Consider the following 325073-nt stretch of genomic DNA (forward strand, 5'->3'; position numbering starts at 1 on the left):
TTTTGGTTTTGTACTTCTGATTTGGCAGCAGGACAGCAACATCAAACTTGAGTTTGGCGATATCAACGCCGACGGAGACAAGACTCATCATGGCACTCCATAACCTTATGAATAATATCGCCGGACCATCCTTATATGTGGGTGCTCGGGGCACAGGATACCGTTCGGTCTTGAGGCGACAGGGAAACAGGTTACCGGGGCATAATCTCTCCCACGGGCTCAGGGGCACCAGGGCCGGGTGATGCTCACCGGTAACCTCCCGATGATCAGTCGGGGATCTTCTCCGCAGAAACGGAGAAGATCAAGACATAAGGGCCGGGGTGAGGGGACCTGCACTGTTTTGTCTTGCTCCCTCTCCCTATCGGGAGAGGGCAGGGGAGAGGGGCGCGCTCTACACTACCCTTCCACATCCAACATCATCAAAAATCAGCCTTCAACACCACACGATAACGAGCTTTTCCGTCACGCACATGCTTCAGCGCTTCGTTGATTTTCGACATCGGGAACAGCTCCGTCGTCGGCGACACCTTCGCTCGCCCGGCAAACTTCATCAGCTTGCGCAGCTCCGCCGGGTTACCCGTCGCCGAACCGGAGATGCTGCGGTCGCCGCCAATCAGCGTAAACGCAGGCACCTGCAACGGCTTCATCACCGCACCCACTGTATGGAAGTTGCCGCCATAGGCCAGCGCTTCGAAGTACGGCTGCCAGTCGAGATCGACCGCCACGGTGTTGATGATCAAATCGAACTGACCCGCCAGGGCTTTCAGCGCTTCCGGATCGCGGCTGTTCACCACACGATCGGCTCCCATCGCCAGCACTTCTTTCTCTTTCGCCGGATTGGAGCTAAACGCCGTCACCTCCGCACCCATGGCACGCAGAAGCTTAATGGCGATGTGCCCCAGCCCGCCGATACCAATCACCCCCACGCGGCTGGTGGCGGTCACGGTGTTCAGCAGCAGAGGTTTGAAGACGGTGATGCCGCCGCACAGCAGCGGGCCGGCGGATTCAAAATCGATGTTTTCAGGCAGCGGGATAACCCATTGCCAGTCTGCTCTCAGCTTATTGGCAAAGCCGCCGCGGTTCATGATGGTCGGCAGCGAGCCTTCCAGACAGTTGATTTGGTTGCCGCTGATACAGGCGTCGCAGTGCCCACAGCTACGTGCCGTCCAGCCCACGCCCACGCGTTGGCCCACTTTCAGGCCTTTGCTCTGCGCCGCGCTGCCAAGGGCCGCCACGCGACCAATGATTTCATGGCCTGCAACCAGAGGATAGCTCGACATGCCCCATTCGTTGTCGATCATCGACAAATCCGAATGGCAGATGCCGCAGTAATCGACCTGCACTTCCACATCTTCCGGCTGCAGTTCGCCTGCATCGTATTCCCAGACTTCCAGATCGGCCCCGGCCTGTTTTGCGGCGTAGCTTTTTATGATGGACATCGCACTTCCCTCATTATGGTGTTGAACTGGAAGTGTAGAGCATGGCGCGGAGCAGCGCTTGGCAGAAGGGGGCGTGAAGGAGGCGCTAAGAGCTGCGTAGTTTGCTCCCTCGCCCCTTGGGGGAGAGGACTGGGGTGAGGGGAAAGCAGTTCCCTTGCACGATGCTTGAAATCATTCGCAAAATTCCGCTGCTGAAAATTTCAACACTTAACAGACGCTGCCCACAACGCTGCTTGCAAGCCACCGCATGACAGGTATAATCCAACACGTTTCCGCATCACCCTTCCGTGCCGGAGTGGCGAAATCGGTAGACGCAGTTGATTCAAAATCAACCGTAGAAATACGTGCCGGTTCGAGTCCGGCCTTCGGCACCAAAAAAAAATCGATGTTCCTCGTAAATCTCACCAAAAATTCTTTTTCTGCTTGTACAACGTTGAAAACAATGACATAAAATATTTATGGCATTTTTAATCATTTTGTACATGGCAATATTGCTAATTAGTAACATCACTTTCATAAAGGAACGAAAGATGAGTAGAGACTTTAGACAGGCAGCTGAGCATAACTATAACTTTACAAGAATGGGATCATTAGGGTCGTTTACACCATTAGATGCACAGCCTCTTGAGTTTATTATGACTTCAATGAAAATTGAAGATATATTTAATTTATCCTTTGCTAAAGATATTCAAGAAAGCAAGCGTGACTTTGATGCTCTAATTCAGCGAGACATTGATGAAGATAGAGCAAGGAAAGATATCTGCAATTATATTTCACCGACTGAACAGAAGGTTAATGGTGTTACTTTTCTTCCACCTCTGATAGTTTCAATTATCGAAGTAGATGATAATAATAACATCCAACCTTTTTATCCTGATCTGAAAGTAACATTAAAACCGGATGAATTTGATGGGACTCTTTTAAGAGAATGGAAAGGGTTGTTTAAAATAACATCGTATTTAGATGAGGCAAATGGCGCGCCATTTTTTATTGAAAGCCTGAGTGATCAAAAAAATATTGATATCAATAATGCAAAGTTGGAAATGTTTATTCCATCTTCTGGCAAAGGGGGGCGCTTAGTTGTAATTGATGGACAGCATAGGTTGTATGCACTGAAGCATTTGAGGCAGTACGAGAAAGAAAAAGTAAAAAATGTAACTGTCCCTGTGTGCATAATATATTCTCCATTTTCTACACAAACAATGAAGCAAGAAATATCAACATTTTCTGATGTGCCTGGAGTGCTAAGAAAGCTTTTTGTCGATATAAACTCAACTGTAGAGAAAGTTAGCGGACATTATTTGACATTGTTATCTGATGACAATTTAGGTTCTGTAATTTGCCGAGAGTTTTGTTCTTCTGTATTAAAGGATGATAAATATGGAGAGTATGGGCTTGGCGTAATTGAATGGAATACAAAAAATCATAAGGAGTCTTTGACCATATCTAGAAAGCATTCAACTACTAGTATTGGGGTGCTTTATTCTGCTCTAGAAGATAATTTATCAAAATCTAAAGGTGCTTTAGCTGCGTTGAATAGCATACTAAATTTGGAATCAATTCCAAAACAAATTAGTTCAAGTGATTTAGACCTAGATAACTTTGACACTGATGATGTAAGTGAAGAGTATCCATGGCGAGATTTTCAAAGCATAAGTAAAGTTTGTCTTAAAGAAAAAATAAATACAGAAATAGTTGATGGATTGAAGAGGATTTTCTTCGAGCCAACATCGTATTTAAAGTCTTTTGAAATTTATAAGAATCTTGTAGAAACCAAGCTAAAGGTTATTAAAGAAAATCGTGATATTTATACTGAGTGTGCAGAGCATATTCAGAATTATTATCTGAAAAATCAACCAATACCTAAAGCGCAAGAAGTCGAACTTAAATGCAAGAATAAATTGGCTGAGTTAAATGATTGGTTTACTGTAGAGAGAGAGTTACAAGTGGATAGAATCTACTTCCTCTCTGTTTTTCAGAAGGCTTATATTTCAGCATATATTGATTGGCTGAAAATTTTCTCCGGCAAAGAAGAGTGCGTAGCTACTAGGAATGATTCTTTTATAAAATTTGCCAATATTGTCATGGATAAAGATCTTTCTCTATTTGATAGCTCAATGAGCTATATACAAGGTACTATTTATGATGGTCCAAAAATTAGAGCTACGAAAGCTTGTATAAAACAAATAAAAAATCTTTTCCTCGCGTTATTAGGAAACGAAAAAATAGTTGAAGCCTTGAGGGCAGATTTTGGTTTCGATACAAAAATAGCTTCTTCTTTGATAAATCTAGGTTTGGAGTCAGGGAAAAAATTCTTTACCTCTATGAAGTCAGATAAAGAAAAAAGCTTTGCTAAGAATTACAAACATAACTTTAACGTTTCTGTAGAAAGTAAATTAAAATTAACTGAAGCAGAAAAAGCTAGAGATATGTTGATCGGTACTGACTCCGATCAAGAGAAAAGGTTAGAAGCAAATATCGATTTTGAAAATCTTATAAAGAATCTCGTAAGGGAAGATCTGATAATAAGCTTGAAGGCGCTAAGGTCAAGACTAAATTATGATGATATTATTTATTTAACATACGAAGAAGATTCTATAGATGAGTAAGAGATTAGATTATATAATTGATCTAAGAACTTCAGGTTGCGATATCGAAACTGCGGCTTTATTAGCCGCAGATTATAATCTATTATACATAGTCGACCGCCATGACTATTTTGATGACGCCTCTATAGGTGTATTGGCTGAGGGTATATCATATTTTATATGCGGCAATGATAGTTTGCATGATATTGTTTTGAGCCTTGTTCTTAAATTTGATCTATCTAAAACGTACATTGCAATTATAGATAAACATCAAATAAAACCTGTGGCGAAATGCAAGAATAGTGATGTATTCACATCTTTACGGAAGGCTGAAGTATGTACGCCATATGATATTCGTAATCTATCTAAAGAGATAACAATAAGTAGCATTCTATTCGAGAATATAAAAATACAAACTTACTTAAACTCAACTTTTACCGCAATGGATAATGTTAGTTTCAAGGAGTTGTTAATTTTTTGTGGAAGCACTGGATTATCTGATAAATCAATACATAATGCAAAAAATGGCAGCTATAAAAAATCATTAGAGTTTAATGAGTTATTTTCCTTAAGAGAGTATTATGATTCAATAGTTGCAAATCAGACATTAGCAAAACACGTTTCATCTCTTGTTAAATTACGTAGAAATAAAATTCAGATGCTTTTGACATCATTTTATGACAAACAGGGAGGGTTCACGGAATTTGCAGGTTTTCCTGTAATATTTAAGTACCTTGCTGCTTATTTACTTCTGTGCGCGCAATATAAAGCAAAGTATGAGATGTTTAACTCGGCTTTTTTATATGCTTTTAGATCGTTAGATTGGCTTTGTGATGGGATTTTGATAATGAATGGTGATGCAAAAGTTGGCAGCAATGTAAAGCACACAGATGAACTACTTATTATTCAGGGTGGGAAACTCTCAAAACCACTGGGGTTTGGTGCTAAGTGGAAGATATTGCTTCCTTGTGCGACATTTTTAAAATTAAATTCTAACATAAAAAATACGCTTGATGATTATATAAAAATAAGGAATAAACATGTTATGACTCATGGTTCATTAAGAATTAGTGAAAGTTATTTTATAGAGTTCAGAAAAAACCTATTAAACTTTTATGCACAAATTGATAGTCTGACAAATGCTAATGGTTTTACGTTAAATAATGTTATGGGTAATTTTAATGATATTTTTAGGTTGAATTATTCTAATTTCATTTTTGATTCTCTCTGTAATGAGTTTAATTATAAGTTGAATAATGCAAGTTAATACAAGGATGACAGTATAGAGTTACTGTCATCCTAATAAATATCTAATATATCATTTTCACAAAATCGATGAAGCTACGACAATTTCTTAAAGATGTAATCCCATCTTCAACATGTGCAGCCCACGCCTTAATCAAATCCTTTTGTTCCATATGCGGATAAAGCATTTTCAACACCAATTGTGTAGCCTGAAGTGTTTCACCCAGCCAAGTAATTTTGTCAAGAACCAACGAACCATCTAGCTTTCTACTTTCGCGCTCGGTTGAATAACGGAAATCGCTTTCTACTGAACGGAAAAATGCCAGACGAGCAGCAACGTTAGGGGTGATTCCCGTATAAGCTTTCAATTTCTTGAGCTGTTCTTCAGTTTGACGACTGAGCTGCATTCTGTTTGGGAGCATCAAACTGCCTCCTTTGTTAATTCCCAAAAGTACCCAGGTTTAAGCGACGAGGATTTCGTGTGCGCATTGAAAACAATTTCATATGCATGAGAAATATCATCACGAAGCTGGTCAACAAAATATTTTTCATCCACTTCTGTGTCAGTAGATAGTAATACAACCTGATGGCTGGCATAAGGGAAGTAATGATTAATAAGCTTGTCTCTATGCTGAGAGTCCAGGCGACCTAATGGTGTATCAATAATCACTGGTAAATCGCGACCAGATGTTTTAGCCAACGCTTCAAGAATAGCTATTGCATAAATTTGTTTCTCACCTGCAGAAAGGAGTTTGCGATTAATGACATTATTGTTTTCATCAACTAACTCCACATCAAACGTATTAGGGTTAATGTGAGCATTCAGCTGCAAATCTTCTTTACGAGCTAGTTTATGGTAAGCGGTCTCGAAATTTGCTGAAAGAGTTTTCACACGCGCTTGTGTTAAAAGCTCACTATAACGGTCAAGGAGATTGATTGTTTCTTGAGCGTTGTTCAATGCGCTATTGAAGTTATGTTGGCTGCGTGTGGTGTCATGCGCTTTTTGAACCTGTCGGGCACATTCTAATTGCTGCTGTTTAGTTTGTTTAGCATTTTCAAGTAGTAAACGATATTCCTGCTTTTTACTTTCACGCTTGTGATCGAGCTCTCGCAGTTTTTCAAAGATATCGATCAACTGTTCATCTTCTGGCGCACGGGCGATATTCGCTGCAGCTTGCTCTAACTGCTCCTCAACCTCAGCTAATTGATTGCGATAAAGATCAAAACGTTGCCAGGCCTTTTTGCTATCCTGTTCAAAAGATTGCTGGATCATCCCGGCTTCACGTTCCGAAATATCAAACAGCAGTTCACCCTTAGGTTTAGCTGCCAAATAGTCTTTCAGGTTATCTTCGATTGCTTCAGTGGCTATCTTACCTGTAGTGCTTGAGCGGAATGAAATATCTTGCTTGAGCTGAGTTAGAAATTGATTCAGTTCTTTCTCAAAGCTGTTTGCCTGCTTAATTTGTATCTCAGCGTCAATTTGCTCAAGTAAGCGAGTTAGCGTCTTGGGAGCAAGAGCATAAGGTAGTGATGTATCACATTCATGGCGGAGCGCTTTCTCCAGGCGGTCTTTCTCTTTCAGTAGAGTTTCAACTTTCTGCTTTTCTTGAGCTTTAGTCTGAGCAAATGCACCGCCTTGTGCATTAAGAAGTGCCTCATGCTGCATGATTTCCTTGTTGATTAAATCAATACGCATTTTAGCAACATCTGCTTTTTCTAGGATTGATTCTGTCTCAAATTCAAATTGCTTGATCTGCTCTTCCAAGGCAGCAAGTTTTTGCTGTTGTGACTCTGCTAATTGACCCGATTGTTGGCGCTTAACGAAGATCATCAAGTCATTACGAAGTTTCTCAATGAGATCTAAACCCAATAGACGACGCACCGCTGTACGCAGAATATTTCCAGATTCATCCTCTGCTAGTTCAGCAATTTTTTCACCATCAAAGAAGAACAGATCGGCAATGCCATGCGGGATCAATTCATTCAGGAAACCTTGGCACTGATCATAACCTAGCCCTTGTATTTCCAGACCATCTTGTTGGAGGACTAATTTATCCTTTTTACCTTTCTGCCAGGTACGAGTGACGGTAAATTCAGCCTCATGCCCGCTTTTATTGTAGGTGAATATCAGTTCAACTGAGGCTTCCTCTGGCTTTTCACCTGTGCTGGAACCGTTATGTACCAGTGCGCTCAGTTCTTCCACATATTCTTGCTGCTGGGTGGCTGAGCCGAATGCCAATCTACCATACAGAGCAAGGCGAATTGCTGAAAGAATCGATGTTTTACCAGCTCCGTTTAACCCACCGAAAAGAACTATTGGACGTGGATTACTATCGTTTAGGCGCTTTTTTGGGGCTAGATCGATAACATGCGTTCCATTGAAAACCCGGAAATTATGCAATACCAGTTGTTTAATTAGCATTCTGTTCTTCCTCACTGGCAAGCAGATTTGGTTCACTCACATCGGCAATTCTGCGCTGTAGCATTTGCAAATCGGCTTCTAATCTTGCCACTTCTTCCTGATGAATATCCCGTTCATTGCGTTTTTGCAAAGCGTCCTGCTGCTGCTTTATTTCTTCCAGACTTCCCCAATCCTGTTTGAGGATGGTGCCTAATTTATCGAAGATGCCCTGACGACGGCTGAGTCCTTCCATAGAAACTTCTAGTTCAATCAGTTTCTTAACCATCTCAGGAACCACATCAAATCCTTGGGCAATTTGCTCAAGAAGTTCCGCATCGCTTGCGTCAAAACGAGATTGGTCATCGATAACCCAATCCAGGTCTTTTCCGTATACGTCACGGTAAATCCCTGGCAGTGTATCGTACCAATCTGGTTCGTTTGGGTCTTTCAGCCACTGTTGTCGAATTGCATGCAATTCTGGCTGGGTGATCAGTGTGATTGTATGGCCTTGAGCGTTCATATCGCGCTCAATTTCCAGCAATTCTTTTAGCCACTGCTGACGGTATTTTAGCCAATAAGGTCCCGGGACATGTTTACGTTCCGCGCTAAGCTCTTCGCCGTCTTTGGCATATTGATAGCTGACTTTCCCGGTCCTGCGTTTGTAGTTACGAAACGTATCTTTATTCGCAGGGTCGGTTGTGAATGCTAACAGGTCACGGTATTTCAGTAATGGTGACATCCATTCTTCACCGTTCTGAATAAGACTTTCCATTGCCTTATCTTTAGTCACTACGGTACAGGTCCAGCAGCCAAAACGAGAGTTACCACAGGAAGGGGTACTTTCGTCGATAACAAGTGGACACTCACCCTGTGAGGATGAATCCATATAAAGCGTCCAGAGAGGGCGGTTATTTCCACTCCATGGGCTTTCCCACTCCTCAACATCATCAGGAGCATAGCGGAATGCCCCACGAAGAAGTTTCCACACATCTTCTACATCCCACGTATCGATCGGGGTATAGATGAAAGCATTGGGTAATGTTGTGTGACGAGCCAGGCGTGATCCATCAATCTTGTGCTTAGCAATAACCTGCGCGCGCGATGCACTTTCGCTACTACGTGATCCTAAAACAACAATCACTTCATCAAATTTGCTGACTTTATCCTTAATAAAGTCACTGACCGGATTAATCTTCATGCGCTCTGTACACCAACGGAAACTTCGTGTCGGCGCAGGATAGCCTTTACCCAGCAGATTGACCCAAAACGTTTCGCTAGTCTTCGGCATGACTGAATGCTGCGTGATTGGGAGCCCATCACGTTTTGCCCCAGCTTCAATCTGCAGCATGGTTTTTTTTATCAAATCCACAACAACAGGCGTTTCAACCAAAGTATCGGATGACACCAGGAAGATGTCTTTGGTGCGCATTTCAGGTGGCAAGCCAAGCAACGCCAGATAGACGAGAGTGATGACGGCGGATGAATCTTTACCTCCACTATAGCCAATCACCCATGGACGTTTGTCCGCGCAGTAGACACGTTGCACTTCAGAAACAAAATCAGCGAGCGAACGCCCGGCAAACTGTTCCTGGTTGATGAATTCTTCATAGTCGGCCAGATCGTAGGCCAGAGTCAGTGTACTCATGAGACAACCATTTGAGCTTCAAGCTCCTGTTCTTCAGGAGTGAGGGGAATTGATAGCGCATTTTTTAGCGCATTGCTGGTCAGCTGAATGGCAATCCCAGTTTTACTGAGCTTGCCGTGCTGCATGGCTCGTTTAACCATTTCAGGGTTACTTTTACGCCAGTCAAAAGTTTTCAGTTGGGTGATTTTTTGATGCCAGTCGTCAGGAGATTCAGCCAGAAGGCTTCGGCCTAATAAACCGAGAGCCTGAAGGCCAATGCCGTGCGCGTGAACATAGTCTTGTCTTAACTGTGCAGGTGAAACTTCTTTTTTGGCTGCAAGCTGCCAGTCAGGCATAGCCTGGAAAACCGTTTTCCAGTAAAGAGTGGCAATGTTTGTATTTTCTTCGATGTCCCCCAATTTGGGGTCTTTGCCAAGAAGCGCTCGAGTAGCTTGCTTAATGCTGCTCAAAGTAAATAGCTTGTTTGATAGCGTACTGATGCTGGATTTTTCAAGTTCAGTCAGTCCGATGAAGGGCTCAATGGTCATTGCCAGATATCGGGCAAGGTTTGAACTCACATCACGGTGATCATAGAGCGCTGAAAGAGATGGGCTAGGTCGAATTGCATACTTGTTGAGGTCGGCAAACATTTGCTGGCTACGTTGTAGGCCTTCATCGACAAAAAACAGCACAGGAATATTGTCTTGTCCAAGCTCCGGGCGTTCTGCCAATGCATCTTCTATCGCTTTTCGGCGGTGCTGCCCATCGTTGATGAGGATCTGTGCATCCATTGGCACGCGGAGCGTTCCGAGATTGTTACTCCCAGGAAACTCATCAAACTGAACTTCTACTGCAATCGATGCTGTTAAGGCTGAGAATACATAATCATTTGGGTTTTCGAGCAGATAGCGGACCATTTCAGGTATACGCGACTTATTTAGTGTTCTCTGAGCTCGTAGCTCAGGAGGTACATCGGTCTCATCAAAACTGAAAATCTTTGGAATGATGCGCATTGGGCAGGTTGCGATGTAGAATGGCCGTCCGGCTTGAATCCCCCTAACCGCTGGGAATGTATACCAATAATTTAAGTCGAAAGTGGACATAGAAGTATCCTGGCTGGATGTATCGCATTACGTCTTATTTTACGTAATGCGATCAAGTTGTGGAAGCGTTTATTAGAACTTACGTGATTAATCTAGTAAGTAGCTTCTCTTTTACAAGTCCGATTTCTGACCAACTCCCGCCTCTCCACCAAAACCCCATCCCGAAAGTAACGGCTAGGCCAAATCACCGAAGGGTGAACGCCCAATGCCTCTGCGATTAGGTATTCCCCTTTGGGCCATGGGCGTGTCAGCGCATTCGCTAACGTTGATGAACTAAGCCCGGATGCTCGCGATAGCGCGGCGAGTGAGGTTCCTTTCTTGCGTAAACAGGCGATGATATCGGCCTGATGCCAGTCATTTGTCATGATTCCCTCTTGACGATAAACAGTTATGTGTTTGGCTAACAGTCTGATGCTACGTAATTCGTAGTGTCATTGTCATCTGTAAAACTACGTATTTCGTAGTTATGCGATCGACACCTGATCTTCGCTGAAACTCGGTGTAACAGGCGGTTATGTGTAATAGAGGCTAGATTGCTACGTTTCTCGTAGTATCGATAGCATCGAAAAGCTACGACTATCGTAGCTATGAATGAATCCACTCTTTATCAATCCATCTTTTGCGAGCGCCTGAAATCGGCGCGGCTGGCAAAAGGTTTATCGCAGAAGAAACTCGGCATCCTTGCGGGGATAGACGAGTTTGTCGCGAGCACACGAATCAATCGATATGAGAAAGGTGTCCATCAGGCCAGTATCGAAGTGGTTCACCAACTTGCGAAAGCGCTCGATATCCCGCTCGCCTATTTTTATACCGAAGACGACGATCTGGCACTGTTGTTGATGAACTGGAAGCAGATAGATTCCGAGACGAAAAAGAGTCTTCTAACCTCCCTACCCAAAAACTCCTAAGGCCCCACCTCAAGGGGCTTGTCAATTCAGTACTCACCCATCCCGCACTTCACCAAAATCTAACCACTCCCAAGCCGCAGCGACAATCAGGTCACAATCGCGGACGGCGTACGGGTGGTCGCACTGCCACCCGCCGACGAGGAAGAAGCTCATCCTTAGCGGTTGTCCAACTGTGCCCGAACGTTGTTCAGCCCGCTGGTGTTGATGCGGTACGGCTGGCCGTTGACGGACTTGATAAGCTTCTTGGTCCGGAGTTTTTTGAAGACGGCGAGCGTGCAGTCGCTGAGCAGCCTCCCTTCGCGGGTGTAGCACTCAACGTGGGTGATGCGACCGGATGTGTCGCGGCTATGGATAATGCGTCCGCCCTTGGCGAGGACGTGCAGGGGGCGTTGTTCCTGTCGGGAAATATTCATACTGGAAATGCCTGTAATCAACATGGTGCTATGGGTGTTACCGTTCCCTGAAAAACCTCTGGCCGCTGTTGCAGATTTTCCCAGATAAGCGACGGTGGAAAGCGCAATAGGGCCAGCTCACTGCTCCAGCCGCCGCTACCTGCCAGCCCGGCATATTGATACTGGCCGTTCAGGCAGTAGAGCAGGGTGGATAACGTAGCGGCGTCGGCGGTGAGCCAGTTGAGGCTTTCCGGGGGGAGTCATTGGGTTAGCAGAAGAGCTGCCGCAGCAGGATTTCGGCGGATTCAGGTTGCAGCCAGCCCTCCGTGGCGTTTGTCTCGTCGGTGTTTTGGGCAAGCCCGTTACCCCTTCAAGCCCTTTCCCTGAACCTTTTGCATTCTGCCTTTTCGCGCGGTCAGGTTCTGGGGGAAATTGTTTATGGCTGCACGCAAATTGAGGTTTACTGCATCATGACTTCACGCACAAACTCTTTCCTGAGTTGTGTACTGTACGCTTTGCCGTAAAACTGCACCGTTGCATCCGGGCGTTTCACGTCCGGGCTGACCTGTTTGTTCATCGGCGTGGAGCCGAAGGCTTTACTCAGCGCCTGTTGTGTTTCGGGCTGAATCAGCCAGTTAAGAAACAGCCGTGATGCCGCCGGGTGAGGGCTGTTAGCGGCAATGGCCGCGATGTTGCCGCCGCCGGGCATACCAAACTCCGGCACGTAAAATTTCAGCCGCGAGGTGATGGCCCCGGTTTTTTGCAGGCCAGCCAGATGGTCTTCCCACGCGGGCGTCAGCATCAGCTCGCCGTCATTCAGGCGCGTCAGGCTGTCAGCGCCGGAGGCGGTGCGGGTGATTTTGTCGCCGTTGGCGGCAAACCACTGCCAGCCTTTCTGCCAGTTTTTCACCACTACCGGGTCAACGCTCTCCGCTTCGCTGTTAAATGCGCCGCCCTGAGTGGTGACGATACGCTGGATAAACGCCTCTCCCGCGCCGCCGTTATTCGGGTCGTTATAGCCGAAGCGCTTTGGATTCGTGTCGATAAAACTCTGTAACTGCTCCAGCGTCTGCGGCAGCGCCCGGTCGCCCATCTGCTGCGGATCGTAAGCCAATCCGGTCTGATTGCCCCAGAACGCCACGGCATAGCCCTGAGTATCGACGTTCTGAATCTGGTGAATGGCATCACCATAGCCTGGCAGATCGTCCACCTTCGCCAGCGCTTTCGCCCCCGTCGTTACCGGCAACTGCGCTACCGACAGGGCGATAACGTCGATTTTGCCCTTCGCTTTGCCCGCTTCCGCCAGCAGCTTGTTCATATTGCCGTCGATACTGCCTTCCGGAATGCGCACCTTAACGCCGTACTGCTGCTCAAAATCCTTCACAAAGCTGCGCCATTGCGGCTGTAAGTACCAGACGTTAAAGGTCACGCTGCCCTCTTTTTTCGCCTGGGCAATCAGGTCGGGGTTATCAGCCGCCGTTGCCAGCGAGCTGCACAGCAGGCCGCCCGCCAGAATCATCACTGCTTTTTTCATCACATTATCTCCTGTAAAAGGTCAGGCTTTCCCCGTGGATTGCGACAGGTAGTTCCCCTTCAGCAACTTCTCGATGATGACCATCAGGATGACATTGGGGATCACCAGAATCATCGACACCACCGCCGCATCCGGGCGGACGAAGGAGTAGCCGAGGAAAGAGTAAAGAATGGTCGGGACGGTGATAAAATCCGGCGCGCCCAGTACGTATGAGATGCTGAACTCCTCCAGACTTCGCACCAGACAAAAAATCAGCGCCGCCAGAAAGCTTGGTTTGAGCAGCTGCAGATAGGCATTACAGAAGGTGCCCCATGCGCCGGAGCCCAGGTCACGGCTGGCGTCGATCAGGTCCTGCGGCACCGCCTTAAACCCTGCCGACATAATGCGGATCGAATAGGGCAGCGTCAGCACCGTATGGCCGATCACAATGCTGATAAACGCGTTGTCGATATTGAGGTTGATCAGCATGGCGCTGAAGAAAATCCCGATCAGCATTCCCGGCATCACCAGCGGGATCAGCGTCAGCATCTCCGCCACCGCCTTGCCGCGAAAGGTCATGCGCCCGAAGGCATACGCGGTGGGCAGTGACAGCAACAGGCTGGCGACCGCTACCGCAGGTGCAATGGTGTAGCTGTTGAACAGCGCCTCGGAAAGCGAAGTCTTTTCCCAGACCAGCAGCCAGCGGCTGAACGACAGCACCGGCGGGAAGATATCCGGGTAGCTCCACGGATGGGCCGGGTCAACCAGCGACCAGAGGATCGCCATGCCGAACGGCATGCCCAGCCAGACCAGGTTGGCGACCACGAAGAAGATCAGCGAAATCGTCACCACCCGGCGACCGTTGGCAGTGTGGCTCATTTGACCTCTCCTTTGCGGGTGGCAAACGGGGTAATTAGCGTGGCGATCAGCAGCGTGCAGATAGCCGCCGTGACCATAATGATCACCGCAATGACCGCCGCGTTATTCCACTCGCCGTACTCCATGGCGGTGGCCTGCATCAGCCGCGCCAGCGAGTAGGTGTTGCGCGGCCCGGCCACCGAGAAGAAGGCGAAGTCGCCCAGCGCGCCGATAAACACCAGAATCAGCGTCACCTGCACGGCGGGCAGCGTCAGCGGCACGACCACGCCGGTAAAGCTGCGCCAGCGGCTGGCGCCGAGATTGCTGGCGGCGTCCAGCACGTCGTTACGAATGGCGTTGACCGCACCGCCAACCAGGATCAGGGCGAAGGGCAGGTTCTTCCAGATTTGCAGGATAACGACGCCCCAGCCGAAATCATCGTTCTGCATGCGCAGCGGCTCGCTGATAATCCCCAGCGCCAGCAGCAGCTCGTTGATAATGCCGTGGTAAGCGACGATATTGACGAACAGAAACGCCGCCACCAGGCCGGGGATAAACATCGGTGCACGCAGCACCGCGATAATGCCCTCTTTACCGGCCATCGGTTTACGCAGCCACAGCGCCAGCGGATACGCGAAAATCACCGAGCCGAACGCCCCCAGTAGCGATACTTTCACCGAGTAGAGCAGGGCGCTTTGCAGCACTTCGTCCTGCAACATATTGCGCCAGTATTCCAGCGAGAAATGGCTGTCGCCTTCGAGGTTGAACCAGCCCAGACTCTGGACGATCACCACGTAAAATGTCGATCCCATCAGCAGCAGAATGGTACCCAGCCCGCTGAGCATCAGCAGCCAGGCGACCGCATCATTGCGCCAGTTTTTCATGATACTGGCTCCAGAAAATGGATGGCGTTTTCCGCCAGACGGAAGCAGGCGCGCTCGCCGGGGGCGACGGGCGGTTTTTTGATTAGCTGTAAACGGACCGACAGCCCGGCGTCGTTATGGCCCCAGGCTTCGGTGAGGTTGCCCATAAAGGCCATTTTGTCGAGCGTCAGGGTGAAGTGGTTGTCGCCCGCCTGCGGCTGGCTGACATACTGCGCATCTTCCGGTCGCCAGCAGATATAGCAGTGCTCCGCACGTGGCGGCTGCGCGGAATGCACGTAAAACTCACCGAGGGCGCAGCGTACCCGGTAATAGCCCGGCTGCTCTGCGGGCGTGACCTGCGCGGTGTCGATATTGGCCGCGCCGATAAAGTCCGCCACAAAGCGGTTGGCCGGGCGGTAGTAAATCTCCTCCGGCTTGCCGATCTGCTCGACGTTTCCGGCGTTCAGCACCACGATTTTATCCGACATCGCCAGCGCTTCCGCCTGGTCATGGGTGACGTAAATCGAGGTGAGCTGATACTGCCGCTGGAGTTCCTTGATTTCAAAACGCACGCTTTCGCGCAGTTTGGCATCGAGGTTGGAGAGCGGTTCGTCGAACAGGATCACGTCCGGGCGGGTGATCATCGCCCGCGCCAGCGCCACGCGCTGCTGCTGGCCGCCGGAGAGCTGGGCGGGCATTTTCAGACGTTGATTTTCCAGCCCCACCTGCTTCAGCGCCTCCGCCAGCCGGGCCTGCTGTTCACTGATGGCGACTTTTTTCTGCTTCAGGCCGAAGCAGATGTTGTGCGCCACGTTAAGGTGTGGAAACAGTGCGTAGGACTGGAAGCACATGGCGGTGTTGCGCTTTTCCGGCGGCAGCGCGTTCACCGTTTTATCGCCAATCAGAATGCGCCCGCTGTCCGGCTGATGAAAGCCGCCAATCATTTTCAGCAGGGTGGTTTTACCGCAGCCGCTCGGCCCGAGCAGGGTGACGAACTCCCCCTCTTCGGCACAGAACGAGATTTCCCTGGCGGCGTAGAATTCGCCGAACGTTTTGGTCACCTGTTCCAGAACCAGTTTTGACATGAGTCTGTTTTCCGTCGATTAAAAAGATGATTATTAAATTTACACGCTAAACATTAAATTTATGTGACGCAGATCCTCAAAGCTAAAAAATGATCTAAATATCATATTAAATATATATAAAACAATGTATTGAATATGAAAAGATAAAAACATCTTTCACATTTAAATTTAAGTAGTAAAGTTAATAACCATCTTACATTCGAGAGGAAAAGAAGATGGCGTTTAACTTTCACCGGGCGGCAGAGGGGATCGTGCTGGCCAACAGCCACCGGGGTTATTCCAGTTGTGCGCCGGAAAACACCTTTCCGGCCTTTGAAGCCGCCCGCCTGGCGGAAACCCACTGTATCGAAATCGATATCCACCTGACGGCGGATAACCAACTGGTGGTCACGCACGATCACCGTATCGACCGGGTGTCCACCGGACACGGATTTGTGGAGCAGATGACGTACCCGCAACTGCTGGCGTGTGATTTTGGCGTGAAATACCATCCGTCGTTTGCCGGAACGCACATCCCCCTGCTGGCGGACGTGCTGCGCTGGGCGGTGGAAAACGGCATGGGGCTGATTGTTGAGGTCAAACAGCGCAACCGCCATGACGAGTTTGTGGTGGCGCTGGTCGCGCTACTGCGTGAGCAGCCGGAGGCCCTCGGCCATATCCAGTTGCTGGGCTTCAACCATGTGCTGATCAACCGGGTGAAGGCGCAAATACCGCAACTGGCGTTACAGGTGGTGACGCTGGAGCGGTACAATAACCAACTGGCTGCGGTGCAGCAGTCCAATGCCGGATGCGTCTGCTTTGAGTTCGAGTTCGCCCATATCGACGACCTGCGGGCCTACAAAAACGCCGGACTGGGCGTGCGGATGTATCTGCATGAAATGAAAAACGGCCTGACGCCGCTGGAGCAATACGACAATAAATTCGGCTGCGACAGCCGTCCGGTGATTATCGGCTGGATGCAGGCGGGGCTGATTGATATGCTCAGCCACGATGATATTCCGTATCTGCAGGGGCTGATTGAAGAAGCCGGACTGCGCTGGGATTAGATAAAAAATTAAGGACTCCATGAACGCCCACTCTGAACGCCTTGAACTGCGCGGTTCGCAGCGCCTGCTGCTGGAACTGATCCGCCGCCACGCGCCGGTGACGCGAGCCGAACTGGCTCGGCTGTCCGGGCTGACGGCGGGGGCGATCACCCAGCAGTGCCGGGAGCTGATGTTCTCCGGCCTGGTGGTGGAAGGGGAGCGCAATACCGGACAGCGCGGCCAGCCGTCGCTGCCGCTGCGTCTTAACCCCGGCGGCGGCTGTGCCATCGGGCTGTCGTTCAGTCCTGGCTTTATCGATATGACGGTAGTCGATCTCAGCGGTCGCCAGCTACTGTCGCTTTCCGAAGCGCATCAGGAGAATCAGCCGCTGGAGGCGACCCTTGCGCAGATCAAAACCTTGGTGGAGCAGATGCTGAAAAAGCGCCAGCTCCAGCACGCGCGTATCCTCGGCATTGGCTATGCGGTGCCGGGCTTTCTGAAAGCGGACGGGCGCAAACGCCACAGCGTGCCGTGGCTGGAGAGCTGGCGCGAGGTGGATTTACAGCAGGCGTTTGCCGACAACCTGCCGTGGCCGACGTGGGTGGAGAACAACGCCAACGCGTCGGCGGTAGGCGAGCTGTACAGCGGCGAATGGAATGCGTACAGCGATCTGACTTTTATCGACCTCGGCTACGGTATTGGCGCGGGGATTATCTCCGGGCATAAAATGCTGCGCGGCGGGTTCAGCAATGCCGGTGAAGTCGGGATGGCATTTCCGTCCGGCACGCCGCGCCCGTCGTATAAGGATCTGCTTGCCACGCTGGAGCGTGAAGGGTTAACGGAAGCGCAGCTACCGGAACTGATCGCCGGGCAGCATCCGCTGCTGGAAAGCTGGTTTGAACGCTGTTGCGGTCAGGTGGAGCAGACGGTGCTCGGCTGCGTGCAGTGGGTGGATCCGCAAATCATCGTACTCGGCGGCGCGATGCCGAAACCGATTATCAGCCGTCTGGTGCAGGAGCTGAATCAACGGCTGGAAACCCGGCTCGACCCCAACCGCCCGAAAGTGAAGCTGGCCGCGTCTTCGATGGGGTCGCAGAGTGCGTCACGCGGCGCGGCGATGATCCCGCTGTATCAGGTGATTAATGAGGACTGAGTTACAGAGAGACGTACTTGCGGGCTACGCTTTGTAGCTCGCTTTGCCAGTCCATGCCCAGGAGTTGTGCCAGACGGATAAACTCCACCACATCCAGACGCCTTTCCCCGTTTCATAGGTTTTCCAGTGAATATGAGTGGCTTCAATGCCGACCAGTGCGCCATCATGTCTGTAACCCTGAAAGGTAAACTGTGCGCATCCACAGGAGCTGTAAATCACGCATCGCTTAACAGCCAATACGCAAAGCCGTGCGTACAAATGCAGGAAGGCATATGACCAGTCGTCCCCAAATGATAATCAACGTGTTACAGGCGAACCCCGGTAAGCAGTTTACGGCCCGCCAACTGGCACAAAAAATTATTGATCATTACAGCGCCGAACTGGCTGAAAAACGTAAAAATCCACGTTTTGCAAGCGACGAAGCTTTTTTAAGCCAAATTACCGCAGAGGTAGGTAGTAGCCGTACTGTTCAAGCGAAAGCTATGTGTCCGCTGGTTTAAAACAAAAGAAAGATTTCTCATGTTTTTATCCTCACAGAAAATAATGAAGCTGACGGGGAAATAAGTAATGGTTTTTTTTAAAGTGATAACGTAATTAATTTCACAATGCTTCGTTTACTTACTGTCTGACACTAGTTGGTTATATTTAAACTAACGGGATCCGCCTCACACTATTTCCTCGCCCGATATGACCGTTGTTATAAGCCCTGCGGTAGTTCGCTTTTTATCATGGTCACACACTGTACTGGAGCGGTGTTGTCGGTAGTCAGTGACATAAACATGATAAATAAGGCGGCGGCAATGGTTAAAATCCACGACTCCCGGTGGAATGTTTTCTTCTGGGGACTTTTCTTCCTGTTTTATTATTACAACTGGTCTTCGTGTTTTCTGTTTTTACCCGTCTGGCTGACCCGTATGGTGGGGCTGGATAAAACCCATATCGGTATGGTGTTTTCCTCCTTTGCGGTAGCGGCGATTTGCCTGCAACCCCTGCTGGGCTGGATAACGGACAGGCTGGGGCCAAAGAAATATCTGCTGTGGCTGATCGTCATTCTGATGGTGTTCTTCGCACCGTTTTTTATTTACATCTACACACCACTGCTGAAAAACCATTTCGCCACCGGGCTGGTGGTCGGCGGTCTGTATCTGGGGTTTATCTTCCATGCCGGGTATGGCGCGGTGGAAGCCTTTGTGGAAAAGGTCAGCCGTAACCGGGGCTTTGAATATGGTCGCCCACGGCTGTTCGGCTGTTTTGGTTCGGCGGCCTGCGCCACCATTTCCGGCATCCTGTATGGCATCGATCCGACGTGGATTTACTGGATTGGCTCATCGCTGGCGCTGCTGCTGGTGGTTATCCTGCTGGTTGCCCGTTCAGAGCCACTGGCCGGTATCGAGCCGGAGCATATCCGCCAGCAAAAGGTGAGCGTCGCGGAGTTATTTAAAATCCGCCAGTTCTGGTATTTCACTTTGTATGTGCTGGGTGTGGCCTGTATTTATGACGTGTTCGACCAGCAGTTTATTAATTTCTTTACCCGCTTCTTTGAACAACCGGATCAGGCCGCGCGGGCGTTCGGTTATATAACCACCGCCGGGAATCTCGGCGATGCCGCAGTGATGTTTTTTATTCCGCTGTTAATCAATAAATATATTGGCAGTAAAAATGCACTGCTCATTACCGGCACCATTATGACGATCCGTATTATCGGTTCATCATTTGCCACCGGGCCGGAGCAGGTCTTATTTCTGCGCATGCTGCACAACTTCGAAGTGCCATTTTTGCTGATTGGGATTTTCAAATACATCAGCGACGTTTTTGATACCCGACTGTCCGGCACGATTTATCTGGTGGGCGTGATGTTTATTAAGCAGTCTGCGGCGATTGTGCTGTCCACGGTGGCAGGTCGCCTGTACGACACCATCGGCTTTCACAATACCTACCTGATCCTCGGCTCCATCACTGCCAGCTTTACCCTGCTGTCTGCATTCCTGTTGACCTCAACCCCGCGTCAGAAAACGGCGGCGGCCTGTGCGCCTGCGGCGCCATAACGGAGAAAAAAAAGATGAAACCCAACATTCTGGTGTTTTTCACTGACCAGCAGCGTCACGACACGGTGGGGTGCTATAACCCTGCCGTGAATACTACGCCGGTACTGGATCAGCTTGCCCGTGAGGGAGTGAAGTTTGAAAATGCGTTCACTGTTCAGCCGGTGTGTGGCCCGGCACGTTCCTGTCTACAAACCGGGCGCTACCCGACACAGAACGGCTGTTACCGTAATAACATTGCCATGAAAGAGGACGAGGTGACGCTGGCGAAACTTTTCAACCAGGCTGGTTACGACACGGCTTATATCGGGAAATGGCACCTGGCGGATCTGGATGAAAAACCGGTTCCGGTGGAATTACGCGGTGGCTGGCAACACTGGCTGGCGGCGGATGCGCTGGAACATACGTCGCACCCTTATGGTGGCCACTTTTTTGATAATGACAACCAGCCGGTACATTTCGATGGCTACCGGGTGGATGAGCAGACCACGTTTGCCCTCGATTACCTGCAAAACCGGTCACAGGAGAACCCGTTCCTGCTGTTTATCTCGTATCTGGAGCCCCATTTCCAGAATGATATGGCACGCTTTGTCGCCCCGGATGGCTATGCTGAACGCTATAAAGATGCGGCTGTCCCGCCCGATCTGCTCAACCGCCCCGGTGACTGGCCGGAAAATCTGCCGGATTACTACGGCATGTGCCAGAACCTTGATGAAAATCTGGGGCGCATCGTCGATTACCTGAAGACCAGCGGCCAGTACGACAACACACTTATTCTGTTTTTCAGCGACCACGGCTGCCATTTCCGCACCCGCAATGAGGAATATAAACGCTCCTGTCATGAATCGAGTGTCCGCATCCCCTGTGTGGCGCATGGCCCCGGATTTATCGGCGGTAAAACCGTGGAAAAGCTGGTCTCACTGCTGGATATTCCGGTCACTATGCTCAGTACCGCGGGCATTGGGGTTCCTGAAAGTATGACAGGCCGCGATCTGCACAGGGCTCTGGCAACTGACGACTGGGACCAGGAGATACTGATCCAAATCAGTGAGTCTGAAGTGGGGCGGGCGCTGCGTACCCCGCGCTGGAAATATGAAATTGTCGCGCCTGACAGGGATGCATGGCATGACGCCGGGGCCGTGAACTATGTGGAGAGCAAGCTGTATGATTTGCACATCGATCCGTGGGAGCGCCAGAACCTGGTTGCCGACAGTGAATATGCTGTTGAGCGGGAACAACTGCGTGAGGCCATCGCCAGGAAAATGGTCAGTATCGGCGAGCCTGAACCCATCATCATTCCGGTGGTATAACGCATGACGATGTGGCTGCTTATTGCGCTCTCCCTGTGCGGTGTAGCAACCAGCCTGCTCTCGGCGCTGTTCGGCGTCGGGGGCAGTATTCTGCTGGTGCCGGTACTGCATCTGCTGTTCCCGCACTGTGCCGTACAGGTGCTGGCGGCGACGTCCCTGACGGTGGTGATGTTGAGCGCATTGATGAATGTCTGCGCTTTCTGGCGACAGGGGGTGACGCTCAATCTATCGCTGCTAGTACTGTGGTCTCTGGGGATGGCCGCCGGGATGCAGATGGGGGTATACGCCAGTTTTCTGCTGCCGGATCGCATCATTTTACTGTTGTTTGCGCTGGTTCTGGTGGGACTGGCTTTACGCAGCCTGTACCAGAAGGCCACAACTCCAGAAACGTCCTCGCCAGACAGGCGGACCCGTAATACTGGCCTCTTGCTGTGTACGGCGGGTGGCGCGGTAGCGGGGTTAACCGGACTCGGCGGAGGTTCTGTTCTGGCCCCGCTGATCTCCCAGCTTTCTGGTATTCCGCGCAGGCATATTGCCGTCTACTGCAACGTGATGATGGTGTTTGGCAGTATGGGGACGGTAATCAGTTATCTTTCTCGCCCGCGACCGGAACATATGCAGTTACCGCAGGGTATGCAGCTTGGCTGGATCAATCTGACCATTGTGGCGATGGTGTTTATCAGCGCGCTGCTGTTTCAGCCCGTCAGCATGCGGCTGCGTAGTCGGTTGCCGGAGCAGGCATTGCGCTACGCCTTCACCGGAGTACTGCTGATGATCGCCGCACTGACAGGGTTGACGCTATGAAGCACGCTTTCCATCTGATGGCAAAACCCACAGGTTGGCACTGCAATCTCGCCTGTGACTACTGTTTTTATCTCGGTAAAGGGCAGAACCTGCTCAGTGGCTGTGACGGACAGCGGCATATGTCCGATAAGGTGCTGGAAACGTATATTCGCCAGTACATCGCAGCCTCGCCCGGCTCGGAGGTGAACTTTACCTGGCAGGGTGGTGAACCGATGCTGGCCGGGCTGAATTTTTATCGCCGGGCCGTGGTGCTCCAGCAACGCTATGCCGGGGATAAGCATATTACCAACAGCCTCCAGACGAATGGGATTCTGATTAACGACGAATGGGCGGCATTTCTGGCTCAGCATCGTTTTCTGGTCGGCATATCGCTGGATGGCCCGGTGCATCTGCATAACCATTACCGCAAGACGGGCAGCGGTAAGCCCGTGTATGAGCAGGTGATGGCGGCGCTGGACTGTCTGAAGCGTCACGGTGTGGACGTCAATATCCTGACCGTAGTGAACAACGTGACGGCACAAGCTCCACTGGAAATTTACCGTTTTCTGACGCGTGAAGTGGGGGCTGAATTTCTCCAGTTTATTCCGGTGGTGGAGTATGACGCCCAATGCGGGTTGTTGCCCTGGTCGGTGACGGGGAACGATTACGGGCGATTTATGATTGCCATCTTCGATGAGTGGGTACGCCATGATGTTGGGCGGATATTTGTTCAGCTTTTTGATAATGCGCTGGCGGCGTGGCTGGGTGAAAGTCCTGCGCTGTGCGTGATGCAGCCTACCTGTGGACGCGGACTGGTAGTTGAGCAGAACGGCGATATCTACAGCTGCGATCACTATGTGGATGCAGAACACCGGCTGGGTAATCTGCTACAGCAGCCACTGGAAAAGTTGGTTGTGGGTAAAGCACAACGGCGGTTCGGCCAGCAGAAAGCGCAGCTACCGGATGATTGCCAGCGCTGCCCGTGGCGCTTTGCCTGCCAGGGGGGTTGCCCGAAGCATCGACTACACGAGCGGCTGAATCATCTTTGCGCCGGGTATCGCATGATGTTTAGCCATATGGATCCGTATATGACCTATATGGCGCAGCAGATTCGTATGCAGCAATCTCCGGCTGGGGTGATGTCGGTAGCGAATGACATTGCGTTGCATATTAGTAATAACATGACTGCGACATCACGTGCTGCCATAACTGATAACTTAGCTCTCATGTTAAGGATGAAATTACCGGGTGAAGATTCCCCCGGTTCCTAAGAATGATTAAAATTTAGCGGGTAAATCGTGCTTATTATTAAGTATTTGATTTGTGAATTTTACCATTTTATCAGTCTTAATATTTTTGAAATTATCGTGTATTGTCTCAATGTAATAGCTGAGTTTTTCAGCATGATTAGTATTGTTAAGGTCATCTATGTAAGGTAAAGATTTATTTATAGCATTCTTAACTTCGTTAATAAACGAGAGCCCGGCTTCAATGTCAGAGTAGACGCCATTCCGCATCCTGATATATTCTTGTAGCTGATTATTAATTTGGTCAAAGCGAATATTGGCCATCTTGCTGTCATCTTCTGATTGTACGATCTTTGCCTCGTATTCCTTGATGGACTCTTCGAGGTTTTTTATTTTAGCACTATATTCTATTTCTTTTAATGCGGCTTTTTGTTTTGCATCACGAAGCTCTTTGTCATAGGTGACAGAATCTTCGGCAACTTTTTTAGCAATCAGCTCTGAGGATTTTAATGTCCAGCGAAATATGATTGCCTTTTTATGTATGATTTCGAAGAGGCACTGTACATATGGGTACAAAGCCGCTGCTATACACCCAAACACGATAGGGAATATGATGGAGGTATTCTGTGCTATATAGTTTATTCTGGTATCTACATTTATAGATGTAGAGAACGCATATATAACATCTCGCCAGTTATCAACACAAAATGAGAGTGCTATAAAACCAAAAAAAGAATTATTTATTCTTTGCAAGAAAGCATCTTTAATTGAGCTAAAAGGAGAGTTGTCTTCAAACATATCACCACCAGGAGTACATGAGGAAAGTGGGGATTATATGTTCATCATTTGGCTGATTAAGCACATCAAATGCTATACATAAGGCTTTACTGCTGAGGTGCAATGATACTGTTATCCAGCAATGCCAGTAACTGCACCGGGTGAAGAACATGCAGGCGACGCTGTGAGTCATCCAGTATGCTTGCCTGTCTCAATTCTTTGCTGAACCGTAAAGCGGTTTCAGTCTCACATCCTGCAAACTCGGCTACTTCACGCCACGTCCAGTCATAACCGGGAAAATACTGTGTCAGATACCAGAGGCTGCTCAGTACCCGCTCCCGGCTGCGGTGGCGGGCAATCCATGTCATGCGGTGCTCCGCATCCGCCAGTGAGTTGGCCATCTGTTCAAGTAAATACTGGCGGAAAGCCGGGTAATGCTGCAAAAAAGTCGGCGGGTGGTGCGGCACGATGTGGCATAAACGCGCTTCCTGCATCACCCGTGCGTGGCAGTGATAGCGGGATTTACCGAACAGACCGGTGAAACCAAACCAGCCTTCGCCCTGATACACCCTCACCAGTACCTCTTTGCCGTTATTCAGCGAATGATACAGTCCAATGACCCCGGCCAGCAGGTACCAGAACCCCTGATCCTGCTGTTCCTGCTGGTATAGCAGCGTGCCGCCAGGCCGGGCGACATCACGCAGCATGGCATGATCGGTTAGATCCCGGGGAGTAAAACGTGAACATGGGACGGAAGGAGGCGACAGAAAGGGCAACTCCTGTAAAGGGGGTTTTGTTTCAGCTTCGTACACCTCTTCGCCATCAATCTTAATCAGCTCAATGTGCAGCAGATGGGCTTTCAGACTGACGCCCGTTTCGCCTTTTCGCTGGCCTTGGCTGTAGATAAAGGTATCTGCAGATAAATCGCCGAGGTGGAACTGGATCAGCACCTTGCGTTTTTGTTCACAGATATTGATGTAGCGACGGACCAGCATTTGCGCCTCTTTACCGCTGACGCGGCAATCGAACCAGGTGTGTTCCGCCTCTTGGTCTTCCCCTCTGAGAACGGCAATGTCGCAACACAGGAAAGGTTCGCCTTTCTTTGGTGCCACTTCGCGAATATGATTCAGATAGCCCAGACCGCTGATGTGCAGGTTGAAGTCGTGGGTATCGTTCATGGTGGTTTTCTCCAGATGATGAAGGTGCAGATAATGCCCATGGTGCGGGGAATTTCCCCGCGAGGGTGATTGTCGGGCATTCCGCGATATGCGCCTTCGCGTTTTCAGGAATGCATGGCGGTTTTGTTTGTGTAGCCAGGCTATTTTCACCGGAGTTCTGAGAGCAGGGTATTTTGTATTACAGAGATACGAAAGATTACCGGGTCTTTATATCAGGAGCCGGGCTCGGGTGAGTGCCCGGCTCTGATCGCTCTGGTCAGTTCGACCGTGTGTTAAGCATTAATGGTGCATCAGGCCCCAGTTTCAGCGACGCACATGCAGTACTTACCGTGAGCGGTTTGCCGTGCACCAGTGAGACGGATGTTTTTTCGGGTCTGATGGCAATATTCAGCACCCTATTTTGCCAGGTCAGTCCTTTGATATACACCAGCGACAACGGTGCACCTTCAATAGCCTGTGCTGGCATGAAAGGTGACAGGAAAACGGAATCTTCCCTGAATCTGTAACCGGCAAATCCAAACGGGAAGACCTGCATAAACCCCCCTGAACCGGTCATAAACGGAAAGGCAGGAATAGAATCCTCAACGCTGTTGTTGATTTCTGAGAAGTTATAAAACGGTTCAGACACGAAAGGCGCATAGCTGTCTGAGAAGAACCTGGCAAACTCTGGCATACCGTATTTGGCTGCTGCCACAGCCTCAATGGCTGAGGTCATTGCCGGGCCATTCACACGGGTGACCTTGTCATAATAAACCACGTCGTTTTTCGCGATAGCTTCGTCCATGGCAAACTCCAGCGGATAGCTCATCATCGTGACGTCTGCCTGCTTGATTTCATGGTTTATCTCGTAGCCCCTGTATTCCAGGTGGATGTTATTTGTCGTATCGACAATAGGCCTGGTTAACCCCTGCTGTGCTGCAATCCAGCGTGGTGAAACGGGTTCGCCAGTCAGTCTTGCAGCAGTAATGGCCGATCCCAGCGCGGTGATAGCTGCACTGTTGGTGTAGGCATCTTCATAAACGCCGATGGCATCCTGATCGGGGCCGGTAACAGCCCCCAGTGTCCAGGTGCCGGATGGATTACCATAGATGGAACGCGAAGCATAAAAATCAGCCACCCCTTTTATCAGCGGGAAACCTGTTGTTTTTAGCCAGTGCTTATCGCCGGTGGCGTAGTAATACTGCATTGCTGCCAGGGATATATCGCCCGGCAGATGGATTTCATGCCAGCCGCCATCGCCCGACGCTTTACTGTCTTCAGCCAGCAGGCCAGTGGCGGAGACAGAAGGAAAATACGCACCTTCAGTGGCTTTTAATTTTTCACGATTGTCGATGACATTTTTATACGCCAGGGCCAGGCGCTCCGATCTGAAATCCAGCACCGGTTTGGCCATTTCTGGATGGGCGGTCAGCAACCAGGGGTACATCCAGATCTCTGCATCCCAGAAGACCATGCCACCATAGTTGTCACTGGCTAATCCGCCGGGTGAGAGGCTATTTTTCTGGCCTTCACGGGTGCTTGAATAGAGCTCATATTCTGCGGTATGGATAATTTTTTGCAGCGTCAGATGGGCTTTATCGACGATAACATCACTCTGCCAGAGTTTATCCCATGCGCGAGCGTGGCTGGCTAAAAGAAGGTCGTAAGCGCTGCCTGTTGCGCCCGGTTTGTGGTCCATGGCGTTAAAGGCATTTTCTGCGACCTGGGAGGCCTGTGCGATATGGTTGTCATCGGCAGCAGTTTTCACTTTATTATCAAAGTCTCTGGAAGTGGCCACGCCGACGTATTTGATAAAGGTGTAGGTGCGATGTTCTTCGGGATTAAACTGGTAACGAATACCACTGCGCTGATCCTGATTCATCGCCGTGCCGTTTTTAATCGCCTTCGGCTTATCGATTTTAAAACTCACGGTAGCCAGTTCATTCAGCGTTTCGCTGCGCATCGACATTTCGGCGGTATCCGCCCTGACATTTTGTACTGTATAACTCTGTTTGCCCCGGCGAATGGCTTTCCCGTCGATAAACGCAGCTACGGTCATTGGGCCTTTCCAGTGCAGAGGAATGATATCTAAGCGCACCACGCCAAGATGGTAGTTTTGCTGGTGGGTGAACGTGGTCCATTTTAGTTTTGCCGAATTCCCACTGACGGTTTTCCAGATTAATGAGGTGGTGACCAGCCCGTTTTTCATGTCTACTTTTTGTGAGTAGTCAGACAACTGGTCGCTGGTGAGGGTCATCGGGTCAAACGTTGACTGGTTATCACCCACCGTCAGGGGGGACCAGTTCGGTAGCGCGGAGACATAGTGATAATTTGTCTCCCCTTTGCCGCGGTATCCGGCCACAATGACTGAGGTGTAGCGCGGCCCCTGTAACGATGCGCCAGTGGCATAGGCCGATTTGTCATCCGGTGGCTGGCTACCCACCCAGTACCCGTTGCCTGCTGAGGGCAGACGCAGCCCCATATAACCGTTGGCAACAAAGGGCTGATTTTTAAATGTTTCATGGTACGCGTGGCTCTCTGTTATCCATGACGCAGGATCGGCGGATATTGTATTTTCGGATGGGGAATTATTACCAGTCTGGGCGTAAGTGTAAAATGAGGTAAGAAATAGTATCCCGATTAACCGTGTCTGATATTCTTGATAAAGAGAAATGATATTTCTATCATGGCCATTTCTTTTCATAAGTCCTCCGTTATATGAACAAAATTCCGTATGTTTTTCCTTAAATGCAGGTCATTTTCATGGGGTTATGTACAGACTGCAGTTGACTGTGATTGGTGACAGGTGCTCAGCGGCAGTCATGGTATTGCCGGCAGGGATACAGTGACTGTTTATATTATACCTGCGTTCTTCAGGTGCTTAATGTGCATTCTGTCACGGTAGAGTATTAATCTACATAGTTATAAATAATGGCGTTATTTATTTTTCTTATGTTTCGATTTTACATTTAGTAATGAAATGTATTGTGTGGAAAATATATGTGATGAAGGAAAACATAATAATTAATCTCATTATGAATTATCTCCGATGAGAATGGTTTTTCCATTGGGCAGATTTTGCATTATTACAATATCGTTCTCTCTGAGACAGTGTTTGCCGATGTTACCGGGAAGGTAGATCAGTATGCACAAACTGCACAACGTATCCATCGCTCCCGCTACGTCCGGTTTAAATGATGGCATCAGACGTATTTTTTGAAAGATCCGCCCGTCATGGATACTGCCAGCCCAATCCCTGCCGCCGCTGGTATAAACACATACTCTGGTACAAGAAAAATCGGCACGGCCAGCCACACCAGTCCTGTTGCTATCAAGCTGGATGAATTCATACGCCTGACATGGTGATAAACAAACCCAGACTCATGGCCTGCGTCAAAGCGCCGTAGGTCCTGACAAACCAGATCGCCTGCGAGGCCAATAGCAATCCTGGTTTTAAGTGCTGGAAGACAATAGCTCCTGAGATAGCTTTGCTAGTTTATAAAAAATGCAATAGTTTCACTATTGGTGTGACTATACTAAAATTAATAAACTAACTTAGCCATTCTGTCATGATCTTTTCCAGTTTCTCCAGGGACTGCGCGCGCTTTTTCTCGGACATCCTGCCAATATTGCGCAGCTTCCATTGAACGGCTGGCAAATTCTGAATGTGGGGTTCTGGTGCTAAATTCCAGTCAGGCTCGCCGCGTTTAAATGACCTCAGGAAGTCGAAATCCTGTTGAGTGAAATGCGCTTTCAACGCGCTGAGCATTCTTTCCGGGACCTCTCTTAGCTCTTCCAGTGATACCTCCTCAAAAGTCATACCGCTGAATTCATTTTGAAAGGGTTCGGTAATATCCTTCCAGCGTGGACTAAGCACTTCGGACAATGGGCGATTATGGCTGAGTAAGTAAGCGATAAAACCATTGAATATCGCGCGATCAATTCCTTGTGTATCAAGGAGCATTTTGACGTCGTAGAAATCTCTGGGATGCTGGCGATCTAACGCAGCACATAGCTTGCCGCCGTATAAATCGGGCAGTGAGACTACCGGGATCGCGGCAAAGCCAAATTCTTCCTCCACGGCTTCTACGACGTCGCGTTCTTGCGGAGGATATAGTGTTCCCCGGGCAACTGGCGAGACTTCAATTTTAATTTGCGCGTCGTCAGTGGTGACAATGATGCGCATCTCATCGGGATTATGGGTTTGCAGCACTGCACGGATCCCGGCTTGCGCTTCCAGTTCAGCGGCGATACGGGTGAGTGCTTCTCGCACGTTAGGCAACGCGACCTCTCTGCTTTCCAGCGGGATGTAGGCCAGATCGATATCAACGGACAATCGGGGAAAATCACGGATGAATAAGTTGATCGCCGTTCCGCCTTTCAGCGCAAAACAGGTCTCGTTAGCGACATAGGGTAATGCTCGCACCAGCAGGGCGACCTGGCGGTAGTAGGGGGAGGCTTTATCCATGGCTTATTCCCTTCTTAGTAAAATTTTCGGGCACAGTAATCTGGTATTGCGTGTTCAGCTTGCCATTAACAACGACTTGTCGGTTGCCTGATCCCAGATCGATTTTGCTGGTATCCACGCGTTTGAACCATGCATGTTCATAGAAACTGGCGAAAAACAGATACAGGCGCTTGGTTTGTACGGACTGGCTGAGCGTAAGCAGCTTCTCCACTTTACGTGGGTTGAGATTGACCAGTCCCTGAAAAAGTTCGGCAGCGTGCTCAAATGAGATTTCCTGAGGTACTGCGCTTAACAGCTCATAGGCTGCCAGTTCTGGTACGCTGGCGGTTATTTTTTTCCCTTTAACCTCAAGCTCGGTTCGGTACTTCTCGTCCAGTTGAGGAAGCTTCAGAGTTGATACCATCAGCCACTCAACGCCGGGAAATTCTTTAAACCATTTGGGCAATATCGCTTTGTTTTCAACGCTAAGCCAGCATTGATTCTGCTTAAGCTGCAGGTAATGGGAACGCCCCTGCCAGGAGAGACTACTCAGTCCGGCCAGATGCACTGGCGCTTCAAGCTGACTTTGCAGACACCATAGCGCATCACTCCAGTCTGGTTCTCGTCCTGCGCGCGCATAAACGCCAGCCCGCAGTTTTATTAACCAGCCATTTTGCGCGTATTTAAAGGCCAGAGAAGGCGATATGCTGTTCCGGGTTAGCCAGGATTGCAAAACCAGGCTTCCCGGAGAGGTGTTTTGCAATAGCCAGTTTATTTTTGATGTCATAGATTCACTCAGGGTGTAACTATAATAAGAAAAGTAAACTATTTAGTGAGTAAAAAGTCAATGTATGACGTCTTTCGCAGCATAAATGTTGCCAGCGAGAGTTGTATCCGTTGAGCTGGAAATGATGGCATCAGACGTATTTTTTGAAAGCGCCGCTCGTCATGGATACTGCCAGCCCAATCCCTGCCGCCGTTGGTATAAACACATACTCTGGTACAAGAAAAACCGGCACCGCCAGCCACACTAACCCCGTTGCCGCGAGACTGGAGCCGATCATATGCCTGGCATGGTGATAAACAAACCCGGACTCATGGCCTGCGCCGAATCGCCGTAAGTCGCGCCTTACCAGTCCGTCAATGAGGCCAATAGTAATGGTGAGTGCAAACAGCGGCAGCGCCTGCAACAGAATCGCCAGCCGCAGCAGAAAGGTGAGGGTGACATTAGCCGCAGAAAGTAACGCGTAGCGGATCACCGTGGTGACCTTTTCCGTCCAGAACAACCCACTTTGCCCGTTGAGGGACGCAATCAGCGCCGTGAACCCCTGTTGCAGCTTATCGCTGATAACCGCCAGATCTTCTACTAACCATACTGGTGCGCCAGCAGAGTCCCGCCACCATTGCCATGTTGCCTGCAATATCTGTTCACTATGGCTGGCGCAAGTATTCCGGCAGAAAAACGCATCGCCCAGCCACTCCAGCGCTATCGCCAGCATCCACGCGCCCAGGCAAAAACCAACCAGCACGCCGGGCAGCAATGCGATCCAGCCGAGCAGCCCGGGATGGTGCACGGGTTGTGGCGCATGGTCGGGCATCAGTGCAGCGGCAGCGTAACGTAGCGGCAGAGGAATTGCGCCTCGTGAGCCTCATCCAGTCGTACCTGGAAAATATCGTGTTCATCCTGCGGTGACGTTGCTTCGCGCCATGCCTGAAAGCCCTGTAAATTCATGCGGGCGATAATCTGATCGGGCGTTTCTCCCTGCGTCAGCGCTTCCACCGCCTGTTGCAGAGGAAGAGGCAGCGTTTGCGCAGGCCACATCACTTCAACGCTCACGAGCTGGCGGTGTGTCCGGGGTATCATCGGTCAGTTTCTCCGTGGTTTCGCTGTTGTTCAGCCATAAAATAGGGTCGTTTTTTGCCGTTACAACTGCCTCCGGGCGGTTCCACCATACGGGCGCGCTGTCGTATTGTTTTTCCATATAACGGGTGATTTGCGCGATGTTCTCCGGCATCTGCGGATCGTGCGCTACGTCCGGTAACGGGATACGTAATTTCCAGAGCTGGCCGCCTTCCAGCAAGGCGAACGCCTGACCTTTGGGTAGCTGTACCAGTGAGGCTGGCTCCAGTAGCGGCACCTGTACGCTAGTTACGCGATCCTGAGTGTTGCTGGAAAAACTGATGCCACCCTGAGCGTCGGCGCTGTCGGTGACGCCGGAGCTGACGCTGTTACTGAGCACATCCACCTGCGGCAGTTGCTTGGTCAGCAGTTCGGCTGTGGCGGTTTCTCGCACCCGCATCATGATCAGGCTGTTGAAGTTGCCGACCACCTGGCCTACTTTGGCGCGATCGCCGATGCGGGCTTCGATATCAGAGAGCGTCTGGGTGTAGGCCGTGACCTGCACGCCCGCGCCGCCGCCTTTGTTGATCAGCGGAATAAATTCATCGCCCATCAGTTCGCTGAACTCATCGCAGTGCAGGTTGATTGCCGCTTTTTCTTCCGTCTGTGGCAGACCATCCATCACGCCGTGCTTGTAGATATGCCCGGCGACGCTGACCAGATCGGCAAACATTGAATTGCCAACGGCAGCGGCAATCTCCGCGTCAGACAGCGCATCCAGCCCGACATACACAATCGCCCGCTGGCGAATGGCCTGCTGCCAGTCGAATACCGGACGTGGATCGTTGAGGTCGCCATAGTCCGGGGCCAGCAGTTGCGCGATTTTCCCAGTGGTCAGTTTTTCCAGTAGCGGCAGCAGTGAGGCGACGATCTTGTCGAAATAGGTTTTGTCGTAGCGCACGGCTGAGCGCAGGCCGTCGAGGATGGGGTCATGCAGGCGGGTGGTGGAAAGGTACTGCTCCAGCGCGACGACATAGCTGTCCCGTCCCTGAAGATTACGCGGCGTATTTTTCTCGGTGATGCCTCCGGCAATTCGTACCACTCTGTCCCATGCCTGACGGTCGTGACCGGGCAGGAAGACGCGGGCGTAGTCGATAAACAGTTCGTCGATGTTGATGACGTGACGGGCGATACGGGCATAATCCGGGCGCTGGCCCAGGGCTACAAGGGCGCGGGTGATGATGTTAACGAAGCGCCACGCGAACTCGCGGAAGGCGGCAGAGTTGCCTTCGGTGGAAAGCTGCCCGGCGATTCGGCTGGCAACTTCCGAGATGCGGCCAAAACGTCCGACGGCATTGTAGCGGGCGGAGATCTCCGGCCAGCCGAGATGGAACAGCCAGAAGACGCTTTCCCGCCGGCGCGATGCGCCTCTGCCCATACGCGACGCAGCAGGTCGGCGTCGCCCTTAGGGTCGAAAACGATCACCGTGTCGCCTCGGCGGATATCCTGGGCAATCAGCAACTCTGCCAGCCGGGTTTTGCCGACGCGGGTGGTGCCGAGTACCAGCGTATGCCCTGGTCGGTCGCGCAGCGGCAACGTGACGCGGCCTTCAAGCAGATCCACGCCATGCAGCAACGGATCGCCGCCGCTGGCAGAAGGGCGATCTGTCTGCAACCAGTGTTCACACTGCGGTTGGCGACACAGATACAGCCGCTGGGTATGCATGGGCAGCCAGCGAAAACCGCGACCGAGAAACAATGCGTTGGGCAGGAATGGGATACGGTTGGCAGAGAGCGTCCAGAGCGGCAGATGGCGCACGCGGCGACGAAAGCGCAGGATGCGCACTCCTTGCTTTAGCCGCAGAGCAGACAGTGCAAGCAATTCCAGCGCCAGCAACCAGCCAGAAAGGGGAGTAAGCAGAAACGTCTGCGGGGCGATGACGCACCATGTCGCCGCCAGCAGGGCCGCGCTGGCGCTGTAAAGCTCCACCGCCGGGCGCAGGATAAAATCAAGCCTCACTGTTCCAGCCCCTTGTCGGTGATAAGTACCGGATAGGCGCTGATGGGCAGGTGTTTTGCCATATCGTCGGCGCTGACGGGGAGCAGCGTTAACGTCGGTGCGATGGCCCGCAGGGCATTCAACCGCACCAGCGTGGTGACATTCATGACCAGCCCGGTGGCGTGCAGGGTTTTTAATGTGTCCCGGTGCTGGCGCAGCCATTCTGTGGACAGCGGATCGTCGCCGATTAAAAAAAGTGGCGTCATTCCCGGCAGGTTGAGCGCCAGACGGGGTTGCTGGCCGGGATGCAGATTGTGAGTGATGACTGGCAGTAACCTGGCCTCATCCAGCGCCTGCATGGGAACGGCAGGCCCGGCAATCGCGGCGACAGTAAACAGCAACATGGCTGGAATAAGGTGTTTCATGGCGACGTTCCTGATGCGGAGAGTAACCGGATTTGCTGGCCGATTTTCTGGCGGTAAACGGCTGCGGGTTTGCCTCCGGCGGGATGGTGGTAGCGGGCGGCGGCGTCCAGCCAGCTTCCGGGGGAGGCGTTGTAGTGCTGACGCAGTAGCAGGGCGGTGACGGTGAGATTGTCCGCTGGATTAAAACTGGCGCACAGCGAGGGGAACCATTGCCCGTTCCAGCCGAGATTAATCTGTCCCAGCCCGGCATCGATGCGTTTCAGGTTGTGGGTACGGGCGAAGGTGAGCAATGCCCGGCAGGCTGAAGAACGGCTGGGGTAACGGTAGCCGGTTCCGGCAATATTCAGCGTCCACGGCCATGGATGCAGCCCCTGCGCCAGACGGGTGCCACTTTCCGCGCGGGCCACCGCGTAGAGCAGTTCTGCCGGAACCTGCTGCTGGCGGGCGATTTGCGCATACAGCGGCGGCACGGCGCAGGCATGAGCACTGATGAGCAGGACTATCAGGGGGCAGAAACAGGACGCCATTGTTTCCCCTGTTGTTCCAGCAATAGCGGTAGTTTTCCGCCACCGAGGCGTTGCCAGCGTCCGTTATCGTGATTAAGCGTTATCTGCCCGCGTTCGACCTTGCGCATATCAATATGCTGGCGCTGCGCCCAGCGTTGCAGGCTGGCATCGTTGTTACGGCTGTTGACCAGCCAGATATCCAGCGGACGGTCGTCGTTGATAAGCTTCTGCGCCAGCGTCTCGCAGGCCGGGCATTTTTCGCTGACGAACAGCGCCAGACGACTTCACCGTCGATTTTGACAAGGCCAATATAGAGCAGCCGGGCTTTCAGGCTGACGCCCGTTTCGCCTTTGCTGTAGGTGAACATATCGACGTATAAATCGCCCAACCGGAAGTGGAGTAGCACCTTGCGCTTTTCATTGACCGCCTGCTTGCAGCGGGCAACCAGCTTACGCGCTTCGCTACCGGTGACTTTGCAGTCAAAGCGGACATAGTCCACGTCATCGGCAGCCCCGCTTAATGCGGCAATGTCACAGCATAAAAAGGGTTCGCGGCGTTTTGGGGTGACGGTGCGGACACGGTTAACGTAACCCAGACCGCTGGTGTACAGATTGAAGTAAGTTTTCTCGCTCATAGGATCCTCCCGCGTGACTACACGCGTTACCTGGTGATATGCAGAGTGCATCGGGTGAAAGGGATGCGCCAGGGTGATGCTGCGCAATTAAAAGGATTGTGTATCAGGAACCACGCCTTACGGCGGGTAGCGTGCAGGTTCCGGCTACCGAATAAGCAAGGGGATTTAAACGAGGGGGAAGAGAAATAGCGAGGCGATATTCTGTTTGCTGCACCTTAAATATCGTGTTCCGCACGGAGGCTGTTAAGGTGCAGCGGGTTGAAGAGGTCACTGTTCGCGTAGGGTTACGCGCGATTTCTGCCAGCAGTGTAAATCGCAATAACGGGCGCTTGCGCACAAACGGATCCCGTTGTTATCCGGTGGGCGCCGGAAAAATGCAGGAGGTTCTGGCGGATAGCGAGACGGCTGTCGGCTGGCTATCCGCCCGGAATGATACTGAACAGGAGCGTAAAGGGTGTTTTGCGTGACGGGAGCATCACGAACGCGAACCAGCAAAACATGCCGCGCTGTTGTGTGCATTGAGAGTAATCGCGCAGCCGCTTAGTGTCGCGCTGCAACTCATGTTCTGCGTCAGCGATTTTGTTGCCCCAGATGTAGCTTTTCTGCTTGTTCCATCTTTTCCTGACACTCCCGCGCCTGACGGATGATGAAGGTCAGTACCGACATCTGCATATTGAACACGATGCGATCCCGCTCGATGTCCAGCAAGGCATCTCTGGCGAGTTGCGGGATTTTGGGATCGCCAATCAGATTGCTGAATGCCGGGGTGCCGGATTTGTTGTTCTGCTGGTTACGTCAGCGCAGGAAGTTCGCACCGGAGGGAGCCGGGCCGATGGTGAATATCAGCGGAAGCTGGCGCACGGGGTAGCGTCTGGCGCTCTGGATCAGGCGCTGCATTAATGGCTCCATCATCTCACGCACGCTTCGGGCATTGCTCTCGAGCAGCTCCAGCTCCCCCTTACTCTAAAAAGGCTTTAAAAGGCCTTTTAGTGAGGAGACGTAAGCCAGCATTTTATAGTCTTCATCAGCCAGCGACTGATAGCCGGTTATGGGGTTATTCATCAGCGGTGACTCCGGGATTTTCGGTCTTGCCAGGCAGCGGTAATGAAAACGATGAGCGTAATTTGCCGCTCAGTATCGCTTCCGGTAGCGGGCCTAAACGTTCGATAGCGGCTCTGGCCTGCGGCGTCTCGTCGATAAAGTCCTGACGGGTCAGCCCGGAGCCGTGATATTTCTGCGCCAGACCGAAGGCGCTGCGAATAACCGTTGCGCCATTATTTAACCGGTTGTGCATTTCCCTGCGGGAGATGACGGCGATATGCGAGGCCAGCAGAAGCTGACGAGCGAGCTGGCCGAAATCGGTCAGCAGATAAACACCCTGATAGGCCAGCGGGGCGTTGATAAAAAGCGGAAAGCGGGCGGGTTGCACGTTGAAGCCGTTTTCGATATCGATGCCTTCCGGCAATTCGCTGAACATGGCTTTTGCCTGATCCAGCATCACTTGCATCAACTTACGTGATTGCGCCAGTTTCTCTTCCATACGCAGCATCCACAGATCGGTGTAAGGATCGTTATGCTCAGCGGCGATGCGCATCTGGTTGAGGATTTCGATAAAGCGCGGCATTCCGATGATGGGCGCAGGGTCGTTCTCGGTCGCCCGCCGCCTGGTCCACAGCCGGGTGGCGTTGTGAGTATGAAGCTGAATATGGATTGCACTACGCAGGGGACCCATGTTGAAGGTGTAGTCCGACATATGTGTTTCCTGTTGCGGGTGGGTGTCAGCGCAGAGTGATGGCGTGAGGGGTTGTGAGCAATGGGAAAACGAAAACGCAGGTGAGAAGATTGTTGGACGGAAATTTTGATGCCACTGGCATCACCCTTTTGCCTATTGGTTTTTTATTATCAATAGGCTATCTCCTTTATAAGTCTTGTGATTGAACTTAATTAATCATAGGGAAAAATGTATTTCATGAATTTATAATTTTCATGAGTCAAAAAATAATAATCGAGCGATTTTTATAATATATCGATTGAAAATTAGATCTTTCTCACATAAAACAATCAAGATTGGGTCCATTTTAAGTAGCAAAGAAATTACTGAAAAGTTAATGAAATTGAATTCGGAATCGAATTTTATTTGATGTCTATTAGCTTCTGTTGTGTGTTTGTTCTTTACTTCTTTATTTTCTGAAATTAATTAAAATAAGGACTTGTTATGAATACTTTACTTAGTAAAAATGATCTTAATTTCCTTGTGGATACAATGAATAAACCACGGAAATTGTTATTCAGTACAAACCTTTCATCTAATTCCCCATTGATTTCAGGAGAGATGAGCATACCTGAGCCGGCAAGAGTTGATAGTCAAGGTGATATGGATCCTGATGTTTATAAGAAATGCTCAACTCTTATGAGCGTTTGTGTGAATATGGTGCAGAAGTCATTGACAGATGCTGCAAATATTGCAGGGATTGAACCTTCAGTAGCGCTTAAGAATATAGATGCTTGGGTAGCTGCTTTTGTCGACTTTCCGTTACCTATTTTTACATTTTCAGAAACCCAAACAATGGATTATAAAAAGGATGATTTTGCACTCTCGGCTAATCCTGATGTTGTGGAGTCTATTGTTAACATTAAGAATGTTGCTAACCTTAAAGAAGCGGTCGTAAAAGCCCTGAGGCAATCAGGTGAGAAAGGAAACTTAGCATCCTATAGTAATCAAGATAAAAAATTTACTTATTTTGGTCTTGTTTCTGGATATAAATCTACAGCAATTGAAACGAGAATTGTTAGTTTTCAGATGAATATGAAAAATACTGAAGTGAAATCACTGTGTGGTGGTATACAAAAAACACATCTAGATTCTCATTATGATACCTATATGTTTGTAGCTGATTCGATGATGATGCAGAAGCTTGCTGATAAAATGGGAGATAAACTTGTTGAGTATTTCGCCAAGCAACTTTATACGTTTATAGAGCAATTTTATGAAGAGCAGCTTAAAAATTATAAAAGTACACTCGTAAATATTTTCAAGAAGAAATAGAAATATATTCCTTATAAAAAGCCACATACATTTGATGTGGCTTTTTATAAGTGTCTGATTTTCTAATTGATTAACGGAATGTATAGATTATGTTTATAAGCAAAGGGAATATTGAAAAAGCAATAAATGATGCACTGTTTGAGCTTGTAAAAATTAGAGAGCTAAATGACGGGAAAACCACATGTGGTTCAATTCCTTGTATATCATTTGCAGGGGCAGTATTAGAGTATGCCACAAAAGCAACTGGAAAAACGTATAAGCAAATTGAAATTTCACTGGAGAAATTAAATGGAGGAGAATTTAGTGATTATAAGGACGGTGATTTAGCTAATATTCTTTTGAAATACTGCGACAATCAATATACCCATGCATTTTGCGTTTATTTTGATAGTGATAGTGATAGTGTATTTATTATCCAAACGTATTTGGGGAAAACTGTAGATATCAGTAGGAAGCTCGCGCGAGAAAGGTTTTATGAATTGTGGAAAGCATATGTTGATTTGAAAGGAAGCGATGGGAAAATATTTGAAGACTTGTTTTCTGTAAGAGTTGATTCTCTTGTGAATATATCAGGTTTAATTATCACTAAGGTGGAATATTGACATCATATATAACTCCTCATTATTATTGTAGTGATTAATTATTTTAAGAATGTGTTTGAGGGTGAATTAATGAATTATATATTACACAGAGTGTATTTAGTTGCACTGGTTGTTTTCATATTAATATGCTGGCTTGCATTAAATTTCGCTCATGCCGAAGAGTGTAGACATAAAATTTCAGTGAGAGATAGCGGTCTCTCAAACAAAAATAATAGCTATGGAGGGCATGTTAATCAACATATTTATGGGGCTAAGGAATTACCGGTGGGAAAAGATCAGCTAGATAAAACATTATTTACAAGTATTGATGAGTATACCGGTTTTTGGAATAATTATATAAACGATGATAAGTATACGGGGCCAGGGGTTCAGTGTTCCAGTAATGAGGCGGGGCAAAGAGTTAAAGTTAATGATGTTCTCTCGAAAGACGCTATCGGTGCTTTTTCATGTATGAAAAGTAATGACAGGGGAGAGTGTACGGAAAAAATAAGGAAACAGTTTACTCATGTGCAACTATACTTCGGATATGTCGGAGGTAAATGGATTCTAATTACAGCATATCCTACCAATTAATTATTTATCATGATCGGTGTTTGAGTTTTTTTGAGAGGGTTTGAAACTTGGCAATATTCGTTTTGCTTTGCATATTTTTGTAATTAGAATGAAATAGTTTTAAATGCTCTCATCTCTATTTAAATAAATATTATCCTGTTAATCAAAAATTATAACCAACCTCTATATTCCCGGTCCACGGCGATTCCATCCCATCACCTTTCTCGTAATTGATACTGGCGTAAATATGCGTGTGCGGTGTGAGAGCGGCGCTGATGCCAGCCTGATAACTACCTCTTGTTCCGGCGCCAGACGAACGTCCTGTGAGCAATGGAAAACGAAAACGCAGGCGGGAAGATTGTTGGACGGAAACTTTGATGCCACTGGCATCACCTTTTTACCTATTGGTTGGCGAATATTGATAGGTGTTGGTGTGATTTCAGTGGCATCAATATATGTCACAGTCACCTCGGTGGCGCCAGTCCGTAGGCCTTTGAACAGGCCTCGTCGTGAGGACAGAATTTGTCTACTGTCGTGGGGTCAGTCCATAAATTACTCTGAGATGTCTATTAGACCCGTGGCGGTTCAAACAACTTACCCATGCAGCTCTGGCAACGGGGTTAACCTGCATTAAATACCCCACGATGGCCAGCGCCTGTCTCACAGAAAATTATTCTGTCTTACAAGTAAAATAATTTATTTCATAGTGAGAAAATATGTGAGATTTATGATTGCAATGTTACTCTCCATTTTTAGTTCTGAAAAAAATAAATATTAGTTAAAGACCGAGATCACAATATAGCTCTTATATTTCGGGAGATAATGTACATCTGATTCTGCTTGTAATTTCTGTTATCTCTTAAAGGAGTATATAAATATGCAAAGTGATTTTGATACAAGCCAGACGAACTGGCGTACCAATCTGACTGGTGAACCCGTATCATCAGATGATACTGAACTGATGGCTCAGGTAAGCCAGATGGATGCTGCTGTGTCTAATTCATCCGGCACAGGAATATGGGATACTATGAATACGGATCCTTCCGTTCCCTGGCTATGGGAAGATGCTAAAAATTGGTCCTCAAGTTCGGCTGCAATTACGTTAATGTGGCAAAATATCCGAAAAATGGCAGTACAGGAGCAAACCACTGCCTCTGCTTTTTATCTCTCAGTTCAGCTTCAGGCTGCCATCATTTATGCTGTCGACTGGGTAAATCTGCATTGCTACAATACCACTATTGCGCAGGAATATGATAACTGGTGGGACTGGGAAATTGGTTCACCTGAAGCGTTGAACGATCTTCTGTGCCTGTCGTCCACATACCTCCCATCTACTTTAAATTCGGCATGTATTGCAGCAATTAATTATTTTGTTCCCGATCCGACTGTGCGTAAGGCCAGCGGTGTGGCGGAAACTGGCGCGAACCTGCTCGATAAATGCTTCATTGCGATGCTGAGCGGTATTTTGTCGCAGGATAACAACAGGGTGCAGCAGGGCCTGGCCGATGCTGGCAGTGTATATGAGTATGTCACCGATGGGGATGGGTATTATCATGATGGGTCATTTATTCAGCATACCAACGTGCCGTATACCGGAGGTTATGGTGAGGTTTTGCTGAGCAGAACTCGTGATATTTTCATTCTTTTAACGAATACATCCTGGATTGGTTCTCTGGAAAATGTCGAAAATATTTATAAATTTATCCCTGAGACTTATGCTCCTACATTATACAGTGACATTGATTTTGATATGACCCGTGGTCGGGGGATCAGCCGTGAAACATCACCGGCGCATAGCGTGGCTCGGGTACTTTTATATGATATTTATTTTATTTCCGGAAGGAATACCTCAACGGATTATCAGCATAAATGGGAAACATTTGTCAAAAGCGCCATCAGTTCTGATAAGTTCTACACAGATTATTATAGTGATTTGTCGATCTCCCAAATCCAGACGCTGAGAGATTTGATGAATAACCCGGATGTTCCTGTTGAAAATGACAACCGGAATGAAAATAAAATGATGGCTTCCATGTGCCAGATGATTCATCAGAAGGGGAGCTTTGCCTGTGGACTCAGTTTATTCTCTCATAAGATTACTGCATTTGAATATGGAAATGGCGAGAACAAGCAGGGATGGTATACGGGCACGGGAATGTTATACGTTTATAATGCTGACAGTACTCAGTTTGATGAGAATTACTGGCCGACGGTTAATATGTTACGGCTTCCGGGGACGTTAACCGATGGGCAGAGTGGTGTTCTGGCTGACTGGCAACTTTATCCAAATTCCGATGAACGTAACTGGAGTGGCGGTGTCAGTAATGGGATAACAGGACATGCCAGTCTTATTTACAATCTTGAAGGCGTAACAGGCAGCTCACTGTCAGCTGTAAAATCATGGTTCATGTTGGACGATCAGATTATTGCTCTTGTGGCTGGAATTAGCGGTTCAGACTCTGCCCCGGTTGAGTCAATTATTGAAAACAGGCAGCTCAGCGATACTGAAACGCAGACCCTCCAGGTAAACGGCATCACTGTTCCTGCGTCAACAATGCAACCATTTGATAATGCCACCTTTGCTACTTTAACTGATGAGGTGAATCAGGCTCCCCTCGGATATGTTTTTTTTGAACCTGTTCCCCTCATAGCCGAAAATGTGTCCAGAAGTGGAGCATGGCAATGGGTCAATGATGAAGGCAGTGAGACAGTTGTCACACAACAGTACGCTACGCTCAGTGTTCCTCATGGAGAGCAACCCATGGGACAGAGGATCGCTTACGCTATTTTACCGAACTACTCACCTGAACAGACGCAGAACTATCAGGCCAGCCCACCGGTCCGCATCATTAATAATGATGAAAGTAATCAGGCGATTGCTTTAACAGATCGTTCTTTATGGGGAGGAAATTTTTATCAGCCTGGAAAGCTTGAGTTTGTTCAGGCCACTACATCTGGCGCCATACTCATTCAGCAGGCCGACGATGAATGTATTATGGCCTTTTCTGACCCAACACAAAGTCTCTCAGAAATACAATTTATTCTAAGCGATCTGTCTGTCAGCACCGTTGTCAGCAAATCGCCAGAAATTCAGATTGTATTTGATGAAGATGCCCGGACACTCAGCGTGACTATGGATACATCGTCGATGAACGGGGCATCCGGTCAGCTTGTTATGCGCTAGTGCCAGTTATTTCATTGGGGCCTCAATCGCTTTTTACAGGCCCCGGTTATCTTAGTCTCCGGTTTCACTCTGTCCTGAAGTTTTCAGCACCAGTTCTGTTATTCGGCTGGCTGAAATTCAGATACCGCTACCTTCATAAGCGCCCATATTGGGGGATTTATCTGGAGAAACAGGATTGCCATAATAATCGTAACCACCATTATCCTTAATTAAAATACCCTGGGCGATAACGGGGGAACCTGATCTGAGTTTAAAACCGTTTACATCGGACTCATCCACTCCAGCGAACAACGGGTCGGATGACATTCCACCAGGATGGACGACACCATCAGGATTTGGTGGTGGCGGAGCTACACCAAGAAAGTCATTATTGAAGAAACTCAGCGTCTGGTTTCCACCCTGAGCAATGGACATTTCTGGCCCATTATTTTGCACAATATTATTTCGCCAACTAATACTGACATTAGTAGCACCATCGTTCTGGAAAAAAATAACCGAATCAGACCCGTCATGCCAGATGCTGTTATTGTAAACCTGCGCATCATTAATGCTGCCAGCACACATTTGAAACAGACGCGCTTTGTCATTATAACTCAGGTTATAACGCATTATTGTACCATTCGTTACTGCACCTGAATATGGGCAAATAAGTAATAAACCACCGTTATTACTATGGCTGTAGTTATACTCGAATACCGTATTTATTGAGCCGCCATCAGCATCAAATGACATTCCATCGTGAGCGTTACCGCCGCCGGAGACATCATTATATTCGACACGGGAGTTATTGGTGTTGAAAGTCCAGATACCTGCATTGTTCTCCTGCGAACGAAGCTGAAAACCAGCTAAAAGATTGTGGCTTATTACCGCGCCTTCGGTAGTGTCGATTTTCATACCATCCCCGGCAATTGATTTTAGCGTATTCCCTTTTATCAGAACGGCTGTACTGGGGGTCCATGGGCCGATGCCTGATGTATCCTGAGCACCAACTTCCGGGCGTTTGTTCCACAGTGATTTAAAGTAAATTCCCTCTCTGTCCACATCATAAATCGTGTTGTTCAGGATTTGCAGGTTGTCATACCAGGAAGGTCGTTGCTCGCCGCTGACTGAGATTAATATTCCGGCTGAACCGGTCAGCGATTTGGTATCACCGCCCCGCACATTGTGGATCGTAAGGTTGCGTAGGATGATATTTCTGGCTTCCCCGATGTCACTGAGATTAATTTGAACCCCGTTACGTTCACTACCGGGTTGACTGGCATTGACTATTTCCAGTCCCTCCAGTGTTACACCCGGAAAATTGGTTAGCAGTACAGCATCATGGCTGCCGTTGCCATCAATCACGGGTTGTGGAAGTGATTCATCTCCCCAGACGCCTATTGTTACAGGCACATTGTCATCACCGTGGCCTGACGGATGTAATTGTCCTGAACATGTTTTCCCTCGCTGGAACAGAAGGCTGTCGCCGGGGATCAGTGCGACAGTGTTGGCCTGAGTCAACGAAGTCCAGGGAGAGATCTGCGTTCCTTCGCCCGAGGGAACGCCTGAAGCATTGCAGGAAATATAATAATCGGCAGCTTGTACCGTGCCAGAGTAGATCACTGCAATACCACTCAGACACAACATGCATAGAACAGATTTTTTTATTTTCATTGGCTACGCTCTTTCATGTGATTTTTTAATTTAAATTGTATTTGAATCCAACACGGATTTGATATTCATCTTCCGTGTCATTCCCGTCCTGGTATTTGTCGAGATAACCTAATTCGAAGAAGGGATAAAAGCGAGGAGTGGCATGGAAATTAAAGACAAAATTATGCTGGAGGGTATGATTCTTCCCATTCGCATAGTTAAATTCATCACTGTGCACCTTGCTGTAATAGGTAGGGTTATACTGAACATAAAAATCAGGTGTAAAGTATTTGGTAATATATAAATCCACGCGATGTTCTGAAGCGTCGTCCCAGTCACCATTCAGAGTCTGGGAGTCATGATTCTGATGGTTATAGCGGTAACGCAGAACGCTCGTGAACGTTGAGTCGAAGTGATAACCTATTCCGATATAAGGATCGATACGTGAGCCTGCTGACTCCCAGTGAAATACGGTGCCGGGTTCAAGATAAAATTGACTACGACCGAGTGGAAAAGGTTTATTCAGCTCCACTTCCTGATAGCTGTCCTTCCACTGATCCATGTGTTTTCCGAGATCGGCATCTGTTTCAAAACTCCAGTACATATTTTTCAGTATGCTGTCTGGATCTTGCACCACGCCTGTCAGCATCAGTCGCTGAAGAAAACCTTCACTGGCAGTACGGTATTGTGTGCGGGGTGCGAAATATACGGTCGTAAAGGGCGTATATTTTACTGATTGACCCGCTGTCGTCACCGTCGTATCAGCATGGCTGCATGCTGATATTCCACCTAATAAAGAAGACAGGATAATAACATTATTGCTGAGCTTCATTTTATATTCCATCCATAAGATACAGAGAAACACTGTCCCTGTCGAAATGGCAGGGAGGTATAAGCGTTAAATTTTTATATTGAGGTTAAATTACCAGTACGGTTTCCAGTTTTTAATGATGCGGGTGATACTTTCCAGAAAGAAATAGTCCCCCCACGAACAACACTCATTCACACCGATATTGCCATTAAAATGATAAACTGAGTGTTTCAGTAACCCTGCGCCGGGAATATGTTCCCGATTATAATAGTGGTCGATCATATTTCCGACCATCTGCAAGGCGATGGCCTCATAGCTTTCACGGTCGGGATGAGAAATCGGCAGATGTTTTATCATTTCCAGCAAACCACAGGCGACAATCGCTGTAGATGAACTGTCCCGACAGCTTGTCGGGTCTGTCAGTGCCAGATCCCAGTAGCACACCAGGTCATCCGGCAGGCGATTAATGAAATAATTTGCCAGCTTCTGGCTGAGCGCCAGTAAATCCTCATTACGGGTATAGCGATAATTCAGCAGAAAACCATACACGCCCCACGCCTGGCCTCGTGCCCAGCAGGAATCGTCCGCATAGCCCTGATGGGTATTACCATAACGAGGCTCTCCGGTATGCACGTCCATGTAGTATGTGTGCCAGGTCGAACTGTCCGGGCGCACAATATAGCGACTGGCCTGGGTGATATGCGCGGTGGCGGCCTGAGCATAACGTTCATCCCCGGTAATAAGGCTGGCCTGGTATAACAGCGGCAAATTCATATTACAGTCGATAATCATTCGTCCCTGCTGTTCCGGGTTATCCAACTCGCCCCATGCCTGAATAATGCCGCAGCGAGGGTGATAACGTTCCATTAGCGCATCGGCCGCCAGCAGGGCAATATAGCGTGCCCGCGCATTGTCAGTAAGCGTACTGGCACTGAGACAGGACAGGCTGTAAAGAAAACCGAGATCATGATGATTGGTATGGTCCCGGTGAATGATACGCTCGCCGAAAGACTGAACGTGTTTTTCGGCCAGAGCCCGGTATTTTTGATCACCGCTCCATTCCCATGCCAGCCAGAGTTGCCCGCTCCAGAAGCTGGTGGTCCATTCGATATTATCAATCACCGGGTAGAGGCCATTCTGACAGGCAGCATCCGGGAACCGTTCCTGCCAGCAGGCCATATTACGGTCAACGTCCTGTAAAATATCGGGCATGATCTGTTTAATTTTCCCCAGGATAATATCACGCTCACCTGGAGCCAGTTTTACCGGGGAAATCGCTTCTTTATGAATATTCTGCAACATAGTGTTCTCGTATCGTTTCTTAATTTACTGCCTGATCTGTGCGGGCGGCGGACTCGATTTTTTTATGCCTGTGACAGTCAGAAAGCGTGAAGACTGACACAATCGTAAACAGTAGCGCGATAGCGCCCATAATCAGATAGGTATGTTCAAAACCAATGGCGTCATAGGCGTAGCCAGCGGGAGGAGCCACCACAATGGAGCCAACATAAATCATGGCCTGATAGCCAAGCAAATACATGGTCGCGTTGATGCGTTTGTCGAAATGTTCAGCGATGTATTTAAAGACGGAGACCAGAATCAGCGCGATTTCAATCCCGTACAGCGGTTTTACCAGGCAGATAATGACAGGGTCGGTTGTCAGACCCGAGATGATAAGGCGCAGACTGATAATCAGGCCCGTAAGCAGCATCCCTTGTTTGGCGCCAATCCGGTTGACCAGTGCGGGAACCAGCATCATGCCAAAAAATTCGGCACACGACTGCGTGGTGCTCATATAACCAAACATGGCATTACCCTGTTCTTTGGTGTCAAAGAACGTGACGAAATAGCGAGAGAACTGCTGTTCGGCAATAAACATCATCCAGGCCACGCCGGCAATATAGAGTGCGAACATCCAGAATTTTCGATTTCTGAGCAGATGAAATACATCTGCGATAACAATTTTCTCTTTAGACAGAACGTTATTTTCTTCCTGCCCGAAATGATCAACTTTAAGTGAAAGCAAAACCAGCAACATACACAATGCGGATATACTGCCGATGGTAAAATTAATTATCGGGGAAATATTATAAACGTAGCCGGAAAACGATGCAGCGACCGCCCATCCCAGAGCAGCCCACATTCTGATACGGCCGAACTCCATGTTATACAGGCGGCTGAAACGGTCAACATAAGACTCTTCAGCCGCCACACCCGCGTACCAGCCAAAGCTGAAAAATAATGCGCCGATAATTATGCCTGCCAGAAAGTGGCTTTGTAGTAAGGGCAAATAGCACCACAGATAAAAAGGGGCCATCAGTGCGGAAATAAGGCAGACGAAATAGAGCAAGTGCTTTTTCATGCCGGTTTTGTCCATGATATAGCCATATACAGGTTTAATCAGGACGGCAAACACGCCGTTAACAGCAAAAACTGTACCAATATCAATAGCGCTCAGTTCTGCTTTATCACCCAGCCAGATAGCATACATACCGAAACCGGCAGACCAGGTGAAAGTAAATAAAAAGACAAACAGGCTGAGTTTTATATACGCTGAGCGCGTGGATTGTAGGGCTTCAGACATAATGTACTCCACAAAAAGTCACGGTGACGATTGTTATGTAATGGAAATGGTCCTGCCGGAAAGCGTGAGCTGCTGGTGCTGGTAATCGAAAGCGATATCTGCCGGCACGGGTATCTGCTCCTCCGGGGATGCTGATACCACGCAGGCCAGCCAGCGGGTTCCTGCGTACAATTCACCATAAAGACAGGGTATAAGAGCCGGTGGAGCGAAAAGGATATTGCTGTTAGGCGGCGTGACCACAGTCTGTGACCGGCGGTGATGCAGTAAATCGCCGATGTAACTGCGGGTTCCATGTGCGTGCAGGGTGAGTGAATGTGCCTGATTGTCTGAATGGCTCAGATTGTGTTGATTCACGGAAAATCCGCCTTCAGCCGCTGTCAGTCGTCGTGGAGTGGACACCCGGTGAATGCGGATATGCCCCCAGGGGAACGGCAGCAGCCAGGTCATCACTTCCACATCCGGCCAGGGAAACCATTCACTGCGCAGCCACTCATCGGTCATCACCACGTTCTGGCATTCACGGCGGCCGCGAAAGTAGCCATCCCCGGCACTGAGCATCAGCATCGAATCACAGGCAACATGATTCAGGCCATAGCTTCCCCGCTCAAGGGTGAAGCCGAAATGGCTGGAATAGGTAAATTTGCCGTATTTGGGACCAAAATTGACAAAGTCATTCCTGTCAAACTGGCCGGACATCAACATCCAGGCGTGTTTCTGGTCAGAGTCATGAATGATGAACTGACCCGCTTCAGGAATAGCACGGACCGATTCCAGCGCCGGTAAAGGTTCGCAGTCAGCCCGCCAGAACGATGATTTCTCATCCAGTGCCAGTATCAGCAGCGTTTTCAATGCCCAGTATGGTGAGCCGGGACTGTTATAATCCTCGGCCATAATCAGGTTTGGATAACGATACCCGATGGTGAAAAGGCCGCTCTGGTCGATAAACGGCTGTTGCGTCCACCAGTCGAGATGTCGTAGTACCAGCCCTTTGATAATCCCCGGTGTGAACACATCCAGCCCGGTATAAGCCACGGCGCTCCAGAATGCGCCCTGAATAAAGCGATAAGTCAGACTTCGTCCGAACGGGATCGCGGCGCCGTCCGCGGTGAACCAGTAAATATAATCCTGCGCAAAACGCCTGGCGCGCTGGCGGTAACGCATGCACCGCTCAGGATCAACATCCTGCATCACATGGCTGTACAGCAGACCGTAGAAATGAAAGGCGCTGGAGATGTAATAGTCGCGCGGTTTGTTTTCTCCGTCGGAGTACCACCCGTTTCCCAGATAAAAAGGTTCAATGGCGTCCAGGTGATGCTCGATGACCTTCATATCGTAATCCTGGCCGACACATTTCAGGCCCGTCTGTATCAGCGCCGGGAAGAAATGCCAGTTATTATCTGGAATACGGATCTCAGCGCTCTGATGTAACCACGTTGCCAGATAATTTTGTTCCTCTGTGGTTAGTGATGACCACAGGGGCGACTCTGGCAGTATCAGCCCCAGCCCGTAAACCGCCATTTCCACACAGCGCTGATCGTTGTCGGTGAGCGTTCCCCAGTATTCGGTATGTTCAGGGTCGGTTCCGTTACGGATCCCCGTCAGGAATTGTTGCCATAGCGGTGTGTCAGTACCGCCGCTGACCAGCGGAAACAGCCCCCACAGTAAGCGGGAAAACCCCTCTATTTCTGCAACGTCAGCCGGGTACTGGGCGGAGGTTTCGCCCATTTTGATACGGGTACAGCCAGGAGAAAAATGCCGGGCCGCATCCGTTATCCAGCGCAACGTGAACTGACAATAATCCTGCTTGCTGTGCAACATACTCGCTCTCCATTTTCCGGGCTGGAATGGCGCACAGTAAAAAACTAAAACAGGGTTTTAATTGTGATTGCTGTCGAATTTTAGAACAGCGAAGAGAAAATAAATTGAATTTTTCTGGTAAAAAGCGGGAAAATTTCTCGATTTTGACAAAAATTTAATTTTCTTAACAATGGATCGATAATGGAAAAAGACAAGATGGAGGGAGATGCATGCTATCTGGAACGGATTTCTCTCAATGAGAACGCTATTTATTTTCACCGGATGCAGGAAGATGTTCCGGCCAATTATTACCACTGGCATCAGTGCATAGAAATCCTGAGTGTCTCCCGTGGAGTGGGAATTGTACTGGTAGATCACCGGAAGTATACGATCCGCCCCGGAAGGCTGTTTATTTTTCCTCCGGGGAAATTACACAAGGTGTTTGTTGAACAGAGTCCCCGCAATTGCTACCACCGCACGACCCTTCATTTTAACTCACTGACCGTTATTCATTATCTCCGGGATTTCCCGCGGCAGCAGGCACTGCTGCGTCAGTTAAGTGAACGGAGTGAACCCGCTCGGGTGTTTGATATCAGTGATATACAGGGTTTTGTGGAATTATTGCTGGAACGTTTTGAAAAACAGATGGCAGATGATTTGTTTTCGGTTAGCGACACTGTATTTCTGATCATGCAGCTACTGAGTCTGGTGCCACAGGCTGAAACCGAGTCCGGACAGAAGACATTTTCCACCCGGCTTATTCGCTGGATTGACGAACATTATCATGAAAGCTTTTCACTGGAAGAAATTGCGGCAGTAGCGGGGTGCTCTCTGGGCCATACGTGTCGTCGCTTCAGTAATGAAACGGGGGGAACGCTTCAGGAATACCTGACAATGCGGCGTTTACGACAGGCCTGTGAACTTCTGAACCATACGCAACTTAGCGTCAGAGAAATCGCTGAAAAGGTGGGTTTCCCGGGGTATGCCTGGTTTATCACCCGCTTTCGTAAGCATATCGGGAAATCCCCACTTCAGTACCGAAAGGCTTACCGACGGTAGTTTTACAGCATAACCAGCGTGTTAGTCGGGAATGGTCTTTTAACACCCGTAAAATGGTGCTGCGCGACAGCTTGGTTGAGCCCAGAATGTAATTGAGGATGGTGGTGCTTTTGCGTAACGCCTCGTCGTGTTTTTGCATTTCCAGCAGCTTGCCGCGAATGGTGTCGTAAGCGTTATCGTTCAACAGATGCAGGTCACGCCAGGTGGAAAAGTGCAGATGGAAGGCGAGCATTTTTGCCACGTCTTGCCACAGTTCGGGTTGCTGATTGAGCCGCGTCTGTGCTTTGGCACCAGAAAGGGCAAACACTTCGCTGTCGGCGGCAAACTTCACATAGGTGGTGTCGCTGACCGGAATGCTCAGCTCCGCCAGGCCAAAAATATGCGGTGCTTTCGCCATACTCATTTGTAAACCATCCGCCTGGCGATGCAGCCAAAAATTGCCTGAGGTGAGCAGGTAAATTTCCGGGCCATTTTTGTGGAAATGGCGTGGCCGGCGGGCGACGATTTTATCTGCTTCCGGCAACAGCGCCGCCATTAACCGTTCGATGCTGTCCAGCGGTTTTAACGCCATGATTCTGTCCAGTGTGAGCTGGAAAGGGTCGGTGCGGGTCGTTGTCATTGCTGATGTCGTCTTTGTGAGAGATTTCCTACACCTTAGAATAATTGCGACGACGCTTCAAACGGCTTTCCCGGCGTTTGGTTAGCACTTATGTCGGCTGTTTCGACGTATTACTCCATCGCCAGATGAATCGCCTCGCCAAGCTTTTCCATGACTTCACGGTGTTTATCGTTGGTGGGCAGAGCGCAGTTGATGCGTAAGCAGTTACGGTATTTCCCCGAGGCTGAAAACAGTGAACCGGGCGCGACCTGAATGCGCAGCTCGCACAGTTGTTTTGCAACACACACCATGTCGACCCTTTCCGGCAATTCGACCCACAGCATGTAGCCGCCTTGCGGCCGGGTGACGCAGATCCCGCAGGGGAAATACTCCCGGATCCAGCAGGTGTAGGTTTCCATATTGCTGTGATAAAGCTGGCGCATCCGTCGCAGATGGCGATGGTAATGCCCTTCGCGGATAAATGCCGCGACGGCAAGCTGCGTCACCGGCACGTTGGTGGCGCTGGTGGCGTATTTCATGTGCAGCACGCGGTCGTAATAGCGGCCCGGAATAATCCAGCCCACGCGCAGACCCGGCGCGACGGTCTTGGTGAAAGAGCTGCACAACAACACGCGTCCGTCGATATCCATCGATCTAATGGTGCTCGGGCGCGGATAGTCGTTCGCCAGCTCACCGTAGATATCATCTTCAAAAATGACGATGTCGTGGCGTTGTGCGAGAGAAAGGATCTGCCGTTTACGCGCGTCGGGCATGATAAACCCGAGCGGATTGTTGCAGTTGGGCACCAGGATAACGCCTTTGATCGGCCACTGCTCCAGCGCCAGTTCCAGCGCTTCAATGCTGATCCCGGTTTGTGAGTCGGTCGGGATCTCAATGGTTTTGATCCCGTAGCCGCGCAGCAACTGCATAGTGCCGTAATAACAAGGGGATTCCACCGCCACAATGTCGCCCGGCTGGCACACCGCCAGCAGCGCAACCGCCAGCGCGGCATGGCAGCCGTTGGTGATAACGATATCGTCGGCGGTGACCACCGTGCCGCCATCCAGCATTAGTCGAGCGATTTGTTCGCGCAGTTCGCGGCGGCCGGGTAGGGTGTCGTAATTGAAAATGTCGTTTGCCCCGTACTGCACCGCACGGGTCATTTCACGCCACAGCGGTTTCAGGCTCGGCTGAGAAACATCCGGCGAGCCGCCGCCAAACGCGGTGATCGACTTGTCGCCGCGAGCACTCATCAGATCCAACACCTGATCCCATTGAGTGATCTCCACCGGGCGCTGTGTCGGGCGAGTCATGGCGGGCACGGGCGGTTGGGCTTTGCGCGGGGCAATAAAGTAGCCTGAGCGTGGTTGCGGGGTGATCAACTGCAGGGTTTCCAGCGTCTGATAAGCCTGCTGGACGGTGCTGATGCTGACGCCGTGTTCCTGACTGAGCGCGCGCACCGAAGGCAGTTTTTCGCCCTGGCGATACAGCCCTTGCTCAATACGCTCGGCGAGCAGGTTCGCCAGATGCTGATAACGTGTCATTGCTGTATCCCCAATTTTCACCATACAGAGGCCAAAACCAGTACAGATTGGCCACCAGAATGCCGTTCAGACCCTGTTTTAGCGAATCTGTATGTTAAATAAAAGTACATTTTGCATCTGTATTGTAAAGGCCCGCTCCGGCGATGATAAGCCATCGACAGCGTGGGGAGATGCAGGATGGAATTTTACGAGAACAGAGCAAAAGCGCCGTTTCAGATTTTCGTGCTGATGGGCCGGTGGGTAAAACAGAGCTGGCGTGCCCGCCAGACGCGGCGGGTGCTGGATAAGCTCAGCGATGAACAACTGAAGGACATCGGGTTACGTCGTAATGATTACGGCTGATGTCCTGCTGTTGATTTCTACTGATAGTTCAGCGTAAAAGTCGCCATGGCGTTCGCCGTACCGGAGGTGACGGTGCTGCTTGTCTGGCGGTAGCGAGCATACAGCTTGAAGGTGGTTTCAGCCGCAGTCGAAGCCCCTAACGAAATTCGCGTGTTGAGCGGCAGGGCGGTAGAGGCATCGCTTTTCAGAAGCTGAACACCCAGCCCTGTTGCCGTGCTGCCAGCCGTGAGATTTAACACGCCGTTTGGGGCGTCCAGCGCGCTGCCATTTGCGGTGGCGGTAACTTTTACCGCTGTGCCAATGGTTGGGCAGTTCAGCGTCAGCGGCACTTCAACCACAGGCGTGGTGCTCCCCGGCCCGCTGAACGCTGTCACCGGAAAGTCGCCCATGGAGATATCCAGCGTTTTGTTACTGTCGCTGATGGTGCAGCCTGAAGCGGAAATGGTGCCGTTGATTTTCAGGTCGCCTAACCAGGTCGTGCCATTGCCGTTGCTGCCCTGATCCACAATGATTTGTTTGATCGTGCCAACGCCTGTTTGTGCTGCCGTTTTAATGACCTTAATTTCGTACATCCCCTGATCAAAATAGAACGTCATTGCTCTCAGTGGGCAGCTGTAGCCGGAGAGTTTGGTGATGGTACAAGGCCCGATAGCGGCGGACGTTCTGCCTGACACGGCAACATAAGGTGCGCTGTAGGTGATGCTAATCCCAATGCCCGCGATGCCGGTTTCAAAAGCGTTGGCGGTGCCAATACTGCCTGGGCCTGTCACCGTCAGATAGGTCAGCGCCGTCCCTGAGGCGCAGTACATCATGTAGTAATTCCAGTTCGGCCCATCCGCGTTGTCGGCTATATGAGTAATACCATCGACAGAAGCCCCAATCGCCGTATCGGCGGGTACCGAGATATTGCTGAGCGTCAGGAAAGTATGGTACTGCGTGTATCCCTTCTGAGCGGAACAGGCAGCGAGTGCTTTGTTGTTAAGCAGCAATACCAGTAATGCCAGAAAAGCGCAGCGTAAGAACAGGGATGTTGTTGTCATAGTCGATTCAGAAATAGTTGAGGGTGAACGTGGCTGTCGCCTGCACCATGCCGGGCTGCACGGGAAGCGTGAGGGCAACATAACGGGCGAAAAAACTCAGGGTCGCAAAGCCGGTAATCGCGTCGATGGGATAAGCATCGGACTGCGAACCGAGCGGGATGAGCTTGTTTGTTGAGTCATAGATGGCTATCCCAATACCGCCGCCCTTTGAACTGGCATCCAGCGTTAAATAGCCATTGCTGGAAGCACCATCAAATTTCACTTTCACCGACTGGGTGGTTAACGGGCAGCGCGTTAGCATTATCTGGAAGGGGCTGCTGGTATCGGAAACTTCGCCAGGGGCACGGAATTTGTTGGCGCTGTAGGGGGGCATGTTGACGCTCAAGTCAGGGCTCCCGGCATTGACTATGCAGGCGGCGGCTTTGATTTGCCCTTTGATTATCACGGTGGTGCCGTTGGTGGTGGCGGCGTAAAGAGGCCAGCAAGAAAAGAACAGCACAACGAATAACAGACGGTAAATTTTCATTCTTTTTCCTGGTGAGTTACTCGTAATTAAAGACAACCTGAATCACTGTCTCCATGCTGCCGGGCGTGGTGGCCCCTTTAGAGACTGCACGGGTTTGCAGATTCAGCATCGCGGTGTGAGCGGTGGTGTCCACGTTGACAGTTTTGCGGGTGCCGTTGGATATCACTTCACCGCTAGTGGTTTGTAACTCGATGGCGACATTTTTCGCATCACCGCTGCTGGCGAAATACACCCCGTCAGGGGGGCCCGTAAACGTTGCGGTCACTTTTTTGGTCACGGAGGGGCAATTCTTCACCCGAAGATCGAACAGTACCCATGAACTGGCATTCCCTTTACGTTCAAGATCGGCGTTATAGATAAGGTCTTTGCCCGTAGCGCCACTCAAATCAATGACCTGATTTATCCAGCCTGGTGCAACTTCACAGGCTGTTTCGTAGATTTGACCATGAAAATTTGCCGTAACCGTGTTGTCCGCGAGGGCGGAATGCGCCCAGCAGAACAGGGGCAGGATCAGAAGCGTATTTTTCATGGTTCTCCTTGTCACTGGCATATCGCACTGAGCTGCAAAATCGGTTCAAAATCCGGGTTTGGTTCGGCCGGTGGCGGCAGGGTGAACGCTGTTTGGCACCGTTCGGAAGCGTCGTCTCCCCACTTCACGGTGAGGGAGTCTTGCTGCGCAACGCCGGTCATAAAGACTTGTCCCTCTTCGCCGACGATATTTTCCCGGCTGTCGTCTGGTTGAGTCGCCACGGCACCAAACGGGAGAGGGCGGCCGTCAGGGTGAGTGAGCGTCAGCAGAACACGAGCGCCGATATGAGTGGGGTAGTTAGCGAGAACCACCGCGCCGCCTGTTGGGATCACGTTGACCATGGTGTTGTCCACATCGATTTGCGCGTCAAAGTCCTGGCTATCCAGCGTCAGGTTGTTCTTTCTGTAGGGCGTGACGTACGGCTGAACGGTGTAACCTCGCCAGTCGGTGCGAACTCCCGTGCCGCTTTTCACCCCAACATCGGCGGCGCCGGGCGCTTTGATCAGCGCAATTCCGTTTGTCTCGGCGGTAAAGGGCTGCGAAAGCGTTAGCCCCCAGGGATGTACCATCACGGCGCTATCCATGCCGTAAGTCATTTGTTGTGAGCTTTGATCGTAGCTGTAGCCCGCGTTGAGATTGCCATAGCCGCCCTTATAGCTGGCGTTGGCCTGGCCGCTGTTGCCGTCGCCGTGATGGGTATAACCCTGACCTACACCCCAGGTTAAATTCTTATCTTCAAGCGCCGTGCCGTTCACCGTCAGGTTCTGGCTGGTATTGCCTGAGCGTGAGGTGTTGAGATTCCAGGAAGCGTAACTCCCCGGTAACCACTGGGCGAGCGGCAGGCTAATGCTCAGGCTTAACCGCTGATCGGACGCCTCGCTGTCCGCCGTTTTGCTGTAGGTGTACATCAAGGAATAGCTGACGTTGCCCATTGAACTGTTGTAACTGACGCTGGCCCCACGCTCTTCCTGGTTTTGCCCCCAGTAAGACTGCTTCCAGCCGGAGAGGGCCAATCCGCCCCATTCACCGTCATTCAACTGCTGCGAGAAATCTATCTGCAGCTTGCTGCGCTTGTTGTCAGTCTGCGCGTTGCCGAACTCGTCTTCCTGATACTCATTCGCTTCGCTGAGGGTATAAAAACCCGAGGTGGAGTAACGGTAACCGGCGAGTTGCACGTTGGTGTCTGTCTCGGTAAAGGTTTTGGCATACTGAAAACGTACGGACTGGCCGCGGTGCTCGCTGTCGTTCGCCAGCAGGCGTGCCTTGGCCTGAGTCACGTCCATCGAAACGGCTCCGAGACTGCCAGCCGTAATCCCCACGCCCAGCAGAGTGGCCTGATAATCCGCCGTCAGTTGGCCGCCACCGTAGAGAGTGAGATCGTATGGCAGGCCATACATCAGCGTGATTTGCCCGAAGTTGGGTTCGCTTCCCTCTGCGTTGTTACGCAACTTTCCCCCGATGAAGGCGTATTTCAACTGCCCTTCACGCTGCATCATTGGCACATCCGAGAACGGCTGAATGAAATGCCGGGTCGAGCCGTCTGCTTCCTGGATTTCAACATCCAGTTCGCCGCCGGAAGAGGTTGGGTATAAATCGCTAATCACAAACGGGCCCGGCGGAACGTTGGTCTGATAAAGCATGATGCCATTCTGGTACACGGTAATGCGGGCGTTGCTGTTGGCGATCCCTTTGACGGTGGGCGCAAAGCCTCGCTGACTGTCGCTCAGCATGCCGTCATTGGACGCTAACTGGACGCCGGTGAATTGCAGGCTGTCGAACAGCTCTGACGATGAATAGCTTTCCCCCGCAACCAGCGTGCCCTTGATGCTTCTGACATCGCGCTGAAGCCAGCTGTTCACGCTGGCCCAGCTCTGGCTGGTGACGCCGTCGGCCGACTTGCTGTAGCTCCAGGTGCTGTAGTTACGCACTCGCCAGCTTCCTAAATTCATGCCGTTACGCAGGCTCAGAAAGTTGTTTTCATTGCGGCCCTGTTCAGTCCAGGCCTGAGAGCCGCTATAGCTGTAGCTGGTAAACAGCGCCGGAATGCCGTCATCCCAATAGCGAGGGTCAATCGTGCCTCGTGCTCGTGTATTCATCAGCGCCTGCGGAACCGAGATGTTCAGGCGGTTTTTATTGAAATCGAATTGCGCGCTGAAATTGTTGATCAGCGCCTGAGGATTTTTTATCGGCTCATCCTGTGGCAACTTTTCCAGGGCAGGAATTGCGTGGCGATTCACCCCGCATTCCTCAAGCAATGACGGAGAAAGTTGCGGTGCCAATAGCTTATTTTCATCCAGCACAAAGGTGACCGTTTCTTTTTTGATGAACTCGTTATTGCACCAAAGCTCGACAGGATACTCCCCCGGCAGCTGGCCTTCTTCGCGCGAAAATAAGGAGAGATCAACGGGGGCTGAATCCGGGTTACCAATCTCCAGAGCTTCCAGGCTAAAGGTATCATCAGCCAGGCAGAGCGCAGGTTGGCCGGCCAGCGCTAACGACAGCAGCGAGCAGCGAAAACGCAGTGCTGAAGCGTGACGATGACGGGTCTGAAGAGCTGGCTCTGGGATCGTGGACATGGTGCGTACCTGCTGAGTCCTTGTTTTTTATCAGGATGCGTTACCGGATTGCTGTGCGCTCAGCCCTCCGTAATCGTTAATCACTTTCCAGGTGACAGCTTTGCTCTGAACGTTTTTGGGAACGTTGTAGACCGCGAAACCCCGCGGCGGCACGATGACATCCGTGGTATCAATGGCTTGTCCCCCCAGCGTCAATTGGCTGAAGGTCATGAAATACCCGGTAGGGTTGTCTACCCGCAGCTGATTGCCCTTGCGGCTGAATGTCAGCTTCTGGCTTTCTTCACCGGATTCACCGGTTAATGCCGCAGGTCGGAAGAAAAGTTTGATGCGCGTTCTGACGGCGAACTGCAGAAGATTCTGCGAACCGTTATTTTTAGGTTTGGCAGGAATGGATTTAATATTCAGCCAGAAAATAGATTCCCTGTCTTTGGGCAAATTTCCTCCGGTGCGAAGTACGCGTAATTCATACTCGGTTCCGCCATTCAGGCGGAATAACGGCGGGGAAGTCAGAAACGGCGGTTTGACATCCGGTTTCTGATCGTCTTTCAGGCCATTGTTATCAACCCAGGACTGAATCAGCCACGGTGAGTTCTCATCCATATTGTTGATTCTAATGGTTTCTTCTCTGTTTTTTTCATTGTAAATCAGCCGGGTTCCGCCGACAGAAATGCCTGCATTTGCATTGCTCATAAACATCACAGACATTATCAAAAGTGCTGTCGGCCCAAAATGCCGTGACAGGAGGGTCATCATAAATTCACCGGGTTTATCTGTGAGCCCTGATATCGGGCTCACCACAGTCAAAAGTTACTGATAGTTAAGCGTAAACTGCGAGGTCGCCTGAACCTGGCCTGGCGTAGGGACAGGGACAGTAGAGACATAGCGGGCAACGTAATTCAGCGTCGTGGTTTTACCCACGCCGTGATCGATATCTATGTAAGGTGAGGCTGTGTGCAAGGGGATAGCGGTACTTCCGGCGGCAATTTCAATCCCGATGCCGGCTGCCGCAGAAGAGGCATCCAGTTTCAACAAATCAGGGTTTGCATTATCGGTATCACCATCGAATCTGACGGCAACTTTCGTTATGGACTCTGCACAGTCTTTGACAGCAATGGCGAAGTTGACTGAGGAAGATCTTGTTCCAACAGCTCCGCCGAAGGAGTTAACACTGACCTTGCCCAGATCGACCGTTTGGTTTTCGGATCCAGCATCAATGGTGCATGAGTCAGCCGTCAGCTCGCCCGTAAAAATAACGGAGCCATCAGAAGCCATAGCATTGCCGCCTAAGCAGGCAATAAGCATGCTGCTGCCAATTAAAGAAACCCTGAGTTTTGAAAATGACTTCATTTATTGAACTCCATGTAAGAAATATAAATATATAAATGATTTGAGGTATTCTTGATGGATGGAAATATCCCAATGAGATGCATAGATAGATATTATCTCGCGAGGTATTATTTTTATTTGAGGTCGGGCTGTCAAAAAATAAATGTCTCATATGAGATTGTTATTTTTTAAATTTCTTATGAATCAAGATGATGTGCTCGTATTTTGTGGTTTGTAAGCATAGGAATTTTCATTCATTGATGCCATGAAGGTGATAAGTGCATAATATAGATTGTGGTTGTCCATTTTATATTCATTTAATTCATTTTTGTAATCTAAAGTGATCTCTTTTCTGGTAATGTGATTACATATTGCACCTGTTTATTTACATTATTCCTTTTATCTGATTTTTGACTCTATATTATTGATTTAAATAACAGGAAATTACGCTGTATAGCGCAACATTGGCATCACCAGCGCGGGCAGTTGCGATAACAGCCACAAGATCAGGCCAATCGTGCCGCCAACCAGCGTGCCGTTGATGCGGATAAACTGCAGATCTTTGCCGATGTTCAGCTCAATCTGGCGCGACATATCGCGCGCATCCCAGCTTTTTACCGTGTCGCTGATGTGGCGCGTCAGGAAGGTGGCGAACTCCGGTGCAACTCTGCGTGCCGCCTGTTCAAGATGGCCGTTGAGAGACGCACGCAGCGCTTCGTCGGTCACCAGCGTTTCACCCAGCCACAATCCGGCTTCAGCAATGCGCTTCTGCACACGGGAGTCTTGTGCACTAAGATCTTCTTTCAACCACTGACGCAGGTCGGCCCACATCTCGCCCAGATAGCGGTTAAACGTCTCATCGTTTTTCAGATAGCGCTTAATATTTTCAGCTTTGGCGGCCATTTCCGGGTCAGCTTTCAGATTATCGATAAGCTTCAGCACCGCGCGATCAAAAGCCTGACGCACCTGATGGGCGCTGTCCTGACTGACGTCATCGAGCAGCGTATTGACCGCTTCGGTCACCATCTCCGCACTGTGCTCGCCCAGCCACTCTGTGGGCAACACTTTGGCTTTCAGCGGGTGCTCTTTCTCCAGCCAGTGAATGATTTGCCGGGCGATAAATTCGCGGCTGCTTTCGCGCTTGAGCAGCGCAATCAACTGGGCAATCAGCGCATCCAGCAGCTTTTGGTGACGGTTGTTTTTGGTCATGCTTTCCAGCATCAGCGCGCTGGTGCCCGTCAGGTCAACTTTATCAATCGCCTTGTGCACCGCGCGTTTGAGCAAGCCCTGAATACGCGAATCGTCGGTCAGTTCCAGAAAACCGCCCATCACCTTGATTAAGTGCTGGCCCACGCGCTGCGCGTTGTCGGGCTGGCTGAACCAGTTGCCAATCATCAGCGCCGGTTCATGCTTCTGAATCAGGTTCACCAGCGACTGGGTATCAAGAAATTTTTCCTGCACGAACTGCCCGAGATTGTCGCCAATCCGGTCTTTATTGCGCGGAATGATCGCCGTGTGGCGAGAGATAAACGGCAGCGGCACGCGACGAAACAGCGCCACCACCGCAAACCAGTCGGCCAGTGCACCGACCATCGCCGCTTCCGAAATGGCCTTCAGCGCCCCGACCCACGGTGCAGGCGGCAGGAACAGCGTGGTGATAAAAATCGCTGCAGCAATCAGCAGCAGTGAGAGCGCCAGCAGTTTGGCGCGTTTGAGTTCAGCTATTTTGTCCATGGCCTAAGCATAGAGCGCGACGGTGGGGGAGTGCAAAAAACGCGACTAAATCGCCACCCGGCGGCTGATCTCCACCACCTGATCGGCAGGAAGATGATAGTAGTGCGTCGCGTGGGTACAGTTGCGCGCCATAAAGGCAAAACAGCTGCGCTGCCATCTGGCGATACCCTGTCCGTTCTCGCGCCCGACAATGGTTTCGTGGCCGAGATAATAGGTGGCATCCTCCAGTTCAAACGGGCAGCGGCGGCTGGTGATTTCGCTTTGCAGCGCCGGAATGTTCGGGTGTTCCATAAAGCCGTAATACGCAACAGCACGCCAGTAATTCGGGGCGACTCTGGTGATCACCAGGCGGTTTACGTGAGTGATTCGCGGGACGTTAAGCACGGAGATGGTCAGCGTCAGGACGTTCTCCTGCAACGAGCGATTGCGGGCGACATGCCAGCGCATCACCGGCGGCACGCCGTTTTTTGAACGTGTCAAAAACACCGCCGAACCGGGCACGCGGGGAATGTTGTTGTCGCGCAGCTTGTTGAAGAAGGTTTCGAGCGGCATCTCTTTTTCGTTGATGGCATCGAGCGTGGCGTTGATCCCGCGGTGCCAGACGATCATCACCGTACAAATCATCGCCGCCAGCAGCAGCGGAATGTAGCCGCCATCCAGCACTTTGATCAGGTTGGCGATCAGAAAACTGGTATCAATCACGAGGAACAGCAGGGCGACCAGCGCGCTGGCAAGCTTGCTCCAGTGCCAAATCTGGCGCATCGCCACATACAGCAGGCCAGACGTCATCAGCATGGTCAGCGACACGGCAATTCCGTAAGCTGCGGCTAAGTTATCGGAAGACCTGAAGAACACCGCGAGGAACACCGTCGCCACCATCAACAGCCAGTTGACCATGCCGATATAAATCTGGCCGTAGTTATCCGCCGCGGTTTGCTTGATGCGCAAGTGCGGCAGCCAGCCAAGCTGGATAGTCTGGCGCGTCATCGAGAAAGCGCCAGTGATGATGGCCTGGCTGGCGATAATGGTGGCAAGCGTGGCGAGGATAACCAGGGGGATTTGCATCGCGGGCGGGCAAAGACGGAAAAAGATGTTGTGCGAGATATCCGCGCCGGAGAGCAACAGCGCCGATTGACCGGCATAGTTCAGCACCAGGGCGGGAAACACCATGCCGTACCACGCCAGCCAGATAGGTTTTTTGCCGAAATGCCCCATGTCGGCATACAGCGCTTCCGCGCCGGTGACGCAGAGAAACACGCCGCCTAACACTAAAAAACTGACCAGCCCGTTTGAAAGCAAAAAGTGGAAGCCGTACCAGGGATTGATCGCCAGCAACACCGCCGGGTGCTGAAGAATGCCCCAGACGCCCAGCGCGGCAATCACCACGAACCACAGCGTCATAATCGGGCCAAAGACTCTGCCAATTTTCGCTGTGCCGAAAGGCTGAATGGCAAACAGCGCAACGAGGATCGTAACCGCCGCCGGAAGCACCAGATGCTGCGCTTCCGGGAAGACAATATTCAGCCCTTCAAGCGCCGAGAGCACTGAAATTGCAGGCGTAATCGCGCCATCACCGTAAATCAGCGCCGCACCCAGCAGCCCGGCAAAGATGATCAGCGCACGCCCTTTACGCAGATGCTGAAGCTGCGACATCAGCGCCATGATCCCGCCTTCGCCACGGTTATCAAAGCGCATAGCAAACGCCGCGTATTTCACCGAGGTCACCAGGATCAGCGTCCAGATAATCAGAGAAAGTAGGCCGAGGATCAGCGGCGGTGTCGGGCTGCTGCCGGTCAGCAGGATCACGGTTTTCAGGGTATACAACGGGCTGGTGCCGATATCGCCAAACACCACGCCAAGCGCGCCGCCCGCCAGCCACACCGTGCCGGGCGTTTTCTGCTCCGTCGTGCTATCCGCTGCCTGCGCCATCTGATCCATGGGGAATCCTGTTGGTTGTGGCCTGATAGAAATATAGAACAGATGGGGTGGGAAGGCGTTAAGCGTCACGCAGCGCGTGGATAAACTGGCTCAGTAACGGAGATAACGGTTCGTCGTGCCACAGGGCATAAAGATCGGCCGGGATAGTTTCTTCCAGTTCCAGAAACGTGATGCCAGGCCAATGGATCAACGCGCAGGTTTCCGGCAGCAACGCCACGCCGCTGCCTGTGCTGACCAGTGCCAGTGCGGTTTGCGGCTCAAACACCTGATGGGTCACCAGAGGAGAAAGACCCATTTCAAGGCAGTGTTCGTAAACCTGCAGCGCGAAATCGCTACGCGTGAAGGAAAGGAAAATGAAGGCGCGATCGGCCAGTTCGGCAAGGGTTACTTTGCCGCGCCCGGCTAGTTGATCGCTTTCATGCACCGCCACATTCACTCGTTCGCGAGCGATCAGCTGACAGCGGATCTTTGCCCCAGGATGCGGGATCACGTTGCGGTTGATGGCGATGTCGATAGTTCTGGCCCGCAGCGCTTCGGTTTGCTCGTGCTGCCCGAGTTCGTGCAGCGTCCAGTTGACCTCGGGATTGGCTTCGCGAAAGGCTTTCATCCGTTCCAGTAGCGGCCCCCACATCGCACTGCCAATCACCCCGATGTTGATGTGCTGCTTTTCACTACGGCCAATCTGGCGCACGTAGTTCAGTGACTGTTCGGTGGCGGCGAGCAGCCTGTCGACTTCCGCTTTCAGCACTTTACCGGCGTGGGTCAGCGCCACTTTACGACTCGAACGTTCGAACAGCTCGACGCCGAGGATCTCCTCCAGCTCTTTTATTTGTACGCTGAGCGGCGGCTGAGAGATGTTCAGCCGGGCGGCGGCGCGACCAAAATGGAGTTCATCGGCGAGGGTCTGAAAATAGCGCAGCATCCGGAAGCGAACGCGGCTGTTGGCCTGGGGATCGAGCATGCCGGACACCGTGAAAAAGGAGGGTGGCGGTATCATGCAACCCTCCCGCGAGGCTGTCAAACCGCGACCGCCTCAGCCTGATGCAGGCGCTCTGCTTTGCTACAGGCGATGGCCGCCAGCAGCGTCACCATCAGCAATGCGTAGGCCGCAGTAGAGGCATTCACGGCGCCGTGCAGGCCAAAGTGACTGTTTACCAGCGAAGAGACGGTGGCGAACAGCAGCGTGCCGACTGTTCCACAGGTGAGCAGGGCGGACATCAGCGTTGGCGAACTGCGGCGGACTTGCAACGTGCCGTAGCTCATCAGCCCGGAGAACAGCCCGGAGTTGAAGAACCCAAACGCGCCGCAGGCCACGAGGATAAGTGTGGTGTTGGCGCTGTTGCTGATCAGTGCAATCGACAGCAGGCCAATTGCAGTACAAATCAGCAGGAAGGTACGCAGCTTCATCAGCTTCACGGTGAACTGGTTGATAAACAGGCCCGTTGCCTTCGCCACCCAATACACGGTGGTGAACAGCGCCGCTTGTTCAGGCAGCATCTGAAAGCGCCACTGCAAATAGCCCGGCGTCCACAGGGTGAAAATAGGTTCGGCGAGCAGGAACAGGAACAACGCCAGGCACAGCAGCCACACCGGCATGCCCCACGGTTCGGCATTGCTTTCCTGATGCGCCGCCACCGGAGCTTCTGTTGTCGGATAGCGGCTTCGTAGCGTCAGGATAAGCATGATCACTCCAAGTGCCCCCATGATGGCGTACATGGCCATCCAGCTAGCCCCGAGTTTGAACATCCAGGCCAGCAGGAACGAGAGCGTCGCGCCCGCGAGGCTGAAGAAAAAGTCGGTGAAAATCAGTGCCGAAGAGCGGCTCTTCTCGTCCGGATTAATGCGCACCACCAGGTAGCTGCCGATGGTCATAAAAATCCCGCCGCAGGCACCGATGATGGCGACTGCCACGCTGAACATGGTCAGCGTCGGGGTGACGAACAGCAGGGCGCTGATCAAAACAGTACACGCGGCGGCGATCACCAGCGGTTTTTGCAGGCCCCACTTTTTCATCAGCATGCCGCCGAGCATGATTGGTACAAACATGCCGATGTTCATCAAGGTAAACACCTGGCCGATAAAACTCGGGTCTTTACCGAACGCGGCACACAGCGGCCCGAGCACGATCCCAAGCGTGGAGACCAGCGCGCCGACAAAGTAATAGCTCAGATAGGAAATCGCGTTCAGGCTACTGCGGGAGTAATTTTCTGACATTAGCATTCTCCTGGCGGGCACGCGCCCGCCGTTGGTGGGGATCAGCGGGAGTGCTTCACGAACTGGCTAATCAGGCGAATGAAATCGTCGGTGACCATCGCCGCGCATTTCAGGGTTTGCTCGTGCGAGAGTTCCACGTCGCTTAAGCCTTCCGCCATGTTGGTGATGGCCGACACCGCCAGCACCTTCAGGCCGCAATGCCGTGCAACAATCACTTCCGGCACTACCGACATGCCGACCACATCGCCGCCGATTTTCTGCATCATGCGGATTTCCGCCGCCGTTTCGAAGTTCGGCCCTGGATAAGAGACAAACACGCCCTCGTGCAGGTTGATGTTGAGGTCACCGGCGGTGCGGTGCAGTTTTTCACGCAGATCTTTGTCGTAGGCATTGGCGAGGCTGAAGAAGCGCGGGCCAAAACGATCGTCATTCGGCCCAACCAGCGGCGTGGACGGCATGGTGTTGATGTGATCGTTAAGCGCCACCAGGCTGCCCGCCGGAATGGCCGGGTTCAGCGAGCCCGCGGCGTTGGTGCAAAACATAAATTCACAACCGAGCAGCTTAAAGGTGCGCACCGCGTGGGTCATGATGCCCATCCCGACGCCTTCATAAAAATGCCCTCGCCCTTTCATGCAGATAATCTCGACGCCGTGCAGCGAGCCCATCACCACCTCGCCCGCGTGGCCAATCACCGTGCTGACGGGAAAACCCGGCAGCTTTTCATAAGAGATAACGGTTTTGTTGTCGAGCTTATCCGCCAACACGCCGAGGCCAGAGCCAAGAATAAACGCGATACGCGGCTGAAAGCCTGGCTTTGCAGCCTTAAGGATTTCAAGGGCGTCAAAAGGGGTATCGTTAATCACAGAATGAGACATGAGAGCTCCTGAATGCTTTTGGGTATGGGCTCATTCTGTAAAACGGATGATTGCTAATCCAATTGGATTAGCCGTGTTATTGATAGCTTTTTATGAATTAATGAAAGGCGGGAGAGCGTAAATTCAAAGGGTTAGCGGTTGGGCTGGGTGTCAGATATGTGAAATGGCGTTGAGGAACTGTGATGGGGATTGTGTTCTGCCGGGCGGCACTGCGTTTGCCCGGCCTACAAATGCACGACGGACTGTGGCCCCGGTAAGCGCAGCGCCACCGATCGGAGTTATTAAATGAACCATTAATAACAGGATATGGCTGAACGCCTTATTTACCCCAGCTAAATAACTGTGAAGTAAAAATTAATGTTATGGACATTATGTGTCGTAAAGGGAAAAAAACCTTCGCCTCGATTGAAATAAAACGTATTCTATCGGTTCATTGTAAATAAGGACTCTCGAATGGATACGGTAGAGGAACTCAACGGAACCTATTTTTATGATGGCTCTTCTAATCTGAGTGCTGGCGAGTTATTTTTCTGGATAACCATAGATGAAACGCTCGACCATTTCGGTATCTCAGATATCGCCGCAGTCACGGGCATTTATCTGGGTTCAAACAGCGTGACCGTGGCAGGGAAATTTGCGGGCGCAACGCCAGGAACATCAGTCGCATCAATATACTCAAGAAAGCTTTTCCGTGATCGCATGCTGCCCGTTCGATTGCCTACGTGGGTTGGCTTTCCGCCAAATGTGAAACGAATCATGACCCAAAGGTTAGGAACTTTCGTAGGAAGAACTATTCCAGTGGTAGGTTGGGTGATCCTTGCGGTCGATGTGTCAGTTATCATGTTTAAATCAGTCAATAAATATAACACGATTGTACATCCTTCAGATCGTCTGTGGTAGGTACTTCATGACAGAGATAAATGACGTAGAACAAAGGGTAATAGACTGGTACCAAAAAAACTGGAATAAGCCAGTGTTTCCTTTGTTTAGACGACCTGAGCTGACTATGGAAACCAGTTTGTCCACTGGGAAATTTCCATGGGCGAATGAAGATGCAGTGGAAATAGTAGAGCAATATTTTACTTTGTTTGGCGTAGATAAACGGCATTTTTCATTCATGAAGTACTGGCCTAATGAGGAAGTCTTTATGCCACTGAACTTCTTACGCTCAAAAAAGAATAAGTGGAAATGGATCGAGCCGGAACCGTTAACGTTAAAGATGCTGGTGGAATCAGCTAAAGCTGGTTACTGGCTTTATGATGAATAAAAGGAGTTAGAAAAATGGCAATCCCTTCTCACCTATGGCTCAAAGATGATGGCGGCTCGCTGATCAAAGGATCATGTGACGTTGCGCATCGGGAAGGTAGCATAGAGATTATCGGCTTTGGTCATGGTTTGCATATTCCTACTGATAATAATACGGGAAAGATCACTGGTACGCGTATTCACGCCCCCATGATTATTGAAAAAGAGTTCGATAGCTCAACTCCGTATCTCTACAAAGCGGTGGCAACAGGTCAGTCGCTGCAATCCGCTGAGATTAAATGGTATAAAATTAATGATGCAGGACAAGAAGTTGAATACTTCAATATGTTACTTGAAGGCGTAAAAATCGTTGCCGTGACACCGGTGATGTACAACACGAAGACCGTTGAAAAATGTAATCACATGGAGCGAGTTGAATTCCGCTACGAAAAAATTACATGGAAATATTGTGACGGGAATATTCAGTATACAGATGCCTGGAATGAACGAGTGACGGCATAGTAGCGAAGTGACTTGTCCTCAACATACCCATAATGATACCGGGAGGCTTAACCTCCCGGATCCGTACAGCGATCAGTTAAAGGTGTTTTTGCTGCTCTCCACCATCTCGATCATTTCCATGATTTGCTGCTGCTTGCGCTCGGAGAGCTGCTGAATACGGAACATGGTGTCTTCCAGCGTGGGTTTGAGGGTTTTGGCGGTAATGACGATACATTCGTCCATCACTCGTACTTCAATTTTGCGCCCTGCCGGGAAAAAGGCTTTTTCCAGCCACTGCCCGCGCAGAATAATCGCCGGGGTTTTGTCGGTTTTTGAAGCCGTGCTCACATAAGAGACGGTATAACTGCGCAAAGTGGAAGGAAATACTACCGGTTTCATCCACTCTTCTATACGATTCATTTCAGCCATAATTTCTATTCTCTCTAAATAGGATTTTTGGTTAGCGGGCGAGGGTGTTGCTGCACCTTCGTTTCGCGTCTTTTTTATTTCACTGTTACTTTATCCAGTGGGGGGGATAAAAGCCATCTTTAAATGGGGTGTTTTTTCTTTTAATTCGGCGTTTATTGGCTTTTATTATTATGTTTTTTCTTAATGTGTTTAGATGGATTTAATAATGAAAAACGCACCCGAAGGCGCGTTGAATATACAGTGTATCAGGCTTTCTTTCGCATCGCTTTTTTCGAACCAGAGGCTGCGCGTTCCGCTTTTATTCTTTCCAGTAATGCCGCCGCGCTGTTTTCCCCGCTGATCAAATCAGGATTTTCTTCACGCCATTGTGCAGTGAGTTCACCCCGGAAGGCTTTTGCCAGAATGGACTGTGTGAGGTGGTTCACGCGTTCCAGAGCGGCATTGACCTGCTTTTCTACTGTGTCGGCCAGGGCGAAGAGTTGTTCTACTCTTCGGACGATTTCTTGTTGTTCTTCCACTTTAGGGAAATATACCTCTAAATCATTAATTACTTTTTGGTTGAGATTAACCATTGTCGAACCAACAGCTTCTTTATTAAAGTAGCTAATTGCAGTTGGAGAACGTAGTATTATCTCAAGATATTTTGATAGTACTCTGTAATTTGGCCTTAGAATCATTGAGCCAGTGCCGCATAACATTTTTTTTGATTCAGGTTCAATAGTAGCGGCTCTGCCCATTTCGCCTCTACGTCCAACAATAACATCCCCCTTTTTTAAATGCCAAGAAGATAATGTTAAGAATTTATCTTCACTGATTGTCATTTTTGATGAGGGTGTAATGATCCCGTCATTAATGTGCATAGGATTAATCACTGGGATCCCATCAAGGATATAATCGCTTTTATGTAACGCACTGCCAAATGGACCTGTTTTAATAATGACTTTCGAGTCTTTAATTTTATGAAAATTAACTCTATTGTTGCTATTATTGGTTAAATCCCCATTAACTGCAGTTGCCAACACTGACTGACGAAAACGTTTCAGGGTTTTAGGGATTTGCTCAAGGCGGGTTTTGGTGTTGTCTACCTGCGCCAACAGCGTATCGAGTTTTTCTGCGATGATTTTTTGTTCGTTTAATGGTGGGAGATTTATTATGAGTGCGTTTAAAACTTCTAAACGTATACCTTTAACCGTCGTTCCTGTTCCTAATCTTTCGATCAATTGGGATTGGGAGCGATACCAATGAACAAAAAAATCACGTTCGATATCTTGAGGGAGAAAAAGTGCTTTCAAATCTTGATTAATTGCAGAATCAAAAGTTGCGATAACAATTTTACCTAAACTCATCCGTGTCGCGATAATTGGAGTTCCGGCAGGGATAATATTTGTACTACTATTGTCTACTGCCTCTTGAGTAATATGATCCACAGTATCCATCAGAGTGTTTTTATTCATATCTTTAACACTCATCCAAGGAATATTACCTTGATAGTAACTATTGTTATTTTTACTGGGTGTACCACCCCCGATAACTGAAAGTAGTACATTATTCAATTCTGCCTTAACCCACCCCTCCGGCAATCCAACCCCGCTCATGCCTTCACCTCACCAAACACCTCATTCAGCAACACGCGCTGTGCATCCGCCTCATCATCCGCACCCAGCTCGCGCATCAGCGCATCCAGTTCGCCCAGCGCCTGTACCAGTTCGGTCATCGCTTCGGCGGCTAATACATCCGGCTCCGGCAGGCTGTCGGCGTCGACGCTGTCTTTGTCTTTCAGCCAGCTGATATCCAGCGAATCGCTTTTGGCAGTTCTAATCCATTCGCGGCTAAACTTGCGCCAACGGCTGGTGGCGAGGTGGGCGTCGATATCCTGGTTTTCGGCGCTGTCGGCGATGTCGCTTTGTTCGGCGTTAAAGCTCCAGTCACCTTCGACTCTCAGACTCAGGCCGTGGGGATCCTGGCCGTAAACTTTTTCAAAGGGGGCCAGATGGGTGTCGGTGAAGGGGGTACGCTTGCCGAATGAGGGCATGTTGGTGCGCAGGTCGTAAACCCAGACGTCTTTGGTACAGGCTTTGTCCTGTCCTGGTTTACTGACCGTGCCTTTAGTGAAAAACAGCACGTTAGTCTTTACACCCTGTGCGTAAAAAATGCCTGTGGGCAGCCGCAGGATCGTATGAACGTTGCATTTATCCAGCAGATCGCGGCGGATATCGGTACCTTTCCCGCCCTCAAACAGCACGTTATCCGGGATGACGACAGCGGCGCGTCCACCGGGTTTCAGTGTTTCGATAATGTGTTGCAGAAAACAGAGCTGTTTATTGCTGGTTTGATGGACAAAGGTCCGGGAAATATTGGTGCCCTTTGCGCTGCCAAATGGCGGGTTAGTCAGAACCACATCGGCTTTTGGCAACTGTTCACCATCGTCGCCTAAGGTATTGCCGAGGCGAATGGCTCCGCCCAGATCGTCGTTGCCCTGGATATCGTGCAGCAGGCAGTTCATCAGTGCCAGACGGCGGGTTTCCGGGACCAGTTCGAGGCCGACAAAGGCTCGTCGCATCTGAAAGTTTTGTGCATCCTGCTGCAGGTCGTCGTAATCATTTGTGACGGATTTGACGAAGCGATCGGCTTCAATCAGAAAACCCGCTGTTCCCGCCGCAGGATCCTGAACGATTTCTGCTGGCGCTGGCTGCATACAGCGAACGATGGTTTTGATTAACGCGCGTGGCGTAAAGTACTGGCCTGCACCGGACTTACTTTCATTGGCGTTTTTCTGTAACAGCCCTTCGTACATATCGCCAAAATCGTCGCGGGATTTCCCTTTTTCTTCGTCGTACCAGACCAGAGAATCCATACTGCTGATAAGCTCGTTGAGCTGTTTCGGCTGGGTGATGGTGGTATTGGTGTTGTGGAAAATGGCCCGCACGATGGCGTGCTTATCCTGCCCCAGTTGCACCAGTAGCTGGCGATAAAACTGGTGCTGCTCCTGCCCTTGCTTGTCGCATAAATCGGCCCAGCGAAAACCAGCGGGCAGGAGGTCACTTTCCTGCCCGGTCTCCTGGCACATCTTCAGGAACAGCAGGGAGGCGAGTTCATTAACGTAGTTCTGATATGAAACGCCACCATCGCGCAGGTTGTCGCACAGCTTCCAGAGTCGGGCGACGAGATCGTTATTGTTCATGATTAATTCCGGTTAATGATGTGAAAAACGGCGATGACGGTGCCATCGCCTGAGAGGAGGGGGAAATGGATCACGCCTGTTCTTCCCAGATGTAATCGCTGAACTGGTCGAGCAGGGAATCGAGCTCGCCCTCAAACACCTGTATCAGTTTGGGCTTGCCACCACGGCGCTGGAAATTTCCAATTTTGTAGACGTCATCATCCAGTACGACTTTTTCGGTAAGCGCTGCGGCGAGCCTGTCGAGCCAGGTCTGCTGTTCTCTGCTCCAGTTGTTGCTTTGCTTGATTCGCTCAAGAGCGTGGTTAACGCGCTCTTCAAAAGGCTTCAGTGCATCCCCGACGGCAGCGCGGCGGATGTGGCCAATCAGCCGGGCCGCGATATCTTCATTGCGCGTCTCTTTCCAGGCACTGCGCAGCGCTGACTCTTCGAAGTGTTGGCTGTCAAACCACTCCTGGAGTTCGACCAGCCCTTTGCGCGTCAGGTCTCGCGGGCGATTAATCACCGCTTTTAACGCTGGCTGTGCGTTGGGTGAACGGCGAACCAGCTCGTCAAAGGCATCCAGAAAATCGCCTGGAGTTTCGTACTGACCGTACAGATGTGTCACTGCAACGACGCTGTCATCGACATCCAGAAAAATGGGGGATTTTCGTTGATCGTTTATGGCTTTCTTCAGCTTTTCCAGCCGCTCAACAAAATCCGGGATGGCGTTGAGAATGCGGGCACTTTCATGTGGACCGGCATCCCGCAGATGAAACGGAAGTGCCGCAAATAAAACGCCTGCTGCGGCATCACACAGTTCGTCCAGTCGCTCGACCTGCTTTTTGATTTCAGGCTCGCTGTCCTGATAATTTTTCGCCTGCTGGATGATGCGCTGCAGGCGAACTATCAACTGTTCATGGCTGTGTTCGGCAAACAGACGGTCATCGGCTTCTTGTGTCAGGTAGGCTTCGGGTGAGCTAATTTCCTGGAGTAAATCGTGCAGTGAGACCTGTGGACGGGTGACAACCGGACGCATGGTGTCGACATCTTCCAGAGTTCGGTAAATATCCACAGCGTCGAAAATACGGAAGCGGGTTTTGCCAATCTCCGGGCACAGACGGGTTGCTCTGCCTTTCATTTGCTCATACAGCACACGGCTGGCCACTTTACGCATGAACACCAGATTGCAGATGGCGGGGATATCGACCCCTGTCGTCAACAGGTCAACCGTGACAACCACGTTAGGTAAGCGCTCTTTATCGAAGCGAACAATAAGCCCGTGCACCTTCTCCGGATCTTTATCAGCGCTTCCGGTGATTTTAATAATGGCATCGTGTTCAAGGGCGGGGTAGTTCTCTTTAAAGGCACTACGTAGCTCTTCCACGACCATATCGGCGTGAAGATTGTTGATGCAGAATACGAGTGTTTTTTGCGGCGTGGTGGGGTCGATATACTTGACCAGTTCGCGGCAGACTGCACGGTTAAACCCTGTGACGATAATACTGCGGTTAAAATTATCGACCTCAAATTGCTGCTCGTCCTCCAGCGTATCTTCAATGAGTTCGCCCAGATGAGTGAGGCGCTCAACCTCCATTCCTTTGGCAAGGTAGACACCTTGTTCGGAACGTGAAGTGACAATACGTATGGGCGGATCGTAATCTGTCAGATATCCGTCGACGACGGCCGAGCGATAGGAGTAGCGATAAACTGGCTCGCCGAAAATCTCCTGAGTATGAGCGGCTGGCGTCGCTGTTAATGCAATTTTGACCGCGTCAAAATGATCGAGAATGCGTCGATAAGTTGAAACGTATTCTTTGGCATCTCGAAGCAGGGTTTCGCCTTCCGTTTGTTCTCTATCCAGCACATAACCGCGATGCGCTTCATCAACCACAATACAGTCGTAGCTGGCAACGGGAAGCGGCTCATCAGAATGAAAAAGCCGATTCACCAAAGACTGAACGGTCGCAACATGAATTTTGGTGCTGTCTTCCGGAAATTTATCTGTCAGGCCCTGGATGCCGAAAATGCTGTTGAAAGTGTCACCCTTGATACGGGTGTTATCAAAAGCTGCAAGCGCTTGTTTACCCAGCGATGTTCTGTCGACCAGGAATAAAATGCGTTTAAAGCGCTGTGACTGAAGGAGGCGATACATTAGCGCGATCGCCGTTCTTGTCTTCCCGGTGCCTGTTGCCATTGCCAGAAGAATTGCCTGCTGATTGTTGACGATGGCCTTTTCAACGGCCTGTACGGCGTATTGCTGATAATGGCGCAGGCCGAGATCGCTCATATCCGGGTTATCGGCAAACCACGCATTGCGACGCTGCGGATTGTGTTGAAGCATGGACATCAGCTCTTTTGGACTGTGCCATGCCGGAAGCGCTTTCGGCATATTTCCAGGATCGCGTACATCGCGATACCAGATACCGCTTTTCGTTTTTAGCGTAGAGCGATAATCGCGGCCATTTGTGGAGTAGCAGAAGGGAATTTTAAATCGACGCTCTCCGGCGGAGTCAGGCCAACTGGGCTCGTAGAGCCCTATATTTTCATGGAGTTCATTAGAGGGAAAATGTGACTGGAGTGTCTGGTTCAGGAACTGGTTATCAAAGCATTGACTGTAGCGATAGGATTCTGCCAGTTTTGCACTGACATCGATGTTGTTACGTTTGGCTTCGACAATAGCAATTGGCTTTAACCCAATAAATAAGACGTAATCGGCAAAACCCGTTTTCCCTGTTTCGTCAAGACCAGTAGGCCATTCCGCAATAGCCAAATTTCGCCCCTTTTCAGGGACCACCCCTCGTGCGTATGTCAGGCGCTTGCTGTCAGCTTCCCATCCTGCTTTGCATAATTGAGTATCAATAAGCTGACGAGTGTCTTCCTCGCTAAGTTCCTGCTGAATTGCATCGACTTGATGAGATTGGTCGTGACTCTTGGCTGCGCCGTTCATATCAATAAAGCCGGGATTTTCCATTTGGCTCTCTGCTCCCCGGAGCGATGTCTATCCTGCTGATGAATAAAATTACGGAAACGGAGTTGCATGGTATTTCTTTATTAAAAAGTGATCAATAACAATGGGTTAGGTGTGTCTTTCAGTGATTTATTTGTTATAAATGATCTGTATGGTGAATATGATTTTTATTATTTCAAAAACAGGCGGGGTTCTTTTTAGAATTTCAGGCAGGTCAAATCGTGTCATTTTTCTGTCATCTCCCTTCTCTATGTTTTTCGTCATTTGTTAAGGAAACGAAAAACATGAAATTAAAACTCATCGCTCTGGCCTTGCTCTCCGCTTTCTCTCTTCCTGCTCTTGCCGCCGAACCAACCGCCGAACGTTATGTGGTGAGCTTCCCGGAAGGGTCGCACATCAATTACAGCGGGGCGTTTGCGTCTGCTTTTCCGAATGGATTGCCGGTCGGGATTGGCTCTGGATTGCTGTTTACCGGTAAACAGGGCGATGCGCTGACGTTTGCGACGGTGACGGATCGTGGTCCTAATGCGGATTCACCTAATGTCGGCAAGCAGGAAGCCAAGATTTTCGTGACGCCGGATTTTGCGCCGCAGCTGCTTTCCATTCGTGTGGAAAATGGCAAAGCGCAGGCGACGGACGTGCGTGCTTTGCATGATGACAAAGGCCCAATCAACGGCTTGCCGTTGCAGAGCGGCGTGATTGGCTCGACTAACGAAGTGGCGCTGAGCGACACGCTGCAAAAACTGAACGGTGATAATCGCGGGCTGGATACCGAAGGCATTACGCCGGATGGCAAGGGCGGTTTTTGGCTGTGCGATGAATACGGCCCGTTCCTGATTAACATCGACAGCAAAGGCAAGATCCTGGCAATGCATGGCCCGCAGGCGGCGGATGGCGAAAAATCTATCGCGGGCGGTTTGCCGAATATCATTAAGTGGCGTCAGCCGAACCGTGGTTTTGAAGGCATCACGCGTATGCCGGATGGCCGTATTATCGCGGCGGTGCAGAGCACGCTGGATATCGACGGCAAGAGCAAGAAAAAGGCTGTTTTTACGCGTCTGGTGAGCTTTGATCCGGCGACCGGGAAAACGGCGATGTATGGCTATCCGATTGATGATGTGTACAGCAAAAACAGCGATGCCAAAATCGGTGACATCGTGGCGCTGGATAACAATCACATTCTGCTGATTGAGCAGGGCGGCGATAAAAACGATGTGATGCGCAATAACATCTACAAGGTTGATCTTAGCAAGGCTAGCGATCTGGCGGCCTTTGATAAACCAGGCGAATATCCTGAGTTTGATACCGCGGATCAACTGGCGAAGCGCGGGATCACGTTAGCGACGAAAACGCTGGCAGTCGATCTGCGTAAGCTTGGCTGGCAGCAGGAAAAAGCAGAAGGGCTGGCGCTGATCGACAGCAAAACGCTGGCGGTGGCGAACGATAATGACTTCGGCGTGAAGACCGCGCTGAAAGATCCAGTGGAAGGGAAAAAGCTGAAAGATTATCGGGTTAACGATCAGGGGAAATTGACCGTGGATGATCAGGTTGTGACCACGTCGATAGGCATTAAGCCGCTGGAAAAACCGGAGTCGCAGAGCGAGCTTTGGGTGGTGACGTTGCCTGAGGCTTTGATGTAACAACTGTGCGGTCTGCTCCCCCTCTCCCCGGTCTTCTCCCACGGGGAGAGGGAGAAAAAGTGCCTGTCCTGGCGGATGAGAGGGAGATAAGTTCTGCTCTTTTTTCATCATTTCTATGGGCTGATGCGTTTTTTGTGGCTACAATGTAGCTACAACTGCAAAGGAGGAAACGATGGATTCTGTCATTCGATCGCGAATCGATAGCGAGCTGAAGGCCCGGGCGGGCTCGGTGCTCGAAAGCTGCGGGTTAAACTGGAGCACGGCCATCCGGCTGTTTGCCGAACAAATAGTACAAAACGAGGGGATCCCTTTTGAGGTGAAACGTAATCCGTCAGCCCGATTACGCAGAGCCATGAAAGAGACGGATGAAATGATGTCACACCAGAATGGACGTTTTGACGGTGTGGATGAGCTAATGGACAGCTTAAATGACGGAAAAAGCTAAACGCGCCCCTCTTCCTTACCGATCTGACTATACGAAGACGTTTATAAAAGCCTGGGAACGTTACAACAAAGCGGGTCGCCGCGACATGAAAGAGACCGCTTCGATCATGTCGCGTGTTCTTTCCGGACAGCCACTTCCCGCTGAATATAGCGATCACGCTCTGAGTGGTGAAATGCAGGGCTACAGAGAGCTTCACATCGGCGGCGATTATCTGCTGGTTTATAAAGTCGATGAAGCCCGGCATCTGATCATTTTTACCGATTTGGGCACACACGCTGAACTCTTCGAATAATCTTCCTTTTATCCCACCATCCTCTCCTCATTGAGGAGAGGGGATACTTCCCAGCGACGTTACTGTTTCAACCCGGCAAACGCCGCCCGAATCTCTTCTTCTGGCAGTTGCACACCGATAAACACCAGCACGCTGTGCGGGGTTTCATCGCCCCACGGGCGGTCCCAGTCGGCGCTGTAGAGGCGTTGCACGCCCTGGAACAGCAGGCGGTTGGGCTCGCCGTCAATCCACAGCATCCCTTTGTAGCGCAGCAGTTTGTCGGCAAACGACAGCAGCAGGTTTTCCATCACTCGTGACACGTCGCTGATATCGACCGGATAGTCGAGTTCGACGACGATAGAGGCAATGTCGTTCTGTTTATCGCCCATAAAGTGAAAACGTGGCTTCGGTTGTACGACGTTCTCTTCCAGCATAAACCCGTTGGTGTTGAACAGTTGCGCCAGTTCGATATCGCCATGGGTGACGGTGTAAACAGGCGCGCGAGCGTTGATGCGAGAAAGGCGTTCGCGCAGTTTTTCGGTGTCGCCCGCCACGTCGGTTTTGGTCAGCAGGATGCGGTCTGCATAGCCCACTTGTGATTGCGCGAGGGTGAACTGATTCATTTGATCGTCGGCATGAACAGCATCGACCAGGGCGATCACGCCGTCGAGCAGGTAGCGTTCGCAGAGGATCTCGTGGGAGAAAAAGGTTTGTACGATTGGCCCAGGATCGGCCATGCCGGTGCATTCTATTACCAGCCTGTCGAACTCGATATCCCCGCGATCGCGGCTGTCGAGCAAGTCCAGCAGGGCGTCTTCCAGTTCGTTGGAGCGACTGCAGCAGATACAGCCGTTGGTCAGGGTTTTGATCTGCGTGGCCCGGTCGCCAATCAGTTCTGAGTCGATGGAGACTTCGCCAAATTCGTTTTCGATGACGGCGATTTTATACCCGTGCTGTTCGTTGAGAATATGACGCAGCAGAGTGGTTTTGCCTGCGCCGAGGAATCCTGTCAGAAGGGTGACTGCAATCGGGGTCATACTTTCTCCTTTAACAGCAGCGTATGCCGCCTTCTCCACTGCCGCCGTAGCGCGCTTCTTGTCGCTCGCGGAAGAATTCGTTGTAGGTCATGTACGGCTTATCCGGATGATTGGTTTTCATGTGCTCGACGTAGTTGTCGTAGTCCGGGATGCCAATCAGCATCTTTGCCGCCTGACCCAGGTATTTTTTGGCTTGCCCTAAGTTACCAAACATTGCTCATCCTGGTAAGTAAATGCCCGGTGGCGCTAAGCTTACCGGGCCTACGGGAGAGTGTAGGGCGGGTAAGCATCGCGCCACCCGCCGCTCTGTTAATGATGCGAAGAAGTCTTCACGCCACCTTCCGGCACAGGGACATACGGGGTTTCTTTGTCCGTGCGTGCCTCGATGTTACGCGCCTTCATCCACGTTTTGATGCCGTAGAAGATGATGCTGTAGACCACCACCAGGAACAGAATGCTCAGACCCGCGTTGGTGTAGTTGTTCACCACGATATGGTTCATGTTAGCAATCTGCTGTGCGGTGAGGTCTGCGCCACCGGCGGCAATTTTGTCTTTGTACTGGTTAGCCATGAAGAAGAAGCCTTCCAGCTGCGGGTTGGCGCTGAACAGTTTCAGGCCGAGCGCCCAGGTGGTGCACAGCAGCAGCCACAGAGCAGGTACCACGGTCACCCAGATGTACCTGGTGCGTTTCATTTTCACCAGCACAACGGTGCCGAGCACCAGCGCGACAGCCGCCAGCATCTGGTTAGAGATACCGAACAGCGGCCACAGGCTCTTCACGCCGCCGAGTGGGTCAACAACGCCCTGATACAGCAGATAACCCCACAGACCTACGCAGCCCGCGGTGCCCGCAACGCCAGCGATGAAGGAGTCGGTTTTCTTCAGGAACGGCACGAAGTTACCGAGCAAGTCTTGCAGCATGAAGCGGCCCGCACGGGTACCGGCGTCGAGTGCTGTCAGGATGAACAGCGCTTCAAACAGAATACCGAAGTGATACCAGAAGCCCATGTCCGCCCACGGCAGCACTTTGTGGAACACGTGTGCGATACCGACGGCAAGCGTTGGCGCGCCACCGGCACGGTTCAGTACGGACGGTTCGCCGATGTCTTTCGCGGTTTGCATGATTTGCTCAGGCGAAATCACGAAGCCCCAGGAGCTAACGGTTGCCGCGGCGTGAATGCTGGCATCTTTCAGCTGTGCCATGATCATCGCAGCGTTTTCACCGCCCATTTCGTGCAGGTTTGGCATGGTAATGCCGAGGCCAGCTGGCGGGGTGTTCATCGCAAAGTACAAGCCTGGCTCGATGATGGACGCTGCTACCAGAGCCATGATTGCGACGAAGGATTCCATCAGCATCGCGCCATAACCAATCAGACGCGCATCCTTTTCATTCGCCAGCAGCTTCGGCGTGGTGCCGGAGGAGATCAGCGCATGGAAACCGGAAACCGCACCACAAGCGATGGTGATAAACAGGAACGGGAACATCGCGCCTTTCCACAGCGGACCGGTGCCGTCGATGTACTGCGTGACCGCAGGCATTTTAAGTTCCGGGTTGAGGATAACGATGCCGAGCGCCAGACCGACGATGACGCCGATTTTCAGGAAGGTCGCGAGGTAGTCGCGCGGAGCCAGAATCAGCCACACTGGCAGCAGCGCAGAAACAAACGCGTAGCCAATCAGTGCGAAGGTGATGGTGGTGTCTTTGAAGGTCAGCGCCGGGCCCCAGTATGGGTCGTGGGCGATGACGCCACCGAACCAGATGGAAGCGACCAGCAGCACAATCCCGATAACCGACACTTCACCCACGCGGCCCGGGCGAAGGAAGCGCATGTAGATGCCCATGAACAGCGCAATCGGCACGGTTGAGCAGACGGTGAATACACCCCACGGGCTTTCGGCCAGGGCTTTCACCACGATCAGCGCCAGCACCGCCAGGATGATGATCATGATCAGGAAGCAGCCAAACAGCGCGATAGAGCCAGGCACGCGGCCCATCTCTTCTTTCACCATTTCGCCAAGTGAGGAACCGTTACGGCGCGAGGAGATAAACAGCACCATAAAGTCCTGTACGGCACCCGCCAGCACAACACCTGCCAGCAACCACAGCGTGCCCGGCAAATAACCCATCTGTGCAGCAAGCACCGGGCCAACCAACGGACCTGCGCCTGCAATTGCCGCAAAGTGGTGGCCGAACAGCACGTAGCGGTTGGTCGGCACGTAGTTCAGGCCATCGTTGTTGATAACCGCCGGTGTGGCGCGGGTTCCATCAAGCTTCATCACCTTCTGGGCGATGTAGAGACTGTAATAACGATAGGCCACCAGATAGACCGACACGGACGCGACGACGATCCACAGGGCGCTGATATGCTCCCCGCGACGTAGCGCAACCACCGACAGGCAAAATGCCCCGATGATCCCGACGATGGCCCAGGGCACATGTTTGAGAAGTTTTTTCATATCCATAGTGAAAACCCGGTTTTTTTTAGAATGAATAAAATGATGCGAATGCTTAATCGAGGTAGTGGCTTTGATGCTGCGGCGATAGTGCCAGACCTTCGCGCGCGCGGTGTGGGGAAACTGAGTGAGTGGCGGTATGGGGTGGTGAGTGGTCGCAGGAGGCAGTGAGTGGTTTAAGTAAGTCGCTGACAAATAAAAAATGTGACGTATATCACGAATTCTCCTCCCAGGAGTGCCTGAGAGGAGAGCGGCAATCAAATGACGATATAGCAGAACGGAGTATCCGGGATGGGGGCTAACACCACATGCTTCAATCTGTCTTTTGTTAGGTAATATTTGTCATCGAGATAACGATCGATTAAGTCATTGAGTCGCTCTTTGTCGATCATTCGGGTAATGCCCAGCGTCCAGAAGCTGCGCAAGTCGATTTCCGAGCTCTTGATTTTGGCGCTTTTCTCAAGATCGGCGATCATGTTTTTCACGCAGGTGGTGGGATCGTTATTTTGTTTAACCTCAAGAGCAATATAACTCTCCTGAGTCCAGTGTTTTTTCCTCAGCAGGAAATCGGTTCGGAGCGTGCCCCGCAGAGGGTTTTTCCGTTTATCACAGCTTAATGTTTGTTCCCGCCACCATTCATGGCCTGTGGATGAAAGCATGGCTGAGAACTCAATCTGCATCCAGATTTCCCAACCTGTTATCTCATTCTGGTCGATGATGTTGAACTTATGGCGTATGTCGCCGCTGTTAAAGAATACATGCAGCAGTGAAGTCAGATGATCAAAGTCCCGGTTAATCATAAAGCTATCCTTATAGTAACGCGTAAAAATGATACCCACTTCCTCTCTTGAGAAGCGCTTGCTATTTAGTGCATAAAAAATGACAGCATATTCAGCATAAGATGCTGATTGTTTGATTATTAGTCCTCCAGTGCCGATCCTTTTTTACGTTTTATAAGACCATTTTCCTTAAAGTTTTCTCTTTTCAGGCCGAAAAACTGTTAACTTCCCACAGGAAAGAGAAAAAATGGTAAACCGTATTAAAATTGTCACCAGCCTCGTGCTGGTTTTGGTCTTATTTGGCCTTTTACAACTGACATCCGGCGGCTTGTTCTTTAACGCGCTGAAGCACGACAAAGAAAACTTCACCGTTCTGCAAACCATTCGCCAGCAGCAATCCACGCTGAATGGCAGCTGGGTTTCACTTCTGCAAACCCGAAATACCCTTAACCGCGCCGGGATCCGCTACATGATGGATCAGAACCACATTGGCAGCGGGGCCACCGTGGCTGAGCTGATGCAGATCGCCAGCAAATCGCTGGATGACGCCGAGAAGCGCTGGGCGGAATATGAAGCGCAGCCACGCGATCCTCGTCAGAGTGAAGCGGCGGCTCTGGACATTAAGCGCAACTACAATATTTACCATGGCGCACTGGCGGAGCTGATCCAGTTGCTGGGCGCGGGCAAGATCAACGACTTCTTCGATCAGCCAACGCAGAGCTATCAGGATGGGTTTGAGAAAGCGTATGTGAGCTATTTCCAGCAAAACGATCATCTGTATGAAGTTGCGGTGGCGGATAACAGCAGCTCTTACAACCAGGCGATCTGGGTGCTGATAAGCGTCCTGCTTGCGGTGCTGGTGGTGATCATCGGCGTCTGGGCGGGGATCCACAAAGCGTTGATCAACCCACTTAACCGTGTGATCGAAAGCATTCGTCATATTGCTGGCGGCGATCTGCTCAAACTGATCGACGTGCATGGCAGCAACGAGATGGGTCAACTGGCGGATTCTCTGCGCCACATGCAGGGCGAACTGGTGCGTACTGTGGGCGAAGTGCGTAACGGTGCCGATGCCATTTACAGCGGTGCCAGCGAAATCGCGATGGGCAACAACGATCTCTCTTCCCGTACAGAACAGCAGGCGGCTTCTCTGGAAGAAACGGCGGCGAGCATGGAAGAGCTGACGGCGACGGTGAAACAGAACGCCGAGAACGCCCGTCAGGCCAGCCATCTGGCGTTGAGCGCTTCTGAAACCGCGCAGAAGGGCGGTAAAGTGGTCGATAACGTGGTGCAGACCATGCGCGATATCGCGGGCAGTTCGCAGAAAATTGCCGACATTATCAGCGTTATCGACGGCATTGCCTTCCAGACCAATATTCTGGCTCTGAACGCCGCGGTGGAAGCCGCGCGTGCAGGTGAACAGGGCCGTGGATTTGCGGTGGTTGCTGGCGAAGTGCGTAACCTTGCGCAGCGCAGTGCTCAGGCAGCGCGTGAGATTAAGAGCCTGATTGAAGACTCCGTTAGCCGTGTTGAAGTGGGGTCTACGCTTGTCGAAAGCGCGGGCGAAACCATGGATGAGATTGTGAACGCGGTAACTCGCGTGACCGACATCATGGGCGAGATCGCTTCTGCGTCTGATGAGCAGAGCCGCGGTATCGACCAGGTTGGCCTCGCAGTGGCTGAGATGGACCGTGTGACTCAGCAGAACGCCTCGCTGGTGGAAGAGTCTGCTTCCGCTGCTGCCGCGCTGGAAGAACAAGCCAGCCGCCTGACGCAGGCCGTTGCCGTGTTCCGCATTCAGCAATCACAGCTGGCGGCGAAGCGTGAACAGGCTAGCGTTAAAACGTCCTCGCAAGCCCCTGCTACGCTGCGCAAAGCCGCGGTGACGGACGGCGGTGATAACTGGGAAACGTTCTGACGTCTGACGAAATGCCCGGCGGCGCTAAAGCTTGCCGGGCCTACAACATCATGACTATCAGGATGTTATTCCGCTTTACCCTTCTGATTTCACCACTTTAATTTCAACCATCCCAATCCCCAACTGGCGCGGCGAGTGGCCGAGGATATTGCCTTCATTGGTGGACTGCGGGTCCGGTGGCGCAATGGTCAGCAGATTGCTGCCGGTGGGGTTATCAAAATGCAGCGTGGTGGTGCTGACATCGTTGCTCAGCGTCAGCGTCTGCTCGCTGTTCCCCACGCGAACCGGGATCGGTTTATTGGCGTTCGGCCCAAAGGCTTTGGCGGTGATCACCAGATCAAACTTCGGTGGTAGCGGCTCTTTGTATTCAATTTTCACTTCGTTACCGAGCTGCGCATTCGACCAGCGCCCCCAGTTTTCAGGACGTGAAATACCGCTAAATTGCTTCACCTCTTCTGGCGCGCCTGCGACGTTGAAAATAAAGCTGTCGGCTTTGTAGCGGATATCGTTGTCCACCACTTTCAGCGTGTCGACATTCCCTTTGTAGCGTTCCATGTCGATGATCGTATCTTTAAAGGCGGCTTTGCCTTTCCACTGTGCTTTATCCACGTGCTGAACGGTTTGCTGCCCACCGAGCTGGCCCTGAGACACACACCAGTCCGTGGAGAGCGCCAGTTCCGGCGCCCACAGCTGGCCCATCTTGTAGCAACGGTCAATCCACATGAAGTTGTCGCGCGGGGCGAAATCTGCCAGTTGATAGCGCAGTGGTGCGGAGTATTCGCTTTCCGGCAGCGGTTCGACGCGGTTGTCAGAAACACGCAGCAGCAGCGGCAGGCGGAAGTGCGAGCCGGAAAACGCGATCATGTTTTTCTGCTCGTCGATGGTGAAGTCCTTGATGGTTTTCGGGAAGTTCCACAGACGAATGATGTCGGGTTTCCACGCCAGCACTTTCTCTTTCATATTGAGGAAGATTTCTGCCAGCGACTGCCCCGACAGGCTGCTGCGGCCCAGGCCGATGTAGTTATCGCCGCCGAGGATATCGAGCACCGTCGCGCCGTTATCCATGGTGCTGCGCTTGGTCGCCATCACTTCCTGCTGCGGCTTGTCGCCACGGATCACGAAGAACAGGTTGCTGCGATCCTGTTTGTTGAGATAGTCCCAGGCGGTGTTTTTCATCGCCAGATGATCGGAAGACACCACGATCACCGTGTTTTTGAAATACGGCGAGGCTTTGATTTTTTCGATAAGCGCAGCAACGTGCTCCTGGCTACAGGTGACGGCGCTGAACGACTGGTTCACCTTGCCGCCGATTTCATACTTTTTACGGTCGCAGGTGCGTGAGACAAACCCATCCGGGTGGTGCGTGTCCACGGTCAGGGTGAACAGCGAGAAACGCTGGCCGGATGTCGACAGCGCTTCGTACTTTTTCCACACTTCATCAAGCACGGTATCGTCGTAGAAACCCCAGTCGTTACGGTACGTTGGGTCTGCGACGGTGCTCTTCAGCTCTTCAGAACCGTACAAATTGTCGAAGCCGTGGGATTTCAGGAACACGTCTTTTCCGGCAAAGCGCAGGTTTGCGCCCTGCACGAAATAGTTCTGGTAACCGGAGTTTTTCAGGATATCGCCGAGGCAGATATTCTGCGGGAAGAAGCTCGACACCGACGCGGAGGCGTTACCTTCGAAGGGGGCAAACAGCGGAATGCCACACTGTGACGCAACCATGCCCGCGATGGTGTAATCGGTGCCCGGCAGCTGCATAGTGTGGCTGAAATCGATACTTTCGTTTTTCAGCTTGCCCAGTTCTGGCGTGAGGTTGGGAAACGCCTCGTCATCAAAATAGGTGCGTTCCAGGCTTTCGCCGTAGATGTAAACCAGGTTGAGCTTGGGATTAGGGATAGTCTTCGACGGCTCTTTGTAATAGGCCGCAAAATCAGGATCGCCATCGCGAGACTGGGATTTGACCAGTTCCGTAATCTGGCGGAATGCCGGGCTGGCATCCACGGACGCGAGCGCCAGCACCAGAGCCAGCACGCTGTAGCCGAAATGGTGAGGATGATGGCGACGGCGACGCAGAACCCAGCCCAGGCCGCCAAAAACCAGCACCAGCGCCAGCACAAGGCCCACGCCGGGAAGAATGTATTTGCTGACACCCGCGCCAGTCAGGCTGTTGGTCAGGGTGTAAAGCACGGCGTCATTAATGCCGTCGCCGGTGAAATAATCGCTGGCGTAGAGCGTCAGATTCAGCACCACAAAAAGGCCGAGCACCGTCAGGGTGGAAGCGAACCACCAGGTATTTCGGCCCGCTTTCCATGCGTAGATCACCACAGAAGCGAGAAACAGAGCGACAGAAACAAGCTCGGACACAGCACATCCTCAGTTACCCTGGCCATCCGTTGACCAGTGACTCATTTTTCGACCCTACACTGTAATTGCAGTGCAATATTGCTGCAATTGTAGCGTCAATAAAATGTGCTGTGTTTCAGATTTGTATGGAAAGTGACGATTTTTTAACCCGCTCACAGCCCCGGTGGGCGGGTCTTTGTGGGGGATCAGGAGAGGAAATTGACGCCTTGCTTCAGCACCAGATCGCAAGCCTTGGTTTTTACTTGTTTTCCTAACTCAGAATTGCCCAGGGTGGTCAGATTGAGCTGCTGACCGTTTTGCGCATTGAGCAGACCCTGAATCCCGTCCATATAGTTGGTATCCGCTTTTTGCTCCGTTGGTGTGTCCAGGCCCAGTTTGCCGAGCACCTGATTTTTAACGTTTTCGGCGTCAGTGGCGGAAGCCAGCTTCTGCTTGGCGCAGTATTGCAGGATGCCGGCGGCGTTGTTCATGTTGTCCGCGCTTAACGACTGGCTGTTGCCGAGCAGGCTGGTCAGGGATGAAAGCGAAGAGCCGCCCTGAGTGCTTCCGCTTTGACCGCTAAGCTGGCTGGCTGCGCTGGAAAGGGTGTCAGAGAGCGACACGGCAAAGACGCTGGTGGAAAGCAGGGCGCTGGTCAGCGCCGCTGTGCAAAGAAAGTAATTAGCAGTTTTCATGAGATCGACTCTGTTGAACGAAACCCGCTCAGTATAACGCTGTGCGCGATCAGATTCGTCTCAATACTCTTTGCCGGTTATGCGGCTACGGTAGCTGTCCCAGTTGAAGATCACCCACAGGCTGTTGCCCAGGCGCATACGATCCATGACGCGTTCGCCCAGCAGTTTGTTCATTTCGTCCATATTGCTGTTGGTCAGCATCCCGGTTGGGCGTTTGGAGGACGAGCGGCGATCGACGATCTGGTTGATGATCACTTTTTCATAGCGGGATTCAGTCTGCACGCCAATCTCGTCGATCACCAGCAGATCAACATTGCTCAGATCGTTAAGCAGTTGCTCTTCGCTGGTTTCGCGGTTGCTGAAGGTGTCCTTCATGGCTGACATGATGTCGGCCACGGTAATGATCAACACGGATTTACCGCGCAGCAGTAACTCATTACAGATGGCGGCGGCCAGATGGTTTTTGCCGGTGCCCGGTTTGCCGGAGAAGATAAAGCTCGCGATATTGCCGTCGAACTCTTCCACATATTGGCGAGCTTTCGACAGCGCATTCATTTGACCTTCGCTTTCAACGCGATAGTTATCAAATGAGCAGTTTTGATGCAGCGGACGGATGCCGGAACGGTTAAACGTGCGCTGCATTTTCATCGCTCTGTTTTCACGTTCGAGCGCCGCAGAGCGAAGCTGGCCTTGCTCCTTTTGCCAGGCCAGCAGCTCTTCACCTGTTTTGAATGCCGGTTCGATATGTTTCGGCATCATTTTTTGCAGGCGCTGCATCAGATCACCAACATTTTTCATCGTTAACCTCGGAATCCGGGTGGAATTTGACTGTCTGGCTCGGAAAGCGAATTGAGATCGCGTCTTGGTTGCCCGCCGTTACTCGCGCGGCCCATCTGCACGCTTCGCGCTAACTTTTGCTGCCACTGTACGTGATGGAAAACTTTGCTTTCCGCCTGCCAGTACGCCGTAAACGCGGCCAGTTCTTCTGGCGTGACGGGCTGGGTCAGAGCGATGCCCCACAGTGCCGCCATACGCTGGAAATCTTCATCGGGACGCCAGTCGGCATACATCGGAAATTTACCCATCGGCACGGCAACTGGCGCGGCCACGGGTTCATCAAAGAATTGCCCGTCGAGGGTGACATCACTGCCTGGACGCGCCAGATTTGCTTCCAGCGCCAGCAGTTGTTCCAGACGTTCAGGTGTCAGCGCATAAAACGCCGGAGCATTGTTGGCGAAGACCGCGATAGCACCGTTATCGGCATTTTTTAGCACACCCTCGGGATCGCGCAGGAGCGCATCAATGCCGATAACACTGGACGTTAACACTCTGGAAGACATGGCAGTTACTCAATAAAACGGGACAGGCAGAACATGGCCTGATAGTAGCACAGAGTGCGTCGCGGGAGGAGAGCCCCGGCAGAGGCTCTGCCGGGCAGAGTCACACGCGCGGGCGTTTGCGGTAGAGCCATAAACCTGGGATGGAAAGCCCAATAGATAGCGCACCTACAATCGAGGTGGCTTTTAAGAAATTCTCCAGCAACGTCACCATCAGCGTTTCGCTGTAGCCAATATGGCTGATTTTTACGGCGGAAATCATGGCGGTGTAGGCCGAAATGCCCGGAAACATGGGGATAACCGCGGCAACCGTGAAGATTTTCGGATGCGCCAGATACCAGCGCGACCACTGAATGCCGATGCTGCCAACCAGCAGGGAGGCGATAAACGTGGCCCATTCGATGTTCATGCCCGCCATCATCATCGCCATTCTTGAGCTGTGGCCGATGGCACCTAATAACGCACACCAGGGCAAAGCACGCTGCGGCACGTTAAACACCATCGCAAAGCCGACGGCAGGAATGGCTGACAGAACCGCGTCCTGAATCAGCGCCAGGAAAAAGTGGATTACGCCCATCCTCGTAGCCCCCATAACGTCATGGCCATCACCACGCCGATGCAGGTCGCGAGCGTCAACAAGCTGGCTATCGCCCAGCGTGCCAGACCGGTGTTGATATGGCCTTTGAACATATCGGCGACGGCATTGATCAACGGAAAGCCAGGCACCAGCAACAGCACGCTGGCGGCCATTGCCACGGTTGACGTTTGCGCAAAAGCAGGCAGGCGTAACATCAAGCCTGAAACGGTCGTCGCCGCAAAAGCCGTGATGCAGAAGTTGATTTGCGGATGCAGGGAACGGTGCGTCAATACCTGGCGGATATACATGGCCAGCGTGCTGCCACAGAAGGTGACAAAGGCGCCATCCCAACCGCCGTTATTGAGTTTGCAGAAACAAGCACACGACAGTCCGACCAGCGTGACAACCAGCCAGCGCGGGTAACGCAGAGGTTTTATCTGCCCGAAGCGTTTTTCCACACCGCTAGCATCCAGCAGCCTGTGCTCCGCCATGATGACGATGTGCTGCACTTCAGTGACCACATGCATGTTGATGCCACGATCGTTGTTCTTGCGTGTGGTCGTCAGACACTCGCCGTTGTGGAGCGTCGTTAACACGATAGCGTTTGAGGAGATGGCACTTTCGACGCTGTCCATGCCCAGCGTTAAACCCAGACGCGTGGAAAGTTCGTCCACCAGGGCGCTCTCTGCGCCGTGCTGCAACAGCAGCAGCGCGCACTGAACACACAGCCGCGTCACTTTTCGTTGTATGGCTTGTTCTGCTTCCATCACTTCCCGCAAACCCTCGATAACCGCGCTCAAAACACCGTTGTACCTGAAGCCCACGTCAGCCATGGCCCGGCGAGATCAAACAACCGGCGGATAGGAAACCGTGCGAGTGACTGTTTTTTGAACTGCCGCACACTTTTGCAAGATCGTTGAAAAGTGCAGGTTTTGCGCTTTTTATGTCCTTCAAACGGATAAGCTGACAGTGAATCCGGAGCTGATTTACACCCATCATATTTTGCAGGCGCTCGGTGATGCGGCAGTTTGCCCGCCAGATTGAAAGCCACTATCGCGAACATCTTCTTTTGTCTGATTACGTACAAGTCATGGGTTTTTCCGTGACACATCTTAATTATTTATGCCACGAATTTTATGATTGCAGTGCACTGAATGTGTTACATCAACGGCTAATGCGTGAGACGAAACGGAGCCTGCAGTATACCAGTATGACCGTTACTCAACTATTTGATTATTTGTGATTTTGTGATGCTGCGTATTTCTCTCGTTTGTTCAGGCGCTATGCAGGGGTATCACCAAAAATATTCAGGGAAAATATGAAAAGAAGCGAAAAATCGCAATAAGTAATATTCATCATAGTACGTATTAATATCCGGATTCATGCGGTGCATGGCATATTTATTTATTGTGTGTTAGTGTGTTTTTTGTTATTTCAATTCACATTTATTGCTGCTTTATGCACAGAAAACATATTGCTCTCATCATGCGTTAATCAATGAGTGGTTAATGAGCATCGATTTATCTCCATAAAAAAATCTGCAACATGCAAGGGAGGTGTTATGTATGCGGTCATGAGTAAACTTTGCTTGATTATTAGCAAGTTACCTGTTTATCAATCCGGTATTCGCACCATCATAAAGGAAAATTTTCCTGAATATGACGTGGTGAAACACCCACATATTGATGCGTTAACGATAGCCCAGTTGCATCAAGCAAATCTGATTATTATTGATTTGCATGCAGATCACTTGCTGGGGAAATCTCTTTGTGAGCGATATTACGCGTTGATGAATCAGTATAAAAATATTCGCTGGATTTTTATGGTCAGTCAGGCGGCGTACCCTTTAGCCGTTGAGTATTTACTGCGCCCGGCAAGTACGCTTCTGTCAGAAGCGGAACCCATTCCACAGCTGATTAATGCCATTCGCAAGCAGAGTGACCAAATAGACCATATCAGCACGTTGCTGCTTTGCCCTGTTTCATCGCCTGCAGAGTCATCCGTTGGGAAAATCGCCACGTTGACGCAGTCTGAGCGTCAGGTGCTGCGCTTACTGGCAAAAGGCTGGGCGGTGAATCAGATAGCCAAGTTGCTCAAAAAAAGCAACAAAACGGTCAGTGCCCAAAAGAACAGTGCAATGCGACGTCTGGAGTTGCGAGGGAATGCGGAGATGTATGCCTGGATCAACACAGCTCAGGGTATGAAGGAGCTAAACCTTCTTCCGGCATGGGAGGAACCAATGCAATGGAAAATCACACCGCAGAAAGACATGTCGCTATCATAGAGAATTGCGTAATGACGGTGGCCGGATTCCAGCAGTTGCTGCATAAAGGTCTTAAACATGCTTGTGAGTTACATGCATTCCGGGATAGCGATCAGTGGTTTGCACACCCTGCGCATCCTTCCTATGATTTGGCGATTTACTCTGTCGCCGATACCCGTGACTCCCGGCAACAATGCATCCAATTTTTTACGCATCTGGCGAAAGTAAAACCCGGCACTGTCCGGGTTTTACTGGCAGAAAATGCCCATCAGGCCAGGTTGATTCACCATTTGTCTCCGATTTTGCTTCACGGCGTGCTCGCCAAAACAATGACGACAGAGGAACTGCTTTTTCAGACTAAAGCGTTGCTGAGTCGTAAGCTGAAGCCGGGATGCAGTGTGGTGGCAGGCGTGGTGGGATTAAGTCCAACAGAACGTACGCTGCTTTATTACATGGGAACCGGGCTCTCCATCCCCGAGATTGCGGTGCAAATGGAGAGAAACACCAAAACGATTCGCACGCACAAGTTTAATGTGATGGCAAAACTCGGCGTCAGTAATGATACCGGTCTGCTGTGTGCGGCAGATATCCTTCGTTATCTGCCATTGCAACCCCCTTTAGCCACAAGGCTTTAAAGGCAAACGTCAATCCAGGTCGCCTCGGCCAGCTCCGCGAGTCTGTCAGGAGAGAGGCGAACGGCGCTATGCGTTGCGCCTGCGGCAGGTAAAACTTCAGGGAAAGCTTTCAGCGAAATATCGCAATAAACGGTCAGCGGATTTTCCAGGCCGAAAGGGCAGACGCCACCGACAGGATGCCCCGTCCATGTCACCACTTCGTCGCTGCTCAGCATACGGGCTTTCGCCCCAAACGCGGTTTTCAGCTTTTTATTGTCGAGGCGGGCATCGCCTTTCGCAACCACCAGAATGACTTCGTTTTTCACTTTGAGGGACAACGTTTTGGCGATTTGCCCCGGCAGGACATTATGGGCGGCGGCGGCAAGGGCGACGGTCGCAGTACTCTGATTAAGTTCTATAATTTCGATATCGGGGGCGCGGTCAGCGAAAAATTCCCGCACGGATTGCAGACTCATAGCTCTCTCCTGACATAAATGAAATAAATCTGGCATAAGACATTCATGCTGTAAATAAGCGTACGCGTCATCCCTGCATTTCATCGATTTCTCGATCCTCTTCACATTCACTGCAACCGGTTACAGTAACCGGTTGCGGAACGACGAGCAGGCGATTAATACTGAGAGCGTAACTTCCTCTGTATCGATAAAAAAATAAGAGCCGTGTATGAAATGTCACTCTAAAAACTGCAACCCGGGACGACTTCCCGGCGTGGTAGTGAACTCACAGTTCAGGATTGCGCATCGCGGCACACTAACCGTTGTTGTGCTTACGTCTATAGCCTGTCAGGAGAGCTGCTATGTCTGCTAACCATGCCGCGTTTAATTTGATATTCCGTTTTGTAGAAAACTACGTTAGCCCCGTTGCGGGACGCATTTCATCCCAGCGTCACGTCATGGCTATTCGTGATGGTTTTATCTCCGCCATGCCGTTCATGATTGTGGGGTCGTTCCTGCTGGTGTTCGCTTACCCGCCGTTCTCTCCAGATACCACCTGGGGCTTCGCAAGAGCCTGGCTGGATATGGCAAAACAATTTGAAGGCCGTATTCTGACGCCGTTCGATATGACGATGGGCATTATGTCCATTTATATCTGTGCGGCCATTGCCTATAACCTTGGCAAGCACTACGAGAAAAGCGCTCAGATCGATCCCTTCATGAGTGCGATGCTGTCGGTCATGGCTTTCCTGTTGGTCGCTGCCCCGAAAACAGACGGCACTCTGCCGGTGCACAGTCTGGGCGGTACGGGGATCTTTACCGCCATCCTGGTGGCTATCTATTGCGTAGAGATGATGCGCTTCCTGAAGGTGCGCAACATCGGTATTCGCCTGCCCGACCAGGTGCCGCCGATGATCAAAAACTCTTTCGACCTGCTGATCCCGGTGCTGGTGGTGGTGTTAACGCTCTATCCGCTGAGCCTGTTTATCCAGAGCCAATTCGACATGCTGATCCCTCAGGCCATCATGTCACTGTTTAAGCCGCTGGTGTCTGCTGCAGATTCCCTGCCGGCTATCCTGCTGGCGGTGCTGATTGGTCACCTGTTGTGGTTTGCGGGTATTCACGGCGCGGCAATTGTCTCCGGGATGCTGCAGATGTTCTGGCTGACCAACCTGGGTCTGAACCAGACGGCGCTGGCGCAAAGTGCTCCGCTGCCGCACATCTTTATGGAAGCTTTCTGGACCTTCTTTATTGTTATCGGCGGGTCCGGTGCCACTATGGGTCTGGTGTTCTGCTACCTGCGCAGTAAGTCCGCGCACCTGCGTTCGATTGGGCGTCTGGGCGTGGTGCCGAGCATCTTTAACATCAACGAACCGGTTATCTTTGGTACGCCGATCGTGATGAACCCAGTGTTCTTTATCCCGTTCCTGCTGGCCCCAATGGTTAACGCTACGCTGGCCTGGGCGGCAATGAAGCTTGATTTGATTGGCCGCGTCATCTCCGTTGTGCCATGGACTGCGCCAGCGCCAGTGGGTGCTGCGTGGGCGCTGGGCTGGGATTTCCGTGCGGTGATTCTGGTGCTGCTGCTGGCCTGTGTTTCCGCCATCATCTACTATCCGTTCTTCAAAGTGTATGAAAAACAGCTGCTGGCGCAGGAAGCTGAAGAAGCGCAACGCTCCGCTGAGGAAGCGGGTCAGGCTGCATAACTGAAATAAAAAATAGCCCCGGTAGCGTGATGCTGCCGGGGCTTTTTGCATTCTGAAATACGCTTATTTTAGGGTGCAGTCACCGCACTGCTGCACGTCTGGCAAGCGGTAGCGCTGGCAGCAGGTACGACGCACTAATACGCCTTCACGCATGACGACAGTTCGCCAAAGCGGGTTGTCCTGGCCGTCCGACAATTGCTTCGCGAAGAACAGATGCTCGCGTAAAGCATTGACCTGCTCATCACCCAGCAAAGTCTTCATCTCATTCAGATACCAGTTAATCAGATAGCCGGTATTACTCCAGATGAGCTTCCCGTGAATATCACCCGTTGCTTCCAGCGTGGCGACAACAGGCATCAGGGCTTGCGTCACCAGACGTTCCATTCGCTCAATAGAGGAGGCCTGAGTGAGGGCATGATCTTCCTGCACATCGACCCAGAAACAGGCCGCACGACCGGTTTCGTGAAACTCGACGTGAAAATGGTGCGGGGAGAGATTGAGTGCGCGCGCTTCCGTCAGTAACGAAAGCATCAACGCCGGAACCTGCAGGCCGAAATACCATTGCGCCCACAGCGAAAGCAGAGGCTTGTTTTCCCGTGCCTGCGTCAGGTTGTTGCGGTAAATATGGTCGGAATAGGTCGCCAGTAAGGAAGTGAGTTCAGCGAAACGGCTCCACTGTGAGAGCGTCATACTGCTGTGCGGAGGCGTTTCGCTGAACCGCATAAAATCGAGCAGGTGAGGGCGATGCCCGGCCACTTTATCGCGCAAAGCATCAGCGAGCGTCGGCCCCTGCTCAATGAGCGGTGCACGCCAGATGATCTCTTCACTGAAAGGGGCGGAACGGTATGCCATGGCTGTGATTGGATGCAAATCTAAATGATAATGATTGCCAATCCTAGCTATAGGTGACCGCAATCGCAACTGTTTTTACGTTTCCCGGCAGGTTTTCAACGCCCGGTTAAGACTTCGCTGGTAAGGATATTGTTGCGCCCCAGATGTTTGGCTTCATAAAGCGCTTTATCAGCCTGTTCGAGTGCCGTCTCCACCTCTTCCCCGAGCAACGGGGCAAGCCCAATACTGACGGTTACATTGGTTGCCACGCTGTGGTTAAACATGTGTGGGATTTTAAGATCGTACACACGCTGACGGATGCGCTCAGCGGTTTGCAATGCGGCTTCTGCGGTGGTTGAGGTCAGCACGACCATAAATTCTTCGCCCCCGTAGCGGGTCACAATGTCCCTGGAACGCACGGCATCGCGGATTGCGGCTGATACCTGAATCAGCGCCTGGTCGCCCATCATGTGGCCATAATGATCGTTGTAGGCTTTGAAGTAGTCGATATCAAGCAGCAACACGTAATGCTCGCTGGCATCCAGCGAGAGCAGGGTATCGAGGCGATTCTGCAGGCCGCGGCGGTTATACAGCCCGGTCAGCGGGTCGAGCATACTCAGGTCATTCAGCGTCTGCCGTTCTTCCAGCAGTCTGAACATGAGCCCTTGAGCAAAGTTGTCGTTGCGCTTCTGGATAACGCTCTGGATGCTTATCCCAATAACCGGCAAGGCAAAGCAAAAGACCATGCGGACCCACTGATCGCCCTCACCGAGAAACAGGCAAACCGTTAAAACCGGCAACGAATGTAAGGTGAACGCGATGATATTATTGGAAAAAGCAATCGCACCGACAAACAGCACGCTTAATAAGGCAATCACTAAATAGCTGAAATTAGGCTGGTGCATCAGCGGTGATTTAATGGCGACATGCCAGGCCCATAAACAACCAAACAAGATTGAAATCGCCGGAATATTGATTTTCTTTTCACGCCAGACCCAATGGCTCAGGAGCAAACCCGCGCTGCCCAAGGTGATGGTGAGCAAAGGGAATGTCACGGCCGCCACGTGGTACACAGGGCTGACCATAGAAAAGAGTGATGAGGTTAAATTAAGAAATAAAAACAGGCGTAATGAAAATTGATATTTTTTAATACGCAACGAACGCCAGGATTGTGCTGTCATGTCAGGAAATCATTCATTATTGTGGGATTACAGAAACACTAATCGACAGAAATGACAACATTCGCACGGGAACGAATCGCGCGAGCTATTGTTCAGGATCACTAATCTATTCGGATTATTCTTACAATTTATCACCTTCAGCCAGGACTGTCACTCGCGTGAAAGTAAAGAGTGAAAGGGCTTTCTCACCCAACTTGCAAATGATAAAAATTATCATATGATATTGGTTATCATTATCAATGTGAGAGATGAAACCATGTTGCAGCGAGCATTAGGCAGTGGGTGGGGCGTGTTGATTCCTGGCGGCGTGTTGGCACTCTTAGGATTTGCGGGTCTTTCTGTCGAGACCTGGAAAGGGCTTATTGTTCTGGGTTTGCTGCTGACTTGCGTGATGATCTGGCACCGGCAATTGCGCCACTTCGTGCTGTTGCCATCGGCGTTCGCGTTGATCAGCGGAATGATGCTGGTGATGATGAATATGAAACTGATGGGATAAAAAGGACAAACCGGGAAGAGAAGAGAGATAAGAGACTGGTGCGAGGGGGGGGACTCGAACCCCCACATCCTAAGGACACTAACACCTGAAGCTAGCGCGTCTACCAATTCCGCCACCTTCGCACAGAAATCTTATCGTGATATTGCCCTCGTTGGTGCGAGGGGGGGGACTTGAACCCCCACGTCCGTAAGGACACTAACACCTGAAGCTAGCGCGTCTACCAATTCCGCCACCGTCGCCCAGTGTGAGCAATATCTTGTAGTAGTTGGTGCGAGGGGGGGGACTCGAACCCCCACATCCTAAGGACACTAACACCTGAAGCTAGCGCGTCTACCAATTCCGCCACCTTCGCATACCATCGATTCTTGAAAAGAGTCGCTACTACGGAGGCGCATTCTAGTGGTTTTCGCACTTTCGTCAACAGTTAATTGCACTGCTGTTTTTGATTGTTGCAAAAGTGGGCGTTTACTCGCAGGAAAAGCAAAACGCCCGGGCGCAAGGCCTGCGGGCGTTTCAGGGCGATTACTTTTTCGCCTGGCGGGTCATGACGGTGCGATAGACTTTGAAGCGGCCGGTTTGGGCAATCACTTCGTGGAAGCCAAAAATTTCATCCAGCGCTTTCGGATAAGGCAAAAATGCGTTGGCGACAATGCGCAGTTCACCGCCGCTGTTCAGGTGGCGCACGGCACCACGAATCAACTGCTGGGTGGCTTCCAGGCTGGTCTGCAACCCATCGTGGAACGGCGGGTTTGAGATAATCATATCGAAGCGGCCGGTGACCTCAGAGAAGACGTTGCTGGCAAACACTTCGCCTTCGAAACCATTGGCGGCCAGGGTGGCGCGGCTGGCTTCAACCGCTGGCGCGCTTACGTCGCACAGCGTCAGACGAACTTTCGGCGAGTGGCTTGCCAGCACGGTGGCGAGCACGCCTGCGCCGCAGCCCACATCCAGCACTTTGCCTTTGGTGTGCGGCGTCAGCGTAGACAGCAGCAGCTGACTGCCGACATCGAGGCCATCACGGCTGAACACGCCTGGCAGGGTTTTCACAGTCAGACCGTCGAGCTGATAGTCGCCCCAGGCTTTTTCCGGGTTAAATTCAGGCTGTTTTTCGAGGCGTCCATGGTACAGACCACAGCGGCGAGCGCTGTCGACTTTGTTCAGTGGCGCGTATTCCGCGAGCATTTGCTCAGCACTACGCACGCCGCTACGGTTTTCACCGACCACAAAAATATCCGTCCCGACAGGCATCAGAGACAAAATGTTAGTCAGCTGATACAGCGCTTCCGGCTTGTTTTTCGGCCAGTAGTAAATCAGCGTATCGCAATCGGCAACGTCCGCGGCTTCGGCGGTCAGGCTGAAGCGAACGTTTTCACCCATCTGGCGGCTAAGCACCTGCCAGTGGTGATATTGCTGGGTATGCGCACGGCTAGAAGCGCTGTCCAGACGAGCGGGCAGGTCATCCTGCAGATCACCGGCAAACAGAATACGGCTTTGTTCGAAATCATCACTGTGACGCAGCAAGACTTCACTTGCCGGAGATAATGCAGACATAAAAAATAATCCTAAGTTAACGACGGGCGCGATTATACACGTTTATAGCCGTCATACTTCAAGTTACATCTGCGTTGGCTGCGCCTGCTCACCCCAGTCACTTACTCAAGTAAGCTCCTGGGGACTCACAGTCTTGCCGCCTTGCTGAAACTCGAATTATTTAGGCTATTCCACAAGACTGCCTCCCTGCTTTATTGGCGCAACTTCGCCGAATTTGCTATATTTCCGCGCCTGACAGACAGGAGAAACCCGCGATGACATCCCGACGAGACTGGCAACTACAGCAACTGGGCATTACCCAGTGGTCATTGCGTCGCCCCGCGGTGTTGCAGGGCGAAATCGCTATCTCTCTGCCTGAGCATATTCGTCTGGTGATGGTGGCCGAAACGCTACCGTCACTGACCGAACCGCTGGTCGGAGATATTCTCCGTGCCCTGGCGGTCACGCCGGACCAGGTGCTTCAGCTTACGCCGGAAAGGGTTGCGATGCTGCCGCAGGGCGGGCGTTGTAACAGCTGGCGCTTAGGTGAAAACGACCCCGTGGCGCTGGAAGGCGCGCACATCGACAGTCCGGCCTTCGAACAACTTCAGTCCAGTGCCGCGGCTCGCGCTGCGCTCTGGCAACAAATTTGCGCACATGAACACGATTTCTTCCCTCAGTCAGACTGATTTACCGCGCGCCTGGCAAATTGAACAGCGCGCCCATGCTTTCCCGTGGAGCGAACAGACGCTTGCCAGCAATCAAGGGGAGCGTTATCTCAACCTGCAACTGACGGTCGACGGTGAGATGGCGGCTTTCGCCATCACGCAAATCGTGCTCGACGAAGCAACCCTGTTCAATATTGCGGTCGATCCGGCCTTTCAGCGCCGTGGATTAGGCCGTGAACTGCTGGAGCAGGTGATTGACGAGGTAGAAAAACGCGGCGTGGTCACGCTGTGGCTGGAAGTCCGGGCATCGAACGTTGCCGCCATCGCCCTGTATGAAAGCTTAGGCTTCAACGAGGCGACGATTCGACGCAACTACTATCCAACCGCGGAAGGACGTGAAGACGCCATCATAATGGCACTGCCGATCAGTATGTAAGACAAGGGTTTACGATGAAGATGTGGGACTGGATTTTCTTTGATGCCGATGAAACGCTGTTTACCTTCGATTCTTTCAGCGGCTTACAGCGGATGTTTCTCGACTATAGCGTGACGTTTACCGCGGAAGATTTCCAGGACTATCAGGCCGTGAATAAGCCTCTGTGGGTTGATTACCAGAATGGCGCCATCACGTCTTTACAGCTTCAGCATCAGCGTTTTGAGAGCTGGGCTGCGCGTCTGAACGTCAAACCAGATGACCTGAATGACGCGTTCATGAACGCGATGGCAGACATTTGCGCGCCGCTGCCGGGTGCCGTTTCGCTGCTCAATTCGCTTCAGGGCAAGGTGAAGATGGGCATCATCACCAACGGGTTTACGTCGTTGCAGCAAATCCGTCTTGAGCGTACCGGCCTTCGCGATCATTTTGATTTGCTGATCATTTCTGAAGAAGTGGGCGTGGCAAAACCTGACGCTCGCATTTTTGATTACGCGCTGGAACAGGCCGGTCATCCGGATCGTTCGCGCGTGCTGATGGTGGGCGACACCGCAGCGTCCGATATTCTGGGCGGCATGAATGCAGGGCTCTCGACCTGCTGGCTGAATGCACACCAGCAGGCGCTGCCGGAACACATCAAGCCCACCTGGACCGTAACGTCGCCTGGCGAGCTGGAGCAACTCCTGTGTAAACATTGATTGTCAGCCCCTCCCGTACGGGTAAAATAGCCGCATTTTCGTATTCAACATGCGTGGCTTAGTGCCGCGTTTACTTAAGAAGAACTGACTATGACGTTGTCTCCTTATCTGCAAGAGGTGGCGAAACGCCGCACTTTTGCCATCATCTCTCACCCGGATGCCGGTAAAACGACCATCACCGAAAAGGTGCTGCTGTTCGGACAGGCTATCCAGACCGCCGGTACAGTTAAAGGCCGCGGCTCCAGCCAGCATGCAAAATCTGACTGGATGGAGATGGAAAAACAGCGTGGGATCTCCATCACCACCTCGGTGATGCAGTTCCCGTATCGCGACTGCCTGGTGAACCTGCTGGACACCCCGGGTCACGAAGACTTCTCGGAAGATACCTACCGTACGTTGACGGCGGTTGACTGCTGTCTGATGGTTATCGATGCCGCGAAAGGCGTTGAAGACAGGACCCGTAAGCTGATGGAAGTCACCCGTCTGCGCGATACGCCGATCCTGACGTTCATGAACAAACTCGACCGTGATATCCGCGATCCGATGGAAGTGCTGGACGAAGTTGAGCGCGAGCTGAAAATTGGCTGTGCGCCCATCACCTGGCCGATTGGCTGCGGTAAGCTGTTCAAGGGCGTGTACCACCTTTATAAAGATGAAACGTATCTTTATCAGACCGGTAAAGGCCACACCATTCAGGAAGTTCGCATCGTTAAAGGGCTGAACAACCCGGATCTCGACGCCGCCGTTGGCGAAGATCTGGCGCAGCAGCTGCGTGATGAGCTTGAACTGGTGCAGGGTGCTTCCAACGAGTTCGATCAAGAGCTGTTCCTGGCCGGTGAAATTACCCCGGTCTTTTTCGGGACCGCCTTGGGTAACTTCGGCGTAGATCATATGCTGGACGGCCTGGTGGAATGGGCGCCTGCGCCAATGCCACGTAACACCGATACCCGTCTGGTCGAAGCGAAGGATGAGAAATTCACCGGTTTCGTCTTTAAGATTCAGGCCAACATGGACCCGAAACACCGCGACCGCGTGGCGTTTATGCGTGTGGTGTCCGGGAAATATGAGAAAGGCATGAAGCTGCGTCAGGTGCGTATCGGCAAAGATGTCGTGATTTCCGACGCCCTGACCTTTATGGCGGGCGACCGTTCGCACGTGGAAGAAGCCTATCCGGGCGACATCATCGGTCTGCACAACCACGGCACCATTCAGATTGGCGACACCTTCACCCAGGGTGAAATGATGAAGTTCACCGGTATCCCGAACTTCGCGCCTGAACTGTTCCGTCGCATTCGTCTGAAAGATCCGCTTAAGCAGAAACAGTTGCTGAAAGGCCTTGTTCAGCTGTCAGAAGAAGGCGCGGTGCAGGTCTTCCGCCCAATCGCCAACAACGACTTGATCGTGGGCGCGGTCGGGGTACTGCAGTTCGACGTGGTGGTTGCGCGTCTGAAGAGCGAGTACAACGTTGAAGCTATCTACGAATCCGTTAACGTGGCGACAGCGCGTTGGGTCGAAAGCTCAGATGTGAAGAAGTTCGAGGAATTCAAGCGCAAGAACGAAATTCAGCTGGCGCTGGATGGTGGCGATAACCTGACGTATATCGCGCCAACCATGGTTAACCTCAATCTGACTCAGGAACGTTACCCTGACGTTCAGTTCCGCAAGACCCGCGAGCACTAATCCCTCCTCAGAGCACGGCCTGCGCCGTGCTCTCGCTTTTCTCCTGCCTGTTGATTCCGTTGCAGAAAGTTCTTAAATGAGCGCATATCTGGCCTAAAAGGTCACTTTTTAACCGTTTGGCCGGGCGGCCTCAAAATTGTTGGCTATATTTAACAAAGTGATGACAAGTTTGTTGGCTTAATTGGCTAATAAATTAGTGCTACATGGTGAATTAACCCACTGTACTCGTTCATCGCGATATTAATAACTGTATGACTGCGGTGATTTTCACCCCTACAGCAATGCGATCATGAAGATCGCCTGAGCTCAAATTCTGAGCAAACCACAGGAATCGATGATGATGATGACAAGCAAAAACATGTCCAAAACGCTGCTGGCTGTGATGCTGGGTACGGCACTGATGAGCGGTTCTGCTCTGGCAGAATCCACTATGGATAAAGCGCAATCCACGGCTGACAGCGCCGGGAAAAGTATCGACAGTTCGATGAACAAAGTCGGCGGCTTTATGGATGACAGCAGCATCACCGCGAAAGTGAAAGCGGCGCTGGTCGATCATGACTCCATCAAAAGCACGGACATTTCGGTGAAAACCGACGACAAAGTGGTCACCCTGAGTGGTTTTGTTGAAAGCCAGGCTCAGGCTGAGCAAGCCGTTAGCGTCGCGAAAGGCGTGGAAGGCGTGGCCTCCGTCAGCGACAAACTGCACGTCCGTGACAGCAAAAACCAAAGCATGCAGGGGTATGCGGGCGACACCGCAACCACCAGTGAAATCAAGGCCAAACTGCTGGCCGACGACATCGTGCCTTCCCGTAAAGTGAAAGTCGAAACCACCGACGGTGTGGTTCAGCTTTCGGGAACGGTCGATTCCTCAGCACAGAGCACCCGTGCTGAAAGCATCGCCAAAGCTGTTGATGGCGTAAAAAGTGTGAAGAACGACCTCAAAGTGAAATAAGTCTGTAGAGACATACTTCCCCGGCAGCTTGCCGGGGGCACGAGTCTGTCGTTTTGAGTGCCTGAGCGTTCATCAAAGCGGTCGACATTAACTATGGTAAAGGAGAATCGTATGTTTCGTTGGGGCATTATCTTTCTGGTTATCGCGTTAATTGCCGCCGCGCTGGGCTTTGGTGGTCTTGCGGGTACGGCCGCGGGCGCCGCCAAAATCGTCTTTATCGTCGGTATCATTCTGTTCCTGATCAGTCTGTTTATGGGACGCCGACGTCCCTAGCGACGTTAAATTTTCGTAACAAAAATAAAGCCAGCCCAACCCAACGGGCTGGCTTTATCAGTTTAAGACAATCCTTATCTGCGTTATGGTGAAGTAACAAAACAATCAAAAACGGGAAAGCAGTGTGGGACAGCGAATTCCGGTTACGCTCGGCAATATTGCGCCGCTTGCCGTAAAACCTTTCAAGCCCGGCGAAATTGCGCTGGTGTGTGAAGGCGGTGGTCAACGTGGCATTTTCACAGCAGGCGTGCTGGATGAGTTCATGCGCGCGCGATTTAACCCTTTCGATCTCTTTCTCGGCACGTCTGCCGGGGCGCAAAACCTCTCCGCGTATGTGTGCAACCAGCCAGGCTACGCCCGAAAAGTCATCACCCGCTACACCACCTCTCGCGAATTCTTCGACCCGATGCGCTTTGTGCGCGGCGGCAACCTTATCGATCTCGACTGGCTGGTCGAAGCGACCGCCAGCAAAATGCCTTTAGCGATGGATGTGGCGGCTCGCCAGTTTGATGCAGGCAAAGCGTTCTACATGTGTGCTTCAAGAGCAGACGACTACTCGCCCGGCTATTTCTCCCCGACACGCGAAACGTGGATGGATCAGATTCGTGCTTCCAGTGCGATCCCGGGTTTCTACCGGCCAGGCGTAACGCTTGATGGGGTGAGCTGGTTAGACGGCGGCGTGAGCGATGCAATCCCTGTACAGGAAGCGGTGAAGCGTGGGGCCAAAACGGTGGTGGTTATCCGCACAGTGCCGTCGCAGATGTATTACACCCCGCAGTGGTTCAAGCGTATGGAACGGTGGCTTGGAGAAAGTAGCCTGCAGCCGTTTGTGAATCTGGTGCAGCATCACGAGCAGACGTATCACGCTATTCAGCAGTTTATCGAGACGCCGCCAGGTAAAATTCGCATCCTTGAAATTTATCCGCCGAAGCCGCTCAACAGCATGGCGCTGGGCAGTCGCCTTCCGGCCTTGCTCGAGGATTACAACGTAGGGCGGCAGTGTGGGCGCTACTTCCTGGCAACGATGGGAAAAATGCTCGCAGAGAAACCCCCTTTGCATCGCTTCAAACCGCGAGTGGCTTCGCCTGCACCCGTGGTCGTGCCGCCAGCCGCAGTAGCGAACGATGTATCTGCGGCCGCGTTGGTGAATGCACCACAAGCTAACGATGCAAACTTTGATAATGAAGGGTTAGCGTGAGTTTCCAGTTTATCGACACCCATTGTCATTTCGATTTTCCCCCGTTTGTCGATGATGCCGAAGGCAGTCTGGCAAAGGCAGCAGCGGCAGGCGTGGAAAAAATCATCGTGCCTGCGGTCGAAGCGTCACGTTTTGAGCGTGTGCTGTTATTGGCCGCGACACATTCGCCTCTCTATGCCGCGCTTGGCCTGCATCCTATTGTCATTGAAAAACACACTGAGGAGAGCCTTGAGTTGCTGGCAGAGCAGATCTCAAGCAAGCCGCAAAAGCTGGTAGCTATTGGCGAAATCGGCCTCGATCTTTACCGTGAAGATCCTCAATTTGACCGTCAGGTTTATTTCCTCGAAGCGCAATTCAAACTGGCGAAGCGTTACGACCTGCCAGTTATCCTCCATTCACGTCGCACGCACGACAAACTGGCGATGTTGCTTAAACGCCACAACCTCCCGCGAACAGGTGTGGTTCATGGGTTTTCTGGCAGCCTTCAACAGGCGGAACGTTTCGTTCAGTTGGGGTACAACATCGGTGTGGGCGGAACGATAACCTATCCGCGAGCCAGCAAAACACGCGATGTCATGGCACAGTTGCCACTTTCTGCATTACTTTTGGAAACTGATGCGCCAGATATGCCGCTTAATGGTTATCAAGGGCAACCTAATCGCCCGGAACAAGCTGCTCGTGTTTTTGAATGCCTGTGCGAGCTGCGTTCCGAATCACCAGATGAAATTGCCGAAACGCTTACTGGTAACACATTGAAATTATTTGCGGGATTATAATTAGCGCCAATTTCAGTGATGTAGATCTCATAATTTATTATTACATTCATTTTATTGCCTAAAACGTGTGACGTGTACGCACAGAATAGTGACGGATCGTTATAATCGGCGGGCTTGAATTCGTCTCCTCTTTTATCACTTTCAATACACAGGGACTCTGTATGCAAATCCTTATGGGCTTGATTGGCATGGTGGTGCTGCTTGCCATCGCCTTGCTGCTGTCGAGTAATCGCCGTGCCATCAACCTTCGTACCGTTGTCGGTGCCTGGCTGATTCAAATCGGTATCGGCGCATTGATCCTTTACGTCCCCGCGGGTCGCCAGGTGCTGCTGGCTATGTCGGAAGGTGTAGCAAACGTTATCGCCTACGGTAATGAAGGGGTCAGCTTCCTGTTTGGCGGCCTGGTTTCTGACAAAATGTTCGAAGTCTTCGGCGGCGGCGGCTTTATCTTCGCGCTGCGTGTTCTGCCAGTTATCGTCTTCTTCTCCTCACTGATTGCGGTGCTTTACTACCTCGGCATCATGCAGTTTGTTATCCGTATTCTGGGTGGCGGTCTGCGTGCCGTGCTGAAAACGTCGCGTACTGAATCACTGTCTGCCACAGCGAACATTTTCGTCGGTCAGACTGAAGCTCCACTGGTGGTTCGTCCTTATATCGCTACCATGACGCGTTCTGAGCTGTTCGCGGTCATGTGCGGTGGTTTGGCATCTGTTGCGGGCTCTGTTCTTGCGGGTTACGCGCAAATGGGCGTTCCGCTGGAATACCTGATTGCAGCGTCGTTTATGGCGGCACCGGGTGGTCTGCTGTTTGCGAAAATCATCCTGCCTGAAACGGAAACCCCAAGCGATTCCCCGGATCTGGAAAAACAGAATCCGGATATCGACAGGCCTTCCAACGTGCTGGATGCGGCGGCTTCTGGTGCGGCTTCCGGTATGCAACTGGCGCTGAACGTCGGTGCAATGTTGCTGGCGTTTGTGGCGCTGATCGCGTTGCTGAACGGCATTCTGTCCGGAATCGGTGGCTGGTTCGATTATCCACAGCTCTCTATGCAGTTGATCCTCGGCTGGGTGTTCTCCCCGCTGGCGTGGGTGATTGGTGTGCCGTGGAGTGAAGCAAACGTTGCGGGCTCGTTTATCGGCCAGAAGCTGATCATCAACGAATTTGTGGCGTACATGAACTTCGGTGAATACCTGAAAGAAGACGCGGTGGTTGCTGCGGCTGGCCTGCAGGTGATTTCTGCTCACACTAAAGCGATCATCTCCTTCGCGCTGTGTGGCTTTGCCAACCTGTCGTCCATTGCCATCCTGATTGGCGGCCTGGGCAGCATGGCACCGAATCGTCGTCATGATATCGCGCAGCTTGGCCTGAAAGCCGTTGCGGCAGGGACGCTCTCTAACCTGATGAGCGCCACCATCGCCGGCGTGTTCCTTGCGCTATAAGTAAAGTGCCGGGAGGATAACGTTGCTTATCCCCCGCACCTTCAGCGCCTGTGCCAGAGGTTCCACATCTTCTGCACAGGCGCTTCGCCAGCCTTTCGCTTCGCCATAAACACCCTGAGCATGAAACGCATTCAGCCGTATCGGCAGTTCCCCCAGCCCCCGAATAAACAGGCTTAACGGCTCGATAAAACGCAGATAATCGGTGTGTTCCGGGATAACCAACAGGCGCAATTCAGCCAGAAGGTTCTGTTTCGCCAGCCAGCGAATGCTCTCTTTGATTCGCCCATTTCCTCGCCCGGTCAGTGCCAGATGAGTGCTGTCCTCCCAGGCTTTCAAATCCACCATCACGCCATCGCAGTGTGGTTTAAGTTTTTCCCAACCGCTTATGCCAAGCTCGCCATTGCTGTCCACCAGACAGGTGAGATGGCGCAACGCAGGCGTGGCTTTCAGCGCGGCAAACAGTTCACAGATAAACGGCAACTGAGTCGTGGCTTCACCGCCGCTGACGGTAATCCCTTCGATAAACGGGGCCGCGCGTGAAATCTGCTTCAGGACATCTTCCACGGACAGGGTTTGTGCCATCGGCGTGGCGTGCTGTGGGCACATGTTCAGGCAGGTGTCGCACTGCTGGCAGTTCGCTTCCTGCCAGTACACTCGACCCGCCTGAAACGTAAGTGCGTCGTGCGGGCAATGCACTGCGCAGTCTCCGCAGTCGTTGCAGCGCCCCATCGTCCACGGATTGTGGCAGTTTTTACAACGCAGATTGCAGCCCTGTAAAAACAGCGTCAGACGGCTGCCGGGGCCGTCGACGCAGGAGAAGGGGATGACGTTACTGACTAAAGCGCATCTGCTGCTCATGGCTCACTACTCTTGGCTGACGTTCCAGAATGCGGGTGTTGCGTGCAGCTTCTTCGCCAAGCCAGGTGGTATTGGTGCGCGAACCTTCGGCACGGTATTTTTCCAGATCGGATAACCGCACCATGTACCCCGTGACGCGAACCAGATCGTTGCCGCTGACGTTGGCGGAAAACTCGCGCATCCCGGATGCAAAAGCGCCCAGGCACAACTGCATGACAGCCTGCGGATTGCGTTTAATGGTTTCATCGAGCGTCAGAATGTCGCTGATGCCAGAGGGATAATACGCATGGTGCGGCGCAACGGTGAGCAGGTGGCTGACCGGATCAGGTTCACTGCCGTAAGGAATTCGCGCGCCCGGCGTGGTGCCACTGTCGGAACTGATACCGGATTGTGCATGCAGCAACGCGCGCTGCTGCCAGCCATATTTCACCGGCGTGTTTTCAACGAACTCTGCAAGCCACGCACTGATGCGCCAGCCGAGGGCATTCGCTTCTTCATCATTACCGTAGCGTGCCGCGCTGTTCGTTTTCTCGCACAGTTCATTCACGGCTTCTGCGAGGGCATAAATGCCGAACATTGGCGCAAAACGCTGCGGGTCAATCAGCCCTTCCGCCACCAGGAAGCTATTCTCAAAGAAGTGAGAGTGCTCATAAAGGAACGAACAGCGTGCATCAATAATGCTGATTTGCTGGCGGCAATAGTGTGGAAGCTGGACGTTAAAGAAGTCTTCCGTTGAGGCACTGCGTTTCGCTACTTCTTTCAGATTGAGGCGTACCAGCGTGCTGCCCCCTCCGGCCAGCGGCAGCGAGTTGTAACAACTGACAATGCCGTAGTGGTTTTTTGTGAATATTTTATCATTCACTGGCCCGTTAGCGATGTGCGGCTTACTGCATTCACAGATGTTTTTACTCACCTCCAGCAGCAGATCTTCTGGCGTGAGATCGGGATCGTAGATAAAGGTCAGGTTTGGCGCAACCTGCTTGAGTTCAGCATCTGCACGTAAAATGGCGCGTGTTACTGGCGTATCCTGCGGGCCGATATTCACATGGGTAAAGGCGTCTGGCAGGACTCTGTCGAGGTAGCGCCAGAAACGTTTTATGCGGATATCGATGTCTTCTTGTGTTATAATTTTAACATACGGCAAAAGGATCTGATCCAGATGGCCCAGATAAACCGGCATCGAGGTGACGGAAGGGACATGGTGGAAAAGGATCGTCAGCAGCGAGAGCGCGTCATCCAGATCTTTTGCGCCTTCAAGCTCCAGCCATTGCGAGCCTTGAGCCAGGAAACGCGCGTAGTCGGGTAAGACATAGCGAGGTTTGAAAGGCGCATGTCCTTCAAACATATCGCAAATCACGCCTTCATCCAGCGCCGCTTGAGCACTCTGCGGTAAGGCCGGGTAGGGCAGTGCATTTTCAGCTTCAAGGGCCAGGAAATGGCGTTTCTGTTCCGGGCTTAGGGTTTGGCTTGTCACAATGTTCTGGCAACGTTGTTCAAATGAGTCAGACATAGAAGATCCTCAGACGCGTTGGCGATGAGGGCATTGTAGAGAAAAGCAGCGGACAGGCTTTTGATCCCGTCCCGCTCGTGCAGTGATAAAGAGTGATTTAACTCTCATTATGGTGATGCAAATATGCATGCATGTTTCATTAACTGTGATGAGGATCGATGTGCAACCGTGGGTCGGTGTTAAAATAGTCACAGACCCGCAAGGTAAAAATTCAACACCGGAGATAACATGACTGAGTTAACTGCAAGCAGCCTGCGCGCGTTAAAACTGATGGACCTGACTACCCTGAACGACGATGACACCGATGCGAAAGTGATCGCGCTGTGCCATCAGGCCAAAACCCCGGTGGGTAACACCGCAGCAGTCTGCATTTACCCGCGTTTTATTCCGATTGCGCGTAAGACCCTGAAAGCGCAGGGCACGCCGGATGTGCGCATTGCAACCGTCACCAACTTCCCACACGGCAACGACGACATCGACATTGCGCTGGCAGAAACCAAAGCAGCTATCGCTTATGGCGCGGACGAAGTTGACGTGGTGTTCCCTTACCGTGCGCTGATCGCCGGTAACGAGCAGGTCGGTTTCGATCTGGTTAAAGCCTGTAAAGATGCGTGTGCAGCCGCTAACGTGCTGCTGAAAGTGATCATCGAAACCGGTGAGCTGAAAGAAGAAGCGCTGATTCGCAAAGCCTCTGAAATTTCCATCAAAGCCGGCGCAGACTTCATCAAAACCTCTACCGGTAAAGTGCCAGTAAATGCGACGCCGGAAAGCGCTCGCATCATGATGGAAGTGATTCGCGATATGGGCGTGTCTAAAACAGTTGGTTTTAAACCGGCTGGTGGCGTGCGTACCGCTGAAGATGCTCAGGCATTCCTCGCCATTGCAGATGAGCTGTTCGGTGCCGACTGGGCTGATGCTCGTCACTATCGCTTCGGTGCATCCAGCCTGCTGGCAAGCCTGTTGAAAGCGCTGGGTCACGGCGATGGCAAGAGCGCAAGCGCTTACTGATTTACCGCATTAATGGACGTAGGCCGGGTAAGCATCGCGCCACCCGGCAAATTGTTTAAGTGCCGGAGGGCGGCTACGCCTTATCCGGCCTACAGCTACGATGGCTTTTCGATTTTTCCCTCGGGGGTTACCGTGTTTCTCGCACAAGAAATTATTCGTAAAAAACGCGATGGTCACGCACTGAGCGATGAAGAGATCCGTTTCTTTATCAACGGCATTCGTGATAACACCGTGTCCGAAGGGCAGATTGCCGCCCTGGCGATGACCATTTTCTTCCATGATATGAGCATGCCGGAGCGCGTCTCGCTGACCATGGCGATGCGGGATTCCGGGACCGTGCTCGACTGGAAAAGCCTGAATCTGAACGGCCCGATTGTGGATAAACATTCGACGGGCGGCGTGGGCGATGTGACTTCACTGATGCTCGGCCCAATGGTTGCTGCCTGCGGCGGTTATGTCCCGATGATCTCTGGCCGTGGTCTGGGTCATACAGGCGGTACGCTCGACAAACTGGAAGCGATTCCGGGCTTTGACATCTTCCCGGACGACAACCGTTTCCGCGACATTATTAAAGACGTTGGCGTGGCGATAATTGGGCAGACCAGCTCGCTCGCGCCAGCGGATAAGCGTTTTTATGCCACTCGCGACATCACCGCGACAGTGGATTCTATTCCGCTGATCACCGCCTCTATCCTCGCCAAAAAGCTGGCGGAAGGGCTGGATGCGCTGGTGATGGACGTGAAAGTAGGTAGCGGCGCATTCATGCCGACCTATGAGCTCTCTGAAGCATTGGCTGAAGCTATCGTGGGTGTTTCTAACGGTGCAGGCGTGCGGACTACCGCGCTGCTCACCGACATGAACCAGGTGCTGGCATCCAGCGCAGGTAACGCAGTGGAAGTGCGCGAAGCCGTGCAGTTCCTGACGGGCGAGTACCGCAACCCGCGTCTGTTCGACGTGACCATGGCGCTGTGTGTGGAAATGCTGATTTCCGGTCGTCTGGCGAAAGACGAAGCTGAAGCACGCGTGAAACTTCAGGCGGTGCTGGATAACGGCAAAGCGGCGGAAGTCTTCGGCCGCATGGTGGCTGCGCAGAAAGGGCCAACAGATTTCGTCGAAAACTACGCGAAATACCTGCCGACCGCGATGCTCAGCAAAGCTGTTTACGCCGATACGGAAGGATATGTTTCCGCGATGGACACTCGCGCGTTGGGCATGGCCGTTGTGGCAATGGGCGGCGGTCGTCGTCAGGCCTCGGATGCGCTCGACTACAGTGTTGGCTTCACGGATATGACACGTCTGGGCGACAGCGTTGATGGCCAACGTCCGCTGGCGGTGATCCACGCGAAAGACGAAGCCAGCTGGCAGGAAGCAGCGAAAGCGGTGAAAGCGGCAATTAAACTGAACGACGCCGCGCCGAAAGAAACACCAACGGTCTATCGTCGAATTACCGAATAGCGGTATACTGATCTGATCGCTTTTTTATAGAGAGCACAAGGTACGGAGAACAATATGAAACGTGCATTTATTATGGTGCTGGACTCCTTCGGCATCGGTGCTACTGAAGATGCAGAACGCTTTGGTGACGTGGGCGCAGACACCATGGGCCACATCGCTGAAGCCTGTGCAAAAGGGGAAGCGGACAAAGGCCGTAAAGGCCCGCTGACCCTGCCAAATCTGACTCGTCTGGGCCTCGTGAAAGCTCACGAAGGTTCAACCGGTAAGGTTGCTGCTGGTATGGACGGCAACGCTGAAGTGACTGGCGCGTACGCCTGGGCACATGAGCTGTCTTCCGGCAAAGACACCCCGTCCGGACACTGGGAAATTGCCGGTGTGCCTGTGCTGTTCGACTGGGGCTACTTCCCGGAGCATCACAACAGCTTCCCGCAGGAGCTGCTCGATAAGCTGGTGAAACGCGCTAATCTGCCGGGTTATCTGGGGAACTGCCACTCTTCCGGTACCGTCATTCTGGACGAACTGGGCGAAGAGCACATGAAAACCGGTAAGCCGATTTTCTACACCTCTGCTGACTCCGTGTTCCAGATTGCTTGCCATGAAGGCACTTACGGTCTGGATAAGCTGTATGAGCTGTGCGAAATCGCGCGCGAAGAGCTGACCGAAGGCGGCTATAACATTGGCCGCGTGATTGCGCGTCCGTTCATCGGCGACAAAGCAGGCAGCTTCGAGCGTACCGGTAACCGTCACGACCTGGCCGTTGAGCCGCCAGCACCTACCGTGCTGCAAAAACTGGTTGATGAGAAAGGCGGTCACGTGGTTTCCGTAGGTAAAATCGCGGACATCTACGCGAACTGCGGCATCACCAAAAAAGTGAAAGCAACGGGCCTGGATGCGTTGTTTGATGCGACCGTGAAAGAGATGAAAGAAGCGGGTGATAACACTATCGTCTTCACTAACTTCGTCGATTTCGACTCCTCCTGGGGTCACCGCCGCGATGTCGCAGGTTATGCGGCTGGTCTGGAACTGTTCGACCGCCGTTTGCCAGAACTGCTGGAACTGGTGGGTGAAGATGACATCATTATCCTCACCGCAGACCACGGTTGTGACCCAACCTGGACCGGTACCGACCACACCCGTGAACACATTCCGGTATTGGTGTACGGCCCGAAAGTGAAAGCGGGCTCGCTTGGACACCGTGAAACCTTCGCGGATATCGGTCAGACGCTGGCGAAGTATTTTGGCACCTCTGATATGGAATATGGCAAAGCCATGTTCTGATGACATTGCCCGGCGGCGCGAAGCTTGCCGGGCCTACAGCCTCGTAGGCCGGGTAAGCCAAAGCGCCACCCGGCAAAACCAGAAAAGGGAATAAAAGATGGCAACCCCACACATTAACGCAGAAATGGGTGATTTCGCAGACGTCGTACTGATGCCGGGCGATCCGCTGCGTGCGAAGCATATCGCAGAAACTTTCCTCGAAGACGTCCGTGAAGTGAACAACGTGCGCGGCATGCTGGGTTTCACCGGCACCTATAAAGGCCGCAAGATTTCCGTCATGGGCCACGGCATGGGCATCCCATCCTGCTCCATCTACACCAAAGAGCTGATCACTGACTTTGGCGTGAAGAAAATCATCCGCGTTGGCTCCTGTGGCGCTGTGCGTATGGACGTGAAACTGCGCGACGTGGTTATCGGCATGGGTGCCTGCACCGATTCCAAAGTCAACCGTATCCGTTTCAAAGATCACGATTTCTCCGCTATTGCTGACTTTGACATGGTACGCAACGCCGTTGATGCCGCGAAAGCGCTGGGCGTTGATGCGCGCGTCGGTAACCTCTTCTCTGCAGACCTGTTCTACTCCCCGGACGGCGAAATGTTCGACGTGATGGAGAAGTACGGCATTCTGGGCGTGGAAATGGAAGCGGCGGGTATCTACGGTGTTGCGGCTGAATTCGGTGCCAAAGCGCTGACCATCTGCACCGTGTCTGACCACATCCGTACTCACGAGCAGACCACTGCCGCTGAGCGTCAGACCACCTTCAACGACATGATCAAAATCGCGCTGGAATCCGTTCTGCTGGGCGATAAAGAGTAAGTGTTGTGCTCAACCGGGCGGCGCTGACTGCCCGGTTTTCCCAAAAATATCTATTCTAATTTTTCTTTGTTTTTTCTAAGTTTCTTTAGTTTTCCTCGAATTAACGCTATAAATGTATTCAAGTATCTATTCATGAATCTATTCACCGATGAGCGCATTCACCGATCTGCTATTGCAAGGCCCACGCTCTGCCCCTGAGCTCAGGAATCACCTGAACATCAGTCAGGCCACGTTTTCACGCCTGGCCACTGCTGAAGAACACGTGGTGCAGTTTGGTCGTGCGCGCGCCACACGTTATGCGCTCCGCCGCCCAGTGCGAGGCATCAGCGAATTTCCTTTATGGCAGGTAGATGACGCAGGTAAAGCGTGGACGTTTGGCTTACTAACGCCCTGCTGGCCGCGAGGGAGCTGCCTGATTGCGCTGAATAACGGGGAATGGCAGTGGTTTTCCGGGCTGCCCTGGTATCTCAACGATCTGCGTCCGCAGGGGTTTATCGGCCGAGCCTGGGGTCGTAGGCTTGCGGCTCAACTGGCACTGCCGGAAGATATTCGCTTATGGCAGGAGGACGATATTCTTTTCGCTCTCTCGCTTTTCAGCGGCGAAAATCAGGGCGGATGGCTGATAGGGGAAACAGGTTACCAGCAATGGCTGCAAGCCACCGAACCGACGCCCATTCCTGAAGAAGAAAAGATTCGTGCCTATACCGAACTTGCCCGGGATGCACTGGCGGGTGAAGTGGTCGGTTCTTCTGCGGGCGGCGAACAGCCAAAATTTACCTGCCTTGCAGAACGAGATTCGCAGCCTGTGCAAATGCTGGTGAAATTCACCGCTCCCCAGCCAGGTGCTGTCACCCAGCGATGGGCTGATCTGCTGATAGCGGAATCCGTTGCGCTTGAAGTCCTGAGGAATGCCGGAATAGCGGCCAGCCAGGCGCAGGTGTTGCGTAGCGAGGCTGGGCAGGTTTTTCTCGAATCTCGCCGTTTTGACTGTGAAGGGGTCGTTGGACGTCGGGCTCTGGTCTCACTTGAAGCGGTGCAAAGTGAATTTGGCCCTTCAACCAGCCAGTGGCCGCAAACTGTTGCCGGGCTTGAGAAGCAAAAACAAGTCACTCCTGCAACCGCGCAGAGCGTGGAAAAGACTTGGGCGTTCGGGCGACTCATCGCCAACAGCGACATGCACGCGGGGAACCTGTCATTTTATCTTTCGGACGCGCCGCTTTTATTAACGCCCGTGTATGACATGCTGCCGATGGCCTTTGCGCCAACCAGCGCTGGGGCGATGCGGGAGGAAAGCATGGCGTTGAAAATTGAGCCATTAGTCAGTCGCGGGGCATGGCTGTTTGCCTTTGAACAGGCCACACTTTTCTGGCAGCAGATTGCAGATGATGCCAGAATCAGCGCCGCGTTCAGGCAGATAGCGAAAGAGATGCAAAAGGAATTAGTGGCGGTAGAGCCGGTGATTGACCGGCTCGCCTGATTACCGAACGGCCTGAGCAATCCACGCGGAAAGTGCTTTCAGCTCTTTTTCCTGATCGGGAAAATCCGTCAAAAGTGATTCGCACCCTTGTTGCAGAACAGGTTAAACCACGGATCGTATGAATCAGAGAGAAGCAGACGCAGCGTCGACATAACAGATTTCCTTTCCTGAATGATTCACTTAATTTATCACTTATCCTGCTTCTCGCCCTCATCCTCTTCCGGCACCGATTTATTGGCGGTCAGCAGGAAGGGTGATTGCTGCCAACGCGTGCGCTTGCCCTGCAGCAGGGTACGCGTCAGCACGACGCCGATTGCCAGCGAAAGCAACAACATAAGGCGCAGAATGTTGGTGGTGTTATCCACCTGTTTGGCTTCCGTCGGCAGCGTGTGGGTGTCCAGCGTCAGGCGCAGATAGCCCAGAGGCTCATTCTTCCCCTGAATAGGTTCCACCAGTTGCTGGTTGAAATAGCCCCCGGCTTTTTTGCCGTCCAGCGCCAGTCTGTCACGGACGTCCACACTTTCGCCCGCGTGGGTAATCAAATCGCCCTGTTCATCGTAGACGCTGGCATCCAGCAAGCGGCTGTTGGTGGTGAGCTGCTGGAGCAATTGATTAATCTTTTTCTCATCAGGCGTTTCTGAATGCATGTAGGGTGCGAGGTTCAGTGTGACCTGATGGGCCAATGAGCGAGCCAGCTCTTCCATCTGTGGATTTCGCTGCCGCTGGTGGTTTTGGCTGAACCAGGACGCGCCCTGCATCAGGGCGACCAGCAGGGCGAGACAGATTAGAACGATCACGGCGCGATGCAGCCGAAATTTCAGTTTTGCGCGAACCATATTCCACCTTTGAAAATTTGCAGCTTAATGTTGCCAGAAGCGCTGGATACAAGGTAGCCTCATGCGTTATTTTCCTGCCGAGAATCTGGATTACTGGAGCTGTAATGCCGAACAGTCTGACCTGGTGCGATTTGCCCGACGATGTTTCCCTGTGGCCAGGATTGCCGCTGTCACTCAGTGGCGATGAAGTGATGCCGCTGGATTACCACGCCGGACGCAGCGGATGGCTGCTGTATGGCCGCCACCTCGATAAACAACGCCTGACCGATTATCAGCATAAGCTGGGCGCGGCCATGGTGATTGTTGCTGCCTGGTGCGTTGAGGATTATCAGGTTATCCGCCTTGCAGGATCGCTGACGCCGCGCGCCACCCGTCTGGCACATGATGCCTGCCTGGACGTTGCACCGCTTGGCAAAATCCCACACCTGCGCACACCTGGGCTGTTGGTGATGGATATGGATTCTACGGCTATCCAGATTGAATGCATTGATGAAATCGCAAAGCTCGCGGGTACTGGGGAACTGGTCTCCGAAGTGACAGAACGCGCGATGCGCGGCGAGCTTGATTTCACCGCCAGCTTGCGGCAGCGCGTAGCGACCCTGAAAGGGGCTGATGCCAATATTCTGCGTCAGGTACGTGATACGTTGCCGTTAATGCCGGGCCTGACTTCGCTGGTGTTAAAACTCGAAACGCTGGGCTGGAAAGTGGCCATTGCTTCGGGTGGTTTCACGTTTTTTGCAGACTATCTGAAAGACAAATTGCGTCTGACAGCCGCGGTGGCGAATGAGCTTGAAATCCGCGATGGCGTGCTGACTGGCAATGTTATCGGCGATATCGTCGATGCGGAGTACAAAGCCAGTACCCTGAAGCGACTTGCTGAAACCTATGAAATTCCTGCGGCCCAGACTGTGGCGATTGGCGATGGAGCCAACGACCTGCCGATGATCAAAGCCGCTGGGCTTGGGATCGCCTATCATGCCAAACCTAAAGTGAATGAGCAGACGGAAGTCACCATTCGGCATGCTGACCTGATGGGCGTGTTCTGTATCCTGTCTGGCAGCCTGAACCAAAAGTAATAAGAGGTTAATGTGGCGAAAGCACCAAAACGCGCGTTTGTCTGTAACGAGTGTGGCGCGGATTATCCGCGCTGGCAGGGGCAATGCAGTGCCTGTCATGCCTGGAACACGATTACTGAAATGCGCATCGCCGCATCACCTGTTGTGGCTCGAAATGAGCGTCTGAGTGGTTATGCTGGCAGCGCGGGCGTCTCAAGAGTACAGAAACTTTCTGAGATAAGCCTGGAAGAGCTGCCGCGTTTTTCTACCGGATTTAAAGAATTCGACCGCGTGCTCGGCGGCGGTGTGGTGCCGGGAAGTGCCATCCTGATTGGCGGTAACCCAGGCGCGGGTAAATCAACGCTGCTGCTGCAAACCCTGTGCAAGCTCGCGGAACAGATGAAAACCCTGTACGTCACCGGTGAAGAGTCGTTGCAGCAGGTTGCGATGCGCGCTCACCGCCTTGGCTTGCCAGCCACCAACCTGAATATGCTGTCTGAAACGGGCATCGAGCAAATCTGCGCGATTGCCGATGAAGAGCAGCCGAAGCTGATGGTTATCGACTCCATTCAGGTGATGCACATGGCGGACGTGCAGTCTTCGCCGGGCAGCGTGGCTCAGGTGCGTGAATCTGCGGCTTATCTCACCCGTTTTGCGAAAACGCGCGGTGTGGCGATCATCATGGTCGGTCACGTCACCAAAGACGGTTCTCTCGCTGGCCCGAAGGTGCTGGAACACTGCATTGACTGTTCGGTGATGCTGGATGGCGACGCCGATTCCCGTTTCCGTACCTTACGCAGCCATAAGAACCGTTTCGGTGCGGTGAATGAGCTTGGCGTCTTCGCGATGACAGAGCAGGGCCTGCGCGAAGTGAGCAACCCTTCCGCTATTTTCCTGAGCCGTGGTGATGAAATCACGCCGGGCAGTTCGGTGATGGTGGTCTGGGAAGGCACGCGTCCGCTGCTGGTCGAGATTCAGGCCTTGGTCGACCAATCGATGATGTCTAACCCACGCCGTGTGGCCGTTGGGCTGGAGCAAAACCGTCTGGCTATCCTGCTGGCGGTGCTGCATCGCCACGGCGGTTTGCAGATGGCGGATCAGGACGTCTTCGTGAACGTGGTTGGCGGCGTGAAAGTGGCTGAAACCAGTGCGGATCTGGCATTGCTGCTGGCGATGGTGTCCAGCTTGCGAAATCGCGCTTTGCCGCAGGATTTAGTGGTGTTTGGCGAAGTCGGGCTTGCCGGGGAGATTCGCCCGGTGCCGAGCGGCCAGGAACGTATCTCCGAAGCGGCGAAACACGGCTTTAAGCGAGCCATTGTTCCTGCGGCCAATGTGCCGAAAAAACTGCCGGAAGGCATGAAGGTTTTCGGGGTTAAAAAGCTTTCCGATGCATTAAACGTCTTTGACGACTTATAATTATTCCTCGTCGTTATTGCGTTATCGTAGGCCCGGTTAGCGAAGCGCCACCGGGCAACTCAACCAGGCAGGAGGCTCCTTTGTCATCATTCGATTACATCAAAACCGCTATCCGTCAGAAAGGCTGCACGTTGCAGCAGGTGGCGGACGCCAGCGGGATGACCAAGGGCTATCTGAGCCAGTTACTGAACGCCAAAATCAAAAGCCCGAGCGCGCAGAAATTAGAAGCGCTGCACCGTTTTCTTGGGCTGGAGTTTCCTCGCCAGCAGAAGAATGTCGGCGTGGTGTTCGGTAAGTTTTACCCACTGCACACCGGGCATATTTATCTGATCCAACGCGCCTGTAGCCAGGTGGATGAACTGCATATCATCATGGGTTACGACGACACGCGTGACCGAGCACTGTTCGAAGACAGCGCGATGTCGCAACAGCCGACGGTGTCCGATCGCCTGCGCTGGCTGCTGCAAACCTTCAAATACCAGAAAAACATTCGTATTCATGCCTTTAACGAAGAGGGCATGGAGCCGTACCCGCACGGTTGGGACGTGTGGAGTAACGGTATCAATGCGTTTATGGAAGAGAAGGGGATCCAGCCAAATTGGATCTATACCTCCGAAGAGGCTGATGCGCCGCAGTTCCGTCAGCATTTGGGCATCGAAACGGTGCTTATCGATCCTCAGCGTACGTTTATGAATATCAGCGGCGCGCAAATTCGTGAAAACCCCTCCCGCTACTGGGAATACATTCCGACTGAGGTGAAGCCATTCTTCGTGCGTACCGTGGCCATTCTGGGCGGTGAGTCCAGCGGGAAGTCAACGCTGGTGAACAAACTGGCGAACATCTTCAACACCACCAGTGCGTGGGAGTACGGGCGGGATTACGTCTTCTCTCATCTCGGTGGCGATGAGATGGCGTTGCAGTATTCAGATTACGACAAAATCGCGCTGGGCCATGCACAGTACATTGATTTTGCGGTGAAATATGCGAATAAGGTGGCGTTCATTGATACCGATTTCGTCACCACGCAGGCGTTTTGTAAAAAGTACGAAGGGCGTGAGCATCCGTTCGTGCAGGCGCTGATCGACGAGTATCGCTTTGACCTGGTTATCCTGCTGGAAAACAACACGCCGTGGGTCGCCGATGGCCTGCGCAGCCTCGGCAGCTCTGTGGACAGGAAAGCGTTCCAGACCATGCTGGAAGAGATGCTCCACGAGAACAACATTGAATTTGTTCATGTGGAAGAGTCGGACTACGACGCCCGTTTCCTGCGCTGTGTTGAGCTGGTAAAGCAGATGATGGGTGAGCAGGGGTAATCTGCGTTGTGAGGTTCATCGTCTGGGCGATGAACCTCGGTTACCTTCAGGGCTGACCGCGTTCGAAGATCCTGAAAGGGGAAGGGCGCTGTGAATAATTCAGCACGACGATCCCTAACTTTTTCGCTGTCGCTGCGGCAATATACATTTTTTGCTCCAGATAGTGTGCTCCAAAGCGCAGAGGGTCCGGGGTTCCGTGCCCATAAAATGCATCCGTTGCAAGTCCGGAAAAATAATTGTTTGCCCACTCTTTCAGCGTTTTTTCCGTTTTATGATTAAAGTTATTGCCGATTTGCGGCATATTGTCTGCCCGCCATTTCTGTACTTTATTCTGATTGTAGTCATGATCAAATCCAAGAAGGCCAATCTGCGTCGGTGCCAGAGCCAGCATTATCCAGTACAGCCCCTGAAAGAAAGAGGTGTAGCCAATCTTTCTTTCCAGATCAAACCCGGTGATATCGCCAAAACCGATTTTATCGGCCCCTTCATATAAGACGTGAGAATAAACCTGATGGCTAATTTCCGTATGAAAGTTTTTGACCTGAGGATAATTTTCAACTGGAAAGTCGTTTGGATGTATCCAGTAATCAAACGGCTGATTAGGATAAATCCGCCAGGCATTATTCAGGCAAACTTTAATATGATCAGTATAAATTTCATCTGTGGCTTGCTGTGCTGATAAGCCACTACCTATGTAAAGTACTTTCACAAATCGATACCTTTTCCAATGAGCATAATATGAGCAGCGCTCGGACTGTGACGCAATTCGTCAGGTGTTATGACTGCACACCAGAGAACTCGATCCTTTCACATTCGCGGTCGTAGCTGCCGTTCAGGCACAGATCGACAGGGTGCGGCTCCCAATAGATCAGACCGCGGATCTCAAATACCATATGGGTGCTGCGAAAGGACTTATCTTTCTCCTGAAGGATCTGCACGATTAACGACTGCGGAATGATCCGGGGTTCGAAACGCAAAATGGCATCACGAATGTTTTTTTCCATTGCTTGCCAGTTATTCAGTGCGACGGGTAACCCGGGCAGCGGAGTGATGCCATAATTCACCACCGTGCCGGCAATGTGGCAGTGCCTGACGGGATCCAGTTCACGCTCGATGTTATTGCAGTTCAGGAGCGTCGCCAGATCTCTTTGCACCAGACGCCGCAGCGTTCTGGCATCGTAAAAGGCGCTGTCGAAAGCCTCATGCTGTTTTTTAGGTTCATCGTCCAGCAGGCGATTGAGCAGCGTTGGCAGGTACTGCTGTTTCTCGTTCATCGCGATTCATCGACATCAAAAGTGAGTTTGCCGCTCTCCATGATGGAGAATTCATCTTGTTCGGTGACCCACATTTTTCGCCCTTCGCCTATGGTCAGCATCAGGCTCTGTTGATGCCAGTGCGTCTCATCACCCAGTTTCATACTTTGGCTCTGCGCCGTGCCCGGGTAGCGGGCCGGAAGATAGCCGTTCCATTTGCGTGCACCAGTATCGAGCGTGGCGGGGATCCACAGCAGGTCGAGCAACGACTGCGGCGCGCCAACCGTCAGCGAGCGAATGTGCTCGAAGGGCACCCAGCGGTAGCCTCCAGCGCAAATAAATTCGCAAACAGGTCCCAGACGGCCATCGCCATCGGCGATCCACTCGAAAGCACCAAGCTTTTCGCTCTGCCCTGAAGTGACGGGCGCAAGTTCGAATGCCTGAAAACGAAGTTCATCCGCTTTTTCGTGCTCTTCGCGGAAACAGGCCTGATTGGCCTGATGCAGCAACGCCAGCCAGGCTGGCGATGTCTCTTCAAGCTGGCTGGCTTTTCGCTCTCCTGCCAGCACTTTTTTGCGCATCATTTCGCTCAGAATCAGGTTTTTCAGCAGTTCGCCCTGGTTGCTCATGGCATCTTCGAGCTTAACCAGCGTGTCGGCTTGCAGCAGCGCTTTATCCCAGTCTTCTTCAATGCACCAGAGGGAGGCCAGCGCTCTGCGCGCTTCATGATCGCTGGGGTGTTTTTTTAGCGTGTGCTGAAAGGACTCTTGCAGGGATGCCAGTGAGTTTTCTTTCAGCAGAGTTCTTAGTCGGGAAGTGGTCAACATCATATTTTATCCATTAATTACAGTAGAGTATCCAGATCTGCCCGATAGATTTCCTGGACCAACAGGGCGGGGATCCGTTTTTGGGTGTTGTAGCGAACTTCTCCTGGTGCCAGAAGTCGCAAAATATCTTTCTTTTCAGCTTCTTCGGTGCGAATGGCATCGCTTTCTTCAATCTCCAGCTCGCTGAAGACTTTGTGGATTAACGCGGGGGTTTCAAAAATACAGTGGGTGACGGTGGAAGATTTGGCCTGCGCCTGAATCACCGCGAAATTAAAGATATTTTCATCAAAACGGCTTGCTCGCTGTGGCCCGGTATGGCGTACGGCGGGTTTTTGAATACCCCAAATCAACGCCTGGCGAAACTCCTTTTCCAGCGCTTTGAGGATATCTCTTTTTTCATTTTCAGGTTCTTCGGTGACATGCAATAAACTGTTCTGCAGGATATCGACCAGTTCGGGCAGTTGCGCATCGTTGCCACAGCCGTCAGCGTAGCCCAGTACCTGTAGCAGGCTGCTTTCCGTCTCTTCGTTTTCTACCACAATCCCGAAACGAGCGAGCTGGACAGTGCTTTGGATGAGCAGAGTCTGATGCTGTTGATAAGCCAGCCGTTGGCCATCGACATAGCAGGGTATGACCTGCTGAGCATTGATCAGGCTGATACCCTCTTTAGTGTGACGGAAAACAACCCCATCTGCGAAGGTATCGGCGGGCTGGCTAATAAACTCACCGCGCTCTACATCGAACGCGACGGTTTCATTTTCTTTAAGTAATCGGCGAGGACGCTGCTCGGGCCAGTACTGAGTGAGATAGATCATCATTACCCTATCAGCACATTGCCTGAGCCGCTGCTAATGGCGGCACCGCATCCGGTGGAGTCCCCCATTCTGGCGGCAGGATTGTTATTAATAAATACCGACCCCGACCCTGATGAAACGGCGCTTCCGCCGTGAATCGAACAGCTGGCTGAACTTGCGCCCTGCATGGCTGCTGGTTGGTTATTGATGGTGACGTTACCGGATCCACTGGTCACAGAGCCGCCGTGACTGATGGCATCTCCAACGCGTGCTGCGTTTTGCATAGTGCCTCTCTGTTTGAAAGATAAAGGAAAACCGCTCGCGGGTTATCCGCGAGCGGATGGCGCCACTATTAAGGTGGCGGTGTTCTTGTCGGTGTTTCCGTTGGCGGTACCGTTGGTGGCTCCGTTGGCGGTACCGTTGGTGGCTCCGTTGGTGGTACCGTTGGCGGCTCCGTTGGTGGTACCGTTGGCGGCTCCGTTGGTGGTACCGTTGGCGGTTCCGTTGGTGGTACCGTTGGTGGCTCCGTTGGTGGTACTGTTGGCGGCTCCGTTGGTGGTTCCGTTGGCGGTACCGTTGGTGGCTCCGTTGGTGGCTCCGTTGGTGGCTCCGTTGGTGGCTCCGTTGGTGGCTCCGTTGGCGGTACCGTTGGTGGCTCCGTCGGTGGTACCGTTGGTGGCTCCGTTGGCAGTTCCGTTTGTGGCGGAGGCGTTGGGCCTGGCGGTAGCGGAGGCAATGGTATAGGCAGCTTCATTAAACCAAATACTGGCGTTAATCCGGCAAGGCTGGATAGCGCAGCAAGGCCACCGCCACCGCCACCACCGCTGCCGCAGCCATCGCCAGGGTTGATTTCCACCACGCCGCCCTGGATGACGACTCTGTCAGAACCCACAATTTTGATTGTCGGGGCGCTAAGCGTCAGCTCGCTTCCCGCAGCCAGTGAAATCGCTGCGCCAGCCACCATGGTGGCTGCCCCGCCAACGGCCAATTGCCACGCGCCTCCGACGGATTCTGCGTGATAGCCTCCGACGTTAATCAGGTTTGCGCCGCCAACGTTGGTGGCGTTCATTCCACCGACGTCCAGGGAGTTCGCGCCGCCTACAACCACACCCCGCGTCAGTCCAACCTGCAGGCCGTAAGTGAGGCCAATCATTTTGCTGTAGTTGCCGGAAACAACCTTGCCGTAGTCGACACCTACGCTCATGTTACGGCTGGCTCCAATCACCACCTGCGAGTTTGCCCCGATGGTCTGGGTTTCATCATTTTTGGTGACGCGGTCCATATTGCGCTCGGCCTGCTCCCAATACTGTTCCTGGCCGGGCTTGTCTTCAAAGCGAATGCCGTTGTAGTTAGTGCGTCCGCCGCCAACCGTGCGGCTTATCATGCCGCTTTGAGTGCTGTTGACCGGCAGATCCCACGGCGGCATAGTGATGTTGTTGTAGAGGCTGCCGATGATCAGCGGACGATCGGGATCGCCGTTGATAAAATCAACGATCACTTCATGGCCGACGCGGGGGATGTAGATGCCGCCAAAGTTATTTCCGGCCCATGACTGGCTGACGCGCAGCCAGCAGGAGTCAGATTCCCGGTTTTTCCCATAGCGATCCCAGACAAAACGCACCTTCACCCGACCATATTCATCGGTCCAGATATCTTCGTCTGGCGGGCCGACCACGATCGCCGTTTGCGGGCCGCGGGTCCTGGGGCGTTTAATCGTCAGCGGGTGGCGATAGATTTTGCTGGTGGGCTGGACGGTGAAATCGCAGTGATAGCTGAACACTTCAACGCCGCTGGATTGCGGGATTTCAGTAATCATCAGGCTGCTGGCCAGCACCATATATTCACGATTGGCCTTCTCAACCGGATAGCCAGCCAGAATAAAGTTGCAGCCGCAGACGACCCCGCGAATTTCTCCGGAGCCTATCGCCCGGGATCCTTCCGCACCGCGCTCTTCCATGCGAACGCTGGCCAGCATTTCCCCGACGGAGGGTTGTTCGTAGTCGCCAGGCCAGTGGAACATCTCCATTTGGTTGTACACCGTGTTACGCGGCTTACTGTCGACGGCAGAAATATCCGCCCGCGATTTGGTGAAATCATAGTCGTTGGTCAGCCAGCGGCCGCTGACGATCGTTTCCTGATGGTGGAACTGACTGATATACTCTTCACCAGCCTGCGGATTGTCCGGAACGTACTGAATCGTATGGTAGGCTTCGCTGAAGTAGCGACGGTGCGCCCCAACATGATCAACCAGGATCAGCTTGTGCTTGTGATCGTTGTGTTCAAAGAACCAGTAGATCCCCCATTCTTCCATTAATCGTTCAATGAAATCGAAATCAGTTTCACCATACTGAACCTGAAAATCGAGCGCTGGATAATTGGCTGAAAGCCGTTTTTCTACCGGATAGTGATAATCGCTGAGCACCTCATCAATAATATCCACAACGTTTTTCTGCTGGAATATTTTGAAATCGGACGTTAGCTCAGCAATATGCAGCCAGGGACGTAAGATGATTTCATACATGGCCTGATTAGAATCACGCCCAATATATCTGGCTTTCTGGACTATCCCTGAAATTTCACGTGTGCCTTTGCCGACATAACTGACTAGATCCAGCCCATTACCATCGAGTTCAATTTCAATGGTCATCTCTTTGCCAAGCAGCGCTTTAATGTCGACATTAGACGCTGATTGCCAGGGGATCGCCGGATTAGCAGGTGTTTTGGCGGTAATCGTCCATGTATAAAGCGTGGAAAAGGCTTCTTCGCCTTCCAGCTTCGACAGGGCTAAGGCAGGTTCTCCCAGCAAATAAGGCATGGCTGGGCTGCTCAGGCTGATTGTACGCGACATTTAAATACCTGATACGTTATTCATAAATTGATGCCAGCACACACGCCGTGTGAGCAGGGCGATGACGTTATTGTCTGTGTTTTTTCTGCTATTTTTTCATTATGCTTTCGCCTCCACGCGATTTTATTATTCATCAAAGATCTCCTGTCCATAATCATTACTCTGCGGGCATTCAAAATGGTTTAATAGCTCAGCGAGTGTTGCGTTTTCAGACACCATTCCACCCAGCGTCACGTCCATGCGGCGCTTATCAATAGAGAAAGTCAGTATGATGTTTCCGTCATCGCCGACCTGTTGTTTTGTCGCCGTATCCATCCAACGGAAAAGCGCCCATGGGCTATTAAGCGCCACTAACGATGGGCTTCCGGGAAGCGATGGCAGGGCGTTTATGTCGATATTGGTGCTGCCATTGTTGCCCGGCCAGTTAAATAACCAGGGAACCACCGGGCCGTGTATATAATGGAACGGGTTACCTGCCATATTCATATTGAGCTGAACGATGGCCGGATCCATATAGGTGATTGATAGCGTCGGGGAGAATGACATTTTTTTCCCGCTGTCGCTGGCGAAAAAGGCGTTACGGATACGCGCAACCTGCTGGAAAAAGGCCAGATTACCTTCCTCCTGGCTGCCTTTGTAGCGCCAGACGGGCTGCGAAGTATCGACTTTATCCGCCAGATTTTGTCTGAACCAGCTGTCCACCAGCCCATCCCGGGCAAAGAACTGTTCGAAATCATGCGGATTGACTTCCTGAACGGCGTGGCGGAACGGATAGCGGTTCACCAGTGTGGCGCGGCACACCTCGCCGAGGTTGTCGTCAATATTTTTGCTGTTGCTGGTAAGCACCTTTGCTTCCACTTTGTTGGAGGCGCCATTGAGGAAAGGCTCAATAATGGTGCGAAACGGGGTCGGCCAGGTTTGCGCCTGAATGCCGATCCGTTTGCTGGTATCTGGCATTACTGGCGTATCGCCATTGCTGAGGCTATTACTGGTGACCACAAAAAGCGTATACAGCTCGCTCAACGTAGAGGAGAGTTTGTTCAGCTGTGAACCGGGCAATCCGGCCATGCCGCCTTCCATCGACAGCGGATTTCCCTGGCCGTTAACGAATTCCCGCAGGGCGCGAAACCGTTCATCCACCTCCGAGCGGGTCAGTTTCTTGACCAGATAATCGGTCGCTTCATCCAGTTTTTTTACCTGATTGATCACGCGATTATTGGTGAAGCGGTTATTGCCGACGTCCAGCAATTCCGGCTGCGTTTTATCTTTCTGCGCCAGGGTGGTTTGCTCCACGGCGACGCGGGCGATGTTCACCAGCGGCGAATCCGGCGAGGCCAGGATCCGCAATACGTAAATATCGCCTGCCAGCGGAGAATGGCTATCGGCTGCGGCCATGTCCAGCGGGATCAGCTGAATGCTGTCCAGCAGGCGAGTCCACCAGCTGCTGTATTCCTGAAGATAAAGGCGCAGCACACCTTCGCGTACCGTTAACGGATTGGCCGACACGTCTTCCCGGGTTCCCATTACCCACTCATCCTCGCGTTGCAACTGAGTAATGAGATAGAGAAACTTTTTTTTTATCAGCATCTGATAGCCAGCCCGGGTAAAGAACCCGGGAATACCGTTCTGTGCCAGATCTTCATCGTCCAGGGTAAAAATTTGTGTGCTGGTATCCCCCGTCATTTTGTCGAGCGTCATCGGTTCCGCAGCCTGTGTCAGCGCCTCCGACTTTACCCGCTGATAGAGTCTCGCATTGAGCGTGTGCTGACCCAGGGCAGCACGCGCCTGGGTGATGAGTTCTGCATCTGCTTTCTGGCTGTAGTGCAACCACTCCGGCTGGGCAAACAGCGCCATCAGATGCTGCTGAAACACGCTTTCGTCGCCGTAGGCGGTGAGCTTATCCTGAGCCTCCCACTGCTGGGTGATGGCTTCTGTCAGCCAGCTTTGCGGCGCTTTAGCCTGGCCATAAATGCCCAGATAGATTTTCAGCGCGTTATACAGGGCGTCATTATCTTTGGCCTGGAGCGCGGCGCTCAGCGAGGCGGTCGCCTGATTTTGCAGTGACGGCAGCAAAAAGCGTTGTAGCATAAAGCGGTACAGCCCGTTGGCGTGCGTAGCGACGGCCTGGCCGGTGTACAACCCGTAACGATAGTCTATCGTCGGTTCAAACAGATTGAGGTTTTCGACATCGGGTAAACGGCGTGACATCGCCAGCAGCCCGGGTAAAACGGTGTTGTCCGGGAACTGCCTGAGTCCGGCGACGGCGGTTTCAAGCTGGCGCGTTTTTCCTGAGACGGCATCCAGAAATTCAGCGTTATTGTTGAAGCTGACAACCAACCCATTGATCAATATCACCGCCAGCAACAGCAGGGCCGTATGGCTGAATAGCCGCTGCAGACGATAGCGCGTTTCTTCGCGGAAGTTATGCGTGGCAAGCGGGGCGTCTTTCACAATGACATCGGCAAAAAGCTGCTTAAGGAAATAGTGTTTTCCCCACGCCATGCCTTGCGGCAACGGATCGTCCTGGGCACTAAGCTGTGCGCTGAATGCCGGTGTTTCCTGCTGATCCCGGGTGAAATAGTGACGCCAGCGTGAAACGACAGTTTTGTGGTTGTGCAGGCGGGTATCCGCCATCTGGCAGCTACTGCTGAAGTAGATACCACGGAAGCTGGCGCAAAACTGCGTTTCGTCATAGCGTGAACTGAAAAAGGCCTGCTGCAGAAAATCCGCCACTTCCCGGCACAACAGTTGAAAATCGAGTGGGAAGGTGTACATCGCTTTGCGATCGCTGAGCGAATACTCCTCCTGCTGACGGGGATGGAGAGTGTTGGCCAGTCGTTGTTGCAGGGCATCAAGCTCGCTGACGATTTTTTGCTGTAGTCCGCTTGTCGAAGTATGAACCATCTCTCCCCAGGGGAAAGTGACGCCCCATACCTGATCGTGGGCCTCGCGGGTCATACCGCGAAACCAGGGCTCAAAACCACTGAGCTGATCGACTTTGGTGACAATGACATACACTGGGAAATGCACGCCAAGCTGCTGACGTAGCTCATCGAGCCGGGCGCGCAGGCGCGTTGCCAGCGTCAGTTTGCTCTCTTTTGAACGCTGTAAAAAATCGGCGACGGGGATCGCGATAATGGCGCCGTTGATCCCATCCTGGGCGCGGTATTTATGCAGCGTTTTCAGCAAGTGCTGCCACTCATCCGTCGCGGCAGCGTCGTCACTAATGTATTTACCGGCAGTGTCAAGGAACAGCGCGTCATTGCCAAACCAGCATTCGCAGTTGACCGTAGGGGCGTTTTCCTGGGCAATGCGACTGAGCTGCTCCGGCAGGGGAAAATCCTGGCCAGAGGTGGTAATCAGGGCCGTTTTCCCGGCGCCTTCATCCCCCAGCAGGACGTACCAGGGAACGGTATCGGGCAAAACACCGGGCAACAACAACGTCCACCAGCGTTTCCAGTGTGTGCGAACCCGGCTGGTCAGCGCTACGGCATGGCGAATTTGACGGGTGATGGCGACGTGCTTATCCGCCTGCTTTTCTGTGGGTTGGCTCAGCCCTTTCAGACGATTTAACAGCGCCGGATTGTGGATAAGCGTGACGACCAGCAGCCAGATGGCGTAAATCAACACCACCAGCCAGAGGACGGCGATAACCACCAGTCTTCGTGAGCTGCTTGCCAGCGGATAGCTTTTCCCGGCCAGAACCCAGGGCCCCGCCACCCAGATGATGACGCTCACCGTTAAAGCCAGCGGCAGGAAAAAGGGAATGCGCCACCACAAGCGGGCGAGCCACAGCAGCGCCACCGCGATGCACAGGCAGCGTGCGCTGACGGACTCCAGCGGATGGGCGTTGCCAAAGCCAGAGAAGGGGCCGAGATACCAGATAGCAGCCGCAATCACTGCCGCACAGGCTAACAGCAGCAAAAACTTCAGGCTGCGGGTAGAGAATAATCGACTCAAATAAGACATTCCGTTGAGACTCATTAATAGGTGACAAACATTTCAACGCGACGGTTTCGCGCCCGACCCGTTGGATCCTGATTACTTTGCAGCGGCTGGCGTGCGCCTGCGCCTTGAATGTGGATCTTGCTGGCAGGCACGCCGGACTTGATGAGCAATTGGGCGACGCTGTCGGCACGTTTTTCCGATAGCGCCTGGTTATCTTTGATACCAGGCTTGCTGATTGGCGTGGCGTCGGTGTGTCCAACAATTAAGACCTCGCCGTTCACCCGGCGAATTTCGGTCGCCACCCGAGCGAGGATCGCCGTCATTTCCGCTTTAACGTTCACTGAGCCGGAATCGAACATAGAGTCGCCGCTGAAGATGACTTTGCTCTGCTGGCTGTTTTCATCAACCACCACCTGTTTTTTCGCAATTTCCACTTTCAGCAGTACGGCCAGGCGCAGGCGCTGAGCAGGAACTGGCGCTGCAGGCGCGGCACGTGTCATCGCATCAATGCGTGCGGTCAGTGCCCGTTCTTTCACCAGCAAATGGTATTGACACCAGATAAACGTGCCGGTGGTCAGCAGGGCGGTCAGCAGCAACGTTGCTCTGATCGGAAGATAGAAACGCGATCTTTTCTTTATCGCCTGGCGCACCGGCAGGCCCAGCGGCGAGAGCTCTGGCGGCACTTTGTTGAGCGTGTTCTGCAGCAGTGCCAGTAGGCGCTGACGGATCCTCATCAACTGGCGATCGCCATCTTCCACAATGCTGTAGCGACCCTCGAAACCGAGGGCCAGAATGCGCAGCATGATGTCCAGCACGTCGGCGTAGTCGTGGGGATGCATCGACAACCGTCCGGCCAGCAGGAAGAATTTGTTGCCGCCGTCGTTATCGCCTTCAAAATGATTGAGCAGGTTGCTGCGCGCCCAGCCTGAACTGACGCCCCACGGCGAGGCGTGCGCTGCTTCGTCAAGCGCCGTACACAGGCAGTAGCGCACGATGGTCATTTTCTTCCAGGGAATATCCACCTCTTCACAAATCACAGTGAACATGTTGATTTCACTGGCAAGCGTGCGCTTGAGGACTTCGACCTGGCTGCTGTCAGTAATCTCCGCGGGCATTTCGCTAAGTGCTCGCAGCAGCGGCTGGCTGGCTTCCAGCAGCGGATTGTCGGCTGTTTTGACCTGCATGACGCGTTGCTGAATGCTCTCGCCCTTCAGGCTGGCTTCGTTCAGGGCCATACTGGCGACAGGCTGATGCGGCCCGGTTTCAGAGGCTGATGTCGCCACAGGATCCTTCAGCGAGCTGTCACCCGATTCATCAAGCAAAAATTTCCCCAATGCCTGCAGGCTTTGCTCATTTTCATCTGTCATGGCTGCAATGCTGTCGCTCATTAATGACGGATCCCCCAAAGCTCAAGGCGTAATTCAGGCAGATCGCCCGCAACATGCAGCGCGAGTGCCCCGGTTTGCAGAATACGTTCCCAGAAGGGGCCGTTACGCGTCAGTTCGAAATAGACGCTTCCTGCGTGGTAAGGGATCTGGCGAGGAGGGACAGGCAGATTCTGTAAGACCAGCCCCGGCAAGTGGGAACGTACCAGCTCGTGCAGCTGCTGTGGTGAGCTCATCTTCGCCTGCGCGGAGAACTGTTGTGCCAGGATATCTGCCGCCATGCGGGCATTGACCGCCAGTACCAGGCTTGAGAAAGAGCGCAGCTCCTCTGGCAACAGTGAGGCCGCCCAGACGCCCTGGCCTTTGTGGATTAGCGGGATCATCTGACCGGCGCGGACCAGAATCTGGTTCAGGAGATCGTTAAGGTCATCTACCAGCGGACGAATTGAGCGGTACAGTTCTGCGTGGTTGTAGCCAGGTGCAGGTTTGGGGCGGCGGGTGTTCACCCGGATAAACGTCGAGAGCTCGCCGGCGAATTTTGCCAGCTCCTGATACAGTGCAATCGGCTGAAGCTCCGGGATATGACGCAGGTGATCAAGCACGGGCTCATATTTGTTGAAAATTTGCAGCAGCAGATAATCCACCACTTCAGCGCTGGCGCTGGCCTTACCGTCGCTGTTTCCAAGGCGCTTGGCGAGCATCTCGGCGCGAATTTTTACCAGACCGTTCAGGTGCGTCAGCCATTCGCTCAGCAGCGGGCTCGCGCTGTAGCCCGTGACCGGAGGGATAAAGTCCTCAAAATGGAGCAATACGCTTCCGTCTGGCTGCAGGGCCTTGACCTTCATCAACGGCAGACCTATCCAGGATTCCGTTATTTCGCTTTCGCTCATCAGACGCAGACGCAGACGCCCAAGCTGGACCTGTTTGGCGCCCTGACGGATAGCGTTGGTGTCGTTCAGATCGGTGTCATAGGCACAGAAACGGGCCAGAGAGCTGTGGTCGTATTCATCGAAGATGGTTTCATTGCTGTTATCCAGGCGCAGCGGCACCGCCAGCCAAATCACTTTGCCCAGATGTTCCGCGGCGATGGTCAACGGTTCGGGCGGCTCGGCATGGGCTGGAATATCAAACGGCGTGCCGTCAGGCAACACGCCTTTGCAGGTTCGCAGCACCAGTTTGCCGTACGCCAGCGCCTCGTTGTCTATCTCATACTGAGCAAATCCCCAGAAGAAGGGCGTAATGGTCGAGGCTCTTTTATGCGCATAATATTCGAGGTAACGTTCTTGTTGCTGAAAGAGCTGCGGGCGCAAAAAAAGGCCTTCGCTCCACACGACTTTATTGGTTCTCACGGGTCAGTTCGCTTCTTTAATGGAGACAGATAATTTGTCGAGCGTCACGGCCAGCTTCAGCGGTTTATCCGACATCGGAATCAGTTTTTGATACCAGTGGCGAGGCTTCTCTTTCGGCAGGGAATAGACCGCATTCCACTGGGCGTCATGGATGTTGCGATAAGCCGCGGCGATGCCGAAAAAGCGGATCTCTTTTTCCGCCTCCAGTTTGATGGTGCGCGATTCGCCGGGTTTTAAAATGAACTGCTGCTGGTTTTTCGTATCATTAAGCAGGGCAGGGCTAGCGCCAGTAGACAGCGTGATGTAATCACTGTTGTTAAAATTATCGGCATTGGTCAGTAAGAAAAGCAGAACCTGGACCGGCGCGGCGCGACCATCCCTGTCTGGATTACAGTTTTTACCGGCGTTGAGGGTAATTTCGACGGTTTTTGGCTCGCTTTGTTGATGAGTAGACGAGCCGCAAGCGGTCAACGCCAGAAGCATAACAATACCCAGAACACCCTTTCCTGCTCTCTTTTGCATCATGCTTGTACCTTCTTCTTTCAGTATTATCCTGAATATAAAGTCCGGACCGGGACGGAATATTCAGTGATAGCGCTGGTAAATGGAGACTCGCCGTAACGGCGAGCCTCCGCGAGGGGAAATGAAATTAACCGTGGAGGTTAGCTTTCACGTCGTAAGTCGCAGAAATAACGCCAGACTTATGGCCTTCGGCATTCTGCATGACATAATCCTGAGTCATCTTCGTGAAGGAGAAACGCACTTCTTCACGTGGACGAGTTTCATCTTCAAGAGAACCTTGCATATTCACTTTGGTGATAATGGCGTCGGTAAATTTAATGGTCAGATATTCCAGTGGATCGCCACCCGCTTTACGGATAACAAACTGGATATTCTTAATATGTTTACCGGTCAGACAGTAGCTGAGCAGATTTGGGCTGGCTTTGTCGGTATAGTGAACAAAGCAGAAATCATCGACCGATGCACGACCGGAACCGCCACCGGAGCCGCTGTGCATATTTGAATGCTGTTCGACATCCCAGTGCCAGGACAAAACCTGAATTTCATTTTTATGCGCGGCATCCAGTGACTCACCCTCAATACCATCGATCTTAATAAACATATCTTGTGCCATGATACTTTTCTCCAGCACTAAATTAAAAAATGAGTACAACAACATCTGCTCTTGCAATTAAGCAAAAGCATTCCCTTTTGTAATGGCTAGCATCACAAATTGTTTTCTGAATAACGGATCAGCGAGACCTTATTCAGAGATCACCTGTTTTATCAGGCACCTTCTTTCACGGATGGTAATTTTGCTACCATGCGCAGAGAGACTGTTAATCCTTCCAGCTGGAAATGAGGACGGAGGAAGAATTTAGCCTGGTAATAACCCGGATTACCTTCCACGTCTTCAACAACGACTTCTGCGGCAGCCAGCGGGCGGCGCGCTTTGGTTTCAAGCGTGGAGTTAGCCGGGTCGCCATCGACATAGTTCATCACCCAGTCATTCAGCCAGCGCTGCATTTCATCGCGTTCTTTAAACGTCCCGACCTTGTCGCGCACGATACATTTCAGGTAATGCGCGAAGCGCGAGCAGGCGAACAGATAAGGCAGGCGAGCGGACAGGTTGGCGTTTGCGGTGGCGTCTGCATCGTAATATTCGGCTGGTTTTTGCAAAGACTGCGCACCAATGAACGCGGCGTAGTCTGTATTCTTGCGATGGACCAGCGGAATAAAACCATTTTTCGCTAGCTCAGCTTCGCGGCGATCGGAGATGGCGATTTCGGTCGGGCACTTCATGTCCACGCCGCCATCGTCCGTCGGGAACGTGTGGCACGGCAAACCTTCAACCACGCCGCCGCTTTCCACCCCACGGATCAGGGTGCACCAGCCGTATTCCTTGAAGGAACGGTTGATGTTTACCGCCATTGCATACGCCGCGTTAGCCCAGATATATTTGCTGTGATCCGCACCGTCGGTGGTTTCTTCAAAGTGGAAAGCATCCACCGGATTGGTGCGAATACCGTACGGCAGACGCGCCAGGAAGCGCGGCATGGCCAGACCGATATAGCGTGAATCTTCTGCCAGACGCAGGGAGTTCCATGCGGCGTATTCGAGGTTCTGGGTGAAAATCTTGGTCAGGTCGCGTGGGTTAGACAGCTCCTGCCAGGACTCCATCTGCAGTACCGTTGGCGAAGCGCCTGAAATGAAAGGCACGTGCGCGGACGCGGCGATTTTGCCGATAGAAGCCAGCAGATCGACATCCGGCGCCGTATGGTCGAAGAAGTAGTCCGCAACCAGGCAGCCGTATGGCTCGCCGCCGAGCTGGCCATATTCTTCTTCATAAATTTTCTTAAACAGCGGGCTTTGATCCCAGGCGATACCTTTATAGCGCTTCATATTGCGGCGCAGTTCGTCTTTGGAGATGTCCATAAAGCGTAGCTTCAGCTTTTCGTCTGTTTCCGTGTTGGAGACCAGATACTGCAAGCCACGCCAGGCGCTTTCCAGCGACTGAAATTCCTGATGGTGCAGGATCAGGTTAATTTGCTCGGACAGCTTGTTATCAATGCCAGCAATAATCGATTCAATACTCTTATAGGCGTCGTCAGAAATCGTGACCGTATTGGCCAGCGCCTGCTCGGCGAGGGTTTTGACCGCGCCTTCCACCGCCACTTTGGTCTGTTCCGTTTTGGCTTTGAATTCTTTTGCTAACAATATGTTGAAATCGCTGAACTCTGCCGTCGATTTCTGCGTTTTTTCGCGTTGCACGTCCACAACAGACATAGGGTTTCCTTCTTCTTTAATCACTCTTCGGGCTGAACTTCAGCGAATTCAGACTGTACTTTCGGCGATGCGGCGAGGGTATTGAGCAACGCCTTGTCTTTCAGCAACTGCCTGACCAGTTCCTCAGCGCCGGCCTTGCCATCCATGTAGGTTTGCAGGTTGGCGAGCTGGGTTCGCGCTTCAAGCAATTGGGACAAAGAGTCCACTTTTCGTGCGATTTGATCGGGTGAAAAATCGTTCATACTTTCAAAGGTGATATCGACCATCAGCTGGCCCTCGCCGGTCAGCGTATTCGGTACGGCAAAAGCCGCGCGTGGCTTCATGGCCTTCATTCGCTCGTCGAAGTTGTCGATATCAATATCGAGAAATTTACGGTCGGCAACTGGCGGAAGCGGTTCCAGTGATTTGCCGGAAAGATCCGTCAGTACACCCATGACAAAAGGTAATTCGACCTTTTTTTCACTGCCATAGATTTCTACGTCATATTCAATCTGTACGCGCGGTGCCCGATTTCTCGCAATAAATTTTTGTGAGTTGCTTTTACTTACGGCCATAAAAACCCTTAATTATCCTGCGCTGAATAATATTGTTTTTATCAAACGTCAAAAGCTAAACTTTTGCGCCGACAAAAGTCACCAGCTATTCAGCGCATAACAATAGCTGGCTTCCCTCAGTGACTGGAAAAAACTTATTTATAATTCACAATAATAGATGCGGCAGCGCTCACAAGTCCGGCGCTGACCCCGGAAGTCCCTACGGAATAATAACTGGCAATAAATTGGTGCGTCACCTCTGCCGTATTACTGATATCGTAATCCTGGCTGCTGTCAGGATTATCAATCACCATTTGTTGCTGGTCAGATTTGCGTAAACGAATTTCGACATCCTTGCCATAATCATTACCCGTGGCATTGGGTAAATTTCCCGTCGCCGTATTTACTCCCGACGCAGTTGATGCAAAATAGAGTGAGATAGCTTTATTAATCGGACAATTGCTCAAGGTAATGGCAAATAGCTGGCTGCCCGCTTCTGCGCCGTTATGGGTTAATGATGCGGTTGAAATTGTCGGTAAAGTGACAGTTTCATTGGCTGTGCCATTATTAATGCTCAGGTCGCAGGTATTTTCCAGAAAAGACCCTTTGAACTGGACATCAATTTTGCAATTATCATTAACGGTACAAGGCTGTGCCAAAACCATTGGTGACATCAGCAATAACATCAGGATGCTTTTTTTACACAAAACACGGTCTGCGATCAGTGGCGATAGCATGTAACCTCCATTTGTATGACGCTATTATGCTGGCGGGTGACAACCTGGTTCTGGCTATTTTTCTCCGGTATGATCCGACATTTATCCTTGCCAGAGAGGACGAACACATTGCCGGCGTCCGGGTCCCAACCACGCACAAAGGCCATGCCGCCCTGACCCGTTACGCCCTGATTCACACCTTTATCGTCAATCAGTTCGCTGCCGACCGGGATGGGGTTGTGCTGCTCATCATGAATAATCAGCACAATGGGCGTCCCTTCAATGGTTTTCATATTGACCGCGATAATTGCGCCATCTCGTGGCACCACGGTTCTCTGGCTTTCCAGTACGTCGACGTTGTCCGGAACGCTCTTATAATCCAGCGCCACCGCATTCTCACGATAAGCCGTGAGGGAGGGCATCACGGCATAGCCGCGTCCGTCGATTTTCGCCCCCTGGCCGTTGTAGATTTTCGCTCCTTTGGCACCTGGCGCACCGACGATGGCAAACGGCATTTCACCGACCGATGGGCCGAGTGTGACGCCGCCTTTGTGTGCCACCACGCTACCGTTGGCTGATAAGGAAAGCTGGCGGGAAGAACCGCTGCTGTCCACGCCTGTGGTCATGCCAAATTGTCCGACCGGGCTGCGGTAGTTGAGGTTACCGGAAACCGCTTCCAGAGAGTCTTCATCATGGGCTTTCTGTACGGAGGTTCCAATGCCGTAGGTCAGCTCATTCTGTTCGCCGCGGCTGCCGTTGGCGTTCATCTGGAAGCTATCGCTGGTTGGCGTGCTGTGGCTATAGGTCGAATAAATGGAATTAAATAGCGGACGACTGTTAACATCACGACCAATTGGCACGTTGATTGATGCCATATAGGTGTTGTCATAATTACCGTCCTCATCGCTGGTGCGCATGGTGGTCAGCGCAAAAGAGAAATAGCGTAGCGATTTCGTCCAGGTCACGGCGTACTGTTTCGCGGTTTGCTCGCTGCTCCAGTAGGTGTAAAGACTGCCGCTGAGATTCAACGAACTGTTGTCCCACAGCGTTTGTGAGAGGCTGGCGGTGACACGCTCTTTGGTCCGGTAATCCACATTGTAATCATCATTGGTTCTGCCGCCGCGAGCGATACTTGCATCGCGCAGGGAGTAGAAACCTTTTGTTGAGTAGCGGTAGGCCGCCATCGTCAGGTTAGTGGCGGTTTCCTCCATATATTTGGTGAAGCTTACGTTGTAGCTGTTACCACTGGAGTGCTTGCCGTCTTCCACTTCCGACCAGGCGCGGATGATGTCAAAACCCAGACCGCCGATGCGGGTGTTGATGGCATTACCGACAGACAAGGCGTAGTAGTGACTGGCGATCTGCGAGCCGCCGTAAAGGGTATAATTATTGCCGATACCGTATTGCAGGATCCCCTGAGCGACCTTCGGTTTTTGCTTCAGCGTGTCGTCGTTCAGTTCGCCAGCGAGGAGTTCGAAGCTGGCCACATCTTTATGCAACAGCATCGGCGGCGCGGAGAAAGGAATGATGCTGGTGCGTACCATGCCGTTCGCTTCGGTGATCGTCATTTCCAGATCGCCGCCATAGCCCATAGCCCCGATATCCGTGAGCTCAAACAGACCAGGGGTGACCACCGTCTGATAAACGGTCAGTCCATGCTGGGTGATCGTCACTTTGGCGTTGGTTTCCGCCACGCCGCGCACAATCGGTGAATAGTTGCGCAGACCTTCCGGCAGCATGCGGTCATCGGATTTTAACTGTACTCCGCGCAGGCTATAGCTATCGAACACTTTACCGGTGGTATTGCTGTCACCCAGCGTCAACTGGCTTTTCAACGCGGTGATATCCGTCGCGGCATAGGTCGCCAGGCTTTGGGTATTTGGCCTGCTCTCGCCTTTGAGCCAGCTAAAATTGGAGCGTTGGCGAAGACGCCAGCGATCGATATTGATACCTGAGAGCAGGCCGATATTTCCTGTGTAATCATCGCTACGATCGTCACCGCTTTGTGGCCCGGTAGAAAGGCCGTAAAAGTTGGCGTTGTAATCAAAATAAGCGGCAGGCTCACCCTTTTCCCAGCGCGAAGGATCGGTATAACCACGCGGATATTGCACCTGGTTGGCCTGGGGAACCTGAATATCCAGTTCCAGGTCGCTGCTGTTGTAATAAACCAGGCTATCCGGAATCAGTTCGCTCAGTCGATAAGTCTGGCCCTTCGCCAGTCCCGATGCTTTGTCAGATTTAATCCCAAGCTGTTGAAGCTCTTCTGCAGTAAAATAGGCTTCGGCATTTTGCTTGCCTTTTACGGCTTTAAAAGAAATGTCATAACGCCCACGCCGCTCACCATTAACCATGACATTTAACGAATAAACACCCGGAGAAACAGGGTTACCTTCACTGAACTGAGAGACGTCAATGCCAGCGCCATGTATAAAGTCGGCGTTATAATCCATCACTTCAGAAGACGTTTCTCCTGAGGACCTTGCTGCATCGACGGTATCGGCCCAGCTTCTTTGCGCAGATAGCATGGCACAGGTTAACGTCGCGACCAACCCAACAGTATTTCTGGTTCTGGATAATATAGCCGTATTACGATCGTTCCTGATATTCAGTGCCGGGCGTTTCACGAGTATTGTCCTTAATCTGCGCATAAAGAAATTCCAAACGGGTTAAGCCTTGTTTACTATCCATTGCGATCTGAAAAAATAGTTAGTTCAGAAAGTAATACGACTAATTTTTCTTCTCGACGAAAGTGCCTGCCTGATTAATCAGCGTCTTCTCTACGGCTGCACCATAATCATTTAATAAATACGTGACAATTTGGCTCACACTTCCTGATGGTGCGGCACCTTTTTCCGCATAATATGTTTCTGAATAACCCGGGGCGACAACGTTCATATCCATGTTGTACTTTTTGTTCCCGATGGTGAACGTTCCGGTATCAAACGAAAAGTAATAAGGCGTTTGGTTGGTAATTTTTATGCCGGTTCCTTTTTTTCCATCGTTCACCACGTTCCATTGCAAACGGTTAAAGACGGCAACGCTGCTATCTTTCAAATTCTGCGGGCGATAAAAAATCTTAATACGGGTGCGGAAAGCCAGCTCCAGACGGTTTTTATCCTGCTGATCTTTATTGGCCGGAGGGATCTCCAGCAGGTTAAACCAGAACAGTGATTCGCGATCCTGCGGCAACGCCATCCCGTTATACATCAGGCGCAGGCTTTGGCCTTTGCCGGGCTCAATACGAAACACCGGTGGTGTCACCAGAAAAGGAACTTTGACGTTGTTCAGGTCGGCATTTGCTTTACCATCGTCGATCCAGACCTGTACCAGCGCCGGTTTATTCCCTTTGTTGTTGGTTCTGAGGCTTATCTCGTTTTCACCACCGGGAAAAATGATGCGTGTTCCCGCAATAGTGACCCCAGCCTGAGCGAAATGGGAAACAGAAAATAAAACCAATAACAAAAAGCTGTTCTTAATAAATGACATAACACAATCCTGTAGATATGACATGCAAGCCGCAATTCGGCGCAAGGACAATTTGCTGACCAGAAACGGATAAAACGGACAAGAAGCTGTCAGTACGCCGAGTATTACGGCTCGCTATATATTATTTATATGCCAGGGTGTACTGAACGCGTGCGCTTACTTTACCCGCGGTGGTTGCAGCCGTGGCATAATAAGCACCGATGTAAGTCATCGTCGCGGTGCCTGCAGTAATTGGGAAATAACCGCCAGTGTCACCGACAGGAAGAACGGTTGTCCCGTCTTTATCGAACAATCTGACTTCAACGTTGCTTGCAGGAGTCGTAGTGGCGCTGTTGGTTAAGTTTTTGGTTGTTGCATTAAAACCGTCACTGTTAATGGCTTCGAAGTGTGCGGCGACCTGAGTCGGAATACCGGTTCCTGTGGTTGGGCAGTTTTCTACACGAATATCAAACGTTTTTGAACCCGCAGTATCACCCGCGTTTGCCAGTGTTTGAGTGGACAGCGTTGGCAGAGTGACGGTTAAGTTTTCATCGCCAGATACGATGCTACAGGTATCTGCAATCAGTTCACCGTTAAAAGTCACGGTACCCTGGGTTACAGCATCGTCAGCATAAGCCGTGGAGGCTGCCATCGTCAGTGCCAGAGCACATAATGAAACTTTCAGTTTAGACATTTCTGTTCCTTAGAGATTAATTACTTTTTTGGGTCATTCGACCTTCCGTTGGGCTGATTCATTTCCTGATAAAAGGAGAGCGAATAAACCCGGTCTTTAAAAAGTGACGCTGAATTGCGTTTCGGCATCATTTTTCAAATACAGCGTCCGCTGCTGGTCTGGCGTTCTGTGCTGTAAAACATAACGTCCAATTTGCGGTGTAATATGTTTATCAATAAACTGAATCAGGGCGCGGGCACCTGTCTGCGCAATGGCGCAATTATTGATAATGGCATCCATAACGGGTTCATCGTAAGCCAGTGCAATCTGGTAATGTTCCGCCAGCCGTAGGGCAATTTTATTGAGGTGCAGCCGGACAATGGCCTGCAACGATTCGTGCTGCAGGGGAATATACGGCACCACTTCCAGCCGTCCGACAAAGGCCGGGGGAAAGGTTTTCAGCAATTCTGGCTGCAGCGCTTCCAGCAAACCTTCATGTTCCGGTGCGCTCTCCGGGTCGGCATACAGCTGAGTGATTAATTCGCTGCCGACATTGCTGGTCAGCAGCAGGGTCGTGTTTTTAAAATCGATATAGCGGCCTTCGCCGTCCTCCATCCAGCCTTTATCAAAGACCTGGAAAAAGACTTCGTGAATATCCGGATGCGCTTTTTCGATTTCATCCAACAGAATGACGCTATAAGGCTTACGACGAACGGCTTCGGTTAATACACCGCCTTCGCCGTAGCCGACATAGCCCGGAGGCGCGCCTTTCAACGAAGAGACGGTATGGGCTTCCTGATACTCGCTCATGTTGATGGTTATCAGATTCTGCTCGCCGCCGTACAGGGCTTCCGCCAGCGCCAGCGCTGTTTCGGTTTTACCAATCCCCGATGTGCCAACCAGCATAAAGACGCCGACAGGTTTATTGGGATCGCTTAAGCCTGCCCGGGAGACCAGCACGCGCTCGGCAATACGTTCCAGTGCATGAGACTGGCCAATAACGCGCTCCTGCAGACGTTCCGGCAAACCGGTGACGGTATCAATTTCATCTTCCAGCATCTGACCGACCGGGATCCCCGTCCAGTCAGCAACAATGGTCGCAACGATATCATTGCTGACTTCTGTCGGGGCCAGCGCTGTTTTTGCTTTCAGCGCATCAAGTTTGTTTTCGAGCTGGATGAGTTGCGCTTTTTGCTCAAGTTGGGTTTGCGCATCATGGGTTTCATCTGGTGTAAGCAACTGCTGCCTCATTGCCAGGATGGCATCCACGCAGTTTTTTTCCCGCTGCCAGCGTTGGCTGAACTCCGCCTCCTTCTGGCTCAGTTCGGCAATGCGGGCTTGCAGCACATTGACCGCTTCATCGTTGCATTTGCCGAAGTTAAGCGCTTTGCGGGTTTGCTCCAGTTCCGCTGCAATTTCTTGCTTCCGGGCTTTCAACAGTTGCAGTTCAAGTGGCGGAGTCGCCTGGGCCGTCGCTACGCGAGCGCAGGCCGTGTCCAGTAAACTGATGGCTTTATCCGGAAGCTGACGCGCCGGAATATAGCGATGTGACAGGCGCACGGCAGCGACCAGCGCCCGATCCGTTATCCACACGCCGTGGTGCTTCTCCAGCATCGGCAGAATACCGCGCAGCATGGACACCGCTGCCGCTTCGTCAGGTTCCTTGACTTGCAAAACCTGGAAACGGCGGGTCAGCGCAGGGTCTTTTTCAATGTGACGCTTGAACTCACTCCAGGTTGTTGCGCCAATGGTGCGTAATTTTCCGCGAGCCAGCGCAGGTTTGAGTAAGTTAGCCGCATCGCCTGTTCCTGCCGTCCCGCCAGCGCCAACCAGCGTGTGAACCTCATCGATAAACAGCACCACAGGCTGTGGTGAGGCTATGGCGCTGTCCAGTACCGCTTTCAGGCGCGCTTCGAATTCGCCTTTCATACTGGCGCCAGCCGAGAGGGCGATGACATCAAGGGTCAACAGGCGAACCTGACTGAGTGCTGCAGGCACATCACCCGCCGCGATGGCCAGCGCGAGCCCTTCCACCACGGCTGTTTTCCCGACCCCCGCTTCGCCAGTGAGCAAAGGATTGTTCTGTCGGCGACGCAGCAGGATGTCCACCATGGTGCTGATTTCCTGGCTACGGCCGACAACCGGGTCGATTTTTCCTTCCCGCGCCAGCGCCGTAATGTCCGTGGTGTACTGTGCCAGGCTTGCTGTCGCGTTGTTTTGCAGCAGTCCGCTGGCCTCGCCCGGCAAAGCATCAGGGCGCTCAAAGCCCTCATGCTGTAAATCTTCAGCCGACTCCGTAGAATCGCGGAGGATGTAATTCAGATCGTTGGTCAACGCGTCGAGCGCGATTTTCTCAAGCCCTGGCAGCATAGCCAGCAACTCACGGCGCAGTTCCATGGTGGTCAGCATGGCAATCAGCAAATGACCGCTGCGGATCCGGGAAGCCGTGCATTCAAGGCTGGAATAAACCCATGCGCGTTCAACCGCCAGTTCGATGCAATAAGAAAAATCGGCGATGCTGCTTGCGCCGCCAGGCAGACGAGCCAGTGCACGAGTCAGGTCATTATCCAGCTTAGCGCTATCAATATCGAAATAACGGGCGATAATTTTAAAATCGTTATCCGACTCCTGAGTCCAGAGCTGGTTAAACCAGTGAACTAATTCCACGTAAGGATTACCGCGTAATTTACAAAGCGTGGTCGCACTTTCGATACTACGAAAGAGAGTGTTATTAAGTTTGCTGAACAGATTCTTCCTTGTGATAGCCACGCTTTATCTCAACTTGGTTGCTGTATTTCTAAAAAGGATGATTTAAATTGCCGCTGTACGCATCTGGTAGAACAGCCAGAAGACAGGTGCGGCGTGAAGACATTTAACCTTATCTTTCCTTATGAATAAATATGTGAAAGTGAGATAAATCCATGATTAGGAATTTGGCACGAGATTTAATCTTAATTATCATAATGATTATTTATTCATCTCTTTGTTTGGATTGATTTTTTGTGGGAATTTAAAAAGAGGGTTGCAATTTTAAAAGTAACGCTTTCGTCTATTATTCAGTATCGTTGGATAGTGCATTCTGGTGATGACGATAGTTCACTGAATACTAAGTTCAGACAAGGGAAGTATGAGGCTTTTCGCTAACAGAGTAAGCGTTCAACAGGGATTGGGATAATTATTTGTGGAACATAAGTTTCTTGATTATTACAACAGAGAACTCACTTTCATGCATGAAATGGCGAGTGAGTTTGCGCAAAAACACCCTAAAGTCGCCAGGCGTCTGGGGATGCATGGTATTGAGGTTGCCGATCCTTTCGTTGAACGACTGATAGAATCTTTTAGTTTTATTGCAGCGCGAATGCAATTAAAGCTGGACGCTGAATTTCCCGCATTCACACAACGGCTGCTGGATGTCATTTATCCAAACTATAATGCGCCTACGCCATCGATGGGCATCGTGCAGCTGCGGCCTAATCTCAAGGAAGGCGATCTCACTCAGGGCTACGAAGTGGCTAAAAATAGCGCTTTTTATACGCCGATTTTTCCGGGTGAGACGACTCGCTGCGAGTTTCGCAGCGGCCAGGCTGTACGCTTATGGCCGGTTGAAATAACGGATGCGCAACTTACATCGCTTCCTCCTGATTTGCCCAATCTGGAGCGTTATCGCATCGCCGGGAATCAGCTAAAAGGTGCGATTCGTCTGAAGCTTCGTTTGCACAAGGGGCTGCAGTTTTCCCGGCTCAATGATTTCAACGCGCTGCCTGTTTACCTCAATGGCGATGAGCGCATCATCTCCCGGTTGTTTGAATTACTGCATGCTGGCAGTCAGGCAACCATCCTGCGATATGCTCAGGGCGACAGCATTCGGGATGTGGTGATTAGCCAGAATGCCCTGTCGTTTGATGGCATGCAGCCAGATCACCGCCTGCTGCCCGGATCGTGGAATATTTTTCACGGACATAATCTGGTGCATGAGTATTTCACCTGCCGACAGCGTTTCTACTTTTTTACCCTCAATCAGCTGGCGCTCGCCGGAAAGGGCAATGACAGCGGGGAGCTGGAAATCATCATTCTGCTGGATCGCATGCCGCAGGATATGGCCGGGCATATCGATACCGGGTGTTTTCAGTTGTTCTGTACTCCGGTTATCAATCTGTTCCCAAAACGGGTCGATAAGCTGGAAGTGAAGCGCAACAGCCATGAGTTGCATGTCGTTCCCGATCGCAGTCGGCCGCTCGATTATGAGATTTTCTCCGTGACCAGCGTCGTCGGGCAGCAGGCGGAAAACAGCAAAGAGGTGGTTTTTAATTCGCTCTACCAGACCCGACACAGCGATCATGGTAACTTTGGCCGCTACTTTTCTCTGACCCGCCGCCAGCGAATCAACGGCCACCCGCGACGCAAATACCATTCTCAGACGCTCTATAACGGCACGGAAGTGTTTATCTCCTTGGTGGATCAACAGGAAGCGCCATTCAGTGATGATATTCGCTATCTGTCGATGTCGGCGATGGTGACAAACCGTGATTTGCCGCGCCTCATTTCACGTAACGGGCAGTTTGATCTCTCCATTTCCGATGCCGCTCCGATTGAGGGGGCGCGTTTTATCACGCCGCCTTGTTCGCCAAGAGCGCCATTTGTCGCCAGTGAGTCTGCCTGGCGCTTGATTCGCCAGTTGAATTTTAACTATTTGCCGCTTTCGGAGATGGAACACGTTTCGGGCGGGGAGGCTTTGCGGCAAATGCTGCAACTGTTTGTCGACAATACCGACAATGAGACGCTTGCGCAGATTAGCGGTCTGGTGGGCTGCCAGACTCAGCCGGTGATCCGCCGTTTGCCTGGTAACGGTTTGTTGATGTATGGCCGGGGAGTGAAATGCACCCTGACGGTAGATGAGGAGAATTTCTCCGGCATTAGTCCTTATCTGTTTGGCCTGGTGGTGGAAAACTATATCGCCCGTCATGCCTCCATCAACGTATTTACCGAAACGGAACTGCGGACATTGCAGCGGGGAACCATTGCCAATTGGGCGGCTCGTCCTGGTCGTCGGGGAGCGTTGTAATGACCTCTGTTCCTCCAGCATCGCTTAACGCAAGCCTTAAGGCGTGGTGTCAGGAAGATGCCCCCTGGGAAAGCAGTTTTTTTTCCCTGATGCGCACGCTTTCGGCTCGCACGCAGGCATTGCCCGTTCCCGGCACGGCGCAAAGGCCCTCTCAGGAACGGCACCGTATTGGGCAAAGCGCGCAAATGCTTTTCTCGCCTCGCGAGATAGCAAGCCTTGATCTCGATGAATCGCAGCTGAAGGTGCAGCTGTTCGGTTTGGGCATCTGGGGGGCGCAAGGGGCGATGCCATTGCATTTGTCAGAACTGGCCTGGTCTCGCTCGGAACAACAGGACCATACCCTTGGGGATTTTGTCGATATTTTCCATCATCGCGCACTCTCTTTGATGTGGCGCGCCTGGTTTGTTTCTCAGGATACCGCTTCGCTGGACAGACCCGATGACGAAACTTTTTCGTTCTATATCGCCAGCCTGATCGGCATGGATCCCGCAGAACTCAGGCAAGGGCGGCTACCTGTTCACGCTCGTTTAGCCTCTTCCGCACATCTTATTCGTGAAGCCCGAAACCCGGACGGGCTGGTCAGCGCGTTGCAGTACTACTTTGATATTCCGGTTTCGCTGGAGGAATTTTCAACGCACTGGATCCGTTTTCCTCCCGAAGAAACCACGCAGTTGGGGAAGGGCGGCGATACGCTGATGCTGGGCGAAGGGGCCGTGCTGGGAGAGTCCCTGCAGGATCGACAGCATAAATTTCAGCTGACGCTCGGCCCGCTGACGCTGGCGCAGTATCAGCGATTCAGCCCCTGGGGCGAAGACCTGCCGGTATTGTGCGAATGGGTCCGAAATTTCACCGGCTACGAATATGCCTGGGATGTGCAGCTGATCCTGAAAGCCGAAGAGGTGCCGCAGGCCGCACTGAATGGTGGTCATCAGTTGGGATATACCAGCTGGCTACCGCGCAGCAGCGCAGCGGATGCGGTTTCAGGAATGAGCTTTGAGCCTGAACATTATCTGTTTTAACCCCGAAATGACCTGAGTCTTGAGTCTGCTGTGTTATGGAGCATGAGAAGTCATATGGATTATTACCAGCATCTTTTACAGCCTGTTTCCGGTGGCGCGCCCTGTGGCGAAAACCTGGAATACGATCCTGCATTTTTGCTGTTGCAAGCCAAACTGCAGCCGCGACTTGGTGCTGAATATGGCGAGTTTGTTGAGGTGACCGATCCCGTCAACTGGGCGGAGGTTGAGCGGGATTGCCATGCATTGTTGGCGAAATCTCGTGACATTCGCCTGCTGGTGACGCTTATGCGTTGCCGGTTGCGGGTCGTTGGGCTGAGTGCCCTGGCGGAAGGGTTACAGGCGCTGCTGGCATTGCTGCAACAGTGGCCAGACGATCTCTACCCCCAGCTTCTGGATGAAGGTGAATTTGAACCTCTGCTGCGAGCGAATGCGCTGAATGAGCTGGAGGACGCATATGGGCTGATCAACGACCTGCGTCAACATGCTTTGCCGCGTGCCGTTGGCATGCAATGCGCTATCCGGGATCTTGAAAAAGCTTTTGCCATTCCCCGTGATGAAAACGCGCTGCCGGAAGCTACCGTCAGGGCCATGCAGAATGAGTGGCGTGAAAAGGGCTATGCAGAAATGGTTGCCGTTGGGGTGGCGCAAAGCACTCTGATCGCACTTTCTTCGACCCTGTGTCAGTCATTAGGGGATGCCGCGCCCGTCTTTAGCAAACTAAAACAGATCCTGGATTTGTTTACTGGTGCGGTACCGCCCTGTGTAGAAACGCCAGCCAGTGAATCAAAAGAGGACGCTTTGCCTCAGGCCGTGGCGGAAACGGCCACCGTTCAGGGGGTTCCCGAGACTGCGGTGCCTCAGGTTCAGGCTGTTGTCCACAACCCTGATATAGCCAGTCGCGCTCAGGCGCTGGCGTGGCTGAAAGAAGTTCAGGCCTGGTTTGTCGCGGCCGAGCCAGGAAGCCCCATTATTTTGCTACTGGAATTTGCCATTAAAACGTCAGGGAAGAGTTTTACCGAACTCATGCAGTTGCTCCCTGTAGAGATTGTTTCTCATTTGAACAATGCGGGGAAAGAATAAATGAAATTACATTCAGGTTTATTGCTGCTGGGGAGCTGTGCTGCATGGAATGCACATGCCATCTGTACGGCAGATACCTCATCCGTGATGGTTCCTCACACTTTTACAATACCGGACATGACGATTGAAATTGATGCGGATGCCCCGGCTGATACGACTAAATCGGTGGCCTTCAAAGACACCGCTCCTCAGGGTTATAGCGTCCGTTTCGATCAGTGCCGCAATGGTGATGCTTACGGAAAAAGTTCGATGAATCTGAGCAATCAGGGGGCGTCCTTTATCTATCCCAGCAACATTCCAGGTATTGGCGTAAAGATCCTCTGGAATAACGGCACGGCGTTTAGTAATGGGCAATTTCCAACGCAGGGAACCATGGATTTCGGCGAGGGTGGCCTGGGAACGTGGGTCTACCCTGCTAGCTCCTATTATCGGATTGAAGTTTATAAAACCTCTGAAACGCTGAACCTGAATCCGCTGGGGCAAAATATTATCCTTACGCCCAACAACTATGCCTACAACTGGGTGACCAGCAACGCCATTGCCAATGCCGGGCAGATTTTGTCTATCAACACGATGACGTTGCATAGCACGCCATCCTGCAGCTTTGAAAATAGCAAAATCATTGATTTTGGTACCGTGACCGGAGACATGCTCAATGCCGGATCTCAGGTTGAAAAGGCCCTGGATTTTTCGATCACCTGCCGTACCGATTACGGCACTTATTCCACGACGGCTTCTCTCTCAAGTGAGGCCGCCTCTGCGGATGCCAGTTATATCAATGTGACGGATTCCAGTGGTGCTAAAGATACACTGGTTATCAAAGTGGAAGACAGCACGGGGAAATGGCTGAAGCTTGATGGTAGCAACAGTGAAACACTCAGCAATATCGGCAGCAACGTTCCAACAGCGTTCCACTGGAAGGCGACGCTGCTTTCCCCGCCGGGCGTACAAAAGCATCCGGCGGAGGGGCGTTTTACCGCGCATGCGGAAATTCTGCTGCAGGTGAAATAAAGGTGATGACGAAGATGACTGAGCGCCGGACCCTGTTTGTCAGCATTGCCAGCTATCGTGACCCGGAGCTTATCCCGACGCTGCAGGACATGTTGACCATGGCTCACCATCCGCAGAATCTGCGGATCGCTATCTGCTGGCAGCATGATGACGAAACCTCTGAGCTGTTCACCGGGGCAGGAATGACGCTAATCGGACAGCTTCAGCATGAAACGGATGAGGTATGGCGTTTTCAGTGGCAGCAAGCGCAGTTGACGGTCATTGCTGTCGATTACCGCCATAGTCAAGGGGCCTGCTGGGCGCGGCATAAGGCGGAAACGTGGTTTGCGAATGAGGATTTTTCGCTGCAAATCGACTCGCATTGCCGCTTTGTCCAGCACTGGGATAGCGAAATGATTGCTATGCTGGATGGCCTGCGCGCCACAAGCGCCAGGCCCGTATTGTCGACCTATCCGCCAGCCTACGAGCCGCAGCACGATCCCGCAAAGCGTGCGCAGTTCGTCAGCCGCCTCATTTTTCGCGGATTTTCGCAAGAAGGGTTGCCGATGCTTTCTTCGATGCCGCTGACAAGCAAGCAGCCGGTGCGCGGAAGCTACATTGCGGGAGGGTTTATTTTCGCGGATGGCTGTTTTGTGCGTGAGGTGGGCAACGATCCACACATTTTCTTTGCGGGTGAAGAAATTGCCATGGCAGCCCGCGCCTGGACGAACGGCTATGATGTCTATACCCCGCATAAAATCCTGCTTTGGCATTATTACGGGCGCAAGCAGGCGAGCAAAATCTGGGGCGATCATACCCGGGAAGCCAAAGAAGCTGGGGATGTCGCTCTGGGGTGGTGGGAGCGCGATGCGATTTCCAAAAAAAGGATTCGTAGCCTGTTTGATCTTGAAATCGTGCCGGTCGATCCTGGCTTGTATGGATTAGGGACGGTGCGCAGCCTCGCGGATTTTGAGCGGTTCATCGGTGTTGATTTTAAAAAGCGAGCAGTCCTGCCTGATGTGATTGGCGAGAGTAAAACCAGCGTTTTTCCTCGGGAGTCCTGGCTGGATGATGAGCAATGGGCGCAGCAGCTTCTGGCTCCCTTCGAAAAGAGTATCAGCCTTAAGAAAGAGAGCGTGTCGCCGCGAATGGGTGAAGCCGACTGGTGGTATCTTGGCGTTTACAGCGCCTCTAATCGTCTGATGAGCGAGAAAAAATACACCCGTGAAGCGTTAATGAAATTGATCTCCGACTCTGAAAACGATGAGTTCAAACTGAAGATTGATTTCAGTACCAAACCGCAGTTTGACCCTTCGGTGATCCGTTTGTGCCCCTTTAGTGAGGCCAGCGGTTGGGGGGCGGTGGTGGAGAAACCATGGTGAACGCTGAATCCCTTCTTCGCCAGATTGCCTGGGTCGATGCGGCGCTGGCGATGGGCGGAATTATTCCTTCAATGTCAATGTGCCATGACCGGTTGGGGCGCCTGATTGTGGCGCTGGAAACGGCTTTGAACGAGAAATCCTCATCGCCTGACCAGGCGAAGCGTTTCTGTTTATGCGTTTGCCATCTCATTGACTGGCGAATCCACGACACCATGGCGAGAAATCATCAACACCGGACTTGTCTGACGCTGGCAGAAGATCTGTATGGCTTAAGTGAGTCAGATGAGCAGCCAGACGAGATGCTGGGCGAGCTGCTGGAAATATCTACTGGCGAAATTCAGACCCTGAGCAAAGTGCTGCTTGCGCTATTGTCTGGCAACGCGCAAAGGCAGGAATCCGCTGCTTTGCTGATTGCCCGGTGGAGTGAACAACCAGGCCAGCAGCTCCCGCAGCAGCCCGCTTCTCCGTCTCCACGCAAAAAAGGAATCATGCCACTCGTCAATGGCTGTTTGCTGGTTACGCTGGTGTTGTTCTGGTTTTATCTGAAAGCTTATTAACTATGTATAAACGTTACCTGTTTCCTTTTCTGAGCACGCTGTGGGTTATCACGCTGCTTCTGGCCTGCGGGATTTACGCTGATCGTGGATGGAACCTTTTGTTCCTGAACGCGGCCGCGCGGCTGGGGATTGTGCTTCTGGCGCTCCATTTCTTCAGAAAAAAAATACCCTTACCGGATGCGCTGATGCAGAAGGCGGATCCGGAAGAGGTGTATCTGGTGATAGGCCCTTACGTGGCAAGCTGGTTTACCACTCACAATGATGAAAGCCTGCTGCGCTATGAGCGTCAACGAAGATGGCTGGCCGCCAGAGATGCCACTGAACTGGTTAAACACCTGAACCGATTTCATGATCAGGGGGAAAATGTCCGGATTACGCTTTTTTTCCCCTTTCTTCCGGATGGGCATGATACGTCGACACTGGCCATCAACTCATTAATGTCCTGGACCAAAGACTTACAGTTGATTGCGCTGCCGGAGCCTTTGCCCTGCGTATTTGCGCTGTATGCCTGCTGTAGTCAGCAGCGCTATGCCTGGGATCCCGACCATGTTATCTGGTCGGATGGTATCGCATCAGGTTCTTCAGAAAGCACTCTGGATGAAAGGATTGGCGAATTGATTGCCCGGTTGGCGCAGCAAAATGTGATGCACGACAGACACCTTGCCCAGAGGCAGTCGACGCTTTGCGTACTCCGAAAATGGTTGACGGAAACTCACCTGCTGGTGGCGCTGAACGGGATGCTGAATAATTCCAGCGTTACGTTGACTCAGTTTCTTCTGGCCGACTACGGCAGTGGATTTATCCGCCATGGTGCCTGGTCCCGCTGGCTGGATGAAAAATACGCGGTGCTGCCTGCGTTGGCAAAATCCCGCATTTCCCTGGCGTTACCTGAGCGTTCTGTCGCCATGAATTCACCCGCGTTGATGCGACCGTCAGCGTCGTCGCCTGCATGGGGGCTGGTAACGTTGCTGGCGGTCATCGTCATCGGTGGTTCGATGTTTGCCGCCAGTTGGTACGAAAAACACCGAGCCACCGTAGTTGAGGCGCTGATCGCTCAATTTGATGCGGTGCCGGATGAAGAGATAAGCCGGAAGTATGCGGTGCTCGATAGCCTGAATGCGTATCAGCAATCCCTTAGCCACTGTGATGACAGCTACAGTTTCCAGAACTGGGGATTCGCTAACTGTGACAAACTCTTGTCAAAAATAAAACCCTTATTGAGTAAATATACACCGTGGGTGGTTTACTCATCGGCCAGTACCCAATCGCTATTTGCTTCCGGAGATTTTTCCATTCTGCCGGGACAAGAGGAACGCCTGCGGCCTTTACTTGCGCATATACAGAACAACCCAGGCATTACTTTTCTGATCGTGGGGCATTCTGATAACAGCGGTGATGAGCGGTACAATCTTTTTCTGTCTGAGAAACGAGCGCGTGAGGTTCGCGACTGGATTATCGGACAAATTCATACTGATGCCGGGCGTTTTATGCTCAAAGGCGTTGGTGACAGTTTTCCGTTGAGAAATAACAGTACGCCGGAAGGGCGAGAGATAAACCGTCGTGTTGAGGTTATTCCCCTTCGTCCTATCTCTTTTAATAAAAATGAGTAGAACACTAAATATGAATGCAATGTCTTATAATTTAAATGCACTATCTTACAATTTAACTGAAGGTTGTTTTCTGAGCCCGCTACCAGTGATTGATCGGACGGTTAATATTCTGATGTTCCGGGATCCTGATGACATTGAATATAACATTGTGATCAACCGAGCCACGCTGGACGAGGCTCAGAATATTGATGCATTTTGTGAGCTGCAAATAGAACAGCTGAGAAATAAGCTGCCAGGCTTTCAGATGGATGGCAAACTGCTGAAGAGTGAAATCGGTCCGGCAAAATTGTCGGTCGTGCAGATCTCTAATCAATATCTTCAGGATGGAAAAACGGTTCGTCAGGTCCAGTCAGTCATTAAACTGCCATGGCATGCCGGGATGAATCACAACGAACGAGAAGTGATTATTTTTACCCTTCATACGGTGGGAGAGTTTAGCGAGCATCAGCGTAAACATTATGTGCAGATTATTAATACATTCCAGCCGCACATGACGCAGGTTGCTTGAGTGGGCTCCGATGCCCAAATCCCGGGCATCGGAGTGCAGGTGTTACAGGCAAAGTGTGATTCTGTCTCTGCCGGTATGCTGGGCTACCCAGGCTGCGTAGTGATAAAGTTCTGATTTCTTGGTGGTACCCATTTTTCTCATGGCATTACGGCAGTGGGTACTGACGGTTTTATCGGCACAGCCGAGGATCGATGCAATACTCTGCGGGCTATAACATTTTCCAACATAGTACAAAACCTGATTTTCCATCGATGAGAGCTGGAGATAGCGTTTAGCGCCGATGTTCTGATAAAAGCCCTTTTTTCTGTCTTCTGGTAGTTTGATGCGGGAAAGTGAGATGATTTTTTCAAGTTTCGCCTGAATTTCATTAATGCTAAGAGAGTCACAAAAAAAAGGTATATCGATAGAGAACATATCCGAAGATTGGGAAGGTACTGAGCCTGACGGTGGAATAGTATAATTGATACTGACGACGACTTTCCTGAAGATAATATTAGCAGGGGAAGATATCCGGCTCACTGTTTTCACCTGCCCTGGTGTATTATTCAAAAATGATATCATTTCCCATAAACCAAATTTATAGAAGTAATTATCATTTAGAATGGTTATGTTCTTTGATAATGCTGTAACATTGTGTGTCATGTTATTCATGTTGCGAGAAGCATCCCTGTTAAATCCATTCTTACAAGATTAAGTAATAATAAACCGTGTCAGACATTGTTTGCTTTATCACCTGGTGATGATCCGTGCCTTACATAACAGAGGCAAAAATTCCATATGAAGAATAACGATGTTGGACAGAGAAGTTACACGCTAAACCAGAGTGACAGAGAAATCCGCATAACTAGTATTATTGCCATTACCACCTGTATTTAACATTAAGCAGGTGTTACGTAGAAATATTTTTTCGTTTTTTTATGATAATAAGAAAAAAGACTGAGGCGTTTTCTGATATTTCTTAGGTGGCATTTTTTGCGGTGAAACAGGCAAGGGGATGTGATCCCTGCACATCTCGTTTCTGCGCGTCAGCTTAATGGGCAATAGATGAAAGTTGTTCCGGGGGAAGTTTGAGGGGACGCCAGAACAACCGGAAGCCCGGTTGTTCTGGCAAGAAACGGAATTACTTCGCGATACGTTTGTACTTGATTCGCTTCGGCTCCAGCGCGTCTGCGCCGAGGGTGCGTTTCTTGTACTCTTCGTATTCGGTGAAGTTCCCTTCGAAGAACTCCACTTTGCCTTCATCCTGATAATCCAGAATGTGGGTGGCGATACGGTCAAGGAACCAACGGTCGTGCGAGATAACCATGGCACAGCCTGGGAATTCCAGCAGGGCGTTTTCCAGCGCGCGCAGGGTTTCGATATCCAGGTCGTTGGTCGGTTCATCGAGCAGAAGGACGTTGCCGCCAACCTGCAGCAGTTTCGCCAGATGCAGACGACCGCGCTCACCACCAGACAGCTCGCCAACACGTTTACCCTGGTCGGTGCCTTTGAAGTTGAAGCGACCCACGTAGGCACGGCTTGGCATCTCGGTGTTGCCAATCTTCATGATGTCCAGGCCGCCGGACACTTCTTCCCACACGGTTTTGCTGTTATCCATAGAGTCACGGAACTGATCCACGGAAGCCAGCTTGACCGTTTCACCCAGCGTGATGCTGCCGCTGTCAGGCTGTTCCTGACCGGACATCATGCGGAACAGGGTGGATTTACCCGCACCGTTCGGACCGATGATGCCGACAATCGCCCCTTTCGGCACGGAGAAGGTCAGGTCTTCAATCAGCAGGCGATCGCCGTAGGATTTGCGCAGGTTGCTGACTTCAACCACTTTATCCCCCAGACGTGCTCCAGGTGGAATAAACAGTTCGTTGGTTTCGTTACGTTTCTGGTATTCGGTGCTGTTGAGTTCTTCAAAGCGAGCCAGACGGGCTTTGCCCTTAGACTGACGGCCTTTCGCACCCTGACGCACCCACTCCAGCTCTTTCTCGATAGATTTGCGACGAGCCGCTTCCTGAGAAGCTTCCTGAGCCAGACGCTGATCTTTCTGCTCCAGCCAGGAAGAGTAGTTGCCTTCCCATGGAATGCCTTCGCCGCGGTCCAGTTCGAGGATCCAGCCCGCTACGTTATCGAGGAAGTAACGGTCGTGGGTAATCGCCACAACGGTGCCTTCGAAGTCGTGCAGGAAACGTTCCAGCCATGCCACGGATTCCGCATCCAGGTGGTTTGTGGGTTCGTCGAGCAGCAGCATGTCTGGTTTTTCCAGCAGCAGGCGACACAGTGCGACACGGCGACGTTCACCCCCGGAAAGGTTAGCAATTTTCGCATCCCAGTCCGGCAGACGCAGTGCATCGGCTGCACGCTCCAGTTGCACGTTCAGGTTATGACCGTCGTGCGCCTGGATAATCTCTTCGTATTTGCCCTGCTGAGCGGCCAGTTTGTCGAAATCGGCGTCTGGCTCGGCATACAGCGCATACACTTCTTCGAGGCCTTTCAGGGCGTTAACCACTTCTGAAACGGCTTCTTCAACGGATTCGCGAACGGTATGTTCCGGGTTAAGCTGAGGCTCCTGCGGCAGGTAGCCAATTTTGGTACCAGGCTGCGGGCGAGCTTCACCTTCGATGTCGGTATCGATACCGGCCATGATGCGCAGAAGGGTAGATTTACCGGCACCGTTCAGGCCCAGAACCCCGATTTTTGCGCCAGGGAAGAAGCTCAGCGAGATGTTTTTCAGAATATGACGCTTCGGCGGAACCACCTTGCCGACGCGATGCATGGTATAAACGAATTGAGCCACGTTGGACTTCGCCTCTTTTATTTTTGATGATGGAGTAAAGGCGAAGTGTAGCCTTTTTCAGACGCTAATCCCAGCAAGCGTTGGCGATAACAGTTCCGGGAAAAAAGTGTTCGAAATGTGGCGCAATTTTGGTTGTCTGATTAGCATTTAAAGAGAGGCTGCGTCCGGTAACTCTGCGAGAAGGAAGCAGAATTACCGGACACAGCTTTTTGAGGCGGCATGATGCTGCATTGACACACTTTAAGAGGAGCGCTTGTGGAAAAAGCTAAACCCATGACGTGGCGTCTTCTGGCTGCAGGCATTGCTTTGCTGACAGTCAGCAGCGCGGTGCATGCCGATTCGCTGGATGAGCAACGTAGCCGCTATGCCCAGATTAAACAGGCCTGGGATAAACGCCAAATGGATGTGGTCGACAGCCTGATGCCGACGCTGAAAGACTACCCGCTTTATCCTTATCTCGAATATCGCCAGTTAACTGACGATCTGATGAATGAGCCTGCTGTCAGCGTGAGCAATTTCGTGCAGGCCAATCCGACGTTGCCTGCGGCCCGCACGTTAAGAAACCGCTTTGTGAACGAACTGGCTCGTCGGGAGGATTGGCGCGGGCTGTTGGCGTTCAGCCCGGAAAAACCGACGACCACAGAAGCGCAGTGTAATTACTACTACGCGAAGTACAGCGTGGGTCAGACTCAGGAAGCCTGGGATGGCGCGAAAGATCTCTGGCTCACCGGTAAAAATCAGCCTAATGCCTGCGGCAATTTATTCAATGCCTGGCGCACCTCTGGCGCGCAGGATCCTCTGGCTTATCTCGAACGCATTCGCCTTGCGATGAAAGCGGGTAACACCCGTCTGGTGTCGTCACTGGCTAACCAGATGCCCGCGGATTATCAAACCATCGCGTCTGCAGTGGTCAGTCTTGCGAATAATCCCAACAGCGTGCTGACCTTTGCTCAAAGCACGGGCGCAACCGATTTTACCCGTCAAATGGCGGCAGTAGCGTTTGCCAGCGTGGCGCGTCAGGATGCAGAAAACGCTCGCCTGATGATCCCGTCATTGGTGCAGGCGCAGAAGCTGAATGAAGATCAAGCGCAGGAGTTGCGAGATATTGTGGCCTGGCGTCTGATGGGCACGGATATCACCGACGAACAGGCTCGCTGGCGCGATGACGCCATCATGCGTTCGCAGTCTACCTCGCTGGTGGAACGTCGTGTTCGCATGGCCATTGGTAATGGCGATCGCCGTGGGCTGAATACCTGGCTCGCTCGCTTGCCAATGGAAGCGAAAGACAAAGACGAGTGGCGCTACTGGCAGGCCGACTTGCTGATGGAGCGTGGCCGAGATCAGGAAGCAAAAGATATTCTGCATTCGCTGATGCAACAACGCGGTTTTTACCCGATGGTGGCCGCCCAGCGTCTTGGCGAGGATTATCCGATTCGTGTCGAGAAGCCTGAAGGCACTGTTGCGCCTCTGCTGGTCAGCGGCCCGGAAATGGCACGTGTGCGTGAGTTAATGTACTGGAATCAGGACAATACCGCGCGCAGCGAGTGGGCGAACCTGGTCTCCAGCCGCACTCGTAATGAACAAGGCCAACTGGCGAAGTATGCCTTTGACGAAGGCTGGTGGGATCTGAGCGTGCAGGCGACCATTGCCGGCAAGCTCTGGGATAACCTTGAAGAGCGTTTCCCGCTGGCCTACAAAGATCTGTTTACCCGCTATACCCGCGATAAAGGGATCAGCAAAAGTTATGCGATGGCGATTGCCCGCCAGGAAAGTGCATGGAATCCAAAAGTGCGCTCACCTGTAGGCGCCACGGGTCTGATGCAGATCATGCCAGGCACGGCCACTCACACCGTGAAGATGTTTACTATTCCGGGTTACAGCGGGCCTAATCAGCTGTTGGATCCAGAAACCAATATCAACATCGGCACCAGCTATCTGCAGTATGTCTATCAGCAGTTTGGTAATAACCGCATCTACGCTTCAGCGGCCTATAACGCCGGGCCGGGCAGGGTCAGAACCTGGCAGGGCAACAGCGCAGGGCGCATTGATGCCGCGGCCTTTGTCGAAAGTATTCCGTTCTCTGAAACGCGAGGCTATGTGAAAAACGTGCTGGCGTACGACGCTTACTACCGCTATTTCATGGGTGAGAAGCCACAGATCCTGACGGACGATGAGTGGAAGCAGCGTTACTGATCCTCCGTAAGTATGTTATGCTTGTACTCGCTAAAGAGTACATCCGGTGGATGGCCCTGTGCCGTCCGCCTCAACATGGTGGCGTAACATGACTCAACAATCCCCTTATTCAGCCGCGAATGCGGAACAGCGCAACCAGGAGTGGCTTCGCTTCGTGGAACTGATGCACCAGGCCTTTGAAGCGGATCTTCACCTGCCGCTCCTGAACCTGATGATGACGCCGGACGAGCGCGAGGCACTGGGCACCCGTGTGAGGATCATTGAAGAGTTACTGCGCGGGGAAATGAGCCAGCGCGAGCTGAAAAGCGAGCTCGGCGCCGGTATTGCAACCATCACTCGTGGGTCGAACAGCCTGAAATCAGCGCCTGCCGAACTGCGCCAGTGGCTTGAACTGACGCTGCCAGAGACTCACAAATAGGCCGCATTGTGGAACGGGCTTAACGCCAGAATCACAGCCTGATGATACACACTGCTGCGGGTGAGTTTACCCGCAGTGAACACGCCGATAGCCCCTTCTTTACGCCCAATCTCGTCAATGCCGGTATATTCCGACATCACCGGACCGAGTGCATCACCTGCACGTACGCGTTCGAGGATGGCTGCGGGTAAAGGTAAGGTGGCGGAGCGGGCTTCTCCTCGCTGCTCGCGAGTTTCAATCACGACCCAGCTAAACGTGCTGCCGTCATCAATGCCAGCTTCAATGGCGACCCAAAAATCAGCATCAGGTCGGGCCAGTCGGGCATTCTGGACCCGATTCCGTGCGCCAGCGCGCGTTTCCTCATTGCCGAAGGGCTGTTCGGGCACACCGCTCTCGACGGAAACGGCATCAATATGGCAGGATCCTTCGCCGAAGATCTCGTTAAAAGCCTGCAGAATAGCCTTAATTTTGGCGGGATTGGTGGTGGCTGAGACAACATTGTGCATAATCAGTACACTTACAACAGAAAATCATCATCGCAGTATAACGGATAATTAGCATGTTACAGGTATACCTTGTTCGCCACGGTGAGACGCAGTGGAACGCCGAGCGACGTATTCAGGGCCAGTCCGACAGCCCGCTGACCGAAAAAGGTGAGCAGCAAGCCCGACAAGTGGGGGAGCGTGTCAAAGAGTTGGGCATCACCCATATCATCTCAAGCGATCTTGGCCGTACGCGTCGTACTGCGGAAATCATCGCTGAGGCCTGCGGATGTGGCGTGACCTACGATCCGCGCCTGCGTGAACTCGACATGGGCGTGCTGGAACGCCGCCTGATTGATTCGCTGACCGCAGAGGAAGAGGGCTGGCGTCGCACGCTGGTGAACGGCACTGAGGATGGAAGAATTCCTGAAGGAGAGTCGATGCAGGAGTTGGGCGATCGTATGAACGCGGCCCTGAAAGATTGTCTGGAATTGCCGGAAGGTAGCCGCCCATTGCTGGTGAGCCATGGCATGGCGCTAGGCTGTCTGGTGAGCACGATCCTTGGCTTGCCAGCTTATGCTGAGCGCCGTCTGCGTCTGCGCAACTGTTCGATTTCGCGAGTGGATTATCAGCAAAGCCCGTGGCTGGCACCGGGGTGGATCGTTGAGACCGCAGGTGACGTCACGCATCTGGACGCCCCTGCGTTGGATGAACTGCAGCGTTAACGCCGAATCGGAACCAGGTACTCGCAGCGTAGTTGAATTGGCGGTTCCTGATTCGTCACGTCTTTCTGTGGGAAGAAGCGCTCAATATCCTGGCCCTTACGACGGGTCAGGCTAAGCATTGGCATGCAGGTGCCGTAGACGGTCAGAATGAATTCCTGCAAACCGGTTCCCAGCCCTTCATAGGTGAACATCACGTATTCACCGCCCTCCAGCTTCACCGGATGAGCATCCTGCAGATGACCGTTGGCCATTTCGGGCGTTAATGCCGTGGTATAAAGCACTTCCTGCTCGTCATCTCTTTCAAGACTTGGTCGTGGTTCATGCAGACCGTAAAGCATCGGTGGAATTGACGGTGCCTTGCCAAGGAACTCACGCCAGAACTGCACGCGCATCTGCTGACGGAACTCAGAAATCTCTTCCAGCTTGCAGGTATAGCTTTGCGTCACGCCGACCAGGTGGGTTTCTGGCAGCGTGATAAACTCATATTTCGGCATGGTGAATTCGCCCAGGCGCAGCGGCGGACGCATACCGAATGAGCTCCAGTCCGGCGAACGGCGATAGAGTGCTGGTGTCAGGTTGAACTGTTTTTTAAAGGCGCGAGTAAAGGTTTGCTGAGAATCGAAACGGTATTGCAGTGCAATATCGAGGATGGGACGCGAGGTTAAACGCAGCGCAACCGCAGATTTTGACAGACGACGTGCGCGGATGTAGGCGCCGATAGCATGGCCGGTAACGTCCTTGAACATCCTTTGCAGATGCCACTTGGAATAGCCCGCTTTCGCCGCAACATTATCCAGTGATAAAGGTTGATCGAGATGTCCTTCAAGCCAGCTAAGCAGATCGCGAATTATCCCAGCCTGATCCATATAATGTCCTCATCCTTTACGCAGGTGCCTGTATCTAGGGTAGTGGATAATAACATTTTTTGATGTTTTAGCATTCAGTGTTTTTTTTGCTCTAACGTGCGTTTTTAGGCCAGTTTTGGACTCGAATTTTGTAAAGCTGTGATCTTTAAACCTTTTCTCTTAGAATGTTGAATAATCACGAAGCGTCATTTTTTTAAAATGGTAACAATATGAAATACAAGAAGTTAATTGCAGGACTTTTACTGACAGCGGCAGGTGGCGTCGCTCATGCCGAGCAGATTGGTTCGGTGGATACGGTCTTCAAGATGATCGGCCCGGATCACAAGATTGTGATTGAAGCGTTTGACGATCCAGATGTGAAGAATGTGACCTGCTACATCAGCCGGGCAAAAACGGGGGGGATTAAAGGTGGGCTCGGACTCGCTGAAGATACCTCGGATGCGGCTATTTCTTGCCAGCAGGTTGGCGCAATCGAGCTAAGCGACAAGATTAAACATGGCAAAACCCAGGGCGATGTCGTCTTCCAGAAAAGAACATCATTGGTTTTCAAAAAGCTGCAGGTTGTCCGTTTTTATGATGCGAAACGCAATGCGTTGGTCTACCTGACTTACTCAGACAAGGTTGTTGACGGTTCACCGAAGAACGCGATTAGCGCGGTGCCTGTCATGCCGTGGAAAGAGTAAGGACGAAAAAAACGGCGCGATGCGCCGTTTTAGAGTGCTGACAAAGAAGGAAAAAGCGTGGTTTTTCCTTCTTTATGGTGAGCAGCTGAAAATCAATGAATTGATTTTCCTTATTTTTTGTTCTGCCACCCATGACAAAACGGTATTCGTTAGAGGTTTGTCATCAGTCTCAAACGGCGCGATGCGCCGTTTTGTACTCTGGACTGAGGAATTATTCCTGCAGCTCGCCGCAGAAGCGGTAACCTTCGCCGTGAATGGTAGCGATGATTTCCGGCGTATCCGGCGTAGATTCGAAATGTTTACGAATGCGACGAATGGTCACGTCAACCGTACGGTCGTGTGGCTTCAGCTCACGGCCGGTCATTTTCTTCAGCAGCTCAGCACGGGACTGGATCTTGCCCGGGTTTTCGCAGAAGTGCAGCATCGCGCGGAATTCACTGCGTGGCAGCTTGTACTGTTCACCGTTAGGGCTAATCAGCGAGCGGCTGTTGATGTCGAGCTCCCAACCGTTGAACTTGTAGCTTTCTACATTGCGGCGTTCTTCGCTCACGGTACCCAGATTCATGGTACGGGAGAGCAGGTTACGCGCACGGATAGTCAGTTCACGCGGGTTGAAAGGCTTGGTGATATAATCATCTGCGCCGATTTCCAGACCGAGAATTTTGTCGACTTCGTTATCACGACCGGTCAGGAACATCAGGGCAACGTTAGCTTGCTCACGCAGTTCACGCGCCAGCAGAAGGCCGTTTTTACCCGGCAGATTGATATCCATGATGACCAGATTGACATCATTTTCAGACAGGATCTGATGCATTTCCGCGCCATCGGTGGCTTCGAACACATCGTAACCTTCTGCTTCGAAAATACTTTTTAACGTGTTGCGTGTTACCAACTCGTCTTCAACGATAAGAATGTGCGGGGTCTGCATGTTTGCTACCTAAATTGCCAACTAAATCGAAACAGGAAGTACCAAAGTCCCTGACCCGCCTGATACATGTCGAAAATTAACATGACCGGCATAACATGACTAAAGTACGTAATTGCGTTCTTGATGCACTTTTCATCAACGTCAACAACATCATTAGCTTGGTCGTGGGTACTTTCCCTCTGGACCCGACAGTGTCAAAAACGGCTGTTATCCTAACCATTTTAACAGCAACATAACAGGCAAAGAGACGACTGACACCCAATAAAACTACGCTTCGTTGACATATATCAAGTTCAATTGTAGCACGTTAACAGTTTTGTGGAATCCTCGCATCTAAATGCTAGCTTTTGTCACATATTTTAAACATTCTGAACGGTTGCGAAGATGAACTGATTAATAAAATGAATCCAAAATATGAGAGATAATCTTATTTCAAATACCTTATAAGAACATAAGGATATAGTGGTTCTGTTAACATAATGAATAGGTCGATTCTTAGAGAATAGTTTAACCTTGTTTATATATTAAGAAACCCCTTTTCACCGTTTTTGTTGCAACAAAGTAAATTCGCGACGCGTAATATGTTGATGTGCATCACATTGTCGCGGCGAGTGTCCAAAAAAGAGAAGATTACATGCGCTTATCAATCGTGCTGGTTTCCCCCGCCAGAGCCGAAAATATCGGTGCCGCCGCCCGTGCCATGAAGACCATGGGGTTCACAGAAATGCGAATTGTCGACAGTACGGCACACCTTGAACCCGCAGCGCAGTGGGTTGCGCATGGCTCTGGCGATATTCTGGAAAATATAAAAACGTATAAAACGCTTGCTGACGCGCTGGTGGATGTGGACTTTACCGTCGCGACAACCGCACGCAGTCGGGCTCGTTTTCACTACTACGCCACACCACAAGAACTGCTGCCGATGCTCCAGGAAAAATCGCAGTGGATGGGGCATGCTGCGCTGGTGTTTGGGCGTGAAGATTCAGGGTTAACCAACGAAGAACTTGAATTGGCCGACGTGTTAACCGGCGTACCAATGGTGGCCGATTATCCTTCACTGAATCTCGGTCAGGCGGTGATGGTGTATTGTTATCAGCTGTCGGCGCTGACACAAATTTCTTCCACTCCTGCAACTCCCGGTGATGAAAATCAGCTGCAGGCGTTACGAGCTCGTACAGTGTCGTTACTGGAAAAATTGCAGGTGGCCGATGATGCAAAACTGACGGATTGGCTCCAGCAGAGAATCGGCCTGCTTGAGCAGCGCGACACCGCCATGCTGCACCGATTGTTGCATGATATTGAAAAAAATATGGCAGAGTAATGTCCTGTTATAAGTGTTTGTTATGGTCTTATGTGCTGATTTTATGGCCAATGGCACGGTGAAAGGCGAAGGAGATGCCTGCATCGGCAGTGCTGGCTAATGGTATGACGAAGGGTGACGAATGGAGAAATTCGTTGACTTAGCCTGGCAGATACTTTAACCAATATAGGCAGACGACAGACAAAGTAAAATAACAGAGCACACAACATCCATGATTCGCATCAGCATGACGACAACCATTACCACCATCACCATTACCACAGGTATCGGTGCGGGCTGACGCGTACAGGAAACACAGAAAAAAGCCCGCACCTGAACAGTGCGGGCTTTTTTTTCGGCTAAAGATCAAGGGGTAATACCATGCGAGTCTTGAAGTTCGGCGGTACATCAGTGGCAAATGCAGAACGTTTTCTGCGGGTTGCCGATATTCTGGAGAGCAACGCCAGGCAGGGGCAGGTCGCCACCGTGCTTTCTGCCCCAGCTAAAATCACCAACCATCTGGTCGCGATGATTGAAAAAACCATTGGCGGTCAGGACACGCTCCCAAATATCTCCGATGCCGAACGCATTTTTGCCGAACTGCTTCAGGGTCTGGCCGACATTCAACCCGGTTTTCCCCAGGCCCCGCTCAAAGCTTTTGTTGAACAAGAGTTTGCCCAGATTAAGCATGTTCTGCATGGGATAAGCCTGCTGGGGCAATGCCCTGATGGCGTTAATGCCTCCCTTATTTGCCGTGGTGAAAAGCTGTCTATCGCGATCATGGCGGGTTTGCTGGAAGCGCGTGGCCATAAAGTCAGCGTGATTGATCCTGTTGAGAAATTACTGGCCGTTGGACATTACCTGGAATCCACGGTTGATATCGCTGAATCCACTCGCCGTATTGCAGCAAGCCAAATCCCGTCTGACCATATGGTGCTGATGGCCGGGTTTACCGCGGGAAATGAGAAAGGTGAACTGGTTGTGTTGGGGCGTAATGGCTCTGACTATTCCGCCGCCGTGCTGGCCGCCTGTTTGCGTGCTGACTGCTGTGAAATCTGGACCGATGTCGACGGCGTTTATACTTGCGATCCGCGTCAGGTGCCAGATGCGCGCTTGCTGAAATCCATGTCCTATCAGGAAGCCATGGAGCTCTCCTATTTTGGCGCGAAAGTTCTGCATCCTCGCACCATCGCGCCGATTGCCCAGTTCCAGATCCCTTGCCTCATCAAAAATACCGGTAATCCTCAGGCGCCGGGCACTCTCATCGGCTCAAGCCATAATGAAGACGGCCTGGCGGTGAAGGGGATTTCCAATCTCAATAACATGGCGATGTTTAACGTGTCCGGCCCGGGTATGAAGGGCATGGTCGGGATGGCGGCACGCGTGTTTGCCACAATGTCCCGCGCCGGGATCTCCGTGGTCCTGATCACTCAGTCTTCTTCCGAATACAGCATCAGTTTCTGTGTACCGCAAAGCGATTGCGCACGCGCGAAGAAGGCAATGGAAGATGAGTTTTACCTCGAACTGAAAGAAGGGCTGCTTGAACCGCTGTCGATCATGGAGCGTCTGGCGATCATCTCCGTGGTGGGCGATGGCATGCGCACGCTGCGCGGCATCTCTGCAAAATTCTTTGCGGCTCTCGCTCGCGCCAACATCAATATCGTGGCGATTGCGCAGGGCTCCTCCGAGCGCTCCATTTCTGTGGTCGTTAATAACGATGATGCGACCACTGGCGTTCGCGTCACTCACCAGATGCTGTTCAATACCGATCAGGTGATTGAAGTGTTTGTGATTGGCGTCGGCGGTGTGGGCGGCGCATTGCTGGAACAACTTAAGCGCCAGCAAACCTGGCTCAAAAATAAGCATATTGATTTACGTGTTTGCGGCGTGGCGAACTCACATGCGCTGTTGACCAACGTGCACGGTCTGAGCCTCGATAACTGGAAAAGCGAACTGGCCGATGCCAAAGAGCCGTTTAATCTCGGCCGACTGATTCGTCTGGTGAAAGAGTATCACCTGCTGAACCCGGTGATTGTGGACTGTACCTCCAACCAGGCCGTCGCCGATCAGTATGCTGATTTCCTGCGCGAAGGTTTCCATGTCGTGACGCCAAACAAAAAGGCGAACACCTCGTCGATGAACTACTATCACGAGCTGCGTCAGGCGGCTGCCGGTTCTCGTCGTAAGTTCCTGTATGACACCAACGTTGGGGCAGGGCTGCCGGTTATCGAAAACCTGCAAAATCTGCTCAACGCAGGTGATGAACTGCAAAAGTTCTCCGGCATTCTTTCCGGTTCCCTGTCGTTTATCTTCGGTAAGCTGGATGAAGGCATGAGCCTCTCTGAAGCCACCCGTATGGCACGTGAAATGGGCTATACCGAACCTGATCCTCGTGACGATCTTTCCGGCATGGATGTGGCGCGTAAGCTGCTGATCCTCGCCCGTGAAACAGGTCGTCATCTTGAACTGAATGATATTGTGGTGGAATCTGTGTTGCCTTCGCATTTCGACGACAGCGGTGACACCGACAGCTTTATGGCACGCTTGCCGCAACTGGATGATGAATTTGCGGCGCGTATCGCGAAAGCTCGCGATGAAGGTAAAGTGCTGCGTTACGTCGGCAACATCGAAGACGACGGCGTTTGTCGGGTGAAAATCGCTGAAGTCGATGGCAACGATCCGCTTTATAAAGTGAAAAATGGCGAGAACGCCCTGGCGTTTTACAGCCATTATTATCAGCCGTTACCGCTGGTGCTGCGCGGTTATGGCGCGGGCAACGACGTAACAGCCGCCGGGGTCTTTGCCGATCTGCTGCGTACCTTGTCCTGGAAGTTAGGAGTTTAAGATGGTTAAAGTCTATGCCCCGGCGTCCAGCGCCAATATGAGCGTCGGATTCGACGTGTTGGGCGCGGCGGTCACGCCGGTGGATGGCACGCTGCTCGGCGACAACGTTGACGTCGTTGCGGCTGATGTTTTCAGCCTGAAAAACGTCGGTCATTTCGCCAACAAATTGCCGACGGAGCCGCGTGAAAACATCGTTTACCAGTGCTGGGAACGCTTCTGCCAGGAGATTGGCAAAACGGTGCCTGTCGCCATGACGCTGGAAAAAAACATGCCGATTGGCTCTGGGTTAGGCTCCAGTGCCTGTTCTGTGGTTGCCGCGCTGGTGGCAATGAACGAGTACTGCGGCAAGCCACTCAATGACAGCAAAATGCTTTCACTGATGGGTGAGCTGGAAGGGCGTATTTCCGGCAGCGTGCATTACGATAACGTCGCGCCTTGCTTCCTCGGCGGCATTCAACTGATGCTGGAAGAGAACGGCATTATCAGCCAGCAGATTCCGGCCTTTGATGAATGGCTGTGGGTGCTGGCTTATCCGGGGATAAAAGTCTCCACCGCCGAAGCGCGCGCCATTTTACCGGCGCAGTACCGCCGTCAGGACTGCATCGCGCATGGACGTCACCTGGCGGGCTTTATTCACGCCTGCTACAGCCGTCAGCCGCAGCTTGCTGCAAAGTTGATGAAAGACGTGATTGCCGAACCGTATCGCACCAAATTACTGCCTGGCTTTGGCGAAGCCCGTCAGGCGGTGGCGGAAATTGGCGCGCTGGCAAGCGGCATCTCGGGTTCTGGCCCGACGATGTTTGCCCTGTGCGATAACCCGGAAACCGCACAACGAGTCGCAGACTGGCTCAGTAAACACTATCTGCAAAATCAGGAAGGCTTCGTTCATATTTGTCGGCTGGATACAGCGGGCGCACGCGTAGTGGGATAACCAATGAAACTGTATAACTTAAAAGATCATAACGAGCAGGTCAGCTTCGCGCAGGCCGTGACGCAAGGGTTGGGCAAAAATCAGGGGCTGTTCTTTCCACACGATTTGCCGGAATTCAGCCTGACCGAAATCGACGAAATGCTGAAGCTGGATTTCGTCTCCCGCAGTGCAAAAATTCTTTCCGCTTTTATTGGCGATGAAATTGCACCCGATGAGCTGAAAGCTCGCGTAGGCGCGGCATTTGCTTTCCCTGCACCAGTAAAAAAGGTGCAGGACGATGTGGGCTGTCTGGAACTGTTCCACGGCCCGACGCTGGCGTTTAAAGATTTCGGCGGTCGTTTTATGGCGCAGATGCTGACGCACATCAGTGGCGACAAACCTGTGACCATTTTGACCGCGACGTCTGGTGATACAGGCGCTGCCGTGGCGCATGCTTTCTATGGTCTGAAGAATGTACGCGTCGTTATCCTGTATCCGAAAGGCAAAATCAGCCCGCTGCAGGAGAAACTGTTCTGCACTTTAGGTGGCAACATTGAAACTGTCGCTATCGAAGGCGATTTCGATGCCTGTCAGGCGCTGGTAAAGCAGGCATTTGACGATGAAGAGCTGAAGGTTGCGCTGGGCCTGAACTCGGCGAACTCAATCAATATCAGCCGTCTGCTGGCGCAGATTTGCTACTACTTTGAAGCCGTGGCGCAGCTGCCACAGGAAGCCCGTAATCAGCTGGTCGTTTCTGTGCCAAGCGGCAACTTCGGCGATTTAACGGCAGGCTTGCTGGCGAAATCACTGGGTCTGCCGGTGAAGCGTTTTATTGCTGCAACCAACGTCAACGATACGGTGCCACGTTTTCTGCAGGAAGGGGCATGGAAACCAAAATCTACGCAAGCGACGCTGTCTAACGCGATGGATGTCAGCCAGCCAAACAACTGGCCGCGCGTTGAAGAACTGTTCCGTCGCAAAGTGTGGCGCCTGAACGAGTTGGGCTATGCCGCCGTGGATGATGAAACCACTAAAGCGACCATGCGTGAACTTCAGGAGGTCGGTTATACCTCTGAGCCGCATGCTGCAGTGGCCTATCGCGCGTTGCGTGACCAGCTCCAGCCCGGCGAATATGGTCTGTTCCTGGGAACTGCGCATCCAGCGAAGTTCATTGAGAGCGTGGAAGCGATTCTCGACACCAAACTTCCGCTGCCGAAAGAGCTGGCCGATCGTGCCGACTTGCCTCTGTTGTCGCATGAGTTGCCTGCTGAATTTGCTGCGCTGCGTAAGCTGATGATGGCTAAAGCCTGATAGTGTTCATTTTTCTCTCCCTGAGACCAGGACGTTTCCCGGATTGGGGAGAGAATGTGGAGACAAATGGCAGAAATTACGCAGGAATTCCCATTAAATGCGGGCACTTAGAAATTGGGATTGCGGAGAATAACAACCGGGGTTCGCAACAGGTACTCTGACTTCATCGACCCATAACGGGCAATGATGTAAAGGAGTAACCTATGTCTAAATTGAAACCTGTGATCCTCGCGCTTTCTATGATGCTGGTGGCTCCGGTGATGGTACACGCTTCAGAAATCACTCTGGTGCCAGCGGTCAAATTACAGATTGGCGATCAGGATAACCGCGGTAACTACTGGGATGGCGGCAACTGGCGCGACCATGACTGGTGGGATCATCACTACGAGCGTTACAACAACCACTGGCGTCCGCGTCCTCATTACGATCATCATGACGATCACCACGACCATCACGACCACCATGACGATCATGGGCATCACCACTGATTTTCCCCCCTCTCCCTAACCCTCTCCCTCAAGGGAGAGGGGATTGTTCGGCGCGGGTGTTAACGTTCTCCCTCTCCCTGGGGAGAGGGCCGGGGTGAGGGTGCGTGACGGAGGTTGAGGCGATCCCTTTTCTCGCTTTTACTTCTGCTCCTGACGCTTAAATACCAGCTCACTATCAGACGACGCGGCTTCATCAAAGAAATACCCTTCGCTATCAAATCCTTTCAGCGCTTCAACTTTCGTCAGGCGATTCTCAATGATGTAGTGGCTCATCAGGCCACGCGCTTTTTTGGCGTAGAAACTGATGACCTTGAATTTGCCGTTTTTCTCGTCGAGGAACACCGGCTTGATGATTTTCCCCTGCAGCTTTTTCGGTTTCACCGCTTTGAAGTACTCATCAGAGGCCAGGTTAATGACGACATCGTCCCCTTGGGCTTTCAGCGCGTCGTTCAGCTTGTTAGTGATAACCTCGCCCCAGAACTGATAGAGATCTTTGCCTTTCGCGTTCTCAAGGCGAATGCCCATCTCCAGGCGGTAGGGCTGCATCAAATCCAGCGGACGCAGCACGCCATAAAGGCCAGAGAGCATGCGCAAATGCTGCTGAGCAAAATCGAAATCTGCTTCGCTGAACTCTTCCGCCTGCAAGCCAGTGTAGACATCGCCTTTAAAGGCCAGAATAGCCGGGCGGGCATTTTGCGGCGTGAAATCAGGGTGCCAGTCGTGGAAACGGGTGGCATTGAGATCGGCAAGTTTGTCGCTGATGCTCATCAGCTTGCCGATTTGCGGCGCGGAGAGTTTGCGCGCCACCGTGATGAGCTGCTGAGAGTAATCCAGCAGCTCAGGATGGGTGTAGCGGGTTGTCGCAAGTTCGCTTTGGTAGTCGAGCGTTTTCGCAGGTGAAATCAGAATCAGCATAATCAGTCCTTGCAGGCATTTTCCGAGACTTTAGCAAAAAACGGCCATGAAGTGATCGATAGCAGCTATTGGCGCGGCACATCATCCCAGCTTCCTGGCGCAATTTGCTGTTCAATTTCGGGATAGCGACTCGGGTCAAAGACAGGTTTTACACCCAGCTTGCGTTGACGCAGATAGTCGCTGGCAATGATCCGTACGACCGGGGAAAGCAGCAGCAGCGCCGTCAGGTTAGTGATGGCCATCAGTGCCATAATGATATCGGCCAGTTGCCAAACGACTGGCAGGCTCAACAGGGTTCCCATCATGACCATAAGCAGCGTGATTGTCCGCAAAATCCAGATATTGCGCGGGCTGTTCATCTTCAGGTAAATCAGATTGTTTTCGGCGTAGATATAGTTTGCGGCGATAGAGCTAAAGGCAAAAAGCAGCACGACTACGGCGACAAAACTCGCCCCCCAACTCCCTGCGATAACGCTCATCGCTTTCTGAACTAACTGAATGCCGTTAATAGAACTTTGGCTTGTGTCGTGGCCTGCAATGAGCACCACCATCGCCGTGGCGGTACAGACAATCAGGGTGTCGGCCAGGACGCCAATCATTTGCACGATGCCCTGGGCGGCCGGATGTGGAGGCCACGAAGCGGCGGCGGCAGCGGCATTCGGGGTAGAACCCATGCCGGCTTCGTTCGAGAACATTCCCCGCTGAAATCCACTGGTTAGCGCCTGGCTGATGGTGTAACCCACTGCGCCAGCGGCGGCTTCCTGCCAGCCAAATGCACTGCGAATAATGCTTTCAAAAATGGCAGGAATGGCAGCGTAATGCCAAAGGCTAATGACAATACTGGCGCCAACCCAGACCAGTGCCATGACGGGCACCAGCCACTGCATAATCTTCGCGACCCCACGCAGGCCGCGCACTATGACCAACAGCGTGAAACCCATCAGCACCAGGCCCGTTACGTACTCAGGAAGGTCGAAAGCAAAATGCATCGCGTTTGCGATTGAATTGGCTTGTACCGTGTTGAAAATTAAGCCATAAGCCAGCAGCAGGAAAACGGAAAACATCACCCCCATCCAGCGCATGCCAAGGCCGTGTGATATGTACCACGCCGGGCCGCCGCGGAATTGTCCTGTGGCGTCTCGTTCTTTGTAGAGTTGAGCCAGTGAGCACTCAGCGAAGCTACTCGCCATGCCGATGATGGCCGAGACCCACATCCAGAATACGGCACCAGGGCCACCGGCAGTGATGGCGATGGCGACGCCCGCCAGGTTGCCGCTGCCCACGCGAGCAGCGAGACTGGTACACAGCGCCTGAAAGGAGGTCAGCCCGCCTGCTTGTGGGCTCAGGCTGCTTTTAAGGCTTTTGCCGAAATACCGAATGTAGCGGAATTGAATGTAACCTGTCCGCCAGGTGAACCACACTCCGGCCCCGAGCAGCAGGTAAATCATTACCGAGCCCCAGAGTATGTCGTTGATGAATGAGAGAAACTCAGGCATGTAGCGTCCTTTAATCGATGCCGAAGACAAGTGTAAGTGCTACCACATTCCAGACAATCCATTATCGGGTAGCAAGCGAATCATCTGAGTTTATCATACTCTGCGCTCCTGGGCCGTCTGCGGTTGCGCTGATATGGGGGCGTGATATTATCGGGAGCAGACCGGTTACATCCCCCTAACAGCTGTTTAAAGAGAAACACTATCATGACGGATAAATTGACCTCCCTGCGTCAGTACACAACCGTAGTGGCTGACACCGGAGACATCGCGGCAATGAAGCTGTATCAGCCTCAGGATGCGACAACCAACCCTTCTCTGATCCTCGGCGCTGCCCAGATCCCTGAATACCGCAAGCTGATTGATGAAGCGATTGCCTGGGCGAAAAGCCAGAGCAGCAACCGCGAGCAGCAGATTGTTGATGCGACCGACAAACTGGCGGTCAACATCGGTCTGGAGATCCTGAAGCTGATCCCGGGTCGTATCTCAACGGAAGTGGATGCGCGTCTGTCCTATGACACCGAAGCTTCTATCGCTAAAGCGAAACATCTGATCAAGCTGTACAACGATGCAGGCATCAGCAACGACCGTATTCTGATCAAGCTGGCGTCCACCTGGCAGGGCATTCGTGCTGCTGAACAGCTGGAAAAAGAAGGCATCAACTGTAACCTGACGCTGCTGTTCTCCTTCGCTCAGGCTCGTGCTTGTGCTGAAGCGGGCGTGTTCCTGATTTCTCCGTTCGTGGGCCGTATCCTCGACTGGTACAAAGCCAACACGGACAAGAAAGAGTACGCACCGGCAGAAGATCCAGGCGTGGTTTCTGTGTCTGAAATCTACAGCTACTACAAACAGCACGGCTACGAAACTGTCGTGATGGGTGCGAGCTTCCGTAACGTCGGTGAGATCCTGGAACTGGCTGGTTGCGACCGCCTGACCATCGCTCCGGCACTGCTGAAAGAGCTGGCTGAAGCTGACGGCGCTATCGAGCGCAAACTGGTTTACACCGGTGAAGTGAAAGCGCGTCCAGAGCGCATCACTGAATCTCAGTTCCTGTGGCAGCACAACCAGGACCCAATGGCCGTAGACAAACTGGCGGAAGGTATCCGTAAGTTTGCTATCGACCAGGAAAAACTGGAAAAAATGATCGGCGACCTGCTGTAATCATTTTTCGCGTGGCCGGGCTCCCGGTCACGCTTGCTACTCTGCTATTTGTCTCCTTTTCCCTCCAGCGTGTATCATTCCGCCTAACAGCACTTTGAACGGAATTGATATGAACACTCTACGCATTGGCCTTGTCTCCATCTCCGATCGCGCCTCCAACGGCGTTTACCAGGATAAGGGCATTCCGGCTCTGGAAGCGTGGCTGTCCCGCGCCCTGACATCCCCTTTTGAACTGCAAACCCGGCTGATCCCCGATGAACAGTCGATCATTGAGCAAACCTTGTGTGAGCTGGTGGACGAAATGGGCTGTCACCTGGTGTTGACCACGGGTGGCACGGGGCCTGCACGTCGTGATGTGACGCCGGATGCGACACTGGCGATTGCCGATCGTGAAATGCCGGGTTTTGGCGAGCAGATGCGCCAGATTAGCCTGCACTTTGTGCCGACGGCGATCCTTTCGCGTCAGGTTGGGGTTATCCGCAAACAGGCGCTGATCCTCAATTTGCCGGGTCAGCCGAAGTCGATTCAGGAAACGCTGGAAGGCGTCAAAGAGGAGAGCGGCAACGTACTGGTGCACGGGATTTTTGCAAGTGTACCGTATTGTGTACAGCTTCTCGAAGGACCTTACATCGAGACTGATGACCAGGTCGTTGCCGCGTTTCGCCCTAAAAGCGCACGTCGCGAGACAATCTCCTGAAATTAAGCCTTTTATGACATAGCCTGTGCGGGTCATCGATTGACCAATGATTTACGGTATAGTAATTTTTTCTTTACGAAATCTGTAAATTAATCAAAACAAATGGCCCGCTATGTCACCTTCCGCAAGACCTCTGAACCGACAGGATTATAAAACGCTGACGCTGGCTGCTCTCGGTGGTGCCCTCGAGTTTTATGATTTCATCATCTTTGTCTTCTTCGCCGCCGTTGTGGGCGAACTTTTCTTCCCTGCTGATATTCCTGAATGGCTGCGTCAGGTCCAGACCTTTGGCATTTTTGCCGCGGGTTATCTGGCTCGCCCGTTGGGCGGCATCGTTGCGCCGTTGCTATTGCTGCTGATGCGCGTGCCGCCGATGGCTCCAGCCTGGTATGTGCTGGCGTTATCGCTGGTGGGATTGGGATTAGGTATCTGGTTGCGACAGAGTTACATCGCGCCAGAGAAAGCAACGCTTGCGGCGAATTAAAAAAAAAGCCGGGTGAGAGAGTCACCCGGCTTTTTTATCTTGATCATCTTACGATCAGTGTTTCTCACCGATTGGCAGCACGGTGCGGCCAAACTTCTCGTTCAGCACTTCACCCATTGCCAGGTAGATAGCGCTTGCGCCACACACCAGACCAATCCAGCCCGCGATGTGAACGATGCCTTCGTTGTCCGCCAGGTGGCCGATAGCCAGCAGGGCAAACAGCACGGTCAGGCTCAGGAACACGAACTGCTGCATGCGAGGACCGTTCAGCGTTCCGAAGAACATGAACAGGGTGAACACACCCCACAGGCCCAGATACATCCCCATAAAGTGCGCGTTAGCCGGTTCTGCCAGGCCCATCTTCGGCATGATCAGAATGGCGACCAGAGTCAGCCAGAAAGAGCCGTAGGAGGTGAACGCGGTCAGACCGAAGGTGTTGCCTTTCTTAAATTCCAGCAGGCCAGCGAAGATCTGTGCCAGGCCGCCGTAAAAAATACCCATCGCCAGAATGGCGGTATCAAACTGGAAAAGGCCGCTGTTTGCCAGGTTCAGCAGAATGGTGGTCATGCCGAAGCCCATCAGTCCCAGCGGTGCCGGGTTAGCCAACTTAGTGTTACCCATATTTCCTCAAAAACTTATCAATAAAGGGAGAAATGTCTGAACCCCGCGCCAATCCTCTGGTTGCGGGGCGCGGCATAATAATCAGTGTCGTGTCTGCCGTCTATGATCTGAGCAGGGGGAAATTAAAAAATTTTTTATCCCTCCCCCTTGATGAACCTCCTAACGACCCCATCTTGTAAGCAACCGCAGTGGTGAGCCTGAAAAAAAACGTAGCGGGGCGCTTGAAACAGCACGTTTCGCCCTTATTACAGGTTCACAACCACATGTTGATCGAATTTTTAGTGGAGACGTTTAGATGGGTAAAATTATTGGTATCGACCTGGGGACTACCAACTCTTGTGTAGCGATTATGGATGGCAACACTCCGCGTGTGCTGGAAAACGCCGAGGGCGATCGCACCACGCCTTCTATTATTGCCTATACCCAGGACGGTGAAACTCTGGTTGGTCAGCCGGCTAAACGTCAGGCCGTGACAAACCCGCAGAACACCCTGTTCGCGATCAAGCGCCTGATTGGCCGTCGTTTCCAGGACGAAGAAGTGCAGCGTGACGAAGCTATCATGCCGTACAAAATTGTTGCTGCTGATAACGGCGACGCCTGGCTGGACGTGAAAGGCACCAAAACTGCACCGCCGCAGATTTCTGCAGAAGTGCTGAAAAAAATGAAGAAAACCGCGGAAGATTACCTGGGCGAGCCGGTAACTGAAGCTGTTATCACCGTTCCTGCTTACTTCAACGATGCTCAGCGTCAGGCAACCAAAGATGCTGGCCGTATCGCAGGTCTGGAAGTCAAACGTATCATCAACGAACCCACCGCAGCCGCACTGGCTTACGGTCTGGATAAAGAAGTGGGTAACCGCACCATTGCTGTATATGACCTGGGCGGCGGTACCTTCGATATCTCCATCATCGAAATCGATGAAGTTGATGGCGAAAAAACCTTTGAAGTTCTGGCGACCAACGGCGATACCCACCTCGGTGGTGAAGACTTCGACAGCCGTATGATTAACTATCTGGTTGAAGAATTTAAGAAAGATCAGGGCATTGACCTGCGTAACGACCCGCTGGCGATGCAGCGCCTGAAAGAAGCCGCAGAAAAAGCGAAAATTGAGCTCTCTTCTGCGCAGCAGACCGACGTGAACCTGCCGTACATCACTGCAGACGCGACCGGTCCTAAACATATGAACATCAAAGTGACTCGCGCGAAACTGGAAAGCCTGGTTGAAGACCTGGTGAACCGTTCTATCGAGCCGCTGAAAGTTGCTCTGCAGGATGCTGGCCTGTCTGTTTCTGACGTTCAGGACGTTATCCTGGTCGGCGGTCAGACCCGTATGCCGATGGTTCAGAAGAAAGTGGCTGAGTTCTTCGGTAAAGAGCCACGTAAAGACGTGAACCCAGACGAAGCTGTTGCTATCGGTGCTGCGGTTCAGGGCGGCGTGCTGACCGGTGAAGTGAAAGACGTTCTGCTGCTGGACGTCACCCCGCTGTCGCTGGGTATCGAAACCATGGGTGGCGTGATGACTTCGCTCATCAACAAAAACACCACCATCCCGACCAAGCACAGCCAGGTGTTCTCTACTGCGGAAGACAACCAGTCTGCGGTAACCATCCACGTGCTGCAGGGTGAGCGTAAACGTTCTGGTGATAACAAATCTCTGGGTCAGTTCAACCTGGATGGTATCAGCCCGGCACCACGCGGCATGCCGCAAATCGAAGTGACCTTCGATATCGATGCTGACGGTATCCTGCACGTTTCCGCGAAAGACAAAAACAGCGGTAAAGAGCAGAAAATCACCATCAAGGCTTCTTCTGGTCTCAATGAAGAAGAAATCCAGAAAATGGTGCGTGAAGCTGAAGCTAACGCCGAGTCTGACCGTAAGTTCGAAGAACTGGTTCAGACCCGCAACCAGGGCGATCATCTGCTGCACAGCACGCGTAAGCAGGTTGAAGAAGCCGGCGAACAGCTGCCAGCGGAAGACAAAACCGCTATCGAGTCTGCACTGACTGCGCTGGAATCTTCTCTGAAAGGCGAAGACAAAGCGGATATCGAAGCGAAAATGCAGGCACTGGCTCAGGCTTCCCAGAAACTGCTGGAAATTGCTCAGCAGCAGCATGCACAACAGCAGGCGGGTTCTGCTGACGCTTCCGCGAACAACGCGAAGGATGACGATGTTGTCGATGCTGAGTTCGAAGAAGTTAAAGATAAAAAATAATCGCCCTGATGCAGGGTAATTAACTGGCACGGGCGTCGGAGTTTACTCCACGCCCGTGCTCGCATGTTAAGGGCAGATAAAAAGAGATGGCGAAGAGAGACTATTACGAGGTTTTAGGCGTTTCCAAAACAGCGGAAGAGCGTGAAATCAAAAAGGCTTACAAACGCCTGGCGATGAAGTTCCATCCTGACCGTAATCAGGGTGACAAAGAAGCCGAAGGAAAATTTAAAGAGATCAAAGAAGCTTACGAAATCCTGACCGACGCGCAGAAGCGTGCGGCCTATGACCAGTATGGTCATGCGGCGTTCGAGCAGGGCGGCGGTGGTTTCGGTGGCGGCGGCTTTGGCGGCGGTGGTGCTGATTTCAGCGATATCTTCGGCGACGTGTTTGGCGACATTTTTGGCGGCGGACGTGGGCGTCAGCGTGCATCACGTGGTGCAGACCTGCGCTACAACATGGATCTGACTCTGGAAGAAGCCGTTCGTGGTGTCACCAAAGAGATTCGCATTCCGACGTTGGAAGAGTGTGATGTTTGCCACGGCAGCGGCGCGAAAGCGGGCACCAAACCGCAGACTTGTCCAACCTGTCACGGTCAGGGCCAGGTGCAGATGCGGCAGGGCTTTTTTGCCGTACAGCAGACCTGTCCACACTGTCAGGGCCGCGGTACGCTGATTAAAGATCCGTGCCACAAGTGTCATGGTCACGGTCGCGTTGAAAAGAACAAAACCTTGTCGGTTAAAATTCCGGCAGGCGTCGACACCGGCGATCGTATTCGTCTGTCCGGCGAAGGCGAAGCAGGTGAGCACGGCGCGCCAGCGGGCGATTTGTACGTTCAGGTGCAGGTTAAGCAGCACCCAATCTTCGAACGCGAAGGGAATAACCTGTACTGCGAAGTGCCGATTAACTTTGCAATGGCTGCTCTGGGCGGTGAGATCGAAGTCCCGACGCTGGATGGTCGTGTGAACCTGAAAGTGCCTGGCGAAACGCAGACCGGCAAACTGTTCCGCATGCGTGGTAAAGGCGTCAAATCCGTTCGCGGTGGTGCACAGGGCGATCTGCTGTGTCGCGTTGTAGTGGAAACTCCGGTTAGCCTGAATGACAAGCAGAAACAGTTGCTGAAAGATCTGCAGGATAGCTTCGGTGGTCCAACGGGTGAGAAAAACAGCCCGCGTTCGAAAAGCTTCTTCGATGGCGTGAAAAAATTCTTTGATGATTTGACTCGCTAATTGCATCAACTGCTTGAACACCAAAGCCCGGGCTTCGCAGTCCGGGCTTTTTTATTGCCATCACTAAACTGCCGCCAGGAAAGATGCGGAGTGACTCAGCAAGACTCTAGTCTGATGAATAGCTATGCCGGAATATGACAATACTCCCATCATCGGTGAATTTTCATAAGTCATCTTCTCAGGAGAAGATCTTTTACACCGCAAAAAAAAGATTCAGATATCGTGCGCCTCCTTTATTAACGTTGCTTTAACTTGCGTGAGGGAATGTGAGATTAAATGATTAACAAATAATTAAGCTAAATAATAACGTCAGTATTCATTTCTGGTATGATTTAGACTATCTGTGGTTTCAGAAAAATTAATGTTATTTAACAGAGGCTTACAAGTATGGAAACATTGCCTGCAACCAGGGTGTTTGATTTGAATTTAATCAGAGTTCTGGATGCAGTAATAAGTGCGGGGAATGCAACGAAAGCCTCAAAACGGCTGAACGTGACGCCTGCCGCTGTATCATTAGCGCTACAACGCTTACAGCACACTTATAATGAGTCCCTTTTTATACGCACCAAAGATGGGTTAGTGCCAACTGCCCGAGCTAAAGAGTTGCATCACACTTTTGTTCAAATTCTGGAACTGGTGGATACAACTTTTCACCCCGGAGACTGGCTAAAATTAAATAAAGAGATGATCATTTGTGGGAATGATATTACGGAGCAGTATTTCCTCTCTCAGATTATTGAATTTGATATTTTTGATCAATATAAAATTCATCACCGCTCCAACTGGCTGAAAGACATCACCTCCAGCAGAGAGTTACTGAAATCTGGCACTGCTGATTTGGTTATGACTTTTGAACCTCCCAAGGATAATGATTTTTCTCAGGTGGTGGTCGAACGGTTTACCACTTACTGTGTTGTCTGTAGTCTACAAAATCCTTTGTCTTCACTGTCCAAAATATCATTGCATAATTTTTATTCTTTTCGTCACGCTGAAATTCGCAATGATGTATTTAAAACATCTCTTTTTGATGAACGTCATCTCATGCTTCCGTGCGGACCTTACACAGGTCACCGAACGATTGGCTATCGTAGTGAGTCACTTAATGGTTTATTGAGTATGGTTGAAAATACAGCGATGATTGCTGTACTTCCAAAAAGATTGGCTAGTTTTTATAAGGCTCACAGAAACTATGCAATAGAAATAGTTTCTCTACCAGACGAGATAAAAGTAAAACCATTATCTCTATACGCTGTCTGGTCACAGCGGAATAAATTACAGAAAGATATTTATGCCATGGTTTCGATGCTGCAGACTATTGCCTCATTCCGTTCATGAGTGGTTATATATACGAGTATGTGTCTTTCTTTTATAAAGTGTTATTTTTTATTATTTGCCTACATGCTGTCTGGCTAGTTACATTTCAGTTACCGCAAGCTTTCTTGCATATCCTATTGAAAAGTGCATGAGGTGACTATGATGATTCTTGAAAATGTGCCATCGTCCAGTTTTGTTTTTTTTAAATTGGAAATTACTCTTACTGTCCTGGTGATTGGGGCCTGGGGAGGTATTGTGATTTTCCTTATGAAAAATGGAAGCAAGGGCACAACATTTTACAAAAAAGTGAATGCATGTCTATCGCAAATTATTATTTCGTGCTTCACGGGTTTTTTGCTGAGCATCATTGCTATTGAAAAGGGATTAAGCTTCAATTTTATTATTTTAGTTTCCGGTGTCGGGGGGGTATTTGCCGCACCGATCTTGAAACTCATTGGTAGCAAAGTGAAGAGTTTTTTATTTGTAACAGAGGATAAAAGTAAATAAAAATGATAGCCTCTCCTTCGAGAGGCCATCGTTCAATTAATTGAAACTCGATTTTTCAACCATCCATAGACAAACTCCTCATTTTGATTACGATACTCAGTGGCGGAAAGATAATACTCACCTTGCGTGCAGTTTAATGCATTCAGTAATATTTTCTCACCTTCGTCACCTCGCCATGCCAGATAAATACTTAGGGCTTTAATCGTTTTTTCACCAATGTTCCCATCTACCTTCAGTTCGTCATATTTTCTTTCATTATGATTAAAAGCATTAAGCCAGCGCTGGAGCCAGCGTGAAGGCCATGCTGGACCTACATTAACTCCTGCGTCACATAATTCGAAAGCAAGAGGCCAGGACAGTTCAGCAACATGATCGAAGCCGGGGGCTATCCAGTAGCTCTGCTCCATAATAGCGTAGGCGTCAGATCGAGTCAGATCCTGCATTCTTCCCTGAAATCCGTGTGCACGCGCTGTGGCTTCTGTTATTCCCCAATGGGTTGGTCCTCCTTTATCTGCAGCATTTTCCGTAAAACCACCTTCTTTTGTCAGAATACCGTCTAATATCAGATTCATTGTTGTCACCTTTTTTGTGGTCAGTCGTTGGAACTATTTAATCATTTCAATGATGAGATACAGAATAATCATTGAAATGATAAAGACGATGATGGAAAGAGGGTTAAAAAAGTTAGGTCTGATTTTATTTTCCTCTGTAGGAAGCACTTCAATGGAGATGCTACTGTTTGCTCTAATGCCTATTCGTGGCACTGTCATAAAAAAGTCATTAATTCCCAGTGAACGTAAATCCTTTCTTATGAGATACAATAGCTGTGTCATATTTGCATCGCTAATAAATTGCCCTCGTTCCCCCCATAATCCGAAGGCAAGGGCTTGCTTGTCAATGATTCCTGAATTTGCGTGTTCAATTATAAAACTGAGGCATCGAGCTCTCATCGCCGACATTTTTATGATGACAGCACTGTCAGTGTTTTTAATCTCATTTTTACTCTCGTTATAAATACAGTTGTGATTGAGTAGATAGCGCTTCATAGTGAACCTGTTATTTCTGATTGGATGGTGTACTTTCGCTAATATTAAGAATTTACTGATTTAGATTCAAATAACAAGTTGTAAAAAGGTCAAAAGTAAAACGAAAAATGGATTATTTATCGCAAAAAATGCCCTGACTTAAATTATATTAAGGAATGACTTAAGTTATGTTTTAGTTATGTCGGAAGGAAAAGTGTATTGTTGTTACAAATAAATGACTGTGTGATATGAGTTATCCAATAAAAATATATAATATGATGCTTTGTGTTTTGCGTATTTCAGCCTTTGTTTGTGAAATGAATAGCGTAGCAATGAGCTACATACGCTAAACAATTTAAGGAATGTATAATGAGTAACTTGATTCAGAGCGACAGCTATACAGAAACCAGTAATGCGGCAGATGGATTTAATCCTGCCAGTGAAGTGCAGAATTACAGCTATACTTCAGCGCGTGTTGCAATACCTGTATATAATAAGTACAGGGCTTCAACGTCTAAGCCGAAAGTATATGGTTATTATACCGACTGGTCTCAGTACGATGGCCGTCTTCATGGCATGAGCGCGAAGGCAGATCGTGGTCGGGGCTATGATCTTGCTAATGTCGACCCTACCGCTTACGACAAAATTATTATCGGCTTCCTCGGTATTGTTGGTGACAGAGGTGAGAAACAATATACTATCGAAAATGCCGCAAACCTGACGGGTAAGACAACTAACGAGCCGACTTTCCTTGACCCTTGGGGCGACTTTCAGTCTTATGTTAATTGCAATCAAACCACCAGTGGATGGGATGTCGATCCCGCGACGGTAACGCAGCAGAATACGCATGGTATACTTGGCGGGCTACGCGATCTGCAGGCAAGAGCGGAGCAAATGGGCCATAACCTTGTGCTGTCCATGAGTATTGGCGGCTGGACCATGAGTAATGCTTTCCATGAAATGGCTAAAACGAGTGCTGCCCGCAGGACTTTTGCGGAGGGCGTGGTGAAATTGTTCAGACAATTCCCCATGTTTAGTGAAGTCGATATTGATTGGGAATATCCTAATGCGCCAGGGAATGCAAACCCATATGGTCCGGAAGATGGAGCCAATTATGCTTTGCTTATTCGCGAGCTGAAAACTCAATTAACGTCAGCCGGACGTGGCGATGTTAAGATTTCTATTGCCAGCTCGGCCGTGGTCAGCACTGTGGGCTATTCCAACGTCAATGCCTTACTTGAAGCCGGTTTATATGGCCTCAACGTGATGACCTACGATTTTTTCGGCACGCCGTGGGCAGAAACCTTAACACATCATACCAACCTGTCGCCATTGACGGCGGGGGGCTGGAGTGTGGAAACCGTCGTCGATTATCTGGTGGCGGAAGGCTTTCCTTCAGACCGAATTAATATAGGTTACGCAGGTTATACACGTAATGCCCGCAATGTTGCTATCGACAATTTCTCACCGCTGAGTGGGACCTATCAGCCAGGAGAAGGAACCACCACGGGATCTTTTGAGTCAGGTTGCACTGAATGGTATGACACCATTTATAACTATCTGGATTTAGAAAATCAGCAAGGGCGCAATGGTTTCAATGTTTATACCGACCAGATTGCTAATGCTGACTATCTTTTTAACCCGCAGAGTAAGCTGTTTATGTCGCTGGATACGCCTCGCTCGGTGAAAGCCAAAGGGGAATATGCTGTTCAGCACAACCTGGGGGCACTCTTTACCTGGACTATCGATCAGGATAACGGTGTGCTCGTCAACGCTGCGCGTGAAGGGCTTGGCTACGAGCTTGAAAATCAGCAAATCGACATGACCCCTTTTTACTTTGAAGGGATTAACATCAGTGGTGAAGAACCTGAGGAAGGTGAAGAACCTGTTCAGCCGGAGATCAATCATGCACCCACTGCGGCGATCGAATTACTTGTCGTCAGCGGTTCCCGTGTACAGCTTTCTGGCGCAGGCTCCAACGATGAGGATGGCGATACGCTGACTTTCAGTTGGGGAGTGCCCGTTTCCGTTTCTGTGGTCGATAAGCAAGTGCCAGTCATTGAGTTTTCAGCGCCGAGTGTTACCCAAAAAACGGAACTTCAGTTCACGCTGTTTGTTCGGGATAGTCAGAATGAACCTTCTTCGCAACAGCGTTTTGTGGTAAACGTGGTGCCTTCCTTGTCTGAGGAGACAGGTGATGTAACCCCAACGCCCGATCCTGAACCTACGCCGGAACCCACTCCCGGTGAGCCAGAAGGCGAAACGCCTTATCCGTTATGGAGCGCCACAACCGTTTACGGAGCGACCTGGGGTAATTTCGAAACGGTGAGCTGGAAGGGGCATAACTATAAAGTGAACTGGTATTCACTGGGCAACGAGCCAGATAAAAGCTGTGGCCCTTATGCCGTCTGGAGCGATCTTGGTCCCTATTCTCTTGGCTAATGCTGCCACCTTTTTATAAGGCAACTGAAGTATTAACCCTCCCCCGGTGATTCTCGCCGGGGCTTTTGTATTTCACTTTCGGTTAAAGGAAAACCGAAGTAAAGGTTTCGCACACACTCTTATTGTCAGGTTTATGCGATTCATAATGCAGTTATAATCTACTTTTTTCGATCTATAATGCCCATTAGTATAATGATCATTCTGTTTTATCGAGTAAAAGTAAGGATGGATATGAAGCATCTTCAGCGTTTTTTCAGCAGCGAGGCTTCCGGGGGAGTCATCCTGATTATTGCCGCTGCACTGGCGATGATCCTCGCCAATTCCGGGCTAACCAGCCATTTCTACCAGGCATTTCTTTCCACTCCGGTACAGCTCAAAGTCGGGCCGCTGGAAATCAACAAAAACATGCTGCTGTGGATCAACGATGCGCTGATGGCAGTCTTCTTCCTGTTGATTGGTCTGGAAGTGAAGCGTGAGAGGGCGCTGGGCTCACTGGCAAGCCGCCAGCAGGCCGCTTTCCCGGTGATTGCAGCTATTGGCGGTATGGTCGTGCCCGCTCTTATCTATCTGGCGTTTAACTACCAGGACCCGATTGCTCGTCAGGGTTGGGCTATTCCGGCGGCGACCGATATTGCCTTTGCGCTTGGCGTGCTGGCGCTTTTAGGTAACCGCGTTCCCGTCACCCTGAAGATTTTCCTGATGGCGTTGGCGATCATCGACGATTTGGGCGCGATCGTTATCATCGCACTGTTCTACACCAGCGATCTATCACTGCTGTCTCTTGGCGTGGCCACGGCGGCGATTGCCGTGCTGGCGATCCTCAACCTGACAGGCGTTCGTCGAACCGGTATTTATATTCTGGTCGGGATGATTTTGTGGACGGCGGTGCTGAAGTCTGGTGTGCATGCCACGCTTGCGGGGGTGATTGTCGGCTTCTTTATTCCGCTGAAAGAGCAGGCGGGTAAATCCCCGGCGAAGCAACTGGAGCACGTGCTGCATCCTTGGGTGGCTTACCTGATCCTGCCGCTGTTCGCCTTCGCAAATGCGGGCGTTTCACTCCAGGGCGTGACGATTGAAGGGCTGACGTCCCTGCTGCCGCTGGGGATCATGGCGGGTTTGTTTGTCGGTAAACCCTTGGGCATTGGGGTGTTCTGCTGGCTGGCGCTGAAACTGAAGCTTGCCACGTTGCCGCAAGAGACCACCTGCAAGCAAATTGTGGCGGTCAGCGTGCTCTGTGGTATTGGCTTCACGATGTCGATTTTCATCTCGACGCTGGCCTTCGGCGGCCTGGACCCGACGCTCATCACATGGGCGAAACTGGGGATTCTGATTGGCTCGCTTCTGGCGGCGGTCACCGGGTATAGTTTGCTTCGCTCGGGCAGCAAGGGCTCCCGTTACCCGGGATAACAGGATACGGATGGTCGCCTTCGGGCGGCCATGAAGCGCAAAGTTCAGGGAGAGAAACGAATGTCTCATATCAATTACAACCATCTTTATTATTTCTGGCACGTTTACAAAGAGGGGTCAGTGGTGGGGGCTGCGGAAGCGCTGTATCTCACGCCACAGACCATTACCGGCCAAATCAAAGCGCTGGAAGAGCGCCTGCAAGGAAAGCTGTTCAAACGCAAAGGGCGCGGGCTGGAGCCGAGCGAACTGGGTGAACTGGTGTTCCGTTATGCGGACAAAATGTTCACCCTGAGCCAGGAGATGCTCGACATCATCAATTACCGCAAAGAGTCGAATCTGTTGTTTGATGTGGGCGTGGCGGATGCGCTGTCGAAGCGGTTGGTCAGCGGCGTGCTGGATGCGGCTGTGGTGGAAGATGAACAAATCCATTTGCGCTGCTTTGAATCGACCCACGAGATGCTGCTGGAGCAGCTTAGCCAGCATAAGCTCGACATGATTATCTCTGACTGCCCGATTGACTCGACTCAGCAGGAAGGACTGTTCTCGGTGAAAATTGGTGAGTGCGGTGTCAGTTTCTGGTGCATGAATCCCCTGCCAGAGAAACCTTTTCCAGTTTGCCTCGAAGAACGTCGTCTGCTGATCCCTGGGCGCCGTTCAATGCTCGGTCGTAAGCTTCTGAACTGGATTAATACTCAAGGGCTGAAAGTCGAAGTGCTGGGCGAGTTTGATGATGCCGCGTTAATGAAAGCCTTTGGCGCTGCGCACAATGCGATTTTTGTTGCACCGACTCTCTACGCACACGATCTCTATGCGGATGACAATATTGTGGAGATTGGACGGGTGGAAAACGTGATGGAGGAGTACCACGCCATTTTTGCCGAACGCATGATTCAGCATCCTGCCGTGCAGCGAATCTGTAATCGCGACTACTCGGCGCTGTTTGAGTTATCGCGCTAAGCCCGAATCGCAGAGATAAAAAAACCCGCCAAAAGCGGGTTTTTTCTACAAAGCCTCAACAGCGTAGCGATTAAGCCAGTTTGTTGATCTGTGCAGCCAGGTTAGCCTTATGACGCGCAGCTTTGTTTTTGTGGATCAGACCTTTAGCAGCCTGACGGTCCACGATTGGTTGCATTTCGTTAAATGCTTTTACTGCAGTAGCTTTGTCGCCAGCTTCGATAGCTGCGTACACTTTCTTGATGAAAGTACGCATCATAGAGCGACGGCTAGCGTTGTGCTTGCGGGCCTTTTCAGACTGAACGGCGCGCTTCTTAGCTGATTTGATATTAGCCAAGGTCCAACTCCCAAATATGATCTATATGGACAATTCAAAGGCCGAGGAATATGCCCTCTTAGCCTTCTTTTGTCAATGGATTTGTGCAAATAAGCGCCGTTAGTGTGACGACACTTGGTTACGTAGTGATGGCGCAGGATTCTACCAGCTTGTGCCCTTCGAATACAGCCTTTCCGCCATAAAAATCACCGGGGCAAGAGGGAATTTACCCAGTTTCGTCTCAAGGTGGATGAAATCCTTGCATCTTTCGGTTCTCAGGTGCAATCGCCGGTTAACGTAGCCAGCTCTACAAGGTATACTTTGGCGATTTTCACTGTTTTGAGCCAGACATGAAGCTGATACGCGGCATACACAATCTGAGTCAGGCACTGCACGGGTGCGTGCTGACCATTGGTAATTTCGACGGCGTGCATCGTGGGCATCAGGCATTACTCCAGCGTTTGCGTGCTGAAGGCCATGAGCGCGAGCTGCCTGTCGTGGTGATGATTTTTGAGCCGCAGCCGCTGGAACTGTTTGCGACCGACAAGGCTCCCGCTCGCTTGACGAGACTGCGCGAAAAAGTGCGTTATCTCAGCGAAAGCGGTGTGGATTATGTCCTGTGCGTGCGTTTTGACAGGCGGTTTGCCGCACTCACTGCACAGGAATTTATCAGCGATCTGCTGGTCAAACGCCTCGGCGTCCAGTCTCTGGCCGTCGGGGATGATTTCCGCTTTGGCGCTGGTCGCGAAGGGGATTTCTTGTTATTACAGAAGGCTGGCGCTGAATTTGGCTTTGATGTCACCAGCACCCAAACTTTTTGTGAAGACGGATTACGTATCAGCAGCACGGCGGTTCGCCAGGCGCTGGCTGAAGATAATCTGGAGCTGGCGCAAACGCTGCTGGGCCATCCTTTCAGCATTTCAGGGCGCGTGGTGCACGGCGATGAGCTTGGCCGCACCATTGGCTTTCCAACGGCGAATTTGCCGCTGCGTCGTCAGGTTTCCCCGGTGAAAGGGGTTTATGCCGTCGAAGTCGCGGGTCTCGGTGATAAGCTGATTCCAGGCGTAGCGAATATCGGCACTCGCCCAACGGTCGCGGGTGTACGCCAGCAGTTAGAAGTGCATTTACTGGACGTTGTAATGGACCTCTATGGTCGCCATATCGATGTCATACTGCGGAAGAAAATCCGCAACGAGCAGCGATTTTCCTCGCTGGATGAATTAAAAGCGCAAATCGCGCGAGATGAGTTAACAGCCCGAGCGTTGTTTGGGCTATCAAACCCGGCGTAATGCCAACGTTATCAATACGGAAACGAGAATCTGATGAGTGACTTTAAATCAACCCTGAATTTGCCGGAAACAGGGTTCCCGATGCGTGGCGACCTCGCCAAACGCGAACCGGGAATGCTGGCCCGTTGGACCGATGATGACCTCTATGGCATCATCCGTGCAGCGAAAAAAGGCAAAAAGACGTTCATTCTGCATGATGGCCCTCCTTATGCGAATGGCAGCATTCATATTGGTCACTCTGTTAACAAGATTCTGAAAGACATTATTGTTAAGTCCAAAGGTCTGGCGGGCTTCGATTCCCCGTACGTACCAGGCTGGGATTGCCACGGTCTGCCAATCGAGCTGAAAGTTGAGCAAGAGTTCGGTAAGCCGGGCGAGAAGTTCACCGCCGCTGAATTCCGCGCGAAATGCCGCGAATACGCCGCGACTCAGGTTGACGGCCAGCGTGCAGACTTTATCCGTCTGGGCGTGCTGGGCGACTGGTCTCGTCCGTATCTGACCATGGATTTCACTACTGAAGCCAACATCATCCGCGCACTGGGCAAAATCATCGGCAACGGTCATCTGCACAAAGGTGCCAAGCCGGTTCACTGGTGTGTGGACTGCCGTTCTGCGCTGGCAGAAGCGGAAGTGGAGTATTACGACAAAACCTCTCCTTCTATCGACGTTGCGTTCCACGCCGTCGATCAGGATACGGTGAAGGCTAAATTCGGCGTCGCTTCCGTAAATGGCCCGGTTTCACTGGTTATCTGGACCACCACGCCGTGGACACTGCCAGCGAACCGTGCCATCTCTCTGTCTTCAGAGTTTGACTATGCGCTGGTGCAGGTTGATGGTCAGGCGCTGATTCTGGCGAAAGATCTGGTTGAAAGCGTCCTTAAGCGTGCAAACATCACTGATTACACCGTGCTGGGCACTGTGAAAGGTGACGCGCTGGAACTGATGCGCTTCAAACATCCGTTCCTTGATTTTGACGTGCCGGCGATCCTCGGCGATCACGTTACGCTGGACGCAGGTACCGGTGCGGTGCATACCGCCGGTGGCCACGGCCCGGACGACTACAACATCAGCCTGAAGTACGGTCTGGAAATCGCGAACCCGGTTGGCCCGGATGGCGCGTATCTGCCAGGCACTTATCCAACGCTTGATGGCATCAACGTCTTCAAAGCCAATGACATCATCGTCAACATGCTGCGCGACAGCGGTGCGCTGCTGCACGTGGAGAAGCTGCAACACAGCTATCCGTGCTGCTGGCGTCACAAAACGCCGATCATTTTCCGTGCCACGCCGCAGTGGTTCGTCAGCATGGATCAGAAAGGCCTGCGCGAGCAGTCGCTGAAAGAGATCAAAGGCGTGCAGTGGATCCCGGACTGGGGCCAGGCACGTATTGAATCCATGGTCGCTAACCGTCCTGACTGGTGTATCTCTCGTCAGCGTACCTGGGGCGTACCGATGTCGCTGTTCGTGCATAAAGAGACTCAGGAACTGCATCCACGCACGCTGGAGCTGATGGAAGAAGTCGCTAAACGTGTTGAGCAGGACGGCATTCAGGCGTGGTGGGATCTCGACCCACGCGACATCATGGGTGACGATGCTGACACCTATGAGAAAGTGCCAGACACCCTCGACGTGTGGTTCGATTCCGGATCAACGCATGCTTCCGTTGTCGATGTTCGTCCGGAGTTCTCTGGTCACGCAGCGGATATGTATCTGGAAGGTTCTGACCAGCATCGCGGCTGGTTCATGTCTTCCCTGATGATCTCCACGGCGATGAAAGGCAAAGCGCCTTACCGTCAGGTACTGACTCACGGGTTCACCGTGGATGGTCAGGGCCGCAAAATGTCCAAATCCATCGGCAACACCGTTTCGCCGCAGGATGTGATGAACAAACTGGGCGCGGACATTCTGCGTCTGTGGGTGGCTTCTACTGACTACACCGGCGAGATGGCGGTGTCTGACGAGATCCTCAAGCGTGCTGCCGACAGCTATCGTCGTATCCGTAACACCGCGCGTTTCCTGCTGGCGAACCTGAACGGATTCAATCCTGAAACGGACATGGTGAAACCAGAAGAGATGGTGGTTCTGGATCGCTGGGCTGTGGGTTGTGCTCAGGCGGCGCAGGAAGACATCCTCAAAGCTTATGAGTCTTACGACTTCCACGAAGTGGTGCAGCGCCTGATGCGTTTCTGCTCCATCGAAATGGGCTCGTTCTATCTCGACATCATCAAAGACCGCCAGTACACCGCCAAAGCGGACAGCGTGGCGCGTCGTAGCTGCCAGACTGCGCTGTATCACATCGCAGAAGCACTGGTTCGCTGGATGGCGCCCATCATGTCCTTCACTGCGGATGAAATCTGGGGCTACCTGCCAGGTGATCGCGAGAAATACGTCTTCACCGGCGAGTGGTACACCGGCCTGTTTGGTCTGGCGGATGATGAGGAATTTAATGATTCCTTCTGGGACGATGTTCGATACATCAAAGACCAGGTCAACAAAGAGCTGGAAAATCAAAAAGCCAATGGCATCAAATCGAATCTGGAAGCGAAAGTCACGCTGAAATATGCTGACGATGCACATGGGACAATTCAGAAGCTGAAACGCCTGGGCGAAGAGGTCAGATTTATCTTCATTACGTCTCAATTTGTGATTTCTGATGAGGCGGGTGGTATTGATGATGAGAATGTTCAGTACAACGCTGGCAATACAACCGTCCAGGCTGTTGTCACGCGCGCTGATGGTGAGAAGTGCCCGCGTTGCTGGCATTACACTACCGATGTCGGTCAGGTGGCGGAACACGCAGAAATCTGCGGCCGCTGTGTCAGCAACGTCGCCGGTGAAGGCGAAAAGCGTAAGTTTGCCTGATGAGCCAATCTATTTGTAAAAGCGGACTGCGCTGGCTGTGGCTGGTGGTGGTGGTGCTGATAATCGACCTGGGCAGCAAGTTCCTGATCCTCCAGCATTTTGAGCTGGGGGAAACCGTCTCGCTGTTCCCGTCTTTGAATCTGCACTATGCGCGTAACTACGGCGCGGCATTTAGCTTCCTCGCCGACAGCGGCGGTTGGCAGCGCTGGTTCTTCGCGGGTATCGCCATCGGTATCTGTGTGATTCTGGCAGTGCTGATGTACCGCGGCAAAGCCAGCCAGAAGCTGAATAACATTGCCTACGCGCTGATCATTGGCGGTGCGCTCGGCAATCTGTTCGACCGTCTGTGGCACGGCTTCGTTGTCGACATGATTGATTTCTATGTTGGCAACTGGCACTTCGCCACCTTCAACCTCGCCGATTCTGCTATCTGTCTCGGCGCGGCGTTGATTGTGCTGGAAGGCTTCCTGCCTGGTGCTAAGAAGCAAGCGTAAAACCCTGCCGGGTGGCGCGTTGCTTACCCGGCCTACGATAACGACAAATCCCGTAGGCCCGGTTTGTAGGCCCGGTCAGCGTAGCGCCACCGGGCAATCCGTTCCACCGGGCAAACAGCCTAAACTTTAGAGCAAACCTGCATGTCTAAATCTGTACAGAGCAATAGCGCAGTGCTGGTGCACTTCACGCTGAAACTGGATGATGGCTCTACCGCTGAATCCACTCGCAGCAACGGCAAACCGGCGCTGTTTCGCCTCGGCGATGCCTCGCTGTCAGAAGGCCTTGAACAGCATCTGCTAGGCTTGAAAGAGGGCGATAAAACCACCTTCTCTCTGGAGCCTGATGCGGCGTTTGGCGTACCAAGTCCGGATCTCATCCAGTACTTCTCCCGCCGCGAGTTCATGGACGCAGGCGAGCCGGAAATCGGCGCGATCATGCTCTTTACTGCAATGGATGGCAGCGAGATGCCAGGGGTTATCCGTGAAGTGAACGGGGATTCCATCACCGTCGATTTCAACCACCCACTGGCGGGACGTACCGTTCATTTTGATATTGAAGTGCTGGAGATAGACCCGGCACTGGAGGCGTAACATGCAGATCCTGTTGGCCAACCCGCGCGGTTTCTGCGCCGGCGTAGACCGCGCTATCAGCATTGTTGAAAACGCGCTGGAGATCTTCGGCGCGCCTATTTATGTTCGCCACGAAGTGGTACACAACCGCTACGTGGTTGACAGCCTGCGTCAGCGCGGCGCTATTTTTATCGAGCAGATTAGCGAAGTGCCGGACGGCACCATTCTGATTTTCTCAGCACACGGCGTTTCTCAGGCGGTGCGTAACGAAGCGAAGAGTCGTGATTTGACGGTCTTCGATGCCACCTGTCCGCTGGTGACCAAAGTGCATATGGAAGTTGCTCGCGCTAGTCGCCGTGGCGAAGAGTCGATCCTGATTGGGCACGCCGGGCACCCGGAAGTGGAAGGCACGATGGGCCAGTACAGTAATCCGGAAGGCGGCATGTATCTGGTTGAGTCACCGGAAGATGTCTGGAAGCTGAACGTCAAAAACGAAACCCGTTTGTCGTTCATGACCCAGACGACGCTTTCCGTGGATGACACTTCTGATGTGATTGATGCGCTGCGTGCACGCTTCCCAAAAATCATCGGCCCGCGCAAAGACGATATCTGCTATGCCACTACCAATCGTCAGGAAGCGGTGCGAGATTTGGCGCAGCGTGCTGATGTGGTGCTGGTGGTTGGCTCGAAAAACTCGTCTAACTCTAACCGTCTGGCAGAACTTGCTCAGCGTATGGGGAAAGCCGCGTTTCTGATTGATGACTCCACCGACATTCAGGAAGAGTGGGTAAAAAGCGCGAGCTGCGTTGGCGTAACGGCCGGCGCTTCAGCACCAGACATTCTGGTGCAAAATGTTATCTCCCGCTTGCAGGAACTGGGTGGCGGCGATGCCGTATCGCTCGAGGGCCGCGAAGAGAACATTGTCTTCGAAGTGCCTAAAGAGCTGCGGCTCGATATCCGCGAAGTGGACTAAGTTTTTTGTCTGCAAAATATGAAAGAATGCCAGGCTAACCGCTTGGCTGAGACTGATGACAAACCTTCAACGAAAGCAGATTCGTCATGGGTCACTAAACAAAAAACAAGGAAAATCAATTTATTGATTTTCGGCTGCTCACCACAAAGAAGGAAAAACCACGCTTTTTCCTTCTTTGTCAGCAATTTGTGCCAGGCTAACTACCTGGCTTTTTTTATGGAGGAATCATGCCCTTACCGTTCATTCTCGACACCGATCCCGGCATTGATGATGCCGCCGCCATCGCTGCTGCCTTGTTTGCCCCTGAGCTTGATCTGCAAATGATCACCACGGTGGCGGGCAACGTTTCCGTGGAGAAAACAACCCGTAATGCCCTGCAACTGCTGCATTTCTGGCAGGCCGATATTCCGGTTGCTCAAGGAGCAGCAACGCCTTTGCTTCGCCCACTGCGTGATGCCGCCTATGTGCACGGTGAATCGGGGATGGAAGGGTATGACTTCGTCGATCATCCGCGTCAGCCACTGGCAACCCCAGCGTGCATTGCGATTCGCGATAAGTTGATGAATGCGCCAGAGCCGATGACGCTGGTGGCTATTGGCCCGCTGACCAATATCGCGCTGTTGCTGACTCACTATCCGGAATGCAAATTCAATATCCGACGTCTGGTTATCATGGGCGGCTCGGCCGGGCGCGGTAACTTTACGCCGAATGCGGAGTTCAACATCGCGATAGATCCTGAAGCCGCAGCGCGTGTTTTCCAGAGCGGGATAGACGTTGTGATGTGCGGTCTCGACGTCACGAATCAGGCGATGTTAACGCCGGAGTATCTGGCGACACTGCCTGAACTCAACAAGACAGGCAAAATGCTCCATTCGCTGTTTAGCCACTATCGCAGCGGCAGCATGGACAGTGGCTTACGCATGCACGACCTGTGTGCCATCGCATGGCTGGTTCGTCCTGACCTGTTCACGATGAAATTTTGCTTTGTCGCCGTCGAAACTCAGGGGACGTACACCTCGGGTACCACCGTCGTGGATATCGAAGGACGTCTCGGTCAACCGGCCAATGCTCAGGTTGCATTGGATCTTGATGTTGAAGGCTTTCAGCGTTGGGTAGAAGAGGTGTTTGCCTTAGCGCCCTGAATCATTTTATGAATTGCCCCTGTCAACGGTGCGTTAGCAGCATGCCGTTGACGGACGTAATGGTTTTTTTGTGTGCGACATCTGGTCTGACCTCTCCATCCGGATAATAACGCTATTATTAATATTGTTAATATTATAAATTGCATTTCTTATATAAATGAAAATGATATGATGATATTTTCATGGTTCTCCCTCTGCTAAAGTATTTAATATACTTATTAGTACATCCATCATTTTTTCGTTTAGTTCACACCGTATCACACTATCAGCTTATCATGTTACAAATTCCATTCATTGAGCCAATAATTGCGATCACTATTTTTCCCTGAATAATAACCGATGTTGTATTTGTGAGGCGTTATTTTTTGAGGCGGGAATTATTTATTCTGCTTTATATTTAGCGTTGCTTTATGGTTATGGATTAGATTTCTAGGATAAACATCTACCCGATAATAAATATTCTTTATTCTGTTTTCGTCTCAATCGCTGCATGATATAAACTCTGTAACGTAATATTACTTGGGCTGTGGCTTGGGCTTTTTGATTCATATAAGTTTCATATTGCCTCGGTCCAGGCAAGCTACCATGGTATTTCATAAATATATGGACATTAATAATGACAATTAAACTCCTCATGCAAGAGGTTGGACAGGCTGCGAATAATGTCGCGCTGTCTGGCGCAAATCAATCTACAGTCGTAAAAGCAACCGCCGGGGCTAAGTTTTCAATTGATAGTCAACCGGGTGATATTGCCTCGATGATGCGCAATGGCGATAAGCTGATTATCAAAGGCACCGACGGTCAGCTGATTGAACTGGACGACTTCTTCGGTCCTGCCAGTAAAGATATGAACTCACTCACCATTAAAGATGGCACTGCGGCTGAGCCAAAGTATGTGCTGGGTGACGAAAAATTATATGCCGATAATCACTCTGTCGTGCCTTATTCCGCAGAACATCTGCGTGAAGTGGTTTCAGGGCAGGAATATTATGCCCAGCAAGCGGGTGAGGCTGGGGCAGCCGGTGGAGAAGCCGCTACGACAGCTGACGGCGAAGTTGATCCGTGGATGGTGGCTCTTGGCATTGCAGGTGTTGGCCTGGTGGCAGGCGGCATCGCGTTATTGTTAAATGACGATGACAATAATGACAGCAAGCAGAATAGTGGAGGTGGAGGTGGAGGTGGAGGTGGAGGTAACGACGGTGATAACTCCGGGGGGAGCGGCGACACAAGTGGTAAGGCATCCGCTATTTCGCTCAATGAGTCTAATGGCTCAGCCCTGCAAGGCACCACGGATACCGCCAATGCGAAGGTCTTTGTTGATGTGAATGGCGATGGTAAAGCTGATTTCCAGATAACCAGCGATGCCAATGGCAAATGGTCCATTCCAATGGACAATCATTTAGCCGATAAGCAGGTCGTTAACGCGTGGGTGGAAAATAGCAAGGGCGAGAAAATATCAACCTCGATAACCGTTGATTACCATGCGCCTGATATCACCTCAATGTCTGTTGATTCCGATCTGACCGGCCTTTCAGGTATTACCGAAGCCAATGCTACTGTTACATTAGATATTAATGGCGATGGCGTTGCTGATAAGTCAGTTAAGGCTGATGCTCAGGGTCGTTATAGCTTTGATTTGCAGGATGCACAGATTATTCCGGGTACCTCGACCCTCACGGTTACTGACACCGTCGGTAACGAATCAAGCCTGACGCTGCCGAAAAACACCGGGCCGACTATTCTTGGGGTTAGCGAAACCGCGGACGGTCAAATTCTGCTGACTGATACCACCACGTTGACGTCGCCTGTTGTCCGTGGCATCGGCGTACCGGGAACAGAAGTGAAAGTCCTGAACAACGGTGAGCTGGTGGCAACCACCACGGTAGCTGAGAATGGTCAGTGGCAGGTGGCGTTAAAAGATCTGCCAACAGGCTCTCGTGCGTTGACTGTAGAAGGCGCTACCGCCATTCACGTGAACTCGTCAACGGACAGTGCGGGTTCTACGGTAACGGTTAACTACAGCAACAACAGCACGCTGAATGTGGTGAACACGGAGTCTCAGGTTCACACCGTGGCGACTGATAACGGTGTCAATACCACGCAGACGCTGACTCGTGCGCTGCCTGATGGCGGTTATCTGATTGCGTGGGCGCAGCCAGAAACAGCGGGTTCAGCTTATTACGACATTAAAGTGAATATCTTTAATGCCAATGGCGAAGTGGTGAATACCCTCACCCTGGGCCAGCAAAATACCATGGATGGCTACACCACCATTGATGGGCTTAGCGGGCTGAATAACTTTGATGTTGCGGTGTCACCTGTTGATGGTGCCATCACGGTTTACTATGTTCAGGGCACATCGGGTGACCTCGACTACACCGGCACCACCGCGGTTTATCAACGCTTCAGCGCTGACGGTACTGAAATCACCTCCGGGCCACAGGTTGTGGCAGCGAACAACGAGCTGGGTGGTTTGGGTGGCATGCTTGACGCGGTTGTCGGTCAGGATCTCTCTGCTTTTATCACGGGCACTATCGATAAAATCTGGGACCCGATTGAAGCCCTACTGCAGCCCATTGCCAGCCTGATCAACGTCGATCTGAATAGTCTGTCTGACTTGTTCGTCAACGGCCTGAGTAACCGTCTCGCCAGTGCGCTATACGGTTCAGGTACCTTTGGCGCCAACGTCGTGCAGATGGATGACGGCAGCGTGGTGTTTGTCGGGTCGCGTTATTCCGAGTGTCTGGACAGTGCCACGCTGGTTGATCGCTTAGACGTTAGCGGCTTTATTACCGATTTCTTTAAGTCGATTGGCCTGATTGGTCAAGGCAATTTCGTTTCCTCGTTGGTTGAGCCCATCTTCAATAGCGTGATGGGTCTCGTTGTCGAACCGATCGAAGGCATTGTGGATGAGGTGCTGGAATGGGTTGATGTGAACCTTGGTTCTGATGGTAGCCTGGTCTGGAGTATTGCGTTTGCGCCAGATGCAAATGGCAACCTGGTTCAGACCACTGATTTTGAGTATTCCCAGGGTCGCAATCTGCTTTCCGGATTGAAGGAAAATGGCTTTATTTCGGGCAGTGACCAGGACGGGGTGATCAATAAGTTTGCTGAGTGGGTCTTCGGAACGGCGGGTGATAGCACCAGTTCAATGCTCGGTCTGGATGGCGTTCAGGTAAGCAATTCTACCTACGCGATTGTCTGGCAGCAGGCTGGCACTACCGATGAAATCTCGGCAACCAGGCAGCCTAAAATCAACATTACCCTGGTTGACGCGAAGACCGGGGAGCATATCACCAGCGATACGGTGCTTTCTGCATCTGGCGTTACGCCAAAAATCGTGAAACTGGCTGATGGCACCTTGCTCGCGACATGGGTTGCGGTAGATAACAAAGACAGCGGTGATATTTATGCCCTGCGTCTGGGTGTGGCAAACAATCAGCTTGTGGCACTCAGTGCTCCTGTTTTGGTGAATACCCTTACAGAAGGCACGCAGGGGATCCAGGTGGGTACGTTCAACGAAGCCTACGATGTCATTGCGCTGAGTAACGGTGGCTATGTCGTGACCTGGACCTCTACCGCAACGGATGGCACTCAGCATCTCGAAGCACAACTCTTTGATATGTCGGGTATCAAAGTGGGAACAGAGTTCCAGCTTGATGCCGGAACCGGTAACCATATCAACGATTCCAGTATTACAGCCTTAAGCGATGGTGGCTTTGTCGTGAACTGGAGTGAGACAAATAGCACGGCCAGCAGCAGCTCAGTCATGTACTCCGTGTTCAACAATGACGGCTCCATTCGTACCCATGGTGAAGAGAACAACTCAACGGACGGTGAACTGTCGCGACTTGTTCCAACCACCACGACCTATACCGGGACCAATGGCAATGACGTCACTGATGCGCAAAATGCTCCGGCAACCATCAATGCTCAAGGCGGTGATGATCGCATCATTGTGAACAGTGGAACCATCGTGTCTGTTGACGGGGGTCAGGGTCATGACACGGTCGTCATAGGCAATGCTGGAGCCGTTGGCAGCGACGTACTGGCAAAACTGCATAACATCGAAACGCTTGACCTGAATAGCTCCAATGGTAGCAATACCTTGACGCTTACTTATGGCGATGTCATCAAAGTGACGGGCAGCGATAAATTGTTTATCACTGGCGGCTCTAATGATTCGGTTGATATCGACCAGAATAAATGGTCAATGACCGCCACCGGGAATAAAGACGGACAGTCTTATAATCTTTATACCTACGATGACGATCACCACACGCAGCTGTGGATCCAGAACGGTGTTCAGGTAGTTTAATCAACACATTAGGGATAGATGGCGCTATTTTCTCATCGTTCAGCTAAGTTGAATTGTTAACTGGCATTTTATTATTCTGTCCAAAGAATAACAGTCACGCCTGCTTCTGGCACAGGAAGAGGCGTGGCTGTTCTCTTTTTCCGACATACCAGAAACCATTTCAGCTCAGTAGAAAACAGGTTGAGGACAATACCCTGTCCCGCTTTTTTGCAGGTATTAAGGATGATCCTTTCGCAGTGGTGTGTCTCTTTGGCAATTGTGGCCCGAGAGCTCGGAATTAATGTCAGCGAAGAAAATTTAACGCCTTTTATTCATCAGGTGCAGGATAGCGATACGCTGATAAAAGGCGTGAGTGAATATTTGGGGATAGTGTGTGAAAAAAGCCATCTCAAGCTGGACAGCATTCCGGCAGCGTTATATCCCGTCGGCCTTTCTCTGAGTAACAAACAGCTGGCAGTGATTCACCGTGTCGAGGGAAGCACCGCTTTTATCACTTACACTCAGGCGCCTGGCATCCAGGTCAAAATACCTCTCGCGGAACTGGAAGCGCTCAGGGAAGGTGTGCTCTGGATTTTCCAACGGAACGAAGTCTATTTCGGCAGGAAAATAAACACCTGGCTGCACACCCAAAAAGAAAGCTGGTTGTGGGCGCTGATTCGAAAAGATCTGCGTTTCTATCTGGTTATCACCGTCAGCGCTCTGTTCGGCAATATTCTGACCCTGGCAAGTGCTCTTTTTTCCATGCAGGTGTACGACCGGGTGATCCCGGCGCAATCCTTTTCCACGTTATGGGTGCTGTTCAGCGGCGTGCTGCTCGCCTTACTGGCGGACATGATGCTGAAAATGTCGAGAAGCCGTCTGGCTGATGCAATTGGCAAGCGCGCCGATATTCAAATGTCATCCCTGTTTTATGCCCGGGCATTGGGCATCAAAAATAGCGCGCGTCCGGATTCAACGGGTGTCTTTATCGCGCAAATAAGAGAAATCGAACATGTCCGTGAACTGCTGACGTCGACGACGGTGCTGGCGATTGTCGACATGCCTTTTGTGATGCTCTTTCTCGCGCTGATCTGGTCGATTGGCGGCTGGCTGGTTTTGCCGGTGATGCTGGCCATTCCGCTGATCGTTATTCCTGGCATCATCATTCAGGTGCCGCTGGCGAAGCTGTCACGCAAAGGCAATCAGGAGAGTGCATTAAGAAATGCGCTATTGGTTGAAACCGTCCAGGGTCTGGAGGACATCAAGCTCACGCAATCGGAAGATCGCTTTTTGGGAAGCTGGAACCATTGTGTCGGTACGTCTTCGCAGGTTGCGCTTGAACAACGTCACTGGAGCTGTCTGCTGGGTAACTGGTGTCAGTTTGTTCAGCAGGCGGTCTATACCTGCGTTATCGCACTGGGTGTTTATCTGGTGATTGATAACACCATTACAACGGGGACATTGGTCGCCTGCTCGATATTGTCCTCGCGCACGGTGGGGCCTTTAGGGCAAATAACCAACGTCCTGACCCGTTGGCAGCAGGCAAAAATATCGTTAAGCGGCCTGAATGAATTTCTGGCGCGCCCTCTGGAGCAGCGGCATTTTAGCGAGACATCGCACCTGACGACCATCCGAGGCAACTATGCCATTTCTCAGGCCCGCTTTCGTTTTGCCAATGACGCGGCGTGGGCAATCAATATCGATACGCTGAACATCAAGGCAGGCGAAAAAATAGGGATTGTCGGCACCATCGGCGCCGGGAAATCCACTCTGCTCAGGTTGTTGTCTGGCATGGCGGATTCCGCTGAAGGGGAAGTGGTTATTGACGATGTCGCGATGAGCAACCTGTCGGTAACGGAATTGCGCTACGGCGTGGGGTATTTACAGCAGGACGCCCAACTCTTTTTAGGCACTATCCGCGACAACATTTTGTTGGGCAACCCGCATGCCAGTGCCGAAGAGATTGCGCAGAGTCTGAACATTGCAGGTGCGGCAGGCGTGCTTAAAAACGAGCATGGGTTGGATTTAACGATTTCGGAAGGCGGAAAAGGTCTCTCCGGCGGCCAGAAGCAGGCGCTGCTGTTGGCCAGAACGCTCATCAGAAAAAGCAATGTGCTGCTGCTGGATGAACCGACGGCTTCCATGGATGAGCGCACGGAAGTTCACGTCGTCAACAGCCTGCGCGAATACTGCCGCAACCGGACCCTTATCGTAGTCACTCACCGACGATTACCACTGGAAATGGTCGACAGAATTATCGTCATGGACCAGGGAAAAATTGCCCTTGATGGGCCGAAAGATGTCGTGCTGGCAAAACTGCAATCAGCGCAGAAGGCGGGGGAATGATGTTTTCTTCAGAGGCGATATTTCGCAACAAAAACCAGGAGCATATCCGTAAAAGCATCACGTTGATTACCATCTTAATTATGATAATCAGCCTGCTTTTAATCTGGGCAAAATTTGCCGTACTGGATGAAGTCACCTCCGGACAAGGAAAAGTCATCACCTGGAGCCGTTCGCAGGTGATTCAGTCACGAGACGGGGGCGTTATCCGCTCGCTGCTGGTTCGTGAAGGGGATTTGGTCGAGCGAGGGCAGAAGATTGCGGTGCTGGATTCCACCCGTTTTCAGGCTGGTTACGACGAAGTGGGTTCCAGAGTCAAAGCTTTGGCCGTTGCTGTCGCCCGCTTGCAGGCTGAAATTGAGAGTATTGATGGTGCAAACATCACGCCTGACTATCTGGCGATGCTGAGGAAATATAACGGAGACAAAGCCAATTTAAACCAGCCGGATGATTACTTCCTCACTGAAAATAAAGACATTATTGCCCACGAGCAGTCACTGTATAAATTACGCCGAATGGCGCTGTCTGACTCCATTTCAGGGATGCAAAAAAGCCGACAGCTGGCGCAAAACGAACTGAATATGATCCTGCCGCTGGTGGCGAAAGGCGCGGTTTCGCGCGTTGAGGAGTTGCGCTTACAGCGGGAAGTGACTGAGCAAACCAACAAAATCCATGAGACCCATAACCAATGGTACGAGCAAACTAAAAGCGAGCTGGTAAAACAAAAAAATGAGCTTGATTCATTGTATTACCAGCTTCTGCAACGCGGAGATCAGCTTTCCGGCACCGTGATTTATTCGCCCGTCAACGGAGTGGTTAAAGATGTTCAGGTTACCACCGTCGGCGGCGTGCTTGAGCCGGGGGGAAAACTGCTGGAAGTGGTGCCTTCCGAGGATCAGCTATTGATCGAAGTGAAGATCAATCCTCGTGATATTGCCTTCATCCATCCGGGGCAGGCCGCCGTTGTGAAAATAAGCGCCTACGAATCCTCAATATACGGAACGATGAAAGCCGTAGTGGAAAGAATTTCGCCGGACACGCTTGCCGATGAAGTGAAGCGGGATCAGTTTTTCTATCAAATTTATGTCCGGACTGACCGTTCATCGCTCAAGACCAAAGATGGGAAAACACATGAAATTGTGCCGGGGATGTTAGCCACGGTGGATATCACGACGGGCAAAAAAACGGTCATGGATTACCTCATCAAACCATTGAACAAAGCCAAAGAAGCATTAAGGGAGCGATAGGATATGCGTCAAATAACACGGTTCAGACTGTCATTCCTGGCGACGTTGGTGGGGTTAATGAGTACGCAGGCTTCTGCAGAAACGCTGGTTGAAGCCATGCAACTTGCTGTGTCTCGCTCGCCGTCAGTGCAGTACGCGAAAAGTGAAATTTCGGCCAGCGACAGCTCCGTGAAACAGGCACGAAGCGGCTGGCTGCCGAATATCAGCGTGTCTGCCGGACAGCAGGCGGTGGGAAAGACTTCTGATAATGGTGATAACCAGTATTCGGTGATGGTGCAACAAAACTTGTTTGATTTTGGCCGGACAGGCGATCGTGTCGATAACGCCAAATTTAATAAAGGCGCGCAGATATGGCAGGCCAGGGATGATGCTGAAACGGTCGCTGCGAAGGTGGCTGAGGCTTACTTCAACATTCTTAAAGGGCAGAAGCTGCTCGAAAATAATAAGAATGAAATGATCGAGCATCGGCGCATTCTCACGCTGGCGACTGCGCGTGCCGATGGCGGTATGGATAACCAGGGCGACGTACGCCAGGTGCAGGTCAGGATCAAAGGGCTTGAGGCCAACGCAGAAAATATCCGTGCGCAGCTGGAGGCGACCATTAATGAGTATCAAATTCTGGTCGGGAAAACGCCGGGCACATTAGAAGATACGAGCTTGTTGTTTTTGCATAGTGCCGTAAGCAGTGGCCTGAAAGAGAAGCTTAGCCAGTCACCGCAGATTCGTGTTCTGCAAATGGAACAGGCCGCAGCCACGTCTGAATATCAATACGCGCGTAAAAGCTGGATGCCTCAGCTGTCGGTTTCATTATCACAGGGAAAAACGTCTATCTATGCGGATAATGACACGCAGATCATGCTCAATGTGACCAGTGAAGTCTTCAATGGTGGCGCTTCTTATTTTCAGGCACAAGGTGCCGCACAAAAAATTGAATCAGCTCGCTGGAAACTCCAGAAAGCCCTTGAAGACAATGCAACCAACATTTCGCAGCTCTATCAGCAGGCATTAGGCTATCAGCAAGAGTCGGTTATTTATAAATCGCGAGTGAATCAGTCGCTCCAGGTGATGGATTTATACAATGATCAATACCGCGTGAACCGACGTTCGGTTCTCGATCTTCTCAATGCTGCGCAAGAATACTACGACACAATTTCCAACCAATTTACGGCTGATAATAATTACAGTGTGACCATGGTTCGTGCTGTCTCCAAACTCGGAAAAATCAATGAATTATTCAAAGTGAATATGGGTATTGCAGGAGACAGTGATATCGATAGCAAACTGGAAAATCAGAATGTTATCTATAATTCTGAAGGGACCACGGTACCCGACGCGATAAAGCAGACCGTCCGCAGTCCAGTGAATGTCACAGAAATTGTTAGCTCTGCGCCACAGTTTGCCGCTGAAAATAATATTGTTGTTAATGAAGATGTTACGATACTCCAGGCGAGGGTGAGTGAACAGAAAACTGCACCTGATAATGAAGCGCCTGTTGCTGATATTCCAGATCCGCTTGATTTATTAAAGTGAATATATTTCACTCAAAGAGGACTACCATGGACGATAAAAAATTAAAGTTTTTCATCTATTCTGTTAATAAATTCATGCAATATGCTGTTCAGGAAATTCTGCGAAGAAATTTTGATTGCGTTATATGCTCTGATATGCCTGAAGGCAGCGATGAGAAAGTTATCTTTGAAAGCAACGAATTCGACGTGGTGTTATTTGATTCCTATTTGCTGTTTGATACGGGTCTCAGAAAAATACTGACAGAACGAAAGGAACTTAAAACGGTCGCCTTAGTGAATGGCGAAGTGGATTATGGGCTGAGGCAGATAATCGGCGATTATTCTGACGGAATGATCGATAACACTTACGATGTTGATTTAATCATCATGATCATGAATGCCGTCATCAAAGGTTTTCAGTGCTTACCACAGTGTCGAAGTAATGAAACGCATTTTATCGCCCAGTTGTCCAGCCTGACTAACCGTGAGCAAGAGGTTCTCCACTTTGTTTCTCAAGGTGTTTCAAATAAAGCTATCGCCGACTTTTTGGGGGTGAGTTACAAAACCGTCTGTGTGCACCGTTACAACATTATGTTCAAACTTAAAATAAATGACCTGTCGGAGTTTAATCGATACAAAACGCTTAAGGCATCTAAATAAAATAATGGGAAGATATTTCTACACTAAACGGAGGGTTTGTGGGGCTATTTAGAAAGGAAGTCGTAGAGTCGCGCAGGAATGCCTGGTTAGGTGAAGTGGTTATTATCTCACCGCCTTCATTACGCTATAGCGCATGGGGGGCGCTGGCGATTGTTTGCTTGATTGTTGTTTTCGTCTGCTTTTTCTCTTACACCAAAAAGCAGCAAGTTTCAGGGGTCCTGATGCCGGATAAAGGCATCATTAAAGTCTTTGGGCCACAGCCTGGTCTGGTAAAAGAAGCGCGGGTGAAGGAAGGCGAGAAGGTTGCCGCCGGGGATGTGTTGGTGATTATCTCCAGTGATAAATCTAACCAGAATGAAGTGGGCGCGCAGCAAAACATCAGTGAGCAGATTCGCACCCGCTTAAGTTTGCTGAAAAGCACGTTATCCGAAACCGAGCTTGCCTGGACTTCTGATAAAGCCAATACCCAGAACCAAATTAATCAGCTTGCTCAGCAGGTGAATTTGCAAGAAAAACAGCTAGGCAACCAGCAGAACTTAACGCACTTACTCAACAAACGCGCGGAGCAATACCAGTCATTATGGCAAAAAGAATACGTCTCCCTTGAACAATTACAGCGAGTACAAGAGGAAAGCCTGCGCCAAAACGGCACGCTTTCGGCTACCCGCAATGAATTCATTAACAGCAATCGTGAATTATTGCAGCGCAAGAATGAACTGGTTCAGCTTGAGAGTAACTATCAGAAACAACTCAATGATATTGCCAGCAAAATCACCGTTGCAGAACAGGAACTGACGGAAAGCGAATCGAAACGCGAGATTGTCGTTCGTGCTTCTGAAAGCGGCACGGTGACCGCGGTGGCCGCGAGAGCTGGGCAGTATTTTGATGGGCGAGCACCGCTGCTCAGCATCATTCCTGAAGGCGCTGAGCTACTGGCTTATTTATACGCGCCAAGCTATGCCGTTGGTTTTATTCGTGAGAACAGCGATGTCTGGCTGCGTTATCCCGCGTGGCCCTGGCAAAAATTCGGTCAATATCACGGGCGCGTGGTGAGTGTGTCAAAAGTGGCATTAACCCAAAATGAAATCGAGCTTTTCGAGAATAAAGAAAGTGGCACGCCGCTTTATCGCATCGTCGTGAAACCTGACAGCACGTTTGTGAATGTGTATGGCGAGAAGATGCCTCTCCAGGCTGGGATGCAGTTAGAAGCGGATGTCTTGCGTGAACGCCGCCGGTTATACGAATGGATTTTTGAACCCTTGCTCAGTATCGCTCCTGCACGTACCGGCGGTTAAGGAAAGAGAATGTTACGGAAAATACAAACCATCAATTTTGGGCTAAGGCGCAATGCGCTCCCCGTCATTTTGCAAACGGAATCTGCAGAATGCGGGTTAGCCTGTTTAAGCATGCTATCAACCTGGCACAATCATCCTTTAGATCTGCGTGAGTTAAGGCAGGCTCATGGCGTTTCACAAAAGGGTCTGTCGCTGACGCAACTGATTGAAGTTTCACGCCAATGTCAGTTTACTACCCGCTCATTACGTCTGGAGCTGGAAGAGCTAGGGAAACTGCGTCTGCCCTGTATTTTGCACTGGGATATGACTCACTTTGTGGTCTTAAAGGAAGTCAGAAAAAACCATTGTGTGATCCACGATCCGGCAGTGGGGCGGCGGGTATTATCGACAAAAGAAATGTCGGCCTCATTTACCGGCGTGGCGCTGGAAGTCTGGCCGGATGATGCGTTTTCACAAGCACCGCCAGCACCTAAAGTCAGTATTAGCCAGTTGGTCGGGCGCATTGTGGGGCTCAAATCGAGCATCATTTATGTGGTCGCCATGGCGCTGGCGATTGAGTTTATCAGCCTGCTGCTGCCGCTCTTCTCGCAGTGGACAATTGATGATGTGATTGTTTCCAGCGACCGTAAGCTGTTGACGATATTGATGCTCGGCTATGCGCTAACCTTGCTGATTAAACAAATCATGTCGATGATTCGCTCCTGGGTGATGATGTATATCACCACGTCGGTGCGCATCCAGTGGCAGGGCAGTGTTTTTCGTCACTTAATCCGTCTGCCGGTTGCCTTTTTTGAACGTCGTCATCTGGGGGATTTGGTCTCCCGATTCGGGGCGGTTGAGGCCATTCAGGGAACGCTATCGTCTTCATTCCTGGTGGCAGTACTGGATGGACTACTCAGTATCGTGACCTTCGTCATGATGCTCTTTTACAGCCCGATGCTGACGATGATCCCTCTCGCGGTGATTGTGCTGTACCTGATTGGCCGCATTTTGTGGTATCGCCCTCTGAGAAATGTTTCGCAGGAACAAATCATCCATGCGGCGAAACAGAGCAGTCATTTCCTGGAAACTTTACGCGGCATCAAAACGCTTAAACTCTTTCAGAAGAGTGAGCAGCGGGCCGATGACTGGGTCACGCTGCTGGTGAATCAGCTCAATTCCGGCGTCAGGGCACAGAAGCTGCAAATCTATTATCAACAGCTCAATGGCGTTTTATTTGCCGCAGATAACTTGCTGGTGTTGGGCGTTGGCGCTTCCTTGGTTATCGACCAGGTGTTTACGGTCGGGTTGCTGATGGCGTTTATTTCTTATAAGGGGCAGTTTCTTGAACGAGTGCGAAATCTGATCGACAGCGCGCTGGCGCTAAGAATGCTGTCGATTCAGACGGAGCGTCTGGCAGATATCGTTCTCACGGAACCAGAAGAAAGCGATGCTGCTTCACACGGGCAGCAAGTGCCTGATCAAGCGCCTGAAATTACCTATAAAAATGTCTCGTTCCAGTACGCCTCACAGGAGCCGTTTGTCGTTCAGGACGTTTCATTCACTGTGGCACCCGGCGAATGTGTTGCGCTCGCGGGGGCATCCGGAAGTGGGAAAACAACGTTAGGACAGTTATCTATTGGCTGCATAAAACCCGATAGCGGTGACGTGCTGGTCAACGGAGTGCCGTTGTCACGCTTTGGTCTTGAACGCTTACGTAGCATGAGTGCCGCTGTGCTGCAGGATGACGTTCTGTTTGCGGGCACTATCCTTGAAAACATCACCTTCAACGACGCGCTCTATGACATAAATTTTGTCATACAGTGCGCAATGTTAGCCGCTATTCATCACGACGTGATGGCGATGCCGATGCAATACAACACCATGGTGGGTGACATGGGCGCCGCGCTCTCTGGCGGACAAAAGCAGCGTATCTTCCTTGCCCGAGCACTTTATCGTAAGCCACGTTTCCTGCTGCTGGATGAAGCGACCAGCAGTCTTGATGTGTTGCTGGAAAAACATGTGAGCGAAGCGCTAAAGCAGCTCAATATGACCCGTTTGATTATCGCCCACCGTCCGCAAACGCTGATGATGGTAGACCGGGTTATCGTGATTGATAAAGGGAAAGTGGTTCAGGATACCACCCCCGCAGAACTTTTCGCGCCTGCACAAGGAGTGACTGAATGAGACGCGTCATTTTCGGCTATTGCGTTAGCCTTTTTGTGGTCTGTCATGTGGATGCTGCAAGCATTAATCATCTTGATGAATTGATTGCGCCGATGGCACCTGTGGTCGCTGGATCCGGCGGTAACAAAATCACTACCTCTCCTGAGACGCTTCAGTTGCTGGATAAGCTGGAAAGGGAGCAACGGCAAACGGGGCCTGAATACCGGCCACATCCTTTGCCGTTGCCTGAACCGGTTAAGGTGCCAGCTTATTTTACCGGGCAGGCTGACGAGGAGGACATAGCCAGCGCCACCTGTAACCTTACGTCTCATGAGACTATCTCGACCTTTTCTCAGGCGCTGACTCAGGCGATTTGCAGCGACCCGGAAATTCGGACTCTGGCGCTAGGACTGCGAACTTACTGGCTGGATTACAAAAGCAGTCAGTCGAGCTGGATGCCGGAAATTAACCTTTTACTCGGTGCCTCCAGTGAGGAAGATAACTACTCTCAGGAGCGCCGCGGAACACTAACCCAGCGAGACAGGCGTTATGATGCCGGGCTGGAACTCAACTGGTTATTGTTTGATTTTGGCAAACGGGAAGCGCTTATTGGCCAGAAAGAGAATATCTGGTTAAGTAGCCAGTATCAGGCCTTGTCGCAATTCCAGGATTTTATCATCCAGTTTTCCCAGGTTTATTATCAGGTGATCGCCAGCCAGGCGATCCTCTCAGCGGCGAAAGAGAATGAGTCCATTGCCAGGAAAACCTGGGATATTACGCAGAATAAATACCGTTCCGGGGTGGGCGTTCTGGGCGATGCGTTGCAGGCTGAAAACGCATTATTGTCTGCAACGCAGTATCGAATTCAGAAAGAGGGTGAATACGAGAAGGCCGTTGGGCAATTATCCAGTGCGATGAACCTCTCTTTTAGCGACCGACTGAAACCTCGCGATCAACTGGCTATTCCGAGTGATGCGCAAATGATGCAGCTCAAGCCCTTATTAAGTGAAGCGGAGAAACACCATCCGCTGATCCTCGCGGCGCAAAAAAATATCTCGGCTGCTGAAAATCAGGTTGAACAAGCCCAGCGTGATTATTTGCCTTCAGTTGCGCTCAAAGCCAGCGCCAACCAGAATGATTCGTCTCTGGATCAAGGGACATACATGATCAATAAAACAGACACGCTGTTTGTTGGGGTTACCGTGACCGTGCCAATTTTCTCTGGGCTACGACGCTATCGTCAGCTTCAAAGCGCCAATACGCAACTGGTTCGCTCCCGGCAGGAATTCCAGGATGTTACCCGGAATGTGGCGCTGTCTGTCTGGAACGCCTGGCAGGCACTGAACTCAGCCAACCGTAACTTTGAGCTGATTTCCCAGCGTTTAGCGACGGCGAAGCGCGCTTACAGCATTGCCAACGGCCGATATTTGACAGGTGTTGGAACCATCATTGAGCTTCTGAATACACAGCAGCAACTCTCGAATGCAGAAATTGATGAAGCGAATATTAGAATGGACTGGTATATTCAGCGGTTGTCATTACTGTCCAGTATAGGTAAGTTATCACTGCAATAATTCCCGTCTGTATTTTTTCTTGAATCTTGCTTGTTGATAAAATGGATTAGGTTTCTGAATTTATTTTTCTCATTATTGGATGGCGTGGGGGGCTATTTTGAATTGATAATTTAGAGTTAGTAAATTTATCCTTGTTAAGGGTTTTTTGTTCTTTTTTTGCTGGTGATGATGTATTACCTTAGGCCACGATAACGGGCTGTATTTATTCTTTGGAAAAGGAATATCTATATTCCAGTTGTCACTATTTATATGTTTTTTTAATTCAATGATTATATAAAGGAATATCCATGCGCGAGTTGAACTCAACAGAAATTAATGCAGTTAACGGTGGTTTTACCGACAGCTTAGCCTCTTCTCTGGAAGGTGCTCTGTATGGCTTCGGTGACGGTCTTGTTTCCGGTATCGCCATCGGTGGTACCGCGACGGCATCGGGTGGCTTAGGCTTTGGCGTTATCGCTCAGGCGGCCGGTGCTGTTATTGGCGCTGTTGTGGGTGGCGTGTACGGAACCGTTGCTGGTTTCCTGTACGGCAAAGATGAAGTTAAAGCGCTGTGCCAAAGCTACCGCGAAACGATTAATTAATCATTCGTTTTGTACAGTGTTCTGGGCTATTTGCCATCTGGCGGATGGCCCAATTAATTTATTAAGGAAAGCAAAATGCGCGAACTGAATGAAGTTGAAACGAGTGCTGTTAATGGTGCGGGTTGGTTAGATACGGCCATTGCCGGGGCCATTTATGGTTTTGGCGATGGGATGGTGAGTGGTATTGCCATTGGCGGTACAGCGACAAAATCTGATGGTTTAGGATTTGGTGTGATCGCGCAAGCCGCTGGCGCGGTGATTGGCGCTGTTGTAGGGGGGGCTTACGGTACAGTGGCGGGCTTCCTGTACGGTGAAGATGAAGTGAAAGCGCTGTGTAAGAGCTATCGTGAGACCATCACGGCATAACGATTTCCTTGGTTCCTTTCAAATTGACTTTATTACTATGGTAACGTTTTTTGGCCTCCTGACGTCCAGGCTGCGTGAGCGAGGCCTTTTTTATACTCTTTATATTTGGATTAATCGATTAACTTGCTATGCTGCTAGTGTTGTTCTCCTCGGGCCGGAGAGAAACATGAAACCAATGCACATCCCGCCACGTCATGTGGACTGGGCCAACGGCACGCTTCACGGTGGGCCGCTTATCTCCAACACAACGCGTTTGGGTTCGCTGGTGGGCGTCTTTGCTGATGACCAGGCCTGGCGTCTGGGTGACCCTGAATTCCCCGTTTATACCGTCGAGATATTCGATTCACCCTCCGGTGAGGGCGAGCTGTATACCGGCGTGACCCATCTCAATCCAGGGCGCGTGGGTGAAGAATTTTTCATGACCCGCGGGCACTTTCACGTCCGTCGCGAGCAGGGCGAAGTCTACTTTGGTCTGCGCGGAGAAGGTTTTCTGCTACTACAAAACGAACAGGGCCAGACGCGGCTCGAAAGGGTGACAGCGGGCTCAGTGCATATCATCCCGGGTAACACTGCGCACCGTTTGATTAACCCTGGTACCGAAATCCTTTCGGCGCTGGCCGTATGGCCGACCACCGCCGGACATGATTACGCCTCTCTGACCGGAGGGTTTGCCAAAAGGATAACCACCGGCAATCTGCAACTGATGGCGAAAGAGGTGCAGAATGGCTGATACTGTTTTGCCTTATGGGCTGGCGATGACCGCTCACCGCCAGCCGCTGGGATTTACTTACGGCGAAGACGTTATCGGCCCGCTGCCGGAAATTCGTCACCTGGATGCTATCCGCGCCTCGCTTCGCGATCCCGACTGTGACGGGCCGGAAGAAGTCTATGCCATTGCCATGGATGTCGCGCGTTTGCAGGATCGGGAGGAACTCAAAAAACGGATGCTGTTGTTTGGCGTAGTGACGTATGCCGCAGGGCGTTTGGGTGACGAGCCGATCCGCAGCCAGGGACATATTCACCGCATCAGCCAGCACAGCGGCTGGTCGCCGCCGGAGTTGTACGAAATCTGGCAGGGCAAAGCGATTATCTACATGCAGGAGTTTGTTGCCGACGACCCGGGGCGCTGTTTTGCGGTGATCGCCGGGCCCGGTGAGAAAGTGCTGGTGCCGCCGGGCTGGGGCCATGCGACCATCTCTGCCGACCCGCAGCAGCCGCTGACCTTCGGGGCGTGGTGCGACAGAGAGTATGGCTTCGAGTATGAAGCCGTGCGGGCGCACAAAGGGCTGGCGTGGTATCCGCTGTTACAGGATGACCAGGTTATCTGGCAGCATAATAGCCACTATGCGCCGGGGCGGTTGCAGGCGGTCACGCCGCGTCCGTATCGGGAGTTTGGCATTACCGACGAGCCCATTTATCAGCAGTTTATTGACGATCCGGCACGTTTTCAGTTCATCTCCCGACCGGATAAAACCGCCGCGCTGTGGCGGAATTTCCATCCATAATCATTGCCGGGTGGCGCTTCGCTTACCCGGCCTACGATGTCCTGTAGGCTCGGTAAGGCGTAGCCGCCACCGGGCAAAATGTTTAAGCAAACAGCCCGGTAGCCACGCCAACGGCCGCCAGAACCAGCAGCAAAATCATTGCTTTCACCGGCGAAACGCCGCGTTTTGCCATCAGATACCAGGTGCCCAGCACCACAATCAGCGGCAGCAGCTGCGGGAAAATGCCGTCCAGCATTTGCTGCACGTGAATGTTGACCCCGTCTTTGGTAATGAACTCCAGCCCGGTGCCGAGCTTAACGTAGCTTGCCGCCACGCCGCCCATCACAAATACGCCGAGCAGAGAGAGCGCTTCGCGCAGGCGGGCCGATTTGCTGCTGACCAGCATTTCTACGGAGCTCGAGCCCATCTGGTAGCCTTTGAGGAACAGGAACCACGAGCCGGGAACGATGATCGCCAGCCACGCCACGGTGTAAAACAGCGGGCCGAGAATGTTGCCCCCGGCCGCCAGCGCCATGCCGATGCTGAGCAGAATAGGGATCAGCATCCCGGGGATCATCGAGTCGCCGATCCCGGCGATCGGCCCCATCAGGCCGACCTTCAGGGTGTTGATCGTTTCGCCGTCGATCGGTTCGCCGTTGGCTTTTTTCTCCTCCAGGCCGAGTGCCATGCCGTTCACAATCGCGCCGATTTGCGGTTCGGTATTGTAGAACGAGGCATGACGGCGCAGCATTTCGGTGCGCTCAGCGGCGTCGGGATAAAGCTTCTTCGCCACCGGCAGCATGCTCAGACAGAAGCCGAACGACGCCAGGCGTTCAAAGCTCATCGACGACAAATTGTGCATCATCCACGCCCGCCAGCAGCGGCGCAGGTCTTTGCGGGTTAATTTGCGCTCTTCCATCAGAATTCATCCTCATCGTCCGCTGCCGGCTTGGCCGCGGTGGGCTGTGCTGCTTCCGGCTTGTAGTTGTAGTGAATAAGCGCCAGCAGCGCGCCTACGATCACCAGTGCCACCATGTTCAGCTTCAGGAAAACGATGCAGATGAAGCCGACCAGGAAGTAGATCAGCATGGTGTAGTTTTTAATGATTTGTTTCAGCAGGATAGCGATACCGACCGCCGGTAAAATGCCGCCCAGCACGCTCATGGTGGCAATCACCACTTTCGGCAGGCTGTCCATAAAGCCGCTGATGTACTGCGCCCCGAAGTAGACGGCGATAAACGTCGGCACAAAGCGCAGCACAAAGTTGGTGGCCTGCGGCCAGATGGCGCTGTTGAGGTAAATTCCGCGTTCGTCGCCGCGCTCCAGCGCCGTGTCTGCGCGATGGTTCCAGAAGGAGTTCAGCACCATCATGGTGTTGAACAGAATAGTACCGGCGATGCCGATGGTGGCGGCCAGCGCGACCGCCACTTCCGGGCCTTTGCCGGACAAAATGCCCAGCGCAATGGCCGGGTACGCGACGAAGTTTAAATCCGCGGGCATCGATCCGCCCGGCGTGACCATCGCGATGTATACCGCCTGAACCGCAACGCCAATCATGATCCCGGTTTTCACATCGCCGAGGATCAGGCCGACCAGCATGCCGGAAACCAGCGGACGGGTGATCAGATACCAGCCGCCGGTCAGGCCGAACAACCAGGGGCTGCTGAGTGCGCCGAGATAGCACAGCAGGCCGATTAATGTGGCTTCGAAAATCATGGTTGGCTCCTTATTTGAGTTTTTGCCGGGCGTCTTGCCAGCTGTAGCAGTTGGCGTCCGGTACCAGACGAAATTCGACGAGATGGCCCTGGTGGCTGAGCCACTCAAAGGCGGCAATTTCCTCGGCGTTCACCGACTGATTGGGGCCAATGGTGGTGGTTCCGGCGCGGGCGCTCATCGGCCCGACGTTGATTTTGCCGTTGCTGTTTTTCAGGCTGATACCCGCCTGTTCAATGCGTTGCAGAGTGACGGGCGATTTGCCAATCACGAAATAACGCTTAACGCTTGCAATCACCTTCGGCAGTTTTTCGATGGCGGTGGCGGTATCAAACAGCCAGACTTTGGTGTCGGACACCGCCCCTTTCATCACCGAAGAGAGCAGCGGGTCGGCCGCGACGGCATCATCAATGGCGACAATACCGTCGCAGGGCAGCTCTTTGGCCCAGCGCGTGATGAGCTGCCCATGAATGACGCGGTCGTCGATACGAACAAAAGAAAGACTCATAGCGGGCTCCTTAAAAATCATCGGATTGCGTAAAGGTCATTGGGGCGGCAATCACCAGCGTGGGCTGGGTCAGCTCCAGCAAAAGCGCGGCGGCAGCGTGAACGTCCGTCATGGCAGAGATCTCATCGGTTTGCAGCAGCATCGGGAAATTGACGCCTGCCAGCACCGCCAACGGCGGCACGGTATTGGCAGAAAAGGCGTATTCACAGGCCACGTTCCACGGCGTGCCGCTCTGCATATCGCACAGCACCAGCACGCCGTCCGCGCTTTCTCCTGCGTGAGTGAGGGTGCAGGCAAACTCGCGGCGAAAGCCTTCTATTCCCGCCTCGTCGTTCAGGGTGATCGCCCGGACATGCGGTAAATCGCCATACACCATTCGCGCGCTGTCGAGCAGGGCGCTGGCTAACGGCCCGTGTGAGGCCACTATTACGTTAATCATCGTTACCCCCTGACCCAGGCTTTAACGGTGGCAAGCTGCTGGCCGAGGCCTTTGCCCCACGGTGAAATGCGGTATTCGCCGACGGAGGCGGGCACAATAAACGTTTCGGCGTAGTGCACCACGAACGGCTCAAATGCGCCGGCAGGGCTGTCGACCCGGGCTTCATCCCCTTCCACCAGATTCAGGACGTTAACGCCGCCGCCCGTGTGGTGCGTCACCGGGGCGGTGAACCAGTGCCGGCGGGTTTCAATAAATTCGCGCTCGTGCAGCCCGGTGCGCTCTTCGCGCCAGCCTTCTCCTTCAGCAATCGGCTCGATGCGGTTGACCAGATGCTCCTGCACCCACTGAGTATCACGCTGCCAGTCGATAACCTGCTCGCCGTGCGCCAGATGCACCGGACGCGGTAAACCGTCGAGGCCCAGGCGGCCCCAGTCCCACAGCTTAAAAGTGAAAATGTAAGGCGTGGCGCTGATCTCCAGCACCATGGTGCCTGAGCCCGAGCAGTGCACCGTTCCCGCGGGGATCAGGAAGTGATCGTGCTTGTGCGCCGGGATCTGATTCACAAAGCGCGGGTCGTCAAAAGCTTTTTCGCCTTTCGCCGCCTGATGCAAATCGTCGATCATGGCCTGGGGATCGGTACCAGTTTTAGTCCCGAGATACACCACGGCGCCCGGTTCAGCTTCAAGGATGTAGTAGCTCTCATCCTGGGTGTAGTGCATCCCGAACTGCTGCTGAATGTATTCGGTCAACGGATGGACCTGGAAGCTGAGATTTTGCCCGCCAATGGTGTCGAGGAAATCGAAGCGGATGGGAAACTCCGCGCCAAAGCGGGCGTGAACTTTCTCCCCCAGTAGCTCGCGGGGGTGCAGCAGCACCAGGTCGATAGAAGGGATCTCGATCCGCACGTCACCAAACGTTAGCAACAGGCTGTTTTCCTCGGGCACGCAGTCAAAACACCAGGCATAGTTTGGTTTCGAGGGATCGAGATCGAATTGTTTCTTCATCCATTGACCGCCCCAGACGCCGGGATCGAAGAAAGGAACGACGCGGAAAGGGCGTGCGGCGGTTTGTTGCAGACCCGCGCGCAGAGCCTCTCCGCTGACCATCGCAGGCGCGTCGGAAACGGTGGTATCCAGCAGGAAATCGGCGCGTTTTAGCAACGGCGTTTTGTGGCGATCGAACACCCGCCATTCAATGAAAAAGGCGCGCTTATAGCGGCGCAGAATATCTTCACTCTGGTTTTCCACGCCCCAGTTGCCAAGCTCCCCGCTGCGCATGCGCATCTGAATTTCCCAGCGCGGCAGGTCGGCATACACCAGCACGTCGCCGTCGTGAACCAGCGAAGCGCCCGGGCCGTAAACAATCACCAGCCCGCTTTGCACATCGGCTACCTGTTGGCGCAGCGATGTCAGCCGCTCGCTGTCGAAAAATTCAGGCAGCTGATGGCAGGATAAGACGCCGAACACACGGTCATCGGTCAGGTTGCGGGCCAGCAGGGCATGCAGCGACTGCTCATCCTGACGCGCCGTTTCGGCGTTGATGATCAGTGTGGGGCTAAGTTCGACAATGTGCTGCCTGATCTCCTCCAGGCGCACGCCCGGATAGCAGTCAATCACCAGCACGGTTTTTTGCCCGTCGATTCGGCTTCGCAGCGTCTGGCAGATGTTTTTCCAACTCTGGCAGGCCTGATGATCATAGCTCTGGATCCGAACTTCAGGGAATTTATCGTAAGGGGTCGGTTTCATACTCATCTCCGTCATTGCGGGCGGGGTGACGCTGCGAAAGAAAGGGTTAAGGTCAGATAATCACAGCTGTTGAGGGTGATTTCTCCAAAGAGCTGCTCCACTTTTTCCTCACGCAGCGTGGTACTCCAGATCTCCAGTGGGTACGGGCTCTGTAAGATGAAGATCTCCTGATGCTCGCCAGGGTTAAACAGCCGAAGCGTGATGTCGCCATTTTCACCAGGTTTGCACAGACTCATCTGCACTCGAGGGTTACTGAGCGACAGGAAAGTGCCGCTGGGGGCGAGCGGAGTTGTCGGCAACGGTAGCGTGAAGCGATCGAGGCGTTCCTCGAAGGTATTCAACTGTTGCACCTGATAGGCGAGATAACGCTCGCGGTAGTGGAGGCAGGCGCTAAAAATTGCGGCGTCGCTCAGCGGAGGAGTGATAAACAACGCGTACTCAAACACCATGGTTTTCAGCATCTGTGCATCCGGCGTGGGCACCACTTTGTTGTTGATGCCCGATGCACGACCTGGTCGCCACGGCGTATCGTCTTTGCCGAGCAGGCCTACGCTGCGGAACAGCGTCAGTGCCAGCGTGTCGCTTTCTGGCAGCACCTCATACTCTTTGATGCCTTTGGTCATCACGCCAAAACACCGTTCTTCGTCACGCAGAAAGACGCCGTTTTCCAGAGTGAAAATGGGTACCGGCTTTTCAACGAAGCCTTTTTCGCGCCACTGTTCGGTGTAGTGGCTCGCGGTGTCACGCTTCACCAGTGAAAAGCCCTGATCGGCCCAGCTATGGCGTGGCGCGGCAATCGGTGTTTTCAGGTGCACGCGCAGGCGATGATCGCAGGCGGTGTTGGTCAGCTCATGCTGAATGCGAAGCCAGCTCTCGCCCTGACGCAGTTCCAGCCGGGTGCGGATCTGCATCATGCTGTCGTTTATGCCGGCTTTTCGCTGGCCGATGCCCGAAGGCAAATGCAGTTCACATTCCAGCGTCATGATTGCCGTGTAGGCGTGCGTTTCGGCAGAAAGCACCCGGAATGGCCCGGCGCTCAGTGGAGCGTCATTTTCCAGCGGGGCAAAGTCGAATTCGTCGCCGTCGTCAGCACCATTGCTGAACTGCAAAAGGGCAGGGTAGCGCGTGCCGTTGTCACGATCGATCAGCGTGATTTCGCCGTTTTCTACACACAGCCGATACTCGTTATTTTCGATGCTCTGGCTCGGCTGAGGCTGAACGGCGGCAGGCATGGCCTGCGTTTCTTCTACAAGCCAGGTCTGATAGCCCAGCCCATTCAGACGGCTTACCGGGAACAGGATCTCGCTGCGCCAGTAGTCTTCCACATCTTCGAGTTTTTCCCCTTCAGCGGTGACGATCACCCGTTGACCCCCGCTCAGGCGCTGCTGGCCGATCACGCTGTGGGTGACAGTCTGGCCGTCCTGGCTGAGTAAAAAATCACTCTGTTGGGTAAAGACCACTGCATTGACCAAACGGTTTTGCGGCTGAATATCGCAGTTGAACACCACCAGAAGGTTGCTTGCACCCAGTTGTTGCACGATGCGGTGGCTGATTTTCTTTTTCAGCAAATTGATCAGGCTTAGCGCGGAGCGTTCCACGCCCATCAGGCGATGGAGAATATTGTGGTTAACCTGATCGGCGTTGCTGGCCTCAATACCATTATGTGCATGCGCAGAAAACACTTTTTTCCACAACGCTTCCATCAGCGGGCGCGGCCAGTGAATGGCTAGCTGGTCTGCCATCACCGTCAGCGGCTCAAGCTTATCCAGCAGCAGATGCTCGGTTTGCCAGGTCTGGCGCTTGATATCGTAGCGGGTGGAGTGGCAGGTGCGATGAATGCGCGATTTCTGGCAGGCATACAGTTCGCCGTCAATCGTGTGGCTGAACGGGTTTTCTGCCCACGCGTCTTCCATGTAGCGCTCGTAGCTCGCCATCTTAAAGTGATACGGCAGGTCCAGCTTATTGAGCGCTTCGACAGTCTGGGGAAAAGCGGCGTTCGGTAGCACCTGATCGCCGCCGCAGGGAAGCAGGAGCTTGTCGGTGTGGGTATTCATCTCCCCCAGTTTGTTGAGGATTGGCAGCAGCCGGTGCGTCAGGTAGTCATCGTCGCTGGCGAGGAATTTCCCTGGCCCGTAGCCGTAGTAGAGATAGTTAGTGGCAATGGAAACCTGATTCGGCGCTCGCCACCAGAAGTTGAGATCGCCGTTGAGCTGATCGGTATACACACCGCGTTGCAGCACGCAATAATCAATGCCCAGATCGCGATAAAACGCGGGCAGCCAGGCGTGTTGGCCAAAAATATCCGGCATATAGCCGATATTCATGCTGTGACCAAACCCTTCGGCGATGCGGATCCCATACTGCAAATTGCGGATCAGCGACTCGCTGCGGATCAGCAGCGAATCACACTGCGTATACCACGGGCCGACCAGCAGGCGGCGCTCGCTAATCAGCTTGCGTAATCGCCCGGCGTTTTCCGGACGGGTCTGCAAATACTCGTCCAGCACGATCGACAGTCCGTCAAAGGTGTAGCTCGGGAAATCATCCCGGCTTTCCAGCAGGTCAAGCAGATAGTCGATATTTTCGATCAACAGAATATGCGAATCTTCACAGGTGAAATACCATTCGGCGTCCCAGTGGCAGTGAGGCACTACATAGACATCTTTATGAGCCATAACCCTTCCCTGCTAGTTCAGTGTCATCTTGCCGGCTTTGATCAGATAAAAGCGGACAAAGACGTTAGCAAAAGCGATAAACAACACGCCGGTCGTCATGCCGGCCAGATAAGCGGGCAAATTCTGCACCAGCGGCCAGCCCCAGATGGCGGGCAGTGGGAACCACTGCACAGAGCCAAAAGTGATGGCGATAAGGGATCCGATGATGGCGCCCATCATGTTGATAGAGATGGTGATCACCGGGTTTTTCAACATGAAAGGAATGGCCCCTTCACCGATAGCGAGAAAGCCCAGAATCAACGAAGTGGTGCCAGTGACGCGCTGGTTTTCATCAAACACGCGCTGGCGCACGACAAAGCGATCGATAACCGTCGCCAGACCGATGCCAATCGGAGGGATCACGATCCCCAGCACGCGGGCGGTGAGGGGGAAAATATGATCGGCAGCCAGCCCAATGGCTATTGCGCCCGCAGATTTATTCACCGGCCCGCCGAGATCAAAGGCCGTCAGTGAAGTGATGATCACCGCCAACGTCAGGGCGCTGGAGGTGCCGTGTGCCAGAATGAACTGCTGGAAAAAGTGATTGATGCTGCCGAACACCGGATCGACGAAATAGAAATTGAGAAAGAAGATGACCAGTACCGTGAGGCCCGGGACAATCAGCATTGGCTTCATCGCCTGCAAATGCTTATGCAGATGAATGTGCCGATTGAGATACTCCGCCACCAACCCGGCGACCATGCCCAGCAGCAGCGCGCCGAGGAACCCCGAAGGAATGCCGCCAGTCTGCGCCCACAGCGTGTAGTGCAGCCCTCCGGCAAAGGCACCGCCGATAAAACCGGGCACCAGTCCGGGCCTGTCGGCAATGCTGTAAGCCATGTAGGCGGCAAACACCGGATACATAAACTTCATGATCATGTTGCCGTAGAGCATCAGATAGTGGCAAATCTGCAGCAGCGTGTTCGGCTCGTTGTCATAACGGGCATCGCCGATGGTGGTTACGCCCAGCATGCTGGCGGTGAGCTGACCGATACCCATCATTAAACCTGCGGCGACAATCACCGGGATCATGTAGGAAATTCCGCAGGAAACGGCCTGATAAAGTTTGGCACCAAACGACGGCGAGCCGCCGCTGGTGGCCGCCGCCGTTTCGCCTGTGTCGGCGACGATGCCGTCCGGGTGATGCACCATGCGCTCAATTAAGCCCGGCGCATCTTTCAACGGTTCGGAGACCGACGTGCTGACAAAGGGTTTGCCTGCGAAGCGTTCCCGGCCTTTCGGCGGCAGCGTAGCGGCGAAAATCACCCCCAGCGACTGCTCGATTTGCTCTGCAGTCAGCTCATCTTCAATGCCGCTGGCCCCTTGTTTCTCGCTATACACGCGAATGCCTTTGGCGGCACCCGCTTTTTCCAGCGCTTCTGCCGCCATGTAGGTGTGGGCGATGCCTGCGGAGCAGGAGGTGATCACCACAATGCTTTTGCCGCTGTCGTTGATAACTGCTTTTTCTTTGGTCGGTTCGCTGGCATCGAGCTGCGCCAGAAAATCTTCCACGGTTGTGGCTTCTCGCAGGGCGGCAACGTTGTTTTCGTCCATCAGGGCCAGGCTTAGCGAGGAAAGCATCCGCAGATGGCCTTCATCATCGCCGTCTGGCACTGCCAGTAAAAAGACCATCGAGACTTTGTCCTCGTTGTCCATGGTCGGCCAGTCGTCAACGGGCTGTGTCAGTCGCACCGCCGCAAAAGCAGGGCGTTTGACGGTAGAAGATTTGCCGTGTGGAATGGCGATCCCTTGTTCAAAACCTGTTTCAGAGAGTTGTTCCCGTTGCCAGACAGCATCCTTAAAGACGGCTTTGTCGCCTATCGCTCCTTCTTCATAAAGGTGCTGGCAAAGCGCATCAATGATCTCGCGCCGGCTTTGCCATGGCTTATCGAGAAAGATCAGTTTTTCCGTTGTTACTCTGCTTAATCGCATACGAGCCCCCAAAGTGTATCGGTCAGTCCCTGCGGCCACTTCTTAACCAGAAGATTAATCGATTAACTGAAAGTAAAAAGCATGGTTAACGAGATTAACCCAGCAGAATGGGCAAATTTAGGGCGCGGGCGTGAGAGGTTGTGAGCCATCTCACAGGGAAAAATGCAAAATCCAGGTTATTCGATTAATCTGTGGGGTAACGAGGAGGAACCGAACCATGACCACAATCACGCTGGCTCAGGTGGCAGAGTGGGCAGGAGTGTCCACCGCCACTGTATCGATGGTGCTGCGCAACCGCGGCCGCATCTCACAGGCCACAAGAGAGCGAGTGCTGAAAGCGCTGGATGACTCCGGTTATGTCTATAACCAGACCGCCGCCAATCTGCGTAACCGCAGCAGTAACCAGGTTGGCCTGCTGCTGCATGACATTACCAACCCATTTTACGGTGAGATGACCGCAGGCCTGAGCCATGAAATGGAGCGCCACGAGATGCTGCTGTTCCTGGCAAACAGTGAAGAGTCAGAGGAGCGGCAGCAGAAATTTGTCGATTCACTGATGCGTAATAGCGCCTGCGGGATGGTGCTATGCGCCGCGCGCGGGACGCCGCAGGCTTTTTTCGATGGCCTGAAACGCCGCAACATTCCGGCTATTATGGTGGTGCGCCCGCTCGACGATCCGGATTTTGATTTCGTTGGCACGGATAATTTTCTGGGCACCCAGATGGCGACTGCGCATTTATTGAAGCTGGGACACCGAAATATTGCCTTCATCGGCGGGAGCTATAATTCCGGAACGCGCGCGCAGCGCATCGGCGGTTTTACCAGCAAACTTCTGGAAAGCGGGGTGTCGCCGAACTCGGAGTGGATTGTCGCTTCCCAGGCCAGCCAGAGCGACGGTGCACGCGTGGCGGGAACGTTGTTAAGCCGCTATCCGGAAATCACGGCCGCCGTTTGCTATCAGGATATTGTCGCGCTGGGGGTTATGCAGGCTTTACGCAAATCGGGGCGCGAGCCAGGGCGAGATTTTGCACTGATAGGCTTCGACGATATTACCGAGGCCGCACTGGTGCAGCCAGCACTGACTACTGTGTCGGTGGCGGCGAAAGAGATAGGCCGCAAGGCGGGCGAACTGCTGTTCAGCCGCATTCAGGGCAACGACGAGCCGCCGAAACGGGTGATCCTGCCGCCGACGCTGGTGGTACGTGGCTCCTGTGGTTTTCGCTAAGCGCGATGCTTTTTACTGATATTTCTCTGTGTTTCACGTTAAATTCTAATTATCGGCGTTTTAGAGTGGCGGGGTGCTGAGCGGCTGGTTACTCTGAAAACGATTCACACTGTATTAACGAAGAGAATAGATATGCAAGATGGACACATCCTCGTCGCCATTGCAGGCGCGGGCGGCCGTATGGGACGGCAGCTGATTCAGGCAGCGACGCAGCTTGAGGGCGTGAAGCTCGGTGCGGTGCTGGAACGTGAAGGATCTTCGCTGTTAGGGGCTGATGCAGGCGAGCTGGCAGGTATGGGGGCGACTGGCGTGAAGGTGCAGAGCAGCCTTGATGGCGTAAAAGATGATTTTGATGTTTTCATCGATTTCACCCGCCCGGAAGGCACGCTGAAGCATCTGGCTTTTTGCCGCGAACACGGTAAAAGCATGGTGATAGGCACCACAGGCTTTGACGACGCCGGCAAACAGGCGATTCGTGATGCCGCTGAAAGCATTGCGATTGTTTTCGCTGCCAACTTCAGTGTCGGGGTGAACGTGATGCTCAAGCTACTGGAGAAAGCGGCGAAGGTGATGGGCGATTACACCGATATCGAAATCATCGAAGCGCATCATCGCCATAAAGTGGACGCGCCTTCAGGCACCGCGCTGGCAATGGGTGAAGCGATTGCCCAGGCGATGGACAAAGATTTGAAAGATTGCGCGGTCTACAGCCGGGAAGGGCATACCGGTGAACGCGTGCCGGGCACCATTGGTTTTGCCACTGTACGTGCTGGCGACATTGTGGGTGAACATACGGCGATGTTCGCCGATATCGGCGAGCGCGTTGAAATTACCCATAAAGCCTCAAGCCGCATGACATTTGCTAATGGCGCGATTCGCTCCGCTTTGTGGCTTAAAGATAAGCGTAAGGGTTTTTTTGATATGCGAGATGTCCTCGATCTCAACAATCTGTGAGTTTATTACCCCATCGTGATGTGGTTGTAGCAATCTCAATGTATTGATTGCAGAGGGCAATATTTTATTGCCCTTTAATTTTATCTGTTTTCACTTAATTTTCTATTGAAGTTCATAAAATACCAGCTCTTCCTGTCGTTTTGTGTTGGTTAATTGTAAATTTTGACCATCCGGTCCACTTTTTATCTTTCTCACAAGCCAGTTCACAGTTATCCTGGTGCGCAAGCGTTTACCGAAGGGTATTTAGTTGATCTTTTTGCCTGCTTTACAGCACTCTATCGACCAGTGGCGTAAAAACAGATAAAAAATCCCGGTTTTGCGTTGACTTTATCTTCGTTAATCTCCAGAATGCCGCCGTTTGCACAAAATTCGCGAGCAGCAGATTTGCATTGATTCAGGATACCGAGTGAATTAATATGCAAATAAACTGAGTGAATATTCTCCGGAGGATGTTTTGATTAAGTCAGCGCTTTTGGTTCTGGAAGACGGAACCCAGTTTCACGGTCGGGCCATAGGGGCAACAGGTTCGGCGGTTGGGGAAGTCGTTTTCAATACTTCAATGACCGGTTATCAAGAAATCCTCACTGACCCTTCCTATTCTCGCCAAATCGTCACTCTCACTTATCCCCATATCGGTAATGTCGGCACCAACGCCGCTGATGAAGAATCTTCCCAGGTACACGCCCAAGGCCTCGTCATTCGCGATTTACCGCTGATTGCCAGCAACTACCGCAACACTGAAGATCTCTCCTCTTATCTCAAGCGCCATAACATCGTCGCCATCGCCGATATCGATACCCGTAAACTGACGCGCATTCTGCGTGAGAAGGGCGCGCAGAACGGCTGCATTATCGCGGGCGATAACCTGGACGCTGCGCTGGCACTGGAAAAAGCGAAAGCGTTCCCGGGCCTGAACGGCATGGATCTGGCGAAAGAAGTGACGACCACTGAAAGCTACAGCTGGACGCAAGGCAGCTGGACTTTGGCTGATGAACTGCCAGAAGCGAAGAAAGAAGAAGAACTGCCATTCCACGTCGTGGCGTATGACTACGGCGCGAAGCGCAACATCCTGCGCATGCTGGTTGACCGCGGCTGCCGCCTGACAGTGGTACCGGCGCAGACCTCTGCGGAAGACGTCCTGAAGATGAATCCAGACGGCATCTTCCTCTCCAACGGCCCGGGCGACCCGGCACCGTGTGACTACGCGATTACTGCGATTGAGAAATTCCTCCAGACCGACATTCCGGTCTTTGGCATCTGCCTCGGCCATCAGCTGCTGGCGCTGGCGAGCGGGGCGAAAACCATCAAGATGAAGTTTGGCCACCACGGCGGCAACCATCCGGTAAAAGATATCGACAACAACACCGTGATGATCACCGCGCAGAACCACGGTTTTGCCGTAGATGAAGCCTCCCTGCCTGCCAACCTGCGCGTGACGCACAAGTCACTGTTCGACGGCACGCTGCAAGGCATTCATCGCACCGACAAACCGGCGTTCAGCTTCCAGGGCCACCCGGAAGCCAGCCCAGGCCCGCACGATGCCGCGCCGCTGTTCGATCACTTCATCGAACTTATCGAGCAATACCGCAAGACCGCTAAATAATCAGGAGCCGAGAAGACCATGCCAAAACGTACAGACATAAAAAGCATCCTGATCCTTGGCGCTGGCCCGATCGTGATCGGCCAGGCCTGCGAATTCGACTATTCCGGTGCCCAGGCGTGTAAAGCGCTGCGCGAAGAGGGCTACCGCGTCATTCTGGTGAACTCCAACCCGGCCACCATCATGACCGACCCGGAAATGGCCGATGCGACTTACATCGAGCCGATTCAGTGGGAAGTGGTTCGCAAAATTATTGAAAAAGAGCGTCCGGATGCGGTGCTGCCAACCATGGGCGGCCAGACCGCGCTGAACTGCGCGCTGGAGCTGGAGCGTCAGGGCGTGCTGGAAGAGTTCGGCGTGACCATGATTGGCGCGACCGCTGACGCGATTGATAAAGCTGAAGATCGCCGTCGCTTCGACGTGGCAATGAAGAAAATCGGCCTCGACACCGCGCGTTCAGGTATCGCACACAACATGGACGAAGCGCTGGCGGTTGCCGCTGACGTGGGTTATCCGTGCATCATCCGTCCTTCCTTCACCATGGGCGGCACCGGCGGCGGTATCGCTTACAATCGCGAAGAGTTTGAAGAGATTTGCGAACGCGGTCTGGATCTTTCTCCAACCAAAGAGCTGCTGATTGACGAATCCCTGATCGGCTGGAAAGAGTACGAGATGGAAGTGGTGCGTGATAAAAATGACAACTGCATCATCGTCTGCTCCATCGAAAACTTCGATGCGATGGGCATCCACACCGGTGACTCCATCACCGTAGCGCCAGCCCAGACGCTGACCGATAAAGAATACCAAATCATGCGTAACGCCTCGATGGCGGTACTGCGTGAAATCGGCGTGGAAACCGGCGGCTCTAACGTCCAGTTCTCCGTGAACCCGAAAAACGGTCGCCTTATCGTTATCGAAATGAACCCGCGTGTCTCGCGCTCCTCAGCACTGGCTTCTAAAGCGACCGGTTTCCCGATTGCCAAAGTCGCCGCCAAACTGGCCGTGGGTTACACCCTCGATGAGCTGATGAACGACATCACCGGCGGCAAAACGCCTGCGTCATTCGAACCGTCTATCGACTACGTTGTGACCAAAATCCCTCGCTTCAACTTCGAGAAGTTTGTTGGCGCGAATGACCGTCTGACCACCCAGATGAAATCTGTCGGTGAAGTGATGGCGATTGGCCGCACTCAGCAGGAATCCCTGCAGAAAGCCCTGCGCGGCCTGGAAGTGGGCGCGACAGGTTTCGACCCGAAAGTGAGTCTGGATGACCCGGAAGCGCTGACCAAAATCCGTCGCGAGCTGAAAGACGCCGGTGCCGAGCGTATCTGGTATATCGCCGATGCGTTCCGTGCGGGCCTGTCTGTCGACGGCGTCTTCAACCTGACCAATATCGACCGCTGGTTCCTGGTGCAGATTGAAGAGTTGGTGCGTCTGGAAGAGCAGGTGGCTGAAGTCGGGATTACCGGCCTCGACGCTGATTTCCTGCGTACCCTGAAACGCAAAGGCTTCGCCGATGCGCGTCTGGCTAAACTGGCTGGCGTGCGCGAGTCTGAAATTCGCAAGCTACGCGAACAGTTCAACCTGCATCCGGTTTACAAGCGTGTAGACACCTGTGCGGCAGAATTCTCTACCGATACCGCTTACATGTACTCCACGTACGAAGACGAGTGTGAAGCGAACCCGTCCGTTGACCGCGATAAAATCATGGTGCTCGGCGGTGGCCCGAACCGTATCGGTCAGGGTATCGAGTTCGATTACTGCTGCGTTCACGCCTCCCTGGCGCTGCGTGAAGACGGTTACGAGACCATCATGGTCAACTGTAACCCGGAAACCGTATCGACCGACTATGACACCTCTGACCGCCTGTACTTCGAACCCGTGACCTTCGAAGACGTGCTGGAAATCGTGCGTATCGAGAAGCCGAAAGGCGTTATCGTCCAGTACGGTGGTCAGACTCCGCTGAAGCTGGCGCGTGCGCTGGAAGCCGCAGGCGTGCCGGTTATCGGGACCAGCCCGGATGCGATTGACCGTGCTGAAGACCGCGAGCGTTTCCAGCAGGCGGTTGACCGTCTGAAGCTGAAACAGCCTGCGAACGCCACGGTGACCACTATCGACATGGCTGTCGAGAGAGCGAAAGACATCGGTTATCCGCTGGTGGTGCGTCCTTCCTACGTACTGGGCGGCCGCGCGATGGAAATCGTGTATGACGAAGCCGACCTGCGTCGCTACTTCCAGACCGCGGTCAGCGTGTCTAACGATGCGCCGGTGCTGCTCGACCGCTTCCTCGACGATGCGGTGGAAGTGGACGTCGATGCCATCTGCGACGGTGAAAGCGTGCTGATTGGCGGCATCATGGAACACATCGAACAGGCCGGCGTACACTCCGGTGACTCCGCGTGTTCTCTGCCGGCTTACACCCTGAGCAAAGAGATTCAGGATGTGATGCGCGAGCAGGTGCAGAAGCTGGCATTTGAGCTGCAGGTTCGTGGTCTGATGAACGTGCAGTTCGCGGTGAAAGACAACGAAGTCTACCTGATTGAAGTGAACCCACGTGCGGCGCGTACCGTGCCATTCGTCTCCAAAGCGACCGGCTTACCGCTGGCGAAAGTGGCGGCGCGTGTGATGGTCGGTCAGACGCTGAAACAGCAGGGCCACACTCAGGAAATCATCCCGCCGTACTACTCGGTGAAAGAAGTGGTGCTGCCGTTCAATAAATTCCCGGGCGTTGACCCGCTGTTAGGGCCAGAAATGCGCTCTACCGGGGAAGTGATGGGCGTGGGCCGCACCTTCGCCGAAGCGTTTGCCAAAGCGCAGCTCGGCAGCAACTCCACCATGAAGAAGCAGGGCCGTGCGCTGCTGTCTGTTCGTGAAGGCGACAAAGAGCGCGTGGTGGATTTGGCCGCGAAACTGCTGAAGCAGGGCTTCGAGCTGGATGCGACCCACGGCACCGCGATTGTGCTGGGTGAAGCAGGTATCAACCCGCGTCTGGTGAACAAAGTGCATGAAGGCCGTCCGCACATTCAGGATCGTATCAAGAATGGCGAGTACACCTACATTATCAACACCACGGCCGGTCGCCAGGCGATTGAAGACTCCAGGCTGATTCGCCGCAGCGCGCTGCAGTACAAAGTGCATTACGACACCACCCTGAACGGTGGTTTTGCCACCGCGATGGCGCTGAATGCGGATGCGACCGAGAAGGTGATTTCGGTGCAGGAAATGCACGCGCAGATTAAAGGCTAACCTTTCTCACATCCTCTAATAAAAGACCTCTGCACGAATCATCACGCAGAGGTCTTTCCTCTATAGAAATCATTTCTATTATTTATCATTTTTTGTGATGCCATTTGATTTGAGTGTTTTTTTCTCTCAGCTATTTTCCTCTTTCCAGTGAGGAAAATAATGAGGGTAATATAATGAGTAGCGAATATCAGGATGTTCAGCCAGAAGTTATCTGTCAGGAAAATGATCCCGCGATAGTTTATACAGGAAATTGGAGCCGGTATACGGGGCGCACCTATAGCTATGACGGTGCCAGCATGGCGTTGTACGATAACGGAAGATATTTTGAATTTACCTTTGATGGCACTGGGGTGGGTTATTACAGTGAAGGGAATACCGATCAGGGGGATGTGGATTTTTATATCGATGGTGTATTTTCAGCAACGATCAGTACCTATCGTTCACCGCGGCAATTTAGCGATCTGATGTACTATGTGACAGGCCTGCCGAAAGGGACTCATGTTCTTAAAGGCGTGAAAAAAAGCGGCACCTGGATGCTGCTTGATTTACTTAAAATTTATAATGATGGGCCGCTGGTCGCGACGGCAGAACCATTGCTCGGGGCTGGCAGTGACGGTACATTGCGGCTGCAGTTCAATCAGTCGCTGGACCCACAAAGCGCAACGTTGCCAGCGAACTATCAGCTGAATCTGGGGGCCAGTGTTGTTTCCGTGACCTTAAGCAATGACAGGAAAACGGCTGACCTGATTATTTCTGGTTTAACGACAAATTCCGAATATACATTAAGCTTAACGAATATCTACAATCAGATTCTTACCACGAGTGTAGAAAATCAGATATTTACGCTTGCCTATACCTCGTTACCCGCAGAACAACTATATGATGATGCCGCTACGGATATTGTTTATGCCGGGAACTGGACGCACGGCACTAATCGTACGATGAGTATTTATAATCAAACTACATCGTATACCCAGAACAATAATTCGGGGAGCTTTTCTCTCAATTTTTATGGTACGGGCGTAGCGTATTATGCGGAGAGCAATACCGACCAGGGCGATGTTGAAATTTATATTGATGGCGTTTCCCAGGGGCGTATCAGTACCTGGACAAGCTCTCATTTACAAAGCCATATGTTGTACAGCCGGGTTGATTTACCCTTTGGTGCACATACGATCCAGGGCATAAAACGTTCCGGAACCTGGGCGCATATCGATGCCTTGAAAGTGTATAACGCCGGCAGCCTTGAAATCCTTGAGACCACGACAGACAGTAACGGCAATATCCGCATCACCTTTGACCAGGCTCTTGATAGCGAGAGCGCATTACAACTCGATAATTATTCTTTGAATAACGGTGGGATTATTGACGGCGTAACGCTGGATGTTTACAAAACGACGCTGATGCTTCATGCCCCCAATCTGGTGTTCGAACAAACGTATCAGGTCACCCTTCACGGGCTGAAGAACGAAATTCTGACGAAAGATTTCGCCGATCTACAGACTTCATTCACGAACTATCAGGGAATGAAGCATTACTATACGTTCGATAATCAGATTAATGGCGCGTTTTTAGACACCATTAGCGGAAAACGCGATGCGGTGATGTATGGCCGCGAGCCGGTACTGGTCGCCGGGAAACTGGCGCAAGGCTGCGAGTTTGATCGCCGCTATCCTGCATACGTTGATTTAGGCGTATTTGATTGTCTGCAACAACCTGGTTTTACGGTAGAAGCCTGGATTTATCCGCGCTCTCTGGCGATGAGCACTATCGTCAGCCAGGACACGCGTGATAACAATAACCAGCGCTGGCTTTTCTATTGCCAGAATAATCAGCTGTCTTTCACCATGTCAGATAATACCAATCAGGCATCATTTACGCTGACCACGCGCTCCTATATTCCTCTTAACGCCTGGAGCCATGTTGCGGTTATACGCCTGAGCAGCGATGAATTCGCACTGGCAATTAACGGTAATATCGTCATGTGCGGTGGTTCAAATATTAAGCAATCGGCGAATAACTGTAGTGTGAAAGTCGGGGGACGTCTCAATAGCCGAGGTGAGATCACCGATGCTTTCGATGGTGTGATTGATGAAGTGAAAATGTTTGATTCCGCGCTAAGCACATCGACGCTGGTGGACAATTATCGCCCACTGGCAGAGGGGAATTTTACGTTAGAGGTCAATAACGGCGCAGTCACTGCCCGTTTTGTACAGCCTCAATCCGTGCTTCCTGCCATCACGGACTTCCGGCTGCATAGCAAGGTCAACAGCGAGATGCGTACCGGTTTGCCCTTAAACGATCTTATCTGGGATACCGACAGAAATGAGGCCACTCTGACTTTTACGCCTTTTGAACACGCGAGCGTTGAGCAAAATGTGGCGATGACGTTGCGGTATCAGGGGATGCCCGTTGATGCGCAGTTGACTATTCCGGCAACGACGGTTGAGCCGCCGTCAATCTCGTTACTGACCCTTAAGGGTGAGCTGAAGACGCGAGAAGTCCTGCGTGCGGATTATCACTACAGCGATCCGGAGAATGTCGCAGAAAGCGGCAGTGAATATCTTTGGGAAGTGGCGGATAGTGCGAGCGGTATTTTCAGCCCCATTGAAGGGGTACACACCCGCACGCTGATGCTGTTACCTGAACACAAAGGGAAACATATTCGGGTAACGGTGACGCCACGCAATGCGCGTTTGTGCCCTGGTGTACCGCAAATGGCGGTGGTAGGGCCAATTGCCCAGCAAAGTGGTAACCCGCGTACCGACTGGTTCCGCAATGCAAAATACGGCGTGTCGCACCACTTCCTGCCAAATTACCTCAATCTTTCCCCTGATATTCCACCCAGAGAAAAATGGCATGAGGGTGAGAGCTGGGATGATTTCCTCAGTACGTTTGATGTGGTGGCTTACGCGAAAGCGGTACAAGAAACGGGCGCAGGGTTTGTCTTGCTGACGATGGATCAGCATGCGGGCTATAACCTTGGCCCGTCAAAAACGCATGATGCCATTTTGGGCGTCGCGCCCGGTGTGCGCAGCGCAATACGCGATTTGCCGCTGGAGATGGCCAAAGAGCTGGCGAAATATGGCATCAAATTCATGCTGTATATGATGGGATACGCGCCCGCCAAAGCAAGCCTGGTGTATTACGATAGCGACGCCAACCCACATTCCCCCGATCGCTGGGGCGATATGCTGGTGCCGAGATTGTACGAGTGTTCACCTTTTGACAATCTGATCACCCCGGAAACCACGCGGCTGAATTATGCCGTGGTGCGGGAATTCGGCGATCGTTATGGTGAATATCTGGCCGGATTCTGGTTTGACGGCATGTGGAACAACTACACCGATATGAGCCAGCCTTATAACATTAACGATGTGGTGGATGCGTCTCGCTCAGGAAATCCGCAGCGTATTGTGACCGGGATTGGCGTGGACAACACCGTGTACATGGACTATTCCAACGGCGAATCCTACGGCACCAAAAATGCCGAGGGTAACTATGTCATGACCGAGTTGCCGACTAGCCGCTGGCAGAATAACGATGGGTATCATCAATGGTTCCGCTGGATTGCGTTGGGTAACCAGACTGTGAATGCGGGTTGGGGCGCGATGGGATCAACCGATACCGGCAAGCATTACGATACCGATTCGCTGGCGCAATGGGTAAAAGATGTGGCTGCGCGAGACGGCGTTGCCTGTATGGATATCCGAATTAACCGCTTCGGTGAACTGGATCCTATTGTTTCCGATCAGCTTGCGGCGGTAAAGGCGGCTGTTTACCCTACGCTGACGAACGATCAACTGCTGGATAAGGTGCAACAAACCACGCTGCGCTACTTCTGGGATTATGCGCATCCTACCAGCGGGCTGGCCTTCGAGCGGTTATATCGCAACGGTGATGCGGGGATTAATGAACCGGTGACAACAGGGGGAACCGGGTTCGGCATTATGGGCATTCTGGTGGCCGTTGAGCGTGGTTTTATCACGCGCCAGCAGGGCTATGATCGTATTAACCAAATGGTTGATTTCCTGGGGGGGCCTACCACCCGTTATAAAGGCGCCTGGCCACACTGGCTTAATGGCAATACCGGCGCGACTATCCCGTTTGGCACGAATGATAACGGTGCAGACCTGGTAGAAACCGCCTTCCTGGTCGAAGGGTTGCTGACCGCGCGTCAGTATTTTAATGATCCGACGCTTGCGACCAAAATCAATGCGCTGTGGCATGACATCGACTGGAACTATTTCACCAACAACAGCGATAGCCTCTACTGGCATATTGATAAAGATCTACAGTTCACCATGGGAATGAAAGTGACGGGCTGGAATGAGGCGATGATGACCTATCTGTTGGCTATCGCGTCACCGACGCACCCTGTTGCGCCGACGCTTTGGGAGAGCGGCTGGTCGCAGGGAACGTACAGTAATAAAAACAAGGTCTATTACGATGTTACGCTGCCCATCGGCCCAACGATGGGAGGGCCAATGTTCTTTATGCACTACTCGTTTATGGGGTTCGATCCACGCAATCTGCGCGATACCGCCAATGACGTTAACTACTATCAACAGGGTGTGGCGCAAAGCCAGATCCAGCAGGCTTACAGCGTGGATAACCCGCATCAGTACATCGGTTACTCTGATAAGTGCTGGGGGCTAACCGCTGGCTATTCGCCGACGGGCTATACGGCTCACCAGCCAACACAGGATGACGGCACCATCACCATCACCGCGGCGTTAAGCAGTCTTCCGTATTTACCCGATGCGTCTATGGCGGCGTTACGGCATTTTTATGACGATCTTGGCAACGCCGTGTGGACCGAGAAATGTGGATTTATTGATGGATTCAACATGAGCAAAAACTGGTACTCCGATGGATATCTGGCCATCGATCAGGGGCCGATTATTGGGATGATTGAAAACCATCGTAGCGGATTGCTGTGGCGCTATTTTATGAGCTGTCCGGAAATCCAGCAGGCGCTGAGCCTTATCGGTTTTGCTGCGGATGATTACCCACCGCGTGCAGGCTAATCTTGCGTTTTGCTAAGCCAGTGTGATATCAAGGCTTCCCTTACCGGGAAGCTTTTTTGTGGTATTCATCACATTAATATCGCCACGGCATGTAAACGTCTACACTGTCATGATTTAGCAAACGGACCGATATCATTGCGAGCTAACTTATGATCCTGATTATTTATGCACATCCCTATCCGCAACATTCGCATGCGAATAAAAGGATGCTTGAGCAGGTAAGGGAAATCGACGGCGTCGAAATCCGTTCGCTCTATCACCTCTATCCCGATTTCAACATCGATGTCGCGGCCGAACAGGAAGCGCTTTCTCGTGCTGATCTGATTATCTGGCAGCATCCTATGCAGTGGTACAGCGTCCCGCCGCTGCTCAAACTCTGGATCGACAAAGTGCTCTCACACGGCTGGGCTTACGGGCATGGTGCTGCTGCGCTGCACGGCAAAAGCCTGATGTGGGCTGTGACGACCGGCGGTGGTGAAGATCATTTTGCGATTGGCAGCTTCCCTGGCTTTGACGTGCTGGCTCAGCCGTTGCAGGCCACCGCGCTGTATTGCGGTCTGAAGTGGCTCCCGCCTTTTTCAATGCATTGCACTTTTATCTGCGATGACGAGACGCTGGTGGCTCAGGCCCGTCACTTCAAACAACGTCTGCTGGAGTGGCAGGAGGTGCATCATGGATAGTCATACGCTCATACAAGCCTTGATTTACCTCGGCTCAGCCGCGCTCATTGTGCCGATAGCGGTGCGCTTAGGGCTGGGTTCTGTGTTGGGATATTTGATTGCGGGCTGCATCATTGGCCCATGGGGTTTTCGTCTGGTGACTGACGCTGAGGCGATTTTGCATTTCGCTGAAATCGGCGTGGTGCTGATGCTGTTTGTTATTGGTCTGGAGCTCGATCCCCAGCGTTTATGGAAACTGCGAGCCTCGGTCTTTGGTGGCGGCTTCCTGCAAATGGCTGCGTGCGGGCTGCTCCTTGGTTTGTTTTGCATGATGATGGGACTGCGCTGGCAGGTTGCAGTGCTGATTGGCCTGACGCTGGCGCTGTCGTCTACGGCCATTGCGATGCAGGCCATGAATGAGCGGAACCTGACGGTCTCGCAGCTTGGGCGCAGTGCCTTTGCCGTGCTGCTGTTCCAGGATATCGCGGCTATCCCACTGGTGGCGATGATCCCACTGCTGGCCGCCAGCGGTGCTTCCACTACGCTTGCGGCATTCGGTCTGTCGGCGTTAAAAGTGGCTGGCGCACTGGTGCTGGTGGTGTTGCTTGGTCGCTATGTGACCCGGCCTGTTCTGCGTTTTGTGGCGCGTTCCGGGCTGCGTGAAGTGTTCAGTGCCGTAGCGCTCTTTTTGGTGTTTGGCTTCGGTTTGTTGCTGGAAGAAGTCGGCCTGTCGATGGCGATGGGGGCCTTCCTTGCCGGGGTATTGCTGGCGAGCTCCGAATATCGCCACGCGCTTGAAAGCGATATTGAACCGTTTAAGGGCCTGCTGCTCGGGTTGTTCTTTATCGGTGTCGGCATGTCTATTGATTTCGGCACGCTGGTCACGCACCCGCTGCGCATCTTGATCCTGCTGCTCGGGTTCTTGCTGATCAAAATGGTCATGCTGTGGCTGATTGCTCGTCCGCTTGGTGTGCCAAAAGCCCAACGTCGCTGGTTTGCTGTGCTGTTAGGGCAGGGCAGTGAATTTGCGTTTGTGGTGTTTGGTGCAGCGCAAATGACGAACGTGCTGGATTCAGAATGGGCAAAAGCGCTAACCCTCGCCGTTGCTTTATCGATGGCGGCTACGCCGATTTTGTTGGTTCTGCTGTCGCGTATGGAGAAATCAGGCAGTGAACAGGAACGCGAAGCCGATGAGATTGATGAAGAGCAGCCGCGAGTGATCATCGCCGGGTTCGGGCGTTTCGGTCAGATCTCCGGGCGCTTGCTGCTTTCCAGCGGGGTCAAAATGGTGATCCTCGACCATGATCCTGACCACGTTGATACGCTGCGCAAATTTGATATGAAAGTGTTTTTCGGTGACGCGACGCGTGTCGATTTGCTGGAGTCCGCCGGAGCCGCGAGAGCGGAAGTGCTGATCAACGCCATCGATGACCCTAAAACCAGTGTGCAACTGACCGAGCTTGCGAAAGAGCATTTCCCGAATCTGCGGATTATTGCTCGTGCTCGCGATATCGACCATTACATTCAACTGCGCCAGGCGGGGATTGATGCGCCGGAGCGTGAAACGTTTGAAGGGGCGTTGAAATCAGGCCGTATGGCGCTGGAAGCTTTGGGGCTTGGGCCGTATGAAGCTCGCGAACGTGCGGATGTGTTTCGGCGTTTCAATGTGCGGATGGTTGAAGAAATGGTGGATATGGCCGATGAAGACGATGCTTCGTTTGCAGCCGCGTTCAAACGCACCAGCGCCATGCTGACCGATATCATTAATGAAGACCGCAGTAACCTGTCGATGATTCAGCGTCACGGCTGGCAGGGAACGGAAGAGGGCAAACATACCGGAAATCCGGCTGACGAGCCTGAAACGAAACCTTCCGTATAACCGTGACTTAGCCAGAAGACGAAAAAATTTCGTCTTCTTTACTCTGCCGCCAGTCGACGAAAGATTATGCTTTCCGTATAGTGGCGGCAATTTTTTGCATCCGGGATACTTTCAATGATCAGTCTGATTGCGGCGTTAGCGGTGGATCGCGTTATCGGCATGGAAAACGCCATGCCCTGGAACCTGCCAGCCGATCTCGCCTGGTTTAAACGCACCACGCTGAATAAGCCTGTGGTGATGGGGCGCCTGACCTGGGAATCTATCGGTCGTCCTTTGCCTGGCCGTAAGAATATCGTCATCAGCAGCAAGCCAGGGACTGACGATCGGGTTGAGTGGGTGAAATCAGTCGATGAAGCGGTTGCTGCCTGTGGCGACGCTGAAGAGATCATGGTGATTGGCGGCGGACGCGTTTACGAACAGTTCCTGCCGAAAGCGCATCGTCTGTACCTGACGCACATTGATGCAGAAGTCGAAGGCGATACTCACTTCCCGGATTATGACCCGGACGACTGGGAATCGACCTTCAGCGAGTTCCACGACGCAGACGAGCAGAACTCACACAGTTATTGCTTTGAGATCTTAGACCGTCGTTAACAATGAATATTCAGGTAAGGTAAACCTTATCGGTTTTTTTATATACAATGGCATCCTTTGATTGAATCGGTATCGAATGGAGCCTTTGATGGATAATTACTATCAGCTAAAAATTACCCTGAAGGATATCACGCCTTCAGTCTGGCGTCGGTTTGTTGTTCCTGCTGACATCTCGCTCGATCGTCTTCATGACATTATTCAGATTGTGATGGGGTGGGAAGACTCTCACCTGCATCAGTTCGAATTCAAAAAGCAACTCTACACCGAACAGCCTGAATCTTCGAAAGAGGAAGATGAAGCGCTTATTCGCCTGAATGAGCTGTTCAAAAAGAAGGGAAATAATCTGATCTATCGTTATGATTTTGGCGATGATTGGCAGCATGAAATTCTTCTTGAAGATAAAAACTATTCTCCGGACGATATGCCGGGTCCTTTCGAATGCCTGGACGGGGAAATGGTTTGCCCAATGGAAGATTGCGGCGGACCCGGCGGATACATGGCCCTTGTGGAAGTGATCAGCGATCCGCAAGGTAATCAAGAAGAGTTTGAGGCGCTGCTGGACTTTATTGGTGTACCTGATGCCAGTGCGGAAGAAATGCGGGAGCATCTCTTTACGTTTGATATTGATGAGGTTAATTCGGGACTGGCGCTGTATGCACGCTGGTCCAGAGATCGCATGTTAACGTTGAACAGCGATGAGTAAAGCTGTTTTGTCGCCCCGGCAAGCGTAGCGCGCCGGGGAACATAGCAGGTTCAGGAAGCAACCGCCTCGCCTTCGCCCAAATCCAGATGGCGATTAGACGGCTGCACAAAGTAAGTTTTATCTTCCCAGCGCAGGCAAGTCAGTTCTCCGCCCCAGCAACAGCCTGTATCCAGCCCGTAAATGCCTTCTGGTGTACCTTTGCCTTCCAGCGATGCCCAGTGCCCGAACACCACGCTGTATTCGTCTGTGACCGGTGCAGGGATCGCGAACCACGGCTTGAGCGGGGCAGGTGCGTTTTCCGGTGACTCTTTGGTGTACATGTCCAGTTGGCCGTTCGGGAAGCAGTAGCGCATACGCGTGAAAGCATTGGTGATGAAACGCAGACGTGCCAGGCCGGACAGCTCCGTTGACCAGTGGTTTGGCAGGTCGCCGTACATCGCATCGAGGAAGAACGGATAGGAATCACTGCACAGAACGGCTTCCACATCGTGAGCACACTGCTCGGCGGTTTCCAGATCCCATTGCGGGGTGATCCCGGCGTGCGCCATGACCAGTTTTTTCTCTTTGTCGACCTGCAACAGCGGCTGACGGCGCAGCCAGTTCAGCAGCTCATCAGCATCCGGTGCTTCCAGCAGCGGGGTTAATCTGTCCTTCGGCTTATTGCGGCTAATGCCTGCAAACACGGCCAGCAGATGCAAATCGTGATTACCGAGCACGGTACGCACGCTGTCGCCCAGAGACTTCACATAACGCAGCACTTCAAGCGATGCGGGGCCTCGCGCCACCAGATCGCCCGTCAGCCAAAGGGTATCCTGCCCTGGGGTAAATTCCACCTGCTTTAACAACGCGATCAGTTCATCGTAGCAGCCGTGAACGTCGCCAATAAGGTATGTGCTCATTGTAGTAGTGCTGTATTAATGGATGAGGGCTGGCACGGCCAGACGGAAAACAGGAATATCGATGCTAAACGGATTGCCTTCAGCATCGATCATTTCATAGTGGCCTTGCATCGTGCCGAGCGGTGTTTCCAGCACGGCACCGCTGGTGTACTGATATTCGCCGCCAGGAGCAATGTGTGGCTGAACGCCAACCACACCTTCCCCCTGAACTTCGGTTTCGCGGCCATGGCCGTTGGTTATCAGCCAGTAGCGACCAAGAAGCTGAACCGATCCTCGCCCCAGATTGCGAATCGTGACCGTATAGGCAAACACATAGCGTTCATCATCGGGTGAGGACTGCGCCTCAATGTAAACGCTTTGAACCTGAATACAGACGCGGGGCGAATTGATCATGGTTTAGCTCTCCTTAGGGGGCGCGTTTTCTGACAGCCAGTTCGCCAGACGGCAATACTGGGCTACCGAGATGTTTTCTGCACGCATCGCCGGGTCGACGCCAAGCTCTGTCAGAAGCTCAACAGAGAAGAGGTTGCCGAGGCTGTTACGAATCGTTTTACGGCGTTGGTTAAACGCTTCGGTTGTAATACGACTCAGGACGCGCACGTCTTTCACCGGGTAAGGCTTGTTGCTGCCGTGCGGCACCAGGCGGACAACGGCGGAATCGACTTTCGGCGGTGGTGTGAAGGCTGTTGGCGGCACTTCCAGCACCGGTATGACGTTGCAGTAATACTGCGCCATCACGCTTAAACGACCATACGCTTTACTGTTTGGGCCTGCAACCAGACGATTGACCACCTCTTTTTGCAACATAAAGTGCATATCGGCAATGGCATCAGTATAGCTAAACAGGTGGAACATCAGCGGGGTGGAGATGTTGTACGGCAGGTTGCCGAACACGCGCAGCGGCTGACCCATTTTCTCCGACAGCTCGCCGAAGTTCATGGTCATCGCATCCTGCTGGTAAATGGTCAGTTTTGGGCCAAGGAACGGGTGCGTTTGCAGGCGTGCAGCCAGATCGCGGTCCAGTTCGATAACGGTCAGTTTATCAAGGCGTTCGCCGACGGGTTCGGTCAGCGCCGCCAGACCCGGGCCGATTTCAACCATCGCCTGGTCTTTTTGAGGATTGATGGCTGAGACAATGCTGTCGATCACAAATTGATCGTTGAGGAAGTTTTGCCCGAAGCGTTTTCGGGCTAAGTGGCCCTGATGGACTCGATTATTCATTGAGAGTTAACAATCATTTTGATGGCGAGATTAAGCGCCGTAATAAAACTGCCGACGTTCGCTTTTCCCTGGCCCGCCAGTTCAAGTGCGGTGCCGTGATCGACGGACGTACGGATAAAGGGTAAACCGAGCGTGATGTTTACTGCGCGGCCGAATCCCTGGTATTTTAGCACGGGCAGGCCCTGATCGTGGTACATCGCCAGGACTGCATCGGCATGGTCGAGATATTTTGGCTGGAAAAGGGTGTCCGCGGGCAATGGACCACTCAGGTTCATGCCTTTTGCGCGTAGCTCGTCGAGCACGGGAATGATCGTGTCGATCTCTTCCATGCCCATGTGTCCGCCTTCCCCAGCGTGGGGGTTCAGGCCACAGACCAGAACATGGGGTTCTTTGATGCCAAACTTGGTACGCAGATCGTCATGAAGAATAGTGATCACTTCACGCAGTAAATCGCCGGTAATCGCCTCGCTAATGGCTTTCAGCGGCAGGTGAGTGGTTGCCAGTGCGACTCGCAGCTCTTCTGTCGCCAGCATCATCACCACTTTCTTCGTGCCTGAACGCTCTTCAAAGAATTCGGTGTGCCCGATAAACGGGATGCCTGCATCGTTGATAATGCTCTTTTGCACAGGACCCGTGATGAGTGCAGCAAATTCACCGCTGGTGGCACCGTCACAAGCACGGGCCAGCGTTTTCACCACATAAGCGCCATTCTGAACATTAAGCGTTCCTGGCGTGACGGGAGCGTGAAGCGAGACAGGAAGCAGAGTCAATGTGCCCGCGCGCTGCGGGACAGGCTTTTGAGATGCCGCGTAAGGCAGAAGCGTTAACGGCAAACCGAGCATTGCTGCCCGGTCTGTTAAAAGCGTTTCGTCGGCGCACACCACCAGTTCAACCGGCCAGTCTGGCTGGGCGAGCTGAACCACGAGGTCCGGGCCAATCCCGGCGGGTTCGCCGGGAGTGATAACAACACGCTGTGGCTGCGTCATTAGTTGCTCAGAATTTTAACGTACGCGCTGGCACGCTGTTCCTGCATCCAGGTCGCTGCTTCTTCTGAGAACTTGCGGTTCATCAGCATGCGGTAAGCACGGTCTTTCTGAGCAGCATCGGTACGGTCAACGTTACGGGTGTCCAGCAACTGAATCAGGTGCCAGCCGAAAGAGGAGTGAACCGGTGCGCTGATTTCGCCTTTCTGCAACTTCAACAGTGCATCACGGAACGCAGGATCGTACATATCCGGCGAACCCCAACCCAAATCACCGCCCTGGTTGGCAGAACCTGGATCCTGAGAAAGCTCTTTTGCCGCTTTGTCGAAGGTGGTTTTGCCGCTCTTAATATCAGCCGCCGCCTCTTCCAGCTTCGCACGTGCCTGATCGTCCGTCATGATTGGCGATGGCTTCAGCAGGATGTGACGGGCGTGAACTTCCGTCACCGAAATGCTTTGGGTTTGACCACGCAGATCGTTCACTTTGAGGATATGGAAGCCAACACCAGAACGAATCGGACCGATAATGTCGCCTTTCTTCGCGGTGCTCAGTGCCTGGGCGAAGATAGAAGGCAGTTCCTGAATACGTCCCCAACCCATCTGGCCGCCTTTCAGCGCCTGCTGGTCTGCAGAGTAGGTGATAGCCAGTTTACCGAAGTCAGCGCCACCTTTGGCCTGATCGACGACAGAACGCGCCTGACTTTCAGCCTCTTTGACCTGATCGGAAGAGGGGTTTTCCTGCAGCGGAATCAGAATGTGGCTCAGGTTCAGTTCGGTGCTGGCATCATTCTGGTTACCAATTTGGGACGCCAGCGCGTCAACTTCTTGTGGCAGAACGGTAATACGGCGCCGCACTTCATTGTTACGCACTTCAGAGATAATCATCTCTTTGCGGATCTGAGCGCGATAGGTGTTGTAGTTCATGCCGTCATAGGCCAGACGGCTACGCATCTGATCCATGGTCATGTTGTTCTGTTTTGCAATGTTGGCAATGGCGGCATCAAGCTGGTTGTCGGAGACTTTCACGCCCATCTTTTGGCCCATTTGCAGGACAATCTGATCCATGATCAGACGTTCCAGAATCTGGTGCCGCAGGGTGGCGTCATCCGGCAGCTGTTGGCCTGCCTGGCCTGCACTGCCTTTAACGGACTGCATCATACCATCGACGTCGCTTTCCAGTACCACGCCGTTATTCACGACTGCTGCGACTTTATCGACAACCTGTGGGGCGGCGAAACTGGTATTCGCAACCATGGCGATACCGAGAAGCAGCGTTTTCCAGTTCTTCATACTCTTTCCATTTCAATTAACCGCAAAGGCGGATTACGTTTTTAAACTGTGACGTTACAAAGAGCTCTGATACGGCATAATCGGCGTACGCAGCATCTGCTGAGTGCCCAGGCCATAGTTAGAGCTCAGGCCGCGCAGTTCAACATTGAAGCCGATGACGTTGTCGTATTTCCCTTGCGCGTTCGGGCTATCCCAACCGTTGAGTTTACGTTCGTAACCCAGGCGGAGGGCGTAGCAGCAAGAGTTGTACTGCACACCGAGCATCTGATCGGCAGGCTTATTGGCGTTGGTGTCGTAGTAATACGCACCGACAACCGACCAGCGATCAACCACCGGCCAGCTTGCTGTCATACCGACCTGAGAAATACCGTCTTTGTACTGCTGTGCCGTGGAGTAAGAAGGCAGCGTGGCCTGAATATACTCCGGGCTTGCGTAACGGTAGCTAAACTGCACTAAACGATCCTGATCGCGGCGGTACTCAATGGTGCCGTTCCCGGTGGCGACGTTATCCAGACGAGTATCGTACTGAACGCCACCGCGCAGGCCCCAGAAATCGCTAATGCGCCAGTAGGTATCGCCAGCCCACACCAGAGAGCCTTTTTGATCGCTTGCAGACCAGTCATCACTTTCATCACCCGTACGAGTCGGGGTGAAATAGTAGATTTGACCCACAGACACGTTAAAACGTTCAACCGCATTTTCATCATAAACGCGGGACGTGACGCCCGTGGTGACCTGGTTGGCTGAGGCAATGCGGTCAAGACCACTGTAGCTGCGGTCGCGGAACAGGCCGCTGTAGTCCGACTGCAGCAGTGTGGAATCGTACTGCATGATATTGCTTTGGTCTTTGTACGGCACATACAGATACTGAACGCGCGGTTCCAGCGTCTGGATATAACCCTGAGACCAGTCCATATCACGCTCGAAGACCATCTTGCCGTCAATCTTGAACTGCGGCAGAACGCGGCTAACAGACTCTTTCAAATCCGCGTTGTAATGTTGGTTATACCATTCGACATCGCTTTGCTGATAGTGAGTCGCCATCAGTTTGGCTTCAGTATCAAGACTTCCCCAGCCGTTGGACAGCGGCAGGTCGATAGTCGGTTCGATATGGACACGCGTGGCTTCTGGCAGGTCATCGTTGGTGTTAACGAAGTGCGCAACCTGGCCATAAATACGGGTATCAAACGGGCCCACGTCGTTCTGATAGAAGTTCACATCCAGCTGTGGCTGCGACGCGTAAGAGCTGTTGCTCTGGGTGTCGAAGACCTGGAACTGCTTGGAGGATACGGTGGCGTTAAAGTTCTCAACCGCATAGCCGGCGCTGAATTTCTGCGTGGCGTAGCCGTCAGTACTTGAACCGTATTTCGAGTCGAAATCGTTAAAGTAATAGGGGTCACTGACCTTGGTGTAGTCGACGTTGAAGCGCCACACCTGATCCATCACCCCGCCGTGTTTCCAGTAGAACAACCAGCGACGGCTATCGTCACTTGGGTGCTCATCGTCATACACCTTGTCAGACGGCAGATAGTCAAATTCAAAGAGGCCGGAACCTGCCTGAGTCAGGTAGCGGAATTCGTTCTCCCACATGACGCCGCCACGCTTTTCCATATAGTGCGGCGTAATGGTGGCATCGAAGTTTGGCGCAATGTTCCAGTAGTACGGCAGGTAGAATTCAAAGCCGTTGTTGCTGCTGTATTTTGCGTTAGGGATCAGGAAGCCCGAGCGGCGTTTGTCACCAATCGGTAATTGAAGATAAGGGCTGTAGAACACCGGCACGGGGCCAATTTTGAAGCGGGCGTTCCAGATTTCGGCCACTTCTTCCTGACGGTCCTGAATCACTTCGCTGCCGACTACGCTCCAGGTGTTAGAACCTGGCAGACAGGAGGTAAAAGTGCCGTTATCAAGAATGGTGTAGCGGTTTTGTCCACGCTGTTTCATCACGTCAGCGGTGCCGCGACCCTGCCTGTCCACCATCTGGTAGTTACCGTCCCAGACGTTGGTATCTTTGGTATTCAGGTTCGACCAGGCTTTCGGACCTTTCAGGATCACCTGATTGTCGTCATAGTGTACATTGCCCAGCGCATCGACGGTTCTCACCGGATCAGCCTGATCTGGCGCCTGCTTCTGGTGCAATTGCACTTCATCGGCCTGTAAGCGGCTATTGCCCTGATTGATATCGACATTGCCGGTAAATACGGCATTATCAGGGTAATTCCCTTTGGCGTGATCGGCATTGATGGTGACAGGCAGATTATTAGTATCCCCCTGGACCAGCGGACGATTATAGCTTGGTACCCCCAGCATACATTGTGATGCGAGGTCGGCCGCCGCACCCGATTGGCTGTAAAGGGCGCTGGCGATCAGGGTAGCCAGAAGGGTGGGAATACGTTTTTTCATACGTTTTATTAGTTGTTCCGTCATCTGTGGCTTCGCGGCTTGCAAACGGTCAGAGACTAACGTACTCATCGTTAACGCGCCAGTGTTAATCCTGCCGCTTCGAGCCAGTGGCGTTAGGCACTGTGTAGAATGGCGAGTATGATAAAGCAAATTATAGGTTATGTCCTGCAATGACCATCAGGTCAATGCAGGGAAACTCGCCTTTTATCAAGGCGCAAGAAAATGCCTGCGGCATGATGATTTTGACTATCCGGGGAGTCTATGCAGTATTGGGGTAAAGTGATTGGTGTGGCCGTGGCGCTGATGATGGGCGGCGGATTTTGGGGCGCAGTACTCGGGTTGCTCATTGGCCACATGTTTGACAAAGCGCGTAGCCGCAGACTCAACTTTTTTGCCAACCAGCAGGAACGTCAGTCGCTGTTCTTCGCTACCACCTTTGAAGTGATGGGGCACCTGACCAAATCCAAGGGGCGGGTGACGGAAGCGGACATTCATGTCGCCAGCATCCTGATGGATCGCATGAATCTGCACGGCGAGTCTCGTGTTGCTGCACAGCATGCCTTCCGCGTGGGTAAGGCCGATAACTACCCGCTGCGCGAGAAAATGCGTCAGCTGCGTAGCGTCTGTTTTGGTCGCTTCGATTTAATTCGGATGTTTCTGGAAATTCAGATTCAGGCCGCCTTTGCCGACGGTTCACTGCACCCGAATGAACGTGAAGTGTTGTTCGTTATTGCCGATGAGCTGGGCATTTCCCGAGCGCAGTTCGATCAGTTCCTGCGTATGATGCAAGGCGGCGCGCAGTTTGGCGGTGGATACCAGCAGCAATCGCAATCCGGCGGCGGCTGGCAACAAGCACAACGCGGGCCAACCCTTGAAGATGCCTGTAACGTGCTGGGTGTAAAGTCGACGGACGATGCGGCGACCATCAAGCGCGCGTACCGTAAGCTGATGAGCGAACATCACCCGGACAAACTGGTCGCCAAAGGTTTGCCGCCAGAAATGATGGAAATGGCGAAGCAAAAAGCGCAGGAAATTCAGAAGGCCTATGAGCTGATTAAAGAGCAGAAAGGTTTTAAATAGTTTGGGTGTAAACCCCTCTCCCTAACCCTCTCCCGCGGGGAGAGGGGACTTGGACAGGAGCTGTTTTTGCACCTTTCACCCTACAGGGAAGAGGGGCTGGAACGATGCTGCTTTTCTCCCCTCGCCCTGTGGGAGAGGGGCCGGGGGAGAGGGCATCAGGCCGCAGCGAATTAAAAATCCACCGGTGCTTTAAACGTCATGCTATTGCCAAACTTAGGATGGGTAATCGTCAGCATTTCTGCGTGCAGCAGCAGGCGAGGCGCCATCGCCAGCGCTTCTGGCGTGGCATAAAAACGGTCACCCAGAATCGGATGCCCTAACGCCTGCATATGCACGCGCAACTGATGAGAACGCCCGGTAATCGGCTTCAGCAGCACGCGTGCGGTGTTGTCATCGGCATACTCCAGCACCTCATATTCCGTCTGCGCTGATTTGCCTGTCTCGAAACAGACTTTTTGCTTCGGGCGATTCGGCCAGTCGCAGATCAGCGGTAAATCCACCAGGCCTTCTGCCTTCTCCGGATGGCCCCAGACACGTGCCAGATATTGCTTCTTCGGCTCGCGCTCGCGGAACTGACGCTTCAGCTCACGTTCTGCGGCTTTGGTCAGAGCCACCACAATCACGCCGCTGGTTGCCATATCCAGACGATGAACAGACTCCGCCTCAGGAAAATCACGCTGAATGCGTGTCATCACGCTGTCTTTGTGCTCTTCCAGACGACCCGGCACGGACAACAAGCCGCTCGGCTTGTTGACCACCATAATGTGTTCATCCTGATACAGCGTCACCAGCCAGGGATCCTGAGGCGGATTGTAGGACTCCAGTACCATAACGTTTTCCTTACTGATGCGTGACGACAATCAGTCGCAGCGCATCCAGACGCCAGCCAGCCTGCGCCAGAGCTTCCATCACCTGCTGGCGATTGCTTTCAATGGCTTCCAGCTCGTCATCACGGATGTTCGGGTTGACGGCTTTCAGCGCTTCCAGACGCGACAGTTCGGCACTCAGTTTCTCGTCCGCTTCTTGACGCGCGGCTTCAATCAAGGCCTTCGCGGTTTTCTCTACCTGCGCTTCACCCTGTTGCAGAATCGCATGCACGTCCTGCTGAACAGCGTTCACCAGCTTGCTGCCGGTGTGACGGTTCACCGCGCTTAACTGGCGGTTGAAGGTTTCGAACTCAACCTGAGCGGCCAGGTTGTTGCCATTTTTATCAACCAGCATACGGACCGGCGTTGGCGGCAGGAAGCGGTGCAACTGCAACTGCTTAGGCGCTTGCGCTTCAACTACATAAATCAGTTCCAGCAGCAGCGTACCGACCGGCAATGCTTTGTTTTTCAGCAGCGAAATGGTGCTGCTGCCCGTGTCGCCGGAAAGGATCAGATCCAGACCGTTGCGGATCAGCGGATGCTCCCAGGTCAGGAATTGCGCATCTTCGCGGGAAAGTGCGACATCACGTTCGAACGTCACGGTGCAACCGTCTTCAGGCAGGCCTGGGAAATCCGGTACCAGCATATGATCGGACGGGGTCAGCACGATCAGGTTTTCGCCACGATCGTCCTGGTTAATACCGATAATATCGAAAAGGTTCATCGAGAAACTGATGAGCCCGGTATCGTCATCCTGCTCTTCAATGCTTTCGGCCAGCGCCTGCGCTTTTTCGCCGCCGTTAGAGTTGATTTCCAGCAGGCGGTCACGCCCCTGTTCCAGTTGGGCTTTCAGCGCATCGTGCTGTTCGCGGCTGGCTTTGATCAGCTCGTCAAAACCGTCGCTGTTTTCCGGTGCAGCCAGATATTCAATCAGTTGCGTATGAACGCTATCGTAAATGGTGCGGCCTGTCGGGCAGGTGTGCTCGAACGCATCCAGACCTTCGTGGAACCAGCGCACCAGCACGGACTGAGCGGTTTTTTCCAGATACGGCACGTGGATTTGAATATCGTGAGCCTGACCGATACGGTCAAGACGACCAATACGCTGCTCCAGCAAATCCGGGTTGAACGGCAGATCGAACATCACCAGGTGGCTGGCGAACTGGAAGTTACGACCTTCTGAACCAATTTCAGAGCACAGCAGCACCTGCGCACCGGTGTCTTCTTCCGCAAACCAGGCCGCAGCACGGTCACGTTCTACAATGGACATACCTTCGTGGAAAACGGCGGCGCGTATACCTTCACGCTCGCGCAGCACTTGTTCGAGCTGCAGCGCAGTAGCGGCCTTCGCACAGATAACCAACACTTTCTGTGAGCGATGCGCGGTCAGGTAACCCATCAGCCACTCAACGCGCGGGTCGAAGCTCCACCACGTGCCGGTATCACCTTCAAACTCCTGATAAATCTGCTCCGGGTAGAGCATGTCGCGAGCGCGCTCTTCAGACGTTTTGCGCGCCCCCATAATGCCGGACACTTTAATTGCGGTCTGATACTGCGTCGGCAACGGCAGCTTGATGGTGTGCAGCTCGCGTTTCGGGAAACCTTTCACGCCATTACGGGTGTTACGGAACAGGACGCGGCTGGTGCCGTGGCGATCCATCAGCATGGCAATCAGTTCCTGACGTGCACTTTCGGCACCGTCACCACCCCTGTTTGCTGCCTGCAACAGCGGCTCGATGTCCTGCTCGCCAATCAGTTCGCTCAGGGCGTTCATCTGATCGTTATTCAGCGGCTCGCCGCTCAACAGCAGAGAAACGGCGTCGGCGACAGGGCGATAATTTTGCTGCTCTTCAACGAAATGCTCGAAATCGTGGAAACGGTTTGGATCCAGCAAACGCAGACGGGCAAAGTGACTTTCCATGCCCAGCTGTTCCGGCGTTGCAGTCAACAGCAGAATGCCTGGGACACGTTCCGCGAGCTGCTCGATAGCCTGATATTCGCGGCTTGGCGCGTCTTCGCTCCAGACCAGATGGTGGGCTTCGTCGACCACCATGATGTCCCATTCGGCATCACAGAGGTGTTCCAGGCGCTGCTTGCTGCGGCGAACAAAGTCCAGCGAGCAAATCACTAACTGTTCAGTTTCGAACGGGTTGTCGGCGTCGTGCTGCGCTTCGGCATAGCGCTCATCGTCAAACAGTGCAAAGCGCAGGTTGAAACGGCGCAGCATTTCCACCAGCCACTGGTGTTGCAGTGTTTCCGGTACCACGATCAGCACACGTTCAGCCGCGCCGGAGAGGAGCTGTTGATGCAGGATCATCCCGGCTTCAATGGTTTTCCCGAGGCCGACTTCATCGGCCAGCAAAACGCGTGGCGCATGGCGACGGCCCACGTCGTGGGCGATGTGCAACTGGTGTGGGATCAGGCTGGTGCGTTGTCCACGCAGGCCGCTCCACGGCATGCGGTACTCTTCGCTCTGGTATTTACGCGCACGGTAGCGCAGGGCGAAGCGGTCCATACGGTCAATCTGCCCGGCGAACAGGCGGTCCTGCGGCTTGCTGAAAATCAGCTTGCTGTCGAGCAGCACTTCACGCAGTACCACGCCTTCTTCTTCGGTATCCAGACGGAACCCGACGTACGCCAGCAGACCATTTTCTTCTTTTACTTCGTCAACGCGCAGCTGCCAGCCGTCGTGGCTGGTAATGGTATCGCCCGGGTTGAACATCACGCGGGTGATAGGAGAGTCGTTACGCGCATACAGACGGTTTTCACCTGTAGCAGGGTAGAGAAGGGTTACCATGCGCGCGTCCAGCGCAACGACTGTCCCTAATCCCAGCTCGCTTTCTGTATCGCTGATCCAGCGTTGACCAAGTGTAAAAGGCATATAATTTGGGCTCTATATCTTTAATTGCAGGCAATAATTGTCCTCCGCGAAAAGCTTCACGGAGAGTCAAAATTGGGGTCCAGGAATGGAAAGGGCGCTATGGTACTGGAAGCCAGGGTGTTAGTCACCTGTCAAAATAGCCCCAGTTGTCCTGTCAGTAGTGTAGCAAAATCATCGTGGACAAACGGTAAAATTCCATCGGCAACGGGTTCAAGCTGTTTGCTCAGGTAGTGTTCGTAATCCGGCGGCGACTGCTGATACGCCAGTGGCTCCGGGCCGCTGGTAGTCCAGACGTATTTGATGCTGCCGCGAGACTGATACTGTAACGGCCTGCCCAGTTTAGCATTTTGCTCATCGGCTAGCCTTGCTGCACGCACATGGGGCGGCACGTTACGCTGATATTCAGCCAGCGGGCGGCGCAATTGCTTGCGATAGACCAGCTGGTCGTCGAGCTGACCGGACATTAGCTTGTCGATGGTCTCACGAATAAAGTCCTGATACGGCTCATTGCGGAAAATGCGTCGGTAGAGCGTTTGCTGGAACTGTTGCGCCAGGGGCGTCCAGTCGGTTCGCACTGTTTCCAGCCCTTTGAACACCATACGCTGTTCTTCGCCCTCCTGAATCATTCCGGCATAGCGCTTTTTGCTGCCCGTTTCCGTGCCGCGAATCGTTGGCATCAGGAAGCGGCAAAAATGCGTTTCAAACTCCAGCTCCATCGCGCTGGTCAGGCCTTGTTTTTGCAGCTCGTTCGCCCACCATTCGTTCACAAATTGCACCAGCTCACGGCCAATACTGGCAGCAGCGTCTTCGCTGTGCGCGCGCTTCAGCCAGACAAACGTGGAGTCGGTATCGCCGTAAATCACATCGTAGCCTTTCGACTCTATCAGTTCGCGAGTCTGACGCATGATCGCGTGCCCGCGCATGGTGATCGACGAAGCCAGACGAGGATCGAAGAAACGGCAGGCACTGGTGCCCAGCACGCCGTAAAAGGCATTCATGATGATCTTCAGCGCCTGAGACAGCGGCTTATTGTGATGCGCTTTCGCCTCGTCGCGACCATGCCAAATCTGGCCGACGATATCCGGCAGGCAGTGGTTGGTGCGTGAAAACCAGGCGCCGAGGAAACCTTCCGTGCTGTGCTCGCTATCTGGTTGCGCCATCCCTTCCACCAATCCAACAGGATCGATAAGAAAAGTACGGATAATCGACGGGTACAGGCTTTTGTAATCGAGCACCAGTACGGAGTCGTACAATCCGGGGCGAGAGTCCATCACGTAGCCGCCAGGACTGGCTTGCGGCGGAACTTCGCCGAGATTCGGTGCGACGTAACCAAGCCGATGCATGCGCGGGAAATAGAGATGGCCAAAGGCCGCGACCGAACCGCCGTGTCTGTCCGCGGGCAAACCGTTGACCGTGGCGCGTTCCAGCAGGAACGGCATGATCTCGGTTTTATGGAAAATGCGGGTCACCAGCTCACAGTCTTTGAGGTTGTATTTCGCCAAAGCGGGCTTATCTTCGGCAAACCGGCGGTCAATTTCGTCCATTCTGTCCCAGGGGTTATCGATGGACTTGCCTTCGCCGAGCAGCTCCTGCGACACGTTTTCCAGCGAGAACGAAGAGAAATTCCAGAAGGCCGATTTCAGCGCCTCAATGCCGTCGATAATCAAACGGCCACTGGCCTGGGCAAAGAAAACGCCGTTTTTAAAACCGTGCTCGCGCCAGTCAATTTCCGTGTTACCGCGCCCCAGCATCAAAGGAATTCGGTAGCGTTCGGCATGTTTTTGCAGCACTTTGAGATCAAACTGCACCACATTCCAGCCGATCAGCACATCAGGATCGTGCTCCGCGAACCAGGCATTGAGTTTTTCCAGCAGTTGCGGGCGGCTGGAAACATATTCCAGCTGGAAATCCAGAGCAGACTTATCGCCGTTTTCCGGGCCGAGCATATAGACGATGCGCTGACCACAGCCTTCGAGCCCAATGCAATAGAGCTCGCCATGGCGAGTGGTTTCGATATCGAGTGAGACCCATTTTAGCGGCGGGCGATAATGAGGATTAGGTTTCAGGCGGGCGTTGACCAGCGCGTTACCCTGTTGCTCACCTTCGACCCAAACGGGCGCGGTGATAAAGCGTTCCATCAGATAGCGCTCGGGCGGGCGCACATCGGCTTCATAAACGGTAATGCCGTCTTCACGCAGCAGTTTTTCAAGACGCATCAGCTGGCGATGTGAACGGCAATAAAGCCCGAATACCGGCTGGCGGTGAAAATCTTTCAATGCGAGCGGAGCAAGGCGTGCATCTCGCTCACTGCGCAGCAACCTTTCAGTTTGCGCTCGCTGTGACTCCGGAATAAAGGCCACAGATTCCTGCGGCGCAAGCGTCACCTGCAGCGGGCCGTTATCCGTTGCCAGCCAGAATGTGACTTCCGTTCCCTGCGGGGTATCCCGCCAGTGACGGGTTAATAAAAAACCTTCTCGCGCCTGCGCCACGCACTCTTCCCAACCAATAAACCAGCGCTGAGTATAGCCTGGTTTAGTTCACTTTACTGATTTTTTGTACAGGGGTTTTAATGGCTCAGTGTCTCAAAAAACTCCAGTTCAAGGATTTTACCTTTTTGACGTACGCAATATCGTTGATAGTTATCTTCTATGCTATTTTTATCCAGATAGGTCCAGAGACAATCATATTTCTTAAAGCCTTCTTTATGCTGGATGTAATCAATAAGCATTTTCTTTTTAACTGATAATTGATGGATATTACTCCACTGAATTATGACGTATTTATTTTGGTTGTCGGGGTTGTAAGAAAAATAGTAAACATCATCATGTGATATCCAGGGTAACCTTTTCAACGCATCTGGCGTATACAACCAATAATATAATATATCTTTTTTGTGATATTGATGCTCTCCAATTGTTGCAGCAAACCAACCATAGGTAATGATTGGTGGGAGTATGAGACTTAGTGATATAATAAAAATCCATTTTCTCATTTTGTTACCACCGAGGTTGAGGGTAGTGAGGGTTGAGAAGAAAGATTACCGGTCGTTCGAAAGGACTATCTGAATAATTTTTTAAACTCTGTGTAGAAACAGAGCCATAGAGTTCATGGTTTATGCGTGATGAAGATTCTTTAAAGAAATCATCTCGCGGTCTTCCTCTAAATTCACTCAGAAAAAAATTGTTATACTCATGTCCAAAGGGTTTAATATAATTTAGCCATTGCGGTAATGGCTTTCTAATAGGATGGCCATACCTGAATGGAGGCCGGCCAGAAAACAACAGTGGAGAAAACTCAGCGTTTTTGTAACCCCCGATAGAGCCATGAGCATCCCATATTTGTAATGCTGTCTCATAAGGTACGGGCTTTGCCCGCCAGAGAGGGTCTGGACCGGAGCCGAAAACACGATAAAAGCCGATAAGATCAGAGACCAAATCTTCAGCACTAAAGCCACTGTCAGTGTACCAATTAAAAAGAATCGAATTTTGCCATGCTTCGAACCTTTTTGCGGTCCCGCACATAATTGTCAGCGCAACTCTAGCTTTAAGCTCTCTTGTTAGGCACGTTTTCACCATTATCCGAGAGATTACTCCTGTGTTGAATATTAAGTCCGTGCCAAAAAGATGGCTTTTTTTTGTCATTTCCTGATGATAGGAAACAGGGAAGTACCATTGATTGAACTCTTCAATGTACTCAGAGGAAGCTTCTTGCTCAAGTTGTACTTTTAGCGATCTGGCATCATTTCCTTGCGCATGCCCTAGATCAATCCATCCCAGGATTTCAGTGTATACCAAGCCACTTTTTCTTGTGGTGGAAAATATCCCGCTTGTAATATCACGACGATTGCTCATAAACATTCTCCTTTGCTGTCTGTTTTTATAGCAAAGGGAGTTGCTCTAAACAAATATGGTATTTTTATTGGTCGCTAGAAAGGATTGATAATAAATATAACAGAGGGCGCTAAACTTTTCAGGGCCCCCTGTGGCTCACTGTCCGTAATAAGCTTTAGCTCCATGTTTACGAAGATAGTGTTTGTCGAGCAGAGTTTGCTGCATATCCGGTAGCTGTGGCGCTAGCTGGCGGCAGAAAATGCCCATATAGGCCACTTCTTCCAGCACGATGGCGTTGTGTACCGCATCTTCTGCATTTTTCCCCCAGGCAAACGGGCCGTGAGAATGGACGAGCACGCCTGGCATTTGGGCGGCATCGATACCTTGTTTTTCGAAGGTTTCAACGATGACGTTGCCGGTTTCCCATTCGTACTGACCGTTGATTTCGGCATCGGTCATTTTACGGGTGCAGGGAATGCTGCCGTAGAAATAGTCGGCGTGGGTTGTGCCTGTGGCCGGAATGGACTGGCCGGCCTGCGCCCAGATTGTCGCGTGACGAGAATGGGTGTGGACGATGCCGCCGATGGACGGAAACGTCAGGTACAGCAGGCGATGGGTCGGCGTATCCGACGACGGTTTTTTATTCCCTTCGATCACTTCACCGGTTTTCAGACTGACCACCACCATATCTTCTGCGGTCATCACGCTGTAATCCACACCGGAAGGTTTGATAACCAGCACGCCGCGCTCTCTGTCGACCGCGCTGACGTTGCCCCAGGTGAGGGTCACGAGATTGTGCTGCGGGAGCTGGAGATTGGCTTCCAGCACCTGTTGTTTTAATGCTTCAAGCATTGTGCTCTCCTTGCCGGGTGGCGCTTCGCTTACCCGGCCTACATTAGCCTGTAGGCCCGGCAAACGAAGTGCCGCCGGGCAATCACTCAGCGTTTAGACCCGTAATAAACCTCGTTCCAGCGCAGCGAATCTTTAAACGCTGGCAGGCGAGTGTCGTTGTCGATGACGGTCAGTTCGATATCATGCAGCTCGGCAAACTGGCGCATATCGTCCAGCGTCAACGCGTGACTGAACACGGTGTGGTGCGCGCCACCCGCGACAATCCACGCTTCTGACGCCACTTCCAGGTTCGGATGCGCTTTCCACAGCGCATTGGCTACCGGCAGTTTTGGCAGGTTGTGTGGGGTTTTGACGGTTTCAATGGTGTTGACCAGCAGACGGAAGCGATCGCCCAGATCGACCAGGCTTGCGACCAGCGCCGGGCCGGTTTTGGTGTCGAAAATCAGGCGTGCTGGATCGGCTTTTCCGCCAATGCCCAGATGCTGCACGTCGAGGATCGGTTTTTCAGCGGTTGAAATAGTCGGGCAGATTTCCAGCATGTGGGAGCCCAACACCAGGTCGTTGCCATTATCGAAGTGGTAGGTGTAATCCTCCATAAAGGAGGTGCCGCCCTGCAGACCGGTCGACATCACCTTCATGATGCGAAGCAGAGCGGCAGTTTTCCAGTCGCCTTCGCCCGCAAAGCCGTAACCCTGCTGCATCAGACGTTGTACTGCCAGGCCCGGAAGTTGTTTCAGGCCATGCAAGTCTTCAAAGGTGGTGGTGAACGCATGGAAGCCGCCTTGTTCAAGGAAGCGCTTCATCCCCAGTTCGATGCGGGCTGCATCCAGCACGTTTTGGCGCTTATCGCCGTGTATCTGCGCGGCAGCGGTCAGGCGATAGCTGCTTTCGTATTCATCGACCAGCGCGCTGACATCGCCGTCGGAAATTTCATTGACGACCTGCACCAAATCGCCCACGGCCCAGGTGTTCACTGAGAAGCCAAATTTGATTTGCGCTGCCACTTTATCGCCATCGGTCACGGCAACTTCACGCATGTTATCGCCGAAGCGCACGACTTTCAGCTGGCGCGTATCCTGTTTTGACACCGCCTGACGCATCCACGAGCCAATGCGCTCATGAGCGTGTTTATCCTGCCAGTGACCCGTGACAACGCTATGCTGCTGGCGCATACGAGCGCCAATGAAGCCGAACTCGCGGCCGCCGTGCGCGGTCTGGTTCAGGTTCATAAAGTCCATATCGATGCTGTCCCACGGCAGGGCAGCGTTGAACTGGGTGTGGAACTGCAGCAGCGGTTTGTTGAGGATAGTCAGGCCGTTGATCCACATTTTGGCCGGAGAGAACGTGTGCAGCCACACCACTAACCCGGCGCATTTGTCGTCATAGTTAGCATCGCGACAGATAGCCGTTATCTCATCCGGCGTGGTGCCCAGCGGCTTCAGTACCAGTTTGCACGGCAGTTTGGCTTCGGCGTTCAGCGCATTGACCACATGCTCCGCGTGTTGCGTGACCTGACGCAGCGTTTCCGGGCCATACAGATGCTGACTGCCAATCACAAACCAGATTTCGTCGTTTTTAAAAATCGTCATCTTCATTTCCTTAATGCGTCAGGGCTGACTGAGCGACCGGCTTGTTTCCGGTTGATGCTGCTGCAGGGAGATAGTGTTGTTCGGCGCTCTTCGCCCACTGGAGATAGCGCTGATAAAGCTGTTCAAAGCGTTGAGCCTGGGCAGGACGAGGCTCAAGGGTATGTTCGATGCTGCTGGCCATTTTCTGCTGCGCGGCGGGAATATCTGAGTGAACGCCAGCGGCTACGGCGGCGAAGATGGCGGCACCCAGAGCGCAACACTGATCGGAGGCGACAATCTGCAAGGGGCGATTCAGCACGTCGCAGCAGGCCTGCATGATCTCGACGTTTTTGCGGGCGATGCCGCCAAGCGCCATCACGTTATCCACCGGAATGCCTTGCGTGGTGAAGCATTCCATAATGGCGCGTGCACCGAAGGCCGTGGCGGCAACCAGACCACCAAACAGCGCGGGGGCATCGGTTGCCAGATTCAGGTCGGTAATCACCCCTTTCAGGCGCTGATTCGCATTCGGCGTACGGCGACCGTTAAACCAGTCGAGCACCACAGGCAGATGTTCCAGAGAAGGTTTTTGCGCCCATGCCGCGGTTAATGCAGGCAGAAGCTGTTTTTGACTGGCTTTGATTTGTTCTTTCAGTTCCGGATGCTGCGCCGCCAGTTGTTCCAGCGGCCAGCCAAGAATGCGACCGAACCAGGCGTAGATATCGCCGAAGGCGGATTGCCCGGCTTCCATGCCGAGGAAGTCAGGCGTGACGCTGCCATCAACCTGGCCGCAAATGCCTTGTACCGCGCGATCGCCCACGCTGGCTTTATCGGCAATCAGGATGTCGCAGGTTGATGTGCCGATAACTTTGACCAGTGTGTTGGGCTGCGCGCCTGCGCCAACTGCGCCCATGTGGCAATCAAAAGCACCGCCTGAAATCACCACGCTTTCCGCCAGGCCCAGGCGCAGTGCCCATTCTGCGTTCAGCGTGCCAACCGGGATGTCGGCTGTGAACGTGTCGGTGAATAACGGGTAGCTAAGGTGTTGATTGAGCACGGGATCGAGGTCGTCGAAGAAACTCGCGGGAGGCAAACCGCCCCAACTCTCGTGCCACAGGGATTTATGCCCGGCGCTGCAACGCCCGCGGCGAATATCCTGCGGGCGCGTTGTGCCTGAAAGCAGCGCAGGAACCCAGTCGCAAAGCTCAATCCAGGAAGTGGCGGCCTGTGCCACGCTGTGGTCGGCGCGGGTGACATGCAGAATTTTGGCCCAGAACCACTCGCTGGAGTAAATCCCGCCGATATAGCGTGAATAATCGATTTTTCCGGGTTGATGGCAAAGACGGGTGATCGCTTCGGCTTCTTCGACGGCAGTGTGATCTTTCCACAACACAAACATGGCGTTTGGGTTGTCGGCAAATTCCGGACGTAAGGCCAACACATTGCCTTCAGCATCGATCGGCGCGGGCGTTGAGCCAGTGCTGTCTACGCCAATGCCAACGACTTCGCCCCGACGTGAGCCGAGCTCGTTCAGTACGCTTTTCAGCGCGGCTTCCATTGATTCGATGTAATCGAGAGGGTGGTGGCGAAACTGGTTGTGCGGTGCATCGCAGTAACGCCCTTCCTGCCAGCGCGGATACCATTCTACGCTGGTGGCGATTTCCTCTCCGCTGGTGGTATCTACTGCCAGCGCACGCACCGAATCGCTGCCAAAATCGAGGCCAATTGCTATTGCCATCGTGTTGCTCCATGAAGAATGTCAGGTATGGAGAAACAGTAGATATTTGCGCCCAAAAGCGTCAGGCGGGAAGCGCTAATCTTATGGACAATAATGCTGTGGCGATACAAAGTGTGACGCTGTGCAAATAATCTCTCATGCTATTTCCGCCTTTTTCGCTTCGCTGGCAATATGGACAATTGATTTCCTTATCAGCCTGCTGAGTGAGCGCATTTATGCCTGAACCCCAGAACGATCCGCTGTTGCCTGGCTACTCCTTTAATGCCCATCTGGTGGCGGGATTAACGCCTATTGAAGCCGACGGCTATCTGGATTTTTTCATCGATCGGCCGCTGGGGATGAAAGGCTTTATCCTCAATCTGACAGTGCGTGGGGAAGGGGTCATCAACAATCAGGGACATCAGTTCGTCTGCCGCCCGGGCGATATTGTGTTGTTCCCGCCAGGCGAAATTCACCATTATGGCCGTCACCCTGACGCCAGCGAGTGGTATCACCAATGGGTTTATTTCCGCCCACGCGCCTACTGGCATGAGTGGCTTGCGTGGCCGACGCTGTTTGCTCAAACAGGGTTTTATCGCCCGGACGAAGCGCATCAGGCGCTGTTTGCCGATTTGTTCGGTCAGATTATCGAGGCCGGACAGGGGTTAGGGCGCTATTCTGAGCTGTTGGCGATTAACCTGCTGGAGCAGCTTTTGCTGCGCCGAATGGAAGTGATCAACGAATCGCTGCATCCGCCGATGGATAACCGCGTGCGGGATGCCTGCCAGTACATCAGCGACCATCTGGCAGACAGCCAGTTTGATATCGCAAGCGTCGCCCAGCATGTTTGCCTGTCGCCTTCTCGCCTTTCACATCTGTTCCGCCAGCAGCTGGGCGTCAGCGTGCTGAGCTGGCGCGAAGATCAACGTATCAGCCAGGCTAAGCTGCTGCTCAGCACCACGAGGATGCCGATTGCCAGCGTCGGGCGAAACGTTGGGTTTGAAGACCAGCTCTACTTTTCTCGCGTCTTCAAGAAATGTACCGGAGCGAGCCCGAGCGAATTCCGCGCGGGTGTAAACAATGTGTGAAAAAAGTGAACCCTTAGCGCGCTATCCCGGCCCTGAGTTGTAAACTATTCAGACAATTGTCGACTTGACGCCGCAGCGCCCCCTCGGGAGAATCGCTGCTTCGCTTTTCTACCGGATACTTTATGCAAGCGTTGCTGGAACATTTCATCACTCAGTCTGTGATGTACTCGCTGATTGCCGTTGCCCTGGTTGCCTTTCTGGAATCACTGGCGCTGGTCGGGCTGATTTTACCCGGTACGATAATGATGTCGGCGCTCGGGGCGCTGATTGGCAGCGGCGAGGTGAATTTCTGGCAGGCGTGGCTGGCGGGCATTATTGGCTGTCTGCTGGGCGACTGGATTTCGTTCTGGCTGGGCTGGCGCTTCAAAAAACCACTTCACCGCTGGTCGTTCATGAAGAAGAACAAAGCGCTGCTCGATAAAACCGAACACGCACTGCACCAGCACAGCATGATAACCATTTTGATTGGCCGTTTTATCGGCCCGACCCGCCCGGTAGTGCCGATGGTGGCGGGGATGTTAGACCTACCTGTCGCGAAATTCGTTATTCCAAATATTATTGGTTGTCTGCTTTGGCCGCCGATCTATTTCCTGCCTGGCATTCTGGCGGGCGCGGCGATTGATATTCCTGCGGATGTGCAAAGTGGCGGCTTTAAGTGGCTGTTGCTGCTGGCGGCAGGTCTTCTCTGGCTGGCGGCGTGGATTGGCTGGCGCTTATGGCGCAGCGGTAAGTCTGGCACTGACAAGCTGACAAAATATCTGCCACGCGGTCGCTTGCTGTGGCTGACGCCGACGTTGGTTGTGCTGGCGATTGTCTCGTTGTATCTGCTGTTCAAACACCCGTTGATGCCGGTGTATCTGGAGATTTTAGGGAAAGTGGTGAGCCGGTAGTTCACCCTCAACCTTCAGCCCAACATGCCCGGCGGCACTTCGTTTGCCGGGCCTACGGAGTCTGTAGGCCGTGCAAGCGTAGCGCCGCCCGGCATTGTTTTCAGGCGCCGATCCCCAATAAATGTGAGGCGCTGGCTTTCCCACTTAGCAGCTCGTCCGTTGCGCCATCCCAGGCGATACGCCCATCGGCAACAACCAGCGAGCGTTCGGCAATCTTCGCGGCATCTTCCACGCTGTGAGACACCATCAACAATGTCAGTTGCTGGCGACGGCAAACGTCGCTGACCAGTTGCAGCATTTCCTGTCTTAGCGCCGGATCGAGTGCGGAGAAAGGTTCGTCCAGTAACAGCACCGGCTGTTCACGTACCAGGCAGCGTGCGAGCGCCACACGCTGGCGTTGGCCGCCGGAGAGTTCACCCGGCAGGCGATCCAACAGCGATTCAATCCCCATTTGCGTGGCGATGACGTCCAGCTTGTGGCGTTGCGCATCATTGAGCCTGAGACCCGGATGCATACCCAATCCGATGTTTTGCCGCACGGTTAAATGACTGAAAAGATTATTTTCCTGAAACAGCATCGACACAGGGCGCTTAGAAGGAGGCGTGTCGGTATGCGGCTGATTTTCGATAAAAATCGACCCGCTGGCAGGCGTCAGAAAACCGGCAATCAAATTGAGTAGCGTACTTTTCCCTGCGCCACTTGGGCCAAGCACGGCAATCTGCTCCCCTTGTCTGGCGGTGAGCGTGAAGCGCATCGGCAGGTGCTCGTAAAGCCAGGTAACATCATTGAGTTTTAGCATGGCGGCCCGGAAGTTTTTCAATCACGGTGAATAACAGGAAACAGAGCATCAGCAGAATAAACGCGGTCACGGCACCGTCCTGGCTGCGGTAGGCTCCAATCTGCTGATAAAGATAGAACGGCAGGGTGCGGAAATCTTCATTGCCGAACAACGCGACAACGCCAAAATCACCCATTGATAATACGCAGGCAAACGCCATCGCCTGTGCCAACGGCCTTTTCAGCGCCCGCATTTCCACGACCCGAAAGCGAGTCAGTCCTTGTATTCCCAAAGACTGGCAAAGCTGGCTGTAGCGCGTTGTTGCATCCCGCATTGGGCTTTCCAGCACTTTCAATGCATACGGAATGGCCATCAGCGCATTAGTGAAAATCACGATGCCGTCGGCTGAGGTGGGCAAGCCAGTGCTGTTGTTGAGCAGCAAAAAGAAACCTGTCGCCAGCACGATCCCCGGCATCGCGAGGATCAGCATGCCGCTCAGTTCCAGTGCTTGCCCGGCAAGATTTTGCTGCCTCGCTCGTAGCTCACGGCTGCTCCACAGCAACATCACGGTCAACACCAGACACAGCATGCCTGCGCAAATCGCAATGCGCAGCGAGGTCCAGATAGCCCGCCAGAGAACGGGCTGGCTGAGCACCTCGGGCAGGTTTTGGTTGAGACCATCCACAATAACCGCCAGCAGCGGCGGCAGAAGCAACAGCAGGGAAAAGCCGATCAGCAGCGTGTCGGCAATCTGGCTGAGCAACTTGTCTTCCGGATCGCGCCAGTCGGCGTGTTGAGTATTGCCTGGGGCTATGGATTTGCTCAGGCGCTGGCTGATTAGCATTAAACTCAGACAGCAAAGCATCTGGACAATCGCCAGCATCGCGGCGCGACCAGGATCGTAATCAAAACTGAGCGCCTGATAGATAGCGAGCTCAATGGTGGTCGCCTGCGGGCCGCCGCCGAGCGAAAGGACTGTGGCGAAACTCGCAAAACACAGCATGAAAATCAGGGCGGCTACAGCGGGAATTTGCCGCCGCATCCAGGGCCACTCAACAAAGCGAAAGAAGGTGTAACCGCGCATACCAAGCTGTGCGGCTAACTGACGCTGCTCGCTGGGGATTTGCTCCAGCGCCTGCAGAAGCAGGCGAGTCGCCATCGGCATATTAAAGAAGACATGTGCCAGAAGAATGCCTTGCAGGCCATACGGCGAAAACGTCCAATCCCAGCCTACGGCGTGAAAGAGGTGCGCCAGCCAGCCCTGACGGCCATAGACGCTGAGAATGCCAAACACGGCGACCAGTACCGGCAGGATCAGCGTCATCGCGCACAGGCGCAGCAGGATTAGGCGCCCAGGAAAACGACGGCGGTAAAGCGAGCGGGCCAAAAAAATGGCCGGGATAACCGACAGCAAAGCCGACAAAAAGGCCTGCCAGAAAGAGAAGCGCACGACATGCCACAGATAGCTGTCGTGCAGAAAATCACGCCAGCTTCCTGCCGGAGCGTTAAACCACAGCGCAAGGAAGGCCGCCAACGCGACGGCCACCATCATGATGGCGACCGTCAGGCCTGGCATTAGCCAGCCGGCAATTACTGGCTGACGGCGCGTTGCCATTCAGCAATCCAGTTCTGTCGGTCAGTGGCTACCTGCTGCGGGGTATATTCCAGTGTCGTTTTCGGTTTCACCAGACCGTTGAAGCCAGCAGGCAGTTCGACCTGGGTGACAGGATACATCCAGTTGCCGGTCGGGATGGCTTTCTGGAAGGCCGGGCTGACCATAAATTTCAGGAATTTTTCGGCCAGTTCTGGCTGTTTGCTGGAGGCGGTGCGTGCGGCGACTTCGACCTGCAGATAGTGCCCTTCCGCAAAGTCAGCCGCGGCGTAGTTGTCTTTCTTCTCTTCGATGATGTGATAGGCCGGAGAAGTGGTGTAGCTCAGCACCAGGTCGCTTTCCCCTTTCAGGAACAGACCATAAGCTTCGCTCCAGCCTTTGGTGACGGTAACGGTTTTAGCCGCCAGTTTCTGCCACGCTTCTGGCGCTTTATCGCCATACACTTTTTGCATCCACAGCAGCAGGCCGAGACCCGGTGTGCTGGTACGCGGATCTTCATAGATAACACGCCATTTCTGCGGGCTTTCGACCAAATCCTTCAGGCTTTTCGGCGGGTTCTTCAGTTTGTTTTTGTCATACACAAAGGCGAAATAGCCATAGTCGAACGGCACAAACGTATCGTTTTTCCAGCCGCCAGGCACCATCATCCCTTCAGGCGATACGCCGCTTTTAGCGAACAACTTAGTTTGCGTCGCCGCTTCCAGCAGGTTGTTGTCCAGGCCAAGCACGATGTCAGCCTTGCTGTTTTTGCCTTCCATACGCAGACGGTTGAGCAGCGACACGCCATCTTCCAGCGCCACGTATTTCAGCTCACAGTTGCAGTCTGCTTCAAAGGCTTTTTTGACCGCCGGTCCTGGGCCCCAGTCGGCAGAGAAAGAGTCGTAGGTATAGACGGTGAGAACAGGTTTCGCGAACACAGGCAGGCTCACGAGCGCCAGTAACGGCAGGAGTTTCTTTAGCACTTTGCACCTCAAAAATTAGGGGTGGCAAAGGATTTTGAGTCAGCCTCAAATCCCTTCGCCGGCGTTATCCGGATCAGGTTCGACGGGTATTTTCTCAGCACGCGCTCTTTGCAGAACGCAGCACCCCGTTGAGAACGGCGCTATTGTAATGAGTTTGTGACATTCCGAAAAGCAATCATGCGAAGAGATCACGGATCGGGCGGGGCAAACCACGCAGATTTGAAGTCAAACCAGCCCAGGGTGTTCATCCGCAGGCCGCGCATACTGCGTTGACCCTGAATCATCAACCAGTGGTGAATGAGCGGCACGACGGCGCGTTGGGTGATGAGTTGCTGGCACCAGTTCGCCAGATTCATTTCGCCGGATTGCCATTCGCTCGCCGCCTGCTGCCAGTCCAGCGAAATACAGTGCTGGATCAACGGCACTTCAAACAAATGGGAAAACAGCGAGAAATCGAGCGGCAGCGTGAAGTTAGCGCTGTTTAGCCACATATCGCTTTGCGCCTCGCCACGGTGCCATTCGTCGTAATCCACTTCCTGAATGACGAGTTTTACCTGATGTTCAGCCAGCAGGCGGCTCATGATGCGCGCGATATTTTTATGTTCCAGATGTTCGCGATAGTAGGTGAGGGTCAGCGTTTCCAGCCCTGCGGGTTTATCCCCTTTGCCGGGACGAGCGTGATGCCAGCGAGGCAGCAAGCCGTACGCCGGGAACCAGTAGCCCTGATACTGCTCGTCAGCGTGATAGAGCAAATTGGCCGGGGAAAGGATCTGGCTGACCCAATCGCGAACCTCGTCCGACAACCCTTTCTGGCTTCGGGCATCGAACAGCAGGTAATAGCACCCTTCTTCCAGACGGCTTTCTACGGCTTTTTCGCCGCCCGCCGGGCCTTCCAGCGTCAGGCCACAGGTGACCTCTTCGCCAATGTCCGGCAGCACCCAGACATTCACTTCGTCAATCAGCGCCCGAAAACCGAAAAAATCATCGAAGGCATGGATTTTTAACTGGTTTTCGTTGTTACGTGCCACCGCGTAGGGGCCTGTACCCACCGGCATGGAGGCGAAATTTCCCAGTGTTTCCCATTCCTGCGGCAGGATCATCGCAGGAATATGTCCTAGCAACCATGGCAGCCAGCGGTCAGGACGTGACAGCTGAATATCCAGCGTCCAGGCGGTCGGTGAACTGATTTGCGCGATATGCGCGTAAAGCGGCAGGGTGTTGATTCGCTCAAGTGAGGCGATGACGTCTTCCATCTCCAGCTCGCGACCATGATGAAAATGAATGCCAGGCCGAAGATAGAAGCGCCAGTGTAAAGGGGAAATTTGCTGCCAATGGTGCGCAATGTCCGCTTCCAGTTCCCCATTTTCCTCATTTATGCGGGTCAGGGCGCTAAAAATCTGGCGTGCCATATGGGTTTCAGAGCGGCGTAGCGGGGTGCCGGGCAGTAAATTGCGCATCGGACGATAGTAAAGCACCCGCAGAATATGCCGACCCTGGCGAAAACTGCGCCCCAGATGTGACACTAACATTTGCCGCACGGCGGCTTTATCGCCGACCAGTTGCACCAGCTGGTCGATTCGATCCTGCTCCAGCAAATCTTCCGCACGCTGTTGTTGCAGCGCCAGCCCGGTATAGAGAAACGTCAGGTGTGAGCGCTTGCCACGCCCGGCTTCCGCCTGCCATTTCAACCAGCCTCGTTCTTCCATGGTGTTCAAAAGCGTACGCATATGGCGGCGGGAACAGCTCAGCAATTCCGCCAGCTCATTGAGCGTGGTGTCCTGAGATTTACCGTCGCAGCATTGCCAGAGACGGATGAATTGTTGTTGCAGACGGCCCGAGGACATAAAAGGGGAACTCCTGGCGAAAACTCAGCAATTTATTAATCCCTATATTAAGCCAATAATCACTCCCGATGAAGTGAGGAGGTGATGATGAACAAGCCATCTGTCCGTCAGTTTTACCGTCAGTACTTTTTGGCAACGCAGGGAGCGTCATGGCTGGCCCGCCTGGTCGCAGGAAAGCGCCTGAAAATGCTCGAAGAACTGATGCAGTGGGAAGTTACAAACCCGGCTTCTTGATTTCACTGCCTTACCTAATCATGTGTGACTGAGTATTGGTGTAAAATCACCCGCCAGCAGAACTGTTCTGCTGGCTTTTTTCGTTTCCTCTTCGCGCTTAAGGATGACTCATGCTCTGGCTGATGACGATGGGGCGCCGCCTCAACGGGGTGTATGCCGCTTTTATGCTGGTGGCGTTTATGGTGGGTGTCGCGGGGGCGTTGCAGGCACCGACGCTAAGCCTGTTTCTCAGCCGGGAAGTGGGCGTTCAGCCGTTTTGGGTTGGCTTGTTTTATACCGTGAACGCCATCGCCGGGATTGCGGTTAGCCTTGGGCTGGCGAAGCGTTCAGATAATAAAGGCGACCGCCGCAAGCTGATCATGTTCTGCTGCCTGATGGCGGTCGGTAACGCGCTGTTGTTCGCCTTTAATCGTCATTATCTGACGCTGATTACCTGCGGCGTTTTGTTGGCTTCGCTTGCCAATACTGCGATGCCGCAGCTGTTTGCGTTGGCACGCGAGTATGCCGACAGCTCTGCGCGTGAAGTGGTGATGTTCAGTTCGGTGATGCGTGCGCAGCTCTCTTTAGCGTGGGTAATTGGGCCGCCGCTGGCGTTCATGCTGGCGCTCAATTACGGCTTCACCACCATGTTTTGTATCGCGGCGGGGATCTTCGTCCTGAGCCTCGTGCTGATCGCTTTTGCGCTTCCTTCTGTGGCTAGGGTCGAACAGCCAGCCGCCGTCGATATCACCCAAATCAGCGGCTGGGGCGATAAGAACGTACGCATGCTGTTCGTGGCCTCGACGCTGATGTGGACCTGCAACACGATGTATATCATCGACATGCCGCTGTGGATCAGCAGCGATCTGGGTCTGCCAGACAATCTTGCCGGGATTCTGATGGGTACGGCGGCAGGGCTTGAGATCCCGGCGATGATCCTCGCGGGTTACTACGTGAAACGTTTTGGCAAGCGGCCAATGATGATCACCGCCATTGCGGCGGGCGTGCTGTTTTATGCTGGTTTGATTCTGTTTCACAGCCGTGAAGCATTGTTAGCTCTGCAACTGTTCAACGCGGTGTTTATCGGGATTATTGCCGGGATTGGCATGCTGTGGTTCCAGGATTTGATGCCAGGAAAAGCCGGAGCCGCGACGACGTTGTTCAGCAACAGTATTTCGACTGGGGTGATTCTGGCGGGAGTGATTCAGGGGGCGCTGGTGCAGAGTTATGGGCACTTTGCGGTCTACTGGGTGATTGCGGGAATTTCGCTGGTGACGCTGGGGCTGACATTGCGCGTCAGGGATGTTTGATTTTGCCGGGTGGCGGCTTTGCCTTACCCAGCCTACACGAGCTTTGTAGGCCCGTGCAAACGAAGTGCCGCCGGGCGATTATCCCAGGCGGCTTGTCGGATTAGCGCATAAACGCAGGCTGTTTGTTTTCGTATTCGGAAATTGCGCCTTCGTGTTGCAGCGTCAGGCCGATGCTGTCCAGACCGTTGAGCATGCAGTGACGACGGAAGGCATCGATAGTGAAGCTGTAGGTCTTATCACCGGCTTTCACCACCTGCGCTTCCAGATCCACTTCAAACTTCATCCCTGGATTGGCCTGCACCTGTTTAAACAGGTCGTCGACCTGCTCATCACTTAAGGTGACGGGCAGCAGCTGGTTGTTGAAGCTGTTGCCATAGAAGATATCGGCAAAGCCTGGGGCAATCACCACTTTGAAACCGTAGTCAGTCAACGCCCACGGGGCGTGCTCACGGGAAGAGCCGCAGCCGAAGTTTTCACGCGCCAGTAAAATAGAAGCGCCTTTGAATTCCGGGAAGTTCAGTACGAATTCCGGGTTTGGCTGCTCACCTTTGTCGTCGAGGAAGCGCCAGTCGTTAAACAGATGCGCGCCAAAACCGGTGCGGGTGACCTTCTGCAAAAATTGCTTCGGGATAATGGCGTCGGTATCGACGTTAGCCGCATCCAGAGGGACAACCAGGCCTGTGTGTTGGGTAAATTTCTCTGCCATGATGGTCTCCTTATTTCATGCCACGAATGTCGGCAAAATGGCCGGTAACAGCAGCCGCAGCCGCCATCGCCGGGCTTACCAAATGGGTGCGGCCACCGCGGCCCTGACGGCCTTCAAAGTTACGGTTGCTGGTGGAAGCACAGCGCTCGCCTGGGTTCAGACGATCGTTGTTCATCGCCAGGCACATGGAGCAGCCCGGCAGACGCCATTCAAAACCAGCTTCAATGAAAATCTTGTCCAGACCTTCCGCTTCTGCTTGCGCTTTTACCGGACCAGAACCTGGAACGACCAGAGCCTGAACGCCTGGCGCGACTTTACGGCCTTTGGCGATTTCAGCGGCTGCACGTAAATCTTCAATGCGGGAGTTAGTGCAGGAGCCGATAAACACTTTGTCGATAGCGACTTCTGTCAGCGGTACGCCCGGTTTCAGGCCCATGTACGCCAGGGCTTTCTCCGCACTTGCGCGTTCTACCGGATCGGCAAAGGAAGCCGGGTCCGGGATGTTGTCGTTAACGGAAATCACCTGGCCCGGGTTAGTGCCCCAGGTCACCTGTGGCGCGATATCTTCGGCTTTCAGAGTGACAACGGTATCGAATTTAGCACCTTCGTCGGTTTTCAGGGTCTTCCAGTAATTCACGGCATCATCGAAAGTCTGGCCTTTCGGTGCATGTAAGCGGCCTTTCACGTAGTTGAAGGTGGTTTCATCCGGCGCGACCAGACCTGCCTTTGCGCCCAATTCGATAGCCATATTGCACAGGGTCATACGGCCTTCCATGCTCAACGCCTGAATGGCATCGCCACAGAATTCAACCACGTGACCGGTACCGCCAGCGCTACCGGTTTTGCCGATAATCGCCAGCACGATGTCTTTTGCGGTAATGCCCGGTGCTGCTTTGCCGGTGACTTCAATTTTCATGGTTTTAGCGCGACCCTGTTTCAGGGTTTGGGTCGCCAGAACGTGTTCAACTTCAGAGGTGCCAATCCCGAACGCCAGCGCGCCAAACGCGCCGTGGGTTGCGGTATGGGAATCGCCGCAGACAATGGTCATGCCCGGCAGGGTGATGCCTTGCTCTGGGCCCATCACGTGGACGATACCCTGATACGGGTGATTCAGGTCATACAACTCGACGCCGAACTCGTTGCAGTTCTTAATCAGTTCCTGCATCTGAATGCGTGCCATCTCGCCGGAAGCGTTGATGTCTTTGGTTTCTGTCGAGACGTTGTGATCCATCGTCGCGAATGTTTTACCTGGCTGACGTACAGGACGCTTATGCGCACGCAGGCCGTCGAACGCCTGCGGAGACGTCACTTCATGGACCAGATGACGGTCGATATACAGCAGCGGGGTTTCGTTTGGCGCTTCATGCACGATGTGCGCATCAAACAATTTTTCATATAACGTCTTCGCCATGATTACACCCCTTCAGCTACATAGCGGGCAATGATATCGCCCATTTCATCGGTACTGACGGCTGCGTTACCACGGGCTAAATCGCCAGTGCGCACGCCTTCTTCTAATGCACGGTTGATTGCGCTTTCGATAGCGGTTGCCGCCTCGTTGGCATCGAGGCTGTAACGCAGCAGCAAGGCCAGGGAGAGGATCTGCGCAATCGGGTTAGCGATGTTTTTGCCTGCGATATCTGGCGCAGAGCCGCCCGCAGGCTCATACAGACCAAAACCTTGCTCGTTCAGGCTGGCGGAAGGCAGCATGCCCATGGAGCCGGTGATCATCGCGCATTCATCAGAGAGAATGTCGCCAAACAGGTTGGAGCACAGCAGGACGTCGAACTGAGACGGATCTTTAATCAGCTGCATGGTGGCGTTGTCGATGTACATATGGGACAGCGCAACGTCCGGATACTCTTTGGCAATCTCGTTGACGATTTCGCGCCACAGAATAGAGGTCTGCAACACGTTGGCTTTATCGATAGAGGTCACTTTGTGACGGCGTTTGCGAGCGGACTCAAACGCGATGCGCGCAATGCGTTCGATTTCAAAGCGGTGATACACCTCGGTATCGAACGCTTTTTCATGCTGACCGCTGCCTTCACGGCCTTTCGGCTGACCGAAGTAAATGCCGCCGGTCAGTTCGCGCACGCAAAGAATGTCGAAGCCGTTAGCGGCGATATCCGCGCGCAGCGGGCAGAACTCTTCCAGGCCTTGATACAGTTTTGCCGGGCGCAGGTTAGAGAACAGTTTAAAGTGCTTACGCAGTGGCAGTAAGGCACCACGCTCAGGCTGTTCGGCTGGCGGCAGGTGTTCCCATTTTGGCCCACCGACAGAGCCAAACAGAATGGCATCAGCCTGTTCACAGCCTTCGACCGTTGCCTGCGGCAGCGGCTGGCCGTGTTTGTCGATGGCAATGCCACCGACATCGTAATGGCTGGTGGTAATACGAATGTCAAAACGCTGACGGACGGCTTCCAGGACTTTCAGGGCTTGTGTCATCACTTCCGGGCCAATACCGTCACCCGGTAACACAGCAATATGGTAATTCTTCGACATTACACGGTTTCCTTTTTGTTCTCGTTATTCTGCGCTTTGCGCTGCAACTCTTTTTCGACTTCATTGGCACGCCAGATGTTGTTCAGCACGTGAACCATCGCTTTGGCGGAGGATTCGACGATATCCGTTGCCAGCCCGACGCCGTGGAAACGACGACCGTTATAGTTGGCGACGATATCCACCTGGCCCAGGGCATCTTTGCCGTGACCTTTGGCGGTCAGACCGTATTTCACCAGCTCAATGTTGTAGTTGGTGATGCGGTTGATGGCCTGGTAAACCGCATCGACCGGACCGTTGCCGTTGGCGGCTTCTGCTTTCACTTCTTCGCCGCAGGCCAGTTTGACTGACGCGGTTGCGATATCGTTGGAGCCAGACTGCACGCTGAAATAATCCAGACGGAAATGCTCTGGCTCTTCCTGCTGCTTGTTAATGAAGGCCAGCGCTTCCAGGTCGTAATCAAAGACCTGACCTTTCTTATCGGCCAGTTTCAGGAACGCGTCGTACAGGTTATCCAGGCTGTAATCGGATTCTTTGTAACCCATTTCGTCCATGCGGTGTTTCACTGCCGCACGACCAGAGCGGGACGTCAGGTTCAGTTGCACCTGATTCAGACCGATAGATTCCGGGGTCATGATTTCGTAGTTTTCACGATTCTTCAGCACGCCGTCCTGGTGAATACCGGAGGAGTGAGCGAAGGCGCCCGTGCCAACAATCGCTTTATTCGCCGGGATGGGCATGTTGCAAATCTGGCTGACGGTCTGGCTGGTGCGCCAGATTTCGTTGTGATTGATGCGGGTCTGCACGTTCATAATGTCTTTGCGGACCTTGATAGCCATGATCACTTCTTCCAGTGAGCAGTTACCAGCGCGCTCACCGATACCGTTCATCGCGCCTTCTACCTGACGAGCACCTGCGTGAACGGCGGCGATGGCGTTGCCGACCGCTAAGCCCAAATCATCGTGGGTGTGCACGGAGATGATCGCTTTATCGATATTCGGTACGCGCTCATACAGGCCAGAAATAATGCTGGCGAACTCAAACGGCATGGTGTAGCCGACGGTATCCGGAATGTTGATGGTGCGCGCCCCGGCGGTGATCGCGGCTTCGACAACGCGAGCGAGGTCGGCAATCGGTGTGCGGCCAGCATCTTCACAGGAAAACTCTACGTCATCGGTGTGGTTACGAGCGCGTTTGATCATATAGACAGAACGCTCGATAACCTCATCCAGGGTGCTGCGCAATTTGGTGGCAATATGCATTGGCGAGGTAGCAATGAACGTATGGATACGGAAGGCTTCCGCCACTTTCAGTGATTCAGCCGCAACATCAATATCTTTCTCAACGCAGCGGGCTAAGCCACACACGCGGCTGTTTTTGATAGTGCGTGCAATGGTCTGAACGGACTCAAAATCGCCAGGGGAAGAAACCGGGAAACCGACTTCCATGACGTCGACGCCCATACGCTCAAGGGCCAGGGCAATCTGCAGTTTCTCTTTTACACTCAGGCTTGCCTGCAATGCCTGTTCACCGTCACGTAAGGTGGTATCGAAGATAACGACTTGTTGGCTCATGGTTTTTGGTCCTTGTCAGTCTTAGGTCGCCTTGCTACGAGCATAAAAAAACCCGCGCTAAGGCGCGGGTTTTCAGTCTTGCTGGAAGATGACTTAACGTTGAACGTCGCCCACCAGTCTACCGCGCACAGTGAATGCGTTTAGTAGTAGTAGACTGTTGAAACGAGAGTTGCGAGTCATTACGTCATGCTCCAGATGAATGCGATAGGCTTCTAGTGGTACTGGATACGAAGATTGATGTCAACCTTTTCTGGGTTTGATTTCGGTTTCTGGAGAGGGATTCTGCGAGTTTTCTTAAGCTAATTGTGCTGGCCGAGTCGTTTTTTTTCGCAGAATGTTTTAGCGGCGATTCATGTTTTTAATAAATTGAATCAATTTTCAATATCTATTTTTATCCGGATACAGACTAACAGCTTCGGCGTTTTCGTGTAACGCAATGATATAGTGACACTAAATTGATTAAGTCATCAGTTTTTAGGAATTTTCATAATTTATTGATAATAATTTGTTATGTGATTCTAAGATTCTTAAAAGGCAATTTAAGAATGCTAAAATATTGCTTGTCTTGTCGTGCTGTTGTTTATTGATATGGTTTATGAGTAAACTTGGCTTACAAAGTGCTGGTTATTGTTTGGTGGCATATTGCACATAAGTGTAAGGCGTGTTTGCCAGCAAAGGCTGGAAGGGCTTTATAAATTCCTAAATTTCTCCGCAACTCTTCTGCTGAATGTATTTGCATGGTAAATCATATTTTCGAAATGTATTGCTGCAGTCAGGCAAGGGAGTTACGTGTGACATTGGAGTCAACCATGATCGTCGAAAGAGAAGTACCCACATCTGCTTCTGCTCCGGAAGCGCATCGGCCACAATTACGTTCAGTGGATTTAAATTTACTGACCGTTTTTGATGCGGTGATGCAAGAGCAAAATATTACCCGTGCCGCACACTTTCTGGGTATGTCGCAACCGGCGGTCAGTAACGCCGTAGCGCGTTTGAAAGTGATGTTCAACGATGAGTTGTTCGTTCGCTACGGGCGCGGCATCCAGCCCACAGCAAGGGCATCCCAGCTGTTTGGCTCAATTCGTCAGGCATTGCAACTGGTGCAGAATGAGTTGCCAGGCTCCGGATTCGAACCTGTCACCAGTGAACGCGTGTTTAATCTTTGTGTCTGCAGTCCGCTGGATAACCGGTTGACCTCATTAATTCTGAATAATGTGAGTCAGATCGCACCGAATATTCATCTCGTCTTTAAGTCCAGCTTAAATCAGAATACAGAACACCAACTGCGTTATCAGGAACTGGAATTTGTTATTGGCTATGAGGAATTCCGCCGTCCGGAGTTTGCCTGTGTGCCTTTATTCCGTGATGAAATGGTGTTGGTTGCCAGTGCGAACCATCCGCGTCTGGTCGGGCCGTTGAAAGAAAGCGATATTTATCGCGAAGAGCATGCGATTGTTTCTCTGGAACGTTACGCCTCATTTAGCCAACCCTGGTATGACACACCAGAAAAGCAGGCCTGCATCGCCTATCAGGGGATGGCATTAATCAGTGTGCTTAATGTTGTTTCTCAAACGCAGCTCGTTGCGATTGCGCCGAGATGGCTGGCGGAAGAGTTCACGGAAAAACTTAACATTCAGGTTTTACCGTTGCCAATGAAACTCAATAGCCGAACTTGTTATCTTTCCTGGCATGAAGCTGCAGGACGAGATAAAGGTCATCAGTGGATGGAAGAACTGCTGGTTTCTGTTTGCCGCGATTAATTGCCTCTGCTTAAACCAGATGCGTTCGCATCTGGTTTATAGCGTTATTCGTAATAAAATCGATATTTTTCTCTAATGCCATTTTTTTCACTGCTTGTTCATCAGAATAAAAATGGATGATTATCTGTCAGCGTCCTGATTTCCCACATATTCCCTATCGTCTTTTCTTATCTCTGAAGTATTCCACCACGAATGTGAAGTGGACTTTTCATTTCTCCTGTTTGTTACCAGGGTCTCAACCCGGAGGCTGATTGCCTGCCCGAGAGCGAGCGGTTATGTTAAGGAAATGCTGTCATTCTAAAATCAACAGGGCGCAGTGGTGTCCTGTTGTGTGACGATGCGGAAATGAGTTCTGCCGTCATTCACTAAGCCTGGAGGCAAACCATGGAGATGTTGTCTGGCGCCGAGATGGTCGTCCGATCGTTAATCGATCAAGGCGTAAAGCAGGTTTTCGGCTATCCCGGAGGCGCCGTCCTCGATATCTATGATGCGTTGCATACTGTCGGTGGAATCGATCACGTTCTGGTTCGCCACGAACAAGCAGCGGTACATATGGCCGACGGCCTGGCTCGCGCAACAGGGGAAGTCGGTGTGGTGCTTGTCACTTCCGGTCCCGGGGCGACCAACGCCATAACGGGAATTGCCACGGCTTATATGGATTCCATCCCGCTGGTGGTGCTGTCAGGGCAGGTGGCGACCTCACTGATTGGTTACGATGCCTTCCAGGAGTGTGACATGGTGGGCGTTTCCCGCCCGGTGGTGAAACACAGCTTCCTGGTCAAACAAACCGAAGATATCCCTGGCGTGCTGAAGAAAGCGTTCTGGCTGGCAGCCAGTGGTCGGCCAGGGCCAGTCGTTGTCGATTTGCCAAAAGATATTCTCAACCCGGCTAATAAGCTGCCTTATAGCTGGCCGGAGACGGTTAGCATGCGCTCTTATAACCCGACGACCACGGGGCATAAAGGGCAAATCAAGCGCGCTTTGCAAACGCTTATTGCGGCCAAAAAACCCGTGGTATATGTCGGCGGTGGGGCAATCAATTCAGCCTGTGAAGGTGAACTGCATACGCTGATTGAGAAACTGAATTTGCCTGTCGCGTCTTCTTTGATGGGACTGGGAGCGTTTCCCGCTTCACATCGTCAGGCGCTCGGAATGTTGGGCATGCATGGAACTTATGAAGCCAACATGACCATGCACAATTCCGATGTCATTTTTGCGGTTGGCGTACGCTTCGACGACCGTACAACCAACAACCTCGCGAAGTATTGCCCTAATGCGACGGTGCTGCACATCGATATCGACCCAACCTCTATCTCTAAAACGGTCTCGGCGGATGTGCCGATTGTCGGTGATGCTCGTCTGGTGCTGGAGCAAATGCTTGAGCTGCTGGAGCAAGAAACGACGACTCAGCCGCTGGATGATATTCGTGACTGGTGGCAGCAAATTGAGCAATGGCGTTCTCGCCAGTGCCTGAAATATGACACTCAAAGTGAGCACATTAAACCGCAAGCCGTGATTGAGACCATCTGGAAGCTGACTAACGGCGATGCCTACGTCACGTCAGATGTCGGCCAGCATCAAATGTTTGCCGCCCTTTACTATCCGTTCGACAAGCCACGTCACTGGATTAACTCGGGTGGTTTAGGCACGATGGGCTTTGGCTTACCAGCCGCGCTGGGCGTGAAGATGGCGCTGCCGGAAGAGACGGTGGTCTGCGTAACCGGTGATGGCAGTATTCAGATGAATATTCAGGAGCTGTCGACTGCCCTGCAATATGAGCTACCGGTGCTGGTGCTGAACCTCAACAACGGCTATCTCGGCATGGTCAAACAATGGCAGGACATGATCTACTCGGGTCGTCATTCTCAGTCCTATATGTCGTCTTTGCCTGATTTTGTTCGTCTCGCCGAGGCTTACGGCCACGTGGGCATCCGCGTCAGCGAGCCTGCAGCGCTGGAAGCGAAACTGGCAGAAGCGCTGGAGCACGTACGTAACAACCGGCTGGTGTTTGTGGATGTTATCGTCGACGGTAGCGAGCATGTCTACCCGATGCACATCCGCGGCGGGGGTATGGATGAAATGTGGTTAAGCAAAACGGAGAGAACCTGATTATGCGCCGGATATTATCAGTCCTGTTAGAGAATGAATCGGGTGCTTTATCACGCGTGATTGGGCTCTTTTCTCAGCGTGGCTACAACATTGAAAGCCTGACTGTCGCCCCGACAGACGATCCAACCTTGTCTCGCATGACGATTCAGACCGTTGGGGATGAAAAAGTTATCGAGCAGATTGAAAAGCAGCTGCACAAACTGGTCGACGTGTTACGCGTCAGCGAGCTGGGGCAGGGGGCACACGTAGAACGTGAAATTATGCTGGTGAAAGTTCAGGCCAGCGGTTACGGGCGCGAAGAGGTGAAACGTAACACTGAGATCTTCCGTGGGCAGATAATCGATGTTACGCCTTCTATTTATACCGTTCAGCTTGCCGGGACGAGCGACAAGCTTGACGCTTTTCTTGCCTCGCTGCGTGACGTTGCGAGGATTGTTGAAGTGGCGCGTTCAGGCGTGGTTGGCCTGTCTCGCGGTGACAAGATCATGCGATAAGCCTGAGTTTCATCCGAAATACGTAGCCCGGCGTTCGACGTCGGGCTTTTTTTTGCGAAATCAGTGGGAAGTGGCAACAAAAGCGGTTGCCGCGATCTTTATTCTGCGTTTAGATGTCATGGAATTTATCCCATAATTTAACAATGGTTATGGATTGTACATTTTAAGCAAGGGGCAATTGTGAAACTGGACGAAATCGCCAGGCTTGCCGGCGTATCGCGCACCACGGCAAGTTATGTGATCAACGGAAAGGCCAAACAGTACCGTGTTAGCGATAAAACGGTCGAGAAGGTCATGGCTGTCGTGCGTGAGCATAATTACCATCCTAATGCTGTGGCGGCTGGCCTGCGTGCTGGACGTACGCGTTCCATTGGTCTGGTTATCCCCGATCTCGAAAACACCAGTTATACCCGCATTGCTAACTATCTCGAGCGTCAGGCACGTCAACGTGGCTATCAACTATTGATTGCCTGTTCTGAAGATCAGCCAGATAACGAGATGCGCTGCATTGAGCACCTGCTGCAACGTCAGGTTGACGCGATCATTGTTTCGACCTCGTTGCCGCCGGAGCACCCGTTCTATCAACGTTGGGCGAACGATCCTTTCCCGATCGTGGCGCTGGATCGTGCACTCGATCGCGAGCATTTCACCAGTGTAGTGGGTGCCGATCAGGAAGATTCGGAAGCCTTAGCTGCAGAGTTACGGAAATTCCCTGCGGAGACTGTCCTCTATCTTGGCGCATTACCGGAGCTGTCCGTCAGTTTCTTACGCGAGCAAGGTTTCCGCACTGCGTGGAAAGAAGACTCTCGCGATGTCCATTTCCTCTATGCCAACAGCTACGAACGTGAAGCTGCCGCGCAGCTGTTTGAGAAGTGGCTGGAAACCCACCCAATGCCACAGGCGTTGTTCACCACCTCTTTCGCGCTGCTTCAGGGCGTGATGGATGTGACGCTGCGTCGCGAAGGTAAATTGCCTTCGGACCTGGCTATCGCGACCTTTGGCGATCACGAGCTGCTCGATTTCCTGCAGTGTCCGGTTTTAGCGGTGGCCCAGCGTCATCGTGATGTGGCCGAGCGCGTGCTGGAAATCGTTCTCGCCAGTCTGGACGAGCCGCGCAAGCCGAAGCCTGGTCTGAGTCGAATCCGCCGTAATCTTTATCGTCGTGGCAGTCTCAGCCGCCGATAAGGGAAAGGAAAAGGCAATTAACGGTGATTGCCTTTCCAAATCGGCAGAAGAATGTGAGGAAACTTCTTATTCAGACAATTCCTTAAATTCCCCGGATTCTTAATAAACCCTGTTATTTATCTGAGTTAAAATGAATTAATTTAGGTTAATAGAAAGTAAAGTTTCGTTTTCTTTGTATTGTTTTGTTACATTCTGCGAGGCTTTTGCAGAATTAACAGTCACTTCATTCTTACTCTCACATTTCCTCACCCTTTAGCGGCTGCAAGCTGGCAGAAACAGTTCCCATAAGGGCTATTAACGCGGTAGAGAATGTCCTAAAATGCCGCGCACGTCGCAAACTGACACTTTATATTTTCACCTTTGTGAGATTGAGTTGTTCAAAATCGTTACGAACCTGTTGGTTTTTTTCTCGCCAGTATTCATAACGTTATTTTGCCTCGTTCGCTGGACAGAAATTAATCAGGGCGAATATTGGTGTCCAATATTGAGTTTTCGGACTCTTATGGCACCAGTGCTGGCTTGACAAGCTTTTCCTCCGCTCCGTAAACTCCTTTATGTGGGAATTTGTGGGTGAAAGTGGAGAAAAGGGGTGAGGCTGGCATGTTCCGTGGAGCGACGTTAGTCAATCTCGACAGCAAAGGGCGCTTAGCGGTGCCGACCCGGTACCGGGATTTGCTGAACGAGAACGCTGTCGGTCAAATGGTTTGCACCATTGACATCCATCACCCGTGCCTGCTGCTTTACCCACTGCCTGAATGGGAAATCATCGAGCAAAAATTGTCACGACTGTCGAGCATGAATCCCGCAGAGCGCCGCGTGCAGCGTCTGCTGCTGGGGCATGCCAGCGAATGTCAAATGGACAACGCCGGTCGTTTGCTGATTGCGCCGGTTTTACGGCAACACGCCGGACTGACTAAAGAAGTGATGCTGGTCGGGCAGTTCAACAAGTTTGAACTGTGGGATGAATCGACCTGGTATCAACGGGTCAAGGAAGATATCGACGCTGAGCAGTCCGCCTCCGGAGAATTGTCGGAGCGGTTGCAGGACTTGTCCTTATAAAATGATGGAAAATTTCAAACATACAACGGTACTGCTGGATGAGGCTGTCAACGGCCTGAATATTCGTCCTGACGGTATCTACATTGATGGCACCTTCGGTCGCGGTGGCCACTCGCGTCTGATCCTGTCGCATCTGGGTGCGGAAGGGCAGCTGCTGGCTATCGATCGTGATCCGCAGGCGATCGCTGAGGCGAGCACCCTCGATGACCCTCGCTTTTCCATCGTGCATGGACCTTTTTCCGCGCTGGCCGATTACGTGGCCGAGCGTGATCTTATTGGCAAGATCGACGGCATTCTTCTCGATCTTGGTGTCTCTTCACCTCAGCTTGACGACGCAGAGCGCGGCTTCTCCTTCATGCGTGATGGGCCGCTGGATATGCGTATGGACCCGACGCGGGGTCAGTCTGCTGCCCAGTGGCTGCAAACGGCGGACGAAGCGGACATCGCCTGGGTTATTAAAACCTTTGGCGAAGAGCGTTTCGGCAAACGTATTGCTCGCGCCATCGTTGAACGCAATCGCGTAGAACCGATGACCCGCACCAAAGAGCTGGCGGAAGTTATCGCGGCGGCGATGCCGGTGAAGGACAAATTCAAACATCCTGCGACCCGTACTTTCCAGGCGGTGCGCATCTGGGTGAACAGTGAACTTGAGGAGATAGAGCAGGCGCTAAAAAGCTCGCTCGACGTGCTTGCCCCGGGTGGGCGGCTCTCCATCATCAGTTTCCACTCGCTGGAAGACCGCATTGTGAAACGCTTTATGCGTGAACAAAGCCGCGGTCCACAGGTTCCGGCCGGGTTACCGATGACCGAAGAGCAACTCAGGAAACTGGGTGGCCGTCACTTGCGAGCACTAGGCAAGTTGATGCCGGGCGAACAAGAAGTGGCAGAGAATCCACGCGCTCGTAGTTCAGTTCTGCGCATTGCAGAGAGGACGAACGCATGATCAGCAGAGTGTCAGAAGCCCTAAGCAAAGTGAAAGGATCGTTAGGAAGCAACGAGCGCCATGCCTTGCCTGGCGTGATCGGCGACGATCTTTTGCGGTTTGGGAAGCTGCCACTCTGCCTGTTCATTTGCATCATCATTTCGGCTGTGACGGTAGTGACAACGGCTCACCATACCCGTTTGTTAACAGACCAACGTGAACAACTGGTTCTGGAACGTGACGCTCTGGATATCGAGTGGCGCAACCTGATCCTCGAAGAAAATGCGCTCGGCGATCACAGCCGGGTAGAACGGATCGCGACGGAGAAGCTGCAAATGCAGCATGTCGATCCTTCACAGGAAAACATCGTCGTTCAGAAATAGACGCGACAGAAATAAGGATTATCGTAACGCAATGAAAGCAGCGGCAAAGACGCTTAAACCAAAACGTCAGGAAGAACAGGCCAACTTTATCAGTTGGCGTTTTGCGTTGCTTTGCGGGTGCATTTTGCTGGCGATGGCTTTCCTGCTGGGCCGTGTGGCCTGGTTACAGATAATTAATCCAGACATGCTGGTACGTCAGGGCGACATGCGCTCTCTGCGCGTGCAGGAAGTTGCAACGTCTCGTGGCATGATTACCGACCGCTCTGGTCGCCCACTGGCGGTGAGTGTGCCAGTGAAAGCGATTTGGGCCGATCCTAAAGAGCTGCACGATGCCGGTGGCGTGAGCATTGATAACCGCTGGAAGGCGTTGGCCGATGCGCTCAACATGCCGCTGGATCAGCTGGCGACGCGTATCAACAGCAACCCGCGCATGCGCTTTATCTATCTGGCTCGTCAGGTTAACCCTGATATGGCCGATTACATCAAAAAGCTCAAGCTGCCGGGGATTCATCTGCGCGAAGAATCTCGCCGTTATTACCCTTCAGGGGAAGTGACCGCTCACCTCATTGGCTTCACCAACGTCGACAGCCAGGGCATTGAAGGCGTCGAAAAAAGCTTTGATAAATGGCTGACCGGACAACCGGGCGAGCGCATCGTGCGTAAAGACCGCTACGGTCGCGTTATTGAAGATATCTCCTCCACCGACAGCCAGGCGGCACATAACCTGGCGTTGAGCATTGACGAACGCTTGCAGGCGCTGGTTTACCGCGAACTGAACAACGCCGTGGCGTTTAACAAAGCGGAATCGGGCAGCGCAGTGTTGGTGGATGTCAGCACCGGTGAAGTGCTGGCGATGGCAAACAGCCCGTCGTACAACCCAAACAACTTTACCGGCACGGCAAAAGATGCGATGCGTAACCGCGCGATAACCGACGTCTTCGAGCCAGGTTCCACTGTCAAACCGATGGTGGTCATGACGGCGCTGCAGCGCGGCATCGTCACTGAAAACACGGTGCTGAACACCGTTCCTTACCGAATTAACGGTCACGAAATCAAAGACGTGGCGCGTTACAGCGAATTGACCCTTACCGGGGTGCTACAGAAGTCGAGTAACGTCGGAGTTTCCAAACTGGCGTTAGCGATGCCCTCCTCAGCGTTAGTAGATACTTACTCACGTTTTGGATTGGGAAAAGCGACCAATTTGGGGTTGGTCGGAGAACGCAGTGGCTTATATCCTCAAAAACAACGGTGGTCTGACATAGAGAGGGCCACCTTCTCTTTCGGCTACGGGCTAATGGTAACGCCGTTACAGTTAGCGCGAGTCTACGCAACGATTGGCAGCTACGGGGTGTATCGCCCGCTGTCGATTACCAAAGTTGACCCACCCGTTCCGGGCGAACGTATCTTCCCGGAACCCATTGTTCGTACCGTCGTTCACATGATGGAAAGCGTGGCGCTGCCTGGCGGCGGCGGCGTGAAAGCGGCGATCAAAGGCTACCGCATCGCCATCAAGACCGGTACCGCGAAAAAAGTGGGGCCAGACGGTAAATACATCAACAAATACATTGCTTATACCGCGGGCGTTGCGCCAGCCAGCCAGCCGCGCTTTGCGCTGGTGGTGGTGATTAACGATCCGCAGGCCGGTAAGTACTACGGCGGTGCCGTATCTGCGCCAGTGTTTGGTGCCATCATGGGCGGCGTGCTGCGCACCATGAACATCGAACCTGATGCGCTGTCTACGGGCGAAAAAAGTGAATTTGTGACTAATCAAGGCGAGGGAACAGGTGGCAGATCGTAATTTGCGCGACCTTCTGGCTCCGTGGGTGCCAAATGCACCGGAGCGAGCACTGCGAGAAATGACACTCGACAGCCGTGTGGCGGCGTCGGGCGATCTTTTCGTGGCTGTTTTAGGTCATCAGGCGGACGGGCGTCGATATATCCCGCAGGCGATAGCGCAAGGTGTAGCTGCCATTATTGCTGAAGCAAAAGATGAAGCCGCTGATGGCGAAATCCGTGAAATGCACGGTGTGCCAGTCATCTATCTCAGCCAGTTGAACGAACGCTTGTCCGCGCTGGCCGGGCGTTTCTACCATCAACCTTCTGAACAACTCCACCTGGTGGGCGTCACCGGAACCAACGGCAAAACGACCACCACTCAGTTGCTGGCGCAGTGGGCGCAGCTGCTCGGTGAAACCAGTGCGGTAATGGGCACGGTGGGGAATGGTCTGTTGGGCAAAGTCGTGCCAACGGAAAATACCACCGGTTCCGCTGTTGACGTGCAGCACGTGCTGTCAGGTCTGGCAGAGCAGGGGGCTTCCTTTGCCGCAATGGAGGTTTCTTCCCACGGTCTGGTTCAGCACCGTGTCGCTGCACTGAGATTTGTGGCTTCCGTGTTTACCAACCTCAGCCGCGACCATCTCGACTATCACGGCGATATGGAGCACTACGAAGCGGCAAAATGGATGCTCTACTCCACGCACCACTTTGGTCAGGCAATCATCAACGCCGATGACGAAGTGGGCCGCCGCTGGCTGGCAAAACTGCCGGATGCGGTTGCGGTATCGATGGAAGATCACATCAACCCGAACTGCCACGGCCGCTGGCTGAAAGCGACTGCAGTGAACTATCACGACAGCGGCGCGACCATCCAGTTTGACTCCAGTTGGGGTCAGGGCGAAATCGAAAGCCGTCTGATGGGGGCGTTTAACGTCAGCAACCTTCTGTTGGCGCTGGCAACACTGTTGGCACTGGATTATCCACTGGCCGAACTGCTGAAAACAGCGGCACGTCTTCAGCCGGTTTGCGGGCGTATGGAAGTGTTCACTGCGCCGGGTAAACCTACCGTTGTGGTTGATTACGCTCACACGCCAGATGCGCTGGAAAAAGCGCTCGAAGCGGCACGTCTGCACTGTGCGGGCAAACTCTGGTGCGTGTTTGGCTGCGGCGGTGACCGTGACAAAGGCAAGCGCCCGCTGATGGGAGCCATCGCCGAGCAATTCGCGGATATTGCTGTCGTCACCGACGACAACCCGCGCACCGAAGAGCCGCGCGCCATCATCAACGACATTCTGGCGGGAATGCTCGACGCGGGCCACGCCAAAGTGATGGAAGGCCGAGCCGAAGCGGTCACCGCCGCCATCATGCAGGCCAAAGAGATTGACGTGGTGCTGCTGGCTGGCAAAGGCCATGAAGATTATCAAATCGTCGGTAACCGCCGTCTCGACTACTCCGACCGCGTCACCGCAGCCCGCCTGCTGGGGGTGATCGCATGATTAGCGTAACGCTAAGCCGCATCGCTGAGATCCTCAACGGCGAGCTGCACGGTCAGGACGCAACGATTGATGCGGTGACCACAGATACTCGCAAAATTACCGCTGGCTGCCTGTTTGTGGCACTGAAAGGCGAGCGTTTTGATGCGCACGATTTTGCCGAGCAGGCAAAAGCGGCTGGCGCAGGTGCGCTGCTGGTGAGCCGCAAAGTCGATTGCGATTTGCCGCAGGTGTTGGTGAAAGACACCCGTCTGGCGTTTGGTGAACTGGCTGCATGGGTTCGCCAACAGGTGCCTACGCGTGTGATTGCGTTAACCGGCTCTTCCGGCAAGACCTCTGTGAAAGAGATGGCGGCATCGATTCTGAGCCAGTGCGGGAATACGCTCTACACCGCAGGCAACCTGAACAACGACATCGGCGTACCGATGACGCTGCTGCGTCTGACCAAAGAACATGAGTACGCGGTGATTGAGTTGGGTGCGAACCATCAGGGCGAAATCGCCTGGACAGTTGGCCTGACTCGCCCGGAAGCGGCGCTGGTGAATAACCTCGCGGCGGCACATTTAGAAGGTTTTGGCTCTCTGGCGGGGGTGGCGAAAGCGAAAGGTGAAATCTTCACCGGCTTACCGCTGAACGGCATCGCTATCCTTAATGCCGACAATAACGACTGGCTGAACTGGCAGAGCGTGATTGGTGACCGTAAAGTCTGGCGCTTCTCACCGAATGCGGCGAACAGTGATTTCACGGCTAACAACGTTCACGTCACCAGCCACGGCACCGAATTCTCGCTGCAAACGCCAGTGGGCAACATTGACGTTTTGCTGCCATTACCGGGTCGTCACAATATCGCGAATGCTTTAGCGGCCACGGCTTTGACCATGGCTGTGGGCGCAACTCTGCCCGCAGTAAAAGCTGGGTTAGCCTCACTGAAAGCGGTGCCGGGGCGTTTGTTCCCGATCCAGCTTGCTGAAAATCAGCTCTTACTGGATGACTCCTACAACGCCAACGTTGGCTCAATGACGGCGGCGGCGCAGGTCTTATCCGAAATGCCGGGTTACCGCGTATTTGTTGTGGGCGATATGGCTGAGCTTGGGGCTGAAAGTGAAGCCTGCCACCAACAAGTGGGCGAAGCGGCACAAGCGGCAGGCATTGATTGCGTGCTGAGCGTTGGCAAACAAAGCAAAGCGATTAGCGATGCAAGCGGTGTCGGCGAGCATTTCGCGGATAAACCCGCAGCGATTGCACGCCTTAAGTCACTGATCGAAGAACATCAAATTATCACTATTTTGGTGAAAGGTTCACGTAGCGCTGCCATGGAAGAGGTGGTTCGCGCTTTACAGGAGAATGGGACATGTTAGTGTGGCTGGCCGAACATTTGGTCAAATATTATTCTGGCTTTAACGTCTTTTCCTATCTGACGTTTCGCGCCATCGTCAGCCTGCTGACTGCGCTGTTCATCTCTTTGTGGATGGGCCCGCGCATGATCGCCCGTCTGCAAAAACTCTCTTTCGGTCAGGTCGTCCGTAATGACGGCCCTGAGTCGCACTTCAGCAAACGTGGAACGCCAACCATGGGCGGGATCATGATCCTGACCGCGATTGTGGTTTCAGTACTGCTGTGGGCTTATCCGTCTAACCCGTACGTCTGGTGCGTACTGGTCGTTCTGGTCGGTTACGGCATCATTGGTTTTGTCGACGACTACCGCAAAGTTGTGCGCAAAGACACCAAAGGCCTGATTGCCCGCTGGAAATATTTCTGGATGTCGGTGATTGCGCTGGGCGTGGCCTTTGCGCTTTACATGGTCGGGAAAGACACGCCAGCCACCGAGCTGGTTGTGCCGTTTTTTAAAGATGTCATGCCGCAACTCGGTATCTTCTACATCCTGCTGGCCTACTTCGTGATTGTCGGCACCGGCAACGCGGTGAACCTGACGGACGGTCTCGACGGCCTGGCTATCATGCCGACGGTCTTCGTGGCGGCGGGCTTTGCGCTGGTGGCGTGGGCGACCGGTAACATGAACTTTGCGAACTACCTGCACATTCCGTATCTGCGTCATGCGGGGGAACTGGTTATCGTCTGCACCGCGATAGTGGGGGCAGGTTTAGGCTTCCTGTGGTTCAACACTTATCCCGCTCAAGTTTTCATGGGTGATGTGGGTTCGCTGGCACTGGGCGGCGCACTGGGCATCATCGCGGTACTGCTGCGTCAGGAATTCCTGCTGGTCATCATGGGCGGCGTGTTCGTGGTCGAAACGCTGTCGGTTATTTTGCAGGTGGGCTCCTTCAAGCTGCGCGGTCAGCGCATCTTCCGCATGGCACCGATTCATCACCACTATGAACTGAAAGGCTGGCCGGAACCGCGCGTTATCGTGCGCTTCTGGATTATTTCACTGATGCTGGTCCTGATTGGCCTGGCCACGCTGAAGGTACGTTAATGATGGCAGATTACCAGGATAAAAACGTCGTCATCATCGGTCTGGGAATGACCGGGCTTTCCTGCGTGGATTTCTTCCTGGCGCAGGGCGTAACGCCGCGGGTCATGGATACCCGAGCCACTCCTCCGGGTCTCGATAAGCTGCCTGAAGAAGTGGAGCGTCATGTTGGTGGTCTGAATGATGACTGGTTGCTGGCGGCAGATTTAATTGTTGCCAGCCCTGGTATTGCCTTAGCGCACCCTTCCTTGAGCGCGGCGGCGGATGCCGGTGTCGAAATTGTCGGCGACATCGAGCTGTTCTGCCGTGAAGCTCAGGCGCCGATCATTGCTATAACGGGTTCTAACGGCAAAAGCACGGTCACCACGCTGGTGGGCGAAATGGCGAAAGCTGCAGGTGTCAATGTGGGCGTGGGTGGCAATATCGGCCTGCCGGCGCTGATGCTGCTGGATGTTTCGCGTGAACTGTACGTGCTTGAACTCTCAAGCTTCCAGCTGGAAACCACCTCCGGTTTACAGGCGGTGGCGGCCACGATCCTCAACGTGACTGAAGATCACATGGATCGCTACCCGTTTGGGCTGCAGCAATATCGTGCAGCCAAACTGCGCGTTTATGAGAATGCAAAAACCTGCGTGGTCAATGCCGATGATGCGCTGACCATGCCAGTTCGTGGAGCCGATGAGCGCTGCGTGAGTTTTGGTGTCAACATGGGCGACTATCACCTCAATCGTCAGCAGGGCGAAACCTGGCTGCGCGTGAAAGGCGAGAAGGTGCTGAACGTACGCGAGATGAAACTCACCGGACAGCACAACTACAGCAACGCACTGGCGGCACTGGCTCTGGCGGATGCGGCGGGCTTACCGCGTGCCAGCAGCCTGAAAGCGCTGACCACCTTTACTGGCCTGGCGCACCGCTTCCAGTTGACGCTGGAACATAACGGTGTGCGCTGGATAAACGACTCTAAAGCAACCAACGTCGGCAGCACTGAAGCGGCGCTAAATGGCCTGCATGTCGACGGTACGCTGCATCTTCTGTTGGGCGGCGATGGTAAAGCGGCAGATTTTTCTCCGCTTAGAGCATATCTCAAAGGCGACAACGTGCGCCTGTGGTGCTTTGGTCGCGACGGTGATGCACTGGTTGCCCTGCGCCCTGAAGTGGCAACGCGCACCGAAACAATGGAACAGGCGATGCGTGCAATTGCGCCGCAGCTGAAAGCCGGCGATATGGTTTTGCTGTCGCCAGCCTGTGCCAGCCTCGATCAATTTAAGAATTTTGAGCAGCGCGGGGATGTGTTTACCCGCCTGGCGAAGGAGTTAGGCTAATGCGTTTATCTCTCCCTCGCCTGAGATTGCCGCGCTTACCGGGATCGGGAGTCCTGGTCTGGTTGTTTGCGGCACTGAAAGGCTGGGTGATGGGCTCTCGGCAGAAAGATACCGACAGCCTGGTGATGTACGATCGCACGCTACTGTGGCTGACACTCGGCCTGGCGGCGATTGGTTTTGTCATGGTGACCTCGGCTTCTATGCCTGTCGGGCAACGTCTGGCGAACGATCCGTTTTTGTTTGCTAAACGTGATGGCCTGTACATCATTCTGGCGTTCTGTTTAGGGCTGGTTACGCTGCGTCTGCCGATGGATTTCTGGCAGCGTCACAGCACCGCGATGCTGATTGCGTCGATTGGCATGCTGCTGATTGTATTGGTCGTCGGGAGCTCCGTTAACGGGGCATCACGCTGGATTGCTCTGGGTCCGCTGCGTATTCAGCCTGCGGAACTGACCAAGCTGTCGTTGTTCTGTTACATCGCCAACTATCTGGTGCGTAAGGGCGATGAGGTTCGAAATAACCTGCGCGGCTTCTTAAAACCGATGGGCGTGATTTTTGTGCTGGCTATCCTGCTGCTGGCTCAGCCAGACCTTGGTACGGTGGTTGTGCTGTTTGTGACCACGCTGGCCATGTTATTCCTGGCAGGGGCAAAACTGTGGCAGTTCATCGCGATTATCGGCATGGGGATTTCCGCCGTGGTCCTGCTGATCCTTGCAGAACCGTACCGTATTCGCCGCGTCACCTCGTTCTGGAACCCGTGGGAAGATCCCTTCGGCAGTGGCTACCAGTTAACCCAATCATTGATGGCCTTTGGCCGCGGTGAAATATGGGGGCAGGGCCTCGGCAACTCGGTGCAGAAACTGGAGTATTTGCCGGAAGCGCATACCGACTTTATCTTCGCCATTATCGGTGAGGAATTAGGCTATATCGGTGTGGTACTGGCCCTTTTAATGGTATTCTTCGTCGCTTTCCGCGCCATGTCTATTGGCCGTAAAGCGCTGGAGATTGACCAGCGCTTCTCAGGTTTTCTGGCTTGTTCGATCGGTGTCTGGTTCAGCTTTCAGGCGTTAGTTAACGTCGGGGCTGCGGCAGGTATGCTGCCAACCAAGGGTCTGACTCTGCCGCTTATCAGTTACGGTGGTTCCAGTCTGCTGATTATGTCGACGGCAATCATGCTGCTGTTGCGAATTGATTATGAAACTCGTCTGGAAAAAGCCCAGGCGTTTACACGGGGTGTTCGATGAGTGGTCAGGCTAAGCGGTTGATGGTGATGGCAGGCGGTACCGGGGGGCACGTGTTCCCGGGGCTGGCTGTGGCGCACCATCTGATGGAGCAGGGCTGGCAGGTTCGCTGGCTCGGTACCGCCGATCGTATGGAAGCGGACTTAGTGCCGAAGCACGGCATCGAGATTGATTTTATTCAGATTTCGGGTCTGCGTGGAAAAGGCCTCAAGGCTATGCTTTTCGCGCCGATACGTATCTTCAACGCCTGGCGACAGGCCCGCGCCATCATGAAGCGTTTTCAGCCGGATGTGGTGCTGGGAATGGGCGGATATGTTTCAGGCCCAGGCGGTCTGGCGGCGTGGTCATTAGGGATTCCAGTGGTACTGCACGAGCAGAACGGCATTGCCGGTCTGACCAACAAATGGCTGTCGAAAATTGCCAAAACGGTGATGCAGGCGTTCCCGGGCGCATTTCCTGACGCAGAAGTGGTTGGGAACCCCGTTCGTGTTGATGTGCTGGCACTGCCATTGCCGGATCAGCGGCTGGCTGGGCGCGAAGGTGAAATTCGTGTGTTAGTGGTTGGCGGCTCGCAGGGCGCGCGTGTCTTAAACCAGACAATGCCGCAGGTTGCCGCGAAGCTCGACGATCAGATTTCTATCTGGCATCAAAGCGGAAAGGGTGCGCAGCAAGCGGTTGAACAAGCTTATGCTGATGCGGGGCAACCTCAGCACAAAGTGACCGAGTTTATTGATGATATGGCCGCGGCCTATGCCTGGGCTGATGTGGTGGTCTGCCGATCTGGCGCGCTGACGGTCAGTGAAATTGCTGCGGCAGGTTTGCCCGCGATTTTCGTGCCGTTCCAGCATAAAGACAGGCAGCAGTACTGGAATGCACTGCCGCTGGAAAAAGCCGGAGCCGCCAAAATTTTTGAGCAGCCGCAGTTCACCGCGGAAGCCGTCGCCAACACGTTGGCTGACTGGGACAGAAAGACATTGCTGGACATGGCCGAGCGTGCACGAGCCGCCGCCATTCCGGATGCTACCGAGCGGGTGGCAAAAGCAGTAAGCCTGGCAGCTCAGGTTTAATCATCGCAGCGCCTTTTGCGTTGCACGAATTTTGAAGTAGTCGATGGCGTTTAGAGAATGAATACACAACAACTGGCGAAACTGCGTTCTATTGTGCCCGAGATGCGTCGCGTCCGGCACATCCACTTTGTCGGCATCGGCGGTGCTGGCATGGGCGGTATTGCCGAAGTGTTGGCGAATGAAGGGTATCAAATCAGTGGGTCGGATCTTGCGCCGAACCCGGTGACTCAGCAACTGACGGCGCTGGGCGTCACCATTTATTTCAACCATCGCCCGGAAAACATCCTCAATGCGAGTGTGGTGGTGGTCTCCAGCGCCATTTCTGCGGATAACCCGGAAATCGTCGCGGCGCATGAAGCGCGCATTCCGGTGATTCGCCGTGCAGAGATGCTGGCAGAACTGATGCGTTTTCGTCATGGCATCGCCATTGCCGGTACGCACGGTAAAACCACGACGACGGCGATGGTCTCAAGCATTTATGCAGAAGCAGGCCTTGATCCGACGTTCGTTAACGGTGGTTTAGTGAAAGCTGCCGGTGTGCATGCACGTCTCGGCCACAGCCGTTATCTGATTGCGGAAGCGGATGAAAGCGATGCGTCATTCCTGCATTTGCAACCGATGGTGGCGATCGTCACCAATATCGAAGCCGACCACATGGATACCTACCAGGGCGACTTCGAAAATTTAAAGCAGACGTTTATTAACTTCCTGCATAACCTGCCGTTTTACGGTCGTGCTGTAATGTGCGTTGATGATCCTGTTATCCGCGAATTGCTGCCACGCGTAGGCCGTCAGATTACCACTTATGGTTTCAGCGACGATGCCGATGTGCGTGTTGAAGAGTACAAACAAATTGGCGCTCAGGGGCATTTCACGCTGATTCGTCAGGACCATGCGCCGCTGAAAGTGACGCTGAACGCACCGGGTCGTCACAACGCCCTGAACTCCGCCGCAGCGGTTGCCGTTGCCACGGAAGAAGGCATTGACGATGAAGCTATCCTGCGCGCATTGGAAAGCTTCCAGGGCACGGGTCGTCGTTTCGATTTCCTCGGCGAATATCCGTTAGCGGAAGTGAACGGTAAAAGCGGCAGCGCCATGCTGGTTGACGACTATGGTCATCACCCAACTGAGGTCGATGCCACTATCAAAGCGGCACGTGCGGGCTGGCCAGACAAAAATCTGGTGATGGTCTTCCAGCCACACCGTTATACCCGTACGCGTGACCTGTATGACGATTTCGCTAACGTGCTGACAGACGTCGACGCGCTGTTGATGCTGGAAGTCTATCCGGCGGGTGAAGCACCGATTCCAGGCGCGGATAGTCGCTCCCTGTGCCGCACCATTCGCAGCCGTGGCAAGGTGGATCCAATCCTGGTCTCTGATCCGGCTAAGGTCGCAGAAACGCTGGCGCCCGTGCTGACCGGCAATGACCTGATTCTGATTCAGGGGGCGGGAAATATCGGCAAAATCGCGCGTAATTTAGCTGAAATCAAACTCAAGCCGCAAACTCAGGAGGAAGAGCGCCATGGCTGATAGAATCGCTGTCCTCCTCGGCGGCACTTCCGCAGAGCGAGAGGTTTCTCTGAATTCTGGCGCGGCTGTGCTGGCGGGCCTGCGCGAAGCAGGCATCGACGCCCACGGCGTTGATCCTCGTGATGCGGATATCACGCAACTCAAAAATCAGGGTTTTAAGAAAGCGTTTATTGCGCTGCACGGACGTGGTGGCGAAGATGGCACGCTTCAGGGGTTACTGGAGCTGATTGGCCTGCCTTATACCGGTAGCGGCGTGATGGCTTCTGCGATTTCTATGGACAAACTGCGCAGCAAATTGCTGTGGCAGGGCGCGGGTTTACCGGTGGCTCCGTGGGTAGCGTTGACCCGTAATGAGTTTGCTCAGGGCCTTTCACAAGACCAGCAGCAGCGCATTTCCGCTCTTGGATTACCGCTGATTGTGAAGCCGAGCCGTGAAGGTTCAAGCGTGGGCATGTCGAAGGTGGACGAAAAGGGTGCACTTAACGATGCCTTAACGCTGGCTTTTCAGCACGATGAAGAAGTATTGATTGAAAAATGGTTAAGCGGGCCGGAATTTACCGTCGCCGTACTCGGTGAAGAAATTTTACCTTCAGTTCGCATCCAACCGGCTGGAGTCTTCTATGATTATGAGGCGAAGTATCTCTCTGACGAGACGCAGTATTTCTGCCCTGGTTGTGAAGATCCCGCGCGTGAGCAAGAAATGCAATCCCTGGTGCTAAAAGCCTGGAAAGTCCTGGGTTGTGCAGGCTGGGGACGCATTGATGTGATGCAGGATAGCGATGGCCAGTTGTATCTGCTGGAGGCGAACACCTCTCCAGGCATGACCAGCCACAGCCTGGTGCCGATGGCGGCGCGTCAGGCTGGCATGAGCTTCTCGCAGTTAGTGGTGCGCATTCTGGACCTGGCGGATTGATATGTCGCAGGCAGCACTGAATACACGGAACCGTGAAGAAGAGGAAATCGCTTCTTCACGCAGAAATAACGGAACGCGTCTTGCAGGGATAGTGTTCCTGCTCGCGGTATTATGTACCGTGTTGATGAGCGGCTGGATGGTGCTGGGCTGGATGGAAGATGCGCAGCGCCTGCCGCTGTCAAAGCTGGTGGTGACCGGGGAACGTCACTACACGCGAAATGATGATATTCGTCAGGCGATCCTGGCGTTGGGTCCTCCGGGCACCTTCATGACTCAGGACGTCAATATCATCCAAAGTCAGATTGAACGTCTGCCGTGGATCAAGCAGGCAAGCGTTCGCAAGCAGTGGCCGGACGAATTGAAGATTCATCTGGTTGAATATGTGCCGATTGCGCGCTGGAATGATCAGCATATGGTGGACAGCGACGGAAACGCGTTTAGCGTCCCGACCGATCGCACCAGCAAGCAGAATCTGCCGATATTGTATGGCCCGGAGGGCAGCGAGAATGAAGTGCTGCAAGGCTATCGCGATATGGGACAAATGTTGGCGAAAGATAAGTTTACGTTGAAAGTGGCGGCGATGACCGCCCGCCGCTCCTGGCAGCTAACGTTGAATAATGACATCAAGCTGAACCTGGGGCGCGGCGATACGATGAAACGGCTTGAGCGCTTTTTAGAACTCTATCCTGTTCTACAGCAGCAGGCGCAGACCGATGGCAAACGGATTAGCTATGTTGATTTGCGCTATGACTCAGGCGCAGCAGTGGGGTGGCAACCCGCTCCTGCACCCGTAGAGGATACACATCAACAACAAAATCAGGCACAGGCAGAGCAACAATGATCAAAGCGACGGACAGAAAACTGGTAGTAGGACTGGAAATTGGTACCGCGAAGGTAGCCGCTTTGGTGGGGGAAGTTCTGCCCGACGGAATGGTGAATATCATTGGCGTGGGCAGTTGCCCATCCCGGGGTATGGACAAAGGTGGCGTGAACGACCTTGAATCCGTGGTGAAATGCGTACAGCGTGCCATTGATCAGGCTGAGTTGATGGCGGATTGCCAAATCTCGTCAGTGTATCTGGCGCTTTCAGGCAAACATATTAGCTGTCAGAATGAAATTGGTATGGTGCCCATCTCTGAAGAAGAGGTGACGCAGGAAGATGTTGAGAACGTAGTGCATACGGCGAAGTCCGTACGTGTGCGTGACGAACATCGTGTGCTGCACGTGATCCCGCAGGAATATGCCATTGACTATCAGGAAGGGATCAAAAATCCGGTCGGCCTTTCCGGTGTGCGTATGCAGGCAAAAGTGCACCTGATTACCTGTCACAACGATATGGCGAAAAACATTGTGAAAGCCGTGGAACGTTGTGGTCTGAAAGTTGACCAACTTATTTTTGCCGGACTGGCGTCGAGCTATTCAGTCCTGACGGAAGACGAACGTGAGCTGGGCGTCTGTGTGGTTGACGTTGGCGGTGGTACCATGGATATCGCCGTTTATACCGGCGGAGCGTTGCGTCACACCAAAGTTATCCCGTATGCCGGGAACGTGGTGACCAGCGATATCGCTTACGCCTTCGGCACACCGCCAAGCGATGCCGAAGCGATTAAAGTTCGCCATGGCTGTGCGCTGGGTTCCATCGTCGGGAAAGACGAAAGCGTTGAAGTGCCAAGCGTCGGCGGTCGTCCGCCGCGCAGTCTACAGCGCCAGACGCTGGCAGAAGTGATTGAGCCGCGTTATACCGAGCTGCTCAATCTGGTGAACGAAGAGATTTTGCAACTGCAGGAACAGCTGCGCCAACAGGGTGTCAAACACCATCTGGCTGCGGGGATTGTTCTGACCGGTGGCGCGGCGCAAATTGAAGGCCTGGCGGCCTGTGCGCAGCGCGTGTTCCATACCCAGGTCCGCATTGGCGCACCGCTGAACATCACCGGACTGACGGATTATGCCCAGGAGCCGTATTATTCAACGGCGGTGGGCCTGCTGCACTACGGGAAAGAGTCACACCTGAGTGGTGAAGCGGAAGTGGAAAAACGTGTCGCAGTGAGTTCATGGATTAAGCGAATTAATACCTGGCTGCGAAAAGAGTTTTAATTTTTTAAGAGAGCGCAGAAAATTAGCGTTCTCAGGCGACAGGCACAACGGAGAGAGAAACTATGTTTGAACCTATGGAACTGACCAACGACGCGGTGATTAAAGTCATCGGCGTCGGTGGTGGCGGTGGCAACGCCGTCGAACACATGGTGCGCGAGCGCATTGAGGGTGTTGAATTCTTCGCCGTTAACACCGACGCCCAGGCGTTGCGTAAAACGGCCGTTGGCCAGACTATCCAGATTGGTAATGGTATTACCAAAGGCCTGGGTGCTGGTGCAAACCCGGAAGTCGGTCGCAACGCGGCAGACGAAGACCGTGAAGCACTGCGTGCTGCCCTTGAAGGCGCAGACATGGTGTTCATCGCTGCAGGTATGGGCGGTGGTACGGGGACCGGCGCGGCTCCTGTAGTCGCTGAAGTCGCAAAAGATTTGGGTATCCTGACCGTTGCTGTCGTGACGAAGCCTTTCAACTTTGAAGGCAAGAAGCGTATGGCCTTCGCGGAGCAGGGTATCGCTGAGCTGTCCAAGCATGTGGATTCTCTGATTACTATCCCGAACGACAAGCTGCTGAAAGTGCTGGGTCGTGGGATTTCGTTGCTTGATGCATTCGGTGCAGCAAACGACGTCCTGAAAGGCGCGGTGCAGGGTATCGCAGAGCTGATTACCCGTCCGGGTCTGATGAACGTCGACTTTGCAGACGTGCGCACCGTGATGTCCGAAATGGGCTACGCGATGATGGGTTCTGGCCTGGCGAGCGGTGAAGACCGTGCGGAAGAAGCGGCTGAAATGGCTATCTCTTCTCCACTGCTGGAAGACATCGATCTGTCTGGCGCGCGTGGTGTTCTGGTTAACATCACTGCAGGCTTCGATCTGCGTCTGGATGAGTTCGAAACCGTGGGTAACACTATCCGTGCATTTGCTTCGGATAACGCGACCGTGGTTATCGGTACCTCTCTGGATCCGGACATGAACGACGAACTGCGCGTGACCGTTGTTGCCACCGGTATCGGTATGGACAAACGTCCAGAAATTACTCTGGTGACCAACAAACAGCAGCAGCAGCCAATGATGGATCGCTACCAGCAGCACGGTATGGCACCGTTGACGCAAGAGCAGAAGCCGGTCGCAAAAGTGGTCAACGACAATACGCCGCAAACCACCAAAGAACCGGATTATCTGGACATTCCAGCCTTCCTGCGTAAGCAAGCTGATTAAGAATTAGCTGGAAGTTGGGTATCTGCGCTCTTTGTGCTAAACTGGCCTGCCGAATGTATAGTACACTTCGGTCGGATAGGTAATTTGGCGAGATTATACGATGATCAAACAAAGGACACTTAAACGTATCGTTCAGGCGACTGGCGTCGGTTTACACACCGGCAAGAAAGTCACACTGACGTTGCGCCCTGCACCGGCAAATACCGGGGTCATCTATCGTCGCACCGACTTGAATCCACCGGTTGATTTTCCGGCAGATGCCAAATCTGTGCGTGATACCATGCTCTGTACTTGCCTTGTCAACGAGCATGACGTGCGGATTTCAACGGTTGAGCACCTGAATGCCGCGCTGGCGGGCCTGGGTATCGATAACATTGTGATTGAAGTCGATGCGCCAGAAATCCCGATCATGGATGGCAGTGCTGCACCGTTTGTCTATCTGCTGCTCGATGCAGGGATCGATGAACTGAACTGCGCGAAGAAATTTGTGCGCATTAAAGAAACGGTTCGCGTTGAAGATGGCGACAAATGGGCTGAATTCAAGCCGTACAATGGTTTCTCGTTGGATTTCACTATCGACTTTAACCATCCGGCGATTGACGGCAGCAACCAGCGTTACGCCATGAACTTCTCTGCGGATGCGTTCATGCGTCAGATTAGCCGTGCACGTACTTTTGGTTTCATGCGTGATATCGAATATCTGCAGTCCCGCGGCCTGTGCCTGGGCGGCAGCTTCGATTGTGCCATCGTTGTTGACGATTATCGCGTACTGAACGAAGACGGTCTGCGCTTTGAAGACGAATTTGTTCGCCACAAAATGCTGGATGCTATCGGTGACCTGTTTATGTGTGGTCACAATATCATCGGTGCATTCACCGCGTTCAAATCAGGTCACGCACTGAATAACAAACTGCTTCAGGCAGTCCTGGCGAAACAAGAAGCCTGGGAATTCGTGACCTTCGAAGACGAAGCTGAACTGCCACTGGCATTCAAAGCACCGTCAGTGGTTCTGGCGTAAGCCTGACCATTCTGTAAGTTCGACTGGTAACCTGGTACTCTCTCCGTCCAGGGGGCCAGTCGTTTTTCTTTTCTCCCTCTTTCTAAATTTCTTCATCCTGGTTTTCTTTGCCTCTTATCTCGTGTCAACCCGCGCGATCGCTGCTTTCGTGACCATTTTTATCAACAGAACACAGTCATTCCTGCTGCTGTAGCACGCCATTAGTGATACTATCTCAGCGCTTAAAGATTTTGACTGACGAGTAATAACACAAGGTGGCAAAGTAGTGAGCGGAATACTGACGCGCTGGCGACAGTTTGGCAGACGATATTTCTGGCCGCATCTCCTGTTGGGGATGGTCGCGGCAGGATTCGGCTTGCCTGCGATTGCCAGTGGGACAGAAACCGTTCCTCCGACCAAAACCGCCAGCAGCCATACCTCGGCAACGAAAGTTAATTTCACCCATCTGGCAATGCTGGAAGGGAATCGCCGTCCTGCGTTCAGTGTCGACTACTGGCATCAACATGCCATCCGCACTGTTATTCGTCATCTCTCCTTTGCCATGGTGCCGCAGGCGTTGCCAGTGGCAGAAACCAGTGAACCCCTGGAAGTGCACCATCTGGCGCTGCTGGATACCCTGAATGCACTGCTGATGCGCGAAAGCCAGCCGCCCGCGATTGTCGGCTCGGTGGCTTACCGTACGGAACCGGAGCCCCACACTGCGTTTTCCATTAATACCTGGGTAAGCCAGGTGCACGGTATTCGCGCCGGGCCTCACTCTCTTAGCTGAACAAAAACAACCTATTACCTAATGCTAAGACTCCGCTGAGCGGAGCGATTGAGATTCTAAATATGCTTATCAAATTGTTAACGAAAGTTTTCGGTAGCCGTAACGACCGTACGCTGCGTCGTATGCGTAAAGCTGTCACTCAAATCAATGCCATGGAACCGGAGATGGAGAAACTCTCCGATGACCAACTGAAAGCCAAAACTCAGGAGTTTCGTGCTCGTCTGGAAAAAGGCGATACCGTTGAAAGTCTGATCCCGGAAGCGTTCGCCGTGGTCCGTGAAGCGAGTAAGCGTGTCTTCGGTATGCGTCACTTCGACGTGCAGCTGCTCGGCGGCATGGTACTGAATGACCGCTGCATCGCGGAAATGCGTACTGGTGAAGGTAAAACCCTGACGGCAACACTGCCTGCTTATGTTAACGCCCTGTCTGGTAAAGGCGTTCACGTGGTTACCGTCAACGACTATTTGGCCCAGCGTGATGCCGAAAACAACCGTCCGCTGTTCGAATTCCTTGGCATGAGCGTTGCGGTAAACATGTCTGGTATGCCTGCTCCAGCGAAGCGCGAAGCTTACGCAGCAGACATTACCTACGGCACCAACAACGAATACGGCTTTGACTACCTGCGCGACAACATGGCGTTCAGCCCTGAAGAACGCGTTCAGCGTAAACTGCACTACGCACTGGTCGATGAAGTGGACTCCATCCTGATCGATGAAGCCCGTACGCCGCTGATCATCTCCGGTCCGGCTGAAGACAGCTCCGAGATGTACAAGCAGGTCAACAAAATCATTCCAAACCTGATTCGTCAGGAAAAAGAAGACTCCGATACTTTCCAGGGTGAAGGTCACTTCTCCGTGGACGAGAAAGCCCGTCAGGTGAACATCACCGAGCGTGGTCTGGTTTTGGTCGAAGAACTGCTGGTGAGTGAAGGCATCATGGAAGAGGGCGAATCTCTGTATTCCCCAGCGAACATCATGCTGATGCACCACGTGACCGCTGCGCTGCGCGCACATGTGCTGTTTACTCGTGACGTCGACTACATCGTTAAAGACGGCGAAGTCATTATCGTCGATGAGCACACCGGTCGTACCATGCAGGGTCGTCGCTGGTCTGATGGTCTGCACCAGGCAGTTGAAGCCAAAGAAGGCGTGGACATCCAGAACGAAAACCAGACTCTGGCATCCATCACCTTCCAGAACTACTTCCGTCTGTATGAAAAACTGGCGGGGATGACGGGTACAGCAGATACCGAAGCGTTTGAATTCAGCTCCATCTATAAGCTGGACACCGTGGTTGTGCCAACGAACCGTCCGATGATCCGTAAGGACATGCCGGATCTGGTCTACATGACCGAAGCGGAAAAAATTCAGGCCATCATTGAAGATATCAAAGAGCGTACCGCTAACGGCCAACCAGTGCTGGTGGGTACCATCTCTATCGAGAAATCTGAAGTCGTTTCCAACGAGCTGACCAAAGCGGGCATCAAGCACAACGTGCTGAACGCCAAATTCCACGCCAGCGAAGCCGATATCGTTGCTCAGGCGGGTTATCCCTCTACCGTGACCATCGCCACCAACATGGCGGGTCGTGGTACGGATATTATGCTTGGTGGTAGCTGGCAGGCAGAAGTGGCTCAGCTTGAAGAGCCAACAGAAGAACAAATCGCAAAAATCAAAGCCGACTGGCAGGTTCGTCACGATGCGGTTCTGGCGGCAGGTGGTCTGCATATTGTCGGTACCGAACGTCACGAATCTCGTCGTATCGATAACCAGCTGCGTGGCCGTTCTGGTCGTCAGGGTGATGCCGGTTCTTCCCGCTTCTACCTGTCGATGGAAGATGCCCTGATGCGTATTTTTGCCTCCGATCGTGTATCGGGCATGATGCGTAAACTGGGGATGAAGCCAGGTGAAGCTATCGAGCACCCATGGGTGACCAAAGCGATTGCCAATGCGCAGCGTAAAGTGGAAAGCCGCAACTTCGATATTCGTAAGCAACTGCTGGAATACGATGATGTTGCTAACGACCAGCGTCGCGCTATCTACACCCAGCGTAACGAACTGCTGGACGTGTCTGATGTGAGCGAAACCATCGACAGCATTCGTGAAGACGTCTTCAAAGCAACTATTGATGCGCATATTCCGCCGCAGTCTCTGGAAGAAATGTGGGATATCGAAGGCCTGCAGGAGCGTCTGAAAAACGATTTCGATCTCGACCTGCCAATCAAAGAGTGGCTGGACAAAGAGCCGGAGCTGCATGAAGAAACGCTGCGTGAGCGTATTCTGCAAAGCGGCGTAGAAGTGTATCAGCGTAAAGAAGAAGTGGTTGGCGTCGAAATGATGCGTCACTTCGAAAAAGGCGTGATGCTGCAGACGCTGGATTCCCTGTGGAAAGAGCACCTGGCGGCAATGGACTACCTGCGTCAGGGTATTCACCTGCGTGGCTATGCGCAGAAAGATCCGAAGCAGGAATACAAGCGCGAGTCGTTCGCGATGTTTGCGGCGATGCTGGAATCACTGAAGTATGAAGTGATCAGCACCCTGTGCAAGGTTCAGGTCCGCATGCCGGAAGAAGTGGAAGCGATGGAAGAGCAGCGTCGTCAGGAAGCTGAGCGTCTGGCACAGATGCAGCAACTGAGCCACCTGGATGATGATTCTGCCGCTGCACAATCTCTGGCATCCGAAACAGGTGAGCGCAAAGTGGGTCGTAACGATCCGTGCCCTTGCGGTTCCGGTAAAAAATACAAGCAGTGCCACGGCCGTATTGCCTGATAACTGCTGGCAATAAAACACAAAGGGCGCTGATAACAGCGCCTCAGACTGCTGACAAAGAAGGAAAAAGCGTGGTTTTTCCTTCTTTGTGGTTATCAGCCGAAAATCAATAAATTGATTTTCCTTGTTTCTTATTAGGCACCCTATGACAAATCTTCATTCGTTAGAGGTTTGTCATCACTCTCGGGCGCTGATAACAGCGCCTTTTTTATGGAGTGAAGACAATGAAAATCCTGCAAATTTCTACCGGTATTCTTCGCAACGCAGCCGGCGAAATCTTTATTACTCAGCGCGCCCCTGATGCACATATGGCCAATATGTGGGAGTTCCCGGGCGGGAAAATTGAAGAGGGTGAGTCGCCAGAAATCGCACTGGCACGTGAGCTGTTTGAAGAAGTCGGTGTTTTGCCAGAATCCGCGATGTTGTTCGACAAACTTGAATACCAGTTCCCGGACAGACACATAACGCTGTGGTTCTGGCTGGTTGATAGCTGGCAGGGGGAACCGTGGGGGAAAGAAGGGCAGCCAGGGCGCTGGGTCGCGCAGAAAGATCTGTTGGCAGAAGAGTTTCCTCCTGCCAACGAGCCGGTGATCGCGAAGTTACTCGCAGAGGCTTAAGGTTGCTCTTCGCTCCAGTCGTCACTTTCTGACAGATCGCCAGAGCTTGGGATCCGCTTCTCTTCGGCGGCCCATTCGCCTAAATCGATCAGCTGGCAGCGCTTACAGCAGAAGGGGCGAAAGGGACTTTCTTCGCCCCAGACAATGGTTTTGCCACAGGTTGGGCAGTTGACGGTGGTGACATCGCTCATCATTATTCCTTAGCAGCAGGCCAGTTCGAAATCCAGACGTTCTGGCACAAGGCCATTTTCACTGTCCAGCGGCATAAAACGAATCGCAAAACGGCTCTTATGACCTGAAATTTGCGGATAGAGTTGATCGTCCAGTGCCAGTTGCAGGCGCAGCAAATCAGCATCTTCGCCGTTGTCCTGGAAGAAACCGTTCAGACTGGTTTGCTTGCGGAAAGGTGAGGAGTTACGCACTAAATCGAGGATCAGGTTAAGCGCCTGATTCAGTGGCTCAAGGCTTTCCAGCCAGTAAGCGACCTGTGCATCACGCTGTGATTGCGATGAGTGCAGCCAGATATGCAGTGTCGGAAGGTCGAAGCTACAGCAGCCGCCGGGAATGCTCAGACGCTGGCGAACCAGGGCGATAAGGCGGTCTTCTCGCAGAAGCTGGCCTATACGTGGGGCGGACATCAGAATGGAACTGCTTTGTTTCAACTGCAACCGCAGGGCTTCAATACGATTGATATCAACGCCCGGCACTTCATCCCATTGCTTCAGTTTGCGTTGCTGACGCTCAAGCTCTTTAAGCAGCTCGGTACGAACCTCGCCACGTTCGAACACATCCAGCAAATCCCCGACATTACGAAAAAAATGCAACGCGCTGGCATGATCTCTGACCGGCAAGTTGCAGTTCAGTTGCTGCACGAGAAATTCAATTCGCAGCCAGGTGCGCATTTTCTCGTTCAGGGGATGTTCAAAAAGGACGTGGGTGTGCATTACAATTTTTCCTGTGAATCGGCCTGCCGTGCCAGTTTCAGATAGCTGGCGTGCAGGCGGGCAACATCCAATGCGAGTGCATCTGGTGCGCCGTTGTTATCAATGACGTCGTCCGCTACGGCAAGACGCGCTTCGCGCGTTGCCTGAGCAGCAAGGATCTGTTTTGCATGCTCTTCAGAGACTGAGTCTCTTTGCATGGTACGCTGGAGCTGTGTTTGAGGCGACACATCAACCACCAGCACTCGGTCTGCTTTTTCCCAGAGCTTATTCTCCACCAACAGCGGAACGACCCACAGCACGTAAGAGGATGTCGCTTGCTGCATTTGGCGCTGCGTTTCTTGTTGAATCAACGGGTGAAGCAGAGCGTTCAACCAGGTTTTTTCCGTGTCGTTAGCGAAAATACGCTCCCGCAAAAGACGCCGATTCAGGTTACCGTCGGTAAGGCGCATTCCGGAACCAAAGCGATCAACAATAGCCTGTAATGCGGGAGTGCCAGGTTCGACCACTTGGCGAGCAATCACATCGGCATCAATAACGTTAACACCCAGGTCGGCAAAAGCGTTTGCGACAGTGGTTTTCCCGCTGCCAATGCCTCCTGTTAACGCGACTGTATACCTCATGCTACCGCTTCCTGTGAAGAATAATGACTGCATATCAATGGGTTAATTCTGGCTCTTTTCGCCACTCTGATGAGACATGTTAACGCCGCTGTTCACCAGGTAAATTTGTACGATTGTAGCGTAAAAAAAGTGAAAATCGCAGTCTTGTGCAGGGTTCATTAGTGCGTATGATAACGTCACTGGAGTTGTGCTTAGTCCCTTTTTGCCTCGAACCCCAGGAATCCACACATGCGTATTGAAGAAGATTTGAAGTTAGGTTTTAAAGACGTTCTCATCCGCCCTAAACGCTCTACCCTCAAAAGCCGTTCCGACGTTGAACTGGAACGCGAATACACCTTCAAGCACTCAGGAAAGACCTGGTCTGGCGTGCCGATCATTGCCGCCAATATGGACACCGTGGGCACCTTTGCCATGGCCAAAGCGCTTGCGGCATTCGGCATCCTGACCGCTGTCCATAAGCATTACTCCGTTGAAGAGTGGAGTGCATTTGCCCAGAGCGTTTCTGCCGATGTGCTCAAGCATGTGATGGTGTCTACCGGTACCTCTGATGCGGATTTCGAGAAAACTAAGCAGATCCTGAATCTGAATCCAGCCCTCAATTTTATCTGCATTGATGTGGCAAACGGCTACTCAGAACATTTCGTACAATTTGTTTCAAAAGCACGTGAAGCATGGGCCGATAAGACTATCTGTGCCGGTAACGTGGTAACCGGTGAAATGTGCGAAGAATTGATTCTGGCTGGTGCGGATATCGTTAAAGTCGGTATCGGTCCGGGTTCCGTCTGTACCACTCGTGTGAAAACCGGCGTGGGCTACCCACAGCTTTCTGCGGTGATTGAATGTGCCGATGCGGCGCACGGTCTGGGCGGTCAAATTGTCAGCGACGGCGGTTGCACCATGCCTGGTGATGTAGCAAAAGCCTTCGGTGGTGGCGCAGATTTCGTGATGCTCGGCGGTATGCTGGCGGGCCACGAAGAGAGCGGCGGTACCGTGGTGGAAGAGAACGGTGAAAAATTCATGCTGTTCTATGGCATGAGCTCTGAGTCCGCGATGAACCGTCACGTTGGCGGCGTTGCACAGTACCGTGCTGCGGAAGGCAAAACTGTTAAGCTGATGCTGCGTGGCCCGGTGGAAAACACTGCTCGCGATATCCTTGGTGGCCTGCGTTCTGCCTGTACTTATGTTGGTGCTTCTCGCCTGAAAGAGCTGACCAAACGTACGACCTTTATTCGCGTGCAGGAACAAGAGAACCGCGTGTTCAACAGCCTGTAATGTGAACAATGGCTGGTGCAGTTTTTGCGCCAGCCGTTATCCCGCCCCGCTGATTGCATCCCCCAAATGAAAAATAGGCAGATACATCGCCACGACCAGCGTGCCGATGATGATGCCTGTCACCAGTAGCATCACCGGTTCTAACAACGTTGCCAGATTCTCTGCCTGCTGATTGGTTTGCTGGCTGTGATAGTTCGCCAGATTTTCCAGCATCTTATCCAACGACCCCGACACTTCACCGGTTCTCACCAGTTGTTTGCACAGCGGGGTAAAAATGGGGCTTTTCGCCATGGCCTGCCAGATGGCGCTGCCTTGCGCCACCGAATCACTGGTCTGGCGAATGATGTTGCGCCACCAGGGGCAGCTAAGAGTTTTCTCTACACTTGCCAGCCCCTGTAAAAAAGGAATGCCCGCATTCTGAGTGAGCGCCAAAACCGTGTAGATCTGGCTCAGCATTTGCCCACGAATCAGGCTGGAAAAAACAGGCAGTTTCAGCAGTAGACGAGGGCGAAGCATTTGCCAACGAGGGCTGCGTTTAAGCAATGGGCGCAGTATAAGAGGCAAGAAGGCCATCGCAACAATGAGCGGTAAACCCCTTTGTACAGTTGAGGACATCGCCATCACCATCTTGGTCAGCAAGGGCAAAGGTGTGTTGAAGGTTCGGTAAATGGCGGCAAATTCCGGCAGAACAAAACCGCTCATCCCGATAACGACCACCACGGCCAACAGCAATATGATCAGCGGGTAGCGCAGGGCTTTTTTCACCTTTTGGCTCAGAGCGTGCTGCCTCTGCTGCTGGCGCGCCAGATGAAAACAGCAGTAATCCAGTTTTCCTGTCATCTCTCCCGCATGGATCATTGCCGGATACAGCGGGGTAAAGGCCTCGGGCCATCGCTGTAAAGCCACAGAGAGAGATTCCCCCTGAGCCAGACTACGAGCCAGATCTTGCAGCAATGCCTGCCATTGTGGGCTGGGATGTTGCTCTGCCAGTAGAGATAACCCTTCTGATAGTGTCAGCCCGGCCTGCAGCAGTGTGGCGAGCTGCTGCACGAATTCGCTGCAGTATTGCGCCTGCCAGTGAGACTTTTTTACCGCGCTGCGTTTTAATGTCAGCGGATAAACACCCTCTTGCTGAATCTGGTACAGGGCCGTCATTTTCGTGTCCGCCCACACACAGCCCTGTATTGTGACGCCCAGCGGTGTCACCCCTCGCCATTGCCACAACTGCTTACCCGGCATGCGGCAAGCCTATGACTCTTAGCAACTCTTCCACACTCGTCTGGCCTTGCCGGACACTCTCATAACCATGCTCAAACAGCGTCATCATTCCGCTATCACGAGCGATCTTCTCGATTTCCTCCGGGCTTGCTCCACTGATAATCGCCTGTTTCAGCGGCGGCGTGATAAGCAACACTTCAAACAACGCGAGCCGTCCGTGATAGCCGTGGTAACAGCGATTACAGCCAGGGGCATTCCAGTGCGGGAGAGGCGTACGGCAGAGCGAGTTTGGCAAAATCGATGAATAGCCTTCCTGTTTGCGGCAATGCGGACAAAGGCGGCGTACCAGGCGTTGAGCAATGACAACCTGGAGTGCGGAGGAAATCATCCAGCGTGCTACGCCCATTTGCTGGAGTCGAATCAGTGTTTCAGTCGTCGAATTGGTATGCAGCGTCGAGAGCACCAGATGCCCGGTTTGCGCCGCTTTTATCGCAATTTCCGCCGTTTCAGCATCTCGAATTTCGCCGACCATCACGATGTCAGGGTCCTGGCGCAGCAACGCACGAAGGACATTCTGAAACGTCAGGCCTGCCCGGCTGTTAATCTGTGTCTGATTAATTCCCTGAAGCGGGATTTCTACCGGGTCTTCCACGCTGCAAATGTTAATCTCCGGGTGATTACGTAACTGCAACGCGCTGTAAAGCGTCACGGTTTTTCCGCTGCCGGTCGGCCCGGTGACCAGAATTAAGCCTTGGGGTTGTTTGAGAGAAAGCTGGAATGCCGCAAGCTGTGCAGCGTTCATCCCCAACGCTTTGACATCCAGCGCCTGCTTCACCTGATGCAAAAGGCGCAGGACGACTTTTTCGCCGCCGCGACAGGGAAGCGTGGCGATACGGAATGAGACGTTATTTCCGCCGATATCCACGCTAAATTGCCCGTCCTGCGGTAAGCGGCGTTCGGCAATATCCAGGCTGCCCAGAACTTTGAGTCTGGCAATAAGCGGCGCACTGAGCGTCGGTGAAAAATTTGGCAGCGCATGAAGGACGCCGTCTACCCGTAATCGCACTCGCAGGTGTTCTTCGTCAGGTTCGAAATGGATATCCGATGCCCGCTGTTGCAGCGCCTGCTGGAAGGTCTGGTTCAGCAACTCCACCACGTTGCCGTTATCATCGCGAGCGGCGGGTAAATGCGTCTCCTGCGAGATGTGCAGATACTGGTCCATTTGGGGCTGATCCCAACACTCAATATCAATCCGCTTTTGCGTCGAAAAGCGCAGCGAATCCATGAGTTCTGTTGGCGGATCGCCCACGATAGCGATATTGAGCACTTGCTCACTGCTGCGGAGGACGACGGCGTGATAGCGCTGGCAGAGCGTCGTTATCTGTTCATGCTTCATCTTTTCGCCCTCAGTTACCGTCAAACCTGAAGACGTCTTCACACGCCTGCTTTAATGCGCTGTCGCTGGCAAGCGTGCAGGTGCGTTGCCATCCGGTAATGCCATTGGCCGTGTCCCAGTTTGGTTTTAACGTCACGCTTAGCCCGTTGAGGCTTTCCTGGCCTGTCAGGGTCACCGTGCCTTGCGCCACGTCCATTCCTGAGACATACCGGCTGGTTGCGGGCGCAGGAATGCCATTTGTGCCGCCGTCGCAGGGCGTGATACCGCCATGATCCAGGGCACAGAGCTCGATGGCCGTTCGGTAAGGCATAAAGGTTTGCAGCATGTCGGTGAGGGCCGCTTTGCGCAGGTAGTTCTGGTAGGCCGGAATGCCGATAGCGCTCAGAATGGCGATGATGCCGATGACCACCATCAGCTCAATCAGGGTAAATCCTTGTTCTCTGTTCATCACAGGCTCCTTGGTTAACGGGAGCACTTTGACAGCAGAGAAAGAGCATGACGAAGGGTTTTGATTGAAAGCAGAAGGGCGCTTCCAGAGTGTTTTATCGGCTTGCGGTGCGTTGCGAAACTTTGCGAAGGGGATCGTAATCCCCTTCAGGTTTGAGGTGTTATTTAAAGCGCATGGAGAGGTCGAGGGCACGCACGTGTTTGGTCAGCGCCCCCACGGAAATGTAGTCCACGCCGGTTTCTGCAAATTCGCGAATGGTGTCGAACGTGACGTTGCCGGACACTTCCAGGCGAGCCTGACCGTCGGTGATTTTTACCGCCTCACGCATCTGCCCGGTGTCGAAGTTATCGAGCATGATGATGTCGGCCCCGGCCTTCAGCGCTTCCTGCAGTTCTTCCAGGGTTTCGACTTCGACTTCCACCGGCACATCCGGGTGGAGCCAGAAGGCTTTTTCAACCGCCTGGCGTACGGAACCGGAAGCGATGATGTGGTTTTCTTTAATCAGAAACGCATCGGATAAACCCAGACGGTGATTCGCGCCGCCGCCGCACAGAACCGCATATTTTAGCGCGGTTCTGAGGCCTGGCAGGGTTTTGCGGGTATCAAGCAGTTGGGTGTTTGTGCCTTCCAGTAGTTCAACATAGCGACGTACTTCACTGGCAACGCCGGAAAGTGTTTGAACAAAGTTCAGCGCGGTTCGTTCGCCGGTCAGCAGTACGCGGGAAGGGCCTTTCAGTTCAAACAACGGCTGGTTGATGCTCAGCACATCGCCATCTTCCACATGCCAGGTGAGGCTGACATCGTCACCGGCGAGCTGAATAAACACTTCTTCTACCCAGCGTTTTCCGCAGAATACACCTGCTTCACGGGTGATGACCACCGCGTGAGACTGCGTATCTTCAGGCAGCAATTGTGCCGTGATGTCGTTTGCGGCGCTGACTTCACCGCCCAGGTCTTCACGCAGCGCATGCGCCACTGCAGCAGGAATATCAAGGTTAATACGTTCCAGCAGCGCGTCACGACGATGCTCAGGATTGTAGTGGCGAGGCGGCATGATAAAACTCCAAATGGTAAGGAATCATAAGTTATAAACATGCTACTCTGAACCGGATTTCAGCACCATACATTAAGGAGAGCCTGCATGCAGTTACACGGTGGATGGCTGGATAATGCCCGACGCGTGCCGTCGCCGCATCATGATTGCCGCCCGGATGATGAAGCCCCCACGTTGCTGGTGGTGCACAATATCAGCCTGCCGCCCGGAGAATTCGGTGGTCCCTGGATTGATGCACTATTCACAGGAACAATCGATCCTGATGCTCATCCCTTTTTTGCCGAGATTGCCCACCTGCGGGTTTCTGCACACTGCCTGATTCGCCGGGATGGCGAAATCGTGCAGTACGTTCCTTTCGATAAACGCGCCTGGCATGCTGGTGTGTCGTCGTATCAGGGGCGTGAAAAATGTAATGATTTTTCGATTGGCATTGAGCTGGAAGGCACCGATACTTTAGCCTATACCGACCAACAATATCAGCAGCTTGCGGCCCTGACCCGCGTGCTTGTCTCGGCTTATCCGGCCATTGCCCGCCACATGACCGGACACAGTGATATTGCTCCAGTGCGCAAAACCGATCCCGGTCCGGCATTCGACTGGCCACGTTTTCGCGCACTGGTGGGCCAACCGTCAGATAAGGAGATGACATGACGCTGTTTACCACGCTACTGGTGCTGATTGCCGAGCGTTTGTTTAAACTCGGAGAACACTGGCAGCTTGATCACCGGCTGGAAGTGCTGTTCCGTCGGGTTAAACGCTACTCTTTTTCCGTCACGCTGCTGATGACGATTATCGCGATGGCGATTGTCTGGCTGCTGACCCGCGCGTTACACGGCCTGCTATTTAATGTGCCGCTGCTGGTGGTGTGGATCTTGCTAGGCCTGCTGTGTATTGGTGCAGGGAAAGTGCGGCTGCATTATCACGCCTATCTGAAAGCTGCGTCGCGCGATGATGCCCATGCGCGAGATGCCATGGCGAGCGAGCTGACGCTGATTCATGGTGTGCCGCCTGGCTGCGATGAACGTGAATTTCTGCGCGAGCTGCAAAACGCGCTGCTGTGGATCAACTTTCGTTATTATCTGGCGCCGTTGTTCTGGTTTGTCGTCGGCGGCCCTTTAGGCCCGGTCACGTTGATGGGCTATGCGTTTTTGCGCGCCTGGCAGAGTTTCCTTGCTCGCTATCAAACCCCACGCGATCGCCAGCAATCCGGTGTGGATGCCATTCTCCATGTGCTGGACTGGGTTCCGGTGCGTCTTGTCGGCGTGGTGTATGCGTTGATTGGTCACGGTGAAAAAGCGCTGCCGGCGTGGTTTGCTTCCCTTGGCGACCGCCACAGTTCGCAATACCAGGTTCTGACACAGCTGGCGCAGTTCTCGCTGGCGCGTGAGCCGCACGTTGATAAAGTGGCGACACCAAAAGCGGCGGTCTCCATGGCGAAGAAAGCGTCATACCTGACGGTGGTGATCATGGCGCTGCTGACGATTTACGGGACGTTGGTTTAACCTGCATTGCCGGATGGCGCTGATGCTTATCCGGCCTACACCATTTATCGGGTTTGGTAGGCCGGGCAAACAACGTGCCGCCCGGCATTCAGCTCAGCTCTCAACCGTAAACTGGGTGTAAACTCCTGCACCTGCCCACTTCGAAGGCTGGCCCGCCGCAGCAAACAGCCCCAGTTTTGCGCCGACCCATTTGCCTTTTCCTGCCGCGAAGCAAGGTGTGACAGGCTGCCAGTCGCAGCCGTTTTCACCATACTGAAAAGTACATAATCCGCCTGCTTTTACCTCGACTCTAAGCCAAAGCGGGCAGTTTAACGGCCAGACGGCAATGTCATGCTGCTGCTGATGCAGCACACCGGTATCGCTCATCCACGCGGCGATCAGCTCGATTTTACCTTGCCCCTCGTGCTGTGAAAGCGCCAGCGCCGCATAGCGTTCGCCATAAATGATTAAGCCGCTCATTTCTCCCGGATGGTGAAAATCTGCTTGCAGACAGGTGGTCGCGCTGAACTTTCGCGCCGGGAATTTTTGTAATAGCAGATTGGGCTGGAGGTAGAGCGCCTGTTCGCCGTTATATTCGGGCACTGGCTGACAGCTTAGCCGCAGGGCATTGGTGGCTGGCTCCAGCCAGTTCGGCTGCGGCTGAGCCTGCCACTGCCATTGTTTTCCGGGGTGCCCGCTGGCGAAGTCATCGCTGGTTTGCGGCTGACGAAAACCTTGTGGCTGTTGGGCCACCGATGGCATCAGGTGTTCACTCACCGGTTGGCCTGGCTCGTCGGGAGAGCGCTGTTCACCGATAAGCGGCCAGCCATCGGCCTGCCAGCTCATGGGCTGCAGGTGGACAAGGCGTCCGTAGAGATCGGCATCCTGAAAATGCATGAACCAACACTCTGCATTTGCCAGTTCGACAAACCCACCTTGATGAGGACCGTTAACTCGGGTTTCTCCTTGCTGGAGCACCACCCGTGTCTCCCATGGCCCCTGTAGCGCACGGGCACGCAAGACCGTCTGCCAGCCAGTTTCGACGCCGCCAGCCGGAGCAAAGATGTAATACCAGCCGTGCTTTTTGTAGAGTTTTGGCCCTTCGAGGGTCGGATTATCCAGCGTGCCGTCATAAATAATCAGCCCTTCGTCCAGTAACGAGCGACCATCTGGTGACATCTCCAGGAGCTGTAACTGATGTTTTCTGCCACTGCGGCTATGGGCAAAAGCATGAACCAGCCACGCGCGCCCATCGTCATCCCACAGCGGACAAGGATCTATCCACCCTTTGGCCTGTTTGACACAGTGCGGTGCGCTCCAGCTGCCGCGAGGATCGCTGGCGCAGGACATAAAAATGCCTTCATCAGGGGTGCTGAAAAAGACCCAAAACTTACCGTCATGATAGCGAATAGAGGGGGCCCAGACGCCCTTGCCCGGCTGCACACTGTCGTAGACCGGAAGATTAAAGGTGGAAAATACGTGGTTGATAAGGCTCCAGTTGACTAAATCCTTTGAGTGCAGGACGGGCAGGGCAGGAAAATGGTTAAAACTGGAAGCCACCAGATAAAAATCATCCCCTACGCGGACGATATCTGGATCAGAATAATCAGCATGGATTACGGGGTTTTGATAATAACCGGGGCGTGCCGCGTGATTAGCCATGATGATTTCCTCCGACCGCGGGCAACGGTTGATTGGGGTTTTTAACCAGCAAAGGGGATTCTTGTTCCGTATTGTTGCTTTCTGCCTGCTGCCGCTGTGCCAATTCTCGCTGGATTTTGCCCATCATGGTGTCGTCGAGCGTATAAAAACGGCTCAGCCAGTAAAGAATAAAATAGGAGAGAGAAGGACCGAGGGTTAATAAGCCGATAATTCCATGGGTGGCGAGCGCTGTTTGCGCCGGGACGCCTGCTTGATACCCGAACCAGCCGAGAGAAAACCCAACAAAAGCACCGGCTACCGCCATGCCCATTTTTAAGGCAAATAAGTTGCCGGAAAAAGAGAGGCCGGTTATCCGGCGGCCAAATTTCCACTCCCCGTAGTCGGCTGCGTTGGCCATCATATTCCATTTAAAAGGCTGGTACATTTGATGGAAAAAGCCCACCAGAAAATAGAGCGGAAAGACCACCGCCAGCCAGGTGGGAGGCACAAAAAACATCACCACCCCGATAACCACTAACAGTAAGTTAATATTTTTAAACAGGGAGACCGCGCGATAACGCTGCGCTAAATAGCCAGCGGCGAGACTACCGATAATGGTGCCCACGACGCTGGTGGACACAAAAGCTGATTTCATGGCTGTCCCTGCGGCGCTTTCTATTCCACCCAACATCAGATAAGTCGCGTAGTAGAGCGTGGCGGCGCTGCGCATTACGCCAGCCATGCTGGAAAAGAAGGTGATGACAGCCACGATGCGCCACTGATCGTTCGCCAGCAAAATGCGCAGATCGCCGATCATACTGTGATGGGTTTCGCTGGCAGGACGCACTCGTTCGGAAGTGCTGAAAAAACAGAAAAAAAGCATCACGACAGCCAGGGTGCCCATGATCGCCATGGTGGCCTGAAAGCCGAACTGTTTATTTTCTTTGCCAAGCCAGTCGACCAAAAATAAGGTGGCAACCGACACGACCAATCCGGCCAGCGAGGAAATCGTAAAGCGATAGGATTGGGCGGATAAGCGATCTTTTTCATCCGTGGTGATCACGCCGCCAAGCGCGCAGTAGGGAATGTTGATAAAGGTGTAGCACAGCATTAATAAGGTGTAGGTAATGTAGGCATACAGCAATTTACCGGATGCGCCAAATTCCGGCGTTGTGAAGGTGAATACCGCCAGTACCGCATAAGGAACGGCGAACCAGATTAACCATGGACGAAAATGGCCCCACCGGGTACGGACCCGGTCGGCTAGCAGCCCGGTTAACGGATCGGTAATCGCATCGAGTACGCGGGTGACCAGAAACATGGTCCCAACCGCTGCCGCCGACAGCCCATAAATATCGGTATAAAAATAGGTTAAAAACATCGTTACTGAGGAATAGACAATGCCGCAGGCAGCATCGCCCATGCCAAAGCCAATTTTTTCGGCAATGGACAATCTCTTTGCTGTGCTCATTTTATCTCCAGCCTTTGAGTGTGGTGTTTTTTTACTCTATGGACCGGGGGGTTATTGCGCCATTGTGATATTTGGTCCGATCGTTATGTTTTTTATCAACTGAGGAAGTTGTCACATAACAGGGCTAAATTGGTCTGACAGACTTCAGGATATTCTGTATTTGTTCCGCTACAAATAAGTAACGCTCCTCATAAAAAGGAGCGCTATGGGCCATTTTACAAAGTATCCGCAGGCGGGATGCCAAAATCAGGCATCCCGTTTTCGTTCCAGCGAATCAGTTTTAAACGCGTATGGCGGTTCGGATCGTAGAGCGGATCGCCTTCAATCTCGGTGTAATTTCTCGCGTGGTAGACCAGCACATCTTCCCCTTCCGGCGTTACCGTGAAGCTGTTATGTCCCGGCCCATACTGGCGGTTTTCATAGCTGGTGGTGAACACCGGCACCTGTGATTTGTGCCAGTTGCTGGCCTGCATCGGGTCAGCGTCCAGGTCTATCCACAGCAGCCCCAAGCAGTAGTTTTCGTCGGTGGCACTGGCGGAGTAGCTAACAAATAGTCGGTTTCCATGAACCACTACCGCGGGGCCCTCATTAACCAAAAATCCACGACACTCCCAGTCAAACTCGGGTTTGCTGAGCAGCACCGGCGGGCCTTTCAGCGTCCATGGGTTTTCCAGTTCTGCCAGATAGAGGTTGGAGTTTCCGGCAATATCTGGCGCTTTTTGCGCCCATAAATACCACTGTTTTCCCTGGTGTCGGAAGGTGGTGGCATCCAGCGCGAAGGTATCAAACGGCGTTTTAACCTGACCTTTTTCAACCCATGTTCCGCTGAGCGGGCACTCATCCGTGCAGGCTAGCGCAAACATGCGATGCTGGAACATGCCGAGCTTATCGAGGTCATGCGTATGCGTGGCAGCGAAATAGATAACCCATGTTCCGTCGATGTTGTGCAGTTCTGGTGCCCAGATAAGCTGACTCATTGGTCCGGTATCTGGTTTTCTCCACACCACAACAGGCTCTGCATGATGTAATCCTTCAAGCGTGGCCGCCTGACGAATCTCCAGACGGTCGTACTCCGGCACGGAAGCGATAAAGTAGTAATTCTCTTGATGGCGCAGAATAAAAGGGTCTGCGCGCTGTTCAATAAAAGGGTTCGGCCATGCGGTCATTGTGGTTTCCTTATCAGTTCTGCCTGTGCCTGATAGTCGTTCAGTTCGCGGTAATTCTGGCGGCGTTTTTCCAGATCGCTCTGGATCTGTTTCATCAGTTCGCGGTCAACTTTCAGTAAGCGCACCACGCCTGCGGTGATCAGATAACCCACGCCTGGGATCACGCTAAACAGCAGCACAATGCCGTTGATCGCCTGCGCACTTTGCGCTTTCGCACCTGCGTCGTAACCGTACCAGGAAAGCAGAAAGCCCACCATGGCCCCAGCGACAGCCAGCCCAACTTTAAGGAAGAACAGGTTTCCAGAGAAGCTGATCCCGGTGATGCGTTTCCCGGTTTTCCACTCGCCGTAATCATCCACATCAGCCATCAGCGACCAGTGCAGCGGGGAAGGGATTTGATGCAGGATGTTGAGCAGGAAGTAGAGCACCATAATCATCATGGTGGCTTTCGGGTCGAAGAAGTAGAACGCGCAGGAGAACACCGCCAGTACGATATTCGTCCAGAAGAACACTTGCAGCTTGCACCAGCGGTCGGTGAGGACTTTCGCCAGCATACTGCCGATCATCATCCCCACCACGCCAAGGCTGATAAACAGCGTGGCGAAATGCGTGCTTTGCTGCATGACCCACGTCACGTAATACATGGTTGCCGCCATACGGATAAAGCCGGGGCAGACGTTACTCAACGTTAGCAGCAGGATGCGCACCCACTGGTCGTTTTTCCACACGTCTTTCAGGTCGCGCTTCAGTTCGTCATTGGTTTGTACTGCCGGGCGTACGCGCTCGCGCACGGTAGCGAAACAGAACAGGAACATGCACATGCCGATAAACGCCAGCACGGTCATCGCCATTTGATAGCCTTTGGCTTTGTTATCGCCACCAAACCAGTCGGCCATTGGCAGTAAAGTCAGCGACAGCAACAGGGTGGCGATGCCGACCATCACGAAGCGATAAGACTGGCAGGCCACGCGCTCCTTCGGATCGTTGGTGATCACGCTGCCCAGTGAGCAGTAAGGAATGTTGATGGCCGTGTAAGTGATGGAAAGCAGGAAATAGGTGACAAACGCATAGATAACTTTGCTGCTGTAGCTCCATTCCGGCGTGGTGAACATCAGCACGCTGAACAGCGCGTAGGGGAAGGCAATCCACAGCAGCCATGGGCGAAAGCGGCCATATTTGCTGCGAGTGCGGTCTGCCATTGCGCCCATAATCGGGTCGGTGACGGCGTCAATCACACGAATGGAGAGCAGCAATACGCCCACCAGTGCCGGAGCCAGCCCGAAAATATCCGTATAAAAGTAGTTCACAAACAGCATGATGGCGCCAAAGATGATGTTGCACCCGGCGTCCCCCATGCCATAACCGATTTTTTCTCTGACCGTTAATTTGTTGTTTTCCATTGACGCGTCCCCGCAATGAGATAGGCAGAATATTATTCGCTCGCTAACGGAATATTGCGTTGCAGGAATGCGGTGATGACATGGACAAATCTGCTGTAGGAGGGAAAGTGTGAAGCAGGTAACAGGCTGCTGTGACAGTTTTCTCTGGGTAAAGGATGTGGACGATTTACGCAGAAGGGAGGCTGTTTGAGTGGCAAAACGCTCTGTACCTGCAATGAGATACAGAGCGTGGAGGGATTAAGCGCGAACGGCCTTCGCCCCTTTCTGTTTAATCATATAGCCGATACCGAGGATAACGATCCACGCCGGGATCAGGTACACGGAAATCGCCATACCTGGGGTCATCAGCATGATGATCAGCACCGCGGCCACGGTGAACAGGCAAATCCAGTTCCCCAGCGGGTAGAACAGGGCAGGGAAGCGAGTGGTGACGCCCTGCTGCTGCTTGGCTTTGCGGAACTTTATGTGCGCGAGGCTAATCATCGCCCAGTTGATCACGAGGGCGGAAACAACCAGCGCCATCAGCAGGCCGAAGGCCGACTCCGGTGCCAGGTAGTTAATCAGCACGCACAGTGCGGTGAAGACGGCGGAAACCAGAATGGTGTTCACCGGCACGCCGCGCTTGTCGACTTTGGTCAGCGCTTTTGGCGCGTTGCCCTGCTGTGCCAGGCCGAACAGCATACGGCTGTTGCAGTACACGCAGCTGTTGTACACGGAAAGCGCGGCGGTCAGCACCACGATGTTCAGCGCGTTGGCAACGAAGGTGTCACCCAGCTCGTGGAAAATCAGCACGAACGGGCTGGTGTCTGCGGTAACGCGAGTCCATGGCAGCAGAGACAGCAGCACGGCCAGCGAGCCCACATAGAAAATCAGGATGCGGTAGATAACCTGGTTAGTCGCTTTCGGGATGCTATTTTGCGGGTCGTCAGCTTCTGCTGCGGTGATGCCAACGAGTTCAAGGCCACCGAAGGAGAACATGATTATCGCCATCATCATCACCAGCCCCTGGACGCCGTGCGGCATGAAACCGCCTTGCTCCCACAGGTTGCGGACGGTGGCCTGTGGGCCGCCGTGACCGCTGAACAGCAGCCAGCCGCCGAACAGGATCATCGCCACCACGGCCACCACTTTAATGATGGCGAACCAGAACTCCATCTCACCGAACACTTTCACGTTGGTCAGGTTGATGGCGTTAATGACGACGAAGAACACCGCCGCAGAGGCCCAGGTTGGGATCTCGGGATACCAGAACTGGATGTATTTGCCGACGGCGGTCAGTTCCGCCATGGCGACCAGCACGTACAGCACCCAGTAGTTCCAGCCGGAGGCGAAACCGGCAAAGTTGCCCCAGTATTTGTAGGCAAAGTGACTGAAGGAACCGGCTACGGGCTCTTCGACCACCATTTCACCTAACTGACGCATGATCAGAAAGGCCACGAAACCTGCGATCGCATAACCCAGAATAATACTTGGGCCTGCGGATTGAATAACGGAAGCGCTGCCCAGAAACAGGCCCGTTCCGATGGCTCCACCCAGCGCAATAAGCTGAATGTGGCGGTTTTTGAGGCCGCGCTTCAGCTCGTCGCCGTGCTGTTGACCTTCCATTTTGAAACCTCGTGAGTGATTGTTTTTTCTACGCTTTGGTTAAGCGCGTGTCATTATGAATTTCCGTTTTCTGTACATTATTTTTTACATTACGGAAGGGGGAATCTTGCCTGGTAGGCTTCCGCAGGTTGAAGAATAGTGGTAAGTGCCAGTGAATGCACCTGCTTTATGAAGGGATGTCGACGAGTTGCATAAAAAGAAACCAAATGTAAATGCACCAGCCCGGCTTCTTCCGCTGATTTTATTCAACGCCTAACCGAAGCTTTTGAATGTTCATGCACTTTTTTGCCTGTTGAATCGGTTCAATGTGAAAAAGTTTGCGTTTCAGGAAGGTTAAATCTGCCTCTTTGTGGGTAAATGTAACATGTGTTCAAGGTTGCACTACTGAAACATGATTTCTGTAAGGTTGTTAAAATGTGCCGGGTTTACTGATTTCAATCAAAACCTGTATGGACAGAAGGTGAATACTTTGTTACTTTAGCGTCACGAACTATGAATTGGTAAGACCAATTGACTCCGGGTAAGTGGCTTGAGACAGGGAACCATGGCCTACAACAAAATCCGCCAACCAAAATTATCCGATGTGATTGAGCAGCAGCTGGAATTTTTGATCCTTGAGGGGACGCTGCGCCCCGGTGAAAAACTTCCACCTGAACGCGAACTGGCCAAACAGTTCGACGTTTCCCGTCCCTCTCTGCGCGAGGCGATTCAACGTCTCGAAGCGAAGGGTCTTCTGCTTCGTCGTCAGGGCGGCGGTACCTTTGTCCAGAGTAGCCTGTGGCAGAGCTTCAGCGATCCGCTGGTAGAATTGCTCTCCGATCACCCTGAATCCCAATTTGACCTGCTGGAAACCCGTCACGCGTTTGAAGGCATTGCTGCGTATTACGCGGCATTGCGCGGCACAGAGGAAGATCGTGCGCGCATCCGCGAGCTGCATCAGGCGATTGAAGTCGCGCAGCAGTCTGGCGATCTCGATGCCGAATCCAGTGCTGTCGTCCAGTATCAAATTGCCGTCACCGAAGCCGCTCATAATGTGGTCTTACTTCATCTGTTACGCTGCATGGAACCTATGCTGGCGCAGAACGTTCGACAGAACTTTGAATTGCTGTATGCCAGCCGGGAAATGCTCCCACTGGTCAGCAGCCATCGCACCCGAGTTTTCGAGGCGATAATGGCCAGAGAGCCGGAGCAGGCGCGCGAAGCGTCGCACCGTCACCTGGCCTTCATTGAGGAAATCTTGCTGGACCGCAGCCGTGAGCAAAGTCGTCGCGACCGCTCGCTTCGCCGCCTACAGCAACGAAAGGACTAGCATCACAAGGTTTTTTTAAGCGCCAGTTTTTAGAGCGCGGCAACTAAACGCAGAACCTGTCTTATTGTGTTCTTCGCTTCAGTTGCCCTAAATAATTCGGCTTGTATCGCGACGGCAAGCGTCGGAATCCCCAGGAGCTTACTTTAGTAAGTGACTGGGGTGAGGACGTGAAGCCAACAATGAGACAAGTCGAAGTATGACGGGCAAGAATGCAATGGGACAGGTTCCAGACAAATCAACGATTAGACAGATAAGGAATACCCCCCATGTCAGAACGTTTCCCAAATGACGTGGATCCGATCGAAACTCGCGACTGGCAACAGGCGATCGAATCGGTCATCCGTGAAGAAGGTGTTGAGCGCGCTCAGTATCTGATTGACCAGCTGTTATCTGAAGCCCGCAAAGGCGGTGTGAAAGTTGCGGCGGGTACCGGGGCAAGCAATTACGTAAACACCATTGCCGTTGAAGATGAGCCGGAATACCCGGGCAATCTGGATCTGGAACGTCGTATTCGTTCTGCTATCCGCTGGAACGCGATCATGACCGTTCTGCGTGCTTCCAAGAAAGATCTGGAACTGGGTGGCCACATGTCCTCCTTCCAGTCTTCTGCGACTATCTATGAAGTGTGCTTTAACCACTTCTTCCGTGCGCGCACCGAACAAGACGGCGGCGACCTGGTGTACTTCCAGGGCCACATCTCTCCGGGCGTTTACGCACGTGCGTTCCTCGAAGGTCGTCTGACCGAAGAGCAGATGAACAACTTCCGTCAGGAAGTTCACGGTAAAGGCCTGTCCTCTTACCCGCACCCGAAACTGATGCCTGAATTCTGGCAGTTCCCAACCGTTTCGATGGGCCTGGGCCCAATCGGTGCGATCTACCAGGCGAAGTTCCTGAAATATCTGGAACACCGTGGCCTGAAAGATACCTCTCAGCAGACCGTTTACGCCTTCCTGGGCGACGGCGAGATGGACGAACCAGAATCCAAAGGTGCGATCACCATCGCGACCCGCGACAAGCTGGACAACCTGTGCTTCATCATCAACTGTAACCTGCAGCGTCTGGATGGCCCGGTCACCGGTAACGGCAAAATCGTTAACGAACTGGAAGGCATCTTCGCCGGCGCCGGCTGGAACGTGGTGAAAGTCATGTGGGGCGGTCGTTGGGATGAGCTGCTGCGTAAAGACACCAGCGGTAAGCTGATTCAGCTGATGAACGAAACCGTTGACGGCGACTACCAGACCTTCAAATCCAAAGATGGCGCTTACGTGCGTGAGCACTTCTTCGGTAAATACCCGGAAACCGCAGCCCTGGTTGCTGACTGGTCTGACGATCAGATCTGGGCCCTGAACCGTGGTGGTCACGATCCGAAGAAAGTCTACGCGGCTCTGAAAAACGCGCAGGACACCAAAGGTAAAGCGACCGTTATCCTGGCCCACACCGTTAAAGGTTACGGCATGGGTGAAACCGCTGAAGGCAAGAACATCGCTCACCAGGTGAAGAAAATGAACATGGACGGCGTGCGTTATATCCGCGACCGCTTCAATGTTCCTGTCACCGATGAGCAGGTTGAAAACCTGTCTTACCTGACCTTCCCGGAAGGCACTGAAGAGCACACCTACCTGCACGCACAGCGTCAGAAACTGGGTGGCTACCTGCCATCTCGTCAGGTGAACTTCACCGAGAAACTGGAAATGCCAGCTCTGGCTGACTTCCAGCAGTTGCTCGAAGAGCAAAACAAAGAAATTTCTACCACTATCGCTTTCGTGCGTGCCCTGAACGTGATGCTGAAGAACCCGTCTATCAAAGATCGTCTGGTTCCGATTCTGGCTGATGAAGCGCGTACTTTCGGTATGGAAGGTCTTTTCCGTCAGATTGGTATCTACAGCTCCAACGGCCAGCAGTACACCCCGCAGGACCGTGAGCAGGTGGCTTACTACAAAGAAGACGAGAAAGGTCAGATTCTGCAGGAAGGGATCAACGAACTGGGTGCTGGCGCATCCTGGCTGGCGGCTGCGACTTCTTACAGCACCAACAACCTGCCAATGATCCCGTTCTACATCTACTACTCGATGTTCGGTTTCCAGCGTATCGGTGACCTGTGCTGGCAGGCTGGCGACCAGCAGGCTCGCGGCTTCCTGGTAGGGGGTACTTCCGGTCGTACAACCCTGAACGGCGAAGGTCTGCAGCACGAAGATGGTCACAGCCACATTCAGTCTCTGACTATCCCGAACTGTATTTCTTACGACCCGTCTTACGCGTACGAAGTTGCGGTGATCATGCACGACGGTCTGGTGCGTATGTACGGTGAGAAGCAAGAAAACGTCTTCTACTACATCACTACCCTGAACGAAAACTACCACATGCCGGCGATGCCGGAAGGTGCCGAGGAAGGTATCCGTAAAGGTATCTACAAACTCGAAACCGTGGCAGGTAGCAAAGGTAAAGTTCAGCTGCTGGGCTCCGGTTCTATCCTGCGTCACGTCCGTGAAGCAGCGCAGATCCTGGCGAACGACTACGGCGTGGGTTCTGACGTGTACTCCGTCACTTCCTTCACCGAACTGGCGCGTGATGGCCAGGATTGTGAGCGCTGGAACATGCTGCACCCAATGGAAACTCCACGTGTGCCGTACATCGCTCAGGTGATGAACGACGCGCCGGCTGTTGCTTCCACTGACTATATGAAACTGTTTGCTGAACAGGTTCGCACCTACGTACCGGCTGATGATTACCGCGTACTGGGTACTGATGGCTTCGGTCGTTCCGACAGCCGTGAAAACCTGCGTCACCACTTCGAAGTCGATGCTTCCTATGTGGTTGTTGCGGCGCTGGGCGAACTGGCTAAACGTGGCGAAATCGACAAGAAAGTGGTGGCGGATGCGATCACCAAATTCAACATCGATGCAGAAAAAGTTAACCCGCGTCTGGCGTAAGAGGTAAAGAAATAATGGCTATCGAAATCAACGTACCGGACATCGGGGCTGATGAAGTTGAAATCACCGAGATCCTGGTCAAAGTGGGCGACAAAGTTGAAGCTGAACAGTCGCTGATCACCGTAGAAGGCGACAAAGCTTCTATGGAAGTTCCGTCTCCACAGGCTGGCATCGTGAAAGAGATCAAAGTCTCTGTCGGTGACAAAACCGAGACGGGCAAACTGATCATGATTTTCGATTCCGCCGACGGTGCTGCTGCTGCAGCACCTGCTCAGGCAGAAGCGAAGAAAGAAGCCGCTCCGGCCGCTGCACCAGCAGCCGCGGCAGCGAAAGAAGTGAACGTCCCGGACATCGGCGGTGATGAAGTTGAAGTCACTGAGATCATGGTCAAAGTGGGCGACACCGTTACCGAAGAACAGTCTCTGATCACCGTAGAAGGCGACAAAGCTTCTATGGAAGTGCCAGCACCGTTCGCGGGCGTGGTGAAAGAGATCAAAATCAACACCGGCGACAAAGTGTCTACCGGCTCCCTGATTATGGTCTTCGAAGTGGCGGGTGCTGCACCTGCTGCGGCTCCAGCTGCTGCACCAGTGGCCGCTGCTCCAGCACCAGCTCAGGCGGCTAAACCGGCTGCTGCTCCTGCAGCGATTGCAGAAGGCAAATCTGAGTTTGCTGAGAACGACGCTTACGTTCACGCGACTCCGCTGATTCGTCGCCTGGCGCGCGAATTCGGTGTAGACCTGGCTAAAGTGAAAGGGACTGGCCGTAAAGGCCGCATTCTGCGCGAAGACGTTCAGGCTTACGTGAAAGACGCCGTTAAGCGTGCGGAAGCGGCTCCGGCAACGGGCGGTGGTCTGCCAGGTATGCTGCCATGGCCGAAAGTGGACTTCAGCAAGTTCGGCGAAATCGAAGAAGTGGAAATGGGTCGTATCCAGAAAATTTCTGGCGCTAACCTGAGCCGTAACTGGGTGATGATCCCGCACGTTACCCACTTCGACAAAACCGATATCACCGATCTGGAAGCGTTCCGTAAGCAGCAGAACGACGAAGCCGCTAAGCGCAAACTGGACGTGAAATTCACCCCAGTGGTCTTCATCATGAAAGCCGTTGCGGCAGCACTGGAGCAGATGCCTCGCTTCAACAGCTCCCTGTCCGAAGACGGTCAGAAGCTGACGCTGAAGAAATACATCAACATCGGTGTGGCGGTTGATACCCCGAATGGTCTGGTGGTTCCGGTCTTCAAAGACGTGAACAAGAAGAGCATCACCGAGCTGTCTCGCGAGCTGATGGCTATCTCTAAGAAAGCCCGTGACGGCAAGCTGACCGCTGGCGAAATGCAGGGCGGCTGCTTCACTATCTCAAGCCTGGGCGGTATCGGGACAACTCACTTCGCGCCAATCGTTAACGCGCCAGAAGTGGCTATCCTCGGTGTCTCCAAGTCTGCGATGGAGCCTGTGTGGAACGGGAAAGAGTTCACCCCGCGTCTGATGATGCCAATGTCTCTCTCCTTCGACCACCGTGTTATCGATGGGGCTGATGGTGCACGCTTCATTACCATCATCAACAACATGTTGAGCGACATTCGCCGTCTGGTGATGTAAGCGAAAAAGCCGGCCAATCGGCCGGCTTTTTTCTGGTAATCTCATGAGGTTTATGGGGTTATTCGATCAAAGTCAAATCGTGAGCCGTTTGTTGTTTCAAAATTGTTAACAATTTTGTAAAATACGGGCGGATAGAACGTCCCGGTGGATGATGGGCGATAAGACCAGGGATCACCGGATAGAAAAACATAGAGGTCATGATGAGTACTGAAATCAAAACTCAAGTCGTGGTACTTGGGGCAGGCCCGGCAGGCTACTCCGCTGCCTTCCGTTGCGCTGATTTAGGTCTGGAAACCGTCATCGTCGAACGTTACAGCACCCTCGGTGGTGTTTGTCTGAACGTCGGCTGTATCCCTTCTAAAGCGCTGCTGCACGTCGCGAAAGTTATCGAAGAAGCCAAAGCGCTGGCGGAACACGGTATCGTCTTCGGCGAGCCGAAAACCGATATCGACAAGATTCGTACCTGGAAAGAGAAAGTGATCACTCAGCTGACCGGCGGTCTGGCGGGTATGGCGAAAGGCCGTAAAGTGAAAGTAGTCAACGGTCTGGGTAAATTCACCGGGGCTAACACCCTGGAAGTGGAAGGCGAGAACGGCAAAACCGTGATCAACTTCGACAACGCCATCATCGCGGCGGGTTCCCGTCCGATCGAACTGCCCTTTATTCCACATGAAGATCCACGCGTTTGGGATTCTACCGATGCGCTGGAACTGAAAACCGTACCAAAACGTCTGCTGGTTATGGGGGGCGGTATCATCGGTCTGGAAATGGGTACCGTGTACCACGCGCTGGGTTCAGAGATTGACGTGGTTGAGATGTTCGACCAGGTTATCCCGGCTGCCGACAAAGACGTGGTGAAAGTCTTCACCAAGCGCATCAGCAAGAAATTCAACCTGATGCTGGAAACCAAAGTGACTGCCGTTGAAGCAAAAGAAGACGGTATCTACGTTTCCATGGAAGGCAAAAAAGCCCCTGCAGAAGCGCAGCGTTATGACGCAGTGCTGGTGGCTATCGGCCGTGTGCCGAACGGTAAAAACCTCGACGCGGGCAAAGCTGGCGTGGAAGTGGACGACCGTGGCTTCATCCGCGTTGACAAGCAGCTGCGTACCAACGTGCCGCACATTTTTGCTATCGGCGATATCGTCGGTCAGCCTATGCTGGCGCACAAAGGTGTTCACGAAGGCCACGTTGCCGCAGAAGTTATCGCCGGCATGAAGCACTACTTCGACCCGAAAGTGATCCCATCCATTGCGTACACTGAGCCAGAAGTGGCATGGGTTGGTCTGACTGAGAAAGAAGCGAAAGAAAAAGGCATCAGTTTTGAGACCGCCACCTTCCCGTGGGCTGCTTCTGGCCGTGCTATCGCTTCTGACTGCGCTGACGGTATGACCAAACTGATTTTCGACAAAGAAACTCACCGTGTTATCGGTGGCGCGATTGTTGGCACCAACGGCGGCGAGCTGCTGGGTGAAATCGGTCTGGCTATCGAAATGGGCTGTGATGCAGAAGACATCGCGCTGACCATCCACGCTCACCCAACTCTGCACGAGTCTGTGGGCCTGGCAGCCGAAGTGTTCGAAGGGAGCATCACCGACCTGCCGAACCCGAAAGCGAAAAAGAAATAAGATTTCATGATGTATCAAGCGGCCTTCGGGCCGCTTTTTTTATGTCTGCTTGAACCAGTGGTGCTGCAGCGAAGCGGTAAGTGATTTATTTAAAAACATTTCTGCGTAAATATCTGAGAACATCTGATCATTACTCTGGAAATAGTCACGCGCTAAACTTATTACGTAAAAACGCTAAGTGAGGTGCATCATGAAAACATTTCTGACTACCGCAGTACTGGCCACAACGCTGATTTCTGGTTTCGCACTTGCCGATGATCCGGTGATCCCATGGGCGGATAACAGCGGCGGCACGGAAACCACGCACATTGCGGCGATGGGGCAAAACCTGAACGGGCTGCACCAGAACATCAGCAAAACCCAGGAAGGCGTCTGGGCGGCGAACTCTGGCAGCATTAAGTCTGACGAAGAAGTGTTGTCGCCAGCCCACCCTGAAGCGGGGGCTGTTTCGCCGACAAACTGATCGAGAAAAGAAGCCGGATGGCGCTGCGCTTATCCGGCCTACAGGTTTTGTAGGCCAGGTAAGCGTAGCGCCACCGGGCAATAATTAAAGCTTCACGTTATCCAGTGCAGCCTGAGCACAGGCCTCATCCAGATTGCCACCCGGCGCACCGCCGATACCGATAGCACCAATCACGTCATTCCCGTCTTTCACCGGCAGGCCACCTGCCAGCAACAGCAGACCCGGAATATCTTTCAGGTTTTGTGCGCCCGCATTGTTTTGCGCTGCTTCCATCACTTTACCGCTGGCATTCTTCATGCTGAGCGCGGTGAAGGCTTTCATCTCGCTGGCTTTCACGGTGTGCGGGCCCGCGTTGTCGGTACGCTGTACGGCTTTAACCACGCCAGCGCGATCAACGACGGTCACGGAAACCTGATAGTTTTTCGCCAGGTATGCTTTGATGGCTTCCTGTGCCAGGCTATTGGCCTGAGTCAGCGAAAGATTTTTTTGGCTCAATGATTCAGCGTTGACGGTTGCAGTAGCGAAACCTGCCAACAGGGCTGCGGAAATGAGTAATTTTTTCATGGTGAACGTCCTCTTTGTCGTCTGTGAGAGGATGCTAACAAGACGACAAAAGAAGCGAAATTCGGGTGAATACGCAGCTCACCTGGTAATTATACGTAGTTCAGCTTGTCGTATTCGCGGATAGCTTGCACCACGCTGCTGACGTCGAGTTTGTTAAAAATTGCGGCGCGATGGGCTTCCACGGTTCGGGTCGACAAATCCAGACGCGTCGCCACTTCTTTGTTGCTGGCCCCGGTCATGAGTTCTTTCAGCACTTCTGTTTCCCGCGCGGTTAACTGAGCAAAGCGCTGTTTGGCTTCGACATGCTCCTGCCATTTACGATGGCGGGTTTCACTTTCGGCAAAAGCGGCATGCACGGTGTCAATCAACTGATCGGCGTCCAGCGGTTTGGTAAAGAACTCAAACACGCCATGACGAAACGCCCGGCGGCAGGCATCGACAGAGCCGTGTCCGGTCATCATCACCACCGGCAGCAGAGGGTGTGAGGCGCTGTTTTTCTCAAACCAACTGAGCCCGCTTTCCCCCGGCATCCTCATGTCCAACAGAAGACAGCCCGTAATACAGGCTTCCGTGGGAATGGCAGAGGTGAAACTATCCACCGAGTCGAAGCATTGCACCGGCCAGTTGAGGGTGGAAAACAGAAAGGTGAGGGACTCACGAATCGACTCGTCGTCGTCCACGATGTAGATAATCTTTTCCATCTCAGTTCTCTTTGATAAACCACAAGCTGATTTCCGCGCCGCCCTGTGGCGAGTTAGCCAGTTGCAGCGTGCCGTTCATTTTCGTCATTAGCGATTCCGTTAGCGTCAGCCCCAAACCCAGCCCGCCTTGCCTTTCGCTGAACAGCGGCATCATCGCGTGCTTAAGAGTTTGTGGGCTAAATCCAGGGCCGCCATCTGTGATGATGACTTTCACCCGGTCATCGACAGATTCGCTGCGAATATGCACCCAGCCGTGCGGATTGCCCTGCTGAACCTGAATGGCATTGCTCAGCAGATTATGCAGCACTTGCTCAAGCCACAGTTTGTCGGCCTGAATTTGTACGTCGGCCAGTTCGTGAGTGATACGGATGTGCTTCGATCCCGGTTCGTGTTCGAGCAAATTGCTCACCCGTTGCCAGCTTTGCGTGAGGCTGACCTTCGTCATTGCCACTTCTTCCTGGGTCAGATGAGCGCGAAAACGGGTCAGCAGTTCGCTGATTCGCTGCGTCTGCATCAGCGCCGAGCGCATCGCATGCAGCGCTTCTTCGTGATGCCCGTTGGTGAGCTGACGCATGCCTCCCTGTAACCACATCTGAGTCGCGGTTAAAGGTTGATTGATTTCATGCACGACGCCCGCGCTCATTTCGCCCAGCGTGTTCAGCCTGGCATGCTGATAGTAATCCGCTCGCTGGCGATCGCTGCGTTGTTGTCTGCGTCCCCACAACAGCAGGCCGCCCATCCCGACGAAAATTGCCCAGCCTGTTGCTATCAGCAAATGGGGCAGAAGTGAAAAATTCCCCCACTCCGGGTTGGCTCCAGCGTTGAGGGTGAAAGGCTGAAAATGCTGCGGGAACTGGCGTGTCCATTGCCAACGGTAGACGGAAGGCGGAGGAGCATCGTCTTGTGTTAACTGCACGCTGGCGAAGTGAGAAGAGGAGCGCAATAGCGGCTCCAGATCTATCCGCACCCGAATCTGTTTGTACGGGTTATAAAGCCAATAATGCGCTGCGGAGAACTGCTCAACGCGCGGGGCATCCAGCGGGCGGTTATGAGTTTTCTCCAGCGCCTGAATTTGGGGGAATTTCTGCTGCAACAGCGTCAGGTCTTCGTCGCCATTGAGGATAGGGATAACGGATTCATTCTGCGAACGGATTCATTCTGCGTGAGCGCCGTACTGACGGTACTGAATAACAGCGTATAGGCACGATCAAACTGCCAGTACTGGCGGCGGATTTGCTCGGCGTAAAGCAGCGCGCTGCACAGTAAGCAGGCGACAAGCCACAGAAGCATGGCCCGGATGATAAAAGCGCGTTGAGTTGTCATCTGCATCTAAAAGTCCTGCCATTTACTGTGATGATAAGTACCACAGAGAACAGGGGCTCGTCAGCAGGAACTTGAAATATGAGTGAATTCACGCCATTGCTACACTACACTCGCGATTCAGGGATCCTGTATACATTTAGTCGTTTTCTGGCGTTGCATTCGCTGTGCGTATGTAATGAATGTCCTGCATCGATATTTCTAATTCAGCCCTTAATATAATCCGAAAAAATAACCAACTAGTAGGTGCTTTTCCTGTCTCTGGTAGGATGAGTCAGTGTTTTGAGTATTAATTGACAACAACAGAAGGTCTTGGCCAGTAACGTCCAAACAAGGATTGAACTATGTTAAAGATAATCTCACTATTTTTTCTGATAATGATACAACTCTTTTTATCCGTTGCTCACTCTGGACCGAAAGAGGATGCCGATACCGCTCAGCGGCATAAGCTGGTGATGCAAAGAGTTATGGTCTTTGTGGAAAATCCAGGTGAATACAACATGGATATTATAGTAAAACGTAAGAATTCCTACGGTCAAGAATCCTACGGTCAAAAATTAAGTGCTGAAGAAGAATTTCTACGTCGCAGAGAAGAGTCTGAAAATATTCGAAGTTTTATAAAAAATCTTTCAGGCGTGATTGTTATTTATGATCTTTCGGCCAAGGAAAAAGCATTAGAGTATAACCTTCCTTTTTCAGATGATAATCCCAATGGTTTTTGCTGTAATCAATTTTATTCAGGTATCAACGGAGAGGTGTGGCAAGGGTTAACTTTATCTGGCGGTAAAATGAAAAGCATTGGTAATTATATGATATATGCCGATCTTTATACTGAAAATCATGCCTATGATGAATATGTTTTAACATTCACTCCTGAACGTGGTTTTAAATAAAAGCAGCAGAGAGACTACAATGACAATAACGGTATCGATAAAAAATGATTCAAGCTTTACAAATGGTGATGGAGTCGTTCACACATGGTTAGTTCTAGATGACGGTAAAGGTAAGGGGACAAATTTCGGGTTTACGCCCCAAAAGGGAAGTGGCTATTTTAACGTAGAGGGAGTGTTAGATAAAGATGGGTATCTTGAAACCAGAAACTTCTCTCAAAGTTTGACTATTGAAATATCAGTTGAGCAATATAATGAAATATCTAATTCTATTGATGTGTTCTCGAGTAATATACCGATGTACGACCTGATTCCTGATGGCAATGGTGGTAGCGACTTTAACTGTACAACTGCCGTAGATTTCATTCTTAAGAGTGCGGGTATTGATATATTAGATGGTGTACAGTCCCCCTTCGGTGTGGCGGGAAGAATTGATTCATTGGCTTTTTCACACAGTAGCAATTACGATGATTTTCCTATCGTTGATATTACAGCAAGTTTTAATACTTTTGAGTCTGCAATTGATACTTCTATGGGGTTTATTGATTTAGGACCAGTTGAAAATATATTAGATGTGAAAGACGCCATCGATTTCATTGCTTCTGAAGTCTATAATTACTGTGAACAAGTCTTTTCAGGTATTGATGAAACGGCAAGTGAGTCTGCTCAGGCGTTCAAAGATATTTTCCTGGACGCTACTCAACTATGGCTTGATGTTACCATGCAGAATATGGATAACGCTGTCGATGCCCTGGATAATTTGGGTGAATCAAGTAGTAGTTGGATTAGCGAACTTTTTGATTATTTCCGTGGTGGCATGGGAGTCATTGCCAGCGGTATGGCGAACCTTGCCAATGGCGGAACGATACCGCTGTCAGCGGCAGGAAGCTTTCCCTTCCCTCCCGGGGTTATGTATCCGGGCATGATGTTTCCCGGCTTCGCTCTCCCGGGGTTTGGACCGAGTATGGACGGCGCTGAAAAAGCCATTGTAGACCCAATTATTATCGATCTTGACGGTGATGGTATCGAAACGCTGTCAGTCAACAACACTATCTTTTTCGATCATGATGGCAATCAGTTCGCCGAAAATACAGGTTGGGTCGGTGGGGATGATGGTCTCCTTGTGATGGATCTGGATGGAAATGGTTTGATCGATACGGGTAAAGAGCTTTTCGGAGACAATACCGAACTACAAACTGGAATGCTTGCCAGCAATGGTTTTGAGGCTCTGAAGGATAAAGACAGTAATGGTGATGGTATTATCAATAGCCATGATGCTGCGTGGAAAGAATTACAAGTTTGGCAGGATAGAAATAGTAATGCACGGGTTGATAGTGGCGAGCTTTACTCTCTTGATGCACTTGGGATTATCGCCATTAATACCAGTTTTAAAGACTCTTCTTTTATTGATGAACAAGGAAATGCGCATCGACAGACAGGCAGCGTCATTTTTAATGATGGTGCAACCAATGCAATGGCTGATGTATGGTTTGACCATGACAAAGGGTTCTCTCGTTACATTGGTGATATCAATGTAAGCGATGCTGTTCGCGAGTTGCCTTTTATTCGTGGTTTCGGGAACATGCCTGATTTACATATTGCGATGAGCAAGGATGATTCACTTAAAACACTCATTGAGCAATATAGGTCAGACCCTGACCTGGCACGTGCTTCTGGACTCATTGATACCATCATGTTTTGTTGGGCCGGAGCAAGTAATCTGGATACCAGTAGCCGTGGTGTAAATATCAATGCTCGAGTGCTTGCAGTTATTGAGGCTGCAACAGGTGATGGTTTTGTCAGTCTTCAGGATAAAACCACAAATCCTAATAGCAATGCAGCCAAACTTATCGAAGAGGAATATACAAAATTTGCCAATTATATAGAATCACAGTTATTGGCTCAGACCCTGTATGCCGAAGAATTCTCACATATTCGCATTGGGCTTAATAGTGATAGGTCCGAATTTGTTTTTGACTTCACGGATCTTAACAATTACTTGAATGTAATGAAAGAAAATGATGTTATTAACTATGTGAAGCTAAGTGATGTAATATTTGGTTGGCTAGAATACATGCCTTCCTATCGAAATGAATGTGATATTTCGTTTATGATGTCAGATACTAGTTTTATCGGTGGGAGAGGGATTGATACATTAAATGGAAAAAGTACCAATGATTTTATTTGGGGCAAAGGTGGAGACGATCGATTAGATGGCGGGGCAGGATCTGATATTTACTTATTTAGTCAAGGTGATGGTCAGGACCGGGTGGCTGATACTGGCAGGAACGCGGTAAATACCCTTGTTTTCGAAGGGGCCGACCTCACTCAGGCGTTGATAGAGAAATCAGGAAACGACCTGCTTATTCACGCATGGGGGGGCAGCGACACGCTTACACTCCCTGGCTACTTCACTTCAGAGATAAATCGTCAATTCGATATGGTCTTTGGCGACACCACGCTGACGGTCAGCGACCTGGCAGGGATGGGATTCCCGGTTTACGGCAATGAAAGCAACAACAGCCTCAGCGGCTGGAATAACGATGACACGCTTGTGGGTTATGGCGGGAATGACACGCTGAGCGGCGGGGAAGGTAGCGACAGATATATTTTTCGCATCGGCGATGGTCAGGACCGGGTGAGTGATACTGGCAGGAACGCGGTAAATACCCTCGTATTCGAAGGGGCTGACCTCACTCAGGCGTTGATAGAGAAATCAGGAAACGACCTGCTTATTCACGCATGGGGGGGCAGTGACACGCTTACACTCCCCAACTATTTCACTTCAGAGACAAATCGTCAATTCGAGATGATCTTTGGCGACACCACGCTGACGGTCAGCGACCTGGCGGGGATGGCGTTCTCGGTTTACGGCAATGAAAGCAGCAACAACCTCAGCGGCTGGGATAACGATGACACGCTTTTGGGCTATGACGGGAATGACACGCTGTATGGTGGGAAAGGTAATGACAGTCTGGACGGCGGTTCGGGTGATGACAGGCTGAATGGTGAGAGCGGTAATGATATTCTGGACGGCGGTACGGGTAATGACAGTCTGAGCGGCGGGGACGGTAGCGACAGATATATTTTTCGCATCGGCGATGGTCAGGACCGGGTGAGTGATGTCAGCATGAACTGGGTAAATACCCTCGTATTCGAAGGAGCCGACCTCACTCAGGCGTTGATAGAGAAATCAGGAAACGACCTGCTTATTCACGCATGGGGGGGCAGCGACACGCTTACACTCCCCAACTATTTCACTTCAGAGACAAATCGTCAATTCGAGATGATCTTTGGCGACACCACGCTGACGGTCAGCGACCTGGCGGGGATGGGATTCCCGGTTTACGGCAATGAAAGCGACGACATCCTCAGTGGCTGGAATAACGATGACACACTTTTGGGTTATGGCGGGAATGACACGCTGAATGGTGGGCGCGGTAACGACGTTCTGGACGGCGGTACGGGTAATGACAGTCTGAGCGGCGGGGAAGGTAGCGACAGATATATTTTTCGCATCGGCGATGGTCAGGACCGGGTGAGTGATACTGGCAGGAACGCGGT

The 325073-nt window shown here is 52.4% G+C and carries 274 protein-coding genes, 4 tRNA genes, 8 pseudogenes, 1 riboswitch and 1 other annotated feature; of the genes and pseudogenes, 140 read left to right on the forward strand and 146 right to left on the reverse strand.

Going from position 1 to position 325073, the window contains the following annotated elements; genetic code table 11:
- Nucleotides 1-419 precede the first annotated feature (419 nt).
- A complete protein-coding gene (ahr, locus tag ACLW56_RS01755; RefSeq protein WP_330982108.1) occupies nucleotides 420-1439 on the reverse strand; it encodes an NADPH-dependent aldehyde reductase Ahr in 1020 nt (339 codons plus the stop codon).
- Nucleotides 1440-1728: 289 nt separating this feature from the next.
- Between ahr and ACLW56_RS01760 the strand changes: the two genes are divergently transcribed.
- The 3 genes from ACLW56_RS01760 to ACLW56_RS01770 all read left to right on the forward strand — a co-directional run bounded on the left by ACLW56_RS01760 (nucleotide 1729) and on the right by ACLW56_RS01770 (nucleotide 5294).
- Nucleotides 1729-1813, forward strand: a tRNA-Leu gene (locus ACLW56_RS01760).
- Between the two features lie 156 nt (nucleotides 1814-1969).
- The gene (locus tag ACLW56_RS01765; protein WP_330982109.1) at nucleotides 1970-4048 is read left to right on the forward strand and encodes a hypothetical protein; all 2079 of its coding nucleotides are present in this window, start codon (nucleotides 1970-1972) and stop codon (nucleotides 4046-4048) included.
- Entirely contained in the window at nucleotides 4041-5294 is a 1254-nt protein-coding gene (locus ACLW56_RS01770) for a hypothetical protein (RefSeq protein ID WP_330982110.1), read from the forward strand. Before ACLW56_RS01765 ends, ACLW56_RS01770 begins: the two co-directional genes overlap by 8 nt.
- Before the next feature lie 43 nt (nucleotides 5295-5337).
- Here the strand turns inward: ACLW56_RS01770 and dndE are convergent, their stop codons facing one another.
- The 5 genes from dndE to ACLW56_RS01795 form a co-directional block, all read right to left on the reverse strand.
- Nucleotides 5338-5694, reverse strand: a complete 357-nt coding sequence (dndE, locus tag ACLW56_RS01775) for a DNA sulfur modification protein DndE (protein ID WP_330982111.1) — start codon at nucleotides 5692-5694, stop codon at nucleotides 5338-5340.
- Nucleotides 5694-7694 carry a DNA sulfur modification protein DndD gene (gene dndD / locus ACLW56_RS01780; RefSeq protein WP_330982112.1) on the reverse strand — a complete coding sequence of 667 codons (2001 nt, stop codon included), beginning with the start codon at nucleotides 7692-7694 and terminating at the stop codon, nucleotides 5694-5696. The genes dndE and dndD overlap by 1 nt, the downstream gene beginning before the upstream one ends.
- Nucleotides 7684-9318: a DNA phosphorothioation system sulfurtransferase DndC gene (dndC, locus tag ACLW56_RS01785; RefSeq protein ID WP_330982113.1), complete on the reverse strand. Its 1635-nt coding sequence runs from the start codon at nucleotides 9316-9318 to the stop codon at nucleotides 7684-7686. Before dndC ends, dndD begins: the two co-directional genes overlap by 11 nt.
- A complete protein-coding gene (gene dndB, locus ACLW56_RS01790) occupies nucleotides 9315-10400 on the reverse strand; it encodes a DNA sulfur modification protein DndB (RefSeq protein ID WP_330982114.1) in 1086 nt (361 codons plus the stop codon). Before dndB ends, dndC begins: the two co-directional genes overlap by 4 nt.
- 92 nt (nucleotides 10401-10492) lie before the next feature.
- Nucleotides 10493-10765 carry a helix-turn-helix transcriptional regulator gene (locus ACLW56_RS01795; RefSeq protein WP_330982115.1) on the reverse strand — a complete coding sequence of 91 codons (273 nt, stop codon included), beginning with the start codon at nucleotides 10763-10765 and terminating at the stop codon, nucleotides 10493-10495.
- A gap of 222 nt (nucleotides 10766-10987) precedes the next feature.
- On the opposite strand from ACLW56_RS01795, the gene ACLW56_RS01800 reads away from it, so the two are divergent.
- Nucleotides 10988-11308 carry a helix-turn-helix transcriptional regulator gene (locus ACLW56_RS01800; protein ID WP_330982116.1) on the forward strand — a complete coding sequence of 107 codons (321 nt, stop codon included), beginning with the start codon at nucleotides 10988-10990 and terminating at the stop codon, nucleotides 11306-11308.
- Between the two features lie 155 nt (nucleotides 11309-11463).
- Here ACLW56_RS01800 and ACLW56_RS01805 read toward each other — a convergent pair whose 3' ends face one another.
- The 6 genes and pseudogenes from ACLW56_RS01805 to ACLW56_RS01830 form a co-directional block, all read right to left on the reverse strand.
- Complete coding sequence (locus tag ACLW56_RS01805; RefSeq protein WP_330982117.1) at nucleotides 11464-11721, reverse strand: YjhX family toxin; 258 nt, start codon at nucleotides 11719-11721, stop codon at nucleotides 11464-11466.
- A 26-nt stretch (nucleotides 11722-11747) separates the two neighbouring features.
- Nucleotides 11748-11999: pseudogene (locus ACLW56_RS01810) on the reverse strand (hypothetical protein); the annotation flags it as partial.
- 161 nt (nucleotides 12000-12160) lie between these two features.
- On the reverse strand, nucleotides 12161-13234 hold the full coding sequence (locus ACLW56_RS01815) for an ABC transporter substrate-binding protein (protein WP_330982118.1): 1074 nt from the start codon (nucleotides 13232-13234) through the stop codon (nucleotides 12161-12163).
- Nucleotides 13235-13255: 21 nt separating this feature from the next.
- Nucleotides 13256-14092 (reverse strand): ABC transporter permease, encoded by an 837-nt coding sequence (locus ACLW56_RS01820; RefSeq protein ID WP_330982119.1) that lies wholly within the window; start codon nucleotides 14090-14092, stop codon nucleotides 13256-13258.
- Nucleotides 14089-14955 carry an ABC transporter permease gene (locus ACLW56_RS01825; RefSeq protein WP_330982120.1) on the reverse strand — a complete coding sequence of 289 codons (867 nt, stop codon included), beginning with the start codon at nucleotides 14953-14955 and terminating at the stop codon, nucleotides 14089-14091. Before ACLW56_RS01825 ends, ACLW56_RS01820 begins: the two co-directional genes overlap by 4 nt.
- Nucleotides 14952-16019 (reverse strand): ABC transporter ATP-binding protein, encoded by a 1068-nt coding sequence (locus ACLW56_RS01830; RefSeq protein WP_330982121.1) that lies wholly within the window; start codon nucleotides 16017-16019, stop codon nucleotides 14952-14954. The genes ACLW56_RS01825 and ACLW56_RS01830 overlap by 4 nt, the downstream gene beginning before the upstream one ends.
- 215 nt (nucleotides 16020-16234) lie before the next feature.
- On the opposite strand from ACLW56_RS01830, the gene ACLW56_RS01835 reads away from it, so the two are divergent.
- Both ACLW56_RS01835 and ACLW56_RS01840 read left to right on the forward strand, forming a co-directional pair.
- On the forward strand, nucleotides 16235-17065 hold the full coding sequence (locus tag ACLW56_RS01835) for a glycerophosphodiester phosphodiesterase (protein WP_330982122.1): 831 nt from the start codon (nucleotides 16235-16237) through the stop codon (nucleotides 17063-17065).
- Nucleotides 17066-17084: 19 nt separating this feature from the next.
- Complete coding sequence (locus ACLW56_RS01840) at nucleotides 17085-18197, forward strand: ROK family transcriptional regulator (RefSeq protein ID WP_330982123.1); 1113 nt, start codon at nucleotides 17085-17087, stop codon at nucleotides 18195-18197.
- A gap of 24 nt (nucleotides 18198-18221) precedes the next feature.
- Here ACLW56_RS01840 and ACLW56_RS01845 read toward each other — a convergent pair whose 3' ends face one another.
- Complete coding sequence (locus ACLW56_RS01845; RefSeq protein ID WP_330982124.1) at nucleotides 18222-18434, reverse strand: hypothetical protein; 213 nt, start codon at nucleotides 18432-18434, stop codon at nucleotides 18222-18224.
- 35 nt (nucleotides 18435-18469) lie between these two features.
- Between ACLW56_RS01845 and ACLW56_RS01850 the strand changes: the two genes are divergently transcribed.
- The 5 genes from ACLW56_RS01850 to ACLW56_RS01870 all read left to right on the forward strand — a co-directional run bounded on the left by ACLW56_RS01850 (nucleotide 18470) and on the right by ACLW56_RS01870 (nucleotide 23603).
- Nucleotides 18470-18697 (forward strand): hypothetical protein, encoded by a 228-nt coding sequence (locus ACLW56_RS01850; protein ID WP_330982125.1) that lies wholly within the window; start codon nucleotides 18470-18472, stop codon nucleotides 18695-18697.
- A 300-nt stretch (nucleotides 18698-18997) separates the two neighbouring features.
- Entirely contained in the window at nucleotides 18998-20242 is a 1245-nt protein-coding gene (locus ACLW56_RS01855) for an oligosaccharide MFS transporter (RefSeq protein ID WP_330982371.1), read from the forward strand.
- Between the two features lie 14 nt (nucleotides 20243-20256).
- Nucleotides 20257-21549 carry a sulfatase-like hydrolase/transferase gene (locus ACLW56_RS01860; RefSeq protein WP_330982126.1) on the forward strand — a complete coding sequence of 431 codons (1293 nt, stop codon included), beginning with the start codon at nucleotides 20257-20259 and terminating at the stop codon, nucleotides 21547-21549.
- Nucleotides 21550-21552: 3 nt separating this feature from the next.
- Nucleotides 21553-22353, forward strand: coding sequence for a sulfite exporter TauE/SafE family protein (locus ACLW56_RS01865; protein ID WP_330982127.1), 801 nt, complete (start codon nucleotides 21553-21555; stop codon nucleotides 22351-22353).
- Nucleotides 22350-23603, forward strand: a complete 1254-nt coding sequence (locus tag ACLW56_RS01870; RefSeq protein ID WP_330982128.1) for an anaerobic sulfatase maturase — start codon at nucleotides 22350-22352, stop codon at nucleotides 23601-23603. The genes ACLW56_RS01865 and ACLW56_RS01870 overlap by 4 nt, the downstream gene beginning before the upstream one ends.
- Before the next feature lie 6 nt (nucleotides 23604-23609).
- Here the strand turns inward: ACLW56_RS01870 and ACLW56_RS01875 are convergent, their stop codons facing one another.
- The 15 genes and pseudogenes from ACLW56_RS01875 to ACLW56_RS01945 form a co-directional block, all read right to left on the reverse strand.
- A complete protein-coding gene (locus ACLW56_RS01875) occupies nucleotides 23610-24377 on the reverse strand; it encodes a hypothetical protein (protein ID WP_330982129.1) in 768 nt (255 codons plus the stop codon).
- An 86-nt stretch (nucleotides 24378-24463) separates the two neighbouring features.
- Nucleotides 24464-25534 (reverse strand): STY4534 family ICE replication protein, encoded by a 1071-nt coding sequence (locus ACLW56_RS01880; RefSeq protein WP_415377470.1) that lies wholly within the window; start codon nucleotides 25532-25534, stop codon nucleotides 24464-24466.
- Between the two features lie 256 nt (nucleotides 25535-25790).
- On the reverse strand, nucleotides 25791-28217 hold the full coding sequence (locus tag ACLW56_RS01885) for a hypothetical protein (RefSeq protein WP_330982130.1): 2427 nt from the start codon (nucleotides 28215-28217) through the stop codon (nucleotides 25791-25793).
- Nucleotides 28218-28716: 499 nt separating this feature from the next.
- Nucleotides 28717-28980, reverse strand: a pseudogene (locus ACLW56_RS01890) (DUF4400 domain-containing protein); the annotation flags it as partial.
- Between the two features lie 83 nt (nucleotides 28981-29063).
- Complete coding sequence (locus ACLW56_RS01895; RefSeq protein WP_330982131.1) at nucleotides 29064-29981, reverse strand: nucleotidyl transferase AbiEii/AbiGii toxin family protein; 918 nt, start codon at nucleotides 29979-29981, stop codon at nucleotides 29064-29066.
- The gene (locus tag ACLW56_RS01900) at nucleotides 29974-30747 is read right to left on the reverse strand and encodes a type IV toxin-antitoxin system AbiEi family antitoxin (RefSeq protein ID WP_330982132.1); all 774 of its coding nucleotides are present in this window, start codon (nucleotides 30745-30747) and stop codon (nucleotides 29974-29976) included. Before ACLW56_RS01900 ends, ACLW56_RS01895 begins: the two co-directional genes overlap by 8 nt.
- A gap of 130 nt (nucleotides 30748-30877) precedes the next feature.
- Complete coding sequence (locus ACLW56_RS01905) at nucleotides 30878-31558, reverse strand: TIGR03747 family integrating conjugative element membrane protein (protein ID WP_330982133.1); 681 nt, start codon at nucleotides 31556-31558, stop codon at nucleotides 30878-30880.
- The gene (locus ACLW56_RS01910; RefSeq protein WP_330982134.1) at nucleotides 31558-31824 is read right to left on the reverse strand and encodes a hypothetical protein; all 267 of its coding nucleotides are present in this window, start codon (nucleotides 31822-31824) and stop codon (nucleotides 31558-31560) included. The genes ACLW56_RS01905 and ACLW56_RS01910 overlap by 1 nt, the downstream gene beginning before the upstream one ends.
- Nucleotides 31787-33819 (reverse strand): annotated as a pseudogene (traD, locus tag ACLW56_RS01915) (type IV conjugative transfer system coupling protein TraD). Before traD ends, ACLW56_RS01910 begins: the two are co-directional and overlap by 38 nt.
- Nucleotides 33816-34223, reverse strand: a complete 408-nt coding sequence (locus ACLW56_RS01920) for an integrating conjugative element protein (protein ID WP_330982135.1) — start codon at nucleotides 34221-34223, stop codon at nucleotides 33816-33818. The pseudogene traD and the gene ACLW56_RS01920 overlap by 4 nt, the downstream one beginning before the upstream one ends.
- Nucleotides 34220-34750 carry a transglycosylase gene (locus ACLW56_RS01925; RefSeq protein WP_330982137.1) on the reverse strand — a complete coding sequence of 177 codons (531 nt, stop codon included), beginning with the start codon at nucleotides 34748-34750 and terminating at the stop codon, nucleotides 34220-34222. The genes ACLW56_RS01920 and ACLW56_RS01925 overlap by 4 nt, the downstream gene beginning before the upstream one ends.
- Nucleotides 34726-34857 carry a hypothetical protein gene (locus ACLW56_RS01930; protein WP_415377472.1) on the reverse strand — a complete coding sequence of 44 codons (132 nt, stop codon included), beginning with the start codon at nucleotides 34855-34857 and terminating at the stop codon, nucleotides 34726-34728. Before ACLW56_RS01930 ends, ACLW56_RS01925 begins: the two co-directional genes overlap by 25 nt.
- Nucleotides 34830-35363 carry an STY4534 family ICE replication protein gene (locus tag ACLW56_RS01935; protein ID WP_415377474.1) on the reverse strand — a complete coding sequence of 178 codons (534 nt, stop codon included), beginning with the start codon at nucleotides 35361-35363 and terminating at the stop codon, nucleotides 34830-34832. Before ACLW56_RS01935 ends, ACLW56_RS01930 begins: the two co-directional genes overlap by 28 nt.
- 570 nt (nucleotides 35364-35933) lie before the next feature.
- Nucleotides 35934-36428, reverse strand: a pseudogene (locus ACLW56_RS01940) (DUF3158 family protein).
- Nucleotides 36418-37116, reverse strand: coding sequence for a PFL_4669 family integrating conjugative element protein (locus ACLW56_RS01945; protein ID WP_330982139.1), 699 nt, complete (start codon nucleotides 37114-37116; stop codon nucleotides 36418-36420). Before ACLW56_RS01945 ends, ACLW56_RS01940 begins: the two are co-directional and overlap by 11 nt.
- Before the next feature lie 462 nt (nucleotides 37117-37578).
- On the opposite strand from ACLW56_RS01945, the gene ACLW56_RS01950 reads away from it, so the two are divergent.
- The 3 genes from ACLW56_RS01950 to ACLW56_RS01960 all read left to right on the forward strand — a co-directional run bounded on the left by ACLW56_RS01950 (nucleotide 37579) and on the right by ACLW56_RS01960 (nucleotide 39584).
- Nucleotides 37579-38409, forward strand: a complete 831-nt coding sequence (locus tag ACLW56_RS01950) for a hypothetical protein (protein ID WP_330982140.1) — start codon at nucleotides 37579-37581, stop codon at nucleotides 38407-38409.
- An 89-nt stretch (nucleotides 38410-38498) separates the two neighbouring features.
- On the forward strand, nucleotides 38499-39011 hold the full coding sequence (locus tag ACLW56_RS01955) for a hypothetical protein (protein ID WP_330982141.1): 513 nt from the start codon (nucleotides 38499-38501) through the stop codon (nucleotides 39009-39011).
- Nucleotides 39012-39080: 69 nt separating this feature from the next.
- Nucleotides 39081-39584, forward strand: a complete 504-nt coding sequence (locus ACLW56_RS01960) for a hypothetical protein (protein WP_330982142.1) — start codon at nucleotides 39081-39083, stop codon at nucleotides 39582-39584.
- Between the two features lie 142 nt (nucleotides 39585-39726).
- Here the strand turns inward: ACLW56_RS01960 and ACLW56_RS01965 are convergent, their stop codons facing one another.
- On the reverse strand, nucleotides 39727-39894 hold the full coding sequence (locus ACLW56_RS01965) for an autotransporter outer membrane beta-barrel domain-containing protein (RefSeq protein ID WP_330982144.1): 168 nt from the start codon (nucleotides 39892-39894) through the stop codon (nucleotides 39727-39729).
- Between the two features lie 546 nt (nucleotides 39895-40440).
- Between ACLW56_RS01965 and ACLW56_RS01970 the strand changes: the two genes are divergently transcribed.
- On the forward strand, nucleotides 40441-42747 hold the full coding sequence (locus tag ACLW56_RS01970) for a polysaccharide lyase 8 family protein (RefSeq protein WP_330982145.1): 2307 nt from the start codon (nucleotides 40441-40443) through the stop codon (nucleotides 42745-42747).
- 117 nt (nucleotides 42748-42864) lie between these two features.
- Here ACLW56_RS01970 and ACLW56_RS01975 read toward each other — a convergent pair whose 3' ends face one another.
- The 5 genes from ACLW56_RS01975 to ACLW56_RS01995 all read right to left on the reverse strand — a co-directional run bounded on the left by ACLW56_RS01975 (nucleotide 42865) and on the right by ACLW56_RS01995 (nucleotide 49592).
- Nucleotides 42865-44400 (reverse strand): right-handed parallel beta-helix repeat-containing protein, encoded by a 1536-nt coding sequence (locus ACLW56_RS01975; RefSeq protein ID WP_330982146.1) that lies wholly within the window; start codon nucleotides 44398-44400, stop codon nucleotides 42865-42867.
- A gap of 25 nt (nucleotides 44401-44425) precedes the next feature.
- Nucleotides 44426-45211 carry an oligogalacturonate-specific porin KdgM family protein gene (locus ACLW56_RS01980; protein WP_330982147.1) on the reverse strand — a complete coding sequence of 262 codons (786 nt, stop codon included), beginning with the start codon at nucleotides 45209-45211 and terminating at the stop codon, nucleotides 44426-44428.
- Nucleotides 45212-45301: 90 nt separating this feature from the next.
- Nucleotides 45302-46492 carry a glycoside hydrolase family 88 protein gene (locus tag ACLW56_RS01985; protein ID WP_330982148.1) on the reverse strand — a complete coding sequence of 397 codons (1191 nt, stop codon included), beginning with the start codon at nucleotides 46490-46492 and terminating at the stop codon, nucleotides 45302-45304.
- Nucleotides 46493-46511: 19 nt separating this feature from the next.
- Nucleotides 46512-47774 (reverse strand): oligosaccharide MFS transporter, encoded by a 1263-nt coding sequence (locus ACLW56_RS01990; RefSeq protein WP_330982149.1) that lies wholly within the window; start codon nucleotides 47772-47774, stop codon nucleotides 46512-46514.
- Nucleotides 47775-47807: 33 nt separating this feature from the next.
- Nucleotides 47808-49592: a DUF2264 domain-containing protein gene (locus ACLW56_RS01995; RefSeq protein ID WP_330982150.1), complete on the reverse strand. Its 1785-nt coding sequence runs from the start codon at nucleotides 49590-49592 to the stop codon at nucleotides 47808-47810.
- A 180-nt stretch (nucleotides 49593-49772) separates the two neighbouring features.
- Between ACLW56_RS01995 and ACLW56_RS02000 the strand changes: the two genes are divergently transcribed.
- Nucleotides 49773-50630: an AraC family transcriptional regulator gene (locus ACLW56_RS02000; RefSeq protein WP_330982151.1), complete on the forward strand. Its 858-nt coding sequence runs from the start codon at nucleotides 49773-49775 to the stop codon at nucleotides 50628-50630.
- Here ACLW56_RS02000 and ACLW56_RS02005 read toward each other — a convergent pair.
- Together ACLW56_RS02005 and ACLW56_RS02010 are read right to left on the reverse strand one after the other, a co-directional pair.
- A complete protein-coding gene (locus ACLW56_RS02005; protein WP_330982152.1) occupies nucleotides 50566-51249 on the reverse strand; it encodes a helix-turn-helix domain-containing protein in 684 nt (227 codons plus the stop codon). The two genes, ACLW56_RS02000 and ACLW56_RS02005, sit on opposite strands and share 65 nt — an antisense overlap.
- Nucleotides 51250-51359: 110 nt before the next feature.
- Complete coding sequence (locus ACLW56_RS02010; protein ID WP_330982153.1) at nucleotides 51360-52772, reverse strand: PLP-dependent aminotransferase family protein; 1413 nt, start codon at nucleotides 52770-52772, stop codon at nucleotides 51360-51362.
- A gap of 177 nt (nucleotides 52773-52949) precedes the next feature.
- On the opposite strand from ACLW56_RS02010, the gene ACLW56_RS02015 reads away from it, so the two are divergent.
- Nucleotides 52950-53114 (forward strand): DUF1127 domain-containing protein, encoded by a 165-nt coding sequence (locus tag ACLW56_RS02015; protein WP_330982154.1) that lies wholly within the window; start codon nucleotides 52950-52952, stop codon nucleotides 53112-53114.
- A gap of 17 nt (nucleotides 53115-53131) precedes the next feature.
- Here ACLW56_RS02015 and ACLW56_RS02020 read toward each other — a convergent pair whose 3' ends face one another.
- The 11 genes from ACLW56_RS02020 to xapA all read right to left on the reverse strand — a co-directional run bounded on the left by ACLW56_RS02020 (nucleotide 53132) and on the right by xapA (nucleotide 65872).
- On the reverse strand, nucleotides 53132-54154 hold the full coding sequence (locus ACLW56_RS02020; RefSeq protein WP_330982155.1) for a fimbrial protein: 1023 nt from the start codon (nucleotides 54152-54154) through the stop codon (nucleotides 53132-53134).
- Nucleotides 54155-54161: 7 nt separating this feature from the next.
- Nucleotides 54162-54680, reverse strand: a complete 519-nt coding sequence (locus tag ACLW56_RS02025; RefSeq protein WP_330982156.1) for a fimbrial protein — start codon at nucleotides 54678-54680, stop codon at nucleotides 54162-54164.
- 16 nt (nucleotides 54681-54696) lie between these two features.
- Nucleotides 54697-55209, reverse strand: a complete 513-nt coding sequence (locus ACLW56_RS02030; RefSeq protein ID WP_330982157.1) for a fimbrial protein — start codon at nucleotides 55207-55209, stop codon at nucleotides 54697-54699.
- An 11-nt stretch (nucleotides 55210-55220) separates the two neighbouring features.
- The gene (locus ACLW56_RS02035) at nucleotides 55221-57785 is read right to left on the reverse strand and encodes a fimbria/pilus outer membrane usher protein (protein WP_330982158.1); all 2565 of its coding nucleotides are present in this window, start codon (nucleotides 57783-57785) and stop codon (nucleotides 55221-55223) included.
- A gap of 30 nt (nucleotides 57786-57815) precedes the next feature.
- Nucleotides 57816-58475, reverse strand: coding sequence for a molecular chaperone (locus tag ACLW56_RS02040; protein ID WP_330982159.1), 660 nt, complete (start codon nucleotides 58473-58475; stop codon nucleotides 57816-57818).
- A gap of 117 nt (nucleotides 58476-58592) precedes the next feature.
- Nucleotides 58593-59132, reverse strand: coding sequence for a fimbrial protein (locus ACLW56_RS02045; protein WP_330982160.1), 540 nt, complete (start codon nucleotides 59130-59132; stop codon nucleotides 58593-58595).
- Nucleotides 59133-59555: 423 nt separating this feature from the next.
- Complete coding sequence (locus ACLW56_RS02050; protein ID WP_330982161.1) at nucleotides 59556-60845, reverse strand: DUF445 domain-containing protein; 1290 nt, start codon at nucleotides 60843-60845, stop codon at nucleotides 59556-59558.
- 45 nt (nucleotides 60846-60890) lie between these two features.
- The gene (locus tag ACLW56_RS02055; protein WP_330982373.1) at nucleotides 60891-62774 is read right to left on the reverse strand and encodes a KUP/HAK/KT family potassium transporter; all 1884 of its coding nucleotides are present in this window, start codon (nucleotides 62772-62774) and stop codon (nucleotides 60891-60893) included.
- 67 nt (nucleotides 62775-62841) lie between these two features.
- Nucleotides 62842-63780, reverse strand: a complete 939-nt coding sequence (locus ACLW56_RS02060) for a LysR family transcriptional regulator (protein ID WP_330982162.1) — start codon at nucleotides 63778-63780, stop codon at nucleotides 62842-62844.
- Between the two features lie 20 nt (nucleotides 63781-63800).
- Complete coding sequence (gene tsgA, locus ACLW56_RS02065) at nucleotides 63801-64997, reverse strand: MFS transporter TsgA (protein ID WP_330982163.1); 1197 nt, start codon at nucleotides 64995-64997, stop codon at nucleotides 63801-63803.
- Nucleotides 64998-65038: 41 nt separating this feature from the next.
- Nucleotides 65039-65872, reverse strand: a complete 834-nt coding sequence (gene xapA / locus ACLW56_RS02070) for a xanthosine phosphorylase (RefSeq protein WP_330982164.1) — start codon at nucleotides 65870-65872, stop codon at nucleotides 65039-65041.
- 453 nt (nucleotides 65873-66325) lie between these two features.
- On the opposite strand from xapA, the gene ACLW56_RS02075 reads away from it, so the two are divergent.
- From ACLW56_RS02075 to ACLW56_RS02085, 3 genes are read left to right on the forward strand one after another with little or no spacing between them, the layout of a single operon-like run.
- Nucleotides 66326-66772, forward strand: coding sequence for an STM2901 family protein (locus ACLW56_RS02075; RefSeq protein ID WP_330982165.1), 447 nt, complete (start codon nucleotides 66326-66328; stop codon nucleotides 66770-66772).
- Nucleotides 66773-66779: 7 nt separating this feature from the next.
- Entirely contained in the window at nucleotides 66780-67139 is a 360-nt protein-coding gene (locus tag ACLW56_RS02080; RefSeq protein WP_330982166.1) for a DUF1493 family protein, read from the forward strand.
- Nucleotides 67140-67153: 14 nt separating this feature from the next.
- On the forward strand, nucleotides 67154-67639 hold the full coding sequence (locus tag ACLW56_RS02085) for an Hcp family type VI secretion system effector (RefSeq protein ID WP_330982167.1): 486 nt from the start codon (nucleotides 67154-67156) through the stop codon (nucleotides 67637-67639).
- Nucleotides 67640-67711: 72 nt separating this feature from the next.
- Here the strand turns inward: ACLW56_RS02085 and ACLW56_RS02090 are convergent, their stop codons facing one another.
- The 4 genes and pseudogenes from ACLW56_RS02090 to hsdR form a co-directional block, all read right to left on the reverse strand.
- On the reverse strand, nucleotides 67712-68047 hold the full coding sequence (locus tag ACLW56_RS02090) for a SymE family type I addiction module toxin (RefSeq protein ID WP_330982168.1): 336 nt from the start codon (nucleotides 68045-68047) through the stop codon (nucleotides 67712-67714).
- Between the two features lie 245 nt (nucleotides 68048-68292).
- Nucleotides 68293-69642: a restriction endonuclease subunit S gene (locus ACLW56_RS02095; RefSeq protein WP_330982169.1), complete on the reverse strand. Its 1350-nt coding sequence runs from the start codon at nucleotides 69640-69642 to the stop codon at nucleotides 68293-68295.
- Complete coding sequence (locus ACLW56_RS02100; RefSeq protein WP_330982170.1) at nucleotides 69639-71228, reverse strand: N-6 DNA methylase; 1590 nt, start codon at nucleotides 71226-71228, stop codon at nucleotides 69639-69641. The genes ACLW56_RS02095 and ACLW56_RS02100 overlap by 4 nt, the downstream gene beginning before the upstream one ends.
- Before the next feature lie 70 nt (nucleotides 71229-71298).
- Nucleotides 71299-74127, reverse strand: a pseudogene (hsdR, locus tag ACLW56_RS02105) (type I restriction-modification system endonuclease); the annotation flags it as partial.
- Nucleotides 74128-74459: 332 nt separating this feature from the next.
- Here hsdR and ACLW56_RS02110 point away from each other — a divergent pair.
- The 3 genes from ACLW56_RS02110 (at nucleotide 74460) to ACLW56_RS02120 (ending at nucleotide 76552) form a co-directional block, all read left to right on the forward strand.
- The gene (locus tag ACLW56_RS02110; RefSeq protein ID WP_330982171.1) at nucleotides 74460-75815 is read left to right on the forward strand and encodes an esterase-like activity of phytase family protein; all 1356 of its coding nucleotides are present in this window, start codon (nucleotides 74460-74462) and stop codon (nucleotides 75813-75815) included.
- A gap of 172 nt (nucleotides 75816-75987) precedes the next feature.
- On the forward strand, nucleotides 75988-76260 hold the full coding sequence (locus tag ACLW56_RS02115) for a type II toxin-antitoxin system RelB/DinJ family antitoxin (protein ID WP_330982172.1): 273 nt from the start codon (nucleotides 75988-75990) through the stop codon (nucleotides 76258-76260).
- Complete coding sequence (locus ACLW56_RS02120; protein WP_330982173.1) at nucleotides 76244-76552, forward strand: type II toxin-antitoxin system YafQ family toxin; 309 nt, start codon at nucleotides 76244-76246, stop codon at nucleotides 76550-76552. Before ACLW56_RS02115 ends, ACLW56_RS02120 begins: the two co-directional genes overlap by 17 nt.
- Before the next feature lie 59 nt (nucleotides 76553-76611).
- On the opposite strand, the gene yjiA is transcribed toward ACLW56_RS02120, so the two are convergent.
- From yjiA to ACLW56_RS02140, 4 genes are all read right to left on the reverse strand, one after another.
- The gene (yjiA, locus tag ACLW56_RS02125) at nucleotides 76612-77568 is read right to left on the reverse strand and encodes a GTPase (RefSeq protein ID WP_330982174.1); all 957 of its coding nucleotides are present in this window, start codon (nucleotides 77566-77568) and stop codon (nucleotides 76612-76614) included.
- Between the two features lie 10 nt (nucleotides 77569-77578).
- Nucleotides 77579-77782, reverse strand: coding sequence for a YbdD/YjiX family protein (locus tag ACLW56_RS02130; protein WP_330982175.1), 204 nt, complete (start codon nucleotides 77780-77782; stop codon nucleotides 77579-77581).
- A gap of 95 nt (nucleotides 77783-77877) precedes the next feature.
- Entirely contained in the window at nucleotides 77878-80031 is a 2154-nt protein-coding gene (locus ACLW56_RS02135; protein ID WP_330982176.1) for a carbon starvation CstA family protein, read from the reverse strand.
- A gap of 248 nt (nucleotides 80032-80279) precedes the next feature.
- A complete protein-coding gene (locus ACLW56_RS02140; protein WP_330982177.1) occupies nucleotides 80280-80822 on the reverse strand; it encodes a hypothetical protein in 543 nt (180 codons plus the stop codon).
- A gap of 226 nt (nucleotides 80823-81048) precedes the next feature.
- On the opposite strand from ACLW56_RS02140, the gene tsr reads away from it, so the two are divergent.
- Nucleotides 81049-82719: a methyl-accepting chemotaxis protein gene (gene tsr / locus ACLW56_RS02145; protein ID WP_330982178.1), complete on the forward strand. Its 1671-nt coding sequence runs from the start codon at nucleotides 81049-81051 to the stop codon at nucleotides 82717-82719.
- A gap of 75 nt (nucleotides 82720-82794) precedes the next feature.
- Here the strand turns inward: tsr and opgB are convergent, their stop codons facing one another.
- The 6 genes from opgB to ACLW56_RS02175 form a co-directional block, all read right to left on the reverse strand.
- Nucleotides 82795-85086 carry a phosphatidylglycerol--membrane-oligosaccharide glycerophosphotransferase gene (opgB, locus tag ACLW56_RS02150; RefSeq protein WP_330982179.1) on the reverse strand — a complete coding sequence of 764 codons (2292 nt, stop codon included), beginning with the start codon at nucleotides 85084-85086 and terminating at the stop codon, nucleotides 82795-82797.
- A gap of 185 nt (nucleotides 85087-85271) precedes the next feature.
- On the reverse strand, nucleotides 85272-85760 hold the full coding sequence (locus tag ACLW56_RS02155; protein WP_330982180.1) for a DUF2501 domain-containing protein: 489 nt from the start codon (nucleotides 85758-85760) through the stop codon (nucleotides 85272-85274).
- A 60-nt stretch (nucleotides 85761-85820) separates the two neighbouring features.
- A complete protein-coding gene (gene dnaC, locus ACLW56_RS02160; protein WP_330982181.1) occupies nucleotides 85821-86558 on the reverse strand; it encodes a DNA replication protein DnaC in 738 nt (245 codons plus the stop codon).
- A gap of 2 nt (nucleotides 86559-86560) precedes the next feature.
- The gene (gene dnaT / locus ACLW56_RS02165) at nucleotides 86561-87100 is read right to left on the reverse strand and encodes a primosomal protein DnaT (protein WP_330982182.1); all 540 of its coding nucleotides are present in this window, start codon (nucleotides 87098-87100) and stop codon (nucleotides 86561-86563) included.
- Nucleotides 87101-87200: 100 nt separating this feature from the next.
- The gene (locus tag ACLW56_RS02170; protein ID WP_330982183.1) at nucleotides 87201-87674 is read right to left on the reverse strand and encodes a threonine/serine exporter; all 474 of its coding nucleotides are present in this window, start codon (nucleotides 87672-87674) and stop codon (nucleotides 87201-87203) included.
- Entirely contained in the window at nucleotides 87665-88441 is a 777-nt protein-coding gene (locus ACLW56_RS02175; protein WP_330982374.1) for a threonine/serine exporter ThrE family protein, read from the reverse strand. Before ACLW56_RS02175 ends, ACLW56_RS02170 begins: the two co-directional genes overlap by 10 nt.
- A gap of 239 nt (nucleotides 88442-88680) precedes the next feature.
- Between ACLW56_RS02175 and ACLW56_RS02180 the strand changes: the two are divergent.
- The 3 genes and pseudogenes from ACLW56_RS02180 to ACLW56_RS02190 all read left to right on the forward strand — a co-directional run.
- Nucleotides 88681-89019: pseudogene (locus ACLW56_RS02180) on the forward strand (helix-turn-helix domain-containing protein); the annotation flags it as partial.
- Between the two features lie 216 nt (nucleotides 89020-89235).
- Nucleotides 89236-89958, forward strand: a complete 723-nt coding sequence (locus ACLW56_RS02185; RefSeq protein WP_330982184.1) for a response regulator transcription factor — start codon at nucleotides 89236-89238, stop codon at nucleotides 89956-89958.
- Nucleotides 89919-90572 carry a LuxR C-terminal-related transcriptional regulator gene (locus ACLW56_RS02190; RefSeq protein ID WP_330982185.1) on the forward strand — a complete coding sequence of 218 codons (654 nt, stop codon included), beginning with the start codon at nucleotides 89919-89921 and terminating at the stop codon, nucleotides 90570-90572. Before ACLW56_RS02185 ends, ACLW56_RS02190 begins: the two co-directional genes overlap by 40 nt.
- On the opposite strand, the gene ACLW56_RS02195 is transcribed toward ACLW56_RS02190, so the two are convergent.
- Entirely contained in the window at nucleotides 90569-91027 is a 459-nt protein-coding gene (locus ACLW56_RS02195) for a YbaK/EbsC family protein (RefSeq protein WP_330982186.1), read from the reverse strand. The genes ACLW56_RS02190 and ACLW56_RS02195 overlap by 4 nt on opposite strands.
- A gap of 341 nt (nucleotides 91028-91368) precedes the next feature.
- On the opposite strand from ACLW56_RS02195, the gene ACLW56_RS02200 reads away from it, so the two are divergent.
- Nucleotides 91369-92712 (forward strand): PTS sugar transporter subunit IIC, encoded by a 1344-nt coding sequence (locus ACLW56_RS02200; protein WP_330982187.1) that lies wholly within the window; start codon nucleotides 91369-91371, stop codon nucleotides 92710-92712.
- A gap of 63 nt (nucleotides 92713-92775) precedes the next feature.
- Here ACLW56_RS02200 and fhuF read toward each other — a convergent pair whose 3' ends face one another.
- Both fhuF and ACLW56_RS02210 read right to left on the reverse strand, forming a co-directional pair.
- Complete coding sequence (gene fhuF, locus ACLW56_RS02205) at nucleotides 92776-93564, reverse strand: siderophore-iron reductase FhuF (protein ID WP_330982188.1); 789 nt, start codon at nucleotides 93562-93564, stop codon at nucleotides 92776-92778.
- A gap of 95 nt (nucleotides 93565-93659) precedes the next feature.
- Nucleotides 93660-94724, reverse strand: coding sequence for a GGDEF domain-containing protein (locus ACLW56_RS02210; protein WP_330982189.1), 1065 nt, complete (start codon nucleotides 94722-94724; stop codon nucleotides 93660-93662).
- Nucleotides 94725-94941: 217 nt separating this feature from the next.
- Here ACLW56_RS02210 and ACLW56_RS02215 point away from each other — a divergent pair, with 217 nt between their 5' ends.
- Nucleotides 94942-95220, forward strand: coding sequence for a DUF1435 domain-containing protein (locus ACLW56_RS02215; RefSeq protein ID WP_330982190.1), 279 nt, complete (start codon nucleotides 94942-94944; stop codon nucleotides 95218-95220).
- A gap of 36 nt (nucleotides 95221-95256) precedes the next feature.
- Here the strand turns inward: ACLW56_RS02215 and ACLW56_RS02220 are convergent.
- The 4 genes from ACLW56_RS02220 to rsmC all read right to left on the reverse strand — a co-directional run bounded on the left by ACLW56_RS02220 (nucleotide 95257) and on the right by rsmC (nucleotide 96771).
- Nucleotides 95257-95342: transfer RNA gene (locus ACLW56_RS02220), tRNA-Leu, on the reverse strand.
- A gap of 30 nt (nucleotides 95343-95372) precedes the next feature.
- Nucleotides 95373-95459: transfer RNA gene (locus ACLW56_RS02225), tRNA-Leu, on the reverse strand.
- 27 nt (nucleotides 95460-95486) lie between these two features.
- Nucleotides 95487-95572, reverse strand: a tRNA-Leu gene (locus tag ACLW56_RS02230).
- A 170-nt stretch (nucleotides 95573-95742) separates the two neighbouring features.
- Nucleotides 95743-96771 carry a 16S rRNA (guanine(1207)-N(2))-methyltransferase RsmC gene (gene rsmC, locus ACLW56_RS02235; protein WP_330982191.1) on the reverse strand — a complete coding sequence of 343 codons (1029 nt, stop codon included), beginning with the start codon at nucleotides 96769-96771 and terminating at the stop codon, nucleotides 95743-95745.
- Nucleotides 96772-97025: 254 nt separating this feature from the next.
- On the opposite strand from rsmC, the gene ACLW56_RS02240 reads away from it, so the two are divergent.
- The 9 genes from ACLW56_RS02240 to ACLW56_RS02280 all read left to right on the forward strand — a co-directional run bounded on the left by ACLW56_RS02240 (nucleotide 97026) and on the right by ACLW56_RS02280 (nucleotide 104867).
- Nucleotides 97026-97439: a DNA polymerase III subunit psi gene (locus tag ACLW56_RS02240; protein ID WP_330982192.1), complete on the forward strand. Its 414-nt coding sequence runs from the start codon at nucleotides 97026-97028 to the stop codon at nucleotides 97437-97439.
- Complete coding sequence (gene rimI / locus ACLW56_RS02245; protein WP_330982193.1) at nucleotides 97408-97854, forward strand: ribosomal protein S18-alanine N-acetyltransferase; 447 nt, start codon at nucleotides 97408-97410, stop codon at nucleotides 97852-97854. The genes ACLW56_RS02240 and rimI overlap by 32 nt, the downstream gene beginning before the upstream one ends.
- Before the next feature lie 14 nt (nucleotides 97855-97868).
- Nucleotides 97869-98549 (forward strand): pyrimidine 5'-nucleotidase, encoded by a 681-nt coding sequence (gene yjjG, locus ACLW56_RS02250; protein WP_330982194.1) that lies wholly within the window; start codon nucleotides 97869-97871, stop codon nucleotides 98547-98549.
- A 90-nt stretch (nucleotides 98550-98639) separates the two neighbouring features.
- The gene (prfC, locus tag ACLW56_RS02255; protein WP_330982195.1) at nucleotides 98640-100229 is read left to right on the forward strand and encodes a peptide chain release factor 3; all 1590 of its coding nucleotides are present in this window, start codon (nucleotides 98640-98642) and stop codon (nucleotides 100227-100229) included.
- Nucleotides 100230-100566: 337 nt separating this feature from the next.
- Nucleotides 100567-101181 carry a molecular chaperone OsmY gene (osmY, locus tag ACLW56_RS02260; protein WP_330982196.1) on the forward strand — a complete coding sequence of 205 codons (615 nt, stop codon included), beginning with the start codon at nucleotides 100567-100569 and terminating at the stop codon, nucleotides 101179-101181.
- A 111-nt stretch (nucleotides 101182-101292) separates the two neighbouring features.
- Nucleotides 101293-101454 (forward strand): DUF1328 domain-containing protein, encoded by a 162-nt coding sequence (locus ACLW56_RS02265; protein ID WP_071777480.1) that lies wholly within the window; start codon nucleotides 101293-101295, stop codon nucleotides 101452-101454.
- A 124-nt stretch (nucleotides 101455-101578) separates the two neighbouring features.
- Nucleotides 101579-102652, forward strand: coding sequence for a patatin family protein (locus ACLW56_RS02270; RefSeq protein ID WP_330982197.1), 1074 nt, complete (start codon nucleotides 101579-101581; stop codon nucleotides 102650-102652).
- Nucleotides 102649-103428: a TatD family hydrolase gene (locus tag ACLW56_RS02275; RefSeq protein WP_330982198.1), complete on the forward strand. Its 780-nt coding sequence runs from the start codon at nucleotides 102649-102651 to the stop codon at nucleotides 103426-103428. The genes ACLW56_RS02270 and ACLW56_RS02275 overlap by 4 nt, the downstream gene beginning before the upstream one ends.
- 161 nt (nucleotides 103429-103589) lie before the next feature.
- The gene (locus ACLW56_RS02280; protein WP_330982199.1) at nucleotides 103590-104867 is read left to right on the forward strand and encodes a NupC/NupG family nucleoside CNT transporter; all 1278 of its coding nucleotides are present in this window, start codon (nucleotides 103590-103592) and stop codon (nucleotides 104865-104867) included.
- Here the strand turns inward: ACLW56_RS02280 and ACLW56_RS02285 are convergent.
- Nucleotides 104862-105725 (reverse strand): YjjW family glycine radical enzyme activase, encoded by an 864-nt coding sequence (locus ACLW56_RS02285; RefSeq protein ID WP_330982200.1) that lies wholly within the window; start codon nucleotides 105723-105725, stop codon nucleotides 104862-104864. The two genes, ACLW56_RS02280 and ACLW56_RS02285, sit on opposite strands and share 6 nt — an antisense overlap.
- Nucleotides 105697-107235: a YjjI family glycine radical enzyme gene (locus ACLW56_RS02290; protein ID WP_330982201.1), complete on the reverse strand. Its 1539-nt coding sequence runs from the start codon at nucleotides 107233-107235 to the stop codon at nucleotides 105697-105699. Before ACLW56_RS02290 ends, ACLW56_RS02285 begins: the two co-directional genes overlap by 29 nt.
- Before the next feature lie 228 nt (nucleotides 107236-107463).
- Between ACLW56_RS02290 and deoC the strand changes: the two genes are divergently transcribed.
- The 5 genes from deoC (at nucleotide 107464) to yjjJ (ending at nucleotide 113270) form a co-directional block, all read left to right on the forward strand.
- A complete protein-coding gene (gene deoC / locus ACLW56_RS02295) occupies nucleotides 107464-108243 on the forward strand; it encodes a deoxyribose-phosphate aldolase (protein WP_330982202.1) in 780 nt (259 codons plus the stop codon).
- A 132-nt stretch (nucleotides 108244-108375) separates the two neighbouring features.
- Nucleotides 108376-109698 (forward strand): thymidine phosphorylase, encoded by a 1323-nt coding sequence (gene deoA / locus ACLW56_RS02300; RefSeq protein WP_330982203.1) that lies wholly within the window; start codon nucleotides 108376-108378, stop codon nucleotides 109696-109698.
- 54 nt (nucleotides 109699-109752) lie between these two features.
- Entirely contained in the window at nucleotides 109753-110976 is a 1224-nt protein-coding gene (gene deoB, locus ACLW56_RS02305; RefSeq protein WP_330982204.1) for a phosphopentomutase, read from the forward strand.
- Between the two features lie 97 nt (nucleotides 110977-111073).
- Nucleotides 111074-111793 (forward strand): purine-nucleoside phosphorylase, encoded by a 720-nt coding sequence (gene deoD, locus ACLW56_RS02310; protein ID WP_065357047.1) that lies wholly within the window; start codon nucleotides 111074-111076, stop codon nucleotides 111791-111793.
- A 148-nt stretch (nucleotides 111794-111941) separates the two neighbouring features.
- On the forward strand, nucleotides 111942-113270 hold the full coding sequence (yjjJ, locus tag ACLW56_RS02315; protein WP_330982205.1) for a type II toxin-antitoxin system HipA family toxin YjjJ: 1329 nt from the start codon (nucleotides 111942-111944) through the stop codon (nucleotides 113268-113270).
- Between the two features lie 188 nt (nucleotides 113271-113458).
- On the opposite strand, the gene ACLW56_RS02320 is transcribed toward yjjJ, so the two are convergent.
- Entirely contained in the window at nucleotides 113459-114106 is a 648-nt protein-coding gene (locus ACLW56_RS02320) for a YtjB family periplasmic protein (RefSeq protein WP_330982206.1), read from the reverse strand.
- 104 nt (nucleotides 114107-114210) lie between these two features.
- Here ACLW56_RS02320 and serB point away from each other — a divergent pair, with 104 nt between their 5' ends.
- The 3 genes from serB to nadR all read left to right on the forward strand — a co-directional run bounded on the left by serB (nucleotide 114211) and on the right by nadR (nucleotide 117890).
- The gene (serB, locus tag ACLW56_RS02325; RefSeq protein WP_330982207.1) at nucleotides 114211-115182 is read left to right on the forward strand and encodes a phosphoserine phosphatase; all 972 of its coding nucleotides are present in this window, start codon (nucleotides 114211-114213) and stop codon (nucleotides 115180-115182) included.
- Between the two features lie 12 nt (nucleotides 115183-115194).
- A complete protein-coding gene (gene radA / locus ACLW56_RS02330; RefSeq protein ID WP_330982208.1) occupies nucleotides 115195-116577 on the forward strand; it encodes a DNA repair protein RadA in 1383 nt (460 codons plus the stop codon).
- Nucleotides 116578-116657: 80 nt separating this feature from the next.
- The gene (gene nadR / locus ACLW56_RS02335; protein WP_330982209.1) at nucleotides 116658-117890 is read left to right on the forward strand and encodes a multifunctional transcriptional regulator/nicotinamide-nucleotide adenylyltransferase/ribosylnicotinamide kinase NadR; all 1233 of its coding nucleotides are present in this window, start codon (nucleotides 116658-116660) and stop codon (nucleotides 117888-117890) included.
- A 46-nt stretch (nucleotides 117891-117936) separates the two neighbouring features.
- Here nadR and ACLW56_RS02340 read toward each other — a convergent pair whose 3' ends face one another.
- The 18 genes from ACLW56_RS02340 to tssH all read right to left on the reverse strand — a co-directional run bounded on the left by ACLW56_RS02340 (nucleotide 117937) and on the right by tssH (nucleotide 141237).
- Nucleotides 117937-118599, reverse strand: coding sequence for a hypothetical protein (locus tag ACLW56_RS02340; RefSeq protein ID WP_330982210.1), 663 nt, complete (start codon nucleotides 118597-118599; stop codon nucleotides 117937-117939).
- A 67-nt stretch (nucleotides 118600-118666) separates the two neighbouring features.
- Nucleotides 118667-119164, reverse strand: coding sequence for a type VI secretion system baseplate subunit TssE (gene tssE, locus ACLW56_RS02345; RefSeq protein ID WP_330982211.1), 498 nt, complete (start codon nucleotides 119162-119164; stop codon nucleotides 118667-118669).
- Nucleotides 119161-119970, reverse strand: a complete 810-nt coding sequence (locus ACLW56_RS02350; RefSeq protein WP_330982212.1) for a type VI secretion system accessory protein TagJ — start codon at nucleotides 119968-119970, stop codon at nucleotides 119161-119163. Before ACLW56_RS02350 ends, tssE begins: the two co-directional genes overlap by 4 nt.
- A 17-nt stretch (nucleotides 119971-119987) precedes the next feature.
- Nucleotides 119988-120788: a TagK domain-containing protein gene (locus ACLW56_RS02355; RefSeq protein ID WP_330982213.1), complete on the reverse strand. Its 801-nt coding sequence runs from the start codon at nucleotides 120786-120788 to the stop codon at nucleotides 119988-119990.
- Nucleotides 120788-121048, reverse strand: coding sequence for a PAAR domain-containing protein (locus tag ACLW56_RS02360; protein WP_330982214.1), 261 nt, complete (start codon nucleotides 121046-121048; stop codon nucleotides 120788-120790). The genes ACLW56_RS02355 and ACLW56_RS02360 overlap by 1 nt, the downstream gene beginning before the upstream one ends.
- 68 nt (nucleotides 121049-121116) lie before the next feature.
- Nucleotides 121117-123612 (reverse strand): type VI secretion system Vgr family protein, encoded by a 2496-nt coding sequence (locus ACLW56_RS02365; RefSeq protein ID WP_330982215.1) that lies wholly within the window; start codon nucleotides 123610-123612, stop codon nucleotides 121117-121119.
- A gap of 126 nt (nucleotides 123613-123738) precedes the next feature.
- On the reverse strand, nucleotides 123739-127581 hold the full coding sequence (tssM, locus tag ACLW56_RS02370) for a type VI secretion system membrane subunit TssM (protein ID WP_330982216.1): 3843 nt from the start codon (nucleotides 127579-127581) through the stop codon (nucleotides 123739-123741).
- Nucleotides 127582-127595: 14 nt separating this feature from the next.
- Complete coding sequence (gene tssL / locus ACLW56_RS02375) at nucleotides 127596-128948, reverse strand: type VI secretion system protein TssL, long form (protein WP_330982217.1); 1353 nt, start codon at nucleotides 128946-128948, stop codon at nucleotides 127596-127598.
- Nucleotides 128948-130294: a type VI secretion system baseplate subunit TssK gene (gene tssK / locus ACLW56_RS02380; protein WP_330982218.1), complete on the reverse strand. Its 1347-nt coding sequence runs from the start codon at nucleotides 130292-130294 to the stop codon at nucleotides 128948-128950. The genes tssL and tssK overlap by 1 nt, the downstream gene beginning before the upstream one ends.
- Nucleotides 130295-130297: 3 nt before the next feature.
- A complete protein-coding gene (gene tssJ / locus ACLW56_RS02385) occupies nucleotides 130298-130819 on the reverse strand; it encodes a type VI secretion system lipoprotein TssJ (protein ID WP_330982219.1) in 522 nt (173 codons plus the stop codon).
- Between the two features lie 124 nt (nucleotides 130820-130943).
- Complete coding sequence (locus ACLW56_RS02390) at nucleotides 130944-131429, reverse strand: Hcp family type VI secretion system effector (protein ID WP_330982220.1); 486 nt, start codon at nucleotides 131427-131429, stop codon at nucleotides 130944-130946.
- Between the two features lie 152 nt (nucleotides 131430-131581).
- Nucleotides 131582-133081, reverse strand: a complete 1500-nt coding sequence (tssC, locus tag ACLW56_RS02395; protein ID WP_330982221.1) for a type VI secretion system contractile sheath large subunit — start codon at nucleotides 133079-133081, stop codon at nucleotides 131582-131584.
- A gap of 20 nt (nucleotides 133082-133101) precedes the next feature.
- Nucleotides 133102-133635 (reverse strand): type VI secretion system contractile sheath small subunit, encoded by a 534-nt coding sequence (gene tssB, locus ACLW56_RS02400; RefSeq protein ID WP_330982222.1) that lies wholly within the window; start codon nucleotides 133633-133635, stop codon nucleotides 133102-133104.
- Between the two features lie 134 nt (nucleotides 133636-133769).
- Nucleotides 133770-134351 (reverse strand): fimbrial protein, encoded by a 582-nt coding sequence (locus ACLW56_RS02405; protein WP_330982223.1) that lies wholly within the window; start codon nucleotides 134349-134351, stop codon nucleotides 133770-133772.
- Complete coding sequence (locus tag ACLW56_RS02410; protein WP_330982375.1) at nucleotides 134336-136780, reverse strand: fimbria/pilus outer membrane usher protein; 2445 nt, start codon at nucleotides 136778-136780, stop codon at nucleotides 134336-134338. Before ACLW56_RS02410 ends, ACLW56_RS02405 begins: the two co-directional genes overlap by 16 nt.
- A gap of 277 nt (nucleotides 136781-137057) precedes the next feature.
- Nucleotides 137058-137816, reverse strand: a complete 759-nt coding sequence (locus tag ACLW56_RS02415) for a molecular chaperone (RefSeq protein ID WP_415377506.1) — start codon at nucleotides 137814-137816, stop codon at nucleotides 137058-137060.
- 121 nt (nucleotides 137817-137937) lie between these two features.
- Nucleotides 137938-138489, reverse strand: a complete 552-nt coding sequence (locus ACLW56_RS02420) for a fimbrial protein (RefSeq protein WP_330982225.1) — start codon at nucleotides 138487-138489, stop codon at nucleotides 137938-137940.
- 96 nt (nucleotides 138490-138585) lie between these two features.
- Nucleotides 138586-141237 (reverse strand): type VI secretion system ATPase TssH, encoded by a 2652-nt coding sequence (tssH, locus tag ACLW56_RS02425; protein ID WP_330982226.1) that lies wholly within the window; start codon nucleotides 141235-141237, stop codon nucleotides 138586-138588.
- Nucleotides 141238-141649: 412 nt separating this feature from the next.
- Here tssH and tssF point away from each other — a divergent pair, with 412 nt between their 5' ends.
- The 8 genes from tssF to ACLW56_RS02465 are packed head-to-tail and all read left to right on the forward strand — an operon-like array spanning nucleotide 141650 to nucleotide 150676.
- Nucleotides 141650-143530 carry a type VI secretion system baseplate subunit TssF gene (gene tssF, locus ACLW56_RS02430; protein ID WP_330982227.1) on the forward strand — a complete coding sequence of 627 codons (1881 nt, stop codon included), beginning with the start codon at nucleotides 141650-141652 and terminating at the stop codon, nucleotides 143528-143530.
- Entirely contained in the window at nucleotides 143530-144549 is a 1020-nt protein-coding gene (gene tssG, locus ACLW56_RS02435; RefSeq protein WP_330982228.1) for a type VI secretion system baseplate subunit TssG, read from the forward strand. Before tssF ends, tssG begins: the two co-directional genes overlap by 1 nt.
- Before the next feature lie 54 nt (nucleotides 144550-144603).
- The gene (gene tssA, locus ACLW56_RS02440; protein ID WP_330982229.1) at nucleotides 144604-145629 is read left to right on the forward strand and encodes a type VI secretion system protein TssA; all 1026 of its coding nucleotides are present in this window, start codon (nucleotides 144604-144606) and stop codon (nucleotides 145627-145629) included.
- Complete coding sequence (locus ACLW56_RS02445; RefSeq protein WP_330982230.1) at nucleotides 145630-146640, forward strand: fimbrial protein; 1011 nt, start codon at nucleotides 145630-145632, stop codon at nucleotides 146638-146640. It abuts the gene before it with no gap.
- 14 nt (nucleotides 146641-146654) lie between these two features.
- Complete coding sequence (locus tag ACLW56_RS02450; protein ID WP_330982376.1) at nucleotides 146655-148001, forward strand: GlcNAc-transferase family protein; 1347 nt, start codon at nucleotides 146655-146657, stop codon at nucleotides 147999-148001.
- Nucleotides 147995-148558 (forward strand): hypothetical protein, encoded by a 564-nt coding sequence (locus ACLW56_RS02455; protein ID WP_330982231.1) that lies wholly within the window; start codon nucleotides 147995-147997, stop codon nucleotides 148556-148558. Before ACLW56_RS02450 ends, ACLW56_RS02455 begins: the two co-directional genes overlap by 7 nt.
- 2 nt (nucleotides 148559-148560) lie before the next feature.
- Nucleotides 148561-150168 carry an OmpA family protein gene (locus ACLW56_RS02460; protein WP_330982232.1) on the forward strand — a complete coding sequence of 536 codons (1608 nt, stop codon included), beginning with the start codon at nucleotides 148561-148563 and terminating at the stop codon, nucleotides 150166-150168.
- A 19-nt stretch (nucleotides 150169-150187) separates the two neighbouring features.
- On the forward strand, nucleotides 150188-150676 hold the full coding sequence (locus tag ACLW56_RS02465) for a DcrB-related protein (RefSeq protein ID WP_330982233.1): 489 nt from the start codon (nucleotides 150188-150190) through the stop codon (nucleotides 150674-150676).
- 42 nt (nucleotides 150677-150718) lie between these two features.
- Here the strand turns inward: ACLW56_RS02465 and ACLW56_RS02470 are convergent, their stop codons facing one another.
- Both ACLW56_RS02470 and ettA read right to left on the reverse strand, forming a co-directional pair.
- Complete coding sequence (locus ACLW56_RS02470) at nucleotides 150719-151318, reverse strand: helix-turn-helix transcriptional regulator (RefSeq protein WP_330982234.1); 600 nt, start codon at nucleotides 151316-151318, stop codon at nucleotides 150719-150721.
- Between the two features lie 478 nt (nucleotides 151319-151796).
- Nucleotides 151797-153464 (reverse strand): energy-dependent translational throttle protein EttA, encoded by a 1668-nt coding sequence (gene ettA, locus ACLW56_RS02475; protein ID WP_330982235.1) that lies wholly within the window; start codon nucleotides 153462-153464, stop codon nucleotides 151797-151799.
- 255 nt (nucleotides 153465-153719) lie between these two features.
- On the opposite strand from ettA, the gene sltY reads away from it, so the two are divergent.
- Nucleotides 153720-155657 carry a murein transglycosylase gene (gene sltY / locus ACLW56_RS02480; protein ID WP_330982236.1) on the forward strand — a complete coding sequence of 646 codons (1938 nt, stop codon included), beginning with the start codon at nucleotides 153720-153722 and terminating at the stop codon, nucleotides 155655-155657.
- A gap of 88 nt (nucleotides 155658-155745) precedes the next feature.
- The gene (gene trpR, locus ACLW56_RS02485; protein ID WP_330982237.1) at nucleotides 155746-156075 is read left to right on the forward strand and encodes a trp operon repressor; all 330 of its coding nucleotides are present in this window, start codon (nucleotides 155746-155748) and stop codon (nucleotides 156073-156075) included.
- Here the strand turns inward: trpR and yjjX are convergent.
- Complete coding sequence (yjjX, locus tag ACLW56_RS02490) at nucleotides 156066-156581, reverse strand: inosine/xanthosine triphosphatase (RefSeq protein WP_330982238.1); 516 nt, start codon at nucleotides 156579-156581, stop codon at nucleotides 156066-156068. The two genes, trpR and yjjX, sit on opposite strands and share 10 nt — an antisense overlap.
- A 53-nt stretch (nucleotides 156582-156634) precedes the next feature.
- On the opposite strand from yjjX, the gene gpmB reads away from it, so the two are divergent.
- Nucleotides 156635-157282: a 2,3-diphosphoglycerate-dependent phosphoglycerate mutase GpmB gene (gpmB, locus tag ACLW56_RS02495; protein ID WP_330982239.1), complete on the forward strand. Its 648-nt coding sequence runs from the start codon at nucleotides 156635-156637 to the stop codon at nucleotides 157280-157282.
- On the opposite strand, the gene robA is transcribed toward gpmB, so the two are convergent.
- Nucleotides 157279-158148, reverse strand: a complete 870-nt coding sequence (robA, locus tag ACLW56_RS02500; protein ID WP_330982240.1) for an MDR efflux pump AcrAB transcriptional activator RobA — start codon at nucleotides 158146-158148, stop codon at nucleotides 157279-157281. The two genes, gpmB and robA, sit on opposite strands and share 4 nt — an antisense overlap.
- Before the next feature lie 209 nt (nucleotides 158149-158357).
- Here robA and creA point away from each other — a divergent pair, with 209 nt between their 5' ends.
- The gene (gene creA, locus ACLW56_RS02505; protein ID WP_330982241.1) at nucleotides 158358-158831 is read left to right on the forward strand and encodes a protein CreA; all 474 of its coding nucleotides are present in this window, start codon (nucleotides 158358-158360) and stop codon (nucleotides 158829-158831) included.
- Nucleotides 158832-159042: 211 nt separating this feature from the next.
- On the opposite strand, the gene arcA is transcribed toward creA, so the two are convergent.
- Nucleotides 159043-159759 carry a two-component system response regulator ArcA gene (arcA, locus tag ACLW56_RS02510; protein ID WP_330982242.1) on the reverse strand — a complete coding sequence of 239 codons (717 nt, stop codon included), beginning with the start codon at nucleotides 159757-159759 and terminating at the stop codon, nucleotides 159043-159045.
- Between the two features lie 95 nt (nucleotides 159760-159854).
- On the opposite strand from arcA, the gene yjjY reads away from it, so the two are divergent.
- The 7 genes from yjjY to ACLW56_RS02545 all read left to right on the forward strand — a co-directional run bounded on the left by yjjY (nucleotide 159855) and on the right by ACLW56_RS02545 (nucleotide 166612).
- Nucleotides 159855-159995, forward strand: a complete 141-nt coding sequence (gene yjjY, locus ACLW56_RS02515; protein WP_330982243.1) for a protein YjjY — start codon at nucleotides 159855-159857, stop codon at nucleotides 159993-159995.
- A 398-nt stretch (nucleotides 159996-160393) separates the two neighbouring features.
- A complete protein-coding gene (locus tag ACLW56_RS02520) occupies nucleotides 160394-161080 on the forward strand; it encodes a tRNA/rRNA methyltransferase (protein WP_330982244.1) in 687 nt (228 codons plus the stop codon).
- Between the two features lie 211 nt (nucleotides 161081-161291).
- Nucleotides 161292-161360: a thr operon leader peptide gene (locus ACLW56_RS02525; RefSeq protein ID WP_122984332.1), complete on the forward strand. Its 69-nt coding sequence runs from the start codon at nucleotides 161292-161294 to the stop codon at nucleotides 161358-161360.
- Nucleotides 161299-161416: a sequence feature (Thr leader region), on the forward strand. (Overlaps the previous gene by 62 nt.)
- 24 nt (nucleotides 161417-161440) lie before the next feature.
- Nucleotides 161441-163903, forward strand: coding sequence for a bifunctional aspartate kinase/homoserine dehydrogenase I (gene thrA / locus ACLW56_RS02530; RefSeq protein ID WP_330982245.1), 2463 nt, complete (start codon nucleotides 161441-161443; stop codon nucleotides 163901-163903).
- A gap of 1 nt (nucleotide 163904) precedes the next feature.
- A complete protein-coding gene (gene thrB, locus ACLW56_RS02535) occupies nucleotides 163905-164834 on the forward strand; it encodes a homoserine kinase (protein ID WP_330982246.1) in 930 nt (309 codons plus the stop codon).
- Between the two features lie 3 nt (nucleotides 164835-164837).
- Nucleotides 164838-166124 carry a threonine synthase gene (gene thrC, locus ACLW56_RS02540; protein WP_330982247.1) on the forward strand — a complete coding sequence of 429 codons (1287 nt, stop codon included), beginning with the start codon at nucleotides 164838-164840 and terminating at the stop codon, nucleotides 166122-166124.
- Nucleotides 166125-166327: 203 nt separating this feature from the next.
- Entirely contained in the window at nucleotides 166328-166612 is a 285-nt protein-coding gene (locus ACLW56_RS02545) for a DUF2502 domain-containing protein (RefSeq protein ID WP_330982248.1), read from the forward strand.
- Between the two features lie 138 nt (nucleotides 166613-166750).
- On the opposite strand, the gene yaaA is transcribed toward ACLW56_RS02545, so the two are convergent.
- Together yaaA and ACLW56_RS02555 are read right to left on the reverse strand one after the other, a co-directional pair.
- Nucleotides 166751-167527 carry a peroxide stress protein YaaA gene (gene yaaA / locus ACLW56_RS02550; protein WP_330982249.1) on the reverse strand — a complete coding sequence of 259 codons (777 nt, stop codon included), beginning with the start codon at nucleotides 167525-167527 and terminating at the stop codon, nucleotides 166751-166753.
- 65 nt (nucleotides 167528-167592) lie between these two features.
- Nucleotides 167593-169023, reverse strand: a complete 1431-nt coding sequence (locus ACLW56_RS02555; protein WP_330982250.1) for a sodium:alanine symporter family protein — start codon at nucleotides 169021-169023, stop codon at nucleotides 167593-167595.
- A 204-nt stretch (nucleotides 169024-169227) separates the two neighbouring features.
- Here ACLW56_RS02555 and tal point away from each other — a divergent pair, with 204 nt between their 5' ends.
- The 3 genes and pseudogenes from tal to ACLW56_RS02570 all read left to right on the forward strand — a co-directional run.
- Nucleotides 169228-170181 carry a transaldolase gene (tal, locus tag ACLW56_RS02560; RefSeq protein WP_330982251.1) on the forward strand — a complete coding sequence of 318 codons (954 nt, stop codon included), beginning with the start codon at nucleotides 169228-169230 and terminating at the stop codon, nucleotides 170179-170181.
- Between the two features lie 109 nt (nucleotides 170182-170290).
- Nucleotides 170291-170878: a molybdopterin adenylyltransferase gene (gene mog, locus ACLW56_RS02565; protein WP_330982252.1), complete on the forward strand. Its 588-nt coding sequence runs from the start codon at nucleotides 170291-170293 to the stop codon at nucleotides 170876-170878.
- Between the two features lie 112 nt (nucleotides 170879-170990).
- A pseudogene (locus tag ACLW56_RS02570) lies at nucleotides 170991-171257 on the forward strand (MFS transporter); the annotation flags it as partial.
- Nucleotides 171258-171416: 159 nt separating this feature from the next.
- On the opposite strand, the gene satP reads toward ACLW56_RS02570, so the two are convergent.
- Entirely contained in the window at nucleotides 171417-171983 is a 567-nt protein-coding gene (gene satP, locus ACLW56_RS02575) for an acetate uptake transporter (RefSeq protein ID WP_330982253.1), read from the reverse strand.
- A 295-nt stretch (nucleotides 171984-172278) separates the two neighbouring features.
- Between satP and dnaK the strand changes: the two genes are divergently transcribed.
- The 4 genes from dnaK to ACLW56_RS02595 all read left to right on the forward strand — a co-directional run bounded on the left by dnaK (nucleotide 172279) and on the right by ACLW56_RS02595 (nucleotide 177242).
- On the forward strand, nucleotides 172279-174195 hold the full coding sequence (dnaK, locus tag ACLW56_RS02580; RefSeq protein WP_330982254.1) for a molecular chaperone DnaK: 1917 nt from the start codon (nucleotides 172279-172281) through the stop codon (nucleotides 174193-174195).
- 86 nt (nucleotides 174196-174281) lie between these two features.
- A complete protein-coding gene (dnaJ, locus tag ACLW56_RS02585; protein ID WP_330982255.1) occupies nucleotides 174282-175421 on the forward strand; it encodes a molecular chaperone DnaJ in 1140 nt (379 codons plus the stop codon).
- A 387-nt stretch (nucleotides 175422-175808) separates the two neighbouring features.
- A complete protein-coding gene (locus ACLW56_RS02590) occupies nucleotides 175809-176756 on the forward strand; it encodes a LysR family transcriptional regulator (protein WP_330982256.1) in 948 nt (315 codons plus the stop codon).
- Between the two features lie 138 nt (nucleotides 176757-176894).
- Nucleotides 176895-177242: a phage holin family protein gene (locus tag ACLW56_RS02595; protein WP_330982257.1), complete on the forward strand. Its 348-nt coding sequence runs from the start codon at nucleotides 176895-176897 to the stop codon at nucleotides 177240-177242.
- 32 nt (nucleotides 177243-177274) lie between these two features.
- Here the strand turns inward: ACLW56_RS02595 and ACLW56_RS02600 are convergent, their stop codons facing one another.
- On the reverse strand, nucleotides 177275-177814 hold the full coding sequence (locus ACLW56_RS02600) for a glycoside hydrolase family 108 protein (protein WP_330982258.1): 540 nt from the start codon (nucleotides 177812-177814) through the stop codon (nucleotides 177275-177277).
- A 33-nt stretch (nucleotides 177815-177847) separates the two neighbouring features.
- Nucleotides 177848-178288 carry a hypothetical protein gene (locus ACLW56_RS02605; RefSeq protein ID WP_330982259.1) on the reverse strand — a complete coding sequence of 147 codons (441 nt, stop codon included), beginning with the start codon at nucleotides 178286-178288 and terminating at the stop codon, nucleotides 177848-177850.
- Nucleotides 178289-178636: 348 nt separating this feature from the next.
- Here ACLW56_RS02605 and ACLW56_RS02610 point away from each other — a divergent pair, with 348 nt between their 5' ends.
- The 3 genes from ACLW56_RS02610 to nhaR all read left to right on the forward strand — a co-directional run bounded on the left by ACLW56_RS02610 (nucleotide 178637) and on the right by nhaR (nucleotide 183073).
- Nucleotides 178637-180709 (forward strand): glycosyl hydrolase family 18 protein, encoded by a 2073-nt coding sequence (locus tag ACLW56_RS02610; protein ID WP_330982260.1) that lies wholly within the window; start codon nucleotides 178637-178639, stop codon nucleotides 180707-180709.
- A gap of 231 nt (nucleotides 180710-180940) precedes the next feature.
- On the forward strand, nucleotides 180941-182116 hold the full coding sequence (gene nhaA / locus ACLW56_RS02615; protein ID WP_330982261.1) for a Na+/H+ antiporter NhaA: 1176 nt from the start codon (nucleotides 180941-180943) through the stop codon (nucleotides 182114-182116).
- 60 nt (nucleotides 182117-182176) lie between these two features.
- Complete coding sequence (gene nhaR / locus ACLW56_RS02620) at nucleotides 182177-183073, forward strand: transcriptional activator NhaR (RefSeq protein ID WP_330982262.1); 897 nt, start codon at nucleotides 182177-182179, stop codon at nucleotides 183071-183073.
- Nucleotides 183074-183143: 70 nt separating this feature from the next.
- On the opposite strand, the gene rpsT is transcribed toward nhaR, so the two are convergent.
- Nucleotides 183144-183407 (reverse strand): 30S ribosomal protein S20, encoded by a 264-nt coding sequence (gene rpsT / locus ACLW56_RS02625; protein ID WP_330982263.1) that lies wholly within the window; start codon nucleotides 183405-183407, stop codon nucleotides 183144-183146.
- Nucleotides 183408-183736: 329 nt separating this feature from the next.
- Here rpsT and ribF point away from each other — a divergent pair, with 329 nt between their 5' ends.
- The 18 genes from ribF to ACLW56_RS02715 all read left to right on the forward strand — a co-directional run bounded on the left by ribF (nucleotide 183737) and on the right by ACLW56_RS02715 (nucleotide 208237).
- Nucleotides 183737-184675 (forward strand): bifunctional riboflavin kinase/FAD synthetase, encoded by a 939-nt coding sequence (gene ribF, locus ACLW56_RS02630; RefSeq protein ID WP_330982265.1) that lies wholly within the window; start codon nucleotides 183737-183739, stop codon nucleotides 184673-184675.
- A 33-nt stretch (nucleotides 184676-184708) separates the two neighbouring features.
- Nucleotides 184709-187537 carry an isoleucine--tRNA ligase gene (gene ileS / locus ACLW56_RS02635; RefSeq protein WP_330982266.1) on the forward strand — a complete coding sequence of 943 codons (2829 nt, stop codon included), beginning with the start codon at nucleotides 184709-184711 and terminating at the stop codon, nucleotides 187535-187537.
- On the forward strand, nucleotides 187537-188031 hold the full coding sequence (lspA, locus tag ACLW56_RS02640; RefSeq protein ID WP_330982267.1) for a signal peptidase II: 495 nt from the start codon (nucleotides 187537-187539) through the stop codon (nucleotides 188029-188031). Before ileS ends, lspA begins: the two co-directional genes overlap by 1 nt.
- 141 nt (nucleotides 188032-188172) lie before the next feature.
- Nucleotides 188173-188622, forward strand: a complete 450-nt coding sequence (fkpB, locus tag ACLW56_RS02645; RefSeq protein ID WP_330982268.1) for an FKBP-type peptidyl-prolyl cis-trans isomerase — start codon at nucleotides 188173-188175, stop codon at nucleotides 188620-188622.
- A 1-nt stretch (nucleotide 188623) separates the two neighbouring features.
- The gene (gene ispH, locus ACLW56_RS02650) at nucleotides 188624-189574 is read left to right on the forward strand and encodes a 4-hydroxy-3-methylbut-2-enyl diphosphate reductase (RefSeq protein ID WP_330982269.1); all 951 of its coding nucleotides are present in this window, start codon (nucleotides 188624-188626) and stop codon (nucleotides 189572-189574) included.
- Between the two features lie 227 nt (nucleotides 189575-189801).
- Nucleotides 189802-190716 carry a ribonucleoside hydrolase RihC gene (rihC, locus tag ACLW56_RS02655; RefSeq protein WP_330982270.1) on the forward strand — a complete coding sequence of 305 codons (915 nt, stop codon included), beginning with the start codon at nucleotides 189802-189804 and terminating at the stop codon, nucleotides 190714-190716.
- A gap of 616 nt (nucleotides 190717-191332) precedes the next feature.
- Nucleotides 191333-195034 (forward strand): Ig-like domain-containing protein, encoded by a 3702-nt coding sequence (locus ACLW56_RS02660; protein WP_330982271.1) that lies wholly within the window; start codon nucleotides 191333-191335, stop codon nucleotides 195032-195034.
- Between the two features lie 222 nt (nucleotides 195035-195256).
- On the forward strand, nucleotides 195257-197359 hold the full coding sequence (locus ACLW56_RS02665) for a type I secretion system permease/ATPase (protein ID WP_330982272.1): 2103 nt from the start codon (nucleotides 195257-195259) through the stop codon (nucleotides 197357-197359).
- Nucleotides 197356-198603, forward strand: coding sequence for an HlyD family type I secretion periplasmic adaptor subunit (locus ACLW56_RS02670; RefSeq protein WP_330982273.1), 1248 nt, complete (start codon nucleotides 197356-197358; stop codon nucleotides 198601-198603). Before ACLW56_RS02665 ends, ACLW56_RS02670 begins: the two co-directional genes overlap by 4 nt.
- Nucleotides 198604-198729: 126 nt before the next feature.
- Nucleotides 198730-200133, forward strand: coding sequence for a TolC family protein (locus ACLW56_RS02675; protein WP_330982274.1), 1404 nt, complete (start codon nucleotides 198730-198732; stop codon nucleotides 200131-200133).
- 26 nt (nucleotides 200134-200159) lie between these two features.
- On the forward strand, nucleotides 200160-200771 hold the full coding sequence (locus ACLW56_RS02680) for a response regulator transcription factor (protein WP_330982275.1): 612 nt from the start codon (nucleotides 200160-200162) through the stop codon (nucleotides 200769-200771).
- A gap of 38 nt (nucleotides 200772-200809) precedes the next feature.
- Nucleotides 200810-202066 carry an HlyD family secretion protein gene (locus tag ACLW56_RS02685; RefSeq protein WP_330982276.1) on the forward strand — a complete coding sequence of 419 codons (1257 nt, stop codon included), beginning with the start codon at nucleotides 200810-200812 and terminating at the stop codon, nucleotides 202064-202066.
- Nucleotides 202067-202075: 9 nt separating this feature from the next.
- On the forward strand, nucleotides 202076-204232 hold the full coding sequence (locus tag ACLW56_RS02690; RefSeq protein ID WP_330982277.1) for a peptidase domain-containing ABC transporter: 2157 nt from the start codon (nucleotides 202076-202078) through the stop codon (nucleotides 204230-204232).
- Entirely contained in the window at nucleotides 204229-205785 is a 1557-nt protein-coding gene (locus tag ACLW56_RS02695; protein WP_330982278.1) for a TolC family protein, read from the forward strand. The genes ACLW56_RS02690 and ACLW56_RS02695 overlap by 4 nt, the downstream gene beginning before the upstream one ends.
- Before the next feature lie 287 nt (nucleotides 205786-206072).
- Nucleotides 206073-206366: a hypothetical protein gene (locus tag ACLW56_RS02700; protein ID WP_330982279.1), complete on the forward strand. Its 294-nt coding sequence runs from the start codon at nucleotides 206073-206075 to the stop codon at nucleotides 206364-206366.
- A gap of 75 nt (nucleotides 206367-206441) precedes the next feature.
- The gene (locus tag ACLW56_RS02705; protein WP_330982280.1) at nucleotides 206442-206732 is read left to right on the forward strand and encodes a hypothetical protein; all 291 of its coding nucleotides are present in this window, start codon (nucleotides 206442-206444) and stop codon (nucleotides 206730-206732) included.
- Between the two features lie 166 nt (nucleotides 206733-206898).
- The gene (locus ACLW56_RS02710) at nucleotides 206899-207462 is read left to right on the forward strand and encodes a glucose-6-phosphate isomerase family protein (protein WP_330982281.1); all 564 of its coding nucleotides are present in this window, start codon (nucleotides 206899-206901) and stop codon (nucleotides 207460-207462) included.
- Nucleotides 207455-208237: a glucose-6-phosphate isomerase family protein gene (locus tag ACLW56_RS02715; protein ID WP_330982282.1), complete on the forward strand. Its 783-nt coding sequence runs from the start codon at nucleotides 207455-207457 to the stop codon at nucleotides 208235-208237. The genes ACLW56_RS02710 and ACLW56_RS02715 overlap by 8 nt, the downstream gene beginning before the upstream one ends.
- Nucleotides 208238-208319: 82 nt before the next feature.
- Here the strand turns inward: ACLW56_RS02715 and ACLW56_RS02720 are convergent, their stop codons facing one another.
- The 7 genes from ACLW56_RS02720 to ACLW56_RS02750 are packed head-to-tail and all read right to left on the reverse strand — an operon-like array spanning nucleotide 208320 to nucleotide 217267.
- Entirely contained in the window at nucleotides 208320-209135 is an 816-nt protein-coding gene (locus tag ACLW56_RS02720; RefSeq protein WP_330982283.1) for a PTS system mannose/fructose/sorbose family transporter subunit IID, read from the reverse strand.
- Entirely contained in the window at nucleotides 209135-209932 is a 798-nt protein-coding gene (locus ACLW56_RS02725) for a PTS sugar transporter subunit IIC (RefSeq protein WP_330982284.1), read from the reverse strand. Before ACLW56_RS02725 ends, ACLW56_RS02720 begins: the two co-directional genes overlap by 1 nt.
- A gap of 10 nt (nucleotides 209933-209942) precedes the next feature.
- Nucleotides 209943-210437, reverse strand: coding sequence for a PTS sugar transporter subunit IIB (locus ACLW56_RS02730; RefSeq protein ID WP_330982285.1), 495 nt, complete (start codon nucleotides 210435-210437; stop codon nucleotides 209943-209945).
- A 10-nt stretch (nucleotides 210438-210447) separates the two neighbouring features.
- The gene (locus ACLW56_RS02735; protein ID WP_330982286.1) at nucleotides 210448-210876 is read right to left on the reverse strand and encodes a PTS fructose transporter subunit IIA; all 429 of its coding nucleotides are present in this window, start codon (nucleotides 210874-210876) and stop codon (nucleotides 210448-210450) included.
- Between the two features lie 2 nt (nucleotides 210877-210878).
- Entirely contained in the window at nucleotides 210879-212621 is a 1743-nt protein-coding gene (locus ACLW56_RS02740; protein WP_330982287.1) for a class I mannose-6-phosphate isomerase, read from the reverse strand.
- An 11-nt stretch (nucleotides 212622-212632) separates the two neighbouring features.
- Nucleotides 212633-215296, reverse strand: coding sequence for an alpha-mannosidase (locus tag ACLW56_RS02745; protein WP_330982288.1), 2664 nt, complete (start codon nucleotides 215294-215296; stop codon nucleotides 212633-212635).
- 12 nt (nucleotides 215297-215308) lie between these two features.
- Nucleotides 215309-217267 carry a fructose-specific PTS transporter subunit EIIC gene (locus tag ACLW56_RS02750; RefSeq protein ID WP_330982289.1) on the reverse strand — a complete coding sequence of 653 codons (1959 nt, stop codon included), beginning with the start codon at nucleotides 217265-217267 and terminating at the stop codon, nucleotides 215309-215311.
- A gap of 217 nt (nucleotides 217268-217484) precedes the next feature.
- Between ACLW56_RS02750 and ACLW56_RS02755 the strand changes: the two genes are divergently transcribed.
- The 9 genes from ACLW56_RS02755 to ACLW56_RS02795 all read left to right on the forward strand — a co-directional run bounded on the left by ACLW56_RS02755 (nucleotide 217485) and on the right by ACLW56_RS02795 (nucleotide 233157).
- Nucleotides 217485-218492, forward strand: coding sequence for a LacI family DNA-binding transcriptional regulator (locus tag ACLW56_RS02755; RefSeq protein WP_330982290.1), 1008 nt, complete (start codon nucleotides 217485-217487; stop codon nucleotides 218490-218492).
- 132 nt (nucleotides 218493-218624) lie between these two features.
- A complete protein-coding gene (gene dapB, locus ACLW56_RS02760) occupies nucleotides 218625-219446 on the forward strand; it encodes a 4-hydroxy-tetrahydrodipicolinate reductase (protein WP_330982291.1) in 822 nt (273 codons plus the stop codon).
- Between the two features lie 454 nt (nucleotides 219447-219900).
- The gene (gene carA, locus ACLW56_RS02765; RefSeq protein ID WP_330982292.1) at nucleotides 219901-221049 is read left to right on the forward strand and encodes a glutamine-hydrolyzing carbamoyl-phosphate synthase small subunit; all 1149 of its coding nucleotides are present in this window, start codon (nucleotides 219901-219903) and stop codon (nucleotides 221047-221049) included.
- A gap of 18 nt (nucleotides 221050-221067) precedes the next feature.
- The gene (gene carB / locus ACLW56_RS02770) at nucleotides 221068-224292 is read left to right on the forward strand and encodes a carbamoyl-phosphate synthase large subunit (protein ID WP_330982293.1); all 3225 of its coding nucleotides are present in this window, start codon (nucleotides 221068-221070) and stop codon (nucleotides 224290-224292) included.
- A 173-nt stretch (nucleotides 224293-224465) separates the two neighbouring features.
- Nucleotides 224466-229322, forward strand: coding sequence for a glucoamylase family protein (locus ACLW56_RS02775; protein WP_330982294.1), 4857 nt, complete (start codon nucleotides 224466-224468; stop codon nucleotides 229320-229322).
- A gap of 149 nt (nucleotides 229323-229471) precedes the next feature.
- Nucleotides 229472-230002 (forward strand): glutathione-regulated potassium-efflux system oxidoreductase KefF, encoded by a 531-nt coding sequence (gene kefF / locus ACLW56_RS02780; protein WP_330982295.1) that lies wholly within the window; start codon nucleotides 229472-229474, stop codon nucleotides 230000-230002.
- Nucleotides 229995-231860 (forward strand): glutathione-regulated potassium-efflux system protein KefC, encoded by a 1866-nt coding sequence (kefC, locus tag ACLW56_RS02785; RefSeq protein WP_330982296.1) that lies wholly within the window; start codon nucleotides 229995-229997, stop codon nucleotides 231858-231860. The genes kefF and kefC overlap by 8 nt, the downstream gene beginning before the upstream one ends.
- A 114-nt stretch (nucleotides 231861-231974) precedes the next feature.
- On the forward strand, nucleotides 231975-232454 hold the full coding sequence (folA, locus tag ACLW56_RS02790) for a type 3 dihydrofolate reductase (RefSeq protein WP_330982297.1): 480 nt from the start codon (nucleotides 231975-231977) through the stop codon (nucleotides 232452-232454).
- 88 nt (nucleotides 232455-232542) lie between these two features.
- Nucleotides 232543-233157 (forward strand): plasmid pRiA4b ORF-3 family protein, encoded by a 615-nt coding sequence (locus ACLW56_RS02795; protein ID WP_330982298.1) that lies wholly within the window; start codon nucleotides 232543-232545, stop codon nucleotides 233155-233157.
- A 50-nt stretch (nucleotides 233158-233207) separates the two neighbouring features.
- On the opposite strand, the gene apaH is transcribed toward ACLW56_RS02795, so the two are convergent.
- The 6 genes from apaH to lptD are packed head-to-tail and all read right to left on the reverse strand — an operon-like array spanning nucleotide 233208 to nucleotide 239949.
- Nucleotides 233208-234056, reverse strand: coding sequence for a bis(5'-nucleosyl)-tetraphosphatase (symmetrical) ApaH (gene apaH / locus ACLW56_RS02800; protein ID WP_330982299.1), 849 nt, complete (start codon nucleotides 234054-234056; stop codon nucleotides 233208-233210).
- Between the two features lie 15 nt (nucleotides 234057-234071).
- Nucleotides 234072-234449, reverse strand: a complete 378-nt coding sequence (apaG, locus tag ACLW56_RS02805) for a Co2+/Mg2+ efflux protein ApaG (protein WP_330982300.1) — start codon at nucleotides 234447-234449, stop codon at nucleotides 234072-234074.
- Nucleotides 234450-234452: 3 nt separating this feature from the next.
- Nucleotides 234453-235277, reverse strand: a complete 825-nt coding sequence (rsmA, locus tag ACLW56_RS02810; protein WP_330982301.1) for a 16S rRNA (adenine(1518)-N(6)/adenine(1519)-N(6))-dimethyltransferase RsmA — start codon at nucleotides 235275-235277, stop codon at nucleotides 234453-234455.
- Nucleotides 235274-236263, reverse strand: coding sequence for a 4-hydroxythreonine-4-phosphate dehydrogenase PdxA (gene pdxA / locus ACLW56_RS02815; protein ID WP_330982302.1), 990 nt, complete (start codon nucleotides 236261-236263; stop codon nucleotides 235274-235276). Before pdxA ends, rsmA begins: the two co-directional genes overlap by 4 nt.
- The gene (gene surA / locus ACLW56_RS02820; protein WP_330982303.1) at nucleotides 236263-237549 is read right to left on the reverse strand and encodes a peptidylprolyl isomerase SurA; all 1287 of its coding nucleotides are present in this window, start codon (nucleotides 237547-237549) and stop codon (nucleotides 236263-236265) included. Before surA ends, pdxA begins: the two co-directional genes overlap by 1 nt.
- Nucleotides 237550-237603: 54 nt before the next feature.
- Nucleotides 237604-239949, reverse strand: a complete 2346-nt coding sequence (gene lptD / locus ACLW56_RS02825; protein WP_330982304.1) for an LPS assembly protein LptD — start codon at nucleotides 239947-239949, stop codon at nucleotides 237604-237606.
- 261 nt (nucleotides 239950-240210) lie between these two features.
- On the opposite strand from lptD, the gene djlA reads away from it, so the two are divergent.
- On the forward strand, nucleotides 240211-241029 hold the full coding sequence (gene djlA / locus ACLW56_RS02830) for a co-chaperone DjlA (protein WP_330982305.1): 819 nt from the start codon (nucleotides 240211-240213) through the stop codon (nucleotides 241027-241029).
- Nucleotides 241030-241199: 170 nt separating this feature from the next.
- Here djlA and rluA read toward each other — a convergent pair whose 3' ends face one another.
- The 8 genes from rluA to araB all read right to left on the reverse strand — a co-directional run bounded on the left by rluA (nucleotide 241200) and on the right by araB (nucleotide 252764).
- A complete protein-coding gene (gene rluA, locus ACLW56_RS02835; protein ID WP_330982306.1) occupies nucleotides 241200-241859 on the reverse strand; it encodes a bifunctional tRNA pseudouridine(32) synthase/23S rRNA pseudouridine(746) synthase RluA in 660 nt (219 codons plus the stop codon).
- 10 nt (nucleotides 241860-241869) lie between these two features.
- Nucleotides 241870-244776, reverse strand: coding sequence for an RNA polymerase-associated protein RapA (gene rapA / locus ACLW56_RS02840; protein WP_330982307.1), 2907 nt, complete (start codon nucleotides 244774-244776; stop codon nucleotides 241870-241872).
- A gap of 131 nt (nucleotides 244777-244907) precedes the next feature.
- Nucleotides 244908-247265, reverse strand: a complete 2358-nt coding sequence (gene polB, locus ACLW56_RS02845; protein WP_330982308.1) for a DNA polymerase II — start codon at nucleotides 247263-247265, stop codon at nucleotides 244908-244910.
- A 77-nt stretch (nucleotides 247266-247342) separates the two neighbouring features.
- A complete protein-coding gene (locus ACLW56_RS02850; protein ID WP_330982309.1) occupies nucleotides 247343-247768 on the reverse strand; it encodes a hypothetical protein in 426 nt (141 codons plus the stop codon).
- 4 nt (nucleotides 247769-247772) lie between these two features.
- Entirely contained in the window at nucleotides 247773-248627 is an 855-nt protein-coding gene (locus tag ACLW56_RS02855) for a hypothetical protein (protein ID WP_330982310.1), read from the reverse strand.
- A 135-nt stretch (nucleotides 248628-248762) separates the two neighbouring features.
- Nucleotides 248763-249458, reverse strand: coding sequence for an L-ribulose-5-phosphate 4-epimerase (gene araD, locus ACLW56_RS02860; protein ID WP_330982311.1), 696 nt, complete (start codon nucleotides 249456-249458; stop codon nucleotides 248763-248765).
- Nucleotides 249459-249544: 86 nt separating this feature from the next.
- A complete protein-coding gene (gene araA / locus ACLW56_RS02865) occupies nucleotides 249545-251047 on the reverse strand; it encodes an L-arabinose isomerase (RefSeq protein WP_330982312.1) in 1503 nt (500 codons plus the stop codon).
- Nucleotides 251048-251057: 10 nt separating this feature from the next.
- Nucleotides 251058-252764: a ribulokinase gene (gene araB / locus ACLW56_RS02870; protein WP_330982313.1), complete on the reverse strand. Its 1707-nt coding sequence runs from the start codon at nucleotides 252762-252764 to the stop codon at nucleotides 251058-251060.
- 215 nt (nucleotides 252765-252979) lie between these two features.
- On the opposite strand from araB, the gene araC reads away from it, so the two are divergent.
- Entirely contained in the window at nucleotides 252980-253831 is an 852-nt protein-coding gene (gene araC / locus ACLW56_RS02875) for an arabinose operon transcriptional regulator AraC (RefSeq protein WP_330982314.1), read from the forward strand.
- A gap of 122 nt (nucleotides 253832-253953) precedes the next feature.
- Complete coding sequence (locus tag ACLW56_RS02880) at nucleotides 253954-254721, forward strand: DedA family protein (protein WP_330982315.1); 768 nt, start codon at nucleotides 253954-253956, stop codon at nucleotides 254719-254721.
- A 100-nt stretch (nucleotides 254722-254821) separates the two neighbouring features.
- Here the strand turns inward: ACLW56_RS02880 and thiQ are convergent, their stop codons facing one another.
- The 4 genes from thiQ to sgrR all read right to left on the reverse strand — a co-directional run bounded on the left by thiQ (nucleotide 254822) and on the right by sgrR (nucleotide 259917).
- A complete protein-coding gene (thiQ, locus tag ACLW56_RS02885) occupies nucleotides 254822-255520 on the reverse strand; it encodes a thiamine ABC transporter ATP-binding protein ThiQ (RefSeq protein WP_330982316.1) in 699 nt (232 codons plus the stop codon).
- Nucleotides 255504-257114 (reverse strand): thiamine/thiamine pyrophosphate ABC transporter permease ThiP, encoded by a 1611-nt coding sequence (gene thiP / locus ACLW56_RS02890; protein ID WP_330982317.1) that lies wholly within the window; start codon nucleotides 257112-257114, stop codon nucleotides 255504-255506. The genes thiQ and thiP overlap by 17 nt, the downstream gene beginning before the upstream one ends.
- Nucleotides 257090-258073, reverse strand: coding sequence for a thiamine ABC transporter substrate binding subunit (thiB, locus tag ACLW56_RS02895; RefSeq protein ID WP_330982318.1), 984 nt, complete (start codon nucleotides 258071-258073; stop codon nucleotides 257090-257092). Before thiB ends, thiP begins: the two co-directional genes overlap by 25 nt.
- Nucleotides 258074-258105: 32 nt before the next feature.
- Nucleotides 258106-258211: riboswitch (TPP riboswitch) on the reverse strand.
- A gap of 50 nt (nucleotides 258212-258261) precedes the next feature.
- On the reverse strand, nucleotides 258262-259917 hold the full coding sequence (gene sgrR, locus ACLW56_RS02900) for an HTH-type transcriptional regulator SgrR (RefSeq protein WP_330982319.1): 1656 nt from the start codon (nucleotides 259915-259917) through the stop codon (nucleotides 258262-258264).
- Nucleotides 259918-260004: 87 nt separating this feature from the next.
- Between sgrR and sgrT the strand changes: the two genes are divergently transcribed.
- On the forward strand, nucleotides 260005-260151 hold the full coding sequence (gene sgrT / locus ACLW56_RS02905) for a glucose uptake inhibitor SgrT (protein ID WP_330982320.1): 147 nt from the start codon (nucleotides 260005-260007) through the stop codon (nucleotides 260149-260151).
- Between the two features lie 110 nt (nucleotides 260152-260261).
- The gene (locus ACLW56_RS02910; RefSeq protein ID WP_330982321.1) at nucleotides 260262-261440 is read left to right on the forward strand and encodes a sugar efflux transporter; all 1179 of its coding nucleotides are present in this window, start codon (nucleotides 260262-260264) and stop codon (nucleotides 261438-261440) included.
- Between the two features lie 100 nt (nucleotides 261441-261540).
- On the opposite strand, the gene leuD is transcribed toward ACLW56_RS02910, so the two are convergent.
- The 5 genes from leuD to leuL form a co-directional block, all read right to left on the reverse strand.
- Complete coding sequence (gene leuD / locus ACLW56_RS02915; protein WP_330982322.1) at nucleotides 261541-262146, reverse strand: 3-isopropylmalate dehydratase small subunit; 606 nt, start codon at nucleotides 262144-262146, stop codon at nucleotides 261541-261543.
- A gap of 10 nt (nucleotides 262147-262156) precedes the next feature.
- Nucleotides 262157-263557: a 3-isopropylmalate dehydratase large subunit gene (gene leuC / locus ACLW56_RS02920; RefSeq protein WP_330982323.1), complete on the reverse strand. Its 1401-nt coding sequence runs from the start codon at nucleotides 263555-263557 to the stop codon at nucleotides 262157-262159.
- Nucleotides 263558-263559: 2 nt separating this feature from the next.
- Complete coding sequence (gene leuB, locus ACLW56_RS02925; protein ID WP_330982324.1) at nucleotides 263560-264651, reverse strand: 3-isopropylmalate dehydrogenase; 1092 nt, start codon at nucleotides 264649-264651, stop codon at nucleotides 263560-263562.
- Nucleotides 264651-266222, reverse strand: coding sequence for a 2-isopropylmalate synthase (leuA, locus tag ACLW56_RS02930; RefSeq protein ID WP_330982325.1), 1572 nt, complete (start codon nucleotides 266220-266222; stop codon nucleotides 264651-264653). The genes leuB and leuA overlap by 1 nt, the downstream gene beginning before the upstream one ends.
- Nucleotides 266223-266315: 93 nt before the next feature.
- Nucleotides 266316-266402: a leu operon leader peptide gene (gene leuL, locus ACLW56_RS02935; protein WP_415377508.1), complete on the reverse strand. Its 87-nt coding sequence runs from the start codon at nucleotides 266400-266402 to the stop codon at nucleotides 266316-266318.
- Nucleotides 266403-267013: 611 nt separating this feature from the next.
- Between leuL and leuO the strand changes: the two genes are divergently transcribed.
- The 23 genes from leuO to mutT all read left to right on the forward strand — a co-directional run bounded on the left by leuO (nucleotide 267014) and on the right by mutT (nucleotide 294390).
- Nucleotides 267014-267982: a transcriptional regulator LeuO gene (leuO, locus tag ACLW56_RS02940; protein ID WP_415377496.1), complete on the forward strand. Its 969-nt coding sequence runs from the start codon at nucleotides 267014-267016 to the stop codon at nucleotides 267980-267982.
- A 384-nt stretch (nucleotides 267983-268366) separates the two neighbouring features.
- Entirely contained in the window at nucleotides 268367-270091 is a 1725-nt protein-coding gene (gene ilvI / locus ACLW56_RS02945) for an acetolactate synthase 3 large subunit (protein ID WP_330982326.1), read from the forward strand.
- 2 nt (nucleotides 270092-270093) lie between these two features.
- Nucleotides 270094-270585 carry an acetolactate synthase small subunit gene (ilvN, locus tag ACLW56_RS02950; protein ID WP_097162857.1) on the forward strand — a complete coding sequence of 164 codons (492 nt, stop codon included), beginning with the start codon at nucleotides 270094-270096 and terminating at the stop codon, nucleotides 270583-270585.
- 180 nt (nucleotides 270586-270765) lie between these two features.
- Nucleotides 270766-271770 carry a catabolite repressor/activator gene (cra, locus tag ACLW56_RS02955; RefSeq protein ID WP_330982327.1) on the forward strand — a complete coding sequence of 335 codons (1005 nt, stop codon included), beginning with the start codon at nucleotides 270766-270768 and terminating at the stop codon, nucleotides 271768-271770.
- Between the two features lie 600 nt (nucleotides 271771-272370).
- Complete coding sequence (mraZ, locus tag ACLW56_RS02960; RefSeq protein WP_330982328.1) at nucleotides 272371-272829, forward strand: division/cell wall cluster transcriptional repressor MraZ; 459 nt, start codon at nucleotides 272371-272373, stop codon at nucleotides 272827-272829.
- 1 nt (nucleotide 272830) lies between these two features.
- Nucleotides 272831-273772 (forward strand): 16S rRNA (cytosine(1402)-N(4))-methyltransferase RsmH, encoded by a 942-nt coding sequence (gene rsmH, locus ACLW56_RS02965; RefSeq protein ID WP_330982329.1) that lies wholly within the window; start codon nucleotides 272831-272833, stop codon nucleotides 273770-273772.
- Nucleotides 273769-274134: a cell division protein FtsL gene (gene ftsL, locus ACLW56_RS02970; protein WP_330982330.1), complete on the forward strand. Its 366-nt coding sequence runs from the start codon at nucleotides 273769-273771 to the stop codon at nucleotides 274132-274134. Before rsmH ends, ftsL begins: the two co-directional genes overlap by 4 nt.
- A 31-nt stretch (nucleotides 274135-274165) precedes the next feature.
- Nucleotides 274166-275932 (forward strand): peptidoglycan glycosyltransferase FtsI, encoded by a 1767-nt coding sequence (locus ACLW56_RS02975; protein ID WP_330982331.1) that lies wholly within the window; start codon nucleotides 274166-274168, stop codon nucleotides 275930-275932.
- Nucleotides 275919-277406 (forward strand): UDP-N-acetylmuramoyl-L-alanyl-D-glutamate--2,6-diaminopimelate ligase, encoded by a 1488-nt coding sequence (gene murE, locus ACLW56_RS02980; protein ID WP_330982332.1) that lies wholly within the window; start codon nucleotides 275919-275921, stop codon nucleotides 277404-277406. Before ACLW56_RS02975 ends, murE begins: the two co-directional genes overlap by 14 nt.
- The gene (murF, locus tag ACLW56_RS02985) at nucleotides 277403-278761 is read left to right on the forward strand and encodes a UDP-N-acetylmuramoyl-tripeptide--D-alanyl-D-alanine ligase (RefSeq protein WP_330982333.1); all 1359 of its coding nucleotides are present in this window, start codon (nucleotides 277403-277405) and stop codon (nucleotides 278759-278761) included. Before murE ends, murF begins: the two co-directional genes overlap by 4 nt.
- Nucleotides 278755-279837, forward strand: coding sequence for a phospho-N-acetylmuramoyl-pentapeptide-transferase (gene mraY / locus ACLW56_RS02990; RefSeq protein ID WP_330982334.1), 1083 nt, complete (start codon nucleotides 278755-278757; stop codon nucleotides 279835-279837). The genes murF and mraY overlap by 7 nt, the downstream gene beginning before the upstream one ends.
- 2 nt (nucleotides 279838-279839) lie before the next feature.
- Nucleotides 279840-281156 carry a UDP-N-acetylmuramoyl-L-alanine--D-glutamate ligase gene (gene murD / locus ACLW56_RS02995; protein WP_330982378.1) on the forward strand — a complete coding sequence of 439 codons (1317 nt, stop codon included), beginning with the start codon at nucleotides 279840-279842 and terminating at the stop codon, nucleotides 281154-281156.
- A complete protein-coding gene (gene ftsW / locus ACLW56_RS03000; protein WP_330982335.1) occupies nucleotides 281156-282400 on the forward strand; it encodes a cell division protein FtsW in 1245 nt (414 codons plus the stop codon). Before murD ends, ftsW begins: the two co-directional genes overlap by 1 nt.
- Nucleotides 282397-283464, forward strand: a complete 1068-nt coding sequence (murG, locus tag ACLW56_RS03005; RefSeq protein ID WP_330982336.1) for an undecaprenyldiphospho-muramoylpentapeptide beta-N-acetylglucosaminyltransferase — start codon at nucleotides 282397-282399, stop codon at nucleotides 283462-283464. The genes ftsW and murG overlap by 4 nt, the downstream gene beginning before the upstream one ends.
- 57 nt (nucleotides 283465-283521) lie before the next feature.
- Nucleotides 283522-284997, forward strand: a complete 1476-nt coding sequence (gene murC, locus ACLW56_RS03010; protein WP_330982337.1) for a UDP-N-acetylmuramate--L-alanine ligase — start codon at nucleotides 283522-283524, stop codon at nucleotides 284995-284997.
- Complete coding sequence (locus ACLW56_RS03015; protein WP_330982338.1) at nucleotides 284990-285910, forward strand: D-alanine--D-alanine ligase; 921 nt, start codon at nucleotides 284990-284992, stop codon at nucleotides 285908-285910. Before murC ends, ACLW56_RS03015 begins: the two co-directional genes overlap by 8 nt.
- Nucleotide 285911: 1 nt before the next feature.
- Nucleotides 285912-286751 carry a cell division protein FtsQ gene (gene ftsQ / locus ACLW56_RS03020; RefSeq protein WP_330982339.1) on the forward strand — a complete coding sequence of 280 codons (840 nt, stop codon included), beginning with the start codon at nucleotides 285912-285914 and terminating at the stop codon, nucleotides 286749-286751.
- A complete protein-coding gene (gene ftsA / locus ACLW56_RS03025; RefSeq protein WP_097162871.1) occupies nucleotides 286748-288004 on the forward strand; it encodes a cell division protein FtsA in 1257 nt (418 codons plus the stop codon). Before ftsQ ends, ftsA begins: the two co-directional genes overlap by 4 nt.
- Before the next feature lie 62 nt (nucleotides 288005-288066).
- Nucleotides 288067-289218 (forward strand): cell division protein FtsZ, encoded by a 1152-nt coding sequence (gene ftsZ, locus ACLW56_RS03030; RefSeq protein ID WP_330982340.1) that lies wholly within the window; start codon nucleotides 288067-288069, stop codon nucleotides 289216-289218.
- Nucleotides 289219-289318: 100 nt separating this feature from the next.
- Nucleotides 289319-290236, forward strand: coding sequence for a UDP-3-O-acyl-N-acetylglucosamine deacetylase (gene lpxC, locus ACLW56_RS03035; protein ID WP_330982341.1), 918 nt, complete (start codon nucleotides 289319-289321; stop codon nucleotides 290234-290236).
- 265 nt (nucleotides 290237-290501) lie between these two features.
- Nucleotides 290502-291005: a secA translation cis-regulator SecM gene (gene secM / locus ACLW56_RS03040; protein WP_330982342.1), complete on the forward strand. Its 504-nt coding sequence runs from the start codon at nucleotides 290502-290504 to the stop codon at nucleotides 291003-291005.
- 62 nt (nucleotides 291006-291067) lie between these two features.
- Nucleotides 291068-293773, forward strand: a complete 2706-nt coding sequence (secA, locus tag ACLW56_RS03045; RefSeq protein ID WP_330982343.1) for a preprotein translocase subunit SecA — start codon at nucleotides 291068-291070, stop codon at nucleotides 293771-293773.
- Nucleotides 293774-293997: 224 nt separating this feature from the next.
- Nucleotides 293998-294390, forward strand: a complete 393-nt coding sequence (mutT, locus tag ACLW56_RS03050) for an 8-oxo-dGTP diphosphatase MutT (RefSeq protein WP_330982344.1) — start codon at nucleotides 293998-294000, stop codon at nucleotides 294388-294390.
- On the opposite strand, the gene yacG is transcribed toward mutT, so the two are convergent.
- From yacG to coaE, 3 genes are read right to left on the reverse strand one after another with little or no spacing between them, the layout of a single operon-like run.
- Entirely contained in the window at nucleotides 294387-294581 is a 195-nt protein-coding gene (yacG, locus tag ACLW56_RS03055; RefSeq protein WP_330982345.1) for a DNA gyrase inhibitor YacG, read from the reverse strand. The genes mutT and yacG overlap by 4 nt on opposite strands.
- 9 nt (nucleotides 294582-294590) lie before the next feature.
- Nucleotides 294591-295334 carry a cell division protein ZapD gene (gene zapD, locus ACLW56_RS03060; protein WP_330982346.1) on the reverse strand — a complete coding sequence of 248 codons (744 nt, stop codon included), beginning with the start codon at nucleotides 295332-295334 and terminating at the stop codon, nucleotides 294591-294593.
- A complete protein-coding gene (gene coaE / locus ACLW56_RS03065) occupies nucleotides 295334-295954 on the reverse strand; it encodes a dephospho-CoA kinase (RefSeq protein WP_330982347.1) in 621 nt (206 codons plus the stop codon). The genes zapD and coaE overlap by 1 nt, the downstream gene beginning before the upstream one ends.
- Before the next feature lie 228 nt (nucleotides 295955-296182).
- Here coaE and ACLW56_RS03070 point away from each other — a divergent pair, with 228 nt between their 5' ends.
- Complete coding sequence (locus ACLW56_RS03070; protein ID WP_330982348.1) at nucleotides 296183-297226, forward strand: GMP reductase; 1044 nt, start codon at nucleotides 296183-296185, stop codon at nucleotides 297224-297226.
- A 36-nt stretch (nucleotides 297227-297262) separates the two neighbouring features.
- Here ACLW56_RS03070 and hofC read toward each other — a convergent pair whose 3' ends face one another.
- The 4 genes from hofC to nadC all read right to left on the reverse strand — a co-directional run bounded on the left by hofC (nucleotide 297263) and on the right by nadC (nucleotide 301342).
- A complete protein-coding gene (gene hofC / locus ACLW56_RS03075) occupies nucleotides 297263-298465 on the reverse strand; it encodes a protein transport protein HofC (protein ID WP_330982349.1) in 1203 nt (400 codons plus the stop codon).
- Entirely contained in the window at nucleotides 298455-299840 is a 1386-nt protein-coding gene (gene gspE / locus ACLW56_RS03080; RefSeq protein ID WP_330982350.1) for a type II secretion system protein GspE, read from the reverse strand. Before gspE ends, hofC begins: the two co-directional genes overlap by 11 nt.
- A gap of 10 nt (nucleotides 299841-299850) precedes the next feature.
- Nucleotides 299851-300288: a prepilin peptidase-dependent pilin gene (gene ppdD, locus ACLW56_RS03085; protein ID WP_330982351.1), complete on the reverse strand. Its 438-nt coding sequence runs from the start codon at nucleotides 300286-300288 to the stop codon at nucleotides 299851-299853.
- Nucleotides 300289-300448: 160 nt separating this feature from the next.
- A complete protein-coding gene (gene nadC / locus ACLW56_RS03090) occupies nucleotides 300449-301342 on the reverse strand; it encodes a carboxylating nicotinate-nucleotide diphosphorylase (protein ID WP_330982352.1) in 894 nt (297 codons plus the stop codon).
- 87 nt (nucleotides 301343-301429) lie between these two features.
- On the opposite strand from nadC, the gene ampD reads away from it, so the two are divergent.
- A complete protein-coding gene (gene ampD / locus ACLW56_RS03095; RefSeq protein ID WP_330982353.1) occupies nucleotides 301430-301993 on the forward strand; it encodes a 1,6-anhydro-N-acetylmuramyl-L-alanine amidase AmpD in 564 nt (187 codons plus the stop codon).
- Nucleotides 301990-302844 (forward strand): beta-lactamase regulator AmpE, encoded by an 855-nt coding sequence (gene ampE / locus ACLW56_RS03100; protein WP_330982354.1) that lies wholly within the window; start codon nucleotides 301990-301992, stop codon nucleotides 302842-302844. Before ampD ends, ampE begins: the two co-directional genes overlap by 4 nt.
- A gap of 93 nt (nucleotides 302845-302937) precedes the next feature.
- Here ampE and ACLW56_RS03105 read toward each other — a convergent pair whose 3' ends face one another.
- The 5 genes from ACLW56_RS03105 to aroP form a co-directional block, all read right to left on the reverse strand.
- Nucleotides 302938-304485, reverse strand: a complete 1548-nt coding sequence (locus ACLW56_RS03105) for a glycoside hydrolase 43 family protein (protein WP_330982355.1) — start codon at nucleotides 304483-304485, stop codon at nucleotides 302938-302940.
- On the reverse strand, nucleotides 304478-305935 hold the full coding sequence (locus ACLW56_RS03110; protein ID WP_330982356.1) for a glycoside-pentoside-hexuronide (GPH):cation symporter: 1458 nt from the start codon (nucleotides 305933-305935) through the stop codon (nucleotides 304478-304480). The genes ACLW56_RS03105 and ACLW56_RS03110 overlap by 8 nt, the downstream gene beginning before the upstream one ends.
- Before the next feature lie 215 nt (nucleotides 305936-306150).
- On the reverse strand, nucleotides 306151-307101 hold the full coding sequence (locus tag ACLW56_RS03115) for a family 43 glycosylhydrolase (protein WP_330982357.1): 951 nt from the start codon (nucleotides 307099-307101) through the stop codon (nucleotides 306151-306153).
- On the reverse strand, nucleotides 307098-308501 hold the full coding sequence (locus ACLW56_RS03120) for an MFS transporter (RefSeq protein ID WP_330982358.1): 1404 nt from the start codon (nucleotides 308499-308501) through the stop codon (nucleotides 307098-307100). Before ACLW56_RS03120 ends, ACLW56_RS03115 begins: the two co-directional genes overlap by 4 nt.
- A 237-nt stretch (nucleotides 308502-308738) precedes the next feature.
- Nucleotides 308739-310106 (reverse strand): aromatic amino acid transporter AroP, encoded by a 1368-nt coding sequence (aroP, locus tag ACLW56_RS03125; protein ID WP_330982359.1) that lies wholly within the window; start codon nucleotides 310104-310106, stop codon nucleotides 308739-308741.
- Between the two features lie 544 nt (nucleotides 310107-310650).
- On the opposite strand from aroP, the gene pdhR reads away from it, so the two are divergent.
- From pdhR to ACLW56_RS03150, 5 genes are all read left to right on the forward strand, one after another.
- Nucleotides 310651-311415: a pyruvate dehydrogenase complex transcriptional repressor PdhR gene (gene pdhR, locus ACLW56_RS03130; RefSeq protein WP_330982360.1), complete on the forward strand. Its 765-nt coding sequence runs from the start codon at nucleotides 310651-310653 to the stop codon at nucleotides 311413-311415.
- Nucleotides 311416-311681: 266 nt separating this feature from the next.
- Complete coding sequence (gene aceE, locus ACLW56_RS03135) at nucleotides 311682-314345, forward strand: pyruvate dehydrogenase (acetyl-transferring), homodimeric type (RefSeq protein WP_330982361.1); 2664 nt, start codon at nucleotides 311682-311684, stop codon at nucleotides 314343-314345.
- A gap of 14 nt (nucleotides 314346-314359) precedes the next feature.
- Nucleotides 314360-315946, forward strand: coding sequence for a pyruvate dehydrogenase complex dihydrolipoyllysine-residue acetyltransferase (aceF, locus tag ACLW56_RS03140; RefSeq protein ID WP_330982362.1), 1587 nt, complete (start codon nucleotides 314360-314362; stop codon nucleotides 315944-315946).
- Between the two features lie 200 nt (nucleotides 315947-316146).
- On the forward strand, nucleotides 316147-317571 hold the full coding sequence (gene lpdA, locus ACLW56_RS03145; RefSeq protein ID WP_330982363.1) for a dihydrolipoyl dehydrogenase: 1425 nt from the start codon (nucleotides 316147-316149) through the stop codon (nucleotides 317569-317571).
- A 190-nt stretch (nucleotides 317572-317761) separates the two neighbouring features.
- On the forward strand, nucleotides 317762-318034 hold the full coding sequence (locus tag ACLW56_RS03150) for a hypothetical protein (RefSeq protein WP_330982364.1): 273 nt from the start codon (nucleotides 317762-317764) through the stop codon (nucleotides 318032-318034).
- 84 nt (nucleotides 318035-318118) lie between these two features.
- Here the strand turns inward: ACLW56_RS03150 and ACLW56_RS03155 are convergent, their stop codons facing one another.
- From ACLW56_RS03155 to ACLW56_RS03170, 4 genes are all read right to left on the reverse strand, one after another.
- Nucleotides 318119-318598, reverse strand: a complete 480-nt coding sequence (locus ACLW56_RS03155; protein ID WP_330982365.1) for a heme-binding protein — start codon at nucleotides 318596-318598, stop codon at nucleotides 318119-318121.
- 89 nt (nucleotides 318599-318687) lie between these two features.
- Nucleotides 318688-319299 carry a response regulator transcription factor gene (locus ACLW56_RS03160; protein WP_330982366.1) on the reverse strand — a complete coding sequence of 204 codons (612 nt, stop codon included), beginning with the start codon at nucleotides 319297-319299 and terminating at the stop codon, nucleotides 318688-318690.
- Between the two features lies 1 nt (nucleotide 319300).
- Complete coding sequence (locus ACLW56_RS03165) at nucleotides 319301-320392, reverse strand: sensor histidine kinase (protein ID WP_330982367.1); 1092 nt, start codon at nucleotides 320390-320392, stop codon at nucleotides 319301-319303.
- Nucleotides 320393-320397: 5 nt separating this feature from the next.
- A complete protein-coding gene (locus ACLW56_RS03170; RefSeq protein ID WP_330982368.1) occupies nucleotides 320398-320628 on the reverse strand; it encodes a hypothetical protein in 231 nt (76 codons plus the stop codon).
- Between the two features lie 335 nt (nucleotides 320629-320963).
- On the opposite strand from ACLW56_RS03170, the gene ACLW56_RS03175 reads away from it, so the two are divergent.
- Nucleotides 320964-321512 (forward strand): hypothetical protein, encoded by a 549-nt coding sequence (locus tag ACLW56_RS03175; RefSeq protein ID WP_330982369.1) that lies wholly within the window; start codon nucleotides 320964-320966, stop codon nucleotides 321510-321512.
- 19 nt (nucleotides 321513-321531) lie between these two features.
- A pseudogene (locus ACLW56_RS03180) lies at nucleotides 321532-325073 on the forward strand (hypothetical protein); the annotation flags it as partial.

The sequence above is a fragment of the Pantoea sp. sgz302252 genome (assembly GCF_047713085.1).
Taxonomy (GTDB): domain Bacteria; phylum Pseudomonadota; class Gammaproteobacteria; order Enterobacterales; family Enterobacteriaceae; genus Scandinavium.

What these genes read in the sequence shown, in the direction of transcription:
- ACLW56_RS02740 (WP_330982287.1), bottom strand. Translation starts at nt 212,621, where the DNA reads ATGAAACCGACCCCTTACGATAAATTCCCTGAAGTTCGGATCCAGAGC.
- robA (WP_330982240.1), bottom strand. Translation starts at nt 158,148, where the DNA reads ATGGATCAGGCTGGGATAATTCGCGATCTGCTTAGCTGGCTTGAAGGA.
- ACLW56_RS01895 (WP_330982131.1), bottom strand. Translation starts at nt 29,981, where the DNA reads ATGGATAAAGCCTCCCCCTACTACCGCCAGGTCGCCCTGCTGGTGCGA.
- dnaK (WP_330982254.1), top strand. Translation starts at nt 172,279, where the DNA reads ATGGGTAAAATTATTGGTATCGACCTGGGGACTACCAACTCTTGTGTA.
- ACLW56_RS02075 (WP_330982165.1), top strand. Translation starts at nt 66,326, where the DNA reads ATGGATACGGTAGAGGAACTCAACGGAACCTATTTTTATGATGGCTCT.
- ACLW56_RS01925 (WP_330982137.1), bottom strand. Translation starts at nt 34,750, where the DNA reads ATGGCGTCCTGTTTCTGCCCCCTGATAGTCCTGCTCATCAGTGCTCAT.
- leuC (WP_330982323.1), bottom strand. Translation starts at nt 263,557, where the DNA reads ATGGCGAAGACGTTATATGAAAAATTGTTTGATGCGCACATCGTGCAT.
- mraY (WP_330982334.1), top strand. Translation starts at nt 278,755, where the DNA reads ATGTTAGTGTGGCTGGCCGAACATTTGGTCAAATATTATTCTGGCTTT.
- nadC (WP_330982352.1), bottom strand. Translation starts at nt 301,342, where the DNA reads ATGCCGCCTCGCCACTACAATCCTGAGCATCGTCGTGACGCGCTGCTG.
- ACLW56_RS02390 (WP_330982220.1), bottom strand. Translation starts at nt 131,429, where the DNA reads ATGGCACAAGATATGTTTATTAAGATCGATGGTATTGAGGGTGAGTCA.
- rihC (WP_330982270.1), top strand. Translation starts at nt 189,802, where the DNA reads ATGCCCTTACCGTTCATTCTCGACACCGATCCCGGCATTGATGATGCC.
- apaH (WP_330982299.1), bottom strand. Translation starts at nt 234,056, where the DNA reads ATGAGCACATACCTTATTGGCGACGTTCACGGCTGCTACGATGAACTG.
- ACLW56_RS02005 (WP_330982152.1), bottom strand. Translation starts at nt 51,249, where the DNA reads ATGACAACGACCCGCACCGACCCTTTCCAGCTCACACTGGACAGAATC.
- ACLW56_RS01955 (WP_330982141.1), top strand. Translation starts at nt 38,499, where the DNA reads ATGTTTATAAGCAAAGGGAATATTGAAAAAGCAATAAATGATGCACTG.
- ACLW56_RS02110 (WP_330982171.1), top strand. Translation starts at nt 74,460, where the DNA reads ATGAAATTAAAACTCATCGCTCTGGCCTTGCTCTCCGCTTTCTCTCTT.
- fhuF (WP_330982188.1), bottom strand. Translation starts at nt 93,564, where the DNA reads ATGGCATACCGTTCCGCCCCTTTCAGTGAAGAGATCATCTGGCGTGCA.
- rsmA (WP_330982301.1), bottom strand. Translation starts at nt 235,277, where the DNA reads ATGAATAATCGAGTCCATCAGGGCCACTTAGCCCGAAAACGCTTCGGG.
- dnaJ (WP_330982255.1), top strand. Translation starts at nt 174,282, where the DNA reads ATGGCGAAGAGAGACTATTACGAGGTTTTAGGCGTTTCCAAAACAGCG.
- ACLW56_RS02135 (WP_330982176.1), bottom strand. Translation starts at nt 80,031, where the DNA reads ATGGATATGAAAAAACTTCTCAAACATGTGCCCTGGGCCATCGTCGGG.
- ACLW56_RS01855 (WP_330982371.1), top strand. Translation starts at nt 18,998, where the DNA reads ATGGTTAAAATCCACGACTCCCGGTGGAATGTTTTCTTCTGGGGACTT.
- ACLW56_RS02095 (WP_330982169.1), bottom strand. Translation starts at nt 69,642, where the DNA reads ATGAGCGGGGTTGGATTGCCGGAGGGGTGGGTTAAGGCAGAATTGAAT.
- lptD (WP_330982304.1), bottom strand. Translation starts at nt 239,949, where the DNA reads ATGAAAAAACGTATTCCCACCCTTCTGGCTACCCTGATCGCCAGCGCC.
- pdhR (WP_330982360.1), top strand. Translation starts at nt 310,651, where the DNA reads ATGGCCTACAACAAAATCCGCCAACCAAAATTATCCGATGTGATTGAG.
- kefF (WP_330982295.1), top strand. Translation starts at nt 229,472, where the DNA reads ATGATCCTGATTATTTATGCACATCCCTATCCGCAACATTCGCATGCG.
- coaE (WP_330982347.1), bottom strand. Translation starts at nt 295,954, where the DNA reads ATGAGGTATACAGTCGCGTTAACAGGAGGCATTGGCAGCGGGAAAACC.
- ACLW56_RS02290 (WP_330982201.1), bottom strand. Translation starts at nt 107,235, where the DNA reads ATGTCTGACTCATTTGAACAACGTTGCCAGAACATTGTGACAAGCCAA.
- yjjJ (WP_330982205.1), top strand. Translation starts at nt 111,942, where the DNA reads ATGAGCGCATTCACCGATCTGCTATTGCAAGGCCCACGCTCTGCCCCT.
- ahr (WP_330982108.1), bottom strand. Translation starts at nt 1,439, where the DNA reads ATGTCCATCATAAAAAGCTACGCCGCAAAACAGGCCGGGGCCGATCTG.
- ACLW56_RS02605 (WP_330982259.1), bottom strand. Translation starts at nt 178,288, where the DNA reads ATGAAGCGCTATCTACTCAATCACAACTGTATTTATAACGAGAGTAAA.
- lpdA (WP_330982363.1), top strand. Translation starts at nt 316,147, where the DNA reads ATGAGTACTGAAATCAAAACTCAAGTCGTGGTACTTGGGGCAGGCCCG.
- ACLW56_RS02445 (WP_330982230.1), top strand. Translation starts at nt 145,630, where the DNA reads ATGAAATTACATTCAGGTTTATTGCTGCTGGGGAGCTGTGCTGCATGG.
- dndB (WP_330982114.1), bottom strand. Translation starts at nt 10,400, where the DNA reads ATGTCCACTTTCGACTTAAATTATTGGTATACATTCCCAGCGGTTAGG.
- ACLW56_RS01835 (WP_330982122.1), top strand. Translation starts at nt 16,235, where the DNA reads ATGGCGTTTAACTTTCACCGGGCGGCAGAGGGGATCGTGCTGGCCAAC.
- yacG (WP_330982345.1), bottom strand. Translation starts at nt 294,581, where the DNA reads ATGAGCGATGTCACCACCGTCAACTGCCCAACCTGTGGCAAAACCATT.
- ACLW56_RS02025 (WP_330982156.1), bottom strand. Translation starts at nt 54,680, where the DNA reads ATGAAAATTTACCGTCTGTTATTCGTTGTGCTGTTCTTTTCTTGCTGG.
- araC (WP_330982314.1), top strand. Translation starts at nt 252,980, where the DNA reads ATGCCTGAACCCCAGAACGATCCGCTGTTGCCTGGCTACTCCTTTAAT.
- yjjY (WP_330982243.1), top strand. Translation starts at nt 159,855, where the DNA reads ATGACTAAAGTACGTAATTGCGTTCTTGATGCACTTTTCATCAACGTC.
- ACLW56_RS01900 (WP_330982132.1), bottom strand. Translation starts at nt 30,747, where the DNA reads ATGACATCAAAAATAAACTGGCTATTGCAAAACACCTCTCCGGGAAGC.
- ACLW56_RS02090 (WP_330982168.1), bottom strand. Translation starts at nt 68,047, where the DNA reads ATGGCTGAAATGAATCGTATAGAAGAGTGGATGAAACCGGTAGTATTT.
- djlA (WP_330982305.1), top strand. Translation starts at nt 240,211, where the DNA reads ATGCAGTATTGGGGTAAAGTGATTGGTGTGGCCGTGGCGCTGATGATG.
- ACLW56_RS02555 (WP_330982250.1), bottom strand. Translation starts at nt 169,023, where the DNA reads ATGCCTGAGTTTCTCTCATTCATCAACGACATACTCTGGGGCTCGGTA.
- ftsZ (WP_330982340.1), top strand. Translation starts at nt 288,067, where the DNA reads ATGTTTGAACCTATGGAACTGACCAACGACGCGGTGATTAAAGTCATC.
- ACLW56_RS02080 (WP_330982166.1), top strand. Translation starts at nt 66,780, where the DNA reads ATGACAGAGATAAATGACGTAGAACAAAGGGTAATAGACTGGTACCAA.
- ftsQ (WP_330982339.1), top strand. Translation starts at nt 285,912, where the DNA reads ATGTCGCAGGCAGCACTGAATACACGGAACCGTGAAGAAGAGGAAATC.
- ACLW56_RS02170 (WP_330982183.1), bottom strand. Translation starts at nt 87,674, where the DNA reads ATGGGCGTAATCCACTTTTTCCTGGCGCTGATTCAGGACGCGGTTCTG.
- ACLW56_RS01945 (WP_330982139.1), bottom strand. Translation starts at nt 37,116, where the DNA reads ATGTCGGACTACACCTTCAACATGGGTCCCCTGCGTAGTGCAATCCAT.
- deoD (WP_065357047.1), top strand. Translation starts at nt 111,074, where the DNA reads ATGGCAACCCCACACATTAACGCAGAAATGGGTGATTTCGCAGACGTC.
- ACLW56_RS03070 (WP_330982348.1), top strand. Translation starts at nt 296,183, where the DNA reads ATGCGTATTGAAGAAGATTTGAAGTTAGGTTTTAAAGACGTTCTCATC.
- ampE (WP_330982354.1), top strand. Translation starts at nt 301,990, where the DNA reads ATGACGCTGTTTACCACGCTACTGGTGCTGATTGCCGAGCGTTTGTTT.
- sgrR (WP_330982319.1), bottom strand. Translation starts at nt 259,917, where the DNA reads ATGTCCTCGGGCCGTCTGCAACAACAATTCATCCGTCTCTGGCAATGC.
- ACLW56_RS01930 (WP_415377472.1), bottom strand. Translation starts at nt 34,857, where the DNA reads ATGCGCAAGGTCGAACGCGGGCAGATAACGCTTAATCACGATAACGGA.
- ACLW56_RS03160 (WP_330982366.1), bottom strand. Translation starts at nt 319,299, where the DNA reads ATGGAAAAGATTATCTACATCGTGGACGACGACGAGTCGATTCGTGAG.
- gspE (WP_330982350.1), bottom strand. Translation starts at nt 299,840, where the DNA reads ATGAAGCATGAACAGATAACGACGCTCTGCCAGCGCTATCACGCCGTC.
- ACLW56_RS02415 (WP_415377506.1), bottom strand. Translation starts at nt 137,816, where the DNA reads ATGTCATTTATTAAGAACAGCTTTTTGTTATTGGTTTTATTTTCTGTT.
- ACLW56_RS01885 (WP_330982130.1), bottom strand. Translation starts at nt 28,217, where the DNA reads ATGAAAAGAAATGGCCATGATAGAAATATCATTTCTCTTTATCAAGAA.
- folA (WP_330982297.1), top strand. Translation starts at nt 231,975, where the DNA reads ATGATCAGTCTGATTGCGGCGTTAGCGGTGGATCGCGTTATCGGCATG.
- nhaA (WP_330982261.1), top strand. Translation starts at nt 180,941, where the DNA reads ATGAAGCATCTTCAGCGTTTTTTCAGCAGCGAGGCTTCCGGGGGAGTC.
- ACLW56_RS01800 (WP_330982116.1), top strand. Translation starts at nt 10,988, where the DNA reads ATGAATGAATCCACTCTTTATCAATCCATCTTTTGCGAGCGCCTGAAA.
- ilvI (WP_330982326.1), top strand. Translation starts at nt 268,367, where the DNA reads ATGGAGATGTTGTCTGGCGCCGAGATGGTCGTCCGATCGTTAATCGAT.
- ACLW56_RS01880 (WP_415377470.1), bottom strand. Translation starts at nt 25,534, where the DNA reads ATGAACGATACCCACGACTTCAACCTGCACATCAGCGGTCTGGGCTAT.
- ACLW56_RS02730 (WP_330982285.1), bottom strand. Translation starts at nt 210,437, where the DNA reads ATGAGTCTTTCTTTTGTTCGTATCGACGACCGCGTCATTCATGGGCAG.
- ACLW56_RS02750 (WP_330982289.1), bottom strand. Translation starts at nt 217,267, where the DNA reads ATGCGATTAAGCAGAGTAACAACGGAAAAACTGATCTTTCTCGATAAG.
- ACLW56_RS02285 (WP_330982200.1), bottom strand. Translation starts at nt 105,725, where the DNA reads ATGAGCAGCAGATGCGCTTTAGTCAGTAACGTCATCCCCTTCTCCTGC.
- ACLW56_RS02680 (WP_330982275.1), top strand. Translation starts at nt 200,160, where the DNA reads ATGGACGATAAAAAATTAAAGTTTTTCATCTATTCTGTTAATAAATTC.
- ACLW56_RS02670 (WP_330982273.1), top strand. Translation starts at nt 197,356, where the DNA reads ATGATGTTTTCTTCAGAGGCGATATTTCGCAACAAAAACCAGGAGCAT.
- ACLW56_RS02060 (WP_330982162.1), bottom strand. Translation starts at nt 63,780, where the DNA reads ATGATACCGCCACCCTCCTTTTTCACGGTGTCCGGCATGCTCGATCCC.
- dapB (WP_330982291.1), top strand. Translation starts at nt 218,625, where the DNA reads ATGCAAGATGGACACATCCTCGTCGCCATTGCAGGCGCGGGCGGCCGT.
- pdxA (WP_330982302.1), bottom strand. Translation starts at nt 236,263, where the DNA reads ATGACGCAGCCACAGCGTGTTGTTATCACTCCCGGCGAACCCGCCGGG.
- araA (WP_330982312.1), bottom strand. Translation starts at nt 251,047, where the DNA reads ATGACGATTTTTAAAAACGACGAAATCTGGTTTGTGATTGGCAGTCAG.
- mog (WP_330982252.1), top strand. Translation starts at nt 170,291, where the DNA reads ATGAACACTCTACGCATTGGCCTTGTCTCCATCTCCGATCGCGCCTCC.
- ACLW56_RS03120 (WP_330982358.1), bottom strand. Translation starts at nt 308,501, where the DNA reads ATGGAAAACAACAAATTAACGGTCAGAGAAAAAATCGGTTATGGCATG.
- ACLW56_RS01970 (WP_330982145.1), top strand. Translation starts at nt 40,441, where the DNA reads ATGCAAAGTGATTTTGATACAAGCCAGACGAACTGGCGTACCAATCTG.
- ACLW56_RS01840 (WP_330982123.1), top strand. Translation starts at nt 17,085, where the DNA reads ATGAACGCCCACTCTGAACGCCTTGAACTGCGCGGTTCGCAGCGCCTG.
- ACLW56_RS02850 (WP_330982309.1), bottom strand. Translation starts at nt 247,768, where the DNA reads ATGAGAAAATGGATTTTTATTATATCACTAAGTCTCATACTCCCACCA.
- ACLW56_RS02450 (WP_330982376.1), top strand. Translation starts at nt 146,655, where the DNA reads ATGACTGAGCGCCGGACCCTGTTTGTCAGCATTGCCAGCTATCGTGAC.
- ACLW56_RS02350 (WP_330982212.1), bottom strand. Translation starts at nt 119,970, where the DNA reads ATGTTGACCACTTCCCGACTAAGAACTCTGCTGAAAGAAAACTCACTG.
- dndC (WP_330982113.1), bottom strand. Translation starts at nt 9,318, where the DNA reads ATGAGTACACTGACTCTGGCCTACGATCTGGCCGACTATGAAGAATTC.
- ACLW56_RS03110 (WP_330982356.1), bottom strand. Translation starts at nt 305,935, where the DNA reads ATGAGCACAGCAAAGAGATTGTCCATTGCCGAAAAAATTGGCTTTGGC.
- tssG (WP_330982228.1), top strand. Translation starts at nt 143,530, where the DNA reads ATGACCTCTGTTCCTCCAGCATCGCTTAACGCAAGCCTTAAGGCGTGG.
- xapA (WP_330982164.1), bottom strand. Translation starts at nt 65,872, where the DNA reads ATGTCTCATTCTGTGATTAACGATACCCCTTTTGACGCCCTTGAAATC.
- ispH (WP_330982269.1), top strand. Translation starts at nt 188,624, where the DNA reads ATGCAGATCCTGTTGGCCAACCCGCGCGGTTTCTGCGCCGGCGTAGAC.
- leuA (WP_330982325.1), bottom strand. Translation starts at nt 266,222, where the DNA reads ATGAGCCAACAAGTCGTTATCTTCGATACCACCTTACGTGACGGTGAA.
- leuB (WP_330982324.1), bottom strand. Translation starts at nt 264,651, where the DNA reads ATGTCGAAGAATTACCATATTGCTGTGTTACCGGGTGACGGTATTGGC.
- ileS (WP_330982266.1), top strand. Translation starts at nt 184,709, where the DNA reads ATGAGTGACTTTAAATCAACCCTGAATTTGCCGGAAACAGGGTTCCCG.
- ACLW56_RS01820 (WP_330982119.1), bottom strand. Translation starts at nt 14,092, where the DNA reads ATGAGCCACACTGCCAACGGTCGCCGGGTGGTGACGATTTCGCTGATC.
- carB (WP_330982293.1), top strand. Translation starts at nt 221,068, where the DNA reads ATGCCAAAACGTACAGACATAAAAAGCATCCTGATCCTTGGCGCTGGC.
- ACLW56_RS02010 (WP_330982153.1), bottom strand. Translation starts at nt 52,772, where the DNA reads ATGACACGTTATCAGCATCTGGCGAACCTGCTCGCCGAGCGTATTGAG.
- ACLW56_RS02405 (WP_330982223.1), bottom strand. Translation starts at nt 134,351, where the DNA reads ATGCTATCGCCACTGATCGCAGACCGTGTTTTGTGTAAAAAAAGCATC.
- rsmC (WP_330982191.1), bottom strand. Translation starts at nt 96,771, where the DNA reads ATGTCTGCATTATCTCCGGCAAGTGAAGTCTTGCTGCGTCACAGTGAT.
- araD (WP_330982311.1), bottom strand. Translation starts at nt 249,458, where the DNA reads ATGCTTGAAGCATTAAAACAACAGGTGCTGGAAGCCAATCTCCAGCTC.
- ACLW56_RS02020 (WP_330982155.1), bottom strand. Translation starts at nt 54,154, where the DNA reads ATGACAACAACATCCCTGTTCTTACGCTGCGCTTTTCTGGCATTACTG.
- ACLW56_RS01920 (WP_330982135.1), bottom strand. Translation starts at nt 34,223, where the DNA reads ATGAAACACCTTATTCCAGCCATGTTGCTGTTTACTGTCGCCGCGATT.
- ACLW56_RS01870 (WP_330982128.1), top strand. Translation starts at nt 22,350, where the DNA reads ATGAAGCACGCTTTCCATCTGATGGCAAAACCCACAGGTTGGCACTGC.
- ACLW56_RS01995 (WP_330982150.1), bottom strand. Translation starts at nt 49,592, where the DNA reads ATGTTGCACAGCAAGCAGGATTATTGTCAGTTCACGTTGCGCTGGATA.
- ACLW56_RS02210 (WP_330982189.1), bottom strand. Translation starts at nt 94,724, where the DNA reads ATGACAGCACAATCCTGGCGTTCGTTGCGTATTAAAAAATATCAATTT.
- ACLW56_RS03015 (WP_330982338.1), top strand. Translation starts at nt 284,990, where the DNA reads ATGGCTGATAGAATCGCTGTCCTCCTCGGCGGCACTTCCGCAGAGCGA.
- murD (WP_330982378.1), top strand. Translation starts at nt 279,840, where the DNA reads ATGGCAGATTACCAGGATAAAAACGTCGTCATCATCGGTCTGGGAATG.
- tssJ (WP_330982219.1), bottom strand. Translation starts at nt 130,819, where the DNA reads ATGATGCAAAAGAGAGCAGGAAAGGGTGTTCTGGGTATTGTTATGCTT.
- ACLW56_RS02465 (WP_330982233.1), top strand. Translation starts at nt 150,188, where the DNA reads ATGTCTTATAATTTAAATGCACTATCTTACAATTTAACTGAAGGTTGT.
- ACLW56_RS01875 (WP_330982129.1), bottom strand. Translation starts at nt 24,377, where the DNA reads ATGTTTGAAGACAACTCTCCTTTTAGCTCAATTAAAGATGCTTTCTTG.
- ACLW56_RS02975 (WP_330982331.1), top strand. Translation starts at nt 274,166, where the DNA reads ATGAAAGCAGCGGCAAAGACGCTTAAACCAAAACGTCAGGAAGAACAG.
- ACLW56_RS02175 (WP_330982374.1), bottom strand. Translation starts at nt 88,441, where the DNA reads ATGGAAGCAGAACAAGCCATACAACGAAAAGTGACGCGGCTGTGTGTT.
- ACLW56_RS02460 (WP_330982232.1), top strand. Translation starts at nt 148,561, where the DNA reads ATGTATAAACGTTACCTGTTTCCTTTTCTGAGCACGCTGTGGGTTATC.
- ACLW56_RS02705 (WP_330982280.1), top strand. Translation starts at nt 206,442, where the DNA reads ATGCGCGAACTGAATGAAGTTGAAACGAGTGCTGTTAATGGTGCGGGT.
- ACLW56_RS02610 (WP_330982260.1), top strand. Translation starts at nt 178,637, where the DNA reads ATGAGTAACTTGATTCAGAGCGACAGCTATACAGAAACCAGTAATGCG.
- ACLW56_RS02035 (WP_330982158.1), bottom strand. Translation starts at nt 57,785, where the DNA reads ATGTCCACGATCCCAGAGCCAGCTCTTCAGACCCGTCATCGTCACGCT.
- ribF (WP_330982265.1), top strand. Translation starts at nt 183,737, where the DNA reads ATGAAGCTGATACGCGGCATACACAATCTGAGTCAGGCACTGCACGGG.
- secA (WP_330982343.1), top strand. Translation starts at nt 291,068, where the DNA reads ATGCTTATCAAATTGTTAACGAAAGTTTTCGGTAGCCGTAACGACCGT.
- ACLW56_RS02910 (WP_330982321.1), top strand. Translation starts at nt 260,262, where the DNA reads ATGCTCTGGCTGATGACGATGGGGCGCCGCCTCAACGGGGTGTATGCC.
- tssL (WP_330982217.1), bottom strand. Translation starts at nt 128,948, where the DNA reads ATGAGCGACAGCATTGCAGCCATGACAGATGAAAATGAGCAAAGCCTG.
- ftsW (WP_330982335.1), top strand. Translation starts at nt 281,156, where the DNA reads ATGCGTTTATCTCTCCCTCGCCTGAGATTGCCGCGCTTACCGGGATCG.
- ACLW56_RS02455 (WP_330982231.1), top strand. Translation starts at nt 147,995, where the DNA reads ATGGTGAACGCTGAATCCCTTCTTCGCCAGATTGCCTGGGTCGATGCG.
- dnaT (WP_330982182.1), bottom strand. Translation starts at nt 87,100, where the DNA reads ATGTCTTCCAGAGTGTTAACGTCCAGTGTTATCGGCATTGATGCGCTC.
- aroP (WP_330982359.1), bottom strand. Translation starts at nt 310,106, where the DNA reads ATGGAAGGTCAACAGCACGGCGACGAGCTGAAGCGCGGCCTCAAAAAC.
- ACLW56_RS02695 (WP_330982278.1), top strand. Translation starts at nt 204,229, where the DNA reads ATGAGACGCGTCATTTTCGGCTATTGCGTTAGCCTTTTTGTGGTCTGT.
- thiQ (WP_330982316.1), bottom strand. Translation starts at nt 255,520, where the DNA reads ATGCTAAAACTCAATGATGTTACCTGGCTTTACGAGCACCTGCCGATG.
- ACLW56_RS02030 (WP_330982157.1), bottom strand. Translation starts at nt 55,209, where the DNA reads ATGAAAAATACGCTTCTGATCCTGCCCCTGTTCTGCTGGGCGCATTCC.
- lpxC (WP_330982341.1), top strand. Translation starts at nt 289,319, where the DNA reads ATGATCAAACAAAGGACACTTAAACGTATCGTTCAGGCGACTGGCGTC.
- ACLW56_RS02200 (WP_330982187.1), top strand. Translation starts at nt 91,369, where the DNA reads ATGTCTGCTAACCATGCCGCGTTTAATTTGATATTCCGTTTTGTAGAA.
- yjjX (WP_330982238.1), bottom strand. Translation starts at nt 156,581, where the DNA reads ATGCACAATGTTGTCTCAGCCACCACCAATCCCGCCAAAATTAAGGCT.
- rsmH (WP_330982329.1), top strand. Translation starts at nt 272,831, where the DNA reads ATGATGGAAAATTTCAAACATACAACGGTACTGCTGGATGAGGCTGTC.
- ACLW56_RS01860 (WP_330982126.1), top strand. Translation starts at nt 20,257, where the DNA reads ATGAAACCCAACATTCTGGTGTTTTTCACTGACCAGCAGCGTCACGAC.
- ACLW56_RS02420 (WP_330982225.1), bottom strand. Translation starts at nt 138,489, where the DNA reads ATGTCTAAACTGAAAGTTTCATTATGTGCTCTGGCACTGACGATGGCA.
- ACLW56_RS02120 (WP_330982173.1), top strand. Translation starts at nt 76,244, where the DNA reads ATGACGGAAAAAGCTAAACGCGCCCCTCTTCCTTACCGATCTGACTAT.
- ACLW56_RS02055 (WP_330982373.1), bottom strand. Translation starts at nt 62,774, where the DNA reads ATGGCGCAGGCAGCGGATAGCACGACGGAGCAGAAAACGCCCGGCACG.
- ACLW56_RS01865 (WP_330982127.1), top strand. Translation starts at nt 21,553, where the DNA reads ATGACGATGTGGCTGCTTATTGCGCTCTCCCTGTGCGGTGTAGCAACC.
- tal (WP_330982251.1), top strand. Translation starts at nt 169,228, where the DNA reads ATGACGGATAAATTGACCTCCCTGCGTCAGTACACAACCGTAGTGGCT.
- ACLW56_RS03150 (WP_330982364.1), top strand. Translation starts at nt 317,762, where the DNA reads ATGAAAACATTTCTGACTACCGCAGTACTGGCCACAACGCTGATTTCT.
- ACLW56_RS02720 (WP_330982283.1), bottom strand. Translation starts at nt 209,135, where the DNA reads ATGGAAGAGCGCAAATTAACCCGCAAAGACCTGCGCCGCTGCTGGCGG.
- deoB (WP_330982204.1), top strand. Translation starts at nt 109,753, where the DNA reads ATGAAACGTGCATTTATTATGGTGCTGGACTCCTTCGGCATCGGTGCT.
- yjjG (WP_330982194.1), top strand. Translation starts at nt 97,869, where the DNA reads ATGAAGATGTGGGACTGGATTTTCTTTGATGCCGATGAAACGCTGTTT.
- ACLW56_RS01795 (WP_330982115.1), bottom strand. Translation starts at nt 10,765, where the DNA reads ATGACAAATGACTGGCATCAGGCCGATATCATCGCCTGTTTACGCAAG.
- murF (WP_330982333.1), top strand. Translation starts at nt 277,403, where the DNA reads ATGATTAGCGTAACGCTAAGCCGCATCGCTGAGATCCTCAACGGCGAG.
- ACLW56_RS02360 (WP_330982214.1), bottom strand. Translation starts at nt 121,048, where the DNA reads ATGCAAAACGCAGCACGCGTTGGAGATGCCATCAGTCACGGCGGCTCT.
- ACLW56_RS02000 (WP_330982151.1), top strand. Translation starts at nt 49,773, where the DNA reads ATGGAAAAAGACAAGATGGAGGGAGATGCATGCTATCTGGAACGGATT.
- creA (WP_330982241.1), top strand. Translation starts at nt 158,358, where the DNA reads ATGAAATACAAGAAGTTAATTGCAGGACTTTTACTGACAGCGGCAGGT.
- ACLW56_RS03105 (WP_330982355.1), bottom strand. Translation starts at nt 304,485, where the DNA reads ATGGCTAATCACGCGGCACGCCCCGGTTATTATCAAAACCCCGTAATC.
- ACLW56_RS01910 (WP_330982134.1), bottom strand. Translation starts at nt 31,824, where the DNA reads ATGATACCCCGGACACACCGCCAGCTCGTGAGCGTTGAAGTGATGTGG.
- ACLW56_RS02190 (WP_330982185.1), top strand. Translation starts at nt 89,919, where the DNA reads ATGGAAAATCACACCGCAGAAAGACATGTCGCTATCATAGAGAATTGC.
- tssA (WP_330982229.1), top strand. Translation starts at nt 144,604, where the DNA reads ATGGATTATTACCAGCATCTTTTACAGCCTGTTTCCGGTGGCGCGCCC.
- ACLW56_RS02410 (WP_330982375.1), bottom strand. Translation starts at nt 136,780, where the DNA reads ATGGATTATAACGCCGACTTTATACATGGCGCTGGCATTGACGTCTCT.
- rluA (WP_330982306.1), bottom strand. Translation starts at nt 241,859, where the DNA reads ATGGTACTGGAGTCCTACAATCCGCCTCAGGATCCCTGGCTGGTGACG.
- ACLW56_RS02755 (WP_330982290.1), top strand. Translation starts at nt 217,485, where the DNA reads ATGACCACAATCACGCTGGCTCAGGTGGCAGAGTGGGCAGGAGTGTCC.
- aceE (WP_330982361.1), top strand. Translation starts at nt 311,682, where the DNA reads ATGTCAGAACGTTTCCCAAATGACGTGGATCCGATCGAAACTCGCGAC.
- murC (WP_330982337.1), top strand. Translation starts at nt 283,522, where the DNA reads ATGAATACACAACAACTGGCGAAACTGCGTTCTATTGTGCCCGAGATG.
- dndD (WP_330982112.1), bottom strand. Translation starts at nt 7,694, where the DNA reads ATGCTAATTAAACAACTGGTATTGCATAATTTCCGGGTTTTCAATGGA.
- ACLW56_RS01815 (WP_330982118.1), bottom strand. Translation starts at nt 13,234, where the DNA reads ATGAAAAAAGCAGTGATGATTCTGGCGGGCGGCCTGCTGTGCAGCTCG.
- ACLW56_RS02715 (WP_330982282.1), top strand. Translation starts at nt 207,455, where the DNA reads ATGGCTGATACTGTTTTGCCTTATGGGCTGGCGATGACCGCTCACCGC.
- thrA (WP_330982245.1), top strand. Translation starts at nt 161,441, where the DNA reads ATGCGAGTCTTGAAGTTCGGCGGTACATCAGTGGCAAATGCAGAACGT.
- ACLW56_RS03175 (WP_330982369.1), top strand. Translation starts at nt 320,964, where the DNA reads ATGTTAAAGATAATCTCACTATTTTTTCTGATAATGATACAACTCTTT.
- dndE (WP_330982111.1), bottom strand. Translation starts at nt 5,694, where the DNA reads ATGCTCCCAAACAGAATGCAGCTCAGTCGTCAAACTGAAGAACAGCTC.
- ACLW56_RS02085 (WP_330982167.1), top strand. Translation starts at nt 67,154, where the DNA reads ATGGCAATCCCTTCTCACCTATGGCTCAAAGATGATGGCGGCTCGCTG.
- ACLW56_RS03170 (WP_330982368.1), bottom strand. Translation starts at nt 320,628, where the DNA reads ATGCAGATGACAACTCAACGCGCTTTTATCATCCGGGCCATGCTTCTG.
- ACLW56_RS01985 (WP_330982148.1), bottom strand. Translation starts at nt 46,492, where the DNA reads ATGTTGCAGAATATTCATAAAGAAGCGATTTCCCCGGTAAAACTGGCT.
- ampD (WP_330982353.1), top strand. Translation starts at nt 301,430, where the DNA reads ATGCAGTTACACGGTGGATGGCTGGATAATGCCCGACGCGTGCCGTCG.
- ACLW56_RS03155 (WP_330982365.1), bottom strand. Translation starts at nt 318,598, where the DNA reads ATGAAAAAATTACTCATTTCCGCAGCCCTGTTGGCAGGTTTCGCTACT.
- aceF (WP_330982362.1), top strand. Translation starts at nt 314,360, where the DNA reads ATGGCTATCGAAATCAACGTACCGGACATCGGGGCTGATGAAGTTGAA.
- ACLW56_RS02855 (WP_330982310.1), bottom strand. Translation starts at nt 248,627, where the DNA reads ATGAGCAATCGTCGTGATATTACAAGCGGGATATTTTCCACCACAAGA.
- ACLW56_RS02240 (WP_330982192.1), top strand. Translation starts at nt 97,026, where the DNA reads ATGACATCCCGACGAGACTGGCAACTACAGCAACTGGGCATTACCCAG.
- ACLW56_RS02015 (WP_330982154.1), top strand. Translation starts at nt 52,950, where the DNA reads ATGGAATTTTACGAGAACAGAGCAAAAGCGCCGTTTCAGATTTTCGTG.
- ACLW56_RS02735 (WP_330982286.1), bottom strand. Translation starts at nt 210,876, where the DNA reads ATGATTAACGTAATAGTGGCCTCACACGGGCCGTTAGCCAGCGCCCTG.
- ACLW56_RS01770 (WP_330982110.1), top strand. Translation starts at nt 4,041, where the DNA reads ATGAGTAAGAGATTAGATTATATAATTGATCTAAGAACTTCAGGTTGC.
- leuL (WP_415377508.1), bottom strand. Translation starts at nt 266,402, where the DNA reads ATGACTCGCAACTCTCGTTTCAACAGTCTACTACTACTAAACGCATTC.
- ACLW56_RS02690 (WP_330982277.1), top strand. Translation starts at nt 202,076, where the DNA reads ATGTTACGGAAAATACAAACCATCAATTTTGGGCTAAGGCGCAATGCG.
- lspA (WP_330982267.1), top strand. Translation starts at nt 187,537, where the DNA reads ATGAGCCAATCTATTTGTAAAAGCGGACTGCGCTGGCTGTGGCTGGTG.
- ACLW56_RS02130 (WP_330982175.1), bottom strand. Translation starts at nt 77,782, where the DNA reads ATGTTTGGTAACTTAGGGCAAGCCAAAAAATACCTGGGTCAGGCGGCA.
- ACLW56_RS02775 (WP_330982294.1), top strand. Translation starts at nt 224,466, where the DNA reads ATGAGTAGCGAATATCAGGATGTTCAGCCAGAAGTTATCTGTCAGGAA.
- osmY (WP_330982196.1), top strand. Translation starts at nt 100,567, where the DNA reads ATGATGATGACAAGCAAAAACATGTCCAAAACGCTGCTGGCTGTGATG.
- ACLW56_RS02660 (WP_330982271.1), top strand. Translation starts at nt 191,333, where the DNA reads ATGACAATTAAACTCCTCATGCAAGAGGTTGGACAGGCTGCGAATAAT.
- ACLW56_RS02215 (WP_330982190.1), top strand. Translation starts at nt 94,942, where the DNA reads ATGATATTGGTTATCATTATCAATGTGAGAGATGAAACCATGTTGCAG.
- ACLW56_RS01990 (WP_330982149.1), bottom strand. Translation starts at nt 47,774, where the DNA reads ATGTCTGAAGCCCTACAATCCACGCGCTCAGCGTATATAAAACTCAGC.
- ACLW56_RS02140 (WP_330982177.1), bottom strand. Translation starts at nt 80,822, where the DNA reads ATGATTAACCGGGACTTTGATCATCTGACTTCACTGCTGCATGTATTC.
- murG (WP_330982336.1), top strand. Translation starts at nt 282,397, where the DNA reads ATGAGTGGTCAGGCTAAGCGGTTGATGGTGATGGCAGGCGGTACCGGG.
- tssE (WP_330982211.1), bottom strand. Translation starts at nt 119,164, where the DNA reads ATGAACGAGAAACAGCAGTACCTGCCAACGCTGCTCAATCGCCTGCTG.
- ppdD (WP_330982351.1), bottom strand. Translation starts at nt 300,288, where the DNA reads ATGAACAGAGAACAAGGATTTACCCTGATTGAGCTGATGGTGGTCATC.
- ACLW56_RS02710 (WP_330982281.1), top strand. Translation starts at nt 206,899, where the DNA reads ATGAAACCAATGCACATCCCGCCACGTCATGTGGACTGGGCCAACGGC.
- ACLW56_RS02600 (WP_330982258.1), bottom strand. Translation starts at nt 177,814, where the DNA reads ATGAATCTGATATTAGACGGTATTCTGACAAAAGAAGGTGGTTTTACG.
- ACLW56_RS01935 (WP_415377474.1), bottom strand. Translation starts at nt 35,363, where the DNA reads ATGAGCGAGAAAACTTACTTCAATCTGTACACCAGCGGTCTGGGTTAC.
- ACLW56_RS02470 (WP_330982234.1), bottom strand. Translation starts at nt 151,318, where the DNA reads ATGACACACAATGTTACAGCATTATCAAAGAACATAACCATTCTAAAT.
- fkpB (WP_330982268.1), top strand. Translation starts at nt 188,173, where the DNA reads ATGTCTAAATCTGTACAGAGCAATAGCGCAGTGCTGGTGCACTTCACG.
- ACLW56_RS02195 (WP_330982186.1), bottom strand. Translation starts at nt 91,027, where the DNA reads ATGAGTCTGCAATCCGTGCGGGAATTTTTCGCTGACCGCGCCCCCGAT.
- ACLW56_RS02880 (WP_330982315.1), top strand. Translation starts at nt 253,954, where the DNA reads ATGCAAGCGTTGCTGGAACATTTCATCACTCAGTCTGTGATGTACTCG.
- deoC (WP_330982202.1), top strand. Translation starts at nt 107,464, where the DNA reads ATGACTGAGTTAACTGCAAGCAGCCTGCGCGCGTTAAAACTGATGGAC.
- dnaC (WP_330982181.1), bottom strand. Translation starts at nt 86,558, where the DNA reads ATGAAAAATGTTGGTGATCTGATGCAGCGCCTGCAAAAAATGATGCCG.
- ACLW56_RS01960 (WP_330982142.1), top strand. Translation starts at nt 39,081, where the DNA reads ATGAATTATATATTACACAGAGTGTATTTAGTTGCACTGGTTGTTTTC.
- nhaR (WP_330982262.1), top strand. Translation starts at nt 182,177, where the DNA reads ATGTCTCATATCAATTACAACCATCTTTATTATTTCTGGCACGTTTAC.
- ACLW56_RS02045 (WP_330982160.1), bottom strand. Translation starts at nt 59,132, where the DNA reads ATGAAGTCATTTTCAAAACTCAGGGTTTCTTTAATTGGCAGCAGCATG.
- ACLW56_RS01825 (WP_330982120.1), bottom strand. Translation starts at nt 14,955, where the DNA reads ATGAAAAACTGGCGCAATGATGCGGTCGCCTGGCTGCTGATGCTCAGC.
- tssB (WP_330982222.1), bottom strand. Translation starts at nt 133,635, where the DNA reads ATGGCCGTAAGTAAAAGCAACTCACAAAAATTTATTGCGAGAAATCGG.
- ACLW56_RS01830 (WP_330982121.1), bottom strand. Translation starts at nt 16,019, where the DNA reads ATGTCAAAACTGGTTCTGGAACAGGTGACCAAAACGTTCGGCGAATTC.
- ACLW56_RS02100 (WP_330982170.1), bottom strand. Translation starts at nt 71,228, where the DNA reads ATGAACAATAACGATCTCGTCGCCCGACTCTGGAAGCTGTGCGACAAC.
- thrC (WP_330982247.1), top strand. Translation starts at nt 164,838, where the DNA reads ATGAAACTGTATAACTTAAAAGATCATAACGAGCAGGTCAGCTTCGCG.
- thiP (WP_330982317.1), bottom strand. Translation starts at nt 257,114, where the DNA reads ATGGCAACGCGCCGTCAGCCAGTAATTGCCGGCTGGCTAATGCCAGGC.
- rimI (WP_330982193.1), top strand. Translation starts at nt 97,408, where the DNA reads ATGAACACGATTTCTTCCCTCAGTCAGACTGATTTACCGCGCGCCTGG.
- ACLW56_RS02115 (WP_330982172.1), top strand. Translation starts at nt 75,988, where the DNA reads ATGGATTCTGTCATTCGATCGCGAATCGATAGCGAGCTGAAGGCCCGG.
- ACLW56_RS02520 (WP_330982244.1), top strand. Translation starts at nt 160,394, where the DNA reads ATGCGCTTATCAATCGTGCTGGTTTCCCCCGCCAGAGCCGAAAATATC.
- rapA (WP_330982307.1), bottom strand. Translation starts at nt 244,776, where the DNA reads ATGCCTTTTACACTTGGTCAACGCTGGATCAGCGATACAGAAAGCGAG.
- ACLW56_RS01805 (WP_330982117.1), bottom strand. Translation starts at nt 11,721, where the DNA reads ATGAATATTTCCCGACAGGAACAACGCCCCCTGCACGTCCTCGCCAAG.
- ACLW56_RS01850 (WP_330982125.1), top strand. Translation starts at nt 18,470, where the DNA reads ATGACCAGTCGTCCCCAAATGATAATCAACGTGTTACAGGCGAACCCC.
- ACLW56_RS02590 (WP_330982256.1), top strand. Translation starts at nt 175,809, where the DNA reads ATGGAAACATTGCCTGCAACCAGGGTGTTTGATTTGAATTTAATCAGA.
- yaaA (WP_330982249.1), bottom strand. Translation starts at nt 167,527, where the DNA reads ATGCTGATTCTGATTTCACCTGCGAAAACGCTCGACTACCAAAGCGAA.
- ACLW56_RS02355 (WP_330982213.1), bottom strand. Translation starts at nt 120,788, where the DNA reads ATGATGATCTATCTCACTCAGTACTGGCCCGAGCAGCGTCCTCGCCGA.
- ftsL (WP_330982330.1), top strand. Translation starts at nt 273,769, where the DNA reads ATGATCAGCAGAGTGTCAGAAGCCCTAAGCAAAGTGAAAGGATCGTTA.
- serB (WP_330982207.1), top strand. Translation starts at nt 114,211, where the DNA reads ATGCCGAACAGTCTGACCTGGTGCGATTTGCCCGACGATGTTTCCCTG.
- ACLW56_RS02185 (WP_330982184.1), top strand. Translation starts at nt 89,236, where the DNA reads ATGTATGCGGTCATGAGTAAACTTTGCTTGATTATTAGCAAGTTACCT.
- ACLW56_RS02265 (WP_071777480.1), top strand. Translation starts at nt 101,293, where the DNA reads ATGTTTCGTTGGGGCATTATCTTTCTGGTTATCGCGTTAATTGCCGCC.
- ACLW56_RS02320 (WP_330982206.1), bottom strand. Translation starts at nt 114,106, where the DNA reads ATGGTTCGCGCAAAACTGAAATTTCGGCTGCATCGCGCCGTGATCGTT.
- tsgA (WP_330982163.1), bottom strand. Translation starts at nt 64,997, where the DNA reads ATGTCAGAAAATTACTCCCGCAGTAGCCTGAACGCGATTTCCTATCTG.
- ACLW56_RS01905 (WP_330982133.1), bottom strand. Translation starts at nt 31,558, where the DNA reads ATGCCCGACCATGCGCCACAACCCGTGCACCATCCCGGGCTGCTCGGC.
- ACLW56_RS02795 (WP_330982298.1), top strand. Translation starts at nt 232,543, where the DNA reads ATGGATAATTACTATCAGCTAAAAATTACCCTGAAGGATATCACGCCT.
- ACLW56_RS02745 (WP_330982288.1), bottom strand. Translation starts at nt 215,296, where the DNA reads ATGGCTCATAAAGATGTCTATGTAGTGCCTCACTGCCACTGGGACGCC.
- ACLW56_RS02280 (WP_330982199.1), top strand. Translation starts at nt 103,590, where the DNA reads ATGCAAATCCTTATGGGCTTGATTGGCATGGTGGTGCTGCTTGCCATC.
- ACLW56_RS01765 (WP_330982109.1), top strand. Translation starts at nt 1,970, where the DNA reads ATGAGTAGAGACTTTAGACAGGCAGCTGAGCATAACTATAACTTTACA.
- hofC (WP_330982349.1), bottom strand. Translation starts at nt 298,465, where the DNA reads ATGCCGGGTAAGCAGTTGTGGCAATGGCGAGGGGTGACACCGCTGGGC.
- ACLW56_RS02700 (WP_330982279.1), top strand. Translation starts at nt 206,073, where the DNA reads ATGCGCGAGTTGAACTCAACAGAAATTAATGCAGTTAACGGTGGTTTT.
- gpmB (WP_330982239.1), top strand. Translation starts at nt 156,635, where the DNA reads ATGTTACAGGTATACCTTGTTCGCCACGGTGAGACGCAGTGGAACGCC.
- ACLW56_RS02665 (WP_330982272.1), top strand. Translation starts at nt 195,257, where the DNA reads ATGATCCTTTCGCAGTGGTGTGTCTCTTTGGCAATTGTGGCCCGAGAG.
- ACLW56_RS02725 (WP_330982284.1), bottom strand. Translation starts at nt 209,932, where the DNA reads ATGATTTTCGAAGCCACATTAATCGGCCTGCTGTGCTATCTCGGCGCA.
- yjiA (WP_330982174.1), bottom strand. Translation starts at nt 77,568, where the DNA reads ATGACCCCGATTGCAGTCACCCTTCTGACAGGATTCCTCGGCGCAGGC.
- mutT (WP_330982344.1), top strand. Translation starts at nt 293,998, where the DNA reads ATGAAAATCCTGCAAATTTCTACCGGTATTCTTCGCAACGCAGCCGGC.
- ACLW56_RS02050 (WP_330982161.1), bottom strand. Translation starts at nt 60,845, where the DNA reads ATGGACAAAATAGCTGAACTCAAACGCGCCAAACTGCTGGCGCTCTCA.
- zapD (WP_330982346.1), bottom strand. Translation starts at nt 295,334, where the DNA reads ATGCACACCCACGTCCTTTTTGAACATCCCCTGAACGAGAAAATGCGC.
- ACLW56_RS01980 (WP_330982147.1), bottom strand. Translation starts at nt 45,211, where the DNA reads ATGAAGCTCAGCAATAATGTTATTATCCTGTCTTCTTTATTAGGTGGA.
- ftsA (WP_097162871.1), top strand. Translation starts at nt 286,748, where the DNA reads ATGATCAAAGCGACGGACAGAAAACTGGTAGTAGGACTGGAAATTGGT.
- trpR (WP_330982237.1), top strand. Translation starts at nt 155,746, where the DNA reads ATGACTCAACAATCCCCTTATTCAGCCGCGAATGCGGAACAGCGCAAC.
- satP (WP_330982253.1), bottom strand. Translation starts at nt 171,983, where the DNA reads ATGGGTAACACTAAGTTGGCTAACCCGGCACCGCTGGGACTGATGGGC.
- ACLW56_RS02040 (WP_330982159.1), bottom strand. Translation starts at nt 58,475, where the DNA reads ATGAGCAATGCAAATGCAGGCATTTCTGTCGGCGGAACCCGGCTGATT.
- kefC (WP_330982296.1), top strand. Translation starts at nt 229,995, where the DNA reads ATGGATAGTCATACGCTCATACAAGCCTTGATTTACCTCGGCTCAGCC.
- apaG (WP_330982300.1), bottom strand. Translation starts at nt 234,449, where the DNA reads ATGATCAATTCGCCCCGCGTCTGTATTCAGGTTCAAAGCGTTTACATT.
- arcA (WP_330982242.1), bottom strand. Translation starts at nt 159,759, where the DNA reads ATGCAGACCCCGCACATTCTTATCGTTGAAGACGAGTTGGTAACACGC.
- thrB (WP_330982246.1), top strand. Translation starts at nt 163,905, where the DNA reads ATGGTTAAAGTCTATGCCCCGGCGTCCAGCGCCAATATGAGCGTCGGA.
- ACLW56_RS02595 (WP_330982257.1), top strand. Translation starts at nt 176,895, where the DNA reads ATGATGATTCTTGAAAATGTGCCATCGTCCAGTTTTGTTTTTTTTAAA.
- surA (WP_330982303.1), bottom strand. Translation starts at nt 237,549, where the DNA reads ATGAAGAACTGGAAAACGCTGCTTCTCGGTATCGCCATGGTTGCGAAT.
- ACLW56_RS03115 (WP_330982357.1), bottom strand. Translation starts at nt 307,101, where the DNA reads ATGACCGCATGGCCGAACCCTTTTATTGAACAGCGCGCAGACCCTTTT.
- ACLW56_RS02365 (WP_330982215.1), bottom strand. Translation starts at nt 123,612, where the DNA reads ATGTCGCGTACAATCAGCCTGAGCAGCCCAGCCATGCCTTATTTGCTG.
- ACLW56_RS01950 (WP_330982140.1), top strand. Translation starts at nt 37,579, where the DNA reads ATGAATACTTTACTTAGTAAAAATGATCTTAATTTCCTTGTGGATACA.
- ilvN (WP_097162857.1), top strand. Translation starts at nt 270,094, where the DNA reads ATGCGCCGGATATTATCAGTCCTGTTAGAGAATGAATCGGGTGCTTTA.
- leuD (WP_330982322.1), bottom strand. Translation starts at nt 262,146, where the DNA reads ATGGCAGAGAAATTTACCCAACACACAGGCCTGGTTGTCCCTCTGGAT.
- tssC (WP_330982221.1), bottom strand. Translation starts at nt 133,081, where the DNA reads ATGTCTGTTGTGGACGTGCAACGCGAAAAAACGCAGAAATCGACGGCA.
- sgrT (WP_330982320.1), top strand. Translation starts at nt 260,005, where the DNA reads ATGAACAAGCCATCTGTCCGTCAGTTTTACCGTCAGTACTTTTTGGCA.
- tssM (WP_330982216.1), bottom strand. Translation starts at nt 127,581, where the DNA reads ATGTCTTATTTGAGTCGATTATTCTCTACCCGCAGCCTGAAGTTTTTG.
- prfC (WP_330982195.1), top strand. Translation starts at nt 98,640, where the DNA reads ATGACGTTGTCTCCTTATCTGCAAGAGGTGGCGAAACGCCGCACTTTT.
- mraZ (WP_330982328.1), top strand. Translation starts at nt 272,371, where the DNA reads ATGTTCCGTGGAGCGACGTTAGTCAATCTCGACAGCAAAGGGCGCTTA.
- tsr (WP_330982178.1), top strand. Translation starts at nt 81,049, where the DNA reads ATGGTAAACCGTATTAAAATTGTCACCAGCCTCGTGCTGGTTTTGGTC.
- ACLW56_RS02545 (WP_330982248.1), top strand. Translation starts at nt 166,328, where the DNA reads ATGTCTAAATTGAAACCTGTGATCCTCGCGCTTTCTATGATGCTGGTG.
- araB (WP_330982313.1), bottom strand. Translation starts at nt 252,764, where the DNA reads ATGGCAATAGCAATTGGCCTCGATTTTGGCAGCGATTCGGTGCGTGCG.
- ACLW56_RS01975 (WP_330982146.1), bottom strand. Translation starts at nt 44,400, where the DNA reads ATGAAAATAAAAAAATCTGTTCTATGCATGTTGTGTCTGAGTGGTATT.
- ACLW56_RS02155 (WP_330982180.1), bottom strand. Translation starts at nt 85,760, where the DNA reads ATGAAAACTGCTAATTACTTTCTTTGCACAGCGGCGCTGACCAGCGCC.